Origin of the sequence: Pseudomonas sp. GXZC, from assembly GCF_026967615.1 — a bacterium.
Lineage (GTDB): Bacteria > Pseudomonadota > Gammaproteobacteria > Pseudomonadales > Pseudomonadaceae > Aquipseudomonas > Aquipseudomonas azotoformans_A.
The window spans coordinates 1-458,494 of sequence record NZ_CP114115.1 but is presented as its reverse complement, the minus strand read 5'-3'; the positions used below and the strand labels follow the sequence as shown (position 1 = coordinate 458,494).

Below are 458,494 nucleotides of genomic sequence, written 5' to 3'. Positions count from 1 at the left end.
CGGTCCGTTTGCCTGGCATCCGGAGCTGTCCATCGAAGAACTCGGCAAGCGCCTGGACGCGGCGTTCAAGGCCGTGCCCTACACGGCCGGCATCAACAACCACATGGGCAGCCACATGACGGCGCAGCCGCAAGCGATGGCGTGGTTGATGGCCGAGCTGCAACGGCGCAACAAATTCTTTGTCGACAGCCGCACCAGCGCGCAGACCGTCGCCGCTGCCGAGGCACAAAAGATCGGCCTGGCCAGCGTCTCGCGGGATGTGTTCCTGGATGACGAGCGCACCGAAGCCGCCATCACCACGCAGTTGCAGACCGCCATCAAACTGGCCCACAAACAGGGCTCGGCCGTGATGATCGGCCACCCGTATCCGCAGACCCTGGCAGTGCTGGAACGCGAGTTGCCCAAGCTCAAGGCCCAGGGCGTGGACTGGATCGATATCAAGCTGATGATCAGCGTGCGCAGTAACCAGGCCATGGCCGGGCACGGCAAAGACGGGACCTATCGGCCCGCCGCTAAATAAGTACCGCTCGCACCACGCTTGCACCCTGAATAGTGAGCCCTTCAGTTCACTCTTACAGGACGTTTCATGAACATCACCCCCATCGTTCTTTCCGGGCTGCTGCTCGGGTATCTGGCGGGCGCACCCGTTGCGGCCCCCAAGGATTTCGGCGAAGGCCTGACTAACGCCAGTCCGGCACGCCCGCTCACCAACGCCCACCAAGAGCACAACCAGTGGAACGGCGTTGGCCGCATCAGGAACGAAGCCCAGACCCTGTGCACGGCCACCTTGCTGGATACCCGCGACGCCGCCGGGCAATCCGGACCGGCGTACGTGCTCACCAGCAGTCACTGCCTGCATCGCCTCAATGGACCGGTGCAAAAAGACCTGCCGATAAAGGGCAGCATCAGCTTCAACTATTTCGCCGACACCCTGGCGTCGCTCAAGACCTACCCCGTCAAAACGTTGAAGTGGGGCAGCAGCCAGGGCATGGACCTGGCGATTGTCGAGTTGCAAGCCTCGTTGGCAACCCTGCTCAAAGACGGCATCAACCCGCTCAAGCTTGCCGACGAAATTCCCGCCGACGGGAACGACATCCTCGCCCTGGCCGCGCCGGAATGGGACACCTTGCATCTCTCTGCCTGCACCCAACAAAGCTCTCGAGAACTGGTGGAGCAGCCGTTCGTATGGCGTGTCACCATGAAAAACCAGTGCCAGGGCATCACCCTGGGCAGCTTTGGCGGGCCTTTGCTGGATCGCGCAAACAACACCGTGTTCGGCATTCTCAGTACCAGCACCACTGGCCAGTCCGAAGAACACAAGTGTCAGCGCGACGCGCCCTGCGAGGTCAACAGCGGGCAACCTTCCTGGCATGCCGACACCAACTACGGCAGCCCGGTAACGTTCCTGAACAGGTGCTTTTCTGCTGGCGTATTGCAATCCGACAGCGAGCACTGTGATCTCTTCCCGACCACCACAATCACCTTCAAAAACCCGGAACCGATTCAGCAATACTTCATCAAAAAGGCCGGCAGCAAAGGCACAGACATCGTGCCGCGCTGGAACCTGAAGTTCACCACCAACACGCCGTTCTATCGCTACAAACCCACGCGCCACGCACTGGACTGCGAAAATCCGGTGCACTACAGCTCGCCCATAGCAGCCGACAAGGCGTATATCGACGACGCCATCGGCCCGCAAACCGGCATGCACATGCTGTGTATCGTCGGCGTAACGTCCGCCGAGCAACCGGTGACCAACGGCATGATGCGCAATGCGCTGACCCTCGCGGTTGAACTCGCCGAGCCCGGCCCCGCGCGCACCCCCAACCTCTCGATCAACCTCGATAAACATGGGCTGCTGGCCTATACCGTGAGCTGGCACCTGGCCCCGCCGTTCATGCAGCGCTACACCTACAAGTATGGCCCGGCGGCGACCACCGACTGCCTGCGCCCTGTTGGCTACCTGCCGATCCCCCCCGAGCCCTTGACTGACGAAGACGAAGATGAGCCCATCGATCTGGTACACCCGCTTAACGATGTACCAGAAACGCTACCGGACAAGTTCGTAAAATTGCTCACCGTAAGAGCAACACCAATCAAGATTTGCACCTACGCCTTCGATCAGGCAGACCAACCTTCGACCCTGCGTGTCGACCTGCTAAAACCTCGCTGAAAGCGGGCGGCAACGCTATATACCTACCGCTTGCCGCCCGTTGAACTGCACGATAGTTGGGGCTCCCATCTACTGGAGAGCCTTCCAATGAACCCTCTGCAATTCAACGACCTGCTCATCAGTTTCACCTGCGAGTTCCTGCCCCTGTGGAACGACAAGGGATCAGGCGCACACAGCGCCATCGGTTTGTGGCGCCCCAGCACAGCATCCGACGCACTGAACGCGTTTTTTTCCCTGGGCGATATTGCGGTCGATCACTATCGCAACGTCAATCAAAGCAAAGTCGTCGCCGTGGTCAGCGACGCCAACAAGGTCGATGGCACCGCCCTGCGCCCGCCCGTGGATTACCAGTTGGTGTGGCACGACGAAGGCACCGGCGCACTCAGCAACGCGTCTATCTGGCGCCCAATACCACCGCAAGGCTATGTGGCGATGGGGTTGGTATACGGCGTTAACTACGACAAACCTTCGCTCCATGCCGTGCGCTGCGTACGGGAAGATCTGGTGGTGGCGTCCAAAGTAGGCGAGCTGATCTGGAATGACAAAGGCAGCGGTTCCGCCAGCGATTTGAGCACATGGTCGATCACGCCTCCCGATGCACCAGCGGGAGAAATCTATTTGGCACCCGGCACGTTCGTCGCCCATAACAGCTATGCCAGGCCGGGCCATGCGCCCTATTCGCTACGCCTGGAACTGACCGCGCAGCTCAACGACCTGCCGCCAGCGCCGGTTCTCGTCGGGACTGAAAGCCCTGCCCTTGAAGAAACCACGCCCACCGTCCAGGTATGCGAATTACCTTGGTTCTGTGTGAAAGACCCGGAACTGACGGTGATCGAACAGTTCCAGTCATCGCTGGTTTACCGGCTGGAGCGCACCGATCGCCAACTGCTCGCAGGCTTCGGGCACAACGCTGAGGCAACCAGCCAGCCATTCATGTGGACCGCCACCAAAGGCGAGCTGGGAGGCAATGCCAAAGCCTTGGCTTTCAATACAAACGTCGACCTGAGCAAGGAGTGGCCCGTGTACGCAGCCGCCTATGATCCGGCCTTCTCGGCGCACCTGGATCGCGACTTCACCCATACACAACGCTCGGCGAAGGGTTGGAGCCAACCGTCATCGCTGGAAATCATCACCTACATTGCGCCGAACAAAGCTGTTGCGGCCTACCTTCTGCACAGTGAATACCGCCTGTTACGCCAGGACGGCAGCCAAGTCTCAGGCACCGTCAGCTATACCAATGGCGATCATATTTACCTGAGCGAATCCCGGGACGCCGAGCGGCAACCGGAGGAGACGCTTGCGCGCTTGAGCGCCCCTCAAGCGGAACCCGAGCTAGAGGTAACGAGCTACGATCTGTTCGACGACACCCTGGCGCCGTAACTCATCGAGTGCTGCCTGAAGCTTGGCCACTACGTCATCCGGCACGTCTTTGTTCAGGGCCAGGTACAACTGGGCGCTGTTGAAACGCAAGACGGTTTTCAGTTGGGTCACCCCGACCTGGCGGGCCAGGTAACGGCCCGCCGGGTCACCGGTGGCCCACAAGTCGATCTGGCCATCCACCAGCTTTTGCGCGTTGTCCTGGTCACGCAACGCAACGATCGGGTTGAGCCCCTGCTTCTCCAGGGTCTCGGCAATGGCATCGCCCTTGTAGGCGCCAATCTTGTAGCGGCGCGCATGCTCAAGGTCGGCCAACTGGATCTTGCTGTCGGCCTTGGCCAACAGCACCCAGTCGTCCGGGCCGATGGGGCCGACCCATTTGAACAGGGCTTCGCGATCCGGCAGGCGGGCCATCACGAACACGCCATAGCCGGGTTTTTCCAGGGCGAGTTTGTAGATTCGTTCCCAAGGAAACCGCAGGGTCAGGTTGTAGGAAATGCCGGCAAGCTTGAAGGTCTCGCGCACGATGTCCACGGCAATGCCTTCGATGTTGTCTTCCTTGGCGAAGTTCTTGCCGTTTTTCGCCATGTTGTAGGGCGGGAAGTTTTCCGTCAGCAACACCAGGGTGGTGCCGGACGGTTCCTCGGCATGGGCCGACCCCGCCAAAAGGATGGACGTACTGGCGAGGGCGAGCAGCAGCTGTTTGAACATGAAGGGATACCGGAATCCATGGCAAGCGCAGAGAGTGCCGCGCACTTGCCATGGTGTCCAGCGGCGTTTAGCGAACGACGATACCGCGCGCGGCCATGTAGGCTTTTGCCTCAGGAACGGTGTATTCGCCAAAGTGGAAAATACTCGCCGCCAGCACCGCGCTGGCGTGGCCTTCGATGACGCCGTCGGCCAAATGCTGCAGGTTGCCGACGCCGCCGGAAGCGATCACCGGAATCCCCAGCGCGTCGCTGATGGCACGGGTGACGCCGAGGTCGAAGCCGTTTTTCATGCCGTCCTGGTCCATGCTGGTCAGCAGGATTTCCCCGGCGCCCAGGCCTTCCATCTTCATCGCCCACTCCACCGCGTCGAGGCCGGTGGGTTTGCGCCCGCCGTGGGTGAAGATCTCCCAGCGCGGGGTTTCGCCCGGGCCGGAGACTTTCTTGGCGTCGATGGCCACCACGATGCATTGCGAGCCGAAGTGCTGCGCGGCTTCGCCGACGAACTCCGGGTTGAACACGGCGGCGGTGTTGATCGACACCTTGTCCGCGCCGGCGTTGAGCAGGTTGCGGATGTCTTGCACGGTACGCACGCCACCGCCCACGGTCAGCGGGATGAACACCTGGCTGGCCATGCGCTCCACGGTATGCAATGTGGTGTCGCGGCCGTCGACGCTGGCGGTGATGTCGAGAAAGGTGATCTCGTCGGCACCTTGCTCATCGTAGCGACGGGCGATTTCCACCGGGTCGCCGGCGTCGCGGATGTTCTCGAACTTGACGCCCTTGACCACGCGACCGTTGTCGACGTCCAGGCAAGGGATGATGCGTTTGGCCAGCGCCATGGTCAGTCCTCAGCCGTTGTAGGCGTCGCAGTAAGCCTGGGCTTCGGCAACGTCCAGGGTACCTTCGTAGATCGCACGGCCGGTGATGGCGCCGATGATGCCGGGGGCCTTGGCGTCCAGCAGCGACTTGATGTCGCCCAGGTTGTGGATGCCACCGGAAGCGATCACCGGGATCTTGGTCGCAGCGGCCAGCGCGGCGGTGAACGGTACGTTGCAGCCCTGCATCATGCCGTCTTTGGCGATGTCGGTATAAACGATGGCGGACACGCCGTCGGCTTCGAACTGCTTGGCCAGGTCAATGACCTGCACGGTGCTGATTTCAGCCCAGCCGTCGGTGGCGACGAAACCGTCTTTAGCGTCCAGGCCCACGATCACTTTGCCCGGGAACGCGCGGCAGGCTTCGGCGACGAACGCCGGATCTTTCACGGCCTTGGTGCCGATGATCACGTAGCTCACGCCCGCCTTGACGTAGTGCTCGATGGTTTCCAGGGAGCGGATACCGCCACCGATCTGGATCGGCAGGTTCGGGTAGCGCTTGGCAATCGCGGTCACTACTTCGCCGTTGACTGGCTGGCCTTCGAAGGCGCCGTTCAAGTCCACCAGATGCAGACGACGGCAGCCCCCTTCCACCCATTTGGCAGCCATGCTCACCGGGTCATCGGAGAACACGGTGGAGTCTTCCATGCGGCCTTGGCGCAGACGGACGCAAGCGCCGTCCTTGAGATCGATAGCGGGGATAATCAGCATCTGGCAAACCTTATTCGATATTCAGCAATGCTTGGGAAATCAGGGTTTCTCAAGCGACCACAGGTCGCTTTCGATGCTTTCGAACCTTTCTTTAAGGAGCGTCTGCGTATCGAAAATCGCCCTGTTGTAATAATGCGGAGCCACTTCGGTGGTGAACAGCTCAAGAATCTCGGCAACCTCGAACGAACCCAATTTGAGCTCGAAGCGGTCCTCCATGAAGCGCTTGATCTTGAGGGTAGCCTCACTCTCCTGTTCAGGCGTGAGGTTCAAGACCGGCTGCTTCGGCTTCCTGGCCATTTACCAGCGCCCATTCCAGGCGGCGAAGTTCTGCAGCAATTGCAGGCCATGGGTATGGCTCTTCTCCGGGTGGAACTGCACGGCAAAGCGCGAACCCTCGGCCAACGCGGCGGCGAAATCGACGCCGTAGTGACCGCCACCCACCACCTGGCCGGGCTGACCGGCGGCGATGTAGTAGCTGTGCACGAAGTAGAAACGCGCCAGGTCCGGAATGTCATGCCACAGTGGGTGGTCGACGGTCTGGCTGACTTCGTTCCAGCCCATATGCGGCACTTTCAAGTGAGCGCCGTCTTCATGCAGGTCCTTGCCGAAGAACTTCACCTGGCCTGGGAACAGGCCGATGCAGTCGACGCCGTCGTTCTCTTCACTGCGGTCGAGCAAGGCTTGCATGCCCACGCAGATACCGAGGAACGGACGATCCTGGCTGACTTCGCGCACCAGGCTGTCAAAGCCCAGGCGGCGGATCTCGGCCATGCAATCACGAATCGCGCCGACGCCGGGAAACACCACCCGGTCGGCTTCGCGAATCACGTTGGCATCGCTGGTGATCAGCACCTTGCCGGCGCCTACATGTTCGAGGGCCTTGGCCACCGAGTGCAGGTTACCCATGCCGTAATCGATAACCGCGACCGTCTGCATTACAGCACGCCCTTGGTCGAGGGCATTTGCCCGGCCATGCGGTCATCCAGCTCGACAGCCATGCGCAGCGCGCGGCCGAAAGCCTTGAACACGGTTTCGATCTGGTGGTGGGTGTTGGTGCCGCGCAGGTTGTCGATGTGCAGGCTGACGAGTGCGTGGTTGACGAAACCCTGGAAGAATTCCTGGAACAGGTCGACATCAAAGCCGCCCACGGTAGCGCGGGTGTAGGGCACGTGCATCTGCAGGCCTGGGCGGCCGGAGAAGTCGATGACTACGCGCGACAGCGCTTCGTCCAGCGGGACATAGGCGTGGCCGTAGCGACGGATGCCTTTTTTGTCGCCGATGGCCTTGGCAAACGCCTGGCCGAGGGTGATGCCCACGTCTTCCACCGTATGGTGGTCGTCGATGTGCAGGTCGCCCTTGCTGACGATATCCAGGTCGATCAGCCCGTGACGGGCGATCTGGTCCAGCATGTGCTCAAGAAAAGGTACACCGATATCAAATCGGGCCTTTCCGGTGCCATCCAGGTTGATCGAGGCTTTGATCTGGGTTTCCAGAGTGTCGCGCTCGACGGACGCCTTACGTTCGGCCATCACCAGCTCCGCAAAATCATTGGGCGAAAAAGGCAGCCATTATAGGGGCGCGGGCGCTAAACAGAAACATCGGAGGGGATAAGACTGATGGAGTGTCGGGGATAGACATGTGCATACATGTGAACGCCCCCCTGTCTGAGGGCTTGCTTGTTGTGGTGAGCGGGCTTGCCCCGCGCTGGGCTGCGCAGCAGCCCCAAAAGCAGCCACTGCGCTCTATCTGAAAAAGCGCAGTGGTTTCACAAGGGGCGGCTTCGCCACTCAGCGCGGGGCAAGCCCGCTCACCACACAAGCTCACTCACCACAACAATCCCGTAAGGGCGTTCGGTGTTAGTGGAACAGTACCGCCGTCTTCTGCAGGGTCACCCACACACCCCACGCCAACGGAATACCCACCACCAGCCACGCGGCAATTGCCAACGGCACGGTGCCAGGGGCGGCTTTCCACTCCAGGGAAGTGGTCGCGTCCGCGCCTTTGTCATGGCCCAGCGCCTGTTCGGCAGCCAGTTCGGCATCGGTCATGAAGTACTTGTCGGCCACTGGACGAACCAGCAGGTTGCAGATGAAACCCAGCACCAGCAGGCCAGCCAGGATGTACAAGGTGATGTCATAGGCAGCGGCGCGTTCAACGCCGATGCTCAGCTGGTATTCGCGAAGGTAGTTCACCAGCACCGGACCCAGCACACCCGCCGCAGCCCAGGCTGTCAGCAGACGACCGTGGATCGCACCGACCATCTGTGTACCGAACAGGTCGGCCAGGTAGGCCGGAACGGTCGCAAAACCACCGCCGTACATCGACAGGATGATGCAGAACGCCGCCACGAACAGCGCCACGTTGCCCAGGTGACCCAGGTTCGGGATCAGCGCGTACAGGGCAAAGCCCAGGGCGAAGAACACGAAGTAGGTGTTTTTACGGCCCAGGTAGTCGGAGAACGACGCCCAGAAGAACCGGCCACCGATGTTGAACAGGCTCAACAGACCGGTGAAACCTGCGGCGATGGCTGCGATGGAAGCCAATTGGCCCGCATCCAGTTGGCCAAACGGCACATCCACACCCAGCAGCTTGCCGCCGAACACTTCCTGCAGCAGTGGCGAAGCCATGCCGAGGATGCCGATACCGGCGGAGACGTTCAGGCACAGCACCAGCCAGACCAGGCGGAATTGCGGGGTTTTCCACGCCACGTTCACGTGCACGTGACGGTGGGTGATCATCGCGTTGCTGGCTTTTTTCGCCGGCGCGGTCCAGCCCTCAGGCTTCCAGCCGGTGGGCGGAACGCGGTAGGACAAGGCGCCGCCGATCATGAACACGAAGTAGATCGCAGCCATTACCAGGAAGCTCTGCCATACGCCCACGCTGTCTGGGGTGGCGAAATGGCCCATCAGTGCCGCTGCCAACGGGGCACCGACCATCGCGCCACCGCCGAAGCCCATGATCGCCATGCCGGTGGCCATGCCACGCTTGTCCGGGAACCACTTGATCAGGGTCGACACGGGCGAGATATAGCCCAGGCCCAGGCCGATACCGCCAATGACCCCGGAGCCGATCCACATCAGCCAGATCTGGTGGGTATAGATACCCAACGCCGAGATCAACAGGCCACCGCACCAGCACAATGCCGATACCACACCGGCCTTACGTGGCCCGGCGTGTTCCAGCCAGCCGCCCCAGATCGCTGCCGAGCAGCCCAGGAAGATGAAGAACAGGGTGTAGATCCAGCCCAGCATGGAGATGGGCCAGTCGCATTGGGACGAGAAGACTTGGCTGATAAAGCTCATGTCCGGCGCGCAGGCGACCGGCTTGGTGATACCCAGCGCCTTGGACAATGGCAGCCAGAACACCGAGAACCCGTAGGCCATGCCGATGCACAGGTGGATGGCCAAGGCGGCCGGTGGAACCAGCCAGCGGTTGAAGCCGGGCTTGGCGATGATGCGTTCCTTGGACAGGAACGCAGGCTGTGCGGCAGTTGAACCCGCCGCAGTGCTAGTGCTCATTGGTGTTTCCCCCAGTTGTTAGTATGTGTCCGTCAGGCGCTCTCTCCCTCGGCCTTGCACGCAAAGCGTTGGCCGTTGTTGTTGAGTAAAGCTCCATTTAAGCGCGACGCTATGTCGCAGAAGGCAGACGAACCTGCGCAGATTAGCACCTGTGGATGACAGAAAAACCAAACTGATATCACCTTTTTCGGGAAATCTGTTTTGTTTGACGCCAGAAACCCGTTTCCCCGCCCCTGGATACAATGTAACGATCGGGGCACTGACGCAGGCCGTCGGGCGTTATACTCTGCGGCTAAATTTTGAAATCGACATACAAGGACTCGCCCATGAAAGCGTTCGGCAAAATCCTGGGTCTGGTACTTCTCGGGCTGTTGCTGATCATTGTGGCTCTAGGCTTTGCCCTGACCCATCTCTTCGATCCCAACGACTATAAAGACGAGATTCGCCAGATTGCCCGCGACAAGGCCCACATCGAGCTGACGCTCAATGGCGATATCGGCTGGAGCCTGTTCCCCTGGCTTGGCCTGGAACTGCACGAAGCCAGCGTGGCGACCCTGACCGCGCCGACCCAACCGTTCGCCGACCTGCAGATGCTCGGCCTCTCTGTACGCGTGCTGCCGCTGCTGCGCCGCGAAGTGCAGATGAGCGATGTGCGTGTCGAAGGCCTGAACCTGCGCCTCACCCGCGACAAGCAAGGCCATGGCAACTGGGAAGACATCGGCAAGAACGTGACCGAGGCGACCGCCGGCAGCCCCGGCTCGACCGAGCAACCTGCCGAGACCGAACCGGAAAAACCCTCGAAACCCATCCGCCTGGACATCGACAGCCTGACGGTCAACAACGCCCGCGTCGAATACAACGACGAGCAGACCGGCAAGCAGTTCAGCGCCGAAAGCATCCAGCTGAGCGCCGGTGCCGTGCACGAAGGCGCCAGCATTCCGGTGAAACTCACCGCGTTCTTCGGCAGCAACCAGCCGGTAATGCGCGTCAAGACCGAGCTCAACGGCAACCTGCGCATCCAGCGTGCGCTCAAGCGCTATCAGCTTGAAGACATGAAGATCACCGGTGAAGCCACGGGCGAGCCGCTGCAAGACAAGACTGTGACCTTCTCAACCCAGGGCCAATTGCTGGTGGACCAGGCGGCCAATATCGCCGAATGGACCAACATGAAGCTGTCGGCCAACCAGCTGCGCGCCTTGGGCGAGCTGAAGGTCAACGACCTGGACAAGACTCCGCAATTCAGCGGCGCGCTGTCCATCGCCCAGTTTGACCTGGCCAAGTTCCTCGACGGCATCGGCCACCCGTTGCCGCCCATGGCCGAGGGCAGCCTGAGCAAGGTCGAACTGGTCAGCCGCCTCAAGGGCACGCCAACCAGCCTGGCCCTGGAAGACCTGAACCTGAAACTCGACGGCAGCACCTTCACCGGTCGCCTTGCCGTGGACGATTTCGCTAAGCAATCCCTGCGCGTCCAGCTCAAGGGCGATACGTTCAACGCCGACAACTACCTGCCGGCCAAGTCTGAATCCGCCAAGGGCACAGCCGCAGCACGCCAGGCTGAAGTACAGAACAGCGAAGCCGGTGCCATGGCCGCCGGCGGCACCACGCCGCTGCCTGACGCGCCGACCAAAGGCGCCTGGAGCACCGACAAACTGCTGCCACTGGCGCGCCTGCGCACACTGGATGTGAATGCCGACCTGGCCTTCGGCCAACTGACCCTGAGCAAGCTGCCGATCCAGAATGCGGCGCTCAAAGCGTCCGGCATCGATGGCCAGCTCAAGCTCGACGCCTTGAGCGGCGGCCTCTACAACGGCACTTTCCAGGCCAACGGTACGCTTGACGTGCGCCAGGACATTCCGGTGCTGGCGCTGCAAAGCCATATCAAGCAGGTGCCGGTCGAACGCATCCTGCAAGCCCAGGGGCAAAACCCGCCGGTGAAGGGCCAGATCACCCTCGACAGCAATCTCACGGGTCGCGGCAATAGCCAGAAAGCCCTGATCGACAGCCTCAACGGCACCGCCAGCTTTGTGATCAACAACGGTGTGTTGCTCAACGCCAACCTCGAACAGCAACTGTGCACCGGTATTGCCCTGCTCAACCGCAAGACCTTGAGCAGCACGCCGCAAGGCAAGGACACCCCGTTCCAGGAGTTGAAGGGCAACCTGACCTTCCGTAACGGCGTGGCCAGCAACCCTGACCTGAAAGTGCGCATCCCAGGCCTGACCGTCAACGGCAACGGCGACGTCGACCTGCGCGTGCTGGGCATGGACTACCGCGTCGGCATCATCGTCGAAGGCGACCAGCGCGAAACCCCGGACCCCGCGTGCCAGGTGGGCTCGAACTTCCAGGGCATCGAAGTGCCGCTGCGCTGCCGTGGCCCGCTGGAACTGGGCGCCAAGGCCTGCCGCCTGGACAAGGACGGCCTCGGCCAGGTCGCGATCAAGGCGGCCGGCAACCGCCTGAACGAGAAGCTGGAAGAGAAGCTCGACAAGGTTAATCCACAGCTCAAAGATGCTTTGAAAGGCCTGTTCAAACGATGAGAAACGAGCAGTTTTCAACGGCGGTGCTGGACTGGTACGACCGCCACGGTCGCCATGACCTGCCCTGGCAACAGGGCATCACGCCTTACCGGGTGTGGGTCTCGGAGATCATGTTGCAGCAGACCCAGGTGAGCACCGTGCTCAATTACTTCGACCGCTTCATGGCCTCGCTGCCGACGGTCGAGGCCCTGGCCGCCGCTCCGGAAGATGAAGTGCTGCACCTGTGGACCGGCCTGGGTTACTACACCCGAGCGCGCAACCTGCAAAAAACCGCGAAGATTGTCGTGGCCGAGTACGGCGGCGAGTTTCCCAGGGATGTCGAGAAGCTCACCGAGCTGCCTGGCATCGGCCTGTCCACCGCCGGCGCAATCGCCAGCCTGAGCATGGGCCTGCGGGCGCCGATCCTCGACGGCAACGTCAAACGCGTGCTGGCGCGCTTTACCGCGCAAGAGGGCTACCCGGGCGAGCCCAAGGTGGCCAAGCAGCTGTGGGCCACCGCAGAACGCTTCACGCCCCATGACCGCGTCAACGCCTACACCCAGGCGATGATGGACATGGGCGCCACGCTCTGTACCCGCAGCAAACCCAGCTGCCTGTTGTGCCCGCTGGAAAAAGGCTGCGAAGCCCATATGCTTGGCCTGGAAACGCGCTACCCGATCCCCAAGCCACGCAAGACCATCCCGCAGAAGCGCACGCTGATGCCGTTGCTGGCCAATGCCGAGGGCGCGATCCTGCTTTACCGTCGCCCCTCTACAGGCCTGTGGGGCGGCCTGTGGAGTTTGCCGGAGCTGGATGACCTGCAAGACCTCGAACACCTGGCCAACCAGCACGCACTGGAGTTGGGCAAGCAACAGGCGCTGCCGGGGCTGATCCACACCTTCAGCCACTTCCAACTCGCCATCGAACCCTGGCTGGTCCAGGTCGAGGAAACCGCCCATCACGTGGCCGAGGCCGACTGGCTCTGGTATAACCTCGCCACCCCGCCGCGCCTGGGCCTTGCCGCCCCGGTAAAAAAACTGCTGAAGCGCGCGGCCGATGTATTGAATGCAGGAGTTCCGTCATGACCCGCACCATCATGTGCCGCAAGTACAAAGAAGAATTGCCAGGCCTCGAACGCCCTCCGTACCCAGGCGCCAAGGGACAGGACATTTTCGAGCACGTCTCCGCCAAAGCCTGGGCCGACTGGCTGAAACACCAGACCCTGCTGATCAACGAAAAACGCCTGAACATGATGAACGCCGAAGACCGTAAATACCTGGCGGGCGAAATGGACAAGTTCTTTTCCGGCGAGGAATACGCCAAGGCCGACGGCTACGTGCCGCCTGCTCAATAATTGATCAAAAATCGGGGTCTGCACGTAAGCGACGGTAATAATTAAATATTTTTTGAAAACTTGCTTGACGACCCCCCGAAAAACCCGTTTAATGCGCCCCGTTGCCCAGATAGCTCAGTCGGTAGAGCAGGGGATTGAAAATCCCCGTGTCGGCGGTTCGATTCCGTCTCTGGGCACCACTATTCAGTTTCAGGTGGTGCAAGCATTATCTGAAACACACAAGAAACCCGCCTAGTGCGGGTTTTTTGTTTCACGATGACTCCAGCCCGGTAGTTCGCTGGACTGCGACGTAGCCCGATACAGCAGGTTTATCAATAGCTTACGCGCTTCCATCATATGCCGGTGCTTTCTGAAACTTGACCCGGTTCTCCCTCGCGCCGCTCCTATCTGGCTCCTGGAATCCGGGTCGTTCCAAGGAGTCATCATGGCAAAGATCAAGCTCACCAAGACCGCCGTAGAGTCGGCGCAACCCCAGGCGAAGGACATCGAACTACGGGATACCGTCGTGCCCGGCTTCCTTTGCAAGATTACCCCGACGGGACGCCGGGTGTTCATGCTCCAGTACCGCACGAACTCTGGCCAGCCCCGCAAGCCCTCGCTGGGACTCTACGGGGAGCTAACCGTCGAACAGGCGCGGGTCAAAGCGCAGGACTGGCTGGCCGAGGTTCGCCGGGGTGGTGATCCCGGCGGTGCCAAGGCCGAGGCGCGCAAGGCGCCCACGATGGCCGAGTTGTGCAAAAAGTTCATGGAGGACTACTCCAAGAAGCGCAACAAGGTCAGCACGCAGGACGGCTACCAGGGCGTCATCGACCGCAACATCATCCCGCTGCTGGGCCGCAAGAAGGTGCATGACGTGAAGCGGCCCGACATTGCGGGGCTCATGGAAAAGCTGGCCTACAAGCCGACCGAGGCCAACAAGACCTTCGGCGTGCTGCGCAAGATGTTCAACTTGGCCGAAGTCTGGGGCTTCCGCCCGGACGGCACGAATCCGTGCCGCCACGTCCCGATGTACCCGCCGGGCAAGGAAACCCGGCTCATCGTGGACGAGGAAATGGTGCGGATCTTCCGCCAGTTGGAGAAACTGGAGGCGGAGGGGCTGGAGAACTACGTCATCCCGTTGGCGATCCGGCTGCAATTCGAGTTTGCGGCGCGGCGCTCCGAAATCTGCCCGCTCGAATGGAGCTGGCTGGACTTCGAGAACCGGCGCGTAGTGTGGCCCGACAGCAAGGTTGGCGGCATTTCCAAGCCCATGAGCGAGGAAGCCTATCGGCTGCTTTCGACGGCGCCGCGTCTGGAAGGCTGCCCTTACGTCCTGCCGTCGCCGAACGACCCGGCCAAGCACCTGACCTTTGGCGAGCACTATGGCGGCTGGTGCCGGACGCTCAAGGCCGCCAGCGTGCCGCACGTAGGCACGCACGGCATCCGTCATCGCTCGACCACCGACATTGCCAATTCCGGTGTGCCGACCAAAGTGGGAATGAAGCTGACGGGCCACAAGACCGTGGCGATGTTCATGCACTACGTCCACACCGAGGACAAGCCGGTGCGCGAGGCGGCCGAGCTGGTGGCCAGCCGCCGCCAAGCCATCACGGGCGCGCGGCAGCTTGCAGAGGCGGTGGCATGAACGGGCGCCGGCCATCAGCAGCATCGCTCGCAGCGCCCGCGGCGCTGCTGGGCGACATTCGGGCACTGATCGAGGCGGCGCGCAAGCGCGCCGCCTCGACGGTGAATAGCGAGCTTACGATGCTCTACTGGCGCATCGGCCAACGCATCCACACGCAGGTCTTGGACAGGCGCCGGGGCGCCTACGGCAAGGAAGTTCTGCCCACCTTGGCTGCGCAGTTGGTGGAGGAGTACGGCAGCAGCTTTGCAGAGCAGAACTTGCGCCGCATGGTGCAGTTCGCCGCCACCTTCCCCGACGAGCGAATTCTCGTATCACTGATACGAGAATTGAGCTGGACGCACTTCATCGCCCTGATGCCGCTGAAAGACCCGCTCCAGCGGGACTACTACGCACAGATGGCCAGCACCCAACGCTGGAGCGTGCGGACGCTGCGCGAGCGTATCGACTCGATGCTGTACGAGCGCACGGCGCTTTCCCAAAAGCCGGAAGAAACCATAGCGCAGGAGTTGGCGACCCTGCGCGATGCGCAGCGCATGTCGCCGGCCCTGGTCATGCGCGACCCGTACATCCTCGACTTCCTGGGCCTGCGGGACACTTGGCAGGAAGGCGACTTGGAAGCGGCGATCATCCGTGAAATGGAGTCCTTCCTGCTGGAGCTGGGCGCGGGCTTCTCATTCGTCGCCCGGCAGAAGCGCATTCCGATCGACGACGAGGATTTCCACCTTGACCTTCTGTTCTACAACCGCAAGCTGCGGCGGCTGGTTGCGGTGGAGTTGAAGGTAGGTGACTTCAAGGCGGCCTACAAAGGGCAGATGGAGCTTTACCTTCGGTGGCTAGACAAGCACGAACGGGAGCCGGAGGAAGCCTCGCCGCTCGGGATCATCCTTTGCACCGGCAAGAAGCGCGAGCAGATCGAATTGCTGGAGCTGGACAAGTCCGGCATCCACGTTGCCGAGTATCTGACCGCCTTGCCGCCGAGGGGCGTGCTGGTGGAGCGGCTGCAACAGGCAACGCAACGGGCGCAGTTGCAAATCGAGCAGCGCAAGACGGACAACGAGTAGTCCTGTCCCAAGCAGTCGGGCGTCCCGGCGTGCCGCCGTCGCGCTGTCGTGCTGCGCATCGAGCTTCGCTGCGCGAGTCTCGCCCCTGTCGGGCTTCCATCACTGACGCCTCCGTCCCGGCTCGTTGATCCGGGCCTGCGCGCTCCGCTTGCCAAAAATCGACTCTGTGCAGTGGGCGGGTGTGGGCGGTCTTGCTGTTCCCTTCACCGTATCACGGCGTTCTCGCCGTCAAGGGCGGCGCGCGCCATGCGCGCTTGCGTCCTGGCGACCGTCTGCGACCCCTGACTGCTTGCGCTGCGCCGTGCTGCCGCCGGTTCCGGGCAATTCCGCCCGAGCAACCGGAGCACGATCATGTCGCAACTGTCCTTTCCCTCGTTCGATTCCTGTCTGCTGGTGCGCGACGCGCACGGGCGCTATCTACCGGCATCGGCCGACGACATTCTGGAAGCTGCGCGCCAGGTCATTGACCGGAAAATGCGGCGCGGAGCAGAGTTCACTTCGCCGGCGGCGGTCAAGGAATACTTGCGTACAAAGTTGGCCAGCTTCGAGCATGAGGTGTTCGTAGTGCTGTTCATGGATACGCGCCATCGTCTGATCGAATACAGGGAGATGTTCCACGGCACTATTGACGGTGCGTCGGTGTATCCGCGCGAAGTGGTCAAGGAGGCGCTGCGGCTCAATGCGGCGGCGGTCGTCGTTTCGCACAACCATCCGAGCGGAAACCCCGAGCCGAGCGCGGCTGACCGGGCGCTGACCCAGCGGCTCAAGGAAGCGTTGGGTCTGGTGGACGTGCGCGTGCTCGATCACATCATCGTTGCGGGCAACGAAACGGCATCGTTCGCCGAGCATGGGCTGATCTAGCCCAAGGGGCTTCGGCCCCTTTTTGCTGCGCCTGGTGGCATAGCTATGGCCCTCGCGGCCTGATGCTCAGGCCGTCGCAACCTGAATCATCTCGTCGTAATGTTTCTTGTCCACCTCTTCCAGCCACTGGAAGATGTTCCCGATGACGCTGTGGCTCTCGCCTGCCAAGTTTTCTGCGGATTCCTCTGTTATCTCAATAACGTCGCTATGTGAATACTTATTGATAAAGCGGTAGATTTTTTCTTTAAGCTCTGGTGTCGTGATGGTGCAATCTTTTAGGCCAGCCTCCATCAATTGACTAATGTCGCTTCGACGCCTTGGATATTTGAAGGTGAAAAACGATTCAACAAGCTTTCGGGCGAGGTTGGCGGTCAAGAACGCCTCATCTCGATTGAGTGTCGTGTGCGCCCTATATTCGTAGAGCTTCTTGAAGATATAGTGGTACTCGGAACCGTAGTTCTTGAGTGAGTCGTCGGCATCCACAAGTAGGGAGTGACGAGGGGAGCCAGGTGGCGCATCCAGGCGATAAAAGAAGCAATTCTCGGCGTTGCCTTTTTTGACTCGATTCCTATTGGTGCCAGTGAACCAGTCTCTCACTAGCTTAAAGTAAGTGAAGTTGTGAGTCAGCACAAAAAGTTGCTTGGCTTCAGTGCATTGCGTTCTCAAAAACGAGTAGGCGTGAAACAAGTGATTAGAATCAAAGCTTGAGACCGGATCGTCAACGACGACGATCGTATCCTTGATGTTATTTCCATTTTCTTTGAGCTTCGTGATGAAATAGACAAATGCAATCGCAGTTTTCTCACCTTCGCTCAAATTCCCATCGTGCTCACCAACCCCGTTTCTGATGATCTCATAGCCTTTCTTCTTCTGATTGAAGTTCAGGCAAAGCTCAGAGCGGCCAATGAAGCGATGCAGGATGTCATTGAACTCCTTTGCCCCGACCGTTTCATTCGAGAGCGCCGCTTCTATGGCTCCGACCTCTAGACTAATTTTTTCAATTTCCTTATGGTCGTTCTTTGCTTCTGACTCAAGGTCATTGCACTTCTTCTCACTTCCAGCATAGTCAAACTCTTGCACCTCAGCCGCAGCAAAGTGAAGCTCCAGTGCCACCTTGCTTTTTGAGGTCTCAGATTTGAAATTTGAAGTCTTATTGTTGTGCTTTCCAACGAGAGCAACAATCGATTTCAGGATGTCATTGAAATTGGTGACATCGTCTTCAACCACATCCGAGATCTGAATGTCTGTCTTCCCAGGGTCTGTGATCTTGGCCTTCAAGGCTTCCCGCCAGGCGTCGATTTGCTGGTCGATCTTTTCAGCAGCAGTTGCGTAGTCCTTTTGAAGCTTCTCTGCCTCGGCCGATAGTTCTTTATAAAACTCGGTCGATGCGGGAAACTGATTAGCTGGAGCGCCTTGAGATTCAATCCATGTCGCCGCGTTCTGAAGTCGGCTCTGAAACTCCGTGAACTCCTTGCTGAAGTGGGCAGCAAGCGCCTCGGCACGAAGCTGGGCGAACGGAGAGCCGCAGAACTCGCAGGATTGCGAGTCGTGGTTTTTATGGATTTCCAAGCCTGCTTGAACCCATTCGCGGATTTCCGGGTTATCGGTCAGCCGCTGGATTGCTTGATTGACCGCCGTAGTCCCAATCAAATCTCTGATGCGGCCCGCCGCTTTCTTAAAGTAGTCCGGCTCAATGGCCGTTGAGGCGAAAGCAATGCTTGGAAGCTGATCTGGCTTGGCGGCATTCGTAAGGTCGATAACCCTCTCATCTGGAAGAACCGACTCCGCCTTGATAATTGTCTCGCCGTTATTCTGTATGAAGTTGAAGAGCTTGCGGCGGTCGTAATTCAAGTAATAACTGTCGCTCGTATCAATCGCCTGAAGTCCAAGCTTCATTTTCTTGGCAGCATTGGTCAGGAACTTCTCTAATGCCTCACGCTGCTTCTTGATATCGCTTTGCTTGTCGTCGTGAGCCTTCTTTTTCGACTGAAGCTCGCTCTTCAGCTTCTCCAGCTTCTGCAAGTCATCAATCTTCTCTTTCGCAATAAGAAGGATGCTCTTTACGGATTTGTCCCAATCAATGTTCTCATGCACGAAGCGTTGATTGAAAACATGAATATTCAATTGGGATGAGTGGAGTGTGGATTCCGTGATCGTTGAGCCATCCTCCAGAACTACTGAAAATTGGCCCGTGCTGAAGCGGGGAACCATCGAGCGAAGCTCAAAGCAAGAGAATAGATTCGATAACGTTGACTTGCCTGTTCCATTCCAACCATAGACCAGGTTGTACCGGCCGAACTTTTGGATCTTCGTTCCATTGAAGTCGCTGAAGATTCCGAACTGTTTGAGGCGGTTGATGCAGACAATCATCTCTAGATCTCCGTGTTCTTGCTTTCCCATCATTTGCTTGCGAAACAAATGGTAAACGAAGAGTCCTCTTGCGTCTCCGCTTCGCGGATCGCGCTGCTCCAGGTTCGCTAGTCGCTCATCCCTGGCGGGACTGGCTTCGCCAGCCTTCCGCATCGCTGACGCCTACGGCCCGGCTTCCAGCTTCGGGCCTGCGCGCTTCGCTTGCGTGCGGTCAGCACAAAGGAATGGCCGTTGCCTTGTCCAGCCGTCTCCCCTGACTTCATCACCTTACCCGCGACCGTAGCCCGCGACCGTGTGCCGTCAAGGCGCGCAGGGCCGTGTCCTCGGCTGCGCCTGCGGGCCGCACCAACCCTGCGCTTGGCTCCTTGACGGCCCCCGTCCGCGCGCTCCTTTGGCCGCGGGCGATGAACTCAGGAAAGACGGTGGCAACAGGGCCAACCGGGTTCCTCGTGCCGACCGCACCAAACAGCCGAAAGGCTGGGCTCCGAATCTAGAAATCCGGTGTGCGGTGTGAACAGCAAACCTCTTTTGTCAGGAGAAAGACCATGCAACTCGCATCCCGTTTCGCTTTCCGCTCCCCCTCGCTGCGCAGCGATTACCCGCTGTCCGACGACCAGATTCACCGCGTGGCCCCGTCCATCTTCGCGGATGCCCCGCACGAGAGCCGTTCGCAGCGGTACGCCTATATCCCCACCGCCGCCGTGCTGACCGAGCTTCGCAAAGAAGGCTTCCAGCCTTTCATGGTGACGCAAACCCGCGTGCGCGACGAAGGCAAGCGCGAGCACACCAAACACATGATTCGCTTGCGCCATGCCAGCCAGATCAACGGCGCGGAGGCCAACGAAATCGTGCTGCTGAACTCGCACGACGGCACCAGCAGCTATCAGATGCTGGCCGGAATGTTCCGGTTCGTGTGCAGCAATGGCCTTGTCTGCGGCAACACCGTGGCCGATGTGCGAGTGCCCCATAAAGGCGACGTGGCCGGTCTGGTCATTGAGGGCGCTTACGAAGTCTTGAGCGGTTTCGATCGGGTGAAGGAATCGCGCGATGCCATGCGCGGCATCACCTTGGACGATGGCGAATCCGAAGTGTTCGCCCGCGCCGCGCTCGCCCTCAAGTACGACGACCCCGACAAGCCCGCGCCCATCACGGAATCGCAAATCCTGATGCCGCGCCGCTTCGACGACCGCCGCCCCGACCTGTGGAGCGTGTTCAACCGCACCCAAGAAAACCTGACCCAAGGCGGGCTGCGTGGCCGCAGCGCCAACGGGCGCCGACAGCAAACCCGCCCGGTGCAGGGCATCGACCAAAACATCCGACTAAATCGCGCCCTCTGGCTGCTGGCCGATGGCATGCGCCAGTTGAAAGCCTAAATCCCCACGCGGCAGGGGCAGGCAGCAGCCCTTGTCGCTTTCTTCGCTGCTGCATCCCTGAACCGATAGGAGTTATCACCATGAACGCCGTTACCCAAACCGAAGCCCGCGCCATCAACACCGCCGCCGCTATCCCGCTGGAAGCCGCTGATCCGACCAAGAACCTGATTCTGGTTCCGCTGTCGCGGCTGGTGTCGCGTCCCACTGGCCGCAACGTGCGCAAGACCCCGCGCATGTCCATTCCCGAACTCGCCGCCAGCATCCAGCGTGTCGGCCTGCTGCAAAACCTCATCGTGATTGCCGCCGCCGATGGCGAGCATTACGAGGTCGTGGCCGGTGACCGTCGCCTCGCAGCGTTGAAGCTGCTGGCGAAAAAGCACCGCATTAGCAAGGAATGGGAGGTGCCTTGCCTGCTGGTGGCCGATGGCACCGCCCGCACGGCCAGCCTCACCGAGAACGTGCAGCGCGAAGCCATGCACCCCGCCGACCAGTTCGAGGCGTTCGCCGCGCTCGTGGCCGAAGGCCGCAGCATCGAGGACATTGCAGCGGATTTCAGCGTCACGCCGCTGGTGGTGCAGCGCCGTCTGAAACTCGCCAACGTGTCGCCGCGCCTGCTGGCCGACTACCGGGCCGAGGCCGTGAGCCTTGACCAGTTGATGGCCCTCGCCATCACCGACGACCATGCTGCGCAGGAAGCCGCGTTCTACGATGCGCCCACATGGCAGCGCGGCCCGCACAACCTGCGCGACCGCCTGACCGAACGCGAAATCGACGCCTACCGGCATCCGCTGGTGCGCTTTGTCGGGCTGGACGGCTACGAGCAGGAAGGCGGTGGCATCCGCCGCGACCTGTTCGCGGAGGGCGACAAAGGCGTGTATCTGACCGATGCCGCACTGCTGGAACGGCTGGCGCAGGACAAGCTGGCAGGTATCGCCGCCAAGGTGCAGGCCGAGGGCTGGGCGTGGGTGGATGCCACGCCGGGCATGACCCATGCCGATCTGCAAGCCTTCCAGCGTGCGCCAAGGGAACGCCGCAGTCCGAACAAGCGCGACGCGCAGCGCATCGAGAAGCTGCAAACCAAGCTGCACGAACTGGCCGAGGCGGTGGATGCCGCGCTGGACGACGAGGACGAGGAAAAGGCCGATGCCTTGCAGGAAGAAGGCGAACGCCTGGGCGAGCAGTTGCAGGCGCTGGAAGATGGCTTGCTGGACTATGCGGCCAACGTGAAGGCCGCAGCCGGTGCCATTGTCACCATCGACCGCGACGGGCAGGCCGCGATTCATCGCGGGCTGCTGCGCGAAGCGGAGGCCAAGGCACTGCGCACGCTGGAGCGGCTGCGGCAGGGTTTCGGCAGCGAAGGCGAAGCCGCGAACGAGGACGCAGGCGAGGACGACGAGCAGCCCAAGACCGCCGCCATGTCTGACCGACTGGCGCAGCGGTTGAGCGCGCACCGTACCGCTGCGCTGCAAATCGAAGTTGCACGGCATCCGCAAGCAGCGCTGGCCGCCGTGGTGCATGGCATGGTGCAGACCGTCTTGCAGGAAAGGCACTACGGGCACGACCTGCCGCTGGGTGTGCGCCTCACGGTGCAAGACCGGCTGGAAGGCATGGCCCCGGACTGGCCGGAATCACCCGCCGCCGTGGCGCTGCGCGAACTGCAACAGGTGGCAGGCGAAACCTTGCCGGAGGACAGCGCCGAACTGTTCGCCGCGCTGCTGGCGAAATCACAGGATGAACTGGTGCGGCTGTTGGCCGTGTGCTTAGCTTCCACGGTGGACGTGGTGACGCCTCGCGCCACGCCGCACCAGCCCGGCGCGGAACTGGCGCAGGCCGTGGGGCTGGATATGGCCGCGTGGTGGCAGCCCACCAATGAGGGTTACTTCCGGCATGTGCCGAAGGCCGCGATTCTGGAAGCCGTTGGCGGGTTCGCGCCCTCGCACGTCACCCGACTGGCGAAGTTGAAGAAGGGCGACATTGCCAGCGAAGCCGAACGGCTGGCCGCTGGCACCGGCTGGATGCCCGCCATCTTCCGCTCCGAAGGCCCGCAGCAGACCGGGCAGGACGCGCCGGCGGATGGCGAAGCCGAAGCACAGGAAGAAGTGGCCGCCGTGGCGGATGACCAGCCGCAGGCCGAGGCTTTGGCCGCGTGACTTCGCACCGTAGATAGCGCCCCGGTTCCGGCCGGGGCGCTTCATGTTGAGGATGCCTGCCATGACCCACCAACCCGCAAACCGCCCCCGCATGGCTGCGACCTATGCCTCCGGCACGGTGCGCGCCCGCCGCTGGCACGGCGACGGCGACGTGCGCGGCTACCGTCCGCCGCGTGGCTGGACGGCCCGCGCCGACCTGACCGATCTGCATCCCCTCACGGGCCGCGCCTTGCCGCGCGCCGTGTGGTGGATCATCGAAACCAAGGAATAACGAGCCGCACCGGCCCCAAGCCGTGCCGCCTTGGGGCCGGTGGTCGAAAACTCCGGGCGCGGCGGTGGCCGCGCCCGGTTTCACTGCTCAAAGCCAAAACGCCCCATCGCCGCCTTCGGACAGGCGGCGATGGGGCCACGCACAAGGGCGCTCGTGCGCGAAATCCACGAAGCCAGCAAGTGTGGCGGCGCATCGCGCCGCCAACGATTCGACCGAGCCCCGCCGCAATGGGCGGGGCTGGTGTGGCTACGCCCCGGCTTGCTGCGGCAGGTTGCACGAAAGCGTGCCGTCCCCGACGCTGGCGGTTCGTTGTCTGTACGTCACGAAAGACGGTTCACCGACACGCCGCCCAGCCTCGCTTCTATGGAGCTTCCACACCACGCCTCAGTATGTGGCCGTGAGCTGCGGCAGGGGCGCTCTGGCCTTGTCGTCGGGGCATTGACCTGGCCCGCGTCAGGGCGCAAGCCGGTGCAGCCGTCACGCGGGGATGCCGAGTTGGCCACGTCTCCATTCGGGAGCGGGCGGCCTGTGCGTCCTTGTCTTGTTGTGAATCCTGGCGGTGGCGCGGCTGCGCCTTGTGCTTGATGGCCGCAACCTTGCAGCGAAAACAATTTCCCCTGCGCTGCGCGCATTCCTCGCGGGACAAATTCTTTTCGCTTCCAGGTTCTCCACGTTGTTGCGACCGCTGCGCGGTGCGACCAGCCCATCCCCCGCCGGCCGGATCACAACAAGGACGCACTGGCGCGACCTTGTTCAACCCGAAAGGAGAAACATCATGGCTAACATCGGCACCTTCACCGCAGAGAAAGACGGCTTCACCGGCACGCTTCGCACCCTGACGCTCAACGTCAAGGTCAAGCTGGTTCCCAACGACAAGGGCGACACCGAGAACGCCCCCGACTTCCACCTGCAAGCGGCTGGCCACGAAGTCGGCGCAGCGTGGAAGAAGACCAGCGAGGCCGGGCGGGAATACCTGTCCGTATCCATCGACGACCCTTCGTTCCCGGCGACGGTCTATGCCCGCCTGATCGAGAACGAGGACGGCACGCACGACCTGATCTGGTCGCGCAACAAGCCGAAGGCGGCCTGACAGCCGCTTACCGCGTCCCGCCCACTGCGGCGGGGCGCGATGCTGCTGATCGCAGCACCGCACGCGCAGGATTTCTGCTGCTGCCGCGTGCTGGATACGCCCGTCACGGCGGGCCTGCATGCGTGCCTTGTGGCTCGCAATCCGTGTCAACGAGCGGTGTGTGGCGTGTCGGCGCTGTAAGCGCCGCCGGGCTTTCGGGCTTCGCCCCGTGCCGGCAAGCCGTCACGGCCATCCGGCTTCAATCCCTCGCGCCTTCGCGCCTGCGGCGCTGCGCGCTCCGCTTGCTGCAATTCAGTACCACACGCCAACGCGCTAAGGCGTGTCGGGCTCTTCCAATATCGCCCTGAGTTCCTGGCGCACCTGTGCCAGCAATTCATCAGCTTCGCGGGTGCTGTCACCGGCATAAGCCAATGTGAGCAGCGTGAGCGGATGCACTTCCATGACCTCGCACAGATCGGCCAGCTTCTGGATGGTTGGGCTTTTCAGGTCGCGCTCCAGCGTGCTCATGTAGGTCCGACTGGACACGTTGGAGAACGCTTCCTGGCTCAAACCACGCGCCTTCCTTACCGTCCGAATCGCCGCTGCCAATGAGTTCTTCGCTGCCACCTATGGTTTCCCCAAAAAACCAAGATGACAGCCCATTGCGCCCTATAGGACTACAATCTATAGTGTTCATTTGGTGGTGATGTTTTCCTTTTCCGTGCTTTTACGGAGATCCGCATCTGCGGATTTCCTCAGACCCAGGGAACCGCATCCGTGTCTTTCCTGACTTCCACCAATACGCCTTCGTGCCTCTCCGCTTTTGCGGCTTCGTGCGCTTGCGCATACGTGCATCCGTCCGCAGGCACAGATGCGCCTCGGCGATTGCGTGTGTTCGTGGAAGGGGCGCGGCCTTGACCACGCTTGTCACCGAGGAAGACCGGGTGCACCTACTGGCCCACGGCCTCACCCGCGCCGCAGGCCAGGAATGTGACCCGCTGCCCGTGGTGCGCCTGTTCACACCGGACGCACATGCGACCTGGCTATTGGCCGCGCTCGATCCGACCGATGGCGATACGGCCTACGGCCTGATCGACCTCGGGATCGGGATGCCTGCCCTGGCGACGGTGAAGCTGTCCGATCTGGCGTCCATCGTCGGGCCGCTCAAGCAGCCCGTGATACGAGATCGGTATTTCCGGCCGACGCGGCCGCTGTCGGAATACGTTCGACTGGCTCAGGAAAACGGTTCGATCACCGATTGACGCATTCCAGCGCGACCAGGCAAAAAGTATCGCATTGTGACTATTTCGGTCTTAGCCAAGACCTGGCAAGTCTTGATCCGCATGCTTGCACCAGGGTGGTGCGCTCCTGACCAAAACAGTCATGATGCCAGGCGCGAGATTCGGCACGGTGTTCAATGCTGCACCCCATTTCCGGGCGGTGCAGTCGTCGTATTTAGACGATTTCGGCAATGTACTGGAGCGAATCTGTCTTGACACCAGCAGTTAAAGCGTAACCCGAGTTTGATGACCACTTGATGGCGATTCGATAGCTCCCGCACAGCGGAATTGTGGCGACGTTCCCAGAAACAGGGAGGTTTCGCCATGACTGACCGCAGCAGCCAACACTGGTATCCCACGGCCGCGTATCTCTACACGCTGCACCTCGATGGCCCAGCGCTGGCTTGGGAGTATTTGCGCAGGAATCCAAGCTACCGGCGCGACTGGCTACGCCGGCGTCGCAAGCCTGATGCGGCGCAGGCCTGGGGCCTGCGCCTGCTGGAAGATCCCGGCCTGGATGCGCGCGACGCACATCCTGCTTGGTTCCCCGATCACGATGCCGTGGTGCAGCTATACCCCGACGCCGACCCACCACCCGATGCGCATACCTTCGAGTTCTGGCGCATTCCTGGGCGCAAGCAACTGACCCACGACGGCAAGCGCCTGGTGCTCGTATCGCATTGGCCAGGCTGCTGCGTTCGGCTGGCACTCGCACCCGACCTGGAAGATGGTTCGGCCTATCTCTACGCCACACGCGCCTGCGCCACGCCCTGTGCGCGCTACCGCACGCTCGCTGCGAAGCTGGATGCGCTATCTGCCGCAACCGTGGCCACGCCTGTGGCAACAGCCCGCTCCCGCCCCACGCCCGCCGCGCTGCTGGAACTGCATACCTTGCAAGCGCTCGACGCGACCCTCGCGGGAGCCTCCTTGCGCGAGGTGGGCGAAGGTCTGTTCGGCGCGGATGCCGTCGCGGCCGACTGGCACAAAGACAGTGCATTGCGTGCCCGCGTACGGCGGCTGGTACGCCGCGGCGATGAGCTGATGCACGGCGGCTACCGCCGACTAGCGCAGCTTCCAATGTTCCCGTCGCATTAGGGGGGACGTTTCTCGACCCGTGCGAATCGTCCCTTAGCAAGAAGCCTTGCTTTCTTGAGAGTGCCTCTATCCGGCCGCGTGGTGTGGCCGGGCTTGATGGAGGTACATCCCATGCGACCTGCTCCCTCGCGGCCTGCCGCCGCTGCCGTCACTGCGACCTCGCAGCCTCAACGCTACCTGACAAACGACGAAGCCGCCGACTACCTGCGGCTGTCGCCGCGCACGCTGGAGAAGCAGCGGGTGATCGGCGGCGGCCCCAAGTTCCGCAAGTTCGGCCGCCGCGTCATGTACGCGGTGTCCGACCTCGATGCCTGGGCCGACCAGCGCAGCTACGAGGCCACGTCCGATCCCGAATACGCCGAGCGCCACGCGGGCGACTACCGTGATGGCCGCTGATCGTCGGCGCGTGGGTGGCCTTCGCCATGTCCAGCCCGCCAGGGCAAGCCTTGCCGCAGCGCGAACAGCTCGATCTGTTCCGCGCGCTGCCGGGCGACATGGCGCCACGCGATTCCCAGGACTTGATGGCCTTTCCGTTCTTCTCGCTTGCCAAGTCGCGGCGCACGGCGCCGATCGACTTCCGCAGCGGGAACGTCACCATTCGCGTGGAAGGCACGCAGGAGCACGGCATCGCAACGATATGGGATGCCGACGTGCTGATATGGGCCGCCTCGCAGATCGTGGAGGCGCGCGACGCGGGCCTGCGCCCGTCGCGCTGGATACGCGCCACGCCTTACGAGATTTTGCGCTTCATCGGGCGCGGCACGTCCCTCAACGACTACCAGCGCCTGAAGGCCGCCCTCGACCGGCTGCAATCGACCACGGTGGCCACGTCCATCCGCGAAACCACGGGAAGGCGCTTGCATCGCTTCTCGTGGATCAACGAGTGGAAGGAACTCGCCGACGCCAGCGGCACCCCGCTGGGCATCGAGCTGATCTTGCCGGACTGGTTCTATGCCGGCGTGCTCGACGCCGCCCTGGTGCTGACCATCGACCCGGCCTATTTCCGCTTGAAGGGCGGTATCGAACGCTGGCTGTACCGCCTGGTGCGCAAGCATGGCGGGCGGCAGGAGCACGGCTGGCAATTCGACTTCCGACACCTGTACCGCAAATCCGGCAGCGCGGCCCGCTTCTCGGACTTCGCCTACGACGTGCGCGCCCTGGTGGCGCGGCAGTCGTTGCCCGGCTACGTCCTCGGCATCGAGCGGATGCCGGACGACAACACCGAGCTGCTGACCTTCCGGCCCGTGCCGCACGCGGCACGGGGATAACTGCGGGAGAACCTGTGGACGGCCTCGTGCTATCAGGAGTACCGGGTATCGTGCTATCAGGAGTACGACCCTCGTGCTATCAGGAGTACGAAAACGCCGGAAAGCCAACAACGGCGCGGGTTTGCGTTCCCTCTAACTTACCTAACAAGAAATACATAACTTTTAGTAGAAGCGCGCCGTTTCGGTGGACAACCACGAAACGGCACGGCCAGGCCGGCTTTCCAGCTCGGAGGGCCGCGCCATGATCTTCGCGTTTCTCAACCAGAAAGGCGGCGTCGGCAAGACCACGCTCGCCACGCACATCGCCGGCGAACTGGCGATGCGCGGCCTGCATGTCATCCTGCTGGATGCCGACCCGCAGGGGTCATCGCTCGACTGGACGCAGCGGCGTAGCCAGCAGGGCCTGCCCCGTCTGTTCAGCGCCGTGGGCCTTGCCCGCGAAACGCTGCATCAGGAAGCGCCAGAACTCGCCAGGCGGGCCGATCACATCATCATCGACGGCCCGCCGCGCATCGCCGCCCTCGCGCGTTCCGCGCTGCTGGCGGCCGAGCGCGTGCTGATCCCCGTGCAGCCCAGCCCCTACGACGTATGGGCTTCTGCCGAGATGGTCGCACTGATCCGCGAAGCACAGGTGTTCCGGCCAGCGCTGCGCGCGGCCTTCGTCATCAACCGGCGCGTCAGCACCACCATCATCGGCAGGGAGGCACGGCAATCGCTGGCCGAACAGCCGCTGCCCGCGCTGCGCTCGGAGATCCACCAGCGCATCGTCTTTGCCGACAGCGTAGCCGCTGGCCGGCTCGCCCGCGAAACCGCGCCCGACAGCGCCGCTGCCCGCGAGATCGCCGCGCTCACCGACGAACTGCTGCGGTGGCCGACATGACTGGGAAGCCACCACCACGCAGCAAGCGCGTCGGCATCGGTGCGCGTCCCCCAGCGAATCCGCACGCCGAAGCGTGGATTCGCCAGGGCGACGCAGATGCCGTGCAGAAAGGCGACCTCTACACCGCTCGACTGACGCTCGACATCACGCCCGCCATGCGGGCGCGCATCAAGGTGTCGGCCTTCACGCGAGGCGTGACCGTAGCCGAACTGCTGCGCGACCTGCTGGAGCGGGAGTTTCCCCCGGAGGGCACGCCGTGAACGCATCCGCTTCGACCGCCCACACCCCCAAAGCAAGTGCGCCCACGGCTGCGCCGCCGCCGGCGCCTTCGACACTCGCCGGCCAGGCCGGCAACGTGCCGCTGACGCGCGTGGCGCTGGCCTACATCGAACCGCGCTTCAAGCTCTACCTGCGCTTCGGCGAACCGGCGCGCACGCTCCAGCTCGACCGCTGGCGGCGCTGCGCCGTGTTCCTGCCGAACGCGGTTCTGTGCCGCATCCGTTGGCAGGCCAACGACTACGGCACGATCCGCTGGCAGCTCATGGTGATGCAGACCGCCACGCCGCTGGACGCCGTGCAGCGCATCCCCGGCGTGCAGCCGGGCGCGCGTCTGCTGCTGCACGCCGAAGGCGATGCCAACGTGCGCGCCGTGCTGGAACGCATCGACGGCATCGAGGCGCTGGGCATCGCAGCCGCAGACACATCGCCCGCGTACTGGCGCACGCTCGCGAACCGGCTCGCAGCGCGCTCGGCGCTACCCACATACACCGCAGAACGGCACGCCGCCTGGCTGGCCGGGAGGGCATTGCCATGACCACGATTTCCACGACCGGCCCCGTGCCGCATCCTCGCTCGCGCCTGCGCGCTCGCCTCGTGCTGGCAGGGGCGAATAGAGAAAACGGAAAAAATCGTACGCTAAGGTTTTCCGGGCAGCCTTAGCGGCCGAAACTTCCCGTCCTCCAGCCTGCGGCTCTGCCGCCAGACATAATCGCCGGTCAGATTGATGTGCTCCCACCCCAGCGGCGACAGGTATTGCAGCAGCTCACCATCCACCGACTTCCCCGCATCGCCCATCGCCTGGGTGGCGCGCTCCAAGTACACCGTGTTCCACAACACGATGGCGGCCGTCACCAGGTTGAGGCCACTGGCCCGGTAGCGCTGCTGCTCGAAGCTCCGATCCCTGATCTCGCCGAGGCGGTTGAAGAACACCGCCCTGGCCAGGGAGTTGCGGGCTTCGCCCTTGTTCAGTCCAGCATGCACGCGCCGGCGCAGCTCGACGCTTTGCAACCAATCGAGGATGAAAAGCGTGCGCTCGATCCGGCCCAGCTCGCGCAGGGCCACGGCCAGGCCGTTCTGGCGCGGATAGCTGCCGAGCTTGCGCAGCATCAGCGAGGCGGTGACCGTGCCCTGCTTGATCGAGCTGGCCAGGCGCAGGATGTCGTCCCAATGGGCGCGGACGTGCTTGATGTTCAGGGTGCCGCCAACCATTGGGCGCAATGTCGGGTAGTCCTGGACGCTATTCGGAACATACAGCTTGGTTTCTCCGAGGTCGCGGATGCGCGGTGCGAAGCGGAAGCCCAGCAGGTGCATCAGGGCGAAGACATGATCGGTGAAGCCAGCCGTGTCAGTGTAGTGCTCCTCGATCCGCAAGTCGGACTCGTGGTACAGCAGACCGTCGAGCACATAGGTAGAGTCGCGCACGCCGACATTCACCACGCGGGTGCTGAACGGTGCGTACTGGTCGGAGATGTGGGTGTAGAACAGCCGCCCCGGCTCGCTGCCGTACTTCGGGTTGACGTGGCCGGTGCTTTCGCCTCGACCACCCGCCCGGAAGCGCTGGCCATCGGAAGAAGAGGTCGTGCCGTCGCCCCAGTGAGCGGCGAAGGTATGACGGTACTGGTGGTTGACCAGCTCGGCCAGGGCCGCCGAGTAGGTTTCGTCTCGGATGTGCCAGGCTTGCAGCCAGGACAGCTTGGCGTAGGTCAGGCCGGGGCTCGACTCGGCCATCTTGGTCAGCCCGAGGTTGATTGCATCGCCCAGGATCGCTGAAAGCAGCAATGTCCGGTCTTTGGCCTCGGCACCGTCCTTCAGGTGTGTGAAGTGGCGGCTGAAGCCCGTCCAGTCGTCCACGTCCATCAGCAGTTCGGTGATCTTGATGCGCGGCAGCAAATGGCTGGTCTGGTCGATCAGCGCCTGCGCGGTATTGGGCACCGCGGAATCCAGCGGGGTGATCTTCAGCCCGGACTCGGTGAGGATGGCATCGGGCAGCTCGTTGTCCTTGGCCAGGCGGGTGACGGTGGCCAGCTGCTCGTCCAGCAGCTGCAAGCGCTCTTCCAGGTACTGGTTGCTGTTCGGGTTGATCGCCAGGGGCAGAGCCTGCGCATGCTTGAGCGCGGCGAACCTCTCTGCCGGCAGCAGGTAGTCGTCGAAGTCGCGGAACTGCCGCGAGCCCTTGACCCAGATGTCACCGGAGCGCAGCGCGTTCTTCAGCTCGGACAGGGCGCAGATTTCGTAGAAGCGCCGGTCGAGGCCTTCCGGGGTTATCACTAGCGGCTTCCAGCGCGGCTTGATGAAGGCGGTGGGCGCATCGGCCGGCACCTTGCGCAGGTTGTAGGCGTTCATCTCGCTCAGGGTCTGCACGGCTGCCAGCACGCCTTGCGCAGCCGGGGCAGCGCGCAGTTCCAGCACCTCCAGCAAGGCCGGCGTGTAACGGCGCAGAGTGGCGAAGTTCTCGCCGACCAGGTGCAGATGGTCGAAGCCTTCCGGCCGGGCCAGCAGCTCGGCCTCGCTGACGCTCTCGGTGAACTCGTCCCAGGGAATCACCGCCTCAATGGCGGCATAGGGATCGCTACCGCTTTCCTTGGCTTCCAGCAGAGCCTGGCCGATCTTCGAGTACAGGCGCACCTTGTCGTTGATCGCCTTGCCCTGCTTCTGGAACTGCTGCTGATGCTTGTGCTTCGCGCTGCTGAACAGCTTGACCAGGATACGGTCGTGCAGATCGACCAACTCATCAATCACCGTCGCGGTGCTCTCCAGCACCACGGCGGCCAGGGTCGCGTAGCGTCGCTGCGGCTCGAACTTGCCGAGGTCTTTGGGCGTCATCTGCCCACCCTCGCGGGCCAGCTTGAGCAGGCGGTTCTGGTGGATGTGTCGGCCCAGGCCTTCGGGCAAGTCCACCAGCTGAAATGTCTTCAGCCGCTCGATGTGTTCGAGCATGTGGCGGGAGTTCGGTTTCAGCGGTGCCTGTCGCAGCCAGGTCAACCAGGTGATGCTGCTGCCGGCCTTGAGCTTCAACAGCTCGTCCAGCTTGGCCCGATGCGAGTCCGTGAGTGGTTCGACCAGGGCGCGGTAGACTCGGCGATTGGCCCGCGCAATGGCCTCCGAACAAGCTCGATCAATTACGCTCAACGCCGGCAGAATGCGCCGCTTCTGTCGCAGGCTCTCCAGGGCCTGACCGGCCAGCAGTAAGCCCTTGTCGGTCTGCTGGGCCAACTCGGTCAGCTCGCGCACCAGGGCGCGGAAGTCGGACAGGCCGAACGGGGCCAGTTGTAGGTAGGTGCGCAGTTCCTGGGCGTGCTCGCGGCGAGTCACGTCGCGTTCGCCGTACTTCAACCAACTCGCCGGGTCGGCCTGAACTTGCTTGGCCACCCACTGGATGACCGGCTCGGGCGGCTCGCTGTCGGTGCCCAACGCATAGCCGGGGTAGCGCAGCAGGCTGAGCTGCACCGCGAAGCCCAGGCGGTTGGCGTCGCCGCGCCGCTGGCGGATCAGCGACAGGTCGGAGTCGTTGAAGGTGTAGTAGCGGATCAGGTCATCCTGGCTTTCCGGCAACGCAAGCAAGGTGTCGCGCTCCGTAGCCGAGAGAATCGAGCGACGCGGCATGGTTCAGTCGTCCTTGCGAAGGTACTGATAGAGGGTTTCTCGGCTGATGCCGAACTCGCGGGCGAGCTGCGCCTTCGGCTCGCCCGCAGCGGCCCGCTGCCGCAGCGTGATGGCTTGCTCGTCGGAGAGGGCTTTCTTGCGGCCCCGGTAGGCACCGCGCTGCTTGGCCAGGGCGATGCCCTCGCGCTGCCGCTCGCGAATCAGGGCGCGCTCAAACTCGGCAAAGGCCCCCATGACCGACAGCATCAGGTTGGCCATCGGCGAGTCCTCGCCGGTGAACACCAGGCCTTCCTTCAAGAACTCGATGCGCACACCGCGCTGGGTCAGCTTCTGCACCAGGCGGCGCAAATCATCGAGGTTTCGTGCCAGGCGATCCATGCTGTGCACCACCACGGTGTCGCCTTCGCGAACGAAACCGAGCATGGCCTCCAGCTGGGGACGCTGGGTGTCCTTGCCCGAGGCTTTGTCGGTGAACAGCTTGCCGACCTCGACCTGTTCAAGTTGGCGTTCCGGGTTCTGGTCGAAGCTGCTGACCCGGACGTAACCGATGCGTTGTCCCTGCAAGATGCCTCCATGGGCTGGATGGGCGGCAGGGCTTGCGTTGGTTTTTGGTTCCATTGCGCCCGAAGCCTTGAATTTGTCAGGCTGAAATCTATGACCTTGGCAAGCATGTGTCAAAGAATGTGAAAGCGGACTCTATTCTGACGGCGTGATGCGCCTTGCCTGACATCCAGTTTGTCGTTTTCAGAAGACGGCTGCACTGAACGTCAGAAGCCGACTGCACTATAGCAGCGGAGGGGTTGGATCCATCAGGCAACGACGGGCTGCTGCCGGCCATCAGCGGACGCAGGGAGGACTTTCCGCAACCGGCCGTTCGATGCGGCACCGATGGCCTTCGCGCAGGGGTAGTGAATCCGCCAGGATTGACTTGCGCTGCCCTACCTCTCACTAGTGAGGGGCGGCAGCGCATCAAGCGGTGAGCGCACTCCGGCACCGCCAACTTTCAGCACATGCGTGTAAATCATCGTCGTAGAGACGTCGGAATGGCCGAGCAGATCCTGCACGGTTCGAATGTCGTAACCGCTGCGGAGCAAGGCCGTCGCGAACGAGTGGCGGAGGGTGTGCGGTGTGGCGGGCTTCGTGATGCCTGCTTGTTCTACGGCACGTTTGAAGGCGCGCTGAAAGGTCTGGTCATACATGTGATGGCGACGCACGACACCGCTCCGTGGATCGGTCGAATGCGTGTGCTGCGCAAAAACCCAGAACCACGGCCAGGAATGCCCGGCGCGCGGATACTTCCGCTCAAGGGCGTCGGGAAGCGCAACGCCGCTGCGGCCCTCGGCCTGGTCCTTCAGCCACCATGCCCGTGCACGCGACAGCTGCTCGCGCAGGCTGGGTGCCAAGCTCTCGGGTAACATCAAGGCCCGATCCTTGGAGCCCTTGCCCTCCCGCACGATGATCGTGCCGTGATCGAAATCCAGATCCTTGACCCGCAGTTGCAAACCCTCACTGATCCGCATGCCCGTTCCATACAGAAGCTGGGCGAACAAACGATGCTCGCCTTCCAGAAAACCGAGGATGCGAACCACTTCATCCGGGGTCAGCACCACCGGCAAGCGCCGCGACGGCCGAGGTCTTCCGATCTCCTGAAGCCAGGGCAGATCCGTGCACAGCACCTTGCCGTAGAAGAACAGCAAGGCCGCCAATGCCTGACGATGCGTGGAGACCGAAACCTTGCGCTCGTTCGCCAGCCAGGACAGAAATGCCTCGACTTCGCTGCTGCCCAAGGTTGCCGGGTGACGCACACCGTGGAAACGGATGAAGGCACGAACCCAGTGGACATAAGCCTGTTCGGTTGGTAAGCTGTAATGCAAGTAGCGTATGCGCTCACGCAACTGGTCCAGAACCTTGACCGAACGCAGCGGTGGTAACGGCGCAGTGGCGGTTTTCATGGCTTGTTATGACTGTTTTTTTGTACAGTCTATGCCTCGGGCATCCAAGCAGCAAGCGCGTTACGCCGTGGGTCGATGTTTGATGTTATGGAGCAGCAACGATGTTACGCAGCAGGGTGACGGTGTTCGGCATTCTGAATCTCACCGAGGACTCCTTCTTCGATGAGAGCCGGCGGCTAGACCCCGCCGGCGCTGTCACCGCGGCGATCGAAATGCTGCGAGTCGGATCAGACGTCGTGGATGTCGGACCGGCCGCCAGCCATCCGGACGCGAGGCCTGTATCGCCGGCCGATGAGATCAGACGTATTGCGCCGCTCTTAGACGCCCTGTCCGATCAGATGCACCGTGTTTCAATCGACAGCTTCCAACCGGAAACCCAGCGCTATGCGCTCAAGCGCGGCGTGGGCTACCTGAACGATATCCAAGGATTTCCTGACCCTGCGCTCTATCCCGATATTGCTGAGGCGGACTGCAGGCTGGTGGTTATGCACTCAGCGCAGCGGGATGGCATCGCCACCCGCACCGGTCACCTTCGACCCGAAGACGCGCTCGACGAGATTGTGCGGTTCTTCGAGGCGCGGGTTTCCGCCTTGCGACGGAGCGGGGTCGCTGCCGACCGGCTCATCCTCGATCCGGGGATGGACCGGCGATTGGTCCATGGCGAAACGGCCGACCTTGCGCCGACCGGCTTCGGGCAACAGGTCCGCGAAGCCATGGACCAGCGCCGCGAGCATCATATCGAACAGCGCGACGCCACGCGCAACAGGGACGGCCGAATCTTCTACCGGCGCAATCTTCTCGCCACCCTGCGCGAGCGGGAAGTTGCGCGCGCCGGTGCGGAGATGGCCGAGGGCAAGGCGCTGCCGTTCCGCGCCGCCAAGGATGGTGAGAGTGTCAGCGGCAAGTTCACCGGGACTGTCCAGCTAACGAGCGGCAAGTTCGCCATCGTGGAAAAGAGCCACGAGTTCACCCTTGTCCCGTGGCGGCCGATCATCGACCGCCAGCTCGGCCGCGAGGTCGCGGGTATCATGCAGGGCGGTTCGGTGTCGTGGCAGTTAGGGCGGCAGCGGGGGTTGGGGCTATAGGAGCCAACGATACCGCATTGCAACGCAACAACTAATTCGATAAGAGCTGCTATTCAATTTCGTAATCGTGGAGCCATCAGCATGGGAAATTCCAAGTCAGCAGACAAGTAAGCCGCAACATCAGAATTGTTGTTGCGGCGCTCTGTAAGACCAATCCCATCTGATTGCTGACGAGCAGACGCTGCCCGGTATCCTTAATCGAGCGGTTGATTCGTCATGACCACCACACGCCCCGCGTGGGCCTATACGCTGCCGGCAGCCTTGCTGCTTATGGCTCCCTTCGACATCCTCGCCTCGCTGGCGATGGATATTTATCTTCCAGTCGTTCCGGCGATGCCGGGCGTCCTGAACACGACTCCATCCATAATCCAACTCACGTTGAGCCTCTACATGGTGATGCTCGGTGTGGGCCAAGTGATCTTTGGGCCACTCTCCGATCGCGTCGGGCGACGGCCGATCCTGCTTGTAGGCGCAACGGCTTTCGTTGCTGCGTCTCTGGGAGCGGCTTGTTCTTCAACTGCATTAGCCTTTGTTGCGTTTCGTCTGGTTCAGGCTGTTGGAGCATCGGCCATGCTGGTGGCCACCTTCGCGACCGTGCGCGACGTATATGCCAATCGTCCCGAAGGTGCCGTCATCTACGGCCTTTTCAGTTCGATGCTGGCGTTCGTGCCTGCGCTCGGCCCTATAGCCGGTGCGCTGATCGGCGAGTTTTGGGGATGGCAGGCGATCTTCATCACACTGGCTGCACTGGCTTCGCTCGCACTCTTAAACGCCAGTTTCAGGTGGCATGAAACCCGACCGTTGGATCAGGCCAGAACGCAACGATCTGTTTTGCCGATCTTCGCGAGTCCGGCCTTTTGGGTTTACACGGTCGGATTTAGTGCCGGCATGGGCACATTCTTCGTTTTCTTCTCGACAGCCCCCCGTGTTCTCATAGGCCAAGCCGGCTATTCCGAGATCGGATTTAGCTTGGCCTTCGCGACTGTCGCGCTGGTCATGGTCACGACAACCCGCTTCGCAAAGTCCTTCGTTGCCAAATGGGGTATCGCGGGATGCGTAGCGCGCGGGATGGCGTTGCTCGTTTCCGGCGCGATCCTGTTGGGGATCGGCCAACTTTTCGGATCGCCGTCATTTTTCAGCTTCATCCTGCCGATGTGGGTTGTCGCGGTCGGCATTGTCTTCACGGTGTCCGTTACCGCCAACGGCGCACTTGCGCAGTTCGACGACATCGCTGGATCAGCGGTTGCGTTCTACTTCTGCATCCAAAGCCTGATAGTCAGTATCGTCGGGACATTGGCGGTGACGCTGTTAAACGGCGATACAGCGTGGCCCGTGATTTGTTACGCCACGGCAATGGCAGTGCTGGTGTCGTTGGGGCTGGCGCTCCTTCGATCCCGTGATGCTGCCACCGAGAAGTCGCCAGTCGTCTAGCCGACGACTGGAAGCAAGCCCGCTCCGATGCGGCGCAATAATCTTCGAAACCTCGTGAATGGCGGTATCCTGTCTGGCAAGATACCGCTCATTTCCCTTGTCCCGTGGCGGCCGGTCATCGACCGCCAGCTCGGCCGTGAGGTCATGGGCATCGTGCAAAGCGGATCGGTGTCGTGGCAGTTGGGGCGGCAAAGGGGCATAAGCCTCTAATCTGTTGTAGATGAACGCAGCCGCTCGAAACCAGCGATGAGGCTGTCGAGTCCGAAGTTGAACGCAGCATCCATGCCGTCTGTTTCCAACTCGTGAAACAGATCGTGCAGGAAGGACGACGGTGCTTGCTCGGACACATCTGGCCTGTCCGGAACTCTCTCATCGGCATCAGATGCCTGCTGCTCGAGAACGGAACCGACCACATAGTGACTGACCGCCCGGAGCGCCCAAACGGCGCGCTTCGGACAAAAGCCCTCCGCGCAGAGAAAGCGTATTTGCGTCTCGGCGGTGCCAAAATTCGGTTCTGTCGGTCGAGTGCCGGCATGGATACGCGCGCCGTCCCGATAAGAGAGCAACGCCGTTCTGAAGCTCAGGGCATTCTCTTTCAGGAACACCCGCCAGTCCTCATTCTCTTCGGGTAGCGAGCGGGTATGGCGTTCCGCCAGCATCGCCTCGGCGAGCGCATCAAGCAGCGCTCGCTTGTTCTGGAAATGCCAGTAAAGCGCAGGCTGCTGAACCTTGAGGCGTTCAGCGAGCTTCCGCGTCGTCAGGCTGTCCATGCCAACCTCGTTCAACAGCTCTAGCGCCGCCGCGATCACGGTGCCCTTGTCCAGTTTGGTCATTCACGTTCCTTCGCCAGTGCTTGACAATTTATCACCGATAAGTTATATGTCCATCTCCTTATCGTTGATAAAGTCGCTCCATTGAGCGGCGCTGGAGTTTCAGGTGCGCAGCTCTGCCATCATTGCCCTGCTGATCGTGGGTCTTGACGCCATGGGTCTCGGCCTCATCATGCCCGTCCTTCCGACGCTTCTGCGTGAGCTTGTGCCAGCAGAGCAGGTCGCTGGACACTATGGTGCCTTGCTGTCGCTCTATGCATTGATGCAGGTCGTCTTCGCGCCCATGCTTGGACAGCTTTCGGATTCTTACGGTCGGCGTCCGGTACTTCTGGCTTCTCTTGCAGGAGCCGCAGTCGATTACACGATTATGGCATCAGCGCCGGTCTTATGGGTGCTCTATATCGGCCGACTCGTGTCCGGCGTCACGGGCGCAACCGGAGCTGTAGCAGCCTCAACCATTGCCGATTCGACGGGGGAAGGTTCTCGCGCACGCTGGTTCGGCTACATGGGGGCCTGTTATGGGGCGGGCATGATTGCCGGGCCAGCACTTGGTGGCATGCTCGGTGGTATCTCTGCTCATGCCCCGTTTATCGCCGCCGCCCTTCTCAACGGGTTCGCGTTCCTGCTTGCCTGCATTTTCCTCAAGGAGACTCATCACAGCCATGGCGGGACCGGAAAGCCGGTTCGCATCAAACCATTCGTTCTGTTACGGCTGGATGATGCATTGCGCGGGCTAGGTGCGCTTTTCGCAGTTTTCTTCATTATTCAACTGATCGGCCAAGTGCCTGCAGCCCTATGGGTCATATATGGCGAGGACCGTTTTCAGTGGAACACCGCGACCGTTGGTTTGTCGCTCGCGGCGTTTGGGGCAACACATGCGATCTTCCAAGCGTTTGTTACCGGCCCGCTTTCAAGCCGGCTTGGAGAGCGGCGCACGCTGCTGTTTGGCATGGCTGCGGATGCGACTGGCTTCGTTCTTCTGGCTTTTGCCACGCAGGGATGGATGGTGTTCCCGATTCTGTTGCTGCTTGCCGCCGGGGGTGTTGGCATGCCGGCCTTGCAGGCAATGCTCTCAAACAATGTCAGCAGTAACAAGCAAGGGGCTTTGCAAGGAACGCTAACGAGCCTCACCAATCTAAGCTCTATCGCAGGACCGCTTGGCTTCACAGCACTCTATTCTGCCACCGCCGGGGCATGGAACGGTTGGGTTTGGATTGTCGGCGCGATCCTCTATTTAATATGTCTGCCAATACTACGCAGACCATTCGCAACTTCATTGTGATTTAGTCATGGCGATTTGGCATGCGTAGACTTAGGAGAAATGACGGATTAAATCTGTTGAGCAATCATCTCCTTTCGGGGCGAGTGCCAATGATGACCTTAGTTCACACTCTCGCTGTCGCCGAATATCTCAACTTCCGTCACGCCGCCAACGCGCTCGGCGTTGCACAGTCCAGCGTCAGCGCCCGCGTGAAGGCACTGGAAGAAGACCTCGGCATCCTCTTGTTCGAGCGTCATGCGCGCGGCGTTCGGCTGACCGAGGCCGGACGCCATTTCGTCGAGCGGATAGCCGTAGGTATTGACCAACTCGACCATGCGGTGAAAACCGCCGGCATGGCGGCAGCCGGAGAAAGCGGCCGGCTTCGTATCGGTATCCATGCCCTGATTCCGCATAGCTTCCTCGCAAAGCTGATCGGCCAATACCGCAAGGATTACCCCGATGTTGAAGTCGAGATCGCCGAAGGCCCGGCCCGTGAAGCGGTGGTGCAGCTTCGCGCCGGCAGGTTGGACGTGGCGTTCGTCGCGGGCACGCCCCAACCACCCGACTGCCATTCCCGTCGCACATGGACCGAACCGCTCTTGGCGGTGCTACCGGAACGGCATCCGCTCGCCAAGCGGTCAGCCGTCACATGGCCCGATTTGGCAGGCGAGACGTTCCTTGCGTATAGGAAGTTCAAACGCCCTTTTCGGGCAGTCTGCTGGGTAGGCGGCGGTCGCGCAAGCCCCGTTTTGGGCACGGATCGGACGTCTGTGAGTGGGATTTCGGCATCGCGGGGCCACGCAGCGGCGTTGTCAGCAGCCATGCTTCGCTGATTCCCGACAGCGGGCCGAGCGCCGCCCTGCGGATCGTGGCCGCATCGGCTCGGATTCCGGTTTCGCCGTCGGCTGTGCAGCCGGCAGATCGTCACGCGGCTTGCACTGGCGGCGCGCGCGCTGCGGGCCTGTAGTGCGCTTCTTCCCGCGCGCCGTGCTTCTCGAAGTGGGCGAGGATGGCGCGGATGGCGGTGGGTTCCTCGATGCTGGCGACGATCCGCACGGTGCCACCGCAGTGGACGCAGGCGGTGACGTCGATGGAAAAGACCCGCTTGAGCCGTTGCGCCCAGCTCATCGCACGGCGCTTCTCCTCGGGGCTGCGCGGCGCGTCGTGGGCGCTGACGTCCACTGGCGCCGCATCGCCCGCAGGCCGCTTGCCGCGCCCCGAGGGCGTCAGCTGCGCACGCAGGTTTGCATTCGGGGCGAATACGCCGTGGAAGCGGGTGAGATGCGCGCGAGGTGGCGGGACCAGCGCCGCCAGCTTGGCGATGAAATCCACCGGATCCCATTCCACATGCGTGGTGCCATTGCGCCACGGGGTCTTGAGCTGGTAACGCACCCTGCCCTGGAGCGCTATCGACAGCCGCTTCTCGCTGATCGCCGGGCGCGTGATGTAGCGGCACAGCTTTTCCAGCTTGTGGCTTTCGTGTGCTTCGGCCGCCACGCCGGCATGCAGTGAGAAGCCGCCGACCTTGCCGGCTTCGCCCTCCAGCGAACCGGCGTCACCGGGCAGCGTTTGCAGCGTGACGACCTTGCAGCCAGCGTCGCGGCCGGTGGCGATGCGGTAGGTGATCGAACTCATCCGCAGCCCATCCATGCTGTCGTCGCCTGCAGCGCTGTCTGCCAGGAAGGCCGATTCGCCCTCCCCTTCGAGCCAGCCTTTGCGCGTCAGGTGCCGACACACCCGGTGCGCGATGGTAGCTGCCAGCTGGGTCAACTGCGCGGTGGTGGGCGCACGGGCGCGGTGCAGGCGCAGTTCGCGCCGCGGCAGCTCGGTGGCTTCCACGTACACGCCGTCGAGCCACAGCATGTGGAAGTGGATGTTCAGGTTCAGCGCGCTGCCGAAACGCTGGATCAGCGTCACCGCGCCGCACTGGGCGCTGGCGCGGTCGATGCCGGCTTGATCGGCCAACCAGCCGGCGATCACGCGCTGCACGATGCCCAGCACCGGGCCAATGGCTTCTGGCTTGCTGGCGAACAGGAAACGCAAGGGGTACGGAAAGCTCAGCACCCATTGCCGCACAGGCCGCGGGCCGAACACCTCCTCGACCAGGTGCCGCGCACTCTCGGCCATGCGTCGCGCGCCGCAACTCGGGCAGAACCCGCGCTTCTTGCAGGAGAAGGCCACCAGCCTCTCTGCACGGCAGTGCTCGCACACCACCCGCAGGAAGCCGTGCTCGAGTACGCCGCAACGCAGGTAGGCATCGAACGCCTCGCGGACATACCCGGGCAGCGAGCGGCCCTCCGCTTCGATCCGTGCAATGAAGTCCGGGTAGTGCGCCTCTACCAACGCGTACAGCAGCGTGCGCTCGGGCGCGTGGCGCGCGTACCGCGAACCGGTGTGGGCGGACGGCAGTGGCGCGCATCCCGCGGCTTGCCGCCGGGATGTGGCGAGGCGCGGCACGCAGCGCTCCGGTGCGGGGACGGCTGCTCAGTGTTGCGCCTGTGTTCGCACGTTCGTATCGGTGCGTTCTGATCTTCGCGTCAGACATTGCCGCGGCGCGGGCACAACAAAAAGCCCGGCATCGCTGCCGGGCTCCGGCCCCGTCCTTGGGGCCTTGATGTCGGGTCGTTGCCGGGATCGGACCGCGCTGGCGCGGTCCGGTTCCCTGACGACCGGGCCAACCGGATCAGAAATCCATGCCGCCCATGCCGCCCATACCGCCAGCACCCGGCATGGCCGGCTCTTCCTTCTTCGGCACTTCGGCCACGACCACTTCGGTCGTGATCGCAAGGCCGGCGACGGAAGCGGCGTGCTGCAGGGCCGAGCGGGTCACCTTGGTCGGGTCCAGGATGCCCATGGCGATCATGTCGCCGAACTCGCCGGTGGCGGCGTTGTAGCCGTAGCTGCCTTCGCCGGCCTTGACGTTGGCCACGATCACGCTCGGTTCTTCACCGGCGTTGGCCACGATGGCGCGCAGCGGGGCTTCCAGCGCACGGCGGGTGATGGCGATGCCCAGGTTCTGGTCTTCGTTGATGCCCTGCCAGGGCAGATCCGTGCACAGCACCTTGCCGTAGAAGAACAGCAAGGCCGCCAATGCCTGACGATGCGTGGAGACCGAAACCTTGCGCTCGTTCGCCAGCCAGGACAGAAATGCCTCGACTTCGCTGCTGCCCAAGGTTGCCGGGTGACGCACACCGTGGAAACGGATGAAGGCACGAACCCAGTGGACATAAGCCTGTTCGGTTGGTAAGCTGTAATGCAAGTAGCGTATGCGCTCACGCAACTGGTCCAGAACCTTGACCGAACGCAGCGGTGGTAACGGCGCAGTGGCGGTTTTCATGGCTTGTTATGACTGTTTTTTTGTACAGTCTATGCCTCGGGCATCCAAGCAGCAAGCGCGTTACGCCGTGGGTCGATGTTTGATGTTATGGAGCAGCAACGATGTTACGCAGCAGGGTGACGGTGTTCGGCATTCTGAATCTCACCGAGGACTCCTTCTTCGATGAGAGCCGGCGGCTAGACCCCGCCGGCGCTGTCACCGCGGCGATCGAAATGCTGCGAGTCGGATCAGACGTCGTGGATGTCGGACCACCGCCAGCCATCCGGACGCGAGGCCTGTATCGCCGGCCGATGAGATCAGACGTATTGCGCCGCTCTTAGACGCCCTGTCCGATCAGATGCACCGTGTTTCAATCGACAGCTTCCAACCGGAAACCCAGCGCTATGCGCTCAAGCGCGGCGTGGGCTACCTGAACGATATCCAAGGATTTCCTGACCCTGCGCTCTATCCCGATATTGCTGAGGCGGACTGCAGGCTGGTGGTTATGCACTCAGCGCAGCGGGATGGCATCGCCACCCGCACCGGTCACCTTCGACCCGAAGACGCGCTCGACGAGATTGTGCGGTTCTTCGAGGCGCGGGTTTCCGCCTTGCGACGGAGCGGGGTCGCTGCCGACCGGCTCATCCTCGATCCGGGGATGGGATTTTTCTTGAGCCCCGCACCGGAAACATCGCTGCACGTGCTGTCGAACCTTCAAAAGCTGAAGTCGGCGTTGGGGCTTCCGCTATTGGTCTCGGTGTCGCGGAAATCCTTCTTGGGCGCCACCGTTGGCCTTCCTGTAAAGGATCTGGGTCCAGCGAGCCTTGCGGCGGAACTTCACGCGATCGGCAATGGCGCTGACTACGTCCGCACCCACGCGCCTGGAGATCTGCGAAGCGCAATCACCTTCTCGGAAACCCTCGCGAAATTTCGCAGTCGCGACGCCAGAGACCGAGGGTTAGATCATGCCTAGCATTCACCTTCCGGCCGCCCGCTAGCGGACCCTGGTCAGGTTCCGCGAAGGTGGGCGCAGACATGCTGGGCTCGTCAGGATCAAACTGCACTATGAGGCGGCGGTTCATACCGCGCCAGGGGAGCGAATGGACAGCGAGGAGCCTCCGAACGTTCGGGTCGCCTGCTCGGGTGATATCGACGAGGTTGTGCGGCTGATGCACGACGCTGCGGCGTGGATGTCCGCCAAGGGAACGCCCGCCTGGGACGTCGCGCGGATCGACCGGACATTCGCGGAGACCTTCGTCCTGAGATCCGAGCTCCTAGTCGCGAGTTGCAGCGACGGCATCGTCGGCTGTTGCACCTTGTCGGCCGAGGATCCCGAGTTCTGGCCCGACGCCCTCAAGGGGGAGGCCGCATATCTGCACAAGCTCGCGGTGCGACGGACACATGCGGGCCGGGGTGTCAGCTCCGCGCTGATCGAGGCTTGCCGCCATGCCGCGCGAACGCAGGGGTGCGCCAAGCTGCGGCTCGACTGCCACCCGAACCTGCGTGGCCTATACGAGCGGCTCGGATTCACCCACGTCGACACTTTCAATCCCGGCTGGGATCCAACCTTCATCGCAGAACGCCTAGAACTCGAAATCTAACGTCCGTTCGGGCATCGAGGTCCATGTCGGGGTGGGACGGGCCCGTGGCTTCAAGATCACTTGCAGTCCGACCGCGATGTCTTGGTTGCGCGAGAGGTTGTCGATATCCTCCACTTCCATCATCAACCCTGGATAATGCCGCCGCCGTCATCGCCGCCGACGCCCGTGCCGGGCTTTTCGGGCCTGTCAGGCTTGCTCGGCCTTCAGCCTGCCTGGGCGAGATCTCCGGCGGACGGATTAACGGCGGAGCTTCGCCGCCTTTCGTGCGTGTGAAGGCCGAAGATAGTTCTCTCAAAAACATCCGTTTATGAGAGATACCAAATGTCATTTTCAGAAGACGACTGCACCAGTTGATTGGGCGTAATGGCTGTTGTGCAGCCAGCTCCTGACAGTTCAATATCAGAAGTGATCTGCACCAATCTCGACTATGCTCAATACTCGTGTGGGCTCTGTTGCAAAAATCGTGAAGCTTGAGCATGCTTGGCGGAGATTGGACGGACGGAACGATGACGGATTTCAAGTGGCGCCATTTCCAGGGTGATGTGATCCTGTGGGCGGTGCGCTGGTATTGTCGCTATCCGATCAGCTATCGCGACCTTGAGGAAATGCTGGCGGAACGCGGCATTTCGGTCGACCATACGACGATCTATCGCTGGGTCCAGTGCTACGCCCCGGAGATGGAGAAGCGGCTGCGCTGGTTCTGGCGGCGTGGCTTTGATCCGAGCTGGCGCCTGGATGAAACCTACGTCAAGGTGCGGGGCAAGTGGACCTACCTGTACCGGGCAGTCGACAAGCGGGGCGACACGATCGATTTCTACCTGTCGCCGACCCGCAGCGCCAAGGCAGCGAAGCGGTTCCTGGGCAAGGCCCTGCGAGGCCTGAAGCACTGGGAAAAGCCTGCCACGCTCAATACCGACAAAGCGCCGAGCTATGGTGCAGCGATCACCGAATTGAAGCGCGAAGGAAAGCTGGACCGGGAGACGGCCCACCGGCAGGTGAAGTATCTCAATAACGTGATCGAGGCCGATCACGGAAAGCTCAAGATACTGATCAAGCCGGTGCGCGGTTTCAAATCGATCCCCACGGCCTATGCCACGATCAAGGGATTCGAAGTCATGCGAGCCCTGCGCAAGGACAGGCTCGCCCCTGGTGCCTGCAGCCCGGCATCAGGGGCGAGGTGCGCCTTGTGGAGAGAGCTTTTGGCATTGGGCCCTCGGCGCTGACGGAGGCCATGGGCATGCTCAACCACCATTTCGCAGCAGCCGCCTGATCGGCGCAGAGCGACAGCCTACCTCTGACTGCCGCCAATCTTTGCAACAGAGCCTCCGTCGCCATGCTCACCTCGCTTTGGTGCACACGAGTATTGAGCATAGTCGAGATTGGTGCAGATCACTTCTGATATTGAACTGTCAGGAGCTGGCTGCACAACAGCCATTACGCCCAATCAACTGGTGCAGTCGTCTTCTGAAAATGACACAGTTAGGGTATAGCTCAGGCTGACATCCAAACAGGACGCCCTAGTCCGGGGGTGACTCGCAGAAATTGCCCTCTTCCTGTAGACTGTTGCGGCCATTGAGTTACTAAAGACACTCGATAAGACCTCATGCTTACCCTGCAAAACATGATCTGGCTGCCTACGCCGCCATAGCGCTTCGCCCCCCCGCATCATCTGTGACTGCTTGCTCTGCCAGCGGTCGCTTTCTGCTGTGCTTTAGGTTTTAACACCCGCCACAGCTCCTCTACATCCGACATTTGACCTCGTATCGACCAGCTGCACTTGGCCTGCGCCATGCTGTGCTGCGCGATCCATTGCCTTGGGAATTCTGATGCTCCACTCGTTAAAACAAACCTGGTTATCCAACATCCGTGGCGACATCCTCGCCGGTCTTGTGGTCGCACTGGCCCTAATCCCTGAAGCCATCGCCTTCTCGATCATTGCTGGCGTTGACCCTAAGGTCGGCCTTTACGCCTCTTTCTGTATCGCTGTGGTGATCGCCTTTGTCGGTGGCCGCCCAGGCATGATTTCGGCCGCAACGGGTGCCATGGCACTGCTGATGGTGACTCTGGTCAAGAACCATGGTCTTGAATATCTGCTGGCCGCCACGCTGCTATGTGGCGTGCTACAAATTGCTGCTGGCTACCTGAAGCTCGGATCGCTGATGCGCTTCGTCTCGCGCTCGGTGGTGACCGGTTTTGTCAATGCACTGGCGATCCTGATTTTCATGGCTCAGCTGCCCGAGCTGACTAATGTCACCTGGCACGTCTACGCCATGACAGCCGCAGGCCTCGGCATCATCTATCTGTTCCCCTATGTCCCCAAGATCGGCAAGCTCATCCCATCGCCGCTGGTGTGCATCATCGTGCTGACCGCCGTCGCCATGTCGGTTGGTCTGGATATCCGCACGGTCGGTGATATGGGTGAACTGCCGGATACGCTACCGATCTTCCTCTGGCCTGATGTGCCGCTGACATTCGAGACGCTGGCCATCATCTTTCCTTATTCGGCAGCACTGGCTGTGGTCGGTCTGTTGGAGTCGATGATGACCGCGACCATTGTCGACGACCTGACCGACACCCCGAGTGACAAGAACCGCGAGTGCAAGGGCCAGGGCGTGGCCAACATTGCTTCGGGTCTGATCGGCGGTATGGCTGGCTGCGCGATGATTGGTCAGTCGATCATTAACGTGAAATCCGGCGGTCGTTCTCGCCTGTCGTCTCTTGCCGCAGGCGTATTTCTGCTGCTGATGGTGGTTTTCCTCGGCGACTGGCTGAAGCAGATCCCAATGGCTGCGCTGGTGGCAGTGATGATCATGGTGTCCATCGGCACCTTCAGTTGGGATTCGCTGCGCAACCTGAAGAAGCATCCGTTGTCGACCAACATTGTCATGGTCGTCACCGTGGTGGTCGTGGTGGCCACCCACAACCTGGCCTTCGGCGTGTTAGCCGGCGTGCTACTGGCTGCGATGTTCTTCGCCAACAAGGTTGGCCATTACATGGCGATCAGTTCTTCGCTGGACGAAGCCGGCGAGCATCGTAGCTATAACGTCACCGGTCAGGTGTTCTTCAGCTCGGCTGACAAGTTCGTCGCAGCCTTCGACTTCAAGGAAGCCCTGAACAAGGTAACCATCGACCTGAATCGTGCACACTTCTGGGATATCACCGCTGTTGCAGCCCTGGACAAGGTAGTCATTAAGTTCCGCCGTGAAGGTACTGAAGTCGAAGTGCTGGGCTTAAACGAGGCCAGCGCCACTATCGTGGATCGCTTTGGTGTTCACGATAAACCTGACGCCATTGATCAACTCATGGGCCACTGAGAAGGAGAACAACAATGACCCACGTAATTGGGGTCGTTTGCGGGAGGGGGCGGAATCCTACGCTAAGGCTTTGGCCAGCGATATTCTCCGGTGAGATTGATGTGTTCCCATCCGAGCGGCGAAACATGGGCCAAGAGATCGGGCGATAGCAGCTTTCCATCGCGTTTCTGGTTTGCAACGACCTCGCCGAGCTTCATGGTGTTCCAGAAGATGATGATGGCGGCGAGCAGATTCATGCCGGCGATGCGGTAATGCTGGCCTTCGGCGGAACGGTCGCGGATTTCACCGCGGCGGTGGAAGCTGATTGCCCGCTTCAGCGCATGATGAGCTTCGCCTTTGTTGAGCCCGATCTGGGCACGCCGTTGGAGTTCGGCATCCAGAATCCAGTCGATCATGAACAGGGTGCGCTCGACGCGACCGACTTCCCGCAGGGCTGTCGCGAGCTCGTTCTGCCGCGGATAGGAGGCGAGTTTCCGCAGAATCTGGCTTGGCGCGACGGTCCCGGCAGCAATGGTGGCGGCGATGCGCAGGATGTCGGGCCAATTGCGCTCGATCATGGCTTGGTTGACCTTTCCGCCGATCAACGCTCGCAGGTGCGCCGGGGCGGCCGACGGATTGAACGCGTAGAGCCGTTTGGATGGCAGGTCGCGGATGCGCGGAGCGAACCGGTAGCCGAGAATGGCACATGCGGCAAAGACGTGATCGGTGAAGCCGCCCGTGTCGGTGAACTGCTCGCGGATATGGCGTCCAGCATCGTTCATCAGCAGGCCATCGAGGATGTAAGCCGCTTCGCTTGCCGTTGCAGGAATCACCTGGGTTGCGAACGGCGCATATTGGTCGGAGACGTGGCTATAGGCTTTCAGGCCCGGGGTATTGCCATATTTCGCGTTGACCAGGTTCATGGCCTCACCTTGCTCTGTAGCGACGAAGAACTGTCCGTCGCTCGAAGCCGACGTGCCCATGCCCCAGAACCGGGCCATGGGTAACGCTGCCTGTGCCTCGACCACCATGGCCAGCGCCCGGTCATAGGCTTCGCCCTCGACATGCCACCGTCCAATGCGGATCAATTCCCAGAAGGTGTGGGTGTTTGTCGCATCCGCCATTTTGCGCAAGCCGAGGTTGATCCCTTCCGCCAAGATAACGTTCATTAGCCCGATCCGGTCAGCGCAGGGTGCTCCTGTGCGCAGATGGGTGAACGCTTCGGTGAAGCCGGTCGCCGCATCCACCTCCAGCAGGAGATCGGTGATGCGCGTGGGCGGGATCTGCTTGTAGAGATCGAGCACCAGATCTTCGGCGCCTGTCGGCGCGGCGGCTTCGAGTTTCTCGATATGCAGAACGCCGTTCTCAATCGACCCGCCCGGGATCGTGCCTGCGCGAGCGGCACGGCCAAGCTCGCGCAACCGCATGTCGAGGCGAGCTTGCCGGTCTGCCAGCCATTCCTCCGGCCGCAATGGCACAGCGAGACGACCGCCTTCCGCGATGGCTTGTGCCGGAACGAGTGCGTGTTTCAGATCGCCATAGCGCCGGGACCTAGTAAGCCAGACATCTCCGGAGCGGAACGCATCGCGCAGATGGAACAGCACCGCGATCTCCCATAGGCGAGCGTCGCCAGCCCTCTGGGCCCGAAGGTGGCGATGCCATTTCGAGCTGGGCCGCAAGAAGCTGGTCATCGCGGCATCGTTCAAACCGGTACGAAGGGCCGTCACCGCTTCCAGAAGCGGCAGTGCAACGGGCGCAGCTCGCAGATCGAGCAGGCGCAACATGCGTGGAGCGTATCGGCGGAAGCGGTGATAACCGTCGAGCACATGATTGAGCGGATCGTCGGCCATGGTGGCGGTCAGCCTGGTTGCCATTGCAACAAGGGTTTTTAAGCCGTCCCACCCTGACCCACTCGCGATTGTTGTGGTCAAATTTAAATGGACACTTTGATCGGGTGTTTTCCCCCCGACAAGGAACATGAAGAGATGACCGACAAGACAACCGACACAACCAAGAATCGCCGAACCTTTGATCCAGCGTTCAAGTTACAGGTGGCGCGCATGGTGCGCGAGCAAGGCGTCAGCGTCAGCCAAGTCTGCCGCGAAATGAAGCTGACCGAAAGTGTGGTCCGACGCTGGGTACACCAACTGGATGACGAGTCAGCCGGCAGGCCGGGGATTGGTAAACCGTTAACGGCTGAGCAGCAACGTATTCGAGAACTGGAAGCCGAAGTCAGGCGACTAAAATCAGACAATGAATTATTAAAAAAAGCTTCGGCCTTCTTCGCACGGGAAATAAAGTGATCCACGATGTTGTCACTGAGTTAGCGAAGCAGGCCCCGATCAAGCAGGTCTGTCAGGCGTTGGACATCAGTCGCTCTGGTTACTACGCAGCGCGTCGCAGAGTCAATACACCCAAACCTATTTGCCAGGACAGCGTGCATGCTCAGGCGGTTTTTCTTGCCAGTGGTCGCACCTATGGCAGTCGTCGTTTGAGTGCAGCCCTGCGTGCCCAGGGCCATGATGTTGGACGTCATCGCTGTCGTACCTTGATGAAAGCCTGTGGACTCAAGGCCTGTTGGCGTCGCAAGTTCGCTCATACCACCGATAGCAAACACCATTTGCCGGTGGCAGAGAACGTGCTCAACCGTCAGTTTGAGCCTGAAGCACCCAATACGGCCTGGGTGTGCGATGTGACGTACATTCGGACCGACAGCGGTTGGCTATATCTGGCCGCTGTGCTGGATCTGTATTCACGTCGCATCGTGGGTTGGTCCATGGCACCGACCATGCCTGCACAGCTGGTGTGCGATGCGTTGAGCATGGCTATTTCGGTTCGCCAACCGGCACCGGGTTTATTGGTTCATTCGGACCGGGGCAGTCAATATGCCAGTGCTGAACACCGGCAATTACTTGAAAACCATGGTCTGGTACTCAGCATGAGCCGCAAGGGTAATTGCTGGGACAATGCCGTGATGGAGCGGTTCTTTCTGAATTTGAAAATGGAGCGTGTCTGGCAGACTCGGTATGCCAACCATACAGAAGCCAAACAAGACATCACCGACTACATCGTTAACTTTTATAACAGTACCCGATTGCATTCAAAACTTGGCTACCGATCACCCGCACAGTACGAAACGCTGGCCAGCCCTGCCGCCCAGTTGCCCGCCTGTGCATAACCCTACCATCTGATCGGCGTGTCCAAAAAAACTTGACCACAACAGCTGGTTGAGATACATTTCCAGAGGTCAATGCAATCGTGGCCGAAGCGCCGCCTCAAACCAACGTTTGTGATACATGCTGATCGGATATGCCCGCGTCTCCAAAGCCGATGGCTCGCAGTCTCTCGACCTGCAGCACGACGCCTTGCGCGCCGCAGGTGTCGAACGGGACAATATCTATGATGATCTTGCTTCCGGCGGTCGTGATGATCGCCCTGGCTTGACTGCCTGCCTCAAGTCATTGCGTGACGGCGATGTGCTGGTGGTCTGGAAGCTCGATCGCCTCGGACGATCGCTTGCCCATCTGGTCAACACGGTGAAGGAGCTGTCAGACCGCAAGATCGGCCTGCGGGTTCTGACTGGAAAGGGCGCTCAGATCGACACCACGACTGCGTCCGGTCGCATGGTGTTCGGAATCTTCGCCACCTTGGCCGAGTTCGAGCGGGATCTGATCCGAGAGCGCACCATGGCGGGTCTCGCCTCCGCGAGAGCGCGCGGTCGCAAGGGCGGACGAAAATTCGCGCTCACCAAAGCTCAGGTGCGTCTCGCGCAAGCCGCCATGGCCCAGCGCGATACTTCAGTTTCCGATCTCTGCAAGGAACTCGGCATCGAGCGCGTCACTCTCTACCGATATGTCGGTCCCAAAGGCGAGCTCAGAGACCATGGAAAGCATGTTCTCGGACTTACGTAGCAACTCGTTTCTTTTCGCAGGTTGAGCCACCTCCGCGCTTCATCAGAAAACTGAAGGAACCTCCATTGAATCGAACTAATATTTTTTTTGGTGAATCGCATTCTGACTGGTTGCCTGTCAGAGGCGGAGAATCTGGTGATTTTGTTTTTCGACGTGGTGACGGGCATGCCTTCGCGAAAATCGCACCTGCTTCCCGCCGCGGTGAGCTCGCTGGAGAGCGTGACCGCCTCATTTGGCTCAAAGGTCGAGGTGTGGCTTGCCCCGAGGTGATCAACTGGCAGGAGGAACAGGAGGGTGCATGCTTGGTGATAACGGCAATTCCGGGAGTACCGGCGGCTGATCTGTCTGGAGCGGATTTGCTCAAAGCGTGGCCGTCAATGGGGCAGCAACTTGGCGCTGTTCACAGCCTATTGGTTGATCAATGTCCGTTTGAGCGCAGGCTGTCGCGAATGTTCGGACGCGCCGTTGATGTGGTGTCCCGCAATGCCGTCAATCCCGACTTCTTACCGGACGAGGACAAGAGTACGCCGCAGCTCGATCTTTTGGCTCGTGTCGAACGAGAGCTACCGGTGCGGCTCGACCAAGAGCGCACCGATATGGTTGTTTGCCATGGTGATCCCTGCATGCCGAACTTCATGGTGGACCCTAAAACTCTTCAATGCACGGGTCTGATCGACCTTGGGCGGCTCGGAACAGCAGATCGCTATGCCGATTTGGCACTCATGATTGCTAACGCCGAAGAGAACTGGGCAGCGCCAGATGAAGCAGAGCGCGCCTTCGCTGTCCTATTCAATGTATTGGGGATCGAAGCCCCCGACCGCGAACGCCTTGCCTTCTATCTGCGATTGGACCCTCTGACTTGGGGTTGATGTTCATGCCGCCTGTTTTTCCTGCTCATTGGCACGTTTCGCAACCTGTTCTCATTGCGGACACCTTTTCCAGCCTCGTTTGGAAAGTTTCATTGCCAGACGGGACTCCTGCAATCGTCAAGGGATTGAAACCTATAGAAGACATTGCTGATGAACTGCGCGGGGCCGACTATCTGGTATGGCGCAATGGGAGGGGAGCAGTCCGGTTGCTCGGTCGTGAGAACAATCTGATGTTGCTCGAATATGCCGGGGAGCGAATGCTCTCTCACATCGTTGCCGAGCACGGCGACTACCAGGCGACCGAAATTGCAGCGGAACTAATGGCGAAGCTGTATGCCGCATCTGAGGAACCCCTGCCTTCTGCCCTTCTCCCGATCCGGGATCGCTTTGCAGCTTTGTTTCAGCGGGCGCGCGATGATCAAAACGCAGGTTGTCAAACTGACTACGTCCACGCGGCGATTATAGCCGATCAAATGATGAGCAATGCCTCGGAACTGCGTGGGCTACATGGCGATCTGCATCATGAAAACATCATGTTCTCCAGTCGCGGCTGGCTGGTGATAGATCCCGTCGGTCTGGTCGGTGAAGTGGGCTTTGGCGCCGCCAATATGTTCTACGATCCGGCTGACAGAGACGACCTTTGTCTCGATCCTAGACGCATTGCACAGATGGCGGACGCATTCTCTCGTGCGCTGGACGTCGATCCGCGTCGCCTGCTCGACCAGGCGTACGCTTATGGGTGCCTTTCCGCAGCTTGGAACGCGGATGGAGAAGAGGAGCAACGCGATCTAGCTATCGCGGCCGCGATCAAGCAGGTGCGACAGACGTCATACTAGATATCAAGCGACTTCTCCTATCCCCTGGGAACACATCAATCTTACCGGAGAATATCGTTGGCCAAAGCCTTAGCGTAGGATTTCGCCCTCTCCCGCAAACGACCCCTTTATTGTAGGTGGGCCAGTTGGTGATTTTGAACTTTTGCTTTGCCACGGAACGGTCTGCGTTGTCGGGAAGATGCGTGATCTGATCCTTCAACTCAGCAAAAGTTCGATTTATTCAACAAATCCACGTTGTGTCTCAAAATCTCTGATGTTACATTGCACAAGATAAAAATATATCATCATGAACAATAAAACTGTCTGCTTACATAAACAGTAATACAAGGGGTGTTATGAGCCATATTCAACGGGAAACGTCTTGCTCGAGGCCGCGATTAAATTCCAACCTGGATGCTGATTTATATGGGTATAAATGGGCTCGCGATAATGTCGGGCAATCAGGTGCGACAATCTATCGATTGTATGGGAAGCCCGATGCGCCAGAGTTGTTTCTGAAACATGGCAAAGGTAGCGTTGCCAATGATGTTACAGATGAGATGGTCAGACTAAACTGGCTGACGGCATTTATGCCTCTTCCGACCATCAAGCATTTTATCCGTACTCCTGATGATGCATGGTTACTCACCACTGCGCTCCCCGGGAAAACAGCATTCCAGGTATTAGAAGAATATCCTGATTCAGGTGAAAATATTGTTGATGCGCTGGCAGCGTTCCTGCGCCGGTTGCATTCGATTCCTGTTAGTAATTGTCCTTTTAACAGCGATCGCGTATTTCGTCTCGCTCAGGCGCAATCACGAATGAATAACGGTTTGGTTGATGCGAGTGATTTTGATGACGAGCGTAATGGCTGGCCTGTTGAACAAGTCTGGAAAGAAATGCATAAGCTTTTGCCATTCTCACCGGATTCAGTCGTCACTCATGGTGATTTCTCACTTGATAACCTTATTTTTGACGAGGGGAAATTAATAGGTTGTATTGATGTTGGACGAGTCGGAATCGCAGACCGATACCAGGATCTTGCCATCCTATGGAACTGCCTCGGTGAATTTTCTCCTTCATTACAGAAACGGCTTTTTCAAAAATATGGTATTGATAATCCTGATATGAATAAATTGCAGTTTCATTTGATGCTCGATGAGTTTTTCTGATAGTTAGTCTTTGTAGAGACACAAACCTGAAATTCCGGACACCGCGCTTCAGGACATCTCCCTGGACGCCGATATCTGGCAGTATCCGGACGGTACTATCGAACGCCGGGCCAACGGTACTCCCCTGCCCTTTATGACTGACGACCGGCTATTTCACCCACGCACTTCTCCATGAAATTTAGCATCGTCGCGGTTAATGTCGAAAATTTGCCACCTGACGTGGTTGGCATCGAGGGTGAAAACTGCCGTGGCGAGGGTGTTCTCCTCATCCGGATCGTCGGCAGCCAGCCGGTAAATTGGCAGTTCTGCGTCATGGGTATCTGAGAGAATGGTTTTTGCCGCCGCGGCGTCAAACGGAGGTTGCGTTTCCCGCCACTGCACGAGGCGTAACTGCCGCGACGCTGAACTGTCGGTAACGATCTGCTCAACGCCAGCCAGTGCCGCATGCACCAGATGGTTGGCATGCCCGGTTACCGTCGTCAGGGGTAGAACGGAACAGCCTTGACCGGTGGCCTCAACGCTGAACAGCCGCGCATCGCCCAGCTGCCCGAGCGTATGGTGAAACGCCCCGGATCGCGGCTGGCCGGTAAGTATAGTGATGGCCTCGTCGAGGGTGTTCGCATTCAGCGAGGCGCGAGCCAGGATCTGACGCGGTAATCCCTGCGGACGATACACTGCACGGATGTTATTCACCGTGTTAACGATACCTTTTTCATTTACCGCAAAGGTGTGGCCGCAAATCGACCCCGGATAGGCAAAACTCGTAAAGCTCAGACCGCGACTCGGAGTAATGGTAGCCAGCAAGCATTCATCCCGTAACTGAGGAAAACCGTCTTCATTATGCGCGATAATCCGCTCGCCTGCGGCGTTTACCCCGGCCACCGTCGTACAGCCATCCGACGTTGAGCGCACCAGATCGCCACGGCAGTTCCAGGCAAAGACCTGATCAACAGTGGCCTCCAGTCCCTGCGCCAGCCCCTCCAGCTCCTGCCAGATGTGCGGATAATGCCGCTGCACCTCGGCGCGCATTAACCGGGTCTCAGGGGATGCCTGCAGGGTCATCACGGGGTCGTTTGCGGGAGGGGGCGGAATCCTACGCTAAGGCTTTGGCCAGCGATATTCTCCGGTGAGATTGATGTGTTCCCATCCGAGCGGCGAAACATGGGCCAAGAGATCGGGCGATAGCAGCTTTCCATCGCGTTTCTGGTTTGCAACGACCTCGCCGAGCTTCATGGTGTTCCAGAAGATGATGATGGCGGCGAGCAGATTCATGCCGGCGATGCGGTAATGCTGGCCTTCGGCGGAACGGTCGCGGATTTCACCGCGGCGGTGGAAGCTGATTGCCCGCTTCAGCGCATGATGAGCTTCGCCTTTGTTGAGCCCGATCTGGGCACGCCGTTGGAGTTCGGCATCCAGAATCCAGTCGATCATGAACAGGGTGCGCTCGACGCGACCGACTTCCCGCAGGGCTGTCGCGAGCTCGTTCTGCCGCGGATAGGAGGCGAGTTTCCGCAGAATCTGGCTTGGCGCGACGGTCCCGGCAGCAATGGTGGCGGCGATGCGCAGGATGTCGGGCCAATTGCGCTCGATCATGGCTTGGTTGACCTTTCCGCCGATCAACGCTCGCAGGTGCGCCGGGGCGTAGACGGATTGAACGCGTAGAGCCGTTTGGATGGCAGGTCGCGGATGCGCGGAGCGAACCGGTAGCCGAGAATGGCACATGCGGCAAAGACGTGATCGGTGAAGCCGCCCGTGTCGGTGAACTGCTCGCGGATATGGCGTCCAGCATCGTTCATCAGCAGGCCATCGAGGATGTAAGGCGCTTCGCTTGCCGTTGCAGGAATCACCTGGGTTGCGAACGGCGCATATTGGTCGGAGACGTGGCTATAGGCTTTCAGGCCCGGGGTATTGCCATATTTCGCGTTGACCAGGTTCATGGCCTCACCTTGCTCTGTAGCGACGAAGAACTGTCCGTCGCTCGAAGCCGACGTGCCCATGCCCCAGAACCGGGCCATGGGTAACGCTGCCTGTGCCTCGACCACCATGGCCAGCGCCCGGTCATAGGCTTCGCCCTCGACATGCCACCGTCCAATGCGGATCAATTCCCAGAAGGTGTGGGTGTTTGTCGCATCCGCCATTTTGCGCAAGCCGAGGTTGATCCCTTCCGCCAAGATAACGTTCATTAGCCCGATCCGGTCAGCGCAGGGTGCTCCTGTGCGCAGATGGGTGAACGCTTCGGTGAAGCCGGTCGCCGCATCCACCTCCAGCAGGAGATCGGTGATGCGCGTGGGCGGGATCTGCTTGTAGAGATCGAGCACCAGATCTTCGGCGCCTGTCGGCGCGGCGGCTTCGAGTTTCTCGATATGCAGAACGCCGTTTTCAATCGACCCGCCCGGGATCGTGCCTGCGCGAGCGGCACGGCCAAGCTCGCGCAACCGCATGTCGAGGCGAGCTTGCCGGTCTGCCAGCCATTCCTCCGGCCGCAATGGCACAGCGAGACGACCGCCTTCCGCGATGGATTGTGCCGGAACGAGTGCGTGTTTCAGATCGCCATAGCGCCGGGACCTAGTAAGCCAGACATCTCCGGAGCGGAACGCATCGCGCAGATGGAACAGCACCGCGATCTCCCATAGGCGAGCGTCGCCAGCCCTCTGGGCCCGAAGGTGGCGATGCCATTTCGAGCTGGGCCGCAAGAAGCTGGTCATCGCGGCATCGTTCAAACCGGTACGAAGGACCGTCACCGCTTCCAGAAGCGGCAGTGCAACGGGCGCAGCTCGCAGATCGAGCAGGCGCAACATGCGTGGAGTGAATCGGCGGAAGCGGTGATAACCGTCGAGCACATGATTGAGCGGATCGTCGGCCATGGTGGCGGTCAGCCTGATTGCCATTGCAACAAGGGTTTTTAAGCCGTCCCACCCTGACCCACTCGCGATGACATCGCCCAGCGGCTGGCCATCATCCTGTGCATCGACCAGGGCGCCCCCGATCTCGGCGAAGGATTTCAGGGTGTCACGCACCACCCCCGCTTCGTCTGCGACCTTTGCATGGCAAATACGCTCCGAAGCACGGTAGAGACGGCCGACGATCCGGTCGTGGGTTTCGACCACTGCGTCGGCCAACATCGCCTGCCATTCCGAGACGCAAACAGCCAAGATCGCAAGCCGCCTGTCCTCCGGGAGATCGCGCATGCCGTCGGCATAATACCGTTCACCCTGCCTGCGCAGACGAGTCACCCGATGGGCAGGAACGCCGGCAAGCAGATCCTCGGGGAGATCGACGCGTTGCAGATATTCGAGCCGGTCGAGCAGCCGGTTGGCCGACGAAGAGTTCGAGCCAGGCTCGAACTGGCGCAGCCACACAAAACGGGTCACCCGATCATCAGCCGTCTCCTCGAGCAATGCCAGCAACTGTTCTCGGATCGGCATAGGCAGCCGACTGGCGATCCTCGTCTCGATGCGTCGCTCGGCATCGACGAGAGCCGCGGCACAAAGCCGCTCGATCGTGGATGTCGCGGGAAGGACAGTGCGGGTGCGTCGGCACTCGGCTACGAAGCGACGGGCGATATCCTCGTTCGACACCGCCATCTCGGCTTCTCGGAACAACCATTCCTTCAGCTCCCTCGCACCACGTCCGGAGAAGGTGCGGAAGCCGTAGAGCCCCCGTAACTCGGCAAGATGCTCGTGCCGTGTTTCCTCGCGGGCAGCATAGTCTACGAGATCGTCGGCACCCAGGCCAAGCTGCGCTCCGATAAATTCGATGACCTCTGCAGGGATCAGTTCGCCTGGAGCCAGCACCCGGCCGGGATAGCGCAGGACACACAATTGCAGGGCGAAGCCGAACCTGTTGTGAGCGCGCCGACGCAGCCTGATATGCCCAAGGTCTTCATCACTCAGCGTATAGTGCTTGAGCAAATCCGTCTGTGAAGTCGGCAAGCGCAACAGCGCGTCTTTCTGCCGATCGGTTAGAGTGACGCGACGCGGCATACATGTTCCTTTTTCAAAATCTGATAGCGTTCAAGACGCTTTATTTATGAAGCTGGTTGAGATACATTTCCAGAGGTCAATGCAATCGTGGCCGAAGCGCCGCCTCAAACCAACGTTTGTGATACATGCTGATCGGATATGCCCGCGTCTCCAAAGCCGATGGCTCGCAGTCTCTCGACCTGCAGCACGACGCCTTGCGCGCCGCAGGTGTCGAACGGGACAATATCTATGATGATCTTGCTTCCGGCGGTCGTGATGATCGCCCTGGCTTGACTGCCTGCCTCAAGTCATTGCGTGACGGCGATGTGCTGGTGGTCTGGAAGCTCGATCGCCTCGGACGATCGCTTGCCCATCTGGTCAACACGGTGAAGGAGCTGTCAGACCGCAAGATCGGCCTGCGGGTTCTGACTGGAAAGGGCGCTCAGATCGACACCACGACTGCGTCCGGTCGCATGGTGTTCGGAATCTTCGCCACCTTAGCCGAGTTCGAGCGGGATCTGATCCGAGAGCGCACCATGGCGGGTCTCGCCTCCGCGAGAGCGCGCGGTCGCAAGGGCGGACGAAAATTCGCGCTCACCAAAGCTCAGGTGCGTCTCGCGCAAGCCGCCATGGCCCAGCGCGATACTTCAGTTTCCGATCTCTGCAAGGAACTCGGCATCGAGCGCGTCACTCTCTACCGATATGTCGGTCCCAAAGGCGAGCTCAGAGACCATGGAAAGCATGTTCTCGGACTTACGTAGCAACTCGTTTCTTTTCGCAGGTTGAGCCACCTCCGCGCTTCATCAGAAAACTGAAGGAACCTCCATTGAATCGAACTAATATTTTTTTTGGTGAATCGCATTCTGACTGGTTGCCTGTCAGAGGCGGAGAATCTGGTGATTTTGTTTTTCGACGTGGTGACGGGCATGCCTTCGCGAAAATCGCACCTGCTTCCCGCCGCGGTGAGCTCGCTGGAGAGCGTGACCGCCTCATTTGGCTCAAAGGTCGAGGTGTGGCTTGCCCCGAGGTGATCAACTGGCAGGAGGAACAGGAGGGTGCATGCTTGGTGATAACGGCAATTCCGGGAGTACCGGCGGCTGATCTGTCTGGAGCGGATTTGCTCAAAGCGTGGCCGTCAATGGGGCAGCAACTTGGCGCTGTTCACAGCCTATTGGTTGATCAATGTCCGTTTGAGCGCAGGCTGTCGCGAATGTTCGGACGCGCCGTTGATGTGGTGTCCCGCAATGCCGTCAATCCCGACTTCTTACCGGACGAGGACAAGAGTACGCCGCAGCTCGATCTTTTGGCTCGTGTCGAACGAGAGCTACCGGTGCGGCTCGACCAAGAGCGCACCGATATGGTTGTTTGCCATGGTGATCCCTGCATGCCGAACTTCATGGTGGACCCTAAAACTCTTCAATGCACGGGTCTGATCGACCTTGGGCGGCTCGGAACAGCAGATCGCTATGCCGATTTGGCACTCATGATTGCTAACGCCGAAGAGAACTGGGCAGCGCCAGATGAAGCAGAGCGCGCCTTCGCTGTCCTATTCAATGTATTGGGGATCGAAGCCCCCGACCGCGAACGCCTTGCCTTCTATCTGCGATTGGACCCTCTGACTTGGGGTTGATGTTCATGCCGCCTGTTTTTCCTGCTCATTGGCACGTTTCGCAACCTGTTCTCATTGCGGACACCTTTTCCAGCCTCGTTTGGAAAGTTTCATTGCCAGACGGGACTCCTGCAATCGTCAAGGGATTGAAACCTATAGAAGACATTGCTGATGAACTGCGCGGGGCCGACTATCTGGTATGGCGCAATGGGAGGGGAGCAGTCCGGTTGCTCGGTCGTGAGAACAATCTGATGTTGCTCGAATATGCCGGGGAGCGAATGCTCTCTCACATCGTTGCCGAGCACGGCGACTACCAGGCGACCGAAATTGCAGCGGAACTAATGGCGAAGCTGTATGCCGCATCTGAGGAACCCCTGCCTTCTGCCCTTCTCCCGATCCGGGATCGCTTTGCAGCTTTGTTTCAGCGGGCGCGCGATGATCAAAACGCAGGTTGTCAAACTGACTACGTCCACGCGGCGATTATAGCCGATCAAATGATGAGCAATGCCTCGGAACTGCGTGGGCTACATGGCGATCTGCATCATGAAAACATCATGTTCTCCAGTCGCGGCTGGCTGGTGATAGATCCCGTCGGTCTGGTCGGTGAAGTGGGCTTTGGCGCCGCCAATATGTTCTACGATCCGGCTGACAGAGACGACCTTTGTCTCGATCCCAGACGCATTGCACAGATGGCGGACGCATTCTCTCGTGCGCTGGACGTCGATCCGCGTCGCCTGCTCGACCAGGCGTACGCTTATGGGTGCCTTTCCGCAGCTTGGAACGCGGATGGAGAAGAGGAGCAACGCGATCTAGCTATCGCGGCCGCGATCAAGCAGGTGCGACAGACGTCATACTAGATATCAAGCGACTTCTCCTATCCCCTCGGAACACATCAATCTTACCGGAGAATATCGTTGGCCAAAGCCTTAGCGTAGGATTTCGCCCTCTCCCGCAAACGACCCCTAATTGCCTGTATCGACGGTTCCACCTCGGCTCCAGCTGTTTGCGACTACGCGGCCTGGGCCAGTCTGAGCCTGGAAGCGCCGCTGACCTTCCTGCATGTGCTGGATCAGCGCCAGTATCCGGTTGCAGCAGATTTGAGTGGCAACATTGGCCTTGGCAGCCGCGAGCACCTGCTTGATGAGCTTGCTTCCCTGGATGAACAGCGCGGCAAGTTGGCCCTTGAACAAGGGCGAATCATGCTTGCAGCCGCGAAAGAACGGGCCGTGAATGATGGTGTGCGCGCACCGGAGTCCAAGCAGCGACATGGCGATTTACTGGAGAGCTTGCAAGAGCTGCAAAGTGAAACGCGCTTGCTGGTTATCGGTCGCCAGGGCGAGTCTAGTGGCGGTCTGAGTCAGCATGTCGGAAGCCAGCTGGAAAGCGTTATTCGTATCATGCACCGGCCAATCCTGGTCACCCCGGCCAACTTCCAAAAGCCCAAGAGCGCGATGCTGGCATTCGATGGCGGCGCTACAACCCGCAAGGGTGTGGAGATGCTGGCAGCCAGCCCGCTGCTGAAGGGGCTGCCGATCCATCTGGTCATGGTTGGGCCCGTGAACGACGAAGCGTCCGCGCAGCTGGACTGGGCGCAGAAAGTGCTGATCAACGCCGGATTTACCGTTCGCGCTGAGACTCGGAGCGGTGAAATAGAACGTACCCTGCACGCCTATCAGAAAGAGCATGGCATCGATCTGCTAGTGATGGGGGCTTATGGACACTCACGTATCCGGCAGTTCCTGGTCGGCAGCACCACTACCAGCATGCTCCGTACCACCACCAGTCCGCTGTTACTGCTGCGCTAATGAGCCTGGACGACGCCCTCGATCTTGCCCATTTCAAGACCCTACTGGAACAGCGGGCTGCCGAGCTGGATCGATTGCTGGGAGACGCTGAGTCTCGCTCGCAATCGGTAGAGCTGGATCAAAGCAAGGTGGGGCGTCTATCGAGAATGGACGCACTCCAGCAACAAGCGATGAACGATGCGATCCGCAGTCGTGCACGGCATGAACGTGTCCGTCTCCAACTGGCCCTCAAGCGCTGGCACGAGGGCGACTATGGCTGGTGTAACCAATGCGGCGAGTTGATCGCCTCGGGCCGTCTGGAGTTCGATCCGGCCACGCCGTTGTGTATCACCTGTGCCAGCCGCGCCGAGTCGGGTTGAAACCATCACGGCTCGTGGCGTCAGTCTGATTTAACGAGGCTTCTAATGTATTTGATGGCTAAAAACTGGCTGGGCCGAACACGGAAAGTAAGTGTTTGGATGTGGGCGCTTGTATGCCTTGTGTTGCTCACCGTATTCCAAGTACGTACTCATCACCTTGATGATCGTCTGTACTTTTGGATCAAGACCCACTGGCACACAGACGATTGGCAGGAGCGCTCTGTGTGGCTGCCTGGCTATCGGGTTGAGCTGGATGCTAAGGCGGTTCCCGGTGTGGACAACAACCTTTCGGGCCTGACCTTCGATCCTGACCTAAATCTGCTGTGGGCGGTTACCAATGGCCCGAACGAGCTGCTGGCCCTCAGTCGTGACGGTGACGTGGAGCGACGTTACAGCCTGGATGGCTTCCACGACGTGGAAGCGGTGTCCTATGCCGGCAACGGTCAACTGGTCATTGCCGAAGAGCGGCGGCAGAGCCTGGTTATCGTGGATATCCCCATCGACGAATACGGTAAGCTTTCTCCTGATCGACCATTGAGCCTAGACCAGTATTCAGCGCTAACCTTGGCGCTTGGCAAGGAGGACAACAAAGGCCTTGAAGGGCTCGCCTACGACCTAAAAGGTGATCGTTTGTTTGTGACCAAGGAGCGTGACCCCCGGCAATTACTGGAAGTGAGCGGCCTTCGTGCCAGCCTGGAAGGAGGCGTTTCCCTGCACGTCCGCGACATGTCCAACCTAGTAAAAGACAAGGTGTTTGCCACTGACTTGTCTTCGGTTGTATTCGATCAACAGAGCGGCCATCTGATCCTGCTCAGCGACGAGTCGAAACTGCTGATTGAAATGACCGACGAGGGCAAGGTGGTGAGTTTCCGCTCCTTGGCGAGGGGGTTTGCTGGTTTGCTGAAAGGTATACCCCAAGCCGAAGGCGTAACCATCGACGATGAAGGGTATTTGTACGTGGTCAGCGAGCCGAACTTGTTCTATCGCTTTACCCGCGAGACAGATTGACCAGTCAACAAGCTACAGTCAGGCGTGGCCGGGACGCTTGAACTGTTAGCGTACGATTTTTTCCGAATTCTGCGGGCTCCCCTGGCAGGCTTCGCCACCGTCGGCCTCGCTGCGCTGGCCTGGGCGGCGTTCGTGCAGCCCCTGCCGCGAATGGCCTACAACCCGTCCGACAGCGTGGCGGTCGGTTGGTATCGCATCGAACCGTTCGACCCGCGCACCGCCTCGCGGCCACGTCCGCTGTCCGTGGACAGCATCGTGCTGATGCCGCTGCCCGACAGGGCCGCCATGCTGGCTGCGCAGCGCGGCTACCTGCCGACCCGCGTTCCGCTGCTCAAACGTGTGGGCGCAGTCGCGCCACAACACGTTTGCATCGTCGCCGGCCAGGTTCGCATCGACGGCGTGCCGGTGGCCGCCGCCCTGCCTGCCGACCGGCTGGGCCGGCCGCTGCCATCCTTGCAGCTTTGCCGCCGTCTCCAACCGGGCGAACTGTTCCTGTTGAGCGCGACCAACCCGGCGTCGTTCGACAGCCGCTATTTCGGGCCGGTCAGCGCGTTCGCCGTGATCGGCGTTGCGCATCCGATCTGGCTGGAGACACGTCCATGATGGCCGCCGATTCGCTGCACTTTGCCGCGCCTCTCATCGTGCCATCGGGCATGTCGTTCTACTGTTCGTCGCCGTGTCGTCGCGCGTGCAGTGCGGGTGCATTCGCACCGCACTTCGCGCTGCCTTCGGCGCAGCCGCCCAACGTGCAGGCGTCTTGCCTCGAACGCGCCTGGCCTGCGGCCATTGGCGTGTTCGCCGGCGGGCTGGCTGCTCGTGCAGCAGCGCCGCCGGGCCGCCGATGCCCGGAGCGGGAGCGAGGGCAAAGGCGGAAGGCAAGACAAAGGGTTCGGCACTCTGCCGCCCGCAAAGCCAGTCTGCACGTGGGGTGGCGCGGCACGGCGCGGCTTCGCCGCCGTGCCGCGTGGGGCGCGAGGCACGCGCCGATGCAGGCATGTCCGCGTGCTTCGCACGCTCGGACACGCCGGAGCTTGCAGGGAGCACAGCCATGACCGACCGCGGCGACCATGATTTCTGGGTGCGCCCTGGCGCGCCGAAGAACCGAGGCAAAGGCCAGGGCCAGAGCTTCGTTTCCAAGGTGCTCAAGCAGGCTGGCAAGGCCAGCGGCGGCAAGTCGGCGGTGCGCCGTCCTACCGCTGGCGGGAGCGGCCAGCACGCCGGCCAGCGGCCCGGCTCACGGCTTGGACGCGGCCATACGGCGGCGCGCTTCGCAGGCGCAAAGCTGACCCCTATGTCACGGCGCGTGACCATCAAGACGCTGCTGGTCAACCAGCGCAACGCCAGTCCGCAGTCGCTCGCCAAGCACCTGCGCTACATCGAGCGCGACGGTGCCGGCCGGAACGGCGAGCCGGGCCGTGCCTACGGGCCGCAGACCGACGAAGCCGACCTCGATGCCTTCAAGGAACGCTGCCAGGACGACCGACATCATTTCCGCTTCATCGTCTCACCTGAAGACAGTGCGGAGCTGGACGACCTGCGCACCTACACCCGGCACCTGATGAACCGGATGGAGGCCGACCTGGGGACGCGGCTGGATTGGGTGGCGGTCGATCACTGGAACACCGACAACCCGCACACGCACCTGATCGTGCGCGGACGCGACGATACCGGCAAAGACCTCATCATCGCGGGCGACTACATCGCCCACGGCTTCCGCCATCGCGCCGCCGAGCTGGCGACGGAATGGCTGGGGCCGCGCACCGAACTGGAGATCCAGCAGACCTTGCAGCGCGAGGTGGAGCAAGAGCGGTGGACGAGCCTCGACCGCACGTTGCAGCGCGAGGCCGGCGAGGATGGCCGGGTGCAGATCGAACGCTTCAACGAACCCCGGCTGCAACGCCAGCGCCTGCTGCTGATCGGCCGCCTGCAACACTTGCAGCGCCTGGGCCTGGCCGACGAGGTGCAGCCCGGCACCTGGGCCGTCCATGCGGACGCGGAGAAGACCTTGCGTGCCCTGGGCGAGCGTGGCGACATCATCCGAACGATGCAGCGGGCCATGAGCGGCAAGCCTCGCGAGCTGGCGGTGTTCGAGCCGGGCGACGACGGCCGCACTATCGTCGGTCGCGTGGCTGCTAAGGGTCTGGCCGACGAGCTGCACGACCGCGGCTATCTGGTCATCGACGGGTTGGACGGCAAAGCCCACTACGTCGCGTTGGACGCCCGCGACGAGCTGGCGAACTATCCCATCGGCGCGGTGGTGGAGGTACGCGGTTCCGCCGAGGTGCGGGCGGCCGACAAGAACATCGCCACGCTGGCGAGCAATGGCCTGTACCGCACCGATCACCACCTGGCGATCGAGCAAGGCCGAGCCAAGCCCGGCCGCGACCCGCAAGAGGCTGTGGCGGCCCATATCCGCCGGCTGGAAGCCCTACGGCGGGCCGGCATCGTGGAGCGCGTGGCCGAGGGGTTATGGAAGGTGCCGGACGACTTGGCCGAGCGTGGCCGCCAGTACGACGCGCAGCGGCTGGGCGGCGTGGCGGTCGAACTGAAATCGCATCTGCCGATTGAACGGCAGGCCCGCGTCATCGGCGCGACCTGGCTGGATCAGCAGTTGATCGGCGGCGGCAAGGGACTGGGCGACCTGGGCTTTGGCGGCGATGCTAGGCAAGCCTTGCAGCAGCGCGCCGACTTCCTCGAAGAACAGGGGCTGGCCCAGCGGCGCGGGCAGCGGCTGATTCTCTCCCGGAATCTGCTGGAAACGCTGCGCAATCGGGAGCTGGCGCAGGCCGCCCAGCACATTGCCGCCGATAGCGGATTGGAGCATCGGCACGTCACAGACGGGCAGCGCGTAGCCGGCATCTACCGGCGCTCGGTCATGCTCGCCAGCGGTCGCTATGCGCTGCTCGATGACGGCATGGGATTCAGTCTGGTGCCTTGGCGGCCGATAATCGAGCCACGACTGGGGCAGCAGATCGCCGCGACTGTACGCGGCGGCGGTGTGTCATGGGAGGTTGGACGGCAAAGAGGTCCTGGGATTGGATCGGGGCCGTAGGCTGTCGTACCGAGTTAAGGTGTCGAGCAGCGTTTTGGCCCTAGCTTCTGTGCTCCGTTAAGACGACTAGTCTGTGCTTATCGACGACGCTGTGGGTGCATGGTTGCTTGCCAATTCCGGTGCAACTCGCAAACGCGCTGCCCCGACCTGAACTGCCCATTCAACGATCTGCCCGGCCAATATATCCGTGGCGACACCGAACGCGCTCACCACATCGGCCTCTCGCTTGCTGCCTGTGGCTTGGATTGCTTCGAAGCGTCTACTGGCAATAGCAGTCCGTTTGGCCGGATCGACCAGTTGCACATCGAGCCGAACCGCGGCGATCGCTTCAGTGCCGCGGTATTCGAGCTGGAACGCCCGCAGCGTACTGCGCAACTCCATATCGGCGCTCATTGGGGTGCTATCGGTAATCACGGAAGTCGACCGCCCATCGCGCATGAAGGCTTCGACGATTCGGTCACGCAGCAGCACCGGTGCGGGGTCGGCCCAACGCACTCCTTGCCAAGCCGACAAGCGACCATCGGGCTGCGCAATGAACAGCCGCTCCGAATCCAGGACGCGACTACTCTCAGGGGCGTAGACGCGCAGCGCCCCGGGTCCCGGAACGGCGCGCGGCGTACTCTCCGCCTGGGCGATGTGATAGTCGGGCAATTTGTAGGTGACCATTGGAGCTGCTTTGGGAAGCACACTGCACGCGGACAAGCCGAGTACTAGCGTCATAGTCACGGCAGCGACGGGAATCATCCTGGCGGAAGTGTTCACGGCTTGGTTTCCTCAATGTTCTCTCCACCGAGCAGGTATTGCGCCGGATTGCGATCCAGTCGGCGCAGCACGGTGTTTAGATTGGCCAGCGCCTGCTGGAGTTCGTGCATGGCAGGACCTGTGGCGGCCAAGCCCTGGTTCAGCGATTCCTGATTGTTTTGCAGTAGCGTCTCAACCCTGAAAGCGGCGCGTTCGAGGGATGCCGTTGCATCACGCGTGTTCACCATGATTTGCTTACCATCGTTATTTAGTAGCAGGTTGGCATCGCGAAGAGTGCTATTTGCTTGGCGCACGGCAGCTGTCGATTCTCTGCTTGCTTCGGTCAGATTGCTGATTAACGTCGCGATCTCGGCCCTCTGGTCAGCGACCGCGCCCGTGGTCTGTTCAAGATTCACCAGACTGCGGTGCACAAGAGCCAAATTCTCCTTCGACAGTAACTCCTGCGTGCGCAGCAAGATGCCGTTGAGTGTCGTCATGCTGTTCCCCTCACCGGAGACCAGGGATGCCATCGCCGAACGTGGTGCGAGGATCAACGGTTCCTCGTCCTCTCTCCGATCCAGCAATGGCACGTTTGGCCCACCGTCGCTCAACTCGATCACCGCGTTGCCGGTAATTCCCGTGATGACCAATTCAGCGCGGGTATCCTGCCGGACCGGGATGGTGGCATTGATGCGTACGCGCGCTATCGCCCGCCTTGGGTCTCGCGGTGAAAGAGAAAGTGCAACGACTTCGCCAATCGTGATTCCGCTGTACTGAACCTGGCTGCCGGGCGTAAGCCCGGTCACTGGCTCATCGAACATAATCCGGTAATACTGGTAATCGTGGTCGGAACGTGTGTCGCTGAGCCAAAGCGCGAAGCCAATACCAATCGCACCGAGCAGCACGACGAACAGACCAATGAATACATGATGGGCACGTGGTTCCATGATCAGACCACCTCGTTCTCAGAGTTTAAATATTGCGTGCGCCCAGCCCAATGCGTGCGCGACGGAAGAATGATGCAGATGCGGAGGGGTTTCATGGCTGCGTCTCTTGGCTGGAAGCACCTGTGGCCTGTGCGGCCGCACGGCCACGGGGGCCGTGAAAGTATTCCTGTATCCACGGGTGCTTGAAGCGCTCGACTGCCTCGATGCCGTCGTTGATGAGTACCTTCTGGTTCGCCAGGACCGCGACACGGTCGCATATGGTGTACAGCGTATCGAGGTCGTGGGTTACCAGAAACACCGTGAGGCCCAGTGCATTGCGCAGGGTCAGAATCAATTGGTCGAAAGATGCAGCCCCGATTGGATCCAGTCCTGCGGTGGGTTCGTCAAGAAACAGGATGTTCGCATCAAGCGCCAAGGCTCTCGCCAGTGCTGCTCGTTTCACCATGCCTCCGGACAACGAGGCCGGATACTTGTCTCCCGCTCCGGCAGGCAACCCCACCAAGCCCAGCTTGCTTCTTGCCAAACGCTCGGCAAGAGGCCGCGCCAGACCGACATGCTCGATCAAAGGAAGAGCGACGTTCTCCAAGACGGTCAGCGATGAATACAACGCGCCCTTCTGGAACAGAATGCCGAACCTTCGCTCCATACGCGCGCGCGCAAGCCATTGGGCTCGCAGTAGGTCGCGCCCCCCGATACGGACCACGCCCGAATGCGGCTTCTGCAGCCCGACGACGCTACGCAAGAGCACGGATTTCCCGGTGCCTGACCCTCCCACCACGCCAAGGATTTCCCCGCGCCGCACGTCCAGGTCTAGGTCCTGATGGACCTGCTGGGTTCCAAACCTGTTGTCCAGGCCGCGCACTTCAATAGCGTGTCGCACACCGTTGTCGGTGTCTTGCTTCACCGCGCTCACCAGCCCATCTCCATGAAGAACAGTGCAGCGATGGCGTCTATCAGGATCACCATGAAGATTGATTGCACGACACTAGACGTCGTGTGGTCGCCTACCGACTCAGCGCTACCGGCGACCTTGAACCCTTCATGGCAGCCGATAGCGGCGATCATCACCGCGAAGAGCGGGGACTTGCTCATTCCGACAAGAAAATGGCGCACCTCGATTTTTTCCTGCACGATGGCAAGGAACTGTGCGGGAGGAATTTCCAAGCTCAGTGCGCATACGGTGGCGCCGCCCGCAATGCCAGCCAAGATGCCTACTAAGGTGAGCAGTGGCAAGGACACAAGAAGCGCCAGCACGCGTGGCAGCACCAGTAACTCGATGGGGTCGAGCGCGTTGGAGCGAAGCGCATCGATCTCTTCATTTGCCTTCATCGAACCGATTTGGGCGGTGTACGCGCTTGCGGTACGGCCTGCAATCAATATGGCCGGGAGCAGCACTCCGAACTCGCGCATGAACGAGAAGGCGACCAGATGCACCGAGAAGATGCTGGCACCGAAGTTGGCCAGCACCGTTGCTCCCAGGAACGCCACCACCATTCCTACCATGAAGCTCAGTAGCGCCACGATGGGAATGGCGTCCACCGCTGATCGCTGGATTTGAGCGATCACCGAGGTCGCGCGCCAGCGACGCGGGTGACGAACGGTACGGCTCCATGTTTCGATGATCTGGCCCACGAACCCGGCCAGACCAAGACACGCACGACAGCCCTGTTCCAAGGTCAGGCCTATGCGTCCCAGACCGCGGAGCAGAGGATTCCCGCTCACCGCTGCTTTCTCCGTCTTCTGCTGATCGGTAGCAGCGGCGGCCAGCGCTCTCATTAGGGCGAGGCGATCCGAGGACAGATTTGGAGCTGCCTCCGGCCGGTCGAGTATCGAGTCTGGCCCGAGAATTTCCACCAGCAGAGCCGCGCCGGCGGTGTCCAGTCTCTGGACTTGCGTCCAGTCGAGTAAGGGAGTGGCGTACCCCTCGGCATGACTGATGCGGGCGGCGGACACGGATTTTGCCAGACTGGCGTAGTGCTCTATCGTCCAGTCGCCACCCGCCAGCCATTTGTGATCACCGCCGACCATGGCATCCTGCCGGAGCCAAGCCTGTGAAGCGTTGCTCATGGCTGCGTGTCCCGCCAAGCGCTGTCGATGCGCTCGATGCAGTTCGTGATCGCCGCTTTGGCATGACCCAGCAATGTGTACGAACCGGCGAACTCTTTAATGACGTTGCCGCGCTCGAAGCAACTGGCGGCAGCAACCCGGCGTCCCGTCCTTAAATCGACTGCTTCGAACTCTAGGCTGGCACCACCCGTCGTCACGGGTCCAACCAGCAGGGTCGTCATTGCATTGACTGCCCGATTCGGTGTCTGCAGTTCGGTGACCGCTACACGCACCCGAACCTGTCCCGCGCCACCTGGGGGGGCGGGACTTTTGCCTTCCTGGCGTTTCAGTTCGCTCGTCACATGGTCTAGCACTTCGCGCTGCTGCGCGTCATCGAGCCCATCGATGCGACCCGAGGCGGTCTTGATCTGCGCTTCTTCCACCACGACAGCGGCATAACGCTTGGGCTCGAATCCCGCTGCGCGGTACATCAGTACGTTCTCGTATCGTGTCGGCGATAACTTCTCGTAGTCGCCGAGAAATCCGGAGCGCGTCATGCTGTTGGTCGCGCATCCAGAGAGCGCGCCTGCTGCGCAAAAAAAGATGCCGCCGCGGATCAATGCAGTTTTGCTCTTCATAATGGGTCTCCTTGATCAAACGAAACTAAGACAGGCAATGCCTGCTGCGATGAGGGCGGTGCCAGACCAGCGCGTTACCGATGCGACATCGCCTAGTAGGAGGGCGCCGACGCCCAAGTTTCCAAGTAGCCCGATTCCTGCCCAGGCTGCAGAGGCCGCGCTGATCGGAATCCGCTTGAGCGCGAACCACAAAAGTGCGCCGCTGGCCGCCATGCACGTCACTGCCACACAGAGGCCGACCCAGCGCATCGGACCGCCCGCCGTGATGGCCCGCAGGCCCAGTGGATAGCCCGCTCCTAGAACCCCTGCGGCAATGACAATCGACCAGGATTTCCAGATCAGCGGATGGGTGCTGAATCGCATAAGCCTAGCGAGACATACGCATGAAGCGTGGGTGCATACGAATTCTGAGAATGCGCAGCACGCGGCGGCTCGCAAGAGACTCATGAGCGATCTCCATGCGCGGTGGCGGCACTCAGGTTCCACGGCCCAATTCGCTTGATTCCAAACAGGACTTCGTAAAGCAGCGGAATCAAGCCCAACGTCACCAGCGTTCCGAGTGCCAGCCCACCGATCATCGCGATCGCCATCCCTTTCCATAATGGTCCGGAGAAGAGCATGAGTGGCACCAGTCCCGAAATGCAGGTGACCTTGGTCATCACGATTGGACGAAGCCGTTGTATCGCGGCCCCAACCAAGGCTTCATGGCGTGGCAGGCCTTCCGCTAGCCCCTGGTCGATGCGTTCCAGCAAGAGCACGGCGTTGTTGACAATGATCCCGAACAGGGCCAGTACGCCGAAGGTCGCCATGAAGCTGAAAGGTGTGCCGGTCAGCTTCAGAGCCAATACCACGCCGATAAGCGTGAAAGGGATCGTCGCGAGGATCACACCGAGCTTGCGGAAAGAATTGAACTGCCATACGAACAGCATCAGCATCGCCAGAAATGCGAGGGGCATGTAGGTCGACAGCGCGGCGTTCGATTCGGCGGCTTCCTCGATCTCGCCGCCAAGTTCAACCGAGTAGCCCGCGGGCAGGTCCAGGGCAGCGACGCTAGGCGCCAGGCGGTTGATGATCTCCTGGGCGGTGTAAGAGGTGTTCTGTCCTTGCACGGTGATCGTGCGGATGAGATTGCGCCGTTGGATGACCGAGGGCTCGCTCGCGAGCGATACGTCTGCGACCTGAGCCAGCGTCACCGCTGGACCGCCGTTGGTGGGATAGATGAGCGTCGCGCCTACGTCTGCCGTGCTGCGACGCTCGCTTACGATACTGCGCAGGACGATCGGGACGGAGGTGTCACCGTCGCGAATAACCGAGATCGATCTGCCGCTGTAGCGGACATCCAGCCCGCCAGCGATGTCTTCAGTCGTCACGCCCGCCCGACGCGCGCGGTCCTGGTCGACCCGTACGTCGATGCGGCCAACGCGCGTATCCCAATCGTTCTTGACGTTGATGGTGCCGGGCAGCTTGCGCAGCGCTGCTTCGATTTTGGACGCGGCCCCCAACAATACCTCCTCATCCGGACCGCTGACGCGATAAATGGCAGTCCCTGACTCGGTCGCACCGAGCGAGAAACGCTTGGGCTCGGCGCGCACGTCGCCATGTGCTTGCGCAAAGTAGCTGCGGGTGCGGGCGAGGACGGCGTCGATGTCGCTCTTCGGCTTCAATGTGACAACGAAGTACGCGATGTTCGATGCCGGCAGTGGTGGATTCAGGCTAAGGATGAAGCGCGGGCCACCATCGGCGACGTAGCCGATGTGATCGGAGACTTCTGGATTGATGTTCGTGTCGCCCAGCCAACCACTGATCTGCTTCACGCGGGCGAGCGTTTCGCGCGAGTCGGTACCGGGGGCGAGCTGCACCGGAATCTGGAACTGAAGCCGGTCGGACTTGGGCATGAAATCGTACGGCAGGGTGGTGAAGCCATACAGCGCAATGGCAAGCGCCGCGATCATCGACGCTACATAGACCGCCTTATGGTGGAGCACCCACTCCAGTACGCGCCGGTAGCCACGGTAGAAGCGGGTGTCATAGGCGTCGCCCTGCTCCTGCTTGTGATGGGGTTTGGCGAAGTGGTAGCACAATAGGGGCGTGACAGTCAGGCACAGCAGCCACGAAGCGAACAACGTCAGTGCCAGCACGACCACGAGATTGTGCAGATACTCGCTCGTGGCGTTCTGGCCAAAAAAGAACGGCGAGAACACGATCACGATCACGAGCGAGGACGTGAGCAGCGGAATGGCGAGCGTGCGGCCCGCCTCGAGGCAGGCATGCTTACGATCTTCGCCACCGGCCAGGCGGCGTTCGATGTCTTCGGCAATCACAATGCCGTTGTCCACCAACAAGCCGAGCGCAATGATGATGGCGCCCATCGAGACGTTCTGAAGCTCGATGTTCATCGCGCGCATGACGATGAGTGCACTGAGGATCGTCAACGGCACGATCATGCCCACGATGATCCCGGTGCGCCAACCGAGAAATAGCACGACGACACCGAGGACGACGATGATCGTCTCCATCATGACGTGGTTCATTTTGCCCATCTCGTGCTTGACGACATCGGCCTGGAAAGTGACGTATGACAGATCGAAACCCGCCGGCAGCAGCTTCTCCTGGTCTGCAACCCGTGCTTTGAGCGCTTTTCCGAACTGCTCCACGTTCTGACCGGAGGCCATCGAAACCGCCATGACGACAGCGGGCTGGCCTTTGTAGATGGCAGCAGATTCCGGCGGATCGGCTGGCCGCACACTCACCTGCGCCAGTTCACCCAATGCGATCGTCGGCACGGGCGCCGTACTACTTTGCGGTCGTGGCAGCGCGATCGGCATTGCTCGCAGGGAGGGAGCGTCACGCACTTCGCCACTGACCGCCAAGGTTGCATTGATGCCGCCGACAACAATTTGTCCACCCGAAGCGACGACGTTCTGTTTGACGAGTTGGTCGATCACCCCCTGTGGTGTCAGCTCCAATCGCGCGAGCCTAGGCCGATCGAATTCGAGATAGACGCGCTCTTCCTGCAGGCCGTAGAAAGTGATGCGCTCAATACCAGGCACGGTGTACAGGCGGTCGCGCATCTGCTTGAGCGCGACGCGCATCTCGCTCATGGAGTAACCTGGTGCAGTGACCGCAATCGAGGCAACCGCGACGCGGCCGAAGTCTTCGTCGACGAAAGGCCCCATCGTGCTCTGTGGTAAGGCATCCTTCGAATCGGCGACCTTGGCCCGGACGCGCTGCCAGATCGGTGCCAAGTCGGTGTAGCGGTCCCAGATCGTGACCTGGATCATGGCGCTGCCTGCGCGCACGGTGCTCGTCACGCGCTTGACCTCTGCCAGTTCGCGCAAGCGCTCCTCGATCGGCCGGGCAATGAGTTGCTCAACGCGTTCGGCGGGCAGCCCCGGGTTCAACGCCGTGACCATCGCATCGCGGACCGTGACAGTCGGCTCCTCCTGAGAAGGAAAATTCAGGAAGGTCGCGATGCCGGCGACGAAAATGATGAGCGCTACAAAGTAGGTAAGTCGACTGGCGCGCAGCGCCATCTCGGTGATCTTCATGATGAAGTAACCTGGTGGATCGCGTTAGCGCTTGGTCAATTGAGTGGTGGCTTCCAGTGGTGTCACTGGCTGTCCATCGGTGAGCCATCCTCCTCCGGCGGCAACCACCGTCTCGCCGGGCTTGAGTCCAGCGAGGACGCGCGCGCTGTCTCCTTCCTGTACCGGCGTGAAGCGCACCGCGCGACGGTGCACCTTCTTATCTTCAGGGGTGTAGACGAAGACGGAAGCCTCGCCCGGCTTCGTGCCGAGCACCAGCGAGGCATAAGGTATGGATACAGTCTCGGGCCGAGAGGTCTTGGAGGTTGCCGCAGGTGCGTCGAGCACGACCTGTACGGGAATACCTGGCCGAAGTGCGCGCGCTTGCGCGTTATCTTCAGGCACTAGCACCACGGGTAGGAGCGAGCCATTTTCGGCGCGCAGACCGACACGACGTACCACCGCTCGGATTGGTTGTTCGGCTCCGCTCCAGCTCAGTTCTGCGCGTTGGCCGACATCTATGTGAGGTGCCTGTGTAGTAGACGCGTTCGCGATGATCTCAGTGCCACTGCGCACGCCGTCGACCTGAAATACCGGCGCACCAGCAGCAATGTCGGTGAACGCCAAAGCCAGCTTTTCCGCCACGACACCATCGAAAGGAGCGACGATCATCGTGCCACGTTGTGCTCGTTCGGCCAGGCCAAGCGCCGCCTTGGCAGTGCGCGCTTGACCCTCTGCGACCGCTAGCTGCGCCTTCGCGCTCTCGAACGCAGCAGGGGAGATGACTTCGCTTTCGAGCAACCGGCGCTGTTGATCTGTCTGTACACGTCGATCCATCAGGCCGGCTTCGGCGGCCGCCAGGGATGCTTGCGCTTGTGTCACGCGAAGCCGGTCAGGTTGCGCATCAAGTTCTGCCAGGACTTGGCCGCGGGAGAACCGTTCACCCACGTCGACGTTCAACTTGGCGATCCGTCCTCCTGTTTCAAATCCTAGGATGCTGCGCTCGGTTGCTCGCGCCGAGCCAGTCAATTCGATGCGAGAGCTATGCGGGAGATCCGACTGCGCGGCGGCGAGCTTCACTGCGCGCGGAGGCTCGGATACGGTGGATTGCGAGTTTCCGCACCCTGAGAGCAGAGTCGAAATGGATAGTGTGCAAGCAACCGCCAAGGAGCGCGGTGCGCACGCGGTCATGACACCGCTACGGACGCGACTCATGTGCGTCCTTTTGCCGGGACAAGTTCGAGATGGCCCGAGGCGAGATCCTGGAGCGCCCGAAAGAAATGCCGCCGCTCTGCGGGTGCGAGTATTGGCAAACCCAGAAGATCGGCGAACAGGGCGCCATCCAATGCCAGCATGATGAGTGCCGCGGTCTCGGTGCCACGCGGGGATCGACGCACGCGTTCGTACTGCACGCGGTACCACTCGCGCAGTGGGTCGAGAAGTGTTGGATCTTCCGCAGCTGCCGCGAGCAGCGCTGCGCCCATCTTCTGCATCTCGTCGTCGGGCATCGCTTCCACCTGGCTCGACAGCCAGGGGTCCGGATCTCCGGCAAACCTGCGCTCGTGATTGGCTTGTACCGCGTCGAACGCCCGGATCATCTCGTCGATCAGTGTCACGAACAAATCGCGTTTGGTCTTGAAGTGATAGAGAAACGCCCCTTTGCTCAACCCGGCCCGCACAACGACGGCGTCCAGTGTCAAGCGACTGGCACCTTCCTCCAGCACCAGTTCGCGGGCGGCCTGCAGGATGCGGTCGCGAGTTCGCTGGGCTCCTTGCTGGAGGCCGGGCTGCGCATCGGCGCTGCTATGGGCAGTGGACGGGGGGGGCAACTTTGTTTTCGCGCGGGGCGGCATGGTCGTGCTCCAAAAAAGCTTGAGTCATATACAGTCCAGACGGTATAGTAGAAGCCATACAACAGTCCGTCAAGACTTTTTCGGAACGCAAGGAGCTGCCATGTCTCAAATTCTTGAACGCTATCGCCTCATTGCCATGATTTCTCCGCTACTGCTTCTTGCGGCCTGCAGCCATGCCCCGCACTCTGCCGATCCACCTCGCCTGGATGTACCGGCCCATTTCTCAAATGAAGAGGGAGGTGAAGGCATCTTGGACAAATCGTCCCGCCGTACTCTTCCCGTCGATTGGTGGACGGCCTACGGCGATCCGCACCTCAATGCCTTGGTCCGGGCGGCGCTGGAGCGCAATACCGAACTGACGATTGCGCGAGCGCGCGTGGACGAGGCATCGGCCGCCACGCGGCGAGCACGGGCCTCCCTGCTCCCCTCGTTGTCCGCGGGCACGCAGGCAACTCGAGGACGCGACTATTCAGAGAACGTTGCAATCGGCAATGATGGCCGCGCCACGTTGTCCGCATCGTGGGAGGCAGACCTGTCGGGACGGCTTTCGCAGGCAGCAGAAGGTGCGCGCCTGGATGCGGTGGCAGCCGAACAAGCGTGGGTTGCCACGCGGTGGCAGGTCGCGTTTGAAACAGTGTCGGCGGCTGTGCAGCAGCGCCAAGCCAGTGAGCTCGAAGCGCTAGCCGCGGCGCGGCTGGCATCCGCAGAACGACTCGTCTTGCTGATGCAACGGAAGTTCGAGGCCGGACAAGCTACCGGCTTCGACATCGAGCGTACCCGCGCCGGCGTCGTCGCACTGCGCGTGGAGCAAGAGCAACTGCGGCGTGCGCGCGGCGAGGCGACGCATGCACTCGATGTACTAGTGGGACAAACGCCCGGAGCGCCTGCAGCTTCCCCAACTCTTGCGTCGCTCGCCGTCCCGGACTGGACACCGACACGCATACCTGCGGACCTGCTGAGTGAGCGGCCCGACGTGCGCGCCGCCGAAGCGAAGTTCGCCGCCGAAACCGCGCGCTGGAACGCAGCCGAAGGCGAACGCTTCCCCAGGCTGGTGTTGGACCTGAGCGGCGGACGGCAGCGCGTAGAGAGTGTGGGAACCCGCATCACTGGAAACATTTTTTCACTTGGGGCCGGGGTGTCGTTGCCGATCTTCGATGGTGGCGCGATCCGTGCCGGCATCGAGACCGGAGAGGCGCGCAGCCGAGCTGCCCGTGCGGAGTTCGAGCGCACTTTGTTGAGTGCTTTGCAGGACGTAGAGAACGCATATCTCGGTTGGCATACGCAGCACGCAGCACTGGAGCATCAGGCCGAGGGTGTCGCAGTCGCGGAGCGTCAGCTCGATCGCAGCCGACGTCTGTTCGAGGCGGGACAAGTGGACGCCACGGTGGTGGCCGAGGCTGAGGCCGGGGTGCTGTCAGCGCAGGCTTCGCTGATCCGCACGCGGGCCGAGACAGCCATGCAATGGGGCGTCCTGGCAAAAGTATTATCCGGCTCTCCTGTTTGATCGCAGAAACATGCTGGAGCAGCTTGCGAAGGCTAGCTAAATAGCGTGACGCAAGGCGAAGGTGGTGAGGCCTGAGTGATGAGGAATGCGAACATGGAAATTCGACACCTGCGCTACTTTCTGGCGGTGGCAGAGGAGCTGCACTTTGCCCGAGCCGCAGAGCGCCTCCACATAGAGACATCGCCGCTGTCGCGCGCCATCAAGGAACTTGAGGAAGAGTTGGGCGTAGCGCTATTTGCGAGAACCACTCGGAGCACCCGCTTGACTCGTGCGGGCAGGCTCTTCTTTGAGAGCGTGCCGCGTGTCTTCGCAGCTTTGCAGCAGGCGCGCGACAGTGTGAACGCCGCAGCCAATGGCTTTCATTGCCAGCTCCGTATTGCATTGTCTGATGGAATCACGCCATCGCGCCTGCCTGCGTTGTTGGCGCTCTGCCGGCAGGAAGAGCCGGAAGTGGAAGTTCGCTTCTTCGAGGTGCCTTTGGCACAGCAAATCAAGGGATTGTGTGGCGAACTGTACGATCTCGGCTTCGCTCAATCGGATGAAGTCGGCGAAGGCATCATCGCCGTGCCGGTGTGGAGTGACCCTCTGATGGTAGCTGTGCCCGCACGGCACCCCTTGCTATCCCACAAACAGATTCCCCTAGAAGAGCTGTTGCGGTATCCGCTGGTGCTCTGCGACGCGGTGGCGTGTGAGGGCCATGCTCGGCAAGTTGAACGGGTGCTACGTCGCGTGGACATAGAGCCACTGATTGCCGAACGCGTGACTTCCAGCGATCTAATGATGGTCCTGGTTTCGGCGGGACTTGCACTAGGCCTCACAGGAGGCGCGCATATCACAGCCAGCAGGGAACAGGGGGTGGTCGCACGGCCGCTGACTGGACGTTCGCCAATGCTCACGACCTATCTACTACGGCCGGCCAGCGAGCCGTCAGAAATGCTGACTCGCTTCATGGAACGCGTTCATTCGATCAAATCTCCAGATGCCAAAGGTCGGCGGTAAACCATCACACAATCTCCCAAAGAAAATTAACCATGAAGAAGATTGCTCTCATATTGCTTTCCTCGACATTGGCAGCCTGCAGCCCATCTGGGAAACCAGATAAAGCCAACCTTCCGACAGTCGATGAATTAGCGCTCAATCCTGAGCGTCTGAAAGAGTTGCGCAAGCAATGCAAGTTGGATCGACCAATGCTGGGCGACCAACTATGTAACCGGGTTGCCGAGGCTACGCGAAAGCGCTTTTACGAAGATGGCGATGTGCCCCACACCACGCCTAAAGAGCCGCCGAAGTTCTAAGCTGGTGGTCATGCCGGAGTATGTATGCCGGATATGAAAAATTTGAAGGAGAATCGCAATGGGTTGGATCTATCTTGTTTTGGCTGGATTGTTTGAAATCGGATGGCCGGTCGGGCTGAAAATGGCGCAAGAGCCAACATCGCGTTGGAGTGGGGTCGCAGTAGCCGTCTCTTTCATGACAATTAGCGGCGCCTTCCTATGGCTTGCTCAGCGTCAGATACCGATTGGGACTGCTTATGCGGTGTGGACGGGTATCGGAGCGGCGGGAACTTTCTTAGTCGGAATTCATTTCTATGGCGACCCAACCTCCCTGATGCGATACCTTGGCGTGGCGTTGATCATCCTGGGCGTTATCACGCTCAAGTTATCGAGTTGATCGCTAGCTCCATTGGTAGCGTAGTCGCTAGGCGACCCAGCTCCCAGAGTGGATCGGGCGCTGGGAACTCGTACGGTCACCTCCTCTCTCTAGTCGCTATGTGACGAGCTTGCCGGCGCCTCGGGAGAGTTCGAGCCAGTGCGCGTAAGGCGGTGGGAGCACCCATTCCGGGTGGCTCCACCTTCAGTGCCTGCGCCAAGGTGACCTGAGTACGAACTTTGTAGCCAGTCAGGCAGTGAGTTCGGAGGGGATGCTATCGGATTGGATCCAGTTGCGCCGGATCGTCGCCGGCGGTTTGTAAGCATGCGCGCTATGCGGCCGCTGCTCGTTGTAGAACTGTCGCCAACGTTCGATCAGCACCTTCGCTTCGGTCCGACTGCGGAACCATTCGCGGTTGAGCAGTTCGTCGCCCATCGTTGCCTGCGAAGTCAGGACCAGCAGAATCCTGAGGGGAGTTCTCATCATGGTTTTCTCCGTTCAGACGCTTGGGATCAAGCGGCCGGAGACCACTACGCCTGCTTGGCTTTGCGCGCTGCCTCGACCAAGCTGTCGAGCCAGTCCTGATGGCCGTTGATCATCGGGTTGGGTTTGGCGTTGTGCAGCTCCTCGGCCGGTTTGCCCTTCTGAGTTTCCTGCGTGAGGATGCGCACGCGCCTGCCGTCCAGGTTCTCAACCAGCCAGGCGTGATGCACATCCAGGCGCGTATCTGTGCCTTCCTCGCCGGACCAGCCGTGCCAGGCCACGCGGCCGGGTTGCCCATCCGCAGGTGGCACGTATTCGTTGCACTGCCCCTCTACCGGGAAGCCGAAGGTCTCGAAGTAAAACCGATCGCCGTCGGCCAGTACCGGGCCTTTGCCGTCATGAAAGCACACGTTAGCCGAGTTGGCGTAGTAGCTTGGCCACAGCGATGGTGTGACGAGTAGAGGCCATACGTCGGCCGCGCTCAAGCCGGCGGCGATGATCTCATTGGAGGCGAAATTCTCAGTAAAGCCCGGCGTGTAGCCTTCGGGCCAGAGGATGGCGTTCTGTTGCTTGCTCATATCGAAGCTCCTTCACAAAATGTCGATGACGCAACAGGGGTGGCTGCGTCATTCAAGTGGTCATGGAGCAAATCATGAGCCTCCATCTGCAATAAGTGAAATCCTAAGTTTCTATTTTTGATATCATAAAATATGATATCAAGGCCTAGGTTCTGCCATCCACCGACTAGGCTATCTCGCAGCGGCGCTACGAAAGGGCGCGTCTCCAATTGAGCCGACTGATTGCTTATTTGTAGTGCGAGGTAGAGTTGTGCTGAGCATGACGATAGGAGCGATCTTGCCTACTTGTTGTTAGCACAGGAAGTGAACAGCAGTGCTCGTATCCAGCGATGTGCTGGATCGTGATGGGTGCGTTCGTGCCAAGCAGCCGTCTTGGTGAACCCCGGTATCTTCACCGGCGGCAGGGAGATAGCCAGCTTGTCCATACCGGCGACCAAGCGGCTCGGCAAGATCGCAACCATGTCACTGGCACGCAGGATGTCTGGCAAGATCAGAAAGCTCTTGACCGACAGTGTGACGCTGCGTCGTTTGCCCAACTGTTCTAGCGCATCGTCGGTGACGCCGCGGAAACCTCCACCATCGTAGGAAACAAGCGCATGGTCGAGAGCACAGAACTGTTTAACGGTCAGCTTGCGCCCCATAGCCGCAGGATGGTCTTCCCGCAGGACACACACATAGTGTTCCTTGAACAGCTCTCGGGCATGCAGATTTGGCGGAGTGATCTCTGGCGTCAGGAGGGCTAAATCGATCTGACCGCGCTCAAGCTGGTTCTGTAGCTGCCCGCTCTCGACTGGCACTAATGAGACTCGTACGCGCGGTGCGTGCCGTTTAAGTGCCGATAGAAATGGGACAGCAACGGCACGCAGCGCATAGTCCGTCGCGGCGATGGAGAAGGTCAGTTGTGCGGTGGCCGGATTGAAGGAAGGTGGCTGGAGCAGCGCGTCGATTTCGGCGAGCACCTGCTTGACAGGCATCCCTAGATCCAGCGCCCGCTGCGTTGGAACGATACCCCGCTGCGAGCGCGCGAAAAGCGGGTCACCGAAGCTCTCGCGCAACCGCGTCAGCATGCCACTCAAGGCCGGCTGGGTTAGTCCCAGACGGGCCGCCGCCCGTGTCACATTGCGTTCGTCTAACAATGCGTCCAGCGCCTTGAGCAAGTTGAGATCCATACTCTTGATATTTTTCATTTTTATTCCAATCTTAAATATCATCGTTTTTCATGATATCTAAATATTGCCTATGAGTGGAAGCAAGGCCCATTGACGGCTTTTTTTGGGTAACTTGCTTGGAACTCTGTATGCGCCGCAGTGCGCTTTCGCTTGCGGCGCTTTTCTTTGACTCGCCACCGCGCTCATTCTTTCTTTTCCCTCGACCATTGTGCTGCGAACGGTCTTTGACCGGCACTAGCCCAGAACCGATCCTGACGCCTGCGACACCCCCTGTGCAACGCTTTCAATGAGACACCAGCGCAGGAGAAATCGGAGGACAGGTCATGCAAGGGACGAACGTTCTGTTCGGCCAGATCGCTGTGGTAATCGGCATCGTGATCGCCGGCGTCTGGGGCGCCACACAATGGACAGCAGCGACCCTTGGCTATCAAGTACGCCTCGGATCGCCCTGGTTCGATCTTCTAGGTGTACCGGTTTATCACCCGTGGCGCTTGTTCGAATGGTGGTTCTTCTTTGATGCCTACGCGCCGCACGTCTTCGACACAGGCGGTGCGATTGCGGGTGGTAGCGGTTTGTTCGCTTTACTCGTCGCCATCGCCATGTCGGTATGGCGTTCTCGGCAGTCGCGGCTGGTTACGACTTATGGTTCGGCACGCTGGGCCGATGCCGTCGACATCCGCAAAGCTGGACTGACCCTCCCGGCGGGCGTCTTCCTCGGCCAACACGACGACCAATACCTCCGACATGAGGGGCCGGAACATGTCCTGAGCTTCGCACCCACGCGCTCGGGCAAGGGCGTGGGCTTGGTGGTGCCTACGTTGCTTTCGTGGCCGGCGTCCGCCGTCATTCACGACATTAAGGGAGAGAACTGGAAGATCACGGCGGGCTGGCGTTCGCGCTTTTCGCACTGCCTGCTTTTCAACCCCACCGATAGGCAGTCGGCCGCCTACAACCCGCTGCTTGAAGTCCGGCGCGGCGCACATGAAGTGCGCGACGTGCAGAACATCGCCGACATTCTGGTTGACCCTGAAGGTGCGTTAGAGAAGCGCAATCATTGGGAGAAGACCAGCCACGCGCTACTGGTCGGTGCAATCTTGCATGTTCTGTACGCAGGCGAGGACAAGACGCTGCGCGGCGTCGCCAACTTCCTCAGCGACCCGGCGTGTCCGTTCGAGCTGACGCTGCACCGGATGATGACGACGAAGCACCTGGGCGATGCGCCTCACCCGGTTGTCGCATCCGCTGCCCGCGAAGTGCTCAACAAGTCGGACAACGAGCGATCGGGCGTGCTCTCCACCGCCATGTCGTTTCTCGGCCTGTACCGCGACCCGACCGTGGCCGAAGTCACATCGCGCTGCGATTGGCGCATCGCCGACCTGATTTCCGCCGAGCACCCGGTATCGCTCTATCTGGTGGTGCCGCCCTCCGACATAAGCCGCACCAAGCCGCTGATCCGGCTCATCTTGAACCAGATCGGGCGGCGGCTGACCGAATCGCTCGACGGCAGCGATGGCATCGCGCGCCGGCACAAGCTGCTGCTGATGCTGGACGAGTTTCCGGCGCTGGGTCGCCTCGATTTTTTCGAGTCCGCGCTTGCCTTCATGGCCGGCTACGGCATCCGCAGCTTTCTCATCGCTCAAAGCCTGAACCAGATCGACAAGGCGTATGGGCAGAACCATTCCATCCTCGACAACTGCCATGTCCGGGTGACTTTCGCCACCAACGACGAAAGGACGGCGAAAAGGATTTCCGAAACCCTCGGCACCGCCACCGAGCTTCGCGCGCAGCGCAACTACGCGGGCCACCGCCTCGCTCCGTGGCTGGGGCACCTGATGGTGTCGCGTCAGGAAACTGCACGTCCGCTGCTGACGCCCGGCGAGGTGATGCAGCTTCCACCTGAGGACGCCGTAGTCATGGTGTCCAGCGTTGCCCCGATCCGCGCGAAGAAGCTGCGTTACTACGTCGACGCCAATTTCAAGGATCGCGTCCTGCCACCGCCCGTGCTCGCAGTCGGGAGGTACGCCGACGCGCCGCCAGCCCGCCCCGACGACTGGAGCGGCTTGGCGATCCCGGCCGTACCTACGGCGCCGACCTCGGTATCCGCCGATGGTCCGGGCGGCACCGATGACGGCGGCCCGCGCCGCCAGCTCGAACTCTCCGAAACCGTCGCCTACGAGCCCGAGTTGGACGCGTGTGCGAACGACCTGGAGCTGCTCGATGACGACGACCTGGCGCTCCCGCTTCCCGGCCAGCTCGACCCGGCCATGCAGCGCACGGCCCGGCTGGCTTCTCTCGACCCCAACGACGGAATCGACCTATGAGCCAATACCGCCTCAATCTTTTCATCCAGCCCGAGCACGCCAAGCGCCTGGATGAACTTGCCGCCAAGAAAGGCGTGTCCAAGTCCTCCATCGTCGCAGCGGCCTTGGCGTCCTGGCTGTCACCCGATGCGGGCGACCAGCGTGAGGCCGCCATTGCCAAGCGGCTGGATCGACTGTCGCGGCAGACCGAACGCATGGAGCGCGACCAGAACATCCAGATCGAAACGCTGGCGCTGTTCATCCGCTATTTCTTGACCATCAGCACGCCGGTGCCAGAAGCCCACAAGGACGCGGCCCGCGCCCAGGGCAAAGCGCGCTTCGAGCAGTTCGTCGAGCAGTTGGGTCGCCACCTGCTGCGTGGCCGCAGTCTGGTGCGCGACGTGGTGGAGGAACTGCACCCCGATCCGATGCGGATGGATGACGCAGCAGCGATGGCGTCCGCCGATGAGCGAGCTGCAGAGCGTGCGTCATGAGTGCCGTTCCGCAGATTCCGCCTGAACCTCGCTCATCCGCCGCGGCGTCCCAGGATCGCCGCATCCAGATGCTGCGCACGGCGATGGGGCCGCTGATCGCCGCTGCGCTCGAAGATCCGGATGTTGTGGAAATCATGCTCAACCCCGATCGCACCCTGTGGGTGGATCGGCTGTCGTCGGGTCGCTCGCCGCTGGGCGTGGAGATGCCCGAGGCCGATGGTGAACGCATCATCCGCCTGGTCGCCGCGCATGTCGGCGCGGAGGTGCATCGCGGCCAGCCGCTCTTGACCGCCGAGTTGCCGGAAACCGGCGAGCGTTTCGAGGGCATCCTGCCTCCGGCCGCCCCGGGGCCAGCCTTCGCGCTACGCAAGCGGGCCGTGAGCATCATCGGCCTGGATCGCTACGTGGCCGACGGCATCCTGACCGCCGGGCAGGCCGAGTTCCTGCGCCGCGCCGTGCGCGAGCGGCAGAACATCCTGATCGCCGGCGGCACCAGCACCGGCAAGACCACGCTGGCGAACGCGCTGCTGGCCGAGATCGCCGCCACAGGCGACCGCGTGCTGGTGCTCGAAGACACCATCGAGCTGCAATGCGCGGCCCGCGACCATGTGCCGCTGCGCACCCGCGCCGGCGTCGTCACAATGACCGAGCTGGTGCGGGCCACGATGCGCCTGCGGCCTGACCGCGTGATCGTCGGCGAAGTGCGTGGCGGCGAAGCCCTGGACTTGGTGAAGGTCTGGGGCACCGGCCACCCCGGCGGCATTGCCACCATCCATGCCGGCTCCGCCTTGGGCGCACTGCTGCGTCTGGAGCAACTGATCCTCGAAGTGGCAGTGAATCCGCCCCGCGCCCTGATCGCCGAGGCGGTCAACGTGGTGATTCACATCGCAGGCCGTGGCCGCAAACGTCACGTCGAAACCATCTCCCGTGTCGTCGGCTTCGACGGTGCGGGCTATCGCCTGACAGATGCGCTGGAAACGCCGTTTCCCGAGCTGCCGCCGGTTCCTCTTGCAGCCGCTGCCGCTGCGCCTTCCTCGACCCCTGACCAACCTGGAGAACTGCCATGACGCACGTTGATGCTTTCCGTCTTTCCGTAAATCCTATTTCTCGCCTGTCCAGCATGGCGCGGCTGCGCCACCTGGCCCGTCCCGCAGGGCAAGGGCTGCTGCTGGCCGCGCTGATGCTGTTGCTGGCGGGCACGGCGCAGGCCGCCGGTTCCTCGATGCCGTGGGAAGGGCCGCTGACCTCCATCCTCGAATCCATCCAAGGGCCAGTCGCCCGGATCGTGGCGGTGATCATCATCATCTCGACGGGGCTTGCGCTGGCGTTCGGTGATACCAGCGGCGGCTTTCGCAAGCTGATCCAGATCGTGTTCGGCCTGTCCATCGCGTTCGCCGCGTCCTCGTTCTTCCTGTCGTTCTTCAGCTTCTCCGGAGGGGCCGTCGTATGAGTAAGGCCACCGATCTTCCGGGCTTTGAAGTGCCGCTGCATCGCTCGCTGACCGAGCCGATCCTGCTGGGCGGTGCGCCGCGCACCGTGGCGATTGCCAACGGCACGCTAGCCGCCGCCGTCGGGCTGGGCCTGCAGCTGTGGATTCCCGGCGTGGTGCTCTGGATCGTCGGCCACTCGCTGGCCGTATGGGGTGCGCGCGTCGATCCGCAGTTCATGCAGGTCTTCGCGCGGCATATCAAACACCGCCCGCTTCTGGACGTGTGAGGGGAGGACGCCATGCTGAACCTTGCCGAATATCGTCAGCGCCCGGCCTTGCTTGCCGACTGGCTGCCCTGGGCCGGGCTGGTCGCGCCGGGCGTTGTGCTGAACAAAGATGGTTCGTTTCAACGCACGTTCCAGTTTCGCGGCCCCGACTTGGACAGTGCGACACAGGGCGAGCTGATTGCCACGTCGGCGCGGCAGAACAACGCGCTTCGCCGTACCGGGTCTGGCTGGGCCTTCTATATCGAGGCCGAGCGGATGCGGGCATCGAGCTATCCGCAATCCTCCTTTCCCGAACCACTGTCCTGGCTGGTGGATGAGGAGCGACGCGCGGCGTTCGAGGAGTCGGATGGCCATTTCGAGAGCGTCTATCACTTCACGTTGCAACACCTACCGCCGCAAGAGTCTCGCGCCCGTGCGGCTGGGATGCTGTACGAGAACCGGCCCACTGAGGGTGTGGACTGGCGTGGTCGGCTTGATTCCTTCGTGGCAGAGACCGATCGCGTGTTCGACCTGCTCGATGGTGTGATGCCGGAGATTGCCTGGCTGGACGATAGCCAGACGCTGACCTACCTGCATGCCACAGTCTCCACGCGGCGCTATCGCGTCGGCGTGCCCGACGTGCCGTTCCATATCGACGCACTGCTGGCCGATGCCGCGCTGGTCGGCGGCCTGGCGCCCATGCTGGGCGATCAGCACCTGCGCGTGGTGTCGGTACGAGGCTTCCCGACCTCGACCTGGCCGGGGATCTTGGACGACCTCAACCGCCTGGGCTTTGCGTATCGCTGGAGTACGCGCTTCCTGTGCCTGGACAAAGCCGAGGCGGAACGGGAATTGGGGCGCTTGCGGCGCCAATGGTTCGCCAAGCGCAAGAACGTCATCGCGCTGCTGCGCGAAACGATCTTTCAGCAGGAAAGCCCGCTGGTCGATACCGATGCCAGCAACAAGGCCGCCGACGCCGATGCCGCCTTGCAGGAGCTGGGCAGCGATCAAGTCGCCTTCGGCTACCTCACCGCCACGGTGACGGTGCTCGACGCCGACCCGGCCGTGGCCGACGAGAAGCTGCGCATGGTGGAGCGCGTCATCCAGGGCCGGGGTTTCGTGACCATCCCCGAAACCCTCAACGCAGTCGATGCCTGGCTGTCGTCCGTCCCCGGCAACGCATACGCGAACGTGCGTCAGCCCATCGTTTCGACGCTGAACCTGGCGCACATGATGCCGATGTCAGCGGTATGGGCTGGGCCGGAGAAGAACGAACACCTCGATGGCCCGCCGCTGATCGTCACCCGCACCGATGGCGCGACGCCGTTCCGGCTGGTGACGCACATCGGCGACGTGGGGCACACCCTTGTCGCCGGGCCGACCGGCATGGGCAAGTCGGTGCTGCTCGCCATATTGGCCATGCAGTTCCGGCGCTACTTCGGCTCGCGGATCTTCGCCTTCGACATGGGGCGCTCGATGCGCGCCACCATCCTCGGCCTTGGCGGTGAGCACTACGACCTCGGTGCCGATGGCGGCATCGCCTTCCAGCCACTCGCGCGAATAGCCCACGAGGGCTACCGCACCTGGGCCGCCGAATGGGTGGAGGGCCGGCTGCTGCACGAAGGCGTGACGGTCGGCCCGGACGAGAAGGCTGCCATTTGGTCGGCGCTGCGAAGCCTTGCCGGTGCGCCAGTGGAGCAGCGCACCATGACCGGCTTGTCGGTGTTATTGCAGTCCAACGCGCTGCGCCAAGCGCTCGCGCCCTATGTGTTGGGCGGCGCCCACGGCAAGCTGCTGGACGCTGACCACGACCGGCTGGGCATGGCCGACGTGCAGGGCTTTGAGATGGAAGAACTGATGCACAGCCCCGCCGCCGTGCAAGCAGTGCTGCGCTACCTGTTCGCCCGCTTCGACGAACGTTTTGACGGCGCGCCCACGCTGCTGATCCTCGATGAAGCGTGGCTGTTCCTCGATGAGCCGTCCTTCGCGGCCCGCATCCGGCAATGGCTCAAGACGCTCAGAAAAAAGAACGTCAGCGTCATCTTTGCCACGCAGTCGCTGGCCGACATCAAGGACTCGACCATCGCGCCAGCCATCATCGAAAGCTGCGCGAGCAGGATCTTCTTACCTAACCCGCAGGCCACCGAGCCGCAGATTCGCACGATCTACGAAGGCTTCGGCTTGAACAGCCGCCAGATTGAGATCGTGGCGACCGCACAGCCCAAGCGCGATTACTACTACCAGTCGCGCCTCGGCAATCGCCTGTTCGACCTCGACCTGGGGCCTGTCGCGCTCGCATTCGCGGGCGCATCCACCCCTCAAGACCAACGCGATATTGACCGCGTGCTGACGCAGGCCGGCGCTCCCGGCTTCGCCGGCGCGTGGCTGCGCCATCGCGGCCTCGGCTGGGCCGCCGACCTGCTGCCGTCCGCTCCGGCGGCAGCTTCCTTTCTCGCTTCTCAACCGCTGGAGGTTTCACCATGAAGACCAAGCCCCGTTTGCTCTCTGTCTCACTCGCTGCCGTGCTGTCGGTATCGCTGCTGGCCGTGCAGCCCGCATCCGCGCTGACGGTGTTCGACCCGTCCAACTTCGTGCAGAACACGCTGACCGCCGTGCGCACGCTGGAACAGATCAACAACCAGATCAACCAGCTTCAGAACGAGGCGCAGATGTTGATGAACCAGGCCAGGAACCTGGCAAATCTCGACTTCAACATCGTCAACCGCCTGCGCTCGACGCTCGCCACCACCGAGCGCCTGATCGCCGAGGCGCGCGGCTTGGCCTACGACGTGCAGAGCATGGATGCCACGTTCGCCCGCCTGTACCCGGAACAGTACGCCGCCACCATCAGCGGCGACCGCATGGCACAGGACGCCCGCGAACGCTGGCAGAACACCTTGAACGGCTTGCACACCGCGATGCGGATGCAGGCGCAGGTGTCGCAGAACCTCGCCCAAGACGAAAGCGCGCTGGCCGATCTCGTGAGCCAGAGCCAGTCGGCCACCGGCGCGCTGCAAGCGATGCAGGCGACGAACCAGCTCCTGGCTTTGCAGGCCAAGCAGTCGATCCAGGCGCAGCAGCTCCAGATCACGCAAGACCGGGCCGCTTCACTGGAACTGGCGCGGCAAGCGGCGGCTATGGAGCGCGCCCGCGAAGTGCGGCGGCGCTTTCTGGGCACCGGCACGCCGTACACGCCGCAGTCCGTCAACTTCTATAACAACTGACCGGAGGCGGCCATGCGATGCGCTTCCGTCCTGATGGCCGTGCTGCTGACCGCGTGCGGCCAGCAGCCGGCCGAGAACCTGGCCGACGCCCTGGCCGCAGATCCGGTGCGGCTCAAGGCGTTGCGCGGGCAATGCGCGGTAGACCGGCAGGCCGTGGGCGAGGATGCCTGCCGCGCCGCCGCTGAAGCCTTCCGGCGGCGCTTCTTCGCCGGCCATACCGGGCCGGATGAATACAACTCGCTGGCTGAACTCCCGCCGATTCCGCCGAGCTTCGATACGCCCGCAGATGAATTGCCAGAGGGCGCCGTTCCGCTCACTCCGCCCGAGGATTCGCCATGAACGACGTGACCATCATCGACCGTTTCCTCGATACGTTCTCGCGCTACATCGACTCGGGCTTCGGCTTATTGCAGGGCGAAGTGGCATTTCTCACCGCCACGCTCATCGTCATCGACATGACGATCGCTGGCCTGTATTGGGCCATGAGCCACGCCACCGGCCAGGGCGACGACGTGATCGCCAAGCTGCTGCGCAAGGTGCTCTATGTCGGCGCGTTCGCCTACATCATCGGCAACTTCAACTGGCTGGCGAGCATCGTGTTCCGCTCGTTCGCCGGCTTGGGAATTACCGCTACCGGCTCGGCCATCACGATGGAGAACTTCCTTCAGCCGGGCCGGCTGGCGAAGACCGGCATCGACGCAGCCGCGCCGATTCTGGAACAGATCGGGGACATGGCTGGGTTCCCCGAGGTGTTCGTGAACATCGACCCTATCGTGGTTCTGTTCATCGCCTGGCTGGTGGTGATCCTCTGCTTCTTCGTGCTGGCCGTACAGCTTTTCATCACGCTGATCGAGTTCAAACTGACTACGCTCGCCGGCTTCGTCTTGATCCCGTTTGCACTCTGGAACAAGACCTCGTTCCTCGCGGAAAAGGTGCTAGGCAACGTGGTGTCGTCAGGCATCAAGGTCTTGGTGCTGGCCGTCATCGTCGGCATCGGTTCAGGCCTGTTCGCCGAGTTCCAGGTGCATCCCGACGAACCATCCATCGACCACGCGCTGGTCGTGATGCTGGCCTCGCTCGCGCTGCTGGCGCTGGGCATTTTCGGCCCCGGTATCGCCACCGGCCTGGTGTCCGGTGCGCCACAGCTTGGTGCGGGCGCGATGGCTGGTGCTGCGGTCGGGGCTGTCGGCACCGGCGTTGCCATCGGCGCCGCCGCAACGGGCGTGGGCGGCGCCGTCATGGCCGGGGCACGAATGGCCCCGGCGGCCGCAAAGCTGGCCGGTGCCGGTGCGCGTGCCGCGACTTCGGCGGCCGGCAGTGCCCGATCGGCGTTCCAGGCCGGTTCCGCTGCGGCCGGCGGCGGTGCCAAGGGCGCGGCGGCTGGCCTCGGCAATGTCGCCAAGACTGGCGCACAAGCCGCAGGCCGCAGCGTCACCTCTGGTGCTTCCGCTGTTGGGCAGAAGGTGGCCGACTCCTTCCGCGCTGGCTGGAACGGCACAGAAGCCGGCAGCGACGGTGCTGGCCCCGGCCAGACCGCAGACGGCACCGCAGGCTCGCAGAAGCAAGAGCAACCGGCCTGGGCCAAGCGGATGCACCGCCGCCAGCAGGCTACCCATGCCGCGACCACTGCCGCCCACACGCTGCGCGGCGGCGACGGCGGCGGCTCCGGGCAAGGCCCGAGCCTGCGGGATTCCGATACCTAACTTCAAGGAGAACACCCATGCGATTCAAACGACCGCAGGTGCGCTACGCCGATACGCCGCAGCCTGCCACCCCGTATCAAGCCGCCGCCCAGGTGTGGGACGACCGTATCGGCTCCGCCCGCGTGCAGGCGAAGAATTGGCGCCTGATGGCCTTCGGCTGCCTAGTGCTCGCGCTGTTGATGGCCGGCGGCCTGGTGTGGCGCTCGGCGCAGTCCATCGTGACGCCCTATGTCATCGAGGTCGATCAAGCCGGGCAGGTGCGCGCCGTGGGAGAGGCCGCCACGCCGTACCGGCCCGGCGACGCGCAGATCGCGCACCACCTGGCGCGCTTCGTGACGCTGGTTCGCTCGCTGTCCATCGACCCCATCGTGGTGCGGCAGAACTGGCTCGATGCCTACGACTACACCACCGACAAGGGCGCGGCGGTGCTCAACGACTACGCCCGCACCAATGACCCATTCGCCCGCATCGGCAAGGAATCGGTAACGGTGCAAATCACCAGCGTGGTTCGCGCGAGCGACACGTCTTTCAACGTGCGCTGGACAGAGCAGCGCTATGTCAACGGTGCGCCCGCCGGCACCGAACGCTGGAACGCCGTGCTTTCGACCGTCCTGCAAACCCCGCGTACTGAACAGCGCCTGCTCAAGAACCCATTGGGTATCTACGTCAACGGCCTGTCATGGAGCCGCGAACTGGATTCTTCCGAAGGAGCCAAACCATGAAACTTCGTTTCCGCCTTTACGTTGTTCCTTTGACGCTGCTGGCCCTCGCGGGCTGCGCCTCGCAGGGGAAGCCGCCGCCATCCATCTCGCTCGACGAGACGGTGCTGGCCCAGCCGTTGCCCGAACCGCCCAAGCCCGTCGAAGTCGTCGCCGTCCCTGAACCGCTGGCGCTGCCGGCGCAGTTGAAGCCCCTGCCGGAACTCGATGAGGCCCCCGTTGCGCCGGAGCCGGCCGACGAAAAGGTGCGCGTTTCCCGTGCCAATGCAGAAGCGCGTATCGCGCCTACCCGTGAGGGCTACGTCAACGCGATTCAGGTGTGGCCGTTCACCGATGGCGCGCTTTATCAGGTCTATGCGTCGCCGGGGCGCGTGACGGTGGTTTCGCTTCAACCGGGCGAGGAACTGGTAACGGTCGCCGCCGGCGATACCGTGCGCTGGATCGTGGGCGACACGTCCAGCGGCGGCGGGGCCGATCTGCGCGTCAATGTGCTGGTCAAGCCTATCCGCTCCGGTCTGAAAACCAATCTCGTCATCACCACCAGTCGGCGCACCTACCTGCTGGAGCTGACCTCGACCGAGAGGGCATGGATGGCGTCGGTGTCCTGGGACTATCCGAAAGACCGAATGCTCGCGTTGCAGCGCCAGGCGCAGGCAGCGCAGGCAACAACGCCTGTCGATACGGGCCTGTCGCTGGACAAGATCCGCTTCCGCTACGCGGTATCGGGCAGCAACCCGCCGTGGAAGCCTCTGCGCGCCTTCGATGATGGAGAGAAGGTCTATATCCAGTTCCCGCCGGGCATCGCCCAGGGCGAGCTGCCGCCGCTGTTTGTCATCGGCGCGCAGGGCGACGGGCAACTGGTGAACTACCGTTTTCGCTCGCCGTACTACGTCGTGGATCGCCTGTTCGGCGCGGCCGAACTGCGGCTGGGCGGCGATGGCGGCGACGTGGTGCGGATCGAGCGCACCGATGGTGTTGCACGGAGGAACTGACCATGAGCCAGGATGACACTCCCGACCTTGCCGCGCCGCAGGCGGACAAGGTGGCGCCGGAGGCAGTGGCGCTGCGCGCCCAGCCGCGTCCAGTCACACGCCTGAACCGGCGCTCGCTGGCCATCCTTGCCGGCGTCCTAGCGGTCGCCGTGCTCGGCGCGCTGATGTGGTCGCTGCAACCTCATCGACGCAGCACAGGCGAGCAGACCGAGCTTTACAACGTCGATCGCGTGTCAAAGTCGGAAGGACTGGATGCGCTGCCGACGGACTATTCCAAGCTGCCGCCGGCGTTGCCGCCTGCCGTTCCCGAACTAGGGCCACCGCTGCCGGGCGATCTTGGCCCGGCTATCGTGAAGTCGCAGCAACCGGCGACGGCTGCCTACGCGGCCCCCGGTCACGACCCGAACGATGCCCTGCGAAAAGAAGCCGAGGCGGCCGCGGCCTCGTCCGTGTTCTTCCGCTCGGGTGGGCGGAATGCGGCGCCGGTAGCGCAGACACAGGTGGCCGCTGCGCCGGGCTTCGCCGCCAATGCGGCGTTTGACCCGCTGGCGGCCGGGCCGGCCTCCACGGCGGCCCAACCTGCTGACCCGACAGCGGTGCAAAACCGGCAAGAGCAGAAAGAGGCTTTCATGAAAGCTGGCCCCACTGAAACCCGTAATTCCGGCAATCTGACTCTGCCAATTTCGCCGTATCAGGTTATGGCCGGAACAGTGGTCGCAGGTGCCTTGGTGACGGGCATCAAGTCGGACTTGCCCGGCGACGTGATCGCCACGGTGACGGAGCCGGTCTATGACACAGCCACCGGGCGCTTCCTGCTGATTCCGCAGGGTTCGCGCATCCTGGGCAAATACAACAGCCAGGTCAGCTACGGGCAGAGCCGCGTTCAAGTCGTCTGGAACCGGATCATCCTGCCGGACACGTCTTCGCTCACGCTCGACAACCTGGCCGGCACCGACCCAGCCGGCTATGCCGGGCTGGAGGACGATGTGGACTACCACTGGGGCCGCATCTTTGCCGGTGCGGCACTCACCACGCTGCTGGGCGTCGGTGCCGAGCTGGCCGCGCCGGAGAACCGGCAGGATGGTGATCGCGTCATCATCGCTGGGCGCGACAGCGCGCAGGACAGCATCAATCAGGTCGGCCAGGAGATGACCCGGCGCAACCTCAACATCCAGCCGACCTTAACGCAACGGCCGGGCCTGCCGGTTCGCATCATCGTCAACCGGGATCTGGTGCTGCGGCCGTACCAGCCGCTGTTCTTCAACCGGGGGACTTCACGATGAGCACGACCAAGAAGCTGCGGCTCGGCCCGCTGCCGAAGACCGAGAGCACCAAGCTGACTTTCGTTTGCCCGACCAGCTTGAAAGTCGACCTCGACCGCTACGCCGCGCTACACGCGCAGGCGTATGGCGAGGCCGTTGATGCGGCGACGCTGATCCCGCATATGCTGGAAGCGTTCATGGCGGGGGATCGAGGATTCAGGAAGGGCACGGCGACCCGCAGCACACCACCGAAGCCGCCATGATTGCACCGCATGCTATTCAACGGCATCCATCGAACGCGCAGCCCAGGCTGCGCGTTCTTCATTCTGGATGCCGCCGAGCCTGTTGGGCTATGATGATGCGACAGGCCCGCCGTTCCTCGGCAATCCAGCACTACACAGTGCGATGCGGCTTTCTCTCCCAACGCTCCTATGTCGCTCCTAGCCGACAACGCCGCTCTTCTTCTAAGCGGCCCCGAAAGGAGCTAACCTACTGTCCCATATACGGTTTCAAGTCCTTCTTGATTTGCGCGAAAGACTTGACACCGGCACTTTTTTGTTGCCTCGGATTTATCGATCTAGCCTGAGGCGATTCAGCATCGCCCCAGAAGAGCTTTCACTTGCCATCCCACATCAACGTAAACACCGCAACCCGCTCCTGATCGGAGATCTGAAAGCCCCGCTCCTCGACCCGATCGATCCAACCCTGGGCCGACAGCTTCTCGCCAAAACGCACCAGGCGCCCATAGCGCTTGAAGACCGCTCTGAGCACATTGATCATCGCCGGGTAGCTGCAGCCGCCGTCAAAGCAGATGCTCAACCAGCCAATTCGCGAACGGCCGATCACGTGGCCACAGTCAGGCCGCTTAAAGTCCTTTTTCGTCATGTCCATGATGCTTCCAGTACGGCAATTCCAAAAAACAGTTCGACTGAGTGACCGATCAGTCACTCAGCCAGCGAACATACAGCAACTAGCTGATTCATTTCAGCAAAAACACCATCAGCGGATTGTCGTTCAACCGCCCCTCAAAGGTCGGCGCCTGACGCTCAAGCGGCGTTCCTTGCAGCAGTGCGGTCTCCTTGCGCGACACGATTACCCAGGCAGGTCGAGGCAAGCCCTCCAGCCCCTCGAGTTGTTGACCGCCGACAAACAGCGGTTGCTCATCATGATCCAGGTTCATCATGTAGCGCACCGCCCAGGTGTCTCGCCCCAGATTGATAAACACCAGCGGCCCAGGCGTCTCGACACGCAACGCTTCTACCTGACCGACAAACTTGCGGGTATCGAACTGCATATCCTTGGACGGCTCCACCACCGCCACCAATAACAACCATTGCGCCAGCAATGCGATCAGGCTGAGCCACACCAACCGCCCCGCTCGCCGCCAGGCAATCAGCGCTGCCACTTGCAGCACCACCAGCACACCCATCAACAGTGGCAGCGAAACGTCGGGCCAGTAACCATGCTTTTGCCACCCATGCCGACAGACAAAGACTACAACCACGCACAACGCCGGTAGCGCCACGACCAGCCCTTCGTAGCATCGGCGCACGCCCGAGAGCCAACTCGGCGCCTGGAGCAGCCCATAGGCCGCGACAGCCGCAAACATCGGCACCATGGGCAGGATGTAATAGGCACGTTTGAAGTGCGGCACCGACAGCCCGAGCAAGATCATCAAGCCGCAGGCGGCGAGTCGCACCACCAGTTGCATATCGCCTTCGAGCCGCTCGGACCAGCGATGACGCAGCGCAATCATGGTAGCCAGCGCCAACGGCACCACCGGGAAGTAGCGGTACAGGCTCAACTGGAAGTAGAAATAGAACGGCTCGCCGGTTTCATCGAGGCGGCCGCCCACCTGCATCTTGAACACCTCGTCGGCGAAGGCGTCACCCCCGCTGATGCGCGCCAACTTCACCAGCAACCACCAACAGGCTGCCAGCAACACCAGGCCAACAGCGCCGTGAACCAGCACCTGTTTCACCCGCTCCCCAGGCTTGCCCAACGCCCAGTACACGCACACCACACCACAGACTTCGATCAACCCCAGCGGCCCGCGTATCGCAAAGCCCAGGACGAACAACGCAAACACCGCAAGCCGCCTCCAGCGCCCGCCACGGTGCAGCAGGTAGAAACTTCCCACACACAACAACGCCACCATCTGATCCAGGCAGACCGAGCGGGATTTTTCGAGCAGTTGAGTCGTGAGCAAGGTCAACAACACAGTGAGCAGTGCCCACTGGCGATTCGCCGGGACCAGCAGGCGATAGACCACGGCCACTACACCCGCAGACGCCAGGGCGGTGGGCAGCACATTCGCCAGGTGGTTGGGGGCGCCAAACAGTCGGGAAAACACATAGCTGAAGAACGTCGCGGTGCCGGGGTAATCCGCGTAGGGCTGACCATAGGTGGTCGGGAAAAGACTCGCGCCATGGCGAAACATTTCTTGCAGGAACAGCGCCCAGCGTCCGTCAAACCCTTGGGGCTGCTGATCCCAGATACCCAGGGTGAACAACAGCAGGGCGAACAGGAAAATGCCCAGGGACTCCAGGCGAAAACGGTTGCGGTGATCCATCGGTTGACCTGTCAGGTAAAGGGCGCCGACTTATGGTGCCGACTGCCCTGCTGAATAGCGCCTGAACAGACCTGAATATTCCGATGTTTACCGACCCACGGGCCACACCCATTTCGGGATCAATCGAACGTAAATCAACTCGCCCAGCAATTCGACCAGGGTTTGCAGGATCACCGCCGTCGCCGCCAACCCGCGCACATCCTCCGGAAGCGCCAGCGCCAAGGGCAACACCACCAGCGAATTGCGCGTCGATGCGCTGAACGTCACCGCCCTGGCCGTCACCGCAGGCAGCGCAAACAGCCGCGATGCCAGCGCGCCCATCAACGGCGCCAGCAACAGGAAAGCGATGTACACCGGGATCACCGGCAGCAACAGGTTGATATCCCGCACCACCGAGGTGATTTGCGAGCCGATCACCACAAACAGCACCAGCGCCATCGCTGGCACCGGCATCCACGCCCAGGCGTCGCTCCAAGCACTGACGAGCGATGATCGCCGTGCCAGGGAAGTGGTGAGCACCGCCAGAATCATCGGCACCACGATCAGCAGGAAGAACGCCTCGATAAACGGCCCCACCTCCACCACCACCTCAGATTGTGAACCGAGCATTACGCCCAGATAAATCGGCAACAACGCCAATTGCAGCAACAACAACACCGGCGTCGCCGCCAGCATCAGCCGCGAATCGCCCTTGCCGATATGGGTAAACACCACCACGTAGTCGATGCACGGGGTCAGCAATACCAGCAACGCCCCCACCAGCAGAGCCGGGCGTCCTGCCAGGCCTTGGGTCAATGCCCACACCAGTAAAGGAATGAGGATGAAGTTGGCGAACAGTAACGCTGACAGGAAGCGCTTGTTGTTCAGGCTTTGACGTAGGTCCAGAAAGGGGATTTGCAGGAACATTGCGTACATCAGCACAGCGATGGCGGGTGTGATCAGTATGCTGAGGTGGTGGGCGAATGACGGGGCGAGCAGGCCGAAACTGGCAGCCAGCAGCACGACTACGAAGTACAAAGGGATCTGGCTGCGTTCGAGGGTATCGCGGGTCATGAAAACGCCTTGGTAGATCGCAAAGGTGTAAGCCTATGTATCTATTGACGCAAGGTCGAGTGGAGCGGAACGATTGCATCCGAGGGGTATTCTTGACGTGTGTGCAGTACCGTCAGAATATCAACCTGCTCCATCACGCGATACACAACTAAATAGTTTGGATGAACAACCATTTCCCGAGTACCTGACAAGCGGCCTTGCTTGAATCCATACGGCATTGAAGACAAATGTTCAGTAGCAGCAACAATGTTACGGTGCAGCGAAGCCGCTGCAACGGGGTTGTACTGCTCAATGAAATCAATAATTTCAGTCAAGACCAAAATAGCCTCAGGTCGCCACTTAACGAGCAGCCCAGCGAGCCTTGCGCCTCTCTTCTAACATCCTCTCAACCTCAGCCATAGCCTCATCATGCGGAATACTAGGTCGAGGATCATCAATTGAAGCCTGCACCTTGGCACGGAACCAACGGTCATAGCTGGCAGCCTGCTCTTCAGTTTCAAACTCAGAAACGATGGGAGAAAGTGGGATGCTCATAGAGACCTCCTTAATGGATGCCTGCCAGTCTAATCGGTCCATGGTTTGCTGTCGTTCCTCTCGGATGTATGGCTTTATCAGCGGGTATCGAAGGTTAATGACCCTGCCAGACGCGGTGCAACTACTGGCAAACTGGTGAACTGTTACTAAAAAAATAAGAAACCTATAAAGGCCGAGAACCCAATGAATTTGAACGACGCCTCTTTGCGATTGCCCTCGGCCTCACCTACGCGCGACCACGGCGAATCCTTCAAGGAGCCCGCCGCCGACGGCCACCTGCTAGGCGGCTTCACCTGGCGCCACATCAGAACCGATCCCACACGCCCCGTGGTCATCATCAACGCTGCCACCTCCGTGCGCTGCCGCCACTACGCCCGCTTCGCCGACTACCTGTTCACCAACGGCTTTGACGTTATCACCTACGACTACCGTGGCATCGGCGAATCCCGCAGCGGCTCATTGCGCGGCTTCAAGGCTTCATGGTCGGACTGGGGCGTGCTGGATTTCGAGGCCATGTTGCAACGTGCGCAACGGGAGTTCCCGGGGCAGCCGATTGATGTGGTCGGCCACAGCTTCGGTGGCTGCGCGGCAGGGCTCGGGGCGTCGGGGGCGGTCATTCGGCGAATGGTGACCGTGGGCGCGCAGTTTGCGTACTGGCGCGATTACGCAGCAAGTGTGCGCTGGCAGATGTTTGCCAAGTGGCATGTGATGATGCCGCTGCTAACCGCGCTGTGCGGACACTTTCCCGGTAAGCGCCTGGGCTGGCTGGAAGATACACCGGCGGGCGTGGTGCGGGATTGGAGCACCCCGACGCCCAGATATGAAACACGCCCCAGCGGACGAGCCCTGGGTGAGTTGCCATTCAGTCGCGTGAAGGCGCAGATACTGGCTATCAGCATTACCGACGATCCGTTCGGGACCGTCGCCGCCATCGAACGGTTATTGGGTTATTTCGACGGCAGTGAGTGCACTCATTTACGGATAGCGCCTGAGGATATAGGCGAAAAAACAGTCGGACATTTCGCATTTTTTCGCAGCGAGTATCAGGATCGGTTGTGGCCGATTGCACTGGCGTGGCTTCAAAACGGCCAATTGACTGCAGATACCCTTGGGATTTCCCCCAACCTGCGCTTCAATACTCCACCCAGACCCAAAACCCTAGGACGCTGAGCCCATGGCCTCGCCAAACAAGCAGCAAAAACGTGCCCACCGGGCCAAGGCCAAGGCCAAGCAGAACCGTACCCAGCGCGCCGTCGCGACCAAACCGGATGCGTTTGCCGGCGATGACAGCCGCATTGACCTTGAGTCAGTGGATCTGACCGAGCTGTTCGTAGAGATGCGCGCCGCAGGTGAAACCAGTCAACAGGCCCTGTGCGCGGTGTTCCTGGCCCACCCGTTGCTGGCACTGGTGCTGGAGCAGGAAGGCGAGGAAGAAGCCACCGACTTTATCCTCGCGGCGCTGATCGAATATCGCCAGTGGGTTACGGATACCGATGATGAAGCCGCGGCACTGGCGTGGATCGAGTCGCCGGAATTCCAGGCGGATTACGTGGCGGCCTCACAAGCGCTGACCAGCTCGGCTGACTAATTGCACACATAAATAAGGGAGCCAAATGGCTCCCTTATTGTTTTCTTCAACAGATCAATTCAGCACAGCAGCACCCACTCTCTGCGCCTTGCGACGGCTCGCCACAATCAGCCCCGCCGCCACCACCAGCAAGCTCAACACGCCGGTCGCAATGATCTCGACCCGATGCGCTTCCTGGAACAGCATGATGGTCAGCGTGCCCACGATGAACACCATTACTGCGTAGGTCAGGCCTGGGAACAGCCACATTTTGAAGACAATCTTCTCGCCCGCCGCCGTGCGTTTCTGGCGCATGCGCAGTTGCGATACGGCGATCACCAGGTACACCAGCAACGCAATGGCGCCGGAGCTGGCCAGCAGGAACTCGAACACTGCCGCAGGGGCCACGTAGTTGGCGAATACCGCCAGGAACGCCGCGCCAGTCGACAGCAACACCGCCCAGTAAGGCGTGCCACTCTTGTTGGTGCGCTTGGCCACCGCCGGCGCATCACCGCGACGACCCAGGGAGAACAGCATGCGTGAGGCGGTGTACAGCGCCGAGTTCAAGCAACTGGTCACGGCAACCAGTACCACCAGGTCGACGATCAGCTTGGCATTCGGAATGCCCATGCGTTCCAGCACGGTCTGGTAGGAACCAACGGCCGCCAGGGTCGGATCGTTCCACGGCACCAGGGACACCACGATGAAGATCGACAACAGGTAGAACAAACCAATCCGCCAGATCACCGAGTTGGTGGCCTTGGTAATTTGCTGGCCTGGGTTCTTCGATTCAGCTGCCGCGATAGTGACAATCTCGGTGCCCATGAAGGAGAACATGGTGGTCAGGATCGCCGCCAACACGGCGCCCATGCCGTTGGGCATGAAGCCTTGGGTGTCGAACAGATGCGAAACGCCGCTGACCTGGCTGGTCGGCAGGAAGCCGAAGATCGCGGCCAGGCCGAGGATCACGAAGCCGACGATGGCCACAACCTTGATCAACGCAAACCAGAACTCGAACTCGCCGTAGTTCTTCACGCTAAACAGGTTGGTCGCGGTCAACAGCAAAGTGATAATCAGCGTAAAGGCCCAAATGGCCACGTCCGGGAACCAGGCATGCAGAATGGTCGCGGCCGCGTTGGCTTCCAATGGAATCACCAATACCCAGAACCACCAGTACAACCAGCCGATGGTGAAACCGGCCCAATGGCCGATCGCCCGGTCGGCGTAGGTGGAGAACGAACCGGTGTCCGGCGACGCCACGGCCATTTCGGCCAACATGCGCATCACCAATACCACCAGCGTGCCCGCCGCGGCATAGGCCAGCAGTACGGCCGGGCCGGCAGCAGCAATCGCGTGGCCGGAGCCAACAAACAAACCGGCACCAATAACGCCGGCAATCGACAGCATGGTGACGTGACGCGGTTTGAGCCCCTGTTCGAGGTCATTGGAGCTTTGCGTACTACTCATTGACACACCTTTACGAGGAATTGCGAAAACGGTCCGCCCGGCCCGGAATCTTTCTCGTGAAAAGAAACCAACAGGGCGTTCTTTATTTTTTACGCAAGATTTGCGCCAAAATGTTACAGAGCCGCGATTGACGCGGGCTGTAGGACGTTTCAACACGACTCGCAAGTCATTGAGAACAATGGCATTCCGCTATAGCGTTACCGTGCGACTCACATTCAAGACGAATAAACGCACCATAAACACACACAAAAAGTACGTGACGCCCTACAAAAGGGCTGATATGCACCGTTTGCCCGGTTAACCCTTCCAACACCCGGCCAAAGCTGGCACCATCGCGCCCTTTTTTACGCGAAGCCTGCGGTTTTTCGGGTTCAAACGGATGTTCGGTTGTTGATGGCGCGACACGCTGCTGTGCCGATGCGACACCCTGCCGCACACCACCTGTTTACCGCCGGCCATGCTGTTGGCTGCCATCAAGACGCTATGCTAGCTTGGCGCCTCGCCAGGAAGGCGGCCCAACAGCAGGATCGCAACGAACACAATGAGGACCCCACATGGCCGAGGCCACGCCCGCGCTTGAAATCCGCAACTTGCATAAACGCTATGGTGAGCTGGAGGTACTTAAAGGTATCTCGCTGACCGCTCGCGACGGCGATGTGATCTCGATCCTGGGTTCCTCCGGTTCCGGCAAGTCCACCTTCCTGCGCTGCATCAACCTGCTGGAAAACCCGCACCAGGGCCAGATCCTGGTCGCCGGCGAAGAACTCAAGCTCAAGGCCGCGAAAAACGGCGAGCTGATGGCCGCCGACGGCAAGCAGATCAACCGCCTGCGCAGCGAAATCGGTTTTGTGTTTCAAAACTTTAACCTGTGGCCGCACATGAGCATCCTCGACAACATCATCGAGGCCCCTCGCCGCGTGCTTGGCCAAAGCAAGGCCGAAGCCATCGAAGTGGCCGAAGCCTTGCTGGCCAAGGTCGGCATTGCTGACAAACGCCACGCTTACCCCGCGCAATTGTCCGGCGGCCAGCAGCAACGGGCGGCCATTGCGCGCACCCTGGCGATGCAGCCTAAAGTCATCCTGTTCGATGAGCCCACTTCGGCGCTTGACCCGGAAATGGTTCAGGAAGTACTTAATGTGATCCGCGCGCTGGCCGAAGAAGGCCGCACCATGCTGCTGGTCACCCATGAAATGGGCTTCGCCCGCCAAGTGTCCAGTGAAGTGGTGTTCCTGCACCAGGGCCTGGTCGAAGAGCAAGGATCGCCACAGCAGGTGTTTGAAAACCCGCTTTCGGCGCGCTGCAAACAATTCATGTCCAGCAACCGCTAACGGAGCAACATGCATGCAGAACTATAAAAAATTCCTTCTGGCCGCGGCCGTCTCGATGGCGTTCAGCGCCACGGCCATGGCAGAAACCTTGAAAATGGGGATCGAAGCGGCCTACCCGCCGTTCAACAATAAAGACGCCAGCGGCAACGTCGTCGGCTTCGACAAAGACATCGGCGACGCCCTGTGCGCCAAGATGAAAGTCGAGAAGTGCGAAGTGTATGTGTCCGACTGGGACGGCATCATCCCGGCCCTGAACGCCAAGAAGTTCGACTTCCTGGTGTCCTCGCTGTCGATCACCGATGAGCGCAAGCAGGCCGTCGACTTCACCGACCCGTACTACTCCAACAAGCTGCAGTTCATCGCGCCTAAAGCCACTGCGGACTTCAAGACCGACGCGACTTACCTGAAGGGCAAGACCATCGGCGCCCAACGCGCGACGCTGGCCGGCACCTACCTGGAAGACAAGCTGCCGGACACCACCGCCAAGCTGTATGACACCCAGGAAAACGCCTACCTCGACCTGACCTCTGGTCGCCTGGACGGCATCCTCGCCGACAAGTACGTGCAGTACGAATGGCTCAAGAGCAAAGACGGTTCAGCCTATGAATTTAAAGGCGACCCGGTTGTAGAAAGCGACAAGATCGGTATCGCCGTACGCAAGGGCGACCCACTGCGCGAGCGCCTGAACAAAGCCCTGGCAGAGATCAAGGCAGACGGCACCTACAAGAAGATCAACGACAAGTACTTCCCTTTCAGCATCGAATGATCTGAACGGTATGCCCGGCGCGCTCACTTGAGCGCGTCGGCTTTTTGCAATGCCTGCCGCGATATGAAAACACCATGAATTTCGATCTCTACGGATTCGGCCCGGCGCTCGCCGCTGGCGCGCTGATGACCGTCAAACTGGCGCTCACGGCCCTGTGCCTGGGGCTGGTGCTCGGCCTTGCCGGGGCCTTGGCCAAGACTTCGCCGTACAAGCCGCTGCAATGGGTGGGCGGTGCGTATTCGACCATTGTTCGCGGCATTCCCGAACTGTTGTGGGTACTGCTGATTTATTTCGGCACGGTCAATCTGATGCGCGCCCTTGGCGAGTTCTTCGGTAACCCCGACCTTTCCCTCAGCGCCTTTGCCGCCGGGGTGATCGCCCTGGGCCTGTGCTTTGGCGCCTACGCGACGGAAGTGTTCCGTGGCGCGATTCTCGCGATTCCCAAGGGCCACCGCGAAGCCGGTGTGGCGCTGGGGCTGTCGAAGTTCAGGATCTTCACCCGCCTGATCATGCCGCAGATGTGGCGCATCGCGCTGCCAGGTCTGGGTAACCTGTTCATGATTCTGATGAAGGATACCGCGCTGGTGTCGGTGATCGGCCTGGAAGAAATCATGCGCCATGCGCAGATCGGCGTAACCGTCACCAAGCAGCCATTCACCTTCTTCATGGTGGCCGCGTTCATGTACCTGGGCCTCACGGTCCTGGCTATGACCGGCATGCACTTCCTGGAAAAACGCGCCGCCCGCGGCTTTGCAAGGAGCACCCAATGAGCGGCGACTACAGCTGGCTGGCGCATTTTGACCTGGGCTTGAACTGGGCCGTGATCATCAAGTGGCTGCCAAGATTGGCCCAAGGCGCAACCCTCACGCTGGAGCTCGTGGCCATTGCAGTGATCGCCGGTCTGCTGTTGGCGATCCCGCTGGGTATCGCTCGCTCCTCACGCCGTTGGTACGTGAGCGCCCTACCCTACGCCTACATTTTCTTCTTCCGTGGCACACCCTTGCTGGTGCAGTTGTTCCTGGTCTACTACGGCCTGGCGCAGTTCGACACGGTGCGCGAGAGCTTCATGTGGCCCTACCTGCGCGATCCGTTCTGGTGTGCCACCGCCACCATGACCCTGCACACGGCCGCCTACATCGCCGAGATCCTGCGCGGCGCGATCCAAGCTATCCCGCCCGGCGAGATTGAAGCGGCGCGCGCCCTGGGCATGTCCAAGCCGAAGACGCTGTTCTACATCATCCTGCCACGCGCCTCGCGCATCGGCCTGCCGGCTTACAGCAACGAAGTGATCCTGATGCTCAAGGCCAGCGCCCTGGCAAGTACCGTCACCCTTCTGGAGTTGACCGGTATGGCACGGACCATCATCGCCCGCACCTATTTACCGGTGGAGATCTTCTTCGCCGCCGGCCTGTTCTATCTGTTGATGGCTTACATCCTGGTGCGAGGCTTCAAGCTGCTGGAACGCTGGCTGCGCGTCGATGCCTGCCAGGGACGTTGAGGCACGCTTCCAGGCACTGGATGCGTTCCTGATCGAGCACCAAGGGCTGTGGAAACCACGGCCCTTTACGCATCGCCAGCTCCCTTGGGAAACCGAGCATCCGGACCTCGCCCAGTGGCTGCGCCAGCGCTCGCTGGCCGATGCCGAAGCCAGTCACAACCAACCCCATGACCTGCTGGCACCGGCACCTTTTCCACAACTCGCTGCGCAAGCTCGTCAGCTCAGCGCTGTGGATAAGTTACCGGAGCAACCCCTCGCACCCGCTCGCCATCGCCTGAACGTCGATGTGCCTGGCCGCAAGTGGGAACAGATCGAAGCCTTTGGCTCTGCGCTGCAATTTGCGCAGACGCCGACACACTGGTTGGACTGGTGCGCGGGCAAGGGCCATCTGGGTCGCCGCCTTTTACAAAACGGTCAAGCACTGACCTGCCTGGAGTACGACCCGGCGCTGATCACCGCAGGCCAAGCCTTGAGCGACCATCACGGCCTGCCGGTCACCCATCGTCTGCAAGACGTGATGGCCGACGTGGCAATCAACCCCGCACACACGCCCGTTGCCCTGCATGCCTGTGGCGACCTGCATGTACGCCTGCTGCAACTGGCCAACGCCGCTGGCTGCAAACAGCTCGCGCTGGCGCCTTGTTGCTACAACCGCATCAACGCTCAAACCTACCTGCCACTCTCCAACGCAGGCCGCGCATCACGTCTACAACTGTCGATCGATGACCTCGCTCTGCCGCTGAGCGAAACCGTCACCGCAGGCAAGCGGGTACGCCTGCAACGGGACATGTCCATGGCGCGACGCCTGGGCTTCGATCAGTTGCAACGCAAACTTCGTGGCGTCGACGAGTACCTGCCCACGCCCTCCCTGCCCGCGAGCTGGCTGGACAAACCCTTTGCCGACTACTGCCAGGAACTGGCCAACCTCAAAGGGTTATCCACAGGCGATCAGGATTGGGCGGCGCTGGAGGCACACGGCTGGCGCCGCTTGGCGCAGGTGAGGAATCTGGAGTTGGTACGTGGTCTGTTTCGGCGCCCACTGGAAATGTGGCTGGTGCTGGATCGAGCATTGTTTCTTGGCGAAAACGGCTACAGGGTCCAGGTAGGCACGTTCTGCGAACCCGCACTGACGCCGCGCAACTTGATGGTGCTTGCCGAGCGCGATTAAGGGGCAAAATGGTCGCAGCACAGCCTGTGGATAACTCTGTTGATGAAATCTTTACGGAGCCTGTAGCTATCTGCACTACAGGTCATAAACCGAGCTGGTCATTTTTTGTTCACAAAATAAAACGCACGCAAAACAGGCAGTTGCGGCGTGATGAGAACCGCTCCACAAAATGGCTGTTTAGTGACAGGTGCATCCAACCGATTGTGCATAAGCATCTGGCGTTCAGCGTATAACCCGCGCTTCAGGCGCTTGTTTTTGGCGCCTTCAACAGCCGGCAAATATCGTTGATATCGTCAGCTGCCAGCCCCTTCTCCACGCTATCCAACGGGTCGACACCAAAAGCCAGCGCTTCATTGATCGCGATGTCGCGGTGCACTTGCAACGCCGCTTTCCCCAGCCTCTGCGTGAAGGCCTCGACCATGTCCAGGCTGAAGGCACTCCTTTCATCCACTTGGTTGATGACCACGCGCACGCGCGGCGGGTGCTGAGCCTCAAGATGCGGGGCAAGCAGTCCATCCAGATGGTCAAGGGTGCCCAGGCACGCAGCATCGGCCTGCACGATGACCAGCACCACATCGGCAACGCTCAATGCTTGATGGAAGTAGACGTTGTTACCGGCGGGGGTATCGATGATCACCGTATGCCGTGCGCTCAAGTCCAGAGACGCGAGGTGTTGAGCCAGCCAATGCGGCTCGTGCTTGAGCCAGCGCTCCAGGCTTTCCTGCTGGGGGATATCGACTTCGCCAAAGGTGATGACCTGGCAACCGGCAAAGCTGAGCTGTTGGAGTTGGCTCCATTGCCCATGCTCCAGGCTGGTGCGCCCAATGCCCGGCAATGCCGAGCTGACCCCGAAGTGATGTTGCAAGGCGTTCTGCGGGTCCAGGTCCAGCGCCACGACGGACTCGCCCTGGCGTTGCAGGCCGCTGCTCAAAGCAGTGGCCAGAGTGCTTCGGCCAACACCGCCATTGATCGAGACCAGCGCCACCACTTTCGGGCTCAAGGTCACGGTGTGCACGGGATTGGCGCTTTCGTTGGCGGCGCGCTCGTCTTGGCTGGGAATGCTGCCGAAGAAATGCAAACGCGACGCCATGCCGCGCTCGTCCTGGCAGACATCCTTGCCGAGCAAGGCTAAAAGACCCTCAGTAATGCCCATCACAAACCCCTCATCACGGCGAAGCTCAAAGACGTGAAAAGGTCAGCTGATACGACTGCTTACCGCAGGTCTTTTTGTGGTCGCCCTAGTGCAAGCAGTCTGCTTCAGGCGCGTAAAAGTGTCATTATTTTGATGAGACAGTTGTCTATTTTTTAGACAAACGGCAAATAGTCAAATTACTGACCAATCCTGATCGCATCGTAGGGCGTTTGCAGATCCCGCTCCGGAATCTCCCAAATCAACAACTTAGGCGGCGTTTGCTTGAACGCCGGGCTTTCAAGATAGGCCTTGGCCGCGCCGGAGAATTCGCCACCGTCTTTGCTGAAATTGCCGACCGGCGCATTCAGGGCCTTCTGCAGGAAGCCAACAAAGTTGGAATTACGCGAAAACGAGGTGCCGATCAGCGCCACATTGGGCAAGCCGGCGTCGCCAAACAGGTCATCGGCATTGCTGGTCGCGCCACCGGTTTCATGAGCGGTGCTGGCCGCGACCGACTCCCCTGGCGGCTGCAACTTGGGCGGTAACCAATCAAGACCTGCCAGGCGCACCAAGTCACCGGGACGCACGGCGAGCGGCGCCTGAGTGATGTCGAAGGTTTGCTCCGGCGTGGCCTTGATACCGCGCTGCTGGATACGCTGCGCCAGGGCCTGGGCACCCGCGTTGGAGCCGATTTCACTCCAGTGGGTGTCGGTGCGCAGGTAAGCCTCGGCGCCCAGCGGCTTGAGCGTATCGGTCAGGTCCAGCGCGGAAACGCCGGACGCCTGCAACAACCGGGTCCAGTCCCGGATCCGGCTATCGAGCACCGCGGGGCGGTACAGGCCACAGCGTTGGGCAGCGGCAATACGGCTCTTGTCCGGCACCACCACCACTTGCAGATCGATACCTTTTTGACCCAGTTGTTTTTGCAGGTCGATCACCGCCTGGGCCTTGGTCTGGGCATTGGCTTCGGCGTGACGGTTGATGCGCAGCTCATCGCTGATAAACAACCAGCCGGGGCACCCCGGACGCACGCGTGGCCCGGTGTCGCCGAACGCCAGCCAGCTACCACCACGCTCCAGGTTCGCGGCCTGGATCGCCATCGGCGCCTTGGCCAGTTCCTTGGCAAAACGGTGAGTGAGGTCGCCGTGCAGCAGCATGTCGCTGTCGACCTTGGCCGGCACATAACTGATCGGTCCCTTCACCATCAGCCAGGCGCAGGACAACAACCCTGCCGCCAAAAAGGGCACCAACACCCAGGCCGCCAGGGGGCTGGTGCGAACGGCCAGGTCGCTCGGAGGAGTCGGCGCGGTAGGAGCAGGCATGGTCGGGCGTCCTTAGAACTGAAAGTACAGAAACGGTACGGCGTCGCGGCTGGCAATCAGCGCAAACGACAACACAAACCCGGCCACCGGCCACAGCGAAGCCGCCACCACGAACCACGGCTGGGTGCCGAAACGCTGTTCGCAACGCACCTGCCAGATCGGCGCGATGATGCACACCAGGCCCAGCAAAGCCGCCATGCCATGGGCCGGGCGCATGGCCACCGCCATCGCGTCACCCAGGCCCATGCCGTGCATGCCGAATTGGCCGGCATACATGGTCAGCGCCGAGTGGAAGTCCGGCGCACGAAACAAGGTCCAGGCCAGGCACACAAACAGCAACGTGAGGATATGCGACAGCACCGGCGGAATGCTCGGCAGGCTCGAACGCGACCAAGCGCGGTCAACACACAACGCCACGCCATGGGCCGAACCCCACAACAGGTAGTTCCAGCTGTCACCGCCGTGCCACAACCCGGCAATCGCCATGGTCAGGAAGAGGTTGCGATAGGTACGCCACACGCCGTCACGGTTACCGCCCAAGGCGATGTACAGGTAGTCGCGCAACCAGCTGGACAACGACAGGTGCCAGCGCCGCCAGAAGTCCTGGATGCTGCTGGCCAGGTACGGCCGGTTGAAGTTTTCCGGGAAATGGAAGCCCAGCATCAGGCCCAGGCCGATGGCCATGGCGCTGTAGCCGGCGAAATCGAAGAACAGTTGCAGCGAGTACGCCAGGCAACCGATCCAGGCGTCCACCAGGCTTGGGTTTTCCAGGTGGAAGGCAATGTCCACCAGCGGCGACAAGGTGTCAGCCACCAGCACTTTCATGCCCATGCCGATCATGAAGCGGCGCGCGCCCAGGGAGAAATTCGGCCAATTGAAATAACGCTGGTTCAGCTCACGGCGGACCCAGTCGTAACGGATGATCGGACCGGCAATCGAATGCCCGAACATCGAGATATAAGTGGCGTAGTTGATGAAGCTGCGCTCCACCGGCACCGTATGACGGTGCACATCCACCAGATAGGAAATCGCCTGCAACACGATGAACGACAGGCCGGCCGGCAAGGCCACACGCTGCCAATCGAGCGGCATATAGCCGTACCAGGTGATCACCTCACTCACGGTGCCGGCGACGATGTTGGCGTATTTGTACCAACACAGCACCGCCGTGTTGAACACGATCAACGCAATCAACAGGCGCACCCGGCCTTTGCCATCCTCACGGGAGCGGTCCACCAGCAGGCCGCCGATCCAGGCCACCACGGTCAACACCATGTGCAGGAACAGGAACAACGGGCTCAACCAGCCGTAGAACAACCAGCTGCCGATTAACAGGATGACGTTGCGCCAGCTCGGACGAGCCAGGGCATAGATCAACAGGAAGGCCGGCAGGAACAGCGTGAGGAATTCGAGTGAGGCAAAGACCATGGTGGTGTCGGGCCCGATCAGTTAGCGAGTGCGTCAGAGGCGAACAGCAACTTCGAGCCTTTGTCTGAAGGAACGGCCAAGACGCTGTAGCGCTCGCCCGCCTTGAGGGTAAACGTCAGCGGCTGGCCAACCGGCGCGCCGGCGCATTTGAGCTGCACCGACAGTTCCACCGGGTTGATCATGCGACGCTGCACCGCGCCTTCCGCGACCTTCTTGAACAGCTCGGCCTTTTGCGTCACGGCTTCCAGGCTGGCGTCGACGCAGGTGGCGTCGGCGTTGATAAAGGCCAGGGAGGCTTTGAGTGCATTGAAGTCGTCCGGCACTTCGCGCACAACCAATTGACGCGTGGCGCCCTTGGCATCGACCAGCGCAACCACCGTGGCGAATTCGCCCGGCGCCACTTTCACGGAGAAATCGGTGTTTTTGCCGGCGCTGCTCAACACGCCTTTGATCGGCTTGTCACCGCCGACCACTGGCAAAAAGGCCGACACGGCTTTGTCGCCATTCAACACCAAGCTGGCCTTGGAACCGTCGGCCACCAGCTTCAATTCGCCGGGGGTGCCGTTGGCAAAACGCAGGAACGCTGCGTCTTGCTCCGGGCCGGTCGGGTACAACGGGATGTCGGCGCTGTAGGCGCTGACGCTGGCGAGCAAGGTCGCCAGGCCCAGGGTCATCCGTTTCATTATTTGCTTCCTTTACCGTAGGCCGATGGCGGCAGGTCACCCAAGGCAGTACCGATCGCCTTGGCCCACTTCTGGTAACCGTCGATGGTGAAGTGCTGGCCGTCGGTGGTGATCCACTCGCCCGGTTTGGAGAACGTCAGCGAATCGATGTAGGTGCACGGCGCCACGTTACTGGCCAGGAACGAAGACATCAGCTTGGTGCGGGTGTCATCCTTCTTGTACTGGGAACCGACCTTGCCCCATGGCGGGCCGACCCACACGCATTTGGTGCCGGTGTCGGTGATGGCTTTGGTCAGCGAGGTCACGCTTTTCCAGGCCCAGGCTTTGGGGAACACCGGGTTGGTGTAAGAGCCCATGGTGTCGCCGATGATCAGCACGACCACGTCGGGCTTGTCCTTGGCGATCAGCTCCTGGATCGGCGTGGTGCTCATGGCGTTCTTGCCATAGATCACAGCCTTGCCGGTCGGTGTACGTTCGCCACCGCACTCGACTTTTTTCGGGACAACCCAATCCGCCGCACCGGCACCGCACGCACCGATGGAGTGAACCACCGCGCCTTGCTTGGTGAGGTTGTCTTGCAACGGGTTAAGCAACGAATCGGGAAAGCTCATATGACTTTCGCCCAATACCAGCATGGTTAGGCCGGCAATCGCAGAAACAGGCATGAATGACTCCGATTAATCAGTTGGAATAAGGTGAACGGTACGGGCTGACCGGCAATGGCATAGGCCCGCTCAGGTCTTCGAACAAGTAGCGCAGATAAGCGTTACCGGCGTACTGGCGGTAGTCCTGGGCGTTATCGACACCGATTTCGCCACCCAGGTAGAACCGCGAGCTCAGGCGGTATTCAGCGGCAGCGTTGAAGCTGTAGCCGACGCCGGTTTTGTCCGAGCTTTTGTATTCCTGGGTACCGAGGTCTTTGCGGCCCGGGAAAAAATCCGCGCTATCTTGGCCGATATACTGCACGCCCACCGAACTTTTTACCTGGTAGCTGAAGCGATCAAAGCTCTGCGCCCAACGAATCGGCACGCCCAGGGAGAAGAAGCGCTGCGGGCTGAAGTAGCCGCCGTTGCCGTAGGTGTAGAAGTCCTGGTTCTCCTTGAAGCTCAGCGCCGAACCGCTGATACCCAAGGTCAGGGTGTCACGTGGGTTATTACGCAGGTACCAGTAGATACCGCTGCCCAACTCCATGCGCGTATTGTCGTCAACGTGGTTGCCCATCAGTTGATGCAAGGAGGCGTAGCCGTAAACACCCAGTTTCTGGTTGTCGTAGCTCAACTCGCCACGCCCGCCGTTGGCGGTCACGCCGCCCCACTTGTAACCGTCGCCGTCTTTGGAGCCTGCGAAGGAAGTGACGCTGTCGGTGACTGGACGCCGCGAGATATTTGCACCATAGCGGAAGTTCGAATTGGCCTCGAACGGACGCGACACGCTCACGCCGCCGACGATGGTGTTGTAGAGGAAGCCCAACGGGCTTACGCCGACGTCGGCCTTGAGGCCTTCATCAGGGTTCTCAAAAGCCACGGCCAAGCCAACACCGGTAGCATTCTGGGTCCGTGGTGAGGTGACCTTGCCGCCGCCGAAGCGTGATGCAGCATCATCACCAACACTACCGGCGCTCAAATGCACCGGCGTCACCCGCAGCGCCACCGTGTTATCGCCCACTGGCATACGCGCTTCAAACGGCGCTTCCACATCGGTGAGTTTGCTCAAGCCTTTCTCGCCGTTGTTGCTGCGCACGCTCAAGCCTTGCACCACATAACCGGTACGGTCACGCAGGATGTTATCCAGCGCACGTCGCGCCGGGCTCAGCTCGGGGCTGTCGACGGAGGCAATGCTCGACGGCGGCACAAACGGGTCGCTCAAGTCGTTGGACGTTGCACTCGCAAAGGCGCTGGACGTCACGGACTTGGTTGGCGCATCGATCGGCGGCGGTACGGCGCCAGCAACGGTCAGGTCGGTGACCTGGCGACGCTGGCCCGGCAAGCCTACGAACGGGTTATACGATGTACCTGGAGCACCAGTCTGGGCCACTTGGGTCTTGGCCTTCATGGCGTTTTCAATCGCCAGGGCCTTGCGCAGTAACTCAGCGGCTTCGCTGTTCTTGCCCAGCCCCTGGTAAATACGCGCGGCCGAGGTGAGCGTCTCCGGGTTACCCGGCTCCAGGGCCAGCGCCTTGTCGCTGGCGCTCTGCGCCAAGCTGCGGTCATTGCCTTTCAGGGCGATGTCCGCCAGGCCCAGTTGCAGGCGTGCGTTGTTCGGGTTCTGCTGGATCAGCGGCGCGTACAACTCCATCGCCTTCTTGCCGTTGCCACTGGCGGCGTACATCCGCGCCAGTGCGCCGACGCCCAGCGCGTCATTCGGACGCTGGGCCAACGCCGGGGACAGCATGTCATAGGCGGCTACCAGGTCGTTCTTCTCGCGCAGGGCATCCGCCTGTTTGACCCGGTACAGGTAAATCAGGTCGTCATAGCGCTGGCGACCGATTTCGCTCAAAGGCTGGCCCTGCACTTCACGCAGGATCTCGCCCGCCTCGCTGTACTTGTTGGCCTTGAGCAGCACGTTGGCGTACAGCAGCTTCTGGTCGACCGTCGGGTTGGGGTTGTTCTCCACCACCTTCTGCATCATGTCCAGGCCGTACTGCGCGGCGCCGACTTCTACATAAGCGGCGGCCAGTACGGCCACACGCTCAGGCTTCTGACGGGTCAGAGGTTCAGAGCGCCCCAGCAATACCAAGGCTTCCGGGCGCTGGCCACGGCGGGCGGTTTCGATGGCCACGTCGGTCTGCTGGTGCAGCGCGATATCGATCGCCAGCTCGTTCATGTCGGCCGTGCGCTGCGCCGTGGGGATACGCCCCAGGGTCGTCTCGGCCTGTTTCCACTCGCTCAGCTGCGCCGACAACAGGGTGCTGGTGTACAGCGCGTCCGGCTGGTTGGGCTGGGTCTTGAGCAAGCCGTCGATCAACGCACGGGCATTGCGGATCTGGCCGTCGCGCAGGTACATGCGCGCCAGGGCGAAACGGGTCCACGGGTTTTCAGGGTCAGCGTCGAGAGCCTGGCGGTAGGCCGCTTGTGCGCCTTTCACGTCACCGCGTTGCTCCGCCAGTTTGCCGACCTGGGTCGCACGCAATGCGTTGATTTTCACACTCGGTGCAAACTTGGCGCGCTGGGCCGGTGACACCGAGTCGATCAGCTTCAAGGCCTCATCCGGTTGACCCGACTGGGACAACACGTTGATCAAGCCACTCAAGGCATCCGGGTCACCGGGATGACGGGCCAACACCTTGCGGTAGCCGGCTTCGGCTTCTTCGAACTGGTTGTCCTGAGACTGGAAACCCGCCAACGCGACCGCTGCGCCTGGCTGGCCTGGATTCAGGCGCTCGGCCTGGGCCACCAGGTCACGGGCCTGAGCGCTGCGGCCGGCGCGTTGGGCGTCACGGCTTTGGCTGATCAGGTTCCAGTAGCGCACGTCATTCAGGGCCGACTGCCACGCGGCACCACCGGGCAAGCGGGTGGCTTGGACGAGGTAGTTTTCGGCTTCGCTATAACGTTCCTGCTGTTGACGCAACACGCCCATGCCACCAAGGGCATCGACGTCATTGGATTTTTGCGCAAGGCGCGCGGCCAGCAGTGGCTCGGCGGTTTTCAAATCGCCGTCATCCAGGGCCTTGAAGGCCTTGGTCATCTGCGGGTCACGCTGCCAGGTACCGCCGCCTTTGCCTTGGGCAATGCCTTTGTTCATCAGCGCGCGGATCTCGGCGTCATCCGGGTGCACGGTGAGGAACTGCTGGAACAGCGTCACCTGGTCCGGCTTCGGCGGGCCGAGCCAGATCAGCGCGAAGCGCCAGGTTTCATCGGCGTTGCCGCCCACGTCGTTGTTCGGTGCCAGTTTGGCCAGGGCACGAATGCCGTCAGGCCGGGTGGCCGGGTTGCGCGCCAGGTGCTTGGCGAGGAACAACGCAACGATCGGGTCGTTCGGCCGTTCACGGGACAAACGCTGCAAGCCGGTGATGGCTTCGTTGGTGCCCTTGGCCGTGAAGCCCAAGGTGTTGTAGTACTCACGGGCGATCAGGCCTTGGGGTTGGCGGCCCTGGAAAACCTGGCGGTACAAGGCCACGGCCTTTTCGCGCTCGTCGTCGGGCTCACCCAACTCACGGGCCTGCTCCAGCAACTTGGCGTTGTCCGGCACGGCCACGGTGATGTCCTGCTCCAGCTGCAACGCCTGGCGCGGCACCGGGCTCAGCGCCTGCAAACGGGCCAGGTACTTTTGCGCTTCGGCCGGACGGTTCTGTTGCACCTGGATCAAGCCGATGCCGTACAGCGCATCCGGCTGCTCGGGGCTCAGGCTCAAGAGTTTCTGCCAGGTTTCCAGCGCGCGTTCAGGGTTCTTTTTCGACTGCCAGTAGTAACCCTGCTCGATCAGCAGGGCCTGCGGGTCGCTGGTTTCAGCGACGCTGGCCGTCGAGACCAGGGCGGCGAGAATCGCAATGGCTAGCGTGTGACGGCGCATGCGGCCTCCCAGGATAATTTGACCGTACCGTCTTGTTCAAAACGGTACTTCTGATCGGCAAAGCCCTGGCTGAACAGGCTGAGCATGTAGTCGTAGTAGATCGGCTGCACGCTCTCCGGTGCCGAAGGCGCCAGGGCCTTGGCGAGTGCGTCGTCGACCTTGGCCTTTTGCAGCTGCGCCAGGGCGGTTTCGCCGCGGGCCTGGAAGAAGGCAATGGTCGATGCGGAGAAACCCATCGGCGTGTAGCCGTTGTTTTTCTCGGCTTCGCCGGTCAGCACGTGGATTTTTTCCGGCGGGAAGCCGGTGACCGATGCGGCCGTGGCGCGGGACATACCGCCCAGCGACTTGAGCATCGCCGCCGCCAATGGATCGCCTTTGGCGGTCATGCCGGCCCACATGTAGGTGCGGATCGCGTCGTAGCTGCCCAGGTCATCGGAGAACGGGTCGACCACAAACAGCCCGGCGTTGGCGCTGGTCGCGCGATAACCGACCCAGTTGGCCGCGAGGCCGTGAGGGTTGCTGGCGGTGTCGGCGAGCATGCGCGCGTTGCTTTCAGCCACTTCGTTCCAACCGGCGTTCGGGCGTTCTTTCTGGAAGCGACGCAGTTGTGCAAGCACCTGGTAGCTCGGATTGAAACGCCACAAACCGCCCGGATGCACGTAGCCCACCGGCCCCGGCAACAGCATCTTGCCCAGGCCGGGCACGCGCACGATCAGGTTGCGTTCGACATTGGCCAACAACAACTGCGCGTCGGCGCGGTACTGCGGGGCATTCCACACGCGTGCCGCTTCGAGCAAGGCGTAAGCCATCCACAAATCAGCGTCGCTCGCGGAATTCGGGTCGATTACACCCCAGGTGTTATCGGCTTTTTTACCCCACAGCCAACCCGGCAGGTTCTGGCCGATGTCGGAGCCCGACATGTTGGCCTTGGTCCAGGTCCACAGCTTGTCGAAGCTCGCACGGTCGTTACCGACCAACGCAAAGAACATCGCATAGGACTGCCCTTCCGAACTGCTCTCGGTGGGTTTCATCGACGAGTTCAGCACTCGCCCATCGTCCTGCACAAAGCGCTTGGCGTAGTTCTGCCACAGCGGCCAGTCACAGGTTTGCGCTTGCGCGCTACCGGCAAACATCACCGCGCCCAGTGCGGCCAGGGCCATGCTCTTGAGCGGGCTCATGCCAACCGCCGTTTTGCACGTGCACGCAGCGACAGGTAGATCAGGCTGGTCACCACCGCCAGGCCGAGGAAGGTGATCAACAGCATCCAGCCCAGGTTCTGCGACAGTTGCCACTGCATGAATTTGAAGTAGTTGAGCTTGCCGACGTAGTACTGCTCGTCACCTACCAGCGAGCTGATCGTGGTGCCCTGCACTACGGCCAGGCTGCCCTGGATCGAATCTTTGTAGTCGTCACCACCGATCAGCGCCGAGGTGGCTTCCAGCAGGCCCTGCGGCTGGTTGCTGGCGATCAGCACCACGCTGCGACCGCTTTTGAGTGGCGATTGGAAGCCCGCCAGCCAAGTACTGTTGCTCAGGCCCTTGAAGGTAATGCCGGCATTGGCCGGATGCTGGTTGCCCGCCGGGTCCGGGCTGACCCAGCTACGGACATAACGTGGCAGGTCAGACAGCAGGAACTGGTGCTGCTCACCATCGCTGGTGGCCGGCAGGTATTGCTGCCACTGCTTGAGCAGCGGTTGGTTGGCGGCGGTGGCGAGCACCAGCAGGTCTTTGTCGGCAACGCTTTGCACGTCTTTGGCCTGTACCACTTTGACGGCGGTGGCCGGGTAGCCGGTGGCTTCGCCGAAGCGGCCCATCACGGTCAGGTAGGCGGTCAACTCGTCGGTGCCGAAGTTGTCGGGCATGACCACGGCGGATTCCGACAAGTCAGCCAGGCGGGTGAACGGGAAGCCGGAGTCGTTGAACACGCCCAGGTTCGGCATGGCGATGTAATGCTGGTAGCCGGTGACGTCGAGGGTGGAATCCGGGTCGATGGAGCCACGCATGTTGTCGACGATGATGTCGCGGCATTCGCCTTCTTTGATGTAGTCGTACATGAAGCGCAGTTGCAGCTTGGACTTGGGCGATGCCGAGCTGATCGGCAGCAGGGTCGTCACTTCGCGCGGCAGGCTTTCGTCTTTCTTCAACTGGTCGAGCAGGGTCTGGCCGCCGCCCAGGTTGGTCACCGACGGCAAGGCCACGGACTTCATGAATTGATCATTCAGGCCGATCAGCAGCGACGAGTTGGTCGACACCTGCTGCGGCGTGTAGCGGTACTTGAGCTTGAGCGGCACGCCCTCTTCACGCCAGTTGAACAGGTCCGGCGGCAAGCGCATGTCGACGCTGATCGCGCCTGGGTTGTAGCCCGACACGCTGAGTTTCTGCTGTTCGATCAACTCGCCCAGGCGCACCGGGCGGTTGCTTGGCAGCCAGTTTGGCGCGTCGTACGGGCGGCGCGGTGCAAGGGTGTCGAGCTTGGTGATGACCACGCTGTTGCCGGCCAATACCGGGTTGCCCAGCACGACCGCGTTGGCGGCGCGCTTGAGTTCTTCGCCGTCACGCCCGGTGACGATCAGCAGTTTGCCGTTGACGTCATTGGGGTTGGCGATGAGGGTCAGGGTCGGGCCGGTCGGCTTGGCGACCGCAACACCGTGCACGTCCAGTGCGTCGGCGGTTTGCACCAACACGATGGCGTTGCCTTTGGCCGGCAGCTCGCTGAGGGTGGTCGGGAACGTCGCGCCCCGGTAGCTGGCGAGGCCGCCAATCCATGAAGACAAGGCACCGGCCGCCTCCAACGCGGCGCTGTCGGGCGCAGTGGCGAACACGAACGGCAGGCTGACCTGGCGCGCGTCACGCTTGTCGAAGAACGGCAGCGGCAGCACGGCCAGGTCGTCCTTGAGCACGATCGGCTCGACCTGCACTTTGAGCTCGCTACTGTTGCTGATCTTGGCCCACAGGCTGCTGTGCAGCGGGTCTTCGCAGGACATGGTGTAGTGGCCGATGAACTGCAGGCTCAAGCGGTTGAACTCGGTGATCAGCTTCGGCGGAAGCTGCACCAGTTGCTCTTGCTGGATGCCCGCGCCTTCTTTGGGCAGCGCCAGACTGGCGGCGACTTCGCCGTTGACCAACACGTTGATCTGCGACAGGTCGGCCAGCAGCGCCGGCGAGTAGCTGTATTTGAGCAGCAGTTGCGCGCCCTTCACCACTTCATCGGCACGGATATCGAAGTTGACGCTGTCGGACGACTCCACGCCTTGCAGGTTCATGGTGTCGCGGCGGCCCAGCTGCTTGAGGGTCAGGCTGTAGCCGTTATCGGTGCTTTGCACCGGCACGGTGGCAACCGCTTGCTCGGCAGCTTGCGCCAGGGTGTTGAGGCCCATCAGCGAGGCGATCATCAGCGCGAGTGCACGGCGCGGATGAGGGCGAGCGAATATCTTCGAGGTCATGGCTTGTCCATCAGCGTATCTAGCGGTTTTGTGGGGGTGCGGCTCAAGGCCAGACGCAGTTCGTGTAGGGTGGCGCGGCCCAGGGTGAACAAGCCGCCGATGCCGATGGAGCCCACTTCACGCAGGGCCGCCAGCGGTGTATCCGGCTGGCCGGCGCCCCAGCTCGCGGCCCAGGTATCGGCGCGGGAGAAGGTCAGGCGAACCAACTCGCTTTGCTGGCGCAGACTGAGGGGCTCGAACTGGGCACCGATCTGCGCGCCCTTGCTGAACACCACGCGGGCATCGAACAGGCTGTCCTGGCCGTTGCGTGACAGCACCAATTGCACGCGCTCACCCTGGGTGATCGAGTGACCATCGGAGAGCATCAAGCCGAAGCCGTTTTGCGAGAAATCTTGAGTCGTGCCTTCAAGCACACGGCCGTCAGCACAAATGATGCTCACCGGCAGCTTGGCGCTGACACGCGGCTCGGAACGCACTTGGCGCGCTTCCGAAGCCACGGCCACAGCGGCGCTGGTGATGATCAGGTTGTAGAGGGTTCAGGTCAGGTTGATCGCTACCGTCACGGCAGTGGACGCATCGCCCCAGATCAACTGATGGATACCGAAGCCCAGGCCGACCAGATTCACCGCCAGCAACACCAGGTACGGGCGCGCGAGTTTCCAGTCGAAGAACTGCTTGTCGATGATGCCGCCCTTGTCGGTCACGTTGAAGCCACCGGCCTTGGGGTTGACCAACGCCACCAGCACCGGCGGCAGGATGTACCAGGCCAGTACCGTCTCGTACACCTCGTTCCAGAACGAGTGACGGAAACGCCCCTGGATCCGAGAGTTGGTCAGGCTCGAGTGCACCAAGTGCGGCAACACGTAGGCAACGATCATCAGCGCCGACGCGTGGAAAATCTCCGCCCCGAACACCAGATAAGCCAACGGCGCGGTCAGGAACACCAGGCGCGGCAAACCATAGAAGAAGTGCAGCATGGCGTTGGCGTAGCAGATGCGCTGGCCCCACTTGAGGCCTTTGCCCAGCAGCGGGTTGTCGGTGCGGAAGATCTGCGCCATGCCCCGCGCCCAGCGAATCCGCTGGTTGATGTGGCGCGACAGGCTTTCGGTGGCCAGGCCCGCGGCTTGCGGGATGGCCAGGTAAGCGGTGTTGTAGCCCAGGCGGTTGAGCTTGAGCGCGGTGTGGGCGTCTTCGGTCACGGTCTCGACGGCTACACCACCGATTTCCAGCAGCGGCTTACGGCGGATGACCGCACAGGAGCCGCAGAAGAAGGTGGCGTTCCACAGGTCGTTGCCGTCCTGCACCAGGCCGTAGAACAGCTCGCCCTCGTTGGGCACGGCGCGAAAGGTATCGAGGTTCTTTTCGAACGGGTCTGGCGAGAAGAAGAAGTGCGGCGTTTGCAGCATCGCCAGCTTCGGGTCTTTGAGGAACCAGCCCAGGCTCACTTGCAGGAAGGAGCGCGTCGGCACGTGGTCGGCGTCGAACAGGGCGATGTATTCACCGTCGGTGACCTTCAACGCTTCGTTAAGGTTACCGGCCTTGGCGTGGAAGTTGTTGTCGCGGCGAATGTAGTTCACGCCGACCTTGCGGCAGAAGTCGCGGAAGTCGTCGCGGCGGCCGTCGTCCAGCACGTGGACACGCAGCTTGTCCTTGGGCCAGTCCATTGCCTGGGCGGCGAAGATGGTCAGTTTTACGATGCTCAGCGCTTCGTTATAAGTGGGGATGAACACGTCGACCGTCGGCCACTCTTCGGGCTCGGTCTTCAACCACACTGGCGTGCGACGCAACGGCCAGGCGGTTTGCACGTAGCCGAAGATCAGCACGATCAAGGCGTAGAACTCGGCCGCGACCAGGCCGTAGCCGAAGAACATGTCGATCCAGGTCTCGAACCCGAGGGTGGAGGTGAGCCGCCAGAACATGTAGCGCAACGACGCCACCAGTGATAACACCACCAGCGCGAGGATCGCCAGGCGTCCGGGAATTTTGCGCAGCACCAGCACCGCCAGGAAGCACACACCGGCAAACAGGCATTGGCTATAGAGGTCGAGCGGTGCGCTGATAATGCCCAGCAACAGCAGGGCGCCAAGCACGCAACTGGCAACAACCAGCACCGTACGCAGCGCCGCAGGCCACCGATTGAAGCGCGCAATCGCGCCATTTAGGCGCTGTTCAGCGCGCCCTTCGACGAAGGGCGTGGAGGACGTATTGTCGGTCATGGGAGGTCCGAGTCGATGCGTTCGAGCAAGGTGCGGCACAGGGCGTGGACGTCCTGGCTGCCGATACTGTTGACGGTGGGGTCGAGGGGATCGCGACCGTAGGCTTGGGCTTCACTGAACGCGGGATCGCGGTGGACCGTGCCCAGCAGGGCAGCACCCAGACGGGTCTTGAACACCTCGACCATGTCCAGGCTGAAGCGGTGGGCAGCGTCCAACTGGTTGATCACGTAGAAGCGCTGTGGCGGTTTTTCGCGGTTGAAGTACGGCGCAAGCACACTGTCCATCTGGTCGAGGGTGCTGAACGAGGCCACATCCGGCTGCACGACGACCAGCACCGCATCGGCCACCGACATGGCCTGGCCGAGGTACACGGTATTGCCGGCCGGGACGTCGATGATCACGGTGTCCTGGCCATTCAATTTAAGCTCGGCCAAGCGTTTGCCCAGCCACTCGCTATCCTGGCCCAGCCAACGGTTCAGACTCTGCTGCTGCTCGTGGTCGGTGCTACCAAACGCCACCAGGCGGCAACCGGCAAAGCCGCGTTCAGGCAGGGTTTCCCAGCTTTCATTGAGTAAACTGTTCGCGCCGAGGCCAGGCATGTCGAGGCCCAGGCACAAGTGATGGCGCAAGGCGTTCTGCGGGTCCAGGTCCAGAGCAAGTGCCGGGCGGCCCTGGCGCTGCAAGCCACTGGCAATCGCGGCAGTCAGGGTGCTGCGGCCGACGCCGCCTTTGACCGAGACAACCACCACGACATTGGGGCTCGATTGCTCCGAATACACTTCGCCGTCACGCCCCTCCACCACTTCGGGCGGCTGCAGGTGGTCGGCTTCGCCTTGGCTCAGCTCTTCCAGCAGACGCAACAGGGGAGCTGACGGCGCTTCAATTTCAGGCAGGGCTTGAGTGGCGACGGGGGCTTCCAAGACCTCTACATCGTCCTCGATGAACTCATGGACAAAGTCGATCTCGCGGTAGCCACTCGGGTTGGCACCCAGCTTGTTGAATAGTTTTGAAATGTCATCTGCTCGACTCACTCACTGCCCCTCCCCACCTGTTTGCGCTTTAAAGGCGATAAAAAGGTCAGCAATAGGCTGACCTTGTATTTTTCTAGTTATGTGGTGTCGGGCGCATTCTGTGATATCACATTGATGGTGTCAGTATTTTGATGCTTTTAGTTCAATTTAATCCGACGAACGGCGTGGCGCCATTTTTATGACTTTTTTGTGATAAAAAATGCATTCGTTGTAAGAACATGAACTTGCACTGTTAATTCGCGAAAATTGTTGTCCAGATGGACAAGAACGGCGCAAAACTGACACACCCATCAACAAATACTCGATTGCCCAACAATGTCTCGAAAAATTGCCTACACGAAACCGCGATTAAACTGACGGTTTATATCGCGCCACAGAATACGGAAACTTCACCTGTATTCAAGGGAAAACCAGCCGAGCGGTTGATCCAAATCGCCCGCGAAGCCACAGCCTGTATATCGGTGCGTACAGGCACCGCCTCGCTGGACAGCGAAGCAAAACCCGCGCCGCATGACTCCACCAAGGCACTGAATCTGCTAAGCCAGGAGGATACCGCCCATCAACTAAACCAAATTGATCGCAGTCAGCCTGTAGGCTTTTGCTGCAAATGCAGGCAGAAATGGGTAATGGACTACAAGAAGTTCGGGAAGAACTGTGGGAAGAGGTGTTGATACCTATAACAACCGGGCACCCGAGCGCCCGGTTTTGGAGCGCGCCAGCCTTATTGGCGCACGCGGCGCTCGGTGAACGCGTAGTCATCCTGGCAATCGCTGGTAGGGTCCGACGACACGCTCACGTAGTGAACGGTGTCGGCGTCGAGCAGCTTGTAGGTGTACACATCCGGCGAACGTACGCCGTCCGTGCGCAACTCATTCTTGCCATTGGCCGCTGACCATGAACCCTGCTCGGTCTGGATCACCTGGGTCTGCTGCGCATCGCGGTAGAAGGTAATGACGAAGCGCCCGTCAGGCCTGAGATTATTGGTCCACGACAGGAACTGACATTTGCCGGTTTCGGTACGCAAGCCTTTCCAAGTACCGACCAGGGCAGGGTCATTACCGGGCTTATTGGAGGAACACGCACTGAGCACGGCAGTGAGGAGGATGAGGGACAGGGAGAGAGTCCGTTTCACGTGGGGCTTCCTTTGGATGGGATGAGATTGCACCGGGTTTGACCCTTCGGCGACCAAGGAAGAATCCTACCCTTGCTGATCGGAAAAAGGGGCGCGGATGAAAAAACCTTGGGTTCTGCAAAAATAGTCAGAATTCAGGGGTTTACAGAACCTTGCCAATCGCTATAATCGTCGCCCTAACACGCCGGTATAGCTCAGTTGGTAGAGCAACTGACTTGTAATCAGTAGGTCCCGGGTTCGACTCCTGGTGCCGGCACCATATCTCGAAGCCCCGCAATGCGGGGCTTTGTGGTTTCTGGGGTTTGGAAAACGCGAGAAACTCTGGGCGTCGTTTCTTGAAAATGCCCACTAAACGTCCACGCTCAAAACACTACCCTGCTTTTTTTCGCATCCCCCACTTCTTCTTGCCGCGCTCCGCTGTCAATTCACGGCCAATTTTCATAGCCGCATCCAATAGATCCGCTGCCTCACCAAAACTGTCCGGGTCTGCTGTGCCGCTGAAAAGCACACCACCAGCTGTAACATCCAACCTCACGCTGTCCGCCAACTGATAAAACCGAACAATCTGCTTAGCCTCGTCAGTGGATAGCCCACCGAGCCGAGTGACGTTGGCCTGATATACGCGGTTGTAGTGCTCGTGAATGTTGACCGAGTATTTTTGAAACCTCGGTTCGAAGATCTCTGCAATCGAGGCCCCTTCAGGCGGAGAAAGATCCGCTTGGGCAGCTCTTAACCCCTCTACATAGCCTCTCAGCTCTACCAACTCAACCAGCGCCAAAACCTCAGCTATCAAAGCCGCACGAACGCTCTCACGCTCCCTCGCAGCTTGACGATGCCATATCCAGAACGGGCCACCCGCAGCGGAAAAGGCCGTAATCAATGCGACGGAAACTGTCGTCCAATCAATCCCTGAATTCATTATTTACCCTTCTTCTTATTAGATTGAACGGCCTTCCTCTGCACCAATGCCTCCGACCTCTACGTTTATTCCAAATTATGAACTGGCAATAATTATGACTCAGCCATAAAAACAATAATTTCAGTAGCAACCTATTCAGCCCAATGAAGGATTCTGCCACCCATCCCATCAACGTTCCCAATTACTCCCCCCGCCCCACCACGCTTCGCTGCCAATTCAGCGATCGGGCCTGAGAACCCGGCAAGATGCAGGCGCACCAAGCGCCCCTAGACCCGAATGCCTGGGCGTCGCATTACTTGCAGGAGATGAGCAAGGCGGTGATTGATGTGTGGTGAAGGTGTTGGAGTCAACCGGCACTACCAGGCAGTAACCCCCACCTGAAGAGCCCCACCCTGAGAGGGCCGGGGCTAGGTAAGGGATCCCCCGATTTGTCACCCGCCCATTCCTGCTGTTTACTCAACCATCAACAGCCCCACCCTCTGCTACCCTGCTCCAAGCACCTAAACGTCCAAGACATCATGGCCGAGACAATCCCCATGACGAATGCCCCGCCCGCCATCAAGCTCAGCACGCTTCGCCAGATCGCGCCCTACCTGAGCATGCGCGGGGTATCGCCGTTGGAGTTCTTTCGGCGTTTTGGCATTTCCCCGCATGTGTTTCAAAACCCTGAAGCCTGGGTGCCGCGTGCGGCGTGCTTTCATATCGCGAATGAAATGGCTGCCATCGCCCAGGACCCTTTCGGTGGAGCGATGATCGGGCATTTAACCGATGTGCGCTCAACCGGCCTGTGGGGCGAGTTGATTCTGGGTTCGACCAGTTTGGCTCAAGCCTGTGCAGCGGCGGCGGTGCATACGGATTTGTTGCATCAGGGCAGCGAAGTCAAGATTGTCACCGAAGGCCGTACGACAAAGTTGATCCAACACTTTACCGGGCACCATGGCGCAGACCCCAAGCAGGTGATTTTCGGAACGCTGGCCGTGCTCAGGAAAGTGCCGCTCATGTCGGGCGCGCCTGGCTCCATACGCGTGCATCTGAAGACCCCGCGAGAGCGAGGCGATGAGGCGCTTGAAGAGTATCTGGGCCCGAACCTGGTCATGAACGCCGACTACAACATGATCGAGTTTGATCGAGAGTTGCTCGAAATTCCCCTGCGGCCTGTCCGGGATGTCGCCTGGAAAACCACCCAAGCCTTGAACTCGACCTCGGCAGCGGCCGACGTGCTTGCCCAGCAGATTGCCGATCAGGAGCTCTCCAAGCTGGTCACTATTTCCAGAAAGATCGGGCTGTCTGTGCGAACGCTGCAACGACGCCTGGAACATTGCGGCATCGACTTCGACGCACTGCGTGACGAGACACGTCGCAGTGAAGCCCTTCAGTTGATTGCCAGCGGCCGGTACAGCGCGACTGAAATTGCCTACATGGTCGGCTACAGCGATCCCGCGCACTTTACCCGTGCCTTCAAGCGCTGGACCGGCAGCCCACCGTCGCGCTATCGCGCCCTCTTGAAACAAGATCGTTAATACCCTCGCTTAACCCTTCCGGCCACGCTCAGCGGAGGCCTTCGCGTGCCCGCTCGCTGAGCTTTTGGCACCAAATGGCAAGTTTGCGCCAGGGCGTTCTTATACAGTCAAAAAATCAACGCCAACTTATAAAACCCCGAGGTTTCAATGTCTCAATCACCCACGGCCTGCCTCTTCGCCCTGGCGCTGGCTGCTTTTGGAAGTGCGCACGCTCAGTCATCCCCGGAGGCGGCGATACCGGTGGGTGTGGATAATTTTGCGCGTGCCGAGTCCGATCTCTACTTGGGCAAAATGGTTGCCACCGGCAGCTTGGGCCGCTTTGTTCATAGTCGCGAAGCCGTGCCCATCGACGCACAGAATGTGGTGCGGATGAATCGGGACACGCTCTATTCATCAGCAGTATTCGACCTCGATGCCGGCCCCGTCACGATCGCCTTGCCTGAGGCCGAGGGGAGGTTCATGTCGATGGCCGTGATCAATGAAGACCACTACGTGCCCATCGTCACCTACGGCGCCGGTCGCCGGACGCTGACGAAAGAGGCGGTGGGCACGCGTTATGTGTTTGTCGCTGTGCGCACCTTCTTCGACCCCACGGATCGTCAAGACCTGGAAAAGGTGCATGGGCTGCAGGACGCAATCACGGTCGAACAAGCCAAGGTTGGGGAGTTGGTCGTACCGAAGTGGGACCCGGCCAGTCAGGCAAAAGTGCGCGAAGCCCTCGAAGTGCTGGGCTCGACGATCCCCGATTACAACCAGTCGTTTGGCCCCAAGGGCAAGGTCAATCCGATTCATCACCTGATCGGCACGGCCACGGGATGGGGCGGCAACCCGGCCAAGGACGCCATCTACCTCGGCGGCGTGATGCCTGCGAACGACGGCAAGACCGTTTACCGACTCAAGGTCGGCGATGTTCCGGTGAAAAGCTTCTGGTCTGTCAGCGTGTACAACGCGGACGGCTACTTCCAGCAAAACCCGTATGACGCTTATTCGCTGAACAATTTAACCGCTCAGAAAAGTGCTGACGGCTCGATTGTCATCCAGTTCGGCGGCTGTGACGGAAAGATCGCCAACTGCCTGCCGACTACGCCCGGTTGGAACTACACGGTTCGGCTGTATCAGCCGAGTGATGAGATCTTGAGTGGCCAATGGCGTTTTCCGACGCCGCAGCCTGTCGCTCTCTAATTCAGGAAAGAATCGATGACAACGCTCGGTGGTTCAAACGTGTTCAAGCATCCGACGACACTCATTACAGGTATCACTCTCGCCGTGGCGATGGCGTTACCAGCGTACGCAGACGACTCAAACAACGAGCCGTCCGTGACGGTTGGCGGCGGACTGACGGTCGGCCCGTTGTACGAGGGTTCGTCGCACTACGCGGCGTTTCCGTCACTGAAACTCAAGGCCGTGTTGCCGACTGAAAACTGGGGCAAGTTCACCGCGGCCTTCCCGGACGGGCTGCGCTGGGACTTGCCGGGGCTATCGCCCTTCGGCGTAGCGCTGCTGTTGGGGTACGACCAGGGGCGCAAAGAAAGAATCCACACCCTGGGCGGCCGTGACGACTACCTCAAGGGCATGGGCAACCTGGACAGCACGGCCCTGATCGGCGCAGAAGCCTACTGGATCCTGCCCGCCGGGCGCCTGTTCGTTCGCGGCCTGCAAGCCAGCGAAAGTCGCAACTACGGCGGCGAAAACCTCGGCCGTACCAAATACCTGGAAGCCGGCTTCGCCACCGCCTACGCACTGTCTTCGACGTTAACCCTGGACTCGACGCTGTACGGCACCTGGAGCAATGAGAACGACATGATGGCCCGCTATGGCGTCACGGCCCAACAAGCCGCGCGCACCCAGTTCGATGAATACCACCCGGGCGGCGGCATGCGTGACGTGACCTTGAAGCTCGGCCTCACCTGGCAATTGCAGCCACAGTTGGCGCTGGAAGGCGGCCTCAAGACCTACGCCCTGGTCTCCGACGCACGCAACAGTCCGTTGACGGGTGAAAAGGTGGTCGCAGGCGCCTATCTGAATGCCTTGTACCGATTCTGACCAGGGAACAATCAATGAACACACATCACATGCTGCTGGGGCTGGCAGGCCTGATCGGCGCGGGGCTGGCGTTTGCCGACGAGCCCGTCACCCAGATCACAGACCCGCATTTCAAGCTTGCCCCTGGCTATCTTGACGCGAAGGATCTGCCATTGCGCCTGGCCTTGCTTGGCGCGCCACCCAAACCGGACTCCGCAGCCCTTGCGCGGGATGAAGAAGCGCGGCGCGCTGCATTGTCGCTACGCGGCACAGCCCGGGAAAAACTCGCGGCGGCGGATGCGGAGCTGGCCTTCCCGGGCCCGGCACAAGCCTTCTCCTGCGCGATGGGTACACCGATCACCGAAAAAACCACGCCACATCTTTATACCTTGATGCAGCGCACCCTCACGGACGCCGGCGGTTCCACCTACGCCGGGAAGAACGCCTACAACCGCACCCGACCTTTCGTGGCACATAACGAAGGCACCTGCCGCAAGGATATGGAACCCCTGCTGCGCACGGATGGTTCCTGGCCGTCCGGCCACTCTGCTGCCGGTTGGGCCTGGGGACTGCTGCTGGCCGAGATTCAGCCGGCGCGCGCCACCGAGTTGATGACCCGTGGATTGTCCTTCGGCCAGAGCCGCGTCATCTGCGACGCACATTGGCAAAGCGACGTGGATGCCGGTCGCATCATGGGCGCGGCGACGGTGGCGAGCTTGCATGCCAATCCAGCGTTCCTGGCGGACTTGGCGGCGGCGAAAGAGGAGGTCAAGGCCGCTCAAAAAACCGGCCTGAAACCTACGCAAGACTGTGGGGCGGAAAGCGTGGCGCTCTCGCTGACCCAGCACTGATCGGAGAAACACCATGATGCACTTACGACGCCTGACGCTGGTGTTGGGCGCCTTTGCGGCAATGCCCACCTTGGCCACGGCCGCCGACGGCGAGGGCTGGACCTTCAACGGCGGACCTTACCTGTGGGGCGCCGGTATCCGTGGGCACGTGGGCCATCGGAGCACCGGCACCCAATTTATCAAGTCCGATTTCTCCGACATCGCACGCACGGTGGATATGTCGGTGATGCTGATGGGCGAGGCGCGTCGTGGTCCCTACAGCGTGCTCGCCGACCTGATGTACATCGACACTGACACCCGCAGCCGTCTGCCTGGAGGCCTCCTTGCCAACAAGCTCGAGGTGGAAAGCAAGACCGCCTCCGGGTTCCTGGGAGGTGGCTATACCGTGTGGGGAGATGCAGATCGGCGGTTGGATGTGGCCGGCGGGATGCGCGTCTGGTACAGCAGCACCACCCTCACCTTTCATGGTGGGCCCGCTGGCGGGCGATCCGGCTCCGACAGCGCCACCTGGGCCGACGCCATGGCCGGGCTGCGCGGGCACTATGCGTTGAATGAGCGGTTCTGGTTATCATCCTGGGGCATGGCGGGCGCCGGGCAGTCCAAGCAAGACTGGGACCTGGCGGCGCTGGCGGGCTGGGAGTTCTGGCCCGGCTTCTCGGCAGTGGCCGGCTACCGGGCGATGGGCGTGAATTATCGTCACGATGGTTTCGTCTACGACATCGTCCAGAAAGGGCCGTTGCTGGGGATCAGTGGGCGGTTCTGAGACGCGCCTTTCTGCGCAGATGGACCATTTGTGCCGTCAAGCCGATCACCAGCGCCACTGCGATACTCGCCTGTGCGCCAAGCAACACGGGCGATTGCAGGTCTGTCACGAAGGGGTGGCCATCGGGAACGCGACGCAACGTTTCGGAAACGGTGGGCACCATCAGAAAGAACGCGGTCAGGCTCAAAAAGATCGTTTCCAAGTAGACACGCGCCCGCCCCAACCAGGCCAAGTGCCCTACCCCGTAACCTGCCAACAGCAGCGCAAGGGTCATGACGCCGATGATGTTGCTGACAGGTTGATGCGCCACCAGGAACACGGTGAGGCCACCGATCAGCATCGACACGAAATAAAACACTCCCGGTACCGACCGAGGCACGATGCGCCCGTGCTTAATAAACATGTAGGCGGCCAGTGGGATAGCCGGCAGGCTGCCGAGGGTGTGAAGCCAGCCAAGGGCGGAGATTCCGAACATTTTAGTGTTCCCATGTAATTGGATGACGTGCATAAACGGCCAACGTTGCAAACGTTCATCTCGATGACGCCGGCACGCTATGATCTCGGGGATCAGCTTAGTGACGGCGGGACTGGACCGATATGATGGATCCCTTGGAAAACTTGATCATTCATCCGGAAATGCAACTGGAAGGGCTGGCCAAGGGCGATTTGCTGTCCCAGGTGCTGGCGCAGATCCGTCTGACGGGCGACCGCGTTTATGCCTGCACGCTTGCGGACGCGCAAGGCCTCGATCTTGATGAAAAGAGCGCGCATATCTGCGTGCTTCAACAAGGCCAACTGCATCTGGACGTGGCCGATCAACCGGCACAGACCTTCAACCCAGGCGATGTCATCCTGCTGCCCCACGGTCCTGCGGGCCTCGTGATGACGGCGGTGGATGGGGCCGCCAGCGTGGTCATCTGCCGCTTCTGGTTCGACGCGAGCAGTTTCCAGGCCATGCTGTTTGCCCTGCCACGACTGATTCATATCCCGCACGCTGAAGCTGCCGCCTGGGCGGAAGGCATCCTGCATTTCATGCTGCTTGAAGCCCATGACACGCAACCGGGCGGTGCGTTGATGATTTCGCGGCTTATCGATCTTGTGGTGATTCGTATCCTGCGCACCTGGGTGCAGCAGGGTGTTGCTTCTGGATGGCTGGGTGGGCTGTCGGATGCACGTATCGCCCGAGCGCTGAAGGCCCTTCACGAAACGCCGGGCACGCAGTGGCGTATCGACGCGCTGGCGGAAATTGCGGGGATGTCACGCTCGAACTTCTGTGAACGCTTCACTACGCTGGTCGGGCGCTCGCCGTTGCGTTATCAGAATGAATGGCGCCTGACCCTGGCGAAAACCATGCTGTCCAGACAGGACGGTCGCATCGGCGAAATCGGCTTTGCAATTGGCTATGAATCCGAGGCGGCGTTCAGCCGCGCCTACAAAGCCTTTTTTGGTCGCTCGCCACGAGAGGACAACGCCCGGCCGGGTTAGGCCGGGACGTGTGTATCAATGACCCGCGCTTTGCCCACCGTCGACATGCAGAATCTCGCCGGTGACAAACCCAGCGCGTTCCAGGTAGACGATCGCCTGGGCGATGTCACTCACCTCACCCATGTGCCCGACCGGGTGCAATTGCCCAAGCGCCGCGTGGGTTTCTGCGCCGTGCATCGGCGTCTTGATGATCCCTGGGCTCACCGCGTTCACCCGGATGCCACGCTTGGCGTACTCGATCGCCAGGGACTTGGTCGCTGAATTCAGGCCGCCTTTGGTGAGGTTGGCGAGCACCGACGGCACGCCGTCAATCGCGTGGTCCGCCAGGCTGGTGGTGACGTTGACGATATGGCCGGCGTGGTTCTTTTCCATCTCGGCAATGGCGAGTTGGGTGATGTAGAAGAAACCGTTGAGGTTCACCGCGAGCACGTTGGCGTAGTCCTCCTGGGTGTAAGCGGTAAACGGCTTGGCGATGAAGATACCGGCGTTGTTGATCAGGCTGTCGATGCGCCCGAAGGTGGCCAGCGCTTCGCGGATAACGCGCTGGGCGGTGGCCGGGTCGGCGATGTCGCCGGCGACGGTGAGGATATCCGGGTCGCTGGACGGCTGGATCGAGCGCGACGTGGCGACGACCCGGTAATCCAAAGCGCGGTAGGCCTGGACCACGGCGGCGCCGATACCTTGGGACGCGCCGGTGATGATGACGACTTTTTTCATGAGGGTTCTCCGGTAGGGATTCAGGCTTGGGATTTGCGGTATTCGGTGGTGGTGATGCCGGCGTAGCCCCAGTTATCGGTATCGACTTCTTCGATGACGATGTGGGTCAGGTCCGGGCGTTTGTGCAGAACGCGTTCGAGGGTTTTGGTGAACTCGGCGATGACCTGGGCTTTTTGCTCCGGGGTAACGCCGTCACGGGTGATGCGCAGGCTGACAAAGGGCATGGCGATAACTCCAGTGGCCGGCCATCGGGGTGATGGGCGGGCAGTGGGGCCAATTTAGGCGTGCGTCGCAGAGGGATAAAGGTGGGGCGGAGTACTTCATTCGTACTGCGGTGTAACAAGACGCGGTGGAATGCCAGGCATAAAAAAACCCCGAACCAGTCGGGGTTTTTTATCGCCTGGATATCAGGCGCGACGCCGGATCAATTAGAAAACGTTGATCGGGTAGTCGGCGAACAGACGGATTTCGTTACCGCCTACGTTGTAGTTGCTGGCGTTGCTCGAAACGCGCAACCAGGACGCACGTGCACGCAGGCTCAGGTCTTTGGCCGGGCCGCTTTGTACGACGTACTTGAACTGGTTCCAGATTTCACGCTCGGTGCCATCGCCGCGGTTGGAACCGTCGTCAATGTTGGTACCGCGCACGTAGGCAACGTTGTAGGTCAGGCCCGGTACGCCGAAGGTGGCGAAATCGATGCCGTAGCCGGCTTGCCACGAACGCTCGTCCTTGCCGTTGAAGTCGGACCAGTAGGAGTTGGCCAGCAGGATGGTGTTACCACCGTCGCCGATGCCGCCAGCATTGCGGTAGCCGCCGTACAGGTAGCCGGTGTCACCGGTGCTGCGCTGGTGAGCGACGGTGAAGCTGTGCGGGCCGACAGCCCAGGTAGCGCCCAGGCTCCAGATCTTGTTGTCGCGCGCGTCTTCGCTGCCTTGGTTTTCCAGGGCGAAGCTCTTGTCCAGCTTGGTTTTGTAGCCGTTGAAGTCAAAGGTCAGCGACTGCTTCTCTGGCAGGGCCAGCACGTAGTTGACGTTGACGTATTGCTTCTTCAGCACGTCCTGCATGTCGGAGGCGTACAGCGCGGCCGACAGGCTTTCGGTGAATTTGTAGCTACCACCGATGTAGTCGATGCTTTTCAGGCGACCGCTGTCGGTGCCTTCCATGCTCTTACGGGCTTCTTTTGTGAAGTGACCCGCGTCCAGTTGCAGACCGGCGATCTCTTTGGAAACGATCGAGGTACCGGTGTAGGTTTCCGACAACAGGCGGGAGTTGTCGTACTGCAACACAGGCACGGCCGGGAACTGATCACCGTACTTGAGCACGGTGTTGGAAACGCGGAACTTCACGGCAGCGCCGCCCTTGGCCAGGTCGTGTGGTGCCGAGCCAGGGTTGTTCGAGCCGTCAGGGTTGGTGGTGCCATTACCCTGTTTGAAGAAGTCGATACCGCCGGCGCCGGCGCGGCCTTTACCACCGTCCAGACGAATAGCGTATTGGCCGATCACGTCCACACCCACACCGACGGTGCCTTGGGTGAAACCGGATTCGAGCTTACCGATGAAGCCTTGGCCCCATTCGGCTTTGTCTTGCTTGCCGTTTTTGTAGTCACGGCTGATGTAGGCGTTACGTGCGGCGATGTTCAGGTGGCTGTCTTCGATAAAACCCTTGGACTGGTCCTGGTCGTTTGCCATTGCTGTCGATGCGCTCAAAATCCCCAGAGCGATCAGACTCATCCGTTGCTTCAACATTTTTTTGTATTCCTTATTTCTGGTTGAGTACGCGCTATGACACCAGGCTCCGTAATGCTTTTTCTGGTGTCGACTGATTCCGGAAAAAAGAAGGCCCGCGGACGACTTAACAGGCCGCGGGCCTTTTTTATTGGATGAGTCATGGCGGTTAGCCACAGGCGTTGGGCGCAATCCTAGTCGCGCCCGGAACTATGTGTCAATTTCGCGAATCGTCTGTATTTAGGCGAAATAATTCTAAGGAAGCGCCTACAGCGGTCCTGTAAGCGACAAAAAACCGCATTCAAAACTGCAAAAAACACATTCCGTAACATATTTCAAAGCCGATACTTTTGGTAATAGATAACGCGCGCAAATGCAAAGCATTACCATTAACGCGCAATTTCCTCCCAAACAATTCGGATACATTTCTCCATGCCTGCCCCTCGCCTGACGCCCATCACCCTTGGGCTTTCTGTTCTGCTGTCTGCCGGTTTTGCCTGTGCGGCCACGACTTTGCCCGAAACGTCGATCAGCGCCGAAGCTGATGAAGACGACCCGCGCGTCAAGGAAACCAGCACCGCCACTCGCACCGCCACACCGGTGCGTTATGTGCCTCAGGCCATCGACTCGGTGAAGACCGAAAGCCTGCGCTCCTATGGCACCAATGACCTGGGCCAGGCATTGAGCGGCATCCCTAACGTCAGCAGCGGTGCCGACACGCGCTTCGACAGCTTGCGCATCCGCGGTTTCGACGCGAGCAACGACTTCTATCTGGATGGCATTCGCGACGACAGCCAATATGTGCGCGACCTGCACAACATCGAGCGCATCGAAGTGCTCAAGGGGCCAGCAGCCGTGCTTTACGGGCGAGGCGGTCAGGGAGGGATCGTCAACCGCGTGAGTAAACTGCCGATGGCCGGGCATAAATCGAGTATCGAGGCCCAGGGCGGTAGCAATGATCTGCGCAGTTTGTACGCCGACCTCAGCACCGACCCCACGGATAACATCAGCCTGCGCCTGAACATGGGCAACCAGGACAACAACAGCTTCCGCGACGGCGTCAGCGGCAATCGCCAGTTGTTCGCACCGTCCATGAGCTGGCAGCTCACGCCGGACCTGAACTGGCTGGTGCAATACGAATACAGCCGCTACAACCGCACGCCCGACCGTGGCATTCCCGGCGTCAACGGTCGACCAGCAGACGTAAGCCGCAGCACCACCTACTTTGATAACCGCGACTACATCGACGACAAATCCCAGTCGCTGCGCTCCAAGCTGGCTTATGAACTCAACGACAACTGGCAATTGCGCCAGACGCTCGGTGTGTTCAAGCTCGACAGTGATTTCGACAATACCTACCAAACCGCCTACGTGCCGGCGAACAACAGCGTCACGCGCCAGCGCTGGCAGCAAGACCTCACCACCCTCAATATCTTCAACAACGTCGAGCTCGAAGGTGGCTTCAGCACCTACGGCCTGGAGCATCGCCTGCTCACAGGCCTCGAACTGGGCAGCCAGCGCCGCGATCCGAAGCTGTACACCGCCACTGCCGTCAGCCGAGGCGGCCAGGCCGTGCCGAGCCTGGACCTCAACCAGCCCAACCGCAACCTCAGCCACACCGGGCGCATGAGCGTGTCGAGCAACAACCACACCGAAGTCGAAAGCCGCGCACTTTATGTACAGGACCAGCTGCGCCTGAATGATCAGTGGCAAGTCCTGGGCGGCCTGCGTTACGACCGCTTTGAAGTGGATACCAAGAACAAGCTGACCCACGCCCAGCAGGCTGTCAAAAGCCACAGCACCAGCCCGCGGTTCGGCCTAGTGTGGACGCCACTGGAGCACCACTCGTTCTACGCGTCGTGGAGCAAGACGTTTTCCCCAGCGGGGGGTGGCTTGATCGGTATCACCCCGAATGCTGCCGGCAGCGTCAACGACCTGAGCCCCGAGCTGACCAAGCAGAAGGAAATCGGGGTCAAGAGCGACTGGCTCGACGACCGCCTGAGCACCACCCTGGCGGTGTACGAGCTGGAACTCTATAACCGCCGCACCAGCGACCCGCTGGACCGCACCATCACCCTGCTCAGCGGCTTGCAGCGCTCACGCGGCGTGGAGCTGACCGCCACCGGCAAACTCGTCGGCAATTGGTATGTACGCGGCGGTGTCGGCCTGCAGGATGCCAAGGTCGAGAAGGACAACAACGGCTTCGAAGGCAAGCGCGTCAGCGATGTGGCCAAGCGCAATGCAAGCCTGTTCATCACCTGGAAGCCGGAAATGGGCTGGTACGCAGAAACCGGCCTGACGCTGGTGGGCGACCGCTATGCCGACAGTCTCAACACCGTGGTGTTGCCAGGTTATGGCCGTTGGGATGCGCTGGCCGGGTTCCGTCAGAAGGAATGGGACGTGAGGGCGGCGCTGAACAATATCGCGGACAAAAACTACTACGCATCGGCGACCAGTGTGGCGCAGATTCAGCCAGGTGAGCCGCGTAGCCTGGTGGTGACAGGTACCTACAGCTTCTAGAACCACACGGTATTCAAATGTGGGAGCAGGTCGCGCCGTCGCTCCCACACTTTTGATCTCAGTATTCTTTAGTTCTTCAACACGTCGCACAGTGCGTGCACTTCATCCTCACTGAACAACCCCGCCGGGTAACGTTCACTCATCACGCTGCGCAGGTCAGGCGGTTGCCTGATCTGCCGCGAGCCGTTTTCCTTCAACCAGAGCGCCAGCGCATGGATCGCGTCGCCGTTGACCCGCAAAGGGTGGAACGTGCGCGTGTACATCAGGTTGATATCGGCATTCATTTCAGCGCTCTCTCCTACTGCGTGAGCGGCTAACTTACTCAAGGTTTATGACAGAACTGCGCAGTCATCGCCTTGGGCCACTGTCACAACGGCGATACAAGAGCTATGCCAATGTCTCGGGCCCATAGGCGTTTGGGCACAAAAAAGCCCGCGACCTGTCTGGGTCGCGGGCTTGTTGTGGACGCCTGAACCGATCAGCGCCGGTTCGTCGTCATGGTGCTGTTACAACTGCACTCAATTTTTGTGCGGCGCTGGCTGCTGTTGGGTCAGGCAATGGATATTGCCGCCACCCAGTAACAGTTCGCGGCCCGGCACCATCACCACTTCATGCTGCGGGAACAGGTCCTGCAGGATGGCCTTGGCCTGGCTGTCCAGCGGGTCGTCGAAGCTCGGCGCGATGATGCCGCCGTTGACGATCAGGAAGTTGACGTAGGAACCGGCCAGCCGCACGATCGGATTGCGCTCCTGGCTGCCATCAACCGGGTCGACGCCCGCGCATTCTTCCTCGGTCGCGTACAGCGGGCCTGGGATCGGCATTTTATGCACTGTGAACGAGCGTCCCTGGGCGTCGGTGCTGCTTTGCAGCACGTCCATGGCGGCGTGGCAACGCGCGTAGTTCGGGTCTTGCGGGTCGTCGGTCCAGGCCAGCAGCACTTCGCCTGGGCGCACGTAGCAGCAGAAGTTATCCACATGGCCGTCGGTTTCGTCGTTGAACAGACCGTCCGGCAGCCAGATGATTTTATCCACAGCCAGATTGGCACTCAGCACGGCTTCGATCTCGGCACGACCGAGGTGTGGGTTGCGATTGCGGTTGAGCAGGCATTCTTCAGTGGTGATCAGGGTGCCTTCGCCGTCCACATGGATCGAGCCGCCTTCCAGCACAAAGCCTTCGGTGCGATAGCGCGGTGCGCGTTCGATTTCGAGGATCTTGCCGCCGACCTGGGCGTCGCGGTTCCACGGCGAATACAGGCCACCATCAAAACCGCCCCAGGCATTGAAGTCCCAGTTCACGCCGCGCACTTCGCCATTGTTGTTGATCACGAAGGTTGGGCCGGTGTCGCGCACCCAGGCGTCATCGCTGGACATCTCGACCACGCGGATATTCGGCACATCCAGGCGTGCGCGGGCATTTTCGTACTGGCCGGCGGATACCGCCACGGTGACCGGTTCAAACCGAGCAATGGCCTTGGCCACCGCCACATGAGCGGCTTGCGCCGGTTTGCCACCCAGGCGCCAGTTGTCCGGGCGCTCAGGCCAGATCATCCAGGTCTGGGTCTGTGGCGCCCATTCGGCAGGCATGTGGAAGCCATCGGCGCGGGGGGTGCTGTGCAGGGTGGTCATGGCGATCAGGACTCCGAATGGGGGGTGAAGCCGACTTTATAACGGATAAAAATCGGCCTTTGAAGCAATATAAGATGATAGCGGGTGAATATTACAATAGTTAGCCGATAACAATCGATTAATCACAGTTGCTCATCGAGTACCTTCGACAGCATGTCGACGAAAAAATCCACGCTACGCCGTGAGGTGACCATCGGCGGCTTGATCTTGAGAATATTCAAATAGTCACCCGTGGGCTGCATGAAAATTCCCAGCTCCCGCAGGCGATCACACAGCAACGTGGTTTCTTCGGTGGCCGGTTCCAGGGTTTGCCGGTCGCGCACCAACTCCAGCCCGAGGTAAAAACCGGAACCATGGACGGCACCGACTAATGGATGACGATCAATCAGTTCCTCCAACCTTGCCTTGAAATGCCCGCCAACCACCTGGGCGTTTTCCCACAGATTTTCCTCTTCCATCACATCCAGCACCGCCATGCCAACGCGGCAACTGACAGGACTGCCTCCCGACGACGAGAAAAAGTAACCTTCGGCCTCCAGCGCTTCGGCAATTTCACGCCGGGTAATCACCGCGCCCAGTGGCTGGCCATTGCCCATACCCTTGGCCATGGTGATGATATCGGGCACCACGCCCTGTTCTTCAAAGCCCCAGAAAAAATGGCCCATCCGGCCGTAACCCACTTGCACTTCATCGGCGATGCACACGCCGCCCTGGGCGCGGACAAGTCCGTACACCTGCTGCAAATAGCCCGGCGGCAACGAGATACCACCGGCATTGCCATACACCGGCTCGCAGATGAAACCCGCCAGTTGGCGTTTGCTCGCGGCGATTTTCGCCAGGTTGTGTTCCACGCTTCTTACGTAATCCGGCGCACTGTCCTGCCCACGGAACTCGCCTCGATAAGTATTGGGCGCGGTCACCGGGTGTACCCAGTCCGGACGGCTGCTCAATGCCTGAGGGTTATCGGCAATCGAGGTGGACACCGCGTCCGCCGCCACCGACCAGCCATGGTAAGCCTCCAGCACGCTGAGCATGTCGCGCCCGCCGCTGTAGGCCCAGGCCAGGCGGATCGCCAGGTCATTGGCCTCAGTGCCGCTGTTGACCAGGAATACCCGGTCCATGCCCTCAGGCGCCAGCGCCAGCAAGCGCTCGGAAAACTCGGCAATCGCCGCGTAGTGGAAACGCGAGTTGGTATTGAGCAACGACCACTGCCGCGCCGCCACCGCCGCCATGCGCGGGTGGCCGTGGCCCAACACTGCGACGTTGTTGAGCATGTCCAGGTAGGAACGGCCCTGCATGTCGATCAGATGGTTGCGCCAGCCACGTTCGATGCGCGGCGGGTCGACGTAATAATGCTTTTGCGAACGGGCGAAACTGGCGTCGCGACGAGCCAGCAGGGCCTCGGGGTCCAGCTCGGGCTCGGCATCGCAGGCCAGCCCCAACAACGCGGCCGGCGATGGGCACAGCGTTTGCCAAGCCTGTGCACGTGACGGCGTGCAGAACAACGGTGCGGGTACATCAGCACGGCATAGCTGCACGGTGAGCGGGCCTTCGACCTCGCCGATCACCTGGCCCTTCAACACCGCAGCACCTGGCTGCAACTGTGCTTTAACGCCCCATAGCCGCACGTTTGCCTCGCTGCTGTGTACCTGCAGCTCACCGTGTGCGTCCCGTCGCACAACACCTGCAAACGGTGCTTCGACGGAGGTACCCAACGGCACGTGCAGTTCGACATGCAGCGGGAACGTCTCTGGCTCATTCGCGCTATCGGGCTCAGTACGCGACAAACGGTATTGCCCATAACGACTCGCCGCCAGGCCATGCACCGCCGCTGCTTCCTGTAACAGGCGCTGATCAATGCCGGGTTGCTCCCAGTTTCCAGCCTCAAAATGCGGGCTGAGGACGCCCAGGTCGATCAACGCGAACTCGCGCCCTACCAAACCCGGCAACAAGGGCGCAAAACCCTGGCTGGCGATCGGTGCGGGCGCCTGACTGACACATCCCAGAATCGCCGCCTCCATCAACTCAAACGGCACTGACGTCGCCACGTGGAAGATTTCCCACTCATGCTCGGCGTTTTTCAGCAGGTAGCCGTTATCCGGATCCAGGCGTTGCTGCTGCTCACTGCTCAACACCAGCACCGCCGCACGGGCGACGATCAGCGGCCACAGCGCCTGCAATTCTTCGTGCTGCAACGGCGTCACCGCGTGGCACGCCTGGATCGCCGGCAAGATCGCAAAGGGATCGCCGTCGGCGTGGTGCAGCAATGCCGCACAAGTCACCGACAGATCGGCAATGCGCCAGGTATGCACGAGGTCACCGAAATCGATCACGCCTTGAAGTTGCCAATGACGTTGAGCATCACGTTGCCACACCACGTTGTCGTCAGTGATGTCCATATGCACTGCTTGCCATGGCAGGTGATCGGCCAGGGGGCGGATACGCTTTTCGACCTGCTCGGCCACTTGCTCCAATGCCGGGCGGTGCGCAAGATTGTCCAGCGTCGCCAGCAGATGCTTGATCAAAGCCTGCGCGTGGCGCGGGTCCCATTGCAGCGTGCGGTCCAGGCCCGGATGCTCGAACCGCGCCAGCGCCTGACTCATGCGCCCACACAGGTCACCAAACCCGGCGATCACCCTGCGCCCCAGGTGAAGCAGATGGGTCAACGGCTGGCCATCGATATAGTCCAGCACCCGCACGTGCAGGGCCTGGCCGTCGAGGCTCAGGGTCAACAACTCGTCCCCCGTCAACGACTTGATGACCTTGGGTACGCGTACAGTCTGCAAGCTATTGAGCGCCGCGTGTTGGGCGTGCAGCTCAACAGCGGCATAGTCACCCCGACAGATTTTCAGAACAAACCGGCCGCGAGGGCTGTCGACTTTGTAGTTGAGGTCTTGTTGGCTGCCCAATGATTGCAAGGTGCCAGTAAGGCCGTAATGCTGTTCGAGCAACTGAGCCGCCTGGTCGGGATCAACTTGCGGACAGGGTAGACTGGCGCGATGGATCAGGGTGGCGAGCAGCATTGTGACGACCTCGGTTTTTTTAGGCGTCTATATCGCCATTGTTCCGGTGGATAAGGCAACCCCTACGCAAACCGCGCTTGCACCTGCCCGCCACACAACTCAAGCTATGCTTCACTCGCTTAATGTCCGTCTAAGGAAAAGGCCCTCCGACATGCGCATTCTCATCACCGGTGGCGCCGGTTTTATCGGCTCAGCCCTGATCCGCCACCTGATTCAACATACCGAGCACGAAGTGCTCAACCTGGACAAACTCACTTACGCAGGTAATCTGGAGTCGCTGAACAGCATCGCGTCCAACAGCCGTTATGAGTTCGTCCAAGCCGATATCATCGACCAGGCCACCGTCAGCGCTGTATTGGCGCGCTTCGAGCCCCAGGCGATCATGCACTTGGCGGCAGAGTCTCATGTCGACCGATCCATTGACGGTCCATCGGACTTTATCCAGACCAATATCGTCGGCACCTACAGCCTGCTGGAAGCTGCCCGCGCTTATTGGCACAGGTTGGCAGAGCCGGCCAAGAGCGCCTTTCGTTTCCACCACATCTCGACCGACGAAGTGTATGGCGACCTGCATGGCGTAGACGACCTATTCACCGAAACCACCCCGTACGCACCCAGCTCGCCCTACTCGGCCAGCAAAGCTGCGTCCGACCACTTGGTGCGCGCATGGCAGCGTACCTACGGCCTGCCCGTCTTGCTGACCAACTGCTCAAACAACTACGGGCCCTTCCACTTTCCCGAGAAACTGATTCCACTGGTGATTTTGAACGCCCTCGCGGGCAAGCCGCTACCGGTCTATGGTGATGGCTTGCAGGTACGTGACTGGTTGTTCGTAGAAGACCATGCGCGCGCATTGCTGAAAGTTGTAACCGAAGGTGTCGTTGGCGAGACCTACAATATCGGCGGCCACAATGAGCAAAAAAACATCGACGTGGTACGTGGCATCTGTGGCCTGCTGGAAGAGTTGGCACCACAACGCCCCTCCGGCGTCGAGAGGTTCACCAACCTGATCACGTTCGTCAAAGATCGCCCAGGCCACGATCAGCGTTATGCGATCGATGCCAGCAAGATTGAAAGAGAGCTAGGCTGGGTACCAGAGGAAACCTTTGAGACTGGCCTGCGCAAGACCGTGCAGTGGTACCTCGATAACCTGGAGTGGTGCCGCAGGGTCCAAGACGGCAGTTATCAAGGTGAACGACTCGGCAACACCGACACAAAGGATTTGATCGCATGATGAAGGGAATCGTATTGGCCGGCGGCTCCGGCACCCGTTTGCACCCGATTACCCTCGGCGTCTCCAAACAACTGTTGCCCGTGTATGACAAACCGATGATCTACTACCCGATCTCGGTACTGATGCTGGCTGGAATCAAAGACATCCTGGTGATTTCCACCCCTGTAGACCTCCCTCAATACCGCAACCTGCTCGGTGACGGGAGCCAATTTGGCGTACGTTTCAGCTATGCGGAACAGCCGTCTCCGGATGGCCTGGCCCAGGCGTTTATCATTGGTGAAGAATTTATCGGTGATGACCCGGTTTGCCTGATTCTGGGGGACAACATCTTCCACGGCCAACACTTTGGTGATCAGTTGCGTACGGCAGCCGAACGCCCAAGCGGCGCCACCGTATTCGGCTATTGGGTCAAAGACCCGGAGCGTTTCGGGGTGATCGACTTCGACAAAGAAGGGCGCGCGCTGTCCATCGAAGAAAAACCGGCCAAGCCGAAATCTTCCTATGCCGTGACCGGTTTGTATTTCTACGACAACGACGTGATCAAGATTGCCAAGGCCGTCAAGCCCTCGCCACGCGGCGAACTGGAGATCACTGACGTCAATAACGCCTACCTCAAGCGCGGCGACCTGCATGTGGAGCGCTTTGGCCGTGGCTTTGCCTGGCTGGATACCGGCACTCATGACAGCCTGCTGGAGGCCTCGACCTATGTGCAGACAATCGAACACCGCCAAGGCCTGAAGGTAGCCTGCCTGGAAGAAATCGCCTACGAAAATGGCTGGATCGATCGCGACTATCTGCTGGAGCGTGCCAAGTACTTTGGCAAGACGGGTTATGGCCAGTATCTCTTCACGCTTGCAGGGGAAGCTTCATGAATGTAACCGCCACTGAGTTGCCCGGTGTATTGATCATCGAGCCGAAGGTTTTTGGCGATGAGCGCGGTTTTTTTTATGAAAGCTATAACGCCCGGGATTTCGCACTAGCCACCGGACTGCAGCAACACTTTGTCCAGGACAACCACTCGCGCTCCCAAAAAGGCGTATTACGTGGCCTGCACTACCAGATCGAAAACGCCCAGGGGAAGCTAGTGCGAGTGAGCGCTGGCGAAGTATTGGACGTCGCGGTGGATATCCGCCGCAGTTCGCCTCATTTCGGCAAATGGGCCAGTGTGCGTTTGTCTGCTGAAAATAGCCGCCAGCTGTGGATTCCACCGGGGTTTGCCCACGGTTTTGTGGTGCTCAGTGACTACGCTGAGTTCCTATACAAAACGACCGATTACTACACGCCCTCTGCCGAACGCTGTATTCGCTGGGACGATGCCGATCTCAATATCGATTGGCAATTTGCCGGTACCCCGACTTTATCCGGCAAGGATCAAAACGGTAAAAGCCTGAAAGATGCAGATCTTTTCCCATGAAAATCCTCATCACCGGCCAACACGGCCAAGTCTCCCGTGAGCTTCAGCAACGGCTCCAAGGCCTTGGCGAACTGATCGTCCTGGGCCGCGACCAACTCGACCTGGCCAAACCCGAGCAGATCCGCCAGCAAGTCCGCGACCACCGCCCTGGCCTGCTCCTCAACGCCGCCGCCCACACTGCTGTCGATCTGGCCGAGAGCGAGCCGGACGCCGCCTTCGCCATCAACGCCATTGCCCCCGGCGTTCTCGCGGAGGAAGCCAAGACCCTGGGCATCCCGCTGATCCACTATTCCACCGACTACGTGTTCGACGGCAGCAAGCCAGCCCCCTACACCGAAGCCGATACGCCAAACCCGCTGGGCGTCTACGGCCAGAGCAAACTGGCTGGCGAGCAAGCGATAGCCGCCGTCGGTGGCCAATACCTGATCCTGCGCACCAGTTGGGTCTACTCCAGCCACGGCAAGAACTTCCTGCTGACCATGCAGCGCTTGCTGCGGGAGAAGCCACAGATGCGCATCGTTGCCGACCAGATCGGCGCGCCGACCTGGGCCGGCAGCATTGCCAACAGCACGCGTGCATTGATCGAGCGCTGGCAAGCCGGCAAATCGGGGAAATGGGGCATTTATCACCTGAGCGCCGCAGGCGAAACCTCATGGTTCGGTTTTGCCGAGGCCATTGGCGAGCACCTACGCGAACAGGGCAAGGCCTGCGCCGAACTGGAGCCGATCCCTTCCAGCGCTTATCCAACGCCCGCCAAGCGCCCGCTGAACTCGCGTCTCGATTGCAGCCGCCTGCAGCAGCAATGGCACGTCAGCCTGCCCCACTGGCAAGACGCATTGCGCGAGTGTCTTGCAGAGCTGCACTAGGCATAATGCGCCTGTACCCACAGGCGCACGACTCCCATGACTCCACCCCTCCCGCGTAGACCCCGCTGGCGCAGCCTCGCCTTGTTGGCGTTGTGCCTGGCACCGCTGCTGTGGCCGCTGGAGCACCTGGCCGAGCGTTATTACCGCAGTGAGCTGGCCGGCCAGAACCGCCAGACCCTCGACCTGTACGTGGCCAACTTACTTGGCACGCTGCACCGTTATGAGGTGCTGCCGCAGATTCTCGGCGACTTGCCGGCCTTGCGCACCGCGTTGGATGCGCCTGGGGTCAGCACCAACCTGGTCAACGCCAACCTGCTGCTCAAGGACGTCGCCGCCCAGGCCGGGGTGGAGGTGATGTACCTGATGGACACCACCGGCAAGACCCTGGCCGCGTCCAACTGGGACAAGCAAGACAGCTTCGTCGGGCGCAACTTCTCGTTCCGGCCTTATTTCAGCGAGGCCATGGACGGGCGCCTGGGGCGGTTTTTCGGGTTGGGCACCACCTCGGCCAAGCGCGGTTACTTCTTCGCCGCCGCCGTGCGTGATGGCGATACGATCATCGGCGTGCTGGTGGTCAAGGTCGACCTGGACCACACCGAAAGCCTGTGGGGCAACACCCCGGAGCAACTGCTGGTCACCGACCACAATGGCGTGGTGATCCTGACCTCACGCCCACAATGGCGATTCCGCGCCACCCGGCCACTGACGGCTGAAGAACGACAGGCCATCATCGCCATCCAGCCCTACCCGACCCGTGATCCGCAGCCGCTGAGCCTGAGCAACACTGCCTGGCTGCGCCAATCCACGGCCATCGCCGAAACCGGCTGGAACGTGGAAATCCTCGCGCCGCGCTCGCTGATCAACCGCCCGGTGCGCACGGTGGTCGCCGTGGGCGGCGCTACGCTGTTGGTGTTGATGTTGCTGCTCGGTTTGATGATGCAACGTCGCCGCCATTACTTGGAACGCATTGCGTTCGAAGCCAAGGCCCGTCGCGAGCTGGAAGCGCGGGTGGTAGAACGGACCAGTGACCTCGAAGGCCTCAACCGGCGCCTGAAACAGGAAGTGCTGGAGCGCGAACACGCCCAGCAGGAGTTGGTACGCGCCCAGGATGACCTGGTGCAGGCGGGCAAACTGTCGGCGCTGGGCACCATGTCGGCGAGCATCAGCCATGAACTCAATCAGCCCCTGGCGGCGATTCGCAGCTATGCAGAGAATGCTGAAATCCTGCTCGACCATGAGCGCACCACCGATGCGCGGGGCAACCTCAAGCTGATCAGCGAGTTGACCGGGCGCATGGCCTCGATCATCGCCCACCTGCGCGCCTTTGCCCGCCGCGACCGCCATGCGCCCGAGAGTGTGGCCCTGCAACCGGCCCTGGATGATGCACTGGCGCTGCTGGCCAAGCGCCGACGGTCGATGGAGGTCGAGCTGATCCGCGATTTGCCCGAAGCGACGCTGTGGGTCCAGGCCGGTGAAACCCGCCTGCGCCAGGTGCTGGGCAACCTGTTGGCCAACGCCCTCGACGCGCTCACCGAAAAAGGCCCGCCGCGTAAACTCTGGCTGAGTGCCGAAACCACCGAACAGGGCGTCAACCTGTACATTCGCGACAACGGCCCGGGCTTTTGCATGGAGGCCCTGGGCCGCGCCAGCGAGCCGTTCTACACCACCAAGACCCGCACCCAGGGCCTAGGGTTGGGGCTGGCGATCTGTGACACCCTGATGCGTGCCTTTGGCGGCGAACTGCTGTTTGCCAACCACAAGGAAGGCGGCGCGCTGTTAACCTTGAAATTGCGTGCCGGTGCGCCGGGCGTCAGTCTGCAACCGTCCGAGGACCGCAGTGTATGAGTATCGATAACCAGATTCAGGTGGTGTTGATCGACGACGATCCACACCTGCGTCAGGCCCTGTGCCAGACCCTGGACCTGGCCGGGCTGAAAGTCCTGACCCTGGGCGAAGCCACCGGCCTCACCGCGCGCCTGTCGCGGGACTGGCCGGGCGTGGTGGTCAGCGACATCCGTATGCCCGGCATGGACGGCTTGGAGCTGCTCGCCGAACTGCATGGCCAGGACCCAGACCTGCCGGTGCTGCTGATCACCGGCCACGGCGACGTGCCGCTGGCAGTGCAAGCCATGCGCGCCGGGGCTTATGACTTCCTGGAAAAACCGTTCGCCAGCGACGCCCTGCTCGACAGCGTGCGCCGCGCCCTGGCCCTGCGCCGGCTGGTGCTGGACAACCGCAGCCTGCGCCTGGCCCTCAGCGACCGCCAGCAACTGAGCACGCGCCTGGTGGGCCACTCGCCGCAAATGCTGCGCCTGCGCGAGCAGATCGGCGCCCTGGCCGCGACCAAGGCCGATGTGCTGATCCTCGGCGAAACTGGCGCTGGCAAAGAGGTGGTGGCGCGCGCGCTGCATGATTTGTCGAGCCGCCGCAGCGGCCCGTTTGTGGCGATCAACGCAGGCGCCTTGGCCGAGTCGGTGGTGGAAAGCGAACTGTTCGGCCACGAACCCGGCGCCTTTACCGGCGCGCAGAAACGCCGTATCGGCAAGTTCGAATTCGCCAACGGCGGCACCTTGTTTCTGGATGAAATCGAAAGCATGAGCCTGGATGTTCAGGTCAAACTCTTGCGCCTGTTGCAAGAGCGGGTGGTGGAGCGCCTGGGCGGCAATCAGCTGATCCCGCTGGATATCCGCATCATCGCCGCCACCAAGGAAGACCTGCGCCAGTCGGCCGACCAGGGCCGTTTCCGCGCCGACTTGTATTACCGCCTCAACGTCGCGCCGCTGCGTATTCCGCCGCTGCGTGAGCGGGGCGAGGATGCGCTGATGTTGTTCCAGCACTTCGCCGATGAGGCCAGCAGTCGCCACGGCTTGCCGCTGCACGAACTGCAACCGGGCCAGCGCGCGCTGCTGCTGCGCCATAGCTGGCCGGGCAATGTGCGCGAATTGCAGAACGCCGCCGAGCGCTTTGCTCTGGGCCTGGAACTGGCGCTGGACAACACACCGGACAATCCATCAGCTGGCGTGCTGACCTCCACGCCTGGCGGCCTGAGCGAGCAAGTCGAGCAGTTCGAAAAAAGCCTGATCGCCGCCGAACTGACCCGCCCCCACAGCTCCATGCGCAGCCTGGCCGAAGCCCTGGGCGTTCCGCGCAAGACCCTGCACGACAAACTGCGCAAGCATGGCCTGAACTTCGCCAACCAAAGCAGCGACGACGAATGACAGCCCCAACCCGCCAAGAGGCCGCCATGAACCGCGACAGCCGTTACCTGGAATCCATCCTGCACCACGACATCCCCCTCACCCGGGAAATGGGCCTCAAGGTGCTCGACTGGAAACAGGGGCGGCTGGAACTGCATCTGCCCTTGCAAGCCAACATCAACCACAAAAGCACCATGTTCGGCGGAAGTTTATATTGCGGCGCGGTACTGGCGGGCTGGGGCTGGCTGCACTTGCAGTTGCGGGAAGAAGGGATTGAGGACGGGCATATTGTGATTCAGGAAGGACAGATCAGCTATCCGCTGCCGGTCACGCGGGATGCGACCGCGATTTGCACAGCACCCGAGGAAAAGGTGTGGCAGCGGTTCCTGGCGACCTACAAGCGCTATGGCCGCGCGCGGTTGACGCTGGAGACGTGGATTGTGAATGAAGGTAGCGAAGAACGCGCCGTTGCCTTCACAGGCCAGTACGTCCTACACCGCTAACCGCCACCCCACAAATGCCTCAGGAACGGGCCAGCGTCAGCAACCGCTCACGCCAAGCCGCCTTCGCCGGCAACGCCAGAAAGAACGGATTCAACAACGATGCCCGCGCCGGATAGCTGAACGGCGCACCGCTCAACTCCAACACCTCGCCTCCCGCCCCTTCCAGTACACCTTGGGCGGCCGCCGTGTCCCACTGGGAAGTCGGCGCCAGTCGCGGGTAGCAATCGGCACTGCCTTCAGCCAACAGGCAAAACTTCAGCGAGCTGCCGATATTCGCCAGCTTCAATGCGCCCAGGCCCTCGCTCAAGCCGTCCAGCAAACGCTCCTGCTCAGGGCTGGAATGCCGACGGCTGGCCACCACGGTAAACGACTCACCTGCTGCAGGTGCCTCGCGCACCTGGATCTGCTTGGGTGCTTCATTCACATCCGAGCGCCAGGCGCCCAGGCCAGCGCCACCGAAGTAACAACGGCCGCTGGTGGGCATCGACACCACGCCAAACACCACGCGGCCCTGCTCGATCAGGGCGATGTTCACGGTGAATTCTTCGCTGCCGGCGATAAACTCCTTGGTGCCGTCCAGTGGGTCCACCAACCACCAGCGCTGCCAGCCGGCGCGCACGCTTTGGTCGATGTCAGCGTCTTCCTCGGACAGCACCGGAATGCTCGGGTCCAGCGCGGTCAGGCCAGCCAGGATCAGGTGATGAGCGGCCAGATCCGCTGCCGTCACGGGCGAATCATCAGCCTTGGAGGTCACGGCCACGTCAGCACGCCAGTACGGCAAAATCACTTCACCGGCCTGACGAGCCAGTTCGATCACAGGGGCAATAAACGGGTGGCCTAAAAACAGTTCGCTCATGCGGTAAACGCTCCACGCTGGGTCAACAGGTCTCGTACCAGGTACAGCGCAGCCAGGGCCCGGCCTTCGCTGAATTGCTCGTTTTGCGCGAGCATCGACAGTTCGCGCAGGTTGACCCGGTCCACCCGCATCGGCTCTGGCTCATCGCCTTCCAGGCGTTCTTCATAGAGATCGGTGGCCAATACCACCTGGATTTTCTGACTCATGTAGCCTGGCGACAGCGACAGTTCGGTGAGGTGCTCCAACTGACGGGCGCCGTAGCCGGCCTCTTCCTTGAGTTCGCGGTTTGCCGCCGCCAGTACGTCTTCGCCAGGTTCGATCAACCCTTTGGGCAACGACAACTCATATTCGTCGGTACCGCCGCAGTATTCTTCCACCAGCAATGCATGGTCCGCGTCGATCATTGCCACGATCATCACCGCGCCGTAACCGGCACCGCGGCCCACCAGGCGCTCGTAGGTCCGTTCAACGCCATTGGAAAAGCGCAGTTGCACTTCCTCCACGCGGAACAAACGGCTACTGGCGACTATTTCGCGGGCGAGGACGGTGGGTTTCTGGCGCATGAGCGGCTCCTTGGCGTGATCGGGTTACTATACCGTGGCTTTTCCGATTGTCTGTGTCGGATATTTTTACTTACATGAGACCGCCCCATGCCTTCTTTGCCCTGGCACGCCATCGACACTGTCCTGCTGGACATGGACGGCACCCTGCTCGACCTGCATTTCGACAACCACTTCTGGATGGAGCACCTGCCCCAGCGCTACGCCGAGTTGCACGGAGTAAGCCGGGCCATGGCAGAGATGGAGTTGCAGCCTCTGTTCGAGCGTAACGCCGGACAGTTGCAATGGTATTGCCTGGATTTCTGGAGTGCGGAACTGAAGATCCCGGTACGCGAACTCAAGCTGGAAACCGCCCACCTGATCGCCCTGCGCCCGGACGCCGACACCTTCCTGGCGGCAATCAAACAGGCCGGCAAGCGCGTGATACTGATCACCAACGCTCATCGTGATTCGCTGTCATTGAAGTTGGAACGCATTGAACTGGCGCCGTATTTCGAACGGTTGATCAGCTCCCACGACTACGGTTTCGCCAAGGAAAACCCGCAGTTCTGGGATGCCCTGCAAGCCGACATCCACTTCGACCCGGCCCGCAGTCTGTTTATCGACGATACCTTGCCGATTCTGCGCAGCGCCCAGGCGTTTGGCGTCGGGCATTTGCTGGCGGTGAAGGAGCCAGACAGCCAGAAGGGGCCAAAGGACACGGCGGAGTTTGCAGCGGTGGGGGATTATCGCGAGCTGATTATCGGGTTGTAGGAGCGAGCACGCCCGCCCCTACAGCGTGCTGCTTACTCAGGAATACGCAAAGTCTGCCCTGGGTAAATCTTGTCCGGGTGCGACAACAGCGGCTTGTTGGCCTCGAAGATTTTGTTGTACTGGTTGGCATTGCCATACACCGCCAGGGAAATCGCGCTGAGGGTGTCGCCCTTTTTCACCACGACGAAACGGGCGGCAGCCACGGCCGGGCCGGATACGGTGATCTGGTCATCCACACTGGCCACACCGGCGATATTGCCCAGCGCCAACAGGATCTTCTCTTTTTCTTCCTGGGTGGCGACTTCACCGGTCACGGTCACCTTGTCGCCATCCACTGTGGTCTGCACATTCGGATTACCCAGACCCACTTTGGACACATGGTCCTTCAACTGCTCGCTGGCGTTTGCATTACCCGGCGTCAACAGGTCGACAATCTTTTCGCCGGCTTCCTTGATAAAGCTGAAAATGCTCATAGTGCGCTCTCCTTGGGATTTGAGTTCCAGATGCCCAAGACTAGACCAGTCCTACGGATTTGGGTTCCGGCCCGGCCAAAGACCCAAACGCGCTAGAATCCCCCCGCCATTGGAATAAGCCCTGGAGCGAAGATGGACATCAAACAACTGAAATTCCTCATCGCCCTCGACGAAACCCGTCACTTCGGCCAGGCGGCGGCGCGTTGCCACATCACCCAACCGACCCTGTCGATGCGCCTGCGCAACCTTGAGGAAGAGCTTGATCTGCCATTGGTCAATCGTGGCCAGCGCTTCGAAGGCTTTACCGCACCCGGCGAACGCGTGCTGGCGTGGGCACGCACGGTATTGGCGGCGTATGACGGCCTGCAGGCCGAGGCGGCGGCTTGTCGCGGCAACCTGGTGGGCACATTGCGCCTGGGCGTGGTGCCACTGTCGAGCTTTGATCCTTTGGCCTTGATGCAGCAACTGCATAAGGAACACCCAAGCCTGCGCTTTGAGCTCTCCGCGCTCAGCTCGGAGCAGATCCTGGAACAACTCGCGAGTAACCGGTTGGACCTAGGCGTGTCCTACCTGGAACGCCTGGACAACGAGCGCTTCGACTCGCTGGCCTTGGGCGAAACCCGCATGGGCCTGCTCTACGACCAGCGCTTCTTCAGTTTCGGTGATACGCCGTTAAGCTGGGAGGCGCTGATCGAACTGCCGTTGGGCATGCTCACCAGCGGCATGCACTTTCGCCAATCCATCGACCACAACTTCCACAGCCGTGGGCTCAACCCGCAACCGCTGCTGCAGACCGACGCCGTCCATCAATTGTTACAAGCCGTGCACGGTGGATTGTGTTGCGCGGTGATGCCGCTGGATGGCGGCCTGGACGCACTCACCGAACACCTGCGCCTGCAGCCGATCGAGGACGCCCACACCCTCGCGCGCCTGGGGCTGATCATGCGCCGCAGCGCGCCGCGCTCTGCACTGGCGGAGGCGTGTTTCGCGCTGTATCAGAAATCGCAAAAAGAATCTTGATCGACGTCATCTATCGGTAGATCAGTACTGGCAATTAGACGCGACGCTTTGTCGCGCCTAGTCTAAACACTGATCAATCCGCCGGTGGTACTGCCCCATGAACGCCAAGCGCCCAGTCTGCGCGGCGCCCGCTCTCGAAACGCCAGCGCCCGCCGCCAGCCAGAGCTACCAGTATTGCAATCTCGAACACACAGAATCCGCCAGCACAGCCCTGGCGGAAGAAGTGGCGTTGGCGATTGCCTACAACGACATCAGCCAAGCGGTGATGCTGGTGACGCCGACGGACCTGGAAGACTTTATTGTCGGTTTCAGCATCGGTAGCGGCATTATCGCCGACGTTAGCGATATTTATGATCTGAAACTCAGCGGCTCGGGCTCAGCCCAATACGCTCAGGTGCAGATCTCCAGCCGCGCCTTCTGGAACCTCAAGCAGCAGCGCCGCCAGTTGGCCGGCACTAGCGGCTGTGGCTTGTGTGGCGTAGAAGCCGTTGAACAGGCCCTGCCAGACCTCCAGGTATTGCCCGGCGCGCCCTTGCCGCCCGCCGAGTGGCTGGATGGCCTGCGCCAACGTATCAGCGCCTTTCAGCCCCTGGGCCAATACAGCGGCGCCGTGCATGCGGCCGTGTTCATGAACGGCCAGGGCGAGTTGTTGCTCGGTCGTGAAGACATCGGCCGGCACAACGCCCTGGATAAATTGATCGGCGCCTTGATTCGCCAAAAGATTCCGACCGAAGGCGGCCTGGCGATTGTTACCAGCCGTTGCAGCCTGGAGTTGATCCAGAAGGTCCTGCGCGCGGGTATCCAGACCCTGGTCAGCCTGTCATCGCCCACCGGCCTGGCCCTGCAATGGGCCCGCCGGCATAACCTCAATCTCATCCACCTGCCGCAGAAAAATGCGCCGCGGGTCTACAGCCCTGCGATGGAGAACCAGCCATGAGCCAGCACCACCAAGCCGACCAAACCCCCACCCCGCGCTATAAGCCTTACAAAGGCGCAGCGGGTGGCTGGGGCGCACTGATCAGCGTGGCGCAGGCCTGGCTGACCAGCGACAACGCGCTGAAAAACCTGCGCATGATGCTCAAGACCAACCAGAACGGCGGCTTCGACTGCCCCGGTTGCGCCTGGGGTGACTCGCCGGAAAGCGGCATGGTCAAGTTCTGCGAGAACGGCGCCAAGGCGGTGAACTGGGAAGCCACCAAGCGTCGCGTCGACGCGGCGTTCTTCGCTAAACACAGCGTGACCGCCCTGCTGGAGCAAAGCGACTACTGGCTGGAATACCAAGGCCGTCTGACCGAGCCGATGCGCTATGACGCCGAAACCGACCGCTACCAGCCCATCAGTTGGGAAGCGGCATTCGACCTGGTCGGCAAGCACCTCAACGCCCTGCCCAGCCCGGACATGGCCGAGTTCTACACCTCGGGCCGCGCCAGCAACGAAGCGGCGTACCTGTATCAGCTGTTCGTGCGCGCCTACGGCACCAACAACTTCCCCGACTGTTCGAACATGTGCCACGAAGCCAGCGGCGTTGCCCTGGCGCAAAGCGTGGGCGTCGGCAAAGGCACCGTGACCTTTGATGACTTCGAACACGCCGATGCGATTTTCGTCTGGGGCCAGAACCCCGGCACCAACCACCCGCGCATGCTCGAACCGCTGCGCGAGGCGGTCAAGCGTGGCGCCCAGGTTGTGTGCATCAACCCGCTGAAAGAACGCGGCCTGGAACGCTTCCAGCATCCGCAACACCCACTGGAAATGCTCACCAACGGCGACAAACCGACCAACACCGCCTACTTCCGCCCGGCCTTGGGTGGCGACATGGCCATCCTGCGCGGCATGGCCAAGTTCCTGCTGCTGTGGGAGCGCCAGGCGCAGGCCGAAGGCAAAGAAGCCGTGTTCGACCACGACTTCCTCAACGAACACACCGCCAACGTGCTGGATTACCTGGGCAAGATCGACGACACCTCCTGGGATGAAATCGTCGAACAGTCCGGCCTCACCCTGGTGGAGATCGAGCAAGCGGCGCGCATGTACGCCAAAGGCAAGAACGTGATCATGTGCTGGGCGATGGGCATCACCCAGCACCGCCATTCGGTGCCGACCATCCAGGAAATCGCCAACCTGATGCTGCTGCGCGGCAACATCGGCCGCCCAGGCGCCGGCCTGTGCCCGGTGCGTGGCCACAGTAACGTGCAGGGCGACCGCACCATGGGCATCAACGAACGTCCACCCGTGGCGTTCCTCGACTCCCTGGAACGGCGCTTCCAGTTCCAGGTGCCGCGCGTCAATGGCCACAACGTGGTCGAAGCGATTCACGCCATGCTTGAAGGCCGCTCCAAGGTGTTTATCGGCCTGGGTGGCAACTTTGCCCAAGCCACGCCGGACAGCCCGCGCACCTTCGAAGCCCTGCGTAATTGCGACTTGACCGTGCAGATCAGCACCAAGCTCAACCGCAGCCACCTGATGCACGGCAAAGACGCGCTGATCTTGCCATGCCTGGGCCGTACCGACATCGACATCCAGGCCGACGGCCCGCAAGCGGTGACGGTGGAAGACTCGTTCAGCATGGTCCACGGCTCCAACGGCCAGTTGCAGCCGCTGTCGAAGCTGATGAAATCAGAGCCTGCGATTCTGGCCGGTATCGCTGCCGCCACCCTGGGCAGCAAACCGGTGGATTGGAACTGGCTGGTGGCCGATTACGGCCGCATTCGCGACCTGATTGCCGACACCATTCCGGGCTTCAAGGACTTCAATGAGAAGATCAAGAATCCGGGTGGCTTCTACCTGGGCAACTCCGCCGGTGCACGTCGCTGGAACACCCCGTCGGGCCGCGCCAACTTCCGTCCGAATATCCTGCCCAAAGACCTGATCCACGAACGCACTCATGCGACCGGTCGTGTGCCCGACCTGATCATGCAATCGATGCGTTCCCACGATCAGTACAACACCACCATTTATGGCCTGGACGACCGCTACCGTGGGGTCAAGGGCCAGCGTGATGTGCTGTTCGTCAACGAAGCCGACATCATCCGCCTGGGCTTCAAGCCGGGACAGAAGGCCGACATCGTGTCGCTGTGGGAAGACGGTCGCGAGCGCCGCGTGAAGGGCTTCACCCTGCTGGCGTTTGATATTCCGGCTGGGCAGGCTGCGGCCTATTACCCGGAAGTGAACCCACTGGTGCCGCTGGAAAGCACGGGGGATGGCAGCCATACGCCGACATCGAAATTCGTGGCGATCCGTTTGGAAGCGGCGAGTGACAACGGGCTGATCATGGCGCGCTCTGCATAAATCTTCGGGCACAAAAAAGGCCGCTTTTGCATAAAAGCGGCCATTCCGAAGTAGTTAAAGACTCACAAAAACAACTTAAGTTCCCCAACAAAAACAGTAACTTAGCGAATTGTGTACAACTCGTGTTACTGGTCGGATTTCTATTGTCACCACCCCGATACAGCCTCAGGATCGCGCCGTCATCCTCTTGAGGTCTCCCTAATGAAGTTCTCCTCGATTCTCTTGTTGTCCCTTGGCCTGGTCAGTGGCGCAGCCATGGCCGGTGGCACCACCGAAGCCGGTGTGGGCGGCGCATTGGGCGGGGTTCTAGGCTCGGTTGTCGGCCAGTCGATCGGCGGCAACACCGGCTCGACCATCGGCGCAGCCCTGGGCGGCGCAGGCGGCAGCGCGGTGGGTGCGGACAAACGCAGCCGTGGCGAAGCGGCCATTGGTGGCGCACTGGGCGCGCCGGTGGCAACGTGGTGGGCCGCAGTGTCGGCGGCGGCACCGGCGCACTGATCGGTTCAGCGGCCGGCGGTGGCGCAGGTGGCGCGTTGGGTAACTACATGGGCAACAAGAGCGATGACGATGATCGTCGCTCCCGTGGGCGGGATAACCGTCGCTATGATCGCGATGATCACCGTGGCCGCGGTCATGCCTATGGCCATCGCAAGAACAAGCATCACTACCGTCACCGCTAAGGCCTGAGGGTGTAGGCGTTCGCGCCTACACCACCAACCGCTGCAACGCCTCGCGCAACATCCCCGGAATCGTCACCGGCTGGTTCGAACCCCGCTCCACAAACACATGCACAAAGCGCCCCGCCGCACAGGCCTCTTCTTCGCCCTGCTTGAACACCGCCAATTCGTACTGCACTGAACTATTGCCCAGCTTGCCCACCCGCAGGCCGATCTCGATGCGTTCGGGAAAGGCGATCGACGCAAAGTAATCGCACGCCGAACTCACCACGAATCCCACCACTTCACCGTCATGAATATCCAGCCCACCTTGCTCGATCAGGTAGGTATTCACCGCCGTGTCGAAAAAGCTGTAGTAAGTCACGTTGTTCACATGACCATACACATCGTTGTCGTGCCAGCGCGTAATGATCGGCTGGAAGTGCGGGTAATCGGCGCGTTGCGGCACTGAATCAGACATGGGCAAGTCTCGTGAAATGGGTTTACAGGTCATTCAGATGGGCCAGGGCCCACTCGCGGACCTCGGCGTAGGGATAATCCTCCAGCGCAGCAAATCCCGGAATACCCCGCGCCTTCAACTTGGTAAACAGCGGAACACTAATACCACCGAGGAAACGCGTCAGACGTTCCGCCCCAGGCAAATGGCCGGTGTGTTCATGATGCCTGTGGATAAAATCACCGCACAGCCCCATGAAGTTTTTATCCACAAGCGGCGGCAAACCTGGCGGCGGCGGAAGGTGCGCAACGTGGCCGTGGCACACCGAGCAATGCCCGCAACGCTGGGGCGCGTTTTCATCGCCGAAATACTGCGCCAGGCGTTGACCAAGGCAATGCTCGGTGGCGAACAGATCGAGCATGGCGTGAATCCGTGCGACCTCACCCACTTCATGCTGCTTGAAGCCTGTGTATAACTCTTTGCTCATGACATCAGGGTCAAACTCGGTATCAAGCAAGCTGTAGACCTCGGTCATCTGCTTGCTCTCAAGCTCGATCAGGCCTTGCTCCTGAAAGTAATCCAGCGCCTTCACCACCCGGCTACGCTCGGCATTGTGCTGTTGATAAAGCGCGTCAAAATCCACCGTCGCCCAGGTCTTGGCCCGCTTGCACACCTGGATGATCGCCGCGACAAACTGCTGCCGCTCACCCGTAAAGCGCGCGAGCAAAGCCTCGGGTTCGATCAGGTACTTGAAACGGTACTCGGCATAAAACGCATAACGCGGCGCAATCACGCCCTTGAGCTCCAACTGCACCAGCAGCGTCTTCAACGGCAGCTCGCGGATGTTGCTGTGGTCCGACAAAGACCTGAGCAAAAACTCCCACTGCCCATCGCCTCGCGCGGCCTGCAACTCGTCGAGCACCCGGTGAATACCTTCCTGCTCCGGCGTATCGCCGTACACGAAGTTTTCCAGCACATTGAGGCTGTCGCGGTTGGCCAACACCAGGCAATCGGAGGGTTGCCCATCACGCCCCGCGCGGCCGATTTCCTGGCTGTAGTTCTCGATGGACTTGGGCAGGTCGAAGTGCACCACATTGCGGATATCACTTTTGTCGATGCCCATGCCAAACGCGATGGTGGCGACGATGCAATTGGAGCGCCCACCCATGAAGCGCTGCTGGATACCCTCGCGTTTTTCGTGAGGCAAACCGGCGTGATAGGCCTCGGCCTGGATGCCGTTGCGGTTCAAATGCTCGGCAATCTGCTCGGCGGTTTTCTGCAGGGTGACGTAGACGATGCTCGGCTGATCGGCACGCTCGCTCATCCATTGCACCAACCGGCGACGCTTGTCCGCACCGCTGACCGGCTCCACCAACAGGTTGAGATTGGGCCGGTAAAAGCCCGTGGTGACCACATCGTCCGGTGCAATGGCGAACTTCGCCTGCATGTCGGCAATCACCTTGGGCGTCGCTGTAGCCGTCAACAGCAGCGCTTGTGGGATATTGAACTGACGCTGGTAGTCCGGCAGCTTCAAATAGTCCGGACGGAAGTTGTGGCCCCACTCGGAAATACAGTGCGCCTCGTCCACCACCAACAGCGAGATCTGCACGCTTTGCAGGAAGTTACGAAAGCGCTCGTTCTTCAGGCGCTCAACGGAAATCATCAGAATCTTCAACTCGCCGGAACGCGCGCGGGCCATCACCTCATTGGCGTCCTCGCGGCTCTGGGCCGAATCGATACTGCCCGCCGAAATGCCGTGGCGCTGCAAGAAACCCAGCTGGTCCTGCATCAGCGCCAACAGCGGCGATACCACCAGCGTCAGGTGCGGCAGCAGCACCGCCGACAATTGGTAGCACAGGGACTTGCCCGACCCCGTTGGAAAAATAGCCGCTGCCGAACGGCCGGCCAGCACGGCGCTGACCGTCTCTTCCTGACCCAGGCGAAACTGTGGATAACCAAAAACCTGCTGGAGGGTGTCGTGCATAGGCTGTCACTCCGTTGACCGCTGAAGGAATCAAAAACATAGATCAGCGATCAAGAAAAGGTCGGGGATAAACGCTACAAACTGATACAGAGAAAACCAGCAAGCCCGCGCAAAAACGCAGACAGTAACACGCCAGATCACCTACCCCCGACAAGGAGTCGTGGATGTCCCGATGCACACTGTTTTCACTGCAACACCTCGTCGTGTTCACGCTGTCGTTATTGCTGCTGGGCTATGCAAATGCCCCCGCCCCAATACCTGCCGAACCGGATACACAGCGTTTTGAAACACCCGAATACTTCGAGCAAAAAGCCCTGCCCATTGTCAAAGCCTCCTCCCTCTACGCGCGGGGTGGCACTGGCCAGGGCGTTAAAGTCGCGCTGATCGACTCAGGCCTCAACCAGGCACTGCCCGAGTTCCACGGGCGTGTGGCCGATCCAGGCTATGACTTCGTGACACAGCAGCCCGGCACCCTCGACATCAAGGGTCACGGCACCCAGATGGCCGGCATTCTCGCCGCCAACAAGAATGACCAGGGCATCCATGGCATCGCCTTCAACGCCCAGTTGATCCCTATGCGCTTCGGTGATGACAAGGAGCCGTTCTACTTCGACAGTGAAATCGCCCAGGCCTGGGAGCTGGCCTATAGCAAAGGGGCACGCATTTTCAGTAACTCATGGGCGAACCCCATTGAAGCCAACACCAACGAGGTTCCCATCTACGAACGCCTGATGGGTGACTCGTTGGGCGTGGCAAAAAAGCTAGTGGGCGAAGGGGCTATATTCGTCTTTTCAACAGGTAACGAGGTCAAGCGTGAGCCACTCGCCGAACCCGGCCTACCCGCGCTGGTTCCGGAACTGGAGAAAGGCTGGATTGCCGTCATGGCCCTCAAGAACGACGGCACGGCCATCAATCTCAAATCCAATTATTGCGGCCTCGCGGCACGCTGGTGCATTGCGGTGCCAGGGGGCGATGGTGGCGCAGGGTTATTGACCACCAACAAGGATGGCAGCTACGGACCCACCGCGGGCACATCGCCGGCCGCTGCGTTGGTCAGTGGTGCCTTGGCGGCATTGCAGAGTCGCTTTCCCGAGATGACACCGCAACAAGTGCGTGAGCGCCTGCTCAGTACGGCGAATCGAACGGGTATCTATGCCAACAGCGAAGCCTATGGCCGAGGGTTGATGGACCTCGACGCCGCCTCGCGCCCGTAGCCATTGCGCAAACAGACAATGCCCCCACTGGGGCGCGTTGATGTGATTTTTTCTCCGGCCTACCCTCTGAAGCATTGCGCTACAATAAAGCCTTGCTACCCAGGAGTACGCTGCCATGAGCGAACCGACGTTTGAGCAAAAACAGGATCACTACCACAAGATCCGCCGTTCCAATTACCTGGCCAGCCTGCGCCTGGAAGGGTTCGACACCCAACCCGCCGACGTCGACAAACCCCTGCCGACCCGCGAAGCCGTCCTCGCCAAGTACCGCAACACCCCACGCTGATGCTCGACAAATACGGGGTGGGCCAGGATCCGTACTGCTATCCCGGTAGTAGCGTGCTGCGCAACCGCCTCGATTTGCACGACGAAGCCCGCCTGCACCAAGCCGAGCGGGAATTATCCGAAATCGCCGTAGGCAACCTCCCGCTCTTCCCTCCGCCCTACGACCTCGACCGTCTGCAACACATCCACCGCACCCTGTTCAGCGACCTCTACGACTGGGCCGGCGAATTGCGCAGCGTCAACATCCAGAAAGGCGACACCCTGTTCTGCACCCCGGAACGCATCCCGCCGGAAGCGGCGAAGATCATCCGGCGTATGCAAGAGGCGAACTGGTATGTGGGTGTGAGTCAGGCTGAGCTGATCACACAGATTGCCGAGGCCTACGGCGACCTCAACGTTATCCACCCCTTCCGCGAAGGCAACGGCCGGGCGCAACGGATCTTGTTCGAACAGATCATCGTCAACGCCGGGTTTTCGGTGAACTGGTGGCTGGTGAAACACGCGGCGTGGATACCGGCGAATATTGATGCGGTGGCGTGTGATTACCGGGGGTTGGAGGCGATTTTTGAGCGGTGTGTGAGTCGGCCTGTTGGCAACTGACAACATGCCAGCTCGCCGCACACCACTCACCTGTTTCGCTGTTAAGTCACTGCAAGCCGCAAATCCCGGAAAGCCCTGTAAGAAACCTCCAAACGCTTCGACATCCCCTTCCGAAACTGCTTAAAACTCCTGCCCGCCCCTCTACAAAACTCACCTTTCTCTGACTGAAACTAGCGCCCTTTCAACAGCCCCCGGCAAATACCCGTGAATATCGAAAGGACTCAACATATCGGCCACTACGGTGTGATATTCACAGTGATTCGCTTCACTGTTTTACCAGGCAATCAGCACGCTCTAGCAAGTCTTTGCTTGCTGGAAGCAAAAGCGGCCGCTCCGCAAGTTCGGGATCATGTACGCAGACTTTACGAAAGAATGCTGGCTAAAGATTTGCCATGCGAAATAGCCATCGCAATTTCGTACCCCCTGAGACGCAATCAAGCCGATCGGCTTAACGACCAAAACATACTCATCAAGCAAATAATCTCTGGCGCGGTTGCAGCACCAGCAATTGTAATCTCCGCAGCTACGGCCGGTTTCGTTCGCGACACAATTGACAGCAAGCTTCGCAGGTATCACGCGGGGGATATCATCATCGGTCTGGATGCCAGCGTGAAAGGCGGCATAGGCCCACAGCGGTCAACGCTCTCAATGCATGTCTACCCGAACGAGCCTTAATCACATGGCCCTGTACCTGCAATCAGTGTTTTTTTTCATTTTCTATCTGGTGCTGCACTACCAAATCACCGATCCCACCCTCAGAAAGCGCTTCGCCCTCACATTCCTCGCAACAGGCCTCACCTTGACGTTCCTCCTACCCTATGTGGCGGTCATCCTCAGAATGCCCTTCCTCCCTGTCTTCGTATTCTTGATAGGCTTGGCACTCTTCATCACTCGAAACGAATACTCGCTTCGCCGCAACCGTTCCCCTCACCCACTCCTGCGTGCCCCGACCATGAACCTCGCGCCCAACTTCCCCGAAGACCCCGTCATGCAGCAACTCCTGCAACTGCTGCACGAAGAAATCGGCCTGCCCAAACACAAGACGATTCGCCTGCAAACCTCGATCAATTTCGACCTCGGCTGTGACGGCAGTGAAGCCAAGCAACTGATGGAAGCGCTGGAGCAGGAATTTGCGCTCGACCTGGGCGACTTCGACACTTATCGTTACTTCAACCCGCCGGTGTTCGATGTGTTTCTCAAACGCCGCGCCAAGGGGCGCGGCGAAAAAGTGCCGCTGACCCTCGGCATGCTCTACCTGGCCATCAAGACTCAAAGCTGGGACACGCAGACGCTGGAAAACCTGAGCTGAAACACTAAGGACCTTACATGGACGTAACAATGGGCCTGCTGGCCGCCCTGCTCTGGGGTGGTACGGATTTTCTCGTGGGCCTCAACGCCAGAGCCGTGGGCGTTAAACGCGCGGTGTATTTCGGCCAAGCGCTCGGCTTCCTGATCATGACCCTGCTGTTGGCCATTCTCCCGAGCTTGCTGTTCAAATCCCTCGACGCCCCGCTGAGCGTCTGGCTGCTGGGTGTCGCCGCCGCCCTGCTCACCGTCTCCGGCGCCCTGGCGCTGTCCAAGGCCTTCGCCCTTGGCAAAGCCGCCATCGTCGCGCCGCTGGTGACGTCCTACGGCGTGGTGACCACACTGCTGTCCTGGGCCAGCGGCGAGCACATCAGCCTGACGCAACTGGGCTGCATCGCCGTGTGCGTGATCGGCGTGATCCTCTCCAGCATTCATAAAGACAACGGCGTCCCCCACAACAACCCTCGCCAATCGATCGCCTACGCCATGCTCGCCGCCTTGCTGTACGGCACCAGCTTCTGGCTGCAAGGCCGCTATACCTTGCCCTCGCTGGGGCCGATCACCATGCTCTGGCTCGGTTACCTGGTGGGGCTGTGCGTATTGGTGGTGATGGTGCTGAAGATCAAGGACGGCCTGAAAATCCCACCGCTGAAAAACTGCGCAACGCTGACCGGCGCAAGCTTGATGAACCTGGGTGGGTTCTCGGCGTTTTCGTGGGGGGCGATGGCGGGGTCGGTGTCAGTGGTGACGGTGATCAGTACGTTGTCGGGCGGCATTGCGGCGATTTTGGGGTTTGTGTTTTTCAAGGAGCGGTTGTCGGCGGTGCAGGTGGTGGGGGTTGTGCTGGTACTGGTCGGCGCGGTGGTTCTGCACATCGCCGACTAAGCGTTCGCGCACAAAAAAGCCGCCTGCAAGAGGCGGCTTTTTCACAACGCTCGAATCTTACAACTTAGGACCCGCAGCCTTGATCGCATCGCTCACTTCAAACTTCTTGAAGTTCTCGATGAACAGACCCGCCAGTGCCTTCGCCGCTTCGTCGTAGGCAGCCTTGTCAGCCCAGGTGTTACGTGGGTTCAACAGGCCGGTTTCAACGCCCGGTACGGCCAGTGGCACGTCGAGGTTGATGGTGTCTAGGTGTTCGGTTTCGGCACCGATCAACGCGCCGCTCTGGATCGCTGCGATGACGCCGCGAGTGGTCGGGATGTTGAAGCGGTTGCCGACGCCGTAGCCGCCGCCGGTCCAGCCGGTGTTGACCAGGTAGACCTTGGAGCCGAAGCCGCGGATGCGCTTGATCAGCAGCTCTGCGTATTCGCCAGCCGGGCGCGGGAAGAACGGTGCGCCGAAGCAGGTGGAGAAGGTCGACTTGATGCCGCCGCCGGAACCCATTTCGGTCGAGCCCACCAGTGCGGTGTAGCCGGACAGGAAGTGGTAGGCCGCTTGTTCTTCGCTGAGGATCGACACAGGCGGCAGTACGCCGGTCAGGTCGCAGGTCAGGAAGATTACCGCGTTTGGCTCGCCGCCCAGGTTCTTCTCGGAACGCTTGGCAACGTGCTCCAGCGGGTAGGCCGCGCGGCTGTTCTGGGTCAGGCTGATGTTGGTGTAATCGGCGTGCTTGGCCTCGTCGATCACCACGTTTTCCAGCACGGCGCCGTGCTTGATGGCTTTCCAGATGACCGGCTCGTTCTTCTCGGAGAGGTCGATGCACTTGGCATAGCAACCGCCTTCGATGTTGAACACCACACCTTCGCCCCAACCGTGTTCGTCATCACCGATCAGGTAACGGCTTTCGTCGGCGGACAAGGTGGTTTTGCCGGTGCCCGACAGACCGAAGAACAGGGTCACGTCGCCTGCTTCGCCGATGTTGGCGGCGCAGTGCATTGGCAGCACGTCGGAAGCCGGCAGCAGGAAGTTCTGCACCGAGAACATGGCTTTCTTCATTTCACCGGCGTAACGCATGCCGGCGATCAGCACTTTCTTCTGGGCGAAGTTGAGGATCACGCAACCGTCGGAGTTGGTGCCGTCACGCTCTGGCACGCATTCGAAGTTGGCCACGTTGAGCACTTGCCACTCTTCACGACCGGCCGGGTTGTACTGGGCCGGGTTGATGAACAGGCAACGACCGAACAGGTTCTGCCAGGCAGTCTGAGTGGTCATTTTCACGGCCAGGTAGTGGTCTTCGGCAGCCCCTACGTGAACATGGGAAACGAAATGCTCTTGCGCGTTGTTGAAGGCCTCGACGCGAGCCCACAGGGCATCGAACTTGTCGGCCGGGAACTTGCGGTTGATCGGGCCCCAGGCGATGGAAGCCTGGGTGGAAGGCTCTTCAACGATGAAACGGTCGACCGGCGAACGGCCAGTACGGTGACCGGTTTCGACGACCAGCGCGCCAGTATCGGCGAGCACGCCTTCACCACGCTGCAGGGCTTCTTTAACCAGATCGTCAACACTCAGATCGGTGTATACGGCGTTGTTGGCTTGCGTCATGAGGTTCCCCGTCGGCCTATGGCCGAGTGCTCCAAACGTTTTGTAGTAGAAAGTTGCGCACTACTACCGCGAAAAAAGTGGGCCGGATTATGCCAGAAAAGCCCAAAAAGAGTAGGGCCCTCCCGTCAGAACTGCGCTAATGCGGCGTTTGTCAGGTGATTTACCTGTGCTTAAACGTTTTAGTGGCGGGTGTCGGAAGGGGTGTCGATGCCTGCGCCGGCGAACAATTGGGCGACATCGGCCGCATCGAACAGGTAGCGCTCGTTGCAGAACTGGCAGTCGATCTCGATGTGCCCGCCGTGCTCTACCACCAGGTTTTGCGCATCTTCCAGGCCGAGGCTGACCAAGGCATTGGCCGAGCGCTCACGTGAGCAGCTGCAATTGAAGTGCAGGCCTTGTGCGTCAAACAGTCGCACGGCTTCTTCGTGGTACAGGCGATGCAGGATGGTTTCGTTGTCCAGGCCCAGTTGCTCTTCAGCGGTGAGGGTGCCGGCCAGGGCCGTCAGCTTGCGCCAGCTGTCGGTGCGCTCGTCTTCGTCCTTGATGCGATCCGGTGGCAATTGCTGCAACAGCATGCCGCGGGCGCGTTTGCCGTCAGCGTTGAGCCAGAACTTGGTGCCGACCTGCTGGGACATCACGAAGTAGTTGGTGAAGCAATCCGACAAGGTTTCGCCGTCCAGGTCGACAATGCCCTGGTAGCGCTGGCCTTCGGTGGGGTCGACGGTGATCGCCAGCACGCCGTTGGCCATCAGGTCGGACAAGGTGGCGTCCGGGGCAATCTGGTCGGCTTCGTAACGGGCCAATCCACGGATTTCGCGCTCGCTGGAGCATTCGATCATCAGCATCGGTACGGGGCCTTCGGAACGTGCCTGCAGGATCAGCAACCCGTCAAATTTCATGGTGCCCACCAGCAGCGCCGCCGCCGCCATCAGCTCCCCGAGCAGTTGCGCGACCGGCTCCGGATAGGGGTGCTTGGCGAGGACTTCGGCATAGCTGCGCTCCAGCGAGACCAGCTCGCCGCGGGCGTCGCTCTCGTCAAAGATGAAGCGTTGGGTGAAGTCGGTATCCGGTAGATCAGTCATAGGTCTGGGTATCTGAATTGATGACAAATTGATTACAAGGTTTATAGAATTAAACGCTTTAGCACCGTTTTGGTGCGGTTTTCTAGAGCCGTGGGGGACAGTTTATGAACAATCCGGGTTTGTTCCAAGCCAAGTGGAACCTCGGGCGATGGGCCTTTTGCAATCTACTCGCTATCGCACTGCTGTGTTTTTGGCTGTGGCCCACGGGCCAGATGCTGTGTGTGCTTTTCGACGAGTGGCTGTTTCATCTGCTCAATGACCCGCTGGCCAGCAACTCGACCTGGCTGCACGTGTGGGCGGTAGCCAGTTTGCGGCCGTTTGATGCGGTGGTCGGCGTGATTCTGCTGACGCTGCTGATTCGCGGCGACTGGATATTCAAGGCCGTGCAGGTACGCCAGGCATTGTTAGGTTTTGTCGGCATTCTGCTGCTGTTGCTATTTATCCGCATGCTGTTTTCCAAATTCGCGGCGCACATGGGTTGGCAACACAGCAGCCCGTCGATGGTGATCAGTGGCGCGATCCAGATGAGCGACTACTTCCCGGGGCTGGAGAAGACCTGGGAATTGAAGGACCGTTCGAGCCAGAGTTTTCCAGGGGATCACGCGTCGGTGCTGTTGATCTGGGGGATGTTCATGACGGTGTTCGCCAAGCGCATTGGTCAGGTGCTGGTGATCTGGGGCCTGGCGCTGCTGTTCATGATGCCGCGCCTGGTGGCGGGCGCGCATTGGGGCCAGGACGATTACATCGGTGGCGTGTTGCTGGCGCTGTTGGCGTTGGGATGGGGGTATTACACGCCGTTTGCGGCGAAGGTTTCGAGCGGGTTGTTGCGGGTGACCGCGCCGGTGTTTGGGCTGGCTGCACGCCTACCAATCGTCGGGCGAATGAGCGTCGTTAGAACTGCGCAATAGTTTGTGGTGAGCGAGCTTGCTCGCGCTGGGCTGCGGAGCGGCCTCAAAAAAGCGGGAGCGCTGCGCACTCCAGCGCGGGGCAAGCCCGCTCACCACAGCAAGCCCGCTCACCACAAAGGCCCATTCGACTCAGGCTAGTCATCATTGCCACTGCCGCGAAACTTGAACAGGTCGCGGCGCTGCTTCTTGCTCGGTTTGCCATCGGTGGTCATGCCCGTGGCGCCCGCCTTGCGCATCGCGGCCGCATTTTCACGCTTGGCGATGCTGGCTTCGGTCTCGGTGTACAACGCCTGCGCTTCAGGCGCACCACGGCGCACGATGGAAAGCGCCTGAACCACGACCGTCTTTTCATCAAACCCGACACGAATCTGGAACTCATCGCCGACACGCGGCTCCTTGCCTGGCTTGCAGCGCTCGCCGCGATGGTGCACCTTGCCGCTCTCAATGGCGGCCTTGGCCAAGGCACGGGTTTTATAAAAACGCGCGGCCCACAGCCACTTGTCCAATCGGACCTTTTCTTCCTCTTCCTGCTTTTGAGCCACTTGAATTCCTCGCTCTGAAAAATGTCGCAACCTTACTCTTGGAACCCTTCGACGCATAAACCTCAAGGCTCACCTAAGATACGCCAGGCACCTCGGGTTTTGCGTGCCTTGCCCAAGCACTCACTGATTATTGAAGCTTGAGAGATATCTGTCGCCATTTGCCGATTATTCTGCGTGAATACCGCGAATTCGGCACCTAGCCTCAGTGATGGCAAGGGATTGTCACACTCCGTGAGCCGTTGGACGTTACTGTCCTCGACAACTACGAAACATTTCTGAAATGCCGGTTATCCATATTGAAGACATTTGACCATTTGACCGTTGTGGGTCTGCGTGAGTGGGTGGCACTTCCCGACTTGGGAGTGGCAGGCCTGCGCGCAAAGATCGACACCGGTGCCAGCACCTCAAGCCTGCACGCTACCGATATCGAGCCGTTCGAGCGCGACGGTGAGAAGTGGGTGCGCTTTACCGCGCACCTGGGCAGCGTTGTGCAACTGCGTCACCGCCGCTGCGAAGCGCCCCTGGTGACGATGAAAACCATCAAGAGCTCCAACGGCCATGCGCAGGTGCGCTATGTCATCAGCACCACGTTGGCGCTGGGTGATCGGGTATGGCGGGTGGAATTTACCCTGGCCTGCCGCAAAGCCATGCGTTACCGGCTGTTGCTGGGTTCCAAAGCCTTGATTGACGGCCAACTGGTGGTCAATCCCGGCATCAAGTACGTTCAAGACAAGCCGGTGTTCCCGGTCTCTACTCTATCTGTCCCAGGTGCTGCATGAAGATTGCTGTGCTGTCGCGAAACCCGCGTCTGTATTCCACCCGCCGCCTGGTTGAGGCCGGCACCGAACGTGGCCACGAAATGGTGGTGATCGACACGTTGCGTGCCTATATGAACATCGCCAGCCACAAGCCGCAGATCCACTACCGGGGCAAGCCGCTGGAGGGGTTTGATGCGGTGATCCCACGCATCGGCGCCTCGGTGACGTTCTATGGCTGCGCGGTGTTGCGCCAGTTCGAAATGATGGGGGTGTTTCCCCTCAATGAGTCGGTCGCCATTGCCCGTTCACGGGACAAGCTGCGCTCGCTGCAACTGTTGTCGCGCCGGGGTATCGGCCTGCCGGTAACGGGCTTTGCCCACTCCCCCGATGACATCCCCGATCTGATCGACATGGTCAACGGCGCGCCGCTGGTGATCAAGGTGCTGGAAGGCACCCAGGGTATCGGCGTGGTGCTGTGTGAAACCGCGACAGCGGCCGAATCCGTGATCGAGGCGTTCATGGGCCTCAAGCAGAACATCATGGTGCAGGAATACATCAAGGAAGCCGGCGGTGCGGATATCCGCTGCTTCGTGGTGGGCGACAAGGTGATTGCGGCGATGAAGCGCCAGGCCAAGCCGGGGGAGTTCCGCTCCAACCTGCACCGTGGCGGCAGCGCCAGCCTGATCAAGATCACGCCGGAAGAACGCATGACGGCACTGCGGGCTGCCAAGGTGATGGGGTTGAGTGTGGCGGGTGTGGATATCCTGCGCTCCAATCACGGGCCGCTGGTGATGGAGGTGAACTCGTCACCGGGCCTGGAAGGCATTGAAACCACCACCGGGAAGGATGTGGCGGGGATCATCATTCAGCATCTGGAGAAGAATGGTGGGCCGAATATGACGAGGACCAAGGGTAAGGGCTAAAAAGTGTGGGAGCTGGCTTGCCTGCGATAGCAGTGGTGAATCCACTATGGCTATCGCGGGCAAGCCAGCTCCCACATTTGATGACTTAGCGTTTGTCAGACCGCATCTCTAGGCAACATCAACCCAAGCGGCAACCGCACCCGCGCCTCCAGGCCACCCTCTTCTCGGTTGCGCAACTCAACATTGCCGCCATGCATCGAGGCAATCCGCCGCACAATCGCCAACCCTAGCCCTGTACCTTTGCCACCCCGGGCACGGTCGCCACGGGTGAACGGGTTGAAGATGCCTTCCAACTCGTCCGGGTCGATGCCTGCGCCCCGGTCCATTACGCTCAGCACCACATAAGGCGCAGCACTGTCGCCGGACACATAGGCCGCCACTTCCACATCGGAACCGGCGTGATGCAAGGCGTTGCCGATCAGGTTGTTCAACAGGCGCTTCATCGACACCCGACGCAACGCAAACGGCTGGATCGGCTCCAGGCGCATACGTACCTGTTCACCGTTCTGGTTGTAGGGCGCGACCACCTCGCGCACCAGGTCAGTCAGGTCGACCTCCTCAACCACTTCATCACGGCCATCGCGGATAAACGCCAGGAACTGGTCGAGGATCGCGTCCATGTCCTCAATGTCGCGGACCATGTCATCAGTGAGGTCGCTATGGTTGCCCATTAGCTCCAGAGACAAGCGCAATCGCGTCAACGGTGTGCGCAGGTCATGGGACACCCCCGCCAGCATCAACTCGCGTTCGCGCCCGGCCTGTTCGACGTCTTCCGCCATCTGATTGAACGCGCCGTACACCTCGGTCATCTCACTCGGCGTATCGCTGACCGGCAGGCGCACGCTGCGCCCCTGGCCCAATTGACGGGCGGCAAACACAAGGCGTTTTAGAGGCTGGTTGAGTTGGCGTACGAAAATCCATGCCGAGGCCGTTGAAAGCAGACCGATCGCCAGGAACCAGCCCAACACGTTCCAGATCTTCTGCCCCCGCAGCGGGTGTGGGTACAACGGCACTTTCAACCAATCTTCGCCCAAGCTCGGCGCACGTACCCACAATGCGGGCGACACATGCATGCGCAACCGCACCTCGGTGTCTTCACCGAGTTCGGCCTGCATCTGGCGTTGGTAAATTTCACTGTAGGGCCAATGCTGCTCGCCCTCCGGCACACCTGCACCGGCAACGCGCACCAGGGTCGCGGCCTTGGCGATCTTCTCGCGGTTCTCGGGGTCTGCCGCCCAGTAGGCGCGCAGCGTCAAGGCGACACCGTGGCTGTATTGCCGGTCCACCAGCACGTCCTCGTTCATCAACAGATAAACCAGTGTGAGTGCCTTGGAAAACAGAACGACGATCAGCACCAGCCAAAGGGTGCGGGAGAAGAAACTTTGGGGGAACCACAGCGGGGTTTTCATAGAAGACTGCTAGATACCTTGCAGAAACGAGCGGCGCTCGCAGAATTGCAGACGCCGGACATCCCGTCGACCCTCATGGAGTCAAACGCCAGGATGCCCGCCCCTGCAAATCACCGGTCAACTGGTTTTATTGCCGTCCGGCACAAACACATAACCCACGCCCCATACCGTCTGGATGTACCGTGGCTTGGATGGATCCGGCTCGATCATCCGGCGCAGACGGGAAATCTGCACGTCGATGGAGCGCTCCAGAGCGTCCCATTCCCGGCCACGGGCCAGGTTCATCAGCTTGTCGCGGGTCAACGGCTGGCGAGCGTTCATCACCAGGGCCTTGAGCACAGCAAATTCACCCGTGGTAAGCATGTGCACTTCATCGCCACGCTTGAGCTCACGGGTCGCCAGCGACAGTTCGTAGTCGCCAAAGGTGACACTCTCGTCTTCGCTACCCGGCGCGCCCGGCACCGGCGGCGCCTGGCGACGCAGTACGGCTTTGACCCGAGCCATCAGCTCGTCCGGGTTGAACGGCTTGGCCAGGTAGTCATCAGCGCCCAGTTCGAGGCCCTTGATGCGGCTCAGCTCATCGCCCTTGGCGGTGAGCATGATGATGGGAATCTGGTTGTTCGCGCCGCGCAGGCGTTTGCAGGCGGTCAGGCCGTCTTCGCCGGGCAGCATCAGGTCGAGTACGACCAGGTTGAATACTTCACGCCCCAACAGGCGGTCCATCTGCTCGGTGTTCGGCACCGCGCGGGCACGGTAGCCCTTGGAGTTGAAGAAGCGCTCCAGCAGGCTGCTCAGCCCCGGGTCGTCGTCAACGATGAGAATTTTTTCGCCTTCAGCAGTTTGTGCAGTGCTGCTCATTAGATGCTCCTCTTATCTCGGCGCGCATTATGGCCTAGCTGCCGTTATACGCACCGTGTGCATTGTTAGCAGATTTTTCCTCAACTGCCAGCGAACCCGCGCCCTACAACCGTTGGCGCAATCCCCCCCCAAGGACAGAACGCTGGTTATAATGCGGCGCCGTCGTGCAGGGCAACTTCAGATCGTTACCGTTTGCTGCCGAGGCTTTTTTTACCCGCTTGTGTGATTTTTTCGATTTCGAGGGTCAATAGGCTGCCTCTTGACCCAGGCAGCGGCGCCAGTCGGGCCGCTCAACCAGCCTCCCAGGGCCTTGTTTTCCGGGCCTGCGAGCTGCTTTTCAGAATTTCAGGTGGTTTTATGGACAGCATCAACAGCCGCATCGCCGAGGAACTCGGTGTACGCCCACAACAGGTCGAAGCGGCCGTCGCTCTACTGGATGAAGGCTCCACGGTGCCTTTCATCGCCCGTTACCGTAAAGAAGTGACCGGCAGCCTCGACGACATCCAACTGCGTCACCTGGAAGAGCGTCTGCGCTACCTGCGAGAACTCGACGAACGGCGCATCAGCATCCTCGCCAGCATCGAGGAACAGGGCAAGTTGACTCCACAGCTTGAGCGCGACATCAAGCTCGCCGACACCAAGACCCGCCTCGAAGACCTCTACCTGCCGTACAAGCAGAAGCGCCGCACCAAGGGCCAGATCGCCCTGGAAGCCGGTCTGGGCGAGTTGGCCGACGGTCTGTTCAACGACCCGTCGCTGACCCCGGACACCGAAGCCGCCCGCTTCATCGACGCCGAAAAAGGCGTCGCCGACGTCAAGGCCGCCCTCGAAGGCGCCAAGTACATCCTCATGGAGCGCTTCGCCGAAGACGCCAGCCTGCTGGAAAAACTGCGCACTTACTTGAAGCAGGAAGCCGTCCTCAGCGCCCGTGTCATCGCCGGCAAAGAGGAAGAAGGCGCCAAGTTCCGCGACTACTTCGAACATGACGAGCCGCTGAAAAGCATGCCGTCCCACCGTGCGCTCGCCATTTTCCGTGGCCGCAACGAAGGCATTCTCAGCTCCGCGCTGAAGGTCGGTGACGAATTGCCGGGCACCATGCACCCGTGCGAAGGCATGATCGGTCAACAATTCGGCATCCAGAATCAGAACCGTCCTGCGGACAAGTGGCTCGGTGAAGTGGTGCGCTGGACCTGGAAGGTCAAGCTCTACACCCACCTGGAAACCGATCTGCTCGGCGAGCTGCGCGACGGCGCCGAGACCGAGGCGATCAACGTGTTCGCCCACAACCTGCACGACCTGCTGCTGTCGGCCCCGGCCGGCCCACGCGCCACGCTGGGCCTCGACCCGGGCCTGCGCACCGGCTGCAAGGTCGCCGTGGTCGACGCCACCGGCAAGCTGCTGGACCACGCCACGGTGTATCCGCATGTGCCGCACAACAAATGGGACCAGACCCTGGCGATCCTGGCTGCCCTGTGCGCCAAGCACGCGGTGGACCTGATCGCAATCGGCAACGGCACCGCCAGCCGTGAAACCGACAAGCTGGCCGCCGAGCTGATCAAGAAATACCCAGCCATGAAAATGACCAAGGTCATGGTCTCCGAGGCCGGCGCTTCGGTGTACTCGGCGTCGGAACTGGCTTCCAAGGAGTTCCCGGACCTTGACGTGTCGATCCGTGGCGCAGTGTCCATCGCCCGTCGCCTGCAGGATCCATTGGCCGAGCTGGTGAAGATCGACCCTAAATCCATCGGCGTCGGCCAGTACCAGCACGACGTGTCGCAGCTGAAACTGGCACGCGGCCTGGACGCGGTGGTGGAAGACTGCGTAAACGCCGTGGGCGTGGACGTGAACACCGCTTCCGTCGCCTTGCTGGCGCGCATTTCCGGTCTCAACGCCACCCTGGCGCAGAACATCGTGACCCACCGCGACGAAAACGGCGCGTTCAAGACCCGTGCAGCGCTGAAAAAAGTCGCACGCCTGGGCGAGAAAACTTTCGAGCAAGCCGCCGGTTTCCTACGCGTAATGAACGGCGACAACCCGCTGGATTCTTCCGCAGTCCACCCCGAAGCCTACCCGCTGGTGCAGCGCATCGCCGCCGAGACCGACCGCGATATCCGCTCGCTGATCGGCGATGCTGCGTTCCTCAAACGCCTGGATCCGAAGAAGTACACCGACGAAACCTTCGGTGTGCCGACTATCACCGACATCCTGCAAGAGCTGGAAAAACCTGGCCGCGACCCACGTCCCGAGTTCAAGACCGCCGAGTTCCAGGACGGCGTCGAAGACCTCAAGGATCTGGAGCTGGGCATGATCCTCGAAGGCGTGGTCACCAACGTGACCAACTTCGGGGCCTTTGTGGACATCGGCGTGCATCAGGACGGTTTGGTGCATATCTCCGCGCTTTCGGAGAAGTTCATCAAAGACCCGCGTGAAGCGGTCAAAGCCGGCGACGTGGTCAAGGTCAAGGTGATGGAAGTCGACATCCCGCGCAAACGCGTTGGCCTGTCGATGCGCATGAGCGACACCCCCGGCGAGAAGATCGACGGTGCCCGTGGTGCTCGTCCGGGTTCGGCACCGCGCCAGTCGCAGAACAATGCACCGCGTAAGGAAACCGCCACCGCAGCGCCAAGCAACAACGCCATGGCCTCGCTGTTCGCCAACGCCAAACAGTTGAAGAAACGCTGATGGAAATCCCGGCCGGTTTGACCCAGAGCGCGTTCAGCGAACTGATCGGCTGCCGCCTGCAACGCCTTGAAGAAGGCGTTGCCGAGGTGGCCCTGACCCTGGAGCCGCAACTGCGCAACCGCGCGGGCAAGCTCCATGGCGGGGCGATTTTTAGCCTGGTGGACATTACGATGGGGCTGGCCTGTTCCAGCTCCCATGGTTTCGACCAGCAGAGCGCGACTATCGAGTGCAAGATCAACTATATCCGCGCCGTGTCCGACGGTGACGTGCTGTGCACCAGCCGGGTGATTCATGCCGGTCGCCGCACGCTGGTGGTCGAGGCAGACGTGTATCAAGACGAAAGACTTGTCGCAAAAGCACAGGGCACCTTCGCTGTCCTATAGCTCCCCACCCCCGAATTGAGTTAATTTCGGCGCTGCAATCACGGCGTCGGAATTTTCTCGCTGCGCTGTAGCCAAATTCATGGAGTGAAGTCGGCATTTTCAGAGCGGGTTAAATCGACTCTAAACCAGGCGATCACGCCAGTTTTAACTTCACCCTTGTAGACCGTCCTGCCCACCCCCATATTGGGGCGACTGACGCGTGAAGGAATCCAACTTGAGCGAACTTCTCAACCGCCGCCTGGCCCTGCTCGGCAAGCGCGAACACCTCTCCCTGCTAGAGCAGTGCTTGCACGGCATCGAGCGCGAATGCCTGCGTGTCACCGGTGAGGGTCGACTGGCACAAACGCCGCACCCTGAAGCCCTGGGCGCCGCGTTGACCCACGAACAGATCACCACCGACTATTCGGAATCGCTGCTGGAGTTCATCACTCCCGCCCTGCCCAACCCGGCCGATACCCTGAGCAGCCTGGACAAGATCCATCGCTTTGCCTACACCAAGCTGGGCAGCGAATACCTGTGGAGCCCCTCGATGCCGTGCCCGTTGCCGGCTGAGGAAGATATTCCGATTGCCTACTACGGCACGTCCAATATCGGACAGCTCAAGTACGTGTATCGCAAGGGTTTGGCACTGCGTTATGGCAAGACCATGCAGTGCATCGCTGGCATCCACTACAACTTTTCGTTGCCGGAAGCGCTGTGGCCGTTGCTTAAAGAGACTGAAGGATTTGTCGGCACCGACCGCGACTACCAGTCCACCGCCTATATCGCGCTGATCCGCAACTTCCGCCGTTACAGCTGGCTGCTGATGTACCTGTTCGGTGCATCCCCTGCCCTGGACGCCGGCTTCCTGCGGGGTCGCTCGCACCAGCTGGAAGTGCTCGACGCCGACACACTGTACTTGCCCTACGCAACCAGCCTGCGCATGAGCGACCTGGGTTACCAGAGCAACGCCCAGGCTGGCCTCACGCCGTGCTACAACGACCTGGCCAGCTACACCGACAGCCTGCGCGAAGCGGTAGCAACGCCCTACGCACCGTACGTCGAAATCGGAACCCATCAGGACGGTGAGTGGGTACAGCTCAACACCAACATCCTGCAGATCGAAAACGAGTACTACTCCAACATCCGCCCCAAGCGTGTGACCTACACCGGCGAACGGCCGATCCAGGCGCTGGTGGCCCGTGGCATCCAGTACATCGAAGTGCGCTGCCTGGACATCAACCCGTTCCTGCCGATGGGCATCGACCTGCCGGAGTCGCGTTTCCTCGACGCCTTCCTGCTGTACTGCGCGTTGAACGACAGCCCGTTGTTCGCCGACAACGAGTGCGGCAACGCCACCTCCAACTTCCTCAGCGTGGTCAAGGAAGGTCGTCGTCCCGGCCTGCAATTGCAGCGTCAGGGCCAGCCTGTGGACATGAAGGAATGGGCTGCCGAGCTGCTGGAGCAAATTGCGCCACTGGCCGCCTTGCTGGATGAAAGCCACGGCATCACCGAACACAGCCAGGCGCTGGATGCCCAATTGGCCAAGGTCAAGGATTCGTCCCTGACCCCGTCGGCCCAAGTGTTGGCGGCGATGGCCGAGCGTAAGGAAAGTTTTGCGCAGTTCTCCCTGCACCAGAGCCAGTTGCACGCTGAGCATTTCCGCAGCGAACCGCTGCCGGCCGAAGAGCAAGCGCAGTTTGAAGAACTGGCACGCAAATCGCTGGCACAGCAGGCAGAGCTGGAGCAGAACGAAGTGGGTGATTTTGACGTGTTTGTTGGCTCGTACCAGGCCAGCATCCTCGCCATCAGCAACTAAAAAAATGTTGGGGTAATTTACTGTGGTGAGCGGGCTCGCCCCGCGCTGGGGGGCGAAGCCGCCCCAATAAGGCAACCGCATTGATTCAGTTAACACGCGGCGCCAGATTTTAGGGCGGCTTCGCCACCCAGCGCGGGGCAAGCCCGCTCACTACAAGCAACATTTTTCTCCTCATAAGCTAATTCGAAAATGTTATTTATTTTCGGATTCTTAGATCATTTACTCTCCTCACACGCCGACCCTCGGCCGCCTGATTGAGGAGCTTCCCCTTGAAACTGCTGACCCCTCTGCGCCTCTTGGCCGCATTGTCCCTGGCCGGTGCCAGCCTGTTTGCCCAGGCGGCGGATGTGACCATCGCTTACCAGACCACCGTGGACCCGGCCAAAGTCGCCCAGGCCGACGGCGCTTACGAAAAAGCCACCAACGCCAAGATCAACTGGCGCAAATTCGACAATGGCGCCGACATCATCGCCGCCATCGCGTCCGGCGACGTGCAGATCGGCTACCTCGGTTCCAGCCCGCTGACCGCTGCGATCACCCGCAAAGTGCCGGTGGAAACCTTCCTCGTTGCCACCCAGATCGGCGGCGCCGAAGCCCTGGTAGCGCGCGACGGTTCGGGGATCAACAGCCCGCAGGACCTGATCGGCAAAAAAATCGCCGTGCCCTTCGTGTCCACCGGGCACTACAGCCTGTTGGCTGCGTTGAAGCACTGGAACATCGACCCGTCCAAAGTGACCATCCTCAACCTCGCACCACCGGCGATCATCGCCGCCTGGAAACGTGGTGATATCGACGCCACCTACGTATGGGACCCTGCCCTAGGCGTGGCCAAGGAAAACGGCAAGGTGCTGATCACCTCCGGCGAACTGGCCAAGTTTGGCGCGCCAACCTTCGATGCCTGGATCGTGCGTAAGGATTTTGCCGAGAAGCATCCGGAAATCGTCACGGCGTTTGCCAAAGTCACCCTGGATGCCTACGCCGCCTACCGCAAAGACCCACAAGCCTGGCTCGCCGACAAAGGCAACGTCGAAAAACTGGTGAAACTCTCCGGCGCCAAGGCCAGCGACATCCCACTGCTGCTGCAAGGCAACGTCTACCCGCTGGCCGCCGACCAAGTGACCCTGCTGGGCGCACCGACCACCAAGGCCGTGACCGATACCGCCGCGTTCCTAAAGGAGCAAGGCAAGGTCGACTCCGTGCTGCCGGACTACGCCCCTTACGTCAGCGCCAAGTTCATTACTAACTGATCAGGAGTTCATCGCGATGGCCTTGCTACAACTGGAGCGCATCAGCGCACAGTACCCAGGCGCCACAGAACCGGTACTGTCAGACATTTCAATCGACCTGGGGCCCCAGCAATTGCTGGTGGCCCTCGGCCCGTCCGGCAGTGGCAAGACTTCGCTGTTGAACCTGATTGCCGGCTTTGTCGAACCGTCCGCCGGGCGCATTACGCTTGATGGCGTGCCGGTCAAAGGCCCGAGCGCCGAACGCGGCGTGGTGTTCCAGGACGACGCCCTGCTGCCCTGGCAGGATGTGCTGGCCAACGTCGGCTTCGGCCTGGAGCTGGCCGGTGTGCCCAAGGCGCAACGTGAAGTGCGCGCTCGGGAAATGCTGGCACTGGTCGACCTGGCCGGTTTCGACAGCCGCCGCATCTGGCAACTTTCCGGTGGGCAGAAGCAACGTGTCGGCCTCGCCCGCGCGCTGGCGGCCGACCCTCGCGTGTTGCTGATGGACGAACCCTTCGGCGCCCTCGACGCCTTCACCCGCGAACAGATGCAGGAGCTGCTGCTGCAAGTCTGGCGGCGCACGGCCAAGCCGGTGTTCCTGATTACCCACGACATCGAAGAAGCGGTCTTCCTGGCCACTGACCTGATCCTGCTGGCGCCCAGCCCTGGCCAGATCGTCGAACGCCTGAGCCTGGACTTCGGCCAACGCTACGCCGCCGGTGAGTCGGCGCGGGCGATCAAGTCCGACCCGCACTTTATCGAAACCCGCGAACACGTGCTGGGCAAAGTGTTCTCCCAACGGCAGGTGTCCGCATGAGCAGCTACGAACTCGCCGCCAAGCCGGTGGTGCATACCGTTATCCCGCTGCGCCGCAGCTTGAGCACGCGCTGGATCAGCGTGCTGACGCTGGTCGCCCTGCTGACAATCTGGTGGGCCGTGACCGCCACCGGTCTGATCGAACCGCTGTTCCTGCCGCCGCCGTCCGCCGTGCTGCAAAAGGGCTGGCTGCTGGCGACCAGCGGTTATATGGATTCCACCTTGTGGCAGCACCTGGGCGCGAGCCTCAGCCGTATCGGCCTGGGCCTCGGTTTTGCCGTGCTGACCGCCGTGCCGGTGGGGATTGCCATCGGTTCCAACCGTATCGCCCGGGGCATTCTCGACCCGTTGATCGAGTTCTACCGGCCGATTCCGCCCCTGGCCTACCTACCGTTGATCGTGATCTGGTGCGGCATTGGCGAGCTGTCCAAGGTGCTGCTGATCTACCTGGCGATCTTTGCGCCAATCGCCATCGCCACTGCGACCGGTGTGCGCACCGTTGACCCGGCCAAGTTGCGCGCGGCGCAGTCGCTGGGGGCAACCCGCGCCCAGTTGATCCGCCATGTGATTTTGCCGAGCGCCCTGCCCGATATCCTCACCGGCGTGCGCATTGGTTTGGGGGTGGGTTGGTCGACGTTGGTCGCCGCCGAATTGATCGCCGCCACCAGCGGCCTGGGCTTTATGGTGCAGTCGGCGGCGCAGTTCCTCGTCACCGACGTGGTGGTGCTGGGGATCCTGGTGATCGCCCTGATCGCCTTCACCATGGAAATGGGCTTGCGTGCCCTGCAGCGTAAATTGGTGCCATGGCATGGCCAGGCACATTGAGTGAGAACAGCATGAGCAGCCTGACCGTTACCCCCATCAGCACCGCATTGGGTGCCCTGATCAGTGGCGTCGATATCACCCAGCCGTTGAACATTGAAGAGCGCGATGCCATTGAACAGGCATTGCTCAAGCACTCGGTGCTGTTCTTCCGCGATCAACCGATCAACCCGCAACAGCAAGCACGCTTCGCTGCGAATTTTGGTGACCTGCATATCCACCCGATCTACCCCAACGTGCCGGAACAGCCCGAAGTGCTGATCCTCGACACCGCCGTCACCGACGTGCGCGACAACGCCGTGTGGCACACCGACGTGACCTTCCTGCCCACCCCGGCGTTGGGCGCCGTACTCAGCGCCAAGCTGCTGCCGGCGTTTGGCGGCGATACGCTGTGGGCCAGCGGGATTGCGGCGTATGAGGCGCTGTCCGAGCCGTTGAAGCACTTGCTCGATGGGCTGACCGCGACCCACGACTTCACCAAATCCTTCCCGCTGGAGCGCTTTGGCAACACCGCCGAAGACCTGGCGCGCTGGGAAGAAACCCGCAAGAAGAACCCGCCGTTGTCGCATCCGGTAGTGCGCACGCACCCGGTGAGTGGGCGTAAGTCGCTGTTTGTCAGTGATGGGTTTACCACCAGGATCAACGAGCTGGAGCCGGCGGAGAGCGAGGCGATTCTGAAGCTGCTGTTTGCCCACGCGACACGCCCGGAGTTCACCATTCGTTGGCGTTGGCAGGAAAACGATGTGGCGTTCTGGGATAACCGCGTGACGCAGCATTACGCGGTGGATGATTACCGGCCGCAACGGCGGGTGATGCACCGGGCGACGATTTTGGGGGATGTCCCGTTCTGAGGGGCAGGAACCGAAGACTGGCTTTTAAATATGTTAAACCGCTATCTTTCTGATCGCTCTCAGGAGGATGAATCTGTGAAACAAAAACCTAAGTTGGGCGCACATACATCCGCTGCAAAAACCCGAAAATGCAAAGGGCTTGGAAGCAGAATACGAGCCCGGCTTTCAGGCGTAGGCTATATCGAGCTTGAACTGCCTGAGAGAGCAACAGCAGTTCGGATTGTGAAGCTCGAAGACTAAGCGACCGCCAATGAGTGTGCGCGGGACCTGTGGCGAGGGAGCTTGCTCCCGCTGGGCCGCGAAGCGGCCCCAAAAATGGGACTGCTGCGCAGTCCAGCGGGAGCAAGCTCCCTCGCCACAAGTACTTTTTACTCTTCCTAGTTTTTAACTGGCTGGCATTAGGGCAAGCCCACTCCCACACCAACCCCACATTGATCCCGTGCGGCCGCTTATTCAGCAGTAGATGGCTTTTCCCACAGGTTGATCCCACCTTCCTGGGCAAACCGATCGATCTCCGCCAATTCCTCAGCGCTGAAATGCAGGTTCTTCAACGCCCCGACGTTTTCGATAATCTGCTCCGGCCGGCTCGCACCGATCAGCGCACTGGTTACCCGTGGATCGCGCAACGTCCAGGCCAATGCCAGTTGCGCCAGGCTCTGGCCACGGCGTTGGGCGATTTCATTCAGCGCGCGCACGTGGGCGATGTTGGCTTCGGACAGGTGCTTGGCCTGCAACGAACCACCGCCCGGACGGTTCACCCGTGCATCCGCCGGTACGCCGTTGAGGTATTTGTCGGTCAGCAAACCCTGGGCCAATGGCGTGAACGCAATCACCCCGGCGCCGAGCTCTTCGGTGGTGTCCAACAGGTCTTTTTCCACCCAGCGGTTGAGCAGGTTGTAGGCCGGCTGGTGAATCAGCAACGGCACTTTCCACTCTTTGAGCAGCGCGGCGATTTCGCGGGTTTTCACGCCCGAGTAGGACGAGATCCCGATGTACAACGCCTTGCCTTGCTGCACGGCAGTGGCGAGGGCGCTGGCGGTTTCTTCCAGGGGGGTGTCGGCGTCAAAACGGTGGGAGTAGAAGATGTCCACATAGTCGACGCCCAGGCGTTGCAGGCTCTGGTCGAGGCTGGCCAATACGTACTTGCGTGAGCCGCCGCCCTGGCCGTAAGGGCCGGGCCACATGTCCCAGCCGGCTTTGCTGGAGATGATCAGTTCGTCGCGGTAGTGCTTGAAGTCTTCGCGCAGCAAACGGCCGAAGTTGATCTCGGCGCTGCCGTAGGGCGGGCCATAGTTGTTGGCCAGGTCGAAGTGGTTGATGCCCAGGTCGAACGCGGTGCGCAGCAGGGCGCGCTGGGTGTCGATCGGGGTGCTGTCGCCAAAGTTGTGCCACAGGCCCAGGGACAGTGCAGGCAGCACCAATCCACTGCGGCCTACGCGGCGGTACGGAATAGATTCATAGCGGTTTTCGGCAGCAATGTAAGTCATCGAATCCTCTCTTGGACGTCGGCAAATAAGGCCTGGGAATAAGGTTATTCCCAGGCCTTTTAACCAGCTGAATCGCTTAAGTCTGCCGTTCCGTTCTACAGCAATTGCCTACCAGAGTGGAACGACATAACTCACATAGAAGCGGTTTTCATCCTGCACGGTGGCACCGCTGATGTCCGGGCTGGCGTGGGCGTTTTTCCAGGTCACACCCAGGCCCTTGAGAGTGCCGGTGGGCACTTGATACGCCACGGCGACGTTACGTTCCCATTCGCTGGTAGTGCCTTGCGCCGTGCGGATGTCATCGCCATGGGCATAGGCAGCGGAGAACGTCAGGCCCGTGAGGCCAAGCTTACCGAAGTCATACTTGTACTGCGCAAGCCAAGTGCGCTCACCGGCGTGTTGAAATTTATTCAACTGCATGTTGGTCAGCGCCGGGGTGTCGGCGCCTGAGCCTGGGCCCTGGCGGTTGTCGCCGCTGTTCAGGCCGGAGTCCAGGTACGGGAAGTCGCTGTCGCCGCTGTTTTTCTGGATACCCAGGCCGACGGTGTGGCCGTCGAGGCTGTAGCTCTCAAGCAAGCTGGCGGTGGTCTGGTTGATGCGGCCTTTGTTCACGCCGTCGCCGTACAGACCACTCGCGGCGTAGTCCTTGTCACCGTCTGCGTTGCCGCCCACCCCCAGGCTGCGGAATACACGCAGGTCGGTGTCGATGGCACCCACGGATAACGCGTCATGGCGCTTGGCACCGAGGAAAAACTGCTGGTAGTAATCCTCAAGGTTGGAATACCACAGGCTGACCGTGGTGTTCTGGATGCCGGTGTAATCCGCACCGCCGAACAGGAAGCGATCGCTCTCTTTGGTGCCGCCAGCGGTGATCATGCCTTGGTCGCCGGTTTCGTTGCGGATCTTGGTCTTGAAGATATCGCCGCCGGTGAAGGTGAAGTCGCTGAGGTCCTTGGACACCAGTTGCACACCGGTGTTGGTCTGCTGGTACAGGCGCCCGTCGGTGTTGGCGAGTATCGGGTTGTTGCCGTAGAGCGTGCCGACACGCAGTTCATCCTTGGCGAAACGCATCTTGAACGTCGGGCTCAACACACCGAACTGGTCGGCGGATTTGCCGTTGTCCAGCGGGAACATGCTGCCGGGGTAGCGACCCTGGTGTTCCTTGTCATTGAGGTCACCGCCGGAGTCCAGCTTCAACCCGTAGAACGCCTGCAGGTCCAGGCCAAAACCCACCGGACCTTCGGTGTAGCCGGACTTGAAGTTGAACTCGAACCCCTGGCCCCAATCGCGAATGCTGTGGGCCTTGGCGTTGCTGTTCACCACATCACGCCCCTGCTGGTTGAGGTAGCGGTTGAGCAGGGTCACATCGGCGTGGCTGTCATCGATAAAATCGGCGTGGGCGGACAGCATAAAGCTCGCCATGGCGGCACCCACCATAGGGCTTATCAACGTCTTCATTGTTACCGGTCTCCGTCACTGTTCTGAAATGAAAGCGTCAAACGCTTCACACAATTACGCAGTGGCCAGATGACAGTTGCGCGTCAAAACCCGATGTAGACGGATGAAATTAAATTCATGAAACCCTTTAACTACGCGGGTTAGCGGACATTCTTGAAGATTTCCGCGAGCCAGTCGACGAACACACGCACCCTCGGCGACATGTGTCGGTTCTGTGGATAAAGCACTGAAACCGGCATCAAAGGTGGCGGTGTTTCCTGGAGAATTTCTCGCATCACGCCCTGCTCGATCAGATCGGCCATGCGGTAATGCGGGCATTGGATAATGCCGAGTCCGGCCACCGCGCTGGCGGAGTAAATCTCCGCGCCGAACACCGACAATGCGCCGTCGATACTCACTTCCTGCAGCTCGCCATTGACCATGAATTCGAACGGAAACAGCTTGGCCGTGGTGCGCGACACGTAGTTCACCGCGCGGTGTTCACTCAGCTCGGACAGGCGCTTGGGTTCGCCGTATTTGCGCAGATAAGCGGGGCTCGCGCAGGTCACTTGGCGCAGGTTGGCGACGCGCCGACCAATCAACGCGGAATCCCCCAGGGTGCCCGCACGCAGCACGCAATCGACGCCCTCGGCGATCAAGTCGACAAAGCGATCCGCCTCACTGATGGACAGCTCGATATCCGGGTAACGCGCCATGAACTCCGGCAGCGCCGGCACCACAAAATACTTGGCCAGCGTGCCGTGCAGGTCCACGCGCAAACGGCCCTTGGGCGCCACGCTGCGGAACGCCAACTCGGCCTCTTCCAGCTCCGCGAGCAGCTGCACGCAACGTTGGTAATACGCCTCGCCGTCGAGGGTCGGGCGCACACGCCGGGTGCTGCGTTCCAACAAGCGCGTGCCCAGCCAGGCTTCGAATTGATTGAGGGTGTGGGTCAGGGTCGCACGGGGCAGATTCAGGTCATCGGCTGCCAGCGTGAAGCTTGAACGCTCGTAAATCCGTACGAAGACCTTCATGGCTTTGACTTGATCCACGCTGCGCTCCTACACATCAATTGTTGGCGATTATTGAACAGTCAAGGCAACTCTGGCGCATTTATCGGCCTGGGTAAACATGTGAATCTGCTTCCACACCCCGTTCAAGGAACCCAGATCATGACGACTCAAGTAGCAATCATCACCGGCGCTTCCCGTGGCATTGGCGCCGTCATCGCCAAGCAACTCGCTGCCGACGGCTACGCCGTGGCCATCAACTACACCAGCAGCGCCACCGAGGCGTCGAAGCTGGTAGTGGAACTGCGCCAGGCCGGCCACCAAGCCATAGCGATCCAAGGCGACGTCGCCAAACCCGCCGACATCAAGCGCCTGTTCGACGAAACCGAGGCGCAATTGGGCAAGGTGGATGTGCTGATCAACAACGCCGGCATCCTCAAGACGCTGCCCCTGGCCCAGCACAGCGATGAACTCTACGACCAGAACTTCGATATCCACACCCGTGGCACCTTCAACGCCCTTCGCGAAGCCGCCACCCGCCTGAATGACGGCGGACGCATCGTCAACTTCTCCAGCAGCACCGTTGGCCTCAACTTCCCCGGTTACGCGGTGTACATCGCCAGCAAGGCGGCGGTGGAGTCGCTGACCCAAGTGTTCGCCAAAGAGATGCGCGGGCGCCGGATTACCGTCAACGCCGTGGCGCCAGGCCCAGTCGCCACCGAGTTGTTCCTGCACGGCAAGAGCGAAGAGCAGATCCAGGGCATGGCCAAGATGCCGCCGCTGGAACGCCTTGGCCAACCGGAAGATATCGCCCGCGTGGTGGCGTTTCTGGTGAGCCCGGCCGGTGCTTGGATCAATGGGCAAATTCTGCGCGCCAATGGCGGGCTGGTCTAAGTCACACATCCGGGCCAGCGATTTTCTCTTTGTGGAGCTCTTTCATGCCAACCTTGTTGATCCCCGCACTCGCCCCGCTTTACCGCTGCGCCGAACCCCTGGCCTACGCGCTGCTGCGCGCAGGTTTTGGGGTGATCATGCTCACCCACGGGCTGCCCAAATTGCTGGGCAACGCCCATGGTTCGATGGCCGACCCGATGGCGGCTTCCATCAATCTGATCCAGAACCGCCTGCACTTGCCGCAGGCGGAGCTGATCGGTCTGCTGGTGGCCTTGCTGGAAGCAGTCGGTGGATTGCTGTTGATACTCGGCCTGGGCACACGGCTGGTCGCGGCCATGATGACCGTGCAGATGCTGACCATTGCTTACTTGCTGGGGCCGACGTGGCCGTGGATCGACCGAGGCATCGAGTACCCGGTGCTGATGGCGCTGCTATCGTTGTACCTGGTGTTTCGCGGTGCCGGCCGCTATTCCCTGGACAACACACTGGGCAAGGAGCTCTGAACATGCACACCACCCTGGTGATCAGCGCAGGCTTGATCCTGCTGGTACTGATGCTGTTGATCGGGCAGAAGCTTGGCGTCAGCCGGCCCATTCTGGCCTACAGCTTTGTGGCGATCTGGTTGGGGGTGGCGGTGGTCAATGGCGCTGTAGGGGTCGTCACTGCCGGCCAACCCCTGGTGTCGGAGCTGGTGATCGGCAGTGGCGTGTTCGGCGTGCCCCTGGTGGCACTGGCCCTGTACCTCAGGGCCTGAGCCTCAGCGCACCAAGTGCAGGAACTGCAGGTGACGCTCGTACTGGTCGAGGATGTCGTTGATGATCTGTTCCTTGGTATAGCCCACCAAGTCATAGTCCTGGCTACCCTCGGCCAAGTGCACTTCCGCCCGGTAGTAGCGACGGTTGTTGAGCTCCTTAGAGCCCATTCCGCCACGGGCAAATGACGGCGTGAAGTAGCCGCGCATCTGCACCTGGTAGATGAACGGACGCTCCTCGCCATGGCCGATTTCCAGGCTGACGCTGTCGTTGGCGGGGTCAGGTTGCGTCACCACGTTCAAACCCTTCTCGACAAACACCGCCGTCACTTCTTCAATCGCCGGGCGCACCGTCGAGTCAAGGAAACGGTACACCTCGTCTCGCGACGGGAAGTGCACGGCCTGGCTCAAACGCTGGCGCCAGCCGCCGCGTCCCTTGCGAGCCGTCGAAATCGGTGCCAATGAATGCAACTGGGCGATCTGCTTTTGCGACTCCAGATAGAACGCCTTGTGCAACCCCCACATCATTAGCAGCAGGATCATCGAGAACGGCAACGAGGTCAGTACCACCGCCGACTTGAGCGAATCGATGCTGCCGGCAAACAGCAAGGCACTGGTGACCAGCGCGGTCATCGCACCCCAGAACACCCGCAACCATTTCGGCCCATCTTCATCGGCGTTGCCGCCTTTGGACGACAGGGTGGATAGCACCACGGTGCCCGAATCGGCGGAGGTCACGAAGAACACGAAGCTGATAAACACCGTGACCGCGATGACGGTTTTGCTCCACGGGTAGGTTTCCAGCAGCAGGTAAAGGCTCATCGACGGGTTATCGATGGCCGACTGACCGAGTGCGGCCATACCGTGGTTGAGTACCTGGTCGATGGCGCTGTTGCCGAAGATCGACATCCACGCCAGGGTGAAGCCCAGCGGGATCAGCAGCACGCCAAACACGAACTCGCGGATGGTACGGCCACGGGAAATGCGTGCGATAAACAGGCCCACGAACGGCGACCATGCAATCCACCAGGCCCAGTAGAACACCGTCCAACCGCCCAGCCAGTCGCTGGGTTTATCATAGGCGTACACGTCGAAACTCTTGGTCGGCAAGGCGCCCAGGTAGTCGCCGATGTTCTGGATCAAGGTATTGAGCAAGTGCTGTGTCGGCCCGGCAAACAACACGAACAGCAGCAGCGCACAGGCCAGCAGCATGTTGATGTCGGACATCACGCGCACGCCTTTATCGACACCGGCCACGGCGACGATGATCGCGGCGCCCATCATCAGCGTGATCAGACCGACCTGGATCCACTGGGTATGGGCGATGCCGAACAGGTAGTCGAGACCGGAGTTGAGGTGCAACACGCCGAAGCCCATGTCGGCGCCCAGACCGAACACCGTGGCGATAATGCCGAAGCCATCCACCGCGTACCCGATGGGACCGTTGATGCGCTTGCCGATCAGCGGGTACAGCGCCGAACGCAACGCCAGCGGCAAGTTATGCCGGTAGGCGAAATACGCCAGGGCCATGCCGACAAAGGCGAACACGCCCCAGCCGTGCAGGCCCCAATGCAAAAACAGGATCTGCATGGCCTGGCGCGCGGCATCGGCGTTCATCGGCGCGCCTTGCGGCGGTTGCACCAGGTGCGTCAGCGGCTCGGAGACGCAGAAGAAAAACAGCGTGATGCTGATCCCGGCGGCGAACAGCATGCCGGCCCAGGACAGGTAACTGAATTCGGGCTCGTCGTGGTCGGCACCGAGTTTTATCTTGCCGTAGCCCGATAACGCGGTGACCACCACGAAGACCAGATACAGGGTCATCGCCAGCATGTAGTACCAGCCGACCGTGTTGGCCGCCCAGTTTTGCGCCGCCAGCAGCCAGGCACCGGCCTGTTGCGGGATAGCGATGACCGTGATGCCGAACAGCAGGATAAACGTCGCGGCGAAGTAGAAGACCGGCGCGTTCATGCGCACCTGGCCGCTGGTAGGGGTGGACGATGCACTCATGAACGATGCACCCCGAGGGAGTGAGATGTGGCTGTAAATAACGGACTCAGCAAAGGTAAGCCTCCTGTTGTGAGCGGGCAGCGAACCACCGGGTTTAACTTGAACGAGCATTCAAGTTAAACATGGATGGGCGGTCTGGGACTAATCGCAGGGCTGAGTGGTAGACATTTCCTACGCCAGCCCAAGGCAAGCTTAGTCCTCAGCGCTCACGGGAAGTGCCATCACTTTTGCGTGCCGTCATCATGTTGCAGGTTGGCCTGGGTGATATTCGCCCCTGCCGGTACGCTGCGCGTCAGCCACACGTTGCCGCCGATGGTCGAACCCTGACCGATGGTGATGCGCCCCAGGATCGTGGCCCCGGCGTAGATCACCACGTCATCCTCGACAATCGGGTGGCGTGGGTGGCCTTTCTGCAACTGCCCGTCCTCGTCTGCCGGGAAGCGTTTGGCGCCCAGCGTCACAGCTTGGTAGATGCGCACGCGCTCGCCGATGATCGCGGTTTCGCCGATCACCACGCCGGTCCCGTGGTCGATAAAGAAGCTCGGGCCGATCTGCGCGCCAGGGTGGATATCGATACCGGTGGCGGAGTGGGCAATTTCCGCGCTGATCCGCGCCAATAACGGCAGACCGGCACGGTACAGGTGGTGGGCCAGGCGATGGTGAATCACCGCCAGGATGCCCGGATAGCACAGCAGCACTTCATCCACGCTGCGCGCCGCCGGATCGCCGTGGTAGGCGGCCAGCACGTCAGTGTCCAACAGACTGCGCAGGGACGGCAGGGCCAGGGCGAAATCCTGGATCAGGCGGATGGCCAGCGCGTCGACTTCGCTGTCATCCTTGGCGCCCTGTCGTGCGGCGTAGCGCAGCTCCAGGCGGGCCTGGCCGAGCAAGGCATTCAGCGCCACATCGAGGGTGTGGCCAACGTAGAAATCTTCACTCTCTTCACGCAGGTCCACCGGGCCCAGGCGCATGGGGAACAGCGCGCCGCACAACGACTCGAGAATCTGCGCCACCGCCTCGCGGGACGGCAACTCACGACCACCATGCTCTCCACTCAAGCGCCCATTGCGCGTTCGCCACTGGTCCCGGGCGCTGCGCAGTTGGCTGACGATGGTCTGTAATTGCCAATGACTGGAACGCTCACTCACGGTATTCACTCCTGACGAAATGGCCATCACTTTACGGTATGCACCCTGGCCGCCCTTAAGAACCAATGGTGTGATGCTAAGAACCGTCCGGAATAAGCGATTGACGGTTGCCCGATGAAAAGTGCCTGCCTATAGTCGCCCCATACTCATCAACCGTGCGTAGCCATGATCAAACAACAGCTCGACCGTTTTAACCGCCTGGAACTGCTGGGTGGCGCCACTGCCCTGGAAAAACTCGAGCGGCTGTCGGCCTGGTTGGGCAGGGATATCTACGTCAAGCGCGACGACACCACTCCGTTGGCCATGGGCGGCAACAAGCTGCGCAAACTTGAATACCTCGCCGCCGATGCCATCGCCCAAGGCGCCGACACCCTGGTGACCGCTGGCGCGATCCAGTCCAACCACGTACGCCAGACCGCCGCGCTGGCCGCCAAGCTCGGCCTGGGCTGCGTCGCCCTGCTGGAAAACCCCACCGGCACCGAAGACCCCAACTACCTGGGCAACGGCAATCGCCTGCTGCTGGAGCTGTTCGACGCCAAGGTGGAGTTGGTCGAGAACCTCGACAACGTCGACGACCAGCTCAACGCCCTCGCCGACCGCCTACGCAGCAACGGCAAAAAACCGTACCTGGTGCCTATTGGCGGCTCCAATGCCCTCGGCGCATTGGGTTACGTGCGCGCCGGACTGGAACTGGCCGGGCAGATCAAAGACAGTGGCATCGAGTTTGCCGCCGTGGTCTTGGCCTCCGGGAGTGCGGGAACGCACAGTGGCTTGGCGTTGGCCTTGAGCGAAGTGTTACCGAGCCTGCCTGTGATCGGCGTGACCGTCTCGCGCACCGAAGAAGCCCAGCGCCCAAAAGTAGAAGGCCTGGCCGAACGCACTGCCGAATTGCTGGGGGTAAAAATTCCAGAGGCCTTCAAGGTGATCCTGTGGGACGAATACTTCGGCCCGCGCTACGGCGAACCGAACGCCGGCACCCTGGCGGCGGTCAAGCTGCTGGCGAGCCAGGAAGGCCTGCTGCTGGACCCGGTCTACACTGGCAAGGCCATGGCCGGTTTGCTGGATGGCATCGGGCGTCAACGCTTTGAGGACGGGCCGATCATTTTCCTGCATACCGGTGGCGCGCCAGCGTTGTTCGCTTATGACTCGGCGTTCTAAAAATGCCGACCCTGTTATTCCCAAAAAGAATAACCTGGTGATTTAATATTATTTTCAAGTCTTAAAAACCGGCTTTATCATCGCGCCGTAGGCGAAGACGCGCTACGCGCTTTAAGGCAGGATACGACTACTGCGTCACCTGCTTCGCTCACCATAAAAAACACAGGGGCTCTTCATGACTATTTCTGTATTCCGTCGCACGTTGTTGGTTGGCACTTTGGGCCTGGCACTCGGGGCTGGCCTGATGGGCCAGGCAGTGGCTGGCGAGCAGTTGGGCAACATCAAGAAAGCAGGCGAGATCAAGATCGGCCTGGAAGGCACCTATCCACCGTTCAGCTTCGTCGATGAAAGCGGCAAGCTCAGCGGTTTCGAAGTGGAGCTGTCCGAAGCGCTGGCCAAGGAGCTGGGCGTGAAGGTCAAGCTGCAGGCCACTCCATGGGATGGCATCCTCGCTGCCCTGGAATCCAAGCGTCTGGACGCGGTAGTCAACCAAGTGACCATCTCGGAAGAGCGCAAGAAAAAGTACGATTTCTCCAAGCCTTACACCGTCTCCGGTATCCAGGCACTGGTCCTGAAGAAGAACGTTGACGCGATCAAGACCGCCGACGACCTGGCCGGCAAGAAAGTCGGTGTGGGCCTGGGCACCAACTATGAACAATGGCTCAAGGACAATCAGCCTAAAGCCCTCATCAAGACTTACAACGACGACCCGACCAAGTTCCAGGACCTGCGCATCGGCCGTATCGACGCCATCCTGATCGACCGCCTGGCCGCCCTGGAATACGCCAAGAAAGCCCCTGACACCGCCGCAGCCGGCGACGCCTTCTCCCGTCAGGAAGCCGGTATTGCCCTGCGCAAAGGCGAGCCAGAACTGCTCGACGCGGTGAACAAGGCCCTCGACAAACTGCGCGCCGACGGCACCTTGAAGAAGCTGTCCGAGAAGTACTTCAACGCTGACGTCACTCAATAATGGAAGCAGGTTTCCAACTCGCGCTGGACTCCGCGCCCTTTCTGCTCAAGGGCGCGTACTACACGGTGATCCTCAGCCTCGGCGGGATGTTTTTCGGTTTGCTGCTGGGTTTCGGCCTGGCCTTGATGCGCCTGTCGCGCTTCAAGCTGGTGAGCTGGCTTGCCCGAGTCTACGTGTCGTTCTTTCGCGGCACGCCCTTGCTGGTACAGCTGTTCTTGATCTACTACGGCTTACCGCAAGTGGGCATCGAGCTGGATCCGATCCCGGCGGCCATGATCGGCTTTTCGCTGAACATGGCCGCCTATGCCTGTGAAATCCTGCGCGCCGCCATCGGTTCCATCGAGCGCGGCCAATGGGAAGCTGCGGCCAGTATCGGCATGACCCGTGCGCAGACCCTGCGCCGGGCCATCCTGCCGCAGGCCATGCGCACGGCTTTGCCGCCGCTGGGCAACAGCTTCATTTCGCTGGTCAAGGACACGGCGCTGGCCGCTACCATCCAGGTGCCCGAGCTGTTCCGCCAGGCGCAATTGGTCTCGGCGCGGACCTTTGAAATCTTCACCATGTATCTCTCCGCTGCCCTGATCTACTGGATTTTGGCGAGCATCCTGGCGCATTTGCAGAATCGCCTGGAAGACCGGGTCAACCGGCATGACCTGGAGTCCTGAAGCATGATCGTGGTTGAAAAACTGACCAAACAATTCAAGGGTCAGGTGGTGCTCAACGGCATCGACCTGGAGGTCAAGGAGGGCGAAGTCATCGCCATCATCGGCCCCAGCGGTTCCGGCAAGACCACCTTCCTGCGCTGCCTGAATTTCCTCGAACAACCCACCAGCGGTCGCATCAAGGTGGGCGACATCGAGATCGACAGCAGCAAGCCGATCAACCAGCAGGCCAGCCTGGTGCGGCGCCTGCGCCAGCACGTGGGTTTTGTGTTCCAGAGCTTCAACCTGTTCCCCCACCGAACGGCGCTGGAAAACGTCATCGAAGGCCCTATCGTGGTCAAGAAGATGCCACGGGAGGCGGCTGACGCCCTGGGTCGCAAGCTGCTCGCCAGGGTCGGCCTGGCGGGCAAGGAAGACGCCTACCCACGGCGTCTGTCGGGCGGCCAGCAACAACGCGTGGCGATTGCCCGTGCGTTGGCCATGGAACCGGAGGTGATTCTGTTCGACGAACCCACCTCGGCCCTCGACCCGGAACTGGTGGGTGAAGTACTGGCAACCATCCGCAGCCTCGCCGAAGAAAACCGTACCATGGTCATCGTCACCCACGAGATGAGCTTTGCGCGGGATGTGGCCAACCGGGTGATCTTCTTCGACAAGGGCGTGATCGTGGAACAAGGCGAAGCCAAGGCGTTGTTTGCCAACCCCAAGGAAGAGCGCACCCAGCAGTTCCTGAGCAAATTCCTCGCCCACTGACACCCCCTTGGAAACGCTTGAATGTGGCGAGGGAGCTTGCTCCCGCTGGAGTGCGAAGCACTCCCAAAAAACTTGGGGCCGCTACGCAGCCCAGCGGGAGCAAGCTCCCTCGCCACAACAAGCTCCTCCTACAGGAATTCCTCGCTGGCACGCGTAAAACGCCCCGCCGCACTCACGCAAAAAATCCCCGCGCCAGTCAGACCCTTCTGAATATCTCCAAACCCGCCGTTTAGCCCTTTGCCGCCATTGACGCCCCTCGGCCAACCCTCTTATCTAGCGCCCAGAGGATTGGATCCTATCCCGGCTATTCACTGAATCGTTTTGTTCGGCCCACCGCGCTTGCCTGCGCCAAGGGGCCGGAGCGATTGCTGCTGGCTGCATCAAGGAGATTATTTATGACGCCCACCCTGCTCACCGCCCCGACACTGCCCCAGGCCATCGGCAACGGCATCAATGCCCTGGCCGCCACACACTTGCAGGTCGACATCGCGCCGTATCCCGGCATGGACGAAGGCGACTTGATCGAGCTGTTCTGGAATAACTGTTTTGCCGCTTCACGTCGGGTAACCGCCTGCAAGGTCGGCACCTTCACCCACCTGCGGGTGCCGGAGAGTTTTGTGCTGGATGGCCCGGCCCAAGTGCATTACCAGGTCATGCAGGTGGGCCACGCCCCTGCCCGCTCGGCCGTGACGCAAATTTGCGTGAAGACTCTCTTTCCAGGCGGCCCACCATCGCCCCTGTACTGCGACGAAAACCAGAACCTCGCCCCTGTCGGCCTGCCCGAAACCATTCGTCGCTACGGCGTCAACGCCTGCCAGGTACGGCGCGGTATACCCCTGACCATCGAGCCGTACCTCAACATGACCACCGGCGACGCCATCACCTTGCGTTGGGGCGATGTGCGCCTTGATCTACCGAAAATCCAAGCCAAGGAAATCGGCCTCGCTGTGCAAGTGTGGGTACCCTCGACGGTGATTATCGAGGCCGGCGACGACTGTCGGTTGGAAGTGACGTACTGCATTCTGGATCGCGTCGGCAACAACTCACGCTGGGCACCCGCCCGCATGTTACGCATTGCCGCCGAGGCGCCGCCCCGTCTGGCCGGGGCGGCGCTGATCTATCAACCGCGCCCACTGGGATCGCCCTGCGAACCTGGGTGACAGACCTTCTATGCATATTCCCAAAAGTTAGTTTATTTAAATATTTAACACGCTTAGGGTATATGCACCGGACCACCGGACATCGCTGATTTTTCTGTTTTTATTTCATTGAATGCGAGGTCGGTATGGTCAGGATTACCCCGGTGCACAACGCCAGGGCATTACGTGCAGCCAAGGAGCGGCGCTGATGTCTAACTTGGCTCAAACACCCCCCCAGAGCGATCTGGACATTGCCCCCCTGCTGTTGCCAGCCGCCGTGCTGCGCAACGATGCAGAGGCACTGAAGGCTGCCCATGAACTCGCCCAGGCTGCGCGCCTGCAAGCCGCCAAGCGCGACCAGCAGCGCAAGCTGCCATGGGCACAGCTCGAACAGTTCACCCGCAGTGGGTTGGGCAGTATTTCCATTCCCCGTGAATACGGCGGCCCGCAGGTGTCTTTCGTGACCCTGGCCGACGTGTTCGCGATCATCAGTGCGGCAGACCCGGCCCTCGGGCAGATACCGCAGAACCATTTCGGCATCCTGCACCTGTTGCAAGGTGCCGCCACCGAGCGCCAGAAAAAACAGCTGTTCCAGAGCGTCCTCGACGGCTGGCGCATCGGCAATGGCGGCCCGGAACGCGGCACCAAAAACACGCTGGAACTCAAGGCGCGCATCACCGCTGAGGGTGACGGCTATGTAATCAGCGGCCAGAAGTTCTATTCCACCGGCGCGCTCTTCGCCCACTGGGTTGCCGTCAAGGCACTCAACGATGACGGCAAGCAGGTCATGGCGTTTGTGCGCCGTGGCACCGAAGGCCTGCGCATCGTCGATGACTGGTCCGGCTTTGGCCAACGCACCACCGCCAGCGGCACCGTGTTGCTGGACCAGGTGCAGGTCGATGCCGAGTTGGTCGTGGAAAACTGGCGCATCGGCGAGACGCCGAATATCCAGGGCGCCGTTTCACAATTGATCCAGGCAGCCATCGACGCCGGCATCGCACGCGGCGCGCTCGACGACACCATCGCGTTCGTACGTGAACGTTCACGCCCATGGATCGATGCCAAGGTCGAACGCGCCAGTGATGACCTGTATGTGATCGCCGATATCGGCAAGCTGAAGATCGAGTTGCATGCCGCCGAAGCCCTGCTGCGCAAGGCTGGCCAGGTGCTGGACCAGGTCAGTTCCGCGCCCATCACCGCGCAGTCCGCGGCCCGTGCGTCGATTGCCGTGGCTGAAGCCAAGGTGCTGACCACCGAGGTATCGCTGCTGGTCAGCGAAAAACTCTTCGAGCTGGCCGGTAGTCGCGCCACCCTCGCCGAATTCAACCTCGACCGTCATTGGCGCAACGCCCGCGTGCACACCCTGCACGATCCGGTGCGCTGGAAATATCACGCCATCGGCGCCTATCGACTGAACGGCACGTTGCCCGCCAGGCATTCCTGGATCTGACCGACCAGACCTCTGGAGAACACCTATGACTTTCTCTGCAAACGTCGCGGTTATCACCAGCGACGAACAAGCCCTTATTGTCGCCAGCGACCTGGCCGAAGACTTCCGTCGCGACAGCGCCCAGCGCGACCGTGAACGCCGCCTGCCGCTGCCTGAGCTGGATGTATTCTCGCGCTCCGGCCTGTGGGGTATCAGCGTGCCCAAGGAGTACGGTGGCGCGGGCGTGTCCAACGTCACCCTGGCCAAGGTCATCGCGCTGATCGCCCAGGCGGATGCTTCCCTGGGCCAGATCCCGCAAAACCATTTTTATGCCCTGGAAGTGCTGCGCGTAAACGGCCGCCCAGCGCAGCAAAAACGCCTGTACGCCGAAGTTCTTGCAGGCCAACGCTTCGGCAACGCCCTGGCAGAGTTGGGCACAAAAACGGCTCATGACCGTGTCACCAGAATCACCCGTGACGGCGACGGGTTTCGAATCAGCGGTCGCAAGTTCTACTCCACCGGCGCGATCTACGCCCAACGCATCCCCACGTCGGTGGTGGATGAACAGGGCGTGCAGCAACTCGCCTTTGTGCCGCGCGACAGCGAAGGCCTGAGCGTGATCGACGACTGGAGCGGCTTCGGCCAGCGCACCACCGGCAGCGGGTCGGTGGTGTTCGACAACGTGCGGGTTGCCGCGCAAGACGTGATCCCGTTCCAGAGCGCCTTTGAACGCCCCACAACCGTCGGTCCGCTGGCGCAGATCCTCCACGCCGCCATCGACACGGGCATCGCCCGCGCGGCCTTTGAGGATGCGTTGCACTTTGTGCGCACCAAGACCCGCCCATGGATCGATTCCGGCAACGACAAAGCCACCGAAGACCCACTGACCCTGAAAAGCTTCGGGCACCTGAGCATCCGCCTGCACGCCGCCGAGGCGCTGCTGGAACGCTCGGGTGAATGCCTCGACCGCGCCCAGGCCGACAGCAACGCCGAAACGGTTGCAGCCGCCTCCATCGCCGTCGCTGAAGTACGCGCCTTGAGTACCGAGATTTCCCTGGCCGCCGGCAGTACCTTGTTCGAACTCGCTGGCAGCCAGGCGACCCTGGCCGAGCATGGCCTGGACCGCCACTGGCGCAACGCCCGCGTGCATACCCTGCACGATCCGGTGCGTTGGAAGTACCACGCGGTGGGCAATTACTACCTCAACGATGAAAACCCGCCACTGCGGGGGACCATCTGATGACCAAGAAGAAAATCCTGCTCAATGCCTTCAACATGAACTGCATCGGGCACATCAACCACGGCCTGTGGACCCATCCACGGGACACCTCCACCGAATACAAGACCCTCGAGTACTGGACCGAACTGGCCAAGACCCTGGAACGCGGTCTGATCGATGGTTTGTTCATCGCCGATATCGTCGGCGTGTATGACGTCTATCAGAACTCGATCGACGTACCGCTCAAGGAGTCGATCCAGTTGCCGGTGAATGACCCGTTGCTGCTGGTCTCGGCCATGGCGGCCGTCACTAAAAACCTCGGCTTTGGCCTCACCGCCAACCTCACCTACGAGCCGCCGTACCTGTTCGCCCGACGCATGTCCACGCTGGACCACCTGAGCCGTGGCCGGGTCGGCTGGAACATCGTCACCGGCTACCTCGACAGCGCCGCCAAGGCCATGGGCCTGACCGAGCAGGTTGAACATGACCGTCGCTACGACCAGGCCGATGAATACCTGGAGGTGCTGTACAAGCTCTGGGAGGGCAGCTGGGAAGACGGCGCGGTACTCAACGATCCAAAAGCGCGGGTGTATGCGCAGCCCGGCAAAGTGCACAAGGTCGAGCATCACGGCGAGTTCTACCAGGTGGAAGGTTATCACCTGTGCGAACCGTCGCCGCAACGCACGCCGGTGCTGTTCCAGGCCGGCAGTTCGGATCGCGGTTTGCTGTTCGCAGGCCGGCATGCCGAGTGCGTGTTCATCAGCGGGCAGAACAAGGCGGCGACCAAGGTGCAGGTGGACAAGGTACGCGCCAGCGCCGTGGCAGCCGGGCGCAACCCGGATGACATCAAGGTGTTCATGGGCCTCAACGTGATCGTGGGCGCCACCGAAGCGCTGGCCTGGGAGAAGCACGCCGAGTACCTGAGCTATGCCAGTCCGGAGGCGGGTGTGGCGCATTTCTCGGCGTCTACTGCGATTGATTTCGCCGAGTACACGCTGGACGAACCTATCCAGTACGTGAAAAGCAACGCGATCCAATCGGCCACCAAAAATCTGCAGAACAACGACTGGACCCGGCGCAAGTTGCTGGAACAGCACGCCCTCGGTGGCCGCTACATCACCTTGGTCGGCTCACCAGAGCAGGTCGCCGACGAGCTGGAATCCTGGATCAGCGAAACCGGCCTGGACGGCTTCAACCTCACGCGCATCGTCACGCCGGAAAGCTACGTGGACTTCATCGACCTGGTGGTGCCGGAGCTGCAAAAGCGCGGGTCCTACAAGACCGCGTACGAGACCGGCACGCTGCGCGAAAAAGTCTTCCACGGCAACGCCCGCCTGCCCGAACAACACACCGGCTCCACCTACCGCCAAACGGCTTCTCTGACTGGAAATACCCTATGAAAAAGACATTGCTCGCTCACCCAGTCAAAGCACTGGCCCTGGCTTTCGGACTGTTCAGCTCGGCGGTATTCGCCGCCGATGCGCCGTTGAAAATCGGCACCACGGCGGCCTTTGCGATTCCCCTTGAAGCCGCCGTCGCAGAAGCCGGCAAGCAAGGCCTGAAAGTCGAGCTGGTGGAATTCACCGACTGGATCGCGCCGAACGTCAGCCTCGCGGCCGGCGATATCGACGTGAACTACTTCCAGCACATCCCGTTCCTGGAAAACGCCAAGGCCGCCGCCGGCTTTGACTTGGTGCCGTACGCGCCGGGGATCATCAACAACGTCGGCCTGTATTCGAAGAAGTACAAGAGCATCAACGACCTGCCCCAAGGCGCCAGCGTGGCGATTGCCAACGACCCGATCAACAGCGGTCGCGGCCTGCAACTGCTGGCCAAGGCCGGGCTGATCACCCTCAAGCCGGGCGTGGGCTACAAGGCCACCGAAGAGGACATCGTTTCCAATCCGAAGAAGATCAAGATCCTGCAGGTCGAGGCCGTGCAACTGGTACGCGCCTACGACGACGCCGACCTGGTGCAGGGCTACCCGGCGTATATCCGCCTGTCCAAGACCTTCGATGCCGAATCGGCACTGCTGTTTGACGGCCTCGACCACCCGGAATACGTGATCCAGTTCGTGATCCAGCCGAAAAGCAAAACCGACCCTCGGGTGATCAAGTTCGTCGACATCTACCAACATTCGCCGGTCGTGCGCGCTGCGTTGGATAAATCCCTCGGCAAGCTCTACCAGGTCGGCTGGGAAGATAAAAAATGACCGCCGCCAACGCCCAACTGCGCGACCTGGGCCTGCCGCCCAGGGACGCCGAGCAGACCGAACTGCACGCTGACCTGAACCGCGCCCATGTGCGTTTTATCAACCTGGGCAAGACCTACGACGGCACCGTGCATGCCTTGCAAGGCATCGACCTGGCGATCCAGCGCGGTGAAGTGTTCGGCATCATCGGCCGCAGCGGTGCCGGCAAGTCGTCGCTGATCCGCACCATCAACCGCCTGGAGCAACCCAGCAGCGGGCGCGTGCTGATCGATCAGGTCGACATCGGTGACTTCGATGAAGACCGTCTGGTGGAGCTGCGTCGGCGCATTGGCATGATCTTCCAGCACTTCAACCTGATGTCGGCCAAGACGGTGTGGCAGAACGTCGAGTTGCCGTTGAAAGTGGCGGGCATGCCGAAGCTGCAACGCGAGCAGAAGGTGCGTGAGCTGCTGGAACTGGTGGGTTTGCAGGACAAACACAAGTCTTACCCAGCGCAGCTGTCCGGCGGGCAGAAACAGCGGGTGGGCATCGCCCGTTCGCTGGTGCATGACCCGCAGATCCTGCTGTGCGACGAAGCCACGTCGGCCCTGGATCCGGAAACCACCCAGTCGATCCTCGGCCTGCTGCGTGAGATCAACAAGCGCCTGGGTTTGACCATCGTATTGATCACCCATGAGATGGCGGTAATCCGCGAAATCTGCGACCGCGTGGTGGTGCTGGAACACGGACGCATCGTTGAGCAAGGCCCGGTTTGGCAGGTGTTCGGCAACCCGCAGCATGACGTCAGCAAAACCCTGCTGGCACCGCTGCAACACGGGCTGCCGGACGAGTTGCAGAGCCGTTTGCAGGCCACACCGGCATCCGCCGACGCCGCCGTGGTGCTGCGCTTGCAGTTCACCGGCAGCGACACCGATGAGCCGGACTTGGCCGCGCTGTTCAGCGCACTCGGCGGGCGCGTGCGCTTGCTGCAGGGTGGCGTGGAACGCATCCAGGGGCATGCCCTTGGGCAACTGCTGTTGGCGGTGAGTGGCTCGACCCACGACGCTAGCGAGTTGCGCAACCGCGCCGGCAATTGGGCACAACAGGCGGAGGTGCTGGGCTATGTGGTTTGATCGTTTAGTGCAGGGCGCCATCGACACCTTGTTGATGGTCGGCGTGTCGTCACTGATCGCGCTGCTGGTGGGCATTCCACTGGCGGTGTTCCTGGTGACCAGCGACAAAGGCGGTATCTATCAAGCCCCGGCGCTTAACCGCGTGCTGGGGGCATTCGTCAATCTGTTCCGCTCGATTCCATTCCTGATCCTGATGGTGGCGTTGATCCCGTTCACCCGGCTGATCGTCGGCACCACCTATGGCGTATGGGCCGCCGTCGTGCCGCTGACCATTGCCGCCACGCCGTTTTTTGCACGGATCGCCGAAGTGAGCCTGCGCGAGGTCGACCACGGTCTGATCGAGGCTGCGCAAGCCATGGGCTGTCGTCGCTGGCACATCATCTGGCATGTGCTGCTGCCGGAAGCGCTGCCGGGGATTGTCGGCGGGTTCACCATCACCTTGGTCACCATGATCAACTCGTCGGCCATGGCCGGTGCGATTGGCGCGGGCGGCTTGGGCGACATTGCCTACCGTTATGGTTATCAGCGCTTTGATACGCAGATCATGCTAACGGTGATCGTGTTGCTGGTGATGCTGGTGGCGGTGATTCAGTTGGGCGGTGATCGCCTGGCGCGGGTGCTCAACAAGAGGTGAGGTATAGTCGGGGCATCTCAGTGCCCGGTATTACTTGCCATGCCCCTCAAGCCCAACGACCTCGACCAGATCACCTCCACCACCCTTGGCCACTACAACAAGGTGGCCGAGGACTTCCGTGAAGGCACCCGTGATCACGATGTGAGCCAGAATATCGATGCTTTGCTCAGACATATCCAGGGCACAGGGCCGTTTACCGTGCTGGACTTTGGCTGCGGGCCGGGGCGGGATTTGCAGACGTTTACGCGTATGGGACACATCGCCGTAGGCTTGGATGGCTCGGAGCGGTTTGCGCAGATGGCGCGGGAAGACAGTGGTTGCGAGGTGTTGCAGCAGGACTTCCTTAAGCTGGACCTGCCCGCCGAGCGCTTCGATGGGATTTTTGCCAATGCCGTGCTGTTTCATATTCCCAAGCAGGAACTGCCGCGAGTGCTCAAGCAGTTGCAGGGGACGTTGAAGCCTGGGGGCGTGTTGTTCAGCTCCAATCCCCGGGGTGAGAATCAGGAAGGCTGGAATGGGCCGCGCTATGGGTCTTATCACGACTTGGCGGCGTGGCAAACGTTGCTCACCCACGCAGGCTTTGTGGAATTGGAACACTACTACCGCCCCGCCGGACTGCCGCGTGAGCAGCAGCCTTGGCTGGCCAGCGTGTGGCGCAAACTCTGACGGCTTTTTGTGGCGAGGGAGCTTGCTCCCGCTGGGGCGCGAAGCGGCCCCAAGCTTTGGGGCTGCTACGCAGCCCAACGGGAGCAAGCTCCCTCGCCACAGGTTATTTGACCTGATAAACCTGGGCTTCATCACCCTTCAGTAGCGCCGTCACACTCCGAGCGACATACCCTGCTTTTTCCTCACTGGAAAAATTCGCCACCAACCGCGTCCCATCGGCAAACGTGGTCTCCTGCACCCGCCGATCCGCTGTCAGCCACCGAAAACCGGTCATTTCCTGCATGGCCAAACGCTGGTGCAACGGGCGGAAAAAGGCGTCCTGGCGTTGGATCAATGGCAGTCGCTGCTTCAAGGTCGCAGCACTCAAGTGATACAGCGGCGGTACGTTGTAGAGCAGTTGGGTCAGCTCATATTCAACCTGCACATTGCTCAGCTTCAGGCTGTCGAACAACCAGTGATGAGTCGTGATCACCGAGCCATGGAACACCGCCTGATACAACGGCAGGCGCATCGTCGGTTCGACATACACCGTGCGAAACGGCTCCTTCAATGGCACTGGCTTGAAGAACACCGCCGGCTGCTCCGGTGGGAACCAGTTACCGACGTAATAGGGCGACTGCTTGTCCTTGGTCATCGCGTGATCACCCCAGCCCATCACTGGCGTCTGCATGCCATGGGCAAACAGAATGCCCTGGGCCGTGATGGCGTTGCCGTCTTCAGAACCGGTAGGCAACTTGCGCGCGGTATTGATCCAGCGGGAGGCGTCGATGTTACCTTCGGCGTTTTGCGCCTGGGTCATCGGTGCACTGCCGCGGTAGCTGTCGAACACCATGCTGGTGGCGTAGGCATCCAGGAACCAGGCGTTGAAGCCAGCCTTGGCTTGCACGGCCTGCACCCGCGCTTCCAGCAACGGCCGTACACAGCGCGGGTCGGTGTAGTGCCCGGACTGTTGAAAACCGGTCTTGAGCTTGCCGCCTTTCAATACAATCGCGCAGTTGCGATAGGCATTACTGCCAAGGTGGGCGGTGGTCCAATCGGGGTTTTCCCTGGCGGATAACGCGGTTTCATAGGAGTCGTAGGGCGCCATCAGGAAGCCCGCATCGACCCCTGCGCGAATCGCCTCGGGGTGCCAGAGCCCGCCTTCCCAGCCTTCGCCCAGGGTCAGCAACACACGGGGCAGGCCGGCGTTGCTCAGCGATTGAATCACCGGGTTGCCCCAGGCTGTCGGGTTTTCACTGAGGGCGCCGGCAAAGTCCACGGCCAACTCGCCACGCAATTCACCGTAGCGCGCAGCGAGCCGTGTCATATCAGGCTCTGCTACCTGCCAACTCTGCCGCGCTTTCTTGTTGATCGCCGCGTTCAGCCCTCGTAGCAGCACCGTCTGCTCATAACGATTCAACGCCGTGGTCTGCGCCAGTACCTTGGCAGACTCCTTGTCCAGCAAGCCGTTGAGTTCATGCCCACGCAGGCGCTGGAGCAACAAGGACCAATCCCGCACATCCTCCAACGCCAGCAGGTCATTACCCCACAGGTAGACATGACTGGCGCCCAGCAACTTCTGCGCTTCGGGCGTCTGTCGCAGTTTGTCCGCCAAAGGCTCGTACCGCCCCTGCTCGACCAACCACTGGCGATAGCGCTTGGCGCCGGCCAAGGGATCGCCATCGCCCAGGTGCAACCGCAACGTCATCGGCGCATCAGGGTCGAGCGAGGTGAATTCATGGGCCAAGGACAGGGCCTGGTCCGGTTGCCACCGCAGGCGATTGTTATAGGGATTGGTCAGCAACCAGTTGAGCGTAAACACGCCGTGGTCGACACCCCACAACGGCAGGCTGAGATCCTGGGTGGTGTTGAGGTCGCCTTGCTCCAGCAGAAACGCCTTCCAGATAGCGTTATCGGCGGGTACGTAATGCCCTTCAGCCAAAGGCCACATAAAGCCTTGGCCCAAGGCACTGGCCGGTTGTTGAAGAATGGGGATTTCACCCGGCGCACGCGCACGGATGGACAACGCCAGGTCGCGCTGCTCAAGGGTAGCGCTCACACGGAAGGCGCCATCATCCCATTGCCAATCGGCCTGCTGATCGCTGTGGGCAAGCTGGCTGACGGCACGGGCCGCTACGCCGCTGGAGGCTTGTATCGTCGGTTGCCCGCTGGGGGTCACGCGGATCGCAAGGGTGGCCGGGTCGAGTTCGACCCGCCACAACGCGTTTTCCAGAACGGTGCCGGCAAAAGCCATGGGTGACAGCAACAACGTGCAGATCAACCAACTGTGGCGCAGGAACTGGGGCATGTTCAGCTCTGTTCGTGTTTGGGCTCGCGGATCTTGTACCAAGCCACATACAACGCAGGCAAAAACAAAAGTGTAAGCAAAGTCGCGATGATGATCCCGCCGATCATCGCGTAGGCCATTGGCCCCCAGAACACCTCACGCGCGATGGGGATCATGCCCAGGCTTGCAGCGGCTGCCGTGAGCAGGATCGGCCGGCGCCTATGCTCGGTAGCCTCCACCACCGCATCCCACGGTGAATAACCTGCCACTTCATACTCGTGAATCTGCGTCACCAGAATCACCGAGTTACGGATGATGATGCCGATCAGCGCCAAAATCCCCAGGATCGCCACAAAGCCCATGGGCGTGCCCGTGGGGATCAGCGCCAGCACCACGCCAATCAAACCGAGCGGCGCGACACTCGCCACCAGGAACATCTTCTGCACACTGTGTAGTTGGATCATCAGGAATGTCGCCATGAGGAACAGCATCAACGGCACCACGCTGGCAATCGGGCCCTGGGCCTTGCCGCTTTCCTCCACGGTGCCGCCGGTGGCGACCTTGTAGCCCACCGGCAAGCCGGCGCTGAACTTATCGATCTCCGGCTTGAGCTGTTTCACCAGGTCCGTCGGCTGCATCTCATCACGCACCGACGCCTTGATGGTGATCGTCGGTTTACGGTCGCGGCGCCACACCAGCGGCTGCTCCAACTCGTAGCGCACCGTGGCGAACGCCAGCAGCGGAATCGAGGTGCCGTTGGGTGTGACGATCTGCAGGTTCTGCAAGGTTTCCGGCGTGCCGCGTTCGGCATCTTCGGCGCGGCCGACCACGTTGATCAGGTAGATATCGTCATGCACCTGGGTCACCGAGGCACCGCTGACCACGCTGTTCATCAACTGCGCCACGTCTTCCGACGACAGCCCCAGTTGGCGCGCCTTGTCCTGGGCGATGTCAATGCGCAGCACTTTGCCCGGCTCGTTCCAGTCGTAGATGATCTCGCCCAGGTGGGTGTTCTTGTCGAGCAAGGTCGCCAGTTCGATGGCGTGTTTGCGTACTTGGTCGGTGTCTTTGCCCGACACGCGATACTGAATCGGCCTACCTACCGGCGGGCCCATTTCCAGCGGCTGCACAAAGCTGCCAATGCCGACGAAGTCATCGCGCAGGCGCTTTTGCAGGCGTACGATCAACTCGCCGCGCTCTTCCAGGCCCTTGCTCACGATGACCAACTGCGCGTAGTAGGGATTTTCCAGTTGCTGGTCGAGAGGCAGGTAGAACCGGATCGCGCCCTGGCCAATGTAGGTGCTCCAGCGTGCAATGTCCGGGTCGTCCTTGATGATCGCTTCCAGGCGGTCGACGGCCTTGCGGGTCTCGTTGATCGAGGCGTTTTGCGGCAGGTTCAGGTCAACCAGGATTTCCGGGCGGTCCGATGACGGGAAGAACTGGTTCTGCACAAACTGCATGGAGAACACCGATGCCACAAACAGCGCCACGGTGATGCCAATCGCCCACCAACGGTTACGCATGGCCCAGAGCATGCCGCCATTGAACGCCCGGCCAATTCGCCCCGGCTCGGCATCGTGAGGCTTCACCTTGGCACTCAGGATATGCACGCCGATTACCGGCGCAAACAGCACCGCCACCACCCACGACACCAGCATCGCCACGGCAATCACCGCGAACAGAGTGAAGGTGTACTCGCCCGCTGAACTGGCGTTGAGGCCGATGGGCACAAAACCGGCGACCGTCACCAGCGTACCGGTCAGCATCGGGAACGCCGTGGAGGTGTAGGCGTAGGTCGCTGCCTGCTCCTTGGTTTCGCCTTTCTCCAGGCGCGTGATCATCATTTCGACGGTGATCATGGCGTCGTCCACCAGCAGGCCAAGGGCGATAATCAGCGCGCCCAGCGACACCCGCTGCATGGTGATGCCGCTGTATTCCATAAACACGAACACCAGCGCCAGCACCAACGGGATCGAGCACGCCACCACCAACCCGGCGCGCATACCCAGGCTGATGAAGCTCACCACCAACACGATGATCACCGCTTCGAACAGCGCGCTGGTAAAGCCGCCGACAGCCTCTTCCACCACTTCCGCCTGGTCGGACACCTTGTGCACGCCGACGCCCACCGGCAGGTCGGCGGTCAATTCGTCCATACGTGTGTGCAGGGCCTTGCCGAACGACTGGATATTGCCGCCCTTCTGCATGGCAATCGCCAAGCCGATGGCCGGCTTGCCGTTGAAGCGGAACATCGGCCGCGCCGGGTCCACATAGCCACGACTGATATCGGCAATGTCCGCCAGGCGATAGAAACGGTCATTGAGCCGCAGGTTCACATTGGCCAGGTCTTTCTCCGAGGCGAATTGCCCAGAAGTCCGCACCGAAATCCGCTCCGGCCCGGCCTCGATCACCCCGGCCGGCGTCACCGCGTTCTGCGATTGCAGACTCTGCACCACCTGGCGCTGGTCAATCCCCAGGGCCGCCAGTTTGCGCGTGGAGAAATTCAGGTAAATCACTTCGTCCTGCTGGCCGATCATCTCGACCTTGCCCAGCCCCGGCACCGAACGGATCTCGGCGCGCACCTGCTCCACGTAGTCACGCAGCTGGCGCATCGACAGGCCGTCGCCGGTAAAGGCGTACACCGAGCCGAACACGTCACCGAACTCATCGTTGAACGATGGGCCCTGCAAGCCCTGGGGGAAGGTGCCGCGAATGTCGTCGATCTTCTTGCGGACCTGGTACCAGATCTCCGGGATGGCCTTGGCGCTGGTGGTGTCCTTGAGGAACACGAACACCGTGGACTCGCCTGGCCGCGTGTAGCTTTTCACGTAGTCGAGGGAGTCGAGTTCTTCGAGTTTTTTCTCGATGCGGTCGGTGACCTGCTTGAGGGTTTCTTCCTGGGTCGCGCCTGGCCAGCGGGTCTGGATCACCATGGTCTTGATGGTGAACGAAGGGTCTTCCTCGCGGCCCAGGTTCATGTAGGAAAACACGCCCATCAGCAGCGCGACGAACATCAGGTACCAGACGAAGGACTGATGCTTGAGGGCCCAGTCGGATAAGTTGAAGCTCCCTTTCATCGCGGGCTGTCCTCGTCGATTTTGACTTTTTGCCCAGGCTTCAGGCTGTTCACGCCAGCAGTGACGATACGCTCGCCGGGTTTGACGCCGCCATTGAGCAAGGCGCTGTTGGCGTCACGGCTGATCAGGCTGATGTCGCGCGGTTGCACGGTCTGGCTTTGGGTGTCGAGCAGCCAGATGCGGGTCTTGCCGTCGACCTCCTGCAAAGCACTCAGGGGCACTTCGATGCGTGGCGCAATGGCGGTGCTTAAGGTCACGCTGATCGCTGTGCCGAGGCGGAACGCAGGCGGTGTTTCCGCCAGGGTCAGCCGCGCGCGCCGGGTGCGCGTGGCGCTTTGGGCCTGGGGTTCGATCTCGCGCACGATGGCGGTGGTGTTGAAGCTTGGGTCGAGTTGCCCGGCGACCAGGAACACCACGTCATGGGGCAGGCGCTCGGCCAGGCCGGCGGGCAGGTCGATTACCGCTTCCTTGATATCCGGGCGGGCCAGGGTCACCACCTGCTGACCGGCACTGACCACCTGGCCGGCTTCGGCGTTCCACGCGGTGACAATACCTGCGTGGTCGGTGCGCAGTTCGGCGTAGTTGAGTTGGTCCTTGGCTTGGTTGACCGAGGCTTGCGCCTGGTCGAGAGAGGCCTGGGTGGTTTTCAGGTCGGTTTGGGCAATATCCAACTGGGCCTGCGCGCCGACGCCACGGTTGAACAATTCCTGCTGACGGCGGGCATTGGCCTGGGCGTTGATGAATTGCGCCTGCACGCGAGCCAGGTCGCCCTGGGCGGCGCGCAATTGGTTCTGTTGGTCGGTGGGGTCGAGGACGGCAAGCAAGGCGCCCTTCTCCACCTCGGCGCCCACGTCCACGGCGCGGCGGGCAATGCGGCCGGGCACGCGGAAGCCCAGGTTGCTTTCATAACGGGCCTGGATGGTGCCGGCAAAACGGCCGAGGTTTTCCTGGTCCTCGGCTTTCACTTCCATCGACAGCACTGGCCGCACGGGCTCGGGTGGCGGTTCTTCCTTGGAGCAGGCCACCAGCAACAGGCTGGCGGCGAGTAACACCGTCAGGCGCTTCATGGCTGGGCTCCTTGCTGGGCGATCTCGACAATCATGCCGGGGTGCAGCAATTGCCCGCCGGCCACCACGACTTTTTCGCCGCCCTTGAGGCCATCGCCAATGATGACTTTGCCGGTGAGGTAACGTGCCACAGTGACTTTGTGCAGTTGCGCCTTGCCGTTGCCGTCAATCAGCCACACGGCGGGTTCGCTGAGGTCCTTGGTCAGCGCGGCCCAAGGCAATTCGATGCTGGCCTTGGCCGGGCCATTGGCGGTGGCGCTGACCACCGAGCCCAATTCCATGCCTTTGGGCAACGCTTGCAGGGCGATTTTCACCTGCACGGTGCCGGTATTGGCGGCCACGGCGGGCGTGACTTCACGCACCTTGCCCACCGCCTTGATGCTCGGGTTATCCAAGAGGCTGACGGTAATCGGCGCCTCTGGCGGCGGCTCCACCAGCAGGGATTCATAGACGTTGAATACCGCATCGCGCTCGCCATCCCGGGCCAGGCTGAAAATCGGCACGGTGGCCTGCACCACCTGGCCGACTTCGGCCTGTCGCGCAGTGATCACGCCGGGGGCTTCGGCGATGAGCGAGGTGTAGCCGAGCTGTTCGCGGGCGTTGGCCAGCTGGGCCTGAGCGGCGGCCAAGGCGCTTTGGCTGCTGCGCAACGCGGCCTGGGCGGAGTCGTATTCGCTGCGGCTGGTGTAGCCCTTGGGCAGGAGCTTTTCCTGGCGCACGAAGGCGGCGGCCGTCTGTTTGACCCGCGCTTGCTCGGCCACGACCTGGGCCTGGGCGGAATCGACGTTGGTCTGCAAGTCCTTGGGATCGAGCTTGGCCAGCACTTGCTTGGCGCTCACCCGATCACCGACGTCAACCATGCGCTGGATGATCTTGCCGCCCACGCGGAAGGACAGGTCGGTTTGCACACGGGCCTGGATATCGCCCGTCAACGTGACCGCTGCGGCAAAGTCCGCCGGCTGTACAGTCTGCACAAATACCCGCGAATGCTGCTTGGGCTCAGCCTTTTCCTCGCCACAGCCGCTTAACAGCGCCAGTAGGCCAAGTCCGAAAATAAAGGTGCAAATGCGACCGCCCATGCAGGCTCCTTGTGCGTGATGCCGACGTGCCAGTGTGTATGCGACTGTGAGCTTAGTTCAGGGTTCCTTATCTGCATGGAGGCTCCCATACTCCAATGGTTCCCACGCCGACTGAATGCCCATGCTCAAGACCGGCCAGCCTGCTGGTGCATCGCTCGTGCCCCAGCGACGGGCGCAACTGGGATGTACTGGCCCAGCACACGCCCAACTACCACAGCCTGTTCGATCAGGTTGGCAGCCAACCATGATGGTACTGAACGAACCGGAAACCACTTTGCATCCAGACCTGCTGCCGGCGTAGCAACAAGCCAGGGGTGCAATTCGATTGTGTTGGAGAGGTGTTGGGGGAGACCCGAATCGTCGGGCAGGGGATTCTGGATGCGCCGGCTTGGCATTGGCCGGAATAGGCGGTGTCCTTCAGGGCCTCATCGCGGGCAAGCCCGGCTCCCACAGTTTTGATGTGTGAATACATTTCAAATGTGGGAGCTGGCTTGCCTGCGATAGCGGTAGATCATTCACCAAACAAGCCAGGGATCAGCCCTGCCACTTCCCGCCTTCAACAATCACACTCTCAGGCTTGGTGTCATCGCTCAGCTCTTTACGCACATATTGGTCGTACAGCTTGAGCAGGAATTTCTCCTCGCCCAACTTGGCCAGTTCGGCATTCACCCAGTCACGCAATTCGATGTTGCCCTTCTTCACGGCCGGTGCAATCGGCGCTTCATCACCCAGTTTTTCTTCCAGCACACGGTAGCCCGGGTTCTGCTTGGCCCAGCTGAACAGCACCAGGTTGTCCTGGGCGTAGGCATCCCCACGGCCGGCGGACAACGCCTGCAGCGACTCGGAGTTTTTCTCGAACTTGAGCAGTTTCCAGTCCGGGTGGTTTTTGGTCAGCCAGATATCGGCGGTGGTGCCGGTGGTGACGATGGTGGTGCGGGTAGCCAGGTCATTCAGGCTTTTTACGGCGCTGTCGTTCGGCACCAGGGCCTGCACCGCGACTTTCAGGTTGGGGTTGGTGAAGTCCACCGCTTCCTTGCGTTCCGGGGTCACGGTCATGTTGGCGAGGATCAGGTCGACCTTGTCGCTTTGCAGGAACGGAATGCGGCTGGCGGGCTCAACAGCAACGAACTCGACTTTGTTTTCATCGCCCAGCAGGTCTTTGGCGAATTGGCGGCCGATATCGGTATCGAAACCGACATAGCGGCCGGCTTCGTTGACGAAACCAAACGGCGGTTTGTCGGTGAATACGCCGACGATCAGCTTGTCGCGGGCCTTGATCTTGTCGATGTAACTGACAGCGGCAGGTTTTACAGGCTCTTCGGCCTTTTTATCGCAGCCGACCAGTAAAGCGACGGCAAACAGTGGCAGCAGTAACTTTTTCATATCAGCGCAAGTTCCTTAGGTTTTTTGGGCAGTGTTGAAACAAAGGAGAACTTCTCCAGGAACTGCTGCGCGCGTGCGGTTTGCGGGTTCGTAAAGAATGCCTCGGGGGTGTTCTGTTCAAGGATGCGACCGGCTTCCATAAACACCACGCGGTCGGCGACGGCGCGGGCGAAGGCCATTTCGTGGGTAACGATCAGCAGGGTCATGCCATCGCGGGCCAGGCCCTGGATCACTTCCAGCACTTCCTTGACCATTTCCGGGTCGAGGGCGGCGGTGACCTCATCAAAGAGCATGACCTGAGGGTTCATGCACAGTGAACGGACGATGGCGATGCGTTGCTGCTGGCCGCCGGAGAGCTGGCGCGGGAAGGCGTCGCGCTTGTCGGCCAGGCCCACGCGTTCCAGCAGTTTCTCGGCCTGTTCGCGGGCTTCGCGCGGGTCGCGCTTTTGCACTTTCAACGGGCCGAGCAGGATGTTGTCGAGCACGCTCATGTGCGGGAACAGGTGGTAGCTCTGGAACACCATGCCGATGTCCTGGCGCACTTGGCGCCAGTCGGTTTGCTTGCCCAGCAGCTCGTTGCCGGCAAACCGCAGGCTGCCGCTGTGGGCCACTTCCAGGCCGTTGAGGCAACGCAGCAAGGTGCTTTTGCCGCAACCGCTGGGGCCGAGGATCACCACCACTTCGCCGCTTTGCACGCTCAAGTCGATGCCCTTGAGCACCTGCGCCTCGCCGAAGAATTTGTTGAAACTCTGGAACTCGATCAATGCGCTCATGCTTGGGCCCAGCGCCGTTCCAGCACCTTGGAGGCGGCCGACAACGGGTAGCAGATAAAGAAGAAAAACAGGAACAGCACGCCGTAGATCAATACCGACTCATAGGTGCGTTCGATGATTTGCTGGCCAACCTTGATCACGTCGACCACGCCGATCAGCACCGCCAGGGAACTGGTCTTGATGATGCGCGTGTAGACGTTGATGGTCGGCGGCGTCATGCGTTTCAGGGCCTGGGGCAGCAACACATAGCCGTAGAGTTGCGGGTCCGAGAGGCCAATCGACAACCCCGCTTCACGTTGCCCGCGCGGCAGCGAATGCAAGGCGCCACGCACCACTTCGCCGACTTCACTGGCGCCCCACAGCGACAGCACCAGCACAGCGCACCAGAAGCTTGGAATGCTCAGGCCGAAGAAAATCGGCAGGCCGAAAAACAGCAGGTACAGCCACACCAGCACCGGGATCGCGCGGAACAGCTCCAGGTACACCCGCAGCACCGCGTTGATCAGCCGGTTGTTCAAGGTGCGCAACACGCCGTACAGCACGCCGCCGACAGTGCTGAAGGCGATGCTCAAGAATGAAATCGACAAGGTTTGCGCAGCGCCCTTGCCCAATTGCGGCAACGACACCCACAACAACTCAAGACCCGAACTGGCCATGCTGGAGCCTCCTTTCCAGGCGGCTGAGCAACAGCGACAGCGGCAAGAACAGCAACACGCAGATCAGCGTCAGCACGGCGAGCATTTCGTAGGTTTTGTAGTAGAGGGCGATGTAGCTCTTGGTGGTGTAGAGAATCTCCGGCACCGCCACGGCGGAGATCACGGTGGTCTCCTTGAGCAGGAAGATGAAATTGGCAAACAACGCCGGCAGGCTGAGGATACCGGCCTGAGGCAGGATCACATGGCGCAGCAGTTGCCAGTCGGACAGGCCGATGGACTTGCCCGACTCGATCTGTGCCAGCGGCACCGCTTCCACGCCCGCACGCAGTACCTCGGTGAGGTAGGCGCCGCCGAGGAAAGTCATGGTGATGATCGCCGCCCAGAACCCGGAAATATTGAAACCCAGGGCCGGCAGTGCGAAGTACACGAAGAACAGTTGGATCAGCAGCGGCGTATTACGCGCCAGCTCCACATAAAGCGCCACCAGGCGCGACAGGTACGGCGTGCGAAACACCAGCAGCGCCGCATTGATCAGCGCCACCAGCAACGAGGTGGCAATGGCGATCAGGCCCACTTGCAGCGTCACACCCACGGCTTTCAGAAAAGCCGGGAGCGTGCTGAGGATAAAAGCGAAATCGAAGGTCATTTCCAGTCCATGACGCCGCAAGGGTAATGCAGCGGGCGCAATCCGATCCGGCGTGGGTAACGCCGGGTAGCGCGAACTTTAAAGGTATAAAAAAGAAAATTTAAATACCCAAATAGCATATTGATATCACCCAAAAAGATAACTGCCGGATTCGCGGGTTTGCCGGGTGGCAGCTATGGTTGGGGGGTCTGAGATTCGAGGGATTGAACCATGCAGGAAGTGAAACCGATGGATCCGCAGGAGTTGGTGAAGTGGTTGATGGCGCTGCGCAGGGCGATTAATAGCACGTCATAAAAAAACGCCGACGCTGTAACAGCCGTCGGCGTTCAAACCTTGAAGGGGGTTTTGAGTTACATCAGAACGCAGGCACGACCGCGCCGTTGTACTTCTTCTCGATGAAGGCTTTGACTTCCGGGCTGGTCAGGGCCTTGGACAGTTTCTGGATCGCGTCGCTGTCCTTGTTGTCCGGGCGAGCCACCAGGAAGTTCACGTACGGCGACTTGGCGTCTTCGATGATCAGCGCGTCTTTGGCTGGGTTCAGGCCAGCTTCCAGCGCGTAGTTGGTGTTGATCAGGTCCAGGTCAACCTGGTCCAGCACGCGTGGCAGCAGGGCCGACTCCAGCTCTTTGAATTTCAGGTTCTTCGGGTTGCTGGCGATGTCTTTCGGCGTGGCCAGGGCATTGGTCGGGTCTTTCAGGGTGATCACGCCAGCTTTCTGCAGCAGCAACAGGGCACGGCCGCTGTTGGAGCCTTCGTTCGGGATGGCCACAGTGGCGCCATCTTTGAGCTCAGAAATGTTCTTGATCTTTTTCGAGTAGCCGCCGAACGGTTCAACATGCACGCCGACCACGGTCACCAGGTTGGTGCCCTTGCCCTTGTTGAAGTTTTCCAGGTACGGCAGGGTCTGGAAGTAGTTGGCGTCCAGGCGCTTCTCAGCCACCTGCACGTTGGGCTGCACGTAGTCGGTGAAGACTTTGATCTGCAGGTCCACGCCTTCTTTGGCCAGGGTCGGCTTGATCAGCTCGAGGATCTCGGCGTGGGGGATCGGGGTGGCGGCAACGACCAGTTTTTCGTTGGCTTGAGCGAAGCTTGCAGTCAGGGCAGCCGCCAGTGCGGTAAACAACAGAACCTTTTTCATGCAGTGTCCTTATCGGAATTCCGGGGCGTCTCTGACGACCATTTTTATGAGGTGTGCCAGCGAAATGCTATCGCGGCGTGGAAGGGACAATACCTAGATTTTTTATTCCCGAACAATATCTTTTATTCACGTTGATATTCCATTTTGTTCATGTAGGAATTTACGCAGGGTTTCCTGCTCGGCGGGGCTGGCACTCTGGAAAATGCGCTGCACTTGTTCCAACGGCGAACCTGCGACCGGCAGGTTCAGATGCTCGGGCAGTATCTCGTCGCCGCTGCTCACCAGCAAAGCGAAGTGAATGACGTTTTCCAACTCGCGGGTATTGCCCGGCCAGCTGTGGAGTTCCAGCACGCGCTGGGCGGCGTCACTGATCAGCGGCACCGGCAGATCCAGACGCTGGCTGTAGATACCCAGGAAGTACTCGGCCAAGGACAGAATGTCACCCACGCGCTCGCGCAGTGCGGGCAAGTCCAGCCGCCCTTCGCTCAAGTAATGGAACAAGCGCTCATGGAACTTGCCGGCGGCCACAGCCTGGGCCAGGTCGATGCTGGTGGCTGCGACCAGGCGCACATCCACCGGGCTGGGCTGATGGGCACCGACGCGGGTGACTTCGTGGTTTTCCAGCGCGGCCAGCAGTTTTACCTGGATCGGCAGCGGCAAATCGCCGATCTCATCCAGGTACAACGTGCCGCCATTCGCCGAACCGAACCAACCGGCCCGGCTGCTGGCGGCGCCACTGTGGCTGCCGGCGGCGTAGCCGAACAATTCGGCATCGGCGTAGGTCGGGCTGATCGCGCCGCAATTGACCGAGACAAACAAACCGGTACGGTCGCTGCCACGGTGAATGTGGCGCGCCAGCAGCTCTTTACCACTGCCGGTCTCGCCGCGAATCAATACAGGCAAGGCGCGTGGTGCGAGGCTTTCGAGGTCTTCGCGCAATTGGCGCGAACGGGAGTCGACAAACACCAGCGCCTTGGCGCGAATGCTCAACGGGCTTTTTTCGGCGTCGGGGAAGGTCAGCAACGGCTGGCCGTAGGTTTCATGCAGACTCATGGCAGGCTCCCGCCCCCAATCCTTTTAAGGGACGGGGCGTTGAAAAATGTTCAGGCAGTGCGCCGGGCGTGATGCTCAAGGCGGCTTTGCAGGCGGTACAGGTAAGCAAACCCCTGCTCCCAGCGTTGGTGACCGGACTTCACATTGATATGCCCGGCGCCGGACAGAATCCCGGCTTCGGCGCCCCAGTGACGGGCCAGCTCAAGGGCCCGAGGCGCGCTGACGGCACTGTCGTTGTCGGAGCTGACCACCTGGCTCGGAAACGGCAGCAGGTCGGTGGGGATGGGCGCGAAATTACGCAAGGCGGGAGCACAGGCAGGACGCTCAACATCGGCCGGTGCCACCAGCAAGGCGCCGCGTACCTGGCGCAGGCACTGCACCGGCGCTGTGGCCGCCCAATGCGCCACGGTGATGCAGCCCAGGCTATGGGCGATCAAGATCACCGGCGTGCTGTCGGCCGCGATGGCCTCGGCCAGCGCGGCGACCCAGTCTTCGCGACGGGGCGTCAGCCAGTCATCTTGCTCCACACGGGCGCTGTTGGGCAGGCTGTTCTGCCAGTGACTTTGCCAATGATCTTCTGGCGATCCTTGCCAGCCCGGCACGATCAGGTAACGAATCGACTCGCTGTGCATGGGTGTGCCCTCCTGCAGCGTTTAACGTTGCTGAACAGTATAGGGACGGGGGTTATATTCGTTAAGGAATAAGAAGCTATTTATTAATAACCAAAATCACAAAAGGATTTTACGCAAAAAAAAGGCCGCACCCTGCCAAGGAGACGGCCAAAAAATTGTCGAGGCTTTTGCAATTAACGGGCGGTAATCACCGACAGCTTGGTAATCCCCGCGCGCTCGATAGACGCCATGGCCCGCGCCACTTCGCCGTAGTTCACACCATCGTCAGCCTGCAGTTGCACCCGCACATCGGGATCCTTGGCCTTGGCCGCCTGCAGGTTGAATTCCAGCAGGTCCGGCTGGATTTCGTCCTTGTTGATAAACAGTTTGCCGGCGCCGTCGATACTCACCACCAGCGGATCCTTCTGCTCCACCGGGGCGACGGCCTCGGTCTTGGGCAGGTTGATCGGGATCGCGTTGGTCAAGAGCGGCGCGGTGACGATAAACACCACCAGCAGCACCAGCATCACGTCCACCAACGGCGTCACGTTGATCTCGCTCAGCACCTCATCGCTGTCTTGCGTGGAGAAGGCCATCTCAGGACGCCTCCTTCACTTTCTGCGGGTTGCCAGCAGTGGTTTTGTTCAGGGCCGGGTGCAGCAGCACGCGGAAGGAGTTCTTCTGGGCCAGGCTGTAAAAGTCGTGGGCGAAGTCGTCCAGGTCGGCAGCGGTCAGCTTCAGGCGACGCAGGAAATAGTTATAGACCAGCACCGCCGGCACCGCGACGGCGATACCCACACCGGTCGCGACCAGTGCCGCACCGATCGGGCCGGCCACGGTTTCGAGACTGGCGGAGCCCGCAGCGCTGATGCCCTTGAGCGCTTCCATGATGCCCCACACGGTGCCGAACAGGCCGATGAACGGCGAGGTGCTACCGATACTGGCGACCACGGCCAGACCGGTTTCCAGGGAGCGGCGTTCACGCACGATCTGCTGGCGCAAGGCGCGTTCGAGGCGGTCCTGGTGGTTGATCGCCTGGCTCAGGTCGGCCGCGTGCGGGGCTTCGCCCACCTGGATCGCGGCGTAACCGGCCTGGGCCACGCGGGCTGCGGCACCCGGCTGGGTTTCAGCCAGCTCGGCGGCTGAGTCGAGACTCGACGCCGCCCAGAACTGTTTGTGGAACTTGCGATCCTGCGCCTTGAGGCGACCGAACTGCACGCCCTTGAGCAGGGCCAGGCCCCAGGTAGCGACCGAAAAAACCACCAGCAGCCAGATCACCGCGCTTTCGATGGATTCAAGTGGAGATGCTAATGCCATGATGTTTTCCCTCTGTGCAGGTCGCGGCGTGTGCAACACACCGCAGCCGAATAGTTAGTGAATCTTGAAATCGATCGGTACGCTGACCCAGCCGTTCTGGGCCACATCGCCCTGCTTGGCCGGTACAAAACTCCAGCGCTTCACCGCTGCCAGGGCGGCGTCGTCGAGTTGCTGGCGACCGCTGCTTTTCTGGATCTGGATCTCACCCGGCTTGCCACTGGCCAGTACCTGCACCCTGAGCAGCACCGTGCCTTCCCAACCGCGCCGCTGCGCCAGTGACGGGTATTCCGGCGCCGGGTTCTTCAGGTACGCGGCGTTGGCCGAAGCGGGTGTTACCGGGGCCGGTGCCGGTGGTGCTGGAGGCGCAGGTGGTGCCGGTGTCGGTGGCGCGGGCGGCTGCTCGACCGGCTTCGGTGCGGGCTTGGGCTCAGGCTTTGGAACCGGCTGTAAGCGCGCGTCGGATTTGGCACCACTTGACGCATGTTTTGGCACCATCGTTGGTCAGCGCACTCGACAAATTTCGCGAATTGTTTGGCACTCAGGCCAGGGGAGAATCACACCCAATATCGGATGTCAGTAACCAGGCGCCTTCCCCAGTGCCCGCCAATGAACCGTAGCTCCAAAATTCACCGTGTCGTTGAACAGTCGGAACTGGGTATTACTAATGGCGTAAGCACCCGCCGAGTTGCCATCACCGTCGGTGGAGTTAGGGGTGATTTTGTTGCCGAAACAGTTGTAGACCTCGCCAAATGGGGTTGGAAAATCCATAGGGCCGCTCACGCCATCCGCGCCTACACCCCCTTGCCCCCATTGCTCCAAGAGCCCCGTGGCGTGGTCCAATCGCCATCCATTGACGGCCATTAAGGCTGTGTTTTTATCTTGCTTATGAGATAGAAGCTCGTCGACCTGCGTCTCCGTATAGGCATCCTCAATGCCATAACCCGCAAGACTGACTGCTTTCGCCGCCTTCGTTGCGAGGATGTTCGTCATCGTTGTAGCGAAGTGCGGATCGTCCCCCAGCGCAGTCGCGATTTCCCTCAGCGTATCCAAAGTGCCTGGAGACGAGTCAACCAGCGCTGCAATTGCAGCCTGGACAAACGCCGCATTCGCGATCTGCTTGGTGTTAGCCCCAACAGGTGGAGTCGGCGCTTCGGGTGTCCCAGTCAATTTAGGCGAGTTGACTGGGGCTTTGAGCAAAAGCAGCTCGTCCGTTTCCGGCTTGGTGTAGTAGTTCAAAATGAGCTTGCGGACTGCCTTAAGCAGCTGCGTGTTGTCCTCGACATTGAGTGACGGCAGGTAAGCCAAAATGAAACTGCAGAGTTCTTCCTGGATCAGGTTTAGCCATTCAGCCTTTACAGGCGTAGGAGGAACGCCACCCGCTTGGGTGCCATAGCGGAATTGGCCGCTCGGGGTACACAGATCGGTAAAGGCTGAGATGCGTTCCATTATTGGTACTCACGTTGTGACTATGGCAAATGCTTGGCTAGGTTAAAAAGCGGTTGATGGCTCTAGAGCGGTACTACTGCCAGCCCCACCAGTCCAGTCGGCTGGGACGTTGCTGATGTGATGATGAGTTCATAAATGCTGCCAGCCGCAACGTCCGTTTGATTGCCATTGGCCAAAGAGGCGCTGCTAGCGTTGGCAGAGATAGTCATCGAGCCGATCAATGTCCGCGCAGGCCATTTGGCTCGATAGACCTCCACTGACACATCCTGGGCGATGATCTCCGTCAGAAACACCTGGAGGGTCGCACCGTCAAACATTCTGACCGGGCAATGGACAAAGCAACGTGCGTCCTTGGCGTGTGGCACGACGCTACGCTGAGCAAACACCGCCTCTTGTGCGCGGGGACTGGGGGCTGAGTCATCAAAGACGACGGCGCAGGCTTTGCCCGAATAGGAGGAATAATCACCTGACTTCAACAACCGGAACGTACGTATTGCACTCGTGCCGTTGCGGGCAACGGTAAATCCCGAAAGGCTTAGGGTCGTATCGCTTCCGCCGCCGATCAACAGCTTGCCCGCCAAGACGCCCTCTATGTACTTGGTCGATGGGCGCCCTTCGGCGGCATCCAGTACCACGTCGATGTAACCGTTACCGGAGCCACTCACTTTGCCCATGAAAGCATCACGCGGGCGTATGCTCGCAAACTGGGCCATCAGGTAGCTATCGCTCGTTTTGGCACTGCTTGCCGTCTGATAGACCTCGATCTCTCCAACGGCTGATTGCATCAGGGCCGTCGGGACAACACCGGTAAGACGAGTGTTCGTTCCAGACGCACTGGCGGTGTACGTCAAAAAAGCCTGAGCAGCGATGCCGCCAATCGCCACGTAGATCGGTTTGGTGGAGTCGACCTGTCTTAAGAAGTCAGCCAGCATTACAGAAAGATCGAGGTAATTGGCCCCTATCCCTACCCACCCTTCAATACGCAGCACGCGCTTATAAACGGGGTTGTCCCGAAAGTAATGCGGGTAATACGTCCAGGCGTCGCCACCGATTGCCGTTGCGCGAAGGTCTGCTTCGACCCTCCGAGAAGATTTGCCCGTTGCTTCAGGGGCCAAGACGTTGACCAGAGCATCCGCCAGACGCACATAACCTGGACCGCTGGGATGGACCAGATCACCCAAAAATTTCAGTTCAGTCCCTGCCGTCAGCGTGGTGTTGGAGTCACCAAACACCAGGGGCCAGGTGTCGAATAAAATTGTACGAGGAAAACCTGCTCGTACAGCCAGGTAGGCACCTCGCAGGCCTCGGTTCCACTTTTCGACCAACGCTTGATCAGTGACCAGGTCATTACCGAAGCTTGGATACGCCGCCGCAGAAGGAAAACCTGCGCTGGCCACGTAAGGGCGAGCTGTCATCGGATTGGGCATCCGCAACACGATTTCATCCCCCGGAAATGCCGCGTTAATTCGGGTGATGACCGCTCTCAGGCGCTGGGCGATGTAATTCGTAATCTCAGCTTGCGAGAGGTTGCCCACAGCCGCATTGAGAATGCAGTCGTTGATACCGAAGCAGGATACCCAGACCACTTTGGCAGTCTGCTGAGCCCTCCACGCTAAAGCTGTCCCGAGGCTGATAGAACCCACCGGCTTATGCCCGTAGTAGTCCCATTCGGAAACAGCCCCCACTGAGTTGCTTTGAATCACGGGCGGCGCTACAGCTGGGTCATTGAGAAAACCGTTAAGCGTATAGCCAGAGCCGCCGAAGTTGATCGTGCCTAGAACACCGGCAAACCGTCCACCATTCTTGCGGTGCAAATTAGTCAGGCGGTCAAAGCCGTATCCGGCCCCCTTCATCTGCTCAGTCGTGGAGTCGCCGCAGAAAATCAGGAGCTTCTGGTCGACAGTAAAATCGCCAAGGCCGCCCGATGCGCCAGCTCGTATCGCATCGCCAACATCTATTGCCCCTGCTCCCTGACCTGCAGGCGTGAAACGAAGCCATCCGGTTGGAATTCTGCCCTCTGCGTCTGCAATGGGCATCAGCCCTGGAGCTGGATTGAGAGACGCGGTACCGCCGGTGACAACTGCCACAGCGTTTTCGGCGCTAGACCTTGCAGAAGCCGCGCTATCAGCGGCGTGGTCGGCAGCATCCTCAGTTGCGTCTTTCTTATGGGTGATCTCGACCAGCGCGGTTTCGACATACTGCGCCGCAGCCGTTGTCGAATTCACCGCTGAACTCAAGGCACTGGCAGCAGGGTAGCGTTTTTGCTCAACCGCACTCCCGGCGACATTCTTGTACAGAATGATGTACTCGGCGGATTCTGGGCTGGGCACGCTGAAATAGCTGCCGTTGACAGTGCCTGCCAAGCCTGCCGCTGTAGAAGCGTACGTCATTGCCCCCGCCATCTGCGCAGCGACATCTACTAGCGCCGAGGTGACTTTGGCTTGTGACAACACAGCTTGCTTTGCGAGCGAGGGCACTGTTCCAGACTCGGTCATCACATCTGTTTGCGCGTCGCCATTAACGATTTGGTGCTGCTTTTGAGAGGCTAGACTGGCCCTAGCCGATGCCTCAGAGAGTTCTCCAGCATAGGCAACCAGGGCATCAATAGTGGATTGATCAGCCATTGTTCGTACTCAAGTTGGCGGGCAGGACGTAATTCACTGCGTTGAATAACTGATCGACTGCATCAGCGATAACGTTCACAACTTCTAGACCGTATCCAAAGGTCACATCAGTGTTACCAGGCCGACGCGTAATGATTTTGGTCTCCATGGCAACATTTTTATAGGCGGTGAGCGGAGCCTCAACGCGCCAGGTAAATGGCCAGTCGCCCGAATAAATGGGATCGCCGGCATTCAGCCGTCCGACCACAGGAACCCTGAACATCACCACGTCCGCCTCAACACCGTAGAGCGCGGCCAGGCGGATGAAATAGGGGATGGATTGACCGCCCAGATCTGCCATGGCGGCCTCGACCGCCTGTACTCGATCATCCATCGTGGCGCCGTCAGCTGGCGTGAGGTTGTAAACACGCTCCCAGTCGGTGATGTAGTCACCGGCCGAGGCCGGAAAAATAGCGCTCCCAATCGCTTCCAGTTCTGTCAGTGCATCGCCCAGCGCATCACTTTCAGCGGTCAGCTGCGCCATCAACACTTTGCCATTCGGGTCATATGCGACAGGCGGAAGTAATGCCTGAAGCTGCTCGATCAGTACTTCGCTCATGTCATCGGCTCTAGAGTGACGGTACCCAGGCGAACCCAACGGACCATTGACGGATCTTCGGAGGCAGAGATATTGGCCGCTGGCGTTACCAGGTCGAAGTCAACAACGCCCGCGAGACTGCTAACGGCGGCGGTAAGACGGATGCGGTAAAGAGTTTCAAGCGGGAGCAATGGATCAATGACGCCGGCAGCGGCAGATTCAACCGGGCTTTGCAGGTTGGCGAGCGTATACCCGTTATCTAGTGCCAAACGTAGTGCCAAATTGACCGTCAATACGGCTGGGGTGAACACCCAAATATCCGCGCCGGCCGGTGCTACCGACTCAAGGTAGGCCTGGCAGGCGGCGATAATGACAGCCGACGAAGGGCCACCCGCAGAAGTGATTACCACATCAATGGCGTTACCACCCCGTCGCTTGGGGATCACTAGGACCGTTGACACGCCATCCACGGACAATGCCCAACGCCGATAGTCCGCTAGGTTTCCACCGCTGGGTGGGTTGCGCAGCACATCCAGGTAACGAGCTAACAGACTCTCTTGCTTTTCGTCGTCTGTTCCACCCTTGAGCGCGGACAAGGAGCAGGCGCTGTTGATACCTAATGGCGGGCTGGTCAACGTTGCTGGCCCCTCCAGCCCATTAAGCGCTGAGCCCGTAGCTGTCGTTGTCACCGGCGCGTCCGCAGTGCCGGCAACTCCGAGGGTGACAGCAGCGGTAGTTGTCAGCACTGTGCCGCTGGCGGTATGACGAACCTGTGATGAAGCAGGCAAGGTCTTCCCGGCCGTGCCGACCACGGCAACGGTGCTGTCAGCAGCGGTGGCAGACTTGGGGTACACACCACGGGTAGACGCATGTTTCTTGAGTTCGTCAAAGTCAGCGCTGTCGGGGAAAATTTGCCGGGCAGTCCAGGAACCCTGTTGGTGAATGCCTTCGGCGACCGCAGCCACGGAACTGATGCGCACGTAATTGTCGCTGTCGCTGCCAATATCGGCGTCCGGCAATAGCGAACGGATCTCGCGCAGGCCGCGCGTGCGAATGGTTTCAAATGAGGGGGCGTCGTACGCCATCAGATCACTCTCACGGAATGTTCAAAGGTCTGTCTACCGGCCGGAGCGGTGACCTCGATCAGCAAGCGTAACCAGCCGTCGTGCAATTGCTCGACAGTGATCTCAATAGCTGTGGCTCGCCCATCGTCTATCAAACCCTGCAGCGCTACCTGGGCGTACTGTTTGGCAAGGCGACCGACACGAGCCTTGTCCTTTTCGCGGCGCAGCTCATGCAGTCGCGAGCCCAATGATGGATCAGCCCAGTAACTGCCCAACGGAGTCATAAGGCGCAGGTATACGGCGTTTGCCAGCGTCGAAATGCGCTGACCTGTCAAATCGCCTGAGGTTGGGTTTATGCCTGCGTCCATAGGGCAGTAGATTGCCTCCCGTGCGCGCGCAACGCAGTTTCAGCTCGACGAATTATCGCTATTGCCAGCGTCATCATTGCTGTTGAGTGGGTGTAGGGCTGTTGCCATGCTGGTGACCGTTATAGATGTCGCGGTCGTCCTGCATGCTTCGGGTATGGTCGATGATTTCGCCAGCAGACTGGATGTTGCCCTCTGCTTGAACTTCGCCAATGGTCTCAATCATGGGCGTTTCAAACCGAACCTTGGTACTGGCTTTGACCAGCAGCGTTTCTGTCACGACCTCGATCACGCGGCCGCGCTTGAGGTGCACGTGGTCGCCTTCGTCCGAGTAAAGTGCGACCTCTCCACCAAGCACCTTCAAACGATAACGGCCATCCTCTGTCGCGATGACAACCGTGTGATTACTGTTCCCACCAACAGGGATGGCGATGTATTCCGCCCCCGGCAAAGGGGCCGAGGTGAAGCCGTAGTGCTGGAACAATTCGCCGGAAACAGACTCGCCGGCCAGGCCCTGCATTTCAACACCGGTTATCGCGCTCTGGGTATCGCCGACAGCCACAGCGCGAAACGCTTGCCGGAAATTTCGCCGTTCACTCGCAGCCTGAGTTTTCATCAACCGCGCCAAACTTCTCATTCAAATCCCCCGGTTAGAGCCCGCGAATGTATTCGATGAAAGCGGCATCGGGGTTTGCCTTACCCTTATGTTTCTTGACAGGATTACCGTCCAGCACCCACATTTTGTCTTCACGAAACCGCAGCTCGGTAATTGCACCCTCAGTGCGGCTCAGCCGCAGTGTTCTCGCCATCAGAAAGTAGATGCCATCCAGTTCATGTGGCTCACTGCGGATGACGACGCGCTGACCTGGTGTCCACACACGGCCGTTTCCCGTGCGATGCCCTGCAACAATGGCGCGAGCCTCGAACCCTTCCAGACGGCTGTCTGCCAATAGCTTGCGGGCACGAGTGGTGGCCATGTCCTGGTTTTCACTGGAACTGTCGATGACCACTTTGGGACGAAAGATGCCACGGCGAGTCAGGGTTTCGTCCTGGATCACTGAGCGAAGGTGGGACCGTGTGGTATCCAGCCCATCGTTGGCATATTGACCGTGCTGGCCCAGGACAGTGATCTGGCTATAACGTCCGGCAATGGATCGATGAACAGACAAACGCTCCATATTGTTGCCCAGGCCATCCTCTCGCATTACCAGGGTCGCAACAGGAGCCGAGGTGTAGTCAGGACCACCGACGACCAATAAACCGTCAGGCTCAACCCATGGCCACAGACCGTTCGCCTCGGCCACCTGCAGGAGGGCCTCCCAGGCTGACTGGCCTGGCTCGATTTGGATACGACGACGGATCTTGGCGTTTTCAGCCCGGATCTCGACGCGGGTAATGCCCAACGGCTTTACAACCTCTTTCACGATGTCCGCCAGGGAGGCTTCACGCATGGCAACGAAGGGCGTAGAGCAATCGACCAGGCCGGCAGCCTTGTCTCGTCCGACCACTCGAATGAAGATGCCCCTGCGTGAGACATCATGTTCAAAGTCATCGACTTGCCCTGTCAGAACCCGGTCCTTACCCAGTGTGAGTTCACAACTCGCGCCCTCGACCAATACCTTGGGCAACTTGATGGTGTCGCGCGTGAACAACTCCAGCTCGAACCCGTCAGAGGGCGTCAGCAAGTCGGACTCGACTGACCAGCCATTCCAGGTTTCGTGCGAGAGACCGCCAATGGAAAGGCGTATGGACGCTTCAGTTTGCATAAGCCCTCATCACTGTGCCTGCCGCGATGCCATAGGGCGTGCGCAATGTTGGGTTAAGGCGCAGCAGCTCAAGCGCACGCGAGTTGTCGCCGTACCAGCGGTGAGCCAGTAAGCGCAGACTGGAGGTACTTTCCACCGTCCGGCTGAGCAGCGGTGGCCTTTGTAGAATCACCTGGCGCGCCCTGACCTGGATCAACGCCGCGATAGTGCGAAGGTCTTCGATGACCGGGAGCGCTGTTTCAACATCATATAGTCGGCGATGCAGCAGAATGGCTGCCTGGATCAAACTACGTACCAGGTTAACCAGGCGCTCCAGCTCCTCTGGGCTCAAGGTCAGATCATCCGCCTCGGCCTCGATCACCACGCCGATGGCCTGCGCGTTTGCCAACGCTAATTCAGTGATCACCAGTACGACCAGGGCATAGCCTAAGGCCTCCACGGGATCTGCCGGCATGGCATCGGGCACCGAGCTTTCTAGCGGTTCCTCACCTTGGCGCGCTGTCACCAATAAGACTGTGGCCATGCGCCCGACATCGGCTGGCAATGAAGTGGTACCGGGCATACTCGACGGTACGCTCGACCGGCTGAGTAGTTCAGCCGAAGTACTCGGCGTACTGCTTTGAATAGCGGCTCGAATTTCAGTGGGTGTGCGACCCAGATCGAGCAGTGGATCGAACGCCGAGGAAGTGTTCCCCGCCATCGAAGCAACACCGGAGACAACGCCCAGGATTTGCGAGCGCATCTGCTGCAATCGTAAGGTGACGCCGGGCAGGCCCAAGGCTTTTTCGATTAGTCCCGTCCATCCACCGCCGATCCAGGACTGTACCTCGGACACCAACGAGTCCAGTCGGCCAAACAGATCGAGCACGCCATCTTGCCAATTGGCGCTGTCTTCAATGTCGAGAGTGCCCACGTCGACGAACTCAAACTGGCGGGCGAAAAACGGCTGGCGAGGTGTGTGTTCCAGGAACTTGAGCGCGACTTCGGCGTAGTCCGGCCTGCTGGCTTGGTGGCTAACTTTGTAACCGCCACTTACAACCGTAACGCTGCCGTAGACCGGATGGATCAGCTCCCCCGGTCCACGGGTATCCAGCACCCTGAGTAACGCTTGCAACTGCAGCAGGTAGTTGACACCGTTGAACACTGCCCGCACGTCGAACTGGCGCGCTCCTCGCCCCAGATCCTCGACATCATCACCATCTACGTAAGGAACACCGTGGGTTCCCAGCGCACGTGCGGCCTCCAGATCTTCGTCCATGACCTCGATGGCGACGCCCTTGTATGAGCAGTCGAGCAGGTCTTCCGCCCAGGTCATTGCCCGCGCCTCACTTGGATGTCAGCACGGCGCTCAACTTCAGCCTGGATATAGTGCGAATCCGTTCGCAGCTCAATGACCAACGGCTTATCGAGTAGCTGGCTGAGCCGCTCAGCGGCCGCAATCGTGCCCATTCCCGCGCCAATTGCTCGGCCTGCCACCCCAGAAGCCCAATTGTTGGCGCTATCGACTGAGCCGCCAGCAGCGGTCAATCCAGTCTCTTGTTGCGCCAATCGACGTGCCTGGGTCGAGGCCCAGTCAGAGGTCTGGTTGGGGTTTTGGTTGAGCAACGAAATACGATTGCGGTAAAAGGCTTCCTGATAGGTCCGCTGGCCGTCATCGAGCAGCTTGTTTTTGGCCGCTAAAGCCAACCGATCCTCATCGGTATTCTGGCCTGTCGAACCTCCGAGCTGCGTGAACTCATAAGCGAGGGCCAGAGGAGCCAAAAACTTAGGAACTCGTGGCGCGCGGAATCCTCCCTTACCTTTTCCACTTCCCCCACCTATATCAGGCAGATCATTGGCGATATTACCCAAGCCTAATCCAGCCGTAGGCCAGTTAGTTACAAAAACGGAAGTTACGCCGGTTGCTTCCTCCAGTACCTTGCCTACGGCAATATTTTTTAGTGTCTCTGGTCCACCAAGGAACTTATTCATTAAAGCCCCTGCGCCAGCTTTGGCACCACGCCCCGCATAGTAGCCACTCACAGCAGCCGCTGCGCCGCCGAAGAGCAGTTGCTCGCCGGACATGTTTAAATCATCTAATAGATAGCTGCCCAGGTCAGCGAAACCTTTATTAAGCGGTCTAGCCATACGGTCAATGGCTTCTCCAAGCGTGGCTTTCATGCGACTGCCAACAGCTGTAGTGCTGCCCAGATTATCTGCCAGGTCTTTTTCAACTACTCCTTTCGCATTTTCGATATCGCCTGTGCTCTTTGCAAAATTTGCCAGACGGTCACCAGTAAGAAATGCGTTTACGCCTTTCTGAGTGTCTTGGTCCATCTTTCCGAAAACAACACCCATGAATCGCGCACGCTCTTTATCCGTTCTCAGCGCTTTGTACTTCTTTTGCAAGTCGACAAAAACGTCCTGCGTGTTTCTCGTCTTGCCGTTTTTATCGAAAAAATCTACGCCTGTGTTTTTTGTAACGTACTTTCTGTAACTGTCATTGGTGAAGGTACGCAAGGTCGATTGTGCCAACGTGCCAAGTCGATCAGGCTCCAACTCGATAAGCGACAAGGTCTCAACGAAAGAGAGCGATTGCGCCATGGTCATACCTGCTCGTTTGGCATCTTGCCCTACCTTCGGAAAGATGCTCGAAAGGTTTTCCAACTCGGCATTACCCAATCGACCCGCAACAATCATCTTCTGCAGAATATCGAGCGCTGCATTCGGCTGGGATAGATCGATGTCAAATGCACTGGCGCCGGTCACCAACGCCTTGGCCAGGATGCCTGAGTCAGCACCAGTGACGGCTGTGGCCTGGGCTATTGCAGCGGAACTTGCTTTTGCCTTGTCATAGGAAAGGCCGCTTGCAATGAGTGTGTCGAATCCAGTCTGCACTTGCTCTGGATCAACACCGTAGGTTTTTGCGAGCCGCCAATGCTCGGTGCGCCACTCTTCTCGTTGCGCGACCGTCATGCCAGCAGTTTGTTGAGTGCGGATTAATTGTCGATCTCGCCGTGCACTTGAGGTGAGGCCTGAGACCACACCGAAACCCAAGCCAACACCCGCCAATTGTCCTTGGACAGTGCCGCCCAGCCCTTTGAGGCGATTAAATTCAGCACGCGTATTGGCGGCTATCGTTTTCAACATTCGAAGGTTGCGTGCGCCGTTTTGCGCCATACGCCGCATGCTGTCGTCCGTACGTTCAACACTTCGGCGCAGTGGTTCAGTCCCTTCGAGTGTAGTGCGTACAAGTTCAGCCTTGACCTCACGCGCTGCCTGGCGACCAATTTGCCCCAATTGCTTGAGTTCGCCCTGAGACTGAATTACACCTTGGCGAAACACTGCTGAGCCCTGAGTAGCAGTATCGCGCATTGCCTGGCGGATGATTTTATAACTGGCGGCACCAGCCTGGCCGGTTTTAGTCAGTGCGCCTGTGGCTTTGGTACTGTCATCGGCGAGCGCTTTGGCACCGTCTTTCCCGGCTTTGCGCAAGTCCCGTTCAAGCGCCTGAATTTCACGACGACTGTTACCCGCATTGGCCTGAATGCGAAGTGCGACGCGCAGATCAGAACTCATCAGGACGACTCCAAGTGATGTAGTGGGCAGTGAGAAGGCCCTTTAACGGGCCTTGGGTGATGGGGACTTCCCTTTGTTCTTTTGGCGCTTGCTGATGATTCTTCGGCCTGTTTTTTTGCCCTCGATCAGGCCAATGCGAGCATCGACCTCAGCCTTTGACATACGCCGGATCTCATCTAGGCGGTAGCCTCGCCCGACAAGGGCGTGCTCGATGGATCTCCAACTGGCGTTGCCGCGCTCAGCGGCGTGAGCTTTTTTTCCAGTTCTAGGTCCGCTTCGCCAATGATGGCCAAGTCGACTTCCGTCAACGCTTCTCGCAACAGCTCGACGGTCAGATGTTCAAGGGGAATTTCTCCCAGGGACAGCAACTGGCGGCGGTAAACTTCCAGCGCAGCCAGTTGAAAAGGTCCGTTGGGATGTATCTCGTTGGCTGCGATCCAGTCACCGGCCATACCTGTGCGCAGAACGAAATGCTTATGCCGGACACCCGCATAGTAAACGCCGTTGCTCAGCTCACGGCTGATGGTCAAACCTTCCCATTTCTTATCAATCTGAATCACTACATCACTCCTCGTAATAGTTCAGGGCGACGATGGTCAAGTCGCGGGTGGCTTCGCCTTCGACCTGGTACTTGCTGCCCATCTCGACCAGGGAACAGCCTGTCCAAGTTTCCCGCTTGCTACCCCCGTCCTGCGGATAGATGGTGAGTTTGGCGTCAACCAGGGCACGCCAATCAGGTTCGCCAGTTTTCGGGATCGCCACGGAAATGCGCAGGTCGTGCTCCTCCATGCCCTTTGCCGTGCCCAGTGGTCGGCCTAATTTGTTCATTGTCTTGACGACCGTACGGCCGGTCTTGAGGCTGGGCTCCATGCTCACCACCTCATACTCGGTCCCGTTGATCTCCAGGACAATCTGTCCCACGTAATCATCTGACATTTACAATCTCCCCTTACAAGAGCAGGTCAATGCGGGCGGCAAACACATGCAGACCATTGACCACATCGGCTGGAATACTCGAATTGAGTCGGCTGGCACTTTGAGTCGAGCGCTCGACGACCAGGCCAGTGGCATTGGCGTCTACCTCTTCGACGATCTCAAGCTCTTCCAGCTTTTTGAGCACGTCCAGCAGTTCGCCACGAACTGCCGGCGGGGTTTTGCTGGACAGCTTCGAGCGGGGAAACCGCTGGCGAATTCGGTCGCGGCAAGCTTGGCGCACGTAATAGAGGGTGCGAATGGTCGTCAGATCGAGCATGGACTCATCGTCTGCACCTGCTGCAGACGTTGTGTAGGTGGTGACTGACCGGACGATTTGCACCACGTCGCCGGCGCCGACCTCCAGAGGCGTCACACCGTTGGCCAACGCCGCTTCTTGCTCGGTTCGACCTAGGCGATTAGCCACGGGGGGAACCGTAATCCCTGCCAGTGCAAGGGTGTTGAGTGGCCGGGCCGGGTCTTCTTCTGAAGCTATCACCGCCGCGTAAGCCGCAGCGACCTGGCGGGCTGTCGAGGTAGTTCCCGGCAGCACCGCCAACGAGATGGCTCCGGCGTTAAGGCTTTCGGCCAACGTCGTCGCAGCTGACAACGTGGTGGTCAACGCGCCGACACCGATGATGCTTTGCTGTTCAATCGAATCGGTATAGGTGTTGATGTGCGTGCGCAGGGCTGTCAAAGCGGCCTGACTGAACCACGCCGGCACCAGAATGGTGAACCGGCCTTGTGCGGTTGAGGCGAGCGCCCCTGAAATATCTGGCTCCGCGTTACCGACGACAACCACGCCGACAATGGAAATGGCCACATAGCGGTAGGCTTTGATAGCTGCGGCAACCATTTCGCCGGCCACTGCGCCTGCCAATGTTTTGGCTTCGAGATCACTGAACACCTGAGTCGGGACATTGGCAGCAAGCGTTGCGCCTTCCCCCAGGGGCACAATCAAGCAGATGCTCTGGGCGTTGGTGGGCAAGTTTCGATTGGCCAGGCTGGTGTTGAACTCCATGTAAACGCCTGGTTTGCGGATCGAGGCCGGTATCGTATCGATGACGACGGTCATTCAGCGGACTCCTTAGCGGGCTGTTTGGCACTGTTGGTTTTCTTCTTCACGGCCACCAGCTCACCCGACAACACGCGGCGCTGGTAGTACGAAGTGTCTAGAACATCCACCGGGTCGGCCGGTGCGGGTTCGATGTACTGGCGCGGGTCTCCCTCGGTGGGCACCCTAAGGCCTGGAGCGGCGACTACGAACATCACAAGTTCCTCAGTTCAATGGTGTCGGTGGCCGCCGTTTCGGTACTGCCGGCCGGGCTGTGGTAAACCATGTCGATGCCTTCCAGATCCGGCAGGTCCAGTTCTGGCTTGGTCCAATCCAACTCAATCGAAAACGATTGCCCCAAGACCGACATGTAGTCGCTTTGAAACTTGCCATTAACCAGGTTGGATAACTCGGTTGGCTCAATGCGTGCTCGATCCGGCCAGGGTTGCCAGTCCACAAGCTGGTGCATGCAGGCTTCCCAAAGCGCATAGCTGCCAATATCTGTGGCAGTTGTCCCGCGCCTGGTCTCCCGCTCGCCCCGTGGATGGCGCGTAACGATCACCAGGCGAAACGTGATCGGAATGCCGTAACGGCTTTGGCTGCGCTTACGAAACACGGCCCTTGGCACCATCAGCAGCACGGCCGGGCAGCGCTTGAGTAAGCCGTCTAGCAAGTCCGGGTCGCCCAGTTCACCGCCGTAGCTGTCAACGGTAAGGCGGTGGACCTTCGGAACCAGCTCCCTCAGACGAGCCACAATCAAGTCCTCCAGCTCGCCCAGCATTACAAGTTCCTCAACGTGGTACGGCTCATCAGCCGAGGCTGGTGGCTGATCTGCAGGCGAGACTCGCCGCCGTCAGAAGCCCCACGTTCCTTGTCCTCTGCGGCCAAGGTTTCCAGTCGCTTAAGCACGTCTTTGTAGAGCACGCGCACGGTCGACTCTTCCTTGCCCGCATCGTCGTACAGGTGATAGCGGGCGATCTCGGCCAGATCTGCAATTACCCATTCAGGGGCATCCTCACCGGCCGGGCGAAACCGCAGGTAAAACGAAACCTCACTACGTGCCCGCGTTACGGCGTCGGCGATCCTGGCCAGCGTCGCAACGGCGATGGCCACGTCCTCAGGCGGCCATTCGTCCAAGGGCTCGCCAGCAGCAGCGGCCACGAGTAGCGCCGGTTCGATAACACGCTCGGTGTCCGGGACAGCCACTTCCGTGATGTCGCGGGCGCCGAAGCGGACAAGTAGCTGGCTGGCGGATGGCAGTGAGAGGTTCACTATTTACCTGCCTTGGCTCTGCGAGGTCTCGCGGGCGGTTTCTCTGCCAGTGTCTTGGCTGCTTCACGCTCCTGATCTTCTTTCAGGGCGTCTTCCCAGAGAGAATCAAGTTCACCGTCCGGCGCTTCTATCGCATTGGCTAGTTCATATGCCCGATCCTCCATGAGGGCATCTTCCCAGAGGGCATCAAGTCCGATATTGCCCGCATCTGGGGTAACGGGCAGAAGCACTCCATCACCCAGAGCTGCAGCGTTTGCTTCAAGCGTCTGCGACTGAACGTTTTGTGCGGTGTTGGACGCTTCCGGTAGCGCGGTGGACGACGTAAGTGCATGGCGCGGCTCCCACTCTGGCTCCAGATCTACTTCCACGCAGGTGACAATCAACTGAGGCTCTTTGACCAGGGCATGCCATTGCTCAGACGTGAAGTCGCCCGGTTGCCAGGTAATCGGCTGGTCGGAGTGGCCGACGCCGCAGCGACGAAAGCCATTGCGCCTGGCCGTAATAACGATGACAGTCGTCATGACGCCCCCTTAGGCCTCGCCAGTCGAGCCGAACGCCAGTTGCCAGAAGCCATAACCACCGGCTGCCCGCGCTTCTGCCCCGAACTTGAATTTTTTACGGCTGAAGACATCGTCCGCTTGCGGATCGGTCTGCTGGACGAAGTCCGGCGCCTTGCGTTCCTGGTAGATGAACGGGCGAACGGGCTTGCTGGTGTCCAGGAGGAACCAGGCGGTGTCGGAGGTGATGCGAGTCGAGACCACCAGTTCAGCGGTGCCCTTGTAGAGGTTGACCTTGCCGTCTTCCAAGCGATCACTGGTCAACAATGCACGAGCGGTATCTTCCAGGCCGGGGCCGACCAACAGAATCGTCGGCCGCACATTCAATGGGCGGCCATCATCGTCCTTGAACTTGCCCATGGCAGTACGGGCCGCACCGTAACTGGCCTTGGCTGCTGCCTGGGTCGCAATAGACAGCGCGGCGGTCCCCTTATTACTGACGCTGCCCTTACCGACGGGATGGTCCGTGTCGAAGAAGTACTGCTTGTCATAGCAGAGGTTGTCGAAGGCACCGTTGACCAGCTCGTACACGAGTTCATCGGGCAACTGCTTGGCCGAGAATCCAGCCATTTGTGCCTGGGGCGCGTAGATGCCGAGTTGATCGTCTTCAATATGGTTACGGTCGACCTCGACGGTGGCTTCGAAATCTTCGTTTTCCACGGTATAGGCGTAAGCCTTCAGGCTCTTGACGTGCTTTTCCCCGACCCAACGGCGCATCTTTGGAAACGCCGATAACCAGGCGTAAATGTTGCTGCCGGTGGAACTGGGCACCTTCATTGCGATCTTTTCCCAGGTGCTGGGCGCTTCCGCAAAGGCATTGTTAAACAGGGTTTTCAGGGCAACGAACGCCAACTGAATCGAGGCTTTGTTAACTAACATGCGCAATGCGCTCCTATATATAGAGGGAGTTACTCAACCCATACGCCGTCGGCATCAATACCGACTATGCGTCCAGCTGCGGATCGGGTGCCGCCTGCATCAGCAGCCGCAACGGTTTCGTCATCGACGATGTAAGCGGGCTTGAACAGGTGCGCCTGAGTGATGGTGCCGTCGTTTTCCCACTGGAAGGCTTTGCCATGGCGGATCTCGACCTGCTTAGCGCCAGCAGCACCGCCTCGGTTGTCGACCTCCTCCTCAGCGCGGCCCAGGCAGGACAAGCCGAGGGCCGCTGAGCCCGGTGCGGCAAAGCCGGTGGCCGATGCGACCACCAGAGAGCCAGCGAAGATATGGACGTTGGCCGCGACGGGGATCACCAGGGTCTCGGTATCCTTCATCGGAGTATTACGATCTTGGGTCAGCGACACGGCTTACACCTCGTTCTGTTTGGTTTTCGCGAAATCGACCGGATCTACGCCCAACAGCTTGCACATGGCTTGCTCTTCGGAGTTGAGCGCGGTGACGGTGTTTTCGGGTTGGCGGCCGCCCAGGTTGCTGGCGTCAGCAACAACCGGCGCGGCATCCACGAAGGCTTTGAAACGAGCCAAGCCCGCTTCGTCCTGGCACATGGCGCGGTGGTAATCCACGGTCGCCGGGGTAATCTTCCCGGCCTGAGTGGCAGCAGTAATGACCGCGTCGACGGCCTTGGAGTGTTCTGTTTTCTTGTGCTCGGCGAGTGCCTGTTCGGCATTCAGTGCGCGAGACTCCACCGCGTTGTAATCAGCGCGAGGCACGAACCGCTCCAGGTTGCCCGACTCGCTGTTGAGTGCCTGGTTAGTGGCGTTGAGTTTGGCGGTGGTGGCCGTAAAGACCTGTTCTGCGGTCGCCGTCTCAGGCAAACCAAGCAGCTTTAAAAGCTCTGGTGAGGGTTTCACAGGGACATTCTCCAATTGCTCTTGGTTGAGAGCTGTCATGACGAGGTTGGGGATGTTGGTGAGGGCGGCGCTGACCATGCGCACGATGCGCTTGGTCTCATCGTCGTAATCGAAAACAGGGGAAAGGAAGCGGTACTCTTTGTTTTCAACCTGGAGTTCGCCGCGTGGCGTCCATTCGGCCAGCCCCCACAAAGCACCGTCGCGTATCTCCAACTGTTTGATCCATGCACCGGCCGGTGCTTCCTGGCCAAGAGGGGCACGGCGCTGGGTGGCATGCTCCCAGTCGATGGGCAAATCGATTGCCCGACTGGAAAAGTTGGTTTGCACGAACTGATGGGCCACGTCGTCGAACAGCCAAGTGCGGCCGTCACGGCCAACAACGGTTGGTCCTGCGGGAATGAGTTCGACCCACTCGGGCGCCTTCCCATCGGAAAGCTCGACGGAGCTGTAGATCTCGGAGTTAACGGCAAGTTGAGTTTTCATGCCGCCAGTTTCGGCGGGCTATCGAGGGCGGGGAGTTTCGGCGCGGCGTAAGGTTTTAATCCGTGTTGCACCCCAGGGCGGGAATACACCGTCTGCCCATTCTATACGTAGAGAATGAGGAATCGTGTCTCACGGGCGCGTTGTGGTTGGCATTCTGAGCCAATCTAACGCGGGTCTAACGGTTGTTGCTAACCCTATCGGCGGCGGATGTACCGCGAACAGCTCAGCGCGCCGCAAAAACGATTACAGACGATCAACCTGTAAAGCCTTCTGTGAGGTAATCGCCCACGATGGCCAGGATCTCGGTTTCATCCTCCGAAGACAGGCCAAGATATGGCCGGGCCTGCATTTCCGTAGAGCTTGCACCTCGGGTTGCCCACTGGGAAAAGTTGGATTTGTTCTTTTTCACAAAGCGATTGCCCACCGATCCATCTTTCCCCTGACGGAAGTAGACCTGCTGTGACCTGGCTGCATGCTCGATCTTGCCGCCCAACTGGTGGATAGCGCCGTACACACGATCAGTGCCAAACGCCAGTTCGTTGTTGCTGACGTTGTGGCGCAGGGTGTCCTGCAGCGTGCCTTTCTCACGCAGGATGCGACCACCTTTCTTGCGGGCCAGGGTCGACGGTGCAAGCGGCGCCCAGGGTGAGCCGTCCGGTGCGACCTGCTGACGAAAGCGGTCATCCGTGGATTGATGCAGGTATTCCGCGATGTCGTTGAGCGGTGTATTGAGTTCGTCCAAACGTTGGGCGAGAACGCCTAAAGCCTTGCCGACTTCGCTCTCATTAACGGTTACTTCCAGCAGTGCTCCTGCCATGTCAATATCCCGCCGCTCGTGAAATTTTATCGTTAATGGAGTTTACGATTATGAAAGTCATGTCTTATATGAACAACCAGTTGTTCTCAGTGATCATCCCCGTGGACGCCACGCTCGATTCGGTACCCCAGGATGTGAGAGATAAGCTTGGGGCAGCATACAAAACCGCTAAGCTCGATCTTAAGCCAGGGGACGGACGGGTCGCACTTTCGTCGGAGGACGCCATCGCCGACATCGAGAAACAGGGGTACCACATGGTTCAAGCGAAGATTGAACGTAAAAGTTAATGTTCACCCCCCGAAGATTTCGATAGGCGCACCCTTGTATTAGCCTCAGCGTAAATGCTGAGGCTTTTTATTTCCCGCGTTGATATAGCCTCACACCCAGGCGCAACGCTTCTAGGTATTGTTCGCTGTCATTTACAAAACCTGTGACACCGGTCCAGCCGTCCGCGCCCTGATCGAACACCGCCACGGCAGGTTCGGCCTTACCCTTTACCTGGACGTGCGCCAGGAAGCGGCGGCGCAGTACCGCCTTGCCCTGGTCGGGTTGCCATTCCAGACGTGCCCATATTTCGTCGGGCATCTTGATGGCTTCAGCCAACAAGAGGAGTTCACGTGCTTTGATTTGCTGAGGCAACGCTATTGCGGCGGTTTTGGCACCGCTGAACATCTCCCGGCCGATGACAAGTGCATCACCGGTCACATCACGAAATACTGCAGGTGTCGCATCGGTGGCGCCAAACTCGCCCAGGAACTGGGTTACAGAGTTCGCTGCAGTAACTTTGGCAGGAAGCAGGCGCTTTGCTGATACCAGGCGAGGTTGCGGTAAAGGGCCACTCGGCTGGCGGTTAGGCAATCCTTGCCCAGGAGCTGGAGCTGCTGACGGCGCAGGCACAAGGTCACGGGTGCGCAGTTGGGGCACGGAGTTCGCCAGTCGGGACTGTCCTGGTGAGTATTCGAAGCCTGGATCAATCCCTTTAGGTACTCGCACAGTGCGCGGGCCGTTGGGGCTATTCGTGCCAATAACCCGATCCTCCCACTCAATGGCGGGCGCCGGGCCAATCGTCAGGCCCTGGCGCTCCACGTCCCTGGCAGAGAGCATGAACTTCTTGCACTTGCAGCCCCAGCCGTTTTGCGGGGTATGGGTTGCCCACCATGGGTCATCGAGCGGCAGTGTGATGCCGTTCCAGGACAAGTGCATCGGGCGTGGGTGGGCGCTGTCGCCATGACGGTAAACCGCATAAGGGCGGCGCTTGCGCAATTCCGGGTCTGCCATCTGGGCTTCGCGCCCAGCGTTGTAGGACTGTCGCAGATTGGTTTCCCAGATGACATTGGTACGCCAACCGCGCTCGCCCTGGTACTGCCAACCATGTTTGCCAACGACCTGGTCAAAGTCTTTTCGGAACTGCTCCAGGGTGGTCCCGCTGGCGATGGACTTTTCGACTGCACCGCGCAGGTCGGTCAGCAGATCGCGTTTGACGGCACCCGCCACGACGAAGGCGTAGTCGTGTTCGGCTGTGTAAACATCTGTCCAGGCGCGTGTCGGGAGATTGACCTTTCCTCTGAAATAGTCAACCTGTTCCTTGAAAGGTAGTGAACCATGGGAGACAGCCATTTATAGTCCTTGCCTAGCGTACTGTTCTTTGCGGTTAATCAATGTCGAGTAGCCAATTCAACGAAAGGGAAGAGTCATGTCTATTAACGAAAAACAACTAGAAGTAGTTCTGACAACCCTTCTTGCTGACGTCGGCCTGGCCGTCGCAGCAATTGTCCTCGCAATCAAACGACAACCTGGTTTCGATGTAGCCGCGTACGATGCAGATATTGAGACACTTCTAGCGATTCCTGACCGATCTAAAACATTTCGTACAATACTTGAGACAACACTTTCGTCCGAAGAGGATTAGAGTCCCCTGAGAATGTCATCCCGGCCAGCCAGGCTGGCGGCCGCCAGGCCATCGGCAATAGCGTCCGCTAACTGGCTGGTCGTCATGGCCGGATATATTTCAATCAGCCGATCCCTAAACTCCTCCAGGCTGTGGACCGTATCGAGCAGTTCTTTGAGCTGCTCGACCATGTCATCCATGTACACCCCCACCGTTCGCTCCATCGTCCGTACCTGGTTATCCACGATGTCCGGCGCCACCTTTGGCTTGACGAGCGCCTGCTCACTGTTGGCCGCCTGAGCCAATGCCTTAGAAGGCACAGACACAGGTGCCCCCAGCACCTCGGCGCCTGCAGCCGGAGCTGGGAGATTGAGCTTGTCGCGAATGACCGACTGTTCGACCTTTAACCCAAGTGGTACCAGCTTCTCCAGGGCGGAGATTAGGATCTTGATATCTTCGGGCTGAGGTACATCAATGATCAGCTTGGGATACTTTCTACCTGGTGCAAAGTTCAGGTCGCACCAGGGCCGCACAAAGTAGCGGTTCAGCGTATTTGATTCGGCCTTGGCATCAGCCTGCAGCAGATCCAGTCGTACTTCGTTGTGGATCGTCGCCTGGGCCTGGCTGGAGCCGTCGTCAGTGGACATCGTCTGCCCGACTACCGCCTTGCTGACCTGCTTATCCCACCACTCAGCCAGGCCTTTGAAAAAGTCCCCGGCACCGGCGACATTGGCCGCTTGGGTGAAGTCGATACGCATACTGTCCGGGATCACAGCTGCAGCATCGCTGCCGAGGTTGGCCACAGCCGACATGAGGGTCGCAATATCGTCCTTGCTGGCACCTGGTCCGTATCGCCCAACGCGCATGGGCATGCCGAAGATGTCGGCGAAGCCCATCCAATCCTTCCAGGTCCAGGCTTTGCACATGTAAGCCACAGCAGCCAGTCGTGCCAGGCCGCCCCGGATCGGTAGGCCTGATCGGATGCGCGGCAGGTGGACAATGAACTTGTAAGGCGCCAAGGCCACGCCGTTGACCATGTCAGCCTCATCAAGCAGGCGCAGCTCCCGGCCGGTGTCGCGGTCGAACTGGAAGAAGCGCTGGTCCCTTGGCTCAAAGCGCGCTGGATTCCAGGTCTTGCCGCTACGGTCCCACATGATTTCGGAGACGGCATAGGCTTTGCCCATGGCGTCGGTCAGATCGGCCTGCAGTTCACCGAACTCCGGAGAGTCGACTATTTCCTTGAGCTGGTCAGCCCGGCGCACGTCCTCTGCGTCGTCGCTAGCGGCTTCGACACGAATAGCCAAGCCCGCTATTGCCAGTTTGCGGGTACCTAACACCGAGGCGTAATGCAGATCCCGCTCCTCCATCTCCTCGGCAAGTATCAAATAGTCGTGGGCATTACCCTCGGTGGCGCCTTGCAAGATGGCGGCGAGACGACCTGGAGTCAGGCCGCTGGCCACCGACTGATGCCAAACCTGACGTATGCCGGTGGTCTGGGCAGCGGCCAACTCCTCGGTGAGCTTGTCGTACTGGATCGGTCGACCGTATTGGTCGACGATTTTGGATTCAGCCATTACCAAATGCCTTTTTTGGAGCGCCAACCGGCGCCGATCTGGATCTCGCGATCATGCTGGGATGCGGGCTGGACTCGGTGATATTCGATGATCTCGACTTCCTGGCGGGACGCGTAGTCGGCCAGGACTGCAGCGATACCGGCGTCGCCGTGACGTTTAGGTCCGGCCTTTTCGCCTTTCTCGTTGGTCCGCTTTTCCGGGATGCGGGCCACGCCCTTGACCATGCGAAAGGCGCGCACGTCGCTGACCACGTCTTTGTCGGCCGGGATGTCGTAGAAGGTGTCGTCTTCCAGGGATGCCTTGAACGGGGGCATGTTGTCGCGATACCAGCCCTCGGTGAGCATCACCCGCTCAATGCGGTTGAACCCAAACTCAATGGCCGTTTCCTCCGACAACTGCGAACCGTTGCCCCTGGCATCATCGGCGCCCTTGAGGAAATTGGGTAAGCGACGAATGATGTAGAACTTGATTTGGGTCTGTTGCTTGAACGGGACGTTGCGCAACTCGACCACAAAGGGGGTGCGCTTGCGTAGATTCTGCTCTTTGAGCAGTGGCCAGAAGACCGATAGGTCACCGGAACGAGCGAAGTCCATGCCATAAAAACTCTGAACATCCAGAGGGATCGCCGATAGCAGCGGGAGCAAATGCTCCTCGCACCACTCCAGTGATTCGGCAAGGCGTAGGTGTTCGGCAATAGTTTCGTAACCTTGCGGATACGCCAGGCGCAGCACCGGCACGTCGCGGTTACTGCGCTGTTCGACCAGGGCCATACTGAGAAAGGCGCCGCCGCCCTGTGAGGGAACGCAGTCAAGTTCCTCCTCAGCAGCTTCGCCGTAGAAGTCATATACATCCTGAACCCAGGCCGCTTCTTCCTCAGGCTTGTACTCAATACCTTTACGCAGGCAAACCCGATGGTAAAGGCCATCAGCCACGGCTTCTCGAAACGAACAGCGGAACAGCTTGCCCTTGCGCTTGCCTGCCCGAATATCGTTGATCAGTTCATTGAAGGCGTTTTCCGTGCCGTCGTGAGTGCTGATTACATGTACTTCACCGCCCCAAATCAGCAGCGCCAGAGCGGCTTTCAGCAACTCGGCCAAGTCCTGGTGGAACGCGGCTTCGTCGATCACGACAACACCCTGACGGCCTCGCAGGTTGGATGGACGACTGGTCAGCGCGACGATGCGGTGCCCGCTGGGAAAACCGATGGTGTAAGTCTTGATGTGCTTGTCTGGATCGCTGTCGGGCCAGATGCCTTCTTCGATTTGTTCAGCGGCATAGTTGTAAGCTCGCGCCCACATGGCGCACGCCTGGATGTACTCCACGGTCATGTCTTGGTTGTAGCCCAGGTAGTAGACGGTCTGACCTCCCGCCGACTTTTCGGATGCTGCGACCAAGACGTTATCTGCCGCCTCGGCCCAGGTGAGGCCGATACGCCGGGACTTCTCGCCCACCTTGAGTGGGGCACGGATGCCGATCCACTCTTTTTGGTAGTCGAGCAGCACTGCCGGGGCAACCAGGGTTGCGGTACTGTCCAGGATAAGGGGGACACTCACGATGCCATCCCCAGGATTTCCCGCCGAATTTCGTCAGCTGTCGACTGAGTCATCCCGCCTTTCTTAGCGATCTTGTCAACGCGGGCCGCTGCTGTTTCGACCTTTTCCCGCCACTCGGCCTGCCATTTCTTCTGCACCACCGAGGCCTTGCCCAGTTCCGCGACGGCCTTGGCCACCTTGGGCAAGTCCATTTGATCGCCATCACTCATCAGCAGCTTGAACAGGTGTTCCTGGACCAGACGCATCAACGCTTCATTGACGGCACCTTCTTCATCTGGGGCAGCGGCCACCACAGCGCGAGCCTGCTCGCTGGCCATCTTCAAAGCGGAGAGCTTGGACTCGAAGTCCTGACCGTAACGATGCAGTGCCGACTTGCTGATCGAAAAACCCTGGTTCGACAGCTCGTTGGCCAGGGCTTCGTAGTCGCTGAAATTGTTTTCAGCCAACGCCTTATCGAGCCAGTTTTTTACCGACTTGGGCAGGCTGGCGACTTTGCTGCGGGGGGGCATGGCGTCAGCTCCAGTATTTTTCTGGTCGTGCAATACCTGGATTACAGGGAATGGTGTACTCGGCAATGTCGACGCCGTAGTGGGTCAGGCCGCAAATCCATACGCCGATTGGCTGCTTGTTCAGCGTGACCAACTGGCGGTCGGCCAGATAGTCCAATTCGCGCCGTAGCTCCAGGCTGGTGGCGTCGGGGAAAATGCCCTGGATAGTCGACAGCACCACAGCTTCATGGGGATCAACGGGCCGAGACGTGTTGAGGGTGAGAATGATGTACCAACGCAGGGATTCCCGGCGCACCTTGGCTGGATCGATGTTCATCAACGTAGTCCTTTGAGCTGTACGTTTTCTAACTTGAGTGCCAGGCCGTCGAGCTTGGCTTCGATAATGGATTGATTGCGTACCCAATCCTCACGGCGGACGTAGTTCAAAGGCATTTCTCCGCGCAGGCGTTCTAGCCCGATCTCAACCTGGCGCAGCCGCTCACTGTCCTTGTCGACTACGGCAAACCGTTGATCCAGGCGCCGCTCCAATTGCACCAGGAGCATTTTCATAACGCCGACAAAGGCGCCGAGGATGGTCACGGCGATACTGATCATCTGCCACACAGGCATTTCAAAGGTCGCCATTAAGCCTTGCTCCTTTCGCGATGTGTTTGGCACTGCGCGCAACGTTGCACACCAGGTATGGCCTGGCGCCTTTCTTCTGGGATCGGCATATCGCAATCAGCCACCTGGCAAAACTCGGCCGAGGGGCCTGTTAAAACTTCTTGCTGTGCCAAATGAGTCGCTAAAGCGCTTTCGTTGTGCAGAGCTTCGAGTACGCTCGCGTAGTCACTTGCTTTCATTGCGTGTCCAATTGATCAGGCTTGTGAGCTGCGCCCGGCAAACGCCATGCAGCTCGGCATTACGCACCAGGTTGGTCAGGAGTTGTTCCTGGGTGACGCCTGAGTCGAGGTCATCAGTGGTTCCGGTTCCGCTGGCAGGCGCAGGAGTTCGGCCGGAGCTGTTCGTGGTTTGCACTGGGGGAGTGGCGGTAATTCCGTTTGCTGTGTTCCACACGCGGACAAAGCCAGTGGTGAACACAGCAATAGGCAGCGGCTCAGGTTTCTCATCCAGGGCGCGACGGTAGAGTGTGGTAACACGGGCAATATCTCCTTTGAGTCGGTCGGTGGTTTTGCGCAGGTTTTCTTTCGTGTCGGAGAGCTGGACAGCCAATTGGTCATTCCTGGCCTGCTCTTTAAGCAGCTCTGCATTCGCCTGTTGTGCGGCACTGGTCGCCGTTTCGGCGGCGCTCTGCTTTTCCTCTGCACGCGCTTGCTCTGCCTTCGCCAGTGCCCTGTCGCCCTCAGACTTTGCTAAGGCATAACCGGCGTCGTATCTGGACTGACCAAAGTCATCGAGCACTTTAATTGCCATGCCGAGGACAAAAAGAATGGCCAGGACAGGCAGGGATTTCAGGAAAAGGCTTTTCATAGGCAGATACCTTTTCCCCAGCCTGCGTCTTCATACAGCCGTTCCCAACGCAACAGGATCAGACGGGGGTATTGGCGGTTTTCCTTGAAGGCAGCGGCCGAGCGGCCGTTGTTGAACCGCTCGACAGAATTGAACCAAGTCAGCGGATCGGCCCCCTTAGCCGATGCCAACTTGCGGTCTTTGATCACCCAGCCCAGACCGCCGTTGTATGCAGAAAGCATCATGGCGCCCTCATCACAGGGCGTACGTGCCTGGACCCGATCCGCCAGCCAGCGGTCATAACTGACCAGTGCTTGCATAGACCAAACCGGGTTATACGGCTCAACCTTGGCGAGAGCTTTGGGGAATAACTTGGCTAGCCAAGTGGCGGTCGAGGGCATCACCTGGCCCAAGCCTTGCGCACCGACAGGCGATTTCGCGTCGAACTTCCAGCGGCTTTCCTGGTGGATCTGCGCGGCAAACGTGGCCACGGGAGCATCCAGGCCCCACTCGGCCTGGGCGATACGCGTCAAATCACGGCGGTAATGCTCTGCCTCTGCAGGTATTTCGGCACGCGCAAAAGTGGATAAGGCAAGCCCGACAATCGTGGCCAAGCATCCAGCGCCTATATATAGAAGAACTCTGCGCATATTCAGAGCCCCAAGGTCAGGCCGAGGACGCAGGCCAGCACGACCAGTGCGCGGCGGATACCGGCCAGAGGTTGTGCGGTGCGCATTACTCTGTTCGGACGGGCATAGGGGAACAACGCCCGGTCAATCCAGTAGCCGAGGACACCGCCCAGGGTTACCAGGCCAGCCTTATAGAGGACTACCGGCAGTTTTGTCGGAGCCACCAATGCCAAACCGATCAACAGAATCAGTGTGATGATGGTCCAGTCGGTCATACGTGGCGCACGGGGACGCCGCTTCAAGAAATAAGGAGTCATGGGGTCGCTCGTGAGGAATTGAGGGATGCACGCAAAGCATTCAGGTGCTGTGCTGCGACTACGGCATTACCAGGGACATGCACGGGCTCGCGGTATGTGGTGATGGCTGGGCTGGCGGGGGTTACAGATGGGCGAAGTTTCTCTTGCTCGCGCACGTGCTGCTGGATATGCGCTTCACCCTGGGAGACATGCGCCTGCACCAAGTCCAGCCAGTCGGCTGGGACTTTACTTAGGAGGACATCGCGAGCAAGGTCATCCCCAGCGGCAAGGATGAGCCGTGCATATTGGCGCGGCCGGTTGGGCCGGGAGGCTTTTGGGGAAGCGGGATCTGTACGCATGGTGCGAGCCTGCCGTCATGGGGAACGGAGCTAGCTTCGCGCGTAGTGGGGAGTGTTGGAGTTTCGTCGCCGCGTAAGAAACCGTGTCAGATGGTACGGTAAAGCGGTAACTCACTTAGGACCGAGGATCCCAATATCTCTACCTGCCTGAATAGCTTTGTATGCGTTGATATGAGTAACCCCTGGCTCCCCATCGCCCGGAGTTCTGAGCACCAGATACATCGCCAAAATTGAAGCGCAGTTCCAGTCTTTCTGTCCGTCACCCAGCGTGCTATAGACAACATCTAATAGGTCATAGTGTGTTATGTAAATCTGAACGTCTTCTAATTGCTGGTGTGTAAAAACCACCATATTCGCGATATTTTCGGCTTCCTTACCCCGCTCCAAATTGTTATGACATTGCTCTGCGGTCCTACGCACCATTTGAAGCAGCTGTTCCTTCCTTTCTTCTGTGACAATAACGCCACTGGACTGATCCTTCCGAGCGAACAAGTCTGCAATAAAAGATGCTGTATAGTTCTGAGCCATCACAACTGGGCCAAAGCCAAGCCCCATTGCTAGCGCTGCTATTTTCCATTTCATCAGTGGATTTTCCCTTCGTCAATGCCCTCAAAGCCGAATAGATCTGGCTCAATCTTGCGATGCAAGGCTCGCTGTTTGGCGATAATGTCATAGATGGTTTGGTTAACGAGCCGGTACTTCCTGGCTAATTCTAACGGTTGGAGTCCTTTCTCCTTCCAGTCATGAAAGATCGCGGCGTCCCGCATTCCCCGCTTCAATGAGTCGCCCCGAGGCAGGTAAATTACGGAGCCACCCAGGGCGTCGCAGATCGCAAACACTACGTGCCGTGCCAGTTCAGCAGCCGTAGCACCTTCTTTCATCTCCGCGTTTAGCTTGGCTTCGGCGATTTCTACCATCTCTCTCAGCGTCCCTTCCCAGCGGTTCAGGACTGTTGGATCTTGCATGTGAGCCAGTACTTTGTTCGGGTCGAGCTTATCGGAGTCATCCGGGAACAGTTGGTCAGTCATTGCGTCGGTCTCCCGTGCCGTTTGGCATCGTATGTGAGGGCAGCAACCAGTTTTCTAAGTTGCTCTGAATCCAGCCAATCGACACGCTCTACCTTGAACATGCGTAATGCCATGCCGTCCGCATAGGCCCAGGTACGCTTGGCCTCAGCCAGAAAAGCACCAACCTTGCTCATAAGCTTCTGGCGATCAACTGGAGTAACTGGTGCCTTACGGCCCGCCTTACTGGCGCGTTTGGGCTTCCATCCAAGACGCTGCAACTCAGCCAGCACCGCCCCGATCTGCAAAGGCTTCAAGTCTTTCGCTGATTGAACTCCACTAACCCGGCTCAACAAGGCCCGATAGGTTTCGTCGTCCAGACCAAGGTCTTTCTTGGCGATATGAATTTTGCTGAGCTGGGTGTTTCGTGTGTTCATTGTGTCCCCCTTCACTAACAGGGCGCTCGCTGAGCGCTAGTTGAGTGCAAGCTGTTCTTGTCCGGTGACCCCATGGTTCAGACGAACATCACCTGCTGCGAGGATGCCGTGCATCGCATCGGTGAACGAACGTACGCCGTTGCTCTTGCTGGCATTGCGGTCTCGTCCGCTGGACTGCACAGTTTCAGGGTGATGTTTGAGCATGTACTCCACTGCGGCTGGTGATGGTTCATCGGTACCGGCAAAGGCCATAACCTGTTGGCGAACACCCCACACCCAGGCTCCGCAGAACACATCAGCGCGCTTGGTCTTGGCTGCGGATTTACATCGCTTCAACTGAGTGTTGATAAAGTCGCGTCGGGACTGGCGAACCTGGCGCAGTAACAGCGTCATGGTGTAGCTGGCCAGCTCTGCTAACTCACCGATAAAGCGCCATTCACCCAGGCCCGCCATGAACAGTACTTTGCAGGCATAGGCCTTGGTGACCGCACTGGCCAGGTTGGCCTCCCATTGCGTTGGTTTGATCTTCGAGCCGCTACGGGCTGCGCACTCGTACACCTCGGACAGTTGTATATCTGACTCCTCAAGGCGGTACTTTTCCATCAAGGCACGAGCTTGCCGCATAGCTGCTGCAGCTTCGTGCGGGTTGTCGCTCGCTGCCAGGCGCAGGAGTTTCTTGATTTTTTCCAGGGCTTTGCTGTGATCCATATTGTCCTCGGCTGCTCATCAGTGCCGGACCACCACGTCCGGCAGACCAACCCGGCAAGCCGGGTGGTTTCGCATCAGTGAATCGTAGGTTTGTCATCCGACAGCTCACGGGCGGCGCGGCATTCTTTGCAGTCACAAGGCGCTCCGCGAATGAGCCTCGGTGCAAGAGTCACTAACCCAAGAGCTAGACGGGCGGCTGCCCCTTGTGGCTTTGTCAGATCTGACAAGTTGGACGGACCTGAGAGATTTACGATGACGCCCAAGTCGTCGTCTTTGATTGTGATGATGTACTCGGCCATGGTTGGCTCCTTAGCGTTGCTTATGAAATGTGATGTGGTAATCGCGGGCAATTTGACGCACGTACTTCTCGCTCATGTGGTGCTTGCGGGCTATCCACCTAGGGGAGTTACCCATGGCTGCGTCAGCCATAATCAGTCCCGCATGCTTGTCGGCATCGACTGGCGGGGCTTCGGGCTCTTTAGGTACGACAACCTTCGGGGTTGCTGCTGGGGCTGTCGGGGCAAACAGATGGGCATAGACCGGGGAGCGCTCCGGGTTGATGGTGAAGGTCGCCGGGGTGCTGCTCATCTTGTGGCCGACTTCCTGAATCTTGCCGCCACGCACCACGAATTCCGCTGTCAGGCGTTCAAGGTTGGCGCGCTCGATCTCGTGTTGCGCCGAGTGGATCGGCAGTGGATCGCTCCGGGTATCGTGATAGCGCTCCATGATCAGGCCCCCAATGCTCGAAAACCTGACTGATTTTTTGTGCCCAATTGCTGGATGAACTGCGCTACGGCGGTGATCCCATCGCGTGGGTTAGCAGCCTCCGGCACTCCAGGTACGAACAGCGTTTCGTTGTCCACGCGAGACAGACGGGCATTTACTGAGACGATGTCGCGGACAGTCTTCTCTTCACCCTCAGCCAATCCGAATGCGCCCTCAGGGACATAGGCACCAAAACCGATGTGGCCGGAAATAAAGCAGTAAGCGGTGACGGTCTTTTTCATTTTAAACTCCCGCAATATCTAGGCTGATCGCTTCGTATTGGTCGGTATCACCGACACGCTGATACACGCGGATGTAGGACTTGGAGCCAATAACCTGGCACGCGTCGCCAATAGCCTGCATAGCTCGCTGCCAGCGTTCATCGGTGATTTCGAGGCGACGTAGCGCCAGCACGCGAGCGGTGCGGATGTCACCTTTCTGGTCAGTACGAAAGGCGTCATTTACCAGCGTGACTACTTCAGGACGTGCCCCTGTCGTCCAATCACGTAAGCACTCGTCGATCAACGCCCTTGCGGCCTGTAAGCGCTCGTCGAAGGCGATGCTTTCCTGGACTGCACGCACGATCTTGTAACGACCGTCAAAGCTGATCAGGCTGACATTGCCCTTTTTTCCGCCGATCTGGGCGCCGTACTGCTCGGCGCTGAGTTCGACAAAGGCTTCAATGTCACCGAAAGCAGAAGCCTTGAACTGTGTCAGGACTTCCTGGATGGCGACCGCTTGAGCGGCCAATTTGAGAACCAAGGTGTCCCGTTCAAGGTCAATGGGCTTGATCAGAACTTCAGGGATCAGCCGCTTTTGCGCGTCAACCCTGTAGCCGTCGGGAATGGTTTGCTGTTGGGTCATTATCAGTTCCTCAATGGACGGTGCTGTGGGCCCAGTCTTCTGGACGGGTAGCGCTGATGGGCTCGCGCCATTCCAGGGTCACGCCCTGGAACTGCACGACGTAACGGGTGCTACCGGCGCTGGGATGCCGTTGGTAGCCAGTGACTGGTTGAGTGCCGACAATCTTGAATCCAGCAGCAGGTTCGATGGTCAGGCTGTTTTCCATAGGCTCAATGCGTAGCAGGCGAACGCCCATCTGTTGCAACGTCCGTGCGCACTGATTGAAAACCCGCAGACGGTCGGCCAGGCGCGGGGTCAAGACTTTCAAAGGAGTACAACTAGTGGAGGCGAGCATGGGCGTTCTCCTGGTTGCAGCAGTCGGGGTTGATCGGGCAGTGTTGGCAAGCACGCCAGCGCTGCATGGCTTGTGGGTTGTGAGTTGGCGCCGGTTTTTCGCGGTAGCTTTGGCACTGATCGCTGGTGACGCTTTCATCAAGGGCGACACATTCAATGCGGCCCAGGGTTTCCATTACCCGCCGCTCAACGCCCGCAGTACTGGGTGATGAATAGCGGTTGGATAGAATCAGGCTGACAGCTGTGCGGCTCATGCCGATGCGCTGACTGGCCTTGGTCTTGTTGGTGGCGGCAACTTCGGCGGCAAGTAGGCGCACGAACAACGGCGCGTCCTGGCCCCAGGCGGTGAGATTGACCTGGTTCATTCGCTCACCACCTGGTCAGCCTTACGCCACACCACTTGATCTAGGTTCGGGTCGTAGACCTGGTCAAAGTCACGCTGGTAGATGGGGTGTTTGGGGCCGGTATACCGCGATGGCACTAAGCGAAAGCGGGTTTTACAGCCTGCTGTTCCGCCTTTCCGGGTTACGTAGCCAGCCTTTGCCAGGCCCGACAAGTACACATGAGCGCCGAACTCACTTATGCATACACCGTTAACACTGGCTGCGGCTGCGGCCTCGGCGGCGGTGAACTCCCCAAGAATGCGCAACGCCCGCCAGATGTTTTCTACACCACCTGCGTGGGTCGAACGCTTGCCGTGATGGTTGACCCGTGGAGCTTCGACGCCTTCGTCTTTGAGTAGCGTCCATTCGGAATCGCGGCGGTCGATGTTGCGGATTTTGCTGACAATCCCGGCCTTTTCCATATCTCGGAAATAGGCACGTACGGCTTGATCGTCTTGGTTCGATTTGCGCGCAACAGTGTAGATTGTCAGCGCTTTAGGTCCGGCGTTGACAGCGCGGATAGCTTCCCAAATGTATTGGCGAGGGGACTTACCGCCCACCATCACCAAATCAGCTCTCGCTCTAGGCATCCCTCAAGCCCTCCGCGACGGCGCTTCGCCGGTAAACCAGCCGCGTGTGCCCCATCCGGCAAGATCAATACTGTCGATGGCTTGCGCTTGAGTTTCGCTGTAGACCTTGTAGAGGTTGACGGCAACACGACGCAGGCATCCGCTGACCTTGACTCGCAGATCCTCTAGCAGATCGTCGGAAAAACGCAGCTTCGGATAGCTGGACTGGGCCAAAGCGCGCAGATCGTCGAGGGTAGCGCGCTGCGCGGGTACCCACTCCAGCACGCGGTTGTGCAGGCGCTCCAACTTGGCCAAGCTGGCGGGCACGCGTTCTTCACCGATCAGAACGATGGTGCCTTCGCTGGCGTTGCAGATGTCAGTCAGGATATTGGCAATTGCCTTTTCGAGCAGATATTGCACATCGTCAATTAGCAAAGGGCGACCGCTGCGGGACAGCTGTTCGGCGACCTGATCAACCATCACCGACAAAGTGGTACCAGGTACGATGCCCATTTCGCGCAAGATGGCTTGAAGAAAGGCCTTCTTACTCCAGGTATCTCGGCACTCCACGTAATAGGCTCGATGCTGGTTTGCGGCGAAAGCGGCACCCACGCTTTTGCCCAGGCCGCTTGCGCCATACATGACCACCACCCCAGGTAGTCCCTCCGGGCGGTTATGGGTACGGGAGATAGCAGCGGATAAGAGTCCGACGTTGGTCAAAGGTACGATTTTATTAACACTCATAGTTCGACTCCTGGAGGTTTCGGGTTAAGCGCGGGCTTGGTCGGCGAAAGCAAACATCTGCTGAATCGACGTGAAGTCCGAGTGTTGCGGGTAACGTGAATGCCACTGCGTTTCCTCGGGCGTCAGCGATTCGCCGCTGGTGAGGCGAGCGTCGAGTTGATGCCAGAATCGGTAGCGAGCGATGGGGTCGCCTGGCAGTTCGAAGGTCGGCGCCTGCGGTGCCGACAGTTGGGCAAATCGCTGGGCCTCGGCGAGTTGCTCAGGTGACAGGTCGTACTGGCTTGAATGGCCGGGGATAACGCGCATTTCGACGTCTTGCCCGGTGATGGTTTTGGCTTTTTTAACCAGGCGGCTCAGTTGGCCGCGTTCACGTTTGTCGCTGGCTTTTTCCAGCATGGTTTTCGGCATGGCCGGGCTGGCGTTGCCATCGAGCAGCGCTTCGCCGATCAGATCGCCCTCAAGGGAGTGGACCCAAACACGGCTAGCGTCACGGAAGTCATAGGCGACGCGGACCTGTTCCCCATGGAAACCGTCCAGGTCTTTGAGAAAGTAGGTGCCGCTGTTCCATTGCACCTGGCAACGGTGGACCGTGCGTTCAACTTGAGGCCGGGTCAGGCTTTCAACGATGTCGGCACTCGCTAACAACGGTTCCCAGCCTTCGGCCTCTGCTGCTTTCCAGGCTTCCATGGGGCTTTGATGGCGCTTACGCATGGTCTGGAGGTCACGAAACCTCGGCAAACCACGGTGTGGGCGACGGTTGTAGTCGTCGAGTGCTTGTTGCAGTGCAGCGAAGAACACCGAAAATTCCGGCACGACCGTTGGCGCCATGCCCAGTGCAAGCTGTTTACGGGAGAGTTTGTGGGTTTTGGTGGCGGCCTCTTTATCCATGTCGGCGCCGATGTAGCTGTCGAAGGTTTTTGCGAGCCTGACCAGGATGGTTTTGTGAGGCCGCTCGATCACGCCACGCGCTTGAGAGTTGTAGGGCAGTGAGTGCGTAATGGTGCCGCCCAGGCGGTCGTTTACTTCGTAGACAACGGCGTTGTCAAAGCCGCTGCCGTTGTCGACGTAGAACACTTTGTACATGCCGCACCGACTTACACCGTCGCGCAATGTATCCAGTGTGGCCAACGTCGACTCGGCCAGGTTGACCGAGAAACCGACGATGCGACGAGTACCCCAGTCTATGACCATGGTGATTTCAGGGCGGAATATTTGCCCAGTCAATGGGTTCATGACCTCCGCATCAAAGGTGTGACCGTCGGCCACCCATACGTCGTTTGGCCAGAGCATGTCAGCTTGGCGACGGTTGTACGCTTTTAGAGCGTTCAGTTCATGCGGCCCCATACGGCCACGCTCACGGACTGACGGACTGAGCTTTTTCAGCCAGCGGCGCACGGCATGGATACTGGGGCAAACGCTGGACTGGGTGCCCAGGTGTACCTGTTTGAACTGTTCGTATGCCGCCTCGACACTCGGCTTTTGCGGACGCTGGTAGTGCTTGAGGAATTCCTCCGCCCAGGTTGGAACGCTCATGTCTTTTTGACGGCGGGCGGGGGCCAGGCCTATTTCTCCATGGGCGCGGTAGTCGGCCAACCAGCGTTTGAGCGTGCGCTCCGACAGCGTGCGGTCTTCTGTCTTGCGGTCGTTGGCGCGGATGACTCGGTCATTCAGGTAGGGGCTGAGTTCGCCGCTTTTCGCCAGTTCGACCAAGGTTGATATAGCGCGGTTTTGGCTTACGACCTTGCTCATGCGTTCGATTTCACGCACGAATGAAAGACGGGCACTCATCACAGACGACTGTGAATCGTTCAAGCGTGACGGCTTTTCTAAGTCGCGTCCTGTGGTAACTACGTAATCTACTGCAGCGGGTGAATCGCTGGCTTCTGCAAGCGATGCAGTCAACAGCGCGGCCTGGGTGTTTTTCGGCAAGACTGAAAGTGTGTACTCAATGGCTTTACTGCCAAGGCGCTGTTGGCCTTCCCATCGTTCACGCTTAGCTCGCAATTGAATAGCGCGCTCAGTTCCTGGCATTCCGGGTAACCCAGCCAGTTCGCCCGCTGAATACCAGTTACGCATGATGGCCACCCAAAGCACGTTTGAGTTCGCGAGCCTTGCGACCGGCATCATCACGCAAACGCTCAAGACGGCCTAACTCTGCATTTAACGCATCACGCCCATATGCAATCCGTCCGCCGCGTTGATGGGCAAGCCAGTTTGTAAGTTCGTGACAGCTGCAAACCTCCTCCAGCAGTGGTGCTCTATAGAACGGTAAATTGTGATCTGTACGCGCAGGGCTCGACCAGGCGTCAAGCATGTGCTTGCTTACTTCATCTCCCGAAAGGCGAGACATACGAGCAGCTATCTCATAGCGGTCTAAATCGGAACCTTTAAGGATTTCGCTAATCAGTTCACTTACCTGAATTGCGTTATTACCGTTGCCGGGCAAAGCTAAAACCGGCTGGGGAACGGCGAAGATGTCCAGCGTTCGATCATCTTTGACTTTGCGCATGTTTATCCCTCCGTGCCGTTTTTACGGTGCCGAAGGTCATAAGCTGGGTTATGCTCATGGCTACAAGTTGCGTTCTTCTCGGCACGTTGTGACCTGATCCGATATGGAGTGCCGTTAAGGTTCCACCGGTCGGGCCACAAGTCGATTGGCTCAAGGCCAAGCGCCTTGGCTATAGCTCTTTCCATTCGCGGGTATGCGGTACGTTTCGCATTTTTTACGGCGGTGTCTGAGACTTTTAGCTCACGCGCCAACTTAGCCAGCGACGTGCCTTTAGCGCGTAGCTGGTACTTGATCCATTCCCAACGTAGGGTTGGGTTCAGAGGGATTTCGGTTTTGTTCATGCCATACATCCATTTTTAACCACCGGACAGGGTGGTTTTTTTGGGGTGTCTAACGTCACTTACGGCATAAACATAGCCGGTTAGTTCCTTTCGGTAAAGCGAAAAGCGGCATTTCGCTAGGCCGGAAGCGGCAATTTTATAAGCGGTGTAGCTATGTCATTGTTTTTAAAGGGTTTAAATCGAATGCGAAATTTCGTTTTCGTTTGTTATGAGATTTCGCTTTCTCTCTGGGAGAAAGCGAAATGAGCGAAGATCTGGCAGCACGTATAAGAGAATGCGCCGACATAGCCGGAAGCGGCGATGAGCTTTCGCGCTTAACGGCTATCCCTCGGCGCACTCTGGAGTATTACTTGACCGGACAGCGGGAGCCCAAGGTGGCGCGCTGCGTTGAGATAGCTAAGGCGGTGGGCGTTGACATTGGATGGTTAGCATCAGGCGAAGGCGATAAACATAGAGGTACGGTGGCAGCTTCCGAAGAGAGCAGGTATGTATATGTGCCGTTGTACGATGCCTATTGCAGCGGTGGCCACGGCTCTTGGAACGAGGGGGCGAGAGTGCTGACCAAGCTCGCATTTACGGCGTACTCATTTCGCAAGAAGGGTCTAGATCCGACCAGGCTGTCCGCAATCCGCGTCGACGGTGACTCTATGCTCGGATTGTTGAACGACGGCGATACAGTTCTAATCGACCATGGCCGCAACTCCCTTGAGGGAGAGGCTGTCTATGTCATCCACTTGGATGACCATCTGTACGCAAAGAGACTTCAACGCCAGTTTGACGGGTCAATCCATATCATCAGCGAGAACAAGGCTTATAAAGATATGGTTGTGCCTAAAGAGAGGCTGAATGATCTGCGGATCATTGGTCGTGTGGTGTGGGCTGGGGGCTGGATTTAATCGCGGCATGACCGATGCCAAAGAGCCCGCCAAACGTGGGCTCATGGTTCAAAATAGTCTGATTTTGGTTTTGCAGCTATTTGGCATCACTTTTAAAGCCGGCGCTAACTAGGCTGCTCGTAAAGGCCCGTATTACCTGGCTTGTCACGTGTTGTCCTGCTTAATCCAGCTTCTTCCCACCAGATCCCTATCGGTGCCAAAGCTGTCACTAACTCACACCGGCTTAGGCTTGGGTTTCGGAATCGGTTTTGGTGGCGCTGGCTTGGAGGCCAATTCATCCACCACCGGCGGCGGTGGCTCGACTACAGGCGGCGGTGGTGGCGGCGGCACGGGAGGCGGCGGTTCCACCACGGGAGGTGCCGGCTGGGAAAACTCGATGGTCATCGGCGGAATTTGCGGCGGCACGATCGGCAACACCGGGGTCGGCTTCTGGCTCACCCAGTAGATCACCGCACCGTGCAGGGCCAGCACCAGCAAACCCAGCAGGATCCCTTCGCGACGGCTGGAGAAACGCTTCGGCGTTTTCTGCGTGCGCAACTGCCCCAACGGCGCGCGGTGCGGCCGGCCAAGGTCGACCAACTCACCACCCGGTGCCTGGCGCCATTGCGCCTCATGTGCACTGGCGGCGGTCTGGACATTGCCCATTGATTCACTCCCTACGGTTTTGAAACAAAAAACCGACAGGCCTGCGTGGAAGGCCGTCGAGGGTTGAATCATCGGGGCCAGACGCTTATCTCTTAAAGTAATCTTTAAAGTTATACATAGATCTAAATTGAATAAATGAAACACTTGGATACGGCAAAGCCCCGTCCTGCGGGGGCTGGCGCAAAGGCGTTGTTTTTTAATGCCTTTCAGGCATAAGAAATATTCAGTAAAGGCATTGATCAGGCAGGGCTGTTTGCACACAAATCAAGCAATTGGCGTTGTAGGCTTTGCCCAGCCGCGCCCAAGCCACTGCGGCCATACAACGCCAGACGCACGCCCTGCACCCTGGGCAAGCCGCTGTCCGGGCCCAGCACGCTATGCCCTGCCTGTACGACGCGACGGGGTAACAAACTGATGCCCAACCCCGCCGCCACCGCCGAACACACACTGGCCAGGCTCGCGCTGGAGTACCCAATGCGCCAGCGCCAGCCGCCCACTTCCAGGTGTTGCAGCATTTCATTGCGGTACAGGCCGCCTACGGGAAATGCCACCAACGGCAGAGGATCGCGCCCCAGGGACGGCGTGCTGCGGCTGTCCACCCAGCACAAGGGCTCCGGCCATGAAGCCAGGCAGTCTTCGCTGTCGCCCATCTGCTTGACCAACAACACGTCGAACTCTCCGCTGCGGTACTGGCGCTGCAACTCGGGCCCCAGGCCGCTGGTGACTTCCAGACGCACCCTTGGAAACGCCAGTACAAAAGCCGAGAGCAGCGGCATGAGGCGTTCGGATGCAAAGTCCTCCGGCACACCCAGGCGCAACACGCCGTCGCTTTGCTGGCTGATCAACACATCGGCGGCTTCTTCATGCAGCGCCAGGATGCGCCGCGCATAGGCCAGCAAGCGCTCGCCTTCCGCCGTAGCGACCACGCGGCGCTGATCGCGGTCGAGCAACTGACATGCCACCGCCTCTTCCAATCGGCGGATCTGCTGGCTGACCGTGGATTGGGTCAGGTGCAGACGCTCGGCGGCGCGGGTGAAATTGCCGCAATCCACGACGGCGACAAAGCTGCGCAATAACACGGGATCGAACATGGGCGCTTACCATTCCATTTGCCACTGGTTGGCATGGTTATATTTAATTTCAGAATACCCTGACGGCTACCCATACTTCACCCTCCAATCATGCCCGGAGGGATTTCCATGACCGACGATCACCAGCGCCTGCAACGCGCGATCCAACTTGCCCAGACCAACGTCGCCCAGGGTGGCCGACCGTTTGGCGCGGTGTTGACGCAAGGCGGCGAAGTGCTGGTTGAAGCGGTGAATGAAATCCATCTGACCCAGGACCCTACCGCCCACGCCGAATTGTTGGCGATCCGCGCTGCCAGCCGGCAACTCGGCACACGCCTGGATGGCTGCGTGATCTACGCCAGCGGCCAACCCTGCCCGATGTGCCTGAGCGCCATGTATCTGTGCGGTGTGGAACGGGTGGTGTTTGCCGCCAGCAACGAAATGGCCGAGCCCTTTGGCCTGTCGACAGCGGCGATCGGGCAGCAGGTGGGCCTGCCAGTGAGCGAGCAGCGCCTGCCGATCCAGCATCTGCCGGATGCGGCCATAACCACGCTGTACCAGCACTGGAAAAATCTGCATGCCCCTGAATAAATCCCTCGCTGGCTGGGGCCTGTTGGTGGTCCTGGGCCTCAACCTGCGGCCGATCCTCAGCTCCATCAGCCCGTTGCTCGGTGAGATTCGCCTGGCTACCGGCTTGAGCTTCCAGAGCAGCGCCCTGCTCACCAGCCTGCCCGTGGTGTGCATGGGCCTGGTGGCGCTGGTGGGCGTGCGGGTTGAAGCGCAACTGGGTGAACGCCGTGGCATTGCCCTGGGCTTGATGATGATTCTGCTGGCGTGCCTGGCCCGCTGGCTGATGGGCCAGGGTTCGACGCTGCTGGTGACCGCGTTGCTCGGTGGCGCCGGTGTCGCGTTGATCCAGGCGTTGGTGCCGGCAATGATCAAGCGCGAATTTCACCACCGCGTGCCGGTGGCGATGGGCGTGTATTCGGCCTCGCTGATGGCCGGTGGCGGGCTGGCGGCGCTGCTCAGCCCAGTGGTGGCCACGCATTTTCAGCGGTGGGAAGCCGGGCTCGGTGTGTGGTTGCTGCCGGCGTTGGCCGCGCTGCTGTTGTGGGCCTGGTTGCCACTGGGCGCGGCAAAAAGCGCGAACGTCATCCCCGCCTTCAAGGGCCTGCGCAATCGCCGCGCCTGGCTGCTGGCGCTGTATTTCGGCCTGGTAAATTGCGGCTACATGAGCATGGTGGCGTGGCTGCCGGCCTACTATCAGCAACTGGGTTGGGACGTGTTGCCCAGTGGCTCGTTGCTGGCCTTCATGACGATCTTTCAGGTGATCGCCGCGCTGATGATGCCGGTGCTGGCGCAACGTGGGATCGATCGGCGGCCGTTGCTGTGGATCAGCCTGCTGGCCCAAACCATTGGCTATCTCGGCCTGTTGATGGCACCGTTGCAGTTTCCCCATCTGTGGGTGGCACTGTGTGGCTTCGGCCTGGGCGCGTGTTTTGCCCTGAGCCTGCTGCTGACCCTCGACCACCACCGCGACCCGCGCCAAGCCGGGCAACTGGCGGCGTTCGTGCAGGGTGTGGGCTTTTTGATCAATGCGATTTCGCCGTGGCTGACCGGCTGGCTGCGTGAACTCACTGGCAGCTTTGTCAGTGCCTGGGTGGTGCTGACGGTGACAGCGGTGGCGATGCTGGTGGTGACCCGCGTATTCAGCCCCGCCACCTACCGCACGGCGCCCGCTCTATAGATATGCATTTAAGATCTAGATAAAACAAACATGCTTCATTGACGGAATAAGCAACCCCCTTAAAATCCCGGTTCCCCTATAGGATGCCGGGCACACCATGGACCTTCGCCAACTGCGCTACTTCATCGCGCTCAACGAGCACCGCAGTTTCGTGCGCGCGGCGGACGCCATGGGCATCACGCAGCCGGCGTTCAGCCGCAGCATCCAGGGGCTTGAGCAAGAGTTCGGCTGTGTGCTGGTGGACCGTGCGAACAAAGACCTGCGCCCCACTCCCGAAGGCCAGGTGGTGTTGCAACACGCATTGAGCCTGGTGCAAGGCGCGGCGTTGCTGAGCCATGAAGTCACGCGCATGACCAAACTCGATGCGGGCGAAGTGCGCTTGGGCAGCGACGCCGTGGCCGCCGTGAACCTGGTGCCCCAGGCGATGGCACGCTTTGTCTCCACCTATCCCAAGGTGCGCACTGCCTTGCAGGTGGATAACTGGGAAAAACTCGGACGCAGCCTGAACCGTGAAGAGATCGAATTCTTTATCGCCGATGTGCGTCATTTCGAGGCTGACCCGAACTTTCAGACCCAGGCCCTGACGCCTCGGCGCAGCGTGTTTTTCTGCCGCGCCGGGCACCCGCTGCTGGCCAAGGACAGCCTCTCCACCAACGACCTGTTCGGCTACCCGCTGGCCACACCCCTGATCGCGCCCGGCATTCGCAAACTGCTGGCCAACCTCAGTGGGCGCATCGACTTTGCGCCCGCCATAGAGCTTGAGCAATTTGCCGCATTGGCCACCATCGTGAAGCAATCCGACGCCATCGGCCTGGGTGCCGAGGAGGCCTTCGTCGAGGCATTCGCCAATGGCCAATTGCAGGTCCTGCATTGGCGCAATCTGCCCCACGCGTTGGACAGCCTCAGCAACCGTTGCGGGGTGATCAGCCGCGCTGGGGTGCGTTTGTCGCCTGCGGCGAAAGCGCTGATCGAAACCCTGCTGGCGGTGGAAAACCCAGCCGATTGGCCCGCACAAACGTCCCGAAATCATTGAAGCGCACGCCCATCTCAGCCATCACCTTGTGGGCCACCCTGGCGGTCATCTGGCGGATGTAAAACGGTTCTTTCACCACAAAATGGTGGATGCCGTGGGTACTGCCGAAGTTGAAGCAGAACGCCTGCAGCGGCCACATCCACCAGGGGTTCAATACCTGGGTCTGCTGAATCACGTTGCCCAGTTCCACATCACCGTAGTAGTGCATGTTGGAGCTGACAAAGTGCAGGCAAAAGGTGCGCAATACGTTAGGGCCGATGATCACCACGGCGGCGATATCGATCACCTGCATCACCTGCAAGGTGCCGGCAGACCACGCGATGGGCGCGCCGAACAGACTGGCGACGCCATTGGCGGCATGAAAACCGAGGAACACATACCACGCCCCCCAATGCAGCAGCGCCAGCGGCGCGTACACCAGCAGCGAGCGCTTGAGGATCGCCAGTTTATGCTTCCAGGTCCTGGCCCGCAGGATGCGGATGAAGGCGGACATGACGTTATCCCCAACCATCAACAACCGCGCAAAGCCCCAGGGCTCACCGTTGGTGATGGCGCGCTCTTCCATATCGGTCTCGGTGCCGGACACCTTGTGATGGTTGAGGTGCAGGTGCCGACGCACCCACGGGTTGATGGTGCTCGGCCGCGCCAGCCACACCAGGCCCATCATCAGGTTGTGGGGCAGGCGCTGCTTGCGAAAGTACATGCTGTGGATCAGGTCGTGTTCCAGCTCGTGGGTCAGTGAAGCCAGGAACGCGTTCAACAACAAGCACACCCACCAGGCCATATGGCCCGTGATGTAGAGCGCCGCCGAGCCCAGCATGCCGAGCAACGCAAACGCCAGGATGCCCGCACCCAACGCATCCTGATGCAGCAACCAAGGGTGTTGCTGGCGCAAGCGCACACCTTCGGCCAGCACCACTTCACGGATATGCGCCGAGCGCTGTTGTGCGCTCATCTGTTGGGGACTTGCAGAAGTACCGTCCATGCTCCCATCCTCTTGTGTATTGATGCGCCCATCCTGCCCCAAGCGATCTGGCAGGACGCTAGCCCCGGACGCCAACCTGTTGACCGCAAGCGCCAATCGTCATGACCGAACCCACTTCCCTCGCCAGCTGGACCCGCGCCCTGCGCAAGCAGCTCGATGCCTTGGGCCTCGACAGCGCCGCGTTGTGCCTGCAAGCCGGGCTCGACCCACAGCAGATGGACGATCCCAACGCCCGCTACCCGCTGTCGGCCACCACGCGTCTGTGGGAATTGGCGGTGCAGGCCAGTGGTGATCCTGCGATTGGGCTGCGGGTGTCGCGATTTGTCAGCCCCACCACCTTTCATGCGCTGGGGTATGCGCTGGTGGCCAGTGGCAGCTTGCGGGAAGTATTCGAGCGCATCGTGCGTTATCACCAGGTGGTCAGTGATGCCCTGACGCTGGAGCTGAGTCGCGATGGCGAACGCTATCGGTTCCGCTTGCTGCAATTACCGGACAGCCCGGCACCGGCGTTCGAGGCCATCGATGCATTTGCGGCGATCTATGTGCGTACCTGCCGCAATCGCCTGGGGCGCGAATACGCGCCGCTGGCGGTGTACCTGCGAAGGCCGGAACCGGCCGATCCCAAGCCATGGCACACAGTATTTCGCGCGCCGGTGTTTTTCGGCGCGGAGGAGGACCGCCTGGAGTTCGCCGCGCAGGATTTCGACAGCCACCTGGACGATGCCAACCCCGAACTGGCCGAGCACAACGAAACTGTGCTCAAGCGCACCCTCGCCCAACTGCAACCGATGACCTGGGAGCGCAAGGTACGCCGCGTGATTGAAGCGCAGTTGCCCGACGGCGAACCGAGCGCCGAGCGCGTCGCACAGGCGCTGCACCTGAGCCTGCGCAGCTTGCAGCGGCACCTGGCGGATGAGGGGTGCCGATTTGATGCGCTGCTCAATGAGTGCCGGGAGAACCTGGCGCTGTTGCACCTGCGTGACCCGCAGTGCTCACTGGCGGAAATCAGTCACTTGCTCGGGTTTGCCGATACCAGCAGCTTCAACCGCGCGTTCAAACGCTGGACGGGGATGACGCCGGGGCAGTTTCGGGATGGGTTGCGATAGCTATCGCTCAAACAACTCAGCGCCCGCGATCACGCCGCAACAATTTCTTTACCCGCACAACAAGAACCTTGGCTTCGAAGGGTTTGAGCAAATAGTCTTCCTCATGCAGTTCCAACCCGCGCAGGCGGTCTTCAATACCCCCAGGGGTCGTCAGGAACAACATCGGCGTCTTGCCCTTCAAGCGAATCGCCTGCTGCAACTTCCAGGCATTCAATCCCGGCAACATCACATCCAGGATCACCAGGTCGTATTCGGTGCTTTCCACCAGCCGCAACGCCGCCATGCCATTGGCCGCCACTTCCACGGTGTAGCCGGCTTCGTTCAGGCCCCAGGCCATCCGCTGTGCCTCGTCGGACTCATGTTCCACTAACAGCACGCGCATAACACACCTCGATTGATCAGGCGTGCAGGCTAACACCCTCAGGTGTGCCTCGCCTCCCGCAGCCGATGCGCGTCGAGGATTTCGATCTCGCCGTACCCCAAACGCACGATGCCCTGGGCTTGCAGGTCCTTGAGCAAGGCGTTGGTGGTCTGACGCGACAGGCTCAACATTGCCGCCAGATCTTCCTGGGGCAGTTGCAGCATGCGTTTTGAATGGTCGATATCGCCGTAGCCCTCGACGATCATCAACAATCGATGGGCCAACCTGACCGAGGCCGGCATCAGGCTGAGTTGTTCGAGGCCGATAAAACTCAGGCGCAATTTCTGGCTCATCAACAAGGCCAGGTCACGCCAGTACCGAGGATTTTCATCCAGGATGTTCAGTAGCGCCTGCTGCGGCACTTGCAACAATGTGCACGGCCCGACGGCGCAGGCATCGTGGGTGCGTGGCAGACCGTCGAACAGGCAGATTTCACCGAACCAGTAGGGCGACTCGACCAGGCTGAGGATGGCTTCTTTGCCCTGCTCATTCACCGCACTGACCCGCAGGCTGCCGTCGAGTACCGCATACAAACCACAAGGCGGATCACCCCGCTTGAACAGGTACTGCCCAGCCGTAAGCTGCCGCAGCCGGGCATGGGCGAGCAAGCTATGCTGAAAAGGTCCCGGCAGGCGGCTGAACCAATGACCGGTGGCCAACCGTGCGTGCCATTGCTCTGCGTCCATGAGAACTCCGAAGATTGTCGCCCAGCTGACAGTTCGCCACCGGGTGACAGGGCATGATCAAGCATCCTACAGGAGGAACAACAATGAAAAGCCTCGTCGACCACCTCAGTCAATACGCTGCCTACCACCGCGACCCGCGCAATATTGCCAGCCACTTTATCGGCATTCCGCTGATTGTCGTCGCGGTGGCCGTGCTGCTGTCACGCCCGGAGTGGGCCGCAGGTGGCGTGTGGATCTCACCGGCCGTTCTGCTCGCGCTGTTTTCGGCATGGTTTTACCTGCGCCTCGAACTGGCGCTGGGCGTGCTGATGACGGTGTTGATGGGCTTGTCGGTGTGGGCCGGGCATGTGCTGGCGGCGCAGAGCACATTAGTGTGGCTGAGCAGCGGTATCGGCATGTTCGTTGTGGGCTGGGTGATTCAGTTTGTCGGGCACTACTACGAAGGCAGGAAACCGGCGTTTGTGGATGACGTGTCGGGGTTGATTGTGGGGCCGTTGTTTGTGGTGGCGGAGCTGGCGTTTTTGCTGGGGCTGCGCCATGACCTCAAGCAGCAGATCGAGGAGCGTTCGGGGCCGATGGCCGCAAGAGAAAAACGTGCCACGGTTTGAAGATTAATGAAGATCCACTGTGGGAGCCGGACTTGCCCAGCTCCCACAGGGTTATGCGGTGTTTTTAAGCTTAGGCTTTTTGCCAGACCTTTGGCTTGAAGAACAGCGTCTCGCCACGGGCCAGACCGGTCAGGCTATCGTGGTCTTTCACCACTTCGGCTTCGATCAATTCGCTCTGGCCTTCGACCTTCAAGGTCACACGGGTGGTCGCGCCCAGCGGGCGAATATCTCGCACTTCAGCCGCGTGATGGTCTTCCAGCTCATGCCGCGACAACGACACTTCATGCGGGCGGAACAGCACGTGTTTATCTTCGCCCAGGTGCAAACGGTTCGAATCACCCAGGAAGTGATAAACGAAATCGCTGGCCGGGTTTTCGTAGACGTCACCCGGTGAACCGATCTGCTCAATCACCCCCTTGTTCATCACCACGATGCGGTCAGCGACTTCCATGGCCTCTTCCTGGTCGTGGGTCACGAACACCGAGGTCAGGTTGATGTCTTCGTGCAGACGCGCCAGCCAGCGGCGCAGTTCTTTACGCACCTTGGCGTCGAGGGCGCCGAAGGGTTCGTCCAGCAGCAGCACTTTGGGTTCCACCGCCAGGGCGCGGGCCAGGGCGATACGTTGGCGCTGGCCACCGGACAGCTGCTCCGGATAGCGATCCGACAACCAATCCAGCTGCACCATGTTCAACAGCTCATGCACCTTGACCGCGATCTGGCTTTCGTTCGGGCGCTGGTTCTTCGGTTTCATGCGCAGGCCGAATGCCACGTTGTCGAACACGGTCATGTGGCGGAACAACGCGTAGTGCTGGAACACGAAGCCGACGTTGCGATCACGCACGTCGTGGCCGGAGACGTCTTCACCGTGGAACACGATGCTGCCGTCATCCGGGGTTTCCAGGCCGGCGATGATACGCAGCAAGGTGGTCTTGCCGCAGCCGGACGGGCCGAGCAAGGCCACCAGCTCGCCACTCTGGATGTCCAGATTGATGCTGTTCAGGGCCTTGAAGGCGTTGAAGTTCTTGCTGACATTACGGACTTCGATCGACATGACTTATTCCTCAGCCGCACCGGCGCGCAGGCGGTTTATACGGTTCTCGCTCCACTGCTTGAGCAGCAGGATGAAGAGCGCCAGGATCAGCAACAGACTCGCCACCGCAAACGCGGCAACGTGGTTGTATTCGTTGTAGAGAATCTCGACGTGCAGCGGCAAGGTGTTGGTCACGCCGCGAATGTGGCCGGACACCACCGACACCGCGCCGAACTCACCCATGGCCCGCGCGGTACACAGCACCACGCCGTAGATCAAACCCCATTTGATGTTCGGCACGGTCACATGCCAGAACATCTGCCAGCCATTGGCACCGAGCAGGCGCGCGGCCTCTTCTTCCTGGGTGCCCTGCTCCTGCATCAGCGGGATCAGTTCACGGGCCACGAAGGGCACGGTAACGAAGATGGTTGCCAGCACAATGCCGGGCAAGGCGAACACGATCTGGATGTCATGGTCCTGCAGCCACGGGCCGAAGAAGCCCTGGGCGCCGAACATCAGCACATAGACCAGGCCGGCGATCACCGGCGACACCGAGAATGGCAAATCGATGAGCGTCACCAGGATGCTTTTGCCACGGAACGAGTACTTGCTCACGCACCACGCGGCGCTGACGCCGAACACCAGATTGAGCGGCACCGAAATCACCACGGCGATCACCGTGAGTTTCAGCGCCGACAACGCGTCGGGCTCAAGGATCGCAGTAAAAAACGCGCCGAGGCCATTCTTCAAGCCCTGGGTCACTACGATAAACAGCGGCAACAGTAAAAACAGCGCAAACACCAGCCAGCCAAGGCCGATCAGGATACGTCGCGATGCAGCACTGCCACGACGGGCGGCGTTGGCCGAGGACGCGGCGGAAATAGACGATTGGGACATGTTCCGCGCCTCCTTATGGACGTTCGATGCGCCGCTGCAACAAGTTGATCAGCAGCAGCAGGACAAAGGAAACCACCAGCATCAACACGCCGATGGACGTGGCGCCGCGGTAGTCGTATTGGTCGAGCTTGACCATGATCAGCAGCGGCAGGATCTCGGTTTTCATCGGCATGTTGCCAGCGATGAAGATCACCGAACCGTACTCACCGACGCCACGGGCAAACGCCAGGGCGAAACCGGTCAACCAGGCCGGCAGCAACGCGGGCACCAGGATGTGACGGAACACCTGCAACGGCTTGGCACCCAGGCAGGCGGCGGCTTCTTCGACTTCCCGGGGGATATCGGCCAGTACCGGCTGCACCGTGCGCACCACAAACGGCAACGTGACGAAGGTCAGCGCCAGGGTGATACCCAACGGGGTGTAGGCGATCTTGAAGCCCAGGTCGGCGGCGAACTGACCAACCAGGCCATTAGGCGTGTACAGCGCCGTCAGCGCGATACCGGCCACAGCGGTGGGCAAGGCGAATGGCAGGTCGATCATCGCATCGATGACCTTGCGGCCGGGGAAGGTGTAGCGCACCAGCACCCAGGCCAGCAGCGTACCGATCACGCCGTTGATCAACGCGGCGTACAGCGCAGTGCTGAAGCTCAGTTGCAACGCCGCCAGCACACGCGGTGCGGAGATGATGTTCCAGAACTGATCCCAGGTGAGTTGAGCGGCGTGTACAAACATCGCCGCGAGGGGGATGAGTACGATCAGGCTGAGGTACACCACGGTGTAGCCCAGCGTCAGCCCGAAGCCGGGTATGACGGGGGAGATACGACGCGACATAAGAGTCCTTGGTTAAGGGAACTGACACACAAAACCCGCAGGTGAATGCGGGCTCTGTGGGCGGGTTGTTGCTCGGCTTACTGCGCGGTGTAAATCTGGTCGAACACGCCACCGTCGTTAAAGAATTTCGGTTGGGCAGTTTTCCAGCCGCCGAAGTCTTTGTCGATAGTCACCAGGTCCAGTTTCGGGAACTGCTGGGCGTATTTGGCGGCCACTTTTGCATCGCGTGGGCGGTAGAAGTTCTTCGCCGCAATCTCCTGGCCAGCCGGGCTGTACAGGTGTTTCAGGTATTCAGTGGCGATTTCGGTATTGCCCTTTTTCTCGGCGTTCTTGTCGACCACGGCCACCGGCGGCTCCGCCAGGATCGACAGGGACGGCACGACGATATCGAACTTGTCAGCGCCACCATCTTCTTTCAGGGCCAGGAACGCTTCGTTTTCCCAGGCCAGCAACACGTCACCCTGACCGTTGTTGACGAAAGTGATGGTCGAACCGCGAGCGCCGGTGTCCAGCACAGGTACGTGCTTGAACAGTTCTTTCACGTATTCCTGGGCCTTGGCTTCGCTGCCGCCGGTTTTCAGGCCGTAGGCCCAGGCGGCGAGGAAGTTCCAGCGGGCGCCGCCGGAGGTTTTCGGGTTCGGGGTGATCACGGACACGTCTTTCTTGATCAGGTCGCCCCAATCCTTGATGCCTTTAGGGTTGCCCTTGCGCACCAGGAACACGATGGTCGAGGTGTACGGGGTGCTGGCGTCCGGCAGGCGGGTCTGCCAGTTTTCCGGCAGGGTCTTGCCCAGCTTGGCGATTTCGTCGATGTCACCGGCCAGGGCCAGGGTGACCACGTCGGCGCGCAGGCCGTCGATCACCGCGCGGCCCTGCTTGCCCGAACCCCCGTGGGATTGCTGGATCTTGACGTTGTCACCGGGATGGGACTGTTTCCAGAAGTTGGTGAACTCAGCGTTGTAGTCCTGGTACAGCTCACGGGTCGGGTCGTACGAGACGTTGAGCAACTCGTAGTCCTTGGCAACGGCGGAACCTGCAAACACGGCGCTGGCCAGGGCGGCCAGGGCATAACGGCGAATCGACGACATAGAAGCTCCTGAAAATTCTGGGGTGTTGGCTTTTTCTTATTAAGTGCGGGTCTATCGCCGTCAGTGCTTAGCTCGGTTTGTTACCCGGGTTCTGCAAACGGAATTTTTCTTTGCGTTCGATCTGTACCACTTGAGCGTTGTGCACAGTGATTTCCACCGCGCCAAACCGCAGATCGCGCAGGGCGCTCTGGATCTCACGCAAAATGGCTGCTTCGTCCTGGCCGTCGACGCTACGTAGAGATGCGCTCATGGTCTCGCTCCTGATATGAATAGTGCCTCGCAGTGGCGGCACTGCTTGCGGCGTGAGAGCGATAGTAGATAAGCGCGGATATTCTTAAAAATACTATTTAAGAATGTTTATATAACCAGAAAGAATTTTCTGGTGGGGCGTGGGGTTGCAACAGCTTTCAGCTTGAAAATACTTCTTTAAGGGTGCCACTGAACCCTGTGGGAGCCGGGCTTGCCCGCGATGACGGTGTGCCAACCAACATCATTGTCGACTGACAATCCGCCATCGCGGGCAAGCCCGGCTCCCACATTGTCCGCGTTATGCCTGTCCGATTACGGGGGCCCGCGACCAATCAATTTCCTGCGCCGGCATCGGCCGGCCAAACCAATACCCCTGCCCCATATCGCAATCCTGCGCCAACAAAAACCGCGCCTGTTCGACCTGCTCGATCCCCTCGGCATGCACCTGCATGCCCATGCTTTTAGCCAGGGCGATCACCACGCGCACGATGGCCGCGTCATCTTCGTCCCAGGGCAGCCCGGCAACAAAGCCCTGGTCGATCTTGAGCTTCTGCACCGGCAGGCGCTTAAGGCGCAGCAGCGACGAATAACCCGTACCAAAATCATCGATCGCCAGGCGCAGCCCCAACTCCCGGAGACGGTGCATCTGCTCCAGCGCGACCTCCGGGTCTTCCATCACCGCGCTCTCGGTGACCTCCAACTCCAGGAAGGCCGGATCCAGACCCGTGTCATGCAGCACCTGGGCAACCTGTTCATACAGCTCACGCCGCGCAAACAGGCGGCTGGACACATTGATGGCGATAAAACTCAGCGGGGCGCCATCAGCCAGCCATTGGCACATCTGCCGACACGCCTGGTCCATCACCCACGCATCGATCTCGGCAATCAACCCGGTGCGCTCGGCGATCGGGATAAATTCCCCCGGCGGCACCAGGCCGCGCTCCGGGTGCTGCCAGCGCACCAGCGCTTCGACGCCGATCAGACGGCTGCTGTGCAGGTCGTGCACGGGTTGGTAATAGACGCAGAGCTCCTGCTGTTCGAGGGCGCGGCGCAGCTCGCTGGCGACTTCCACGCGATTCTGCGCGTGGGCAGTCAGCTCCTCGGTGTACAAGGCGTAGCCTTCGCGCCCGGCGCTCTTGGCCTTGAACAACGCAGAATCGGCGTTACGCAGCAACTGCTCGGCGCTCAGCGCATCGTTGGGGAACAGGCTGATCCCGATACTGGCGCTGATAAACAGTTGATGGCCGTCGAAGATAAAGGGCTGTTTCATCGCGTCCAGCATGCGCTGCGCCAGGCCCGCCGCCTGGGCCACCTGTGGACAACTTTCCGCCAGCACCGCGAACTCATCTCCCCCAAGGCGCGCCAGCGTAACGCCAGGGCCAAACAGCGCCTTGAGGCGTTCGCCCACCAGCTTGAGCAACTGGTCCCCGACGTTATGGCCCAGGCTGTCGTTGATGATCTTGAAGTGGTCCAGGTCCAACAACAGCAGGGCGCAACCGCGTTTGTGGATCTGTGCCGAGGCCAGCGCCTGCTCGGCGCGGTCGGTGAAGAGCAAGCGGTTGGGCAGGTCGGTCAGCGGATCGTGGTGCGCGAGGTGGGCCAGTTCGTGCTCGGAGTCCTTGATGGCGCTGATGTCGGAAAACACCGCGACGTAATGGCTGACCTGCCCTTGGTCATCGTGAATGACCCGAATGGTCTGCCACTGTGGATAAATCTCACCGCTTTTGCGGCGGTTCCAGATTTCACCGCTCCATTCGCCGGTGCGCTCCAGGCTTTGGAACATCTGTTGATAGAAATTCGACGAATGGCGACCGGATTTAAAGAGGCTGGGCTGATGCCCCATGACGTCTTCGCGGCTGTAGCCGGTGATTTCCATGAAAGCCCGGTTGACGTGCACGATCAGCCCCTGTGCATCCGTCACCAACACGCCTTCGCGGGTGCAATCGAACACGGCGGCGGCCTGGCGCAGGCGTTCGCGGTTTTCTTTCAAGGGCTGTTGCAGCTGATGGGCCCGGGCAAACCGAGCGCAGATCAGGTAAATCGCCAGGGCGCTGAGCGCCACCCATACATAGCCGCGCACCTGCAGCCAGTGGTTCAGCTCACTCGGGTTATCGATAAACTCGATCAATACGCGCTGAGTGACGCCGATCCACAGAACGGAAACCAGCAGGTATACCAGCCCCGCACGCAGGGCACCTCGGTATGAAAACAGCATATGGTCAGTAATCCTTACCAAAAAAACAGAATCGCCCTACAAAGGCTGCGGATTATAGAATAAGAAACATCCAGTCACTCCTATCTGAAAGGGCGGCTGGTTTTCTCTGTAGGCTTAGTGATAATGCGTGAGCTGTTCTTTTCTTTATCTGAGGGCCATACAGCCTATGTGGTACAACGGTTTTCTTGACCTGTCAGCCTGGCAACTGGTGGCGGTCACTCTGTTGATGACCCACGTGACCATCGTTGCGGTCACAGTCTATCTGCATCGCTATTCAGCCCATCGCTCCCTGGAGCTCAATGCCGGTCTGAAACACTTTTTCCGCTTCTGGCTGTGGTTGACCACGGCGCAGAACACCCGCGAGTGGACCGCCATCCACCGCAAGCACCACGCCAAGTGCGAAACCATCGACGACCCGCACAGCCCGGTCATCAAGGGCCTGTCCACCGTAATGCGCAAAGGCGCCGAGCTGTACCGCGCCGAGGCCGAAAACCCCGAGACCCTGCGCATCTACGGCAAGAACTGCCCGGAAGACTGGATCGAACGTAAAATTTACACGCCCTACCCGCTGCTGGGCGTGGCGATCATGGGCGTGATCGACCTGCTGCTATTCGGCACCATCGGCATCACCATCTGGGCGATCCAGATGATGTGGATTCCATTCTGGGCCGCGGGTGTGATCAACGGCCTGGGCCATGCCGTGGGTTATCGCAATTTTGAATGCCGTGACGCGGCGACCAACCTGGTGCCGTGGGGCATCATCGTCGGTGGCGAAGAGCTGCATAACAACCATCACACTTACCCCAACTCCGCCAAGCTGTCGGTGAAGAAGTGGGAATTCGACATGGGCTGGGCCTGGATCAAAGTCTTTAGCTTCCTGCGCCTGGCCAAGGTGCAACGCGTCGCGCCCATCGCCCACCGCGTGGAAGGCAAGGGTCACCTGGACATGGACACCGCCATGGCGATCCTCAACAACCGCTTCCAGATCATGGCCCAGTACCGCAAATTGGTCATCGGCCCACTGGTCAAGCAGGAGCTGGAAAAGGTCGATCACTCCGTTCGCCACCAATTCCACCGTGCCAAGCGCCTGCTTTCGCGGGAAACCAGTTTGCTGGATGACCGCCACCACGTGCGTATCCAGAGCATGCTGGAACACAGCCAGGCGCTGAAAGTGATCTACGAAAAGCGCCTGGCGCTGCAGCAGATCTGGCTCAAGACCAGTTCCAATGGCCACGATATGCTCGCGGCGATCAAGGAATGGGTGCATGAGGCCGAGGCCAGCGGCATCCAGTCCCTGCGGGATTTTGCTCACCAATTGAAGACTTATTCGCTGCGTCCTGCGGCGGTCTGATGGTGCGGTGGGAGGGCTTGCTCTCCCACCTATCAGCTTTTTGGCGTCATTTACCGGGCACCGGCAATCGGTCCTGTTGACGGAACTTCACTGCAATTCCCCTCTCTCAATGAACACTTCGCCATCATGGTGGCCCCTTGTAGTGACCGCTGCTCCAGCCTGCGGCGCGCCCAGAGAGAGTTGTGCCGATGGTTCACGAAAATCCCTACTTGCCCGATCCGCCCACCGCTGAACATCCGCGTCCGGCTGCCGCCGCGACCCTGTTGGCGCTGGTGCATGCCCAGGGTGAAGTCGAGCGGTTGAGCGAGCGTGAGCAGCTGTTGAGTTCGATGCTGGTAAGCGTGAACGCCGTCCTGTGGGCCATCGATTGGGAAACTCGCCGTGTGCTGTATGTGAGCCCGGCCTATGAACGCGTTTTCGGCCGTTCCGCGGGCCTGCTGCTGGCCGACCATCGTGAATGGCGCAACAGCATTCACCCCGAAGACCTCGACTACGCCGAGCACAGCCTGGCCCGCGTGCTGGAACAAGGCGCCGTGGAGGACCGCGAGTACCGCATCATCACCGCCGACGGGCAGATCCGCTGGTTGAGCGACAAGTGCTACATCAACCAGCAGGTCGAGCCCGGCGAACCGTTGATCGTAGTGGGCATGGCCGAAGACATCACCGAGAAGAAACAACTGGAGCTGGAGTTGCACCGTCTGGCTACCACCGATGTGTTGACCCAGAGTAGTAACCGCCGGCACTTCTTCGAATGCGCCAACCAGGCCTTCGATACGGCCTGTGCACAAGGTGCGCCGCTGGCCTTCCTGCTGCTGGACATCGACGACTTCAAGGACGTCAACGACAGCTATGGCCACCTGGAAGGCGATCAGGTGTTGCGCCGTATCGCCGAGAGCGGTCGCGGGGTATTACGTCGTGGCGACCTGTTCGGGCGCATTGGCGGCGAAGAGTTTGCTGCCGTATTGCCCGGCTGCGCGCCGGAGATGGCCTTGCAAGTGGCGGAGCGGCTGGGCAGGGAGATACAGGAGCTGAGTTTCAGCTATGAAGGCCAGGCGTTCAGCGTGACCATCAGTCAGGGCCTGGCCAGCCTCACGGAGCAAGACTCGACCCTGGACAGCCTTTTTGCCCGCGCCGATGCGGCGATGTACGAGGCTAAGCGACTGGGCAAAAATCGCGTCGTTGCGGGCTGACGCTACGCCTTGCGGATCCGCGTCAGCTCCGCCAAGCCGACCTTGAGCAATCGCGCAGTCTTGCCCCTGGCCAGCTCTTCCAAGCCCTCATGTTCCGTCAAGCGCGCCATCTGCGCCGCCAGGTTCACCACCAATGCATCCCTGGCATACACACCGCCCTCCAACGAATAAATCGCCGCGATCAATTGGCGCAGTTCCAGCGGCAAACGCCAACGCGCGCGCAGTGCCGAACCGTAGGCGGCACCAAAGGTGTAGAGCGATTCACCAATCGCTTCATCATCCAATGCACCACCGCCCTGGCGCCAGTCTTCCAGGCAGCGCAACAACGCCAGGTCACCGAGCCGATGGAGGATACCGGCGCTGTAACAGCGTTCGTGGTCCAGCTCCAACATGCGTGCCAACCGTCGAGCGTAGTCAGCGGTGTCCTGGGACAATTGCCAGTGGCGCTCGGCATAGGCCAACAGGGCCGGGTCACCCAGCACCACGTTGTGCTTGAGCGCCAGGCCGAGGATCAAGTTCATGCTTTGCCCCGGCACCAGCTTTTGCAAGGCAGCAGGCAGGGTTTGCACGGGGTTGCCGTGATGGCCGGCGCTGTTGGCGGCGGCGATCAGCACGGCGGTGATTTGCGGGTCCATGCGTACCTGGTCTTCCAGGCGCTTGAGGTCCAGGCCTTCGGGCCCGAGGCTGTGTTGCACGGCGGCTTTCACATCGACGCGCAAGGGTGCGCCATCGGACGCTTCGCGGCGGCGCTCAAGGAACACCGGCAAGGTTATGCCCGGTGACAGCGGCTCAATCTCGCAGTACACCGTTTCGCCTTCATTGAGCAGCAGGTCTTGCAGGCGCTGGGTCAGGCCTTCCATGTTCAGGGGTTTGGTCAGGTACGCCGTGGGCGCCAGGGGCAAGGCTTCGCGCACACTGGCGCTGTCGTTGCGACTGCTCAGCAGAATGAACGGCAGCGCAGGCGAGCGGCGCTTCTGGCGCACATTACGCAGCAGGCTCAAGCCGTCAATGCCCGGCAGCTCCCAATCGGCCAGGATCAGGTCGTAGGCTTTCTCTCGCAACAACGTCGCCGCCTGTTGACCATCGGCACACACATCCAGCCGCGCGTCGCAGCGCACATTCAACAACACTTGCTTGAGCAGGTCCCGCGACCAAGGGTCCGCCTCGGCAATCAACACGCGGGGTACAGCGGGTAAATCAACAGCAGTCATCCAGCACGCTCCATCGGCAATGCTTGCACCTTAGACAATGGAGCGGCCTACGTACAATGAACACGGCCTGAATGTGCGGCAATGGGCATAAAAAAACCCGCCGAAGCGGGTTTTTCCTGTCGATCAGGTCAGCCTCCGCTTACAGCTCGGAGAAGCACTCTTCGATGATCGCCAGGCCTTTGTCCAACTGCTCGTCCGGCGAGGTCAGCGGGACCAGCACGCGCAACACGTTGCCATAGGTGCCGCAGCTCAGCAGGATCAGGCCCTTGTCACGCGCCTTGGCCACCACGGCGGCAACGGCAGCGGCGTTTGGTTTGTGGCTGTCGCCACCTTCGAATAGCTCGACCGCGATCATCGCGCCCAAAGCACGCACTTCGCCAATCACCGGGTACTTGGCCTGGATAGCCTTGAGGCCAGTGACCAGACGCTCGCCGACAGCCTTGCAGCGGTCCAGCAGGTGCTCTTCTTCGAACACTTCCATCACGGCCAGGGCCGCAGCGCAAGCGATCGGGCTACCGGCGTAGGTGCCGCCCAGGCCGCCTGGCGCGATAGCGTCCATGTACTCAGCCTTGCCGCACACGCCGGCCAGCGGGAAGCCACCGGCGATGGACTTGGCGAAGGTGGTCAGGTCGGCGGCAACGCCCATCTGCTCCATCGCGAAGAAAGTGCCCGTACGACCGGCACCGGTTTGCACTTCGTCAGCGATCAGCAGGATGCCGTGCTTGTCGCACAGTTCACGCAGGCGCTTCATGAAGGATTTAGGCGCGACGTAGAAACCGCCTTCGCCCTGCACCGGCTCGATGATGATGGCAGCGATATCACGCGGCTCGGCATCGTTCTTGAAGATGCGTTCGATGCTGGCGATGGAGTCGTCGTCGCTCACGCCGTGCAGTTCGTTCGGGAACAGCGCGCGGAACACGCCGCCTGGCATCAGGCCCATGCCGGCCGAGTAAGGCACGACTTTACCGGTCAGGCCCAGGGTCATCATGGTGCGGCCGTGGTAGGCGCCAGTGAAGGCGATCACGCCAGCACGGCCAGTGGCGGCACGGGCGATTTTCACGGCGTTTTCGACGGCTTCGGAACCGGTGGTGACCAGCAGGGTTTTCTTGGCGAAATCACCTGGGACCTTGGCGTTGATTTTTTCGCACAGTTCCACGTAAGGCTCGTAGGCCAGTACCTGGAAGCAGGTGTGCGTCAGCTTGTTCAGTTGCTCGGTCACGGCCGCGATGATTTTCGGGTGCACGTGGCCGGTGTTCAGCACGGCGATACCGCCGGCGAAGTCGATGAACTCGCGACCTTCAACGTCGGTCACGGTGGCGTTCTTCGCGGATTCGGCGAAGATCGGGTGAATCTGGCCAACACCGCGGGGTACAGCGGCTTCGCGGCGTTTCATCAGGGATGCGTTGGTCTTGCTCATAAAGTCCTCATTCGCCACTCATCGGGTGGCGTGGTCCAAGGAATACGTGGCGGGGAGGCAACTGCGGCAGCATGCGATGATCGACTGCCACAGCGTTCCCGGCCACTACGAATAACGGGGTGAAACACGCAAAGGGTCAGCGCTCTCGTGCCCTCTGCGTTTACTGCAATGCCTTGCCGGACGGATTAGATGCCCAGGCAGAGGTATTTGATTTCCAGGTAATCCTCGATCCCGTACTTGGAGCCTTCACGGCCCAGGCCCGAGGCCTTGATGCCGCCGAACGGCGCCACTTCGTTGGAGATCAACCCGGTGTTCACGCCGACCATGCCATATTCCAGGGCTTCGGCCACACGGAACACACGGCCCAGGTCGCGGGCATAGAAGTAGGAGGCCAGGCCGAACTCGGTGTCGTTGGACATCGCGATCACTTCGGCTTCGTCCTTGAAACGGAACAGCGGCGCCAGCGGGCCAAAGGTTTCTTCCTTGGCGACAGCAGCGTCTTTCGGCACGTTGGTCAGGATGGTCGGCTCGAAGAAATTGCCTTCCATCACCTTGCCACCGGCCAGCAGCGTGGCGCCTTTTTTCAGGGCGTCGGCAATGTGTTCCTGCACCTTGGCCACGGCTTTTTCGTCGATCAGCGGGCCGGTGGTGGTGCCTTCCTCCAGACCGTTGCCGATCTTGAGCTTGGCCACTGCAACCTTGAGTTTTTCAGCAAAGGCGTCGTACACCGAGTCCTGGATATACAGACGGTTGGCGCAGACGCAGGTCTGGCCGTTGTTGCGGTACTTGGAAATGATCGCGCCTTCGACGGCCTTATCCAGGTCCGCGTCGTCAAACACGATGAACGGCGCGTTGCCGCCCAGCTCCAGGGAGACTTTCTTGATGTCCTTGGCGCATTCGGCCATCAGCTGACGACCGATTTCGGTCGAGCCGGTGAAGGACAATTTACGCACGATCGGGTTGCTGGTCAGCTCGCCGCCGATGTCGCCGGCGCTGCCGGTGACCACACTCAGCACGCCTTTCGGGATACCGGCACGGTGCGCCAGCTCAACCAGGGCCAGGGCCGAGAACGGAGTTTGCGAAGCCGGCTTGATCACCATGGTGCAACCGGCGGCCAGGGCCGGGCCGGCTTTACGGGTGATCATCGCAGCCGGGAAGTTCCACGGGGTGATCGCAGCGGTCACGCCGATCGGCTGCTTGATCACGATCAGGCGCTTGTCGGGCTGGTGGCCAGGAATCACGTCACCGTAGATACGCTTGGCTTCTTCGGCGAACCACTCGATAAAGGACGCGGCGTAGACGATTTCGCCCTTGGCTTCGGCCAGTGGCTTGCCTTGTTCGAGGGTCATCAGGCGACCAAGGTCGTCCTGGTTTTCGATCAGCAGTTCGAACCAGCGGCGCAGCTTGTTGGCGCGCTCCTTGGCGGTCAGTGCACGCCAGGCCGGCAGCGCCTTGTCGGCGGCTTCGATGGCGCGGCGGGTTTCAGCGGCGCCCATCTTTGGCACGGTGCCGAGAATCTCGCCCGTGGCAGGGTTGTTGACCTTGATCGTTTGACCGTTGTCCGCATCAACCCAAACACCATCAATAAAGGCTTGCTGGCGGAACAACTGGGCATCTTTAAGCTGCATGTCGGCTTTCCTTAACAGCACCGCGCGCACGCGGAGCGAATTAGAGTTGTTGAAAGGCGCCTTGTGGGCTGCCGTCAGGGAAATCAGCCCCAGCGCGCAAAAGGAGTGAAAGCGCACGCGGGAGACAGAGCGTTTGAAATCTCAAACGAATCCTAGGATCAATGGGGGTGCAGGGCAATAGTCTGTTCGAAAAAAAGAACAAAAACGACGCATCTATCGGATTTATCTGATCAGCGTAGATGGGTCGGGTTCCTGCGCACTGATCGGTGGTGCCCGGCTTAGGGCCTCTGTACGGCAAATTCCTACACGTGAACGCCCAAAGACCAGCATGGACGCCCAAGGTCGACATGGGTATGATGTCGCCCGCACAAGCATCCGTAGCTCAGCTGGATAGAGTACTGCCCTCCGAAGGCAGGGGTCGTGGGTTCGAATCCCGCCGGGTGCACCAGATATGCTGAAAAAGCCCCAGGTCGAAAGGCCTGGGGCTTTTTTGTGGGCGACGACTCAGTGTTTCTGCAACGCCTCCAAGCGCGCTGGCAAGTCCACTTCAGGAAAGCGCTGATGCAAGGCCAACAGCTTCTCATCTGCCGCTCTGGTCTCCCCAACGTCACGCAGGTTGATGATTTCCTGCAGCCCCTCCTCCAACGAAGGCAACGCCACCGGCGCACGCTTGCTGAGCTTGGCGCTCGACTCATCCGCCATCGAGCCCATGACTTGCGCACGTTCGGCATTGGGCGCGATGGCCAGTCGGGCCACCGGTGCCGGCGCGGACATTGGCGGCGCGGCGGCAGGCGCGGCTTGCTCATGCAGCGCTGAGAAGGTCGCCGTGGAGATTTCGGGTTGCGGCACGGGCGAGCGCATCACCACGCCGATCATCAGGGCCAAGCCTGCAACCGTGGCGAATGCCATTTGCCAGCGTGGACGTTGGCAGGCTTGCAGCCAGCGTTGCCACAGGTTCGGTTGCGGTGCCGAGACTTCGCGGCGGGCGGTGTTGAGGATGAAGGCGTCGAGGGACGCGGGCGGCTCGCCGGTGCTGTGTTGACGCATGTGCTGGAGCAGCATGTCGTCGGGGTCCGGGGTGTGTCGGGAGTCGGTCATGCGGGTATCTCCTCAGCCAGCAGGCGGCGCAGTTTCTGCTGGGCGTAACGCAGGCGGCTTTTGACGGTTTCCAGCGGGGCGCCAGTGAGGGCGGCGATTTGCGGCACTTCGAGGTCGCCGTGCAGGCGCAGCAGGAAGACTTCGCGCTGGTCTTCGGGCAGGTCTTGCAGCGCAGCGTCGAGCCGCGCCTGGTCGCGACTCAGACTCAGCTGCTGCTCGGGGCCGGCGCTGTCGTCGGCCTGGGCGTGCAGTTGCTCGTCGTAGCTGTCGTGCAGCGGGCTGTGGATGCCGTGCTTGCGCCAGTAATCGATCAAGCGGTTGCGGGCGATCTGGAACAACCATGTACGAAAACTCGCCCGGCCTTGTGGCTGGGTTGCGCTGCGGATCAGGCTGAGCCAGGTTTCCTGATAGATTTCCTCGGCCAGTTCGGTCTTGTTACTCAAGGACACGAGGAATCGGTACAGGCCCTGGCGGTGCCGGGCGTACAGGGCTTCGAACGCGGCGCTGTCGCCGGTTCGGTAGCGGGCCAGTAGTGATTCGTCGCTGGGTAGGACGTCTGGAGCGGGCATATCGACGGCTAACTCCCTTTATTCACGGTTTGGCCACAGGTTTAAGGCTCTGGGCCAATTCCACCAGTTGCACAAACTCATTACGCAGCCCGAAGGGGTCGTCGCCTCGGGCCGAGCGGGCCAGTGCGGCGGTGTCCTGCAGGCTCATGCTGCCAGTGTAGCGGCCATCGCCCTTGAGTTGTTGGGCGAAGGCGGCCACTGCTGCCGCGAAACGCAGGTCATCGCTGGCCCTGCTCGACACAGTGCTGATGGGCCGCTCGATCAACCGGCTGTCGCCACCCGCCGCCGGCTTGTAGCGCACACGCAGCATCGCCAGCTCAGTGGATTTATCCTCGGCGACCGGCGCAGCAGCGTAGCGCAAGGGCTCCAGCCAACCCTTCTGGCCCTTGGGCACAATTTCGTACAGCGCAGTGACCGTATGCCCGGCTCCGATTTCACCCGCGTCGACCTTGTCGTTGTTGAAGTCCTCACGCTTCAACGCGCGGTTTTCATAACCCAGCAGGCGATATTCGCTGACGCGCGCCGGGTTGAATTCCACCTGTAATTTCACGTCACGGGCCACGATCGCCAGGGTCGAACTGAGTTGGTCCACCAGTACTTTGCGCGCTTCGCGCAGGTTGTCGATATAGGCGTAGTTACCGTCGCCCGCATCGGCCAGCTGTTCCATCAGATGTTCGTTGTAGTTATCCACACCAAAGCCGAGGGTGGTCAGGGAAACGCCGCTTTTACGCTGCTCAACCGCCATTTGCTTGAGGCTGTCGAAGTCGCTGATGCCCACGTTGAAGTCACCGTCGGTGGCCAGCAGGATGCGGTTGATGCCTTTGTCGATAAACCCTTCGCGGGCCATCTGGTAGGCCAGCTCAATACCCGACGCACCCGCCGTTGAACCGCCGGCAGTGAGTTGGTCGATGGCGTTGCGGATCGTCACCTTGTCCCGACCCGAAGTAGGCTTGAGCACTACACGGGATTCCCCGGCGTAGACCACCAAAGAAACACGGTCTTGATCGCGCAATTGATCAACCAGCAATTTCAGGGTGCTTTTGACCAGCGGCAAACCTTCGCGGCGGTCCATGGAGCCGGACACGTCCACCAGGAACACCAGGTTGGCCGGCGCCAGTTGCGCCACGGCGCGGTCGGAGGCCTTGATGCCGATGCGCAGCAACTGGGTGTGAGGGTTCCACGGTGTGGCGGCCACTTCGGTGGTTACGCCAAAGGGCGAGCCGTCGGTGGGCAGCACGTAGTGGTAGGGGAAGTAGTTGACCATTTCCTCCAGTCGTACAGCGCCTTCGGGCGGCAGGCTGCCTTGGTTGAGGAAGCGTCTTACGTTGGCGTAGCTGCCGGTGTCGACATCCACGCTGAAGGTTGAAACCGGCGTTTCAGCCACGCGATGCACCGGGTTGTCCGGTAGGTTTTCGTACTGTTCGCGGGGTTCGCTGCGGTAGTCCATTGCCACGGACTCCTGAATCACCCTTCGTGCGCTCAAAGGTGCAGACATCGGCATGCGTTTAACCAGCGCGCCTTGCACTGGACCGCTTTGCAGCTCGGAGACTGGCGCCGCTTCGTCAGGCTTGGCCACATCATGGGAAGAGGACAGCCCACAACCGGCCAGCGTCACCAGCAAGGTAACGGCAAAGCCCTGGGCAGCAGGACGCAGGAAGAGCAGAGGACGGGACATGGGCTGAACCTCGTGAATGAATGATCCGTTCACAAGGTCAGACGCAAGGCGCTGGCTGTTCGGGTTAAACCGTTCGGCGGAACAGAAACACCTGCCCCGCCGAACCGTTCAATCAGTCAGTGCCGTATTTGGGGTTACGCGGACCGTACAGGATCCCCGCGCGCTGGCCCGGCGACAGCAGGCGCGCACTGGTGATGCCGGCAATCGGATGCGCCGCGTCGGTAGAACTGTTGATCACTTGCTTGACCGCCGCCGTGATCAGCATGCCGACGATGCCGCCGCCGTTGTTGTTGCCTTCCTCGCTGGACGCATGCGCCGAGCCGGTCCACAGGGTGGTGCCGGTGCGCAGGTCGACCAGTTTGGCCGAGGCCGTCACGGAGGTGTCGCTGGAGATCAGCATGTACTTGGTGCCGTAATTGGTCACGGTGATGTACAGCGCCGAATCCGCACCAAAGATGTCATGCAGCTTCGCCGGTGGCACCGCCTGGATATCGTTGGCGGTGGTCAGCCCGTTCTGGCGGAAGGTTTCGTCCACCAGGGCAATCGGCAACACGTAGTAGCCGGCTTCGGCCAACGGGTAGGTCACTTGCGAGACCATGCTGTAGGACGCCTGCACTTCCGGCGATTCATTGATCGGCGGCAGGACCAGGATCGACTTCGGTCGTGCCTGTTTATAGGCTGTGTAATCAATGGTCTTGGGGGCTGCGCAACCGCCGAGCAAGGCCAGGGCCAGCAAGGCGCCAGTGAGTTTCAACAGGCTCATTTAGTGGCGACTCCGGTCTTGGCGTTTTTCAGCAAAAAGTCCATGTACGAGGCAGACTCAGGGAACAGTGCCTTCTCGGTGCGGAATTCCTGCACCATCTGGTCATCCTTGCCCATGCTCAGGTACAGCATGCCAAGGTGGGCGTGGTAACCCGGCGGGGCCTTGCGGCCACTGGCGTTGATCTTCTGCAGATCCCGCTCCAGCGCCTCGACCTGCGCCTCCTTGGGCTCGCCCTTGAAGTACTCGTAAACCTGCGGCTGGTAGCTTTCCCATTGGTACAGCGGCTGGGGCGCCGTCTGGCACCCGGCGACCGTCGCCACTGCTGTCAGCATCAGCGCCAACTTGACTGCCTTGCTCATCCTTGTACTGCTCCTTGAGGTGCTGCTGATCAGTTGCGTGGGTTCCAGGCGCCGGCGTTGATGCCGTCGACAAGGCGGTTGATGGCTTCACGCATGGCCAGGTCGAGGACCTTGCCATTGAGGGTGGAGTCGTAGCTGGCGGTGCCGCCGAAGCCGATCACTTCACGGTTGGACAGCGCGTACTCGCCGGCGCCCTGGGTGGAATACACCACTTCGGAGGTGCTGATGTTGACGATGTTCAACGCAACTTTGGCGTAGGCCACTTGGGTCTTGCCACGGCCAAGGATGCCGAACAGCTGGCGGTCGCCGGTTTCTTTGCGGCCGAACTCGGTCACGTCGCCCGTCACTACGTAGTCAGCGCCTTTAAGCTTCTGCACGGTGCCTTTGATCGCGGCTTCCTGGGAGATCTCGCCCATGTTGTCGCGGTCCAGCACGCTGAAGCGGTTGGTCTGCTGCAGGTGGGTGATCAGGATGGTCTTGGCCTGGCCGCCGAGGCGGTCAACGCCGTCGGAGAAGATGCCGCGCATGTAGCTGGAGCGGTTGTCGAACTTGCCCACGGCAATCGGTACACGCACGCCGGAATAGGCGACGTTGGCGCTGGCGACTTGTTCCACCGGCATGGCGCGGTTGCTCTCCGTGGCGCAACCGGCCACGGTCAGCAGCGCTGCGGCGGTGAAGCCGGACAGCAGGATTTTGGACAGTGTTTTCACAGGGTGCTCCTAAGTGGGAAAACGGTTGCGGCAGCTAACGCTAGCGGGACGGAATGCCACGCAGGTCGTCAACAATAAATCGGCTCAACAAACCGGTGTAAAAGGTCTCGACGCTGGAGTTGCCGGAGTTGGTCAGCACCCCGGCCATCGTTTTCATGTTCTGCCAATCGCCCTTGTACCCGCCAGGCATCAGCCCTTGGCGAGCCTGAGAGAAATGCAGCACCTCGGCGCCGGCTTTCTTGATCTTGACCTGATAGTTGAAATCGACACTGGCGAGGATGGTCTTGTCATCGACGATGGCCGTCATGAAACCGCCTTGGGTGTCTTGTATGCGCCGGGTATAGATGACGTTCACATCCAGCAGGTAATCGGCCTTGTCCTTGCTGCTGGCGTAGCGCTTGGACTTGAGCAGACGGTCGACCAGATCGACACCGAGTTGCTGGCGCACTTTGTCATCCGGCAGGAAGCGTTCGTTCTTGCCCACCACCTCGACGTCGAAGGTGTCGAGCCAGTAGGTCGCAGTCTTGGGAATGGTCACAGGTGCCGGGGAGATGTAGTAATCCGGCTTGGAAGCACAGCCCGCCATCAGGCAGGCCACGAGCAATACGGCAAACACACGCATGTATGAATTCGTCCCTGAAAAGTATCGAGCCTTAAACAATCGCGGCATTTTACGGAGTTGAAAGGCGTTCTCAAGCTGTTTTGACGCCCTGGCAGCGCCGTTTTACTGGCGCTTGCGCGCAAGCCTCTGGCGAAATCTCCTAAGGCTTTGTCAGGAAAACAAAAACGATAGTGGCTATTGGCCTTTACGCGATTAATAAAAAGGTTTGCCAACCGGCCTCATTCTACTAACCGGCCACGGCTGCACCCTCCCTGTCCTGCTCACGTGTTGATCACAATCGTCTTGGCCAACATATCGCCCAAGCGACGGCGCAAACCGAACAGTGCAAAAGGACCGTCCAGAACACTGAACAGCAGCTTCGGCACATTGCGCAAAAACGACTGGAACAGCGTGCAGTTCATTGGATACGGGTAACCCACCACCGCCGTGCGGCACACCCGCTTACCCAGGCTCTGGCCGTTGGGTAACGCATCGCAAAACAAAAGGTACCCGAAGGCTGAGAACATCAGCACATAGCGCAAGCCAGTAAACAACATCGGGCCCGCCAGCGAGTGCAAATAGAGATAGGCGTAGTCCAGGTTGCGCATCAAAAACAGCAGGAAAAACACCACGGCCATATCGATGAAATAGCCGAGCAATCGCCGGAACGGGCTGGCTAGGTCCCAGGTTTGTGCAGCCGATACTGAATCGTTCATAACGTGCTTATCCCCGGCCATTGTCATAAATATCCGCCAGGCCGCGCACGCTCGTCAGGTTGCCGGTCTGGATCACGATGGTCTTGGCGAACATGTCGCCCAGGCGCGTCCTGGATTCCATAAAGATCCACACCCAATCGATCACCACCAGCGCGCCGGAATTACGCGTGAATGACTGGGAAATGCTGCAGCCTTTTCGGGTCTTGCGGTCGACGGTGGCAATGCTCAGCAGGCGCTTGCCCAGGCTCTGGCCGTTGGGGAGCGCATCAGCCAGCAGGAAGTAGGCGAAGGCCGCAAAAAACGCGGAAAGAAAACCCGCCTTGGGCGTCACCGCAGGAACGTAGGCAGACAGCGCCCCGGCGGCGAATTTGAGGATGAAAAAAATCAGCACGGCGATGACGCAGTCGATGAGCCGCGCGGCCAGGCGGCGGCCAATGCTGGCCAGGATGGTCGGGCGTTTAGCGGTGTTGCTTGCGTCCATGCGGTGTTGCTCCAGCTTTAAGACGGAAAATTGGTGTCGACAAAGTTTCTGGCAAAGTCTTCGGCGTTGATTGGCACACCGGCCTGGGCGAATTTTGCCGAATTTGTGCGCCAAACAGCACGGATTTTTTCCTCCAAGGAGGTCGGAAACTCCATCTGAGAGGCGACGACATCAGACCAACTGCCCTGCGTCCCATAGAGTTCGTGCAACTTGGGTTCGAGTGCCGTCAAATCGGCGCGTTGCTGGTCGGACAGCGCACCAATGGCCGACAGGACATAGCATTCAAGAAGACGGAGAAAGGGCTTTCCTGCATATCGATTCATCATCAAAAACGCTCAACGAACATTGAAAAAATCAAAAGGACCAAACCGACTGCCTATCCAAGCCCAGCCAGCTTCAAGGCGTTTGCGGCTGCTTTGAATCAGCGCAGATTTGCTCCCACCCTTTTTCAATCACACCCGTGTACTTGCCGCACGATGCCCCTTTTAACTGAGACTCCATAAAATCGCGCTCCGGCTCGACCCACAGCAGGCCAACCAGATAGGCCGCACCCGCCGCAAGCATCAGCAGCGCCACTGTCCGAGTCAACATAAACCGGAGCGTGGCTGCGGCAGTGCGAGACCGCTCAAGCACAAACGCGAACAACAGGCCAATGCCGCACCACACAAAGGCGCCGGCCGCCACGCCCAGCACTGACGAGCTGTGGTCGAGGTAGAGCCAGGCCAATATGAATACGCTGGCGCTGCCGCACATCACCAGCAGGCACAACCACTGCACAACCCGACACGCCCCACTCGAAAGGCTCATGGGAACGTCGTCCCGATACGCGCCCGGTCATTTGAGAACCAGATGCCCGTCACCTTGCCCACCACGTCCTCAACCGCGACCTGGCCCATGAAGCGGCTGTCGTTGCTGCTCCAGCGGTTGTCGCCCAGCAAAAAGAGGTGCCCTGGCTCGACCGTGACCGGTGCCATTTCAAGGGATTCAGGCCCTTTTACGCGGTCGGCCGGTGCGTGAAACAACCCGAGGTTTTCGCCGTTGTGGATCAGTTCACCGTTCACCAGGGCTAACGTGTCCCCAGCAACACCCGCCACGCGCTTGACCGCTTCAGTGCCATTCCAGCGGTACACCACGATATCCCCCACCTTGGGCGGACCGGCGCGCAGGTCCGTCAGGATGTAGTCGCCGATGGACAGCGTCGGCACCATCGATCCGGATGGGATGTAGTAATTTTTGAATCCCAGCACGGGTACCCGCAATACATCGAGCATCAGTACAGCGATCACCATCACCCCGACGTAAAGGACGTGGAAACGCTTGCGTGGCACATTGGGCGGTCCGTTGTAGCGACGCGCGAGCACGGCGGACAGGATGGCTGAGCCCAGCTTGACGATGATCAAGAAGGTGAATAGCCCATACAGCCCAATGGGGGTAGCGACCAGACCCAGCGCGCCCAGCAACGCGAAACCGCCGTACAGCAATATGGCGACCCCGATACCCCACTTGATACGGCCGACATACACCAGGCCCCAGCCGGCCACCAGGCAGGACATGAGGAAGGCCAGGAGCGAGAATTTTGCGGATTTCATCGATCATCCTTGAAGAGGTAAAAAGCATCTATAAAACAAGTAAATGCGACGTTCAACGAACATTAGACAACCACAAGACAAAACCTAGAATAAAGCCAGCTCCAGCCATCTTGAGATAAAGCGGCACATTCTCCTTTATAAGCACGGCAACGTCCTCGCCACCACTCAACCAATACCCGGCAACCTGGAAGAACACGCACATGAACAATAGGCCTAGCGCACAAGCGCAAGGAAGATAGACGGCGAGCCACCAAGGTTCATTTCTCCTCATTACCGTCTCTTTTCTTCCAGAACAAGGAACAGATTTATTAATGAAAAAGTAAAAAAGGGGACGGATTTATTTAGGCTTGGCACTGACCGTAAGTATTGAATAAATCTGTCCCCTTTTCTCTCTAAATAAATCTGCCCCCTTTTCTCGGCATCTGTCGGGGTTTATCGCAGGAGGTCACTACATTCCCCCATTACCGGATATGTAAGACTTCACATACGTCCATCGAGTGAGGATCCAATACGCCGCGAATACAAACGTAAGAGGAAAGCCTATCCAGTTGTATACCCAAGGCGAGTCAGTGCGCAGGGCAAGTGAAATCACCGCAGCGATGATCATCGCGAGTAGCAGGCTAGCCGCCAGAATCATGGAAAACAGTGAGATCGATAAGAAAAACCCACCGATCCATTTATTTCTTCTCACCCGAAGCCTCCTCGTAAAACGTATATCCTTTATCAGCAACAGACTTCAGGTACGCTCCCAGCGCTGCCCCGTAAGGTGCTGCCTTGCCAAACACAAACTTGTTGTTGTCGAAGCCGTGCACGGTGACGCCGAACATTGAATCCTTTTTATTGAGGCCATCCTTGAGGCCCATTTTAAGCGGGACCTTAACGAAGCCTGAGCCCAGTGACAATGCGAAATCCGCACCACTGTAGATAACCGGCCCATACCCGCCAGGAATCTCATTGAATACTTCTTTGACCGGGTTGTAACCGCCACGGTCATTGTTGAAATGGTTATAAACCCCCGTGGTGCCTTCTGAAATGTTGCCAAGCCCGAACGCCCCCATCGGGACGCCAAAGCTGCACCCGATGATAGAGACACATAATGTATAACCCGCCGACACACTGACCGCCCCACCCCCTATGGCAGCGATGTCCTTGCTCACGGGAAGCGCATCGCGTGTACCGAAGTCCAATACATTATCGATCATCGAATACTTGAATAACCCCCGATCCCTTTGGGCATCCGCCCACTCAAGCACGTTGCTTAGCCCGACCATATCGGCTTCGGTCAGATAAGCCTCTTGATACTCCTTCGAGCCTCTGTCCAAATGCGCCCAGCATTTGATGGAGAAGCACACGGCTTTCTTCACGTCCGCCTCCGAGAATTCACCTTTCTCAACCTCAGCCTTGATCGCCGCGAGCTCGTCATCGTGCGCTGCTCGGTTATACACGTCGACCGACATCGCATTACCACCCGCAACGACTGCGCCGGCGGTGCCATTTCCGGAGCCAACCGCAGCGCCGACACCTACAGCGATCAATGCGGCCATCGTATCTTGGTCCACTCCCTTGATGTCATTTTTACCCAACGCATCAGCAATGATTGGCATCAGAGCAGCAGACGTTCCCGCCCCCAACGCGCCGCTCTGCACATTGCCACTGGACAACCCGATAGCCGCCCCCGCCAACGCGTGCAACATCACACGCGCCGCACCGCCTTCAGCCCAAGCCGCCCGAGTGGCCGCATCTGCCTTTGGATCAGTCGCACGCGACTGGGCATAATCGCCAATCTTTGTGAAGATATCGCTGGAGGCCGTGTTGGCGACAATACCAACCGTCGTTCCTACAGACGCGCCACCCAGCCCTGCGGCGATTAGCCCGGACGCGATATCGGCCATTAAGCGTTTGTCGCCACCGACCTGCCAGCGCTGGGCTTCCGTATAAGCGGCATTCGCTGCGAGCACCGTTCCAGCGGCATCCGGCGAACCGGCTTCGGTCTGGGCTTTGGCTTTATCGGCCAGTGCTTTCGCCTCATCCGCCTTCGCCTTCCCCACCGCACTGATCACCCCACTGGCCAACTGCGCCGAGCTTTGGACCAGGTCGATACGCTCCTGCATGGCCTTTTCATCGGGCCGGTCTAGCTTCTGATTAGCGTTGAGCGTGTCACGGTTGAGCCCCACCAGGTCATTGGCGCCCTCGGGATTGCGCACCACAATCGTGCCTTCACTGACGGCGCTCCGGGTGTGGCTGTGGTCGTTGTCCTTGAGTGCAATCGGGATACTGCCCCCCATCGACGCGCCGCCGGCGCTGCTGGAAGACACCGAAATACCGACCGACTGGCTTTTGATCTCGCTGACATTCTTGATATCGCTGACGACCAGCCGATCCGTGCTGAGTCGATTCTTGTCGGCCGATGCTTCACTGGCGATCACCGCGCCTTGCAGTGTCGTGGTCTTGCCGACATCAATGTCGTAGCCCCCCGCTCCTGCAAACAGGCCGCTCTGGTCGGTCACGCCCTTGTAGTCACTGTTTGTCTTGCCGGCGGCAATATTCGCCGAACCCGCGACGGTGGAGCCGAAGCAGAACGGTGGAATACAGATGCTGGCACCGAAGCCTGCGCTGCTCTGTTTGCTGCGCGACGACTCAGTGTCCTGCAACGAAAGGATCGTGAGGTTGCCGCCGATATCCGCCTTGATGGTGTCTGCGCGAACCTGAGCGCCTTTGAGGGTCGTGTCACCACCGCTCTGCAACAACAGGCTCCCGGTGTCGAGGGTGCTATTGACTTGGGTGACGGTGTTGCCATTGCCATTGTTTTTGGCGCCTTGGGCGCCAAGGTCGAGGGTAAAGCCGTTCTGCTCGCCGATATTGAAGCTGGCGCCAATGGCCGTCTTGTTGTTCGACCCTTCGTTCTTACGGTCAGTGGTGTTTTGTGCGCTTTGCATCAGCACATTGTTTTTCGCCAACAACAGCGTATTGGCGGCCTTCAGGCTGCTGCCGGTGATCTGGATATCACCCTGAGTTTCCGCCGCTGCGCCCGTGGCAATGACTGCCAGTTCCTCACCGGCGTTAAGCGTGCTCTGCCTGGCCGTGATGCTGTTGAATTCGCTGCTTTTCTTGCTGCGGTTATTGGCCAGCTCCGTACCGATCTTGATCAGCGAACCGTTGCTTGGGGTCCCACCTTGCTTATTCTTGAAGCCCCCGCTCTGGTCGTTGGCGTCCGAAGCCTGGCCCGCCAAGTTGTAGGCGGCGAGTGCTGCCTGGGCGATTTTCACGGCTTTGAGCCGTGGGTCATCGGCGTTCTTCGCCGCCTCGCTCGCATCACGGATACTGCGAGCCGTGTCGACCACGGCACCGCCAATCACCCGGCCAACCGCCAGGCTCTTGGCACTATCTTCAGACGTTTGCCGCGCGGTTTCCACCCCCGCCACAATGTTCACATTTGAACCGGTGAGCGCCATGTTCTTGGTGCTGACCAAGTCACTGGCAATCACCGTCAACTCACGCCCCGCCGTCAACGACACATTGCCCGCACTCGAGCCAACGGTACTGCCGGTCAAGGTCATTTCATTGGCCGTGCCGTTGTGCTTGGAGCTGTTGATGTACAGCTTCTGGTTGCCGGTCATGTCATCCAGGCCGAGCTTGTTGCCGGTCAGCACACCGGTCAGGTCGCGATTTTTTTCCTTGTGCATGTCGGTGCGGGCGAAGGTGTTTTGCGCCGCGTCGATGGTCAGGTCGCGGCCGGCTTGCACGGCGAGGTCGCCGGTGCTGACCAGGTTGGAACCGGTGACGGTGGCGTCGCGCTTGGCGGCAACAGTGACGGTTTCGCCGGAGACCATGCTGCCCATCGCGGTGGTGCGTTTTTCGTCGACCTTGTCCTGGACCTTGCTCGACTTGAGCCCGCCCCAGCTGCTTTTGCTTTCCTTGCGCTCATGGCGGGCGCTGTCGGAATTGCTCACGGCCAGGATGTTCACGTCCTGGCCCGCGACCAATTGCGTCGCGCCTTTCTCGGCGGTGACGGCGCTGCCGGCCAGCAGCAGGTCTGCACCGGCTACGACGGTGCTGTGAGTACCAGCACTGACAAGACTGCCGACGTTGTTCACAACGTCCGTTTCGTCGAGGCGGAATTTCTTGCCCTGGGACGTTTTCTTGGTCTTGCTGTAGAAGCTGTAGTCCTGGTCTTCGGCGGTACGCAGGCTGAGGTTTTTACCGGACACCAGGTAAGCCTCGCTACCGGCATTCACCTGGCTGGCCACCAGTTGCAGGTCTTGCCCCGCACTCAGGGTGGCGTCGCCACCGGCCTTGATCACGCTGGAGACTTGCTGGACGTGGTCCTCGATACTGGTGACTTTTTTCGAATTGAACGACGAATGTTGCTCGTTGGCCGCCGCGATGGCGTTGAGGTCGCGGGTGGCGACAAGGTTCACATCGCGCTTGGCTTCCACCTGGCTGGCGACGGCGCTGATGTCGCGACCGGCGATCACGTGCAAATCGCGGCCGGCTTCGACCACGGAGCCCTGCTGTGCAATGTTTTTGAAGCTCGAGCGGGTGCCGACGGCGCTGCTGTTAATCGTTTGCGCAGCGGCGATATTCACGTCGCCAGCGGCTTGTGCCGTGGTATCCGCAGCACTTTTGAGCACGCCGCCGACGTTGTAGAGGTTGGCACCGGCTTTCAACGCCAGTGCATCAGCAGATTCGATACGCGCGGCACTGTCGATAAAGTCGCTGCGTTCAGTGCGATAGGCACTCGCGCTTTCGTGAGTGGTCACGCTGCGTTCATTGAGCAGGTCGGCACCGGCGACGAGGTTGACGTCGCCACCGGCAATCACGCCGCCGGCACGGTTGCTCAGGGTGTTGCCGCTGAGCAGGTCGAGGCGCCCACCGGCTTGCATCAGACCGCTGTTGGTGAGGTTGCCGCCGGCGTTTGCCAACAGGCTGCCGGTGGCGCGCAAAGTGCCGGCGTTATTGAGGTTGCTGCCGGTGATCAGCCGGACGTCGCTGCCGGAAATCAATGCGCCATTCGGCGCCAGGCGGTTGCTGGCCTGGGCAAGGTAAAGCACCGGCACCAGCACCTGTTGCCCGGCGACGGTAGTGTTTTCCAGCCACACGATATCGTGAGTCAGCGCCGCAACCTGCTCGGCGGTGAGGCTCACGCCGACCGACAGGTTCAACGCGCTTTTGCTGCTGATGGCGTTGTCCATCAGGTGCTTGAACAGGTCGGCATCGCTGGTCTGGCCGTCGATGAAACGCTGGCCGGTGCGGGCGAGCACGGCTTGCTGGATCAGGCGCTGCTCGTAGAAGCCATCACCGAGGCGGCGCTGCGCCGTGTCGGGGTCGTAGCCGAGCTTGGTCAGCATGTAATCCGAGCCCAGGAACTGACGCATGTCGGTAAACAGCGGGTTGGTTTCGATCAGGTACTTGTGCGGGTTAGCCGCGAACTGGCTGGTCGGCAGGCCATTCACGCCCTTACCGTCGTTGAGGTGGAACAGGCCGTTCTCGCCGGTCGGCAGGTCGAAGCCCGGCAGGCCGAGTGGGTTGACCTGCTGCTGGGCAACGTCCGGCGGCAGTTGCGGGTTGAGGCTGACCTGGGTCGAGTAGCCCGGCGCCTGGGTATTGGCGCCGCTGCCCACGTAGGTGTAGCCGCCGCGTACCACGGTGTTGTCGATACCGGCCTGGGCCACCACATCCACAGCGCCGCCTGCCTGGATGACCGCGGCGTAGCGTTGGTCGGTGGGCGACAGTTCGGTGGTCTTGCCAAGTTCGACCAGCTCCTTTTGCATCATGCCGATAAAGGCGGCCATGCCTGCTTCAAGACCGCCGAGGTTGTTGGCGTCGTAGCCAGCACCGTCAACGGAATACTGGCGGGTGAAATTCGCCGCGTAGAGGTACCAGCCTTGCGGCTTGCGCTCGCGTTCAGACATGAAGAAACGGTCGTGCTGGGTGTCGTGGGTCACCAGGCCGATGTTGCTCAGCTGGTTGACGCGCACGCTCAGGTTACCGCCGGCGGCGATGCTACTGCTGCTGTTGAGCAGATCACCGCCGGTCAACAGCATGTTGCCGGCCGAGGTGATACTGGAGGCGGCTGAAGCCTCCTTGACGATCAGATGTTCGCGCTGGGTGATCTGGAACGGACGGTTCTGCTTGCCACCGTCACAGTCGCCACCGGTCACGCCCTCGACACAGGCAACGGGGGTGATGGACGCGCTGTAGATGCCCGACTCGGTGGTGAGCACAGTGCGGATATTCTGGATCGTGCTGGCCGCCAAGGTCAGGTTGCGCTCGCTCTCGATGGTCCCTGAGCTGTTGATGATGCTGGTCGCCAGCCCACCCTGACCGTCGCGGTCGATACGCAGGTTGCCCATGGCGTAAATATTGGCGCCGAGGTTTTTCAGGCGCTCGACCCGCAGGTTCATGTCGCCGCCGCTGAAGATCAGGCCATGGTCATTGAGCAGGTTGCCCACGGACAGGTCGAGGCTGCCTTGGCTGGCGACGGTGCCGCCAACTGTCCAGTCCAGGCCTTTGCCGACCAGTGCACGGGTGCCGAGCAGTTTGCCGGTGGCGGTCTGTTGCAGGTTGTCGACATTGACGGTCAAGCGTCCGGCCTGGATTGCGGTGCTGTTGGTCCAGTGGGTTTTGTCGAGCGTCAGGTCGCCATTGGTCACCAGGCTACCGCCGACATCGTCGAGGCTGATGCCGCTCAGATCCAGCACGCCAGTGCCCACGTGCAGCACTTTGCCGCCGGTGTTCTGGAAGGTGCCGGCGGCGAGGCTCAACTGGTCGTTGGCGGTTTCCAGGCTGCCGCTGTTGTTCAGCAAGCCGCCGATGGCGTAGCGGGTTTTACCTACCTGGCCCACTGCACGCATCTGGCCGCTGTTGGTCAGGCTGGCGGTGTCGACATCCAGGGTCGTGGCGCTCTCGATCAAGCCGCGGTTGGTCAGGGCGCCTTGCAGCGTCAGGTCAATCTGGTTGGCCGCGATCTCACCGCCGTTATCCACATTCAAGCCGCTGAGGCGAATGCGATCACGGGCCAACAGCGTGCCGCTGCCGTTGTTGAAATCGGTGGCATCGATCACCGCATCGCCGGCTTTGGCAGCGATGCGCCCACCGTTGTTGGCGAGGGTGCCGGCGGTGATCGTCACACCGGCCTTTTCACTGTGGATCAGCCCGTTGCCGCCGTTTTGCAGCAGGCCGGTGGTGGTAAGCGCCAGGCCATCGTTGGCGGCCAGCGTCCCGCTGCTCTGGTTATCGACACTGTTGGCGAACAGGGTCAGCAGGCCCTGGCTGGCGAGCTTGCCGCCCTGGTTATCCACATGGGCGGCGCGTTGAACCAGCAGCGGGCCGACGCTCGCCAGCTTGCCGTTGCGGTTGATCAGGTCGCCGAGCAAATCCAGGGTGATGGAGCTTGCGCCCGTGAGGTTACCGGCACTGTTGTCCAGTCGGTTGCCGTACAGGGTGAATGCACCCGTGCTATCGATGATGCCGCCCTGGCTGTTGTCCAGCAGGCCGCTGACGTTGAGGGTTTGTGCGCCGTCGCTGAGCAGTTGGCCCTTGTTGCGGTTGTCGACGCTGGCGGCGGTAACGTTCAGCGCCTGCTTGGCACTCATCGTGGCGCCCTGGTTATCCAGTGTTTGTGCGGCGGTGGCAGTGAGGCTGCGATTGGCGATCACCCGGCCGGTGTTGGTGATGTTCTGGCTGTCGAGCGTGACGTCGCCACCGGCATTGCGCGTGTTATCGGCGTTGACCCCGGCTTCGATGATGCCGTTGTTGGTCAGCTGGCCATTACTGGCCAGGGTGATGCTGTCGCGTGCGGCGAGGCTCTTGCGGTTTTTCAGCTCGCCTTTGGTTTTAGCCTTGAGCGTGGTGCCGGCGTAGACCGGCCCGTTCGCGTCGAGGCTGGCGGCCTTGATGTCCACCGCGCCGCTGGCGGCGGCCTGGGCCATGCTCAAGTGGCCGTTGGCATCCAGTTGGATATCGCCGCCACTGGCCGCCAGCGTACCGTCGAGCTTCACGCCCACGCCGGCTTCGGTGCCCACCAGCTTGATGGCGCCAGCGTACATGCCGCCAAGCGCCGAGGAGTCGATAGCCAATTCAGGTTTGGCGCTGCCGTCATCGGCACGTGCGGTGGTTTTCAGGCTTTGTGCATCGACGTCGTTACGACCGGCAATCACGGTGAGTTCGCGTGCGTTGATCTGCGCGTTGATCTTGGCCGAACGGGTGATGATCTCGAAACGGTCGACGTTGCTGGCGTTCAGGCCTTTGCCGTCGATGGTCACGGCGCCGCCATCCACCTGGTAATGGTCCAGGCGACCGACTTTATCGATCACCGGTTTGCCGGTAGTCAGCGTGACGTTGGGGGTGTTGATAAACCCGCAGCCGTTGCAACTGATGCCATAAGGGTTGGCCACGATGACCTTGGCCGACTGCCCCGCCACTTCGGTATAGCCACGCAACTGGCTGGGGCTGCCGCCATTGACTTCGTTGAGGATGACGTTCGCCGCGCCGCCCTTGAGGTTCGGGTTGCCGACGATGATCCCGCCCAGTTGGGTGTTCTGCAGCGCACCCGTGGCGTTGTTGAGAATCACGCCATTGGGGCCGACGTTGTAGTCCTTGAACTGGTTATGGGACAAGCCGCTGCCATTGGGCGTGGCGATGTTCACCACCGGTACGCCGTTGCCCGCCTGGCCGACGCTGGTGCCCGGGCCGCTGACCACGATGCCGTCAGCATTGGCCAGCAGCGGCTGCCAGAACAGCGCGTTGGCCAGGACCAGCGCAAGGCCGCGTTGGGACAGGCTTTTCAGGGCAGAAGCAGGGCGAACATCCATATTCTTAAATCTCAAGGCAGCGGCGTTGAATTACAGGAAGAAATCCAGGCGGAAATAGATCGGCGCTTCGCGCTCGGTCACCACGCCAGGTCGCTCCAGGGAATGGGCAAACGTCACACTGGTGCTGACGTATTTGCCGCGGGCGAACAGCTCGACGGAATTACTCGATACGCGCCCATGCTCGTCATCGTTGTAGCGATCGTTGCGAATCACGCCCTGGTCATATCCGACACTGGCGCCGTATTCGGCGAAGGCCGGACGCATCCAGTCCAGGGTGACCGGTCGCGCCCAGCGCACTTCGTTGCGCCAGTAGCCACCGCTGTCGCCGTTCAGTTGCTGGTCCTTGAAACCGCGCACCGAGTAGGACCCTCCCAGGCTCATGCGTTGCGGTGAATACAGGACGTCTTCACTGCGTTGCCCGGTGGCGAGGCTGGAAAAACTCAACGACTCGCCCCACAACGTAAAGGGTTGCAGGTAGCTCATGGTGGCGGTGTATTTGCGATAGCGCGGCGTCGCCGTGAGGTTGCCCTGGGCGTCCCGTTCTTGCCGATTGCTTTGCGCATCAAACGCACCGATACCGTTTTGCATGCCCACGTCCAGGTTGACGAAGGCACTGCCGATTCGCCGGCCGTGGGTGAGGCCGACCTGGAACTCGCTGAGGCGGTTGCTGCTGGTCGGCAGGCGTGCGTCGAGCACGTAGTTGTTGGTGCGCAGGTGCGTCAGGCCGACGTTGACCGAGGTCTTGCTCACATCGTCACGATGGATCACGCGTTCGGCGCGCAGTTGGTGGTTCTGGCTGTCGCCGTTCTGCTTGAACTTGAAGTCATCGACCCTGCCGAAGGTGCGGTATTCACTCTCGCTGTAGCTGTAGCTGAAGTTCCACCAGCCCCACGGCAGGTTGTAATAGAGCATGCTGCTTTTCGAGGTTTTCTGGTGGTCGCTGAGGGCGTCGTGGCCGCCACGCAGAATCAGCTGATCGGCCAGGCCTAAGGGGCTGTCCCATTCCAGGCCCGCGCCCCATTGCTGTTCGCCGGTACTTTTCTGGCCGTCGTTGTTGCGTGACAGGCTGGCACGCCAGGGCTTTTGTGGCGTGTTTTTGACCCGCACTTCACTGCCGCCGACCTGGCTGCCAGGGGTCAATTCCATCTGCGCCTGCTTGGAGGGTAAGCGACTGAGCTGGTCCACCAGTTGCTCGACTTCCCGCAGGTTCAGCGCCTCGCCGACCTTGCCGGGAAACGCTATCGCCAGTTCGCGGTCGGTCACATTGCTGCCCTGTGCGCCCTTCAAACCTTCGAGTTTGCCTTCGACCACCAGCACCTGGAGATGACCGCTGGAGAGGTCTTGTTGCGGCAGGTAAGCACGGCTGGTGACCCAGCCCTTGGCGATGTAGTAGTCAGTAATAACCTTGAGCAGTTCATTGAGCTGTGCAACGCCCAAGCACTGGCCGATATAGGGTTTGAGCAGCAGTCTGCGGTCGCCGCCGGACAGGCTGTCGGCGCCCTTGAGTTCGATGTCCTGGATGGGAAAGCAACGGGTATCCGCTGGCAGCGCCGGGGCCTGGGGCTGGGTGCCTTTGCCGGGCAGGTCCTGGAGTTCTTCCAGGCGCCGGCGCTGCTCTTCGAGGAGGCGGTTCTGGCGGTCGCGGATCAGGTCCTGATCCCCCGGCGTAGGAGCGGCCGTGGCGCTGTTCAGGCTCAAATAGGCGAGCAGGAAAGTGCACAGCAGATACCGAGTCCGTGGCAGTAACAAAGACATGTTCGATCCATCGAAAATCAAGGGCCGGCAAACTAACATCGAACTTGCGCCAACTCAAAAACAAGAGTTAGTTGCACATTCGTACTAGTTAATCATGCAAGCTGTTGATTAATAACAACTAAAAATAATCAAAGAGATACATGGCCTGTCACTGGAATTATTATTCCGACAAGCGGCAGCACTAATGATCGCGATTCGTCGGATAACTTATAAATTGCCATTAGTTGGCCATCAAGTTATTGCCGAGATAGGTTAGTACCGGAAAAAGCAGAAAAGTTCGCGGAGGTTTTGTGAATTGGATCCCATTTGTCGGGATTAAACCGGATCGTTCCCACCTTGCATGGGAACGATCTTCCTGCGTGTTTCTTAGCCAGCGTCTTTGTTCTGGTCCTTGCCAGGCACCAGGGTCAGCCCGGGCTTTTCCACATCACGGGAAACATGGGATTTGACCTGCGCCACACCACCGTCCTCATCGTTGTGGATCACCAGCACCCCAGGCCGACGCAGTTGCTCCAAGTCACCTTCGCCCAGACTGAAGCTCTCGCTCAGGTTCTTGTCGGTGAGCGCCTTGGCCTCCGCGCGACGCTGGGCAAACTTGCGCCCTTTGCGTTGCTGGTAGCGCGCCCAGGTGACCAGGATCACGGCGTTGAACAATGCAATCCACAGGTACACCTGCAAGGTATTGAGCGCGGCAAAGATCGGCGCTTCGATACGCGGGCCATCGTGGGTCTCCAGCATCGAGCTGATCCCACGTGCCAGCAACCAAATCAGGCCGGCCCAGGCCATCAGGGTCAACAGCACGTCGATGATCCACATCACCAGCCGCTGGCGAGTTCTGACCAGTTTCATGATCACGCCTCCTCTTCAGTGGGTTTGATGCCGCGATCCGGGCTGACCCAGCGCGCACGCTTCTGATGCTGGTTGAACAACACCTTGGGAAAGCTGACCAGGGTGGTGAACAAACTGACCAGCCAGAACACCATCGGGTACCACACGGTCCAGAACAGGGTTTTCCACAGGTCCTTCTCGTAGCGGCGGTCGATGATGATGCTCACGGCAAACTGCAACAGACACACCATGGCCAATACCAAGCCGGTGAACGCCGGAGGCATCAGGGAGTCGACCGCAATCGCTTGAGGCAGCGGGATAAATTTACCCACGCCCCAGAAGATCACCGACAACAGGAAGGTGAACGCCCAACCGGTGGACAGGCAGTATTCGAACAACAGCGGCCACAGGTAGCGATGACGCCATTGCCAGATGCCACGGATATTCTTGAACAGCACCTCGGCGCCGCCCTGGGCCCAACGCAGACGCTGCTTCCACAGGCCGCCGACGGTTTCGGGCATCAGGATCCAGCACAGGGCGCGGGGCTCGTAGAAGATGCTCCAGTGATCGAGCTGCAGCTTCCAACTGACATCGATGTCCTCGGTGATCATGTCGGTGCTCCAGTAGTCGATGCGGTCCAGCGCCTTTTTACGGAACGCGACCACTACACCCGACACCGTGAAGATCCGGCCAAACACCCGTTGCGTGCGCTTGATCAAACCGATGATCGAAGAGAATTCACCGACCTGCACGCGGCCGATCAAGGTCGAGCGTGTGCGGATGCGCGGGTTGCCGGTCACAGCACCCAGGCGTGGGTTATCCAGCATCGGCGCCACCATGTAGGCCGCTGCGTTTTTATCCAGCAACGCGTCGCCATCGATGCACACCAGGAACTCGCTGCGCGCCGCCACGGCGCCCATGCGCAAGGCCACGGCCTTGCCTTGGTTCTGCGCCAGGTGCAGCACGCGCAGGCGCGGGTTCTCCAGCGCCAGGGCGTCGAGCACGGCGGCGGTGTTGTCCTTGGAGCCATCGTTCACCGCGATCACTTCGATGTTCGGGTAGAGCTGACCCAGTGCCGCATGGATGGTGTCGGCGGCGTTATCCCCTTCGTTGTAGCAAGGGATGATGATCGAGATCAGCGGGTTGCCGGCCAAGGTCGGCGCCGGTGTGTCTTCTTCCCAGGGCCAGTGGCGCTCCCAGTGCAGCCAGAAATACAGGCCGCCTGCGATCCACAACGCCGACATGAACAGCGGGTAGAAAAACACAAAGTCCATCAGGAACTGCCCGGTGACCAGGAAGATCAGGCCCAGGGGCACACCCAATACCAATGCCAGCACGAATAAAGCCAAGAGTCTGTCGAACATGGTCAAGGGTTCCATTGGTTGGAAAGGGCCGGACGCACAGTCTTCAGGTCCGGGGAGTTTTCCAGGAAGTTGTCCGGGTAGTAGCCAAAACTCGTGACACCCTGGCGCTTGAGTACACCCATCCATTCAGCCATTTGCTTGGCGTTGATGTCCGGTGCGGCCTGGGTGTGCCAGTCTTTGGCTTGCAGTTCAAACACGGTGCGCTCCATCGCACCGGGGCGCGCCTTGACCGTGGCGACCAGCTTCTCCAGCCAGGCATTGGAGTTGCTGTACTCCTGGCCTTCCATCAGCGGCATGGCCATGGGCGCGGTCCAGTCGTAGGTCTGCAGGAAATCATCCAGGTTCTGCGCAAACCAGGCTTCGCTGCCGGGGTTGAGCATCGGCTCGGCGAAGATATTGCGCGCGGTCAGTATTTGCGGCCCACCGATGGCGCGGACCTTGGCAGTCAGCTCCTTGGTGAAGTCGATCAGGTAGCGGCTCTTGAAGCGGGTCCAACGCTGCATCACGGCCGGATCGGCACGCAGCGCCTCAATGGTGTCCGGCAGGCCCGCAGCGGCATAGGCCTTGAGCGCGGCGGGGCTGGCATCTTCGAAATCGTTGAACACCGCATCGTCGTGGTACAGCACGCCGTCGATGGCATTGTTGCGCGCCAGGTCCTCGTAGATCTCACCGATGATCTTGCGCACCTGCGGGTCGAACGGCGACAGGCGTTTGTACTGGTCCGGGTCGAGGCCGACCTGGCCGGTTTTCGGGTCCCAGCGCGTTACGCGTGGCAGCTTGGGGTCGAGGGCAAAACTGAGCACTGGCATCCACGCATACACGCTGGCATGGGCACGGGTGTGCAACTGCCAGGAGACGCGGTTGAACAGGTCCGCGCGTACCGGCAAGTGGCGGTTGGGGAAGTACACCGAATGCACCAGGCCGTCACCCTTGGGATCGGCGAAGGCTTGCAGGAACACGGTGCCCGCGCCCATGTCCACCACGCGCTGCACAAGCTGGTCGAGGTTGCGTGCCTGTTGAGCCGGATCCGGGTCGTAGACGTTATCCAGGTCCACATGCAACACGCGCATCGGCGCCTTGGTTTGTACCGCGACCATGCTGTTGGCGAAATGCTCGCCATCCGGGTCGGAGGCGACCAGGAAGCGTGGGCTGTTCATCAGGTCACTGGAGCTGTCGAGGCCATCTTCCAGGGTCAGGGCCATCTGGTAGCCCTGCTCGCCAATGATCGCCAGCGAGGTGCCTTTGGCGGCACCGTAAGGCCACACCCACACCCGTGGTTTCTTGCCGGTGACGCTTTGGATCTTGTTGGAGATCGCCACCACATCGGCACGCATCCGCGCATCGAACTGCGCCTGACTTTCATAGCGCCCGGTGGCCGGATCAAAACGCAGCGAGGTCGCCGCCGGCTCCAGGTTGCCCTGGGGGTTGGCCAGGATGCCCTTGTGGTTGTTGTCGGTGTGCGCGGCGATTTCCACCAGGCCCGATTGGGACACTTCGCGGATCTGCTGCCAGGTCAAGAACTCGCCACGCGGCCGTGGCTGGCCGGCGAAGTCCACCGGTTGGTTCATCGGCGTGTCGATCCAGTAGCCCACCGGCGCCAGCAGGGCCGGCCAGCGATAGGCACGCAGGATCGGCATCACGCGGGTGTAGAAGCTCGAATAGCCATCGTCAAAGCTGAGCATGATCGCCTTGGGCGGCAACTCAGGCCCACCGTTGCGCGCCGCCAGGATCTGGTCAACGCTGACCGCCTTGTAGCCGTTCTCGCGCAGCCAGGCCAACTGCTCGATCAAACGCTCGGTGCGCACGGCCACCACCGCCTGATCGGGGTCGCGATCCTCGACGTCGTGGTAGGCAATGCCCAGGAAATGGTTTTTCGGCCACGGCGCTTCGTTGGCCGGGGTCGGCCGCTCGGCGGGCGGAGTGAAAGGCGCGGGTTGCTGGGCACAGGCACTGGCCAGCATTACGCCCAGAATCAACAAGCAACGGCTGAGGACGGTCATGGTCAGGCTCTTCTAGAAACGGTAAGTGAGGTCGACGAGCAGACGCAGATCGCGTTCGCGATCACCGTCGTAAGGTCGGCTGATCAGGCTCAGGTTGGCGCCGGCTTCCAGCACATCGTTCCAGCGATAGCGTTGGCCGTAGCCCACCAGACCGATGCCACCGGTGGAATAATCCTGCTGGCTATACGTACCCGCACCGACCTGGAACTGCTGACTCCACTGGGTCTCGTAGCGGTGATAGAGCACATGATTGATGTTGAGGACAGGCAACACGGTGAAGTCTGACTTCGGATTGAAGTAGATCGTGTCCTCCTTGCTGTTGCGGCTGGCACCCACTTCCAGGCCCAGGTCTACTTGCACCTTGGGCGAGCTGTAGAGGCCTTCGCGGCCGCTGAGCAAGGCTTCGAAGCGGTCGTTGCCGTCGCTGAAATGGGACGGGCTGAGGGTCAGTTTCCACTCGCGGCTTTCATTGGCGCGCCAGCGGATAAAACCGCTGCCGCCGTTGGCCGTGATCCCTTCATTCAACGCCCGCAGCGGTGTGGTGGACAGCAGGTAGCCGAGGCTGCCGCCGTATTGCCAGTTATCGTTGATGTCGCGGGCAATCGACACGGCAGCGCCTTGTTTGGAGCCATCGCCGTAGGAGTGGTTGGAGACCTCGGCTTCAATCGTCATGTCGCGGGTACGCCGCTCTACGCCAACGACTTGCCAACGGTGGTGACCGGTGCCTTCTTCAAAGTCGGCAGTGGCATATCCGGCACCGGCAAACACGCGCCAGTCTTCGTCGATGGGCGGTGTGTAGATCCGGCTTTCAATGCCCCAGTCACGGCTACCCGAGACGGCACCGGCATCGCCGTTGTTGCCGCCGCCGAAGCTTTTACCGGTGTAGGCCTCGACCCGCAACTCGGCCATGTCGTGCACATCGCGCAGGCGACTGAGGCGCTGCACTTGGCGGTTGTCGGGATTACGGGCGACCACGTCGTCGGTGAGGATGTCGAGCTGACGCCATTCCTGCAGGTCCAGGGCGGTGAAGCCTTGGGACATTTCCAGGCCGATGTCACGCGGGCTTTGCGCTTCGGTTTCCTTGAGCGATTGCTCGGCGCGCCGTGGCCAGTCGCGGGCGCGGTACATCTCGGCTTGCGCCAGGCGCAGGCCGATACTGCCAGGCGCCTTGCCGACCAGTTCTTCCAGGGCCTTTTCGCTGGATGGCAGGTCAGAGCCATAGGTGCCAGCCTGGGCTGCCAATTGTTGGGCGTCCATCCACTCATCGTTAGGGTTGCCGATGGGCAGTCCCTTGAGTTCGACCCGGGGTTTCTGGCTGTCGGCCAGGTTCTTGGCGACCGCTCGCGCTTCGTCCACCTGGTCGTTTTCGAGCAAGGCATAGAACAAAGCGGTGCTGTCTTCAACGCGGTCGCCCACGTCCGCATCGGGCGCGCTCAGCGCTTGGCGATACAACGGCGCCGCCTTTTCCGGCAGGCGCTGGTCGAGGTAGGACGCGGCCACCCAACGCACCGCATAGGTGGGCAACTGCACACCTTCGGCCTGGAGGGTTTCGTACTCGCGGATCACCTCGGCGGTGCGCGCCCGCGCCTTGAGCGCACCCAGGCGATCGATACGCCAGCGCACCACGTCGTCTTTGGCCGTGGGGTCCGGGGTCCAGCGGGCGAGGAGCTGGTCATAGCCCTGCAAGGCGCGATCGGCGATGACGTAGCGTTCTTTCTCGGTGCGCGTGGCGAACTCGGCCATGCGCACGCGCTCGGCGGCCAGGTCGCCTTCCAGGCGACGCTGGGTCACCGGGTCGACAAGACCGGGGCGTTGGGCCGACAGGCGCAACGCAGGTTCGGGCAGACGCGCCTTTTGCAGGGCGACCACGTATTCGCGGGCCACTTCTGGTTTGTCACTGGCGCGGATAAACGCCTGGTCGAATTCAAACAACGCGTCGTACTGCAAGCCCACACGGGTCAGCGCGTAACCCAGGGCCATGCGCCGGTTGGGGTCATCGGGCTTGGCGGCTACCAGCGCACGGGTGCGTTGTACGGCTTCGCTGGCCTTGCCGCCGTCGGCCTGGGTAAGGGCCATGCCCAGTTGCAGGTCGACATTGTTCGGCTCCCGCAGCAACGCCTTACGATAGACCGCCTCGGCCTGCGCCCACTGCTTCTGGTTGCGATAGGTGCGCGCGACCGTGGCCAGCGCCTGGGCGGTCAAGTTGCGATTCTGCCCCTGTGCCTCATACACCTTGAGCACTTCGGCATCCTGGCCGGCCCAACCGGCGATCACCAGGTGGTCGCTGATCTGGCCTGGCGTCTGGCGCTCGGCAGGCAGTTGGCGCAGTTGAGTCAAGGCGGGTGTGAAATTGCCGTTGCGCGCCTGGATGATCAGGGCGTCATAAGCCGGGTCGGCCATGGCGAAGGTGGGCATCAGCAACTGGCTGCACAAGGTTACCCCGATGAGCAGCCGTAACCGGCCTGAGGCACTGAGTGGGAGGTTTCGCAGCATATCGTGAGCTTCCTTACACACGGAAAGCTGTAACGATAGGTGGTCCTGAGCAATTTGCATCAGGGTGTCGGCGTCTCGTGACCCGACCTAGCTTTCCTGTATGAACTATCCCCGACGCCTGTATGAAAAAGGACAATTCATAACAATTGTTCAGAATTGCCCTACAAATCTGAAAAACCAATGGGGGAGCGGCCTTGCCTGCGATGAAGAGTGGCTAATCGACATGAGTGCCGGCCTTTTGACCCTTATCGCGGACAACCCCACTCCCCCATTAATTATTTCTGGGCGATGGCGAAATCTTTACTGCGCGCCGCCGACCGCACCGACCTTGGACATCACAAAGCCGATGAACTGCTCGACGGTCATCTTCTGGCCGTTGAAGGTCACTTCATTGTTGGCGTAATGCAGCTTGGACACCACGTCGTTGCCGACCAGGGTTGCCAGCTGTGTGCCGACCGCCATGCCGCTGACCATCTCGCTGGCCATCTGGGATTGCTGCTCGATGGCTTTAGGGTCGGTCACACCACCGACCTGTGCTTGCAGGGCGGCAACGTCGGCGATCATTGGCTTGGACAGGGTGAGGTTGGCGTCCAGCAGCGAGACCATTTGCTTGCCCAGTTCAACCGGTGGCAGCTCCATGGAGGTCGGCTTGGCCAGGTCCAGCACCAGGTTGAACTTGCTTTCGCCGTGGGTGGTTTTCAGCGACAGGTTTTCCAGCGCCAGATGCGGCTTGGCGGCCAGCAATTGGTTGACGTTGGCTTCTGCCAGGGTCTGCTCGGCTTCGGTCAGTTGCAGCTCAGGCACCGGTTGACCGGCGGCGGCAGCGGCCTGCACCGGCTGCATTTTGTCTTGATACAGCTTGGTCAGCACCAGGCCGGACGGCACGTCGATGTTCTTCAAGCTCAGGGCCATGGCAGCAGAGCCGACTGGTTTGCCCTGGTAGCCGATCTCGTCGATCTTGTAGTCGACGCGACCGGACATGTTGTTGTCCTTGATTTCACTGGTGTCTTTCTGCTCGAAGCCCTTGAGGGTCAGCACGGCTTTCTGCGGGCCGAAGGTGAGCTTGGTATCGCTCAGTTCTACGGTGTTCTGCCCGGTGTAGAAGCCGAAGGTGGATTTTTCCAGGTTGCTGGCCACGGTCAGGCCGGCGAGTTCGACGTTGAACGGCGCGCCATTGGCGTCGACTACATCCAGCTTGAGGCTGTTCATGTAGCCATCCACCTTGACCTTCTTGCCCTCGGCGGTGCTGTCGAAGTCCAGGTTCAGGCCGGAGAAGCTCACCGAGGAGGTCTCGTCCTTGAATTCCAGCGGCAGCAATTCGAGGTTGCCGGTGACCGAGCGGCTGTAGCCGATATTGGCCACGCCTTTGAGCGGCGACACGTCCTTGGCGGCGGCGAACCATTTTTCGGTGGTGGCGTTCTTTTCCAGTTCATAGTGACTGGTGGCCATGACCGGCAGCCACTTCAGCGACACCAGGCGCGAGAACGGCAACGGGCCGTGTTCGATATGGTCGACAAACAGCAGCTCGGGGTTCGGGTTCTGCTCGCCGAAGAATGAGCCCTGGCCCTTGAGGCGGTAGTGCGCGGTGCTGCTGAACAGGCCACGGTCCAGGGACACCAGCTCCAGGGCAACGGTGCCGTCGACGCCAGCCATGGAACGTTGCAGTTCCTTGTTGGCGTCCTGCACCGCCGTTTGCAGCACCGGCTCCAGCTGCTTACCGGTGTACCAGGCACCGCCTGCACTGACGACGCCGACGGCGACAACGAAACCCAAAAGAACAACGGCTGGCTTATTCATGAAGTGACCTGATCAAATCCTGTGAGAAGTGGGCTGTCTTCCTTGAACCCCATGGGGGATTGGCTCAAGCCCGCCGAAAACGGGGGAAGATTAGCACTGGCGGCCGCGAACGGCCCAGCTTTTCAGAGGGATCAGATCAGCACTAGTTCAGGAATACTCCAGCTCAATTTCATCCAACTGGTGGTCGAAACTCTTCAGGCGTGCCGTCCAGGTGTACACCAGCACCTCAAATTCGCGGTGTATCACGGCATTGCCGGGGGTGTCGGCCTTGGGGTCGCAGAAGTCCAGTTGGTAGCGCTCGCGGGCCATTTGCGTGGCCACGTCGGACAATTCCCGCGCGTTATTCAGCCAGTGCCTACCATCCGCGACTTGCTGATCGAGTGCCACGCACTGTTTTTTCAGGACTTCGAGGCTTTTTTCCAGGGGCGTGCCGGTCAGGTCTCCCATGACCTCCTGAAAGGTGCGCCCCGGTTGCCAGTAGCTGCCCCAGAAGTAGCGGTCGAACACGGTCTCAACGCGGCGCAACGCGACCTTGGTGTCCCAGATCGCCACGCGGGTCTTGCCTTGTTCGAGAAGTTTTTTCTTCACCCGTTGGTTCTGGTAAGAGGCCCAGGCCACGACGCCGATGGACAGGGTGCCGATCACCAGGCAGGCGCTGTCGAGAAACACCATCGCCTTGTCGAGTTGGTGAGCCAGCATGACGCCGTAGAAATAAGCAGCCGATAACAGCACCAGTGCGAAGAGCACGCACCAGAAAGCGGGAGCATAAGGGTTTTTCATTATTGGAATCCCCATGAGCAAACGCGAGCAGTGTCAGGCGAATCGTCACGGCGATCCGCCTGTCAAAGCATAGCTATTTGCTCAGGGTTTGCTGGTCGGCGCAGGTTGCGTTCGTCCGCTTTCCCAGCCGCCGCCCAGGGCCAGGAACAGGTCGATCTGGCTCATGGCAACCTGGGTGTTGGCGGCGGCCAGTTGCGCGCGCATGCTGGTGTGGGTGCCGGTGGCTTGAAGATCGGCCAGGAATGAAGCGCGGCCGGCCTGGTAGAAGCGGTGTGTTTGGTCGGCGGCTTCTTCCGACGAAGCTTCGGCTTCGGCCAGCGCATCGCGCCGTTGCAGCAACGCGGTGTATTGCGCCAGCCCGGTCTGGGTCTCACGAATGGCGTTGAGCACCACCCCATCGAAGTGCGCCAGGGCACCCTGGGTCGCGGCTTCGGCTTCATGGATACGGGCTCGGGCGCCGTTGGTCGGCACCGTCCAACTGATCAGCGGGCCAAAGCCCCAGCGGTTGGTGGCGGGCTCGCCAAGGTTGTCGAGGATACCCACCGTACCGACCGTGGCGCCGATGCTGATGTCCGGGTACAACGCGCCGGTGGCCACGCCGATCCGCGCCGTAGCAGCGGCCAGTTGGCGCTCAGCCTGTCGCACATCGGGACGGCGCTTGAGCAAGGCGGCGCCATCCCCCACCGGCAACAATTGGGCGATGTGCGGTAACTCGGCGCAGCTGCTGGTGCCGGCGGGCAATTGATCCACCGGCTTGGCCAGCAACATCGACAAGCGAAACAGCCCGGCCTGGCGCGCGGCGTCATAACGCGGCATATCGGCGCGCAACGACTTGAATTGGGTTTGCGAACGGGTGACCTGGGTTTCGTCGCCACGGCCGGCGTCGCGCAGGCGCTGGGTCAGGCGCGTGCCTTCGGCTTGCAGGTCAAGCGAATGCTGGGCGATAGCCTTTTCTTCGTTGGCGGCGCACACCTGGGTGTAGGAACGCACCACGTCGGCGACCAGGGTGATACGCGCGATATCCGCCGCAGCTTGCGCGGCGTCAGCACTGGCCTGGGCGCTTTCGATGCCGCGTTGCAGGGTGCCGAACAGGTCGAACTGATACGAGGTGCTGATACCCACACTGCCGATATTGGCGACCGGCACTTTGTCCGCGAGCAAGAACGCTTCGCCCGACTCCTGCAAACGCTGGGCCTCAGCCTTGGCACCAGCACTCCAACCGCCAGCAGATTCGGCCTGCTGCACCTGGTACCGCGAGCGTTGCAGGTTGGCGGCGGCGACGCGCAGATCCGTGTTGGAGGCCATCGCCTGGCGCACCAGCTCATCCAGGCGCGGGTCCTTGTACAACCGCCACCAATCCGCCGGCACCGGTGCCGACACCACGTTGTTGCCTTCACCGGCGATCGTCCCTTGCAGGTCGCCACGATTGACCGCGGCTTTATCCGGCAGCGAGTAATCCGGGCCCACCGCCTGGCAGGCCGACAGCAACACACCCAGCGCGGCGGTGGCCAACAGCTGCTTCATGGCTGGTCTCCGTCTTTGACCTTATCGCCGATGATCGAGACGGTGGCCGTTCGCCCGGCGATCATGCGGAAGTCCGCCGGCACATCATCGAAGGCAATGCGCACCGGAATCCGCTGGGCCAGGCGTACCCAGCTGAACGCCGGGTTGACGTTGGGCAGCAGGTTGGAGCCGCTGCTGCGGTCGCGGTCTTCGATACCGGCAACGATGCTTTGCACATGGCCGCGCAGGCGGGCGTTGTCACCAATCACACGGATGTCCACCGCCATGCCGACGTGAATGCCGTCGAGCTTGGTCTCTTCGAAATAACCATCGATATGGAAGGAATTGCTGTCCACCACCGACAACACCGGGCGCCCGGCGGTGACGAACTCCTGGGTACGCGGCGCCCGGTCGTTGACGTAGCCGTCCACGGGGCTGCGGATCACCGAGCGGTCGAGGTTGAGCTGGGCGGAATCCACCGTCACCTGGGCTTCGGCCAGGGCCGATTGGGCACGGGCTACGCGGGACTGGCTTTCTTCCAGTTGCTCGCTGGGCACCAGGTTGCCGAGACCGCGGTTACGTTTGTACTCGCGCTGGGCCTGGGCCAGGGTTTCCTGGCGGTCGGCCACGGCGGCCTGGGCTTGGCGCAACGCCAGCTTGAAGCGGTCCTGGTCGACAGCAAAGAGCACTTGGCCCTTGGTCACCAACTGGTTGTCGCGCACGTCCACGCGCTGGATCAGCCCGGACACGTCCGGCGCGATCTGCACGATGTCGGCACGGATGTGGCCGTCACGGGTCCAGGGGGCAAACATGTAGTACATGACCATGCGCCACACCACGACGACCGCAAACGTCACGATCAACAGCGTGAGGACTACACGGCCGATGGTCAAAAAAGGTTTTTTCATGTCATCAGGTATCGACTGAGTGAGTCCACCGCGCCCAGCAACAGCGCGTAGAGCCCCACATTGAATAATGCCCGGTGCCAGACCAGGCGATAGAAGTGGAGACGGGTCAACAACCCGTGCACCACCAGGAACAACACGTACGTAATGCCCATCAGCACCAGCAGCGTGGGCAGGAACACCCCGCTGATATCCAGATCACCGATCATAAAGGCGCTCCATCAGGCAGCGGCGCTTCCATCTCGGTGCCGCCAATAAATTCCACGCCCGGCAGCAGCGACAGGCGCAAGCCCGCCAGCGCATGCAAAAGATGCAGGCGGGTGTCGTCTTCGTCTTGCAGGCCCTGGCCGTTGAGGGCGCGGCGCGTGCGGTCCAGGGTCATCAGCAGACCGCTCGGCGCGGGCAAGCGTTCACCGGCCTTTAGGCACGCTTTGAAGTAACCGCCCACACCTTCGACGACTTGGTTGAGCAGCACCCGTGGCACGCCGAGAATGCGCGGCGAATAGGCGAGCAGATCAAGCAGGTTCAGCGCCACGCGCAAATCGCGCAGGGCGGTGCCGGTGTCCTGGTTGATCAGGGCCAGGCGCGGCAGGTGCTGCATCAGGCGGTCAAGCATCTGCGCGGCCATGTGCCGGTGTTCGGCCAGGGTCGCAGGCTCGGTGAGGCTGACGATGTCGCGCCAGCTGAAACGCGTCAGGCGCTTGGCCGCCAGCTCGGCGCCGAAGGGCCGCGCGATCAGTGTCCACACAAAGGCGAACAGCAAACCCACCGGCCCCGCCAGGTTGACGTTGGCAAAGTTGAGAAAGTCGGCGTCATAGGCGCCCTGGATGCTGATGAACGACGAGGTGTTCACCAACGTCAGCAACATGCCCAGGTAAAAACGCGGCTGCACGGTGAGCGTGCCGATGCAGATAAACGGCACGGCGAACGCTAGCACCAGCATCGGAAAATCATGCAGGTTGGGCAGCACCAAAAACAGGTAGAGACTGGCGAACAGCACCGACATGGCGGTCCAGAAAAAGAACCGGTAGATCTGCGGCGCCGGGTCGTCCATCGAGGCAAAGAAGCTGCAGGCGACGGCGGCCAGGATCACGGCGCTGCCGCCGTCGGTCCAACCGAGCAGGATCCACAGCACCGAGGCAACGATAATCGCGGTGACCGTCGAAAACGCCGAGTAGAACATCAGCCCACGGTCGAGGAACGGCGTGAGCCGGCCCAGGCGCCAATGGCGGTACACAGCACGCCAGGTGTCCTGGCTCTCGCACTGGATGGCGGCTTGCAGGCTGCGGCAGTCTTGCCACAGGTCGATCCACTCTGCGAGGCGGTAGAGCGCGTTGGAGAACAGCAACGTGTGCCGGTCGTCCAGCGCTTCTCCCTGGGGTTGAGCGGCGTCGACCTTGTCACGCAGCACGCGCCAGCGTTCCAGGGGCGCTTGCTCGGTAGTGCTCTCCAGCCAGGCGTTGGCTTCTTCCAACAAAGGCTTGAGCTGATCAAGAAACTCCGGTGCGCGATGCTCGATGGCGTAAACGGCATCATCCAGCGCATCGATGACGGGCAACAGGTGGATCATGCGCCCGCGCAGTTCCTTGGTGTTGCGCACCGTCTGCGGCCGGGCGCCTTCGTGGGGCAACTGGCCGATCATCAATTCGAGGGTGTTGAAGGTAGTGACCATGCCGCCGCGTAGGGTGCTGATTTCTTCAGGCTCAACGTTGCGCGTCAGAAAACGTTGGCTATAGACCTGAGCGTCGGCAAACCACTTGGCCACCGAGCCATCGAACACCGGCATCAGGCGGCGCGGCCAGAACATCGCGCCGACCACCGCTGCCACTGCGATACCCAGGAAGATTTCTTCGGTGCGCGCCTCGGCCACATCCCACACCGCCAGCGGGTTATCCACCACCGGCAAGGCGATCAGCGGCAAGGTGTAGCCGGCCAGCATCAGCGCGTAGTTGTTGGCGGTGCGCAGGTGCATGGACAGAAACAACAACGTGCCGGTCCACAAGGCAATCACGACCACCAGCAGGTAGGGTGATTGCACGAACATCGGCACAAAAATCACCGCCGCCGCCGCGCCCATGAACGTGCCGATGGCGCGGTATAACGCCTTGGAACTGGTTGGGCCGACAAACGGGCTGGAAACGATATACACCGTGACCATCGCCCAGTACGGACGCGGCATTTGCATGAGCATGGCGATGTACAACGCGATCATCGAGGCTGCAAAGGTGCGCACCCCGTAGAACCAATCACGGGCGGGCGGGAAACCGGTAAAAAATCCGTTCAAAGCGACGCCGCCTCGAAGGCGCGCAGCACTCGCAGCGCGGCTTCCATATCGCTGTGGGGAATGTCGGCCAGCACTTCCTTACGCAGGCGCACCAGCTGCACTTCCACCGCTTGCACCAGCTCGCGGCCACGCTCGGTCAGGCTCAAGGCCTTGGCGCGACGGTCATGCACGTCTTCGGTGCGGCACACATAACCGTCGGTGCACAGGCGGTCGAGCAGGCGCACCAGCGACGGGCTTTCCATCCCCGACGCCTGGGCGACCTTGACCTGATGCACACCATCGCCCAAGCGGCCGATCATCAACAACGGCACGGCGCAGGCTTCGGAGATGCCATAGCTCACCAGCGTGGTCTGGCAGATTTTGCGCCAGTTACGGGCGCCCACCACCATGCTGCTGCTGAGGTTCATCTGGAGTTGTTCGAGGGATTGAGGCACTGGATAGTTCGCATACAGTTAGTTTGCTAACTATCAATATGGTGGATGGATCCAAATGCGTCAAGTTTTGAAACAATTTAGCGGATGGGTGGTGAGGGGTTGGGGTAAGTAAAGCGGGTTTGGGCGCGGGTGCCGGATTTTGATGAGAAGCGACGAGGGTGCAATCGGCCGAATTGCTCTAAACCGTTAGTCGCCTCCTGCCTGACCTCACTTCTATTGGTAATTACGATGTATATACTTTGTACATACCATTTCGAGACCTCAACTGTGACCAAATTAGCCGTCTTCACTATGAAACTGGAATCAGAGTTGCGCGACCAATTCATGGCAGAGTGCGAAGCCTCGCATCGCCCGGCGTCGCAAATCGTGCGGGAAATGATGCGTCAGTTTGTGCAGTCTCAACAGGAGACACGGGAATATGACGAATTCTTACAACGCAAAGTAGATGCCTCGCGCGCGTCCATTCGGGCAGGCCGAGAGATTTCCAACGAAGACCTGGAGGCCGAATTTGCAGCGAGGCGCGCTCAAGTAGATAACCTGGAATGAGGGTTACCTGGACGCCCGAGGCCGGGTAGGATCGTCGAGAAATCTGGGATTTTCTATTCGATAAAAACCCGCAGGCCGCTGCCGACATGGACCGGCGTTTTAGCATCGCAGCAGCTGGCTTGGCCCAAAACCCGGAAATTGGCCCCTCAGGTCGAATCTCTGGAACGCGCGAGGTCATTCCCCATCCGAGTTACCGGCTCGTTTACCAACTTGAGCCAAACGTGGTGAGGATTGTGGCTCTGGTGCATACCGCTCGCCAGTGGCCTCCAGAAAGTGGCGTACCCCATTGATGCCTCAAGCGAACGGAGGCTGAGCACTTTCATCCTCGTTTACCCGTCCCGCCTCCTCCTCGATAAACTGAAACACCTCCTCCGCCACGCTGTACTGAAACTGCTTGCGCCGATGTTTCGAAACCTTGCCCTCGTTGTCCAGGCACATCATCACCAGCTTCGACAGATCACTGCCGCGCACGTCATAACGCTGGTTCACGGCCTTGATCACGCGGTCGTAGCGGTCGAGGAATTCGGTTTCTTCACGCAGTTCCACTTCCAATGCGCGTCGAGCCATTTGCAGGGTGAATTCGACACAGCGGGTGGCGTCCCAGTAGCGGTAAATCGACGGGTGGCCGATGAACTCGAAGGCCATTTCATCGCCATCCAGCCAAGTCACGCTCCAGAATTCCCGCGTGGGTTGGGAGAACGCCTTGAGCGCCTCCAGATAGCCCGCCTCTTCGTGCTTCATCGCAACGGAAACAGGCAACAACAGCCCGTTCTCCAGCGCGCCGTAGTGGCAGAGTGTTTGGTGGATCAGGAAGCGAGACAGGCGCCCATTACCGTCCATGAACGGATGCAGGAACACAAAGCCGAAAGCCGTGACGGCAGCCGCCACCAATGGATCAACCTCTCTCACAGGCTGGTTGGCGAACGCCATCAATTCTTCCATCAGGTCCTGACAGAGTGCCGGAGCAGGCGGCACATAGCTGACACCCGCTGCACCACGCAGGCCGTTGTGCAGGTGGTTTTGTTCATGGCGGAATGCGACGGCTTTGTCGAACGGATTGGAAACGGTGCTGTTTTGCAGCTCGACCAAGTAGTCCTCGGTCAGCAGGCGCCCTTCGTGAGCCTGGCGCAAAAGTTGGACGAATCGACGGGACTTTTCTTCGCTGGGTTGTTCTTTTTCGATGGCGAACGAATCGCGGGTTTCGTGGAGATAGGCCCACTGGATCGCGCGGTCCATCATTTCGGGTGGGAGCGTGGCCATGAAGGATTTGGCGCGACCCAAGATGTCGAGACTCAGTAGAGCGTCAATTTCAGGTGTACGCTCGACCGTCGCACAATACGACAGGGAACCCAGGCCATTGAAGTCGATACGCCATCGGGAGTTTCGCGTCGAAGGTCCTGTCACGTAGCGCTGCGGGTCAAACAACGGAGCAACACGACTGTTGATCGCCTTGCTGTAATCCAGGCGTTGGAGGGTCAGCCCCTCCCAGAGGTAGCAGACTTTTCGGATGAACACGCCGTTGGGGGCTTTTTCAAGCTCTCGCAGCAATTGGTCTGCTGTAACGACTTCAAGCGCCTGAGCCAGGATGCCAAGATTGATGCCTTCGTGCTTTAGGGCAAAAAGAATATGGTCGAGTACTGAGTCCGCGGAAGGCGCAACGGCGTGAGGAACCGCCAGGCAACCGCCGATCATCGAGAGGCGGGTGACTGGCTTTATCATCGCGATACGGCCAGGCGCAATAGCTTTCAATCCGAGGGATTGGTGCAGATGGGCATAACCAACCAGAGACATCGCGCAACCTCAGAAAAAGTTCACTCACGCGATTAAAGCCTAGTTTTTTTCAACCCTCATCAGATTTTTTCAAGTTTTGCCATTTTTACTAAGTTTTTTACACGCCCCGCCCACCCCGCAACATCAAATTCAACTCATCCACCACCTCAGCCCAATCCGCATCCTCCAGAATCTCCTCGCGTAAAAACGCCTTCTGGCTGTCCGTCCAGAAAAACGCATCCGCCAGTTTCAGCTCCGGCTTGAGCGGCGAATGCACCGCCACAAATTTCTCGATACTCACCGGGTCATCCGGCAAACCCAGCTGTTTGAACAGTGACGGCAAGCTATGCACGGGCGATTCCATGGCGGGCTCCTGATAGAAAAGTGTCAACCCAGTCTAGCGGCAGCCCTCGGGTTGTGCCGACGGTACGTTGCACAGCACGAACAACCGCGCCCGCGCGCCGCCGCCATCCTGGCGACTGAGTTCGCGCCAGCCTTCGGGCAGCGGGGCGAAGTCGTCGGGGGCTTCGTTGCTGCTGATCAGCCAGACGCGATGGGTCTCGGCGGGCAGTGCCGACAGGCGGTCGAGGTAGATGCGCCCGCCGTCCTGGTCCACCAACGTGCCAAAGCCATAGGCATTCGGCCGGGTGGGCGTGCCGTCGGGTTTGGGCGGGGTGTAGAGCTGCAACTGGGCGTCGGTCTGGTCGTAATACACGTAGCTGAGGTACCACATCATGTCGCTGAGGACGATGCGGTCGTCTTCCTGGTAATTGCGGTTGACGAACTCCACCGGCACGTTGAATTGGTCGTGCTCATCCACGGTGAAATTGTTTTTCAACCCCACCAGTTCCACGCCGACAAACAGCACGAACAGCGCCGCCCCCAGCAGTGAAAACCGCGATGGCAGACGATCGATGGCCATCGCCAGAAGGATCGGCAAACCCAGGGCATACACCGTCAGGTAACGTTCGATAAACACCGGGGAAATAAATGACACCCCGTAGACCAACAGCAGTGGCAACAGGAAAAACAGCGCCAACAGGCTGGCCGGCCGATAGCGCTCACGGTCACGCCAAGCGGTGGCAAACACGACAGCCACCAGTAACAACGGGAACAGCCAGAACAGCGGCGACCAGAAACCGACACCTTCGTCTTGAAGCACAAACTGCCACATCATCGACGGCAGGGAGAACAGGCTGACCGGCTCTTCCCAGCCAATATCACCGCCCACCTTGAGCTGTTCGACATGCTGCACCAGGTCCAGCAGGTTCGGCAGCCACGGCAGGTACAGCAACACAATCGCGGCGTTGGCCACCCACCAGGCCGGGCGTGTGATAAGCCGCTGGTCACGCGGCATCGTGCCAGCCAGCACACCCAGATAGGCCCAGTGCACCAACACGCACAGTGCAGTGAAATAATGGGTGTAGAAACCGGCCGTCATCAAGACGACATACGCCGCCAGATACCGCGTGCGCTCGGGTTGGCGCACCCAGTACACCAGCGCCAGCGTGGCGCCCAGCAGCCACACGCCCAGCAGCGAATACATGCGCACTTCCTGGCTGTAGCGCACCGCCGTCGGCAACAGCGCCAGCAGGATCCCCGCCAGCACCGCCGCACGGCGGGTGGACAGTTGCCGCGTGAGCCAGATGCCCAGACCCACGGCCACCACGCCGGGAATGGCACTCATGCCGCGAATCGACCAGATGCTGTCGCCGAACAGTTCGATCCAGCCGCGCAGCAGCAAAAAATACAGCGGCGGGTGCACATCATGCGCCGCATGGAACCACAGGTCGCCCAAGGCGTATTCGCTGAGCAGCAGGCTAGAGCCCTCGTCGCCCCAAATCGCCGCCGACGTCAGATTGTAAAACCGCAGGGCCATGGCCAGCGCCAGGATCGGCACCCACCAGAGACGACTGATCCAGCCGGCACCTTCCCAACTGAGGCGACTGAGTGCGGGTAACGTCCCGACCTTTTCGTTTTGCTCAACCACAGACCGACGCACCTCGATTCCCCTGATTGCCCAAGTGCAAACACCGCCACTCTAGGACAAAAGATCCAGGCTGGCTGCTGGAATCAGACAAATCAGCAATTTGTGCAGGGCTTCTCCGAAGCAACCGTAGGAACACGCTATTATTGCCCCCCTCCAAGGACTCAGGATCAAGGACACGACATGCGCATCGGTTTTCTGTCACCTCTGGCACTGGCACTGCTTGCCGGCATCACCCAACAGGCCCAGGCCAGCTCTGACGACTCGTGTTACCCCGATTGGCGCGTCTCGCGTGACAGCCTCGATTCCTGCAGTAACCTGCCCTTCCTGAGCCCCGGCAACGACAGTCGCGTCAACCTGCGCCTGCTGCTGGCGGACAAAAAGGCCGAACCGCTCACGCCCAACGCCCTGAGCGAAGACGATCTGTCCCAAGGCTTCGGCCTGGTGCCCTTCCCGGTCTATCGCCTGGCGCCTATTCCCGCGACAAACGATGAGCCCGACAACAAGCCGGACGACTCGCGCACCGCCGAACTCGACGCCCTGCTCAAGCCCCTGGGCATCCAGCGCGACGAGTACAAGACCGCAGGCGAAGCGTTCCTGACCGGCGAGGGCAGCCGTTGCCGCAGCAACGATGATGACAGCGCCACGGCCTTCATCAGCCAGGTGATCAAGGCCGACATGCCGGCAGCCGAGCGTGATTTGCTGGTAAAGGCGCGCTTGCAACTGCTCACGGCCTGTTCGTGGGAAGGCCAGGTGGTGGACGCCCAGCAGATCCAGTCCCACGACGGCCAACTGTTCCGTACCTACCTGCAAGCCGCCGCCGACTTCTACAGCGGCCGCTTCGGTGACGCTGAGCGCGGTTTTGCCGCCGCCAGCACCAGCCAGGTGCCTTGGCTGAAGGAAACCGCGCTGTACATGACCGCACGTACCTCCTTGAACCAGGCCCAGGCTGAAGCCTTTGACGAGTACGGCATGCCGCAGCTTGAGCATGTGGATAAGTCCGCCCTGAGTGATGCCGAAGAAGGCTTCCTCGGTTACCTGAAAACTTATCCACAGGGCGACTACCTGGCCTCCGCCCGTGGCCTGTTGCGTCGCGTCTACTGGTTGGCCGGTGACAACACCAAACTCGCCGAAGCCTTCGGCTGGGCGATGACCGAAGCGACTGACGCGCAGCGCAATGTGTCGCTGGATGATCTGGTGGAGGAAGCCGACCTCAAGCTGTTGATGGTCAATAGCGAGACCGTCACCACGCCGATGATCCAGTTTGTCAGTGACCTGATGGTGATGCGCGGTGGCAACCAGCCCGCCCTCTCTCGCGCCGACCTGGAAAAGCAGAAAACGGCGTTCGCTGGCGCGCCGCAGCTGTATGACTACTTGCTCGCGGTGTCTGCGCTGTATACCGAGCATCAGCCGGACGCCGCGCTGAAACAATTGCCCCAGAGCGTTCCGTCGAGCCTGAATTACTTCGCCTTCAGCCAGCAGACCCTGCGCGCCCTGGCCCTGGAAGCCAAGCAAGACTGGAAAGGCGCCGAAGCGCTCTGGCTGCAACTGCTGCCACTGGCAAAACTGCCGTTGCAACGCGACCAGCTTGAGCTGGCGTTGGCCCTGAACTACGAGCGTAGCGGCCAGTTGGCCAAGGTGTTTGCCGCCGATTCACCGATCAGCGCCAAACCGGTGCGCTACATCCTGCTGCGCAACGTCGCCGGTCCTGAATTGCTGCGCCAGCAGATCGCCGGGGCCAGCGACCCGCTGGAGCGCCAGACCGCGCAATTCGTGTTGCTCTACAAAGACCTGCTGCGCGGCCAGTACGCCACCTTCGCCGACGACCTCAAGCAACTGCCAGCCGCTGCCCCGGACGACAAACTGGGCACCAGCCTGGGTTATGTCTACAGCGCCAGCCAGACCTTGAAACTGTTCCAGTGGAACGGTGACAAAGCCGAGTCCGGCTACGCCTGCCCGAGTATTACGCAAATCGCCGCGACCTTGCAGGCCGATGCCAAGAACCCACAGGGCCTGAACTGCCTGGGTGAGTTCATCCTGCGTAACGGCCTGGACGGCATGCCGCTGGAGCAGGCACGCGCCGCCGGCAGCCTGGGCAGCAGCGCATCGGACTTCAAGGGTGAAACCTTCTCGCGCCTGGACGGCTACAAACAGGTGATCGGCAACGCCAAGGCCCCCAAGAACGACAAGGCCTACGCCCTGTTCCGCGCCATCAACTGCTACGGACCTTCGGGCTACAACAGTTGCGGCGGCGTCGACGTGCAGCCGGCCGTGCGCAAAGCCTGGTTCCGCCAGCTGAAAACCAGCTACGCCGACACCCAGTGGGGCAAATCGCTGCAGTACTACTGGTGAAGCACCTGTGGCTCAGCTTGCTGTTGCTAGGCTCGGCCTTCGGCGCCGTCGACGCCCGCGACTATGACGCCTTCTGGCTGTGGAGCGGCGTCGCGCCACAGCCGGTGCTCAAGCAGGCGAAAACCCTGTACATCCTCCAGGGCCAGATCAACTCCACGCGCCGCGCGCCAGGGCGCGGCGTGCAGATGATCGCCCAAGGCATCAGCGTGCCGCGCCTGACCCAGGGCGACATCTGGATTGTCTATCGCGCCCACACCCTGCACTGGCCCGAACAGGTCTACACCCAACTGCTTGGCCAGGTACAACGCTGGCGCGACGCAGGCAATCCAGTGGTCGGCATTCAGATCGACTTCGACGCCCGCACCCAGTACCTGCACGAATACGCCGACTTCCTGCGCGGCCTGCGCCAGCGCCTGCCCGCCGACCTGCGCCTGAGCATCACCGGCCTGATGGACTGGAGCAGCAATGCCGACCCCACCGCCATCGCCCAGCTCAAGGGCGTGGTGGATGAAGTGGTGGTGCAGACGTACCAGGGGCGCCACAGCATCCCCGATTACGCGGCGTATTTGCCACGGATGAACCGGTTGGGGTTGCCGTTCAAGATCGGCTTGATTCAAGGCGGGACGTGGGAGGAACCGAAGTATTTGCAAACGAGCGAGTGGTTTCGAGGGTATGTGGTGTTTTTACAAAACCCTTGAAACGCCGTTCCCTTATCCGGCGCCCCAGACTGTCACAAGCAACCCCCATCCCAGTAGCCCGACACCTACTCCCAGCCATTCGGCGCGTGTCAGGCGTGCGTTTCCCTCTCCCTCGGGATCCTGCTCCAAGTGATTGATCGCGCACTGCAGTTGCAACGCCAACGCCACCTGCAACACGGCGATGCAGGCAACGACAGCCAGTGCGGCAAACGGTGACAACAGCCACAGCACGGTGAACGGCAAGCACCCTCCCAGAAAGATCGCCGCCGCCAGGCAGCGAGGCCACCAGTAAAAGGCCGACTCGCCCTGCTCCAGTTCTCGCATCACGCTGAGGATCAGCGAACAGAAGTAGCACGCCGGAAACATCACGCGAACCCAGGGCCATAGCGTCTTGCCGCTGGCTTGCTGGTACAGTGCCCATTGCTGGTAGAGCCAGTAGGCGAAGTAGCCGCCCAGGGTCAGCAGCACCAAGACGAGGAGTTTGCGCGGGGCGACCACCAGGAATACCGGTTCGCGAACCGGCATCCAGCTCAGGCGGGAACGTGGTGTGGCATAGGGATCTTCAGCGACAGACATAGGCCGTATCTCGCGAGGGTGGCCAGCCAAAAGCTAACGCTCGCGAGACGTTTAAAGTTCACACCCGACTCAATCAGGACGTGTCCTACAACCGACTGCCTACCAGTCGTAGGTCAGGCTCGACACCACCGTACGCCCTTCGCCGTAGTAGCAATCCAGGTCACTGGTGCACTGCGACACATAGGTCTTGTTGGTGAGGTTCTGCACGTTCATCGCCAATTTCACGCCCTTGAGTTTCAGCGGCGAGCGGCTCAGGTCGTAGCTCAGGCTGGCGTCGTAGACGCTGTAGGAGGGCACAGTAAAGGCACCTTCGTAGTAATCACCCAGGCTCTGGCGGGCGTAGCGCACACCCAGGCCTGCGCCGAGGCCGGCCAGCGGGGTGTCGCCGAGTACGCTGTAGTTGATCCACATCGACGCGGTCAGCGGTGAGATACCGGCGGGATGGCGACCCTCGCGGCCGTCGTTGTCCTTGGTGTATTTGATGTCGTTGCGCGAAGCCGACGCGACGATGTCCCAGGCATCGCTGAGGACGGCCTTGGCTTCCACTTCCACGCCGCGTGAACGCATGGCACCGCTTTGGGTGCTGAAGGTGGTGTCGACCGGGTTGGTGGTGAGCACGTTTTCCTGGTCCAGCTGATAGGCCGAGACCTGCACGAAACTCTTCTGCCCAGGCGGTTGGTACTTCACACCGACTTCGTATTGGTTGCCGGTAGACGGCTCGAAGGGCTTCTGGTTGGCGTCAGTGCCGGCCAGTGGCAGGAAGGATTCCGTGTAGCTGACAAACGGCGCCAGGCCGTTATCGAACAGGTACACCAGGCCCGCACGGCCCGTGAATGCCTGGTCTTTGCTGGCGAAGCGAGTGTCGGTCAGGGGTTCTTTGTTCACCACATTTGCCCAGTCGTAGCGCCCACCCAGTACCAATGCCCATTTATCCCACTTGATCTGATCCTGTACGTACAGGCCGGTCTGGGTGATGGTGCGGTCCCAGCGGTACGGTTGGCCGAAATTCAGGCGCTGGCCGTAGACCGGCTTGAACAGGTCGATGATCGGCGGGTTGCGGTCGTACAAGCCGTGGAACTGCGAGTTGGAATGGTAGTAGTCCAGGCCGAAGATCATCGTGTGAGAGAAGGCACCGGTATCAAATTCCGCCTGGGCGATGCTGTCCACGCCAAACACTTTGTTGTTCTGCGCCCAGTCCACACCGAAGCGTTGCAGGTAGCGTTGATCCTGTACGCCCGTGGCCGGGTTGGCGACGAAACGGTAGCCGTGCAACGGCGCGGTGTAGCGGTCGTCGACCTCGGCATAACGTGCGTTTTGCTTGAGGGTCCACGTGTCATTCAGGCGATGGGAAATCTCGTAACCCAGCGCGTATTGCTCGCGGTTGTACTGGTTGACGCCGGGCTCGCCGATGAACAGGTCGCGCTTGATCTTGCCGTTGGGGTTGGCCCACAACGTGCCGGATGCCGGTAACCCTTGGGCTTCGGGCACGCCTTTGTCTTTCTGGTACTGCGCGAACACCGTCACGCTGGTTTCATCGTTCGGCCGCCAGGAGAGGCTCGGCGCGATGAACTGGCGTTTGTTTTCGACGTAGTTGATTTCGTCCTGGCCGTCATTGGCCAAGCCGGTCAGGCGATACAGAAATTGCCCTTGCTCATCCAGTGGACCGCTCAGGTCGATGGCCGCGCTTTTGTGCTCGTAGGTGCCCGCTTCCAGTACCACTTGGTGGATCGGCGTTTCGCTGGGGCGCTTGCTGACCATGTTGACGATGCCGCCAGGCTGGTTCTGCCCGTACAGCACCGAGGCCGGGCCCTTGAGCACTTCGATGCGCTCTAGGGAATACGGCTCGATCTGCAACGCACCGCCGGTGCTGCCGCCGCCATAAGGCAAGTGCAGACCGTCCAGATAAAGCGGCGTAGGCGAGAAGCCCCGGGACGTCGGTTCATCGAACAGCTTCACCCGGTCGGCGAAACCACCCGCACTCATGCCCGGCGTATAGAGCAACGCCTGGGTGACGCTTTGCGCGCCGCGCGCCTTGATCTCGGCGGCGGTGATCACGTTGATGGTCTGCGGAATTTCCACCAGTGCCGAATCGGTCTTGCTGCCGGACGCACTGCGGGTGGCGACAATCCCGTCCACCGGGCCCCAGGCACTTTCCTGGGCTTGCTGGCCGCTGATCTGGGTGGCGCCCAGTTGCAAAGGTCCGCCATTGGAAACCGCCTGCAACGACCAACCACCCTGGGATTGCATCGCCATTAGGCCGCTGCCCGCCAGCAGCCGCTCCAGACCCGACCCGACGCCATAGCGCCCTTGCAGGCCCGCACTGCGCTTGCCTTCGGTCAGCGTCGCGTCCACCGACAGCAAAATACCCGACGCGCTGGCAAAGCGATTCAGTGCCTGGTCGAGGCTGCCGGCCGGGATGTTGTAGCTGCGCTGCGCCTCGGTACTTTCTTCGGCATGGACCAGCGTCGGCACCATCGGCACCGTCGCGAACAGGCTGACAAATACGCCACGGCGCAGGGCGCGGGCCAAGGGTTGGATTGGGTGGTGCGGCATTGCAGGACTCCCGTGAGATCGCTTCTTGATTGGCTTTCAAGAGGTATCCCGAACGGGACGCAAAAACCGACAAGCACAAGTGAAAAAATTTTCAGGCCCGCGCCTTGATCGTGACCCAGTAGCGCGTGACCGCCTGCACCTGGACCGGCAACGAGCGCTCCAGCGCGGCGAGGATGGTATCGGTATCGTTCAGCGGAAACACGCCCGTCAGCAGCAGACCGGCCACCACCTGATCACACCGCAGCAGCCCCGGACGATAACGGCCCAGTTGCGCCACGAACTCGCCCAACGGCTGGCGCTCGGCGATCAGGCGGTGCTCGGTCCAACTGCTGGCATTGGCGCTCACCGCCGCCAGCGCCGAACTTTGATGCGGGTCGAACCACAGGCTATCACCGGCGTTCATCTGCACGGCTACGCCATGTACCGGGGTCACTCGCAAGCGACCTTCGTACAGGTCGACACGGCTACCATCGGCCAGTTCGCACACGGCAAAACGAGTGCCCAGCGCCTGCACATCGCCCGCTGGGGTTTCGACGATCAACGGGCGGAAGGGATCGTGGCCGCTGGTCAGCAGGATCTCGCCGCGGATCAGGCGAATACGCCGCTCACTGGCGCTAAAACGCAGGTCGACCGCGCTGTCGCTGTTGAGGTCCAGGCGCGTGCCATCGCTGAGGGTGACGTGGCGAATTTCGCCGGTGCGAGTGCGGTATTGCGCGAAGCCGGCTTGCCAGGGTTCACTGCGCTGCACCAAGTAGCCGCTACCACCAGCCACCAACAGCAGGCCGAGCAGCTTGAGCGCAGCGCGGCGCTGCGTATCCGGGGTGTCGCGCAACACCGCGCGGGCGCTGTTGGCGGGCACGCTGCCGAGGGTGTGCTGCAGCTGCTGCAAACGCTGCCAGGCACGGCGATGCTCCGGGTCGGCAGCCTGCCATCGGGCAAAAGCCTGGCGTTGTTCGCCTTGCAGGTCGCCGCCCCATTGCAGCATCAGCCATTCGCTGGCCTGCTCGACAATCGCCGGGGCGATGGGTGCGTCGTGTCTCATTCGGCGTAGGCCACTTGGTAGCAGGCGACGATGGCGCGGGTCATGTACTTCTGCACCGAGCTAATGGAGACATCCAAGCGCTCAGCGACCTGTGCATAACTCAGGCCTTCGAACTGCGACAGCAAAAACGCCTGGCGTACGTTGTCGGGCATGCGGTCGAGCATGGCGTCTATCTGCATCAGGGTTTCAAGGATCAGCGCGCGGGTTTCCAGGGACGGCGATTCCGGCTCGGGCAGGTGCGCGATGCTTTCCAGGTAGGCGCGCTCAATGCGCAGGCGCCGCCACTGGTCGATCACCAGGTTGCGAGCGATCTGCGCCAGGTAGCTGCGGCTTTCCTTGTCGCCGGGAAAGCGCCCGGATACCAGCAGGCGCAGGAAGGTGTCCTGCGCCACGTCAGCCGCATGCTCGCGATCGCCCAGGCGCTTGCGCAGCCAGCCTTGCAGCCAGCCGTGATGGTCGCGGTACAGGAGGTGAAGCTGTTGCTGGCCGTCAGTCGCGCTGTCCATGAAAAAGCTCAGATACACTATTGAGAGCAATTATCATTACAGTTTATTTAGCGACTGACAAAAACTCTTTGTACTTAGCGCCCGGCGGTTTGCAGCGGGTACACCGATTCCCAGCCGCCGCCCAACGCTTTGTACAAGCCGACCATCGCCAGCGACACGCCCGTCGAGCTTTCCACCCACTGCTCTTGCGTGGCCAGCAGCGCGCTTTGCACGGTGAGTACGTTGACGAAATCCACCACGCCTTCAACGTACTGCTGCTGCACGGTGCGCAGGGCAATCTGGTTCTGGCGCACGGCTTCGGCAAGGCTGTCGCGGCGCAGTTGGCTGGCGTTGTAGCGGGTCAGTTGGTCATCGATTTCATGCCAAGCGCGCAGCACGGTTTGTTGGTACGCCAGCGCCGCTTCCTGTTGCTGAGCTTCACGCAGGTTCAACATGCCTTGCAGGCGCCCGCCATTAAACAGCGGCAAGCTGAATTGCGGGCCGAAAGCAAAGGCGCGGGATCCCCAGGAACCGAAATCCGACAGTTGCATGGCCTGGGAGCCAAGGCTGCCGGACAAGGTAATGCGTGGGTAGAAATCGCCCTTGGCCACACCGATGCTCGCAGTGGCGGCGTGCAAACGCGCCTCGGCCTGGCGAATATCCGGACGGCGTTCGGCCAGCTCCGACGGCAAGCCAATCGCGATCTGGCGCTGGGTTTGCGGCACCGCGGCGTCCTTGGACAACTGCGCGTGCAGGGCTTGTGGCGGCTCGCCCATCAACAGGCTGAGGGCGTTGATGAGCTGGTCCTGGCGCTGTTGCAGATCCGGCAGGCGCGCCTCGATGGCGGCGACTTGAGCGGCGGCTTCGGCGACGTCCAGGTCCGTCGCCACGCCGTCCGCCAAGCGCAACTGCGACAGCTTGAGGCTGTGGCGGGCGACATCAAGGTTTTGCTCGGTGACGGCGCGGGTGTTTTGCACGCCGCGCAGTTGGATGTAGTCCTGGGCGGTCTCGGCCAACACTGACAACAGCACCGCGCGACGATCGTTTTCGGCCACTTGCAGGGTGGCGTCGGCGGCTTCGGTTTCGCGTTTGACGCGGCCCCAGAAGTCCAGCTCCCAGGAAGCGGAGAAGCCCATGTCCCACTGGTTGAATGCCGAACGGCCATTGTTGCCGGACGGGTCGCTCAAGCCTTTGCCGCTGTTGCGTTGTCGCAGGTAATCACCGTTGGCATTGACGTTCGGATAGCGCTCGGCGGTGGTCACCTGGCGTACCGCGCGGCTTTGTTGCAGACGGCTGCTGGCGAGTTTCAGGTCGAGGTTATCGGTGAGCGCGCGGCGTGTAAGCGCCGAGAGTTGCGCGTCGTGGAACACATCCCACCAGCGTTCTTGCAATGGGTCGCTGACCGCACGGCTGGCGGCCAGGCGGCCTTGGGGCTCGCTCCATTGGGTCACTTGCGGGCTCTGGGGCGTGTGGAAGTCCGGACCGACCGTGCAGGCGCTCAGGCTGATGAGGCTCAAGGTGAGCCAGGCCACTCGTTTCATTGCTGGGCCACCTCGCGCTGCTGCGCGGCCGGCGAGGTGTCGACGCTGGCTTCCACCGACATGCCGACCCGCAGACGCTCAATGTGCGCCTGGTTGGGTTCGAGGACGATCTTCACCGGAATGCGTTGCACCACCTTGGTGAAGTTACCGGTGGCGTTGTCCGGCTTGACCGAGGCAAACGTCACGCCCGTCGCGGGCGCGAGGCTCTCCAGATGGCCGTTGAGCAATTCACCGTCGAGGCTGTCGACACGCACCTGCACGGCTTGGCCGGCATGCATATGGGAGAGCTGGGTTTCCTGGAAGTTGGCGACCACGTAGGCCTCTTCCAGCGGCACGACCGCGAGGATCTTGCTGCCCGGCGTCACATAGGCGCCCACCCGCACTGCACGCTCGCCGACCATGCCATCCACCGGCGCGACGATGCGCGTGTACGACAGTTGAAAACTGGCCAGTTCCAGCGCGGCTTGGGCGCGTTTGAGCCCACCTTCGGCGGCATCACGCTGGGCGGTGAGGATTTCCACTTGCTTGCGTTCCGCCGCCAGCACGGCCGTGGCATTCGCCAGGCGCGCGGTGGCCTGGTCGATACGGGTCTTGGCTTGCTGAGCGTTCTGTACAGTGCCAGCGCCGACTCCGGCGAGGTGGTTGTAGCGATTGAGTTCGTGTTCGGCGAAAGCCATTTCGGCGCGATCCGCCGCGACGGTGGCCTGGGCCTGGGCAATGACCGAACTTTGCCGCTCCAGGGTCGCCGTGGCGTTTTTCAGTTGGGCCTGGGCGACCAACGTATCGGCGTCGGCCGCCTGGGCGGCAGCGCGGAAATCGCGGTCGTCGATCAGCGCCAGCAGTTGCCCGGCCTTGACGCGCTGGTTGTCTTCCACCAGCACCTCCTTGATAAAGCCAGCCACGCGCGGCGCCACCAGGGTGAAGTCAGCGGCGACGAAGGCGTCGTTGGTGGTCTGGCGCTTGCTGCCCAGCACGCCCGGCGCGACCAGGTACACCAACACGCCGACCGCAAATACGGCGATGACGGAGACGGCAATTTTGTCTTTGCGTTTCATGAACAGTCCTTTCTATCAAGTCGGTGCGCGAGGCGGAAAGATCCGCGTGGGCATCCAGAAAATCAGCAGGATCAACGCCACTGCGACCGCAGCCATGACGTAATACAGATCCGAAGAAGTCAGCACCACGGCCTGCTCGTGCAGGCGGTGCGCCAGGCCCGGCGCGTCGCCTTCAGCCAGGGGCGAGTTACCCAGGCGGTCCACCAACATCGTCGAGTGGAAGTGCAGGCGTTGGGTGGTCAGCGTGTCGATCACGCCGGTCGCAATCACGGCGGCGAGGCCCTTGATAGTGTTGAACCAGGCGGACGCGAACGGCCCGTCCATGGGCTGGATGCTGCCGGTAGAAAGCATCAGCAGCGGCAACACGGCCATCGGTTGCCCGAAAATCTGCAACAGGTACAGGCCATAGAAATCGTCGCGAATCCACTCCGAGGTCAGGTGCGCACTGCCCACGCAGCACAGCACCAACATGCCCAGGCCGATCCCCAGCACCCAGCGGCAATCGACCCAGCGCAGGTTGCACAGCGCCGCCACCAGCGGCAGCGCGATTAACTGTGGGATCGCCATCAGCAGCATCACCGGCGCGGTTTGCAGCGGACGGTAACCCTGGACCTGGGCGAGGAAGCTCGATGGGATGATGATCACCGAGGTCAGCACCATCAGCACGCCCGCCAGCACGATCAGGGCGAATGACAAGTTGCGCAGGCCGAGCATCTGCAATTTGAAGAACGGTATCGGCTGCGACCATTCATTCACCATGAACAGCACCAGCAATAGGCTGCCGCCACACAGCAGGAAGGTGATCAGGCCCGACTCGAACCAGTCCAGCCGATTGCCTTGCAGGATGCCGATGACCAGCATGCAGATCGCCGGGAAGCCCAGCAGCAAGCCACGCCAGTTGAACTGCTTGAAGCGCTCCAGGCGCAGCGGATCCTGCGGCAGGCCGTAGGCCACGGCAACCATGGCCAGCAGGCACGGCGCGACGATTTGCCAGAACGCCCACTGCCAGCCGACGTACTCGGTCCATAGCGCCGCCAACGGCGTGCCGAGGCTCGGGCCGAAGGTGGCCGTGAGCGCGTAGCCGGCCAAGCCGTACAGTTTGACGTTGGCCGGCAGGAAACGCAGGGCCACGGTCATCAGCATCGGCGGCAACGCGCCGCCGGCCAGGCCTTGCACAGTGCGCAGCACCAGCAGGCTTTCGTAGTTCGGCGCGAACGGACACAGGATGCCGAGCACAGTGAACAGTCCGATGGCGCACAGCGTGAAGCGACGCAGCGAAAAGGTCACTGAACACCAGGGCGCAAACGCCATGGCCGCCACGGAAGTCGCGGTGTAGGCCGCGACCAGCCAGGTGCCTTCGTCAAAACCGATGTACAGCGCACCACGGATATCCGCGAGGGCCACCTTGGTGACCATCTCGTTGAGGCCAGAGACCAGCACCGCCAGCAACACGCCGACCAGCCCGACGATGATGCGCGGGCCGAATACGGGTGGGGTCATGGCAGTGGGTTTGGCTGCGGCCGCAAGGGTGGGGGCAGCGAGGGACGTCATGAACAGGTAACTCGGAATGTTAAATACCTGAGCAGTTTAATCAGGCACACACATGACAAAAAGTTACTTGTTGGAAGGATATAAGTGCGCCAGACGCAATGATCAGACTGGCTGCGCTTCAAGCCAGGTGGCGTGGCAACTCTCGCGCATGGTCTCGCGCAGCCATTGGTGGGCAGGGTCTTTGTCGAATCGCGGGTGCCAGGATTGGGCCAAGACCAGCGTCGGCAGCGAGATCGGCAACGCGAACGAGCGCAGGGGCAGTTTCAGGCGATTGGCACTCAACAGCGCTTCCTTGGGCACCGGCAGCAGCAGGTCGGAATCGGGCAGCATGAACATCGCGCCGTGAAAGCCAGGCGCGATCATCGCCACGCGGCGCTCCAGGCCCTGGGCATTCAGCGCGGTGTCGATCGGCCCACGGGCAATGCCGCGCCGCGAGATGCTGATATGGGAATAGCTGGCGAAGCGTGCAGCGGTAATTTCTTCATCGAACAACGGGTGGTCTTCCCGCGCCAAACCGACGAAGGTGGTGGAGAACAGGTTCTGCACCTTCACTTCGGGGGTGACCGGCATTGTGTTGCTCACACGCAAATCCAGGCGGCCTTCACGCAGGGCTTCGTCGTCGGTGTCGCCCTCGGGCACGAAGCACAGCTCGCACAATGGCGCCATGCGCTCCATGGTGTCGAACAGGCGACCGCCGTACACGCCGATGAAAAAGTCATTGGCGCGCACGCTGAAGCGACGGCGCAATGTACTCAAATCCACTTGGTCCGCCGAACGGAACAGCAGCGCCGCCTGCTCCACCACGTTGCGCACCTGGCCTTGCAACTGCAGGGCCTTGGGCGTTGGCACCAGGCCGCGACCGGCGCGCACCAGGATCGGGTCGCCGACGGCTTCGCGGATCCGCGTAAGGGTGCGGCTCATGGCCGCCGGGCTGAGGTTCATGCGGCGCGCGGCGCCGACCACGCTGCCTTCATCGAGCAACGCGTCGAGGGCGACCAGCAGGTTCATGTCCGGTAGTTGCATGCCAAGCACTCGTGATCAACAGGGCGTGAATTGAGCGCAATCGTAGCAGGCTTTACAGGTAGCGCCTCAGGTTGCGGGCAGGTGGTCGTTTCCATAAACGAAAGCTGAGAGCTTTTCGTTCTGGGCTCTTCGGGCGTAAACATCATCTCATTCAGCGCGTTGATCACCGCTGGCTGGTCGGCATTCACCGTCCGGGGTTTGAAACGCCATTGCCTGGCAGCCTCTACGGCGACTGTGCCGAATTCGGGCGGGATTATCAAAGTCGGACAGGGCAAAGAGCAACCATTCCTATTTAAAAACGACGACTCTTACGATTCCACGTAATCAGCGCTGCATGCCCCAGCGCTTCACTGTCAGGCGCTCGAAGGTGTCAAACACCAGGTTTTCCACGAGCAGGCCGATCAGGATCACCACCACCAACCCGGCAAACACTTTGTCAGTGTACAGCTCGTTGCGATTCTGGAAGATGTACCACCCCAGGCCGCCCTTGCCGCTGGTGGCCCCGAACACCAACTCGGCGGCGATCAACGTGCGCCAGGCAAATGCCCAGCCGATCTTGAGCCCTGCGAGGATCGACGGCAGTGCCGCCGGGATCAGGATGAACAGCACAAAACGCATGCCCTTGAGGCCATAGTTGCGCCCGGCCATGCGCAAGGTTTCGGACACGCCGAGGAACCCGGAATAGGTGTTGAGCGCCAGCGCCCACAACACCGAGTGCACCAGCACAAAGATCAGGCTGTTCTGCCCCAGGCCGAACCACAGCAGCGCCAGCGGCAACAACGCGATGGCGGGCAGCGGGTTGAACATTGAGGTCAGGGTGCTCAGCAGATCGCGGCCCAGTTGGGTCGACACCGCCAAGGTGGTCAGGGCGAACGCCAGCACGATGCCAATCAGGTAACCCTTGATCAGCACCACCAGCGAAATGCTTACCTTGCTCAGCAGTTCGCCGCTGAGCAGGCCGTCATAAAGTGCGGCCGATGTCTGCAAGAAGCTCGGCAACAGCAGGTCATTGTTCTGATAACGCGCAACCGCTTCCCAGAGGATCGCGAGCACGATCAGGATCAGGCCCTTGCGCAGCCAGCCTTGTTGCCACAGACGTTGGCGCAGGGGCAGTTCGCGCTCCACGGGGACGCTGAGCAGTGGTTCGAGCGTGATTTCATATTCCTGGCGCATGGATGTTCCCCTTAATACGCGATGCGGATATCAGCAAAACCCAACTCACGTTCGGCCTCGGGCGCTTCATCGAACAACAGGCGATGAATGCGTCGCGCCGACGCCTGGAACTCCACGCCTCCGAGGCTGTGCAGGTCGTATTGATGGCTGTGGATTTCCGCGCGTACGCGCCCAGGATGGGGCGACAGCAACAGGATACGGTTGCCCACCACCAGCGCTTCTTCGATGGAGTGAGTCACGAACAACAAGGTGAAGCGCACTTCTTCCCAAAGCAGCAGCAGTTCTTCCTGCATCTTGCGCCGGGTCAGGGCGTCGAGGGCGGCGAAGGGTTCGTCCATCAACAGGATTTTCGGCTGCATGGCCAAGGCACGGGCGATGGCGACACGGGCCTTCATTCCGCCGGAAAGCGTGTGGGGATAGGCGTCGGCAAACGCCGTGAGGCCAACTTTGTCGAGGTAGTGCAGCGCGCGTTCTTCGGCTTCGGCGCGCTTCAAGGTTTTCGAGGCCAACAGTGGAAACATCACGTTCTGTTTGACGGTTTTCCACGGCGGCAACTGGTCGAACTCCTGAAACACCACGATGCGGTCCGGGCCCGGTTGCTCGACCTTTTGCCCCAGCAGACGAATCTCACCTTCGCAGGGCTTGATAAATCCGGCGATGGACTTGAGCAAGGTGGATTTGCCACAGCCCGACGGACCGAGCAGCACATAGCGGTCGGCGGGATCGATCTCGAAACTCACCTGATGGGTGGCCCGCACCACGCGCTCGGGGGTGCGGTATTCCAGGCTGACGTTATCCACCGCCAGTAACGGCAAGGCGGTGTTCAGGTTGCTGGCCGTGTGGCCTTGCAAGGGCGCGTTCATCTCAACTTCCTTGCAGGGGCTTGGCATCCTGGAAGAAGTAGTCCTTCCACGATTCAGGCTTGTTCTTGATAGCGCCGACGCGGTAGAGGAATTCCGCCAGCGGATAAGTATTCTTGGGCGTGACGCTGAATTCGAACTGCGGGTTGTCGATGATTTTCAGCAGTTCGGCACGGTCAATCTTGGCCTTGGTCACGCGGATATAGGTGTCGGCCGCAGCCCCTTTGTCGTTCTGGGCGAACTGCGCGGCTTCGGTCAACGCCTCGACGAATGCCTTGTAGGTTTTTGGATTGTCATTGCGGAATTTCTCGGTGGCGAACAGCACCGTCGGCGAGTTCGGGCCGAGCAAGTCGTAGGTGTTCAGCACCACATGCACGTTCGGATTGGCCAGGGCCTGGTCCTGGAACGGCGGGTTGGAAAAATGCCCGGTCAGCTCGGTGCCACCAGCGATCAGGGCGGCGGTCGCATCCGGGTGCGGGACGGCGACGGTGTATTTGTCGAGGCGATTGAATTCCTTGTCGCCCCACTGTTTGGCGGCGGCGTATTGCAGGAAGCGCGACTGCACAGAAACACCGACCGCAGGCACCGCGATGCGGTCCTTCTCAGTGAAATCGGCGATGGTCTTGACCTTGGGATTGTTGCTCACCAGGTAGTACGGGAAGTTACCCAGGGACGCGACGGCCTTGACGTTCTGCTTGCCGTGGGTGCGGTCCCAGATGGTCAGCAGCGGGCCAACGCCAGCACCGGCAATGTCGATGGAACCGGAGAGCAGCGCGTCATTGACGGCGGCGCCGCCGGACAGCTGAGTCCAGTCGACCTTGATGTCGATGCCTTCCTGCTTGCCGTATTTTTCGATCAGGTTCTGATCGCGCACCACGTTGAGCAATAGGTAAACGATGCCAAACTGTTCGGCGATACGGATCTCACCTTCGGCCTGCGCGGCTGTCGGTGCAGCAAGGCTGCCAGCCAGCAGGCTGACGCCCAGGCCGACAGTCGCGGCCAGCCGTGCGAAGGGTATTTTCCTGGACATGGTCGTGCTCCGAATCAGAAAGGCGCGTCGCCCTGGATGGTGGTGCGAAACAGCTTGCGGCGCAGATGGCTCGGGCAACCGGCGGCCAGGTGGATCAGCGAGCGGTTGTCCCAGAACACCAGGTCGTGGGGCTGCCATGGGTGGCGGTAGATGTTTTGCGGCAACACGCTGTGGGCGTAAAGCTGGGCCAGCAGGTCGCGACTTTCGTCTTCCGGCAGACCGACGATGCGTGTGGTGAAACCCTCACTGACGAACAGCGCCTTGCGGCCGTTCTCCGGGTGGGTGCGCACGATGGGGTGCACCACTTCCGCGACCTGGGCGAGCTGCTCGGGGGTCAGTGTGGGGCGCCAGTTGCCTTCGAATTTGGTTTCGCTGTAGCGCGCGGTGTAGGAATGCGCGGCGCTGCGGCCTTCAACGGCGGTGCGCAGATGCGCGGGCAGTTGGTCCCAGGCCTTGTGCATATCGGCGAACAAGGTGTCTCCACCTTCAGAGGGCAGCTCTTGGGCGTGAAGCATCGAGCCCAGGCTCGGTAGTTCTTTATAAGACAGGTCCGAATGCCAGAATTTTCCAGCGTCTCCCAGTCCGATGGATTGACCGTTTTCGATGATGTTGGAGACGATCAGGATTTCCGGGTGGTTGGCCAGCAGGAATTGCTTGAGCACGTGGATCTGCAGCACACCGAAGCGGCGGCTGAAAGCGATCTGCTGTTCGGGGGTGATGCGCTGGTCGCGGAACACCACGACGTGATGGTCCAGGTGCGTGCGGTGGATACGTGCAAAATCCTGGTCGTTGACCGGTCTCGACAAGTCCAAGCCTATGATCTCGGCGCCGACGCTGCCGGGCAATGGACGAATCTCGAAGGTTTGGGCGGTAGCGTTCGCTGTTGGAACAGTAGAGGTGGCGGACATGAGGTCACTCCCGGTCAGACAGGAGATTGACTTTATAGATATAAGAACGGCTATTTAAATACCGTTAATGAATATCGATATGCGGGAATGTTCCGGCTCAACCTCATGCTGCTTGGCCCTGGGGAATAAATTACAGCAGTAAAGTGTTCAGTCCATAACACCTGATGCTGCAATTGTCGGCGCTTGAAGCAGGCTGGATGAACGTGGATGCGTAAGGCGCCTTAAATGCTGGCTGTGGGCGCTGGGAGCGCTATGTTGAAACGCTTACAAGCCGAAACTGTGCCCGTTTGACAAGCTTACGGGCAGTCTCTAGTGTGCATTGGATCCAATTAGCCACGTCCATTCGAATAAGGAGGATAGCGTAACCGTGACGCAGAAGCCGACCCCTTTGAACAGCATCAAGATCAGCGGACCTATTCCCGCCCATCTCGCGCGTTCCGTAATTGAAGAAACCTTGCGCAACGCCATCCTGGATGGTCGATTGCCCTGTGGTACTGCCATGCGCCAACAGGAGTTGGCCAGCCTGTTCGGGGTCAGCCGCATGCCGGTGCGTGAAGCCTTGCGCCAGCTGGAAGCCCAGTCACTGCTGCATGTAGTGACGCACAAGGGCGCCGTCGTTGCTCCGTTGATCGAAGACAACTCGGCCGAGACCTATGAACTGCGGATGTTGCTGGAGTCTGAAGCGTTGCGCCTGTCGATTCCCTTGCTCACTGACACCGATATCGTCGAAGCGGAGGCCTTTATTTGTGCCCTCGAACAAGAAAAAGACTACTCAGAGATAGGACGCCTCAATCGCCTGTTTCACATGGCACTTTATGGCAAAGCCCCGAACCAACGGCTGCTCAAATTGGTGGAGCACGGTTTGAACGAAGAGGAGCGCTTCCTGCGTTACAACCTTGAGGCCATGGGGCTGGGCGAGACATCCCAGGAAGATCACCGCGAACTACTGAACCTCGTGGCGCAGAAAAAAACCCAGGAAAGCATCCTGACCCTGCGTAACCACTTGATGCGAGGCATGGAGGTGATCACGGCCTATCTCAACGGCTTGGATGCCCCCGCCAAGAAAGGCACGCACTAAGGCGTCATCTCCTGTTGCGGGGCGAACTAGGTAACGGTTGGCGCCCCGCCTCGAAGAAACTTCCCACTCCCAACAAATCAACCAACTTACATAAAATATTATTTAGCAAAACTTCTAACACATTTGTATACCCGCCAAACTGTTTAATCCGCTTATTATCTTTTATTACTAACCCAGATACTTCGCTAGACGTTGAAGCGCCTCATATCGAGTTCTCCTGCACGCCAGCGCCTGGCCTACTGCTATCCATCCTCTTGCCAACTACGAATACTCATTGCTGTTTTTCACAGCAGACGCAGCAACTTATAGGCACCAACCATGCACCAACCGTTACTTGAAACAGCAAAACTTCAGTTATGCAGGCATTCGTTATTTTCAGAAATAACTTCCCTGCGGAAGTTACAACTTTTTATGGAAAGCCACGTATTTTCTGTCTGGGATTTCATGACCCTCGCTAAACGCCTGCAACAGGACCTGACCTGCACTCGCCTGCCCTGGCTACCGCCTGCCGACCCACACGCAGCGCGCTTGATCAATGAGGTCATACTGGGTGAGGAATCAGACCTGCATCCCGAGACAGGCTATTGCAGCCACTTCGAACTCTATCTGGAGGCCATGGCGGAGGTAGGTGCCAATACCTCGTCGATCAACCGCTTCGTTGCGCTGCAACGTCAAGGCCTGGAAGCAACTGCCGCCTTGCAGGCGATCGAGGTTCTTCCCGGCGTCGCTCGCTTCGTCAGCGATACATTGCAGCTTGCGCTAAATGCGCCTATCCATTGTGTGGCGGCCACCTTCCTGCATGGTCGCGAGCATGTCATCCCAGGAATGTTCGAGCGCATCCTGCAATCTGATGAGTTCATCCATCGCCAGGCGCCTACCCTGTGCGCTTATCTCAAGCGTCACATCGAACTGGACACCCAGGATCATGGCCCGGCGGCAGAGCAGTTGCTCGACCGCCTGACCAACGCTGACCCGGCATACCCGCAACAGGCCAACGACGCCGCGCTCGCTGCCGTGGAGGGGCGTATCGCGTTGTGGGATGAGGTTCGCGCCTCACTGCAGGAGGTGCACCCATGAACGCCACCGACTACCAACCCATTGCCCACGACTGGGAGCGCCGAGCAACCATTCGCACACGCCCGCGCCGCTTGCTGGAGAGCGATGACAAGCTGATCTATCCCCTGTGCCGCCAGCCCTTGGTACTCAGTGCGACCTTTCTTGAACACTGCCCGCAGTGGCGCGATTTCGTACTGGTGCAGAGCTTCTACAAATTCATCAACGACGTGGTGATATTCGAGACTGAGATCGTCGACGAGACTGCACGCAGCATCGCCAAGAATCGCTTTTCGGTGCACTTCCCGCTGATCTGCCGTGTTGATGCAATGACTGTCGTTGTGGACGAGGACTACCACGCATTGGTTGCGCTGGATTTCCTGCAGCAAACCGTGGCCATGACCGGTATACAACCTTTGGAACTGCCGAGGGAAATCGAATTGAGCCGCGCACTGCCGGCGGCACAGGCACAGGCGCCAGCCCACCTGCGCGATGCCGTCGCGTTGATTGGGGTGGCCATTGCCGAAAACACGGTGACTCACGATGTGGCCGCGTTCTCCAAGGACACCAGTGTCAAAGCTTCCATCCGCGGCCTGATGGCCGACCACCTGTTTGATGAAGGCCGCCACGCACAATTCTGGGTACGGCTCGTACGCTTGTACTGGCAGGCCGCGAGCGCGGACGACCGCAATAGCATTGCAAAGGTGCTGCCGATTTTCCTGGCCCAGTATCTGACGAACGACCTGCAAAAAGACTTCGACCTGTACGTGATCGAACATCTCGACATCAGCAACCACCTGCGCGGTGCATTACGCGATGAAGTCGCGGCGCTGGCCTTCCCCATCACCCGTCAGCATCCATTGATGGCCAATATCCTTGGTTTCTTGCAACACAGCGGTTTGCTGCAAACGCCGAGTGTGGCGCAAGCGTTGAACGACTACTTGCCAGCGTCCGGGAGGGTGGCATGAGGCGACTGACTATCAGCTTTGCCGGCGCCAGCAACGCCTTGCGCGCTGTCAGGCAGGAGTTGGAACAGTATGGGCATATCTCGAGTGATGAAGGCATCGACCTGTGGATCGAAGACGGCAGTCAGTTGCTGCGAGACCAAAATCATCACACGCCAGGCTTAAGTCTACGCCTTGGGGTTGGCCCGTTAACCGGCTATGGGCTGCCCGCTCTTCAGCTGCGCGCCTATGGACCTGACCGACAGTTCGTGGCGGTACTGAACATCGCCGACGAGCCCAGTGGTAATGGCCAGCGGCTCCGCCAGCAGGTAACGCATGCGTTGGTGGAATGGGTTGCGCTGCACGTCAGTGGTTTCGCACGCGACCCTGGGCAATTCACGCTGAGTGGCGTCGCCAATGACTGGCCTGAACAAGGTCTGGAAGTACTGGAAGCGCTGGCATTCACCCACCGCTTCAACCACACCGCAGACCCTGCTGTGATAGAGGAGGCCAGGTTGCCGTTGATCAACCGGTTGCAGGCAAGTTTTTACACTTTCGCAGACCGGGCCGCCTTGAACATAGGTGCCAGCGAAGTGACCTATCGTCACCTGCATGCTCGGGCCTCAGCAATCCAGCAACAATTACGTCCCTTGCTGGAGACTGCGCAGACGCCAGCAGTCGTGGGGGTGTGCCTGGAAAAATCTATCGAACTGTATGCCAGCATTCTTGCGGTGCTGGGCTGCGGCGCAGTGTACCTCCCGCTGGATCCGGAGCACCCGACTCATCGCCAGCAGACCATGCTCGACATCGCAGGCGCTCGGGTATTGCTGGATACCGGCCAGCACCCATTACGCGGGCGTTTGACTTCATTGGATGTCAGCATCAACGACCACCGCGACGCCGCCATCGTTCGCCCATTGGTGCACGTCCGCCCTCATATCGATGCGCCCTGCATGATGTTTTTTACATCAGGCACCACCGGCCAACCCAAAGGCGTGTTGCTCAGCCAAGCCAACCTGGCACATTTCACAGCATGGTTCAGGTCCTGCGTGAGCCTGGATGAACAGGGCCGCGTCTTGCAGTTCTCGCCGCTGAGCTTCGATTCATCACTGATCGATATTTTCCCCGCCCTGATAGCGGGTGCCACGTTGATTGTCCCCAGTGCAGAGCAACGACAAGACCCTCAGCAACTGCTGGATCTGCTCCATCGGCAGCGCGTCACCCACGCCTTTCTGCCGCCTGCGCTGCTGAGCATTCTGCCGCTCGGTCAACCGTTGGGCCTGACGCACCTGCTGACCGGAGGTGATGTGTGCGAACCTCATGTGATCGAGCATCTGGCGAAGCAGTGCCAGCTTCACAACCTCTATGGGCCTACGGAGGCTACGGTGCTGGTCACCCATCGGACGTTGTGCCCCAGTGACAGCAACCGCAATCTCGGCCACCCCATCGCCAACAGCCAGGTTCTGATTCTTGATGAACACCGGCAACCGGTGGATGAACAGGTGATGGGCGAGGTGTATATCGTCGGCCCTGGCGTGAGCCTTGGGTATGTAAACGCGCCACCACAGGCCAGCAGCCCTTTCGTGGAGCTGGCAATCCCAGGTGGCCAGCCCTTGCGTGCCTACCGTAGCGGCGACCTGGCACAGTGGACTGCCGATGGGATCGTGATGGGGGGGCGGCGTGATGATCAAGTGAAAATTCGTGGTTTTCGGGTCGAGCCGCAGGAGATTGAACAGTGCTTGCGCAACAGCCGGTTGTACCGCCAGGTGGCGGTGGTGATCGACAGTAACCGCAGGATCCGTGGCTTTGTTGCCCAACCTGAACCTGGGGCTACCATGCCGGCCCTGCAGCAACACGCGCGACAGTGGCTGCCGGACTACATGCGACCCGGTTTCTGGGACGTTCTGCCACGCATGCCGTGTTCCAGCAACGGAAAAATTGACCGCTCGGCATTGCTGGCAATACCGCTCCAACCTACTTTGCAGGCTGCCCGGAGCGCCGCACAAACCCCGCTTCAGAGCCAATTGACCCGCTTGTGGATCGAGCTGCTGGCGTTACCCGTGGAAGAATTGTCTATCGACGAAAGCTTCTTCGACCTGGGCGGCCATTCGATTTTACTGTCGACCCTTTTACTGCGCTTTCGCGAACAATTCGGCCGCAGCTTCTCGCTGAATCACTTCATTGAGGCGCCGACGATTCGTACGCTCGCAACATTGGTGGAGAACGGCGAACCACCCAACGCCCCCTACAGCCAGGCGATCCGCGACGCTCAACAAGAGTGGCCACTCAACACGCTGCCCGCGGCTTGCGTGGGCGATCCTTACAAAATGATCGTTACGGGGGCCAACAGTTTTGTGGGTGTCCATATCGTCGAAGCATTGTTGGCCACTGGAGCAACCGAGATAGCGTGCCTGATACGCGAGAAACCCGGACAGTCGGCAATGGCGCGATTCACCCAAGCGTTACACGAGTATCGTCTGGAGCATCTGGACCTGAGCAGGGTGCAGGTACTTGCAGCTGATGTCAGCCTGCCTCGATTGGGTTTGGCCAACGATACCTATGAGACCCTCGCTAAACGTTTTGGCGTGCTGGTGCACAACGCGGCACAGGTCAACCACGTGAAGGACTACGCGTCACTGGCCAGGGACAACGTTGACCCCATACTCGAATGCCTGCGTCTGTGTGAGACGCACTGTAAGAAGGTCTTCAACTTCATCTCCACGCTGTCGGCTTCGAGCAGTATCGACGCCCAGGGCTATGTCCTCGAAGCGCCCGCCGCGACCACGCTGCCGCTTTACATCAAGAATGGCTACAACCTGTCCAAGTGGGTCGCCGAACGGCAATTGAGGCGCGCTGTGGAACGCGGGGCCTGGGTGAACATCTATCGTCCCGGCAATATCAGTTTCAACAGCCTTACAGGCGTCTGCCAGCCGCAGAAAAATCGCCTGATGCTGATGCTCAAGGGATCACTGCAATTGGGCCTGCTACCACGACTGACGTTGAACTTCGACCTGATGCCAGTGGACTTTCTGGCTCGTTTCATCGCGTTCCACTGCGACCGTTTTCAAGCCGATCGGAGTGTGTTCAACCTGCAAAACCCGCAGCCTTTGAGCTGGGCGCATTACTTGGACGCCTTTAGCCGGGCGGGGCACCGTTTCAGGCGGGTGAGCGTTGCGCAATGGCAACAGTCGCTACGAACGGTCAGCCAGGACAACGCACTGTTTGGCGTGCTGGGTTTTTATCTCGACCGTCTCGACGAAGATATCGGTGACACCTCAATGATTCGTCACGACAACGCGCGACAGGGTGTCCAGCAGATGGGGGCCCACTATCCCGAAAAAAACCCGGAGCTGTTGAGTAAAGGCTGCAACTACCTCGAGGCCATCGGCTTTCTTTGAACGCCTCAGGACAACCTTATGAAAGCGCTGCAACCCGATACGTTAATTCGCAACCCGAACGGCCTGCCGATAGTGGCATCCGCCGTGGTCGAATGCCCTGCCCCTCGCCTGTGGGACATGGTGGGACAATTTGCCCGATTCGATGTGTTCATTCCTGACCTGGCCCATATCGAAATGAGGGGTACAGGTGTGGGCGCCTTGCGTACAAAGCTATTCCGCGATGGCAACTGTGTGGTGGAGCAGCTTAATAGCCGGGACGAGCAGGCCATGCAAATGACCTGGACCACGATCTACAACACCCTCGGTGTGGCCAGATTGTGGGCGGCGATCCGTGTGGAAGCCCTTGGAGCAGCGCGTTCCAAGGTGACATGGACAATCATTGCCGAGCCCGTTGACAGGGCAAACACAGGATTTGAACAGTTCGTGCAGGACTTCGCCGATAGCGCACTGGAAAATGTCCGCCGGATACTTGGCTAAATGGCAGGTGCGAGATGACTCGCTCCTGCCGGATCAATCAGCGGGTCAGATCTTGAAACTATCAACCAACTGCTTCAATCGATTAGCCTGTTGCGACAACGCATCGCAATCTTTCAGGGTTTCATTGAGATTGGTCACGCCCTGCTGGTTCAGCAGATTGATCTGGTTGATATCCACATTGAGGGTTTCCACCACGGCCGTCTGTTCTTCAGTCGCTGCAGCTACGGACTGGTTCATGCCGTCGATCTCAACAATCCGCTGCGTCACGCTGACCAGGCGCTCACCGGCCTGGTTCGCGACCTGTACGCTTTCTTCGCTGGAGGCCTGGCTGGCATTCATGGTGGTGACCGCTTCACGCGAGCCCACTTGCAGCGAAGTAATCATTTTGTGGATCTCCTCGGCCGACTCCTGGGTGCGGTGAGCCAGGTTGCGAACCTCGTCAGCGACCACTGCGAAACCTCGACCCGCCTCACCAGCACGGGCTGCCTCGATGGCGGCGTTGAGTGCCAGCAGGTTGGTTTGCTGCGAGATACCTTTGATCACATCAAGGATGTGGCCGATGTTGTCGGTGCTGGCGTTGAGCGTCTCGATCTGGGTGCAGGACAGGCTGATCTTCTGCGACAGCTCCGACATTGCAAGGATGGTTTGCTCCACCACTTTGCGCCCGTCGTCGGCTTGCTCACTGGCGCCGCTGGCGTGCTGTGAAGCATCAGCGGCGTTACGTGCGATTTCCTGGGTGGCAGCGCCCAGTTCGTTGATCGCGGCAGCCACACTATTGGTACGCGCGCTTTGCTCGTCAGAACCAATAATCGAGGCATTGGACGAGGCCATTACCCGCTGGGACAAATCGTGGACCTGACGGGTTGCGGAAGACACTTCCGAGATCGAAGCGTGGATGCGTTCTACGAACTGATTGAAGGCACTGCCGACTTCGCCAAATTCGTCCTTGCTAGTCACAGCGAGGCGACGGGTCAGGTCACCCTCACCCTGGGCAATGTCTTGCATCGCTACACCCATGGTGGTGAGCGGGCGCAGCAAGACTTGAATCAGCAAGCTTAGAAGCACGGCAATCGCGACCACGGCGATCAACATGGCAATCAGTGCAGACGTGCGGAACTTGCCTAACGGTGCGTAGGCTTTGTCTTTATCAATCGACAGACCGATGTACCAATCTGCGCCGGGTAACCCACTGATAGGAGTGAACGACAGGATGCGGTCCTGGCCATTGAGGACGACATCCTGGTTCACCTTCTCGATGCGTACCTGGGTGCCGGGGTAGATGTCCTTGAGGTTCTTCATCACCTGGTCCTGATCAGGACTGACGATGACTTGGCCATCGCCACTGACCAGGAACGCATGTCCGATACCGCCGAAGTCCACCGAGTTGATGATCTTCACCAGGGTCTGCAGGCTCAGGTCGCCACCGACTACGCCGAGCAATTCACCATTCTTTTTCACCGGCATGGCAATTGTCACGATCTGCCCACCCACTGCTGCCATGTAGGGTGGAGTGAGCATGGGTTTGTCGGCTGCCACTGCCTGCTTGTACCAGGGACGCTGACGGGGGTCGTAGCCGTCTGGCATTTTTGCGTCCGGACGCTGGGTGAACACACCGTTGGTTTGGCCAACGTAGGTGAATTGGAAGTTTGAGGTAAGTGCCGGTTGATCGACTAAGCCAGGCAGATCAGCTCCACTGCCTTGGTGAGCGACGTTTTGCGTGAGACTTTCAAGCACCAGTATTCGACCGCTAAGCCAGTTCTGCACACTGCTGGCGGTGAGCTCACCGGATTGTTGGATGGACGACTCCAGGTTCTGCTTGATGGTGCTGCGTTGCAGGTAGTCGTTGTAGAGGGTGAATAACGCGAAGGCTAGAACCACGACGCCTGACGCGGCCAACAGAATTTTATGACTGAACTTGAGATTCATTTCATCGACTTCTTTTGCCAAAGGGGGGTGGGCGTGCCGAGTGGAACATTCCATGTAACGGTATAGGCGGACTCTCGGGCCGCTCTATTTCGGTGCACGCATGGCTCGTCAGGCTTTCGGCCAAGGTTTGGCAAATCTTAGGTATTTGTGAGGCATTTCCTGTTTTTACGTAGGAAACCGACCGGCGGTACATGTATGCGGCAGAGTTACCAAGCGTGGTAATTTTTGGCCCTAAACGACAAAACCCCTGTCTGCGTTAGCAGACAGGGGTTTCGGAATTCAATCTTGACGATGACCTACTCTCACATGGGGAAACCCCACACTACCATCGGCGATGCATCGTTTCACTGCTGAGTTCGGGATGGGATCAGGTGGTTCCAATGCTCTATGGTCGTCAAGAAATTCTGTGTACCAGACCGTTGAGTGAGCAACGTGCCGGTGAAATTCATGAGCTTCTACATAAACAAAACCCCTGTCAGCGTTAGCAGACAGGGGTTCTGGAATTTAATCTTGACGATGACCTACTCTCACATGGGGAAACCCCACACTACCATCGGCGATGCATCGTTTCACTGCTGAGTTCGGGATGGGATCAGGTGGTTCCAATGCTCTATGGTCGTCAAGAAATTCGGGTACTGAGTCGTGGCAGGTGCCTCGCTTCAGCAAATTGGGTATGTGATAGCTTTCGGTGTTTTGTGAGATCGAACTTTCGGTTCTATCGTCTTCACACACCGCAATCTGATGCTCTTTCGAGTAGTCAAATTGCTTGGGTGTTATATGGTCAAGCCTCACGGGCAATTAGTATTGGTTAGCTCAACGCCTCACAGCGCTTACACACCCAACCTATCAACGTCGTAGTCTTCGACGGCCCTTCAGGGAACTCAAGGTTCCAGTGAGATCTCATCTTGAGGCTAGTTTCCCGCTTAGATGCTTTCAGCGGTTATCTATTCCGAACATAGCTACCCGGCAATGCCACTGGCGTGACAACCGGAACACCAGAGGTTCGTCCACTCCGGTCCTCTCGTACTAGGAGCAGCCCCTCTCAAATCTCAAACGTCCACGGCAGATAGGGACCGAACTGTCTCACGACGTTCTAAACCCAGCTCGCGTACCACTTTAAATGGCGAACAGCCATACCCTTGGGACCGGCTTCAGCCCCAGGATGTGATGAGCCGACATCGAGGTGCCAAACACCGCCGTCGATATGAACTCTTGGGCGGTATCAGCCTGTTATCCCCGGAGTACCTTTTATCCGTTGAGCGATGGCCCTTCCATACAGAACCACCGGATCACTAAGACCTACTTTCGTACCTGCTCGACGTGTCTGTCTCGCAGTCAAGCGCGCTTTTGCCTTTATACTCTACGACCGATTTCCGACCGGTCTGAGCGCACCTTCGTACTCCTCCGTTACTCTTTAGGAGGAGACCGCCCCAGTCAAACTACCCACCATACACTGTCCTCGATCCGGATAACGGACCTGAGTTAGAACCTCAAAGTTGCCAGGGTGGTATTTCAAGGTTGGCTCCACGCAGACTGGCGTCCACGCTTCAAAGCCTCCCACCTATCCTACACAAGCAAATTCAAAGTCCAGTGCAAAGCTATAGTAAAGGTTCACGGGGTCTTTCCGTCTAGCCGCGGATACACTGCATCTTCACAGCGATTTCAATTTCACTGAGTCTCGGGTGGAGACAGCGCCGCCATCGTTACGCCATTCGTGCAGGTCGGAACTTACCCGACAAGGAATTTCGCTACCTTAGGACCGTTATAGTTACGGTACCGTTTACCGGGGCTTCGATCAAGAGCTTCGCGTTAGCTAACCCCATCAATTAACCTTCCGGCACCGGGCAGGCGTCACACCCTATACGTCCACTTTCGTGTTTGCAGAGTGCTGTGTTTTTAATAAACAGTCGCAGCGGCCTGGTATCTTCGACCGGCATGAGCTTACGGAGCAAGTCCTTCACCCTCACCGGCGCACCTTCTCCCGAAGTTACGGTGCCATTTTGCCTAGTTCCTTCACCCGAGTTCTCTCAAGCGCCTTGGTATTCTCTACCCAACCACCTGTGTCGGTTTGGGGTACGGTTCCTGGTTACCTGAAGCTTAGAAGCTTTTCTTGGAAGCATGGCATCAACCACTTCGTTAACTAAAAGTTAACTCGTCATCAGCTCTCGGCCTTAGAATCCCGGATTTACCTAAGATTCCAGCCTACCACCTTAAACTTGGACAACCAACGCCAAGCTGGCCTAGCCTTCTCCGTCCCTCCATCGCAATAACCAGAAGTACAGGAATATTAACCTGTTTTCCATCGACTACGCTTTTCAGCCTCGCCTTAGGGACCGACTAACCCTGCGTCGATTAACGTTGCGCAGGAAACCTTGGTCTTTCGGCGTGGGTGTTTTTCACACCCATTGTCGTTACTCATGTCAGCATTCGCACTTCTGATACCTCCAGCAAGCTTCTCAACTCACCTTCACAGGCTTACAGAACGCTCCTCTACCGCATCACTTACGTGATACCCGTAGCTTCGGTGTATGGTTTGAGCCCCGTTACATCTTCCGCGCAGGCCGACTCGACTAGTGAGCTATTACGCTTTCTTTAAAGGGTGGCTGCTTCTAAGCCAACCTCCTAGCTGTCTAAGCCTTCCCACATCGTTTCCCACTTAACCATAACTTTGGGACCTTAGCTGACGGTCTGGGTTGTTTCCCTTTTCACGACGGACGTTAGCACCCGCCGTGTGTCTCCCATGCTCGGCACTTGTAGGTATTCGGAGTTTGCATCGGTTTGGTAAGTCGGGATGACCCCTAGCCGAAACAGTGCTCTACCCCTACAGTGATACATGAGGCGCTACCTAAATAGCTTTCGAGGAGAACCAGCTATCTCCGAGCTTGATTAGCCTTTCACTCCGATCCACAGGTCATCCGCTAACTTTTCAACGGTAGTCGGTTCGGTCCTCCAGTTAGTGTTACCCAACCTTCAACCTGCCCATGGATAGATCGCCCGGTTTCGGGTCTATTCCCAGCGACTAGACGCCCTATTAAGACTCGCTTTCGCTACGCCTCCCTATTCGGTTAAGCTCGCCACTGAAAATAAGTCGCTGACCCATTATACAAAAGGTACGCAGTCACCCAACAAAGTGGGCTCCCACTGCTTGTACGCATACGGTTTCAGGATCTATTTCACTCCCCTCTCCGGGGTTCTTTTCGCCTTTCCCTCACGGTACTAGTTCACTATCGGTCAGTCAGTAGTATTTAGCCTTGGAGGATGGTCCCCCCATATTCAGACAAAGTTTCTCGTGCTCCGTCCTACTCGATTTCATGACTAAGAGATTTTCGCGTACAGGGCTATCACCCACTATGGCCGCACTTTCCAGAGCGTTCCGCTAATCTCAAAGCCACTTAAGGGCTAGTCCCCGTTCGCTCGCCACTACTAAGGGAATCTCGGTTGATTTCTTTTCCTCAGGGTACTTAGATGTTTCAGTTCCCCTGGTTCGCCTCTTACGCCTATGTATTCAGCGTAAGATAACCATCTTATGATGGCTGGGTTCCCCCATTCAGACATCTCCGGATCAAAGTCTGTTTGCCGACTCCCCGAAGCTTTTCGCAGGCTACCACGTCTTTCATCGCCTCTGACTGCCAAGGCATCCACCGTATGCGCTTCTTCACTTGACCATATAACCCCAAGCAATCTGGTTATACTGTGAAGACAACATTCGCCGAAAATTCGATAATACTCAAAACTGAGTAACTCACAAATTTTACCTTAGCCTGATCCGTTACCAGTGAAAGTAACGTTCAGTCTATCTTTCTATCACATACCCAAATTTTTAAAGAACGATCTAATCAAAGACTAGAAATCAACATTCACCATCAACCTGATGGAATGCTCATTTCTAAGCTTTCAACTTCTAGAAGCAGTAGTGGTGGAGCCAAACGGGATCGAACCGTTGACCTCCTGCGTGCAAGGCAGGCGCTCTCCCAGCTGAGCTATGGCCCCGTATTTCTACAGGCGTTTCCCACACAAAATTGGTGGGTCTGGGCAGATTCGAACTGCCGACCTCACCCTTATCAGGGTGCGCTCTAACCAACTGAGCTACAGACCCAATTTCGGGCTGCTTCTTATCGTCTTCTTCAATGAATCAAGCAATTCGTGTGGGAACTTATGGAGCAGCTGATGTCGTCGATTAAGGAGGTGATCCAGCCGCAGGTTCCCCTACGGCTACCTTGTTACGACTTCACCCCAGTCATGAATCACACCGTGGTAACCGTCCTCCCGAAGGTTAGACTAGCTACTTCTGGTGCAACCCACTCCCATGGTGTGACGGGCGGTGTGTACAAGGCCCGGGAACGTATTCACCGCGACATTCTGATTCGCGATTACTAGCGATTCCGACTTCACGCAGTCGAGTTGCAGACTGCGATCCGGACTACGATCGGTTTTATGGGATTAGCTCCACCTCGCGGCTTGGCAACCCTCTGTACCGACCATTGTAGCACGTGTGTAGCCCAGGCCGTAAGGGCCATGATGACTTGACGTCATCCCCACCTTCCTCCGGTTTGTCACCGGCAGTCTCCTTAGAGTGCCCACCATGACGTGCTGGTAACTAAGGACAAGGGTTGCGCTCGTTACGGGACTTAACCCAACATCTCACGACACGAGCTGACGACAGCCATGCAGCACCTGTCTCAATGTTCCCGAAGGCACCAATCTATCTCTAGAAAGTTCATTGGATGTCAAGGCCTGGTAAGGTTCTTCGCGTTGCTTCGAATTAAACCACATGCTCCACCGCTTGTGCGGGCCCCCGTCAATTCATTTGAGTTTTAACCTTGCGGCCGTACTCCCCAGGCGGTCAACTTAATGCGTTAGCTGCGCCACTAAAAGCTCAAGGCTTCCAACGGCTAGTTGACATCGTTTACGGCGTGGACTACCAGGGTATCTAATCCTGTTTGCTCCCCACGCTTTCGCACCTCAGTGTCAGTATTAGTCCAGGTGGTCGCCTTCGCCACTGGTGTTCCTTCCTATATCTACGCATTTCACCGCTACACAGGAAATTCCACCACCCTCTACCATACTCTAGTCAGTCAGTTTTGAATGCAGTTCCCAGGTTGAGCCCGGGGATTTCACATCCAACTTAACAAACCACCTACGCGCGCTTTACGCCCAGTAATTCCGATTAACGCTTGCACCCTCTGTATTACCGCGGCTGCTGGCACAGAGTTAGCCGGTGCTTATTCTGTCGGTAACGTCAAAATTGCAGAGTATTAATCTACAACCCTTCCTCCCAACTTAAAGTGCTTTACAATCCGAAGACCTTCTTCACACACGCGGCATGGCTGGATCAGGCTTTCGCCCATTGTCCAATATTCCCCACTGCTGCCTCCCGTAGGAGTCTGGACCGTGTCTCAGTTCCAGTGTGACTGATCATCCTCTCAGACCAGTTACGGATCGTCGCCTTGGTGAGCCATTACCTCACCAACTAGCTAATCCGACCTAGGCTCATCTGATAGCGCAAGGCCCGAAGGTCCCCTGCTTTCTCCCGTAGGACGTATGCGGTATTAGCGTCCGTTTCCGAACGTTATCCCCCACTACCAGGCAGATTCCTAGGCATTACTCACCCGTCCGCCGCTCTCAAGAGAAGCAAGCCTCTCTCTACCGCTCGACTTGCATGTGTTAGGCCTGCCGCCAGCGTTCAATCTGAGCCATGATCAAACTCTTCAGTTCAAACATCTTTGGGTTTTTAAGAAACCCTAAACTTGGCTCAGCAATCGTTGGTTACATCTTTGATTTCTCGCGGAGTAACTTGTGATGCTGATAATCTTGTTGACTATCAGTCTGACTCCACAAGCACCCACACGAATTGCTTGATTCAGTTGTTAAAGAGCGGTTGGTTAAGATCTTTCGTCTCAACCGAGGCGCGCATTCTACAGCAGCCTCATTTGCTGTCAAGTGATTATTTTCAGAAGCTTTCGAAGATTTCTTCAACAACTTCAACCACTTGCGCTTCAGATCTCTCGTCAGCGGGAGGCGAATTCTACAGCGTTACACGCTGCTGTCAACACCTCTTTTTCAACTTCCTTTTGGCTTCGATGAACTGAAGCAACCTGCTATCGAAACCTACATAACTCATTGTTTATCAAGGAGTTTTCCGTTTCGACTGCGCCGGAAGTGGGGCGAATTATAGGCTTCTGAAATCTGCCGTCAACCCTTGATTTTACTTTTCTATCAATTAGCGAGAATTGATTAAAAAACCACCAATTAAGGGCCATCAGTACCTTCTATATAGAAGAAAGGATTCAGATAACACCCGCCTCCTTCAGAGCAACCACATTCGCCACGCCCAATCCCAGTACATCTTGAAGCACCTGAGCCGTATGCTCTCCCAGCAGCGGAGGCGCATTGCGATACTCCACCGGCGTCTTGGACAGCCTTATAGGACTGGCAACCTGAGGCACCATCCCCGCCAGCGCATGAGGCAATGCCATCTCCAACCCGCGCGCCTTGACCTGAGGGTCGGCGAACACCTGCGCAAGGTCATTGATTGGCCCACAAGGCACACCGACCCGTTCCAGCTGCGACACCCACTCAGCCGTCGTCTTGAACACCGTCGCCTGACGAATCAAAGGAATCAGCTCCGCCCGATTCGCCACCCGCATCTTATTAGTAGCGAAACGCGGATCATCCGCCCACTGCGGCTGCCCAGCCACTTCGGCAAACTTACGAAATTGCCCGTCATTACCCACCGTCAAGATGAAGTCACCGTCGGCGGTGGGAAAATCCTGATAAGGCACGATATTCGGATGCGCATTACCCAGCCGTTTCGGCGATGCCCCTGTCGTCAGGTAATTCATCGCCTGGTTGGCCAGGCAGGCCACCTGCACATCCAGTAACGCCATATCGATGTGCTGCCCGCCACCGTCATGATCGCGATGAGCCAGTGCCGCCAGAATCGCCACCGTCGAGTAGAGCCCCGTAAGAATGTCAGTCAGCGCCACACCTACCTTGACCGGGCCAGCACCTTCATCCCCCTCGGGGCGCCCCGTCAGGCTCATAAGTCCGCCCAACCCCTGGATCATGAAGTCATAGCCTGCCCGCGCCGCATAGGGCCCGGTCTGACCAAAGCCCGTGATCGAGCAGTAGATCAGCTCGGGGTTGATCTCCTTGAGCGACTCATAGTCCAACCCATACGCCGCAAGCCCGCCCACCTTGAAGTTTTCAATGAGGATGTCCGACTTGGCTGCCAGCTCACGCACCAGCGCCTGTCCCTCCGGCCGCGTGAAGTCGATTGTCACCGATTGCTTGTTGCGATTGGCCGACAGGTAATACGCCGCCTCACTGGTGTTCTCACCATAGGCGTCCTTAAGAAAGGGCGGCCCCCAGGCGCGCGTATCGTCGCCGCTGCCCGGCCGCTCGACCTTGATCACTTCAGCCCCAAGGTCCGCAAGGATCTGCCCGGACCAAGGGCCCGCCAGTACTCGCGATAGATCGAGTACACGTAGATGCGAAAGCGCGCCCATGCCGTGCTCCTATTAATAGAACGCCTGAAGACCTGTTTGCGCGCGCCCGAGGATCAGGGCATGCACATCATGAGTACCTTCATAGGTATTCACGACCTCCAGGTTGACCAGGTGACGCGCCACACCGAACTCATCGGAAATACCGTTGCCGCCGAGCATGTCGCGCGCCATACGCGCAATATCCAGAGACTTGCCACAGGAGTTGCGCTTCATGATCGAAGTGATTTCAACCGCTGCCGTTCCTTCATCCTTCATACGCCCCAGACGCAGGCAGCCTTGCAAGGCCAGCGTGATCTCGGTCTGCATGTCGGCCAGTTTCTTCTGGATCAGTTGGGTCGCCGCCAATGGACGGCCGAACTGCTGGCGATCCAGTGTGTACTGGCGAGCGGTATGCCAGCAGAACTCGGCAGCACCCAACGCCCCCCAGGAGATGCCATAACGCGCAGAGTTAAGACAGGTAAAAGGCCCCTTCAAGCCGCGCACGTCCGGGAAGATGTTCTCTTCCGGCACAAATACGTTATCCATGACGATTTCACCGGTGATGGAAGCGCGAAGCCCGACCTTGCCGTGAATCGCCGGTGCGCTCAGGCCTTTCCAGCCTTTCTCCAAGACAAACCCACGGATATCGCCAGCATCGTCCTTGCCCCACACCACAAACACATCCGCAATCGGGCTGTTGGTGATCCACATCTTCGCGCCCGTCAGGCTGTAACCGCCGTCCACTTTTCGAGCCCGGGTAATCATCGCACCTGGATCAGACCCATGATTGGGCTCGGTCAGGCCGAAACAGCCGATCCATTCCCCAGACGCCAACTTCGGCAAGTACTTCTGCTTCTGCGCCTCGGTGCCAAATTCATTGATCGGCACCATCACCAGTGAAGACTGCACACTCATCATCGAGCGATAGCCGGAGTCGACACGCTCTACTTCGCGGGCAATCAACCCATAACTGACGTAATTCAAGCCGCTGCCGCCGTACTGCTCGGGAATCATCGCACCGAGCAAACCGGTCTCGCCCATCTCGCGGAAAATCGCAGGGTCTGTCTTTTCATGGCGGAAGGCCTCAAGCACACGCGGCGCCAGCTTGTCCTGGGCGAACTGCTCAGCACTGTCACGCACCATGCGCTCTTCTTCGGTGAGCTGTTGATCCAGCAGCAGTGGATCGATCCAGTTGAAGCTTGCCTTGCCAGCCATGAATAAGTCCTCGCGGAAAGAAACGGAAGTCGTGGAACCAGCCTAGGCCCGACAGGCGAGGAGGGCAAACGAGGTTTCCGCATGGGGTTGTGCTAATTTCTCACTTCGTAATCGACGAAAAGCGCGCATATGCGCTTTACATGTGAGGACACGGTATATGCGCAGGAAAATCCCCAGTACCACCGCCCTTGTCAGTTTTGAAGCTGCGGCCCGCCACGAGAGCTTTACCAAGGCCGCGCACGAGCTTTCGATCACGCAAGGCGCCATCTGTCGACAGATCGCCAGCCTTGAGGAGTTTTTGAGTGTCGAGCTGTTTCGACGCTCACGGCGCGGAGTAAAACTGACGGAAGCAGGGCTGTCTTACAGCCGCCGCGTTGCCACACAGCTGGACGCAGTGGAGCGCGATACGCTTTCCGTCATGGGACAGCAGGGCGCTAACACTATCGAGCTGGCCGTTGTCCCCACGTTCGGAACTCAATGGTTGATCCCGCGCCTCAAGGATTTTCAACACCAGCACCCCGAAGTCACGGTCAATCTGACGAACAGAACACGGCCCTTCCTATTTGCCGACACCGAATTCGACGCCGCCATCTACTTCGGCGATGCCGACTGGTCCGGCACGGAATCGCACCGCTTGATGGGAGAGAACCCCGTCCCCGTGTGCAGCCCTCGACTGCTGGGTAGCAGCACGCAATTCAGCCCTCAGGAAATCGCAGAACTGCCCCTCCTACAGCAAACAACGAGACCCTACGCGTGGCGCCAGTGGTTCAACGCGCAGCAGTTGAGCGTACCCCGCGACATGACAGGCCCCCGTTACGAGCTATTCTCGATGTTGTCCCAAGCCGCCATGCATGACATGGGGATCGCGCTGATCCCGCCGTTCCTTATCCAACGCGAATTGGAGGAGGGCCAACTGATGATTGCGAGCCCCGAGGCGCTGAGCAGCTCGAAGGCTTATTACTTGATGATTCCTGACAGAAAGGTCGAATCAGCCTCGATGCACGCATTCAGGGATTGGCTTATCGAACAATCACAGCGCTACAGCCCTGGTATTTAAAGGTCTAAACCGCATTGCTGACTTTGTAGTCAGTAAATTTTGAATCCTACAGATATACGTATATGTCGCATTTCAACAGACTGTATCTGTCACACAAAAATAGGGCTCAAAGCCATGATCCATATGGCTTGTAGCGACTAATACAAGCCAATGACCGACTATTCACATCAAAGATGTCAAAAAGCTACAAAACCGCCTACAGGCCTTTAAGCCCCTGTATTTTAAGAGGTTAATTCCACATGTTGCGACAATCAGTCACAGGGTGACTTGTAGTTAATTTTTCGTCACCCGTCATAATCCCTTGATGGCCGTAAAGTTCGCCTGCAAAATGCCGCGCCCCGCTGTCATTTCAGCGGGATCGTGCTGATCGGCCGCCCCAGTTGCGCCACTCGCGGTGCACTGGCCTTTTTACAAAAAGATCAAAAGCAAAAAGATCATGCAGGAGATTTGACGTGCACATTGGTGTTCCTCTCGAAACCCAGACCGGTGAAACGCGGGTGGCTGCCACCCCGGAAACCATCAAGAAGCTGATCGGCCAGGGCCATAAGGTCACTGTACAAAGCGGCGCCGGCATTAAAGCCAGCATCACTGACAGTGCCTATGAAGCGGCAGGCGCAACCATTGGCAGTGCCAACGAGGCGTTTGGCGCCGAGCTGATTCTCAAGGTGGTGGCCCCCAGCGACAGCGAACTCACGCTGATCAAAAGCGGCACCGTCTTGGTGGGCATGCTCAACCCGTTCAGCAACGAAACCATCGCCAAGCTCGCCGAGCGAGGCGTCACTGCCTTTGCCCTCGAAGCTGCGCCGCGCACCTCGCGCGCCCAGAGCCTCGACGTGCTGTCGTCCCAGGCCAACATCGCCGGCTATAAAGCCGTACTGCTCGCCGCTCATCACTACCCGCGCTTCATGCCGATGCTGATGACCGCTGCCGGCACCGTCAAAGCTGCGCGCGTGTTGATCCTCGGTGCGGGGGTTGCAGGCTTGCAAGCCATCGCCACGGCGAAACGTCTGGGTGCGGTGATCGAAGCGTCTGACGTACGCCCGGCGGTGAAAGAGCAGATCGAGTCCCTCGGCGCCAAGTTCGTCGACGTGCCTTACGAGACCGATGAAGAACGCGAATGCGCCGTCGGCGTTGGTGGTTACGCCCGCCCAATGCCAAGCAGCTGGATGCAGCGCCAGGCCCTGGCCGTGCACGAACGCGCCAAGCAGGCCGACATCGTCATCACCACCGCACTGATCCCAGGCCGCAAGGCGCCGACCCTGCTCAGCGCTGAAACCGTCGCACAGATGAAACCCGGCTCCGTGGTGATCGACCTCGCCGCCGCCCAAGGTGGCAACTGCCCGCTGACCGTCGCCGACCAGGTTGTCGTCGAAAACGGCGTGATCATCTGCGGCCCGACCAACCTCGCCGGCGCTGTCGCCGCCGATGCGTCGGCCTTGTACGCACGCAACCTGCTGGACTTCCTGAAGCTGGTCTTCACCCAGGAAGGGCAGTTTGAAATCAACCTCGAAGACGACATCGTCGCCGCGTGCCTGATGTGCCGCGACGGCCAAGTCATCCGCAAAAACGCCTAAGCAGGGATTCAGACGATGGAAGAGCTTATCTCCCCCGGTATCTACAACCTGATCATCTTTGTGCTGGCGATTTATGTCGGTTACCACGTGGTCTGGAACGTGACCCCCGCGCTGCACACGCCGTTGATGGCGGTGACCAACGCCATTTCCGCGATTGTGATCGTCGGCGCCATGCTGGCCGCCGCCCTCACCGTGACCCCGCTGGGCAAGACCATGGGCACCCTGGCCGTGGCCCTCGCCGCGGTCAACGTGTTCGGCGGCTTCCTGGTTACCCGCAGGATGCTTGAGATGTTCAAGAAGAAAGCCCCGAAAGTAAAAGAAGAGGCGCCGAAGTAATGAGCATGAATCTGGTAACGACGCTCTACCTGATCGCGTCGATTTGCTTCATCCAGGCCCTCAAAGGCCTGTCGCACCCCACCACGTCGCGACGCGGCAACCTGTTTGGCATGCTCGGCATGGCGCTGGCGGTGCTCACCACCGTGGGCCTCATCTATAAGCTGGGTGCTGAGCTGGCCACAGCGGGTATCGGCTACGTGATCGTCGGCCTGCTGATCGGCGGCACCGCCGGCTCGATCATGGCCAAGCGCGTTGAAATGACCAAGATGCCGGAGCTGGTGGCGTTCATGCACAGCATGATCGGCCTGGCAGCGGTGTTTATCGCCATTGCTGCGGTGGTCGAGCCGCAATCCCTGGGCATCGTCAAACACCTGGGCGACGCGATCCCTGCCGGTAACCGCCTGGAACTGTTCCTCGGCGCGGCCATCGGTGCCATCACCTTCTCCGGTTCGGTGATCGCGTTCGGCAAGCTGTCGGGCAAGTACAAGTTCCGCCTGTTCCAGGGCGCACCGGTACAGTTTGGCGGCCAGCATAAATTGAACCTGGTGCTCGGCCTGCTGACGCTTGGCCTGGGCCTGGCGTTCATGTTCACCGGCAACCTCACCGCCTTCGCGCTGATGCTGGCCCTGGCGTTCGTGCTGGGCGTGCTGATCATCATCCCGATTGGCGGCGCCGACATGCCTGTGGTCGTGTCGATGCTCAACAGCTACTCCGGCTGGGCAGCGGCGGGTATCGGTTTCTCGCTGAACAACTCGATGCTGATCATCGCCGGCTCCCTGGTGGGCTCCAGCGGCGCGATCCTGTCGTACATCATGTGCAAGGCGATGAACCGTTCCTTCTTTAATGTACTGCTCGGCGGTTTCGGCAATGCGCCGGACGCAGGTGCCGCAGCCGGCTCCAAAGAAGCGCGCCCGGTGAAATCCGGCTCGGCTGACGATGCGACCTTCCTGCTGACCAACGCCGACACCGTGATCATCGTTCCAGGCTACGGCTTGGCAGTGGCACGGGCGCAGCATGCGCTCAAGGAACTGACCGAGAAGCTGACCCACCACGGCGTCACCGTGAAATACGCGATCCACCCGGTGGCAGGCCGTATGCCTGGCCACATGAACGTGCTGCTCGCCGAGGCCGAAGTGCCTTACGACCAGGTGTTCGAGATGGAAGACATCAACTCCGAGTTCGGCCAGGCCGACGTGGTGCTGGTGCTGGGCGCGAACGACGTGGTCAACCCGGCCGCCAAGAACGATCCGAACTCCCCGATTGCGGGAATGCCGATTCTCGAAGCCTTCAAGGCCAAGACCATCATCGTCAACAAGCGCTCGATGGCCAGCGGTTATGCCGGTTTGGATAACGAACTGTTCTACCTGGACAAGACCATGATGGTCTTTGGTGATGCCAAGAAGGTCATCGAAGACATGGTCAAAGCCGTCGAGTAACACTGCTTCAGCGCAATACTCGAAACCCCGGCCTCCAGTAGGCTGGGGTTTTTTATGACCGCATGAAACCCGACCAAAGGCTCTAAATCGCTGCCTGGCATTCGACCATGGTAGCGGGCCGAATTTTTTTGAAATCACTAAACTGCGCACCTTGCTTCCGTAGCCTGAGATAACAATCCATGTACCGTGATCGTATCCGCTTGCCTTCGCTGTTGAACAAGGTCATGAGCGCGGCAGACGCCGCCGCACTGATCGAGGACGGCATGACCGTCGGCATGAGCGGCTTCACCCGTGCCGGTGAAGCCAAGGCCGTCCCCCACGCCCTGGCCGAACGCGCCAAGACCTCGCCGCTGAAAATCACCCTGATGACCGGTGCCAGCCTGGGCAATGACCTGGACAAGCAACTGACCGAAGCGGGTGTGCTGTCGCGACGCATGCCGTTCCAGGTCGACAGCACCTTGCGCAAGGCGATCAACGCCGGCGAAGTGATGTTTATCGACCAGCACCTGTCGGAAACCGTCGAGCAACTGCGCAACAACCAGCTCAAGTTGCCGGACATTGCCGTAATTGAAGCGGTCGCGATCACTGAGCAGGGTCATATTGTGCCGACAACGTCTGTGGGCAACTCGGCCAGCTTTGCGATTTTCGCCAAGCAGGTGATCGTCGAGATCAACCTGGCGCACAACCCTAACCTGGAAGGGTTGCACGACATCTATATCCCAACGTACCGGCCAACCCGGACGCCAATTCCATTGGTGAAGGTCGATGACCGGATCGGCAGCACTGCGATTCCGATCCCTCCGGAAAAGATCGCCGCCATCGTTATCACCCACCAGGCCGATTCCGCTTCAACCGTGACGCCGCCTGACAGCGATACTCAAGGCATCGCCAATCACCTGATCAACTTCCTCAAGCAGGAAGTCGACGCCGGCCGCATGACCAACAAACTCGGGCCGTTACAGGCCGGCATCGGCAATATCGCCAACGCGGTGATGTGTGGCCTGATCGAATCGCCGTTCGAAGACCTGACCATGTATTCGGAAGTGTTGCAGGATTCGACCTTCGACCTGATCGACGCGGGCAAGCTGAGTTTCGCGTCGGGCAGTTCGATCACCCTGTCGGAGCGTCGCAATGCCGACGTGTTCGGCAACCTGGAGAAGTACAAGGACAAACTGGTGCTGCGCCCGCAAGAGATCTCCAACCACCCGGAAGTGGTGCGTCGCTTGGGCATCATCGGTATCAACACCGCGCTGGAGTTCGACATCTACGGCAACGTCAACTCCACCCATGTCTGTGGCACACGGATGATGAACGGTATTGGCGGCTCCGGGGATTTTGCACGCAATGCGCACCTGGCGATCTTTGTTACCAAGTCCATTGCCAAGGGCGGGGCGATTTCAAGTGTGGTGCCGATGGTCAGCCATGTAGACCACACCGAGCATGACGTCGACATCCTGGTCACCGAGGTTGGGCTTGCCGACCTGCGTGGCCTGGCGCCCCGGGAACGGGCGCGGGTGATCATCGACAACTGTGTGCACCCCGCCTACCGCGACGCCCTGAACAGTTACTTCAACGCTGCCTGCGCCATCGGCGGGCACACGCCGCACATCCTGCGTGATGCACTGAGCTGGCACATCAACCTGGAAGAATCCGGGCATATGCTCAAGGCGTAATTGATACAGATCCGGGCTGATGCAAACACAGTTTCATCAGCTCGACATCTCCACCGGCATTTCTTGAAAAAACTGTACTGCTGTACCGGTCATTTCCTACCGAAATATCCCACACATCACTTCAAAAATGCCTATTTCGCACTACTTTAGTGCGGACAGGTACAGTTGCCCCATTTCCGTACAGTACAGCCCCTATAAACAGTTAACTGGCCCCTCACAATACAGGTGAACTGTATCTAGAGAGTCTTGCGCCGGAAGAGGATCATTGGCATCAGTTAAACCACTACCTAATCCCGCCACAAGCGGAAGGATGTCATCATGGAACGTACACTCAGTTCCGATCTGTTCTTCGAAGAAAAAGCTGTAAACACCCAGGCCTCCCTGCCTCTGCGCGTTATCGCCAACCTGATGTTGTGGCAGCGCCGCATCTCCAGCCGCCACCAACTGGCTCGCCTGGATTCGCGTCTGCTGGCTGACGCAGGCATCAGCGAAGCTCAACGCTACGAAGAGCTGAGCAAGCCGTTCTGGCGCTAACTTAGCGCTCGCTGGCCCTGACCTACCGGGTCCACCGCCAGCACCCTGATTTGTCAAAGCAAAGCCCGCCACGGGAAACCGGAGGCGGGTTTTGTTGTTTTCGGGGTTTGGGTTTTCAACCGGAAACAGTGGCATGATTCGACGACAGGTACAGTTTAAAAAATACAACAGTTAAGCAGTACAATTTAACTTCAGTGTATCTGTATCGGTCACATCCCCTCGCTCAACATGGTGTTCCAAGACCCCATGAAAGGTGATTGCCATGGATACGCCGTCCCCCCGCTATAAACGGTTGTTACGCCAAGCGGCCTCGACGGTGGCCAAATGGCTGCGCCAGGCCTATGAACGGCGCCAGCTGTCGCAGCTTGATAGCCGTGAACTGTCCGACCTGGGCATCAGCCCTGGCGACCGAATGAACGAGCTGTCCAAACCGTTCTGGCGTGACTAGGCAGTCAAGATGCTTCCCGAACGGATAAACGGCGGCTTAATATCCAGCCACCACGTGGCGAACCGCGCAGTACAGGCGTCTGATCCCAATGGCTGCCCTGCGCCACCTTATCCGTTCATCTACAGGAGTCATCCCATGTCCCGTCTTAGCCTGCTGAGTGCCGCCGCCCTGTTGGCCCTGGCTGCCAACGCCAACGCGACCAGCTTCATCGTGACCACCGACTCCATCGTCGGCGCGCTAAAGGCCACCTCCGACGCCACTTCCGATGCCACCTCGTCCCTGCGCGACAACAAAGTCGTGCGCGCTGCCCGTGACGACGCCGCCAGCTTTGTTGCCAGTGAAGGCGCCATCCGTGGCGTGAAACTGGAAAGCGCCCTGGCCCAGATCCGCCAACAAGCGCCGCAGCTGAACACCGCAACTGACGCACAGCTGGCCCAGGCCATCCTGGCGATCTGAATGCAGGGCTGATGCCTGGGCGCTGGCTCTCGCCCGGGCATTACGCTAGCCTTGGCGCTCGTTTTCAGTTGTCGAGTCCCATGGCTTTTTCATACCGCCTGTTAATAGTTCCTGTATTGCTTTGCGCCGCCTGGTCGCCCTTGGCTTCGGCCTTCGACCTGACCACGCAGAGCACCGTCGCCAGTGCGTACGCCACCAGCAAGGTGACTTCCGCACCCTTCGACAGAAAAGTGATAATGGCCGCCCAGGATGACGCTGCCGCGTTTATCGCCACTGACGGCCAATGGCGGGGGGCACGGTTGGAGTCAGCGCTGGATTATCTGCGCCACAGCCAACCAAAACTTAACGCCAGCGACCTTGAACTGGCGCAAGCAATTCTCGTCCAATAATCATCTCTGTATTCCATCTTTGTATTTGGAGTTATTCCATGCGTAGCCCGCTGATTGCCGCCACCCTTGGCCTGCTGTTGTTGGCCGACGTTGCCCAGGCACACACCCTGGTGGCCACCAGTAACATCATTGTTCGCGCCTCTGGCCGCACCATTGATTTCACCTCGGACACCACCACTTCCATCCGCGACTCCAAAGTCGTACGCGAAGCCCACGATGACGCTGCCAGCTTCGTCGCTACCAACGGCGAGATCCGTGGCGCACACCTGGAAGCCGCCTTCGACACCCTGCGCACCCGTCTGCCGGAAGCCCGCGACGCCAGTGACCAGACCCTCGCCGAAGCTATCCTCGCACTGTGAGGCGAATGGCCGCCTGGCTCCTGGCCGGGGTTGTGCTGCTGTGTGCCAGCGCAGCCCAGGCCGGCCTGCAACTGCGGCTCAAGCCCGAGGGCTTGAGCCCGGCTGAACAGCAGGCCAGCCAGGCGTTGCTCGACGAAGCGATGCGCGCCTTGCCGCCGCGCTTCATCGAGCAGTTGGACCGGCGTATTGATGTCGGCTGGACCGACAAGATGCCCGAGAACGCCTACGGGCAAGCCTCGCTGGTGTCCGAGCTGGACCTCAACCGCAACCTGCTTGCCAGCCTGACCGACGGCAGCGCCGCCACCCAGAAAACCAATCGCCCCCACGGCACCGTGCGCCGCGAAATGCTCGCCACCGTACTGCATGAACTGACGCACATTTATGACCGTGCACGTCTGTGGTCCAAAGCAGACCGCGCACTGATCAACCGCTGCAGCCGCCAGAACAGCATCACCGGCTTGATCGGCCTGCCGGATCAATGCCGCGGCCAGCATGACCGACGCTTTACCCTCAGCGATGACCCACGCCTGCTGGACCTTGCCGGCTGGCCGCAATACGTCGGCCGTCGTGGCGAGCGCGAACAAAACAACCATCAAGTCGCGCGCAGCCCGGACATCTACGAAACCACCAGCCCGTTGGAATTCGTCGCAGTCAACATGGAGTACTTCCTGCTTGACCCAAGCTACGCCTGTCGCCGCCCCTCGCTGTTCCGTTACTACAAAGAACACTTTGGCTGGGCGCCGCCGAATCAAGACGCCTGCGCCAACACCTATGCATTCCTGAATGCCGGCAACGATTTCGCCAAGACGCCGCTGGGCCATGTCGACCCGGAGCGCGTCTACGAAATCGACTACCTGCTGGCCGAAGCCAACCAGAACCTGGTGAGTCGCTGGGGCCACAGCATGTTGCGCCTGGTGATATGCGCGCCAGGCAGGCCGCGTGGGCCGGATTGTCGGCTGGACCTGGACCAGCACCTGGTGTTGTCCTACCGCGCATTTGTCGGTGACGTACAGCTGTCGAGCTGGGACGGCCTGGTCGGCAAATACCCGTCGCGCCTGTTTGTGCTGCCGCTGGCGCAAGTGATCGACGAGTACACCAAGACCGAGTTGCGCGGCCTGGCCTCCGTGCCGTTGAAACTGACCCGCCAGGAAATCAACGACACCGTCGAGCATGCCGCCGAAATGCACTGGAGCTACGACGGCAACTACTTCTTCATTTCCAACAACTGTGCAGTGGAGAGCCTGAAGCTGTTACGCAGCGGCAGCGCCAACCCACAACTGACCGGTCTGGACAACATCACGCCTAACGGTTTGCTCGAAGTACTGAGCGCCCGAGGCCTGGCCGACACCAGCGTACTGGACGACAAACGCAGGGCATTGCGCCTCGGTTATCACTTCGACTCCTTCCGCGAACGCTACCAGGCGATGTTCGATGTACTGCGCAAGCATCTGCCGATCAAACAGACCCAGGTCGAAGACTGGCTGTCCCTCAGCGCAGAGGAGCGTCGCCAGTGGTTCGGTCAGGCCGATCTGCGCACCAGCGCCGCATTGTTGCTGCTTGAGCAGGCGAGCTTTCGCAAGCAGTTGATGCTGGCCCAGGACGAAGTCAAGCAACGCTACCTCGGCGCCCGCGAGCTGAAAAACGGCGGCATGGAGAAAGCCAACGCCACGCTGCAACAGATCCTCGCCAACAGCGGCTTCCTCAGCCGCCCGGCAGAACTCCTGGGCAGTGGCGGCTATGGCCTGCCGCAACCTTCGGAAGCCAAGCGCCTGGAGTCGGAAAGCGCCGAGCGCCAGAAGCAGCTGCAATCACTGACCGGCGAGCTGGATAAAGAGGTGAGGGCGCTGCTGGATCCCTCGCGCTCCGCCGAGATTGCCGCCTGCGAAGCCAACCTCAAGCAGGTGGGCGAGCATTTGCGGGCATTGCACAAGGCGGCGGGCGGCCTGGAGCTGCCCTGAAACGCCGAACAACCCTTCATCACCCTTTCAGCCGGCGAAAGCTGGCTGAAAGCTTACCCGTCTAGGATCGCCCCCACTGCCGGCAACAGACCGGCTGTTAACAACAACAATGGTGATTCCCGATGTCCGCTCGTACCCGCCTGTTTGCCCCCACTCCACCCGTACGCCTCGTGCCTTTCGTTCTGCGCTGACCCCACCCGGTTCGCCATTCCCTAGCCGCGCTACGCCTGGAGTATTCCTATGCTGACTTTCCTTGGCTTTGCCATGGTCATCACGTTCATGTTCCTGATCATGACCAAGCGCCTGTCCGCGCTGATCGCCTTGATCATCGTGCCGATCCTGTTCGCGCTGTTCGGCGGTTTCGCGCCGGAGATCGGCCCGATGATGCTTGCGGGTATCACCAAGCTCGCGCCGACCGGCGTGATGCTGATGTTCGCCATTCTCTACTTTGCCCTGATGATCGACTCCGGCCTGTTCGACCCGGCCGTGCGCAAGATCCTCAAGATGGTCAAGGGCGACCCGCTGAAAGTCTCGGTCGGCACCGCCGTGCTGGCCCTGGTCGTGTCCCTCGACGGTGACGGCGCCACCACCTACATGATCTGCGTGGCCGCCATGCTGCCGCTGTACCAGCGCATAGGCATGAGCCCGCGGATCATGGCCGGCCTGATCATCCTCGCCGGCGGGGTGATGAACATGACGCCTTGGGGCGGCCCGACCGCCCGTGCCGCGAGTGCGCTGCATGTGGACCCATCGGACATTTTCGTACCGATGATCCCGGCCATGGCCGCCGGCGTCGTCGCCATCCTGGTGATCGCCTACATGTACGGCCTGCGCGAACGTGCACGCCTGGGTGAATTGCACCTGCAAGGCGACGAGATCGACCACAGCGAAATCAGCGTGTCGCAATTCCCGGACGCCCGACGTCCGAAGCTGATCTGGTTCAACGGCGCCCTGACCTTTGCCCTGATGTGCACACTGATTGCGGGCCTGTTGCCACTGCCGGTGCTGTTCATGGTGGCGTTCAGTATCGCGATGATCGTCAACTACCCATGCCTGCAGATGCAAAAAGACCGCGTCGCCGCCCACTCCGGCAGCGTACTGGCGGTGGTGGGGCTGATCTTCGCGGCCGGTATCTTCACCGGCATCCTGTCGGGCACCGGCATGGTAGATGCCATGTCCAAGAGCCTGCTGGCCGTCATTCCTGAGGCGATGGGCCCGTACCTGGCCGTGATCACCGCGCTGGTGAGCATGCCGTTTACGTTCTTCATGTCCAACGATGCGTTCTACTATGGCGTACTGCCCGTACTCGCCGAAGCCGCCAGCCACTACGGCATCACGGCTGCAGAAATGGGTCGTGCGTCGATCGTCGGTCAACCGGTGCACCTGTTGAGCCCGCTGGTACCCTCGACCTACCTGCTGGTCGCTTTGGCCGGTATCGAGTTTGGCGATCACCAGCGCTTTACCCTCAAGTGGGCAGTACTGGTGTGCCTGTGCATAATGGTCGCCGCGTTGCTGATGGGGATTATTCCGCTGTTCAGCACTCTATAATCGTACCAACTCAACCGCGCGGCGCTGCAGCTTGCGCGGTTTAACACTTGCTCAAAGGAATACACATGGAATGGCTGACCAATCCGGAGATCTGGATTGCCTTCTTCACCCTGACGGCCCTCGAGATCGTCCTGGGCATCGATAACATCATCATGATTTCGATCCTGGTCAGCCGCATGCCCAAGCACATGCAGGCGCGCACCCGGATCTTCGGCCTGGCGCTGGCCATGGTCACGCGTATCCTGCTGCTGCTGTCGATCACCTGGGTGATGCAACTGACCGCTGACCTGTTCGTGGTGTTCGGCCAGGGCATTTCCGGTCGCGACCTGATCCTGTTCTTCGGTGGCCTGTTCCTGCTGTGGAAAAGCTCCCAGGAGATGTACCACGCGCTGGAAGGTGAAGACGAAACCCACGAAGAGCCAGGCGGCAAGGGTGGCAAGTTCATCTACACCATCGTGCAGATCGCCATCATCGACATCGTGTTCTCCCTGGACTCGGTGATCACTGCCGTCGGCATGGTGTCCCATGTCCCGGTCATGGTCGCGGCGATTGTCGTAGCGGTACTGGTAATGATGCTGGCGGCCGGCACCATCAGCGAGTTCATCGACAAGCACCCGTCGCTGAAAATGCTGGCGCTGTCGTTCCTGCTGGTAGTCGGCACCGTGCTGATCGCCGAATCCTTCGATGTGCACGTGCCGAAAGGCTACGTCTACTTCGCCATGGCGTTCTCGCTGGCGGTGGAAGCGGTGAACATCAAGATGCGCACCGCCATCGCGAAAAAGAAAAAACAGCAGGATCCTGTGAAACTGCGCAAAGACATTCCGGGTCAATAAACCCGAGCCAGACAAGAGGGGCTTTTATAAGCCCCTTTTTTGCATCCGCAAAAAGCTGATTTCATGACAGTTTTGTTTCAATCCTCACTTTAGCTATGCGATGCTGGCGCAGAGCCCATTCGCCAACTACAGCTTAACTACAAGACGTAGAGCGGCACGCGGCAATTTTCCTTCGCTCATTTTCGAGCGCACCCACACGGGGGGCCGAGCATGCTGACCTTGCTCAATCTGCTTTCCGCCGTGACCCTGCTGATCTGGGGCACGCACATCGTCCGTACCGGCATCCTGCGGGTCTACGGTTCCAACTTGCGCCAAGTCATCGGGCAGAACATGTCCAAGCGCTGGCTGGCGTTTATCGCCGGTATCCTGGTGACGGCAATGGTGCAGAGCAGCAACGCCACGGCGATGCTGGTGACCTCCTTTGTCGGCCAGGGCCTGATGGGGCTGATGCCCGCCCTGGCGACCATGCTCGGCGCCGATGTCGGTACGGCGCTCATGGCCCGGGTGCTGACGTTTGACCTGTCCTGGCTGTCGCCGCTGCTGATTTTTCTTGGGGTGATTTTCTTCCTATCGCGCAAACAGACGCGGGCAGGGCAATTGGGGCGCGTGGGGATCGGCCTCGGGCTGATCATCCTGGCGCTGCAACTGATCGTCGAAGCCGCCGGACCGATCACCCATGCCCAAGGCGTGAAAGTGCTGTTCGCGTCGTTGACCGGCGACATCTTGCTCGACGCCCTGGTCGGCGCCTTGTTCGCGATGATTTCCTACTCCAGCCTGGCCGCCGTCCTGCTGACCGCCACCCTGGCCGGCGCAGGCGTGATCGGCTTGCATGTCGCGATCGGCCTGGTGATCGGCGCCAACATCGGCAGCGGCGTGTTGGCCTTCCTCAGTACCAGCATGCAGAACGCCGCCGGACGCCAGGTCGCGCTGGGCAGCCTGTTGTACAAATTGATCGGCCTGTTGCTGATCATTCCTGTGCTGGACCCGCTGGTGCTGTGGATGGATGGCCTGGACTACAGCGCTCAAGGCATGGTCATCACCTTCCACCTGCTCTACAACGTCAGCCGTTGCCTGATCCTGTTGCCCACCATCGGCCCGATGGCAAAACTATGCGCCTGGCTGCTGCCCGAGCGTGAAGAGGTCAACGGCAAAGCCAAGCCGCGCCATCTGGACCTGACGGCACTCAGCACCCCAAGCCTGGCCCTGGCCAACGCCGCCCGTGAAACCCTGCGCCTGGGCGACCTGATCGACAACATGCTCACCGCCAGGCAGGAAGTGCTACGCGGCAAACAGACCGCCATCACTCAGGAAATGCGCAGCCTCAGCGATGATGTCGAGTCGCTGTACAGCGCGATCAAGCTCTACCTGGCGCAAATGCCCCGCGAAGACCTCAGTGAACAAGACAGCCGCCGCTGGGCCGAAATCATCGAGCTGTCGATCAACCTGAAACTGGCCGGCGACCTGATCGAACGCATGCTGCGCAAAGTTCAGCAGCAGAAAACTTCTCAGCGTCGCCAGTTCTCGGAAGTGGGCCTGGAAGAACTCACCGGCCTGCACAGTCAGTTGATCGCCAACCTGCGCCTGGGCCTTTCAGTGTTCCTCAGCGCCGACCCGGAAAGCGCCCGCCAATTGCTGCGCGAAAAACGCCGCTTCCGCGCCCAGGAACGGCGCCTCGCCCACGCCCACGTGAGCCGCCTGCAGCGAAAAATCGTACAGAGCCTGGAGACCAGCTCCCTACACCTGGAGCTGATTGCAGACATGAAACGCCTCAACTCGTTGTTTTGCAGCAGTGCTTATGTAGTGTTGGAAACGTCCGACACCGGCGCGCTCTCCGCCGAAGATATTGCCGACATCACACATTCGCCCTGAACGTACTATGGCCCGTGAAGTCAGTTAAAACTGACCTCACTCGCCAGGAAGCTTGTTATGCGTCGCCTGTTGTTCGCCTGCCTGCTCATGGGTGCTGCCCATGCCTTCGCCTTTGACCGCCTGCAAGTCGAGGGCTACACCTTGCCCAATGGCCTGCAATTGCTGCTCAAACCGGGCACCGAACGCGGGCATGTGGCGATCCGCCTGGTGGTGGGCGTGGGCCTGGACGATTTCAGTTGCGAGGACAAAGAGCTGCCGCACCTGCTGGAACACTTGCTGTTCAGCGGCATCGACGGCGGTGGAGAAGGTGAGCTGGAAGACCGCATGCAGGCGCTGGGCGGCGAGTGGAACGCCTACACCAGCAACGCCGACACCACCTTCGTGATCGAAGCGCCCGCACAAAACCAGCGCAAGGTGCTGGACCTGCTGCTGGCGATCATCACCCGCACCGAACTGACCGACGCCAATATCGACGCGGCCAAGCGGGTGGTGGAGCGCGAAGACGGCGGCCACTACTCACACCTGCAACGCCTGCTGGACCGCCAGGACCTGGGCCACACCGCCAGCAATCAACTGGCCGTCGAGCTGGGTCTCAAGTGCGCCGAACGCGCCGAGGTCGACCATCTGACTCGCGACCAGTTGGAGAACCTGCGCAAAAACTGGTACGCGCCCAACAACATGACCCTGATCATCGTCGGTGACCTCGACAAATTGCTACCGGCCTATCTGGAACGTACCTATGGCCAACTCGACCCGGTCGAACCCACGGAACACCCGGCACTCCCGGAAATCCAGCACGCCGCCGCCAGCCATCGCGAACTGATCCACGGCTGGGTCGGCGATAGCGCCAAACTGCACTGGCTGTTCCCGGAGCCGGTACTGGACAACGGGCATGATGAAACCTACGACCTGCTCAAGGACTACCTCGACTGGGCGCTATACCGTCAACTGCGCCTCAAGCACGGTTTGTCCTACGGCCCGTGGAGCGAACGCGAAGTGCTTGGCGGCGTCGGGTTCCTCAGCCTGAATGCCGACCTTGAGCGGGAAAACCTCCCCGACGCCGAACAGGTCCTCCAGGACCTCAGGGCGCAGTTGCTCAAAGACGGTCTCGACCCGGCGGTGTTCGCCCGCCTGCAACAGGCCGCCGTCGCCCGCCAGGCCTGGGCCGTGCAGGGCAACAGCGCACTGGCCGACTATTACTGGAGCGCTTCAGGTGACTACAACAACGGGCATTTCAGCGACCCGGTCAAACGCATCAAGGCCGTGAGCCTGGACCAGACCAACCAGGCCATGCGCCAAGTGTTCAAACAGCCAGGCTACTGGCGCATCGAGAAACCGCTGCTCAGTTACGACCTGCTCAGTTGGATCGGCGCCGGTCTACTCGGGCTGATCGCCTTTGTGTTGATCGCCGTGCGGCGTTATCGCAAACGGATCACGTAATGACGCAACGGATGACGGGCTAAGACGTTATTCTGTTTGGGATTTTTTCCTACAAAGACTGCGAACCGCCGAATGCAAAACCTGACCCGCTTGATCACCCGCGTCCTCGAACTGATGAAGCGTTACCCAGGGGTGATTGCACTCGGCGGCTTCATCTCGGGTGTGTGCAGTTTCATCCTGGTGGACCGCCAGCAGGGCATGGCCAGTTGGATCGCGGTGATCATGCTGGTGAGCTGGCTGTGGCTGATGCTGGAAAACAGCTTCACCCAACTGTTCACCAAGGTTTTCAAGCGCGAGATTCCCGAACCGTTGCTGCGCTACGCGACCCAGATGATCCACCAGGAAAGTCTGTTCTTCGTGTTGCCGTTCTTTTTCATCACCACGGCATGGAACAGCGGCCAGTCGGTGTTCACCGGCCTGCTCGGAGCGGCGGCGCTGGTGTCGATCGTCGACCCGCTGTACTACAAATGGCTGGCGCCCAAACGCTCACTGTTCCTCGCGCTGCACACCTTCACCTTGTTCGCTGCGCTGCTCACTGCGCTGCCGATCATCCTGCACCTGACCACGGCCGAAAGTTACAAACTCGCCCTCGGCGTGGCCTTGGCGTTGTCGATTCCGAGCTTGGCCGTGAGTATGCCGCTGCGTAGTGTCAAAGGCTGGGCGATGTTACTCGGGGTCACGGCCGCCATTGGGTGCGCCGGGTGGTTCCTGCGCAGTTGGGTGCCACCGGCCACCTTGTGGATGACCGAAGTCGCCATCAGCACACAGCTGCAAGACCGCACGCCGGGCGACGACCTCAAGGAAGTCACCGCCGCCCAACTGCGCAGCGGCGGGCTGTACGCCTACACCGCGATCAACGCGCCGCGCGGGTTGGATGAGCGCATCTACCATGTGTGGCAATTCAACGGCAAAGAAGTCGACCGTATCGCCCTGGACATTCATGGCGGACGCAAAGAGGGCTACCGCGCCTGGACCCACAAGCAGAACTTCCCTGGTGATGCCGTGGGCCGCTGGCAGGTACGCGTACTGACCGAAGATGGGCAGGTGATCGGCGTATTGCGTTTCAAAGTGACGGACTCAGCACAAACGGACAACCCAAAGTAAGCAGGTTCGTGCTATTACGTAGGAATTGTGGATAGCCAAACAAGCTCGGAGCTTATGACCCCCCCTACGACGGCCGGTGCAGCCCACCTCGACACGTCCACCACCCCGCCACAGCTGAGGATTACGGGGGACTGGACGCTGGCCCACTATGCCAACCTGAAGAAGCTGTCGGACAAGCTCGACGGCCAATACGACGCTGGCGCACGCATCGACCTCAACGGCCTCGGCGCCCTGGATACCGCCGGCGCCTCGCTGCTGGTGGAGTTGCTGGGGCCGAGCCGCATCGAGCAATCCGCCGAACAGACCGATTGCAGCCTGTCGGCCGCCGACCGCGCCCTGCTCAAGACCGTCTACCGTTCCCTGAATGATTTTTGCGTGCCGGAAAAAGCCCCGGAAGAAGCGGCGGGCATTCAGGTGCTGGCGCGCATCGGTCGGGCGGTGGACACCGTCTGGCAGGACACCCAGAAACTGCTGGGCTTTATCGGCCTGATTCTCGAAACCTTCGCCCGTGGCATTTTCCGCCCCAAGCGCTGGCGCGTGACGCCGATGGTTGCGCACCTTGAACAGGTCGGTCTGGATGCCGCGCCAATCGTGGCCTTGCTGACCTTCCTGGTCGGTGCAGTGGTGGCCTTTCTGGGGGCCACGGTGCTCAAAAGCTTCGGCGCGACGATCTTCACGGTGGACCTGGTGGCGTTCTCTTTCCTGCGGGAATTCGGCGTCTTGCTGACCGCCATCCTGATCGCCGGCCGCACCGCCAGCGCCTTTACCGCGCAGATCGGCTCGATGAAGGCCAATGAAGAAATCGACGCGATCCGCACGCTGGGCCTGGACCCGATGGAATTGCTGGTGCTGCCTCGCGTGCTGGCATTGCTGGTGGCGCTGCCGATGCTGACCTTCCTGGCGATGCTCTCAGGCATCGTCGGCGGCGGCGTGGTGTGCGCCGTGGCGCTGGATATTTCACCGGCAATGTTCCTGTCGCTGCTGCAATCGGACATTGGCGTGCAGCATTTTCTGGTGGGCATGGTGAAGGCGCCGGTTTTTGCGTTCCTGATCGCCGCCATTGGCTGCCTAGAGGGTTTCAAGGTCAGCGGCAGTGCCGAATCCGTCGGCGCCCACACCACCTCCAGCGTGGTGCAATCGATCTTTGTAGTGATCGTGCTGGATGCGGTCGCCGCGTTGTTCTTCATGGAGATGGGCTGGTGAGTCGTCAACACCGAGCGCCCGCCGAGGCGGTGATTGAAGTGCGCGGCCTGTGCAATCGCTTTGGCAGCCAAAGCGTGCACGAGAACCTCGACCTGGACTTGTACAAAGGCGAGATCCTCGCGGTGGTCGGCGGCTCGGGCAGCGGCAAGTCAGTGTTGCTGCGCAGCATCGTCGGCCTGCGTCGGCCCAGCGAAGGTGAGGTGCGGGTGTTCGGCAAGAACCTGCCGAGCCTGCCGGAACATGAGCGCTCCCTGGTGGAACGGCGCTTCGGCGTGCTGTTCCAGAAGGGCGCGCTGTTTTCTTCGCTGACCGTCACCGAGAACGTCGCCCTGCCGTTGATTGAACACGCCGGCCTCAGCCGCCGCGACGCCGAGCATCTGGCCGCCGTGAAACTGGCCCTGGCCGGACTGCCGCTGTCGGCGGCCGACAAGTACCCGGCGTCACTGTCCGGCGGCATGATCAAGCGTGCTGCCCTGGCCCGCGCCCTGGCGCTGGACCCGGACATCCTGTTCCTCGACGAACCCACCGCCGGCCTCGACCCGATTGGCGCGGCGCAATTCGACCAACTGATCCTGACCCTACGCGATGCGCTGGGCCTGAGCGTGTTCCTGGTCACCCACGACCTGGATACGCTGTACACCATCACCGACCGCGTGGCGGTGCTGGCGCAAAAGAAAGTGCTGGTGGCCGATGCCATTGATGTTGTCTCGGAAACGGACGACGCATGGATCCACGAATATTTCCACGGCCCCCGTGGCCGCGCGGCATTGGATGCCGCTCAATCGCTTAACGAGGTATGACATGGAAACCCGAGCCCATCATGTGATGATCGGTCTGTTCAGCGTGATCGTGGTGGTCGGCGCGATGCTGTTCGGCCTGTGGCTGGCCAAGTCCAGCGTCGACAGCGCCTTCCAGGACTACGAAGTGATCTTCAACGAGGCGGTCAGCGGCCTGTCCCAGGGCAGTTCGGTGCAGTACAGCGGGATCAAGGTGGGCGATGTCATCAGCCTGAGCCTGGACCCCAAGGATCCCCGCCGCGTGCTGGCGCGTATCCGCCTGGCGGGGCAGACGCCGATCAAGGAAGACACCCAGGCCAAGCTGGCCCTGACCGGCATCACCGGTACCTCGATCATCCAGCTCAGTGGCGGCACCCCGCAGAGTCCTGAGCTCAAGGGCAAGGACGGTAACCTGCCACAGATCATCGCCTCGCCATCACCCATCGCGCGCCTGCTGAACAACAGCAACGACCTGATGACCAGCATCAACCTGTTGCTGCACAACGCCAACCACATGTTCTCCCGCGAGAACGTCGAACGCCTGAGCAATACGTTGGACAACCTGCAACAAACCACCGGTGCCATCGCCGACCAGCGCGGCGATATCAAGGTGGTGATGCAGCAACTGATGCAGGTGAGCAAACAGGCGAGCGCCGCCCTGGAGCAGACCACCGTGCTGATGCGCAACGCCAACGGCTTGCTCAACGAACAGGGCAAGCAGGCCTTCGGCAGTGCCGAGCAGGCGATGAAATCCCTTGAACAAAGCACCGCGACCATCAACACCTTGTTGACCAACAACAAGGACTCGGTGAACAGCGGCATGCAAGGCCTCAACGAACTGGCGCCGGCCGTGCGCGAACTGCGCGAAACCCTCGGTTCGCTGCGCGCCATCTCCCGCCGCCTGGAAGCCAACCCCAGCGGTTACCTGCTGGGCAGCGACAAGAACAAGGAGTTCACGCCATGAAGCGTGCTTACCAAATGATCGCCCCGGTGGCCCTGGCACTGGTGAGCGCGTGCTCGATCCTGCCCAAGGCCGACCCTTCGGATGTGTATCGCCTGGCCTCGGCACAGACCACCAACCAGGCCGCGCCGGTCAGTTGGTCACTGCGCGTGAACAAGCCACAGACCAGCGAATTTCTCGACAGCCCGCGCATTGCCGTGGTGCCCAATGGCGACCTGATCAGCAGTTATGCCAATTCGCGTTGGAGCGACCCGTCGCCGGTGCTGCTGCGCAACCGCTTCATGGATGGCTTCCAGCGCGATGGCCGGGTGACGCTGCTGAGCACCGACGATACCAATCTGCAGTCCGACTATGAGCTGGGCGGTCAACTGCAGGCATTCCAGAGTGAATACCATGGCAGTGCGGTGGAGGTAGTGATTCGCCTGGATGCGCGGTTGGTGCGGGGGAGTGATCAGCGGATCGTTGCCAGCCGGCGGTTTGAGGTGAGGCAGCCGGTGGCAGATACCAAAGTGCCGGCGGTGGTAGCCGGGTTTGGGCAGGCGGGGGATCAGTTGAATAAACAGGTGGTGGATTGGGTGGTGAGTCAGGGCAATAGATCAATTGTGGCGAGGGAGCTTGCTCCCGCTGGGCTGCGCAGCAGCCCCAATACCAGCCAATAAGTTTTATCGGATACACCTGTGAAATCTTGTGGGGCCGCTTCGCGGCCCAGCGGGAGCAAGCTCCCTCGCCACAGGGGTTCAGCCTCAGCCAAAGAACCAGTAACACACCGCAATCGCCGCCACGACACCGGCCAACTCCGCCAGCAACGCACAGCCCACGGCATGCCGGGCGCGCTGAATCCCCACCGACCCAAAGTACACCGCCAACACATAGAAGGTGGTCTCGGTACTGCCCTGGATCGTCGCCGCCACCAGCGCCGGGAAGCTGTCCACACCCTGTGTCTGCATGGTCTCGATCAGCATCGCCCGTGCGGCGCTGCCGGAGAACGGCTTGACCATCGCGGTCGGCAAGGCATCGACAAAGCGTGTGTCCATGCCCGTCCAGGCGACCACATGGCGAATGCCTTCCAGGCCGAAATCCAGGGCGCCAGACGCGCGCAACACGCCCACGGCACACAGCATCGCCACCAGGTACGGCAGCAGGTTCTTCGCCACGTCAAAGCCTTCCTTGGCGCCTTCGACAAATGCCTCGTACACCTTGACCTTGCGCAACGCGCCGATCACCAGGAACAGCATGATCAAGCCGAACAGCGTGAGGTTGCCCAGGATCGACGACAGGCCAGCCAGCGCGGTGGCGGACAAGGTCGCCAACAACGCCATGAAACCGCCCAACACCAGTGCCCCCGGAATCAGATAGGCCAGCACCACCGGGTCCCACAGTCGCAGGCGCTGCATGATCGCCACCGAGAGCAGGCCGACCAGGGTTGAGGCGCTGGTCGCCAGCAGGATCGGCAGGAACACCAGCGTCGGGTCCGCGGCGCCTTGCTGGGCGCGGTACATGAAGATGGTCACGGGCAATAGCGTCAGCGAGGACGCGTTAAGCACCAGGAACAGGATCTGCGCGTTACTCGCGGTGTTGGGAATCGGGTTGAGTTCCTGCAGCGCCTTCATCGCTTTCAAGCCGATGGGGGTCGCCGCGTTATCCAGGCCCAGGCCGTTGGCCGCGAAGTTGAGGGTGATCAAGCCGATGGCAGGGTGCCCGGCGGGCACTTCCGGCATCAGGCGGCGGAACAGCGGGCCGAGGACCTTGGCCAGCCAATCGACGATTCCGGCCTTCTCGGCAATGCGCAAGAAACCCAGCCACAAGGTCAGGGTGCCGAACAGCAGCACCATCACTTCCACGGACAGCTTGGCCATGGCGAAAATGCTTTCGACCATCGCCGCGAAAATCCCGGCGTTACCGCCGACCAGCCATTGCGCCAGTGCCGACACCATTGCCACGACAAAGAAGCCAAGCCACAGGCCATTGAGCATCAGTTGAACCCCTCGAAGAATGGAGCGAATGATAGCGGGGCTGGCAGAAACGACAAACCCCGGAATGATCCGGGGTTTGTCTTAGAGCTGTAGTGCTATCAGCTGCGGGTCGCTTGGGCGGCCGGCGTGGCGTCCTTGCTGCGCCAGTGCGGCAGCGAATTCCAGTAGCGCTCGCCCTTGGCGTCGTCGTACATGCCTTCCCAACGGGAGATAACCAGCACGGCCAGGGCGTTGCCGATCACGTTCAAGGCAGTACGCGCCATGTCCATGATGCGGTCGACACCGGCGATGAACGCCAGGCCTTCCAGCGGAATGCCCACGCTGCCCAGGGTGGCCAGCAACACCACGAAGGACACGCCCGGTACACCGGCGATGCCTTTGGAGGTGACCATCAGGGTCAGGACCAGCATCAACTGCTGGCCAACCGACAGGTCGATGCCATACAGCTGGGCAATAAAGATGGCCGCGATGCTCTGGTACAGGGTCGAACCGTCGAGGTTGAACGAGTAACCGGTCGGCACCACGAAGCTGCAGATGGCTTTCGGCGCGCCGTAGGCTTCCATCTTCTCGATCACGCGCGGCAGCACGGTTTCGGAGCTGGCGGTGGAGTAGGCCAGTACCAGCTCATCCTTGAAGATGCGGATCAGCTTGAGAATCGAGAAGCCAAACAGGCGAGCGATCAGGCCCAGTACCGCAAAGGCGAAGAACAGGATGGCGACGTAAACCAGGATCACCAGCTTGGCCAGCGGCAGCAAGGAGGCGAAGCCAAAGTTGGCGACGGTCACGGCGATCAATGCGAATACGCCGATCGGGGCGTACTTCATGATCATGTGGGTGACTTTGAACATGCTCTCGGACACGCCCTGGAACATGGTCACCAGCGGCTCGCGCAGCTCAGGCTTGAGGCTCGACAAGCCCAGGCCGAACAGCACCGAGAAGAAGATGATCGGCAGCATTTCGCCACGGGCGACGGCGGCGAAGATGTTCGACGGGATCAGGTTGAGGATGGTCTCGATGAACGCATGCTCATGCTGCACTTCGGCGGCGGTGGCGGTGTACTTGGAGATGTCGACGGTACCCAGGGTACTCATGTCGATGCCAGCGCCTGGGTGGAACAGGTTGGCCAGCAACAGGCCGACCACGATGGCGATGGTGGTGACAATTTCGAAGTAAAGGATGGTTTTGACGCCGATACGCCCGAGCTTCTTCGCATCACCGACCCCGGCAATGCCGACGATCAGCGAGGAGATCACAATCGGGATCACGATCATCTTGATCAGGCGGATAAAGATATCACCCGCTGGCTGCAACACATTGCTGATCCACCAGGCCTTTTCAGCACTGAAATGGTTGAGCACTGCACCGATTGCGATCCCCAGCACCAAACCGATGAGGATCTGCCAGGCGAGGCTTAGCTTTGCCTTCTTCATGTCATTACCCTTACTTCAAGTGAACTTAAGGCAAATGCGCCAGCTGCAACGCTCGAGAGCGAAAAAGTGTGTGCATCTGCCTCCATGGAAGGTCACCGCAGCGTGGCCGAAATGGCTTACTGGCAGGCGAAAAAAGGCGCAACTATTCCCATGCAAGGGAGCGACGTCTAATGCCGTAAACGCCTACCCTATGCCGAATCGGCATGGCCTTTTTCTATAATAACTGTCCGAACGGTCAGTTCAAATGTGACATTTTGTCCGACAAATATGCCGTGAACCGGCCAAACCCGGCTCGCTCAGAGAATCAGGACGTCTGTGGTGAGCTGGCAGAAATGCCTGGGAATTCCGTTGTTTAGTGTCAGAAATGTCCTATGGCCCCCACCAAAATTTATCGATAGATGGTCGACCGGACATACCAAGAAATGGTTCTGAACAAGCAGAAGGGAAATATTCGACTAAGGAAGGCATAACAAAAGAGCAATAAGCCCGCCGCAAGTTCAGCAAGCCATGAGCTTGTGAACCTGCGTCGCAGCTTTTCGCCTGACCCGGCCCTTGCGCAGGCACTCCCTGTACCCGTAGGTCACGCCGATCCCGATTGATCAGAGCAACCCGGCCCCTTGGTCATGCACCGCCCTTGGCGAGCGATGCAGACAGAAAGAAGCGAGGGGGCTTCTTTCTATGGACGCAGGCTCCGCAGACGACAGAAGCGTCGGACGGAACCTAATACCAATTCGGATCTTTCTTCAGCTGCTCCATCAGCAACTTCTGCATGCCTTCATCCGGCTTACCGATAAAACGGTAATCGGCGTGCCGCGTCGGGGATTTGTCCGCCGGCAGACCGGCCGGGACTTCCACCAACATGGCGTAGGCATCTTCCTTGTCGAGGCTGAAGGCAACGATCAGGCGTTTGTTCAGGCACGTGTCAGCGGTTTCGCAGAGTGGCCCGACCAAAAACTTGTCGCCATCTTCTTCCACGGCGTTCATCTGTTCGGCTGTACCCGACAGGTTCATCACCCATTCCGGCAAGCGTTCTTCTTTCTTCACCACGCCTTGCCAGGTTTCGCGGTATTGCGGGTCCGCGCTGAGCAATTCATTGGCCCGGGATTGGCCGTCGTTGGCGGCCATCGCCCAGCCGCTGCCGCCCAAGAGCAGGACGGCAGCAATAGCTTTAAGGGACAGAGTGGTCATGTTCAGCCTCGGCCGCGACGACCAAAGAAGAAGGAAGCGATGAACATCACCAGGAAGACCACAAACAGAATTTTTGCGATACCCGTGGCGGTGCCCGCGATACCACCGAAGCCCAGGACTGCAGCCACAATGGCGATGATCAGAAATGTGATTGCCCAACTCAACATGGTGATTCTCCTTACGCTTTTATAGGGGTAACAGCGGTAGTGCCGTGCAGCCGCTCAACACGAACGGCTGTTGGTGCCTAGAACACCCAACGCTCTTGGGATGGCAGCTCACTCAGGGCGGACTCCTGGTCAACCATCCGCAACTGCGGGGCTGTTACATCGGCAGCAACACTGCCAACGGAACGGAAATGGGTTTGGGTCATGGACGGACGTTCAAACTGGGGGATCTGCTGCTGACTCTGCTGCCAATGTTGCAGCTGCTGGCCGCCAATCAGCGTGACCATCAGGGCCAGGCTGGCAAACAGGCCTTGTTGCAAGCGCAGTGGCGATACATGCAATTGGCTGAGGTTTTGGCGAGTCATGCTGCTGTTCTCCCGCATTCTGATTATTCGTTGGGAGAGATATTGCAGAGTGCATGCCAGCTTTTTAACAAAATAAAACTCAATTAAATCAATGAGTTGAATATTACCGATTGGGTTGACCCCCAGCATCCTGCACGATGCCCCCCTGAGCGCCGTGCGAAATGCACGATGGCCAGCGGTCGGCTCAAGGGATAGAACACGGAATGAGTGTTGCCAAAGTGGCAAGACGGCATGAAAACGCCATCAGCCGGGGGCTTTGTAGGAAACGATGCAGATAGCTGCACGACGCTGCCTTTTATCGATCAGAATAAACCATGCAACTTGCCCGATTATTCCGGGACTAAACACCATCATTCATAGTTTAAGGAGCGCGGGACAGATGGAATCAGCCAAGGAACTTCAAGGCCGCATTCTTTTAGTGGATGACGAATCCGCGATCCTCCGCACCTTCCGTTATTGCCTGGAAGATGAGGGCTATACCGTAGCCACCGCGAACAGTGCTGCTCAGGCCGATGCTTTGATGCAGCGCCAGGTGTTCGACCTGTGCTTCCTCGACCTGCGCCTGGGCGAAGACAATGGCCTGGATGTGCTGGCCCAGATGCGCATCCAAGCGCCTTGGATGCGTGTAGTGATCGTCACAGCTCATTCGGCAGTGGATACCGCCGTTGATGCGATCCAGGCCGGCGCTGCCGATTACCTGGTCAAGCCTTGCAGCCCTGATCAACTGCGCCTCGCCACCGCCAAGCAGTTGGAAGTGCGCCAACTCTCCGCGCGCCTCGAAGCCCTTGAAGGCGAAGTGCGCCAACCCAAAGACGGCCTCGATTCCCACAGCCCGGCAATGATGGTGGTGCTGGAAACCGCGCGCCAGGTGGCCGGCACAGACGCCAACATTCTCATCCTGGGTGAATCCGGCACCGGTAAAGGCGAACTCGCCCGCGCTATTCACGGCTGGAGCAAGCGTTCGAAGAAGTCCTGCGTCACCATCAACTGCCCATCGCTGACGGCAGAACTGATGGAAAGCGAGTTGTTTGGTCATAGCCGCGGTGCGTTTACCGGTGCCAGTGAAAGCACGTTGGGCCGCGTCAACCAGGCAGACGGCGGTACGCTGTTTCTCGACGAAATCGGCGACTTTCCCCTCACATTGCAACCCAAGTTGCTCCGTTTCATTCAAGACAAGGAATACGAGCGCGTCGGCGATCCGGTCACTCGACGTGCCGACGTACGCATCCTGGCCGCCACCAACCTGAACCTGGAAGACATGGTCCGCGACGGCCGCTTCCGCGAGGACTTGCTGTACCGCCTCAATGTGATCACCTTGCACCTGCCGCCGCTTCGCGAGCGCAGTGAAGACATTCTGACCCTGGCCGACCGCTTCCTGGCGCGCTTCGTCAAGGAATACGCCCGACCGGCGCGCGGCTTCAGCGATGAGGCGCGCGAAGCACTGCTCAACTACCGCTGGCCGGGCAATATCCGCGAACTGCGCAACGTCGTGGAGCGTGCCAGCATCATCTGCCCGCAAGAAAAGGTGGAGATCATCCACCTGGGGATGGCCGAACAGCCTGGCAACAACGCCCCACGCATTGGCGCGGCACTGAGCCTGGATCAGTTGGAAAAAGCCCATATCGGCGCCGTGCTCGCCACCAGCGACACCTTGGACCAGGCCGCCCGCACCTTGGGCATCGACGCGTCGACCCTGTACCGCAAACGCAAACAGTACAACCTGTGAGCTGTACCTTATGAAGCTAGCGATGAAGCTGCGTACTCGGTTGTTTCTGAGTATCTCAGCGTTGATCACCGTCGCCCTGTTGGGTTTGATCCTGGGCCTGGTCAGCGTCATGCAAATGGCCAAGACCCAGGAATCGCTGATTCGCAGCAACTTCATTACGCTGGACCTTGGGCTCAAGCTGCGCCAGAGCCTGGGCGATCAATTGATCATGATGCTGGAGGAGCGCCCCGACCCCGAGGCGCTGCAAGCGTCCAAGCAACGCTACTTCGACCTGCTCGACCAGGGCATCGCCCATGAACAGCGGGACAATCGCGGGAGTGGCTTCAGTGAGGCCCGAGGCCAGTATCAGGATCTGCTGGACGCCTTTGACGAATCCCAGCAACCGACGCCACCTCCAGGCGCCAAGGAAAAGCTCACCGAAACCTTCAATACGTTGCGCAACGGCCTGATCAACGAACACAAGCAGGCATTGGAGAACATCAGCAACAGCGAACACAAATCCCGCGAACGTGCGCTATTGATCGCCGGGTTGCTGGGGTTGGTGGGGCTCGCCGTGCTGATCATCGGGTTTGTCACGGCGCATGGTATCGCCCGAAGGTTTGGCGGACCCATCGAAGCGCTGGCCAAAGCCGCCGACAAGATCGGCCAGGGCGATTTCGAAGTGACACTGCCGATTTCGTCCGCAGCAGAAATGAACCAGCTGACACGCCGCTTCGGCATCATGGCCGAAGCGTTGCGCCAGCATCAGGCAACCAATGTCGATGAGTTGCTGGCCGGCCAACAACGTCTGCAAGCTGTACTCGATAGCATCGACGATGGCCTGCTGATGATTGACCGCCAAGGCCGCCTGGAACACCTCAACCCCGTCGCCCAGCGTCAATTGGGCTGGGACGAGGAACGCCTTGGACAAGGCCTTGGCGAAGCACTTGTACGCCCCGAGCTGGACGAGCAACTGCAACTGGTCCTGCGCGGCGGTAACCTGGAGCGGGCGCCGGACGATCTGGAAGTGGAGGTCGAGGGTGAATTACGCCTGCTGACCTACAGCCTGACCCCGGTCAGCCATACCCAGGGGCATATCCTCGGCGCAGTGATGGTGCTGCACGACGTCACCGAGCAACGCGCCTTCGAGCGGGTGCGCAGCGAATTCGTGTTACGCGCCTCCCATGAGCTGCGTACACCGGTGACCGGCATGCACATGGCCTTCGGGCTGTTTCGCGAGCGTGCGAAGTTCCCGGCAGAGTCCCGCGAAGCGGACCTGCTGGATACGGTCAATGAAGAAATGCAGCGCTTGATGCAGTTGATCAACGACCTGCTCAACTTCTCTCGCTACCAGAACGGCCTGCAGAAACTCACCTTGGGCCCGTGCGATGTAACTGACCTGCTGGAACATGCCCGTGCACGCTTCGTCGAGCCGGCCAAAGCGCAGAACATCGAGCTGCTGGTAGAAACGCAATCCGACCTGCCTCGGTTGTATGCGGACCAGGCACAGCTTGAACGGGTTCTGGACAACCTGCTGGGCAATGCCCTGCGCCACACGGCGGCTGGCGGGCAAATTCGCCTGCAGGCGCGTCGTCATGGCGAACGAGTGATTGTGAGTGTGGAAGATAACGGCGAAGGCATCGCCTATGGCCAGCAGGGACGGATCTTCGAACCCTTTGTCCAGGTGGGCCGCAAGAAAGGTGGCGCCGGCCTGGGGCTGGCGCTGTGCAAGGAGATCGTGCAACTGCACGGCGGCCGCATGGGCGTGTATTCGCGGCCGGGGCAGGGCACTCAGTTCTACATGGCGTTGCCGCTTTAAGTTCGGTTCAACGCGCGCAGGATTGCGGCACTTTCCGCATCCGGTGTGCCGTCAAACAGCGACGGCCGGAAATGCATCTGGAATGCCGCAATGACATGCCGCGTGGCGACATCCAACTCGCCGGTCTGGGGCGTCTGGTAGCCCAGGCGGGCCAGTTCTTCCTGGAACCAGGTAATGCTTGGCAGTTCCGCCGCGTATTGCATCTGGAACCGCGCAACAGCCTGGGCATTCGGCCACACGCCCAACCCTTCATCGGCCAGGCGTTTCCAAGGGAACAGTGGGCCCGGGTCCAGCTTGCGCAGCGGTGCGATGTCACTGTGGCCAATGATGTTCTTGGGGTCGATGCCATTGCGCTTGCTGATGTCCTTGAGCAACACCACCAGGGATTTAACCTGCGCTTCGGAGTACGGGTACCACATGCGACCGGTCGGCGTGTCCTTGTAGCCGGGATTCACGATCTCGATGCCGATTGAGCTGGAGTTGAGCCAGGTACGGCCCATCCACTCGCTTTCGCCGGCATGCCAGGCGCGCTGGCTCTCATCCACCAGCTTGTAGATAGTGCCGGAGGCGTCGTCGCCGATCAGGTAATGGCTGCTGACCTGGCCGTGGGTAAGCAATGCCAGGGAGCGTTCTAGGTTGGTGGAGGTGTAGTGGACGATCACAAACTGCACGCGGTTGTCGTGATTCACCGACGGGTGGCTGGTGTCCAGGCGCGGGCCGCTGGCGCAACCTGCGAGCAGAAGAAACACAAAGGCGAAGTACAAGGATTTCATGGCGGAAGACATTACACTGAAGACGATAATGCAACAGTGTAACGTACCCTTTGTGACCCAACCGTCAAATTACAAAATGGAACATCTTTTAGGCGGCCTGCACCTGGTTCCGTCCCGCCGCCTTGGCCCGGTACAGCGCTTCATCGGCACGTTTAAGCGCCAAGTCACTGCGCTCTCCCGGCTGGAACTGCGCCACACCCATTGAAACGGTGATGGTCACCGGCTCGCCCTTGAAGTGAAACGGACACGCTTCAATCGCTGCGCGCAACACTTCGCCCGCCGCCAGCGCATCCGCCAGGGATGAATTCGGCATCAACAACACAAACTCTTCGCCACCAAAGCGCGCGATAAAGTCGGTCGAGCGCAGACGCTTGCGCAGCACGTTGGCGATGATCTTCAGTACCTTGTCGCCCGCCAGGTGGCCGTAGCCATCGTTGATGCGCTTGAAATGATCCAGGTCCAACATCGCCAGCGACAGGTTGTTGCCACGCTGGTGCCAGGTGTTGACCTCCTGATCCAGGCGTTCACTCCAGGCTGCGCGGTTGGGCAGCCCCGTGAGCGGATCGATCAAGGCCTTCTGGCGCTGCACCTCCAGGTGCTCCCGGTAGCCCTGGGCTTCCTGTTCCATATTGGCGACACGCTCGGCCAAGCCTTTCAGACGCGCTGCCGTTTCCTGCTCGCGCAGATCACGCTGCTGCTGGTGCTCGTCCATGGTGCCAAGCAGGCCTTCAAGGTGGCTTTCCAGCACGTGCTTGAGGCTGTCCAGGTCGGCAGCTTCCTGCACGCTGCTTTGCAGGCCATCGACCTGTTCGCGGATCTGCGTGTCCAGCTCGCGGGCGGCGGAACGGCTATCGGCATGGCCGTCGCTGGCGACCTGCAAGTGCCCCTGGAAGGCTTCAAGCCGCTCGTTGAGCTGCTTGAGATATGCCTCGAACTCATGCTGGCCACTGTCGGTGATCGCCAGCATCAATACAGCCAGGTCGTCGAGGATCGGCAGCAGTTCGTACCAGTTCAGCCCATGGGCCAGGCGCTCGCGCATGGCTTCGGCCTGGGGCCGGTGGCGCTCGGGCAGCGAGAGTTCTTCCAAGAGGCCGAGCAGGGTGTCTTCGATGTGCTTGGCCACAGAGCTGTAGGACGGCTCCGGGGAGTCGGGCAAGGCATAGGTGCCATCCGCTTGAAGTTCGTCGGGATCAGACTCCTCTACCTCCAGCACCGGAGGAAGTGAAAGGCTGCCGATGACGGTCTCTTCCGGCGCTTCGACCTGAACCTCAGGCGTTTCGATGAAGGCGGCGAGGGCGCTTTCCGGCGCAGGCTCTTCGACTTGAGGCTCGGGCTCGACACGCGCCAAGGGCGTTTCAAGGAGTGCGGCTTGAGGCGGGGCTTCGTAGACGAAGGTTTCGCTGGAGGGCTCGGCCACCTTGGCGGGCGCTACGGGCTCACTGACAGGGGCAAGCGTTTCTTGAGGCTGCGGCGCAAAGGCGCGCAACGCTTGCGTCAGCTCCTCGGATTGCTCGGGCGGCTGTGGCTCGGTAGCGACCGGCTTAGCCGGCGCAGGCTGCGGAGCCGGGCGGGGCGGCGCCTCGTTCTCCACCGCCTCGTTCGCGACGTCCTTGGCACCAAACAGGCGCTGCAAAAGCCCTGGCCCCGGACGCGGGGTTTCGCCGTCCGGCTCCAGGTTGTTCAGCGCCTGGCCTTGCAGGCCACTCAATTCGCTGAGCAGCAAGGGAATCTCGCGCGCCTGGCTGACTCGGCCGTCTAGCTGCTTGGCGAACGTCTTCAGCGGGCGGGCCACCTCACGCGGTAGCGGCAGCTTTTGCAGTTGCGTGACCAGGGACGTCAGCGCGGTGCTGATCTGATCGACTCGGGTTTCACGGCGCTGCTCCGAATCCAGCACCGCCTTTTCCAGGCGCGGCAGCAAGGCGGCGAGGGCGGCGTCCATATCATCGGTGCGGACAACGTCGCGCATTTCCTTCATGCATTGGTCGACGGCGCGGTCAGTTCCTTCAGCGGCCAGGGTGCTGCGCACCAGCCCACGGCGCAGCAGGTCGAGACGGGCGGCCCAGCGGCGCTCGAGCTTTTCTTGTTGCTCGATGCTTTTAAGGTATTTTTCTTTCCAGCGCTGGGCGTCGTCGCTCATGCAAGGGGTCCGCGAGGGCCGGAACTCAACGCGGGCAATGCATCAGCCGTGAGCGAACCCGGCAGACGAATCTCTACCGCGACCGGCAGGTGATCGGAGATGGGCTGCGCCAGCACCTGCACACTTTCGAGTGTGAGGGTCGGACTGAGCAGGATATGGTCAAGACAGCGTTGCGGACGCCAGCTGGGGAACGTGGCTTCGGCTTGCGGCGCCAGTAGCCCGAGGTCGCGCAACGGAGAATTTTGCAGCAGGTCGCTGGCATGGGTGTTCATGTCCCCCATCAGCACCTGATGTTTGTAATTGCCGATCAGCTCTCGGATGTAGGCCAGCTGCATCGTGCGGGTGCGGGCACCCAGGGCCAGGTGCATCATCACCACCACCAAGGCTTCCGGGCCTTCGCCAAACCGCACAAGGATCGCGCCCCGGCCCTTGGGGCCTGGCAGCGGGTGGTCTTCGATGGCGGAGGGCTTCAAGCGGCTGAGCACGCCATTGCTGTGCTGCGCCAGGCGCCCGAGGTTGCGATTGAGTTGCTGGTACCAGTAAGGGAAGGCACCGAGCTGGGCCAGGTGTTCCACCTGGTTGATGTAACCGGAGCGCATGCTGCCGCCGTCGGCTTCCTGCAGGGCAACCAGGTCGAAGTCGTTCAACAGGTTGCCGATCTTCTGCAGGTTGCCGGCCCGCCCGTTGTGGGGCAGCAGGTGCTGCCAGCCACGGGTGAGGTAATGCCGGTACTTCTCGGTACTGATACCCACCTGGATATTGAAGCTCAGCAGGCGCAGGCGGCTGTCTGCCGGCAGGCCCGTGGATTCCAGGTGATGTTCGTTGACCTGCGGGTCATGCAGGCCAACCCCACGTTCGGTACCCCAGCGGCGCATGACGGGCCCCTTACTTGGCTGCGCGCTCTTTGGCGATCAGCTGGTCGGCAACATTGAGGGTCTGCTCAGGACCACCGGAGGTGCCCAGGTCGAAACGGTATTTGCCGTTGACGATCATGGTCGGAACGCCTTGCACGCCGTACTTCTGCGCCAGTTCTTTGGCCTGTTTGATCTGGCCCTGGATGGCGAAGGAGTTGAAGGTGGCCAGGAACTTTTCCTTGTCGACACCTTGGGTGGCCACAAAGTCAGCCATTTCGTCTGGCTTGGTCAGGCGCTTGCCTTGCTTCTGGATCGCGTCGAATACCGCGTTGTGGACCTTGTGCTCCACACCCATGGCTTCCAGGGTCAGGAACAACTGGCCGTGGGCATCCCATGGGCCGCCGAACATGGCAGGGATGCGTTTGAAGTTGACGTCCTTGGGCAGTTTCTCAACCCATGGGTTGATGGTCGGCTCAAAGGCGTAGCAATGCGGGCAGCCGTACCAGAACAGCTCTACCACTTCGATCTTGCCTGGCTCCGAAACCGGAACCGGGTTGGCCAATTCAACGTAGGTTTTACCGGCTTCAAGCGGCACGTCGGCAGCTTGTGCGGTCATGCCGAAGAGGCTGGCAGTGACGAGAGCGGCGCTGAGGATCAGATTACGCATGCTTTACTCCTGGACAAATAAAGTCGCCTCACGCGACCTTTGCTGTGACAGGTCTACGCGGGCATGAGTTCGTTAGTGTAACGGCACCGGCCACAAAAAAGGGCGGCCTGGGCCACCCTTTTTATGCTTGCATCGCGGGATTAATCGAGTGTTAACGTTGCGTGCACCTCAGTGCAGGCCCTGGATGTAGCTGGACACCGCCGCAATGTCTTCATCACTCAGCTTACGGGCGATGGTACGCATGATTGCCGCGTCGCCATCGTTTGCTCGCCCGGCCTCTTCCTTGCGGAAATCGGTCAACTGCTTGGCGATATAGGTAGCGTGCTGGCCGCTCAGGTGCGGGAAGCCTGCGGCGGCGATGCCCGCGCCATTGGGCGAGTGGCAACCGGTGCAGGCCGGCAGGCCTTTTTCCAGGTCGCCGCCGCGGAACAGTTTCTCGCCACGGGCCACCAGTTTCGGATCGGCAGCTCCCACACTGCCCTTCTGGCTGGCAAAATACGCCGCGATGTCTGCCAGGTCCTGATCGCTGAGGTTGGTCAACAAGCCGGTCATTTCCAGGACCGTGCGCTTGCCGGACTTGATATCCTGCATCTGCTTGGTCAGGTAACGCTCGCCCTGGCCGGCCAGTTTGGGGAAGTTCGGCGCCGGGCTGTTACCATCCGGTCCATGGCAAGCACCACACACGGCGGCTTTCGCCTGGCCCGCTGTAGCGTCGCCTGCAGCATGGGCAACACCGGTGATGCCCAAGGTCAACAGCAGACTCACGATCAGTTTGTTCATCAGCTAATCCAACTACGGCTAAGGGGTTTAAGAGTTATCTACCGGGTTTACTCACCATCAACTGAATGACGGCCTGGTAATCCTCAGTACTGCAGTCCATGCACAAACCACGCGGCGGCATTGCCTTGAAACCCTGGGTCACGTGTTGCACCAGCGTGTCCATGCCCTGCGCCAGTCTTGGCGCCCAGGCTGCCTGGTCACCCCGTCTGGGGGCGTGGGGCAACTGGCCGGCATGGCAAGCCACGCAAACTCGGTTGTACACCGCTTCCGGATCCTGTGTAGCCTGAGCGCCGTAAAGCGGGACCAGGACACCGATAGCGAGCAACCACTTGGTCATACGTCGACCATTTCAGGGTTTGAGAGCGTTTTGCGTTCTAATGCGCAATAAAGGTCTATCGCTCCCGTGAACCTCATCCTTCGCTGGGACAAAGCACACACAAAATCTGCGGCATTATATACTGGCGCTACTGAAACGGAAACGACACCGCTTGCCGCACCCTTTTTCGGCACCGCCCACATCGGAAATCTCATGCAACTCAAGAATCCCATCCTCGGCCTGTGCCAACAGTCCACGTTCATGCTCAGCGCCGCCAAAGTTGACCAATGCCCCGATGACGAGGGCTTTGAAGTCGCCTTTGCCGGTCGCTCCAACGCTGGCAAGTCTAGCGCGCTGAACACCCTGACCCACGCCAGCCTGGCACGCACTTCGAAAACCCCGGGCCGCACGCAACTCCTCAATTTCTTCAAGCTAGACGATGATCGGCGTCTGGTCGACCTGCCGGGCTACGGATACGCAAAAGTCCCTATCCCGTTGAAGCTGCACTGGCAGCGTCACCTGGAGGCTTACCTGGGTGGCCGCGAGAGTTTGAAGGGTTTGATTCTGATGATGGATATCCGCCATCCGATGACTGACTTCGACCTGTTGATGCTCGACTGGGCGGTCGCCAGCGGCATGCCGATGCACATCCTGCTGACCAAGGCCGACAAGCTGACCTACGGCGCGGCCAAGAACACCCTGCTCAAAGTGCAGTCCGAAATCCGTAGAGGTTGGGGTGACGCGATCACCATCCAGCTGTTCTCGGCACCAAAACGCATGGGCCTGGAAGAGGCCTACACTGTGCTGGCAGGCTGGATGGAATTGGCCGACAAGGGCGCGGAACTGGCCGAGTAACTTTTCTGCAGGCAAAAAAAACCCCGGACTTCGTATGGGGAGGGGAAGTTCGGGGTTCAAGTTCCGGACCGCTAGGGCGGGGTCCAGATATCTGCCAACACTTAACACAACATAGGAGCATTGAAGGGCTTCACCACCCATTCAGTAACTCTGAGTAGCAGTTCACGGGTTAAGTTCCGGCAGGTTCGAAAAACTATTTGAAATAACCAACGGCGATTTCCGCACTAAAGCACTCTGCCACCACGCAAGGTGATGGCAGAGTCCCGGACTCAGTGCGCTTCGTCCCAGTTGTTGCCCACGCCCACTTCCACCAGCAACGGTACATCCAGCTGTGCGGCAGCGCTCATGTGTTCGCGAATCTTCTCGCTGACTTGCGCCACCAGGTCCTCACGCACCTCCAGCACCAGTTCATCGTGCACCTGCAGGATCACCTTGGCATCCAGGCCTGACTCAGTCAGCCAGTTGTCCACCCGCACCATGGCCTTCTTGATGATATCCGCCGCCGTACCCTGCATCGGCGCGTTGATCGCGGTACGTTCTGCCGCTGCGCGCTCCTGGGGCTTGTTGGAGTTGATGTCCGGCAAGTACAGGCGACGACCGAAGAACGTCTCGACATAACCTTGATCAGCCGCCTGGGCACGGGTGCGCTCCATGTATTCGCGCACGCCGGGATAACGGGCGAAATACACATCGATATACGCCTTGGCCGTCTTGGTATCGACGCCAATGTCCTTGCCCAGCTTCTGCGCGCCCATGCCGTAGATCAGGCCGAAGTTGATCGCCTTGGCGCTGCGACGCTGATCCGAGGTGACCTCGCCCAGCTCGACCTTGAACACTTCTGCCGCCGTAGCGGTGTGCACATCCAGGTTGTCGCGGAAGGCGTTCATCAGCCCTTCGTCCTTGGACAGGTGCGCCATGATCCGCAGCTCGATCTGCGAGTAGTCCGCCGCCAACATTTTGTAGCCCTTGGGCGCGACGAACGCCTGGCGAATGCGCCGCCCTTCAGCGGTACGCACCGGGATGTTCTGCAGGTTCGGATCACTGGACGACAAGCGCCCGGTGGCCGCCACCGCCTGGTGATAGGACGTGTGGATGCGCCCGGTGCGCGGGTTGATCTGCTCCGGCAGGCGATCGGTGTAGGTGCTTTTCAGCTTGCTCATGCTGCGGTACTGCATCAGCACCTTGGGCAGTGGGTAGTCATCTTCAGCCAGCTTGGCCAGCACTTCTTCGGCTGTGGAGGCCTGGCCCTTGCCGGTTTTCTTCAGTACCGGCAGGCCGAGTTTCTCGTAAAGGATCGCGCCGAGCTGCTTGGGCGAGCCCAGGTTGAACTCCTCGCCGGCGATCTCGAACGCCTGGCGCTCCAGTTCGACCATCTTGTTGCCCAGCTCGATGCTCTGGATGCCCAGCAGATCCTTGTCGACCAGCGCGCCCTGGCGTTCGATACGCGCCAAGACCGGCACCAACGGGATTTCGATCTCCGTGAGCACGCTCGCCAGGCTCGGGATGGCGGACAGTTGCGCAAACAGCGCCTGGTGCAGGCGCAAGGTGATATCGGCGTCTTCCGCCGCATACGGGCCAGCCTGCTCCAGCGCGATCTGGTCGAACGTCAGCTGCTTGGCGCCTTTGCCGGCGATGTCCTGGAAAGCGACGGTATCGTAATCCAAGTACTTCTTGGCCAGGCTGTCCATGTCGTGGCGGGTGGCCGTGGAATTGAGCACGTAAGATTCAAGCATGGTGTCGAAGGCGATGCCGCGCACGGTAATGCCATTTGCCGGATCGCCACCGATGGCACAGTTGGCCAGGATGTTCATGTCGAACTTGGCGTGCTGGCCGACCTTGAGCTTGCTCGGGTCTTCCAGCAGCGGCTTGAGGGCCAGCAGCACGGTGTCGCGATCCAACTGCTCCGGCGCGCCGATGTAGGAGTGGGTCAGCGGGATGTAGGCCGCTTCATGGGGCTGGACGGCGAAGGAAACGCCGACCAACTGCGCCTGTTGGGCGTCAATACCGGTGGTTTCGGTGTCGAAGGCGATCAACTTCGCGTCATTGAGCTTCTTCAACCAGATGTCGAAGGTCGCCTGGTCGAGAATCGTGGTGTAGCTCGCCTCTGCTGGCGCCACTGCCTCAACGACTTCCTCAACAGCAGGCGCCGCCTTGAGCTCCACACGCTTGGCGTCACGCTGTATTTCATCAAACCAGCTCTTGAACTCCAGCAGGGTGTACAACTCCAGCAGCTTCTCGCGATCCGGCTCGATCAGGTGCAGGTCATCCAGGCCGACATCCAATGGCACATCGCACTTGATCGTCGCCAACTGGTAGGAAAGAAATGCACTCTCGCGATGCTCTTCCAACTTGGCCGGCAGGGTTTTGGCGCCACGGATAGGTAGGGTCGGCACGATATCCAGCTGCTCATAGAGCTCTTTGATGCCGCCGTTCACGCCGACGAGCAAGCCGGAAGCAGTCTTGGGACCAATGCCCGGAACGCCTGGAATGTTGTCGGACGAATCGCCCATCAGCGCCAGGTAGTCGATAATCTGCTCCGGTGCGACGCCGAATTTCTCCTTTACGCCGTCGATATCCATCGAACTACCGGTCATGGTGTTGACCAAGGTAATGTGCCCGTCGACCAGCTGCGCCATGTCCTTGTCACCGGTCGAGATCACCACCGGGCGGTTGGCTGCCGCGCTGCTGCGCGCCAGGGTGCCGATGACGTCATCGGCCTCGACGCCTTCGACGCAGAGCAACGGGAAACCCAGGGCGATCACGCTCTGGTGCAGGGGCTCGATCTGCAGGCGCATGTCATCGGGCATGCTCGGGCGGTTGGCCTTGTATTCGGCGTACATGTCATCGCGAAAGGTCCCACCCTTGGCGTCGAACACCACCGCGAACGGGCTGCCCGGATACTGCTTGCGCAGGCTTTTGAGCATGTTCAACACGCCCTTGACCGCACCGGTGGGCAGGCCTTTGGAGGTGGTCAGCGGTGGCAATGCGTGGAAGGCGCGGTACAGATAAGAAGATCCGTCCACCAGGACGAGGGGTGCTTGGCTCATGAGCAGAATCAACCTTTTCGGCGGGTCAGGCGCTAGAATAGCCGGACCAATGACGACAAAGGGACAAGGTTATCATGCGTACATTCAATCGCCTGCTGTTCACCGGCTTGATTGCACTCGCTCCGATGGCTGCCATGGCGGCAGACAGCGCCCCTGGGGGCGATCCGGAAGTGACCATTCGCACGGAAGGCGACAAGACCATCCAGGAGTACCGCCAAAACGGCTTCCTGTATGCGATCAAGGTAACGCCAAAGGGCGCGCCTCCGTACTTCCTGGTGCGCGCCGACGGAACCGACGCGAACTTCATCCGCTCTGACCAGCCGGATATGCTGATCCCGTCATGGAAGATTTTCGAATGGAAATGATTTCTTAACTTAAATTGGCGCCGCGCACTGCGGCGCCCGTACTGGCAGTTTTAACCATGTCTGTGTTCACCCCCCTGGCTCGGCCCGAGCTGGAAACCTTTCTCGCCCCTTACGGCCTCGGCCGCCTGATCGACTTCCAGGGGATTGCCGCCGGTAGTGAAAACACCAATTTCTTTATCAGCCTGGAGCAGGGCGAGTTCGTCCTGACCCTGGTCGAACGTGGCCCGGTCGCGGAAATGCCGTTCTTCATCGAACTGCTCGACGTGCTCCACGACGCCGACCTGCCCGTGCCCTACGCCCTGCGCACCACCGACGGCGTGGCTCTGCGCGAGCTGAAAGGCAAACCCGCACTGCTGCAACCGCGCCTGGCCGGCAAGCACATCAAGGATGCCAACGCCCAGCACTGCACCCAGGTCGGTGACCTGCTGGGCCATCTGCACCTGGCAACCCAAGGTGAAAAGGTGTTGGAGCGCAAGACCGATCGCGGCCTGGACTGGATGCTCAGCGAAGGCGGGCAGTTGATTTCGCACTTGAACGACGCACAACAACGCCTGCTGCAGGATGCACTGACCGAGATCGCAGCCCACAAGGCTGAGATCCTCGCGCTGCCACGCGCCAACGTACACGCCGACCTGTTCCGCGACAACGCGATGTTCGAAGGGACGCACCTTACAGGGCTGATCGACTTCTACAACGCCTGCTCCGGTCCGATGCTGTACGACGTGGCAATCGCCCTGAATGACTGGTGTTCGGACGCGGATGGCGTGATTGATGGGCAACGCGCACGCGCATTGCTGGGGGCTTATGCGAGCCTGCGGCCGTTTACCGCCAAGGAAGCCGAGTTGTGGCCGACGATGCTGCGCGTGGCCTGTGTGCGGTTCTGGTTGTCACGCCTGATCGCGGCTGAATCGTTCGCCGGGCAGGACGTGTTGATCCATGATCCGGCGGAGTTCGAGCATCGGTTGGTGCAGCGTCAGCAGGCTACCGTGCACCTGCCCTTCGCACTCTAACCTTTGCAGGAGCCGGCTTGCCGGCTTCTACAAGGACTCCAGGCAACCCGCCAAGTCATTGCCCAACTTGTCCAACACCTGCTCATAACCCTGAGCGGTAGCCGGGGTGTAACCACCCAGCGCATCCAACTCCGCCAGCTTCACCGGCAAACCGGAGACCAGCGTTTCAGCCAGGCGCGGACGCAACGGCGGCTCGCTGAACACGCAGGTCTTGCCCACTTCCTGCAAACGCGTACGCATCGCCGCCACATGCTGGGCACCGGGTTGTACCTCAGCAGCCACGCTGAACACGCCGGTGTGCTTGAGGCCGTAGGCGTCTTCGAAGTAATCGAAGGCTTCGTGGAAGACAAAGTAAGGTTTGCCATCAATCGGCGCCAGGCGGGCTTTCAGGCGAGCATCCAGGGCATCCAGGCGCTCATTGAAGGCCTTCACGTTGCTCTGGTAACGCGCAGCATTGGCCGGGTCGGCGGCAGCCAGGTCAGCTGCCATGCGCGCCGCAATCACCCGAGCGTTCACCGTCGACAGCCACAGATGCGCATCCAGGCTGCCGGGGCGGTGATCGTGGTCGTGTTCGTCGGCTCCATCGGCGTGTGAGTGGCTATCTTCGGCAAAACGACGCAACTTCATGCCTGGCAGGTCCTGCACTGCCACTGTCGCAGCCGTACGACCTTTCAGCACGCGCGGCAGGAAACTCTCCATATCCGGGCCGATCCAGTACAGCAGGTCCACCGACTGCACGCGCCGTACGTCGGATGGACGCAGCGCATAGTTATGCGGCGACGCACCCGGCGGCAATAACACCTCGGGAACCGCCACACCGTCCTGCACGGCCGCGGCGATCAACTGCAATGGTTTGATGCTGGTCAGCACCTTGACCTCGGCCTGAGCGGCACTCGCGACGAACAAACTGGTGACAAATACGACAAAAACGGGAAAAAGTCGGGACACGATGACCACTCAATGGCGTAGGAACGGGTAACATAATAACGTCTCTATCAAATGTCTGTCGCCGCTCATGCCTAAAACACCGCTTGCCAGCCGTCCCCACGACCACTCTCACTGCGTGCATACCGCGCTGTCGGAGGCCGATACCCTGTGCACACAGAAGGGTCTGCGCCTGACCGCCCTGCGTCGTCGCGTGCTGGAGTTGGTGTGGCAGAGCCATAAGCCGCTGGGCGCCTACGACATCCTGGGCGTACTCAGTGAGCAGGATGGCCGCCGCGCCGCGCCGCCGACCGTGTATCGCGCGCTGGATTTCCTGCTGGAAAACGGCCTGGTGCATCGCATCGCCTCGCTGAACGCCTTTGTTGGCTGCAGCCACCCGGAACATGCGCACCAGGGCCAGTTCCTGATCTGCCGCGAGTGCCACGCCGCCATCGAGCTTGAACAAAAAAGCATCAGCGACGCCATCATCAAGAGCTCTGCCGACGTTGGTTTCCGGGTCGAAGGGCAAACGGTCGAAGTGGTCGGCCTGTGCGCGGGCTGCCAGGGGGCTTGATGAGCAACGCGTTAATCCGCCTGGAACAGGTCGGGGTCACGTTCGCCGGGCAAACCGTGCTGGATAGCATCGCGCTAAGCGTGGAGCCTGGGCAGATTGTCACCTTGATCGGCCCCAACGGCGCCGGCAAGACCACCCTGGTGCGCGCCGTACTCGGCCTGCTCAAGCCCGACACCGGCAGTGTATGGCGCAAGCCCAAGCTGCGTGTCGGCTACATGCCGCAGAAGCTGCACGTGGACCCGACCCTGCCACTGTCCGTGTTGCGCTTCCTGCGCCTGGTGCCGGGCGTGGACCGTGCCCGTGCGCAAGCGGCGCTCAAGGAAGTCGGCGCCGAACAGGTGATCGACAGCCCGGTGCAAAGCATCTCCGGCGGCGAAATGCAGCGCGTGCTGCTGGCCCGTGCCTTGTTGCGCGAGCCGGAACTGTTGGTGCTGGATGAGCCCGTGCAAGGCGTCGACGTCGCCGGCCAGGCCGAGCTGTACAGCCTGATCACCCGCCTGCGCGACCGCCATGGCTGCGGCGTGTTGATGGTGTCCCACGATTTGCACCTAGTGATGAGCACCACCGACCAGGTGGTGTGCCTCAACCGTCACGTGTGCTGCTCCGGCCACCCGGAACAGGTCAGCGGCGACCCGGCCTTCGTCGAGCTGTTCGGCAAGAACGCCCAGAGCCTGGCGATCTACCACCACCATCACGACCACGCCCATGACCTGCATGGCGCCGTGGTCGACGATCCCGCCACACCTCATACCCACGTTCATGGAGATAGCTGCAAGCATGGCTGATTTTCTGCTCTACGCCCTGCTGGCAGGCTTGGCTTTGGCGTTGGTGGCGGGCCCACTGGGTTCGTTCGTGGTCTGGCGGCGCATGGCCTATTTTGGCGATACGTTGTCGCATGCCGCGCTCTTGGGCGTGGCCATGGGCTTCTTGCTGGATGTCAGCCCGACTATCGCTGTGACCGTGGGCTGTCTGTTACTGGCGGTGCTGCTGGTGACCCTGCAACAGCGCCAGCCGCTGGCCTCCGACACCTTGTTGGGCATCCTGGCGCCCAGCACGCTGTCCCTGGGCCTGGTGGTGCTGAGCTTCATGCATGAAGTGCGCATCGACCTGATGGCCTATTTGTTCGGCGACCTGCTGGCAATCAGCACCACCGACCTGGCCTGGATTCTCGGCGGCAGCGCAGCCGTGCTGGTCTTGCTGGTGGCCTTGTGGCGCCCGTTGCTGGCAATCACCGTGCATGAAGAACTGGCCACGGTGGAAGGTTTGCCCGTGCCGAGCCTGCGCATGGCCCTGATGTTGTTGATCGCCGTGGTGATTGCTGTCGCGATGAAGATTGTCGGCGTATTGTTGATCACGTCGCTGCTGATCATTCCCGCAGCCGCCGCCCAGCGCCATGCCCGTTCGCCGGAGCAGATGGCGATCGGCGCCAGCCTGCTGGGGATGCTTGCGGTGTGCGGGGGCCTGGCGCTGTCCTGGTTCAAGGACACGCCGGCGGGGCCATCGATTGTGGTCACGGCCGCCGCCCTGTTTCTGCTGAGTTTTGTCCTGCCCCGTCGAGGGGTGTAGACTTGCTCGCTTTTTGCGCAAATAGAGAGTCGCAGGAATGAAGCCGTTCACCTCCCGTTATCTGCTCCTTGCCGCATTTTCCTTGCTGCTGGGCGCCTGTCAAAGCACACCGTCCGCCGCCCCCGAGGCCCCGGACGCACGCGCTGCGGCCATCGCGCAGCTGGAACAAAACCTGGCCAGCAGCGAGTTGGCCACCGCCGAAGACCAGTTGGCGGCACTGCAAGCCCAGTCGCCCAACGACCCGGCGCTGGAAAACTATCAGCGCCAATTGGCAGAAGCCTATCTGCAGCGCAGCCAGATCGTGTTGCAAAAGGGTGACGTCAACGCCGCTGCCACCGCCCTGAGCCGTGCCCGCGCCCTGATGCCCAAGGCGCCCGCACTGACCGGCGGCGTCAACAGCGCCATCACCCACGCCCGCAAGGCCGAGTTGGATAAAGCCGAAGCCGCCCTGAAAGCCGCCGAAGCCAAGCCCGCCGCCAAGGTCATCGACCCGGCAGCGCCCAGTACCACGGTGGCGCTGAACCTCACCGATATTGAAGAACTGCGTCATCAGCTGGATGCGATCGCCACTGACGTGGTGAATTACCAGTGCGATGTGACCATCCAGGCGCCGCGCACCCAGGATTACCCGTGGTTGGCCACGTTGCTGACCAAACGGGTGAAGCGAATTGATTCGGGGTATGACCTGAAGATTCACCGGCAGATCTTGAAACACATTCCGGCGCAGGTTGTGCTGATTCCGCGCAAGGCGGAGTAAGAAAAGATGATCGCTCCCACCCAGTGGGAGCGATCCCTTTAACGCTTAAGCCGGAATCGCCTTGGCCTTAGGCTCCCGATCCCAGACCCGATGCTGGGCAATCGCCGCCACAAACGCCTTCAATGCCTTGGCATCCCCACCGACGATCAACCCCGCATCAACCTCCAGCTTCAACAGGTCCAGCAACTGCTTGGCCTCGCCCACCACCGCAATCGCCTTCAGATGCTTGTACGCCTCCAGCAGGTAATGCAGCGCCACGCCATCCTCGCTCAACGCCTTCACCGACTTGGCGCCGCCGGGTACAAACACCGCGTCGAACGCCACGGACGGCAAGCCCTCCATGGACGCATCCACCGGCAAACTCTTGCCGTCCGCCGTGGTGACCGGTGCCGAGGTCGGCCCGAGCAATTTGGCGTGGGCGCCTTCGGCCTTCAGCACTTTCTTCAACGCCTCTATCGCCACGCCATCCACACCATTCGCCGCGAGGATCGCCACCTTGCGCGTCTTGATGTCACCCGACAACAGGTTCGCCTGGCTCAAGGCCGGTGAACGCGACAGCGACGTCTTGCGCTCCGGCACCGTGCCTTTCTTCGGCACCGGCAAGCCCAGGTTTTGCGCCACACGCTTGGCCAGTTCAAGGTCGATGTTGGCGAGGATCTCATTCACCTGACGCGCGCGAATGAACTCACGCTCCACCTTGCCCAGCTCAAAGCTGTAGGCCGCAATTATGTGCTCCTGTTCATGCTTGCTCATGCTGTGGAAAAACAGCCGCGCCTGGGAGAAGTGATCGCCGAACGACTCGCTGCGCTCACGCACCTTATGGGCGTCAATGCGCTCATGATACGACTCGAAGCCACCGTCCTGTGCCGCAGGCGGGGTTTCCTTGGGCCAGCCGCCATCGATGGAGTTGGGCTCGTAGGCCGCACGCCCTTTGTCGATGGTGGTGCGGTGCATGGCATCGCGCTGGCCATTGTGGAAGGGCGCCACCGGGCGGTTGATCGGCAATTCATGAAAGTTCGGGCCACCGAGTCGGCTGATCTGCGTATCGGTGTAGGAAAACAGCCGGCCCTGTAGCAATGGGTCATTGGAGAAGTCGATCCCCGGCACAATATGGCCCGGACAGAACGCGACCTGCTCGACCTCGGCGAAGAAGTTATCCGGGTTGCGGTTCAGCACCATCTTGCCCAGCGGGGTGATCGGCACCAGTTCTTCGGGGATCAGCTTGGTCGGATCGAGGATGTCGAAGTCGAACGCATGCTCCTTATCCTCGGGAATCACCTGCACGCCCAATTCCCACTCGGGGTAATCGCCCATCTCAATGGCTTCCCACAGATCACGACGGTGGTAGTCGGTATCTTTACCGGCGAGCTTTTGCGCTTCGTCCCACACCAGCGAGCAGGTGCCGGCGGTAGGGCGCCAGTGGAATTTAACGAAGTTGGACTTCCCTTCAGCGTTGATGAAGCGAAAGGTATGTACGCCAAAGCCCTGCATGGCCCGTAGGCTTTTAGGAATCGCCCGGTCGGACATTGCCCAAATCACCATGTGCGCCGATTCCGGCTGCAGCGACACAAAGTCCCAGAAGGTATCGTGGGCCGAACCGCCGGTAGGAATCTCGTTGTGGGGCTCAGGTTTTACCGCATGGACAAAGTCAGGAAACTTGATCGCATCCTGAATGAAAAACACCGGCATGTTGTTACCGACCAGGTCGAAGTTGCCCTCGTCGGTGAAGAACTTCACGGCAAAACCACGTACGTCGCGCACCGTATCACCGGAGCCACGCGGGCCTTGCACAGTGGAAAAGCGCAGGAACACCGGGGTTTTGTGCCCAGGATCACGCAGGAAACCGGCCTTGGTCAGCGCCGAATGGTTCTCATAGGTCTGAAAGTAACCATGGGCACCGGTGCCGCGCGCATGCACGATGCGCTCAGGGATGCGTTCATGGTCAAAATGCGTAATCTTTTCACGCATGATGAAATCTTCGAGCAGCGAAGGGCCGCGCGCGCCGACCTTCAAGCTGTTCTGGTTGTCGGAGATCTTCACACCCTGGTTGGTCCGCAGGGCCTGGCCAGTCGCGTCAGAGCGGAATTCTTCCAAGGCCTCCAGCTTGGCATTGGTGTTGTTACGGTCCAGGGTGTCGGTTCCGGCGAGTTCGCTCTTTGGCTTTTTCGTACTCATCAGTCAAAACTCCTTATTCAGACCCAGGCACGGCACCCGGGAATCGCATTGCTTAAGTAGTGACTGATGGGGTTTTGGGCCGTTCCTTTTTTATGACCTTTGATCGCGTTATTGCCAAATCGCTGGATGAATGCGAAATAAATGCTAAGAAACGCTATACGGACAGGCTAAAATGCGCGCCCGGCTAACCGCTGATCCCTTTTCCATGCGCCCCACAAGGTTCGCTACGTGATCGAGTTTCAAAATGTCCATAAAACCTACCGCGTCGCCGGTAGGGATATTCCCGCGCTGCACCCCACCAGCCTGACCGTCGAGAACGGCCAGGTGTTTGGTCTGATCGGTCATTCCGGCGCGGGCAAAAGTACACTGCTGCGCCTGATCAACCGCCTCGAAGAACCGAGTGGCGGCCAGATCACGGTGGACGGCGAAGAAGTCACCGCCCTGGACGCCAACGGCCTGCGCCGTTTCCGCCAGCAGGTCGGGATGATTTTCCAGCACTTCAACCTGCTGGCGTCCAAGACCGTCGCCGATAACGTGGCACTGCCACTGACCCTGGCCGGCGAATTGTCGCGCAAGGAGATCGACCTGCGCGTCGCGGAGTTGCTGGCGCGCGTGGGCCTGTCGGACCACGCCAAGAAATACCCGGCGCAATTGTCCGGTGGCCAGAAACAACGCGTCGGCATCGCCCGCGCCCTGGCGACTAAGCCGAAGATCCTGCTGTGCGACGAAGCCACCAGCGCCCTTGACCCGCAGACCACCGCCTCGGTGCTGCAACTGCTGGCCGAGATCAACCGCGAGTTGAAGCTGACCATCGTGTTGATCACCCATGAAATGGACGTGATCCGCCGCGTGTGCGACCAGGTGGCCGTAATGGACGCGGGCGTGATCGTCGAGCAAGGCTCGGTGGCCGATGTGTTCCTGCATCCCAAGCACCCGACCACCAAGCGCTTCGTGCAAGAGTCCGAGCAGGTCGACGAAAACGAGCAACGCGACGACTTTGCCCATGTGCCAGGCCGCATCGTGCGCCTGACATTCCAGGGCGAAGCGACTTACGCGCCGTTGCTGGGCACCGTCGCCCGCGAAACGGGTGTGGACTACAGCATCCTCGCCGGTCGTATCGACCGCATCAAAGACATCCCTTACGGGCAATTGACCCTCGCCGTCACCGGTGGCGACATGGAAGCCGCGTTTGCGCGTTTCACCGCCGCTGACGTCCACATGGAGATCCTGCGCTAATGGACGTCCTGTTGAGTTTCTTCGCCAATATCGACTGGTCGGAAATCTGGCTCGCTACCGGCGACACCATGACCATGCTATTCGGCTCGCTGTTCTTCACCGTGGTGCTGGGCCTGCCGCTGGGCGTGCTGTTGTTCCTGACCAGCCCACGCCAACTGTTCGAACAGAAAGGCCTGTACGCGCTGCTCTCGCTGATCGTGAACATCCTGCGCTCGCTACCATTCATCATTCTGTTGATCGTGATGATCCCGTTCACCGTCCTGATCACCGGCACTTCGCTGGGCGTGGCGGGTGCGATTCCGCCGCTGGTCGTGGGGGCAACGCCGTTCTTCGCACGGCTGGTGGAAACCGCCCTGCGTGAAGTGGACCGCGGCATCATCGAGGCCACCCAATCCATGGGCGCCAGCACGCGCCAGATCATTACCAACGCTTTGCTGCCCGAAGCCCGTCCTGGCATTTTCGCGGCGATTACGGTGACGGCGATTACACTGGTGTCCTACACGGCGATGGCCGGTGTGGTCGGTGCCGGTGGCTTGGGCGACCTGGCGATCCGTTTCGGTTATCAGCGTTTCCAGACCGATGTGATGGTGGTCACCGTGGTGATGCTGTTGATCCTGGTGCAAATTCTGCAAACCGTCGGCGACAAGCTGGTGGTGCACTTTTCTCGAAAATAACGGCCATTGCCGGCCGCACGCCGGTACATGCCCGAACAAGGAGCTTGTTGGATGAAAAAACTACTGGTTGCTTTCGCCGCCGTTGCCGCGTTTTCCGCCCACGCCGAGACCATCACGGTCGCTGCTTCGCCGGTGCCTCATGCGGAAATCCTGGAATTCGTGAAACCTGCCCTCGCCAAAGAAGGCGTAGACCTGCAGGTCAAAGTCTTCACCGACTACGTGCAGCCGAACGTACAAGTCGCTGAAAAGCGCTTGGACGCCAACTTCTTCCAGCACCAGCCGTACCTGGATGAGTTCAACAAGGCCAAGGGCACTCACCTGGTGAGCGTTGGCGCTGTGCACCTGGAACCTCTGGGCGCCTACTCCAGCAAGTACAAGAAGCTGGACGAGCTGCCAAGCGGCGCCAACGTGGTCATCCCGAACGATGCCACCAACGGCGGCCGCGCCCTGTTGCTGCTGGCCAAGAACGGCCTGATCACCCTGAAGGACCCGACCAACATCCTGTCGACCATCAAGGACATCACCGCCAACCCTAAAGGCCTGAAATTCCGCGAACTGGAAGCCGCGACCCTGCCGCGTGTGCTGACCCAGGTCGACCTGGCGCTGATCAACACCAACTACGCGCTGGAAGCCAAGCTGGACCCGTCCAAGGATGCGCTGGTCATCGAAGGCAGCGACTCGCCTTACGTGAACATCCTGGTGACCCGCGAAGACAACAAAGACTCGGACGCCGTGAAGAAGCTGGTTGCAGCCCTGCACACGCCTGAAGTGAAGAAGTTCATCGAAGAGAAGTACAAAGGCGCGATCAAGCCGGCGTTCTGATCCACCGCTGAAACAACAAAACCCCCATCCGACCCGGTCGAATGGGGGTTTTGTTTATGGGCGCTGTAGCAATGCAGGCAACTGCGCCACCAGCTTCTGGTTGTTCAACGGCGCACGGATGAACCCGCGCTGGGTTCCATCCGGCCCGATCAGCGCCAAGTTGCCACTGTGGTCGACGGTGTAGTTGGGTTTGCTGGTATCGGCCGGAATGAACGGAATGCTCACCGCATTCGACACCTTCTGCACCTCCTCGGCATTGGCACCGGTCAACCCCACAAACTGCGGATCGAAGTAACCCAGGTACTGCTTGAGCTGTGTCGGCGTGTCGCGATGCGGATCGACGCTGACCAAGATCACCTGCAACTTATCCACAACCTCCTTGGGCAATTCGCTCTTGATCTGGCGCAGCTGGGCGAGGGTGGTCGGGCAGATGTCCGGGCAGAAGGTGTAGCCGAAGAACAACAGGCTCCACTTGCCTTTCAATTCGTTGACCACCACCGGCTGGCCTTCCTGATTGGTCATGGTCACCGGCGGCAACTGACGGCTTTGCGGCAACAGGATGATGCCGGCGTCGATCAAGGCGGTGGGATCGCCCTGGCCTTTGCCCGAGAGCACTTTGTTGACGGTCAGGCCCATGATCAATGCCACCAGGGCCACCAGGATGAAGACAGTTTTTTGAGTTCGAGTCATAGGTTCAACAGTAGGTAGTGGTCGAGGAGCAGCGCGATAAACAGCAGCAGCAAGTACCAGATAGAGTACTTGAAGGTGTTGATCGCCGCGTGCGGCCGACCGCCACGGTACAACACCCAGGCCCATTGCAGAAAGCGCCCGCCCAATACCAGTGCGCACGCAAGGTAGAGCAGGCCGCTCATGTGGATCACATAGGGCATCAGGCTCACCGCCAGCAGGGCGAAGGTGTAGAGCAGGATGTGCACCTTGGTGTAATGCTCGCCGTGTGTCACCGGCAACATCGGGATATCGGCCTTGGCGTATTCCTCCTTGCGGTGAATGGCCAGGGCCCAGAAGTGCGGCGGGGTCCAGGCGAAGATGATCAGCACCAGCAACAGGGGCTCTGCGCTGACATGCCCGGTGACGGCCACCCATCCCAACAGCGGCGGCGCCGCGCCGGCCAGGCCGCCAATGACGATATTCTGCGGCGTCGCCCGCTTGAGAAAACCGGTATAGATCACGGCGTAGCCGAGCAGCGAAGCCAAGGTCAGCCAGGCCGCCAGCGGGTTGGTGAACGCCAACAGCAGCGCCAATCCCGCAACAGCCAGAAACAATGCAAAGGCCAGCGCCGCCAGCGGCGATACACGCCCCTCTGCCAACGGCCGCTTGTGCGTGCGAGCCATTACGGCATCGATCCGTCGGTCCACCACGTGATTCACCGCCGCCGCGCCGCCCGCACACAGGGCTATCCCCAGGTTGCCGAACACCAGCACCGTCCATGGCACGCCCGCACGGGTTGCCAGGAACATCCCTACCAAGGAGGTGATGAGCATCAACACCACCACTTTCGGCTTGGTCAGCTCCAGGTAGTCACGCCAGATGGCTTGGCTGTGACGCGCGCCGATCAAGGTCGCCATGGCATCTCTCCTTTAAGGGTGATGAGGCCCGATACGTGTTTGCGTGGGATAAAGCGCCAGCCGAACGGCAGCTGGTTGCGCACCCGGACCAGGCTGGTACGGGCGTGGTAGTTGACCAGTACCAGCGTCAGCAACAAGGCCGCGCCGCCAGCGTTGTGCCCGACCGCCACCGGCAGCGGCAAGTGGAAATACACATTGCTCAGGCCCAGGCAGATTTGCGCGACCAGGGCGATCAGCAGCAAGCCGGCCAAGCGCGTCATGCCCACTGCACGCAGTTGCCAGGCCAGGCCCAGCAGCACCAGGCTGACGATGACGGCGCCAATGCGGTGGGTCAGGTGGATGGCCGTGCGCGCCTCGCTGTCCAGTTGCCCGCCCAAGTAATTGGGCCCGATGTGCTGGGTCAGATGAAAGCCATTGGCGAAATCTGCCGCCGGCCACCATTCGCCGTGGCACGTCGGCAGATCGATACAGGCCACCGCCGCGTAGTTGGAACTGACCCAGCCCCCCAGCGCGATCTGGCCGATCACCAGCACCAGGCCCGCCGTCGCCCAATATTGCAGGCGCTTGGGCACGATCAGCGCGGGCAATACGCCGGACAAGCGCAAGGTCAGCAGAAACAGCAGGCTCAAGGTCGCAAAGCCGCCCAATAAATGCCCCGTCACCACCTGCGGCCATAACTTCAATGTCACCGTCCACATGCCAAACGCCGCCTGGGCGAACACCACCGCCAGCAGGAACAGCGGCAACTTCACCGGCTGGCCTGGATCGCGCCGATGGCTCCACGAACGCGCGGCCAGCAACACGATCAACAAGCCCAGGGTGCCGGCGAAATAACGATGGGTCATCTCGGCCCAGCCCTTGTCGGCCTCCACCGGCGTATCGGGGAAATGCAGCTCGGCATGAGCCAACTGGGCTTCGGTCTTGGGCACGCTGATGAAGCCGTAGCAGCCCGGCCAATCCGGGCAACCCAGGCCGGCGTGGGTCAGGCGCGTATAGGCGCCGAGCAGCACGACGATCAGCGCCAGCAAGGTGGCAAACAACGCGAGGCGAAATCCAGGTTTGGCCATGACGATGCCCTTATCCGATGTTCGACAGTTTCAGCAGGTGGCGCAGGTCGTTGAGCAAATCCTTGCCCTTGACCTTGGCGTCGTAGCGCAACACCAGGTTGCCGTGGGGATCGACGATCCACAGTTGCGCATCACCCGGCGCGGCAGCGTCTTTGCTGAAGATCGACAAGTCCAGCGGGTAGCGTTGCAGCTGCGGGTATTCAATTTTCAGCTTGGCCTCGTACTCCGCGCTCACCGGCTGCGCGCTGGCCAAGGCATGGCTGGCGCGGGAGGCATCACGACCCAGGCTGATTTGCAGCTGGCGTGCGAGGTACACCAATTGCTGACAGTCCGCTGCACAGGCTGTGGGTGCGGTCACCAGCAGTTGCCAGCGCTGCTCATCGGCCTGTACGCCAATGTCGGCGCGGGTCTGGCCGTTGCCGATCATCTCGCCGTGGTAGCTGCGGCTTTCCGGCACCCAGAACTGCAGCTTGTACATAAAGGTGGCCAGCGCCATGGGCCCGATCACCATCATCAGGATCAGGATCAACTGCCAACGGCCTTTACGCCGGTCCGGTGCTTCAGACATGTTGAGTGGATTCGTGGCCGCTCCCATGGGGCTTCTCCTTTTTGTTGTGCCATCCGAGGTAGAGATAAAGCGCCAGCAACGCCAGCGACATGGCGAACCATTGCACGGCATACGCCAGGTGTTTTTCCGGGCCCATGGCGACGATCGGCCAGGTGGTTTCATAGGTGCCGGGGCCGGCTTCGGCCCGCAACTCATAGGCGAAACCGTTGCGACCCAACTCAGCCCAGAGCGCTGCTGGGTGCAAAGCCGTCAGCAAGCGTGGCCATTGCGCGGTCGCGGGGTCCGGGTGCAACTGGAAGGTTTCGCCGGGGGCGATGTACACCCAGGCATCGAGATTTACCGGCTGATCCGGCGTGGTGAAGGCGGGTGGCGTGCGCCGATCCGGCCAGGGCAGCCAACCGCGATTGAGCAACAGCCACAATCCACTGGCCTGGTCGTGGAAGGGTTGCAGCAGCTCTACGCCGGCCTTGCCGTCGCGCATGCGGTTGTCGAGGAATACGCTGTGTTCGGCGTCAAATTGGCCGCGCAGACGAACGCGGCGAAAGGCTGGGTCCGCCATGTCGTTAAGTTGCGTGCTGCTGATCGGCTCAGCCGCGCGCCGCTCGGCGTAACTGTCCACCAGCACCTGCTTTTCATGGCCGCGAGACAGTTGCCAGAACCCCAGACCCACCATCAACGGCAGCAGCACCAACACCACCAATGTCGGTGCGATTCCCGGCCGAAAGCATTTTATGGCGCTGGCTATACTTGTTTTCATTGCCCGCCCATCCCGTTGGAGCCCGACCATGCTCAAAGCCGCTATTGCCCTGATGCTGACCGCGACCGTCGTGAGCCTGTTCAGTGGCTTGGTCTTCCTGGTCAAGGACGAGGGCAACTCCAATCGCCTCGTCACTGCCTTGACCGTACGTGTCGTACTGGCCGTGATCACCGTGGCGCTGATCGCCTGGGGCTTTTTCAGCGGCCAACTGGTGTCTCATGCGCCGTGGTAAAGCGCCTCACAGCACATAGACGAAGAAAAACAGGCCGATCCACACCACATCCACAAAGTGCCAATACCAACTGGCCGCCTCGAAACCGAACTGGTGCTCGGCGTTGAAATGCCCCTTGAGGATGCGCATCAGCATCACGAACAGGATGATCGTGCCGATGGTGACGTGAGCGCCGTGGAACCCAGTGAGCATGAAGAACGTCGCGCCATACACCCCTGAGCCCAAAGTCAGGCCCAGTTCTTTATAGGCGTGGATGTACTCCTCGGCCTGAAACCCCAGGAACGCCAGACCCAGCAGCACGGTAATCGCCAGCCAGAGTTTCAGCGCACCACGATGGCCTTTACGCAGCGCGTGGTGGGCGACGGTGATGGTCACGCTGGAACTCACCAGCAGAATGGTGTTCACCAGCGGCAGGCCCCACGGGCTGATAGTGCCTTCCGGTGCCGGGTACATTTTCGGGTCGGGGTTATTCAGCAACGGCCAGGCAAACTCGAAGTTCGGCCATAACATGTGCGCTACGCCCTTTGAACCTTCACCCGCCAGCCAGGGCGCCGACATGTGGCGCACGTAAAACAGCGCACCGAAGAAGGCGATAAAGAACATCACCTCGGAAAAGATGAACCAGGTCATGCCCCAGCGGAACGAGCGGTCCATCTGCGAACTGTACAAACCGGCGCGGCTTTCCTTGATCACCGCGCCGAACCAGCCGAACAGCATGTAGGCCAGCAACAGCCCGCCGACGAAAAAGATCCACGGCCCGTGGGATTCCGCCCGCGCGGCCTTGAGGTCGTTGAACCACAGACCCAGCCCGTAAACCGTGATCAACAGGCCAAACGTGGCAATTATTGGCCATTTGCTTTGCGCTGGTACGTAGTACGTATCATGAGACGACATGTATTCGCTCTCCTGATTGAGGGGGCAAACAGTAGCTAGCCGCCGCTGTGGGCAGCCACCGGCGGTTGGCGCGCAGTGATATCAAACAGCGTGTACGCCAGGGTCAGATGCTTCACATCCTTGGGCATGTCGCGGTCGACAATGAAACGCACCGGCATCTCGATGCGCTGGCCCGGTTGCAACACTTGCTGGGTGAAGCAAAAGCACTCGGTCTTGTGGAAGTACATCGCCGCTTCGGCCGGGGAAATACTGGGCACGGCCTGGGCCGTCATCGGCTTGTCGGTGGGGTTGTGGGCCACGAACAGCATCTCGGTCACCGCGCCCGGATTGACCACCACTTCGTCAGCCTTGGCGTAAAAATCCCAGACCATGTCGATGGCGTTGGTGGACAAAAACTGCACACGCACCTGACGCGTTGGGTCGACGACCTGCTCGCCCTCGTACTGCCCGGCCGTCTTGCCGTTGATGCCGAACGCCTTGCACATCACGTCGTAGATCGGCACCAACGCAAAGCCAAAGGCGAACATCGCCACCACCAGAATCAGCAGGCGGGTGACCAGGCGCTTGGTGGGCACGGACTCAGCCATGGCAGCCTCCCGTCATCCTGTTCATTTGACCTCCGGCGGCGTGGTAAAGGTGTGGTATGGCGCCGGTGACGGGACGCTCCACTCCAGGCCTTCAGCGCCATCCCACGGTTTGGCGGGTGCCGGCGGGCCGCCACGGATGCACTTGATCACAATGAACAGGAAGAAGATCTGCGTGGCGCCAAACATGAACGCGCCAATCGAAGAAACCATGTTGAAGTCGGCGAACTGCAGGTTGTAGTCCGGCACCCGGCGCGGCATGCCCGCCAGCCCGACGAAGTGCATTGGGAAAAACGCCATGTTCATGCCCACGAAGGACAGCCAGAAGTGCAGTTTGCCCAGGGTTTCGTCGTACATGTGGCCGGTCCATTTCGGCAGCCAGTAGTAGGCTGAGGCGAAGATGCCGAAGATCGCGCCGGGCACCAGTACGTAATGGAAATGCGCCACCACGAAATAGGTGTCGTGGTACTGGAAGTCCGCCGGGGCGATCGCGAGCATCAGCCCGGAAAAGCCGCCGATGGTGAACAAGATCACAAAGGCCACGGCAAACAGCATCGGCGTCTCGAAGGTCAGCGAGCCTTGCCACATGGTGCTGACCCAGTTGAACACCTTCACCCCCGTGGGCACGGCGATCAGCAGCGTCGCGTACATGAAGAACAACTCGCCCACCAGCGGAATGCCCACCACGAACATGTGGTGCGCCCACACGATGAACGACAAAAACGCGATGCTCGCCGTGGCGTAGACCATCGAGGTGTAGCCGAACAGCGGCTTGCGCGAGAAGGTCGGGATGATCGAGCTGACGGCGCCGAAGGCCGGCAGAATCATGATGTACACCTCAGGATGGCCGAAGAACCAGAACACGTGCTGAAACAGCACCGGGTCACCACCGCCAGCCGCACTGAAGAAGCTGGTGCCGAAGTGGATGTCCATCAGCATCATGGTCACGCAACCCGCCAGTACCGGCATCACCGCGATCAGCAGGAACGCGGTGATCAGCCACGTCCACACGAACAGCGGCATTTTCATCAAGGTCATGCCCGGCGCACGCAGGTTGAGAATGGTGGCGACCACGTTGATCGCGCCCATGATCGAACTGATGCCCATCAGATGGATCGCGAAGATGAAGAACGTCACGCTTTCCGGGGCATAGGTGGTGGATAGCGGCGCGTAGAAGGTCCAGCCGAAGTTCGGCCCGCCACCAGGCGTGAACAGCGTCGAGACCAGCAGCAGGAACGCTGCCGGCAACAGCCAGAAGCTGAAGTTGTTCATGCGCGGCAGGGCCATGTCGGGCGCGCCGATCATCAGCGGGATCATCCAGTTGGCCAGGCCGACGAACGCCGGCATCACCGCGCCGAACACCATGATCAACCCGTGCATGGTGGTCATCTGGTTGAAGAAGGCCGGCTGCACAATCTGCAGGCCGGGCTGGAACAACTCGGCGCGGATGACCATGGCAAACGAGCCGCCGAGCAGGAACATGGCAAAGGCGAACCACAGGTACATGGTGCCGATGTCTTTGTGGTTGGTGGTCAGCACCCAGCGCATCAACCCCTTGGCGGGGCCGTGGGCATGGTCGGCGTGACCATGGTCATCGATCACAGCGCTCATGGCCGTTCTCCTGCAAGCGGGTGGGCGGGGCGGGTCGAGGTAAACGCCTTGAGAGAGGTCATTTGCTTTCCGCCTGCTTGATGGCCAGCACGTCTTTAGGCGTGACCATGTCGCCTTTGTTGTTGCCCCAGGCATTGCGCTCGTAGGTCACCACGGCGGCGATATCCACTTCGGAGAGCTGCTTGCCGAAGGCCGCCATCGCGGTGCCGGGCTTGCCGTGGTAGACAATGCTCAGGTGGTCAGCCGCAGGGCCGGTGGCAATCTTCGAGCCCTTGAGCGCCGGGAACATCGGCGGCAGGCCCTGGCCTTCGGCCTGGTGACAGGCCACGCAGGTGGTGTGGTAGACCTTGTCGCCACGGGCCACCAGCTCTTCCAGCGTCCACTCTTTGGAGGTCAGCTCCTTGAGCTTGGCGGCCTCTTCCTTGCGCTCACCCAGCCAGGTCTCGTAGTCGGCCTTGGACTTGACCTCGACCACAATGGGCATGAAGCCGTGGTCCTTGCCGCACAGTTCGGCGCATTGGCCACGGTAGATGCCGGGTTTCTCAACGCGGGTCCAGGCCTCATTGACGAACCCGGGAATGGCGTCGCGCTTGACCGCAAAGGCCGGCACCCACCAGGAGTGGATCACGTCGGCGGCCGTTACCAGAAAGCGCACCTTGGCGCCCACCGGCAACACTAGCGGCTGGTCGACTTCCAATAGGTAGTGTTCGCCCTTGGTGGCCTGGTTATGGATCTGTTCGGCGGGCGTGGCCAGGTTGCTGAAGAACTCCACGTCCTGGCCCAGGTATTTGTAATGCCACTTCCACTGGTAGCCGGTGACCTGGATATCGATATCCGACTCACTGCTGTCGTAGATATTGATCAGGGTCTTGGTGGCCGGAATGGCCATCGCGATCAGGATCAGCAAGGGCACGACGGTCCAGAGTATTTCCACGGTGGTGCTCTCGTGGAACTTGGCTGCGACCTGGCCCGTGGACCGGCGATGAACGATCATCGACCAGAACATCGCGCCAAACACGATGATGCCGATCACCACACAGATCCAGAAAATGGTCATGTGCAGGTCGAACACAGCGTGACTGACTTCTGTCGCCCCTGGCGCCATATTCGTTGTCCAGGCGGCATGTGCCTGGCCGAATACTGACCACAACAGAAGGCCCATCCAAACGTGTGGATGTCGCATCATTGCGGGTTCCCCTTATCGTTCTTGTTATCCCGCCGGTTTGCACCTGCGTCGAAGGGAGCGGCTTCCATACTGCTTACAACCGCCTGGCCTTGCCTGCTTATGCAGTCTGGCGTCATCAGCTAATCGCGTACAAATCCGAGTATAGACAGGCTCTGCAACCCCGCAATGTGTAGGGGCAAATGAGTCAAAATGTCCGGTCAGGGCTAATAAAACCGGGGGCGGAATCGTTTATCCGACGAACGATGGCAATTCGATATAACGCGGGCGCATAACCATGAAATAATTATGACAAATGCGTCTTAGGCGCTCGTATAAACGAGCTACCTTATCCTCTCCCTTTTCCTACGCCTGCATCACTGGAGCTTTCATGAACACCGCCGCATTGCGCGAGCAGATTTCCCGTGCCCATCAACACGAAGCCAGCACGGGCCAGCTTGCCCAGCAACTGGAAAAACAATTGCCGCACCTGCATTCGGCCATTTCCCTGGCTGACGGTGATCGCAACATTGTCATGACCCGCTTTGTCAGCGCCTACATCGACCTCGTCCCGGATTTGCTGGACGCCGCCAACGACGTGGCCCGCGAAGCCGGAATCGAAAGCCAGATCAAACCGGTGCTGAAGATTGCCGAGCATTTCTTCCTGCAACCGCCCGCGATCCTGGCCGGCCACGAAGGCCTCGACGGGCTGCTGGACGAGGCCTACCTGGCGCATCGATTGGTTGAAGAGGTGAATGATCTGTATATCAAGCACTTTGGCCAGCCGTTGATTCCGGCAGATACCACGGTGGCCAATGTCATCGCCCACCAACTGATTGGCGAAACCTTCGCCAATCAGTTGGATGAAGCGGTGCACCACGCGGTGGATGAAATGCTCAACGAAGACAGCTTTGCGCTGGAGTCGGTGGAGGCATATCGCGAGACGCTTAAAAGCCCGGACACGGAAGCGGCGTGGAAGCGCTGGCCGTGCCTGTCGCGGCAGCTGGGGGTTGAGCTGGCGTTGGATCAGCCGGCCTGACGTCCGAGCTAGAGACAGAACCCATGTGGGAGCCGGGTTTGCCCGGCTCCCACAGGGTTGCTCGGTGGTTCAAGCTGGCGCGGAGCCTATCCCCGTCGTCGTCCTGACCCGACCTTCCAACCTTCGCTTCAACCCGCGCGCCTCGATCACCAGCGTCGAGCCCTTGGCAGCATTGGCCCGCCCCCATTCCTCCAGCAGCTCCAGGCAGGAATGGTCGATGTAGCTCAAGTTGCTCAACGGCACATGCAGGATGGTCCCTTCAGGCACCGTCGACAGCACCTGGGTGAGCGCCGGCACTTTCAAGAAGGTCGCCGCGCCTGTCAGACGCAGTTCCATTTCACCCTCTTTAGGCAAATCGATCAGGCTCACTTTCAGGCGTGACGCCTTGAACGCCAGCTTGACCAACGTCAACCCGAAGCCCACCAGCACACCGGTGAGCAGGTCGGTAAAGATGATCGCCAACGCCGTGGCCGCATAGGTAAACATCGGCATCCGTCCATAGCGCCCCAGCGCCTTGAACGCCTTGATGTCCACCAGCTTGATCCCGGTGTACACCAACACACCCGCCAGGCTCGCCACCGGAATGCTTTGCAGCACACTCGACAGCAACAGCACGAACGCCAGCAGCCACAGGCCGTGGAACATCGCCGACAAACGCGTGGTCGCACCGGCCTGCACGTTGGCCGAGCTGCGCACGATCACACCGGTCATCGGCAAGGCGCCGACCAGGCCACAGAGCATGTTGCCTACACCCTGGGCGGACAATTCCTTATCGAAATCAGAACGCTGACCGCTGTGCATGCGGTCGACCGCCGCAGCGGAAAGCAGGGTTTCAGCACTCGCGATAAATGCTACGGCAAAAGCGGCGATCAGCAGTTGCGGATCGGCCAGGTTCAGCAAGTCACTGGGGCGCAGCCAGTCGATAGCGTCAGCGAGATTTTCCGGGACTTCCACGCGCTTGACCGAAAGCGCCAGCACCAGGCTGACCCCAGTGGTCAGACCCACACCCAACAAGGCGCCCGGCACAAAACGCAGGCGTTGCGGGCGCAATTTGTCCCAGGCGTACATCACCAGCATGGTCGACAACCCCAGCAATCCCGCCTGCCACCCCAGGCCGCCACCCAAGGTTGGGATCGCCTCGGCCAACGCCGCCGGGAACCTCGCCAGGTTATCCAGCCCGGAAGGCTTGGGCGCGCCGTCGAGCATCACGTGAATCTGGGACAGCACAATCAGCACGCCAATCCCCGCTAGCATGCCGTACACCACCGCCGGCGCCGTGACGCGGAACCAGCAGCCCAGGCGCAACCGCCCGGCCACCAATTGCAGGAAGCCCGCCAACAACAAGATTGGGCCCAGCATCAGCATGCCGTGCTGACGCACCAGCTCGAACACCAACACCGCCAGGCCAGCCGCAGGGCCACTGACCTGCAGCGGCGAGCCTGCCAGCCAACCCACCACCAGGCCACCGATGATCCCGGTGATCAGACCTTTTGCCGGCGGCATGCCAGAGGCAATCGCGATCCCCATGCACAACGGCAGGGCGACCAGAAACACAACCACCGAGGCGAGCAGCTCCCGTGGCAATACAGCTTTCAATTGAGCAGCACGCATGATGACTCTCCCGAGGCATTCGCCGGGCGCGGCAAAGCCTGGCTGCGTCCATGGCAGCCACCGCTTTACCCGGCAGGGAAGTGTTTTAGAAGCGCGCTTTAGGCGTCGCGGAAGGAATCGGCCCGTCGCCGCTCAACGAGCGGAACGCTGACTGGTCCGCATCGTAGGCCCGGATTTCACTGGTCTCGATGTTGTAGATCCAGCCATGGATAAACAAATGACCATTGGCCATGCGCGAAGCCACGGAAGGGTGGGTGCGCAAATGTTGCAGCTGGGCGATGACGTTTTCTTCGGTCAACACCTTCATGCTCTCGCCTTCGTTGGCGCAGTCACAGTTGTCTTCAACCATGGACTTGGCAACTTCGGCATGCCGCAACCAGGCCCTGACTGTTGGCATCTTCTCCAGGCTGGCGGGGTTGAGCACCGCACGCATGGCGCCGCAATCGGAGTGCCCGCAGACGATGATGTGCTGCACGCCCAAGGCCAGCACCGCGTATTCGATGGCCGTGGACACACCGCCGTTCATCTGGCCGTACGGCGGCACCACGTTACCGACGTTACGCGTCACAAACAGGTCGCCAGGCGAGCTCTGGGTGATCAGCTCGGGCACGATGCGCGAGTCGGCGCACGTGATGAACATCGCCCGTGGGCTCTGGGCCGTGGCGAGTTTCTTGAACAGTTCTTCCTGCTGGGGGAAGACGTCGTGATGGAAATGCAAAAAGCCGTCAACGATATGCTTAAGCGCTGCATCGGCGGTTTCCGCCACCTGAGGGGCTGAAGCCGACGCAGCCAACGGCTGTTTATCCTGGTCACTCATGGTTCATCCTCTTGATTAATGCAGGGGAGCTTTCAGGTCAGTTCGACGCCGGGTCGGGAGAACAGTTGCAAACGCCTCAAAACCGGGCCGCCGACTCATCAGTCACTCGCTGAACAAGGTAACCGTCGAAACTTAACTCAAACTGAATGAACCGCTCTAGATCGCGGGTTTCAGTGATGTCAAAGTGAGACCATTCCTACAAGAAAGGCAAACCTTTCCTCTTCAGTCTACAACAAAGCCATCTGTCTGCCCGGCGGGCAAAAGGCCGTGCAGTCCAGATTGAAACCTTCCCGTCGATCAAGCCCCAGGCGCTTGATCGCCTTGCTGAAGCGCTGAGCTAGCAAATCGGCAAACGGCCCTTCACCGCGCATGCGTACGCCAAAACGGCTGTCATACACCTCACCGCCACGCACCTGGCGCACCAGGCTCATCACATGAGCCGCCCGTTGCGGGTAATGCGCCGCCAGCCACTCCTCGAACAGCGGCGCCACCTCCAGAGGCAGGCGTAGCATCATGTAAGCCGCGCTTTGTGCGCCCGCAGCGTGGGCCTCGGTCAGCAGGCTCTCCAATTCGCTGTCGTTGATCATCGGGATCATCGGCGAACACAGCACGCCCACCGGGATCCCCGCCTCACGCATCACCCGAATCGCCCGCAACCGTGCCTTCGGCGCTGCCGTGCGCGGCTCCAGGATGCGCTTGAGCTCATCGTCCAGGCTGGTGAGGCTGATCATCACCGCCACCAATCGCTGGCGCGCCAACTCGGTGAGCAAATCAAGATCACGCAGAATCAGCGAGCCCTTGGTGATGATGGTCACCGGATGCCGATAACGCAGCAGCACTTCGAGGGTTTGCCGGGTAATCCTGTACTCACGCTCGATCGGCTGGTACGGGTCGGTATTGGAACCCAGGTTGATCGGCGCGCACACGTAACCCGGCTTCGAAAGCTGCTGCTCCAGCACGTCCGCGGCATTGGTCTTGGCGATCAGTTTGGTTTCGAAATCCAACCCCGGCGACATGTCCCAATAGGCATGACTGGGCCGCGCATAGCAGTAGATGCAGCCATGCTCACAGCCACGGTAGGGATTGATGGAGCGATCGAACGGCAAGTCCGGCGAGTTATTGCGGGTGATGATGCTCTTGGCCGTCTCGATACGCACTTCGGTGCCCTGGGTCGGAGGCACTTCCTGAAACCAGCCATCGTCCTCGGCCACGCTCACCGTAGGCGCAAAGCGGTTATGCAGGTTGGTGGCCGTGCCCCGGCCACGGGGCGGCAGAGGAGTAGACATGAAAGCGCCTCGATACTGTTTTTATATACAGTATCGAGGCGAGAGGGTTCTGACCAGTGCCGTTTGGCGGTCAGGCAAGCCTCAGTGCTTCTGCGTCACTTGCCCCAGGTCATCACCGGAGGTAGTGCGCATGTCGTTGTGGCGCAGGTCCTTCACATCGCTGGCCTTCACCGGCGCGCCCTGATTGCCCCAGCTGCCACGGATAAAACTGACCACATCCGCCACTTCCTGGTCCGACAACCGCCAGGCGAACGCCGGCATGGTGAAGGTCGACGGTGCCGTGTGCGTCGCCGGCAAGGTGCCGCCGTTCAACACGATGTTGATCAACGACGTGGCATCCGCCGTCTGCAACACCGGGTTGCCCGCCAGCGCCGGGAACACCCGCGTGTAGCCATGGCCATCGGTACGGTGGCAGGCCGCGCAGTTGTCGATATACACCGAGGCGCCGCGCTGGCTGTCATCGCCTTTCCACAATGCCTCGGCCACTTGCTTGTCGTACTGGTGCGGCTGATCCTTGGGATCCACCGCCGGCAGGCTCTTGAGGTAACGGGCGATAGCCGTCAGGTCATTTTCCGACATGTACTGCATGCTGTGGACGACCACGTCGCTCATGCCACCAAACACCGCGCTGCGGTCACTGCGGCCGGTCTTGAGGAACTGCACCAGTTGTTCCTCGCTCCAGCTGCCGAGACCATCCTTGTGGTCACCACGCAGGCTCTTCGCGATCCAGCCTTCCAGCGGCGCGCTGCCAGATAGGAACGCGTTGCCGTCAGTGGCACTCAGGGATTTTTCCTGCATGGTCAAAGCCCGTGGCGTGTGGCACGCACCGCAATGGCCAAGGCCTTCCACCAGGTAGGCGCCCCGGCTGATCACCGGGTCGGCCGCGGCTTGAGCCTGATGCTCCTCGACTGAAGGCGCAAACATCCAGCGCCATGCCGCCAACGGCCAGCGCATGCTCAGGGGCCATGGAATGTCGCTGTCCTTGTTCTCCTGGGCGACGGGCTCGACACCTTTCATGAAGTACGCATACAACGCCTGCATGTCGCTGTCGCTGACACGCGCATAAGACGGGTAGGGCATCGCCGGGTAAAGCGTACTACCGCTCTTGGCGATGCCATGGCGCACGGCCTTGTCGAAGTCCTCGAAGCTGTAGTCGCCCAGGCCGGTCTTGTCCGGGGTGATGTTGGTGGAATAGATCACGCCAATCGGGGTTTCCATTGGCAGGCCGCCAGCAAAGGGTTTACCACCTTTGGCAGTGTGGCAAGCCACGCAGTCACCCGCGCGGGCCAGGTATTCACCTTGCTTGATCAAGTCCGTTTCAGCGGCGCTGACAGAGCAGCTGCTGAAAAGCGCGAAGGTCGCGATAACAAGTGCTTTCATGGTCATCGCTCCTTATGCCTGAACCAGTGGGCCGGGGTTTTTCAGGTACTGCTCGCGGATGGCCCGCGCCGACCAATAGGTCAACGCCGCCACCAGCCCTGTAGGGTTGTAGCCCAAGCCTTGTGGGAAAGCGGATGCGCCTGGGACAAACACGTTGTGTACATCCCAGCACTGCAGATAGCGATTCAACGCACTGGTTTTCGGGTCGGTACCCATGATCGCGCCACCGTTCAAGTGGGTGGTCTGGTACGACGCCGTGTTGAAGTGCTCGCCGACTTTTTTGCCGAGCACGGCAATGGCCTTGGGGTTCATCGCCTCCGCAACCTTGCCCATTTTCTCGACCATGAAGCGGTTCATCTTGATGTCGTTTTCCTGCCAGTCGAATGTCATCCGCAGCAACGGCTGGCCGTAGGCATCACGGTACACCGGGTCCAGATCCAGGTAGTTACCCCGGTAGGACTGATGGGCACCGTGGGCGTCCATCGACACTTGGTGGGTGTAGTAATCGGCGGTGGCGCGCTTCCACGCGCTGCCCCAGGCGGGGGTGCCCGGCGGGTTGGACGTACCGGCAATCGGCCGGCTGCCGGCCTGGTTGACCCACATCGGCGAACCGCCCACAAAGCCATGGGGCCCGTGATCAAAGTTGTCGGCGTTGAAGTCATCGATGGCCACGCCATTGCCGCCCGCGCCGATGAAGTTGTTGGTGTGGGTGTCCTTGTCGAAGAACGCCTTGATGGTCGCCATGTTCTGGTAGGCGAAGTTCCTGCCCACCACGCCCTCGTTGGTGATCGGGTCGTAGGGCTTGCCGATACCGGAGAGCAGCATCAAGCGCACGTTGTGGAACTGGAACGCGCCGAGGATCACCAGATCCGCCGGTTGCTCGCATTCCCGGCCCTGGGCGTCGATGTACGTCACGCCAGTGGCCTTGCTCTTAGTGCTGTCGAGGTTGACCTTGAGCACGTGGGAGTTGGGCCGCAGCTCAAAGTTCGGCACCTGGCGTAGCGCTGGCAGGATGTTCACGTTCGGCGAGGCTTTGGAATACATGTAGCAGACGTAGCCGCTGCAAAAACCGCAGAAGTTGCACGGGCCCATCTGAGCGCCGTAGGGGTTGGTGTAAGGCCCCGAGGTATTGGCTGATGGCAGGTTGTAGGGTTTGTAACCCACATCGCTAGCCGCTTTCTGAAACAGCTGTGCGGAGACGGTGTTTTTCTGCGACTCCAGCGGGAACGGGTTGGAACGGTCCGGCGCGTACGGGTTGCCGCCACGGCCTTCGCCAACCAGTTGGCCTTTCACTGTCCAGGCTTGCCCAGAAGTGCCGAAGACTTTTTCTGCGTAGTCGAAGAACGGCTCCAGCTCTTCGTAGCTCACGCCAAAGTCCTGGATGGTCATGTCCTTGGGAATGAAGTTTTTACCGTAGCGTTCTTCATAATGGCTGCGCATGCGCAACTCGATCGGGTCGACACGGAAATGCACGCCCGACCAGTGCAGGCCCGCGCCGCCCACGCCATTGCCCGGCAGGAACGCCCCCAACTGACGATTGGGCAGGGCGACGTCATTCACGCTATGACGAATGGTCACCGTCTCCTTGGAGATATCCTGGAAGAGTTTCTTACGCACGCTGTAGGTCAATTCGTCGATGACCTGGGGATAGTTGCCGTCCGGATAAGTGTCCTGCATCGGGCCGCGCTCCAGCGCTACCACGTTGAGGCCGGCTTCCGTCAGCTCCTTGGCCATGATCGCGCCGGTCCAACCAAAACCTACGATCACTGCATCGACTTTCTTCATGATGGTCGCCACGTTTATGCCCTCTCGCCGCGGATGGAAACTGCCGGGAAGGGGTATTGCTCGTTGCGTTCAACCCAGTCCATGAAGTCGGCGCGGGCGCCGGGGAAACCGATCATGGTCCAGCCGACCATGCCTTTGTTGCCACCGTGGATCGGGTCGCAGAAGAAGCCTTCCTTGGTGTTTTGCAACAGCAGGTTGAAGAACATCTTGGGCGGCACCGCCTCGAAATGCGCTGTCACCTCACCGCCGCCAGCCTCCAGACGGCGCAACATATCGTCTCGGGTAGCGCTGTCTTGCGCAGCAAAAACTTTGCCGTTGAAGGCTTTCGACCAAGCATCCGTCGCGGCAATGCCCAAACGATAGATCTCCTTGGGCACCAATTTGCTCTGCCAGCCCATCTCCGGCGGCGCATCCGCGTTGAACGGACCTTGCATGAACCACAGGGCACCGCTGGCGTATGGCGTGTTCATCTGGCGGTCGATGTATTCCGGCGCACCCGCTTCCAGGGCACCTGGACCTTGGGCATCGGCGGGGATCAGCTGCGCAACAGCGGCGTTGATAAACGCCCATTCCTCGGCAGTGAAATACGTGGGCTCGTAGGCCTTTTCGCTGGCCGCAGGCTTGACCGGCGCGGCTTGGACCGGCTCAGGCGCGGCCATCAGCATCGAGCCACCAAGGCCAGTGCTGGCAACCGTGACCACCGGGATCAAGGTCAAGGATTTGCGCAGAAAGTCACGCCGGGGGTTGTCTTGATCTTGATCAGACATGGTGGCACCTCATCATGTGGTCACGGGTTTATCGGCCGGCTTCTGGTGAGCGGCTTGGCTTTTTTCGGCAATCAATAGTTACAAATGATAGCAGGCTATGCATCGGGAGACGCGCTTCAGCGACTAAAGACTGAGGATTCACGGTTCTTTGACGGCGTCCTCACACTTCATTGACCCCCCTTGGACCAACCTGAGCGGCATTCACCTATCTCCTGCCCGGTCATGTCACCCATGCTCAAGAATCAATGGCTGCCAGCCTTCGGCCTCGCGTTCATCGCGCTGTTCTCCAGCGCTTTCGCTCAAGCCGACGAGCCCATCTCCATCCGTTCCCCCGAGTGGGCACAACCGGTGGGCACTCAATACAACCTTCACCAGATGACACCGACGCTCTATCGCAGCGGGTTACCCGACAGCACCGCAGCGCCGCTGCTGGAAAAGCTCAAGATTGGCACCGTGATCAATTTCCTGCCGGAATCCGATGCCGACTGGCTCAAATCGCCTGATATCCGCCAGGTACAGCTGACTTATCGCACCAACCATGTCGATGATTCCGACGTACTGGCGGCCCTGAGAGCCATCCAGGAAGCCGAAGCCAACGGCCCGGTGCTGATGCATTGCAAGCACGGCTCTGACCGCACCGGCCTGATGGCGGCGATGTATCGGGTGGTGATTCAGGGGTGGAGCAAGGAAGATGCGCTGAACGAGATGACCTTGGGCGGCTTCGGCACCAGCAATGGCTTCAAGGACGGTGTTCGCTACATGATGAGGGCCGATGTCGACAAATTGCGTACAGCCTTGGCGAATGGCGATTGCAGCACGAGTGCGTTTGCACTGTGCTCGATGAAAAGCTGGCTGAATCCGGCGAAGGATGAAGCAACAGAAGAAAAAACCGCGCTGGTGGTGACCCCCTGAGATCGGCTCCCAGGGGGTAACAGGGTCAGTCTTTTTTCAGCTTCGGATTAGGAAAGAACTGCACCGCCTGCACCTTGGGGTCCGCCGGCGCTTTCAACGCAGAAGTATTCACCCGCGTGCCCAATTCCTTGGGCACCGACAGCCCCTGGTCATTCAGCGTGTCGGTATAGCCGCAAGCCACGCACTCGCGATGGGGCACGTTGTCTTCGGTCCACATCTTCAACTTGTCCGGCTCGCTGCACGCCGGGCAGACCGCCCCGGCGATAAATTGCTTTTTGGTAATCACAGGCCCTTCACTCATGCTGCCGCGTCCTCACTCAGGCCGCTGTGGCGCAAGAGTGCGTCAATCGACGGCGCACGTCCGCGGAAGTCGACGAACAGCACCATCGGTTCCTGGGAACCGCCACGCGCCAGGATCGCCTCGCGGAAGGCGCGGCCGGTCTCAGCGTTGAGTACGCCCTCTTCTTCAAACTTGGAGAAGGCATCCGCCGACAACACTTCAGCCCACTTGTAGCTGTAGTAACCCGCCGCGTAACCGCCTGCGAAGATGTGCGCGAAGCTGTTGGGGAAACGGTTGTAGGCCGGCGGACGCATCACCGACACCTCATCGCGTACGCCTTCGAGCACCTGGGCCACGCTGCGGCCATCACCGTGGGTGGCATGCAGTTCGAAGTCGAACAGCGAGAACTCCAGCTGACGCACCATCATCAAGCCGGATTGGAAGTTCTTGGCCGCGAGCATTTTTTCCAGCAAGTCCTGGGGCAGTGGTTCGCCGCTCTCGTAGTGACCGGAAATCAACGCCAAGCCCTCTGGCTCCCAGCACCAGTTCTCCATGAACTGGCTCGGCAGCTCCACCGCATCCCACGCCACGCCGTTGATACCGGACACGCCAGCATGTTCAACACGGGTCAGCAGGTGATGCAGGCCGTGGCCGAATTCGTGGAACAGCGTGGTCACTTCATCGTGGGTCAGCAGGGCAGGCTTGCCGCTGTCGGCCGGGGTGAAGTTGCACACCAGGTTGGCCACCGGGCTTTGCAGTACGCCGTCGATTTTGCGGCGACGGTCGCGCGCGCCGTCCATCCACGCGCCGCCACGCTTGTTGGCGCGGGCGTACAAGTCGAAGAAGAAGCGGCCGACGTGCTGGCCGTTTTCCTTGATTTCAAACAGGCGGACATCCGGGTGCCAGGTGTCGAAGCCTTTTTGCTCGGCGATCTCGATGCCATACAGGCGTTGCACAATGGCAAACAGGCCGGTCAACACTTTGTCGATCGGGAAGTAGGCGCGCAGGGCCTCCTGGGACACGCTGTAGCGTTGCTCGCGAAGTTTTTCGCCGTAGAAACCGCTGTCCCAGCTTTGCAGGTCGGCGCAGCCTTGTTCGGCGGCGTAGGCCTTGAGCTGCTGCAGGTCCTGGGCGGCAAACGGCTTGCTGCGCTTGGCCAGGTCGCGCAGGAAGCTCAGCACCTGGTCGCTGGACTCAGCCATTTTGGTGGCCAGGCTCAGTTCGGAGAACGACGCATAACCCAGCAGCTTGGCCAACTCCTGACGCAGGTCAAGGATCTGTTCCATCACCGGGCCGTTATCGTTCTGACCGGCATTCGGGCCTTGGTCCGACGCACGGGTGCAGTAGGCCGCGTAGACTTCTTCACGCAGGGCGCGGTCCTGGGCGTAGGTCATCACCGCGTAGTAGCTTGGGAATTCCAGGGTGATCAGCCAGCCGTCGAGGCTTTTGGCCTGGGCGGCGGCGGCCATTTGCGCCTTGGCCGAATCGGTCAGGCCGGCGAGGGTGGCTTCATCGGTGACGTGTTTGGTCCAGGCCTGGGTGGCGTCCAGCAACTGGTTGGAAAATTTGCTGCCCAGCTCGGATAGCTTGCTCTGCACTTCGGCGTAGCGTTTTTGCTGCTCCGGCGGCAGATCGATACCCGACAAGCGGAAGTCACGCAGGGAGTGTTCCAGGATGGTTTTTTGCGCCACGTCGAAACCGGCGGCTTCCGGGCTGTTGGCCAGGGCTTCGAAGGCCTGGAACAGTGCACGGTTCTGGCCCATCTCGGTGGAGTAGGCGCTCAACGCCGGCAGGCAGCCTTCGTAGGCTTCGCGCAGTTCGGCGCTGTTGCAGACGGCGTTGAGGTGGCTGACCGGGCTCCAGGCGGCGCCCAGGCGATCATTCAACTCGTCCATGGCCAGGACCAGACCGGCCCACGTCGGATTTTTTCCCTGGCTTTGCAGGATACCTTCGATGGCGACACGGTTGTCGGCGAGGATCTGTTCGATGGCCGGCTGGACGTGCTCGGCACGGATCGCCGAGAACGGCGGCAGGTCGTAGGACTGCAGAAGCGGGTTATTCGCGCTCACGGTTGGCACCTTGGCTGAAGAAACTGATAAGACAAAGATGGGGCCATCTTAATTACAATCAACACCCACCGCAGCTATCAGCAGAAGAGAGAGAGGCTATCGTGACCCTTCGCACCTATCAGAACCACACGCCGGCCCTGGGCGCCGGGGCTTTTGTCGATATTTCGGCGGTGGTGATCGGCGATGTCGAAATCGGCGCCGACAGCTCGGTCTGGCCGCTGACCGTGATCCGCGGCGACATGCACCGCATCCGCATCGGTGCGCGCACCAGCGTGCAGGATGGCTGCGTGCTGCACATCACCCACGCAGGGCCCTTCAATCCGGAGGGCTTCCCGTTGCTGATCGGTGACGATGTGACCATCGCCCACAAAGTCATGCTGCATGGCTGCACCGTGGGCAGCCGCATCCTGATCGGCATGGGCAGCATCGTCATGGACGGCGCGGTGGTGGAAGACGACGTGATCATCGGCGCCGGCAGCCTGGTGCCGCCAGGCAAGAAACTCGACAGCGGCTTCTTGTACGTGGGCAGCCCGGTTAAACAAGTCCGCCCGCTGACTGACAAGGAGCGCGCCTTTTTCACCTACAGCGCCGCGAACTACGTGAAGCTCAAAGACCTGCACCTGGCTGAAGGATTCGACCGATGACCCTGCATTATCAAACCGTGCTGTTCGACCTGGACGGTACCCTCACTGACCCGCGCGAAGGCATTACCCGCTCGATCCAATATGCCCTCGGCAAACTGGGGATCGACGAGCCGGACCTGACCAAGCTGGAGCACTTCATCGGCCCGCCGTTGCTGCAAGCGTTCATGCAATTTTACGGTTTTGATGAAGCCAAGGCCTGGGAGGCAGTGAATTTCTACCGCGAGCGCTTCAAGGTGACTGGCCTGTATGAGAACCGCGTGTTCGACGGTGTGATGCCGTTGCTGGAGGACTTGAGCGGGCAGGGGCGCCAACTCTACGTCGCCACCTCCAAGCCTTGGGTATTCGCCCGCGAGATCGCGCGGCACTTCGATTTCGCCAAGCACTTCAAGGTGATCTACGGCAGCGAACTGGACGGTACGCGCACCAACAAGGTCGAACTGATCGCCCACTTGATGAGCGAGGAAGGCCTGGACCCGGCTACCACCCTGATGATTGGTGACCGCAAGCATGACCTGATCGGCGCGCGCAGCAACGGGTTGGATTCGGCAGCGGTGGGGTATGGGTTTGGCAGTTTTGAAGAGCTGAATGCCGAGGCGCCGACTTGGCATTTTGAAACATTGGGTGAGATGCATCAGGCGTTTTTGCAGCGGCCTTAAAAGCTATCGCAGGCAAGCCAGCTCCCACAGTTGAACGCATTCTCATGTTGAAAATCGGTCAACTGTGGGAGCTGGCTTGCCTGCGAAGTGGCCCTAAAGGCCACCCCCTTGCAACTGCCTCAACCCCGCCTTGCGCTGCACCACTGGCAACCCGCCCATCGTCTCCACCGCCTTATAAAACCTCACCCAATCCCCACCTTCCCGCGCAAACAACGCCGCAAACGCCGGCACCCACTGGTCATACAGCCCGAACGGCAACAACCGCGCGTTGTTCATCGGCTGGTTGATCCACGCGTCATAACGCTTATCCCCGCCCCACTGGCTGTCGCGCAGTTGCCGGTACTCGCTGCGCAAACGCTCGAACTCGGCCGCCTTGGCCTGGCGCATCGCATCAGCGGCCAGCGGTTGGGCATAGAGTTTTTCCAAGCGTTGCCGGGTGTCGAGGACCAGTTGGATAAACTGGTCACGCTGCTTCGACGTCGACAGGCTCTGTGGCGGCAACCCCCGCGCAGCACGCCATTGCCGCGTGCCTTCTTGCTCGACGAAATTGGCAAACGACTCGTTGAACTCGGTGTCGTCCTTCACATAGAAACGTTGGTGCGCCAGCTCATGGAAAATCAACGTGGCCAGGCGCTCATCGCCCCAGCTCATCATCGAATTCATGATCGGGTCGTTGAACCAGCCCAAGGTGGAATAGGCCTCGACGCCACCGATCGACACATCCATGCCGCGCTGTTTCAACAACGCCGCCTCACCGCGCGCCGCACCCTGGTTGTAGTAGCCGCGATAGGCCACACAACCGGCAATGGGGAAGCAATGGGTTTCGGGGGACAGGGAAAATTCCTGCGTGGCAAAGACATTCCAGACCACATAGGGCCGACCGATATCGGCATACAACCTGTAGCTCTGGTTGTCCGGCAGGTGCAAATGCTCACTGGCGAACGTGCGTGCTTTTTGTGATTGCGTCAGGTGTTCGCGTAACAGCTGTGGGCGGGACGGGTCGGCCATAACCTGCGCCACCGGCTCCCGGGCCCGCAGCAATTGCCATTGGCCGCTGGCCAACTGGCTGTAATAACTGACACTGGAGCAGCCGCTGAGCAGCAAGACCATCACCCCTGGAAGAAAACGCCTGACCATGCCCCGACCGCTCCTGGGTAATTTGCTCGCCAGACTATCGCGCCTGTGCGGAATTTTTCCATGGCTCGACGTGTTTATACTCATAGGAAGTCTGCCGCCGGAGCAGCAGGCTCAATTCTATCTTCCCGTTGAGTGCCTGCCATGCGCCAGCTCTTGTTACCCGTCGCCGCTTTGTTCCTCAGCGCCTGCACGACAACACCCGTGCCACCGATGGATCCGCAACAGGCGTGGGTCGATTTCACTACGCCGACACCGGGTTCCAAGCTGGTGATGGCGCAGCGCCTGGATGGCAAGAACCTGGATGACGGACGTTTCTTCCAATTCCCGCCCGGCCATCACGAGCTGATGGTGCGCTTCGACTTTGAAGTCCCGGCCGGCGGCGGTTTGGGTGGGCTCAGCCAGATGATGTATCGCACCTGCTTCATGACCCTGGAATATGACCACTTCCAGGCCGGCCAGCGTTATGTGCTGGAAGGGCGCTCGCTGGCCTTCACGCCGAATATCCGGTTGTATGATTCAGCGCGTCAGTTGCTCGCGGAGGAACGCAGCGTCAACTGCATCTGATCAGTCGTTGTTTTTCTGGTAGATGATGCGCTTGGTGCCGTTTTCGCACGAACCGACAATCATCGCACTGTCGTGATTCTTGGCTTCTTCGGCGGTGATGATTTCCAGGGTGTACGAAGGAATCGCCTTGGCCTGGATCTTCACTTCAATCTCTTTCCTGAGCTCTTCACAATCTTTTGGCGCGGCCACGGCCGAAGTGGCCAATACACCGCAGATGATTGCCAAGGCAAAACGTTTCATGTGTGAAGCTCCCTGAATGCACTGCGCACGGATGTGCGCTTAGGCTGCAGGCTATTCGATCATATTTGAGGCTTCAGGAGCGAGCCTGCTCGCTCCTGAAGTAGAGGGATTAGCCGACCAGCGTGGCATCCAGGCTGATTTTCGCATTCAGCACCTTGGACACTGGGCACCCTTCCTTGGCCTTCTTGCTCAATTCATCGAACTGCGCCTGGCTTGCACCCGGAATCTTGGCCTTGAGGATCAGGTGCACGGCGGTGATCGCAAAACCACCGTCGACCTGGTCCAGGGTTACTTCAGCCTGGGTGTCGATGCTGTCGGCCTTGAGCCCGGCATCGCCGAGAATCATGGAAAAGGCCATGGAGAAACAGCCGGCGTGGGCCGCTCCGATCAGTTCTTCAGGGTTGGTGCCCTTGCCACCCTCGAAACGCGCCTTGAAGCCGTAGGGCGCTTCACGTAGCACGCCGGTTTCCGTGGAAATGGACCCCAGGCCTGTCTTCAGGTCACCTTCCCAATGCGCGGATGCTTTTTTCACGATACTCATAGCGGTCTCCTCGAACGGTGGTTTTGCGTCAGTAAGGGTTCTGAGGATAGTCGGACTGGCAAAGTTCATCTTGTGAGAGAAACCTAGCAATCAAGTAGGAAATTTCCTGAATCGCTATTGAATCTCGGGTATATGCCCTCATTGCATAGACATGCACATGAAGCGGCAGGTTTTGGTTCGTCTAAGAAGCCTGCGCCCCCATTGGAGAAGCAGGCTTATGAAATCGCTGTCCGACGTAAAGTTTTCCACCCTCGACCTGGTGCCCGTGCGCGCCAATGGCAGCCCGGCGCAGTCGCTGCGCAATTCCCTGGACCTGGCCCAGCACGTGGAAAAATTCGGCTACAACCGTTTCTGGGTGGCCGAGCACCACAATATGGACGGTATCGCCAGTTCGGCCACTTCGGTGCTGCTGGGCTACCTGGCCGGTGGTACCTCGACCATTCGCGTCGGTTCCGGCGGTGTAATGCTGCCCAACCATGCGCCACTGGTGATTGCCGAACAGTTCGGCACCCTGGAGAGCCTCTACCCCGGCCGTATCGACCTGGGCCTGGGCCGCGCCCCTGGCTCCGACCAGATGACCGCCCGCGCCCTGCGCCGTGAACGCTCCGGCAGCGCGGATGAGTTCCCGGAAGACGTGGCTGAGCTGATGGCTTACCTGGGCCCACGCACTCCCGACCAACGGATCATCGCCGTGCCTGGCACCGGCACCAACGTACCGGTGTGGCTGCTCGGCTCCAGCTTGTTCAGTGCACAGCTGGCAGGCGAACGCGGTTTGCCCTACGCCTTCGCCTCGCATTTCGCACCCCGCCTGATGCATGAGGCGATTCGCGTGTACCGCAATCACTTCAAACCTTCAGCCGTGCTGGATAAACCCTACGTGATGCTCGGCATTCCCCTGGTCGCGGCAGATACCGACGAGCAAGCGGACTACCTGGCTACCTCCGTCTACCAACGCATCCTTGCGCTGATGCGCGGGCAAAGCCTGGTGCAGCGCCCACCCGTAAAAACCATGGACGGCCTGTGGTTGCCCCATGAAAAAGACGCGGTCGGCAGCTTCCTGGGCCTGGCAATGGTCGGTGGCCCGGCAAAAATCCGCGCCAAGCTGGAGGTGTTGATCGAGCAGACCGGCGCCGATGAGCTGATTTTCACCAGCGACCTGTACGAACACTCCGACCGGATTCATTCCTACGAGCTGCTGGCGCAGGTGATGAAGGGCTAAAACCTTCAGGCGAAAAAAACCGACGCTGTGGCGAGGGAGCTTGCTCCCGCTGGGCTGCGTAGCGGCCCCAAAAAGAGCCGGCTCCAGCTGCGCTGTCGAACGGGAGCAAGCTCCCTCACCACAAAAGCGTCAATTCATGTCTGCAACACGGGATTAACCGCGCTTGTAGGCAATTTCCTTGGTGCCACCCTCGCAGGTGCCGACCACTGTGTGATCGCTCGGCGCAGCGCCTTTATCCACCACTTCCAGCGAATAACCCGAAGCGCCCTTGGCGTCGATTTTCGCTGCAATTTCGCTTTTGAGCTCTTCACAAGGCTTGCCCGCCGCCAGGGCCGTGCCTGCAATGCTCAACAAACCTACCGCTAACAGGAACTTCTTCATCCGTTACTTTCCTTGCGCTGATCGAAAAGAGCGTGCCGACGCTTGTGGCATCGGCACCCATTGGTTGTAGCGCAGGTTATGGCAATCGGCCAGTCAGCAAGTTCAACCGACGCGATCAACTACTGGCAATTCGGAACCCCACCTTGAGGGTGACCTGGAAGTGCGCGGCCTTGCCGTCCTTGATGTGACCACGGGTTTCAGTCACCTCAAACCATTCCAGATGCTTGATGCTCTTGTTGGCCTCGGCCAGCGCATTGTTGATGGCGTCTTCGATGCTGGAGGTAGACGAGCCCACCAGTTCAACTTTCTTGTAGGTGTGATGATCACTCATGGCAGTTCTCCTAAGGGTCGTTAAGCAAGCGTAGCAGTCAATGTTCGTACTGCTTCTGGCGACTGTTCGTACCCGAAAGTTCAGATTTACTGCACTTTCTGAAACGGCCGCAGTCGGTATCTACACACGCCACTCAATCACTTCAGGAGAGTCCACATGGCCAACACTTCTTTACGCAAAGCGTCGCTGGAAAGCATGGAAGCCGAGATTTCGAGCCTGCTCAAGTCTTTGGAAAGCCTCAAGGACGATGCATCCGACGAGTCGCGCAAAACCTTGAAGGCCCTGAAAAGCAATGCCGAGAATGCCCTCAAGCACTCCCGCCACTTGATCAGCGATGCCTACGAAGAAAGCAAAGTCAAAATCCGCGAAACCGGTGTTGCAACCCGCGACTACGCACAAGAGCACCCATGGACCACAGCCGGCGTCGCCGTCGGTGCACTGGGCCTGCTCGCGGCTTATCTGCTGTGCAAACGCGGCGACTAAACCGGTTCGCGCCGTAGCTCAGCCTTGAGCCACTGCGCCAGTTGCCCGGCGCGCCCATCGGCGGCGCGCTTGGGCAGCCACAGCGCCAGGTGCGCCGGGGTTTCACTGAAACCCCATGGCGCCACCAGGCGACCCGCACGCAAGTCCTCGGCCACCAGCGGCTGCGGGGCGATGGCTACACCCAATCCTGCCACTGCAGCCTCCAGTAAATAATACAAATGCTCAAACCCCTGGCCGTGTTTCAACGCGCCGGGCTCGATGCCGTGCTGCGCCGCCCAACTGGGCCAGGCTTGCGGGCGTGAGGTGGTGTGCAACAGCTTTTCACCACACAAGGCCTCGGGGGGTGCCTCGCGCAAACGTTCATAGCCGGCAAAGCGCGGGCTCATCACCGGGCCGATGCGTTCACTGGCCAGCTCATACACCTGCATATCCGCCGGCCATGGCGGCTCAGCGAACACCAACAGTGCGTCCAAGCCTGGGCGGCGCGGGTCCAGATCCCCATCACCCGCCGACAGGTGCAGGCGCAGGTCCGGCAAGTCTGCGTTCAAGCGGCCCAGGCGCGGGATCAACCAGCGCGCCAGCAGGCTGCCCGAACAGCCGAGCACGAAAGGCGCGTCGGCGCTGGCCTGAGTCAGCTCGGCACACACATCCCTCAATCGCTCGAAGGCCTCGGCGCTGGCATCCCGCAGCCGAACGCCCGCATCTGTGAGTTTAAGGCCGCGACCTTCCTTGACGAACAGGCTGATCCCCAAATGCTCCTCCAGCACTTTCAACTGGCGGCTGACGGCACCGTGGGTCACATGCAATTGCTCGGCGGCCTGACTGACGCTGTTCAAGCGCGCGGTCGCTTCAAAGGCACGCAGGGCGTTGAGGGGCGGAAGGTCTCGGCTCATCTGTGAGTTTTCCTGACAGGTTGTGGCGATCTTATCGGTTTTCAGCGTAGAACGTCAGGGGTAGAGTGGCCCTCATTGCTTCCCACACCTCTTCTTTCCTGGAGCGTCCCATGACTCAGTCCCAGACCGATCTACGCAACGGCCCAGACGCCAACGGCCTGTTTGGCGCGTTCGGCGGCCGCTACGTCGCTGAAACCCTGATGCCGTTGATCCTCGACCTGGCCCGCGAATACGAAGCGGCCAAGGAAGATCCTGCATTCAAAGAGGAATTGGCCTACTTCCAACGTGACTACGTCGGTCGTCCAAGCCCGCTGTACTACGCCGAACGCCTGACCGAATTCTGCGGCGGCGCCAAGATCTACCTCAAGCGCGAAGAGCTGAACCACACCGGCGCGCACAAGATCAACAACTGCATCGGCCAGATCCTGCTGGCCCGGCGCATGGGCAAGAAACGCATCATCGCCGAGACCGGCGCCGGCATGCACGGCGTGGCCACTGCCACCGTGGCTGCACGCTTCGGCCTGCAATGCGTGATCTACATGGGCACCACCGACATCGAGCGCCAGCAAGCCAACGTGTTCCGCATGAAGCTGCTGGGCGCCGAAGTGATCCCAGTGGTGGCCGGCACCGGCACCCTGAAAGACGCGATGAACGAAGCCCTGCGTGACTGGGTGACCAACGTCGACAGCACCTTCTACCTGATCGGCACCGTGGCCGGCCCGCACCCTTACCCTGCAATGGTGCGCGACTTCCAGGCCGTGATCGGCAAGGAAACCCGCGACCAGCTGCAAGCCCAGGAAGGCCGCCTGCCGGACAGCCTGGTGGCGTGCATCGGCGGCGGTTCCAATGCCATGGGCCTGTTCCACCCGTTCCTGGACGACACCAGCGTCGAGATCATCGGCGTTGAAGCGGCCGGCCACGGCATCGAAACCGGCAAACACGCCGCCAGCCTCAACGGTGGCGTACCGGGCGTGCTGCACGGCAACCGCACCTTCCTGTTGCAGGACGACGACGGCCAGATCATCGACGCCCACTCGATCTCCGCAGGGCTGGATTACCCCGGCATCGGCCCGGAACACGCGTGGTTGCACGACATCGGTCGCGTCCAGTACACCTCGGTGACCGACGATGAAGCCCTAGATGCCTTCCACAAATGCTGCCGCCTGGAAGGGATCATTCCTGCCCTGGAAAGCGCCCACGCCCTGGCCGAAGTCTTCAAACGCGCGCCGACCCTGCCGAAGGATCACCTGATGGTGGTCAATCTGTCCGGCCGTGGCGACAAAGACATGCAGACCGTGATGCACCACATGGAACAGTCTCAGCAGGAGAAACACTAATGAGCCGCCTGCAAACCCGCTTCGCCCAGCTTAAAGAACAGAATCGCGCCGCCCTGGTGACCTTCGTTACCGCTGGCGACCCTGGCTACGACACCTCGCTGGCGATCCTCAAAGGCTTGCCAGCCGCCGGCGCCGACGTGATCGAGCTGGGCATGCCCTTCACCGACCCGATGGCCGACGGCCCGGCCATTCAACTGGCCAACATCCGCGCGTTGAACGCTAAGCAGAACCTGGTGAAAACCCTGCAGATGGTCCGCGAGTTCCGCCAGGACAACAACGACACGCCGCTGGTGTTGATGGGCTACTTCAACCCGATCCACAAATACGGCGTGCCGCAGTTCATCGCCGACGCCAAGGCAGCCGGCGTGGACGGCCTGATCGTGGTCGACATGCCACCTGAACATAACGGCGAACTGTGCGACCCGGCCCAGGCCGCAGGCATCGACTTTATCCGCCTGACCACGCCGACCACCGATGACGGGCGTCTGCCGACGGTTCTGAATGGCAGCTCCGGCTTTGTGTACTACGTATCGGTGGCCGGCGTGACTGGTGCCGGCGCCGCGACCCTGGAGCACGTCGAAGAAGCCGTGACCCGCCTGCGTCGCCATACGGACCTGCCGATCAGCATCGGTTTTGGTATCCGCACGCCGGAACAAGCGGCGGCCATCGCCCGCTTGGCTGACGGTGTGGTCGTAGGTTCGGCGCTGATCGACCATATCGCCAACGCCAAGAATGATCAGCAAGCCATCGACGGTGTGCTGAGCCTGTGTGCGGCATTGTCGGAAGGCGTGCGTAACGCTCGTAAGTAAGGGCCCCGTAAGCAGCAGGTAAAGTTCCTGATACAGAGGAATCAACCCGCCCGGGCACGGCCTAAACAGCAAGACCAAGGGATTTCGAACCTCGTTCGAAATCCCTTTTTTGTTTGCGTGCCCTGAGGAATACCCGATGAAAATGCCCAAAACCGTGATTGCCGGCCTTGGTGTGCTAGTGCTTGGCGCCAGCGCCCTGGTGCAGGCTGCGCCTTATGACCAAGGCGGCCCTGACCGTGGCGGCCCACAAGGCCAGCACGAACAACGCGGCGATGACCATCGCGGCCCGCAGGACAACCGTCGCGGCGGCCCGCCCCAGGACTTCGGCCCGGTTCGCCAGATCATCCACGACAACCACGGCCAGTTCGCCCGCGGCGCACCGCCACCGCCGAATGTACGCCTGGTGCGTGGCCAGCCGTTGCCTCGCGGTTATTACGGCGAACGCCTCGATAACCGAGCCCTGTCGCGCCTGCCGGTGTATCCCGGCTATGAATGGCGCCGTTCGGGCCCGGATGTGGTGTTGATCGCCGTGGGTACGGGCATCGTCTATGAGATCCTCGACGGTGTCCTCAACTAACCCCGAGCCATGACTTCGTGGCGACTTGGGCTTTTTTGTGGTGAGCGGGCTTGTCCCGCGCTGGGGTGCGAAGCAGCCCCATTTAAGGCCGCCGCGTTTAATCAGGTGTTACTCGCCTACAGGTTTTGGGGGCGCTTCGCACCCCGGCGCGGGGCAAGCCCGCTCACCACAGGAAGCGTTCTCACCACAGGTTATTCGTTCAACTCGATCCGCTCGACCTTGCCCACCAACAATATGTAGGAGAGCGCCCCAAGCAACGCCAGCACCGCAATATAGGTTATTGCCGGCGCAAACGAATCGCCACTGGCCAGAAAGCCAATCACGATCGGCGTGGCAATCGCCGACAGGTTGCCGATGAAGTTGAACACCCCACCGGTCAGCCCCAACAGGCGGGCCGGTGCCAGGGTCGAGACCAGCGACCAGGTAATCGACGCCAACCCATTACCAAAGAACGCCACCGCCAGGAACGCAATCACCCACGCCGTCGAATCCACATAGTTGGCACCGATAATCGCCGTGGAGATCAGCAGCCCGCCGATGATCGGCAACTTGCGCGCAAACCCCACCGACGCGCCGCGACGAATCAGCCAGTCGGAAAAGATCCCCGAACACAGCACGCCGACAAACGCCGCCAGGAATGGCAATGACGCCAGCAAGCCGGACTTGATGAAGTCCATGCCGCGATATTTCACCAGGTAGGTCGGGAACCACGTCAAGAAGAACCACAGCGTGGAGTTGAGGCAGAACTGCCCCAGGTAGATCCCCCAGAGTTTGCGCTTGCTCAACACAATGCCCAGGTCGACCCAACTGAACGGCGCCTTGGCGGCTTTTTCCTGCATATCCACCAAGCCGCCACCTTCACGGATCAGGTCGATTTCAGCGGCATTCGCGCCTTTGAAATCCTTCGGTTCGCGGTACACCGCGTACCAGATCACCGCCCAGACAATGCCCACGCCACCGGTCGCGACAAACACCATGTGCCAGCCAAAGGCATGTTGCAGCCAGGCCAGTACCGGCGTGAGGAATGCCAGCCCGACAAATTGCCCGGAGGTATAAACGCCAATCGCCGTGGCGCGCTCACGCTCGGGGAACCAGGTGGTAACCACACGGCTGTTGATCGGGTAGGCCGGCGCTTCCAACGCGCCCACCGCCATGCGCAACACGAACAGCGCGATAAAGCTGGCGGCGAAGCCGAGCATGACCGTGGCGATGGACCACAACAGCAGGGCCGCCGTGTAGAGGATGCGCGGCGGCACGCGGTCCACCAGCCAGCCGCCGGGGATCTGCATGGCGGCGTAGGTCCAGCCGAACGCGGAGAAAATCAGCCCGACGTGCACCGGGTCGATCCCCAACTCGCTGGTCAGGGCCGGGGCGGCGATGGACAGGTTGCTGCGGTCGAGGTAGTTGATCACCACGGTGATAAACAGCAGCACCATGATGAAGAAGCGCTTTCGGGTAGGCGTGACTAAAGAAGCCTGCCCGGTGAAGGATTCAGGGTGCATGGGGGGTTGCCTCTTCTTATGTTTATTGAGGGCTTGCAGGAGCCGGCAGCCCGGCTCCTACAGGGTGCTTACCACTCGGCGAAGCTGCCGTCGGCGTGGCGCCATACAGGGTTACGCCAGCGATGGCCGATGGCGGCGCGTTCGATTACGTATTCCTCGTTGATCTCGATGCCCAGGCCCGGCCCGTTGGGGATCTTCACAAAGCCCTGGTCATAGTCGAACACGCCCGGATCGCGCACGTAGTCGAGCAGGTCATTGCTCTCGTTGTAGTGAATGCCCAGGCTTTGCTCCTGGATAAACGCGTTGTAGCAGACCGCGTCCAATTGCAGGCACGCCGCCAGGGCAATCGGGCCGAGCGGGCAGTGCAGGGCCAGGGCCACGTCGTAGGCTTCGGCCATGTTGGCGATCTTGCGGGTTTCGGTGATGCCACCAGCATGGGACGCATCCGGCTGGATGATGTCGACATAGCCTTCGCTGAGCACACGCTTGAAATCCCAACGCGAGAACAGGCGCTCGCCCAGGGCAATCGGCGTGCTGGTCAGCGGCGCCAGCTCTTTCAGTGCTTCGTAGTTTTCGCTGAGCACCGGTTCTTCGATGAACATCAGCTTGTACGGGTCGAGTTCCTTCATCAGCACCTTGGCCATGGGCTTGTGCACCCGGCCATGGAAGTCGACGCCGATGCCGACGTTGGGGCCCACCGCGTCACGCACGGCGGCGACGTTGGCCAGGGCCAGGTCGACTTTTTCGAAGCTGTCGACGAACTGCAGTTCTTCGGTGCCGTTCATCTTCACCGCCGTGAAACCACGGGCCACCGCCTCTTTGGCAGCGCGGGCGGTGTCGGCCGGGCGATCGCCGCCGATCCAGGAATACACGCGGATCTTGTCACGCACCTGGCCGCCGAGCAGATCGCTGACCGACACACCGAGGGCCTTGCCCTTGATGTCCCACAGCGCCTGGTCGATGCCGGCGAGGGCGCTCATGTGCACCGCGCCGCCGCGGTAGAAGCCGCCGCGATAGAGCACGGTCCAGATGTCTTCGATATTGCGGGGGTCTTTGCCGATCAGGTAGTCGCACAGTTCTTCGACAGCCGCTGCCACGGTGTGGGCGCGGCCCTCGACCACGGGCTCACCCCAGCCGGTCACGCCCTGGTCGGTTTCGACCTTGAGGAAGCACCAGCGCGGCGGGACGATAAAGGTCGTCAATTTCGTGATTTTCATCTGTTATCTCTCTTATAGATGCGGCGCCGGTAGGCGCGAAACTTGATTCAGCTGAGGGCTTTCCAGGCGGCGACATAAGCCTGGGCGCGGCTCGCTACCTGATCCACAGTCATACCCGGTTTGAACAACCCGGAACCCAACCCGAAGCCTTTGGCGCCGGCATCGACAAATACCTGCATGTTGTCCGGGGTGATGCCGCCCACCGGCAGCAGCAAGGTGCCGGCCGGCAATACCGCCAGCCACGCCTTGATCACCGAAGGGCCCATTTGCTCGGCGGGGAACAGCTTCAGCACGTCGGCGCCTTCGGCCAGTGCGGCGAAGGCTTCGGTCGGCGTGGCCACGCCCGGCGACAGAAACAGGCCCGCGGCTTTTGCGGCACGCAACACCTTGGCATCGCTGTGGGGCATGACGATCACCTGGCCACCGGCCGCCTTTACCTGCTCGACCTGCTCCGGCGTCAACACCGTGCCGGCACCGATCAGGCAATCGGCGGGCAAACTGTCGCGCAGGGTGCGGATACTGGTGTAAGGGTCGGGCGAATTCAGCGGGACTTCAATCACCCGAAACCCCGCCTGGTACAGCACCTGGCCGACAGCCTGGGCTTCGTCCGGGCGAATGCCGCGCAGGATGGCGATCAAACCATTTTGCGCGAGTGCTTGTTTGAGCATGTCAGGCCTCCAATACAGGTTGAGTGAGCCCGGCCGCTACGGCCAGTTGCCACAGGCCGCGCTCGGTGGCTTCCTGCGCCAGGCTGACGTGGGCAAAGCCGCAAAGGGCGAGGGCGCGTTGATAACGGGCGCAGAGGGGCGCGGCGCCGACCAGGATGATCGGCTTGTGTTTGGCGCTGTCGGGCAGACCGGCGAGTTCATGGCCGATAAGCAAGCCGGACAGGTAATCGGGCTGCTGGTCAGGCGCGAGTTCGCCGGTGAGCCCCAGGGTGCGGGCACTGAACAAGGTGGACAGCACGCCGCGCTGGCCGTCTTCGGAAAGCGCCACGTGCACGCCTCGGTCGAAGGCTTCGGCCTGGAATCGTTCGCTGGGTTGCTGGGTCCGCCCGAGGATGCTGTGTTTGCTCAACACTGCAAACAGCTCGCCGGTCATGAAGGTATCGAAGTGCGTGATGCAGCCGTCGACCACCTCGACCCACTTGGAATGGCTGCCCGGCAGGCCGATCAACACATCGGCGCCCAGCCCTTGCAGCACGCCCAGCACTTGGGTTTCTTCGCCACGCATTACGTTGGGCAAGCCGACCTGCTCAATCACGCCTGGCACGATGTGCACGTCCACGCCGCGCAGGCTGTGCACCTGATGCAGCGCCTGGCCGAGGCTGGCGACGTCGACCGGGGTATTGCGATAGGCCGCTTCGCTCCAGCCTTGGGCGCTGCCGACCATGCCACAGGCAATCACCGGCAAACCCGGTTCGGCATCGAGCCAATCCCCGCAGGCCGCATCGAACGCCAACTCGAAGCCGTTGCTGCAACGCACACCGGCAATGTCACGGGGTTCGCTGGGCAAATGCATGATGCCCCACGCCAGCGAGCGCTGTTCCAGCACTGTGCCTGCGGGGCCGAGTTTGTAAGCACGAAGGGAGCTGGTCCCCCAATCGAGCGCGATCAATTGCGCCTGCATCGCTTCACCTGAGTTCTGAGCGGATGCAGCGAATATAAACCTACGCGGGCGCAAGTCTCAATATATAAATATCAATCCCATATTTAGGGATTTTATTTAAGAGAAGGCTGACAAGTTCAGTTCCCGCATTGCTCCCATCCACACCGCATAGTCGGTGTGGTCCTTCAGGTCATCGCCGGTCTCGGGGTGCAGGAACACCACCAGCCCGTTGCGATGGATCACCAACCACGGCAGCACCACGCCGATGTATTCGGGATCGAACGCCAGCTGGCAGCTCCAATCCGGATGCGGGCCCACCGGTCGTTCGTGCACACGCCCCATGCGCAGCGGGAAGAGTTTGGCGGCGTCTTCGCACAGGGTGCGCGCCTGTTCGATGGTGCTGGCGTCGAAGTAGATATGGGCGTGGTAGCCCTTGATACGTTGCATGGCGGACTCCGGATCCAATAGGCGCCAGATGCTAGACCGCAATGGACGGCAGGGCCAGCCCGGTCAGCGACTGCGCGCTGCTGGCTTGTTCTGCCACCAGCCAGTCGACGAAGCGCTCGACCAACTGCCCTCGGCGTTTGCGCTGGGGTTGCACCACGTAATAGCCAAAACGCGAGATGACGGTGTCGCCCACCGGTCGGCACAACCAGCCCTGCTCCAGCAGGTTATCCACAAGGTGCCGCCAGCCGATAGCCACGCCCTGGCCGGCAATCGCCGCCTGGATCAACAGGGTGTAATTGTCGAAACGCAATTGGCCGGGCGTCGGTGCGCTGGCGATGCCCAGTTCGCGAAACACACCGCTCCAGTCGAACCACTGGCTGTTGTTTTCCTGGCGCAGGTGCAGCAAGGGGACATCGTGCAAATTTTGCACAGTCAGCGGCGTCGCCTGTTCCTTGAGCCACTGCGGGCTGCACACCGGGAACACTTCCTCGTTGAACAGCCACAGGCTGTCGCCCTGCTTGAAACGGCCGTCTCCAAATAGCACCGCCACGTCGATATCGCTGCGCAAAGTGGCGTGGTTGCGCTCGCTGGTCACCAAGCTCACATCGACCTGAGGGTTGGCCTGGTGAAAGCGATGCAGGCGCGGCATCAGCCAATAGGCGGCGAAGGCGAAGTCGGTGGCGACTTGCAGCACTTCATGCTGGTCCTGTTGGGTGATCAGGCTCAAGCCCTGGTTGATGCCCTGCAAACCGCCTTGCACATGCTCGAACAACAGGGCGCCAGCGTCAGTCAGTTCGATGCCCCGGTAGATGCGATCAAACAGGCGGATCGCCAACTGTTCTTCCAGGCGCTTGATCTGCTGGCTGATGGCCGGTTGGGTGGTGCCCAGTTCCATCGCGGCGGCGGTAAAACTGCGATGACGTGCGGCAGCTTCGAAGGCGCGCAGCAAATCGAGGGACAGGTCACCGAGGGCTTCATACATAAGCTGTACTTATCCTAGACATTGCTTTTCATGGGCTTTACCCCACTTTTCGTGGGCTGCATGCTCATTGGCATAAACACCGCCTATGGAACGCCGATAGATCATGAAGCGCAAGAACATTCTTTTCATCATGGCCGATCAAATGGCCGCCCCGTTGCTTCCGTTCTACGGTTCTTCGCCTATCAAGTTGCCCAACCTGAGTCGCCTCGCCGAGCAGGGCGTGGTATTCGATGCCGCCTATTGCAACAGCCCGTTGTGCGCGCCGTCGCGTTTCACCCTGGTGAGTGGCCAGTTGCCGAGCAAGATCGGCGCCTACGACAACGCCGCCGATTTCCCCGCCGACGTGCCGACCTATGCCCACTATCTGCGCCGCCTCGGCTATCGCACCGCTTTGTCGGGCAAGATGCACTTCTGTGGGCCAGACCAACTGCACGGTTATGAAGAACGCCTGACCAGCGACATCTACCCGGCCGACTACGGCTGGGCGGTGAACTGGGACGAGCCGGACGTGCGCCCCACCTGGTATCACAACATGTCGTCGGTGCTGCAGGCCGGGCCGTGCGTGCGCACCAACCAGCTGGATTTCGACGAAGAGGTGGTGTTCAAGGCGCAGCAATATCTGTTCGACCATATCCGCGAAGACGGCGACCAGCCGTTCTGCCTGACGGTATCGATGACTCACCCTCACGACCCGTACACCATTCCCAAACCATTCTGGGACCTGTACGACGATGCCGACATCCCGTTGCCTACAACGCCCGCGCAAGGCGATCTCGACCCGCATTCCCAACGTCTGCTCAAGGTCTACGACCTGTGGGACAAGCCGCTGCCTGTGGATAAGATCCGCGATGCACGGCGTGCCTACTTCGGCGCGTGCAGCTACATCGACAGCAACGTCGGCAAGCTGCTGCAAACCCTGGAAGACACCGGCCTGGCCGACGACACCATCATCGTGTTCTCCGGCGACCACGGCGACATGCTCGGCGAACGCGGCCTCTGGTACAAAATGCACTGGTTTGAAATGGCCGCCCGCGTGCCGCTGCTGGTCAGTGCGCCGGGACAGTTCGCGGCAGGCCGCGTGAGCAAAGCCGTGTCCACCGCCGACCTGCTGCCGACACTGGTGGAACTGGCCGGCGGCGAGCTGGACCCGCGCCTGCCGCTGGACGGCCGCTCGCTGGTCCCGCACTTGCAGGGGCAGGGCGGGCATGACGAAGTGTTTGGCGAGTACATGGCCGAAGGCACCATCAGCCCGCTGATGATGATTCGCCGGGGCGCCTACAAATTCATCTACAGCGAAGACGACCCTTGTCTACTGTTCGATGTACACAACGACCCACGGGAGCAGGAAGACCTCAGCCAGTCGCCGCAGCACCGGGCGCTGTTTGCAGCCTTCCTGGACGAGGCGCGGGCCAAATGGGACATCCCGGCGATCCACCAACAGGTGCTCGCCAGCCAACGCCGCCGCCGTCTGGTGTTTGAAGCACTGACCCAGGGCAAGCTGAAGAGCTGGGATCACCAGCCACTGGTGGACGCCAGTCAGCAATACATGCGCAACCATATCGACCTCGACGACCTGGAGCGCAAGGCACGTTATCCACAACCCTGCCAAAACCAATAACACTGAGGGAAGGCCATGCAAAAGTTAACTGTGATGCTGGGGCTCCTGGCGCTGGGAAGCGCCAATGTTTACGCAGACGCCAGTTGTGAAACGGTAAAGATGGCCGATCCGGGCTGGAGCGATATTGCGGCCACCAATGCCATCACCGGTTTTCTGCTGACGGGCATGGGCTACAAACCCAAGGTCGACACGCTGGCGGTGCCGATCACCTTTGGCGGGCTCAAGGACGGCCAGGTGGATGTGTTTCTGGGCAACTGGATGCCGGCTCAGCAAGGCTTCTATGACAAGTTCGTGGCCAATGGCGACGTGGTGCAACTGGCGAAAAACCTCGACGGCACCGAGTTCACCCTCGCCGTGCCCGATTATGTGTGGGACGCCGGGGTGCATGACTTTGCCGACCTGAACAAATTTGCCGACAAGTTCGACAAAAAGATCTACGGCATCGGCTCCGGCGCGCCAGCGAATATTTCGTTGCAGGAAATCATCAAGAAGAACGACTTCGCGCTCGGCCAGTGGAAGCTGGTGGAGTCCAGCGAACAGGCGATGCTCGCCGAAGTGTCGCGGGCGGTTAAGAAGCAGAAATTCGTGACCTTCCTCGGCTGGACCCCGCACCCGATGAACGTGCAGTTGAAAATGCACTACCTCAAGGGCGGCGAGAAATACTTTGGTGACACCGGCAGCGTGTATACCTTGACCCGCAAGGGCTACGCACAAGCCTGCCCGAACGTCGGAAAACTGCTGACCAACCTGAGTTTTACCCAGGACATGGAAAACAGCATCATGGCCGAGGTGGCCAACAACAAGGTCAGCAATGCCGATGCGGCGAAAGCGTGGATCAAGGCCAACCCGGCGGTATTGGATAAATGGCTGGAGGGCGTGAAGACCGTGGATGGCAAGGATGCGCTGGCTGCTGTAAAAGCCAAACTCTAAAGGCCCAACACTCCTTCTTGGGAGGCGCCCTACTGTGGCGAGCGGGCTTGCCCCGCTCGCCACAAGGTACCCGACATCATCTAAACGGTTGGGCCTGATAATCTCAGTCAAACCTTTCAAACCGAGTCCGCGATGCCCCGGCCCAACCGCCACACACTCTTCCCCTTCCTCGCCTGGCTCCCGCGTCAGACCCGCGCCAGTGTCGGCCGGGATGCGATGGTGGGCCTCAGTGGCGCGGTTCTCGCCTTGCCACAGTCAATTGCCTACGCGCTGATCGCCGGTCTCCCACCCGAATACGGCCTGTACGCCGCAATCATCCCGGTGCTGATCGCCTGCCTCTGGGGTTCCTCCTGGCATCTGATCTGCGGTCCCACGGCGGCGATTTCCATTGTGCTCTACGCCAGTGTCAGCCCGTTGGCCGTGCCGGGGTCGCAGGACTACATCACCCTGATCCTGCTGCTGACCTTCCTCGCCGGGGTTTTCCAGTGGCTGCTGGGCATGCTGCGCTTTGGCGCGCTGGTGAATTTTGTCTCTCATTCGGTGGTGCTCGGTTTCACCCTGGGTGCCGCCGTGGTGATCGCGCTCGGGCAACTGCCCAATCTGCTGGGGCTGGATTTACCGAGCCAGGCCACGGCGATCAATAGCCTGCTGGCACTGATCCATCACAGCGGCGAATGGGACCACGCGTCCCTCGTTCTCGGGCTCGGCACCTTGCTGGTGGGTGCACTGCTCAAATACCTCGTACCGCGCTGGCCGACCCTGTTGATCGCCTTGGCGCTGGGTAGCCTGGTGGCGTGGCTGTGGCCGGCGATGTTCGGCCACGTGGCGCTGGTCAGTTCGTTTATCGGCAAACTCCCGCCGTTCAGCCCGTTGCCCATGGACCTGGACGTGATCCTGCGCCTGCTGCCGAGCGCCGTGGCGGTGGGTATGCTGGGGCTGGTGACCAGCTTGTCGATTGCCCGCTCGCTGTCGGCGCGTTCGCAGCAATTGCTCGATGCCAACCAGGAAGTGCGGGCGCAGGGTTTATCCAACATCGTTGGCGGATTTTTCTCCGGGTATTTGTCAGCCGGTTCGTTCACACGCTCCGGCCTCAGCTACGAGGCGGGCGCCTGTTCGCCGTTGGCGGGCGTGTTTTCCGCGTTGTGGGTGGCACTGTTTGCGCTGTTTGGCGCGGCATTGATCGCCCATATTCCGATCCCGAGCATGGCCGCGAGCATCTTGCTGATCAGTTGGGGTTTGGTGGACCGTCGCGGCATTCGCGCGTTATTCCGCGTCAGTCGCGCCGAGTTCGTGGTGATGAGCCTGACCTGCGTCGCCACCTTGCTGCTGGAGCTGCAAACAGCGATTTACGCCGGGGTGCTGGCATCGCTGTTTTTCTACCTCAAGCGCACCTCGCAGCCACGGGTACAGCAATGGCGCGATGGCGATGAAGATGTGCTGCGGGTGGGCGGTTCGATCTTTTTCGGCGCCAGCCACTACTTGCAAGTACGCCTGCAAAGCCTGCAGGGCGAACGGGTGGTGATCGAGGCGCAGCAGATCAACTTTATCGACTATTCCGGGGTGGAGATGCTGCATCAGGAAGCGCGGCGCTTGCGCAGGTTGGGGCGCAGCCTGACATTGCGTCGGGCCAGGCCGCAGGTAGTAGAAGAGTTGAAAAAGCTGGAAGGGGCCGACAGCTGCCCCATCCAGTTCCAAGAGTGATTACAGCGCCAACTGGCGGCGTAGTTCAGCCAGTACGGGCGCCGAGTCCGGGCGCACGCCGCGCCACAGGAAGAAGGCTTCCGCCGCCTGTTCCACCAGCATGCCCAGGCCATCCATCGCCACGGCTGCGCCTTGTTCGGTGGCCCAGCGGCAAAACGCGGTCGGTTCCTTGGCGTACATCATGTCGTAGCAAAACGTCTTGCCCGGTTCGATCAGACTGCCCGCAATCGGCGGTACATCGCCTGACAGGCTGGCGGAGGTGGCGTTGATGATCACGTCCACCGGCTCACGCAACCAATCGAAACCACTGGCGGACACCGGGCCCAGGTCGTCGAACAACTCAGCGAGCATTTCTGCCTTTTCCACCGTGCGGTTGGCGATGATCAGCGAAGCAGGCTGTTCGGCCAGCAACGGCTCCAACGCCCCACGTACCGCACCACCAGCGCCCAGCAACAAGATGCGTTTGCCTTGCAGGCTCAACCCGGCGTTAACCGTGAGGTCACGCACCAGGCCGGCACCGTCGGTGTTGTCGCCCAACAGGCTGCCGTCGACGAGTTTGCTCAGTGTGTTCACCGCGCCCGCGCGTTGGGCGCGGTCGGTCAAGGTGTTGGCCAAGCGGTAGGCGTCTTCCTTGAACGGTACGGTGACGTTGGCGCCACGACCTTGTAGAAAAAACTCACGGGCACAGCCGGTGAAATCCTCCAGCGGCGCCAGCAAGGTGCTGTAGTCCAGTTGCTCGCCGGTCTGCTCGGCGAACATGCGATGGATCAGCGGTGACTTGCTGTGGCCGATGGGGTTGCCGAACACGACATAGCGGTCCATCAGACAGCCGCCTTGGGCGCGGTCAGGCCCAGCCAATCACGGTCTTGCAGGAAGTAGTCGGTGAGGCGCGCTTCTTCACTACCGGCCTCGGCCTTCCAGTCGTAGCTCCAGCGCACTTGCGGCGGCAGCGACATCAGGATCGATTCGGTGCGGCCGCCCGATTGCAGGCCAAACAGGGTGCCACGGTCGTAGACCAGGTTGAATTCCACGTAGCGGCCGCGACGGAACTCCTGGAATTCGCGCTGCTGCTCGGTGTAGGCGGTGGCCTTGCGGCGCTGCACGATCGGCAGGTAGGCGTCGATGTAGGCATCGCCGATGGCGCGGATGAAGGCGAAGCAGGTGTCGAAGTCCCACTCGTTCAGGTCATCGAAGAACAGGCCGCCGATGCCGCGCGGTTCGTTGCGGTGCTTGATGTGGAAGTAGGTGTCGCACCAGGCTTTGTAGCGCGAGTACACGTCTGGACCGAACGGCGCACAGGCCTGCTCTGCCACGCGGTGCCAGTGGATGCAGTCTTCTTCATTGCCGTAGTAAGGCGTGAGGTCGAAGCCGCCGCCGAACCACCACACCGGCTCTTCGCCTTCTTTTTCAGCGATGAAAAAGCGCACATTGGCGTGGGAAGTCGGTACGTGTGGGTTGTGCGGATGAATCACCAGCGACACACCCAGGGCTTCAAAGCCGCGACCGGCCAATTCAGGGCGATGCGCGCTGGCAGATGGTGGGAGACCGCTGCCAAACACGTGGGAAAAGTTGACGCCGCCTTTTTCGATCACCGAACCGTTTTCGATCACACGGGTGCGTCCGCCGCCGCCGGCAGGCCGGGTCCAGGCGTCTTCGATAAAGCGAGTGTCCGTCTCGAAGGTTTCCAGGGCGCTGCAAATGCGGTCTTGCAGGTCAAGCAGGTAGGCCTTTACAGCCTCGGTGCGGGTAGTCATGGCATCACCTTGAATCGGGCAAAGCTACGCGAGGCCATTGGGCGTCGGCGGCAAATGGGCGCACAGGATACCACTGCACCCGGTTGCGCCGCAGTTGACGAAGATCAAGCTTAGGAGTCCGATAGGGGGCTACGCGATTCGAACCCAGGAGAAGTGCAGATGGCCAAACGTATCCAGTTCAGCGCCCATGGCGGCCCCGAAGTGCTTGAGTATGTGGACTACACGCCGGCAGAGCCCGGCCCGCAGCAGGTTCGCGTGCGTAACGAGGCGATTGGCCTGAACTTCATCGACACCTATTTCCGCAGTGGCCTTTACGCACCGCCCGCATTGCCATCGGGGTTGGGCGCAGAGGGCGCCGGTGTGGTCGACGCAGTCGGCAGCGAAGTCACCCAATTCAAGGTCGGTGACCGCGTGGCCTACGGCAGCGGCCCGCTGGGCGCCTACAGCCAACTGCATGTGCTGCCCGCCGCCAACCTTGTGCACCTGCCGGATGACATCAGCTTCGAACAAGCCGCCGGCGCCATGCTCAAAGGCCTGACCGTGCAGTACCTGCTGCGCCAGACCTATGAACTGAAGGGCGGCGAAACCATCCTGTTCCACGCCGCTGCCGGTGGCGTCGGCTCCCTGGCCTGCCAATGGGCCAAGGCTCTGGGTGTAAAGCTGATCGGTACTGTGAGTTCGCCGGAAAAAGCCGCCCTGGCCAAATCCCTCGGTGCCTGGGAAACCATCGACTACAGCAAGGAAGACGTCGCACAGCGCGTGTTGGAATTGACCGACGGCAAAAAAGTGCCGGTGGTGTACGACGGCGTCGGCAAGGACACCTGGCTGACCTCGCTGGACAGCGTGGCGCCACGTGGGCTGGTGGTGAGTTTCGGCAATGCGTCCGGCGCGGTGGATGGGGTGAACTTGGGGATTCTGTCGGCCAAGGGCTCGCTGTACGTGACCCGGCCGACCCTGGCGACCTATGCCAACAACCCGCAAAACCTGCAGGCGATGGCGGATGACCTGTTTTCGATGATCCAGAGCGGCAAGGTGCGCATTGATATCAACCAGCGGTATGCGCTGGCGGAGGCGGCGAAGGCGCAGACGGAGTTGTCGGGGCGCAGGACGACTGGGTCGACTATTTTGCTGCCGTAAGACAATGGATATCTGGAGCCTGTAAGGGCCTCATCGCGGGCAAGCCCGGCTCCCACATTTGACCGCGTTGTCATGAACAACACTGATCAAGTGTGGGAGCCGGGCTTGCCCGCGAAGGCCGCACCTCGGTCTCAGGAAGGCCGCACCACTTCGCCGGTCACCAAATCCCGAATCAGGCTCGGGTTCTTGCGCCCACCCAGGGCGCCACCCAACACCAGGTCCACCTGGCCACGGAAGTATTGCTCCACGCGAATCCGCGTGCGCGCCGCCGGGCGCCCTTGCGGGTTGGCCGAAGTAGAAATCAACGGCCCCACCAGCGAGCACAAATCCCGTACCAGCGGATGGTCAGTCACCCGCAGGGCAACGGTGTCGTGCACACCCGTCACCCACTCCGGCAACAAGTCCTGATGGGGCACCAGCCAGGTGTTAGGCCCTGGCCAAGTGCTGGCCATGCGGTCGATCCAGTCCTGCGGGAAGTCTTCGAACAGAAAGTCGAACTGACGGATATTGTCCGCCACCAGGATCAGGCCCTTGTCCACCGAACGGTTCTTGATGGCGAGCAAACGGTCTACTGCTTCTTCGTTCCACGGATCGCAGCCCAGGCCCCAAACCGCTTCGGTTGGATAGGCAATCACCGCGCCTGCGCGAATTTCTCGTGCGGTTTCCAGCACACGCCACCGGTTGACCATTGTTCACTCTCCAGACTAAAGCTCTGCGCAGTTTACCGATCTTCTTTACAAAACCTAGCAGCGTGCAAGCCAGCGCCCGCTTTCGCAGATGACCTGGCCTTCGAGCTCAAGCTCCGTAAGCGTCGCCAGCACCTGGGACAACGGCCGTCCACTGGCAATCGCCAGGGCTTCGCTGGTGTGAGGCGCCGCGTGCAGCAACGCCACCAACGGATGCACAACCGGCATCGGCGCTGGGCGGGACAATGCCTGCCAACCACGCAAACCTTCCAGGATGTGTTCGATAGTCTCCACCAGCACCGCGCCCTCGCGGATCAACTGATGACAGCCCTTGGCGCCGGGATGATGGATGGAGCCTGGAATCGCATACACCTCGCGCCCTTGCTCGGCCGCCAGTTTCGCCGTGATCAGCGAACCGCTGGCCATGCTGGCTTCCACCACCAGCACGCCCAGGGACAAGCCACTGATGATCCGATTGCGTCGGGGAAAGTTACCCGCCTGGGGCGGCGCATCCAGGGGGAACTCGGAAACCACCGCGCTGCCTTGGTCAATCATCGCCGCTGCCAGCCGTCGGTGGCGCTGTGGATAAAAATTTTCCAGCCCGGTGCCGAGCACGCCGATTGTCTGGCCGCCCACATCCAATGCCGCCTGATGCGCTGCACCGTCAATGCCTAACGCAAGGCCACTGGTGATGACAAAACCGGCGCTCGCCAAGCTGCGCGAAAACGCCGCCGCCGTGTCCATACCGGGACGCGATGCACGGCGGCTGCCGACTATCGCCAGTTGCGGTTTTTCCAGGATTGCAGGGTCACCGGCGACGAATAACAGCGGCGGCGCATCATCAATCTGGGCAAGCAGTGCAGGGTAGTCCGGCTGGTCCCACATCAGCAAATGCTGGGCCGGGCAGGCCAGCCAGGCCAAAGCCTCGCTGGCAGCATCGCGAATTTCATGACTGCGCCGGGCATCGGCGCTGATGGCCGGCAGCCCGAGTGAACGCCAGGCGCTGGCAGGCGCACTGATGGCTTTTGAGGCAGAGCCGAACGCTTCGATCAACAAGCGAAAACGTTTCTGACCCAGTTCCGGCAGCCTGTGCAAGCGTAGTCGGGCTTCCAGTTCTGATGGGGAAATTTCATGGCTATTTGTCGGAAACATCTGATCATCCTTGACCGTAACAAGCTGTGGATAACTCTGTTGGTAACTTATTTAGCAGGCTATTCATTGTGTTTGATGAGCAGTCTCGAAGCGGTCCATCACCGCCAGCGGTCGTGAGGCATTGAGCACCAGGCCGTAACTGAGCTTTTCGTAGGTGCGAAACACCAGCAGGGTGCCGGCGCGCTCGTCGGGCAGTTTCGTTGGCGCGCCGGTCAGGCGGTCGCGCACCGTGGCGCCGGTCTTGATCACGCTGAGGAGTTGGCCTTCGACCAGGCCGTCACGCCGGCCTTTGTTCAGGGTTACGGCATCCAGCACGCCGATCTGGGTCACGCCCTTGGGAATATCGATGATCTGACCTTCGATAAAGGCGGCCGTAGGCGTGACAGCAAGAGCGGCCGGGTCGACGGGTGTTTGCGCACGCAGCAGGCGGTCACCGGGGCGCACCTCCTGGGTGATACGCTGCACAGCCAGGGTGGTGAGGTCGCCCGCGGTGATAAAACGGGCAGTGCCGATATCGTCGGCGTTGATCCCCAACAGCTCTCGGGTCTGCGGGTCGGTGTAGGCCTTGCCGCGTCGGAATATGCCGTAGTTGGGCTGGGAAGGGTCCAGGTTGCCCCTGGCATACACCCGCTCGCCAATGGCGCCGAGCACCCGACCAGCCTCGGCAGCAACGATGTACGGCGCATTGTCCAGGTCCTGGGGTGTATCAAGGATGCGGTTATGCAACAGGAAGCGCTGGATAGCCTGTTGCGTCGGTTGTTCCAGGCGCTGGACGGGCGGGGGCAGCAGGGCCATGGAAAACGGGGCCCACAGCAGCAAGACGAGTAGCGATTTCCTCATGGGGTGAATCTCCTTTATTATGTGCGTTCGCGTGAAATGCCCTGGCCTTCGCGGCTTTTAAGGGTTTCACACCGGTCGTGTGGGTCCATCCCAACGCCGATTTGCCTCTACCTCACATGTGCAGCAATTACGCTTATGGCTATTTTGAACATCCTCGAATTCCCCGACTCGCGCCTGCGCACGATCGCCAAACCGGTGGCCGTAGTGGACGACAAGGTTCGTCAGTTGGTCGATGACATGTTTGAAACAATGTATGAAGCCCCGGGTATCGGCCTCGCCGCGACCCAGGTCAACGTGCATCAGCGCGTCGTGGTCATGGACCTGTCGGAAGATCGCAGCGAACCGATGGTGTACATCAACCCGGAGTTCGAACCGCTGACCGACGAGATGGGCGAATACCAGGAAGGCTGCCTCTCCGTGCCGGAGTTCTACGAGAACGTCGAGCGCCCGCTGCGCGTGAAGATCAAGGCCCTGGACCGCGACGGCAAGCCGTTCGAGCTGATTGCCGAAGGCCTGCTGGCAGTGTGCATCCAGCACGAATGCGACCACCTCAACGGCAAGCTGTTTGTCGATTACCTGTCCACGCTCAAGCGCGACCGGATCAAGAAGAAGCTGGAAAAAAAGCATCGCCAGCAAGCTTGATGCCCCCTTCCAAAGGCTTGCTGCGGCAAGCCTTTTTCTTTTGTGACTGCTTTTAACCGAGACCTCCCATGACCGAGCCACTGCGCATTGTTTTTGCCGGCACGCCTGAATTTGCCGCCGAACACCTCAAGGCCCTGCTTGCCAGCCCTTATGACATCGTCGCGGTGTACACCCAGCCGGATCGCCCGGCCGGTCGTGGGCAAAAACTGATGCCGAGCCCGGTCAAGCAGTTGGCGGTGGAGCACAACATCCCCGTGCTGCAACCGCCGACCCTGCGCAACGCCGAGGCCCAGGCCGAACTGGCGGCGCTGAAGCCGGACCTGTTGGTGGTGGTGGCCTACGGCTTGATCCTGCCGCAAGTGGTGCTGGATATCCCACGCCTGGGTTGCATCAACAGCCATGCCTCGCTGCTGCCTCGCTGGCGCGGTGCGGCGCCGATCCAGCGCGCCGTGGAAGCCGGTGACAGCGAAAGCGGCGTGACCGTAATGCGCATGGAAGCCGGCCTGGACACCGGCCCGATGCTGCTCAAGGTCACTACGCCGATCACTGGCGAAGACACCGGTGGCAGCCTGCACGACCGCCTTGCCGAGCTGGGCCCGCCCGCCGTGATCCAGGCCATCGCCGGCCTGGCTGCGGGCACCCTGGAAGGTGAAGTGCAGGACGACAGCCTGGCCACTTACGCCCACAAACTGAACAAAGACGAAGCGCGCATCGACTGGAGCCGCCCGGCCGTGGAGCTGGAGCGTCTGGTGCGTGCGTTCAACCCGTGGCCGATCTGCCACAGCACCCTCAACGGCGAAGCCTTGAAAGTGTTGGCCGCCACCTTGGCCGAGGGCAAAGGCGCTCCCGGTGAGATCATCGGCGCCAGCAAGGACGGCCTGCTGGTCGCCTGCGGAGAACAGGCGTTGTGTCTGACTCGTCTGCAATTGCCCGGTGGCAAGGCGCTCAATTTCAGCGATTTGTTCAACAGCCGTCGTGAGAAATTTGCCGTGGGTACTCTCCTCGGGGCAGCGCAATGAACCCACGTCTGGCCGCCGCCAAGGCTCTCGCTGCCGTCCTCCAAGGCAAGGCTTCGCTGAACAGTTCGTTGCCGACCCAACTGGACAAGGTCGAAGATCGCGATCGCGGTTTCACCCAGGACCTGGCCTTTGGCACGGCCCGCTGGCAGCCACGCTTGTCGGCATTGGCAACCAAGTTGCTGCAAAAGCCGTTCAAGGCGGCCGATGCGGATGTGGAAGCGCTGTTGCTGGTCGGCCTCTATCAACTGCTCTACACCCGCGTGCCCGCCCACGCCGCTATCGGTGAAACCGTCGGTTGCGCCGACAAGCTGAAAAAACCCTGGGCCAAGGCCCTGCTCAACGCCGTGCTGCGCCGTGCCCAGCGCGAAAGCGAAGCGCTGCTGGCCGAGCTGGAACATGACCCGGTGGTGCGCACCGCCCACCCGCGCTGGCTGCAAAAGTCCCTGAAAGCCTTCTGGCCGGAGCAATGGGAAGCTATTTGCGCGGCGAACAATGCGCACCCGCCGATGATCCTGCGGGTCAATCGTCGCCATCACAGCCGTGACGCCTACCTGCAATTGCTCACCGAGGCCGGTATCAACGCCACGCCGTGCGTGTACAGCGTCGACGGCATCGTGCTCGAAGCCGCCGCCGATGTACGCAGCCTGCCGGGCTTTGCAGAAGGCTGGATCAGCGTCCAGGACGAGGCCGCACAACTGGCTGCCGACCTGCTCGACCTGGCACCCGGTCAACGCGTGCTCGACGCCTGCTGCGCGCCAGGCGGTAAGACCTGTCACATTCTGGAAGTCGAAAAAGACCTGGCCGGTGTGGTCGCTGTCGACCTGGAAGCCAAACGTCTGGTGCGCGTGCGCGAGAACTTGGCGCGCCTGGGCCTCAGCGCCGAACTGATCGCCGCCGACGGCCGTGACACCGCCACCTGGTGGGACGGCAAGCCGTTCCAGCGCATCCTGCTCGATGCGCCGTGTTCGGCCACCGGTGTGATCCGCCGCCACCCGGACATCAAGCTCACCCGCCAACCCGACGACATCGCCGCCCTGGCCGTGCTCCAAGGCGAACTGCTCGACGCCATGTGGCCGACCCTGGAAGTCGGCGGCATCCTGCTCTACGCCACCTGTTCCACCTTGCCGACGGAAAACACCGAGGTGATCGAAGCCTTCCTCGCCCGCACCAGCGGCGCCCGGGAGCTGGACCTCGCCACCATGGCCGGCATCAAGCAGCCCCATGGCCGTCAGTTGCTCGCACAAGAAGGCGGACACGACGGCTTCTACTACGCCAAACTGATCAAGATCGCCGCCGCGCGCGGCTGAATGGTTTTAAGGGAGTGACCGGATGAAAATCATCATCCTTGGGGCAGGGCAGGTCGGCGGCACGCTGGCCGAACATTTGGCCAGCGAAGCCAACGACATCACGGTGGTCGACACCGACAGCGAGCGTCTGCGCAACCTGGGCGACCGCCTCGACATCCGCACCGTGCAAGGCCGCGCATCGTTCCCGACGGTGCTGCGCCAGGCCGGTGCCGACGATGCCGACATGCTGGTGGCGGTGACCAACAGCGACGAAACCAACATGGTCGCCTGCCAGGTCGCCCATACCCTGTTCCACACCCCGACCAAAATCGCCCGTGTACGCGAGGCGGCCTACCTGACCCGCGCCGGGCTGTTCGACAACGACGCGATTCCTGTCGACGTGCTGATCAGCCCTGAACAGGTGGTGACCCACTACATCAAGCGCCTGATCGAGATTCCGGGAGCCTTGCAGGTGATCGACTTCGCCGGCGGCAAGGCGCAACTGGTCGCCGTAAAGGCCTACTACGGCGGCCCGTTGGTGGGCCAGCAACTGCGCCAGTTGCGCGAGCACATGCCGAATGTGGAAACCCGCGTCGCGGCGATTTTCCGACGCGACCGACCGATCCTGCCCCAGGGCGACACGGTGATCGAGGCCGACGACGAAGTGTTTTTCATCGCCGCCAAGGCGAATATTCGTGCCGTCATGAGCGAAATGCGCCGCCTCGACGAGACCTATAAACGCATCGTCATCGCAGGCGGCGGGCAGATCGGCGAGCGTTTGGCCGAAGCCATCGAAAGCCGCTACCAGGTGAAGATCATCGAGATGAGTCCGGCACGTTGCCGGCATTTATCCGACACCCTCGACAGCACCGTCGTACTGCAAGGCAGTGCTTCTGACCGCGACCTGCTGATGGAAGAGAACATCGCCGACGCGGATATCTTCCTGGCCCTGACCAACGATGACGAAGCCAACATCATGTCATCGCTGCTGGCCAAGCGGCTGGGCGCGAAGAAGGTGATGACCATCATCAACAACCCGGCTTATGTGGACCTGATCCAGGGTGGCGATATCGACATCGCCATCAGCCCGCAGTTGGCGACCATCGGCACCTTGCTGGCCCACGTGCGCCGTGGCGACATCGTCAGCGTGCACTCCCTGCGCCGGGGTGCGGCAGAGGCTATCGAGGCGATTGCCCACGGTGATTCCAAGTCGAGCAAGGTGATCGGCAAGGCCATCCGCGATATCGGCTTGCCGCCGGGCACCACCATTGGCGCGATCATTCGTGACGAAGAGGTGATCATTGCCCACGACGATACGGTGATCGAAACCGGGGACCATGTGATTCTGTTCCTGGTGGACAAGAAACATATCCGCGATGTGGAAAAACTGTTCCACGTGGGCCTGAGCTTTTTCTGACACAACGGAGTACGCCTGCATGCTCGAATCCCTGGAAAAAATGCTCGCCAAGGGTGTGGATAATTCCCTGCTGCGTTTTGGTTTGGGCAAGGGTTATCTGGACCTGAAGGACAACGCCAAGGCGGCCGAGCATCTGCAGAAATGCGTGGAGTTCGACCCCAAGTATTCGGCGGCGTGGAAGTTGTTGGGTAAGGCGCAGTTGGGGCTGGAAGATCGTGCAGCGGCGCGGCTGGCGTGGGAGAAGGGCATCGAAGCGGCCCAGGCTCACGGCGACAAGCAGGCCGAAAAAGAAATGGCGGTGTTCCTGAAGAAACTCGACCGCGTGTAAACGCGTGCTTTTGTAGTGAGCGAGCTTGCCTCGCGCCAGGCAAGCTCGCTCACTACAAGTGTCAAGCCGGCATCAATACCACCGCTCCTCACCCGGCGGGCGTTTCTTGAAGCGCTTCATGCTCCACATGTACTGGCTCGGATAAGCGCCGACATAACGCTCCACCACCTTGCTCATCGCCGCACAGGACGTAGCAGTGTCGGTGCTGTACATGTCTTCCGGTGCCGCTTCCAGAATCACTTTGTAACCCGAACCATCCGGCAGCCGCAGCGCGTGCAGGAACACGCCGACGGCCTTGTGACCGGCAAGCATGTTCGGCACGAATTTGCTGGTCAGCGCCTGGGTGGCAAAGAACGGCACGAAGATCCCCGCGGATTCCGCCGGCTCAGGATCCGCCGGAATGCCTACCTGGCCGCCTTTGCGCACTTCCTTGATCACGCTGAGGATGCCTTCCTTGGTCGACGCCGCCACGCGGTTGCCCAGTTGCACGCGCTGCTTGCGCAGCAACTCATCCACCGCCTTGAGCTTGGGCGGGCGGTAGAAAATGATCGGTTTGCACTGGCTGCAATAGAAATGGTTCAGCACTTCCCAGTTGCCCAGGTGGCTGGTGATGCCGACCACGCCTTTGCCCGAGGCCAGGGCGTCGTGCAGCACCTCCAGGCCTTCGACTTCACGCACCAGGTCGATGGAACGCTGGGCCGGCCAGATCCAGGCGCAGGCGCTTTCGGTCAGGGACTTGCCGATGTCCATCAGGCTGCGGCCGACTAAAGCTTCACGCTCGACGGGGTCCATGTCCGGGAAGCATTTGGACAGGTTGATCCGCACCGTGTCGCGGGAGCGGTTGGGGGTTTTCCACATGATCCAGCCAATCGCCGTGCCGAAGGCCTGGACAGCGCGCCAGGGCAGCAGGGCAAACAACCGGAGAGCACCTACCAGCAAGGCGCCTTTCAACTTTTCCACAGTTCACTCCTGATCGTGTGTGGTGCGCAAAGCCGGCATTCTAACCGGCGTTGGCCAAGTCCGCGTAACGGTCGCAGTCCTGAGTGTGGTCCATGACCATGCCCGAGGCCTGCATGAACGCGTAGCAAATGGTCGGCCCGACGAAGGTGAAACCGGCTTTTTTCAGGGCTTTGCTCATGGCTTCAGCCTCGGGTGTAATCGCTGGCACTTCGCTGCGGTCCTTAAAGTGATTGACCTTGGGATGGCCACCAACAAAGGACCAGAGCAGGCCCACCGGGTCCTCCAGCGCCAGCCAGGCAGCGGCATTGCGGCGGGTGGCGTTGAGCTTCAGGCGATTGCGCACGATGCCCGGATCCTGCATCAGCGCTTCGATCTCAGCATCGGTCAACCGCGCCAACCGCTGCGCATCAAAACCAAACAAGACCTTTCGATAATGCTCGCGTTTGCGTAAAACGGTGATCCAGGAAAGGCCCGCCTGGAACCCTTCGAGTAAAAGCAACTCGAACAAACCCTGCGCATCGCGCAGCGGCGTTCCCCACTCCTGATCGTGATAAGCCATGTACAGCGGATCTTCAGAACACCAAAAGCAGCGTGGCATAAGGCTCCAGGGGATGGTGGCGCGGCCGAATCGGGTATACTCCCGCTCTTTAAATCGCAGCCCAAGTAACAGGTGAATTTCGTGAGCCAGCCTACGCCAGCCGTGCGTACCTTCCAAGACTTGATCCTCGCCCTCCAGCAATACTGGGCCGAGCAAGGTTGTGTGGTACTTCAGCCCTACGATATGGAAGTAGGCGCCGGCACTTTCCACACCGCTACATTCCTGCGGGCCATCGGCCCGGAAACCTGGAACGCCGCTTATGTGCAGCCCAGTCGTCGCCCGACTGATGGCCGCTACGGCGAAAACCCGAACCGTCTGCAGCACTACTACCAGTTCCAGGTGGTATTGAAGCCGAACCCGGACAACTTCCAGGAACTGTACCTGGGCTCGCTCAAGCACGTGGGCCTGGACCCACTGGTCCACGATATCCGTTTTGTCGAAGACAACTGGGAATCGCCGACCCTGGGCGCCTGGGGCCTGGGCTGGGAAGTCTGGCTCAACGGCATGGAAGTGACGCAGTTCACTTACTTCCAGCAAGCGGGCGGCATCGAGTGCTACCCGGTCACCGGCGAAATCACCTACGGCCTTGAGCGCCTGGCCATGTACCTGCAAGGCGTGGACTCGGTCTACGACCTGGTGTGGGCTGACGGCCCGTTCGGCAAAGTCACCTACGGCGACGTGTTCCACCAGAACGAGGTGGAGCAATCCACTTACAACTTCGAACACGCCAACGTCGACAAACTGTTCGAACTGTTCGACTTCTATGAAAGCGAAGCCAAGCGCCTGATCGAGCTCGACCAGCCGCTGCCGTTGCCAAGCTATGAAATGGTGTTGAAGGCCTCCCATACCTTCAACCTGCTGGATGCCCGCCGTGCCATCTCGGTCACCGCGCGCCAGCAATACATCCTGCGTGTACGCACCCTGGCGCGTTCCGTCGCCCAAGCCTACCTGCTGGCTCGCGCCAAGCTGGGCTTCCCGATGGCAACCCCGGACCTGCGTGATGAAGTGTTGGCTAAGCTGGAGGCTGCACAATGAGTGCTCAAGATTTCCTGGTTGAACTGGGCACCGAAGAGCTGCCACCCAAGGCACTGAACACCCTGGCCGACGCGTTCCTGGCCGGTATCGAAAAAGGCCTGCAGACCGCGGGTCTTAAATTCGCCGCGAAGAAAGTCTACGCCGCGCCACGTCGCCTGGCCGTGTTGCTGACCGCGCTGGAAACCCAGCAGCCGGACCGCAGCATCAACCTCGATGGCCCACCGCGCCAGGCGGCTTTCGATGCCGAAGGCAACCCGACTCAGGCTGCCCTTGGTTTTGCCAAGAAGTGCGGCGTGGAGCTGAGTGAGATCGACCAGAGCGGCCCGAAACTGCGTTTCAGCCAGGTCATCACCGGCAAGCCGACCGCCAGCCTGTTGCCGACCATCGTTGAAGACTCGCTGAACGACCTGCCGATCCCGAAGCGCATGCGCTGGGGCGCACGCAAAGAAGAGTTCGTACGTCCGACCCAGTGGCTGGTGATGCTGCTCGGTGACCAGGTCATCGATTGCACCCTCCTTGCCCAGAAAGCCGGTCGTGATTCCCGTGGTCACCGCTTCCATCACCCTGAAGCTGTACGCATCACCTCGCCGGCCAACTACGCCGCCGACCTGCGTGCCGCCTACGTGCTGGCCGACGCCAACGAGCGTCGCGAGCTGATCAGCAAGCGTACCGAAGAGCTGGCCCGCCTGCAGGAAGGCACCGCCATCGTGCCGCCAAGCCTGCTCGACGAAGTGACCGCGCTGGTTGAATGGCCGGTGCCGCTGGTGTGTTCGTTCGAAGAGCGTTTCCTCGACGTGCCGCAAGAAGCGCTGATCACCACCATGCAGGACAACCAGAAGTATTTCTGCCTGCTGGACGTGGACGGCAAGTTGCTGCCGCGCTTCATCACCGTGGCCAACATCGAAAGCAAGGACCCGCAGCAGATCATCGCCGGTAACGAAAAAGTCGTTCGCCCGCGCCTGACTGACGCCGAGTTCTTCTTCAAGCAAGACAAGAAGCAGAAGCTGGAAGACTTCAACCTGCGCCTGCAGAACGTGGTGTTCCAGGAAAAACTCGGCAGCGTCTACGACAAGGCCGTACGCGTTTCCAAGCTGGCCGCCTACATTGCGCCACGCATTGGTGGCGATTCCGCCTGGGCTGCGCGTGCAGGCCTGCTGTCCAAGTGCGACCTGGCCACCGAGATGGTCGGCGAGTTCCCGGAGATGCAAGGCGTTGCTGGCTACTACTACGCCCTCAACGACGGCGAGCCGGACGATGTGGCCCTGGCGCTGAACGAGCAGTACATGCCGCGCGGTGCCGGTGCTGAACTGCCAAGCACCTTGACCGGCGCTGCGGTGGCCATCGCCGACAAGCTGGATACCCTTGTGGGTATCTTCGGTATCGGCATGTTGCCTACCGGCAGTAAAGACCCGTATGCCCTGCGCCGTGCGGCCCTGGGCGTGCTGCGTATCCTGATCGACAAGAAGCTCGACCTCGACCTGACCCAGGCCGTGGTGTTTGCCGTCGGCCAGTTCGGTGCCAAGGTCAAGCAAGCCGGCCTGGCCGAGCAAGTGCTGGAGTTCGTGTTCGACCGCCTGCGTGCGCGTTACGAAGACGAAGGCGTGGACGTGTCGGTGTACCTGTCGGTACGTGCCCTGCAGCCGGGTTCGGCGCTGGACTTCGACCAGCGCGTACAAGCCGTGCAGGCCTTCCGCAAGCTGCCGGAAGCCGATGCCCTGGCCGCTGTGAACAAGCGTGTGTCGAACCTGCTGAGCAAGGCCGAAGGCCTGGGCAACGCAGAAGTCGACCCTGGCCTGTTTGCCGATGCCAAGGAGTTCTCGCTGAACTCGGCCATCGCCAAGGCTGAGAACGCGGTGAAACCGTTGATCGCCGAGCGCAACTACGCCGAAGCCCTGGCGCGCCTGGCCACCTTGCGTGAGCCGGTGGATGCGTTCTTCGAAGCGGTGATGATCAATGCCGACGATGCCGGCGTACGCAAAAACCGCTACGCCATGCTGGCGCGCCTGCGCGGTCTGTTCGTCAACATTGCTGACATTTCGACGCTGAGCTGACCATGTTGAAACTGCTGATTCTCGATCGGGACGGGGTGATCAATGTCGACTCCGACGCTTACATCAAGTCGGTGGCGGAATGGATTCCACTGCCCGGCTCGATCGAGGCCATCGCGCAGTTGAGCAAAGCCGGCTGGACGGTGGCCATCGCCACCAACCAGTCCGGCATCGCCCGTGGTTACTACGACATCGCCACCCTGGACGCCATGCACGCGCGCTTGCGCACGTTGGTGGCCGAGCAGGGCGGTGAGGTGGGGTTGGTGGTGTACTGCCCCCACGGGCCGGATGAGGGCTGCGATTGTCGCAAACCCAAGCCTGGCATGTTGAAAACCATTGCAGAACATTACAAGGTGCCGTTAGCTGGGATATGGTTCGTCGGGGACAGCCTCGGTGACCTGGAGGCGGCCAAAGCCGTCGACTCTCAGCCAGTTTTGGTTAAGACCGGGAAAGGCGAAAAGACCCAGGCGAAAAACCTGCCGGTAGGCACCTTGATTTTTGACGATCTGGCGGCCGTTGCCGCAGAACTTATCAACAACTAGCCACCCTCGACTTCCTGAACAAGGATTGCTCGGGAGTGCGCTTTTAGCAGGCGGGCCGCGTCCCGCAACGGTAAATGCCGCCATGTCGATTTTGCAGGCCATCAGAACCTTTTTCTTTTACCTGCTGCTGGGCACCAGTTCGTTCCTCTGGTGCACCCTGAGCTTTTTTATTGCGCCCTTTTTGCCATTCAAGGCGCGCTATCGCTTTATCAACGTCTATTGGTGCCGCTGCGCGTTGTGGCTGTCCAAGGTGTTCCTGAACATCCGATTCGAGGTCAAGGGCGCGGAAAACGTCCCGGACCAGCCCTGCGTGATTCTGTCGAACCACCAGAGCACCTGGGAGACGTTCTTCCTGTCGGCGTACTTCTCGCCGCTGAGCCAGGTACTCAAGCGCGAGCTGTTGTACGTGCCGTTCTTCGGCTGGGCCATGGCCATGCTGCGCCCGATCGCCATCGACCGTGACAACCCCAAGGCCGCACTCAAGCACGTGGCCAAGAAAGGCGATGAGCTGCTCAAGGACGGTGTTTGGGTGCTGATCTTCCCCGAAGGCACACGTGTGCCCTACGGCACGGTAGGCAAGTTCTCACGCGGTGGTACAGCTTTGGCGGTCAATGCACATCTGCCGGTGCTGCCGATTGCGCATAACGCCGGCAAGTTCTGGCCAAAGACCGGCTGGGCTAAACGCGAAGGCACTATCACTGTGGTGATCGGCGAACCGATGTACGCCGAAGGTGAAGGACCTCGTGCCATCGCCGCGCTGAATGACCGCGCCCAGGCGTGGAATGAAGCGCAGCAACGTGCCATGGGGTCGCTGCCACCAGAGCCGATTGTAGTCGACACGCCGGTCATCTGATCATCTGTGGATAACCTGTGTACGGTTTGTTGGCGAATCGCCTTTTTTGTCTTTTAAGAGGCTGATTTACTTACATATTTCTCAAGCTCATAAAATCACGGAAAAGGTGCATAAGTTTTTTCCGCATAAAAAAACCGGTCCTTGTGACCGGTTTTTTATGCACAGCAGAAAAGTACGTTTTTCAGTCTTCCAGCAGCGGCAGTCGAAGGCTGAATGTGGTGCCTTTGCCCACCACGCTTTCGCAACTGATACGCCCCCCGTGACGCTCTACCACAGCCTTGACCATCGTCAATCCCAACCCCAGGCCTTCGCTGCCTTGGGACGAATCGAAGCGGCGGTATTGGCTGAACAGCTCCGGCAGGTCCTGTGCGGCAATCCCTGGACCCTGGTCGCTGATACGGCACTCCAACCAGCCTTCTGCGCTGCTGTGCCTCAACCTCACGGTCGTCCCGGAAGGCGAATACTTGATGGCGTTCTCCAGCACGTTGAACAACGCGCGGGTTAGCAATGATTGGTCAGCCGACACCATGCCTTCATCGGCCTCGTCCAAGTCGTGAACCAGATGAATCCCCTTGAGCTGGGCGATCAGCGCCACTTGGTCAAAGGCATCCATGACCAACATGGCGAACAGCGTCGGCTGGAACTGATAACCGTCAGCCTCGGCTTTCGCCAGTTGCACGAAGGATTCGGTGAGACCCAAGGCACGGCGAACCTGTTGTTCGATCTGGGCAAAGACTGGGGACTCGCCGTTATGCACATCCAGCAGTGCAAGGATCGCTGAATGGGGTGCGCGCAGGTCGTGAGAGAGGAACCGCAACATGGTCTCGCGGTGTTGCTGGGCTTCGCGCTCCTTGCTCAGATCCGTCAGGCTCAGCAGCCAACCAAGGGCGACATCGCCTTCAGCCGGCAGCAAGGGCGCAAGCTCCATGCGCAGGCTGCGTTGGTGGATGTCCCGGAACTCCACAAGCTCCAGCGCCGACAGGGCAGGGCGCACGCCATTGTGCAGCGGCGGGTAGCCCAAGTCCGCCAGTTGCTCCAACAGGTTTTCGTTGACCAGATCATTGCCGAACACTTGCCGGGAAATGCGGTTGGCCAGCAGGATATTGCCCTTGGGATCGGTAATCAGGGTCGCCACCGGCAGGCACTCCAGGCCATCGGCCATAAAGCGCCGTGTGTCGCGTGTGCGGCTTACGGCCTGTTCCAGGGCAAAGATACGTGCCTGCAACACATCGCCTTTGCTGGCAGGTGCACGGCGGCGTTCGGGCAGGACTTTGGGTTCGTTGTCCAGGCGTGCCAGTTCCCAGCCGAAATAGGCGAGGATCACACTGAGGCGGCGCCAGTTCCAGATCAGGTAACTGAGCAGCAAACCAATCAGACAGGCCGCAGGCGACCACCAGTGCCCCAGGCGCAACAGGGCCAGGGAACCGAGTAACGCGGCGCCCATGCAGCCCAGGGTCATCCACAGTGCGTAGCGCGGGCGATAGAGCAGCAGGCCCAATAACAATGCCACCAATGAGGTCGCCATCAAGGCCGCAAGCCAGCCTGGCAGATCAACGATGCTGCGGCCTTGAAGCAAGCCATTCAGCACGTTGGCCTGGATCTCCACACCTGCCGTGGTGCCCACCGTGGAAGACTGTGGCGTGACGAAACGATCGCCCATCCCGGAGGCGGTCGACCCCACCAGGATCAGGCGACCACGCAGTTGCTCGGGAGCCACTTCACCGCGCAATACGCTGGCGTAGGACACGCTGGGAAAATGCGTATGAGGGGCAATGAACGGGATACGGATAGCGTGCTCCCGATGCCAGTGCTGAGTGAGCGATTGCAGAGGCTCGCCCGGCATTTCAGACAACTCTCCACTCATCTCATAGGCCAGCCAGGCCAATTGCGGTGCCGTGGCATCGGGCGGGCCTTCACGCAGGTAGAGGCTGCGGACCACGCCATCGCTGTCTGCTTCAACGTTGATGTGGCCCACTCCTTTGGCGCATTTGAGCAGCGGCATCATCTGCGTGTCCGGTTGGCTGTAGTTCGCGGCACCTTCACGCACCAGGGGTAGCAAGACATTGCCAGCGTTGCAGACCGACTCAGCCAGGCGTTTGTCATTGGCGGGATCGCCGGGCTCACTGAAGATCACATCGAACAGAATGGCGGACGGTTGCGCAGCACTCAGGCGATCAATCAGGTCGGCGTGCAGGCTGCGTGGCCAAGGCCATCGGCCGAGCTTCTTAAGGCTGGAATCATCGATCGTCACCAGCAGGATACGGGGATCGACGGGTAATGGTGTGAGGCGACGCAGGCTGTCGTATAACGGATTGTTCAAGGCCAGGCCCGGACTCAGCGACAGGTAGGCGGTGATGGGCAGCAACAGTAAACCAATCCACAACCACTCGCGCACCAGGCCGTGGAACAGGCGCTGGGCATGGGTGGGTTGACGTTTCTCGGCCTTGCCCCAGAGCATCATTGGTCAACGTACCTGGGCAGTGGGCGGGTAGTAGAAGATGTCATAGACCCCGGTTTCTCCCTCCAGGCCGTTTTCGTCATAAGCCGACAAGCGCACGTGGTAGAACGAGGCTTTGAGCCCAGTGAAGCTCATTTTCGGCGTGCTGGAAAAGTTTTCCTGCTTGATGTTCATAAAGGCTTTGTCAGTGGCGACCTGTGCACGGTAGCGCTGGGCGCCAGGCAATGGCCGAAGGTATAAGCTCCAGACCGGCGCGTCGCCTTTCTGGCCGTCTTGGCCGATCAGCTTCGGTGCGGCCAGCAGTTCTACGGGATTGAGGTCGCCCTGTTTCTTGAAGAGCAGGCCTTGGCGTGCAGCCACTTTGATCTCGCCTGTCCGATCCCGGTTGGCGGCGACTTGACCGTCCAACACCTCCAACAGCGATCGCTCAGCGTCATTGCGCACCCGAAAGTGCGTACCTCGCACCCCCAGCACACCGACCGGCGTCACGATCTGGAAGCGATCATGATCGCTGGCACGCTTGATCACATACGCCTCGGCCTGGCCTTGTTCGAGTACCACTTGGGGAATCGACAGCTTCTTTTCCAAGTGGAGCCGCACCTGGGAATCAGAAGGCAGCACCACGCGGGATCCATCACCCAGCAACAGGCTGACGAACGCCGACGCCGAGGTCTTCACACCTTCCTGTTCATCAATAGACATGCCTTCGAGCAGGGGAGTCGTCTTGCCCTGAGTATCGAGTTTCCAGGCTTCACCGGTGAGATGCTGGACTACGGCAGGCAGAGGCTGGACCCGGCACAGGAAGTCATCGTCGATGTATGGCGCACGAACCTTTGTAGCAGCGCCCGCCGAGCCCACCATCATGATCAACAAAGACGGAAGGGCGCAGCGCAGGCAGTTAGGAGAAAGAAACATGGCGCTCATACAAGTCAGGGTTCCAGAGGGCAACAGACATCAGCGCACAGGAGTTTACGGCAGCGCATGCGTCGGCTGATCCTTTTCCTTAGGGTCAGGAGCCGGTATCTTTCCCACATTGGTATCGAGGACTTTCAATGGGTTAACCGCTCATTGATCCCAGCGTATAGAGAGATCCGAGGGGTCGATGAATCTGCGCACAATTCTTCAGATTCAAAAACCGGCCGACGGCTGTCGCACTCTTCAAATGAAAGGACCCACCCATGCGTGTCGCAATACTGGATGACGAGCCCGCTGAACTGCGCCGGGTGGAACAGACACTGCGACAAATCCCCAGCACCGCCGAACAGCCTTGGTCCCTGCATTGCTTCGAACGCGGTGAAGACCTGTTACGCCAACTGCGCCGGGAAACCTTCGACCTGCTGATACTCGACTGGCAATTGCCGGACATCACCGGTATCGCTTTGCTGCGCTGGACCCGCGAACACATGGAGTCGCCACCTGCCGTCATCATGCTCACCAGCCGCGATGCCGAGAGCGACATTGTCACCGCGCTCAACAGCGGCGCGGACGATTACGTCAGCAAACCTTTCCGCCCCAACGAATTAAAAGCACGGGTCACTGCCGTTCTGCGTCGGCATGGCCTGCAGAAGTCTGCAACCCATGAAGTGCAGAGCTTCAATGACCTGACCTTTGATGACGCCGAATTGACCGTGACCCGCGCAGGCAAACCGATCAACCTCACGGAACGTGAGTATCGTCTGGCCAGCTGTCTGTTCGCTAACTTGGCCCGACCACTGTCTCGCGAGTACCTCTACGAGCGGTTCTGGACCCATGAAGAAATGGTGTCGTCACGGCCGCTGGATACGCATATCTACCGGTTACGAAACAAGCTGGGGCTGACGGCGGATCGGGGTTGGCAGTTGCTGACGATCTATGGGTATGGGTATCGATTGGAGAGTGTGGCGGCAGCTTCTCAAGGCTGATTACGCTGATGTTCCACGTGGAGCATTTTCAAATTCGCTGATTTTCACCCAATAAAAAGGCCAACGCTAAGCGTTGGCCTTTTTAGTTTGGCAGGCTTACCGGGATCAGAAGTCCAGGTTGGAAACCGCCAAGGCATTGCTTTCGATGAAGTCACGACGAGGTTCGACCGCATCACCCATCAGGGTGTTGAAGATCTGGTCCGCGCCAATGGCGTCTTCGATGGTCACGCGCAGCATGCGACGCTGGGCTGGGTCCATCGTGGTTTCCCACAGCTGATCCGGGTTCATTTCACCCAGACCTTTGTATCGCTGAATGGTATGGCGCTTGGTGCTTTCCGCCATCAGCCAGTCGAGGGCTTCCTTGAATTCCTTGACCTGCTTCTTGCGTTCGCCACGCTGAATATAAGCGCCGTCGTCCAACAAAGTGCTCAATTGAGCGCCCAAGGTAACCACGGTCTTGTAGTCATTGCTGCCGAAGAAATCGCGGTTGAAGGTGACGTAGTTCGACAGGCCGTGGGAGATCAGTTCGACCTCTGGCAGCCAGACGTTACGTTCACGGTCTTCACGCAGGCTGGCTTTGTACACCAGGCCAGACTTCTCGACGGTACGCAGGCGCACTTCGTACTGAGCCAGCCAATCCTGCATCGCTGCATGATCACCCAGTTGCTCCAGGCTGACGGCCGGCAGGTAGATGAAGTGCTCGGTCAGTTCCTGAGGGTACAGGCGCGACAGACGCTTGAGGGTCTTCATCACCATGCGGAAGTCGTTTACCAGACGTTCCAGCGACTCACCGGAAATGCCCGGTGCTTCGTCATTCAAGTGCAAGCTGGCATCTTCAAGGGCCGACTGCGTCATGTACTCTTCCATGGCGTCGTCGTCTTTGATGTATTGCTCTTGCTTGCCCTTTTTCACTTTGTACAACGGCGGCTGAGCGATGTAGATGTAGCCACGCTCGATTAGCTCCGGCAACTGACGGAAGAAGAAGGTCAGCAGCAGGGTACGGATGTGCGAACCGTCGACGTCAGCATCGGTCATGATGATGATGTTGTGGTAGCGCAGCTTGTCGATGTTGTACTCGTCGCGGCCGATACCGCAGCCCAACGCCGTGATCAAGGTGCCGACTTCCTGGGAGGAAATCATCTTGTCGAAGCGGGCCTTCTCGACGTTGAGGATCTTACCTTTCAACGGCAGGATGGCCTGGGTGCGACGGTTACGACCCTGCTTGGCGGAACCGCCAGCAGAGTCACCTTCCACCAGGTACAGTTCGGAGAGGGCAGGGTCCTTCTCCTGGCAGTCCGCCAGTTTGCCTGGCAAGCCGGCGATATCCAGCGCGCCTTTACGGCGAGTCATCTCACGGGCTTTGCGCGCGGCTTCACGGGCACGGGCGGCGTCGATCATCTTGCCGACGACCAGCTTGGCTTCGTTCGGGTTCTCCAGCAGGAAGTCGGAGAAGTACTTGCCCATCTCCTGTTCCACGGCGGTCTTCACTTCGGAAGACACCAGCTTGTCTTTGGTCTGGGAGCTGAACTTCGGATCCGGCACTTTTACCGAGATGATCGCGGTCAGACCTTCACGCGCATCGTCACCGGTGGTGGCAACTTTGTGCTTCTTGGCCAAGCCTTCGGCTTCGATGTAGGTGTTCAGGTTACGCGTCAGTGCGGAACGGAAACCCACCAGGTGAGTACCACCGTCGCGCTGAGGAATGTTGTTGGTGAAGCACAACAGGTTCTCGTTGAAGCTGTCGTTCCACTGCAGGGCGATTTCCACGCCGATGCCGTCTTCACGCTGGATGTTGAAGTGGAACACCTGGTTGACCGCAGTCTTGTTGGTGTTCAGGTATTCAACGAACGCACGCAGGCCGCCTTCGTACTTGAACAGCTCTTCTTTGCCGCTGCGCTCGTCCTTGAGGACGATACCGACACCGGAGTTGAGGAAGGACAGTTCGCGAATCCGCTTGGCCAGGATGTCCCAGCTGAAGTGGATATTCTTGAAGGTTTCAGCCGATGGCTTGAAGTGGATCTGAGTACCGGTGGTTTCGCTGTCACCGACGATTTTCATCGGCTCTTTCGGAACACCGTGGATGTAGGTCTGTTCCCAGATCTTCCCGCTACGGCGCACGGTCAGGATCAGCTCTTCGGAAAGGGCGTTCACCACCGACACACCTACACCGTGCAAACCGCCGGAAACTTTATAGGAGTTGTCGTCGAACTTACCGCCGGCGTGGAGCACGGTCATAATGACCTCAGCTGCCGAAACGCCTTCTTCTTTGTGCACGTCTACCGGAATACCGCGACCGTTGTCGCGCACGGTAATAGACTCATCCGGGTGGATGATGATGCTGATGTCGTCGCAGTGACCGGCCAGAGCTTCGTCGATGGAGTTGTCGACCACCTCGAACACCATGTGGTGCAGACCGCTACCGTCATCAGTGTCGCCAATGTACATACCGGGACGTTTGCGTACGGCATCCAAACCTTTCAGCACTTTAATGCTGGTCGAGTCGTACGTGTTTTCTTCGCTCATGCCTTCACTCCCGATGGTCGTGGGTCTGGGTGATACGGCCTTGTTCCACGTGGAACAAAGCGACTGGCGTTTCCGTCTGCCAGCCTTCCCTCAATAATTCGTGGTCTACACAGGTGATAAACACCTGGCAGCGTAATTCTTCCAACAAGCGGCATAGCGCGCGGCGGTGTTGCTCGTCGAGTTCCGACGGCAAGTCATCCACCAGATAAATACACTGTCCGCGTCGGGCCTGGCTAACCAGATGCCCCTGGGCGATACGCAGCGCGCACACCACCAACTTCTGCTGGCCACGGGACAAGATGTCCGCGGCATTGTGAGCGCCTAATCTAAGACGCAAATCAGCCCGTTGGGGTCCGGCCTGGGTATGGCCAATTTGCTGATCCCGCTGCAAGGATGTCGCGAGCACTGCACTCAGCTCACGTTCTTTATCCCAACCACGGTAGTAACTCAGCGTCAGTCCCTCGAGATCCAGCAACTCTCTCAAGGTCTGCTCAAAGACTGGTTTCAAGGCTTTGATATAGGCACGGCGGTATTCATCAATTTCGTCGCTGGCCAGGCACAGTTCCCGGTCCCAGGCCGCTTGCGAAGCGGCGTCAAGTGTACCATGCCGCAGCCATGAGTTCCGCTGCCGCAGGGCCTTCTGCAGGCGCTGCCAAGTGGCCATGAAACGCGGTTCCACGTGGAACACTCCCCAATCGAGGAACTGCCTGCGGATTTTTGGCGCACCTTCCAGCAGACGGAAACTGTCGGGGTTGATCAATTGCAGCGGCAGAATCTCTGCCAACTGCGCGGCACTGCGCGCATTTTGCCCGTCAATGCGAATCTGGAACTCTCCGCCGCGATCACGGGATATCCCCAGGCTGCTGTGCCCACCTTCAGCGAGTTCGACCTGACCAAACACGGTGCACGCCAATTGCTCGTACTGAATCACCGGTAACAAGCGAGCGCTGCGAAAGGAACGAGCGAGCCCCAGCAGGTGAATGGCTTCCAGCACGCTGGTTTTGCCACTGCCGTTGGCGCCGTGGAGGATATTGATGCGGGGGGAGGGGGAGAAGGTCACCGGGTGCAGATTGCGCACCGCGGTGACCGAGACGCGACTGAGGGACATCTAGCTTCTGCTGAGCATGATTACAGGCGCATCGGCATGACAACATACGCCGAGTCGTCGTTGTCGGATTCCTGCACCAGGGCGCTGCTGTTGGAGTCCGACAGAATCAGGCGAACCTGTTCAGTGGTCATCACACCCAGTACGTCCAACAGGTAGCTCACGTTGAAGCCGATTTCCAGGGAGCCGCCGTTGTAGTCGACGCCCACTTCTTCTTCCGCCTCTTCCTGCTCCGGGTTGTTCGCCTGGATTTTCAGCTGACCGTTAGCCAGTTGCAGACGGATGCCACGGTACTTCTCGTTGGACAGAATCGCGGTACGGCTGAACGCTTCACGCAGGGCCTGACGATCACCCAGTACCAGCTTGTCGCCACCTTTAGGCAGCACGCGCTCGTAATCCGGGAACTTACCGTCAACCAGCTTGGAGGTGAAGGTGAACTCACCGGTGGTCGCACGAATATGGTGTTGACCCAACACGATGCTGACGTTGCCTTCCGGCTCGGTGAGCAGGCGCGCCAATTCAAGGATACCTTTGCGCGGTACGATCACCTGGTGACGGTCCGGCTGACCGATATCGGCGCGCATCGAGCACATGGCCAGACGGTGACCATCGGTGGCCACAGCGCGGATGATGCCTTCCGACACTTCCAGCAGCATGCCGTTGAGGTAGTAACGCACGTCCTGCTGAGCCATGGCGAAGCTGGTGCGCTCGATCAAACGACGCAGTTTGCTTTGCTCCAGGCTGCAGGTCAGCGAGCCAGGGCCTTCTTCAACGGTCGGGAAATCATTGGCCGGCAACGTGGACAAGGTAAAGCGGCTGCGACCGGCCTTTACCACCAACTTCGCGTCATCAACCTTGATGTCGATCAGCGCGTCGTTCGGCAGGCTCTTGCAGATGTCCATCAGCTTGCGCGCCGGGACGGTGATCTCTCCGGGTTCAGCGGGCTCTTCCAGCTGCACACGACCGACCAGCTCGACTTCCAGGTCAGTACCGGTCAAGGACAATTGCTGGCCTTCGACTACCAGCAATACGTTGGAAAGCACCGGCAAGGTCTGTCGGCGCTCGACGACGCCTGCGACCAGTTGCAGGGGTTTCAACAGGGCTTCGCGTTGAATGGTGAAATGCATGGTCTAGTCCCTTGCCTTAATAAGCTGCGCTGGTGTCATCAAGTGGTCAGTGTACGCAGCAGGTTCTTGTAGTCCTCGCGAATATCCGCGTCGGATTCCTTAAGTTCATTGATCTTGCGGCACGCATGCAAGACCGTGGTGTGGTCGCGTCCGCCAAACACATCACCGATTTCCGGCAGGCTGTGGTTGGTCAGCTCCTTGGAGAGCGCCATGGCCACCTGACGGGGGCGTGCCACCGAGCGCGAGCGGCGCTTGGACAGCAGGTCGGAAATCTTGATCTTGTAGTACTCGGCCACGGTGCGCTGGATGTTATCCACACTCACCAATTTGTCCTGCAGTGCCAACAAGTCCTTCAGGGATTCACGAATCAGCTCGATGGTGATGTCGCGGCCCATAAAGTGAGAGTGCGCGATGACCCGCTTGAGCGCGCCTTCCAACTCTCGCACGTTGGAGCGGATGCGTTGAGCGATGAAGAAAGCCGCATCGTGGGGCAGGTCGACTTTGGCCTGGTCAGCCTTTTTCATCAGGATCGCGACGCGGGTTTCCAGCTCCGGCGGCTCTACCGCAACGGTCAGACCCCAACCGAAGCGAGATTTCAGACGTTCTTCCAGGCCTTCGATTTCTTTCGGGTAACGGTCACTGGTCAAGATGACCTGTTGGCCACCTTCGAGCAGGGCGTTGAAGGTGTGGAAGAACTCTTCCTGGGAGCGTTCTTTGCGGGCAAAGAATTGAATGTCATCGATCAGCAACGCATCAACCGAGCGGTAGAACCGCTTGAACTCGTTGATGGCATTGAGCTGCAAAGCCTTGACCATGTCGGCCACGAAACGCTCCGAGTGCAGGTACACGACCTTGGCATTCGGGTTCTTCTTTAATAGGTGGTTACCCACAGCGTGCATCAAGTGGGTCTTACCCAAGCCAACACCGCCATAAAGGAAGAGCGGGTTGTAACCGTGCTTGGGGTTGTCAGCAACCTGCCAGGCGGCTGCGCGAGCCAGTTGGTTGGATTTACCTTCGACGAAGTTCTCGAAGGTAAAGGTGCGGTTCAGGTAGCTGGTGTGCTTGAGCGCGCCTTCGACCTGCACGGTGCGCTGTTCGGCGCGGACCGGGGCCTGTTGGGAGGCAGCACCTGCCATCGGGTCAAAGCTGTCGCGGGACGGCTCTTCATTCTCTGCTGCATTTTTCTGCGCAGAGGATTTGGAGGGCACTGGTGCAGGCGTCGGCGCGCTGACAGCAGGTGCTGCCGCCGCCTGGGCTTGCGACGCAGCCGCGGCCAATGGCGCATTCGGCGCAGCGCGAGGCGCCGAGCTACGTTTGCTGCCTATTAATAAGGAGAGAACAGGCGCGAGGCCGTTGCCATGTTCATCGAGCAATTCGAGAACGCGGCTCAGGTACTTCTCGTTGACCCAGTCGAGAACAAAACGATTGGGCGCGTAGACACGCAACTCGTCGCCTTCGGCTTCGACCTGTAGCGGACGGATCCAGGTGTTGAATTGCTGGGCAGGCAGCTCTTCGCGCAAAAGCTCCACGCACTGCTGCCAAAGTTCCACTGACACGGATATCCCCTAAGTTGAAAGCCGGTGAGGCAAAAACAGCCGCCATTGTAGCGGCGAGCCGCCCACTTATCCACATGTAGGTTGATCAGAGGCCAGCCAA

At 60.4% G+C, this 458,494-nt stretch carries 424 protein-coding genes, 5 tRNA genes, 4 rRNA genes, 1 other RNA gene and 15 pseudogenes (1 of these 449 cut by a window edge); 198 read left to right on the top strand and 251 right to left on the bottom strand.

Annotated elements, in window-relative coordinates:
- The 3 genes from OZ428_RS02245 to OZ428_RS02235 form a co-directional block, all read left to right on the top strand.
- Positions 1-520 carry the 3' portion of a divergent polysaccharide deacetylase family protein gene (locus tag OZ428_RS02245; RefSeq protein WP_269132571.1) on the top strand. 266 nt of this gene lie to the left of the window's left edge, so 520 of the gene's 786 nt are visible here — the last part of the coding sequence; its start codon lies off the left edge, out of view; it ends in the stop codon at positions 518-520.
- Between the two features lie 66 nt (positions 521-586).
- On the top strand, positions 587-2,173 hold the full coding sequence (locus OZ428_RS02240) for a trypsin-like peptidase domain-containing protein (protein WP_269132570.1): 1,587 nt from the start codon (positions 587-589) through the stop codon (positions 2,171-2,173).
- An 87-nt stretch (positions 2,174-2,260) separates the two neighbouring features.
- A complete protein-coding gene (locus OZ428_RS02235; RefSeq protein ID WP_269132569.1) occupies positions 2,261-3,553 on the top strand; it encodes a Vps62-related protein in 1,293 nt (430 codons plus the stop codon).
- Here OZ428_RS02235 and OZ428_RS02230 read toward each other — a convergent pair.
- The 7 genes from OZ428_RS02230 to OZ428_RS02200 form a co-directional block, all read right to left on the bottom strand.
- Positions 3,506-4,261 (bottom strand): substrate-binding periplasmic protein, encoded by a 756-nt coding sequence (locus OZ428_RS02230; RefSeq protein WP_269132568.1) that lies wholly within the window; start codon positions 4,259-4,261, stop codon positions 3,506-3,508. The two genes, OZ428_RS02235 and OZ428_RS02230, sit on opposite strands and share 48 nt — an antisense overlap.
- A 67-nt stretch (positions 4,262-4,328) precedes the next feature.
- Positions 4,329-5,099, bottom strand: coding sequence for an imidazole glycerol phosphate synthase subunit HisF (gene hisF, locus OZ428_RS02225; protein ID WP_003171107.1), 771 nt, complete (start codon positions 5,097-5,099; stop codon positions 4,329-4,331).
- A gap of 9 nt (positions 5,100-5,108) precedes the next feature.
- Entirely contained in the window at positions 5,109-5,846 is a 738-nt protein-coding gene (hisA, locus tag OZ428_RS02220) for a 1-(5-phosphoribosyl)-5-[(5-phosphoribosylamino)methylideneamino]imidazole-4-carboxamide isomerase (RefSeq protein ID WP_003187784.1), read from the bottom strand.
- A 39-nt stretch (positions 5,847-5,885) separates the two neighbouring features.
- On the bottom strand, positions 5,886-6,143 hold the full coding sequence (locus OZ428_RS02215; RefSeq protein ID WP_012721747.1) for a DUF2164 domain-containing protein: 258 nt from the start codon (positions 6,141-6,143) through the stop codon (positions 5,886-5,888).
- Positions 6,144-6,782: an imidazole glycerol phosphate synthase subunit HisH gene (gene hisH, locus OZ428_RS02210; protein WP_269132567.1), complete on the bottom strand. Its 639-nt coding sequence runs from the start codon at positions 6,780-6,782 to the stop codon at positions 6,144-6,146.
- Positions 6,782-7,375 (bottom strand): imidazoleglycerol-phosphate dehydratase HisB, encoded by a 594-nt coding sequence (hisB, locus tag OZ428_RS02205; RefSeq protein WP_003218037.1) that lies wholly within the window; start codon positions 7,373-7,375, stop codon positions 6,782-6,784. The genes hisH and hisB overlap by 1 nt, the downstream gene beginning before the upstream one ends.
- 327 nt (positions 7,376-7,702) lie before the next feature.
- Positions 7,703-9,364 (bottom strand): OFA family MFS transporter, encoded by a 1,662-nt coding sequence (locus OZ428_RS02200; protein ID WP_033896905.1) that lies wholly within the window; start codon positions 9,362-9,364, stop codon positions 7,703-7,705.
- A 326-nt stretch (positions 9,365-9,690) separates the two neighbouring features.
- Here OZ428_RS02200 and OZ428_RS02195 point away from each other — a divergent pair, with 326 nt between their 5' ends.
- From OZ428_RS02195 to radC, 7 genes are all read left to right on the top strand, one after another.
- Positions 9,691-11,901 carry an AsmA family protein gene (locus OZ428_RS02195; protein ID WP_269132566.1) on the top strand — a complete coding sequence of 737 codons (2,211 nt, stop codon included), beginning with the start codon at positions 9,691-9,693 and terminating at the stop codon, positions 11,899-11,901.
- The gene (mutY, locus tag OZ428_RS02190) at positions 11,898-12,965 is read left to right on the top strand and encodes an A/G-specific adenine glycosylase (RefSeq protein WP_133076494.1); all 1,068 of its coding nucleotides are present in this window, start codon (positions 11,898-11,900) and stop codon (positions 12,963-12,965) included. Before OZ428_RS02195 ends, mutY begins: the two co-directional genes overlap by 4 nt.
- Positions 12,962-13,234 carry an oxidative damage protection protein gene (locus OZ428_RS02185; protein ID WP_065875784.1) on the top strand — a complete coding sequence of 91 codons (273 nt, stop codon included), beginning with the start codon at positions 12,962-12,964 and terminating at the stop codon, positions 13,232-13,234. Before mutY ends, OZ428_RS02185 begins: the two co-directional genes overlap by 4 nt.
- Positions 13,235-13,337: 103 nt before the next feature.
- Positions 13,338-13,413 (top strand) — tRNA-Phe (locus OZ428_RS02180).
- Between the two features lie 245 nt (positions 13,414-13,658).
- Entirely contained in the window at positions 13,659-14,858 is a 1,200-nt protein-coding gene (locus tag OZ428_RS02175) for a tyrosine-type recombinase/integrase (RefSeq protein WP_014603550.1), read from the top strand.
- Positions 14,855-15,919, top strand: a complete 1,065-nt coding sequence (locus OZ428_RS02170; protein WP_016487843.1) for a PDDEXK nuclease domain-containing protein — start codon at positions 14,855-14,857, stop codon at positions 15,917-15,919. The genes OZ428_RS02175 and OZ428_RS02170 overlap by 4 nt, the downstream gene beginning before the upstream one ends.
- A gap of 351 nt (positions 15,920-16,270) precedes the next feature.
- Complete coding sequence (radC, locus tag OZ428_RS02165; RefSeq protein WP_003092330.1) at positions 16,271-16,780, top strand: RadC family protein; 510 nt, start codon at positions 16,271-16,273, stop codon at positions 16,778-16,780.
- 66 nt (positions 16,781-16,846) lie between these two features.
- Here radC and OZ428_RS02160 read toward each other — a convergent pair whose 3' ends face one another.
- A complete protein-coding gene (locus tag OZ428_RS02160; RefSeq protein ID WP_014603548.1) occupies positions 16,847-19,303 on the bottom strand; it encodes an ATP-binding protein in 2,457 nt (818 codons plus the stop codon).
- A gap of 392 nt (positions 19,304-19,695) precedes the next feature.
- On the opposite strand from OZ428_RS02160, the gene OZ428_RS02155 reads away from it, so the two are divergent.
- From OZ428_RS02155 to OZ428_RS02140, 4 genes are all read left to right on the top strand, one after another.
- Entirely contained in the window at positions 19,696-20,523 is an 828-nt protein-coding gene (locus tag OZ428_RS02155) for a DUF932 domain-containing protein (protein WP_003092327.1), read from the top strand.
- 80 nt (positions 20,524-20,603) lie between these two features.
- A complete protein-coding gene (locus tag OZ428_RS02150) occupies positions 20,604-22,673 on the top strand; it encodes a ParB/RepB/Spo0J family partition protein (protein ID WP_000994919.1) in 2,070 nt (689 codons plus the stop codon).
- 61 nt (positions 22,674-22,734) lie between these two features.
- On the top strand, positions 22,735-22,944 hold the full coding sequence (locus OZ428_RS02145; protein WP_094202290.1) for a hypothetical protein: 210 nt from the start codon (positions 22,735-22,737) through the stop codon (positions 22,942-22,944).
- A 775-nt stretch (positions 22,945-23,719) separates the two neighbouring features.
- A complete protein-coding gene (locus tag OZ428_RS02140; protein ID WP_001273857.1) occupies positions 23,720-24,034 on the top strand; it encodes a DUF736 domain-containing protein in 315 nt (104 codons plus the stop codon).
- Positions 24,035-24,346: 312 nt separating this feature from the next.
- Here OZ428_RS02140 and OZ428_RS02135 read toward each other — a convergent pair whose 3' ends face one another.
- A complete protein-coding gene (locus OZ428_RS02135; protein ID WP_006379425.1) occupies positions 24,347-24,640 on the bottom strand; it encodes a helix-turn-helix domain-containing protein in 294 nt (97 codons plus the stop codon).
- Between the two features lie 287 nt (positions 24,641-24,927).
- Between OZ428_RS02135 and OZ428_RS02130 the strand changes: the two genes are divergently transcribed.
- From OZ428_RS02130 to OZ428_RS02100, 7 genes are all read left to right on the top strand, one after another.
- Positions 24,928-25,275, top strand: coding sequence for a DUF2958 domain-containing protein (locus OZ428_RS02130; RefSeq protein ID WP_221388700.1), 348 nt, complete (start codon positions 24,928-24,930; stop codon positions 25,273-25,275).
- A gap of 342 nt (positions 25,276-25,617) precedes the next feature.
- Positions 25,618-26,388: a DUF2285 domain-containing protein gene (locus tag OZ428_RS02125; protein ID WP_003092318.1), complete on the top strand. Its 771-nt coding sequence runs from the start codon at positions 25,618-25,620 to the stop codon at positions 26,386-26,388.
- 111 nt (positions 26,389-26,499) lie between these two features.
- Positions 26,500-26,784 (top strand): helix-turn-helix transcriptional regulator, encoded by a 285-nt coding sequence (locus OZ428_RS02120; RefSeq protein ID WP_001247107.1) that lies wholly within the window; start codon positions 26,500-26,502, stop codon positions 26,782-26,784.
- A 26-nt stretch (positions 26,785-26,810) separates the two neighbouring features.
- The gene (locus OZ428_RS02115) at positions 26,811-27,656 is read left to right on the top strand and encodes a replication initiator protein A (protein ID WP_022652188.1); all 846 of its coding nucleotides are present in this window, start codon (positions 26,811-26,813) and stop codon (positions 27,654-27,656) included.
- A 241-nt stretch (positions 27,657-27,897) separates the two neighbouring features.
- A complete protein-coding gene (gene parA / locus OZ428_RS02110) occupies positions 27,898-28,536 on the top strand; it encodes a ParA family partition ATPase (protein WP_003092312.1) in 639 nt (212 codons plus the stop codon).
- Positions 28,533-28,796, top strand: a complete 264-nt coding sequence (locus tag OZ428_RS02105; RefSeq protein ID WP_000147048.1) for a hypothetical protein — start codon at positions 28,533-28,535, stop codon at positions 28,794-28,796. Before parA ends, OZ428_RS02105 begins: the two co-directional genes overlap by 4 nt.
- On the top strand, positions 28,793-29,350 hold the full coding sequence (locus tag OZ428_RS02100) for a DUF2840 domain-containing protein (RefSeq protein WP_023093372.1): 558 nt from the start codon (positions 28,793-28,795) through the stop codon (positions 29,348-29,350). The genes OZ428_RS02105 and OZ428_RS02100 overlap by 4 nt, the downstream gene beginning before the upstream one ends.
- Before the next feature lie 101 nt (positions 29,351-29,451).
- Here OZ428_RS02100 and OZ428_RS02095 read toward each other — a convergent pair whose 3' ends face one another.
- The 3 genes from OZ428_RS02095 to intI1 (OZ428_RS02085) all read right to left on the bottom strand — a co-directional run bounded on the left by OZ428_RS02095 (position 29,452) and on the right by intI1 (OZ428_RS02085) (position 34,370).
- Positions 29,452-32,418, bottom strand: coding sequence for a Tn3 family transposase (locus OZ428_RS02095; protein WP_003090772.1), 2,967 nt, complete (start codon positions 32,416-32,418; stop codon positions 29,452-29,454).
- 3 nt (positions 32,419-32,421) lie between these two features.
- The gene (locus OZ428_RS02090) at positions 32,422-32,982 is read right to left on the bottom strand and encodes a recombinase family protein (RefSeq protein ID WP_003090771.1); all 561 of its coding nucleotides are present in this window, start codon (positions 32,980-32,982) and stop codon (positions 32,422-32,424) included.
- Between the two features lie 374 nt (positions 32,983-33,356).
- Positions 33,357-34,370, bottom strand: coding sequence for a class 1 integron integrase IntI1 (intI1, locus tag OZ428_RS02085; RefSeq protein ID WP_000845039.1), 1,014 nt, complete (start codon positions 34,368-34,370; stop codon positions 33,357-33,359).
- Between the two features lie 101 nt (positions 34,371-34,471).
- Here intI1 (OZ428_RS02085) and folP point away from each other — a divergent pair, with 101 nt between their 5' ends.
- The 3 genes and pseudogenes from folP to OZ428_RS02070 all read left to right on the top strand — a co-directional run.
- A complete protein-coding gene (folP, locus tag OZ428_RS02080) occupies positions 34,472-35,455 on the top strand; it encodes a dihydropteroate synthase (RefSeq protein WP_023835631.1) in 984 nt (327 codons plus the stop codon).
- A 216-nt stretch (positions 35,456-35,671) separates the two neighbouring features.
- Positions 35,672-36,886, top strand: a complete 1,215-nt coding sequence (locus tag OZ428_RS02075; protein WP_000214125.1) for a chloramphenicol/florfenicol efflux MFS transporter FloR2 — start codon at positions 35,672-35,674, stop codon at positions 36,884-36,886.
- A gap of 93 nt (positions 36,887-36,979) precedes the next feature.
- Positions 36,980-37,096: pseudogene (locus OZ428_RS02070) on the top strand (DUF3363 domain-containing protein); the annotation flags it as partial.
- On the opposite strand, the gene tetR(G) reads toward OZ428_RS02070, so the two are convergent.
- Complete coding sequence (gene tetR(G), locus OZ428_RS02065; RefSeq protein ID WP_000163574.1) at positions 37,093-37,719, bottom strand: tetracycline resistance transcriptional repressor TetR(G); 627 nt, start codon at positions 37,717-37,719, stop codon at positions 37,093-37,095. The pseudogene OZ428_RS02070 and the gene tetR(G) overlap by 4 nt on opposite strands.
- Positions 37,720-37,822: 103 nt before the next feature.
- Here tetR(G) and tet(G) point away from each other — a divergent pair, with 103 nt between their 5' ends.
- Positions 37,823-38,998, top strand: a complete 1,176-nt coding sequence (tet(G), locus tag OZ428_RS02060; RefSeq protein ID WP_001257840.1) for a tetracycline efflux MFS transporter Tet(G) — start codon at positions 37,823-37,825, stop codon at positions 38,996-38,998.
- A gap of 20 nt (positions 38,999-39,018) precedes the next feature.
- A complete protein-coding gene (locus OZ428_RS02055; protein WP_001253717.1) occupies positions 39,019-39,810 on the top strand; it encodes a LysR family transcriptional regulator in 792 nt (263 codons plus the stop codon).
- 91 nt (positions 39,811-39,901) lie between these two features.
- On the opposite strand, the gene OZ428_RS02050 is transcribed toward OZ428_RS02055, so the two are convergent.
- The 3 genes and pseudogenes from OZ428_RS02050 to intI1 (OZ428_RS02040) form a co-directional block, all read right to left on the bottom strand.
- Positions 39,902-41,386, bottom strand: coding sequence for an IS91-like element ISCR3 family transposase (locus OZ428_RS02050; protein WP_022742855.1), 1,485 nt, complete (start codon positions 41,384-41,386; stop codon positions 39,902-39,904).
- Positions 41,387-41,660: 274 nt separating this feature from the next.
- Positions 41,661-42,014, bottom strand: a pseudogene (locus tag OZ428_RS02045) (TCP-1/cpn60 chaperonin family protein); the annotation flags it as partial.
- Positions 42,015-42,314: pseudogene (gene intI1, locus OZ428_RS02040) on the bottom strand (class 1 integron integrase IntI1); the annotation flags it as partial.
- Between the two features lie 101 nt (positions 42,315-42,415).
- Between intI1 (OZ428_RS02040) and sul1 the strand changes: the two are divergent.
- The 4 genes and pseudogenes from sul1 to OZ428_RS02010 all read left to right on the top strand — a co-directional run bounded on the left by sul1 (position 42,416) and on the right by OZ428_RS02010 (position 47,208).
- Positions 42,416-43,266: pseudogene (gene sul1 / locus OZ428_RS02035) on the top strand (sulfonamide-resistant dihydropteroate synthase Sul1).
- 127 nt (positions 43,267-43,393) lie between these two features.
- Positions 43,394-43,894 (top strand): GNAT family N-acetyltransferase, encoded by a 501-nt coding sequence (locus OZ428_RS02030; protein ID WP_000376623.1) that lies wholly within the window; start codon positions 43,394-43,396, stop codon positions 43,892-43,894.
- 506 nt (positions 43,895-44,400) lie between these two features.
- Positions 44,401-45,164: pseudogene (locus OZ428_RS02020) on the top strand (IS6-like element IS6100 family transposase).
- 556 nt (positions 45,165-45,720) lie between these two features.
- Positions 45,721-47,208: a SulP family inorganic anion transporter gene (locus tag OZ428_RS02010; RefSeq protein WP_003090759.1), complete on the top strand. Its 1,488-nt coding sequence runs from the start codon at positions 45,721-45,723 to the stop codon at positions 47,206-47,208.
- A gap of 62 nt (positions 47,209-47,270) precedes the next feature.
- Here OZ428_RS02010 and OZ428_RS02005 read toward each other — a convergent pair.
- A pseudogene (locus OZ428_RS02005) lies at positions 47,271-49,121 on the bottom strand (Tn3 family transposase); the annotation flags it as partial.
- A gap of 51 nt (positions 49,122-49,172) precedes the next feature.
- Here OZ428_RS02005 and OZ428_RS02000 point away from each other — a divergent pair.
- The 4 genes from OZ428_RS02000 (at position 49,173) to OZ428_RS01985 (ending at position 52,803) form a co-directional block, all read left to right on the top strand.
- Positions 49,173-50,365, top strand: a protein-coding gene (locus tag OZ428_RS02000; RefSeq protein ID WP_085955245.1) for an IS3-like element ISKpn18 family transposase whose coding sequence is annotated in 2 segments (ribosomal slippage) — positions 49,173-49,449 and positions 49,449-50,365 — 1,194 coding nt in all. Because the reading frame shifts where the segments join, the coding sequence is not laid out codon by codon here.
- Between the two features lie 118 nt (positions 50,366-50,483).
- Complete coding sequence (locus OZ428_RS01995) at positions 50,484-51,098, top strand: recombinase family protein (RefSeq protein WP_000904906.1); 615 nt, start codon at positions 50,484-50,486, stop codon at positions 51,096-51,098.
- Positions 51,099-51,163: 65 nt separating this feature from the next.
- Positions 51,164-51,967, top strand: coding sequence for an aminoglycoside O-phosphotransferase APH(3'')-Ib (gene aph(3'')-Ib, locus OZ428_RS01990; protein WP_010794532.1), 804 nt, complete (start codon positions 51,164-51,166; stop codon positions 51,965-51,967).
- On the top strand, positions 51,967-52,803 hold the full coding sequence (locus OZ428_RS01985; protein WP_000480968.1) for an aminoglycoside O-phosphotransferase APH(6)-Id: 837 nt from the start codon (positions 51,967-51,969) through the stop codon (positions 52,801-52,803). Before aph(3'')-Ib (OZ428_RS01990) ends, OZ428_RS01985 begins: the two co-directional genes overlap by 1 nt.
- A gap of 97 nt (positions 52,804-52,900) precedes the next feature.
- Here OZ428_RS01985 and OZ428_RS01980 read toward each other — a convergent pair.
- Positions 52,901-53,002, bottom strand: a pseudogene (locus tag OZ428_RS01980) (IS5/IS1182 family transposase); the annotation flags it as partial.
- 136 nt (positions 53,003-53,138) lie between these two features.
- Between OZ428_RS01980 and aph(3')-Ia the strand changes: the two are divergent.
- Complete coding sequence (gene aph(3')-Ia / locus OZ428_RS01975) at positions 53,139-53,954, top strand: aminoglycoside O-phosphotransferase APH(3')-Ia (RefSeq protein ID WP_000018321.1); 816 nt, start codon at positions 53,139-53,141, stop codon at positions 53,952-53,954.
- Positions 53,955-54,107: 153 nt separating this feature from the next.
- Here aph(3')-Ia and OZ428_RS01970 read toward each other — a convergent pair whose 3' ends face one another.
- A complete protein-coding gene (locus OZ428_RS01970; RefSeq protein WP_000174819.1) occupies positions 54,108-55,016 on the bottom strand; it encodes a C45 family autoproteolytic acyltransferase/hydolase in 909 nt (302 codons plus the stop codon).
- A 36-nt stretch (positions 55,017-55,052) separates the two neighbouring features.
- Positions 55,053-57,865, bottom strand: a pseudogene (locus OZ428_RS01965) (Tn3 family transposase).
- 197 nt (positions 57,866-58,062) lie between these two features.
- On the opposite strand from OZ428_RS01965, the gene OZ428_RS01960 reads away from it, so the two are divergent.
- The 8 genes from OZ428_RS01960 to OZ428_RS01925 all read left to right on the top strand — a co-directional run bounded on the left by OZ428_RS01960 (position 58,063) and on the right by OZ428_RS01925 (position 65,749).
- A complete protein-coding gene (locus OZ428_RS01960; protein WP_000904906.1) occupies positions 58,063-58,677 on the top strand; it encodes a recombinase family protein in 615 nt (204 codons plus the stop codon).
- A 65-nt stretch (positions 58,678-58,742) separates the two neighbouring features.
- Positions 58,743-59,546, top strand: a complete 804-nt coding sequence (gene aph(3'')-Ib, locus OZ428_RS01955) for an aminoglycoside O-phosphotransferase APH(3'')-Ib (protein ID WP_010794532.1) — start codon at positions 58,743-58,745, stop codon at positions 59,544-59,546.
- Positions 59,546-60,382, top strand: coding sequence for an aminoglycoside O-phosphotransferase APH(6)-Id (locus OZ428_RS01950; RefSeq protein WP_000480968.1), 837 nt, complete (start codon positions 59,546-59,548; stop codon positions 60,380-60,382). Before aph(3'')-Ib (OZ428_RS01955) ends, OZ428_RS01950 begins: the two co-directional genes overlap by 1 nt.
- A gap of 108 nt (positions 60,383-60,490) precedes the next feature.
- The gene (locus tag OZ428_RS01945; protein WP_026014172.1) at positions 60,491-61,330 is read left to right on the top strand and encodes a universal stress protein; all 840 of its coding nucleotides are present in this window, start codon (positions 60,491-60,493) and stop codon (positions 61,328-61,330) included.
- On the top strand, positions 61,330-61,689 hold the full coding sequence (locus tag OZ428_RS01940; protein WP_003090764.1) for a TraR/DksA family transcriptional regulator: 360 nt from the start codon (positions 61,330-61,332) through the stop codon (positions 61,687-61,689). Before OZ428_RS01945 ends, OZ428_RS01940 begins: the two co-directional genes overlap by 1 nt.
- Positions 61,690-61,734: 45 nt before the next feature.
- Complete coding sequence (locus tag OZ428_RS01935; protein WP_010794530.1) at positions 61,735-62,697, top strand: SdiA-regulated domain-containing protein; 963 nt, start codon at positions 61,735-61,737, stop codon at positions 62,695-62,697.
- Between the two features lie 24 nt (positions 62,698-62,721).
- A complete protein-coding gene (locus OZ428_RS01930; RefSeq protein WP_442964814.1) occupies positions 62,722-63,300 on the top strand; it encodes a S26 family signal peptidase in 579 nt (192 codons plus the stop codon).
- 445 nt (positions 63,301-63,745) lie between these two features.
- On the top strand, positions 63,746-65,749 hold the full coding sequence (locus OZ428_RS01925; RefSeq protein ID WP_000132148.1) for a relaxase/mobilization nuclease domain-containing protein: 2,004 nt from the start codon (positions 63,746-63,748) through the stop codon (positions 65,747-65,749).
- 66 nt (positions 65,750-65,815) lie between these two features.
- On the opposite strand, the gene OZ428_RS01920 is transcribed toward OZ428_RS01925, so the two are convergent.
- The 9 genes from OZ428_RS01920 to OZ428_RS01880 form a co-directional block, all read right to left on the bottom strand.
- Entirely contained in the window at positions 65,816-66,415 is a 600-nt protein-coding gene (locus OZ428_RS01920) for an ABC-type transport auxiliary lipoprotein family protein (protein WP_003124411.1), read from the bottom strand.
- Positions 66,416-66,507: 92 nt separating this feature from the next.
- A complete protein-coding gene (locus OZ428_RS01915) occupies positions 66,508-67,437 on the bottom strand; it encodes an MlaD family protein (RefSeq protein ID WP_000433686.1) in 930 nt (309 codons plus the stop codon).
- A gap of 91 nt (positions 67,438-67,528) precedes the next feature.
- A complete protein-coding gene (locus OZ428_RS01910; RefSeq protein ID WP_024944155.1) occupies positions 67,529-68,341 on the bottom strand; it encodes an ABC transporter ATP-binding protein in 813 nt (270 codons plus the stop codon).
- 5 nt (positions 68,342-68,346) lie between these two features.
- Complete coding sequence (locus OZ428_RS01905) at positions 68,347-69,504, bottom strand: MlaE family ABC transporter permease (RefSeq protein ID WP_000063629.1); 1,158 nt, start codon at positions 69,502-69,504, stop codon at positions 68,347-68,349.
- Entirely contained in the window at positions 69,501-70,121 is a 621-nt protein-coding gene (locus OZ428_RS01900) for a DUF3313 family protein (protein WP_221388699.1), read from the bottom strand. The genes OZ428_RS01905 and OZ428_RS01900 overlap by 4 nt, the downstream gene beginning before the upstream one ends.
- A gap of 15 nt (positions 70,122-70,136) precedes the next feature.
- Positions 70,137-70,484, bottom strand: coding sequence for a DMT family transporter (locus OZ428_RS01895; protein ID WP_038421338.1), 348 nt, complete (start codon positions 70,482-70,484; stop codon positions 70,137-70,139).
- Between the two features lie 80 nt (positions 70,485-70,564).
- Positions 70,565-73,669: an efflux RND transporter permease subunit gene (locus tag OZ428_RS01890; RefSeq protein ID WP_014603542.1), complete on the bottom strand. Its 3,105-nt coding sequence runs from the start codon at positions 73,667-73,669 to the stop codon at positions 70,565-70,567.
- A gap of 24 nt (positions 73,670-73,693) precedes the next feature.
- Positions 73,694-74,836, bottom strand: coding sequence for an efflux RND transporter periplasmic adaptor subunit (locus OZ428_RS01885; protein WP_223294861.1), 1,143 nt, complete (start codon positions 74,834-74,836; stop codon positions 73,694-73,696).
- 20 nt (positions 74,837-74,856) lie between these two features.
- Entirely contained in the window at positions 74,857-75,498 is a 642-nt protein-coding gene (locus OZ428_RS01880; protein WP_023093369.1) for a TetR/AcrR family transcriptional regulator, read from the bottom strand.
- A gap of 100 nt (positions 75,499-75,598) precedes the next feature.
- Between OZ428_RS01880 and OZ428_RS01875 the strand changes: the two genes are divergently transcribed.
- The 4 genes from OZ428_RS01875 to OZ428_RS01860 all read left to right on the top strand — a co-directional run bounded on the left by OZ428_RS01875 (position 75,599) and on the right by OZ428_RS01860 (position 78,673).
- The gene (locus OZ428_RS01875) at positions 75,599-77,002 is read left to right on the top strand and encodes an efflux transporter outer membrane subunit (protein WP_233165453.1); all 1,404 of its coding nucleotides are present in this window, start codon (positions 75,599-75,601) and stop codon (positions 77,000-77,002) included.
- 93 nt (positions 77,003-77,095) lie between these two features.
- On the top strand, positions 77,096-78,001 hold the full coding sequence (locus OZ428_RS01870; protein WP_000405670.1) for a LysR family transcriptional regulator: 906 nt from the start codon (positions 77,096-77,098) through the stop codon (positions 77,999-78,001).
- A gap of 32 nt (positions 78,002-78,033) precedes the next feature.
- The gene (locus OZ428_RS01865) at positions 78,034-78,297 is read left to right on the top strand and encodes an EexN family lipoprotein (RefSeq protein WP_000717310.1); all 264 of its coding nucleotides are present in this window, start codon (positions 78,034-78,036) and stop codon (positions 78,295-78,297) included.
- 58 nt (positions 78,298-78,355) lie between these two features.
- Positions 78,356-78,673, top strand: a complete 318-nt coding sequence (locus OZ428_RS01860) for a DMT family transporter (protein WP_000539741.1) — start codon at positions 78,356-78,358, stop codon at positions 78,671-78,673.
- A 228-nt stretch (positions 78,674-78,901) separates the two neighbouring features.
- On the opposite strand, the pseudogene OZ428_RS01855 reads toward OZ428_RS01860, so the two are convergent.
- The 3 genes and pseudogenes from OZ428_RS01855 to OZ428_RS01845 all read right to left on the bottom strand — a co-directional run.
- Positions 78,902-79,081: pseudogene (locus OZ428_RS01855) on the bottom strand (integrase core domain-containing protein); the annotation flags it as partial.
- Positions 79,082-79,182: 101 nt separating this feature from the next.
- Positions 79,183-79,713 carry a hypothetical protein gene (locus tag OZ428_RS01850; RefSeq protein ID WP_000043569.1) on the bottom strand — a complete coding sequence of 177 codons (531 nt, stop codon included), beginning with the start codon at positions 79,711-79,713 and terminating at the stop codon, positions 79,183-79,185.
- A gap of 281 nt (positions 79,714-79,994) precedes the next feature.
- Positions 79,995-80,900: a LysR family transcriptional regulator gene (locus OZ428_RS01845; protein WP_023093368.1), complete on the bottom strand. Its 906-nt coding sequence runs from the start codon at positions 80,898-80,900 to the stop codon at positions 79,995-79,997.
- A gap of 305 nt (positions 80,901-81,205) precedes the next feature.
- Between OZ428_RS01845 and OZ428_RS01840 the strand changes: the two genes are divergently transcribed.
- From OZ428_RS01840 to OZ428_RS01780, 13 genes are read left to right on the top strand one after another with little or no spacing between them, the layout of a single operon-like run.
- A complete protein-coding gene (locus OZ428_RS01840) occupies positions 81,206-83,203 on the top strand; it encodes a conjugal transfer protein TraG (RefSeq protein ID WP_001163195.1) in 1,998 nt (665 codons plus the stop codon).
- Positions 83,200-83,676 carry a ribbon-helix-helix protein, CopG family gene (locus OZ428_RS01835; RefSeq protein WP_000085131.1) on the top strand — a complete coding sequence of 159 codons (477 nt, stop codon included), beginning with the start codon at positions 83,200-83,202 and terminating at the stop codon, positions 83,674-83,676. Before OZ428_RS01840 ends, OZ428_RS01835 begins: the two co-directional genes overlap by 4 nt.
- Positions 83,673-84,743: a P-type conjugative transfer ATPase TrbB gene (gene trbB / locus OZ428_RS01830; protein WP_033936880.1), complete on the top strand. Its 1,071-nt coding sequence runs from the start codon at positions 83,673-83,675 to the stop codon at positions 84,741-84,743. The genes OZ428_RS01835 and trbB overlap by 4 nt, the downstream gene beginning before the upstream one ends.
- Entirely contained in the window at positions 84,740-85,126 is a 387-nt protein-coding gene (locus OZ428_RS01825) for a TrbC/VirB2 family protein (protein WP_000150010.1), read from the top strand. Before trbB ends, OZ428_RS01825 begins: the two co-directional genes overlap by 4 nt.
- On the top strand, positions 85,123-85,392 hold the full coding sequence (locus OZ428_RS01820) for a VirB3 family type IV secretion system protein (protein ID WP_003092280.1): 270 nt from the start codon (positions 85,123-85,125) through the stop codon (positions 85,390-85,392). The genes OZ428_RS01825 and OZ428_RS01820 overlap by 4 nt, the downstream gene beginning before the upstream one ends.
- A 12-nt stretch (positions 85,393-85,404) precedes the next feature.
- Positions 85,405-87,855 carry a conjugal transfer protein TrbE gene (gene trbE / locus OZ428_RS01815; protein ID WP_000933135.1) on the top strand — a complete coding sequence of 817 codons (2,451 nt, stop codon included), beginning with the start codon at positions 85,405-85,407 and terminating at the stop codon, positions 87,853-87,855.
- Positions 87,852-88,595, top strand: a complete 744-nt coding sequence (trbJ, locus tag OZ428_RS01810) for a P-type conjugative transfer protein TrbJ (protein WP_003092277.1) — start codon at positions 87,852-87,854, stop codon at positions 88,593-88,595. Before trbE ends, trbJ begins: the two co-directional genes overlap by 4 nt.
- Before the next feature lie 12 nt (positions 88,596-88,607).
- Positions 88,608-88,934: a hypothetical protein gene (locus tag OZ428_RS01805; protein ID WP_269132565.1), complete on the top strand. Its 327-nt coding sequence runs from the start codon at positions 88,608-88,610 to the stop codon at positions 88,932-88,934.
- On the top strand, positions 88,931-90,298 hold the full coding sequence (gene trbL / locus OZ428_RS01800; RefSeq protein WP_014603537.1) for a P-type conjugative transfer protein TrbL: 1,368 nt from the start codon (positions 88,931-88,933) through the stop codon (positions 90,296-90,298). The genes OZ428_RS01805 and trbL overlap by 4 nt, the downstream gene beginning before the upstream one ends.
- 17 nt (positions 90,299-90,315) lie before the next feature.
- Entirely contained in the window at positions 90,316-91,020 is a 705-nt protein-coding gene (trbF, locus tag OZ428_RS01795; RefSeq protein WP_001211312.1) for a conjugal transfer protein TrbF, read from the top strand.
- Positions 91,017-92,009, top strand: a complete 993-nt coding sequence (gene trbG, locus OZ428_RS01790) for a P-type conjugative transfer protein TrbG (RefSeq protein WP_000776560.1) — start codon at positions 91,017-91,019, stop codon at positions 92,007-92,009. The genes trbF and trbG overlap by 4 nt, the downstream gene beginning before the upstream one ends.
- A gap of 2 nt (positions 92,010-92,011) precedes the next feature.
- Complete coding sequence (locus OZ428_RS01785; protein ID WP_058654952.1) at positions 92,012-93,292, top strand: TrbI/VirB10 family protein; 1,281 nt, start codon at positions 92,012-92,014, stop codon at positions 93,290-93,292.
- Positions 93,289-93,534, top strand: a complete 246-nt coding sequence (locus OZ428_RS01780; protein WP_000108283.1) for a DUF2274 domain-containing protein — start codon at positions 93,289-93,291, stop codon at positions 93,532-93,534. Before OZ428_RS01785 ends, OZ428_RS01780 begins: the two co-directional genes overlap by 4 nt.
- A 352-nt stretch (positions 93,535-93,886) precedes the next feature.
- Here the strand turns inward: OZ428_RS01780 and OZ428_RS01775 are convergent, their stop codons facing one another.
- The 5 genes from OZ428_RS01775 to relB form a co-directional block, all read right to left on the bottom strand.
- Positions 93,887-94,162 carry a hypothetical protein gene (locus tag OZ428_RS01775; protein ID WP_028615360.1) on the bottom strand — a complete coding sequence of 92 codons (276 nt, stop codon included), beginning with the start codon at positions 94,160-94,162 and terminating at the stop codon, positions 93,887-93,889.
- Between the two features lie 88 nt (positions 94,163-94,250).
- Positions 94,251-95,843, bottom strand: coding sequence for an ArnT family glycosyltransferase (locus OZ428_RS01770; RefSeq protein ID WP_269132564.1), 1,593 nt, complete (start codon positions 95,841-95,843; stop codon positions 94,251-94,253).
- Positions 95,844-95,930: 87 nt separating this feature from the next.
- The gene (locus tag OZ428_RS01765) at positions 95,931-96,896 is read right to left on the bottom strand and encodes an arsenic resistance protein (RefSeq protein ID WP_269132563.1); all 966 of its coding nucleotides are present in this window, start codon (positions 96,894-96,896) and stop codon (positions 95,931-95,933) included.
- Between the two features lie 41 nt (positions 96,897-96,937).
- Entirely contained in the window at positions 96,938-97,246 is a 309-nt protein-coding gene (locus OZ428_RS01760) for a type II toxin-antitoxin system RelE/ParE family toxin (protein ID WP_269134144.1), read from the bottom strand.
- Positions 97,236-97,430 carry a type II toxin-antitoxin system RelB family antitoxin gene (gene relB, locus OZ428_RS01755; protein ID WP_269132562.1) on the bottom strand — a complete coding sequence of 65 codons (195 nt, stop codon included), beginning with the start codon at positions 97,428-97,430 and terminating at the stop codon, positions 97,236-97,238. The genes OZ428_RS01760 and relB overlap by 11 nt, the downstream gene beginning before the upstream one ends.
- Positions 97,431-97,613: 183 nt before the next feature.
- Between relB and OZ428_RS01750 the strand changes: the two genes are divergently transcribed.
- Positions 97,614-98,600 (top strand): alpha/beta hydrolase family protein, encoded by a 987-nt coding sequence (locus OZ428_RS01750; protein WP_133076498.1) that lies wholly within the window; start codon positions 97,614-97,616, stop codon positions 98,598-98,600.
- A gap of 4 nt (positions 98,601-98,604) precedes the next feature.
- The gene (locus OZ428_RS01745; RefSeq protein WP_269132561.1) at positions 98,605-99,018 is read left to right on the top strand and encodes a hypothetical protein; all 414 of its coding nucleotides are present in this window, start codon (positions 98,605-98,607) and stop codon (positions 99,016-99,018) included.
- 54 nt (positions 99,019-99,072) lie between these two features.
- Here the strand turns inward: OZ428_RS01745 and gabP are convergent, their stop codons facing one another.
- Positions 99,073-100,464: a GABA permease gene (gene gabP, locus OZ428_RS01740; RefSeq protein WP_033896896.1), complete on the bottom strand. Its 1,392-nt coding sequence runs from the start codon at positions 100,462-100,464 to the stop codon at positions 99,073-99,075.
- A 554-nt stretch (positions 100,465-101,018) separates the two neighbouring features.
- On the opposite strand from gabP, the gene OZ428_RS01735 reads away from it, so the two are divergent.
- The 5 genes from OZ428_RS01735 (at position 101,019) to OZ428_RS01715 (ending at position 105,224) form a co-directional block, all read left to right on the top strand.
- Positions 101,019-101,792, top strand: coding sequence for an ABC transporter ATP-binding protein (locus OZ428_RS01735; RefSeq protein ID WP_010213906.1), 774 nt, complete (start codon positions 101,019-101,021; stop codon positions 101,790-101,792).
- Positions 101,793-101,805: 13 nt separating this feature from the next.
- Positions 101,806-102,558: an ABC transporter substrate-binding protein gene (locus OZ428_RS01730; protein WP_016979104.1), complete on the top strand. Its 753-nt coding sequence runs from the start codon at positions 101,806-101,808 to the stop codon at positions 102,556-102,558.
- A 74-nt stretch (positions 102,559-102,632) separates the two neighbouring features.
- Positions 102,633-103,328 (top strand): ABC transporter permease, encoded by a 696-nt coding sequence (locus tag OZ428_RS01725; RefSeq protein ID WP_016979103.1) that lies wholly within the window; start codon positions 102,633-102,635, stop codon positions 103,326-103,328.
- Between the two features lie 38 nt (positions 103,329-103,366).
- Positions 103,367-104,056 (top strand): ABC transporter permease, encoded by a 690-nt coding sequence (locus tag OZ428_RS01720; protein ID WP_133076609.1) that lies wholly within the window; start codon positions 103,367-103,369, stop codon positions 104,054-104,056.
- Positions 104,037-105,224 (top strand): methyltransferase, encoded by a 1,188-nt coding sequence (locus OZ428_RS01715; protein ID WP_133076500.1) that lies wholly within the window; start codon positions 104,037-104,039, stop codon positions 105,222-105,224. Before OZ428_RS01720 ends, OZ428_RS01715 begins: the two co-directional genes overlap by 20 nt.
- Positions 105,225-105,465: 241 nt before the next feature.
- On the opposite strand, the gene bcsQ (OZ428_RS01710) is transcribed toward OZ428_RS01715, so the two are convergent.
- The 10 genes and pseudogenes from bcsQ (OZ428_RS01710) to bcsQ (OZ428_RS01665) all read right to left on the bottom strand — a co-directional run bounded on the left by bcsQ (OZ428_RS01710) (position 105,466) and on the right by bcsQ (OZ428_RS01665) (position 120,987).
- Complete coding sequence (bcsQ, locus tag OZ428_RS01710) at positions 105,466-106,377, bottom strand: cellulose biosynthesis protein BcsQ (protein ID WP_269132560.1); 912 nt, start codon at positions 106,375-106,377, stop codon at positions 105,466-105,468.
- Positions 106,378-106,553: 176 nt separating this feature from the next.
- Complete coding sequence (locus OZ428_RS01705; RefSeq protein WP_269132559.1) at positions 106,554-107,678, bottom strand: alginate O-acetyltransferase AlgX-related protein; 1,125 nt, start codon at positions 107,676-107,678, stop codon at positions 106,554-106,556.
- A gap of 12 nt (positions 107,679-107,690) precedes the next feature.
- Positions 107,691-109,106, bottom strand: a complete 1,416-nt coding sequence (locus OZ428_RS01700; RefSeq protein ID WP_269132558.1) for an MBOAT family O-acyltransferase — start codon at positions 109,104-109,106, stop codon at positions 107,691-107,693.
- Positions 109,107-109,123: 17 nt separating this feature from the next.
- On the bottom strand, positions 109,124-109,789 hold the full coding sequence (locus OZ428_RS01695) for a cell division protein FtsQ (protein ID WP_133076504.1): 666 nt from the start codon (positions 109,787-109,789) through the stop codon (positions 109,124-109,126).
- Positions 109,789-110,454 carry an SGNH/GDSL hydrolase family protein gene (locus OZ428_RS01690; RefSeq protein WP_028615346.1) on the bottom strand — a complete coding sequence of 222 codons (666 nt, stop codon included), beginning with the start codon at positions 110,452-110,454 and terminating at the stop codon, positions 109,789-109,791. Before OZ428_RS01690 ends, OZ428_RS01695 begins: the two co-directional genes overlap by 1 nt.
- 16 nt (positions 110,455-110,470) lie before the next feature.
- Positions 110,471-114,298, bottom strand: a complete 3,828-nt coding sequence (locus tag OZ428_RS01685; protein ID WP_269132557.1) for a cellulose biosynthesis protein BcsC — start codon at positions 114,296-114,298, stop codon at positions 110,471-110,473.
- Positions 114,280-115,476: a cellulose synthase complex periplasmic endoglucanase BcsZ gene (bcsZ, locus tag OZ428_RS01680; RefSeq protein WP_269132556.1), complete on the bottom strand. Its 1,197-nt coding sequence runs from the start codon at positions 115,474-115,476 to the stop codon at positions 114,280-114,282. Before bcsZ ends, OZ428_RS01685 begins: the two co-directional genes overlap by 19 nt.
- Positions 115,473-117,740 carry a cellulose biosynthesis cyclic di-GMP-binding regulatory protein BcsB gene (gene bcsB / locus OZ428_RS01675; protein WP_269132555.1) on the bottom strand — a complete coding sequence of 756 codons (2,268 nt, stop codon included), beginning with the start codon at positions 117,738-117,740 and terminating at the stop codon, positions 115,473-115,475. The genes bcsZ and bcsB overlap by 4 nt, the downstream gene beginning before the upstream one ends.
- A pseudogene (bcsA, locus tag OZ428_RS01670) lies at positions 117,737-119,956 on the bottom strand (UDP-forming cellulose synthase catalytic subunit). The gene bcsB and the pseudogene bcsA overlap by 4 nt, the downstream one beginning before the upstream one ends.
- Positions 119,953-120,987, bottom strand: coding sequence for a cellulose biosynthesis protein BcsQ (gene bcsQ / locus OZ428_RS01665; protein ID WP_269132554.1), 1,035 nt, complete (start codon positions 120,985-120,987; stop codon positions 119,953-119,955). The pseudogene bcsA and the gene bcsQ (OZ428_RS01665) overlap by 4 nt, the downstream one beginning before the upstream one ends.
- A 257-nt stretch (positions 120,988-121,244) precedes the next feature.
- Here bcsQ (OZ428_RS01665) and OZ428_RS01660 point away from each other — a divergent pair, with 257 nt between their 5' ends.
- Positions 121,245-121,658 carry a hypothetical protein gene (locus OZ428_RS01660; RefSeq protein WP_269132553.1) on the top strand — a complete coding sequence of 138 codons (414 nt, stop codon included), beginning with the start codon at positions 121,245-121,247 and terminating at the stop codon, positions 121,656-121,658.
- A 50-nt stretch (positions 121,659-121,708) separates the two neighbouring features.
- On the opposite strand, the gene OZ428_RS01655 is transcribed toward OZ428_RS01660, so the two are convergent.
- Positions 121,709-122,119, bottom strand: a complete 411-nt coding sequence (locus tag OZ428_RS01655; RefSeq protein WP_269132552.1) for a hypothetical protein — start codon at positions 122,117-122,119, stop codon at positions 121,709-121,711.
- A gap of 183 nt (positions 122,120-122,302) precedes the next feature.
- On the opposite strand from OZ428_RS01655, the gene OZ428_RS01650 reads away from it, so the two are divergent.
- Positions 122,303-122,378, top strand: a tRNA-Thr gene (locus OZ428_RS01650).
- Positions 122,379-122,489: 111 nt separating this feature from the next.
- Here OZ428_RS01650 and OZ428_RS01645 read toward each other — a convergent pair.
- Complete coding sequence (locus OZ428_RS01645) at positions 122,490-123,038, bottom strand: hypothetical protein (RefSeq protein ID WP_269132551.1); 549 nt, start codon at positions 123,036-123,038, stop codon at positions 122,490-122,492.
- A gap of 269 nt (positions 123,039-123,307) precedes the next feature.
- On the opposite strand from OZ428_RS01645, the pseudogene OZ428_RS34550 reads away from it, so the two are divergent.
- The 6 genes and pseudogenes from OZ428_RS34550 to OZ428_RS01620 all read left to right on the top strand — a co-directional run.
- Positions 123,308-123,408: pseudogene (locus tag OZ428_RS34550) on the top strand (DUF3077 domain-containing protein); the annotation flags it as partial.
- A gap of 166 nt (positions 123,409-123,574) precedes the next feature.
- Positions 123,575-124,558: an AraC family transcriptional regulator gene (locus OZ428_RS01640; protein WP_269134143.1), complete on the top strand. Its 984-nt coding sequence runs from the start codon at positions 123,575-123,577 to the stop codon at positions 124,556-124,558.
- 147 nt (positions 124,559-124,705) lie between these two features.
- On the top strand, positions 124,706-125,740 hold the full coding sequence (locus OZ428_RS01635; RefSeq protein ID WP_269132550.1) for a DUF1254 domain-containing protein: 1,035 nt from the start codon (positions 124,706-124,708) through the stop codon (positions 125,738-125,740).
- A 15-nt stretch (positions 125,741-125,755) separates the two neighbouring features.
- Positions 125,756-126,601 (top strand): MipA/OmpV family protein, encoded by an 846-nt coding sequence (locus OZ428_RS01630; RefSeq protein WP_269132549.1) that lies wholly within the window; start codon positions 125,756-125,758, stop codon positions 126,599-126,601.
- 14 nt (positions 126,602-126,615) lie between these two features.
- Entirely contained in the window at positions 126,616-127,431 is an 816-nt protein-coding gene (locus tag OZ428_RS01625) for an acid phosphatase (protein ID WP_269132548.1), read from the top strand.
- 13 nt (positions 127,432-127,444) lie between these two features.
- Positions 127,445-128,194 (top strand): hypothetical protein, encoded by a 750-nt coding sequence (locus OZ428_RS01620; RefSeq protein ID WP_269132547.1) that lies wholly within the window; start codon positions 127,445-127,447, stop codon positions 128,192-128,194.
- On the opposite strand, the gene OZ428_RS01615 is transcribed toward OZ428_RS01620, so the two are convergent.
- Positions 128,178-128,669 carry a hypothetical protein gene (locus OZ428_RS01615; RefSeq protein ID WP_133076611.1) on the bottom strand — a complete coding sequence of 164 codons (492 nt, stop codon included), beginning with the start codon at positions 128,667-128,669 and terminating at the stop codon, positions 128,178-128,180. The genes OZ428_RS01620 and OZ428_RS01615 overlap by 17 nt on opposite strands.
- Positions 128,670-128,791: 122 nt before the next feature.
- Between OZ428_RS01615 and OZ428_RS01610 the strand changes: the two genes are divergently transcribed.
- Entirely contained in the window at positions 128,792-129,679 is an 888-nt protein-coding gene (locus tag OZ428_RS01610) for an AraC family transcriptional regulator (protein WP_269132546.1), read from the top strand.
- Between the two features lie 15 nt (positions 129,680-129,694).
- On the opposite strand, the gene OZ428_RS01605 is transcribed toward OZ428_RS01610, so the two are convergent.
- The 3 genes from OZ428_RS01605 to OZ428_RS01595 form a co-directional block, all read right to left on the bottom strand.
- Positions 129,695-130,396 carry an SDR family NAD(P)-dependent oxidoreductase gene (locus tag OZ428_RS01605; RefSeq protein ID WP_269132545.1) on the bottom strand — a complete coding sequence of 234 codons (702 nt, stop codon included), beginning with the start codon at positions 130,394-130,396 and terminating at the stop codon, positions 129,695-129,697.
- A gap of 20 nt (positions 130,397-130,416) precedes the next feature.
- A complete protein-coding gene (locus OZ428_RS01600) occupies positions 130,417-130,620 on the bottom strand; it encodes a tautomerase family protein (protein ID WP_269132544.1) in 204 nt (67 codons plus the stop codon).
- 204 nt (positions 130,621-130,824) lie between these two features.
- A complete protein-coding gene (locus OZ428_RS01595) occupies positions 130,825-132,141 on the bottom strand; it encodes an OprD family porin (RefSeq protein ID WP_133076518.1) in 1,317 nt (438 codons plus the stop codon).
- A 411-nt stretch (positions 132,142-132,552) separates the two neighbouring features.
- Between OZ428_RS01595 and OZ428_RS01590 the strand changes: the two genes are divergently transcribed.
- Entirely contained in the window at positions 132,553-134,640 is a 2,088-nt protein-coding gene (locus OZ428_RS01590) for a TonB-dependent receptor (protein WP_269132543.1), read from the top strand.
- A 68-nt stretch (positions 134,641-134,708) separates the two neighbouring features.
- Here OZ428_RS01590 and OZ428_RS01585 read toward each other — a convergent pair whose 3' ends face one another.
- The 3 genes from OZ428_RS01585 to OZ428_RS01575 form a co-directional block, all read right to left on the bottom strand.
- Complete coding sequence (locus OZ428_RS01585; RefSeq protein ID WP_133076520.1) at positions 134,709-134,924, bottom strand: hypothetical protein; 216 nt, start codon at positions 134,922-134,924, stop codon at positions 134,709-134,711.
- A gap of 234 nt (positions 134,925-135,158) precedes the next feature.
- Positions 135,159-136,265 (bottom strand): agmatine deiminase, encoded by a 1,107-nt coding sequence (gene aguA / locus OZ428_RS01580; protein WP_269132542.1) that lies wholly within the window; start codon positions 136,263-136,265, stop codon positions 135,159-135,161.
- A gap of 122 nt (positions 136,266-136,387) precedes the next feature.
- Entirely contained in the window at positions 136,388-139,288 is a 2,901-nt protein-coding gene (locus tag OZ428_RS01575) for an aminotransferase (protein ID WP_269132541.1), read from the bottom strand.
- Between the two features lie 151 nt (positions 139,289-139,439).
- Here OZ428_RS01575 and rfbB point away from each other — a divergent pair, with 151 nt between their 5' ends.
- Genes rfbB through OZ428_RS01540 form a run of 7 tightly spaced genes read left to right on the top strand, consistent with a single transcriptional unit; the run spans position 139,440 to position 146,502 of the window.
- On the top strand, positions 139,440-140,522 hold the full coding sequence (rfbB, locus tag OZ428_RS01570; RefSeq protein WP_269132540.1) for a dTDP-glucose 4,6-dehydratase: 1,083 nt from the start codon (positions 139,440-139,442) through the stop codon (positions 140,520-140,522).
- Positions 140,519-141,394: a glucose-1-phosphate thymidylyltransferase RfbA gene (gene rfbA, locus OZ428_RS01565; RefSeq protein WP_269132539.1), complete on the top strand. Its 876-nt coding sequence runs from the start codon at positions 140,519-140,521 to the stop codon at positions 141,392-141,394. Before rfbB ends, rfbA begins: the two co-directional genes overlap by 4 nt.
- Positions 141,391-141,936: a dTDP-4-dehydrorhamnose 3,5-epimerase gene (gene rfbC / locus OZ428_RS01560; RefSeq protein WP_269132538.1), complete on the top strand. Its 546-nt coding sequence runs from the start codon at positions 141,391-141,393 to the stop codon at positions 141,934-141,936. The genes rfbA and rfbC overlap by 4 nt, the downstream gene beginning before the upstream one ends.
- A complete protein-coding gene (rfbD, locus tag OZ428_RS01555; RefSeq protein WP_269132537.1) occupies positions 141,933-142,802 on the top strand; it encodes a dTDP-4-dehydrorhamnose reductase in 870 nt (289 codons plus the stop codon). Before rfbC ends, rfbD begins: the two co-directional genes overlap by 4 nt.
- A 36-nt stretch (positions 142,803-142,838) precedes the next feature.
- Positions 142,839-144,647, top strand: coding sequence for a sensor histidine kinase (locus tag OZ428_RS01550; RefSeq protein ID WP_033898706.1), 1,809 nt, complete (start codon positions 142,839-142,841; stop codon positions 144,645-144,647).
- Positions 144,644-146,020 (top strand): sigma-54-dependent transcriptional regulator, encoded by a 1,377-nt coding sequence (locus OZ428_RS01545; protein WP_033898710.1) that lies wholly within the window; start codon positions 144,644-144,646, stop codon positions 146,018-146,020. Before OZ428_RS01550 ends, OZ428_RS01545 begins: the two co-directional genes overlap by 4 nt.
- Before the next feature lie 26 nt (positions 146,021-146,046).
- A complete protein-coding gene (locus tag OZ428_RS01540) occupies positions 146,047-146,502 on the top strand; it encodes a YiiD C-terminal domain-containing protein (RefSeq protein WP_033898712.1) in 456 nt (151 codons plus the stop codon).
- A gap of 19 nt (positions 146,503-146,521) precedes the next feature.
- On the opposite strand, the gene cysQ is transcribed toward OZ428_RS01540, so the two are convergent.
- The gene (gene cysQ, locus OZ428_RS01535; RefSeq protein WP_269132536.1) at positions 146,522-147,358 is read right to left on the bottom strand and encodes a 3'(2'),5'-bisphosphate nucleotidase CysQ; all 837 of its coding nucleotides are present in this window, start codon (positions 147,356-147,358) and stop codon (positions 146,522-146,524) included.
- On the bottom strand, positions 147,355-147,921 hold the full coding sequence (nudE, locus tag OZ428_RS01530; RefSeq protein WP_016979064.1) for an ADP compounds hydrolase NudE: 567 nt from the start codon (positions 147,919-147,921) through the stop codon (positions 147,355-147,357). Before nudE ends, cysQ begins: the two co-directional genes overlap by 4 nt.
- An 87-nt stretch (positions 147,922-148,008) precedes the next feature.
- Here nudE and yrfG point away from each other — a divergent pair, with 87 nt between their 5' ends.
- Positions 148,009-148,671, top strand: a complete 663-nt coding sequence (yrfG, locus tag OZ428_RS01525) for a GMP/IMP nucleotidase (protein WP_033898716.1) — start codon at positions 148,009-148,011, stop codon at positions 148,669-148,671.
- Between the two features lie 32 nt (positions 148,672-148,703).
- On the opposite strand, the gene lysM is transcribed toward yrfG, so the two are convergent.
- The gene (lysM, locus tag OZ428_RS01520; RefSeq protein ID WP_033898718.1) at positions 148,704-149,144 is read right to left on the bottom strand and encodes a peptidoglycan-binding protein LysM; all 441 of its coding nucleotides are present in this window, start codon (positions 149,142-149,144) and stop codon (positions 148,704-148,706) included.
- 132 nt (positions 149,145-149,276) lie between these two features.
- Here lysM and OZ428_RS01515 point away from each other — a divergent pair, with 132 nt between their 5' ends.
- The 4 genes and pseudogenes from OZ428_RS01515 (at position 149,277) to OZ428_RS01500 (ending at position 154,126) form a co-directional block, all read left to right on the top strand.
- The gene (locus tag OZ428_RS01515; protein WP_133076528.1) at positions 149,277-150,164 is read left to right on the top strand and encodes a LysR family transcriptional regulator; all 888 of its coding nucleotides are present in this window, start codon (positions 149,277-149,279) and stop codon (positions 150,162-150,164) included.
- Between the two features lie 97 nt (positions 150,165-150,261).
- Entirely contained in the window at positions 150,262-151,101 is an 840-nt protein-coding gene (gene fdhD, locus OZ428_RS01510; protein WP_269132535.1) for a formate dehydrogenase accessory sulfurtransferase FdhD, read from the top strand.
- Complete coding sequence (locus tag OZ428_RS01505) at positions 151,098-153,446, top strand: FdhF/YdeP family oxidoreductase (RefSeq protein WP_061434900.1); 2,349 nt, start codon at positions 151,098-151,100, stop codon at positions 153,444-153,446. Before fdhD ends, OZ428_RS01505 begins: the two co-directional genes overlap by 4 nt.
- 201 nt (positions 153,447-153,647) lie before the next feature.
- A pseudogene (locus OZ428_RS01500) lies at positions 153,648-154,126 on the top strand (glycine zipper domain-containing protein).
- Between the two features lie 25 nt (positions 154,127-154,151).
- On the opposite strand, the gene OZ428_RS01495 reads toward OZ428_RS01500, so the two are convergent.
- Together OZ428_RS01495 and OZ428_RS01490 are read right to left on the bottom strand one after the other, a co-directional pair.
- Positions 154,152-154,583 (bottom strand): acyl-CoA thioesterase, encoded by a 432-nt coding sequence (locus OZ428_RS01495; protein ID WP_016979057.1) that lies wholly within the window; start codon positions 154,581-154,583, stop codon positions 154,152-154,154.
- A 22-nt stretch (positions 154,584-154,605) separates the two neighbouring features.
- On the bottom strand, positions 154,606-156,543 hold the full coding sequence (locus OZ428_RS01490) for a RecQ family ATP-dependent DNA helicase (RefSeq protein ID WP_269132534.1): 1,938 nt from the start codon (positions 156,541-156,543) through the stop codon (positions 154,606-154,608).
- A 164-nt stretch (positions 156,544-156,707) separates the two neighbouring features.
- On the opposite strand from OZ428_RS01490, the gene OZ428_RS01485 reads away from it, so the two are divergent.
- The 6 genes from OZ428_RS01485 (at position 156,708) to OZ428_RS01460 (ending at position 160,832) form a co-directional block, all read left to right on the top strand.
- Positions 156,708-157,757 carry a S8 family peptidase gene (locus OZ428_RS01485; protein WP_269132533.1) on the top strand — a complete coding sequence of 350 codons (1,050 nt, stop codon included), beginning with the start codon at positions 156,708-156,710 and terminating at the stop codon, positions 157,755-157,757.
- Between the two features lie 115 nt (positions 157,758-157,872).
- Complete coding sequence (locus OZ428_RS01480; RefSeq protein WP_016979054.1) at positions 157,873-158,043, top strand: YhfG family protein; 171 nt, start codon at positions 157,873-157,875, stop codon at positions 158,041-158,043.
- Positions 158,043-158,642, top strand: a complete 600-nt coding sequence (locus OZ428_RS01475; RefSeq protein ID WP_061434894.1) for a putative adenosine monophosphate-protein transferase Fic — start codon at positions 158,043-158,045, stop codon at positions 158,640-158,642. Before OZ428_RS01480 ends, OZ428_RS01475 begins: the two co-directional genes overlap by 1 nt.
- Before the next feature lie 204 nt (positions 158,643-158,846).
- Positions 158,847-159,317 carry a hypothetical protein gene (locus OZ428_RS01470; protein ID WP_133076535.1) on the top strand — a complete coding sequence of 157 codons (471 nt, stop codon included), beginning with the start codon at positions 158,847-158,849 and terminating at the stop codon, positions 159,315-159,317.
- Between the two features lie 277 nt (positions 159,318-159,594).
- On the top strand, positions 159,595-159,951 hold the full coding sequence (locus OZ428_RS01465; protein WP_033898738.1) for a DUF1493 family protein: 357 nt from the start codon (positions 159,595-159,597) through the stop codon (positions 159,949-159,951).
- A gap of 17 nt (positions 159,952-159,968) precedes the next feature.
- On the top strand, positions 159,969-160,832 hold the full coding sequence (locus OZ428_RS01460; protein ID WP_269132532.1) for a DMT family transporter: 864 nt from the start codon (positions 159,969-159,971) through the stop codon (positions 160,830-160,832).
- A gap of 57 nt (positions 160,833-160,889) precedes the next feature.
- On the opposite strand, the gene OZ428_RS01455 is transcribed toward OZ428_RS01460, so the two are convergent.
- Positions 160,890-162,431 carry a phosphoenolpyruvate carboxykinase gene (locus tag OZ428_RS01455; protein WP_269132531.1) on the bottom strand — a complete coding sequence of 514 codons (1,542 nt, stop codon included), beginning with the start codon at positions 162,429-162,431 and terminating at the stop codon, positions 160,890-160,892.
- 179 nt (positions 162,432-162,610) lie between these two features.
- Entirely contained in the window at positions 162,611-163,513 is a 903-nt protein-coding gene (gene hslO, locus OZ428_RS01450) for an Hsp33 family molecular chaperone HslO (protein ID WP_016979046.1), read from the bottom strand.
- Between the two features lie 104 nt (positions 163,514-163,617).
- Here hslO and OZ428_RS01445 point away from each other — a divergent pair, with 104 nt between their 5' ends.
- The gene (locus OZ428_RS01445; protein ID WP_269132530.1) at positions 163,618-164,421 is read left to right on the top strand and encodes a phosphatase PAP2 family protein; all 804 of its coding nucleotides are present in this window, start codon (positions 163,618-163,620) and stop codon (positions 164,419-164,421) included.
- A 134-nt stretch (positions 164,422-164,555) separates the two neighbouring features.
- Here the strand turns inward: OZ428_RS01445 and OZ428_RS01440 are convergent, their stop codons facing one another.
- A complete protein-coding gene (locus tag OZ428_RS01440; protein WP_016979044.1) occupies positions 164,556-164,963 on the bottom strand; it encodes an RNA-binding S4 domain-containing protein in 408 nt (135 codons plus the stop codon).
- 296 nt (positions 164,964-165,259) lie between these two features.
- On the opposite strand from OZ428_RS01440, the gene rimB reads away from it, so the two are divergent.
- Both rimB and rimK read left to right on the top strand, forming a co-directional pair.
- A complete protein-coding gene (gene rimB / locus OZ428_RS01435) occupies positions 165,260-165,742 on the top strand; it encodes a retropepsin-like aspartic endopeptidase RimB (RefSeq protein WP_016979043.1) in 483 nt (160 codons plus the stop codon).
- Positions 165,739-166,644 (top strand): 30S ribosomal protein S6--L-glutamate ligase, encoded by a 906-nt coding sequence (gene rimK / locus OZ428_RS01430; protein WP_010214091.1) that lies wholly within the window; start codon positions 165,739-165,741, stop codon positions 166,642-166,644. Before rimB ends, rimK begins: the two co-directional genes overlap by 4 nt.
- A 95-nt stretch (positions 166,645-166,739) precedes the next feature.
- Here the strand turns inward: rimK and OZ428_RS01425 are convergent, their stop codons facing one another.
- Together OZ428_RS01425 and ompR are read right to left on the bottom strand one after the other, a co-directional pair.
- Entirely contained in the window at positions 166,740-168,053 is a 1,314-nt protein-coding gene (locus OZ428_RS01425; RefSeq protein WP_016979042.1) for an ATP-binding protein, read from the bottom strand.
- A 117-nt stretch (positions 168,054-168,170) separates the two neighbouring features.
- Complete coding sequence (gene ompR / locus OZ428_RS01420) at positions 168,171-168,911, bottom strand: osmolarity response regulator transcription factor OmpR (RefSeq protein WP_016979041.1); 741 nt, start codon at positions 168,909-168,911, stop codon at positions 168,171-168,173.
- 357 nt (positions 168,912-169,268) lie between these two features.
- Here ompR and OZ428_RS01415 point away from each other — a divergent pair, with 357 nt between their 5' ends.
- The 7 genes from OZ428_RS01415 (at position 169,269) to tauD (ending at position 177,489) form a co-directional block, all read left to right on the top strand.
- On the top strand, positions 169,269-171,593 hold the full coding sequence (locus tag OZ428_RS01415; RefSeq protein WP_133076538.1) for a Tex family protein: 2,325 nt from the start codon (positions 169,269-169,271) through the stop codon (positions 171,591-171,593).
- A complete protein-coding gene (locus OZ428_RS01410; RefSeq protein WP_016979039.1) occupies positions 171,593-171,976 on the top strand; it encodes a PaaI family thioesterase in 384 nt (127 codons plus the stop codon). The genes OZ428_RS01415 and OZ428_RS01410 overlap by 1 nt, the downstream gene beginning before the upstream one ends.
- Positions 171,977-172,190: 214 nt before the next feature.
- On the top strand, positions 172,191-173,774 hold the full coding sequence (gshA, locus tag OZ428_RS01405; RefSeq protein ID WP_038850307.1) for a glutamate--cysteine ligase: 1,584 nt from the start codon (positions 172,191-172,193) through the stop codon (positions 173,772-173,774).
- Between the two features lie 269 nt (positions 173,775-174,043).
- Complete coding sequence (gene tauA, locus OZ428_RS01400; RefSeq protein ID WP_269132529.1) at positions 174,044-175,021, top strand: taurine ABC transporter substrate-binding protein; 978 nt, start codon at positions 174,044-174,046, stop codon at positions 175,019-175,021.
- A 16-nt stretch (positions 175,022-175,037) separates the two neighbouring features.
- Positions 175,038-175,817 carry a taurine ABC transporter ATP-binding subunit gene (gene tauB, locus OZ428_RS01395; RefSeq protein WP_269132528.1) on the top strand — a complete coding sequence of 260 codons (780 nt, stop codon included), beginning with the start codon at positions 175,038-175,040 and terminating at the stop codon, positions 175,815-175,817.
- Positions 175,814-176,641, top strand: coding sequence for a taurine ABC transporter permease TauC (gene tauC / locus OZ428_RS01390; protein ID WP_133076540.1), 828 nt, complete (start codon positions 175,814-175,816; stop codon positions 176,639-176,641). Before tauB ends, tauC begins: the two co-directional genes overlap by 4 nt.
- 11 nt (positions 176,642-176,652) lie before the next feature.
- The gene (tauD, locus tag OZ428_RS01385) at positions 176,653-177,489 is read left to right on the top strand and encodes a taurine dioxygenase (RefSeq protein WP_038843614.1); all 837 of its coding nucleotides are present in this window, start codon (positions 176,653-176,655) and stop codon (positions 177,487-177,489) included.
- A 449-nt stretch (positions 177,490-177,938) separates the two neighbouring features.
- On the opposite strand, the gene mgrA is transcribed toward tauD, so the two are convergent.
- From mgrA to OZ428_RS01370, 3 genes are all read right to left on the bottom strand, one after another.
- Positions 177,939-178,976 (bottom strand): L-glyceraldehyde 3-phosphate reductase, encoded by a 1,038-nt coding sequence (gene mgrA, locus OZ428_RS01380; RefSeq protein ID WP_038843613.1) that lies wholly within the window; start codon positions 178,974-178,976, stop codon positions 177,939-177,941.
- 108 nt (positions 178,977-179,084) lie between these two features.
- Entirely contained in the window at positions 179,085-180,413 is a 1,329-nt protein-coding gene (locus OZ428_RS01375) for an OprD family outer membrane porin (RefSeq protein ID WP_082781479.1), read from the bottom strand.
- Positions 180,414-180,574: 161 nt separating this feature from the next.
- Entirely contained in the window at positions 180,575-181,465 is an 891-nt protein-coding gene (locus OZ428_RS01370; protein WP_269132527.1) for a LysR family transcriptional regulator, read from the bottom strand.
- A 120-nt stretch (positions 181,466-181,585) separates the two neighbouring features.
- On the opposite strand from OZ428_RS01370, the gene OZ428_RS01365 reads away from it, so the two are divergent.
- Genes OZ428_RS01365 through OZ428_RS01355 form a run of 3 tightly spaced genes read left to right on the top strand, consistent with a single transcriptional unit; the run spans position 181,586 to position 183,071 of the window.
- Positions 181,586-182,317 (top strand): SDR family oxidoreductase, encoded by a 732-nt coding sequence (locus OZ428_RS01365; RefSeq protein WP_133076543.1) that lies wholly within the window; start codon positions 181,586-181,588, stop codon positions 182,315-182,317.
- Between the two features lie 44 nt (positions 182,318-182,361).
- Entirely contained in the window at positions 182,362-182,820 is a 459-nt protein-coding gene (locus OZ428_RS01360; protein WP_133076544.1) for a DoxX family protein, read from the top strand.
- A gap of 2 nt (positions 182,821-182,822) precedes the next feature.
- Complete coding sequence (locus OZ428_RS01355) at positions 182,823-183,071, top strand: hypothetical protein (protein ID WP_038843606.1); 249 nt, start codon at positions 182,823-182,825, stop codon at positions 183,069-183,071.
- A gap of 3 nt (positions 183,072-183,074) precedes the next feature.
- Here the strand turns inward: OZ428_RS01355 and betT are convergent, their stop codons facing one another.
- Both betT and epsC read right to left on the bottom strand, forming a co-directional pair.
- On the bottom strand, positions 183,075-185,036 hold the full coding sequence (gene betT, locus OZ428_RS01350) for a choline transporter BetT (RefSeq protein ID WP_162834914.1): 1,962 nt from the start codon (positions 185,034-185,036) through the stop codon (positions 183,075-183,077).
- Positions 185,037-185,296: 260 nt separating this feature from the next.
- Positions 185,297-186,223 carry a serine O-acetyltransferase EpsC gene (gene epsC / locus OZ428_RS01345; protein ID WP_016974984.1) on the bottom strand — a complete coding sequence of 309 codons (927 nt, stop codon included), beginning with the start codon at positions 186,221-186,223 and terminating at the stop codon, positions 185,297-185,299.
- 165 nt (positions 186,224-186,388) lie between these two features.
- Between epsC and OZ428_RS01340 the strand changes: the two genes are divergently transcribed.
- The 12 genes from OZ428_RS01340 (at position 186,389) to OZ428_RS01285 (ending at position 198,177) form a co-directional block, all read left to right on the top strand.
- Positions 186,389-187,381, top strand: a complete 993-nt coding sequence (locus tag OZ428_RS01340) for a D-cysteine desulfhydrase (protein WP_269132526.1) — start codon at positions 186,389-186,391, stop codon at positions 187,379-187,381.
- 175 nt (positions 187,382-187,556) lie between these two features.
- Positions 187,557-188,351, top strand: coding sequence for a cystine ABC transporter substrate-binding protein (tcyJ, locus tag OZ428_RS01335; RefSeq protein WP_133076546.1), 795 nt, complete (start codon positions 187,557-187,559; stop codon positions 188,349-188,351).
- Positions 188,351-189,016: a cystine ABC transporter permease gene (tcyL, locus tag OZ428_RS01330; RefSeq protein WP_010214112.1), complete on the top strand. Its 666-nt coding sequence runs from the start codon at positions 188,351-188,353 to the stop codon at positions 189,014-189,016. Before tcyJ ends, tcyL begins: the two co-directional genes overlap by 1 nt.
- Before the next feature lie 3 nt (positions 189,017-189,019).
- Positions 189,020-189,766, top strand: coding sequence for an L-cystine ABC transporter ATP-binding protein TcyN (gene tcyN, locus OZ428_RS01325; protein WP_133076547.1), 747 nt, complete (start codon positions 189,020-189,022; stop codon positions 189,764-189,766).
- A gap of 395 nt (positions 189,767-190,161) precedes the next feature.
- The gene (locus OZ428_RS01320; protein WP_269132525.1) at positions 190,162-190,926 is read left to right on the top strand and encodes a hypothetical protein; all 765 of its coding nucleotides are present in this window, start codon (positions 190,162-190,164) and stop codon (positions 190,924-190,926) included.
- 187 nt (positions 190,927-191,113) lie between these two features.
- Positions 191,114-192,355: an SfnB family sulfur acquisition oxidoreductase gene (locus OZ428_RS01315; protein ID WP_269132524.1), complete on the top strand. Its 1,242-nt coding sequence runs from the start codon at positions 191,114-191,116 to the stop codon at positions 192,353-192,355.
- 25 nt (positions 192,356-192,380) lie between these two features.
- Entirely contained in the window at positions 192,381-193,574 is a 1,194-nt protein-coding gene (locus OZ428_RS01310; RefSeq protein WP_269132523.1) for an SfnB family sulfur acquisition oxidoreductase, read from the top strand.
- Positions 193,574-194,953 (top strand): LLM class flavin-dependent oxidoreductase, encoded by a 1,380-nt coding sequence (locus OZ428_RS01305; RefSeq protein WP_269132522.1) that lies wholly within the window; start codon positions 193,574-193,576, stop codon positions 194,951-194,953. Before OZ428_RS01310 ends, OZ428_RS01305 begins: the two co-directional genes overlap by 1 nt.
- Positions 194,950-195,765: a MetQ/NlpA family ABC transporter substrate-binding protein gene (locus OZ428_RS01300; protein WP_016974992.1), complete on the top strand. Its 816-nt coding sequence runs from the start codon at positions 194,950-194,952 to the stop codon at positions 195,763-195,765. Before OZ428_RS01305 ends, OZ428_RS01300 begins: the two co-directional genes overlap by 4 nt.
- Positions 195,762-196,877, top strand: a complete 1,116-nt coding sequence (locus OZ428_RS01295; RefSeq protein ID WP_269132521.1) for a methionine ABC transporter ATP-binding protein — start codon at positions 195,762-195,764, stop codon at positions 196,875-196,877. The genes OZ428_RS01300 and OZ428_RS01295 overlap by 4 nt, the downstream gene beginning before the upstream one ends.
- Positions 196,867-197,511 (top strand): methionine ABC transporter permease, encoded by a 645-nt coding sequence (locus OZ428_RS01290; RefSeq protein ID WP_033898824.1) that lies wholly within the window; start codon positions 196,867-196,869, stop codon positions 197,509-197,511. The genes OZ428_RS01295 and OZ428_RS01290 overlap by 11 nt, the downstream gene beginning before the upstream one ends.
- Positions 197,512-197,550: 39 nt before the next feature.
- Positions 197,551-198,177 carry a class I SAM-dependent methyltransferase gene (locus OZ428_RS01285; protein WP_269132520.1) on the top strand — a complete coding sequence of 209 codons (627 nt, stop codon included), beginning with the start codon at positions 197,551-197,553 and terminating at the stop codon, positions 198,175-198,177.
- Positions 198,178-198,280: 103 nt separating this feature from the next.
- Here OZ428_RS01285 and OZ428_RS01280 read toward each other — a convergent pair whose 3' ends face one another.
- Genes OZ428_RS01280 through OZ428_RS01265 form a run of 4 tightly spaced genes read right to left on the bottom strand, consistent with a single transcriptional unit; the run spans position 198,281 to position 205,666 of the window.
- Positions 198,281-200,464 carry a glycoside hydrolase gene (locus OZ428_RS01280; protein WP_269132519.1) on the bottom strand — a complete coding sequence of 728 codons (2,184 nt, stop codon included), beginning with the start codon at positions 200,462-200,464 and terminating at the stop codon, positions 198,281-198,283.
- Between the two features lie 2 nt (positions 200,465-200,466).
- Entirely contained in the window at positions 200,467-203,520 is a 3,054-nt protein-coding gene (locus OZ428_RS01275) for an efflux RND transporter permease subunit (protein WP_269132518.1), read from the bottom strand.
- Positions 203,517-204,587: an efflux RND transporter periplasmic adaptor subunit gene (locus OZ428_RS01270; RefSeq protein ID WP_269132517.1), complete on the bottom strand. Its 1,071-nt coding sequence runs from the start codon at positions 204,585-204,587 to the stop codon at positions 203,517-203,519. The genes OZ428_RS01275 and OZ428_RS01270 overlap by 4 nt, the downstream gene beginning before the upstream one ends.
- On the bottom strand, positions 204,584-205,666 hold the full coding sequence (locus OZ428_RS01265) for an efflux RND transporter periplasmic adaptor subunit (protein ID WP_133076557.1): 1,083 nt from the start codon (positions 205,664-205,666) through the stop codon (positions 204,584-204,586). The genes OZ428_RS01270 and OZ428_RS01265 overlap by 4 nt, the downstream gene beginning before the upstream one ends.
- A gap of 238 nt (positions 205,667-205,904) precedes the next feature.
- On the opposite strand from OZ428_RS01265, the pseudogene OZ428_RS01260 reads away from it, so the two are divergent.
- Positions 205,905-206,073: pseudogene (locus OZ428_RS01260) on the top strand (AAA family ATPase); the annotation flags it as partial.
- 127 nt (positions 206,074-206,200) lie between these two features.
- Here OZ428_RS01260 and OZ428_RS01255 read toward each other — a convergent pair.
- The 30 genes and pseudogenes from OZ428_RS01255 to OZ428_RS01110 form a co-directional block, all read right to left on the bottom strand.
- Positions 206,201-207,049: a transporter substrate-binding domain-containing protein gene (locus tag OZ428_RS01255; protein ID WP_033898850.1), complete on the bottom strand. Its 849-nt coding sequence runs from the start codon at positions 207,047-207,049 to the stop codon at positions 206,201-206,203.
- The gene (locus OZ428_RS01250) at positions 207,046-207,822 is read right to left on the bottom strand and encodes an amino acid ABC transporter ATP-binding protein (protein ID WP_133076559.1); all 777 of its coding nucleotides are present in this window, start codon (positions 207,820-207,822) and stop codon (positions 207,046-207,048) included. Before OZ428_RS01250 ends, OZ428_RS01255 begins: the two co-directional genes overlap by 4 nt.
- Entirely contained in the window at positions 207,819-208,478 is a 660-nt protein-coding gene (locus OZ428_RS01245; RefSeq protein WP_033898855.1) for an amino acid ABC transporter permease, read from the bottom strand. The genes OZ428_RS01250 and OZ428_RS01245 overlap by 4 nt, the downstream gene beginning before the upstream one ends.
- Positions 208,459-209,124, bottom strand: coding sequence for an amino acid ABC transporter permease (locus OZ428_RS01240; RefSeq protein ID WP_133076560.1), 666 nt, complete (start codon positions 209,122-209,124; stop codon positions 208,459-208,461). The genes OZ428_RS01245 and OZ428_RS01240 overlap by 20 nt, the downstream gene beginning before the upstream one ends.
- 355 nt (positions 209,125-209,479) lie before the next feature.
- The gene (locus OZ428_RS01235) at positions 209,480-210,262 is read right to left on the bottom strand and encodes a MetQ/NlpA family ABC transporter substrate-binding protein (protein WP_133076561.1); all 783 of its coding nucleotides are present in this window, start codon (positions 210,260-210,262) and stop codon (positions 209,480-209,482) included.
- 126 nt (positions 210,263-210,388) lie between these two features.
- Positions 210,389-211,315 (bottom strand): sigma 54-interacting transcriptional regulator, encoded by a 927-nt coding sequence (locus OZ428_RS01230; RefSeq protein ID WP_269132516.1) that lies wholly within the window; start codon positions 211,313-211,315, stop codon positions 210,389-210,391.
- Between the two features lie 50 nt (positions 211,316-211,365).
- Positions 211,366-211,947, bottom strand: a complete 582-nt coding sequence (locus tag OZ428_RS01225; RefSeq protein WP_269132515.1) for an alpha/beta hydrolase — start codon at positions 211,945-211,947, stop codon at positions 211,366-211,368.
- Between the two features lie 173 nt (positions 211,948-212,120).
- A complete protein-coding gene (locus OZ428_RS01220) occupies positions 212,121-212,522 on the bottom strand; it encodes an ExbD/TolR family protein (protein WP_010565408.1) in 402 nt (133 codons plus the stop codon).
- Between the two features lies 1 nt (position 212,523).
- Positions 212,524-213,243 (bottom strand): MotA/TolQ/ExbB proton channel family protein, encoded by a 720-nt coding sequence (locus OZ428_RS01215; protein ID WP_178950429.1) that lies wholly within the window; start codon positions 213,241-213,243, stop codon positions 212,524-212,526.
- Between the two features lie 54 nt (positions 213,244-213,297).
- Positions 213,298-213,690 (bottom strand): annotated as a pseudogene (locus OZ428_RS01210) (energy transducer TonB); the annotation flags it as partial.
- Between the two features lie 126 nt (positions 213,691-213,816).
- Positions 213,817-214,689 carry a gp53-like domain-containing protein gene (locus tag OZ428_RS01205; RefSeq protein WP_269132514.1) on the bottom strand — a complete coding sequence of 291 codons (873 nt, stop codon included), beginning with the start codon at positions 214,687-214,689 and terminating at the stop codon, positions 213,817-213,819.
- A 62-nt stretch (positions 214,690-214,751) separates the two neighbouring features.
- Entirely contained in the window at positions 214,752-217,313 is a 2,562-nt protein-coding gene (locus tag OZ428_RS01200; protein ID WP_269132513.1) for a hypothetical protein, read from the bottom strand.
- Positions 217,306-217,911, bottom strand: a complete 606-nt coding sequence (locus tag OZ428_RS01195) for a putative phage tail protein (RefSeq protein WP_269132512.1) — start codon at positions 217,909-217,911, stop codon at positions 217,306-217,308. Before OZ428_RS01195 ends, OZ428_RS01200 begins: the two co-directional genes overlap by 8 nt.
- Entirely contained in the window at positions 217,908-218,975 is a 1,068-nt protein-coding gene (locus tag OZ428_RS01190) for a baseplate J/gp47 family protein (RefSeq protein WP_269132511.1), read from the bottom strand. The genes OZ428_RS01195 and OZ428_RS01190 overlap by 4 nt, the downstream gene beginning before the upstream one ends.
- Positions 218,975-219,322 carry a phage GP46 family protein gene (locus tag OZ428_RS01185; RefSeq protein ID WP_269132510.1) on the bottom strand — a complete coding sequence of 116 codons (348 nt, stop codon included), beginning with the start codon at positions 219,320-219,322 and terminating at the stop codon, positions 218,975-218,977. Before OZ428_RS01185 ends, OZ428_RS01190 begins: the two co-directional genes overlap by 1 nt.
- Before the next feature lie 73 nt (positions 219,323-219,395).
- Positions 219,396-219,935 (bottom strand): phage baseplate assembly protein domain-containing protein, encoded by a 540-nt coding sequence (locus OZ428_RS01180; RefSeq protein WP_269132509.1) that lies wholly within the window; start codon positions 219,933-219,935, stop codon positions 219,396-219,398.
- Between the two features lie 34 nt (positions 219,936-219,969).
- On the bottom strand, positions 219,970-221,085 hold the full coding sequence (locus tag OZ428_RS01175) for a phage baseplate assembly protein (protein WP_269132508.1): 1,116 nt from the start codon (positions 221,083-221,085) through the stop codon (positions 219,970-219,972).
- Positions 221,075-222,400 (bottom strand): DNA circularization protein, encoded by a 1,326-nt coding sequence (locus OZ428_RS01170; protein WP_269132507.1) that lies wholly within the window; start codon positions 222,398-222,400, stop codon positions 221,075-221,077. The genes OZ428_RS01175 and OZ428_RS01170 overlap by 11 nt, the downstream gene beginning before the upstream one ends.
- On the bottom strand, positions 222,397-224,643 hold the full coding sequence (locus tag OZ428_RS01165; protein WP_269132506.1) for a phage tail tape measure protein: 2,247 nt from the start codon (positions 224,641-224,643) through the stop codon (positions 222,397-222,399). Before OZ428_RS01165 ends, OZ428_RS01170 begins: the two co-directional genes overlap by 4 nt.
- Positions 224,644-224,819: 176 nt before the next feature.
- A complete protein-coding gene (locus OZ428_RS01160) occupies positions 224,820-225,203 on the bottom strand; it encodes a hypothetical protein (protein ID WP_269132505.1) in 384 nt (127 codons plus the stop codon).
- Between the two features lie 4 nt (positions 225,204-225,207).
- The gene (locus tag OZ428_RS01155) at positions 225,208-225,579 is read right to left on the bottom strand and encodes a phage tail protein (protein WP_269132504.1); all 372 of its coding nucleotides are present in this window, start codon (positions 225,577-225,579) and stop codon (positions 225,208-225,210) included.
- A 13-nt stretch (positions 225,580-225,592) separates the two neighbouring features.
- Positions 225,593-226,690: a phage tail sheath C-terminal domain-containing protein gene (locus tag OZ428_RS01150; RefSeq protein WP_269132503.1), complete on the bottom strand. Its 1,098-nt coding sequence runs from the start codon at positions 226,688-226,690 to the stop codon at positions 225,593-225,595.
- Positions 226,687-226,884 (bottom strand): hypothetical protein, encoded by a 198-nt coding sequence (locus tag OZ428_RS01145; protein WP_269132502.1) that lies wholly within the window; start codon positions 226,882-226,884, stop codon positions 226,687-226,689. The genes OZ428_RS01150 and OZ428_RS01145 overlap by 4 nt, the downstream gene beginning before the upstream one ends.
- On the bottom strand, positions 226,884-227,450 hold the full coding sequence (locus tag OZ428_RS01140) for a phage protein Gp37 (protein WP_269132501.1): 567 nt from the start codon (positions 227,448-227,450) through the stop codon (positions 226,884-226,886). Before OZ428_RS01140 ends, OZ428_RS01145 begins: the two co-directional genes overlap by 1 nt.
- On the bottom strand, positions 227,450-227,941 hold the full coding sequence (locus OZ428_RS01135) for a phage protein Gp36 family protein (RefSeq protein ID WP_269132500.1): 492 nt from the start codon (positions 227,939-227,941) through the stop codon (positions 227,450-227,452). The genes OZ428_RS01140 and OZ428_RS01135 overlap by 1 nt, the downstream gene beginning before the upstream one ends.
- Complete coding sequence (locus tag OZ428_RS01130; RefSeq protein WP_269132499.1) at positions 227,941-228,462, bottom strand: HI1506-related protein; 522 nt, start codon at positions 228,460-228,462, stop codon at positions 227,941-227,943. Before OZ428_RS01130 ends, OZ428_RS01135 begins: the two co-directional genes overlap by 1 nt.
- Positions 228,463-228,471: 9 nt before the next feature.
- On the bottom strand, positions 228,472-229,377 hold the full coding sequence (locus OZ428_RS01125; protein WP_269132498.1) for a Mu-like prophage major head subunit gpT family protein: 906 nt from the start codon (positions 229,375-229,377) through the stop codon (positions 228,472-228,474).
- A 29-nt stretch (positions 229,378-229,406) separates the two neighbouring features.
- Positions 229,407-229,772 (bottom strand): hypothetical protein, encoded by a 366-nt coding sequence (locus OZ428_RS01120; protein WP_269132497.1) that lies wholly within the window; start codon positions 229,770-229,772, stop codon positions 229,407-229,409.
- A 33-nt stretch (positions 229,773-229,805) separates the two neighbouring features.
- Positions 229,806-230,792, bottom strand: a complete 987-nt coding sequence (locus OZ428_RS01115; RefSeq protein WP_269132496.1) for a phage protease — start codon at positions 230,790-230,792, stop codon at positions 229,806-229,808.
- Between the two features lie 253 nt (positions 230,793-231,045).
- The gene (locus tag OZ428_RS01110; protein WP_269132495.1) at positions 231,046-231,609 is read right to left on the bottom strand and encodes a phage virion morphogenesis protein; all 564 of its coding nucleotides are present in this window, start codon (positions 231,607-231,609) and stop codon (positions 231,046-231,048) included.
- 50 nt (positions 231,610-231,659) lie between these two features.
- Between OZ428_RS01110 and OZ428_RS01105 the strand changes: the two genes are divergently transcribed.
- The gene (locus OZ428_RS01105; RefSeq protein WP_269132494.1) at positions 231,660-231,896 is read left to right on the top strand and encodes a hypothetical protein; all 237 of its coding nucleotides are present in this window, start codon (positions 231,660-231,662) and stop codon (positions 231,894-231,896) included.
- Between the two features lie 67 nt (positions 231,897-231,963).
- Here OZ428_RS01105 and OZ428_RS01100 read toward each other — a convergent pair whose 3' ends face one another.
- Positions 231,964-233,226: a PBECR2 nuclease fold domain-containing protein gene (locus tag OZ428_RS01100; protein ID WP_269132493.1), complete on the bottom strand. Its 1,263-nt coding sequence runs from the start codon at positions 233,224-233,226 to the stop codon at positions 231,964-231,966.
- Positions 233,227-233,302: 76 nt separating this feature from the next.
- On the opposite strand from OZ428_RS01100, the gene OZ428_RS01095 reads away from it, so the two are divergent.
- Positions 233,303-233,518 carry a hypothetical protein gene (locus OZ428_RS01095; RefSeq protein WP_269132492.1) on the top strand — a complete coding sequence of 72 codons (216 nt, stop codon included), beginning with the start codon at positions 233,303-233,305 and terminating at the stop codon, positions 233,516-233,518.
- Here OZ428_RS01095 and OZ428_RS01090 read toward each other — a convergent pair.
- The 25 genes from OZ428_RS01090 to OZ428_RS00975 all read right to left on the bottom strand — a co-directional run bounded on the left by OZ428_RS01090 (position 233,515) and on the right by OZ428_RS00975 (position 248,523).
- Positions 233,515-235,071 carry a DUF935 domain-containing protein gene (locus OZ428_RS01090; protein WP_269132491.1) on the bottom strand — a complete coding sequence of 519 codons (1,557 nt, stop codon included), beginning with the start codon at positions 235,069-235,071 and terminating at the stop codon, positions 233,515-233,517. The genes OZ428_RS01095 and OZ428_RS01090 overlap by 4 nt on opposite strands.
- A complete protein-coding gene (locus OZ428_RS01085; protein WP_269132490.1) occupies positions 235,071-236,624 on the bottom strand; it encodes a hypothetical protein in 1,554 nt (517 codons plus the stop codon). The genes OZ428_RS01090 and OZ428_RS01085 overlap by 1 nt, the downstream gene beginning before the upstream one ends.
- Positions 236,621-237,133 carry a DUF3486 family protein gene (locus OZ428_RS01080; RefSeq protein WP_269132489.1) on the bottom strand — a complete coding sequence of 171 codons (513 nt, stop codon included), beginning with the start codon at positions 237,131-237,133 and terminating at the stop codon, positions 236,621-236,623. Before OZ428_RS01080 ends, OZ428_RS01085 begins: the two co-directional genes overlap by 4 nt.
- Positions 237,134-237,137: 4 nt before the next feature.
- Positions 237,138-237,449, bottom strand: a complete 312-nt coding sequence (locus OZ428_RS01075; RefSeq protein WP_102623623.1) for a hypothetical protein — start codon at positions 237,447-237,449, stop codon at positions 237,138-237,140.
- Positions 237,449-237,757, bottom strand: coding sequence for a hypothetical protein (locus OZ428_RS01070; RefSeq protein WP_269132488.1), 309 nt, complete (start codon positions 237,755-237,757; stop codon positions 237,449-237,451). Before OZ428_RS01070 ends, OZ428_RS01075 begins: the two co-directional genes overlap by 1 nt.
- Positions 237,757-237,846 carry a TraR/DksA C4-type zinc finger protein gene (locus OZ428_RS34545; protein ID WP_442964828.1) on the bottom strand — a complete coding sequence of 30 codons (90 nt, stop codon included), beginning with the start codon at positions 237,844-237,846 and terminating at the stop codon, positions 237,757-237,759. The genes OZ428_RS01070 and OZ428_RS34545 overlap by 1 nt, the downstream gene beginning before the upstream one ends.
- Before the next feature lie 115 nt (positions 237,847-237,961).
- On the bottom strand, positions 237,962-238,603 hold the full coding sequence (locus OZ428_RS01065; RefSeq protein WP_269132487.1) for a DNA-packaging protein: 642 nt from the start codon (positions 238,601-238,603) through the stop codon (positions 237,962-237,964).
- Positions 238,600-239,232 carry a transglycosylase SLT domain-containing protein gene (locus OZ428_RS01060; protein WP_074846177.1) on the bottom strand — a complete coding sequence of 211 codons (633 nt, stop codon included), beginning with the start codon at positions 239,230-239,232 and terminating at the stop codon, positions 238,600-238,602. The genes OZ428_RS01065 and OZ428_RS01060 overlap by 4 nt, the downstream gene beginning before the upstream one ends.
- 2 nt (positions 239,233-239,234) lie before the next feature.
- Positions 239,235-239,528, bottom strand: coding sequence for a putative holin (locus OZ428_RS01055; RefSeq protein ID WP_083381358.1), 294 nt, complete (start codon positions 239,526-239,528; stop codon positions 239,235-239,237).
- A 449-nt stretch (positions 239,529-239,977) separates the two neighbouring features.
- Positions 239,978-240,448 (bottom strand): hypothetical protein, encoded by a 471-nt coding sequence (locus OZ428_RS01050; protein ID WP_269132485.1) that lies wholly within the window; start codon positions 240,446-240,448, stop codon positions 239,978-239,980.
- Positions 240,448-240,894, bottom strand: a complete 447-nt coding sequence (locus OZ428_RS01045; protein WP_269132484.1) for a Mor transcription activator family protein — start codon at positions 240,892-240,894, stop codon at positions 240,448-240,450. The genes OZ428_RS01050 and OZ428_RS01045 overlap by 1 nt, the downstream gene beginning before the upstream one ends.
- Complete coding sequence (locus OZ428_RS01040) at positions 240,891-241,307, bottom strand: gp16 family protein (protein WP_269132483.1); 417 nt, start codon at positions 241,305-241,307, stop codon at positions 240,891-240,893. Before OZ428_RS01040 ends, OZ428_RS01045 begins: the two co-directional genes overlap by 4 nt.
- Before the next feature lie 36 nt (positions 241,308-241,343).
- Positions 241,344-242,015, bottom strand: a complete 672-nt coding sequence (locus OZ428_RS01035) for a DUF2786 domain-containing protein (RefSeq protein ID WP_269132482.1) — start codon at positions 242,013-242,015, stop codon at positions 241,344-241,346.
- A 5-nt stretch (positions 242,016-242,020) separates the two neighbouring features.
- Positions 242,021-242,090: hammerhead ribozyme type II (locus OZ428_RS01030), an RNA gene on the bottom strand.
- A complete protein-coding gene (locus OZ428_RS01025) occupies positions 242,090-242,314 on the bottom strand; it encodes a hypothetical protein (RefSeq protein ID WP_269132481.1) in 225 nt (74 codons plus the stop codon). The genes OZ428_RS01030 and OZ428_RS01025 overlap by 1 nt, the downstream gene beginning before the upstream one ends.
- 10 nt (positions 242,315-242,324) lie before the next feature.
- Positions 242,325-242,741, bottom strand: a complete 417-nt coding sequence (locus OZ428_RS01020; RefSeq protein WP_269132480.1) for a hypothetical protein — start codon at positions 242,739-242,741, stop codon at positions 242,325-242,327.
- A 2-nt stretch (positions 242,742-242,743) separates the two neighbouring features.
- On the bottom strand, positions 242,744-243,022 hold the full coding sequence (locus OZ428_RS01015; protein WP_269132479.1) for a host nuclease inhibitor protein: 279 nt from the start codon (positions 243,020-243,022) through the stop codon (positions 242,744-242,746).
- Position 243,023: 1 nt separating this feature from the next.
- Positions 243,024-243,644 (bottom strand): DUF3164 family protein, encoded by a 621-nt coding sequence (locus tag OZ428_RS01010; protein ID WP_269132478.1) that lies wholly within the window; start codon positions 243,642-243,644, stop codon positions 243,024-243,026.
- Between the two features lie 10 nt (positions 243,645-243,654).
- Entirely contained in the window at positions 243,655-243,978 is a 324-nt protein-coding gene (locus OZ428_RS01005) for a hypothetical protein (RefSeq protein WP_074846151.1), read from the bottom strand.
- Positions 243,962-244,342, bottom strand: a complete 381-nt coding sequence (locus OZ428_RS01000) for a hypothetical protein (protein ID WP_269132477.1) — start codon at positions 244,340-244,342, stop codon at positions 243,962-243,964. The genes OZ428_RS01005 and OZ428_RS01000 overlap by 17 nt, the downstream gene beginning before the upstream one ends.
- Positions 244,339-244,923 (bottom strand): hypothetical protein, encoded by a 585-nt coding sequence (locus tag OZ428_RS00995; RefSeq protein ID WP_269134142.1) that lies wholly within the window; start codon positions 244,921-244,923, stop codon positions 244,339-244,341. The genes OZ428_RS01000 and OZ428_RS00995 overlap by 4 nt, the downstream gene beginning before the upstream one ends.
- A gap of 30 nt (positions 244,924-244,953) precedes the next feature.
- Positions 244,954-245,673: an AAA family ATPase gene (locus OZ428_RS00990; RefSeq protein ID WP_269132476.1), complete on the bottom strand. Its 720-nt coding sequence runs from the start codon at positions 245,671-245,673 to the stop codon at positions 244,954-244,956.
- Positions 245,674-245,697: 24 nt separating this feature from the next.
- A complete protein-coding gene (locus tag OZ428_RS00985) occupies positions 245,698-247,749 on the bottom strand; it encodes a DNA-binding protein (RefSeq protein WP_269134141.1) in 2,052 nt (683 codons plus the stop codon).
- On the bottom strand, positions 247,742-248,182 hold the full coding sequence (locus OZ428_RS00980; RefSeq protein WP_269132475.1) for a hypothetical protein: 441 nt from the start codon (positions 248,180-248,182) through the stop codon (positions 247,742-247,744). Before OZ428_RS00980 ends, OZ428_RS00985 begins: the two co-directional genes overlap by 8 nt.
- Positions 248,183-248,184: 2 nt before the next feature.
- Positions 248,185-248,523, bottom strand: coding sequence for a helix-turn-helix domain-containing protein (locus OZ428_RS00975; RefSeq protein ID WP_074846138.1), 339 nt, complete (start codon positions 248,521-248,523; stop codon positions 248,185-248,187).
- Between the two features lie 242 nt (positions 248,524-248,765).
- On the opposite strand from OZ428_RS00975, the gene OZ428_RS00970 reads away from it, so the two are divergent.
- Positions 248,766-249,419, top strand: coding sequence for an XRE family transcriptional regulator (locus OZ428_RS00970; RefSeq protein WP_269132474.1), 654 nt, complete (start codon positions 248,766-248,768; stop codon positions 249,417-249,419).
- A 216-nt stretch (positions 249,420-249,635) separates the two neighbouring features.
- Here the strand turns inward: OZ428_RS00970 and OZ428_RS00965 are convergent.
- Positions 249,636-250,064: pseudogene (locus OZ428_RS00965) on the bottom strand (energy transducer TonB); the annotation flags it as partial.
- Between the two features lie 239 nt (positions 250,065-250,303).
- Positions 250,304-251,155, bottom strand: coding sequence for a LysR family transcriptional regulator (locus OZ428_RS00960; RefSeq protein WP_133076564.1), 852 nt, complete (start codon positions 251,153-251,155; stop codon positions 250,304-250,306).
- A gap of 108 nt (positions 251,156-251,263) precedes the next feature.
- On the opposite strand from OZ428_RS00960, the gene OZ428_RS00955 reads away from it, so the two are divergent.
- The 3 genes from OZ428_RS00955 (at position 251,264) to OZ428_RS00945 (ending at position 253,914) form a co-directional block, all read left to right on the top strand.
- On the top strand, positions 251,264-251,725 hold the full coding sequence (locus tag OZ428_RS00955; protein WP_269132473.1) for a nucleoside deaminase: 462 nt from the start codon (positions 251,264-251,266) through the stop codon (positions 251,723-251,725).
- Complete coding sequence (locus OZ428_RS00950) at positions 251,712-252,881, top strand: CynX/NimT family MFS transporter (protein ID WP_133076566.1); 1,170 nt, start codon at positions 251,712-251,714, stop codon at positions 252,879-252,881. Before OZ428_RS00955 ends, OZ428_RS00950 begins: the two co-directional genes overlap by 14 nt.
- Before the next feature lie 97 nt (positions 252,882-252,978).
- On the top strand, positions 252,979-253,914 hold the full coding sequence (locus OZ428_RS00945) for a LysR family transcriptional regulator (protein WP_269132472.1): 936 nt from the start codon (positions 252,979-252,981) through the stop codon (positions 253,912-253,914).
- Here the strand turns inward: OZ428_RS00945 and OZ428_RS00940 are convergent.
- Entirely contained in the window at positions 253,805-254,899 is a 1,095-nt protein-coding gene (locus OZ428_RS00940; protein WP_269132471.1) for a fatty acid desaturase, read from the bottom strand. The genes OZ428_RS00945 and OZ428_RS00940 overlap by 110 nt on opposite strands.
- Positions 254,900-255,000: 101 nt before the next feature.
- Between OZ428_RS00940 and OZ428_RS00935 the strand changes: the two genes are divergently transcribed.
- A complete protein-coding gene (locus OZ428_RS00935; protein WP_269132470.1) occupies positions 255,001-256,005 on the top strand; it encodes an AraC family transcriptional regulator in 1,005 nt (334 codons plus the stop codon).
- 16 nt (positions 256,006-256,021) lie between these two features.
- Here the strand turns inward: OZ428_RS00935 and OZ428_RS00930 are convergent, their stop codons facing one another.
- Together OZ428_RS00930 and OZ428_RS00925 are read right to left on the bottom strand one after the other, a co-directional pair.
- Positions 256,022-256,387: a response regulator gene (locus OZ428_RS00930; protein ID WP_033898890.1), complete on the bottom strand. Its 366-nt coding sequence runs from the start codon at positions 256,385-256,387 to the stop codon at positions 256,022-256,024.
- A gap of 38 nt (positions 256,388-256,425) precedes the next feature.
- Positions 256,426-257,112: a Crp/Fnr family transcriptional regulator gene (locus OZ428_RS00925; RefSeq protein ID WP_269132469.1), complete on the bottom strand. Its 687-nt coding sequence runs from the start codon at positions 257,110-257,112 to the stop codon at positions 256,426-256,428.
- A gap of 83 nt (positions 257,113-257,195) precedes the next feature.
- Here OZ428_RS00925 and OZ428_RS00920 point away from each other — a divergent pair, with 83 nt between their 5' ends.
- Positions 257,196-257,720, top strand: coding sequence for an Mpo1 family 2-hydroxy fatty acid dioxygenase (locus tag OZ428_RS00920; RefSeq protein WP_269132468.1), 525 nt, complete (start codon positions 257,196-257,198; stop codon positions 257,718-257,720).
- A gap of 70 nt (positions 257,721-257,790) precedes the next feature.
- Here the strand turns inward: OZ428_RS00920 and OZ428_RS00915 are convergent, their stop codons facing one another.
- The 6 genes from OZ428_RS00915 to dibA all read right to left on the bottom strand — a co-directional run bounded on the left by OZ428_RS00915 (position 257,791) and on the right by dibA (position 264,031).
- Entirely contained in the window at positions 257,791-258,771 is a 981-nt protein-coding gene (locus OZ428_RS00915; protein ID WP_028615256.1) for a sulfate/molybdate ABC transporter ATP-binding protein, read from the bottom strand.
- A gap of 3 nt (positions 258,772-258,774) precedes the next feature.
- Complete coding sequence (gene cysW, locus OZ428_RS00910; RefSeq protein WP_010214166.1) at positions 258,775-259,647, bottom strand: sulfate ABC transporter permease subunit CysW; 873 nt, start codon at positions 259,645-259,647, stop codon at positions 258,775-258,777.
- Between the two features lie 13 nt (positions 259,648-259,660).
- Complete coding sequence (gene cysT, locus OZ428_RS00905) at positions 259,661-260,479, bottom strand: sulfate ABC transporter permease subunit CysT (RefSeq protein WP_016975029.1); 819 nt, start codon at positions 260,477-260,479, stop codon at positions 259,661-259,663.
- A 77-nt stretch (positions 260,480-260,556) separates the two neighbouring features.
- The gene (locus OZ428_RS00900) at positions 260,557-261,567 is read right to left on the bottom strand and encodes a sulfate ABC transporter substrate-binding protein (protein ID WP_028615255.1); all 1,011 of its coding nucleotides are present in this window, start codon (positions 261,565-261,567) and stop codon (positions 260,557-260,559) included.
- A 67-nt stretch (positions 261,568-261,634) separates the two neighbouring features.
- Positions 261,635-261,817, bottom strand: a complete 183-nt coding sequence (oscA, locus tag OZ428_RS00895) for a sulfur starvation response protein OscA (protein WP_003170956.1) — start codon at positions 261,815-261,817, stop codon at positions 261,635-261,637.
- Positions 261,818-262,114: 297 nt separating this feature from the next.
- The gene (gene dibA / locus OZ428_RS00890; RefSeq protein WP_133076572.1) at positions 262,115-264,031 is read right to left on the bottom strand and encodes a phosphodiesterase DibA; all 1,917 of its coding nucleotides are present in this window, start codon (positions 264,029-264,031) and stop codon (positions 262,115-262,117) included.
- A gap of 166 nt (positions 264,032-264,197) precedes the next feature.
- On the opposite strand from dibA, the gene desA reads away from it, so the two are divergent.
- On the top strand, positions 264,198-265,382 hold the full coding sequence (gene desA, locus OZ428_RS00885; protein ID WP_133076573.1) for a delta-9 fatty acid desaturase DesA: 1,185 nt from the start codon (positions 264,198-264,200) through the stop codon (positions 265,380-265,382).
- A 188-nt stretch (positions 265,383-265,570) separates the two neighbouring features.
- Positions 265,571-266,572 carry a sensor domain-containing diguanylate cyclase gene (locus OZ428_RS00880; protein WP_269132467.1) on the top strand — a complete coding sequence of 334 codons (1,002 nt, stop codon included), beginning with the start codon at positions 265,571-265,573 and terminating at the stop codon, positions 266,570-266,572.
- 2 nt (positions 266,573-266,574) lie between these two features.
- Here the strand turns inward: OZ428_RS00880 and OZ428_RS00875 are convergent, their stop codons facing one another.
- The 3 genes from OZ428_RS00875 to gabD form a co-directional block, all read right to left on the bottom strand.
- Entirely contained in the window at positions 266,575-267,783 is a 1,209-nt protein-coding gene (locus tag OZ428_RS00875; protein ID WP_269132466.1) for an HDOD domain-containing protein, read from the bottom strand.
- A gap of 139 nt (positions 267,784-267,922) precedes the next feature.
- The gene (gene gabT / locus OZ428_RS00870) at positions 267,923-269,200 is read right to left on the bottom strand and encodes a 4-aminobutyrate--2-oxoglutarate transaminase (RefSeq protein ID WP_033898922.1); all 1,278 of its coding nucleotides are present in this window, start codon (positions 269,198-269,200) and stop codon (positions 267,923-267,925) included.
- 185 nt (positions 269,201-269,385) lie between these two features.
- Positions 269,386-270,828 carry an NADP-dependent succinate-semialdehyde dehydrogenase gene (gene gabD, locus OZ428_RS00865; protein ID WP_133076576.1) on the bottom strand — a complete coding sequence of 481 codons (1,443 nt, stop codon included), beginning with the start codon at positions 270,826-270,828 and terminating at the stop codon, positions 269,386-269,388.
- A gap of 371 nt (positions 270,829-271,199) precedes the next feature.
- Between gabD and OZ428_RS00860 the strand changes: the two genes are divergently transcribed.
- Positions 271,200-271,276 (top strand) — tRNA-Arg (locus tag OZ428_RS00860).
- A gap of 56 nt (positions 271,277-271,332) precedes the next feature.
- On the opposite strand, the gene OZ428_RS00855 is transcribed toward OZ428_RS00860, so the two are convergent.
- The 25 genes from OZ428_RS00855 to OZ428_RS00735 form a co-directional block, all read right to left on the bottom strand.
- Positions 271,333-271,926, bottom strand: a complete 594-nt coding sequence (locus OZ428_RS00855) for a hypothetical protein (RefSeq protein ID WP_269132465.1) — start codon at positions 271,924-271,926, stop codon at positions 271,333-271,335.
- Positions 271,923-272,495: an RNA polymerase sigma factor gene (locus OZ428_RS00850; RefSeq protein ID WP_269132464.1), complete on the bottom strand. Its 573-nt coding sequence runs from the start codon at positions 272,493-272,495 to the stop codon at positions 271,923-271,925. Before OZ428_RS00850 ends, OZ428_RS00855 begins: the two co-directional genes overlap by 4 nt.
- Before the next feature lie 22 nt (positions 272,496-272,517).
- Entirely contained in the window at positions 272,518-274,170 is a 1,653-nt protein-coding gene (locus OZ428_RS00845) for a vWA domain-containing protein (protein WP_269132463.1), read from the bottom strand.
- Between the two features lie 112 nt (positions 274,171-274,282).
- Positions 274,283-274,933 (bottom strand): DUF799 domain-containing protein, encoded by a 651-nt coding sequence (locus OZ428_RS00840; protein ID WP_016976661.1) that lies wholly within the window; start codon positions 274,931-274,933, stop codon positions 274,283-274,285.
- Positions 274,930-275,292, bottom strand: a complete 363-nt coding sequence (locus OZ428_RS00835; RefSeq protein WP_025855472.1) for a DUF4810 domain-containing protein — start codon at positions 275,290-275,292, stop codon at positions 274,930-274,932. The genes OZ428_RS00840 and OZ428_RS00835 overlap by 4 nt, the downstream gene beginning before the upstream one ends.
- 29 nt (positions 275,293-275,321) lie before the next feature.
- Positions 275,322-276,002 carry a CsgG/HfaB family protein gene (locus OZ428_RS00830; RefSeq protein ID WP_016976663.1) on the bottom strand — a complete coding sequence of 227 codons (681 nt, stop codon included), beginning with the start codon at positions 276,000-276,002 and terminating at the stop codon, positions 275,322-275,324.
- A gap of 40 nt (positions 276,003-276,042) precedes the next feature.
- Entirely contained in the window at positions 276,043-276,624 is a 582-nt protein-coding gene (locus OZ428_RS00825; protein WP_033900156.1) for a hypothetical protein, read from the bottom strand.
- 260 nt (positions 276,625-276,884) lie between these two features.
- Positions 276,885-277,319, bottom strand: a complete 435-nt coding sequence (locus OZ428_RS00820) for an RDD family protein (protein ID WP_269132462.1) — start codon at positions 277,317-277,319, stop codon at positions 276,885-276,887.
- A gap of 7 nt (positions 277,320-277,326) precedes the next feature.
- A complete protein-coding gene (locus OZ428_RS00815; protein ID WP_061434815.1) occupies positions 277,327-277,800 on the bottom strand; it encodes an RDD family protein in 474 nt (157 codons plus the stop codon).
- 17 nt (positions 277,801-277,817) lie between these two features.
- Positions 277,818-278,126: a hypothetical protein gene (locus OZ428_RS00810; protein WP_133076582.1), complete on the bottom strand. Its 309-nt coding sequence runs from the start codon at positions 278,124-278,126 to the stop codon at positions 277,818-277,820.
- Positions 278,127-278,196: 70 nt separating this feature from the next.
- Positions 278,197-278,577, bottom strand: coding sequence for a hypothetical protein (locus tag OZ428_RS00805; RefSeq protein WP_269132461.1), 381 nt, complete (start codon positions 278,575-278,577; stop codon positions 278,197-278,199).
- A gap of 26 nt (positions 278,578-278,603) precedes the next feature.
- Entirely contained in the window at positions 278,604-279,389 is a 786-nt protein-coding gene (gene lepB / locus OZ428_RS00800) for a signal peptidase I (protein ID WP_269132460.1), read from the bottom strand.
- A 677-nt stretch (positions 279,390-280,066) separates the two neighbouring features.
- Positions 280,067-288,202 carry a two-partner secretion domain-containing protein gene (locus OZ428_RS00795; protein WP_269132459.1) on the bottom strand — a complete coding sequence of 2,712 codons (8,136 nt, stop codon included), beginning with the start codon at positions 288,200-288,202 and terminating at the stop codon, positions 280,067-280,069.
- A 30-nt stretch (positions 288,203-288,232) separates the two neighbouring features.
- Complete coding sequence (locus OZ428_RS00790; RefSeq protein ID WP_269132458.1) at positions 288,233-289,957, bottom strand: ShlB/FhaC/HecB family hemolysin secretion/activation protein; 1,725 nt, start codon at positions 289,955-289,957, stop codon at positions 288,233-288,235.
- 366 nt (positions 289,958-290,323) lie between these two features.
- Entirely contained in the window at positions 290,324-290,806 is a 483-nt protein-coding gene (pgaD, locus tag OZ428_RS00785; protein WP_033900133.1) for a poly-beta-1,6-N-acetyl-D-glucosamine biosynthesis protein PgaD, read from the bottom strand.
- Between the two features lie 2 nt (positions 290,807-290,808).
- Positions 290,809-292,149, bottom strand: a complete 1,341-nt coding sequence (gene pgaC, locus OZ428_RS00780) for a poly-beta-1,6-N-acetyl-D-glucosamine synthase (protein WP_061434806.1) — start codon at positions 292,147-292,149, stop codon at positions 290,809-290,811.
- A 2-nt stretch (positions 292,150-292,151) separates the two neighbouring features.
- Positions 292,152-294,149: a poly-beta-1,6-N-acetyl-D-glucosamine N-deacetylase PgaB gene (pgaB, locus tag OZ428_RS00775; protein ID WP_269132457.1), complete on the bottom strand. Its 1,998-nt coding sequence runs from the start codon at positions 294,147-294,149 to the stop codon at positions 292,152-292,154.
- A gap of 12 nt (positions 294,150-294,161) precedes the next feature.
- Complete coding sequence (gene pgaA / locus OZ428_RS00770; RefSeq protein WP_269132456.1) at positions 294,162-296,642, bottom strand: poly-beta-1,6 N-acetyl-D-glucosamine export porin PgaA; 2,481 nt, start codon at positions 296,640-296,642, stop codon at positions 294,162-294,164.
- Between the two features lie 300 nt (positions 296,643-296,942).
- Positions 296,943-298,439 carry a YdgA family protein gene (locus OZ428_RS00765; protein ID WP_133076587.1) on the bottom strand — a complete coding sequence of 499 codons (1,497 nt, stop codon included), beginning with the start codon at positions 298,437-298,439 and terminating at the stop codon, positions 296,943-296,945.
- Positions 298,440-298,586: 147 nt separating this feature from the next.
- Positions 298,587-299,219, bottom strand: coding sequence for a hypothetical protein (locus OZ428_RS00760; protein WP_033900124.1), 633 nt, complete (start codon positions 299,217-299,219; stop codon positions 298,587-298,589).
- Between the two features lie 81 nt (positions 299,220-299,300).
- Positions 299,301-300,743, bottom strand: coding sequence for an efflux transporter outer membrane subunit (locus tag OZ428_RS00755; RefSeq protein ID WP_269132455.1), 1,443 nt, complete (start codon positions 300,741-300,743; stop codon positions 299,301-299,303).
- Complete coding sequence (locus tag OZ428_RS00750; RefSeq protein WP_038842430.1) at positions 300,740-301,630, bottom strand: efflux RND transporter periplasmic adaptor subunit; 891 nt, start codon at positions 301,628-301,630, stop codon at positions 300,740-300,742. Before OZ428_RS00750 ends, OZ428_RS00755 begins: the two co-directional genes overlap by 4 nt.
- A complete protein-coding gene (locus OZ428_RS00745) occupies positions 301,627-301,836 on the bottom strand; it encodes a DUF1656 domain-containing protein (RefSeq protein WP_010214247.1) in 210 nt (69 codons plus the stop codon). The genes OZ428_RS00750 and OZ428_RS00745 overlap by 4 nt, the downstream gene beginning before the upstream one ends.
- The gene (locus OZ428_RS00740; RefSeq protein ID WP_269132454.1) at positions 301,833-303,911 is read right to left on the bottom strand and encodes an FUSC family protein; all 2,079 of its coding nucleotides are present in this window, start codon (positions 303,909-303,911) and stop codon (positions 301,833-301,835) included. Before OZ428_RS00740 ends, OZ428_RS00745 begins: the two co-directional genes overlap by 4 nt.
- The gene (locus tag OZ428_RS00735) at positions 303,908-304,318 is read right to left on the bottom strand and encodes a MarR family winged helix-turn-helix transcriptional regulator (RefSeq protein ID WP_033900120.1); all 411 of its coding nucleotides are present in this window, start codon (positions 304,316-304,318) and stop codon (positions 303,908-303,910) included. The genes OZ428_RS00740 and OZ428_RS00735 overlap by 4 nt, the downstream gene beginning before the upstream one ends.
- A 294-nt stretch (positions 304,319-304,612) precedes the next feature.
- Here OZ428_RS00735 and OZ428_RS00730 point away from each other — a divergent pair, with 294 nt between their 5' ends.
- The gene (locus tag OZ428_RS00730; RefSeq protein WP_033900182.1) at positions 304,613-304,891 is read left to right on the top strand and encodes a hypothetical protein; all 279 of its coding nucleotides are present in this window, start codon (positions 304,613-304,615) and stop codon (positions 304,889-304,891) included.
- A 41-nt stretch (positions 304,892-304,932) separates the two neighbouring features.
- Entirely contained in the window at positions 304,933-305,181 is a 249-nt protein-coding gene (locus OZ428_RS00725; protein ID WP_269134140.1) for a type II toxin-antitoxin system RelE/ParE family toxin, read from the top strand.
- Positions 305,182-305,185: 4 nt separating this feature from the next.
- Here OZ428_RS00725 and OZ428_RS00720 read toward each other — a convergent pair whose 3' ends face one another.
- The 3 genes from OZ428_RS00720 to OZ428_RS00710 all read right to left on the bottom strand — a co-directional run bounded on the left by OZ428_RS00720 (position 305,186) and on the right by OZ428_RS00710 (position 308,663).
- Complete coding sequence (locus OZ428_RS00720; protein ID WP_269132453.1) at positions 305,186-306,682, bottom strand: Fic family protein; 1,497 nt, start codon at positions 306,680-306,682, stop codon at positions 305,186-305,188.
- 97 nt (positions 306,683-306,779) lie between these two features.
- The gene (locus OZ428_RS00715) at positions 306,780-307,025 is read right to left on the bottom strand and encodes a DUF2789 domain-containing protein (RefSeq protein WP_033900115.1); all 246 of its coding nucleotides are present in this window, start codon (positions 307,023-307,025) and stop codon (positions 306,780-306,782) included.
- 33 nt (positions 307,026-307,058) lie between these two features.
- Entirely contained in the window at positions 307,059-308,663 is a 1,605-nt protein-coding gene (locus OZ428_RS00710; protein ID WP_269132452.1) for a glycosyltransferase family 39 protein, read from the bottom strand.
- A 168-nt stretch (positions 308,664-308,831) separates the two neighbouring features.
- Here OZ428_RS00710 and OZ428_RS00705 point away from each other — a divergent pair, with 168 nt between their 5' ends.
- Together OZ428_RS00705 and OZ428_RS00700 are read left to right on the top strand one after the other, a co-directional pair.
- Positions 308,832-311,000, top strand: a complete 2,169-nt coding sequence (locus tag OZ428_RS00705) for an outer membrane assembly lipoprotein YfiO (RefSeq protein WP_269132451.1) — start codon at positions 308,832-308,834, stop codon at positions 310,998-311,000.
- A complete protein-coding gene (locus tag OZ428_RS00700) occupies positions 310,997-311,698 on the top strand; it encodes a DUF3142 domain-containing protein (protein WP_133076595.1) in 702 nt (233 codons plus the stop codon). The genes OZ428_RS00705 and OZ428_RS00700 overlap by 4 nt, the downstream gene beginning before the upstream one ends.
- Before the next feature lie 12 nt (positions 311,699-311,710).
- Here the strand turns inward: OZ428_RS00700 and OZ428_RS00695 are convergent, their stop codons facing one another.
- The 12 genes from OZ428_RS00695 to OZ428_RS00640 all read right to left on the bottom strand — a co-directional run bounded on the left by OZ428_RS00695 (position 311,711) and on the right by OZ428_RS00640 (position 325,495).
- Complete coding sequence (locus OZ428_RS00695; protein WP_133076596.1) at positions 311,711-312,274, bottom strand: hypothetical protein; 564 nt, start codon at positions 312,272-312,274, stop codon at positions 311,711-311,713.
- A gap of 99 nt (positions 312,275-312,373) precedes the next feature.
- Complete coding sequence (locus tag OZ428_RS00690) at positions 312,374-314,827, bottom strand: TonB-dependent siderophore receptor (RefSeq protein WP_269132450.1); 2,454 nt, start codon at positions 314,825-314,827, stop codon at positions 312,374-312,376.
- Between the two features lie 91 nt (positions 314,828-314,918).
- Positions 314,919-315,869, bottom strand: a complete 951-nt coding sequence (locus OZ428_RS00685) for a FecR domain-containing protein (protein WP_133076598.1) — start codon at positions 315,867-315,869, stop codon at positions 314,919-314,921.
- Positions 315,866-316,375: a sigma-70 family RNA polymerase sigma factor gene (locus OZ428_RS00680; RefSeq protein ID WP_038842405.1), complete on the bottom strand. Its 510-nt coding sequence runs from the start codon at positions 316,373-316,375 to the stop codon at positions 315,866-315,868. Before OZ428_RS00680 ends, OZ428_RS00685 begins: the two co-directional genes overlap by 4 nt.
- 74 nt (positions 316,376-316,449) lie before the next feature.
- On the bottom strand, positions 316,450-317,895 hold the full coding sequence (locus OZ428_RS00675) for an efflux transporter outer membrane subunit (RefSeq protein WP_269132449.1): 1,446 nt from the start codon (positions 317,893-317,895) through the stop codon (positions 316,450-316,452).
- The gene (locus OZ428_RS00670) at positions 317,892-318,950 is read right to left on the bottom strand and encodes an HlyD family secretion protein (protein ID WP_033900096.1); all 1,059 of its coding nucleotides are present in this window, start codon (positions 318,948-318,950) and stop codon (positions 317,892-317,894) included. Before OZ428_RS00670 ends, OZ428_RS00675 begins: the two co-directional genes overlap by 4 nt.
- Positions 318,951-318,965: 15 nt before the next feature.
- On the bottom strand, positions 318,966-320,501 hold the full coding sequence (locus tag OZ428_RS00665; protein ID WP_269132448.1) for an MFS transporter: 1,536 nt from the start codon (positions 320,499-320,501) through the stop codon (positions 318,966-318,968).
- Positions 320,502-320,603: 102 nt separating this feature from the next.
- Positions 320,604-321,524, bottom strand: a complete 921-nt coding sequence (locus OZ428_RS00660; RefSeq protein WP_061434791.1) for a LysR family transcriptional regulator — start codon at positions 321,522-321,524, stop codon at positions 320,604-320,606.
- Between the two features lie 324 nt (positions 321,525-321,848).
- Positions 321,849-322,697, bottom strand: coding sequence for an ABC transporter permease (locus OZ428_RS00655; protein ID WP_269132447.1), 849 nt, complete (start codon positions 322,695-322,697; stop codon positions 321,849-321,851).
- An 11-nt stretch (positions 322,698-322,708) separates the two neighbouring features.
- Positions 322,709-323,560, bottom strand: coding sequence for an ABC transporter ATP-binding protein (locus OZ428_RS00650; protein ID WP_033900086.1), 852 nt, complete (start codon positions 323,558-323,560; stop codon positions 322,709-322,711).
- A 1-nt stretch (position 323,561) separates the two neighbouring features.
- Positions 323,562-324,587 carry an ABC transporter substrate-binding protein gene (locus tag OZ428_RS00645; protein WP_033900084.1) on the bottom strand — a complete coding sequence of 342 codons (1,026 nt, stop codon included), beginning with the start codon at positions 324,585-324,587 and terminating at the stop codon, positions 323,562-323,564.
- Positions 324,588-324,601: 14 nt separating this feature from the next.
- Positions 324,602-325,495: a TauD/TfdA dioxygenase family protein gene (locus OZ428_RS00640; RefSeq protein WP_269132446.1), complete on the bottom strand. Its 894-nt coding sequence runs from the start codon at positions 325,493-325,495 to the stop codon at positions 324,602-324,604.
- A 367-nt stretch (positions 325,496-325,862) separates the two neighbouring features.
- Here OZ428_RS00640 and OZ428_RS00635 point away from each other — a divergent pair, with 367 nt between their 5' ends.
- The 5 genes from OZ428_RS00635 (at position 325,863) to OZ428_RS00615 (ending at position 332,445) form a co-directional block, all read left to right on the top strand.
- Positions 325,863-326,573: a GntR family transcriptional regulator gene (locus tag OZ428_RS00635; protein WP_269132445.1), complete on the top strand. Its 711-nt coding sequence runs from the start codon at positions 325,863-325,865 to the stop codon at positions 326,571-326,573.
- 318 nt (positions 326,574-326,891) lie between these two features.
- A complete protein-coding gene (locus OZ428_RS00630) occupies positions 326,892-327,650 on the top strand; it encodes a DUF3050 domain-containing protein (RefSeq protein ID WP_269132444.1) in 759 nt (252 codons plus the stop codon).
- The gene (locus tag OZ428_RS00625) at positions 327,647-328,594 is read left to right on the top strand and encodes a diiron oxygenase (RefSeq protein WP_269132443.1); all 948 of its coding nucleotides are present in this window, start codon (positions 327,647-327,649) and stop codon (positions 328,592-328,594) included. The genes OZ428_RS00630 and OZ428_RS00625 overlap by 4 nt, the downstream gene beginning before the upstream one ends.
- Positions 328,591-331,968, top strand: coding sequence for an amino acid adenylation domain-containing protein (locus OZ428_RS00620; RefSeq protein ID WP_269132442.1), 3,378 nt, complete (start codon positions 328,591-328,593; stop codon positions 331,966-331,968). The genes OZ428_RS00625 and OZ428_RS00620 overlap by 4 nt, the downstream gene beginning before the upstream one ends.
- Positions 331,969-331,986: 18 nt before the next feature.
- A complete protein-coding gene (locus OZ428_RS00615; protein ID WP_133076607.1) occupies positions 331,987-332,445 on the top strand; it encodes an SRPBCC family protein in 459 nt (152 codons plus the stop codon).
- Between the two features lie 45 nt (positions 332,446-332,490).
- Here the strand turns inward: OZ428_RS00615 and OZ428_RS00610 are convergent, their stop codons facing one another.
- The 9 genes from OZ428_RS00610 to OZ428_RS00570 all read right to left on the bottom strand — a co-directional run bounded on the left by OZ428_RS00610 (position 332,491) and on the right by OZ428_RS00570 (position 343,073).
- The gene (locus OZ428_RS00610) at positions 332,491-334,371 is read right to left on the bottom strand and encodes a methyl-accepting chemotaxis protein (protein WP_133076608.1); all 1,881 of its coding nucleotides are present in this window, start codon (positions 334,369-334,371) and stop codon (positions 332,491-332,493) included.
- A 283-nt stretch (positions 334,372-334,654) separates the two neighbouring features.
- Positions 334,655-334,770 (bottom strand): 5S ribosomal RNA (gene rrf / locus OZ428_RS00605).
- A gap of 109 nt (positions 334,771-334,879) precedes the next feature.
- A 5S ribosomal RNA gene (gene rrf, locus OZ428_RS00600) occupies positions 334,880-334,995 on the bottom strand.
- A gap of 153 nt (positions 334,996-335,148) precedes the next feature.
- Positions 335,149-338,036 (bottom strand): 23S ribosomal RNA (locus OZ428_RS00595).
- Positions 338,037-338,285: 249 nt separating this feature from the next.
- Positions 338,286-338,361, bottom strand: a tRNA-Ala gene (locus OZ428_RS00590).
- 30 nt (positions 338,362-338,391) lie between these two features.
- Positions 338,392-338,467: transfer RNA gene (locus OZ428_RS00585), tRNA-OTHER, on the bottom strand.
- Between the two features lie 82 nt (positions 338,468-338,549).
- A 16S ribosomal RNA gene (locus tag OZ428_RS00580) occupies positions 338,550-340,086 on the bottom strand.
- Together the 16S, 23S and 5S rRNA genes with 2 tRNA genes alongside form the textbook arrangement of a ribosomal RNA operon.
- Before the next feature lie 572 nt (positions 340,087-340,658).
- On the bottom strand, positions 340,659-341,879 hold the full coding sequence (locus tag OZ428_RS00575) for a CaiB/BaiF CoA transferase family protein (protein ID WP_269132441.1): 1,221 nt from the start codon (positions 341,877-341,879) through the stop codon (positions 340,659-340,661).
- 12 nt (positions 341,880-341,891) lie between these two features.
- A complete protein-coding gene (locus OZ428_RS00570; RefSeq protein ID WP_003187423.1) occupies positions 341,892-343,073 on the bottom strand; it encodes an acyl-CoA dehydrogenase in 1,182 nt (393 codons plus the stop codon).
- 157 nt (positions 343,074-343,230) lie between these two features.
- On the opposite strand from OZ428_RS00570, the gene OZ428_RS00565 reads away from it, so the two are divergent.
- The 20 genes from OZ428_RS00565 (at position 343,231) to OZ428_RS00470 (ending at position 363,686) form a co-directional block, all read left to right on the top strand.
- Entirely contained in the window at positions 343,231-344,130 is a 900-nt protein-coding gene (locus tag OZ428_RS00565) for a LysR family transcriptional regulator (RefSeq protein WP_269132440.1), read from the top strand.
- Between the two features lie 452 nt (positions 344,131-344,582).
- The gene (locus OZ428_RS00560) at positions 344,583-345,704 is read left to right on the top strand and encodes a Re/Si-specific NAD(P)(+) transhydrogenase subunit alpha (RefSeq protein WP_269132439.1); all 1,122 of its coding nucleotides are present in this window, start codon (positions 344,583-344,585) and stop codon (positions 345,702-345,704) included.
- A gap of 15 nt (positions 345,705-345,719) precedes the next feature.
- Positions 345,720-346,040 (top strand): NAD(P) transhydrogenase subunit alpha, encoded by a 321-nt coding sequence (locus OZ428_RS00555; RefSeq protein WP_003187417.1) that lies wholly within the window; start codon positions 345,720-345,722, stop codon positions 346,038-346,040.
- The gene (locus OZ428_RS00550) at positions 346,040-347,476 is read left to right on the top strand and encodes an NAD(P)(+) transhydrogenase (Re/Si-specific) subunit beta (RefSeq protein WP_269132438.1); all 1,437 of its coding nucleotides are present in this window, start codon (positions 346,040-346,042) and stop codon (positions 347,474-347,476) included. The genes OZ428_RS00555 and OZ428_RS00550 overlap by 1 nt, the downstream gene beginning before the upstream one ends.
- Positions 347,477-347,655: 179 nt before the next feature.
- The gene (locus tag OZ428_RS00545) at positions 347,656-349,149 is read left to right on the top strand and encodes an acetyl-CoA hydrolase/transferase family protein (protein WP_033901531.1); all 1,494 of its coding nucleotides are present in this window, start codon (positions 347,656-347,658) and stop codon (positions 349,147-349,149) included.
- A gap of 318 nt (positions 349,150-349,467) precedes the next feature.
- Entirely contained in the window at positions 349,468-349,683 is a 216-nt protein-coding gene (locus tag OZ428_RS00540) for a DUF1127 domain-containing protein (protein ID WP_010168694.1), read from the top strand.
- 262 nt (positions 349,684-349,945) lie between these two features.
- Positions 349,946-350,131: a DUF1127 domain-containing protein gene (locus OZ428_RS00535; protein ID WP_033901532.1), complete on the top strand. Its 186-nt coding sequence runs from the start codon at positions 349,946-349,948 to the stop codon at positions 350,129-350,131.
- 135 nt (positions 350,132-350,266) lie between these two features.
- Positions 350,267-350,587: a DUF2388 domain-containing protein gene (locus tag OZ428_RS00530; RefSeq protein ID WP_269132437.1), complete on the top strand. Its 321-nt coding sequence runs from the start codon at positions 350,267-350,269 to the stop codon at positions 350,585-350,587.
- An 80-nt stretch (positions 350,588-350,667) separates the two neighbouring features.
- A complete protein-coding gene (locus OZ428_RS00525; protein ID WP_269132436.1) occupies positions 350,668-350,976 on the top strand; it encodes a DUF2388 domain-containing protein in 309 nt (102 codons plus the stop codon).
- A 38-nt stretch (positions 350,977-351,014) separates the two neighbouring features.
- Positions 351,015-351,335, top strand: a complete 321-nt coding sequence (locus tag OZ428_RS00520; RefSeq protein WP_012721546.1) for a DUF2388 domain-containing protein — start codon at positions 351,015-351,017, stop codon at positions 351,333-351,335.
- Positions 351,332-353,293 (top strand): DUF7844 domain-containing protein, encoded by a 1,962-nt coding sequence (locus OZ428_RS00515; RefSeq protein ID WP_269132435.1) that lies wholly within the window; start codon positions 351,332-351,334, stop codon positions 353,291-353,293. Before OZ428_RS00520 ends, OZ428_RS00515 begins: the two co-directional genes overlap by 4 nt.
- A gap of 240 nt (positions 353,294-353,533) precedes the next feature.
- Positions 353,534-354,841 carry a CitMHS family transporter gene (locus tag OZ428_RS00510; RefSeq protein WP_269132434.1) on the top strand — a complete coding sequence of 436 codons (1,308 nt, stop codon included), beginning with the start codon at positions 353,534-353,536 and terminating at the stop codon, positions 354,839-354,841.
- Positions 354,842-354,906: 65 nt separating this feature from the next.
- The gene (locus OZ428_RS00505; protein WP_033901535.1) at positions 354,907-355,674 is read left to right on the top strand and encodes a TerC family protein; all 768 of its coding nucleotides are present in this window, start codon (positions 354,907-354,909) and stop codon (positions 355,672-355,674) included.
- A 210-nt stretch (positions 355,675-355,884) separates the two neighbouring features.
- Positions 355,885-357,543 carry a Na/Pi cotransporter family protein gene (locus OZ428_RS00500; RefSeq protein WP_269132433.1) on the top strand — a complete coding sequence of 553 codons (1,659 nt, stop codon included), beginning with the start codon at positions 355,885-355,887 and terminating at the stop codon, positions 357,541-357,543.
- A gap of 57 nt (positions 357,544-357,600) precedes the next feature.
- Positions 357,601-358,983, top strand: coding sequence for a M16 family metallopeptidase (locus OZ428_RS00495; RefSeq protein WP_269132432.1), 1,383 nt, complete (start codon positions 357,601-357,603; stop codon positions 358,981-358,983).
- A 72-nt stretch (positions 358,984-359,055) separates the two neighbouring features.
- Positions 359,056-360,087, top strand: coding sequence for a DUF5924 family protein (locus OZ428_RS00490; RefSeq protein ID WP_269132431.1), 1,032 nt, complete (start codon positions 359,056-359,058; stop codon positions 360,085-360,087).
- Between the two features lie 54 nt (positions 360,088-360,141).
- Complete coding sequence (locus tag OZ428_RS00485; protein ID WP_033901539.1) at positions 360,142-361,290, top strand: ABC transporter permease; 1,149 nt, start codon at positions 360,142-360,144, stop codon at positions 361,288-361,290.
- On the top strand, positions 361,287-362,090 hold the full coding sequence (locus OZ428_RS00480; RefSeq protein WP_033901540.1) for an ABC transporter ATP-binding protein: 804 nt from the start codon (positions 361,287-361,289) through the stop codon (positions 362,088-362,090). The genes OZ428_RS00485 and OZ428_RS00480 overlap by 4 nt, the downstream gene beginning before the upstream one ends.
- A gap of 1 nt (position 362,091) precedes the next feature.
- Entirely contained in the window at positions 362,092-363,030 is a 939-nt protein-coding gene (locus tag OZ428_RS00475) for an MlaD family protein (RefSeq protein WP_033901541.1), read from the top strand.
- On the top strand, positions 363,027-363,686 hold the full coding sequence (locus OZ428_RS00470) for an ABC-type transport auxiliary lipoprotein family protein (RefSeq protein ID WP_269132430.1): 660 nt from the start codon (positions 363,027-363,029) through the stop codon (positions 363,684-363,686). The genes OZ428_RS00475 and OZ428_RS00470 overlap by 4 nt, the downstream gene beginning before the upstream one ends.
- 84 nt (positions 363,687-363,770) lie before the next feature.
- On the opposite strand, the gene OZ428_RS00465 is transcribed toward OZ428_RS00470, so the two are convergent.
- From OZ428_RS00465 to OZ428_RS00445, 5 genes are all read right to left on the bottom strand, one after another.
- Positions 363,771-365,000 carry a nucleoside recognition domain-containing protein gene (locus tag OZ428_RS00465; RefSeq protein ID WP_269132429.1) on the bottom strand — a complete coding sequence of 410 codons (1,230 nt, stop codon included), beginning with the start codon at positions 364,998-365,000 and terminating at the stop codon, positions 363,771-363,773.
- A gap of 98 nt (positions 365,001-365,098) precedes the next feature.
- On the bottom strand, positions 365,099-366,430 hold the full coding sequence (gltP, locus tag OZ428_RS00460) for a glutamate/aspartate:proton symporter GltP (RefSeq protein WP_269132428.1): 1,332 nt from the start codon (positions 366,428-366,430) through the stop codon (positions 365,099-365,101).
- A gap of 720 nt (positions 366,431-367,150) precedes the next feature.
- Positions 367,151-367,618, bottom strand: coding sequence for an inhibitor of vertebrate lysozyme family protein (locus OZ428_RS00455; protein WP_269132427.1), 468 nt, complete (start codon positions 367,616-367,618; stop codon positions 367,151-367,153).
- A 2-nt stretch (positions 367,619-367,620) separates the two neighbouring features.
- Entirely contained in the window at positions 367,621-367,785 is a 165-nt protein-coding gene (locus OZ428_RS00450; RefSeq protein ID WP_003170804.1) for a DUF1328 domain-containing protein, read from the bottom strand.
- 77 nt (positions 367,786-367,862) lie between these two features.
- Positions 367,863-368,147: a hypothetical protein gene (locus OZ428_RS00445; RefSeq protein WP_269132426.1), complete on the bottom strand. Its 285-nt coding sequence runs from the start codon at positions 368,145-368,147 to the stop codon at positions 367,863-367,865.
- Positions 368,148-368,526: 379 nt separating this feature from the next.
- Between OZ428_RS00445 and algB the strand changes: the two genes are divergently transcribed.
- Both algB and OZ428_RS00435 read left to right on the top strand, forming a co-directional pair.
- The gene (algB, locus tag OZ428_RS00440) at positions 368,527-369,873 is read left to right on the top strand and encodes a sigma-54-dependent response regulator transcription factor AlgB (RefSeq protein ID WP_177112231.1); all 1,347 of its coding nucleotides are present in this window, start codon (positions 368,527-368,529) and stop codon (positions 369,871-369,873) included.
- Positions 369,874-369,883: 10 nt separating this feature from the next.
- Positions 369,884-371,671: a KinB sensor domain-containing domain gene (locus OZ428_RS00435; protein WP_269132425.1), complete on the top strand. Its 1,788-nt coding sequence runs from the start codon at positions 369,884-369,886 to the stop codon at positions 371,669-371,671.
- On the opposite strand, the gene OZ428_RS00430 is transcribed toward OZ428_RS00435, so the two are convergent.
- The 6 genes from OZ428_RS00430 to OZ428_RS00405 all read right to left on the bottom strand — a co-directional run bounded on the left by OZ428_RS00430 (position 371,668) and on the right by OZ428_RS00405 (position 377,219).
- The gene (locus OZ428_RS00430) at positions 371,668-372,444 is read right to left on the bottom strand and encodes an N-acetylmuramoyl-L-alanine amidase (RefSeq protein WP_269132424.1); all 777 of its coding nucleotides are present in this window, start codon (positions 372,442-372,444) and stop codon (positions 371,668-371,670) included. The two genes, OZ428_RS00435 and OZ428_RS00430, sit on opposite strands and share 4 nt — an antisense overlap.
- A gap of 88 nt (positions 372,445-372,532) precedes the next feature.
- The gene (locus OZ428_RS00425; RefSeq protein ID WP_269132423.1) at positions 372,533-374,581 is read right to left on the bottom strand and encodes a diguanylate cyclase; all 2,049 of its coding nucleotides are present in this window, start codon (positions 374,579-374,581) and stop codon (positions 372,533-372,535) included.
- Positions 374,578-375,456 (bottom strand): endonuclease/exonuclease/phosphatase family protein, encoded by an 879-nt coding sequence (locus tag OZ428_RS00420; protein WP_033899255.1) that lies wholly within the window; start codon positions 375,454-375,456, stop codon positions 374,578-374,580. Before OZ428_RS00420 ends, OZ428_RS00425 begins: the two co-directional genes overlap by 4 nt.
- 10 nt (positions 375,457-375,466) lie before the next feature.
- Positions 375,467-376,102: a thiol:disulfide interchange protein DsbA gene (gene dsbA, locus OZ428_RS00415; protein WP_269132422.1), complete on the bottom strand. Its 636-nt coding sequence runs from the start codon at positions 376,100-376,102 to the stop codon at positions 375,467-375,469.
- A 168-nt stretch (positions 376,103-376,270) separates the two neighbouring features.
- Positions 376,271-376,882 (bottom strand): c-type cytochrome, encoded by a 612-nt coding sequence (locus tag OZ428_RS00410; protein ID WP_016978792.1) that lies wholly within the window; start codon positions 376,880-376,882, stop codon positions 376,271-376,273.
- 34 nt (positions 376,883-376,916) lie between these two features.
- Entirely contained in the window at positions 376,917-377,219 is a 303-nt protein-coding gene (locus tag OZ428_RS00405; RefSeq protein ID WP_269132421.1) for a c-type cytochrome, read from the bottom strand.
- Between the two features lie 192 nt (positions 377,220-377,411).
- Here OZ428_RS00405 and yihA point away from each other — a divergent pair, with 192 nt between their 5' ends.
- Positions 377,412-378,053, top strand: coding sequence for a ribosome biogenesis GTP-binding protein YihA/YsxC (gene yihA, locus OZ428_RS00400; protein ID WP_269132420.1), 642 nt, complete (start codon positions 377,412-377,414; stop codon positions 378,051-378,053).
- Positions 378,054-378,322: 269 nt separating this feature from the next.
- Here yihA and polA read toward each other — a convergent pair whose 3' ends face one another.
- Positions 378,323-381,100: a DNA polymerase I gene (gene polA / locus OZ428_RS00395; protein ID WP_269132419.1), complete on the bottom strand. Its 2,778-nt coding sequence runs from the start codon at positions 381,098-381,100 to the stop codon at positions 378,323-378,325.
- 74 nt (positions 381,101-381,174) lie between these two features.
- Here polA and OZ428_RS00390 point away from each other — a divergent pair, with 74 nt between their 5' ends.
- Positions 381,175-381,465, top strand: coding sequence for a DUF2782 domain-containing protein (locus tag OZ428_RS00390; RefSeq protein ID WP_038851128.1), 291 nt, complete (start codon positions 381,175-381,177; stop codon positions 381,463-381,465).
- 56 nt (positions 381,466-381,521) lie between these two features.
- Positions 381,522-382,475 carry a homoserine kinase gene (locus OZ428_RS00385; RefSeq protein WP_269132418.1) on the top strand — a complete coding sequence of 318 codons (954 nt, stop codon included), beginning with the start codon at positions 381,522-381,524 and terminating at the stop codon, positions 382,473-382,475.
- A 27-nt stretch (positions 382,476-382,502) separates the two neighbouring features.
- Here the strand turns inward: OZ428_RS00385 and znuA are convergent, their stop codons facing one another.
- Entirely contained in the window at positions 382,503-383,432 is a 930-nt protein-coding gene (znuA, locus tag OZ428_RS00380) for a zinc ABC transporter substrate-binding protein ZnuA (RefSeq protein WP_269132417.1), read from the bottom strand.
- A gap of 58 nt (positions 383,433-383,490) precedes the next feature.
- Between znuA and OZ428_RS00375 the strand changes: the two genes are divergently transcribed.
- From OZ428_RS00375 to OZ428_RS00360, 4 genes are read left to right on the top strand one after another with little or no spacing between them, the layout of a single operon-like run.
- Positions 383,491-383,973, top strand: coding sequence for a Fur family transcriptional regulator (locus OZ428_RS00375; RefSeq protein ID WP_028618648.1), 483 nt, complete (start codon positions 383,491-383,493; stop codon positions 383,971-383,973).
- Entirely contained in the window at positions 383,973-384,758 is a 786-nt protein-coding gene (znuC, locus tag OZ428_RS00370; protein ID WP_269132416.1) for a zinc ABC transporter ATP-binding protein ZnuC, read from the top strand. Before OZ428_RS00375 ends, znuC begins: the two co-directional genes overlap by 1 nt.
- Positions 384,751-385,539, top strand: a complete 789-nt coding sequence (gene znuB / locus OZ428_RS00365; RefSeq protein ID WP_010207821.1) for a zinc ABC transporter permease subunit ZnuB — start codon at positions 384,751-384,753, stop codon at positions 385,537-385,539. The genes znuC and znuB overlap by 8 nt, the downstream gene beginning before the upstream one ends.
- 37 nt (positions 385,540-385,576) lie before the next feature.
- Positions 385,577-386,296 (top strand): PA5502 family lipoprotein, encoded by a 720-nt coding sequence (locus tag OZ428_RS00360; RefSeq protein ID WP_269132415.1) that lies wholly within the window; start codon positions 385,577-385,579, stop codon positions 386,294-386,296.
- Positions 386,297-386,341: 45 nt separating this feature from the next.
- Here the strand turns inward: OZ428_RS00360 and katE are convergent, their stop codons facing one another.
- On the bottom strand, positions 386,342-388,471 hold the full coding sequence (katE, locus tag OZ428_RS00355) for a catalase HPII (protein ID WP_269132414.1): 2,130 nt from the start codon (positions 388,469-388,471) through the stop codon (positions 386,342-386,344).
- A 228-nt stretch (positions 388,472-388,699) separates the two neighbouring features.
- On the opposite strand from katE, the gene OZ428_RS00350 reads away from it, so the two are divergent.
- The 3 genes from OZ428_RS00350 to OZ428_RS00340 are packed head-to-tail and all read left to right on the top strand — an operon-like array spanning position 388,700 to position 391,203.
- Positions 388,700-389,707 carry a methionine ABC transporter ATP-binding protein gene (locus OZ428_RS00350; RefSeq protein ID WP_269132413.1) on the top strand — a complete coding sequence of 336 codons (1,008 nt, stop codon included), beginning with the start codon at positions 388,700-388,702 and terminating at the stop codon, positions 389,705-389,707.
- Positions 389,707-390,381: a methionine ABC transporter permease gene (locus tag OZ428_RS00345; protein WP_010207814.1), complete on the top strand. Its 675-nt coding sequence runs from the start codon at positions 389,707-389,709 to the stop codon at positions 390,379-390,381. Before OZ428_RS00350 ends, OZ428_RS00345 begins: the two co-directional genes overlap by 1 nt.
- Before the next feature lie 51 nt (positions 390,382-390,432).
- Positions 390,433-391,203, top strand: coding sequence for a MetQ/NlpA family ABC transporter substrate-binding protein (locus tag OZ428_RS00340; RefSeq protein ID WP_269132412.1), 771 nt, complete (start codon positions 390,433-390,435; stop codon positions 391,201-391,203).
- 54 nt (positions 391,204-391,257) lie between these two features.
- Here the strand turns inward: OZ428_RS00340 and OZ428_RS00335 are convergent, their stop codons facing one another.
- Genes OZ428_RS00335 through OZ428_RS00315 form a run of 5 tightly spaced genes read right to left on the bottom strand, consistent with a single transcriptional unit; the run spans position 391,258 to position 395,181 of the window.
- A complete protein-coding gene (locus tag OZ428_RS00335; RefSeq protein ID WP_269132411.1) occupies positions 391,258-391,893 on the bottom strand; it encodes an SCO family protein in 636 nt (211 codons plus the stop codon).
- Positions 391,890-392,789 carry a heme o synthase gene (gene cyoE, locus OZ428_RS00330; RefSeq protein WP_177112243.1) on the bottom strand — a complete coding sequence of 300 codons (900 nt, stop codon included), beginning with the start codon at positions 392,787-392,789 and terminating at the stop codon, positions 391,890-391,892. The genes OZ428_RS00335 and cyoE overlap by 4 nt, the downstream gene beginning before the upstream one ends.
- On the bottom strand, positions 392,777-393,856 hold the full coding sequence (locus tag OZ428_RS00325) for a COX15/CtaA family protein (protein WP_269132410.1): 1,080 nt from the start codon (positions 393,854-393,856) through the stop codon (positions 392,777-392,779). Before OZ428_RS00325 ends, cyoE begins: the two co-directional genes overlap by 13 nt.
- Positions 393,857-393,866: 10 nt before the next feature.
- Positions 393,867-394,451: a hypothetical protein gene (locus OZ428_RS00320; protein ID WP_269132409.1), complete on the bottom strand. Its 585-nt coding sequence runs from the start codon at positions 394,449-394,451 to the stop codon at positions 393,867-393,869.
- A complete protein-coding gene (locus tag OZ428_RS00315; RefSeq protein ID WP_269132408.1) occupies positions 394,417-395,181 on the bottom strand; it encodes an SURF1 family protein in 765 nt (254 codons plus the stop codon). Before OZ428_RS00315 ends, OZ428_RS00320 begins: the two co-directional genes overlap by 35 nt.
- Positions 395,182-395,209: 28 nt before the next feature.
- Here OZ428_RS00315 and OZ428_RS00310 point away from each other — a divergent pair, with 28 nt between their 5' ends.
- Positions 395,210-395,413 (top strand): twin transmembrane helix small protein, encoded by a 204-nt coding sequence (locus OZ428_RS00310; protein ID WP_269132407.1) that lies wholly within the window; start codon positions 395,210-395,212, stop codon positions 395,411-395,413.
- Between the two features lie 6 nt (positions 395,414-395,419).
- On the opposite strand, the gene OZ428_RS00305 is transcribed toward OZ428_RS00310, so the two are convergent.
- Genes OZ428_RS00305 through coxB form a run of 4 tightly spaced genes read right to left on the bottom strand, consistent with a single transcriptional unit; the run spans position 395,420 to position 399,688 of the window.
- Complete coding sequence (locus OZ428_RS00305) at positions 395,420-396,307, bottom strand: cytochrome c oxidase subunit 3 (RefSeq protein WP_269132406.1); 888 nt, start codon at positions 396,305-396,307, stop codon at positions 395,420-395,422.
- A gap of 35 nt (positions 396,308-396,342) precedes the next feature.
- Positions 396,343-396,894, bottom strand: a complete 552-nt coding sequence (locus OZ428_RS00300) for a cytochrome c oxidase assembly protein (protein WP_269132405.1) — start codon at positions 396,892-396,894, stop codon at positions 396,343-396,345.
- Positions 396,895-396,915: 21 nt separating this feature from the next.
- On the bottom strand, positions 396,916-398,502 hold the full coding sequence (gene ctaD / locus OZ428_RS00295) for a cytochrome c oxidase subunit I (protein ID WP_033899208.1): 1,587 nt from the start codon (positions 398,500-398,502) through the stop codon (positions 396,916-396,918).
- A gap of 58 nt (positions 398,503-398,560) precedes the next feature.
- Complete coding sequence (gene coxB / locus OZ428_RS00290; RefSeq protein WP_033899206.1) at positions 398,561-399,688, bottom strand: cytochrome c oxidase subunit II; 1,128 nt, start codon at positions 399,686-399,688, stop codon at positions 398,561-398,563.
- A 367-nt stretch (positions 399,689-400,055) separates the two neighbouring features.
- Here coxB and OZ428_RS00285 point away from each other — a divergent pair, with 367 nt between their 5' ends.
- Positions 400,056-400,703, top strand: a complete 648-nt coding sequence (locus OZ428_RS00285) for a hypothetical protein (RefSeq protein ID WP_269132404.1) — start codon at positions 400,056-400,058, stop codon at positions 400,701-400,703.
- A 69-nt stretch (positions 400,704-400,772) separates the two neighbouring features.
- Here the strand turns inward: OZ428_RS00285 and OZ428_RS00280 are convergent, their stop codons facing one another.
- From OZ428_RS00280 to OZ428_RS00255, 6 genes are all read right to left on the bottom strand, one after another.
- On the bottom strand, positions 400,773-402,314 hold the full coding sequence (locus OZ428_RS00280) for a SulP family inorganic anion transporter (protein WP_269132403.1): 1,542 nt from the start codon (positions 402,312-402,314) through the stop codon (positions 400,773-400,775).
- A gap of 85 nt (positions 402,315-402,399) precedes the next feature.
- On the bottom strand, positions 402,400-403,131 hold the full coding sequence (locus tag OZ428_RS00275) for a carbonic anhydrase (protein WP_033899200.1): 732 nt from the start codon (positions 403,129-403,131) through the stop codon (positions 402,400-402,402).
- A gap of 227 nt (positions 403,132-403,358) precedes the next feature.
- Entirely contained in the window at positions 403,359-404,417 is a 1,059-nt protein-coding gene (locus OZ428_RS00270) for a PA0069 family radical SAM protein (RefSeq protein ID WP_038851104.1), read from the bottom strand.
- A gap of 81 nt (positions 404,418-404,498) precedes the next feature.
- Positions 404,499-405,797, bottom strand: a complete 1,299-nt coding sequence (locus OZ428_RS00265; RefSeq protein WP_269132402.1) for a cytochrome c — start codon at positions 405,795-405,797, stop codon at positions 404,499-404,501.
- 12 nt (positions 405,798-405,809) lie between these two features.
- Positions 405,810-407,594, bottom strand: a complete 1,785-nt coding sequence (locus OZ428_RS00260) for a GMC family oxidoreductase (protein WP_038851101.1) — start codon at positions 407,592-407,594, stop codon at positions 405,810-405,812.
- A gap of 2 nt (positions 407,595-407,596) precedes the next feature.
- On the bottom strand, positions 407,597-408,349 hold the full coding sequence (locus tag OZ428_RS00255) for a gluconate 2-dehydrogenase subunit 3 family protein (RefSeq protein ID WP_269132401.1): 753 nt from the start codon (positions 408,347-408,349) through the stop codon (positions 407,597-407,599).
- 231 nt (positions 408,350-408,580) lie between these two features.
- On the opposite strand from OZ428_RS00255, the gene OZ428_RS00250 reads away from it, so the two are divergent.
- Positions 408,581-409,261 (top strand): phosphatase domain-containing protein, encoded by a 681-nt coding sequence (locus OZ428_RS00250; protein ID WP_269132400.1) that lies wholly within the window; start codon positions 408,581-408,583, stop codon positions 409,259-409,261.
- A 25-nt stretch (positions 409,262-409,286) separates the two neighbouring features.
- Here OZ428_RS00250 and OZ428_RS00245 read toward each other — a convergent pair whose 3' ends face one another.
- Together OZ428_RS00245 and prlC are read right to left on the bottom strand one after the other, a co-directional pair.
- The gene (locus tag OZ428_RS00245) at positions 409,287-409,562 is read right to left on the bottom strand and encodes a YheV family putative zinc ribbon protein (RefSeq protein ID WP_010207776.1); all 276 of its coding nucleotides are present in this window, start codon (positions 409,560-409,562) and stop codon (positions 409,287-409,289) included.
- Positions 409,559-411,610: an oligopeptidase A gene (gene prlC, locus OZ428_RS00240; protein ID WP_269132399.1), complete on the bottom strand. Its 2,052-nt coding sequence runs from the start codon at positions 411,608-411,610 to the stop codon at positions 409,559-409,561. Before prlC ends, OZ428_RS00245 begins: the two co-directional genes overlap by 4 nt.
- A gap of 101 nt (positions 411,611-411,711) precedes the next feature.
- Here prlC and OZ428_RS00235 point away from each other — a divergent pair, with 101 nt between their 5' ends.
- Both OZ428_RS00235 and OZ428_RS00230 read left to right on the top strand, forming a co-directional pair.
- Positions 411,712-412,254, top strand: coding sequence for a gamma carbonic anhydrase family protein (locus OZ428_RS00235; RefSeq protein WP_269132398.1), 543 nt, complete (start codon positions 411,712-411,714; stop codon positions 412,252-412,254).
- Positions 412,251-412,910 (top strand): HAD family hydrolase, encoded by a 660-nt coding sequence (locus OZ428_RS00230; protein WP_033900415.1) that lies wholly within the window; start codon positions 412,251-412,253, stop codon positions 412,908-412,910. Before OZ428_RS00235 ends, OZ428_RS00230 begins: the two co-directional genes overlap by 4 nt.
- Before the next feature lie 93 nt (positions 412,911-413,003).
- Here the strand turns inward: OZ428_RS00230 and OZ428_RS00225 are convergent, their stop codons facing one another.
- A complete protein-coding gene (locus OZ428_RS00225) occupies positions 413,004-414,047 on the bottom strand; it encodes an aminopeptidase (RefSeq protein WP_269132397.1) in 1,044 nt (347 codons plus the stop codon).
- 141 nt (positions 414,048-414,188) lie between these two features.
- On the opposite strand from OZ428_RS00225, the gene OZ428_RS00220 reads away from it, so the two are divergent.
- Positions 414,189-414,611, top strand: a complete 423-nt coding sequence (locus tag OZ428_RS00220) for a PA0061/PA0062 family lipoprotein (protein WP_028618621.1) — start codon at positions 414,189-414,191, stop codon at positions 414,609-414,611.
- Here the strand turns inward: OZ428_RS00220 and OZ428_RS00215 are convergent, their stop codons facing one another.
- Together OZ428_RS00215 and OZ428_RS00210 are read right to left on the bottom strand one after the other, a co-directional pair.
- The gene (locus OZ428_RS00215; protein ID WP_016969660.1) at positions 414,612-414,851 is read right to left on the bottom strand and encodes a DUF1161 domain-containing protein; all 240 of its coding nucleotides are present in this window, start codon (positions 414,849-414,851) and stop codon (positions 414,612-414,614) included.
- A 109-nt stretch (positions 414,852-414,960) separates the two neighbouring features.
- Positions 414,961-415,392 carry an OsmC family protein gene (locus OZ428_RS00210; protein ID WP_038851085.1) on the bottom strand — a complete coding sequence of 144 codons (432 nt, stop codon included), beginning with the start codon at positions 415,390-415,392 and terminating at the stop codon, positions 414,961-414,963.
- Positions 415,393-415,609: 217 nt separating this feature from the next.
- On the opposite strand from OZ428_RS00210, the gene OZ428_RS00205 reads away from it, so the two are divergent.
- Positions 415,610-416,611, top strand: coding sequence for an LLM class flavin-dependent oxidoreductase (locus OZ428_RS00205; RefSeq protein ID WP_269132396.1), 1,002 nt, complete (start codon positions 415,610-415,612; stop codon positions 416,609-416,611).
- Positions 416,612-416,764: 153 nt separating this feature from the next.
- On the opposite strand, the gene OZ428_RS00200 is transcribed toward OZ428_RS00205, so the two are convergent.
- Both OZ428_RS00200 and OZ428_RS00195 read right to left on the bottom strand, forming a co-directional pair.
- Positions 416,765-416,992, bottom strand: coding sequence for a DUF1161 domain-containing protein (locus OZ428_RS00200; protein WP_028618619.1), 228 nt, complete (start codon positions 416,990-416,992; stop codon positions 416,765-416,767).
- A gap of 115 nt (positions 416,993-417,107) precedes the next feature.
- Entirely contained in the window at positions 417,108-417,323 is a 216-nt protein-coding gene (locus tag OZ428_RS00195; protein ID WP_007953919.1) for a dodecin, read from the bottom strand.
- A gap of 156 nt (positions 417,324-417,479) precedes the next feature.
- Here OZ428_RS00195 and OZ428_RS00190 point away from each other — a divergent pair, with 156 nt between their 5' ends.
- Positions 417,480-417,806 (top strand): DUF883 family protein, encoded by a 327-nt coding sequence (locus OZ428_RS00190; protein WP_003170746.1) that lies wholly within the window; start codon positions 417,480-417,482, stop codon positions 417,804-417,806.
- On the opposite strand, the gene OZ428_RS00185 is transcribed toward OZ428_RS00190, so the two are convergent.
- Positions 417,803-418,699, bottom strand: coding sequence for a LysR family transcriptional regulator (locus OZ428_RS00185; RefSeq protein WP_269132395.1), 897 nt, complete (start codon positions 418,697-418,699; stop codon positions 417,803-417,805). The two genes, OZ428_RS00190 and OZ428_RS00185, sit on opposite strands and share 4 nt — an antisense overlap.
- A 110-nt stretch (positions 418,700-418,809) precedes the next feature.
- Between OZ428_RS00185 and trpB the strand changes: the two genes are divergently transcribed.
- From trpB to OZ428_RS00170, 3 genes are all read left to right on the top strand, one after another.
- Positions 418,810-420,036: a tryptophan synthase subunit beta gene (gene trpB / locus OZ428_RS00180; protein WP_269132394.1), complete on the top strand. Its 1,227-nt coding sequence runs from the start codon at positions 418,810-418,812 to the stop codon at positions 420,034-420,036.
- On the top strand, positions 420,036-420,845 hold the full coding sequence (gene trpA, locus OZ428_RS00175) for a tryptophan synthase subunit alpha (protein ID WP_269132393.1): 810 nt from the start codon (positions 420,036-420,038) through the stop codon (positions 420,843-420,845). Before trpB ends, trpA begins: the two co-directional genes overlap by 1 nt.
- A gap of 136 nt (positions 420,846-420,981) precedes the next feature.
- Positions 420,982-421,422 carry an anti-virulence regulator CigR family protein gene (locus tag OZ428_RS00170; RefSeq protein WP_269132392.1) on the top strand — a complete coding sequence of 147 codons (441 nt, stop codon included), beginning with the start codon at positions 420,982-420,984 and terminating at the stop codon, positions 421,420-421,422.
- A 191-nt stretch (positions 421,423-421,613) separates the two neighbouring features.
- On the opposite strand, the gene OZ428_RS00165 is transcribed toward OZ428_RS00170, so the two are convergent.
- The 6 genes from OZ428_RS00165 to OZ428_RS00140 all read right to left on the bottom strand — a co-directional run bounded on the left by OZ428_RS00165 (position 421,614) and on the right by OZ428_RS00140 (position 427,178).
- Positions 421,614-422,924, bottom strand: a complete 1,311-nt coding sequence (locus OZ428_RS00165; RefSeq protein ID WP_133079513.1) for an MFS transporter — start codon at positions 422,922-422,924, stop codon at positions 421,614-421,616.
- Between the two features lie 68 nt (positions 422,925-422,992).
- Positions 422,993-424,141, bottom strand: coding sequence for a galactonate dehydratase (dgoD, locus tag OZ428_RS00160; protein ID WP_269132390.1), 1,149 nt, complete (start codon positions 424,139-424,141; stop codon positions 422,993-422,995).
- A gap of 47 nt (positions 424,142-424,188) precedes the next feature.
- Positions 424,189-424,809 carry a 2-dehydro-3-deoxy-6-phosphogalactonate aldolase gene (locus OZ428_RS00155; RefSeq protein WP_061434730.1) on the bottom strand — a complete coding sequence of 207 codons (621 nt, stop codon included), beginning with the start codon at positions 424,807-424,809 and terminating at the stop codon, positions 424,189-424,191.
- Position 424,810: 1 nt separating this feature from the next.
- Positions 424,811-425,770: a 2-dehydro-3-deoxygalactonokinase gene (locus tag OZ428_RS00150; RefSeq protein WP_269132389.1), complete on the bottom strand. Its 960-nt coding sequence runs from the start codon at positions 425,768-425,770 to the stop codon at positions 424,811-424,813.
- A gap of 96 nt (positions 425,771-425,866) precedes the next feature.
- Positions 425,867-426,196, bottom strand: a complete 330-nt coding sequence (locus tag OZ428_RS00145) for a DOPA 4,5-dioxygenase family protein (RefSeq protein WP_028618611.1) — start codon at positions 426,194-426,196, stop codon at positions 425,867-425,869.
- A 31-nt stretch (positions 426,197-426,227) separates the two neighbouring features.
- Positions 426,228-427,178, bottom strand: coding sequence for a choline sulfate utilization transcriptional regulator (locus tag OZ428_RS00140; RefSeq protein ID WP_133079510.1), 951 nt, complete (start codon positions 427,176-427,178; stop codon positions 426,228-426,230).
- Between the two features lie 103 nt (positions 427,179-427,281).
- Here OZ428_RS00140 and betC point away from each other — a divergent pair, with 103 nt between their 5' ends.
- From betC to OZ428_RS00125, 3 genes are all read left to right on the top strand, one after another.
- Positions 427,282-428,796, top strand: coding sequence for a choline-sulfatase (gene betC, locus OZ428_RS00135; RefSeq protein WP_133079509.1), 1,515 nt, complete (start codon positions 427,282-427,284; stop codon positions 428,794-428,796).
- A 15-nt stretch (positions 428,797-428,811) separates the two neighbouring features.
- Positions 428,812-429,726 (top strand): choline ABC transporter substrate-binding protein, encoded by a 915-nt coding sequence (choX, locus tag OZ428_RS00130; protein ID WP_033900446.1) that lies wholly within the window; start codon positions 428,812-428,814, stop codon positions 429,724-429,726.
- Between the two features lie 132 nt (positions 429,727-429,858).
- Positions 429,859-431,427: a SulP family inorganic anion transporter gene (locus OZ428_RS00125; protein ID WP_269132388.1), complete on the top strand. Its 1,569-nt coding sequence runs from the start codon at positions 429,859-429,861 to the stop codon at positions 431,425-431,427.
- Here the strand turns inward: OZ428_RS00125 and aroE are convergent, their stop codons facing one another.
- Together aroE and hemF are read right to left on the bottom strand one after the other, a co-directional pair.
- Positions 431,428-432,249 (bottom strand): shikimate dehydrogenase, encoded by an 822-nt coding sequence (gene aroE / locus OZ428_RS00120; RefSeq protein ID WP_061434721.1) that lies wholly within the window; start codon positions 432,247-432,249, stop codon positions 431,428-431,430. It abuts the gene before it with no gap.
- On the bottom strand, positions 432,249-433,181 hold the full coding sequence (gene hemF / locus OZ428_RS00115) for an oxygen-dependent coproporphyrinogen oxidase (protein ID WP_033900452.1): 933 nt from the start codon (positions 433,179-433,181) through the stop codon (positions 432,249-432,251). The genes aroE and hemF overlap by 1 nt, the downstream gene beginning before the upstream one ends.
- 159 nt (positions 433,182-433,340) lie before the next feature.
- Between hemF and OZ428_RS00110 the strand changes: the two genes are divergently transcribed.
- Entirely contained in the window at positions 433,341-434,318 is a 978-nt protein-coding gene (locus OZ428_RS00110) for a quinone oxidoreductase family protein (RefSeq protein ID WP_033900454.1), read from the top strand.
- A gap of 131 nt (positions 434,319-434,449) precedes the next feature.
- Here OZ428_RS00110 and OZ428_RS00105 read toward each other — a convergent pair whose 3' ends face one another.
- From OZ428_RS00105 to OZ428_RS00095, 3 genes are all read right to left on the bottom strand, one after another.
- Positions 434,450-435,007, bottom strand: a complete 558-nt coding sequence (locus OZ428_RS00105) for an L-threonylcarbamoyladenylate synthase (RefSeq protein ID WP_003170728.1) — start codon at positions 435,005-435,007, stop codon at positions 434,450-434,452.
- Positions 435,008-435,061: 54 nt separating this feature from the next.
- Entirely contained in the window at positions 435,062-436,156 is a 1,095-nt protein-coding gene (dprA, locus tag OZ428_RS00100) for a DNA-processing protein DprA (RefSeq protein WP_269132387.1), read from the bottom strand.
- A gap of 63 nt (positions 436,157-436,219) precedes the next feature.
- Positions 436,220-436,996, bottom strand: a complete 777-nt coding sequence (locus OZ428_RS00095) for a peptidoglycan-binding protein (protein WP_269132386.1) — start codon at positions 436,994-436,996, stop codon at positions 436,220-436,222.
- A 135-nt stretch (positions 436,997-437,131) separates the two neighbouring features.
- Here OZ428_RS00095 and def point away from each other — a divergent pair, with 135 nt between their 5' ends.
- From def to OZ428_RS00070, 5 genes are all read left to right on the top strand, one after another.
- Positions 437,132-437,638 carry a peptide deformylase gene (gene def / locus OZ428_RS00090; RefSeq protein ID WP_016978734.1) on the top strand — a complete coding sequence of 169 codons (507 nt, stop codon included), beginning with the start codon at positions 437,132-437,134 and terminating at the stop codon, positions 437,636-437,638.
- A gap of 68 nt (positions 437,639-437,706) precedes the next feature.
- Positions 437,707-438,657, top strand: a complete 951-nt coding sequence (fmt, locus tag OZ428_RS00085; RefSeq protein WP_269132385.1) for a methionyl-tRNA formyltransferase — start codon at positions 437,707-437,709, stop codon at positions 438,655-438,657.
- Positions 438,654-439,964: a 16S rRNA (cytosine(967)-C(5))-methyltransferase RsmB gene (gene rsmB / locus OZ428_RS00080; RefSeq protein ID WP_269132384.1), complete on the top strand. Its 1,311-nt coding sequence runs from the start codon at positions 438,654-438,656 to the stop codon at positions 439,962-439,964. Before fmt ends, rsmB begins: the two co-directional genes overlap by 4 nt.
- 22 nt (positions 439,965-439,986) lie before the next feature.
- The gene (trkA, locus tag OZ428_RS00075; RefSeq protein WP_010207735.1) at positions 439,987-441,360 is read left to right on the top strand and encodes a Trk system potassium transporter TrkA; all 1,374 of its coding nucleotides are present in this window, start codon (positions 439,987-439,989) and stop codon (positions 441,358-441,360) included.
- A 19-nt stretch (positions 441,361-441,379) separates the two neighbouring features.
- Positions 441,380-441,688, top strand: a complete 309-nt coding sequence (locus OZ428_RS00070) for a tetratricopeptide repeat protein (RefSeq protein WP_038847372.1) — start codon at positions 441,380-441,382, stop codon at positions 441,686-441,688.
- A gap of 72 nt (positions 441,689-441,760) precedes the next feature.
- Here OZ428_RS00070 and OZ428_RS00065 read toward each other — a convergent pair whose 3' ends face one another.
- Positions 441,761-442,648 (bottom strand): lysophospholipid acyltransferase, encoded by an 888-nt coding sequence (locus tag OZ428_RS00065; protein ID WP_269132383.1) that lies wholly within the window; start codon positions 442,646-442,648, stop codon positions 441,761-441,763.
- A 40-nt stretch (positions 442,649-442,688) separates the two neighbouring features.
- Positions 442,689-443,246: a DNA-3-methyladenine glycosylase I gene (locus tag OZ428_RS00060; RefSeq protein ID WP_133079499.1), complete on the bottom strand. Its 558-nt coding sequence runs from the start codon at positions 443,244-443,246 to the stop codon at positions 442,689-442,691.
- A gap of 81 nt (positions 443,247-443,327) precedes the next feature.
- On the opposite strand from OZ428_RS00060, the gene glyQ reads away from it, so the two are divergent.
- From glyQ to OZ428_RS00040, 4 genes are all read left to right on the top strand, one after another.
- A complete protein-coding gene (gene glyQ, locus OZ428_RS00055; RefSeq protein WP_003187265.1) occupies positions 443,328-444,281 on the top strand; it encodes a glycine--tRNA ligase subunit alpha in 954 nt (317 codons plus the stop codon).
- Complete coding sequence (gene glyS, locus OZ428_RS00050; protein WP_177096660.1) at positions 444,278-446,332, top strand: glycine--tRNA ligase subunit beta; 2,055 nt, start codon at positions 444,278-444,280, stop codon at positions 446,330-446,332. Before glyQ ends, glyS begins: the two co-directional genes overlap by 4 nt.
- Before the next feature lie 2 nt (positions 446,333-446,334).
- A complete protein-coding gene (gene gmhB / locus OZ428_RS00045; protein ID WP_161630242.1) occupies positions 446,335-446,871 on the top strand; it encodes a D-glycero-beta-D-manno-heptose 1,7-bisphosphate 7-phosphatase in 537 nt (178 codons plus the stop codon).
- Positions 446,872-446,953: 82 nt separating this feature from the next.
- Positions 446,954-447,724 (top strand): lysophospholipid acyltransferase family protein, encoded by a 771-nt coding sequence (locus OZ428_RS00040; RefSeq protein ID WP_269132381.1) that lies wholly within the window; start codon positions 446,954-446,956, stop codon positions 447,722-447,724.
- A 181-nt stretch (positions 447,725-447,905) separates the two neighbouring features.
- On the opposite strand, the gene OZ428_RS00035 is transcribed toward OZ428_RS00040, so the two are convergent.
- Together OZ428_RS00035 and OZ428_RS00030 are read right to left on the bottom strand one after the other, a co-directional pair.
- A complete protein-coding gene (locus tag OZ428_RS00035; RefSeq protein ID WP_269132380.1) occupies positions 447,906-450,185 on the bottom strand; it encodes a CHASE2 and HATPase_c domain-containing protein in 2,280 nt (759 codons plus the stop codon).
- 3 nt (positions 450,186-450,188) lie between these two features.
- On the bottom strand, positions 450,189-451,106 hold the full coding sequence (locus OZ428_RS00030) for a FecR family protein (RefSeq protein ID WP_442964813.1): 918 nt from the start codon (positions 451,104-451,106) through the stop codon (positions 450,189-450,191).
- A 254-nt stretch (positions 451,107-451,360) separates the two neighbouring features.
- On the opposite strand from OZ428_RS00030, the gene OZ428_RS00025 reads away from it, so the two are divergent.
- Complete coding sequence (locus OZ428_RS00025) at positions 451,361-452,083, top strand: response regulator transcription factor (RefSeq protein ID WP_038847382.1); 723 nt, start codon at positions 451,361-451,363, stop codon at positions 452,081-452,083.
- 105 nt (positions 452,084-452,188) lie between these two features.
- Here OZ428_RS00025 and gyrB read toward each other — a convergent pair whose 3' ends face one another.
- Genes gyrB through dnaA form a run of 4 tightly spaced genes read right to left on the bottom strand, consistent with a single transcriptional unit; the run spans position 452,189 to position 458,394 of the window.
- Positions 452,189-454,606 (bottom strand): DNA topoisomerase (ATP-hydrolyzing) subunit B, encoded by a 2,418-nt coding sequence (gene gyrB, locus OZ428_RS00020; RefSeq protein ID WP_016978723.1) that lies wholly within the window; start codon positions 454,604-454,606, stop codon positions 452,189-452,191.
- 4 nt (positions 454,607-454,610) lie between these two features.
- Positions 454,611-455,714 (bottom strand): DNA replication/repair protein RecF, encoded by a 1,104-nt coding sequence (gene recF / locus OZ428_RS00015; RefSeq protein WP_269132379.1) that lies wholly within the window; start codon positions 455,712-455,714, stop codon positions 454,611-454,613.
- Positions 455,715-455,734: 20 nt separating this feature from the next.
- Entirely contained in the window at positions 455,735-456,838 is a 1,104-nt protein-coding gene (gene dnaN / locus OZ428_RS00010) for a DNA polymerase III subunit beta (RefSeq protein WP_016970682.1), read from the bottom strand.
- A gap of 38 nt (positions 456,839-456,876) precedes the next feature.
- Positions 456,877-458,394: a chromosomal replication initiator protein DnaA gene (dnaA, locus tag OZ428_RS00005; RefSeq protein WP_269132378.1), complete on the bottom strand. Its 1,518-nt coding sequence runs from the start codon at positions 458,392-458,394 to the stop codon at positions 456,877-456,879.
- Between the last annotated feature and the right edge of the window lie 100 nt (positions 458,395-458,494).

Bases quoted from the DNA above. Each gene is read 5' to 3' on its own strand.
- OZ428_RS01825 (WP_000150010.1), top strand. From the start codon at position 84,740: ATGACGCACGTTGATGCTTTCCGTCTTTCCGTAAATCCTATTTCTCGC.
- OZ428_RS01870 (WP_000405670.1), top strand. From the start codon at position 77,096: ATGGAAATTCGACACCTGCGCTACTTTCTGGCGGTGGCAGAGGAGCTG.
- gabP (WP_033896896.1), bottom strand. From the start codon at position 100,464: ATGAGTAGTACGCAAAGCTCCAATGACCTCGAACAGGGGCTCAAACCG.
- OZ428_RS02155 (WP_003092327.1), top strand. From the start codon at position 19,696: ATGCAACTCGCATCCCGTTTCGCTTTCCGCTCCCCCTCGCTGCGCAGC.
- OZ428_RS00390 (WP_038851128.1), top strand. From the start codon at position 381,175: ATGCGTACATTCAATCGCCTGCTGTTCACCGGCTTGATTGCACTCGCT.
- pgaC (WP_061434806.1), bottom strand. From the start codon at position 292,149: ATGTTCGACAGACTCTTGGCTTTATTCGTGCTGGCATTGGTATTGGGT.
- OZ428_RS00320 (WP_269132409.1), bottom strand. From the start codon at position 394,451: ATGGGAGCGGCCACGAATCCACTCAACATGTCTGAAGCACCGGACCGG.
- rfbA (WP_269132539.1), top strand. From the start codon at position 140,519: ATGATGAAGGGAATCGTATTGGCCGGCGGCTCCGGCACCCGTTTGCAC.
- OZ428_RS01270 (WP_269132517.1), bottom strand. From the start codon at position 204,587: ATGAAGCGCCTGACGGTGTTACTCGCCGCCAGCCTGTTGCTGGTGGCC.
- OZ428_RS01045 (WP_269132484.1), bottom strand. From the start codon at position 240,894: ATGACTGACCAACTGTTCCCGGATGACTCCGATAAGCTCGACCCGAAC.
- OZ428_RS01120 (WP_269132497.1), bottom strand. From the start codon at position 229,772: ATGAAGGATACCGAGACCCTGGTGATCCCCGTCGCGGCCAACGTCCAT.
- OZ428_RS00345 (WP_010207814.1), top strand. From the start codon at position 389,707: ATGGACGTCCTGTTGAGTTTCTTCGCCAATATCGACTGGTCGGAAATC.
- OZ428_RS01820 (WP_003092280.1), top strand. From the start codon at position 85,123: ATGAGTAAGGCCACCGATCTTCCGGGCTTTGAAGTGCCGCTGCATCGC.
- pgaA (WP_269132456.1), bottom strand. From the start codon at position 296,642: ATGCTGCGAAACCTCCCACTCAGTGCCTCAGGCCGGTTACGGCTGCTC.
- OZ428_RS02230 (WP_269132568.1), bottom strand. From the start codon at position 4,261: ATGTTCAAACAGCTGCTGCTCGCCCTCGCCAGTACGTCCATCCTTTTG.
- OZ428_RS02195 (WP_269132566.1), top strand. From the start codon at position 9,691: ATGAAAGCGTTCGGCAAAATCCTGGGTCTGGTACTTCTCGGGCTGTTG.
- OZ428_RS01130 (WP_269132499.1), bottom strand. From the start codon at position 228,462: ATGACGACTGTCATCGTTATTACGGCCAGGCGCAATGGCTTTCGTCGC.
- OZ428_RS01705 (WP_269132559.1), bottom strand. From the start codon at position 107,678: ATGCCTGCTCCTACCGCGCCGACTCCTCCGAGCGACCTGGCCGTTCGC.
- OZ428_RS00035 (WP_269132380.1), bottom strand. From the start codon at position 450,185: ATGATGCTCTGGGGCAAGGCCGAGAAACGTCAACCCACCCATGCCCAG.
- trbJ (WP_003092277.1), top strand. From the start codon at position 87,852: ATGAAGACCAAGCCCCGTTTGCTCTCTGTCTCACTCGCTGCCGTGCTG.
- OZ428_RS00820 (WP_269132462.1), bottom strand. From the start codon at position 277,319: ATGAACGATTCAGTATCGGCTGCACAAACCTGGGACCTAGCCAGCCCG.
- OZ428_RS01185 (WP_269132510.1), bottom strand. From the start codon at position 219,322: ATGGACGCAGGCATAAACCCAACCTCAGGCGATTTGACAGGTCAGCGC.
- tauB (WP_269132528.1), top strand. From the start codon at position 175,038: ATGGCCTTGCTACAACTGGAGCGCATCAGCGCACAGTACCCAGGCGCC.
- trkA (WP_010207735.1), top strand. From the start codon at position 439,987: ATGAAAATCATCATCCTTGGGGCAGGGCAGGTCGGCGGCACGCTGGCC.
- OZ428_RS01165 (WP_269132506.1), bottom strand. From the start codon at position 224,643: ATGAGTTCTGATCTGCGCGTCGCACTTCGCATTCAGGCCAATGCGGGT.
- OZ428_RS00930 (WP_033898890.1), bottom strand. From the start codon at position 256,387: ATGCGCGTGCTGTTAGTGGAACATGAGTCCGACGAGGCACAGCGGATG.
- OZ428_RS02170 (WP_016487843.1), top strand. From the start codon at position 14,855: ATGAACGGGCGCCGGCCATCAGCAGCATCGCTCGCAGCGCCCGCGGCG.
- OZ428_RS00070 (WP_038847372.1), top strand. From the start codon at position 441,380: ATGCTCGAATCCCTGGAAAAAATGCTCGCCAAGGGTGTGGATAATTCC.
- OZ428_RS01460 (WP_269132532.1), top strand. From the start codon at position 159,969: ATGGACGTAACAATGGGCCTGCTGGCCGCCCTGCTCTGGGGTGGTACG.
- OZ428_RS00200 (WP_028618619.1), bottom strand. From the start codon at position 416,992: ATGAAGAAGTTCCTGTTAGCGGTAGGTTTGTTGAGCATTGCAGGCACG.
- OZ428_RS02095 (WP_003090772.1), bottom strand. From the start codon at position 32,418: ATGCCGCGTCGCTCGATTCTCTCGGCTACGGAGCGCGACACCTTGCTT.
- OZ428_RS01585 (WP_133076520.1), bottom strand. From the start codon at position 134,924: ATGAATGCCGATATCAACCTGATGTACACGCGCACGTTCCACCCTTTG.
- OZ428_RS00935 (WP_269132470.1), top strand. From the start codon at position 255,001: ATGACCGAACCCACTTCCCTCGCCAGCTGGACCCGCGCCCTGCGCAAG.
- trbL (WP_014603537.1), top strand. From the start codon at position 88,931: ATGAACGACGTGACCATCATCGACCGTTTCCTCGATACGTTCTCGCGC.
- OZ428_RS00750 (WP_038842430.1), bottom strand. From the start codon at position 301,630: ATGAAAAAACCTTTTTTGACCATCGGCCGTGTAGTCCTCACGCTGTTG.
- OZ428_RS00790 (WP_269132458.1), bottom strand. From the start codon at position 289,957: ATGTCTTTGTTACTGCCACGGACTCGGTATCTGCTGTGCACTTTCCTG.
- OZ428_RS01595 (WP_133076518.1), bottom strand. From the start codon at position 132,141: ATGTTGAAGCAACGGATGAGTCTGATCGCTCTGGGGATTTTGAGCGCA.
- OZ428_RS01035 (WP_269132482.1), bottom strand. From the start codon at position 242,015: ATGGATCACAGCAAAGCCCTGGAAAAAATCAAGAAACTCCTGCGCCTG.
- OZ428_RS01190 (WP_269132511.1), bottom strand. From the start codon at position 218,975: ATGGCGTACGACGCCCCCTCATTTGAAACCATTCGCACGCGCGGCCTG.
- OZ428_RS00795 (WP_269132459.1), bottom strand. From the start codon at position 288,202: ATGGATGTTCGCCCTGCTTCTGCCCTGAAAAGCCTGTCCCAACGCGGC.
- trbG (WP_000776560.1), top strand. From the start codon at position 91,017: ATGAAACTTCGTTTCCGCCTTTACGTTGTTCCTTTGACGCTGCTGGCC.
- intI1 (WP_000845039.1), bottom strand. From the start codon at position 34,370: ATGAAAACCGCCACTGCGCCGTTACCACCGCTGCGTTCGGTCAAGGTT.
- trbF (WP_001211312.1), top strand. From the start codon at position 90,316: ATGCGATTCAAACGACCGCAGGTGCGCTACGCCGATACGCCGCAGCCT.
- tauC (WP_133076540.1), top strand. From the start codon at position 175,814: ATGAGCAGCTACGAACTCGCCGCCAAGCCGGTGGTGCATACCGTTATC.
- OZ428_RS01360 (WP_133076544.1), top strand. From the start codon at position 182,362: ATGCCAACCTTGTTGATCCCCGCACTCGCCCCGCTTTACCGCTGCGCC.
- OZ428_RS01195 (WP_269132512.1), bottom strand. From the start codon at position 217,911: ATGAGCGAAGTACTGATCGAGCAGCTTCAGGCATTACTTCCGCCTGTC.
- OZ428_RS01225 (WP_269132515.1), bottom strand. From the start codon at position 211,947: ATGCACAGCGAGTCGATTCGTTACCTGATCGTGCCGGGCTGGCAAGGA.
- OZ428_RS00570 (WP_003187423.1), bottom strand. From the start codon at position 343,073: ATGGCTGGCAAGGCAAGCTTCAACTGGATCGATCCACTGCTGCTGGAT.
- OZ428_RS00575 (WP_269132441.1), bottom strand. From the start codon at position 341,879: ATGGGCGCGCTTTCGCATCTACGTGTACTCGATCTATCGCGAGTACTG.
- OZ428_RS01575 (WP_269132541.1), bottom strand. From the start codon at position 139,288: ATGCTGCTCGCCACCCTGATCCATCGCGCCAGTCTACCCTGTCCGCAA.
- gabT (WP_033898922.1), bottom strand. From the start codon at position 269,200: ATGAGCAAGACCAACGCATCCCTGATGAAACGCCGCGAAGCCGCTGTA.
- OZ428_RS01730 (WP_016979104.1), top strand. From the start codon at position 101,806: ATGCAGAACTATAAAAAATTCCTTCTGGCCGCGGCCGTCTCGATGGCG.
- OZ428_RS34545 (WP_442964828.1), bottom strand. From the start codon at position 237,846: ATGCCGATCCCAGAAGAAAGGCGCCAGGCCATACCTGGTGTGCAACGT.
- OZ428_RS02030 (WP_000376623.1), top strand. From the start codon at position 43,394: ATGGACAGCGAGGAGCCTCCGAACGTTCGGGTCGCCTGCTCGGGTGAT.
- OZ428_RS00210 (WP_038851085.1), bottom strand. From the start codon at position 415,392: ATGAGTATCGTGAAAAAAGCATCCGCGCATTGGGAAGGTGACCTGAAG.
- OZ428_RS01985 (WP_000480968.1), top strand. From the start codon at position 51,967: ATGTTCATGCCGCCTGTTTTTCCTGCTCATTGGCACGTTTCGCAACCT.
- OZ428_RS01605 (WP_269132545.1), bottom strand. From the start codon at position 130,396: ATGAAAAAAGTCGTCATCATCACCGGCGCGTCCCAAGGTATCGGCGCC.
- OZ428_RS02200 (WP_033896905.1), bottom strand. From the start codon at position 9,364: ATGAGCACTAGCACTGCGGCGGGTTCAACTGCCGCACAGCCTGCGTTC.
- OZ428_RS00745 (WP_010214247.1), bottom strand. From the start codon at position 301,836: ATGATCGGTGATCTGGATATCAGCGGGGTGTTCCTGCCCACGCTGCTG.
- OZ428_RS00190 (WP_003170746.1), top strand. From the start codon at position 417,480: ATGGCCAACACTTCTTTACGCAAAGCGTCGCTGGAAAGCATGGAAGCC.
- ctaD (WP_033899208.1), bottom strand. From the start codon at position 398,502: ATGAGCGCTGTGATCGATGACCATGGTCACGCCGACCATGCCCACGGC.
- OZ428_RS00610 (WP_133076608.1), bottom strand. From the start codon at position 334,371: ATGAATCTCAAGTTCAGTCATAAAATTCTGTTGGCCGCGTCAGGCGTC.
- OZ428_RS01110 (WP_269132495.1), bottom strand. From the start codon at position 231,609: ATGGCAGGAGCACTGCTGGAAGTAACCGTTAATGAGAGCGAAGTCGGC.
- OZ428_RS00420 (WP_033899255.1), bottom strand. From the start codon at position 375,456: ATGCGCCGCTGGGGTACCGAACGTGGGGTTGGCCTGCATGACCCGCAG.
- OZ428_RS01245 (WP_033898855.1), bottom strand. From the start codon at position 208,478: ATGGCCAGTTCGGGTCTTGAGTTGTTGTGGGTGTCGTTGCCGCAATTG.
- OZ428_RS01900 (WP_221388699.1), bottom strand. From the start codon at position 70,121: ATGAAGAGCAAAACTGCATTGATCCGCGGCGGCATCTTTTTTTGCGCA.
- tauD (WP_038843614.1), top strand. From the start codon at position 176,653: ATGAGCAGCCTGACCGTTACCCCCATCAGCACCGCATTGGGTGCCCTG.
- OZ428_RS01620 (WP_269132547.1), top strand. From the start codon at position 127,445: ATGATGCACTTACGACGCCTGACGCTGGTGTTGGGCGCCTTTGCGGCA.
- OZ428_RS01090 (WP_269132491.1), bottom strand. From the start codon at position 235,071: ATGGCTGAATCCAAAATCGTCGACCAATACGGTCGACCGATCCAGTAC.
- OZ428_RS00705 (WP_269132451.1), top strand. From the start codon at position 308,832: ATGCGCATCGGTTTTCTGTCACCTCTGGCACTGGCACTGCTTGCCGGC.
- hisF (WP_003171107.1), bottom strand. From the start codon at position 5,099: ATGGCGCTGGCCAAACGCATCATCCCTTGCCTGGACGTCGACAACGGT.
- OZ428_RS00520 (WP_012721546.1), top strand. From the start codon at position 351,015: ATGCGTAGCCCGCTGATTGCCGCCACCCTTGGCCTGCTGTTGTTGGCC.
- OZ428_RS00510 (WP_269132434.1), top strand. From the start codon at position 353,534: ATGCTGACTTTCCTTGGCTTTGCCATGGTCATCACGTTCATGTTCCTG.
- OZ428_RS00620 (WP_269132442.1), top strand. From the start codon at position 328,591: ATGAGGCGACTGACTATCAGCTTTGCCGGCGCCAGCAACGCCTTGCGC.
- yrfG (WP_033898716.1), top strand. From the start codon at position 148,009: ATGCCTTCTTTGCCCTGGCACGCCATCGACACTGTCCTGCTGGACATG.
- OZ428_RS01960 (WP_000904906.1), top strand. From the start codon at position 58,063: ATGCTGATCGGATATGCCCGCGTCTCCAAAGCCGATGGCTCGCAGTCT.
- OZ428_RS01515 (WP_133076528.1), top strand. From the start codon at position 149,277: ATGGACATCAAACAACTGAAATTCCTCATCGCCCTCGACGAAACCCGT.
- OZ428_RS01695 (WP_133076504.1), bottom strand. From the start codon at position 109,789: ATGAAACGGATGACCCTGGGCCTGGCGACCTTGCTCGCCAGCGTCAGC.
- OZ428_RS00855 (WP_269132465.1), bottom strand. From the start codon at position 271,926: ATGACCGACTCCCGACACACCCCGGACCCCGACGACATGCTGCTCCAG.
- OZ428_RS01735 (WP_010213906.1), top strand. From the start codon at position 101,019: ATGGCCGAGGCCACGCCCGCGCTTGAAATCCGCAACTTGCATAAACGC.
- rfbD (WP_269132537.1), top strand. From the start codon at position 141,933: ATGAAAATCCTCATCACCGGCCAACACGGCCAAGTCTCCCGTGAGCTT.
- OZ428_RS01020 (WP_269132480.1), bottom strand. From the start codon at position 242,741: ATGGAGCGCTATCACGATACCCGGAGCGATCCACTGCCGATCCACTCG.
- hisH (WP_269132567.1), bottom strand. From the start codon at position 6,782: ATGCAGACGGTCGCGGTTATCGATTACGGCATGGGTAACCTGCACTCG.
- OZ428_RS00040 (WP_269132381.1), top strand. From the start codon at position 446,954: ATGTCGATTTTGCAGGCCATCAGAACCTTTTTCTTTTACCTGCTGCTG.
- hisB (WP_003218037.1), bottom strand. From the start codon at position 7,375: ATGGCCGAACGTAAGGCGTCCGTCGAGCGCGACACTCTGGAAACCCAG.
- OZ428_RS00625 (WP_269132443.1), top strand. From the start codon at position 327,647: ATGAACGCCACCGACTACCAACCCATTGCCCACGACTGGGAGCGCCGA.
- OZ428_RS00565 (WP_269132440.1), top strand. From the start codon at position 343,231: ATGCGCAGGAAAATCCCCAGTACCACCGCCCTTGTCAGTTTTGAAGCT.
- OZ428_RS01140 (WP_269132501.1), bottom strand. From the start codon at position 227,450: ATGCTGGGCGAGCTGGAGGACTTGATTGTGGCTCGTCTGAGGGAGCTG.
- def (WP_016978734.1), top strand. From the start codon at position 437,132: ATGGCTATTTTGAACATCCTCGAATTCCCCGACTCGCGCCTGCGCACG.
- OZ428_RS00655 (WP_269132447.1), bottom strand. From the start codon at position 322,697: ATGCGCCAGGAATATGAAATCACGCTCGAACCACTGCTCAGCGTCCCC.
- OZ428_RS01850 (WP_000043569.1), bottom strand. From the start codon at position 79,713: ATGAGCAAGCAACAGAACGCCATCCTCTGGCCCGAAGGCTACACGCCG.
- OZ428_RS01805 (WP_269132565.1), top strand. From the start codon at position 88,608: ATGCGATGCGCTTCCGTCCTGATGGCCGTGCTGCTGACCGCGTGCGGC.
- OZ428_RS01835 (WP_000085131.1), top strand. From the start codon at position 83,200: ATGAGCCAATACCGCCTCAATCTTTTCATCCAGCCCGAGCACGCCAAG.
- OZ428_RS01465 (WP_033898738.1), top strand. From the start codon at position 159,595: ATGAACCTCGCGCCCAACTTCCCCGAAGACCCCGTCATGCAGCAACTC.
- OZ428_RS00445 (WP_269132426.1), bottom strand. From the start codon at position 368,147: ATGACTCGCCAAAACCTCAGCCAATTGCATGTATCGCCACTGCGCTTG.
- OZ428_RS02055 (WP_001253717.1), top strand. From the start codon at position 39,019: ATGCGTAGACTTAGGAGAAATGACGGATTAAATCTGTTGAGCAATCAT.
- OZ428_RS01645 (WP_269132551.1), bottom strand. From the start codon at position 123,038: ATGAATTCAGGGATTGATTGGACGACAGTTTCCGTCGCATTGATTACG.
- bcsZ (WP_269132556.1), bottom strand. From the start codon at position 115,476: ATGAGCCCGCTCAAGAGCATGGCCCTGGCCGCACTGGGCGCGGTGATG.
- OZ428_RS01915 (WP_000433686.1), bottom strand. From the start codon at position 67,437: ATGGAACCACGTGCCCATCATGTATTCATTGGTCTGTTCGTCGTGCTG.
- OZ428_RS00220 (WP_028618621.1), top strand. From the start codon at position 414,189: ATGCGCCAGCTCTTGTTACCCGTCGCCGCTTTGTTCCTCAGCGCCTGC.
- OZ428_RS02145 (WP_094202290.1), top strand. From the start codon at position 22,735: ATGACCCACCAACCCGCAAACCGCCCCCGCATGGCTGCGACCTATGCC.
- OZ428_RS01635 (WP_269132550.1), top strand. From the start codon at position 124,706: ATGTCTCAATCACCCACGGCCTGCCTCTTCGCCCTGGCGCTGGCTGCT.
- OZ428_RS01780 (WP_000108283.1), top strand. From the start codon at position 93,289: ATGAGCACGACCAAGAAGCTGCGGCTCGGCCCGCTGCCGAAGACCGAG.
- OZ428_RS00545 (WP_033901531.1), top strand. From the start codon at position 347,656: ATGTACCGTGATCGTATCCGCTTGCCTTCGCTGTTGAACAAGGTCATG.
- OZ428_RS01060 (WP_074846177.1), bottom strand. From the start codon at position 239,232: ATGCGCAGAGTTCTTCTATATATAGGCGCTGGATGCTTGGCCACGATT.
- znuC (WP_269132416.1), top strand. From the start codon at position 383,973: ATGAGCAACGCGTTAATCCGCCTGGAACAGGTCGGGGTCACGTTCGCC.
- OZ428_RS00550 (WP_269132438.1), top strand. From the start codon at position 346,040: ATGAGCATGAATCTGGTAACGACGCTCTACCTGATCGCGTCGATTTGC.
- OZ428_RS00970 (WP_269132474.1), top strand. From the start codon at position 248,766: ATGAGCGAAGATCTGGCAGCACGTATAAGAGAATGCGCCGACATAGCC.
- OZ428_RS00405 (WP_269132421.1), bottom strand. From the start codon at position 377,219: ATGACCAAGTGGTTGCTCGCTATCGGTGTCCTGGTCCCGCTTTACGGC.
- OZ428_RS01050 (WP_269132485.1), bottom strand. From the start codon at position 240,448: ATGAAATGGAAAATAGCAGCGCTAGCAATGGGGCTTGGCTTTGGCCCA.
- OZ428_RS00665 (WP_269132448.1), bottom strand. From the start codon at position 320,501: ATGACGTCCCTCGCTGCCCCCACCCTTGCGGCCGCAGCCAAACCCACT.
- OZ428_RS01075 (WP_102623623.1), bottom strand. From the start codon at position 237,449: ATGAACATCGATCCAGCCAAGGTGCGCCGGGAATCCCTGCGTTGGTAC.
- OZ428_RS01490 (WP_269132534.1), bottom strand. From the start codon at position 156,543: ATGCACGACACCCTCCAGCAGGTTTTTGGTTATCCACAGTTTCGCCTG.
- rfbB (WP_269132540.1), top strand. From the start codon at position 139,440: ATGCGCATTCTCATCACCGGTGGCGCCGGTTTTATCGGCTCAGCCCTG.
- tcyL (WP_010214112.1), top strand. From the start codon at position 188,351: ATGGAAGCAGGTTTCCAACTCGCGCTGGACTCCGCGCCCTTTCTGCTC.
- OZ428_RS00525 (WP_269132436.1), top strand. From the start codon at position 350,668: ATGGCTTTTTCATACCGCCTGTTAATAGTTCCTGTATTGCTTTGCGCC.
- OZ428_RS00265 (WP_269132402.1), bottom strand. From the start codon at position 405,797: ATGAAAGCACTTGTTATCGCGACCTTCGCGCTTTTCAGCAGCTGCTCT.
- OZ428_RS00425 (WP_269132423.1), bottom strand. From the start codon at position 374,581: ATGAGCGACGACGCCCAGCGCTGGAAAGAAAAATACCTTAAAAGCATC.
- OZ428_RS00505 (WP_033901535.1), top strand. From the start codon at position 354,907: ATGGAATGGCTGACCAATCCGGAGATCTGGATTGCCTTCTTCACCCTG.
- OZ428_RS00670 (WP_033900096.1), bottom strand. From the start codon at position 318,950: ATGAAACGCAAAGACAAAATTGCCGTCTCCGTCATCGCCGTATTTGCG.
- trbB (WP_033936880.1), top strand. From the start codon at position 83,673: ATGAGTGCCGTTCCGCAGATTCCGCCTGAACCTCGCTCATCCGCCGCG.
- OZ428_RS01940 (WP_003090764.1), top strand. From the start codon at position 61,330: ATGAGCCTGGACGACGCCCTCGATCTTGCCCATTTCAAGACCCTACTG.
- OZ428_RS00215 (WP_016969660.1), bottom strand. From the start codon at position 414,851: ATGAAACGTTTTGCCTTGGCAATCATCTGCGGTGTATTGGCCACTTCG.
- OZ428_RS01640 (WP_269134143.1), top strand. From the start codon at position 123,575: ATGACGAATGCCCCGCCCGCCATCAAGCTCAGCACGCTTCGCCAGATC.
- hisA (WP_003187784.1), bottom strand. From the start codon at position 5,846: ATGCTGATTATCCCCGCTATCGATCTCAAGGACGGCGCTTGCGTCCGT.
- OZ428_RS00095 (WP_269132386.1), bottom strand. From the start codon at position 436,996: ATGAGGAAATCGCTACTCGTCTTGCTGCTGTGGGCCCCGTTTTCCATG.
- OZ428_RS00650 (WP_033900086.1), bottom strand. From the start codon at position 323,560: ATGAACGCGCCCTTGCAAGGCCACACGGCCAGCAACCTGAACACCGCC.
- OZ428_RS00950 (WP_133076566.1), top strand. From the start codon at position 251,712: ATGCCCCTGAATAAATCCCTCGCTGGCTGGGGCCTGTTGGTGGTCCTG.
- znuB (WP_010207821.1), top strand. From the start codon at position 384,751: ATGGCTGATTTTCTGCTCTACGCCCTGCTGGCAGGCTTGGCTTTGGCG.
- OZ428_RS00960 (WP_133076564.1), bottom strand. From the start codon at position 251,155: ATGTTCGATCCCGTGTTATTGCGCAGCTTTGTCGCCGTCGTGGATTGC.
- OZ428_RS01105 (WP_269132494.1), top strand. From the start codon at position 231,660: ATGAAAGTCATGTCTTATATGAACAACCAGTTGTTCTCAGTGATCATC.
- OZ428_RS00535 (WP_033901532.1), top strand. From the start codon at position 349,946: ATGGATACGCCGTCCCCCCGCTATAAACGGTTGTTACGCCAAGCGGCC.
- OZ428_RS01295 (WP_269132521.1), top strand. From the start codon at position 195,762: ATGACCGCCGCCAACGCCCAACTGCGCGACCTGGGCCTGCCGCCCAGG.
- OZ428_RS00920 (WP_269132468.1), top strand. From the start codon at position 257,196: ATGAAAAGCCTCGTCGACCACCTCAGTCAATACGCTGCCTACCACCGC.
- OZ428_RS00125 (WP_269132388.1), top strand. From the start codon at position 429,859: ATGCCCCGGCCCAACCGCCACACACTCTTCCCCTTCCTCGCCTGGCTC.
- OZ428_RS01040 (WP_269132483.1), bottom strand. From the start codon at position 241,307: ATGAACACACGAAACACCCAGCTCAGCAAAATTCATATCGCCAAGAAA.
- OZ428_RS01860 (WP_000539741.1), top strand. From the start codon at position 78,356: ATGGGTTGGATCTATCTTGTTTTGGCTGGATTGTTTGAAATCGGATGG.
- OZ428_RS00835 (WP_025855472.1), bottom strand. From the start codon at position 275,292: ATGAGCAAGGCAGTCAAGTTGGCGCTGATGCTGACAGCAGTGGCGACG.
- cysQ (WP_269132536.1), bottom strand. From the start codon at position 147,358: ATGAGCGAACTGTTTTTAGGCCACCCGTTTATTGCCCCTGTGATCGAA.
- OZ428_RS00640 (WP_269132446.1), bottom strand. From the start codon at position 325,495: ATGTCCGCCACCTCTACTGTTCCAACAGCGAACGCTACCGCCCAAACC.
- OZ428_RS02160 (WP_014603548.1), bottom strand. From the start codon at position 19,303: ATGCGGAAGGCTGGCGAAGCCAGTCCCGCCAGGGATGAGCGACTAGCG.
- OZ428_RS01095 (WP_269132492.1), top strand. From the start codon at position 233,303: ATGTCTATTAACGAAAAACAACTAGAAGTAGTTCTGACAACCCTTCTT.
- OZ428_RS00270 (WP_038851104.1), bottom strand. From the start codon at position 404,417: ATGTCTACTCCTCTGCCGCCCCGTGGCCGGGGCACGGCCACCAACCTG.
- OZ428_RS00025 (WP_038847382.1), top strand. From the start codon at position 451,361: ATGCGTGTCGCAATACTGGATGACGAGCCCGCTGAACTGCGCCGGGTG.
- OZ428_RS01250 (WP_133076559.1), bottom strand. From the start codon at position 207,822: ATGAGCGCATTGATCGAGTTCCAGAGTTTCAACAAATTCTTCGGCGAG.
- OZ428_RS00975 (WP_074846138.1), bottom strand. From the start codon at position 248,523: ATGAACAAAACCGAAATCCCTCTGAACCCAACCCTACGTTGGGAATGG.
- OZ428_RS01875 (WP_233165453.1), top strand. From the start codon at position 75,599: ATGTCTCAAATTCTTGAACGCTATCGCCTCATTGCCATGATTTCTCCG.
- gmhB (WP_161630242.1), top strand. From the start codon at position 446,335: ATGTTGAAACTGCTGATTCTCGATCGGGACGGGGTGATCAATGTCGAC.
- OZ428_RS01725 (WP_016979103.1), top strand. From the start codon at position 102,633: ATGAATTTCGATCTCTACGGATTCGGCCCGGCGCTCGCCGCTGGCGCG.
- OZ428_RS00305 (WP_269132406.1), bottom strand. From the start codon at position 396,307: ATGTCGTCTCATGATACGTACTACGTACCAGCGCAAAGCAAATGGCCA.
- aguA (WP_269132542.1), bottom strand. From the start codon at position 136,265: ATGACCACCCTGCACAGCACCCCCCGCGCCGATGGCTTCCACATGCCT.
- OZ428_RS00755 (WP_269132455.1), bottom strand. From the start codon at position 300,743: ATGAAGCAGCTGTTGGCCACCGCCGCGCTGGGTGTGTTGCTGTCGGCC.
- OZ428_RS01320 (WP_269132525.1), top strand. From the start codon at position 190,162: ATGACGCCCACCCTGCTCACCGCCCCGACACTGCCCCAGGCCATCGGC.
- OZ428_RS01970 (WP_000174819.1), bottom strand. From the start codon at position 55,016: ATGACCCTGCAGGCATCCCCTGAGACCCGGTTAATGCGCGCCGAGGTG.
- OZ428_RS01275 (WP_269132518.1), bottom strand. From the start codon at position 203,520: ATGAAAGGGAGCTTCAACTTATCCGACTGGGCCCTCAAGCATCAGTCC.
- OZ428_RS01290 (WP_033898824.1), top strand. From the start codon at position 196,867: ATGTGGTTTGATCGTTTAGTGCAGGGCGCCATCGACACCTTGTTGATG.
- OZ428_RS00360 (WP_269132415.1), top strand. From the start codon at position 385,577: ATGAAGCCGTTCACCTCCCGTTATCTGCTCCTTGCCGCATTTTCCTTG.
- OZ428_RS01550 (WP_033898706.1), top strand. From the start codon at position 142,839: ATGACTCCACCCCTCCCGCGTAGACCCCGCTGGCGCAGCCTCGCCTTG.
- OZ428_RS02185 (WP_065875784.1), top strand. From the start codon at position 12,962: ATGACCCGCACCATCATGTGCCGCAAGTACAAAGAAGAATTGCCAGGC.
- trbE (WP_000933135.1), top strand. From the start codon at position 85,405: ATGCTGAACCTTGCCGAATATCGTCAGCGCCCGGCCTTGCTTGCCGAC.
- OZ428_RS00455 (WP_269132427.1), bottom strand. From the start codon at position 367,618: ATGACCACTCTGTCCCTTAAAGCTATTGCTGCCGTCCTGCTCTTGGGC.
- betT (WP_162834914.1), bottom strand. From the start codon at position 185,036: ATGAACGCGCCGGTCTTCTACTTCGCCGCGACGTTTATCCTGCTGTTC.
- OZ428_RS02105 (WP_000147048.1), top strand. From the start codon at position 28,533: ATGACTGGGAAGCCACCACCACGCAGCAAGCGCGTCGGCATCGGTGCG.
- OZ428_RS00325 (WP_269132410.1), bottom strand. From the start codon at position 393,856: ATGGCCAAACCTGGATTTCGCCTCGCGTTGTTTGCCACCTTGCTGGCG.
- OZ428_RS00435 (WP_269132425.1), top strand. From the start codon at position 369,884: ATGAAGCTAGCGATGAAGCTGCGTACTCGGTTGTTTCTGAGTATCTCA.
- hemF (WP_033900452.1), bottom strand. From the start codon at position 433,181: ATGACTACCCGCACCGAGGCTGTAAAGGCCTACCTGCTTGACCTGCAA.
- OZ428_RS02235 (WP_269132569.1), top strand. From the start codon at position 2,261: ATGAACCCTCTGCAATTCAACGACCTGCTCATCAGTTTCACCTGCGAG.
- OZ428_RS01070 (WP_269132488.1), bottom strand. From the start codon at position 237,757: ATGGCGACCTTTGAAATGCCTGTGTGGCAGATGATCAGTATCGCCGTG.
- OZ428_RS00875 (WP_269132466.1), bottom strand. From the start codon at position 267,783: ATGACTGCTGTTGATTTACCCGCTGTACCCCGCGTGTTGATTGCCGAG.
- OZ428_RS00205 (WP_269132396.1), top strand. From the start codon at position 415,610: ATGAAATCGCTGTCCGACGTAAAGTTTTCCACCCTCGACCTGGTGCCC.
- OZ428_RS01750 (WP_133076498.1), top strand. From the start codon at position 97,614: ATGAATTTGAACGACGCCTCTTTGCGATTGCCCTCGGCCTCACCTACG.
- OZ428_RS01180 (WP_269132509.1), bottom strand. From the start codon at position 219,935: ATGAAAACTCAGGCTGCGAGTGAACGGCGAAATTTCCGGCAAGCGTTT.
- OZ428_RS00315 (WP_269132408.1), bottom strand. From the start codon at position 395,181: ATGAAAACAAGTATAGCCAGCGCCATAAAATGCTTTCGGCCGGGAATC.
- OZ428_RS01065 (WP_269132487.1), bottom strand. From the start codon at position 238,603: ATGAAAAGCCTTTTCCTGAAATCCCTGCCTGTCCTGGCCATTCTTTTT.
- OZ428_RS00715 (WP_033900115.1), bottom strand. From the start codon at position 307,025: ATGGAATCGCCCGTGCATAGCTTGCCGTCACTGTTCAAACAGCTGGGT.
- OZ428_RS01255 (WP_033898850.1), bottom strand. From the start codon at position 207,049: ATGAAAAAGTTACTGCTGCCACTGTTTGCCGTCGCTTTACTGGTCGGC.
- pgaD (WP_033900133.1), bottom strand. From the start codon at position 290,806: ATGAAACTGGTCAGAACTCGCCAGCGGCTGGTGATGTGGATCATCGAC.
- OZ428_RS01300 (WP_016974992.1), top strand. From the start codon at position 194,950: ATGAAAAAGACATTGCTCGCTCACCCAGTCAAAGCACTGGCCCTGGCT.
- OZ428_RS00110 (WP_033900454.1), top strand. From the start codon at position 433,341: ATGGCCAAACGTATCCAGTTCAGCGCCCATGGCGGCCCCGAAGTGCTT.
- OZ428_RS01280 (WP_269132519.1), bottom strand. From the start codon at position 200,464: ATGCCCCAGTTCCTGCGCCACAGTTGGTTGATCTGCACGTTGTTGCTG.
- OZ428_RS00145 (WP_028618611.1), bottom strand. From the start codon at position 426,196: ATGCAACGTATCAAGGGCTACCACGCCCATATCTACTTCGACGCCAGC.
- OZ428_RS01845 (WP_023093368.1), bottom strand. From the start codon at position 80,900: ATGAAAAATATCAAGAGTATGGATCTCAACTTGCTCAAGGCGCTGGAC.
- OZ428_RS01995 (WP_000904906.1), top strand. From the start codon at position 50,484: ATGCTGATCGGATATGCCCGCGTCTCCAAAGCCGATGGCTCGCAGTCT.
- rsmB (WP_269132384.1), top strand. From the start codon at position 438,654: ATGAACCCACGTCTGGCCGCCGCCAAGGCTCTCGCTGCCGTCCTCCAA.
- OZ428_RS00540 (WP_010168694.1), top strand. From the start codon at position 349,468: ATGGAACGTACACTCAGTTCCGATCTGTTCTTCGAAGAAAAAGCTGTA.
- OZ428_RS01600 (WP_269132544.1), bottom strand. From the start codon at position 130,620: ATGCCCTTTGTCAGCCTGCGCATCACCCGTGACGGCGTTACCCCGGAG.
- OZ428_RS01115 (WP_269132496.1), bottom strand. From the start codon at position 230,792: ATGAAAACTCAACTTGCCGTTAACTCCGAGATCTACAGCTCCGTCGAG.
- OZ428_RS01475 (WP_061434894.1), top strand. From the start codon at position 158,043: ATGCTCGACAAATACGGGGTGGGCCAGGATCCGTACTGCTATCCCGGT.
- OZ428_RS01265 (WP_133076557.1), bottom strand. From the start codon at position 205,666: ATGGGCGGTCGCATTTGCACCTTTATTTTCGGACTTGGCCTACTGGCG.
- OZ428_RS00375 (WP_028618648.1), top strand. From the start codon at position 383,491: ATGCCTAAAACACCGCTTGCCAGCCGTCCCCACGACCACTCTCACTGC.
- OZ428_RS01005 (WP_074846151.1), bottom strand. From the start codon at position 243,978: ATGCTCGCCTCCACTAGTTGTACTCCTTTGAAAGTCTTGACCCCGCGC.
- OZ428_RS00985 (WP_269134141.1), bottom strand. From the start codon at position 247,749: ATGCGTAACTGGTATTCAGCGGGCGAACTGGCTGGGTTACCCGGAATG.
- OZ428_RS00915 (WP_028615256.1), bottom strand. From the start codon at position 258,771: ATGTCGATCGAAGTCCGTAATGTCAGCAAGAACTTCAACGCCTTCAAG.
- rimK (WP_010214091.1), top strand. From the start codon at position 165,739: ATGAAGATTGCTGTGCTGTCGCGAAACCCGCGTCTGTATTCCACCCGC.
- dnaN (WP_016970682.1), bottom strand. From the start codon at position 456,838: ATGCATTTCACCATTCAACGCGAAGCCCTGTTGAAACCCCTGCAACTG.
- OZ428_RS01700 (WP_269132558.1), bottom strand. From the start codon at position 109,106: ATGGTCTTTGCCTCACTCGAATTCCTCACGCTGTTCCTGCCGGCCTTC.
- gabD (WP_133076576.1), bottom strand. From the start codon at position 270,828: ATGCAGCTTAAAGATGCCCAGTTGTTCCGCCAGCAAGCCTTTATTGAT.
- OZ428_RS01495 (WP_016979057.1), bottom strand. From the start codon at position 154,583: ATGTCTGATTCAGTGCCGCAACGCGCCGATTACCCGCACTTCCAGCCG.
- OZ428_RS00845 (WP_269132463.1), bottom strand. From the start codon at position 274,170: ATGTCCCGTCCTCTGCTCTTCCTGCGTCCTGCTGCCCAGGGCTTTGCC.
- desA (WP_133076573.1), top strand. From the start codon at position 264,198: ATGTGGTACAACGGTTTTCTTGACCTGTCAGCCTGGCAACTGGTGGCG.
- mutY (WP_133076494.1), top strand. From the start codon at position 11,898: ATGAGAAACGAGCAGTTTTCAACGGCGGTGCTGGACTGGTACGACCGC.
- OZ428_RS01715 (WP_133076500.1), top strand. From the start codon at position 104,037: ATGCCTGCCAGGGACGTTGAGGCACGCTTCCAGGCACTGGATGCGTTC.
- ompR (WP_016979041.1), bottom strand. From the start codon at position 168,911: ATGAGCAGCACTGCACAAACTGCTGAAGGCGAAAAAATTCTCATCGTT.
- OZ428_RS00945 (WP_269132472.1), top strand. From the start codon at position 252,979: ATGGACCTTCGCCAACTGCGCTACTTCATCGCGCTCAACGAGCACCGC.
- OZ428_RS01055 (WP_083381358.1), bottom strand. From the start codon at position 239,528: ATGACTCCTTATTTCTTGAAGCGGCGTCCCCGTGCGCCACGTATGACC.
- fmt (WP_269132385.1), top strand. From the start codon at position 437,707: ATGACCGAGCCACTGCGCATTGTTTTTGCCGGCACGCCTGAATTTGCC.
- folP (WP_023835631.1), top strand. From the start codon at position 34,472: ATGTTACGCAGCAGGGTGACGGTGTTCGGCATTCTGAATCTCACCGAG.
- OZ428_RS00760 (WP_033900124.1), bottom strand. From the start codon at position 299,219: ATGAAAAACCCTTATGCTCCCGCTTTCTGGTGCGTGCTCTTCGCACTG.
- OZ428_RS00765 (WP_133076587.1), bottom strand. From the start codon at position 298,439: ATGAATAAGCCAGCCGTTGTTCTTTTGGGTTTCGTTGTCGCCGTCGGC.
- OZ428_RS02010 (WP_003090759.1), top strand. From the start codon at position 45,721: ATGCTCCACTCGTTAAAACAAACCTGGTTATCCAACATCCGTGGCGAC.
- OZ428_RS00185 (WP_269132395.1), bottom strand. From the start codon at position 418,699: ATGAGCCGAGACCTTCCGCCCCTCAACGCCCTGCGTGCCTTTGAAGCG.
- OZ428_RS01920 (WP_003124411.1), bottom strand. From the start codon at position 66,415: ATGGTCACCTACAAATTGCCCGACTATCACATCGCCCAGGCGGAGAGT.
- OZ428_RS01205 (WP_269132514.1), bottom strand. From the start codon at position 214,689: ATGGAACGCATCTCAGCCTTTACCGATCTGTGTACCCCGAGCGGCCAA.
- OZ428_RS00900 (WP_028615255.1), bottom strand. From the start codon at position 261,567: ATGTCGTCGATTCGCCGTTATGCCCTGGCCGCCCTGGCCAGCGCCGTG.
- OZ428_RS01630 (WP_269132549.1), top strand. From the start codon at position 125,756: ATGACAACGCTCGGTGGTTCAAACGTGTTCAAGCATCCGACGACACTC.
- yihA (WP_269132420.1), top strand. From the start codon at position 377,412: ATGCAACTCAAGAATCCCATCCTCGGCCTGTGCCAACAGTCCACGTTC.
- mgrA (WP_038843613.1), bottom strand. From the start codon at position 178,976: ATGACTTACATTGCTGCCGAAAACCGCTATGAATCTATTCCGTACCGC.
- cyoE (WP_177112243.1), bottom strand. From the start codon at position 392,789: ATGGCGACCTTGATCGGCGCGCGTCACAGCCAAGCCATCTGGCGTGAC.
- OZ428_RS00680 (WP_038842405.1), bottom strand. From the start codon at position 316,375: ATGGACAGCGCGACTGACGGCCAGCAACAGCTTCACCTCCTGTACCGC.
- OZ428_RS01150 (WP_269132503.1), bottom strand. From the start codon at position 226,690: ATGACCGTCGTCATCGATACGATACCGGCCTCGATCCGCAAACCAGGC.
- OZ428_RS00735 (WP_033900120.1), bottom strand. From the start codon at position 304,318: ATGAACCTCAGCAGCAGCATGGTGGTGGGCGCCCGTAACTGGCGCAAA.
- OZ428_RS01315 (WP_269132524.1), top strand. From the start codon at position 191,114: ATGTCTAACTTGGCTCAAACACCCCCCCAGAGCGATCTGGACATTGCC.
- OZ428_RS00300 (WP_269132405.1), bottom strand. From the start codon at position 396,894: ATGGCTGAGTCCGTGCCCACCAAGCGCCTGGTCACCCGCCTGCTGATT.
- OZ428_RS01100 (WP_269132493.1), bottom strand. From the start codon at position 233,226: ATGGCTGTCTCCCATGGTTCACTACCTTTCAAGGAACAGGTTGACTAT.
- fdhD (WP_269132535.1), top strand. From the start codon at position 150,262: ATGAACGCCAAGCGCCCAGTCTGCGCGGCGCCCGCTCTCGAAACGCCA.
- glyS (WP_177096660.1), top strand. From the start codon at position 444,278: ATGAGTGCTCAAGATTTCCTGGTTGAACTGGGCACCGAAGAGCTGCCA.
- polA (WP_269132419.1), bottom strand. From the start codon at position 381,100: ATGAGCCAAGCACCCCTCGTCCTGGTGGACGGATCTTCTTATCTGTAC.
- pgaB (WP_269132457.1), bottom strand. From the start codon at position 294,149: ATGACCGTCCTCAGCCGTTGCTTGTTGATTCTGGGCGTAATGCTGGCC.
- OZ428_RS02150 (WP_000994919.1), top strand. From the start codon at position 20,604: ATGAACGCCGTTACCCAAACCGAAGCCCGCGCCATCAACACCGCCGCC.
- OZ428_RS01145 (WP_269132502.1), bottom strand. From the start codon at position 226,884: ATGTTCGTAGTCGCCGCTCCAGGCCTTAGGGTGCCCACCGAGGGAGAC.
- OZ428_RS00340 (WP_269132412.1), top strand. From the start codon at position 390,433: ATGAAAAAACTACTGGTTGCTTTCGCCGCCGTTGCCGCGTTTTCCGCC.
- OZ428_RS01455 (WP_269132531.1), bottom strand. From the start codon at position 162,431: ATGACGCAAGCCAACAACGCCGTATACACCGATCTGAGTGTTGACGAT.
- OZ428_RS01175 (WP_269132508.1), bottom strand. From the start codon at position 221,085: ATGCAAACTGAAGCGTCCATACGCCTTTCCATTGGCGGTCTCTCGCAC.
- OZ428_RS00195 (WP_007953919.1), bottom strand. From the start codon at position 417,323: ATGAGTGATCATCACACCTACAAGAAAGTTGAACTGGTGGGCTCGTCT.
- OZ428_RS00825 (WP_033900156.1), bottom strand. From the start codon at position 276,624: ATGCGTGTGTTTGCCGTATTGCTCGTGGCCTGCCTGATGGCGGGCTGT.
- tcyN (WP_133076547.1), top strand. From the start codon at position 189,020: ATGATCGTGGTTGAAAAACTGACCAAACAATTCAAGGGTCAGGTGGTG.
- OZ428_RS00030 (WP_442964813.1), bottom strand. From the start codon at position 451,106: ATGAGCGCCATGTTTCTTTCTCCTAACTGCCTGCGCTGCGCCCTTCCG.
- OZ428_RS00335 (WP_269132411.1), bottom strand. From the start codon at position 391,893: ATGACTCGAACTCAAAAAACTGTCTTCATCCTGGTGGCCCTGGTGGCA.
- bcsQ (WP_269132560.1), bottom strand. From the start codon at position 106,377: ATGGGCATTACTGAGGGTCTTTTAGCCTTGCTCGGCAAGGATGTCTGC.
- OZ428_RS01935 (WP_010794530.1), top strand. From the start codon at position 61,735: ATGTATTTGATGGCTAAAAACTGGCTGGGCCGAACACGGAAAGTAAGT.
- OZ428_RS00660 (WP_061434791.1), bottom strand. From the start codon at position 321,524: ATGCAACTACCGGACATGAACCTGCTGGTCGCCCTCGACGCGTTGCTC.
- dsbA (WP_269132422.1), bottom strand. From the start codon at position 376,102: ATGCGTAATCTGATCCTCAGCGCCGCTCTCGTCACTGCCAGCCTCTTC.
- OZ428_RS01540 (WP_033898712.1), top strand. From the start codon at position 146,047: ATGAACCGCGACAGCCGTTACCTGGAATCCATCCTGCACCACGACATC.
- OZ428_RS00170 (WP_269132392.1), top strand. From the start codon at position 420,982: ATGAAAATGCCCAAAACCGTGATTGCCGGCCTTGGTGTGCTAGTGCTT.
- oscA (WP_003170956.1), bottom strand. From the start codon at position 261,817: ATGAGCGCATCTCTACGTAGCGTCGACGGCCAGGACGAAGCAGCCATT.
- OZ428_RS01480 (WP_016979054.1), top strand. From the start codon at position 157,873: ATGAGCGAACCGACGTTTGAGCAAAAACAGGATCACTACCACAAGATC.
- cysW (WP_010214166.1), bottom strand. From the start codon at position 259,647: ATGTCCCAATCGTCTATTTCCGCCGCGTCCTCGGCCAACGCCGCCCGT.
- choX (WP_033900446.1), top strand. From the start codon at position 428,812: ATGCAAAAGTTAACTGTGATGCTGGGGCTCCTGGCGCTGGGAAGCGCC.
- OZ428_RS02140 (WP_001273857.1), top strand. From the start codon at position 23,720: ATGGCTAACATCGGCACCTTCACCGCAGAGAAAGACGGCTTCACCGGC.
- OZ428_RS00990 (WP_269132476.1), bottom strand. From the start codon at position 245,673: ATGAGTGTTAATAAAATCGTACCTTTGACCAACGTCGGACTCTTATCC.
- OZ428_RS01885 (WP_223294861.1), bottom strand. From the start codon at position 74,836: ATGACCGCGTGCGCACCGCGCTCCTTGGCGGTTGCTTGCACACTATCC.
- OZ428_RS00410 (WP_016978792.1), bottom strand. From the start codon at position 376,882: ATGAACAAACTGATCGTGAGTCTGCTGTTGACCTTGGGCATCACCGGT.
- OZ428_RS00255 (WP_269132401.1), bottom strand. From the start codon at position 408,349: ATGTCTGATCAAGATCAAGACAACCCCCGGCGTGACTTTCTGCGCAAA.
- OZ428_RS01240 (WP_133076560.1), bottom strand. From the start codon at position 209,124: ATGACCTTCGATTTCGCTTTTATCCTCAGCACGCTCCCGGCTTTTCTG.
- OZ428_RS00995 (WP_269134142.1), bottom strand. From the start codon at position 244,923: ATGGTGGGCGGTAAGTCCCCTCGCCAATACATTTGGGAAGCTATCCGC.
- dgoD (WP_269132390.1), bottom strand. From the start codon at position 424,141: ATGAAAATCACGAAATTGACGACCTTTATCGTCCCGCCGCGCTGGTGC.
- OZ428_RS00630 (WP_269132444.1), top strand. From the start codon at position 326,892: ATGCACCAACCGTTACTTGAAACAGCAAAACTTCAGTTATGCAGGCAT.
- OZ428_RS01155 (WP_269132504.1), bottom strand. From the start codon at position 225,579: ATGTCAGATGATTACGTGGGACAGATTGTCCTGGAGATCAACGGGACC.
- OZ428_RS02175 (WP_014603550.1), top strand. From the start codon at position 13,659: ATGGCAAAGATCAAGCTCACCAAGACCGCCGTAGAGTCGGCGCAACCC.
- OZ428_RS01775 (WP_028615360.1), bottom strand. From the start codon at position 94,162: ATGGACATGACGAAAAAGGACTTTAAGCGGCCTGACTGTGGCCACGTG.
- OZ428_RS00500 (WP_269132433.1), top strand. From the start codon at position 355,885: ATGCTGACCTTGCTCAATCTGCTTTCCGCCGTGACCCTGCTGATCTGG.
- OZ428_RS01895 (WP_038421338.1), bottom strand. From the start codon at position 70,484: ATGCGATTCAGCACCCATCCGCTGATCTGGAAATCCTGGTCGATTGTC.
- OZ428_RS01880 (WP_023093369.1), bottom strand. From the start codon at position 75,498: ATGCCGCCCCGCGCGAAAACAAAGTTGCCCCCCCCGTCCACTGCCCAT.
- OZ428_RS01365 (WP_133076543.1), top strand. From the start codon at position 181,586: ATGACGACTCAAGTAGCAATCATCACCGGCGCTTCCCGTGGCATTGGC.
- OZ428_RS01415 (WP_133076538.1), top strand. From the start codon at position 169,269: ATGGACAGCATCAACAGCCGCATCGCCGAGGAACTCGGTGTACGCCCA.
- OZ428_RS01785 (WP_058654952.1), top strand. From the start codon at position 92,012: ATGAGCCAGGATGACACTCCCGACCTTGCCGCGCCGCAGGCGGACAAG.
- OZ428_RS01685 (WP_269132557.1), bottom strand. From the start codon at position 114,298: ATGCGCCGTCACACGCTAGCCATTGCGATTCTCGCCGCCCTGGTCTCG.
- OZ428_RS01905 (WP_000063629.1), bottom strand. From the start codon at position 69,504: ATGAGCAACGCTTCACAGGCTTGGCTCCGGCAGGATGCCATGGTCGGC.
- OZ428_RS01505 (WP_061434900.1), top strand. From the start codon at position 151,098: ATGAGCCAGCACCACCAAGCCGACCAAACCCCCACCCCGCGCTATAAG.
- OZ428_RS00490 (WP_269132431.1), top strand. From the start codon at position 359,056: ATGCAAAACCTGACCCGCTTGATCACCCGCGTCCTCGAACTGATGAAG.
- rfbC (WP_269132538.1), top strand. From the start codon at position 141,391: ATGAATGTAACCGCCACTGAGTTGCCCGGTGTATTGATCATCGAGCCG.
- OZ428_RS00530 (WP_269132437.1), top strand. From the start codon at position 350,267: ATGTCCCGTCTTAGCCTGCTGAGTGCCGCCGCCCTGTTGGCCCTGGCT.
- dibA (WP_133076572.1), bottom strand. From the start codon at position 264,031: ATGCTGTTTTCATACCGAGGTGCCCTGCGTGCGGGGCTGGTATACCTG.
- OZ428_RS00285 (WP_269132404.1), top strand. From the start codon at position 400,056: ATGAACACCGCCGCATTGCGCGAGCAGATTTCCCGTGCCCATCAACAC.
- OZ428_RS01230 (WP_269132516.1), bottom strand. From the start codon at position 211,315: ATGAGTCTGCATGAAACCTACGGCCAGCCGTTGCTGACCTTCCCCGAC.
- OZ428_RS01485 (WP_269132533.1), top strand. From the start codon at position 156,708: ATGTCCCGATGCACACTGTTTTCACTGCAACACCTCGTCGTGTTCACG.
- OZ428_RS00450 (WP_003170804.1), bottom strand. From the start codon at position 367,785: ATGTTGAGTTGGGCAATCACATTTCTGATCATCGCCATTGTGGCTGCA.
- bcsB (WP_269132555.1), bottom strand. From the start codon at position 117,740: ATGACCTCGAAGATATTCGCTCGCCCTCATCCGCGCCGTGCACTCGCG.
- parA (WP_003092312.1), top strand. From the start codon at position 27,898: ATGATCTTCGCGTTTCTCAACCAGAAAGGCGGCGTCGGCAAGACCACG.
- OZ428_RS01125 (WP_269132498.1), bottom strand. From the start codon at position 229,377: ATGTTAGTTAACAAAGCCTCGATTCAGTTGGCGTTCGTTGCCCTGAAA.
- OZ428_RS01745 (WP_269132561.1), top strand. From the start codon at position 98,605: ATGGCCTCGCCAAACAAGCAGCAAAAACGTGCCCACCGGGCCAAGGCC.
- betC (WP_133079509.1), top strand. From the start codon at position 427,282: ATGAAGCGCAAGAACATTCTTTTCATCATGGCCGATCAAATGGCCGCC.
- OZ428_RS01625 (WP_269132548.1), top strand. From the start codon at position 126,616: ATGAACACACATCACATGCTGCTGGGGCTGGCAGGCCTGATCGGCGCG.
- OZ428_RS00615 (WP_133076607.1), top strand. From the start codon at position 331,987: ATGAAAGCGCTGCAACCCGATACGTTAATTCGCAACCCGAACGGCCTG.
- OZ428_RS01770 (WP_269132564.1), bottom strand. From the start codon at position 95,843: ATGGATCACCGCAACCGTTTTCGCCTGGAGTCCCTGGGCATTTTCCTG.
- dprA (WP_269132387.1), bottom strand. From the start codon at position 436,156: ATGTTTCCGACAAATAGCCATGAAATTTCCCCATCAGAACTGGAAGCC.
- OZ428_RS01590 (WP_269132543.1), top strand. From the start codon at position 132,553: ATGCCTGCCCCTCGCCTGACGCCCATCACCCTTGGGCTTTCTGTTCTG.
- OZ428_RS01340 (WP_269132526.1), top strand. From the start codon at position 186,389: ATGATCAAACAACAGCTCGACCGTTTTAACCGCCTGGAACTGCTGGGT.
- OZ428_RS00250 (WP_269132400.1), top strand. From the start codon at position 408,581: ATGCTCAAGAATCAATGGCTGCCAGCCTTCGGCCTCGCGTTCATCGCG.
- OZ428_RS00810 (WP_133076582.1), bottom strand. From the start codon at position 278,126: ATGATGAATCGATATGCAGGAAAGCCCTTTCTCCGTCTTCTTGAATGC.
- OZ428_RS00475 (WP_033901541.1), top strand. From the start codon at position 362,092: ATGGAAACCCGAGCCCATCATGTGATGATCGGTCTGTTCAGCGTGATC.
- OZ428_RS00690 (WP_269132450.1), bottom strand. From the start codon at position 314,827: ATGCCGCACCACCCAATCCAACCCTTGGCCCGCGCCCTGCGCCGTGGC.
- OZ428_RS01215 (WP_178950429.1), bottom strand. From the start codon at position 213,243: ATGGCATTAGCATCTCCACTTGAATCCATCGAAAGCGCGGTGATCTGG.
- OZ428_RS01410 (WP_016979039.1), top strand. From the start codon at position 171,593: ATGGAAATCCCGGCCGGTTTGACCCAGAGCGCGTTCAGCGAACTGATC.
- lepB (WP_269132460.1), bottom strand. From the start codon at position 279,389: ATGAAATCCGCAAAATTCTCGCTCCTGGCCTTCCTCATGTCCTGCCTG.
- OZ428_RS01355 (WP_038843606.1), top strand. From the start codon at position 182,823: ATGCACACCACCCTGGTGATCAGCGCAGGCTTGATCCTGCTGGTACTG.
- OZ428_RS01950 (WP_000480968.1), top strand. From the start codon at position 59,546: ATGTTCATGCCGCCTGTTTTTCCTGCTCATTGGCACGTTTCGCAACCT.
- OZ428_RS00925 (WP_269132469.1), bottom strand. From the start codon at position 257,112: ATGGACGCAGAGCAATGGCACGCACGGTTGGCCACCGGTCATTGGTTC.
- OZ428_RS00385 (WP_269132418.1), top strand. From the start codon at position 381,522: ATGTCTGTGTTCACCCCCCTGGCTCGGCCCGAGCTGGAAACCTTTCTC.
- OZ428_RS00675 (WP_269132449.1), bottom strand. From the start codon at position 317,895: ATGAAACGAGTGGCCTGGCTCACCTTGAGCCTCATCAGCCTGAGCGCC.
- OZ428_RS00555 (WP_003187417.1), top strand. From the start codon at position 345,720: ATGGAAGAGCTTATCTCCCCCGGTATCTACAACCTGATCATCTTTGTG.
- trpA (WP_269132393.1), top strand. From the start codon at position 420,036: ATGAGCCGCCTGCAAACCCGCTTCGCCCAGCTTAAAGAACAGAATCGC.
- OZ428_RS01080 (WP_269132489.1), bottom strand. From the start codon at position 237,133: ATGCCCCCCCGCAGCAAAGTCGCCAGCCTGCCCAAGTCGGTAAAAAAC.
- aroE (WP_061434721.1), bottom strand. From the start codon at position 432,249: ATGGACCGCTATGTCGTGTTCGGCAACCCCATCGGCCACAGCAAGTCA.
- OZ428_RS00105 (WP_003170728.1), bottom strand. From the start codon at position 435,007: ATGGTCAACCGGTGGCGTGTGCTGGAAACCGCACGAGAAATTCGCGCA.
- OZ428_RS00485 (WP_033901539.1), top strand. From the start codon at position 360,142: ATGACCCCCCCTACGACGGCCGGTGCAGCCCACCTCGACACGTCCACC.
- OZ428_RS00850 (WP_269132464.1), bottom strand. From the start codon at position 272,495: ATGCCCGCTCCAGACGTCCTACCCAGCGACGAATCACTACTGGCCCGC.
- OZ428_RS01615 (WP_133076611.1), bottom strand. From the start codon at position 128,669: ATGTTCGGAATCTCCGCCCTTGGCTGGCTTCACACCCTCGGCAGCCTG.
- OZ428_RS01015 (WP_269132479.1), bottom strand. From the start codon at position 243,022: ATGAAAAAGACCGTCACCGCTTACTGCTTTATTTCCGGCCACATCGGT.
- OZ428_RS01010 (WP_269132478.1), bottom strand. From the start codon at position 243,644: ATGACCCAACAGCAAACCATTCCCGACGGCTACAGGGTTGACGCGCAA.
- OZ428_RS02120 (WP_001247107.1), top strand. From the start codon at position 26,500: ATGCGACCTGCTCCCTCGCGGCCTGCCGCCGCTGCCGTCACTGCGACC.
- OZ428_RS00310 (WP_269132407.1), top strand. From the start codon at position 395,210: ATGCTCAAAGCCGCTATTGCCCTGATGCTGACCGCGACCGTCGTGAGC.
- relB (WP_269132562.1), bottom strand. From the start codon at position 97,430: ATGAGCATCCCACTTTCTCCCATCGTTTCTGAGTTTGAAACTGAAGAG.
- OZ428_RS02215 (WP_012721747.1), bottom strand. From the start codon at position 6,143: ATGGCCAGGAAGCCGAAGCAGCCGGTCTTGAACCTCACGCCTGAACAG.
- OZ428_RS01890 (WP_014603542.1), bottom strand. From the start codon at position 73,669: ATGAAGATCACCGAGATGGCGCTGCGCGCCAGTCGACTTACCTACTTT.
- OZ428_RS01235 (WP_133076561.1), bottom strand. From the start codon at position 210,262: ATGAAAAAGGTTCTGTTGTTTACCGCACTGGCGGCTGCCCTGACTGCA.
- lysM (WP_033898718.1), bottom strand. From the start codon at position 149,144: ATGAGCATTTTCAGCTTTATCAAGGAAGCCGGCGAAAAGATTGTCGAC.
- OZ428_RS01445 (WP_269132530.1), top strand. From the start codon at position 163,618: ATGAACAATCCGGGTTTGTTCCAAGCCAAGTGGAACCTCGGGCGATGG.
- trpB (WP_269132394.1), top strand. From the start codon at position 418,810: ATGACTCAGTCCCAGACCGATCTACGCAACGGCCCAGACGCCAACGGC.
- OZ428_RS01660 (WP_269132553.1), top strand. From the start codon at position 121,245: ATGGACAAGAACGGCGCAAAACTGACACACCCATCAACAAATACTCGA.
- OZ428_RS01865 (WP_000717310.1), top strand. From the start codon at position 78,034: ATGAAGAAGATTGCTCTCATATTGCTTTCCTCGACATTGGCAGCCTGC.
- OZ428_RS02075 (WP_000214125.1), top strand. From the start codon at position 35,672: ATGACCACCACACGCCCCGCGTGGGCCTATACGCTGCCGGCAGCCTTG.
- cysT (WP_016975029.1), bottom strand. From the start codon at position 260,479: ATGTCGCGTCGTATCTCCCCCGTCATACCCGGCTTCGGGCTGACGCTG.
- OZ428_RS01170 (WP_269132507.1), bottom strand. From the start codon at position 222,400: ATGACCTGGGCGGAAGACCTGCTCGACTGCTCATACAAGGGCGTCGCC.
- OZ428_RS00165 (WP_133079513.1), bottom strand. From the start codon at position 422,924: ATGCACCCTGAATCCTTCACCGGGCAGGCTTCTTTAGTCACGCCTACC.
- OZ428_RS01765 (WP_269132563.1), bottom strand. From the start codon at position 96,896: ATGACCCGCGATACCCTCGAACGCAGCCAGATCCCTTTGTACTTCGTA.
- OZ428_RS00695 (WP_133076596.1), bottom strand. From the start codon at position 312,274: ATGTCTGTCGCTGAAGATCCCTATGCCACACCACGTTCCCGCCTGAGC.
- OZ428_RS01425 (WP_016979042.1), bottom strand. From the start codon at position 168,053: ATGAAAACCCCGCTGTGGTTCCCCCAAAGTTTCTTCTCCCGCACCCTT.
- OZ428_RS00720 (WP_269132453.1), bottom strand. From the start codon at position 306,682: ATGTCTCTGGTTGGTTATGCCCATCTGCACCAATCCCTCGGATTGAAA.
- OZ428_RS00155 (WP_061434730.1), bottom strand. From the start codon at position 424,809: ATGCTCAAACAAGCACTCGCGCAAAATGGTTTGATCGCCATCCTGCGC.
- OZ428_RS00685 (WP_133076598.1), bottom strand. From the start codon at position 315,869: ATGAGACACGACGCACCCATCGCCCCGGCGATTGTCGAGCAGGCCAGC.
- OZ428_RS01690 (WP_028615346.1), bottom strand. From the start codon at position 110,454: ATGCCTGTTTCTGCGATTGCCGGCCTAACCATGCTGGTATTGGGCGAA.
- OZ428_RS00470 (WP_269132430.1), top strand. From the start codon at position 363,027: ATGAAGCGTGCTTACCAAATGATCGCCCCGGTGGCCCTGGCACTGGTG.
- coxB (WP_033899206.1), bottom strand. From the start codon at position 399,688: ATGATGCGACATCCACACGTTTGGATGGGCCTTCTGTTGTGGTCAGTA.
- OZ428_RS00140 (WP_133079510.1), bottom strand. From the start codon at position 427,178: ATGTATGAAGCCCTCGGTGACCTGTCCCTCGATTTGCTGCGCGCCTTC.
- OZ428_RS01925 (WP_000132148.1), top strand. From the start codon at position 63,746: ATGACCGACCGCGGCGACCATGATTTCTGGGTGCGCCCTGGCGCGCCG.
- OZ428_RS00150 (WP_269132389.1), bottom strand. From the start codon at position 425,770: ATGCAGGCGCAATTGATCGCGCTCGATTGGGGGACCAGCTCCCTTCGT.
- OZ428_RS00940 (WP_269132471.1), bottom strand. From the start codon at position 254,899: ATGGACGGTACTTCTGCAAGTCCCCAACAGATGAGCGCACAACAGCGC.
- OZ428_RS01220 (WP_010565408.1), bottom strand. From the start codon at position 212,522: ATGGCCTTCTCCACGCAAGACAGCGATGAGGTGCTGAGCGAGATCAAC.
- katE (WP_269132414.1), bottom strand. From the start codon at position 388,471: ATGAGTACGAAAAAGCCAAAGAGCGAACTCGCCGGAACCGACACCCTG.
- tcyJ (WP_133076546.1), top strand. From the start codon at position 187,557: ATGACTATTTCTGTATTCCGTCGCACGTTGTTGGTTGGCACTTTGGGC.
- nudE (WP_016979064.1), bottom strand. From the start codon at position 147,921: ATGCGCCAGAAACCCACCGTCCTCGCCCGCGAAATAGTCGCCAGTAGC.
- OZ428_RS01305 (WP_269132522.1), top strand. From the start codon at position 193,574: ATGACCAAGAAGAAAATCCTGCTCAATGCCTTCAACATGAACTGCATC.
- OZ428_RS01200 (WP_269132513.1), bottom strand. From the start codon at position 217,313: ATGGCTGATCAATCCACTATTGATGCCCTGGTTGCCTATGCTGGAGAA.
- OZ428_RS00880 (WP_269132467.1), top strand. From the start codon at position 265,571: ATGGTTCACGAAAATCCCTACTTGCCCGATCCGCCCACCGCTGAACAT.
- OZ428_RS00495 (WP_269132432.1), top strand. From the start codon at position 357,601: ATGCGTCGCCTGTTGTTCGCCTGCCTGCTCATGGGTGCTGCCCATGCC.
- OZ428_RS02240 (WP_269132570.1), top strand. From the start codon at position 587: ATGAACATCACCCCCATCGTTCTTTCCGGGCTGCTGCTCGGGTATCTG.
- OZ428_RS00230 (WP_033900415.1), top strand. From the start codon at position 412,251: ATGACCCTGCATTATCAAACCGTGCTGTTCGACCTGGACGGTACCCTC.
- OZ428_RS01545 (WP_033898710.1), top strand. From the start codon at position 144,644: ATGAGTATCGATAACCAGATTCAGGTGGTGTTGATCGACGACGATCCA.
- OZ428_RS01025 (WP_269132481.1), bottom strand. From the start codon at position 242,314: ATGGCCGAGTACATCATCACAATCAAAGACGACGACTTGGGCGTCATC.
- OZ428_RS01285 (WP_269132520.1), top strand. From the start codon at position 197,551: ATGCCCCTCAAGCCCAACGACCTCGACCAGATCACCTCCACCACCCTT.
- OZ428_RS00430 (WP_269132424.1), bottom strand. From the start codon at position 372,444: ATGAAATCCTTGTACTTCGCCTTTGTGTTTCTTCTGCTCGCAGGTTGC.
- OZ428_RS00645 (WP_033900084.1), bottom strand. From the start codon at position 324,587: ATGTCCAGGAAAATACCCTTCGCACGGCTGGCCGCGACTGTCGGCCTG.
- OZ428_RS02125 (WP_003092318.1), top strand. From the start codon at position 25,618: ATGACTGACCGCAGCAGCCAACACTGGTATCCCACGGCCGCGTATCTC.
- OZ428_RS00465 (WP_269132429.1), bottom strand. From the start codon at position 365,000: ATGCTCAATGGCCTGTGGCTTGGCTTCTTTGTCGTGGCAATGGTGTCG.
- algB (WP_177112231.1), top strand. From the start codon at position 368,527: ATGGAATCAGCCAAGGAACTTCAAGGCCGCATTCTTTTAGTGGATGAC.
- OZ428_RS01310 (WP_269132523.1), top strand. From the start codon at position 192,381: ATGACTTTCTCTGCAAACGTCGCGGTTATCACCAGCGACGAACAAGCC.
- gltP (WP_269132428.1), bottom strand. From the start codon at position 366,430: ATGAAGAAGGCAAAGCTAAGCCTCGCCTGGCAGATCCTCATCGGTTTG.
- radC (WP_003092330.1), top strand. From the start codon at position 16,271: ATGTCGCAACTGTCCTTTCCCTCGTTCGATTCCTGTCTGCTGGTGCGC.
- OZ428_RS00980 (WP_269132475.1), bottom strand. From the start codon at position 248,182: ATGCGCAAAGTCAAAGATGATCGAACGCTGGACATCTTCGCCGTTCCC.
- gyrB (WP_016978723.1), bottom strand. From the start codon at position 454,606: ATGAGCGAAGAAAACACGTACGACTCGACCAGCATTAAAGTGCTGAAA.
- OZ428_RS00280 (WP_269132403.1), bottom strand. From the start codon at position 402,314: ATGCGTGCTGCTCAATTGAAAGCTGTATTGCCACGGGAGCTGCTCGCC.
- OZ428_RS01840 (WP_001163195.1), top strand. From the start codon at position 81,206: ATGCAAGGGACGAACGTTCTGTTCGGCCAGATCGCTGTGGTAATCGGC.
- OZ428_RS02115 (WP_022652188.1), top strand. From the start codon at position 26,811: ATGTCCAGCCCGCCAGGGCAAGCCTTGCCGCAGCGCGAACAGCTCGAT.
- OZ428_RS00275 (WP_033899200.1), bottom strand. From the start codon at position 403,131: ATGAGTGACCAGGATAAACAGCCGTTGGCTGCGTCGGCTTCAGCCCCT.
- OZ428_RS00245 (WP_010207776.1), bottom strand. From the start codon at position 409,562: ATGAGTGAAGGGCCTGTGATTACCAAAAAGCAATTTATCGCCGGGGCG.
- OZ428_RS01000 (WP_269132477.1), bottom strand. From the start codon at position 244,342: ATGAACCAGGTCAATCTCACCGCCTGGGGCCAGGACGCGCCGTTGTTC.
- hslO (WP_016979046.1), bottom strand. From the start codon at position 163,513: ATGACTGATCTACCGGATACCGACTTCACCCAACGCTTCATCTTTGAC.
- OZ428_RS00225 (WP_269132397.1), bottom strand. From the start codon at position 414,047: ATGGTCAGGCGTTTTCTTCCAGGGGTGATGGTCTTGCTGCTCAGCGGC.
- OZ428_RS01610 (WP_269132546.1), top strand. From the start codon at position 128,792: ATGATGGATCCCTTGGAAAACTTGATCATTCATCCGGAAATGCAACTG.
- OZ428_RS00955 (WP_269132473.1), top strand. From the start codon at position 251,264: ATGACCGACGATCACCAGCGCCTGCAACGCGCGATCCAACTTGCCCAG.
- OZ428_RS01375 (WP_082781479.1), bottom strand. From the start codon at position 180,413: ATGGTGGGTGCCGCCATGGCGAGCTTTATGCTGTCCGCCCACGCCGAT.
- recF (WP_269132379.1), bottom strand. From the start codon at position 455,714: ATGTCCCTCAGTCGCGTCTCGGTCACCGCGGTGCGCAATCTGCACCCG.
- OZ428_RS00815 (WP_061434815.1), bottom strand. From the start codon at position 277,800: ATGGACGCAAGCAACACCGCTAAACGCCCGACCATCCTGGCCAGCATT.
- OZ428_RS00840 (WP_016976661.1), bottom strand. From the start codon at position 274,933: ATGAGCCTGTTGAAACTCACTGGCGCCTTGCTGGCCCTGGCCTTGCTC.
- OZ428_RS00060 (WP_133079499.1), bottom strand. From the start codon at position 443,246: ATGCCACGCTGCTTTTGGTGTTCTGAAGATCCGCTGTACATGGCTTAT.